General features: G+C 37.0%; 408 protein-coding genes, 2 pseudogenes and 3 riboswitches (2 of these 413 only partly in view). Of the genes and pseudogenes, 80 read left to right on the top strand and 330 right to left on the bottom strand.

Going from position 1 to position 461,373, the window contains the following annotated elements:
• Both CS937_RS16940 and CS937_RS16935 read left to right on the top strand, forming a co-directional pair.
• Positions 1-296, top strand: the 3' portion of a protein-coding gene (locus CS937_RS16940; protein WP_099159650.1) for a MurR/RpiR family transcriptional regulator. 532 nt of this gene lie to the left of the window's left edge; the window shows 296 of its 828 coding nt (coding positions 533-828); the start codon falls outside the window, past its left edge; its stop codon occupies positions 294-296.
• Positions 297-1,418 (top strand): M20 peptidase aminoacylase family protein, encoded by a 1,122-nt coding sequence (locus CS937_RS16935; RefSeq protein WP_099159649.1) that lies wholly within the window; start codon positions 297-299, stop codon positions 1,416-1,418.
• 43 nt (positions 1,419-1,461) lie between these two features.
• On the opposite strand, the gene CS937_RS16930 is transcribed toward CS937_RS16935, so the two are convergent.
• The 49 genes from CS937_RS16930 to CS937_RS16690 all read right to left on the bottom strand — a co-directional run bounded on the left by CS937_RS16930 (position 1,462) and on the right by CS937_RS16690 (position 54,965).
• Complete coding sequence (locus CS937_RS16930) at positions 1,462-3,249, bottom strand: cation:proton antiporter (protein WP_099159648.1); 1,788 nt, start codon at positions 3,247-3,249, stop codon at positions 1,462-1,464.
• Positions 3,250-3,440: 191 nt separating this feature from the next.
• Positions 3,441-4,748 carry a WD40/YVTN/BNR-like repeat-containing protein gene (locus tag CS937_RS16925; RefSeq protein WP_099159647.1) on the bottom strand — a complete coding sequence of 436 codons (1,308 nt, stop codon included), beginning with the start codon at positions 4,746-4,748 and terminating at the stop codon, positions 3,441-3,443.
• Between the two features lie 228 nt (positions 4,749-4,976).
• Positions 4,977-5,750, bottom strand: coding sequence for a M55 family metallopeptidase (locus CS937_RS16920; RefSeq protein WP_245835836.1), 774 nt, complete (start codon positions 5,748-5,750; stop codon positions 4,977-4,979).
• A gap of 76 nt (positions 5,751-5,826) precedes the next feature.
• On the bottom strand, positions 5,827-7,539 hold the full coding sequence (locus tag CS937_RS16915) for a sigma 54-interacting transcriptional regulator (protein WP_099159645.1): 1,713 nt from the start codon (positions 7,537-7,539) through the stop codon (positions 5,827-5,829).
• A 37-nt stretch (positions 7,540-7,576) separates the two neighbouring features.
• A complete protein-coding gene (locus CS937_RS16910) occupies positions 7,577-8,539 on the bottom strand; it encodes an ABC transporter ATP-binding protein (RefSeq protein WP_099159644.1) in 963 nt (320 codons plus the stop codon).
• A gap of 2 nt (positions 8,540-8,541) precedes the next feature.
• Entirely contained in the window at positions 8,542-9,534 is a 993-nt protein-coding gene (locus CS937_RS16905) for an ABC transporter ATP-binding protein (protein ID WP_099159643.1), read from the bottom strand.
• A 24-nt stretch (positions 9,535-9,558) separates the two neighbouring features.
• Complete coding sequence (locus CS937_RS16900; RefSeq protein ID WP_099159642.1) at positions 9,559-10,464, bottom strand: ABC transporter permease subunit; 906 nt, start codon at positions 10,462-10,464, stop codon at positions 9,559-9,561.
• A gap of 20 nt (positions 10,465-10,484) precedes the next feature.
• On the bottom strand, positions 10,485-11,405 hold the full coding sequence (gsiC, locus tag CS937_RS16895) for a glutathione ABC transporter permease GsiC (protein WP_099159641.1): 921 nt from the start codon (positions 11,403-11,405) through the stop codon (positions 10,485-10,487).
• A 58-nt stretch (positions 11,406-11,463) separates the two neighbouring features.
• Positions 11,464-13,056 carry a glutathione ABC transporter substrate-binding protein gene (locus CS937_RS16890; RefSeq protein WP_099159640.1) on the bottom strand — a complete coding sequence of 531 codons (1,593 nt, stop codon included), beginning with the start codon at positions 13,054-13,056 and terminating at the stop codon, positions 11,464-11,466.
• A 31-nt stretch (positions 13,057-13,087) separates the two neighbouring features.
• Positions 13,088-14,107, bottom strand: coding sequence for an asparaginase (locus tag CS937_RS16885; protein ID WP_245835777.1), 1,020 nt, complete (start codon positions 14,105-14,107; stop codon positions 13,088-13,090).
• A 193-nt stretch (positions 14,108-14,300) separates the two neighbouring features.
• Positions 14,301-15,653, bottom strand: coding sequence for a tripartite tricarboxylate transporter permease (locus CS937_RS16880; protein ID WP_099159638.1), 1,353 nt, complete (start codon positions 15,651-15,653; stop codon positions 14,301-14,303).
• 2 nt (positions 15,654-15,655) lie between these two features.
• Complete coding sequence (locus CS937_RS16875) at positions 15,656-15,892, bottom strand: hypothetical protein (RefSeq protein WP_099159637.1); 237 nt, start codon at positions 15,890-15,892, stop codon at positions 15,656-15,658.
• 19 nt (positions 15,893-15,911) lie between these two features.
• The gene (locus tag CS937_RS16870) at positions 15,912-17,168 is read right to left on the bottom strand and encodes a hydroxymethylglutaryl-CoA reductase, degradative (RefSeq protein ID WP_099159636.1); all 1,257 of its coding nucleotides are present in this window, start codon (positions 17,166-17,168) and stop codon (positions 15,912-15,914) included.
• A 341-nt stretch (positions 17,169-17,509) separates the two neighbouring features.
• Positions 17,510-18,265 carry a putative hydro-lyase gene (locus CS937_RS16865; RefSeq protein ID WP_099159635.1) on the bottom strand — a complete coding sequence of 252 codons (756 nt, stop codon included), beginning with the start codon at positions 18,263-18,265 and terminating at the stop codon, positions 17,510-17,512.
• 11 nt (positions 18,266-18,276) lie between these two features.
• Positions 18,277-19,551: a TRAP transporter large permease gene (locus CS937_RS16860; protein ID WP_099159634.1), complete on the bottom strand. Its 1,275-nt coding sequence runs from the start codon at positions 19,549-19,551 to the stop codon at positions 18,277-18,279.
• Positions 19,548-20,006, bottom strand: a complete 459-nt coding sequence (locus tag CS937_RS16855; protein WP_099159633.1) for a TRAP transporter small permease — start codon at positions 20,004-20,006, stop codon at positions 19,548-19,550. The genes CS937_RS16860 and CS937_RS16855 overlap by 4 nt, the downstream gene beginning before the upstream one ends.
• A gap of 65 nt (positions 20,007-20,071) precedes the next feature.
• Positions 20,072-21,073, bottom strand: coding sequence for a TRAP transporter substrate-binding protein (locus tag CS937_RS16850; protein ID WP_099159632.1), 1,002 nt, complete (start codon positions 21,071-21,073; stop codon positions 20,072-20,074).
• 15 nt (positions 21,074-21,088) lie between these two features.
• Positions 21,089-21,886, bottom strand: a complete 798-nt coding sequence (locus tag CS937_RS16845; protein ID WP_099159631.1) for a carbon-nitrogen family hydrolase — start codon at positions 21,884-21,886, stop codon at positions 21,089-21,091.
• Between the two features lie 11 nt (positions 21,887-21,897).
• Positions 21,898-22,587: a DUF2848 family protein gene (locus CS937_RS16840; RefSeq protein ID WP_099159630.1), complete on the bottom strand. Its 690-nt coding sequence runs from the start codon at positions 22,585-22,587 to the stop codon at positions 21,898-21,900.
• Between the two features lie 48 nt (positions 22,588-22,635).
• Positions 22,636-23,304, bottom strand: coding sequence for a GntR family transcriptional regulator (locus tag CS937_RS16835; RefSeq protein WP_099159629.1), 669 nt, complete (start codon positions 23,302-23,304; stop codon positions 22,636-22,638).
• Between the two features lie 151 nt (positions 23,305-23,455).
• Positions 23,456-24,316, bottom strand: coding sequence for an alpha/beta fold hydrolase (locus tag CS937_RS16830; RefSeq protein ID WP_099159628.1), 861 nt, complete (start codon positions 24,314-24,316; stop codon positions 23,456-23,458).
• A 6-nt stretch (positions 24,317-24,322) separates the two neighbouring features.
• Entirely contained in the window at positions 24,323-25,960 is a 1,638-nt protein-coding gene (locus CS937_RS16825) for a sodium:solute symporter family protein (RefSeq protein WP_245835775.1), read from the bottom strand.
• Positions 25,961-26,204: 244 nt separating this feature from the next.
• Entirely contained in the window at positions 26,205-27,335 is a 1,131-nt protein-coding gene (gene solA, locus CS937_RS16820) for an N-methyl-L-tryptophan oxidase (RefSeq protein WP_099159626.1), read from the bottom strand.
• Positions 27,336-27,369: 34 nt separating this feature from the next.
• On the bottom strand, positions 27,370-28,803 hold the full coding sequence (locus CS937_RS16815; RefSeq protein ID WP_099159625.1) for a sodium:solute symporter family protein: 1,434 nt from the start codon (positions 28,801-28,803) through the stop codon (positions 27,370-27,372).
• 68 nt (positions 28,804-28,871) lie between these two features.
• Positions 28,872-29,963, bottom strand: a complete 1,092-nt coding sequence (locus CS937_RS16810) for an NAD(P)/FAD-dependent oxidoreductase (protein ID WP_099159624.1) — start codon at positions 29,961-29,963, stop codon at positions 28,872-28,874.
• Complete coding sequence (locus CS937_RS16805; protein ID WP_099159623.1) at positions 29,956-30,288, bottom strand: (2Fe-2S)-binding protein; 333 nt, start codon at positions 30,286-30,288, stop codon at positions 29,956-29,958. Before CS937_RS16805 ends, CS937_RS16810 begins: the two co-directional genes overlap by 8 nt.
• Positions 30,289-31,401 (bottom strand): NAD(P)/FAD-dependent oxidoreductase, encoded by a 1,113-nt coding sequence (locus CS937_RS16800; RefSeq protein ID WP_099159622.1) that lies wholly within the window; start codon positions 31,399-31,401, stop codon positions 30,289-30,291. It abuts the gene before it with no gap.
• Positions 31,391-31,714 carry a (2Fe-2S)-binding protein gene (locus CS937_RS16795; RefSeq protein WP_099159621.1) on the bottom strand — a complete coding sequence of 108 codons (324 nt, stop codon included), beginning with the start codon at positions 31,712-31,714 and terminating at the stop codon, positions 31,391-31,393. The genes CS937_RS16800 and CS937_RS16795 overlap by 11 nt, the downstream gene beginning before the upstream one ends.
• 195 nt (positions 31,715-31,909) lie before the next feature.
• Positions 31,910-33,064 carry an NAD(P)/FAD-dependent oxidoreductase gene (locus CS937_RS16790; protein ID WP_099159620.1) on the bottom strand — a complete coding sequence of 385 codons (1,155 nt, stop codon included), beginning with the start codon at positions 33,062-33,064 and terminating at the stop codon, positions 31,910-31,912.
• 46 nt (positions 33,065-33,110) lie between these two features.
• Positions 33,111-34,115, bottom strand: coding sequence for an ABC transporter ATP-binding protein (locus CS937_RS16785; RefSeq protein ID WP_099159619.1), 1,005 nt, complete (start codon positions 34,113-34,115; stop codon positions 33,111-33,113).
• On the bottom strand, positions 34,112-35,098 hold the full coding sequence (locus CS937_RS16780) for an ABC transporter ATP-binding protein (RefSeq protein WP_099159618.1): 987 nt from the start codon (positions 35,096-35,098) through the stop codon (positions 34,112-34,114). The genes CS937_RS16785 and CS937_RS16780 overlap by 4 nt, the downstream gene beginning before the upstream one ends.
• Entirely contained in the window at positions 35,098-36,006 is a 909-nt protein-coding gene (locus tag CS937_RS16775; protein ID WP_245835834.1) for an ABC transporter permease, read from the bottom strand. Before CS937_RS16775 ends, CS937_RS16780 begins: the two co-directional genes overlap by 1 nt.
• A 48-nt stretch (positions 36,007-36,054) precedes the next feature.
• Positions 36,055-36,972 (bottom strand): ABC transporter permease, encoded by a 918-nt coding sequence (locus tag CS937_RS16770; protein WP_099159616.1) that lies wholly within the window; start codon positions 36,970-36,972, stop codon positions 36,055-36,057.
• Between the two features lie 72 nt (positions 36,973-37,044).
• Entirely contained in the window at positions 37,045-38,595 is a 1,551-nt protein-coding gene (locus CS937_RS16765) for an ABC transporter substrate-binding protein (RefSeq protein ID WP_099159615.1), read from the bottom strand.
• A 61-nt stretch (positions 38,596-38,656) separates the two neighbouring features.
• Complete coding sequence (locus tag CS937_RS16760; RefSeq protein WP_099159614.1) at positions 38,657-40,000, bottom strand: M20 family metallopeptidase; 1,344 nt, start codon at positions 39,998-40,000, stop codon at positions 38,657-38,659.
• Between the two features lie 212 nt (positions 40,001-40,212).
• Positions 40,213-40,935 (bottom strand): GntR family transcriptional regulator, encoded by a 723-nt coding sequence (locus tag CS937_RS16755; protein WP_099159613.1) that lies wholly within the window; start codon positions 40,933-40,935, stop codon positions 40,213-40,215.
• Positions 40,936-41,121: 186 nt separating this feature from the next.
• On the bottom strand, positions 41,122-42,027 hold the full coding sequence (locus CS937_RS16750) for a DMT family transporter (protein WP_099159612.1): 906 nt from the start codon (positions 42,025-42,027) through the stop codon (positions 41,122-41,124).
• A gap of 133 nt (positions 42,028-42,160) precedes the next feature.
• Complete coding sequence (locus tag CS937_RS16745) at positions 42,161-42,724, bottom strand: Maf family protein (protein ID WP_099159611.1); 564 nt, start codon at positions 42,722-42,724, stop codon at positions 42,161-42,163.
• A gap of 184 nt (positions 42,725-42,908) precedes the next feature.
• Entirely contained in the window at positions 42,909-43,364 is a 456-nt protein-coding gene (locus CS937_RS16740) for a hypothetical protein (RefSeq protein ID WP_099159610.1), read from the bottom strand.
• Positions 43,365-43,369: 5 nt separating this feature from the next.
• Positions 43,370-44,182, bottom strand: coding sequence for a DUF3100 domain-containing protein (locus tag CS937_RS16735; protein ID WP_099159609.1), 813 nt, complete (start codon positions 44,180-44,182; stop codon positions 43,370-43,372).
• Positions 44,183-44,239: 57 nt separating this feature from the next.
• Positions 44,240-45,445 (bottom strand): M20 family metallopeptidase, encoded by a 1,206-nt coding sequence (locus CS937_RS16730; protein ID WP_099159608.1) that lies wholly within the window; start codon positions 45,443-45,445, stop codon positions 44,240-44,242.
• Between the two features lie 228 nt (positions 45,446-45,673).
• Entirely contained in the window at positions 45,674-47,116 is a 1,443-nt protein-coding gene (locus CS937_RS16725; RefSeq protein WP_099159607.1) for a bifunctional 2-methylcitrate dehydratase/aconitate hydratase, read from the bottom strand.
• Positions 47,109-48,029, bottom strand: a complete 921-nt coding sequence (gene prpB / locus CS937_RS16720; RefSeq protein ID WP_099159606.1) for a methylisocitrate lyase — start codon at positions 48,027-48,029, stop codon at positions 47,109-47,111. The genes CS937_RS16725 and prpB overlap by 8 nt, the downstream gene beginning before the upstream one ends.
• Before the next feature lie 16 nt (positions 48,030-48,045).
• Positions 48,046-49,419 carry an SLC13 family permease gene (locus tag CS937_RS16715; protein WP_099159605.1) on the bottom strand — a complete coding sequence of 458 codons (1,374 nt, stop codon included), beginning with the start codon at positions 49,417-49,419 and terminating at the stop codon, positions 48,046-48,048.
• A gap of 25 nt (positions 49,420-49,444) precedes the next feature.
• The gene (locus CS937_RS16710) at positions 49,445-50,944 is read right to left on the bottom strand and encodes a tripartite tricarboxylate transporter permease (RefSeq protein WP_099159604.1); all 1,500 of its coding nucleotides are present in this window, start codon (positions 50,942-50,944) and stop codon (positions 49,445-49,447) included.
• A 15-nt stretch (positions 50,945-50,959) separates the two neighbouring features.
• Positions 50,960-51,403, bottom strand: coding sequence for a tripartite tricarboxylate transporter TctB family protein (locus CS937_RS16705; protein WP_099159603.1), 444 nt, complete (start codon positions 51,401-51,403; stop codon positions 50,960-50,962).
• A 167-nt stretch (positions 51,404-51,570) separates the two neighbouring features.
• Positions 51,571-52,554, bottom strand: a complete 984-nt coding sequence (locus CS937_RS16700) for a tripartite tricarboxylate transporter substrate binding protein (protein ID WP_099159602.1) — start codon at positions 52,552-52,554, stop codon at positions 51,571-51,573.
• 103 nt (positions 52,555-52,657) lie between these two features.
• Positions 52,658-53,362 carry a response regulator gene (locus tag CS937_RS16695; RefSeq protein WP_099159601.1) on the bottom strand — a complete coding sequence of 235 codons (705 nt, stop codon included), beginning with the start codon at positions 53,360-53,362 and terminating at the stop codon, positions 52,658-52,660.
• Positions 53,355-54,965: an ATP-binding protein gene (locus tag CS937_RS16690; protein WP_176555869.1), complete on the bottom strand. Its 1,611-nt coding sequence runs from the start codon at positions 54,963-54,965 to the stop codon at positions 53,355-53,357. Before CS937_RS16690 ends, CS937_RS16695 begins: the two co-directional genes overlap by 8 nt.
• A gap of 420 nt (positions 54,966-55,385) precedes the next feature.
• Here CS937_RS16690 and CS937_RS19240 point away from each other — a divergent pair, with 420 nt between their 5' ends.
• The 7 genes from CS937_RS19240 (at position 55,386) to CS937_RS16665 (ending at position 61,023) form a co-directional block, all read left to right on the top strand.
• A complete protein-coding gene (locus CS937_RS19240) occupies positions 55,386-55,598 on the top strand; it encodes a hypothetical protein (RefSeq protein ID WP_141554370.1) in 213 nt (70 codons plus the stop codon).
• 124 nt (positions 55,599-55,722) lie between these two features.
• Positions 55,723-56,517 carry a TrmB family transcriptional regulator gene (locus CS937_RS16685; protein ID WP_099159599.1) on the top strand — a complete coding sequence of 265 codons (795 nt, stop codon included), beginning with the start codon at positions 55,723-55,725 and terminating at the stop codon, positions 56,515-56,517.
• Between the two features lie 98 nt (positions 56,518-56,615).
• Positions 56,616-57,446: a beta-keto acid cleavage family enzyme gene (locus tag CS937_RS16680; RefSeq protein WP_099159598.1), complete on the top strand. Its 831-nt coding sequence runs from the start codon at positions 56,616-56,618 to the stop codon at positions 57,444-57,446.
• 13 nt (positions 57,447-57,459) lie between these two features.
• Positions 57,460-58,506, top strand: a complete 1,047-nt coding sequence (locus tag CS937_RS16675; RefSeq protein ID WP_099159597.1) for a ketopantoate reductase family protein — start codon at positions 57,460-57,462, stop codon at positions 58,504-58,506.
• Positions 58,507-58,545: 39 nt separating this feature from the next.
• Positions 58,546-58,695, top strand: coding sequence for a hypothetical protein (locus tag CS937_RS19565; RefSeq protein ID WP_176555868.1), 150 nt, complete (start codon positions 58,546-58,548; stop codon positions 58,693-58,695).
• Between the two features lie 6 nt (positions 58,696-58,701).
• Complete coding sequence (locus CS937_RS16670) at positions 58,702-60,267, top strand: sodium:solute symporter family protein (protein ID WP_099159596.1); 1,566 nt, start codon at positions 58,702-58,704, stop codon at positions 60,265-60,267.
• A gap of 15 nt (positions 60,268-60,282) precedes the next feature.
• On the top strand, positions 60,283-61,023 hold the full coding sequence (locus CS937_RS16665) for an SDR family NAD(P)-dependent oxidoreductase (RefSeq protein WP_099159595.1): 741 nt from the start codon (positions 60,283-60,285) through the stop codon (positions 61,021-61,023).
• 380 nt (positions 61,024-61,403) lie between these two features.
• Here the strand turns inward: CS937_RS16665 and CS937_RS16660 are convergent, their stop codons facing one another.
• The 7 genes from CS937_RS16660 to CS937_RS16630 all read right to left on the bottom strand — a co-directional run bounded on the left by CS937_RS16660 (position 61,404) and on the right by CS937_RS16630 (position 67,192).
• Positions 61,404-61,934, bottom strand: coding sequence for a sigma-70 family RNA polymerase sigma factor (locus tag CS937_RS16660; RefSeq protein WP_099159594.1), 531 nt, complete (start codon positions 61,932-61,934; stop codon positions 61,404-61,406).
• Positions 61,935-62,561: 627 nt separating this feature from the next.
• Complete coding sequence (locus CS937_RS16655) at positions 62,562-63,212, bottom strand: Type 1 glutamine amidotransferase-like domain-containing protein (RefSeq protein ID WP_099159593.1); 651 nt, start codon at positions 63,210-63,212, stop codon at positions 62,562-62,564.
• A 370-nt stretch (positions 63,213-63,582) separates the two neighbouring features.
• Positions 63,583-64,086: a hypothetical protein gene (locus CS937_RS16650; protein WP_099159592.1), complete on the bottom strand. Its 504-nt coding sequence runs from the start codon at positions 64,084-64,086 to the stop codon at positions 63,583-63,585.
• 141 nt (positions 64,087-64,227) lie between these two features.
• Positions 64,228-64,803 (bottom strand): histidine phosphatase family protein, encoded by a 576-nt coding sequence (locus CS937_RS16645; protein WP_099159591.1) that lies wholly within the window; start codon positions 64,801-64,803, stop codon positions 64,228-64,230.
• A 184-nt stretch (positions 64,804-64,987) separates the two neighbouring features.
• Complete coding sequence (locus CS937_RS16640; protein ID WP_245835773.1) at positions 64,988-65,347, bottom strand: DinB family protein; 360 nt, start codon at positions 65,345-65,347, stop codon at positions 64,988-64,990.
• A gap of 138 nt (positions 65,348-65,485) precedes the next feature.
• Positions 65,486-65,806 (bottom strand): hypothetical protein, encoded by a 321-nt coding sequence (locus CS937_RS16635; RefSeq protein WP_099159590.1) that lies wholly within the window; start codon positions 65,804-65,806, stop codon positions 65,486-65,488.
• Between the two features lie 366 nt (positions 65,807-66,172).
• Positions 66,173-67,192 carry an SH3 domain-containing protein gene (locus CS937_RS16630; RefSeq protein ID WP_176555867.1) on the bottom strand — a complete coding sequence of 340 codons (1,020 nt, stop codon included), beginning with the start codon at positions 67,190-67,192 and terminating at the stop codon, positions 66,173-66,175.
• A gap of 448 nt (positions 67,193-67,640) precedes the next feature.
• On the opposite strand from CS937_RS16630, the gene CS937_RS16625 reads away from it, so the two are divergent.
• Positions 67,641-67,868: a hypothetical protein gene (locus CS937_RS16625; RefSeq protein WP_099159588.1), complete on the top strand. Its 228-nt coding sequence runs from the start codon at positions 67,641-67,643 to the stop codon at positions 67,866-67,868.
• Between the two features lie 236 nt (positions 67,869-68,104).
• Here CS937_RS16625 and CS937_RS16620 read toward each other — a convergent pair whose 3' ends face one another.
• The 5 genes from CS937_RS16620 to CS937_RS16600 form a co-directional block, all read right to left on the bottom strand.
• Positions 68,105-68,296, bottom strand: a complete 192-nt coding sequence (locus tag CS937_RS16620) for a DUF6366 family protein (protein ID WP_099159587.1) — start codon at positions 68,294-68,296, stop codon at positions 68,105-68,107.
• A 93-nt stretch (positions 68,297-68,389) separates the two neighbouring features.
• Positions 68,390-68,785, bottom strand: a complete 396-nt coding sequence (locus CS937_RS16615) for an effector binding domain-containing protein (RefSeq protein WP_099159586.1) — start codon at positions 68,783-68,785, stop codon at positions 68,390-68,392.
• A 205-nt stretch (positions 68,786-68,990) separates the two neighbouring features.
• Positions 68,991-69,158: a hypothetical protein gene (locus CS937_RS16610; RefSeq protein ID WP_176555866.1), complete on the bottom strand. Its 168-nt coding sequence runs from the start codon at positions 69,156-69,158 to the stop codon at positions 68,991-68,993.
• 68 nt (positions 69,159-69,226) lie between these two features.
• A complete protein-coding gene (locus CS937_RS16605) occupies positions 69,227-69,724 on the bottom strand; it encodes a hypothetical protein (protein ID WP_099159584.1) in 498 nt (165 codons plus the stop codon).
• A 71-nt stretch (positions 69,725-69,795) separates the two neighbouring features.
• Positions 69,796-70,509, bottom strand: a complete 714-nt coding sequence (locus tag CS937_RS16600; protein WP_099159583.1) for a hypothetical protein — start codon at positions 70,507-70,509, stop codon at positions 69,796-69,798.
• Positions 70,510-70,956: 447 nt separating this feature from the next.
• Between CS937_RS16600 and CS937_RS16595 the strand changes: the two genes are divergently transcribed.
• Positions 70,957-71,277 (top strand): hypothetical protein, encoded by a 321-nt coding sequence (locus CS937_RS16595; RefSeq protein WP_099159582.1) that lies wholly within the window; start codon positions 70,957-70,959, stop codon positions 71,275-71,277.
• Positions 71,278-71,464: 187 nt separating this feature from the next.
• On the opposite strand, the gene CS937_RS20025 is transcribed toward CS937_RS16595, so the two are convergent.
• The 6 genes from CS937_RS20025 to motA form a co-directional block, all read right to left on the bottom strand.
• Positions 71,465-71,602, bottom strand: a complete 138-nt coding sequence (locus tag CS937_RS20025; RefSeq protein WP_425445475.1) for a hypothetical protein — start codon at positions 71,600-71,602, stop codon at positions 71,465-71,467.
• A 37-nt stretch (positions 71,603-71,639) separates the two neighbouring features.
• Positions 71,640-71,933, bottom strand: coding sequence for a DUF1643 domain-containing protein (locus tag CS937_RS16585; RefSeq protein WP_099159580.1), 294 nt, complete (start codon positions 71,931-71,933; stop codon positions 71,640-71,642).
• A 164-nt stretch (positions 71,934-72,097) separates the two neighbouring features.
• Positions 72,098-73,048: an LCP family glycopolymer transferase gene (locus tag CS937_RS16580; RefSeq protein ID WP_099159579.1), complete on the bottom strand. Its 951-nt coding sequence runs from the start codon at positions 73,046-73,048 to the stop codon at positions 72,098-72,100.
• A gap of 213 nt (positions 73,049-73,261) precedes the next feature.
• On the bottom strand, positions 73,262-73,723 hold the full coding sequence (locus CS937_RS16575) for a chemotaxis protein CheX (protein ID WP_099159578.1): 462 nt from the start codon (positions 73,721-73,723) through the stop codon (positions 73,262-73,264).
• A gap of 97 nt (positions 73,724-73,820) precedes the next feature.
• A riboswitch (cyclic di-GMP riboswitch) is annotated at positions 73,821-73,920 on the bottom strand.
• Between the two features lie 70 nt (positions 73,921-73,990).
• A complete protein-coding gene (gene motB, locus CS937_RS16570) occupies positions 73,991-74,776 on the bottom strand; it encodes a flagellar motor protein MotB (RefSeq protein WP_099159577.1) in 786 nt (261 codons plus the stop codon).
• Positions 74,754-75,554, bottom strand: a complete 801-nt coding sequence (gene motA, locus CS937_RS16565) for a flagellar motor stator protein MotA (protein ID WP_099159576.1) — start codon at positions 75,552-75,554, stop codon at positions 74,754-74,756. Before motA ends, motB begins: the two co-directional genes overlap by 23 nt.
• 259 nt (positions 75,555-75,813) lie before the next feature.
• Here motA and CS937_RS16560 point away from each other — a divergent pair, with 259 nt between their 5' ends.
• Positions 75,814-76,884, top strand: a complete 1,071-nt coding sequence (locus tag CS937_RS16560; protein ID WP_099159575.1) for a C40 family peptidase — start codon at positions 75,814-75,816, stop codon at positions 76,882-76,884.
• 421 nt (positions 76,885-77,305) lie between these two features.
• Here CS937_RS16560 and CS937_RS16555 read toward each other — a convergent pair whose 3' ends face one another.
• The 12 genes from CS937_RS16555 to CS937_RS19560 form a co-directional block, all read right to left on the bottom strand.
• Positions 77,306-78,256: an NERD domain-containing protein gene (locus CS937_RS16555; RefSeq protein ID WP_099159574.1), complete on the bottom strand. Its 951-nt coding sequence runs from the start codon at positions 78,254-78,256 to the stop codon at positions 77,306-77,308.
• A 771-nt stretch (positions 78,257-79,027) separates the two neighbouring features.
• The gene (locus tag CS937_RS16550; protein WP_099159573.1) at positions 79,028-79,996 is read right to left on the bottom strand and encodes a sugar phosphate isomerase/epimerase family protein; all 969 of its coding nucleotides are present in this window, start codon (positions 79,994-79,996) and stop codon (positions 79,028-79,030) included.
• A gap of 29 nt (positions 79,997-80,025) precedes the next feature.
• A complete protein-coding gene (locus tag CS937_RS16545; protein ID WP_099159572.1) occupies positions 80,026-81,066 on the bottom strand; it encodes a Gfo/Idh/MocA family protein in 1,041 nt (346 codons plus the stop codon).
• Complete coding sequence (locus CS937_RS16540) at positions 81,063-82,085, bottom strand: Gfo/Idh/MocA family protein (RefSeq protein ID WP_099159571.1); 1,023 nt, start codon at positions 82,083-82,085, stop codon at positions 81,063-81,065. Before CS937_RS16540 ends, CS937_RS16545 begins: the two co-directional genes overlap by 4 nt.
• Positions 82,086-82,098: 13 nt before the next feature.
• A complete protein-coding gene (locus CS937_RS16535; RefSeq protein WP_099159570.1) occupies positions 82,099-82,818 on the bottom strand; it encodes a ThuA domain-containing protein in 720 nt (239 codons plus the stop codon).
• A gap of 565 nt (positions 82,819-83,383) precedes the next feature.
• Positions 83,384-84,466: a Gfo/Idh/MocA family protein gene (locus CS937_RS16530; RefSeq protein ID WP_099159569.1), complete on the bottom strand. Its 1,083-nt coding sequence runs from the start codon at positions 84,464-84,466 to the stop codon at positions 83,384-83,386.
• Positions 84,467-84,530: 64 nt separating this feature from the next.
• Positions 84,531-85,352 (bottom strand): carbohydrate ABC transporter permease, encoded by an 822-nt coding sequence (locus tag CS937_RS16525; RefSeq protein WP_099159568.1) that lies wholly within the window; start codon positions 85,350-85,352, stop codon positions 84,531-84,533.
• Between the two features lie 12 nt (positions 85,353-85,364).
• The gene (locus CS937_RS16520; protein ID WP_425445474.1) at positions 85,365-86,696 is read right to left on the bottom strand and encodes a carbohydrate ABC transporter permease; all 1,332 of its coding nucleotides are present in this window, start codon (positions 86,694-86,696) and stop codon (positions 85,365-85,367) included.
• A 96-nt stretch (positions 86,697-86,792) separates the two neighbouring features.
• Complete coding sequence (locus CS937_RS16515; protein ID WP_099159566.1) at positions 86,793-88,115, bottom strand: ABC transporter substrate-binding protein; 1,323 nt, start codon at positions 88,113-88,115, stop codon at positions 86,793-86,795.
• 175 nt (positions 88,116-88,290) lie between these two features.
• Complete coding sequence (locus tag CS937_RS16510) at positions 88,291-89,046, bottom strand: SDR family oxidoreductase (protein WP_099160097.1); 756 nt, start codon at positions 89,044-89,046, stop codon at positions 88,291-88,293.
• A gap of 22 nt (positions 89,047-89,068) precedes the next feature.
• A complete protein-coding gene (locus tag CS937_RS16505) occupies positions 89,069-90,052 on the bottom strand; it encodes a LacI family DNA-binding transcriptional regulator (protein WP_099159565.1) in 984 nt (327 codons plus the stop codon).
• Positions 90,053-90,386: 334 nt separating this feature from the next.
• A complete protein-coding gene (locus CS937_RS19560) occupies positions 90,387-90,548 on the bottom strand; it encodes a hypothetical protein (RefSeq protein ID WP_176555865.1) in 162 nt (53 codons plus the stop codon).
• A 401-nt stretch (positions 90,549-90,949) separates the two neighbouring features.
• Between CS937_RS19560 and CS937_RS16500 the strand changes: the two genes are divergently transcribed.
• Together CS937_RS16500 and CS937_RS19850 are read left to right on the top strand one after the other, a co-directional pair.
• Entirely contained in the window at positions 90,950-91,735 is a 786-nt protein-coding gene (locus CS937_RS16500) for an HAD family hydrolase (RefSeq protein WP_099159564.1), read from the top strand.
• Between the two features lie 112 nt (positions 91,736-91,847).
• A complete protein-coding gene (locus tag CS937_RS19850; RefSeq protein WP_141554368.1) occupies positions 91,848-91,976 on the top strand; it encodes an NAD-glutamate dehydrogenase in 129 nt (42 codons plus the stop codon).
• 540 nt (positions 91,977-92,516) lie between these two features.
• Here CS937_RS19850 and CS937_RS16495 read toward each other — a convergent pair.
• Entirely contained in the window at positions 92,517-93,317 is an 801-nt protein-coding gene (locus CS937_RS16495; RefSeq protein ID WP_099159563.1) for an alpha/beta fold hydrolase, read from the bottom strand.
• A gap of 296 nt (positions 93,318-93,613) precedes the next feature.
• Between CS937_RS16495 and xylE the strand changes: the two genes are divergently transcribed.
• Complete coding sequence (gene xylE / locus CS937_RS16490; RefSeq protein ID WP_099159562.1) at positions 93,614-95,017, top strand: D-xylose transporter XylE; 1,404 nt, start codon at positions 93,614-93,616, stop codon at positions 95,015-95,017.
• 490 nt (positions 95,018-95,507) lie between these two features.
• On the opposite strand, the gene xylB is transcribed toward xylE, so the two are convergent.
• Both xylB and xylA read right to left on the bottom strand, forming a co-directional pair.
• Positions 95,508-97,007, bottom strand: a complete 1,500-nt coding sequence (gene xylB / locus CS937_RS16485) for a xylulokinase (RefSeq protein ID WP_099159561.1) — start codon at positions 97,005-97,007, stop codon at positions 95,508-95,510.
• Between the two features lie 110 nt (positions 97,008-97,117).
• The gene (gene xylA / locus CS937_RS16480; RefSeq protein WP_099159560.1) at positions 97,118-98,473 is read right to left on the bottom strand and encodes a xylose isomerase; all 1,356 of its coding nucleotides are present in this window, start codon (positions 98,471-98,473) and stop codon (positions 97,118-97,120) included.
• Between the two features lie 195 nt (positions 98,474-98,668).
• Here xylA and CS937_RS16475 point away from each other — a divergent pair, with 195 nt between their 5' ends.
• Complete coding sequence (locus CS937_RS16475; protein WP_099159559.1) at positions 98,669-99,286, top strand: YesL family protein; 618 nt, start codon at positions 98,669-98,671, stop codon at positions 99,284-99,286.
• Between the two features lie 39 nt (positions 99,287-99,325).
• Here CS937_RS16475 and CS937_RS16470 read toward each other — a convergent pair whose 3' ends face one another.
• The 4 genes from CS937_RS16470 to CS937_RS16455 form a co-directional block, all read right to left on the bottom strand.
• Complete coding sequence (locus tag CS937_RS16470; protein ID WP_099159558.1) at positions 99,326-100,933, bottom strand: glycoside hydrolase family 43 protein; 1,608 nt, start codon at positions 100,931-100,933, stop codon at positions 99,326-99,328.
• A gap of 15 nt (positions 100,934-100,948) precedes the next feature.
• The gene (locus CS937_RS16465) at positions 100,949-101,770 is read right to left on the bottom strand and encodes a carbohydrate ABC transporter permease (RefSeq protein ID WP_099159557.1); all 822 of its coding nucleotides are present in this window, start codon (positions 101,768-101,770) and stop codon (positions 100,949-100,951) included.
• Between the two features lie 15 nt (positions 101,771-101,785).
• A complete protein-coding gene (locus CS937_RS16460; protein ID WP_099159556.1) occupies positions 101,786-102,664 on the bottom strand; it encodes a carbohydrate ABC transporter permease in 879 nt (292 codons plus the stop codon).
• 425 nt (positions 102,665-103,089) lie between these two features.
• Complete coding sequence (locus CS937_RS16455) at positions 103,090-104,397, bottom strand: extracellular solute-binding protein (protein WP_099159555.1); 1,308 nt, start codon at positions 104,395-104,397, stop codon at positions 103,090-103,092.
• 138 nt (positions 104,398-104,535) lie between these two features.
• Between CS937_RS16455 and CS937_RS16450 the strand changes: the two genes are divergently transcribed.
• Positions 104,536-105,708, top strand: coding sequence for an ROK family protein (locus CS937_RS16450; protein WP_099160096.1), 1,173 nt, complete (start codon positions 104,536-104,538; stop codon positions 105,706-105,708).
• A 123-nt stretch (positions 105,709-105,831) separates the two neighbouring features.
• On the opposite strand, the gene CS937_RS16445 is transcribed toward CS937_RS16450, so the two are convergent.
• Together CS937_RS16445 and CS937_RS16440 are read right to left on the bottom strand one after the other, a co-directional pair.
• Positions 105,832-106,047 (bottom strand): DUF2922 domain-containing protein, encoded by a 216-nt coding sequence (locus CS937_RS16445; RefSeq protein WP_099159554.1) that lies wholly within the window; start codon positions 106,045-106,047, stop codon positions 105,832-105,834.
• Positions 106,048-106,078: 31 nt separating this feature from the next.
• Positions 106,079-106,300 (bottom strand): DUF1659 domain-containing protein, encoded by a 222-nt coding sequence (locus CS937_RS16440; RefSeq protein WP_099159553.1) that lies wholly within the window; start codon positions 106,298-106,300, stop codon positions 106,079-106,081.
• 254 nt (positions 106,301-106,554) lie between these two features.
• Here CS937_RS16440 and CS937_RS16435 point away from each other — a divergent pair, with 254 nt between their 5' ends.
• The 4 genes from CS937_RS16435 (at position 106,555) to CS937_RS16420 (ending at position 109,631) form a co-directional block, all read left to right on the top strand.
• Positions 106,555-107,046, top strand: a complete 492-nt coding sequence (locus CS937_RS16435; RefSeq protein WP_099159552.1) for an RNA polymerase sigma factor SigV — start codon at positions 106,555-106,557, stop codon at positions 107,044-107,046.
• Positions 107,047-107,080: 34 nt separating this feature from the next.
• A complete protein-coding gene (rsiV, locus tag CS937_RS16430) occupies positions 107,081-107,968 on the top strand; it encodes an anti-sigma-V factor RsiV (RefSeq protein WP_099159551.1) in 888 nt (295 codons plus the stop codon).
• Between the two features lie 70 nt (positions 107,969-108,038).
• The gene (locus tag CS937_RS16425) at positions 108,039-108,950 is read left to right on the top strand and encodes a polysaccharide deacetylase family protein (protein ID WP_099159550.1); all 912 of its coding nucleotides are present in this window, start codon (positions 108,039-108,041) and stop codon (positions 108,948-108,950) included.
• Between the two features lie 24 nt (positions 108,951-108,974).
• Positions 108,975-109,631 carry a YkyA family protein gene (locus tag CS937_RS16420; RefSeq protein ID WP_099159549.1) on the top strand — a complete coding sequence of 219 codons (657 nt, stop codon included), beginning with the start codon at positions 108,975-108,977 and terminating at the stop codon, positions 109,629-109,631.
• A gap of 21 nt (positions 109,632-109,652) precedes the next feature.
• Here CS937_RS16420 and CS937_RS16415 read toward each other — a convergent pair whose 3' ends face one another.
• The 19 genes from CS937_RS16415 to CS937_RS16325 form a co-directional block, all read right to left on the bottom strand.
• Complete coding sequence (locus tag CS937_RS16415; protein ID WP_099159548.1) at positions 109,653-110,705, bottom strand: galactitol-1-phosphate 5-dehydrogenase; 1,053 nt, start codon at positions 110,703-110,705, stop codon at positions 109,653-109,655.
• Between the two features lie 406 nt (positions 110,706-111,111).
• Positions 111,112-112,143, bottom strand: a complete 1,032-nt coding sequence (locus tag CS937_RS16410) for a zinc-binding dehydrogenase (protein ID WP_099159547.1) — start codon at positions 112,141-112,143, stop codon at positions 111,112-111,114.
• Positions 112,144-112,195: 52 nt separating this feature from the next.
• Positions 112,196-113,455 (bottom strand): galactitol-specific PTS transporter subunit IIC, encoded by a 1,260-nt coding sequence (locus CS937_RS16405; RefSeq protein ID WP_099159546.1) that lies wholly within the window; start codon positions 113,453-113,455, stop codon positions 112,196-112,198.
• A gap of 91 nt (positions 113,456-113,546) precedes the next feature.
• On the bottom strand, positions 113,547-113,834 hold the full coding sequence (locus tag CS937_RS16400) for a PTS sugar transporter subunit IIB (RefSeq protein WP_099160095.1): 288 nt from the start codon (positions 113,832-113,834) through the stop codon (positions 113,547-113,549).
• A 2-nt stretch (positions 113,835-113,836) separates the two neighbouring features.
• Entirely contained in the window at positions 113,837-114,319 is a 483-nt protein-coding gene (locus CS937_RS16395; protein WP_099159545.1) for a PTS sugar transporter subunit IIA, read from the bottom strand.
• Positions 114,320-114,344: 25 nt separating this feature from the next.
• The gene (locus CS937_RS16390) at positions 114,345-116,399 is read right to left on the bottom strand and encodes a BglG family transcription antiterminator (protein ID WP_099159544.1); all 2,055 of its coding nucleotides are present in this window, start codon (positions 116,397-116,399) and stop codon (positions 114,345-114,347) included.
• A 277-nt stretch (positions 116,400-116,676) separates the two neighbouring features.
• Positions 116,677-117,846 (bottom strand): metal-dependent hydrolase family protein, encoded by a 1,170-nt coding sequence (locus CS937_RS16385; RefSeq protein ID WP_099159543.1) that lies wholly within the window; start codon positions 117,844-117,846, stop codon positions 116,677-116,679.
• Between the two features lie 85 nt (positions 117,847-117,931).
• Positions 117,932-119,059 (bottom strand): M24 family metallopeptidase, encoded by a 1,128-nt coding sequence (locus CS937_RS16380; protein ID WP_099159542.1) that lies wholly within the window; start codon positions 119,057-119,059, stop codon positions 117,932-117,934.
• A gap of 22 nt (positions 119,060-119,081) precedes the next feature.
• Positions 119,082-120,494 (bottom strand): sodium:solute symporter family protein, encoded by a 1,413-nt coding sequence (locus tag CS937_RS16375; RefSeq protein ID WP_245835770.1) that lies wholly within the window; start codon positions 120,492-120,494, stop codon positions 119,082-119,084.
• Between the two features lie 125 nt (positions 120,495-120,619).
• Positions 120,620-122,179 (bottom strand): helix-turn-helix domain-containing protein, encoded by a 1,560-nt coding sequence (locus CS937_RS16370; RefSeq protein ID WP_099159541.1) that lies wholly within the window; start codon positions 122,177-122,179, stop codon positions 120,620-120,622.
• Between the two features lie 172 nt (positions 122,180-122,351).
• Positions 122,352-123,698, bottom strand: coding sequence for a glucose-6-phosphate isomerase (locus tag CS937_RS16365; protein ID WP_099159540.1), 1,347 nt, complete (start codon positions 123,696-123,698; stop codon positions 122,352-122,354).
• Positions 123,699-123,935: 237 nt separating this feature from the next.
• On the bottom strand, positions 123,936-124,664 hold the full coding sequence (locus tag CS937_RS16360; RefSeq protein ID WP_099159539.1) for an SIS domain-containing protein: 729 nt from the start codon (positions 124,662-124,664) through the stop codon (positions 123,936-123,938).
• Between the two features lie 2 nt (positions 124,665-124,666).
• Positions 124,667-125,377 carry a KDGP aldolase gene (locus tag CS937_RS16355; protein WP_099159538.1) on the bottom strand — a complete coding sequence of 237 codons (711 nt, stop codon included), beginning with the start codon at positions 125,375-125,377 and terminating at the stop codon, positions 124,667-124,669.
• A 21-nt stretch (positions 125,378-125,398) separates the two neighbouring features.
• Complete coding sequence (locus CS937_RS16350; RefSeq protein WP_099159537.1) at positions 125,399-126,124, bottom strand: creatininase family protein; 726 nt, start codon at positions 126,122-126,124, stop codon at positions 125,399-125,401.
• 17 nt (positions 126,125-126,141) lie between these two features.
• The gene (locus CS937_RS16345; RefSeq protein WP_099159536.1) at positions 126,142-127,134 is read right to left on the bottom strand and encodes a phosphotriesterase family protein; all 993 of its coding nucleotides are present in this window, start codon (positions 127,132-127,134) and stop codon (positions 126,142-126,144) included.
• 63 nt (positions 127,135-127,197) lie between these two features.
• Positions 127,198-128,493, bottom strand: coding sequence for a PTS ascorbate transporter subunit IIC (locus CS937_RS16340; RefSeq protein ID WP_099159535.1), 1,296 nt, complete (start codon positions 128,491-128,493; stop codon positions 127,198-127,200).
• A gap of 27 nt (positions 128,494-128,520) precedes the next feature.
• Positions 128,521-128,796: a PTS sugar transporter subunit IIB gene (locus CS937_RS16335; RefSeq protein ID WP_099160093.1), complete on the bottom strand. Its 276-nt coding sequence runs from the start codon at positions 128,794-128,796 to the stop codon at positions 128,521-128,523.
• 6 nt (positions 128,797-128,802) lie between these two features.
• Positions 128,803-129,243, bottom strand: a complete 441-nt coding sequence (locus tag CS937_RS16330; RefSeq protein WP_099159534.1) for a PTS sugar transporter subunit IIA — start codon at positions 129,241-129,243, stop codon at positions 128,803-128,805.
• A 32-nt stretch (positions 129,244-129,275) separates the two neighbouring features.
• On the bottom strand, positions 129,276-131,372 hold the full coding sequence (locus CS937_RS16325) for a BglG family transcription antiterminator (RefSeq protein WP_099159533.1): 2,097 nt from the start codon (positions 131,370-131,372) through the stop codon (positions 129,276-129,278).
• 250 nt (positions 131,373-131,622) lie between these two features.
• Here CS937_RS16325 and CS937_RS16320 point away from each other — a divergent pair, with 250 nt between their 5' ends.
• The 4 genes from CS937_RS16320 to CS937_RS16305 are packed head-to-tail and all read left to right on the top strand — an operon-like array spanning position 131,623 to position 136,359.
• Positions 131,623-132,804 (top strand): galactokinase, encoded by a 1,182-nt coding sequence (locus CS937_RS16320; RefSeq protein ID WP_099159532.1) that lies wholly within the window; start codon positions 131,623-131,625, stop codon positions 132,802-132,804.
• Positions 132,805-133,803 carry a UDP-glucose 4-epimerase GalE gene (galE, locus tag CS937_RS16315; RefSeq protein WP_099159531.1) on the top strand — a complete coding sequence of 333 codons (999 nt, stop codon included), beginning with the start codon at positions 132,805-132,807 and terminating at the stop codon, positions 133,801-133,803.
• Entirely contained in the window at positions 133,803-135,311 is a 1,509-nt protein-coding gene (gene galT / locus CS937_RS16310; protein WP_099159530.1) for a UDP-glucose--hexose-1-phosphate uridylyltransferase, read from the top strand. The genes galE and galT overlap by 1 nt, the downstream gene beginning before the upstream one ends.
• Complete coding sequence (locus tag CS937_RS16305; RefSeq protein WP_342748222.1) at positions 135,244-136,359, top strand: aldose epimerase family protein; 1,116 nt, start codon at positions 135,244-135,246, stop codon at positions 136,357-136,359. Before galT ends, CS937_RS16305 begins: the two co-directional genes overlap by 68 nt.
• Positions 136,360-136,512: 153 nt before the next feature.
• Here the strand turns inward: CS937_RS16305 and CS937_RS16300 are convergent, their stop codons facing one another.
• From CS937_RS16300 to CS937_RS16290, 3 genes are all read right to left on the bottom strand, one after another.
• A complete protein-coding gene (locus CS937_RS16300; protein ID WP_099159529.1) occupies positions 136,513-137,307 on the bottom strand; it encodes an SDR family NAD(P)-dependent oxidoreductase in 795 nt (264 codons plus the stop codon).
• On the bottom strand, positions 137,307-137,918 hold the full coding sequence (locus tag CS937_RS16295) for a TetR/AcrR family transcriptional regulator (protein ID WP_176555864.1): 612 nt from the start codon (positions 137,916-137,918) through the stop codon (positions 137,307-137,309). Before CS937_RS16295 ends, CS937_RS16300 begins: the two co-directional genes overlap by 1 nt.
• A 395-nt stretch (positions 137,919-138,313) precedes the next feature.
• Positions 138,314-139,474: an ROK family transcriptional regulator gene (locus CS937_RS16290; RefSeq protein WP_099159527.1), complete on the bottom strand. Its 1,161-nt coding sequence runs from the start codon at positions 139,472-139,474 to the stop codon at positions 138,314-138,316.
• Between the two features lie 188 nt (positions 139,475-139,662).
• On the opposite strand from CS937_RS16290, the gene CS937_RS16285 reads away from it, so the two are divergent.
• The 5 genes from CS937_RS16285 (at position 139,663) to fucP (ending at position 144,241) form a co-directional block, all read left to right on the top strand.
• Entirely contained in the window at positions 139,663-140,073 is a 411-nt protein-coding gene (locus CS937_RS16285; protein ID WP_099159526.1) for an RbsD/FucU family protein, read from the top strand.
• 42 nt (positions 140,074-140,115) lie between these two features.
• Complete coding sequence (locus CS937_RS16280) at positions 140,116-141,129, top strand: LacI family DNA-binding transcriptional regulator (RefSeq protein WP_099159525.1); 1,014 nt, start codon at positions 140,116-140,118, stop codon at positions 141,127-141,129.
• A 118-nt stretch (positions 141,130-141,247) separates the two neighbouring features.
• Positions 141,248-141,874 carry a KpsF/GutQ family sugar-phosphate isomerase gene (locus CS937_RS16275; RefSeq protein ID WP_099159524.1) on the top strand — a complete coding sequence of 209 codons (627 nt, stop codon included), beginning with the start codon at positions 141,248-141,250 and terminating at the stop codon, positions 141,872-141,874.
• Positions 141,871-142,797: a ribokinase gene (rbsK, locus tag CS937_RS16270; protein ID WP_099159523.1), complete on the top strand. Its 927-nt coding sequence runs from the start codon at positions 141,871-141,873 to the stop codon at positions 142,795-142,797. Before CS937_RS16275 ends, rbsK (CS937_RS16270) begins: the two co-directional genes overlap by 4 nt.
• Before the next feature lie 124 nt (positions 142,798-142,921).
• Positions 142,922-144,241 (top strand): L-fucose:H+ symporter permease, encoded by a 1,320-nt coding sequence (gene fucP / locus CS937_RS16265; RefSeq protein ID WP_099159522.1) that lies wholly within the window; start codon positions 142,922-142,924, stop codon positions 144,239-144,241.
• Between the two features lie 79 nt (positions 144,242-144,320).
• Here the strand turns inward: fucP and CS937_RS16260 are convergent, their stop codons facing one another.
• The 8 genes from CS937_RS16260 to CS937_RS16225 all read right to left on the bottom strand — a co-directional run bounded on the left by CS937_RS16260 (position 144,321) and on the right by CS937_RS16225 (position 153,163).
• A complete protein-coding gene (locus CS937_RS16260) occupies positions 144,321-146,120 on the bottom strand; it encodes a glycoside hydrolase family 2 protein (protein WP_099159521.1) in 1,800 nt (599 codons plus the stop codon).
• A gap of 170 nt (positions 146,121-146,290) precedes the next feature.
• Complete coding sequence (locus CS937_RS16255) at positions 146,291-146,812, bottom strand: hypothetical protein (RefSeq protein WP_099159520.1); 522 nt, start codon at positions 146,810-146,812, stop codon at positions 146,291-146,293.
• Positions 146,813-146,831: 19 nt separating this feature from the next.
• Positions 146,832-147,668, bottom strand: a complete 837-nt coding sequence (locus CS937_RS16250) for a carbohydrate ABC transporter permease (protein WP_099159519.1) — start codon at positions 147,666-147,668, stop codon at positions 146,832-146,834.
• Positions 147,669-147,679: 11 nt separating this feature from the next.
• Positions 147,680-148,570, bottom strand: a complete 891-nt coding sequence (locus CS937_RS16245; RefSeq protein WP_176555863.1) for a carbohydrate ABC transporter permease — start codon at positions 148,568-148,570, stop codon at positions 147,680-147,682.
• Positions 148,571-148,635: 65 nt separating this feature from the next.
• Complete coding sequence (locus CS937_RS16240; protein ID WP_099159518.1) at positions 148,636-149,877, bottom strand: extracellular solute-binding protein; 1,242 nt, start codon at positions 149,875-149,877, stop codon at positions 148,636-148,638.
• A gap of 18 nt (positions 149,878-149,895) precedes the next feature.
• A complete protein-coding gene (locus CS937_RS16235; protein WP_099159517.1) occupies positions 149,896-150,837 on the bottom strand; it encodes a family 43 glycosylhydrolase in 942 nt (313 codons plus the stop codon).
• A 422-nt stretch (positions 150,838-151,259) separates the two neighbouring features.
• Complete coding sequence (locus tag CS937_RS16230) at positions 151,260-152,189, bottom strand: ArsR/SmtB family transcription factor (RefSeq protein WP_099159516.1); 930 nt, start codon at positions 152,187-152,189, stop codon at positions 151,260-151,262.
• A gap of 101 nt (positions 152,190-152,290) precedes the next feature.
• On the bottom strand, positions 152,291-153,163 hold the full coding sequence (locus tag CS937_RS16225; protein ID WP_099159515.1) for a helix-turn-helix transcriptional regulator: 873 nt from the start codon (positions 153,161-153,163) through the stop codon (positions 152,291-152,293).
• A 176-nt stretch (positions 153,164-153,339) separates the two neighbouring features.
• On the opposite strand from CS937_RS16225, the gene CS937_RS16220 reads away from it, so the two are divergent.
• Together CS937_RS16220 and CS937_RS16215 are read left to right on the top strand one after the other, a co-directional pair.
• Entirely contained in the window at positions 153,340-155,220 is a 1,881-nt protein-coding gene (locus CS937_RS16220; RefSeq protein WP_099159514.1) for a beta-L-arabinofuranosidase domain-containing protein, read from the top strand.
• A gap of 257 nt (positions 155,221-155,477) precedes the next feature.
• On the top strand, positions 155,478-156,476 hold the full coding sequence (locus CS937_RS16215) for a nuclease-related domain-containing protein (RefSeq protein ID WP_099159513.1): 999 nt from the start codon (positions 155,478-155,480) through the stop codon (positions 156,474-156,476).
• A 257-nt stretch (positions 156,477-156,733) separates the two neighbouring features.
• On the opposite strand, the gene CS937_RS16210 is transcribed toward CS937_RS16215, so the two are convergent.
• From CS937_RS16210 to CS937_RS16200, 3 genes are all read right to left on the bottom strand, one after another.
• Positions 156,734-158,659, bottom strand: coding sequence for a glycoside hydrolase family protein (locus CS937_RS16210; protein WP_099159512.1), 1,926 nt, complete (start codon positions 158,657-158,659; stop codon positions 156,734-156,736).
• Between the two features lie 23 nt (positions 158,660-158,682).
• Positions 158,683-160,830, bottom strand: coding sequence for a DUF4185 domain-containing protein (locus tag CS937_RS16205; RefSeq protein ID WP_099159511.1), 2,148 nt, complete (start codon positions 160,828-160,830; stop codon positions 158,683-158,685).
• A 306-nt stretch (positions 160,831-161,136) separates the two neighbouring features.
• Positions 161,137-162,213, bottom strand: coding sequence for a glycoside hydrolase family 172 protein (locus tag CS937_RS16200; protein ID WP_099159510.1), 1,077 nt, complete (start codon positions 162,211-162,213; stop codon positions 161,137-161,139).
• A gap of 181 nt (positions 162,214-162,394) precedes the next feature.
• Here CS937_RS16200 and CS937_RS16195 point away from each other — a divergent pair, with 181 nt between their 5' ends.
• On the top strand, positions 162,395-163,018 hold the full coding sequence (locus tag CS937_RS16195) for a YesL family protein (RefSeq protein WP_099159509.1): 624 nt from the start codon (positions 162,395-162,397) through the stop codon (positions 163,016-163,018).
• Positions 163,019-163,063: 45 nt separating this feature from the next.
• Here the strand turns inward: CS937_RS16195 and CS937_RS16190 are convergent, their stop codons facing one another.
• The 35 genes and pseudogenes from CS937_RS16190 to CS937_RS16020 form a co-directional block, all read right to left on the bottom strand.
• Positions 163,064-164,065 (bottom strand): zinc-dependent alcohol dehydrogenase family protein, encoded by a 1,002-nt coding sequence (locus CS937_RS16190; protein WP_099159508.1) that lies wholly within the window; start codon positions 164,063-164,065, stop codon positions 163,064-163,066.
• A complete protein-coding gene (locus CS937_RS16185; RefSeq protein ID WP_099159507.1) occupies positions 164,062-166,038 on the bottom strand; it encodes a beta-galactosidase in 1,977 nt (658 codons plus the stop codon). The genes CS937_RS16190 and CS937_RS16185 overlap by 4 nt, the downstream gene beginning before the upstream one ends.
• A 92-nt stretch (positions 166,039-166,130) precedes the next feature.
• Positions 166,131-166,897, bottom strand: a pseudogene (locus CS937_RS16180) (alpha/beta hydrolase).
• Between the two features lie 642 nt (positions 166,898-167,539).
• A complete protein-coding gene (locus CS937_RS16175) occupies positions 167,540-168,637 on the bottom strand; it encodes a glycoside hydrolase family 172 protein (RefSeq protein WP_099159506.1) in 1,098 nt (365 codons plus the stop codon).
• 33 nt (positions 168,638-168,670) lie between these two features.
• A complete protein-coding gene (locus tag CS937_RS16170; RefSeq protein ID WP_099159505.1) occupies positions 168,671-169,258 on the bottom strand; it encodes a KpsF/GutQ family sugar-phosphate isomerase in 588 nt (195 codons plus the stop codon).
• A gap of 18 nt (positions 169,259-169,276) precedes the next feature.
• Positions 169,277-170,278, bottom strand: coding sequence for a LacI family DNA-binding transcriptional regulator (locus CS937_RS16165; RefSeq protein ID WP_099159504.1), 1,002 nt, complete (start codon positions 170,276-170,278; stop codon positions 169,277-169,279).
• Positions 170,279-170,383: 105 nt separating this feature from the next.
• Positions 170,384-171,724 carry a sulfatase-like hydrolase/transferase gene (locus tag CS937_RS16160; RefSeq protein ID WP_099159503.1) on the bottom strand — a complete coding sequence of 447 codons (1,341 nt, stop codon included), beginning with the start codon at positions 171,722-171,724 and terminating at the stop codon, positions 170,384-170,386.
• An 80-nt stretch (positions 171,725-171,804) separates the two neighbouring features.
• Entirely contained in the window at positions 171,805-174,033 is a 2,229-nt protein-coding gene (locus CS937_RS16155; RefSeq protein ID WP_099159502.1) for a DUF6259 domain-containing protein, read from the bottom strand.
• Positions 174,034-174,060: 27 nt separating this feature from the next.
• Complete coding sequence (locus CS937_RS16150) at positions 174,061-175,065, bottom strand: iron-containing alcohol dehydrogenase (protein WP_099159501.1); 1,005 nt, start codon at positions 175,063-175,065, stop codon at positions 174,061-174,063.
• 24 nt (positions 175,066-175,089) lie between these two features.
• Complete coding sequence (locus tag CS937_RS16145; protein WP_099159500.1) at positions 175,090-175,908, bottom strand: carbohydrate ABC transporter permease; 819 nt, start codon at positions 175,906-175,908, stop codon at positions 175,090-175,092.
• A 21-nt stretch (positions 175,909-175,929) separates the two neighbouring features.
• A complete protein-coding gene (locus CS937_RS16140; protein ID WP_099159499.1) occupies positions 175,930-176,820 on the bottom strand; it encodes a carbohydrate ABC transporter permease in 891 nt (296 codons plus the stop codon).
• Between the two features lie 81 nt (positions 176,821-176,901).
• Positions 176,902-178,257, bottom strand: a complete 1,356-nt coding sequence (locus CS937_RS16135) for an ABC transporter substrate-binding protein (protein ID WP_099159498.1) — start codon at positions 178,255-178,257, stop codon at positions 176,902-176,904.
• A gap of 570 nt (positions 178,258-178,827) precedes the next feature.
• On the bottom strand, positions 178,828-179,772 hold the full coding sequence (locus CS937_RS16130) for a formylglycine-generating enzyme family protein (RefSeq protein WP_099159497.1): 945 nt from the start codon (positions 179,770-179,772) through the stop codon (positions 178,828-178,830).
• 20 nt (positions 179,773-179,792) lie between these two features.
• Positions 179,793-180,740: an acetylxylan esterase gene (locus CS937_RS16125; protein ID WP_099159496.1), complete on the bottom strand. Its 948-nt coding sequence runs from the start codon at positions 180,738-180,740 to the stop codon at positions 179,793-179,795.
• An 86-nt stretch (positions 180,741-180,826) separates the two neighbouring features.
• Entirely contained in the window at positions 180,827-182,098 is a 1,272-nt protein-coding gene (locus tag CS937_RS16120; protein ID WP_099159495.1) for an ABC transporter substrate-binding protein, read from the bottom strand.
• Between the two features lie 171 nt (positions 182,099-182,269).
• Positions 182,270-183,544: an ABC transporter substrate-binding protein gene (locus tag CS937_RS16115; protein WP_099159494.1), complete on the bottom strand. Its 1,275-nt coding sequence runs from the start codon at positions 183,542-183,544 to the stop codon at positions 182,270-182,272.
• A gap of 278 nt (positions 183,545-183,822) precedes the next feature.
• Positions 183,823-184,632 (bottom strand): carbohydrate ABC transporter permease, encoded by an 810-nt coding sequence (locus tag CS937_RS16110; protein WP_099159493.1) that lies wholly within the window; start codon positions 184,630-184,632, stop codon positions 183,823-183,825.
• Between the two features lie 15 nt (positions 184,633-184,647).
• Complete coding sequence (locus CS937_RS16105) at positions 184,648-185,535, bottom strand: carbohydrate ABC transporter permease (protein WP_218012844.1); 888 nt, start codon at positions 185,533-185,535, stop codon at positions 184,648-184,650.
• Between the two features lie 101 nt (positions 185,536-185,636).
• A complete protein-coding gene (locus CS937_RS16100; protein ID WP_099159492.1) occupies positions 185,637-186,908 on the bottom strand; it encodes an ABC transporter substrate-binding protein in 1,272 nt (423 codons plus the stop codon).
• Positions 186,909-187,000: 92 nt separating this feature from the next.
• Positions 187,001-187,921 (bottom strand): ribokinase, encoded by a 921-nt coding sequence (rbsK, locus tag CS937_RS16095; RefSeq protein ID WP_099159491.1) that lies wholly within the window; start codon positions 187,919-187,921, stop codon positions 187,001-187,003.
• Between the two features lie 321 nt (positions 187,922-188,242).
• Complete coding sequence (locus CS937_RS16090; RefSeq protein ID WP_099159490.1) at positions 188,243-188,464, bottom strand: hypothetical protein; 222 nt, start codon at positions 188,462-188,464, stop codon at positions 188,243-188,245.
• A complete protein-coding gene (mmsB, locus tag CS937_RS16085) occupies positions 188,461-189,618 on the bottom strand; it encodes a multiple monosaccharide ABC transporter permease (protein WP_099159489.1) in 1,158 nt (385 codons plus the stop codon). The genes CS937_RS16090 and mmsB overlap by 4 nt, the downstream gene beginning before the upstream one ends.
• Before the next feature lie 3 nt (positions 189,619-189,621).
• On the bottom strand, positions 189,622-191,154 hold the full coding sequence (gene mmsA / locus CS937_RS16080) for a multiple monosaccharide ABC transporter ATP-binding protein (RefSeq protein ID WP_099159488.1): 1,533 nt from the start codon (positions 191,152-191,154) through the stop codon (positions 189,622-189,624).
• An 87-nt stretch (positions 191,155-191,241) separates the two neighbouring features.
• A complete protein-coding gene (gene chvE, locus CS937_RS16075) occupies positions 191,242-192,318 on the bottom strand; it encodes a multiple monosaccharide ABC transporter substrate-binding protein (protein WP_099159487.1) in 1,077 nt (358 codons plus the stop codon).
• Between the two features lie 298 nt (positions 192,319-192,616).
• On the bottom strand, positions 192,617-193,747 hold the full coding sequence (locus CS937_RS16070) for a GntR family transcriptional regulator (protein ID WP_099159486.1): 1,131 nt from the start codon (positions 193,745-193,747) through the stop codon (positions 192,617-192,619).
• Between the two features lie 140 nt (positions 193,748-193,887).
• Positions 193,888-195,372, bottom strand: coding sequence for an L-arabinose isomerase (araA, locus tag CS937_RS16065; RefSeq protein WP_099159485.1), 1,485 nt, complete (start codon positions 195,370-195,372; stop codon positions 193,888-193,890).
• A 25-nt stretch (positions 195,373-195,397) separates the two neighbouring features.
• Positions 195,398-197,056, bottom strand: coding sequence for a ribulokinase (locus tag CS937_RS16060; protein ID WP_099160089.1), 1,659 nt, complete (start codon positions 197,054-197,056; stop codon positions 195,398-195,400).
• A complete protein-coding gene (araD, locus tag CS937_RS16055) occupies positions 197,056-197,760 on the bottom strand; it encodes an L-ribulose-5-phosphate 4-epimerase (RefSeq protein ID WP_099159484.1) in 705 nt (234 codons plus the stop codon). Before araD ends, CS937_RS16060 begins: the two co-directional genes overlap by 1 nt.
• Before the next feature lie 186 nt (positions 197,761-197,946).
• Positions 197,947-198,930: an aldo/keto reductase gene (locus CS937_RS16050; RefSeq protein ID WP_099159483.1), complete on the bottom strand. Its 984-nt coding sequence runs from the start codon at positions 198,928-198,930 to the stop codon at positions 197,947-197,949.
• Between the two features lie 108 nt (positions 198,931-199,038).
• A complete protein-coding gene (locus tag CS937_RS16045; protein WP_099159482.1) occupies positions 199,039-199,746 on the bottom strand; it encodes a copper homeostasis protein CutC in 708 nt (235 codons plus the stop codon).
• A 17-nt stretch (positions 199,747-199,763) separates the two neighbouring features.
• The gene (locus tag CS937_RS16040; protein WP_099159481.1) at positions 199,764-200,756 is read right to left on the bottom strand and encodes an asparaginase; all 993 of its coding nucleotides are present in this window, start codon (positions 200,754-200,756) and stop codon (positions 199,764-199,766) included.
• 252 nt (positions 200,757-201,008) lie between these two features.
• Entirely contained in the window at positions 201,009-201,806 is a 798-nt protein-coding gene (locus tag CS937_RS16035; RefSeq protein ID WP_176555862.1) for an MBL fold metallo-hydrolase, read from the bottom strand.
• Positions 201,807-202,027: 221 nt separating this feature from the next.
• Positions 202,028-203,728, bottom strand: a complete 1,701-nt coding sequence (locus CS937_RS16030; RefSeq protein ID WP_099159479.1) for an ABC transporter permease — start codon at positions 203,726-203,728, stop codon at positions 202,028-202,030.
• Positions 203,725-204,846 (bottom strand): ABC transporter ATP-binding protein, encoded by a 1,122-nt coding sequence (locus CS937_RS16025; RefSeq protein WP_099159478.1) that lies wholly within the window; start codon positions 204,844-204,846, stop codon positions 203,725-203,727. The genes CS937_RS16030 and CS937_RS16025 overlap by 4 nt, the downstream gene beginning before the upstream one ends.
• Positions 204,847-204,861: 15 nt before the next feature.
• Positions 204,862-205,905, bottom strand: a complete 1,044-nt coding sequence (locus CS937_RS16020) for an ABC transporter substrate-binding protein (protein WP_245835769.1) — start codon at positions 205,903-205,905, stop codon at positions 204,862-204,864.
• Between the two features lie 286 nt (positions 205,906-206,191).
• On the opposite strand from CS937_RS16020, the gene CS937_RS16015 reads away from it, so the two are divergent.
• The gene (locus tag CS937_RS16015) at positions 206,192-207,082 is read left to right on the top strand and encodes a glycerophosphodiester phosphodiesterase (RefSeq protein ID WP_099159477.1); all 891 of its coding nucleotides are present in this window, start codon (positions 206,192-206,194) and stop codon (positions 207,080-207,082) included.
• 89 nt (positions 207,083-207,171) lie between these two features.
• On the opposite strand, the gene panD is transcribed toward CS937_RS16015, so the two are convergent.
• The 6 genes from panD to CS937_RS15985 all read right to left on the bottom strand — a co-directional run bounded on the left by panD (position 207,172) and on the right by CS937_RS15985 (position 214,482).
• Positions 207,172-207,564 (bottom strand): aspartate 1-decarboxylase, encoded by a 393-nt coding sequence (panD, locus tag CS937_RS16010; protein WP_099159476.1) that lies wholly within the window; start codon positions 207,562-207,564, stop codon positions 207,172-207,174.
• Positions 207,565-207,646: 82 nt separating this feature from the next.
• Positions 207,647-209,611, bottom strand: a complete 1,965-nt coding sequence (locus CS937_RS16005) for a glycosyltransferase (RefSeq protein WP_176555861.1) — start codon at positions 209,609-209,611, stop codon at positions 207,647-207,649.
• Between the two features lie 58 nt (positions 209,612-209,669).
• Positions 209,670-211,574, bottom strand: a complete 1,905-nt coding sequence (locus CS937_RS16000) for a CDP-glycerol glycerophosphotransferase family protein (RefSeq protein WP_099159474.1) — start codon at positions 211,572-211,574, stop codon at positions 209,670-209,672.
• A 19-nt stretch (positions 211,575-211,593) separates the two neighbouring features.
• Positions 211,594-212,745: a CDP-glycerol glycerophosphotransferase family protein gene (locus tag CS937_RS15995; RefSeq protein WP_099159473.1), complete on the bottom strand. Its 1,152-nt coding sequence runs from the start codon at positions 212,743-212,745 to the stop codon at positions 211,594-211,596.
• Position 212,746: 1 nt separating this feature from the next.
• Entirely contained in the window at positions 212,747-213,772 is a 1,026-nt protein-coding gene (locus tag CS937_RS15990) for a ribitol-5-phosphate dehydrogenase (protein WP_099159472.1), read from the bottom strand.
• On the bottom strand, positions 213,769-214,482 hold the full coding sequence (locus CS937_RS15985; protein ID WP_099159471.1) for an IspD/TarI family cytidylyltransferase: 714 nt from the start codon (positions 214,480-214,482) through the stop codon (positions 213,769-213,771). Before CS937_RS15985 ends, CS937_RS15990 begins: the two co-directional genes overlap by 4 nt.
• A gap of 199 nt (positions 214,483-214,681) precedes the next feature.
• Here CS937_RS15985 and CS937_RS15980 point away from each other — a divergent pair, with 199 nt between their 5' ends.
• The gene (locus CS937_RS15980; protein WP_099159470.1) at positions 214,682-215,752 is read left to right on the top strand and encodes an LCP family protein; all 1,071 of its coding nucleotides are present in this window, start codon (positions 214,682-214,684) and stop codon (positions 215,750-215,752) included.
• 42 nt (positions 215,753-215,794) lie between these two features.
• On the opposite strand, the gene CS937_RS15975 is transcribed toward CS937_RS15980, so the two are convergent.
• Genes CS937_RS15975 through CS937_RS15965 form a run of 3 tightly spaced genes read right to left on the bottom strand, consistent with a single transcriptional unit; the run spans position 215,795 to position 218,249 of the window.
• Entirely contained in the window at positions 215,795-216,529 is a 735-nt protein-coding gene (locus CS937_RS15975) for a WecB/TagA/CpsF family glycosyltransferase (protein ID WP_099159469.1), read from the bottom strand.
• 52 nt (positions 216,530-216,581) lie between these two features.
• Positions 216,582-217,394, bottom strand: a complete 813-nt coding sequence (gene tagH / locus CS937_RS15970; protein WP_099159468.1) for a teichoic acids export ABC transporter ATP-binding subunit TagH — start codon at positions 217,392-217,394, stop codon at positions 216,582-216,584.
• Between the two features lie 48 nt (positions 217,395-217,442).
• Positions 217,443-218,249 (bottom strand): ABC transporter permease, encoded by an 807-nt coding sequence (locus CS937_RS15965; protein ID WP_099159467.1) that lies wholly within the window; start codon positions 218,247-218,249, stop codon positions 217,443-217,445.
• A gap of 259 nt (positions 218,250-218,508) precedes the next feature.
• Between CS937_RS15965 and tagD the strand changes: the two genes are divergently transcribed.
• The 3 genes from tagD (at position 218,509) to CS937_RS15950 (ending at position 221,274) form a co-directional block, all read left to right on the top strand.
• Entirely contained in the window at positions 218,509-218,907 is a 399-nt protein-coding gene (gene tagD, locus CS937_RS15960) for a glycerol-3-phosphate cytidylyltransferase (protein ID WP_099159466.1), read from the top strand.
• Complete coding sequence (locus CS937_RS15955; protein ID WP_099159465.1) at positions 218,900-220,063, top strand: CDP-glycerol glycerophosphotransferase family protein; 1,164 nt, start codon at positions 218,900-218,902, stop codon at positions 220,061-220,063. The genes tagD and CS937_RS15955 overlap by 8 nt, the downstream gene beginning before the upstream one ends.
• 203 nt (positions 220,064-220,266) lie before the next feature.
• Positions 220,267-221,274, top strand: a complete 1,008-nt coding sequence (locus tag CS937_RS15950; protein WP_099159464.1) for an LCP family protein — start codon at positions 220,267-220,269, stop codon at positions 221,272-221,274.
• A gap of 51 nt (positions 221,275-221,325) precedes the next feature.
• Here the strand turns inward: CS937_RS15950 and CS937_RS15945 are convergent, their stop codons facing one another.
• From CS937_RS15945 to CS937_RS15890, 12 genes are all read right to left on the bottom strand, one after another.
• A complete protein-coding gene (locus tag CS937_RS15945; RefSeq protein WP_099159463.1) occupies positions 221,326-222,408 on the bottom strand; it encodes a glycosyltransferase family 4 protein in 1,083 nt (360 codons plus the stop codon).
• A gap of 131 nt (positions 222,409-222,539) precedes the next feature.
• On the bottom strand, positions 222,540-222,716 hold the full coding sequence (locus CS937_RS15940) for a hypothetical protein (protein ID WP_245835767.1): 177 nt from the start codon (positions 222,714-222,716) through the stop codon (positions 222,540-222,542).
• A 732-nt stretch (positions 222,717-223,448) separates the two neighbouring features.
• Positions 223,449-226,523 (bottom strand): SH3 domain-containing protein, encoded by a 3,075-nt coding sequence (locus CS937_RS15935; protein ID WP_099159462.1) that lies wholly within the window; start codon positions 226,521-226,523, stop codon positions 223,449-223,451.
• Positions 226,524-226,688: 165 nt separating this feature from the next.
• A complete protein-coding gene (locus tag CS937_RS15930) occupies positions 226,689-231,014 on the bottom strand; it encodes an alginate lyase family protein (protein WP_099159461.1) in 4,326 nt (1,441 codons plus the stop codon).
• 36 nt (positions 231,015-231,050) lie between these two features.
• Positions 231,051-231,968, bottom strand: coding sequence for an NAD-dependent epimerase/dehydratase family protein (locus CS937_RS15925; RefSeq protein WP_099159460.1), 918 nt, complete (start codon positions 231,966-231,968; stop codon positions 231,051-231,053).
• Positions 231,969-232,017: 49 nt separating this feature from the next.
• Positions 232,018-234,150 (bottom strand): glycosyltransferase, encoded by a 2,133-nt coding sequence (locus tag CS937_RS15920; RefSeq protein ID WP_099159459.1) that lies wholly within the window; start codon positions 234,148-234,150, stop codon positions 232,018-232,020.
• A gap of 37 nt (positions 234,151-234,187) precedes the next feature.
• Complete coding sequence (locus CS937_RS15915) at positions 234,188-236,275, bottom strand: CgeB family protein (RefSeq protein ID WP_176555860.1); 2,088 nt, start codon at positions 236,273-236,275, stop codon at positions 234,188-234,190.
• A gap of 48 nt (positions 236,276-236,323) precedes the next feature.
• Positions 236,324-237,235 (bottom strand): ABC transporter ATP-binding protein, encoded by a 912-nt coding sequence (locus CS937_RS15910; protein ID WP_245835766.1) that lies wholly within the window; start codon positions 237,233-237,235, stop codon positions 236,324-236,326.
• Positions 237,236-237,255: 20 nt separating this feature from the next.
• Positions 237,256-238,077 (bottom strand): ABC transporter permease, encoded by an 822-nt coding sequence (locus CS937_RS15905; protein ID WP_099160087.1) that lies wholly within the window; start codon positions 238,075-238,077, stop codon positions 237,256-237,258.
• Positions 238,078-238,106: 29 nt separating this feature from the next.
• A complete protein-coding gene (locus tag CS937_RS15900; protein WP_099159456.1) occupies positions 238,107-239,363 on the bottom strand; it encodes a nucleotide sugar dehydrogenase in 1,257 nt (418 codons plus the stop codon).
• Between the two features lie 31 nt (positions 239,364-239,394).
• Positions 239,395-240,675 carry a glycosyltransferase gene (locus CS937_RS15895; RefSeq protein WP_099159455.1) on the bottom strand — a complete coding sequence of 427 codons (1,281 nt, stop codon included), beginning with the start codon at positions 240,673-240,675 and terminating at the stop codon, positions 239,395-239,397.
• A gap of 19 nt (positions 240,676-240,694) precedes the next feature.
• On the bottom strand, positions 240,695-241,894 hold the full coding sequence (locus CS937_RS15890; RefSeq protein WP_099159454.1) for a glycosyltransferase family 4 protein: 1,200 nt from the start codon (positions 241,892-241,894) through the stop codon (positions 240,695-240,697).
• A gap of 524 nt (positions 241,895-242,418) precedes the next feature.
• On the opposite strand from CS937_RS15890, the gene CS937_RS15885 reads away from it, so the two are divergent.
• Both CS937_RS15885 and CS937_RS15875 read left to right on the top strand, forming a co-directional pair.
• Entirely contained in the window at positions 242,419-243,138 is a 720-nt protein-coding gene (locus tag CS937_RS15885) for a hypothetical protein (RefSeq protein ID WP_099159453.1), read from the top strand.
• A 104-nt stretch (positions 243,139-243,242) separates the two neighbouring features.
• Positions 243,243-244,481 (top strand): annotated as a pseudogene (locus CS937_RS15875) (IS256 family transposase).
• 145 nt (positions 244,482-244,626) lie between these two features.
• On the opposite strand, the gene CS937_RS15870 reads toward CS937_RS15875, so the two are convergent.
• The 10 genes from CS937_RS15870 to CS937_RS15825 form a co-directional block, all read right to left on the bottom strand.
• On the bottom strand, positions 244,627-246,000 hold the full coding sequence (locus tag CS937_RS15870; protein ID WP_099159452.1) for a polysaccharide pyruvyl transferase family protein: 1,374 nt from the start codon (positions 245,998-246,000) through the stop codon (positions 244,627-244,629).
• Between the two features lie 366 nt (positions 246,001-246,366).
• A complete protein-coding gene (locus CS937_RS15865; RefSeq protein ID WP_099159451.1) occupies positions 246,367-247,113 on the bottom strand; it encodes a glycerophosphodiester phosphodiesterase in 747 nt (248 codons plus the stop codon).
• A 178-nt stretch (positions 247,114-247,291) separates the two neighbouring features.
• Positions 247,292-248,749, bottom strand: a complete 1,458-nt coding sequence (locus CS937_RS15860; RefSeq protein ID WP_099159450.1) for an APC family permease — start codon at positions 248,747-248,749, stop codon at positions 247,292-247,294.
• Positions 248,750-248,972: 223 nt separating this feature from the next.
• Positions 248,973-250,097: an acyltransferase gene (locus CS937_RS15855; RefSeq protein WP_099159449.1), complete on the bottom strand. Its 1,125-nt coding sequence runs from the start codon at positions 250,095-250,097 to the stop codon at positions 248,973-248,975.
• An 826-nt stretch (positions 250,098-250,923) separates the two neighbouring features.
• Positions 250,924-251,793, bottom strand: coding sequence for a permease (locus tag CS937_RS15850; protein ID WP_099159448.1), 870 nt, complete (start codon positions 251,791-251,793; stop codon positions 250,924-250,926).
• Positions 251,794-251,854: 61 nt separating this feature from the next.
• A complete protein-coding gene (locus tag CS937_RS15845) occupies positions 251,855-252,175 on the bottom strand; it encodes an ArsR/SmtB family transcription factor (RefSeq protein ID WP_099159447.1) in 321 nt (106 codons plus the stop codon).
• Positions 252,176-252,298: 123 nt separating this feature from the next.
• Positions 252,299-253,372, bottom strand: a complete 1,074-nt coding sequence (locus CS937_RS15840; protein WP_099159446.1) for a glycosyltransferase family 4 protein — start codon at positions 253,370-253,372, stop codon at positions 252,299-252,301.
• A gap of 250 nt (positions 253,373-253,622) precedes the next feature.
• Positions 253,623-254,282, bottom strand: a complete 660-nt coding sequence (locus CS937_RS15835; RefSeq protein ID WP_099159445.1) for a TetR/AcrR family transcriptional regulator — start codon at positions 254,280-254,282, stop codon at positions 253,623-253,625.
• 42 nt (positions 254,283-254,324) lie between these two features.
• Positions 254,325-255,341 carry an ABC transporter permease gene (locus CS937_RS15830; RefSeq protein ID WP_099159444.1) on the bottom strand — a complete coding sequence of 339 codons (1,017 nt, stop codon included), beginning with the start codon at positions 255,339-255,341 and terminating at the stop codon, positions 254,325-254,327.
• A 17-nt stretch (positions 255,342-255,358) separates the two neighbouring features.
• Complete coding sequence (locus CS937_RS15825; RefSeq protein ID WP_099159443.1) at positions 255,359-256,084, bottom strand: ABC transporter ATP-binding protein; 726 nt, start codon at positions 256,082-256,084, stop codon at positions 255,359-255,361.
• 923 nt (positions 256,085-257,007) lie between these two features.
• Here CS937_RS15825 and CS937_RS15820 point away from each other — a divergent pair.
• Entirely contained in the window at positions 257,008-257,436 is a 429-nt protein-coding gene (locus CS937_RS15820; protein WP_099159442.1) for a DUF2935 domain-containing protein, read from the top strand.
• 42 nt (positions 257,437-257,478) lie between these two features.
• Here the strand turns inward: CS937_RS15820 and CS937_RS15815 are convergent, their stop codons facing one another.
• The 4 genes from CS937_RS15815 to CS937_RS15800 are packed head-to-tail and all read right to left on the bottom strand — an operon-like array spanning position 257,479 to position 260,726.
• Complete coding sequence (locus CS937_RS15815) at positions 257,479-257,781, bottom strand: PTS sugar transporter subunit IIB (protein ID WP_099159441.1); 303 nt, start codon at positions 257,779-257,781, stop codon at positions 257,479-257,481.
• Complete coding sequence (locus CS937_RS15810; RefSeq protein ID WP_099159440.1) at positions 257,778-258,113, bottom strand: PTS lactose/cellobiose transporter subunit IIA; 336 nt, start codon at positions 258,111-258,113, stop codon at positions 257,778-257,780. Before CS937_RS15810 ends, CS937_RS15815 begins: the two co-directional genes overlap by 4 nt.
• Positions 258,114-258,115: 2 nt before the next feature.
• Positions 258,116-259,405, bottom strand: coding sequence for a PTS sugar transporter subunit IIC (locus tag CS937_RS15805; RefSeq protein ID WP_099159439.1), 1,290 nt, complete (start codon positions 259,403-259,405; stop codon positions 258,116-258,118).
• 1 nt (position 259,406) lies between these two features.
• Positions 259,407-260,726: a 6-phospho-beta-glucosidase gene (locus CS937_RS15800; protein WP_099159438.1), complete on the bottom strand. Its 1,320-nt coding sequence runs from the start codon at positions 260,724-260,726 to the stop codon at positions 259,407-259,409.
• 412 nt (positions 260,727-261,138) lie between these two features.
• Between CS937_RS15800 and CS937_RS15795 the strand changes: the two genes are divergently transcribed.
• From CS937_RS15795 to CS937_RS15780, 4 genes are all read left to right on the top strand, one after another.
• Positions 261,139-261,870: a GntR family transcriptional regulator gene (locus CS937_RS15795; RefSeq protein WP_099159437.1), complete on the top strand. Its 732-nt coding sequence runs from the start codon at positions 261,139-261,141 to the stop codon at positions 261,868-261,870.
• Entirely contained in the window at positions 261,871-262,572 is a 702-nt protein-coding gene (gene chbG, locus CS937_RS15790) for a chitin disaccharide deacetylase (protein ID WP_099159436.1), read from the top strand.
• Between the two features lie 410 nt (positions 262,573-262,982).
• Positions 262,983-263,726, top strand: coding sequence for a threonine/serine exporter family protein (locus CS937_RS15785; protein ID WP_245835765.1), 744 nt, complete (start codon positions 262,983-262,985; stop codon positions 263,724-263,726).
• 41 nt (positions 263,727-263,767) lie between these two features.
• Complete coding sequence (locus CS937_RS15780; protein ID WP_099159435.1) at positions 263,768-264,214, top strand: threonine/serine exporter family protein; 447 nt, start codon at positions 263,768-263,770, stop codon at positions 264,212-264,214.
• A 314-nt stretch (positions 264,215-264,528) separates the two neighbouring features.
• On the opposite strand, the gene CS937_RS15775 is transcribed toward CS937_RS15780, so the two are convergent.
• Complete coding sequence (locus CS937_RS15775) at positions 264,529-267,597, bottom strand: efflux RND transporter permease subunit (protein ID WP_099159434.1); 3,069 nt, start codon at positions 267,595-267,597, stop codon at positions 264,529-264,531.
• A complete protein-coding gene (locus CS937_RS15770) occupies positions 267,594-268,448 on the bottom strand; it encodes an efflux RND transporter periplasmic adaptor subunit (protein WP_099159433.1) in 855 nt (284 codons plus the stop codon). The genes CS937_RS15775 and CS937_RS15770 overlap by 4 nt, the downstream gene beginning before the upstream one ends.
• Before the next feature lie 342 nt (positions 268,449-268,790).
• Here CS937_RS15770 and CS937_RS15765 point away from each other — a divergent pair, with 342 nt between their 5' ends.
• Entirely contained in the window at positions 268,791-268,979 is a 189-nt protein-coding gene (locus CS937_RS15765; RefSeq protein ID WP_099159432.1) for a YjfB family protein, read from the top strand.
• A gap of 75 nt (positions 268,980-269,054) precedes the next feature.
• Here the strand turns inward: CS937_RS15765 and CS937_RS15760 are convergent, their stop codons facing one another.
• On the bottom strand, positions 269,055-269,378 hold the full coding sequence (locus CS937_RS15760; protein WP_099159431.1) for a hypothetical protein: 324 nt from the start codon (positions 269,376-269,378) through the stop codon (positions 269,055-269,057).
• Positions 269,379-269,551: 173 nt separating this feature from the next.
• Positions 269,552-269,971, bottom strand: coding sequence for a 3-hydroxyacyl-ACP dehydratase FabZ (gene fabZ, locus CS937_RS15755; protein WP_099159430.1), 420 nt, complete (start codon positions 269,969-269,971; stop codon positions 269,552-269,554).
• Between the two features lie 148 nt (positions 269,972-270,119).
• Here fabZ and CS937_RS19230 point away from each other — a divergent pair, with 148 nt between their 5' ends.
• Positions 270,120-270,266: a lmo0937 family membrane protein gene (locus CS937_RS19230; RefSeq protein WP_141554367.1), complete on the top strand. Its 147-nt coding sequence runs from the start codon at positions 270,120-270,122 to the stop codon at positions 270,264-270,266.
• A 36-nt stretch (positions 270,267-270,302) separates the two neighbouring features.
• Here CS937_RS19230 and CS937_RS15750 read toward each other — a convergent pair whose 3' ends face one another.
• The 5 genes from CS937_RS15750 to CS937_RS15730 form a co-directional block, all read right to left on the bottom strand.
• Positions 270,303-270,764, bottom strand: coding sequence for a DNA-directed RNA polymerase subunit beta (locus CS937_RS15750; protein ID WP_099159429.1), 462 nt, complete (start codon positions 270,762-270,764; stop codon positions 270,303-270,305).
• Between the two features lie 102 nt (positions 270,765-270,866).
• On the bottom strand, positions 270,867-271,697 hold the full coding sequence (locus CS937_RS15745; RefSeq protein ID WP_099159428.1) for a flagellar hook-basal body protein: 831 nt from the start codon (positions 271,695-271,697) through the stop codon (positions 270,867-270,869).
• A 9-nt stretch (positions 271,698-271,706) separates the two neighbouring features.
• Positions 271,707-272,513 carry a flagellar hook-basal body protein gene (locus CS937_RS15740; RefSeq protein ID WP_099159427.1) on the bottom strand — a complete coding sequence of 269 codons (807 nt, stop codon included), beginning with the start codon at positions 272,511-272,513 and terminating at the stop codon, positions 271,707-271,709.
• Positions 272,514-272,612: 99 nt separating this feature from the next.
• Positions 272,613-273,614 carry a rod shape-determining protein gene (gene mreB, locus CS937_RS15735; RefSeq protein ID WP_099159426.1) on the bottom strand — a complete coding sequence of 334 codons (1,002 nt, stop codon included), beginning with the start codon at positions 273,612-273,614 and terminating at the stop codon, positions 272,613-272,615.
• An 83-nt stretch (positions 273,615-273,697) separates the two neighbouring features.
• Positions 273,698-274,510 (bottom strand): hypothetical protein, encoded by an 813-nt coding sequence (locus CS937_RS15730; protein ID WP_099159425.1) that lies wholly within the window; start codon positions 274,508-274,510, stop codon positions 273,698-273,700.
• 91 nt (positions 274,511-274,601) lie between these two features.
• Here CS937_RS15730 and CS937_RS15725 point away from each other — a divergent pair, with 91 nt between their 5' ends.
• Positions 274,602-275,660, top strand: coding sequence for a nuclease-related domain-containing protein (locus CS937_RS15725; protein ID WP_176555859.1), 1,059 nt, complete (start codon positions 274,602-274,604; stop codon positions 275,658-275,660).
• On the opposite strand, the gene CS937_RS15720 is transcribed toward CS937_RS15725, so the two are convergent.
• The 64 genes from CS937_RS15720 to speE all read right to left on the bottom strand — a co-directional run bounded on the left by CS937_RS15720 (position 275,655) and on the right by speE (position 344,772).
• Entirely contained in the window at positions 275,655-275,852 is a 198-nt protein-coding gene (locus CS937_RS15720) for a hypothetical protein (RefSeq protein WP_099159423.1), read from the bottom strand. The two genes, CS937_RS15725 and CS937_RS15720, sit on opposite strands and share 6 nt — an antisense overlap.
• Positions 275,853-276,015: 163 nt before the next feature.
• The gene (spoIIID, locus tag CS937_RS15715) at positions 276,016-276,300 is read right to left on the bottom strand and encodes a sporulation transcriptional regulator SpoIIID (RefSeq protein WP_141554366.1); all 285 of its coding nucleotides are present in this window, start codon (positions 276,298-276,300) and stop codon (positions 276,016-276,018) included.
• 458 nt (positions 276,301-276,758) lie between these two features.
• The gene (locus CS937_RS19845; RefSeq protein WP_281251916.1) at positions 276,759-276,890 is read right to left on the bottom strand and encodes a hypothetical protein; all 132 of its coding nucleotides are present in this window, start codon (positions 276,888-276,890) and stop codon (positions 276,759-276,761) included.
• A gap of 129 nt (positions 276,891-277,019) precedes the next feature.
• On the bottom strand, positions 277,020-278,054 hold the full coding sequence (locus tag CS937_RS15710) for an AimR family lysis-lysogeny pheromone receptor (protein ID WP_099159421.1): 1,035 nt from the start codon (positions 278,052-278,054) through the stop codon (positions 277,020-277,022).
• Positions 278,055-278,372: 318 nt separating this feature from the next.
• Entirely contained in the window at positions 278,373-279,389 is a 1,017-nt protein-coding gene (spoIIQ, locus tag CS937_RS15705; RefSeq protein ID WP_099159420.1) for a stage II sporulation protein SpoIIQ, read from the bottom strand.
• A gap of 264 nt (positions 279,390-279,653) precedes the next feature.
• Positions 279,654-280,823, bottom strand: a complete 1,170-nt coding sequence (spoIID, locus tag CS937_RS15700; RefSeq protein WP_099159419.1) for a stage II sporulation protein D — start codon at positions 280,821-280,823, stop codon at positions 279,654-279,656.
• A 275-nt stretch (positions 280,824-281,098) separates the two neighbouring features.
• The gene (locus CS937_RS15695) at positions 281,099-282,106 is read right to left on the bottom strand and encodes an ABC transporter ATP-binding protein (RefSeq protein WP_099159418.1); all 1,008 of its coding nucleotides are present in this window, start codon (positions 282,104-282,106) and stop codon (positions 281,099-281,101) included.
• A 2-nt stretch (positions 282,107-282,108) separates the two neighbouring features.
• On the bottom strand, positions 282,109-283,059 hold the full coding sequence (locus tag CS937_RS15690; RefSeq protein ID WP_099159417.1) for a C40 family peptidase: 951 nt from the start codon (positions 283,057-283,059) through the stop codon (positions 282,109-282,111).
• Between the two features lie 34 nt (positions 283,060-283,093).
• Positions 283,094-284,191, bottom strand: a complete 1,098-nt coding sequence (locus CS937_RS15685) for a dipeptide epimerase (RefSeq protein WP_099159416.1) — start codon at positions 284,189-284,191, stop codon at positions 283,094-283,096.
• Positions 284,192-284,219: 28 nt separating this feature from the next.
• On the bottom strand, positions 284,220-285,140 hold the full coding sequence (locus CS937_RS15680) for a S66 peptidase family protein (protein WP_176555858.1): 921 nt from the start codon (positions 285,138-285,140) through the stop codon (positions 284,220-284,222).
• 388 nt (positions 285,141-285,528) lie between these two features.
• Positions 285,529-287,166: a peptide ABC transporter substrate-binding protein gene (locus tag CS937_RS15675; RefSeq protein ID WP_099159414.1), complete on the bottom strand. Its 1,638-nt coding sequence runs from the start codon at positions 287,164-287,166 to the stop codon at positions 285,529-285,531.
• Between the two features lie 21 nt (positions 287,167-287,187).
• Positions 287,188-288,192 carry an ABC transporter ATP-binding protein gene (locus CS937_RS15670; protein WP_099159413.1) on the bottom strand — a complete coding sequence of 335 codons (1,005 nt, stop codon included), beginning with the start codon at positions 288,190-288,192 and terminating at the stop codon, positions 287,188-287,190.
• Positions 288,193-288,201: 9 nt separating this feature from the next.
• Entirely contained in the window at positions 288,202-289,164 is a 963-nt protein-coding gene (locus tag CS937_RS15665) for an ABC transporter permease (protein WP_099159412.1), read from the bottom strand.
• The gene (locus CS937_RS15660) at positions 289,165-290,100 is read right to left on the bottom strand and encodes an ABC transporter permease (protein WP_099159411.1); all 936 of its coding nucleotides are present in this window, start codon (positions 290,098-290,100) and stop codon (positions 289,165-289,167) included.
• Between the two features lie 12 nt (positions 290,101-290,112).
• A complete protein-coding gene (locus tag CS937_RS15655) occupies positions 290,113-290,937 on the bottom strand; it encodes a M55 family metallopeptidase (protein ID WP_099159410.1) in 825 nt (274 codons plus the stop codon).
• A gap of 251 nt (positions 290,938-291,188) precedes the next feature.
• Positions 291,189-292,514 (bottom strand): UDP-N-acetylglucosamine 1-carboxyvinyltransferase, encoded by a 1,326-nt coding sequence (murA, locus tag CS937_RS15650; RefSeq protein WP_099159409.1) that lies wholly within the window; start codon positions 292,512-292,514, stop codon positions 291,189-291,191.
• A gap of 33 nt (positions 292,515-292,547) precedes the next feature.
• Positions 292,548-293,258 (bottom strand): YwmB family TATA-box binding protein, encoded by a 711-nt coding sequence (locus tag CS937_RS15645; protein WP_099159408.1) that lies wholly within the window; start codon positions 293,256-293,258, stop codon positions 292,548-292,550.
• A 138-nt stretch (positions 293,259-293,396) separates the two neighbouring features.
• Entirely contained in the window at positions 293,397-293,627 is a 231-nt protein-coding gene (locus CS937_RS15640) for a DUF1146 family protein (protein WP_176555857.1), read from the bottom strand.
• Between the two features lie 474 nt (positions 293,628-294,101).
• The gene (locus CS937_RS15635) at positions 294,102-294,497 is read right to left on the bottom strand and encodes a F0F1 ATP synthase subunit epsilon (protein WP_099159406.1); all 396 of its coding nucleotides are present in this window, start codon (positions 294,495-294,497) and stop codon (positions 294,102-294,104) included.
• A 91-nt stretch (positions 294,498-294,588) separates the two neighbouring features.
• On the bottom strand, positions 294,589-296,001 hold the full coding sequence (gene atpD, locus CS937_RS15630) for a F0F1 ATP synthase subunit beta (RefSeq protein ID WP_099159405.1): 1,413 nt from the start codon (positions 295,999-296,001) through the stop codon (positions 294,589-294,591).
• Between the two features lie 39 nt (positions 296,002-296,040).
• A complete protein-coding gene (gene atpG, locus CS937_RS15625; protein ID WP_099159404.1) occupies positions 296,041-296,901 on the bottom strand; it encodes an ATP synthase F1 subunit gamma in 861 nt (286 codons plus the stop codon).
• Between the two features lie 102 nt (positions 296,902-297,003).
• Complete coding sequence (atpA, locus tag CS937_RS15620) at positions 297,004-298,515, bottom strand: F0F1 ATP synthase subunit alpha (protein ID WP_099159403.1); 1,512 nt, start codon at positions 298,513-298,515, stop codon at positions 297,004-297,006.
• 18 nt (positions 298,516-298,533) lie between these two features.
• The gene (locus CS937_RS15615; protein ID WP_099159402.1) at positions 298,534-299,067 is read right to left on the bottom strand and encodes a F0F1 ATP synthase subunit delta; all 534 of its coding nucleotides are present in this window, start codon (positions 299,065-299,067) and stop codon (positions 298,534-298,536) included.
• On the bottom strand, positions 299,064-299,591 hold the full coding sequence (gene atpF, locus CS937_RS15610; protein ID WP_099159401.1) for a F0F1 ATP synthase subunit B: 528 nt from the start codon (positions 299,589-299,591) through the stop codon (positions 299,064-299,066). Before atpF ends, CS937_RS15615 begins: the two co-directional genes overlap by 4 nt.
• 158 nt (positions 299,592-299,749) lie before the next feature.
• Positions 299,750-299,962 carry a F0F1 ATP synthase subunit C gene (atpE, locus tag CS937_RS15605; protein WP_099159400.1) on the bottom strand — a complete coding sequence of 71 codons (213 nt, stop codon included), beginning with the start codon at positions 299,960-299,962 and terminating at the stop codon, positions 299,750-299,752.
• A 99-nt stretch (positions 299,963-300,061) separates the two neighbouring features.
• A complete protein-coding gene (gene atpB, locus CS937_RS15600) occupies positions 300,062-300,784 on the bottom strand; it encodes a F0F1 ATP synthase subunit A (protein WP_099159399.1) in 723 nt (240 codons plus the stop codon).
• A 22-nt stretch (positions 300,785-300,806) separates the two neighbouring features.
• Complete coding sequence (locus CS937_RS15595; RefSeq protein WP_099159398.1) at positions 300,807-301,175, bottom strand: ATP synthase subunit I; 369 nt, start codon at positions 301,173-301,175, stop codon at positions 300,807-300,809.
• A gap of 561 nt (positions 301,176-301,736) precedes the next feature.
• The gene (locus CS937_RS15590) at positions 301,737-303,929 is read right to left on the bottom strand and encodes a S8 family serine peptidase (RefSeq protein ID WP_099159397.1); all 2,193 of its coding nucleotides are present in this window, start codon (positions 303,927-303,929) and stop codon (positions 301,737-301,739) included.
• Between the two features lie 232 nt (positions 303,930-304,161).
• On the bottom strand, positions 304,162-305,274 hold the full coding sequence (wecB, locus tag CS937_RS15585; protein ID WP_099159396.1) for a non-hydrolyzing UDP-N-acetylglucosamine 2-epimerase: 1,113 nt from the start codon (positions 305,272-305,274) through the stop codon (positions 304,162-304,164).
• Between the two features lie 109 nt (positions 305,275-305,383).
• Positions 305,384-306,013: a uracil phosphoribosyltransferase gene (gene upp, locus CS937_RS15580; RefSeq protein WP_099159395.1), complete on the bottom strand. Its 630-nt coding sequence runs from the start codon at positions 306,011-306,013 to the stop codon at positions 305,384-305,386.
• Between the two features lie 324 nt (positions 306,014-306,337).
• A complete protein-coding gene (locus tag CS937_RS15575; RefSeq protein WP_099159394.1) occupies positions 306,338-307,594 on the bottom strand; it encodes a serine hydroxymethyltransferase in 1,257 nt (418 codons plus the stop codon).
• A gap of 26 nt (positions 307,595-307,620) precedes the next feature.
• Entirely contained in the window at positions 307,621-308,196 is a 576-nt protein-coding gene (locus tag CS937_RS15570; protein WP_099159393.1) for a TIGR01440 family protein, read from the bottom strand.
• 35 nt (positions 308,197-308,231) lie between these two features.
• The gene (rpiB, locus tag CS937_RS15565; RefSeq protein WP_099159392.1) at positions 308,232-308,672 is read right to left on the bottom strand and encodes a ribose 5-phosphate isomerase B; all 441 of its coding nucleotides are present in this window, start codon (positions 308,670-308,672) and stop codon (positions 308,232-308,234) included.
• A 29-nt stretch (positions 308,673-308,701) separates the two neighbouring features.
• Positions 308,702-309,994: a methyl-accepting chemotaxis protein gene (locus CS937_RS15560; RefSeq protein WP_099159391.1), complete on the bottom strand. Its 1,293-nt coding sequence runs from the start codon at positions 309,992-309,994 to the stop codon at positions 308,702-308,704.
• A gap of 27 nt (positions 309,995-310,021) precedes the next feature.
• Positions 310,022-310,624: a low molecular weight protein arginine phosphatase gene (locus CS937_RS15555; protein ID WP_099159390.1), complete on the bottom strand. Its 603-nt coding sequence runs from the start codon at positions 310,622-310,624 to the stop codon at positions 310,022-310,024.
• A gap of 202 nt (positions 310,625-310,826) precedes the next feature.
• A complete protein-coding gene (locus CS937_RS15550; protein WP_099159389.1) occupies positions 310,827-311,381 on the bottom strand; it encodes a manganese efflux pump MntP in 555 nt (184 codons plus the stop codon).
• Between the two features lie 172 nt (positions 311,382-311,553).
• On the bottom strand, positions 311,554-312,582 hold the full coding sequence (locus CS937_RS15545; RefSeq protein WP_099159388.1) for an L-threonylcarbamoyladenylate synthase: 1,029 nt from the start codon (positions 312,580-312,582) through the stop codon (positions 311,554-311,556).
• A gap of 298 nt (positions 312,583-312,880) precedes the next feature.
• Entirely contained in the window at positions 312,881-313,282 is a 402-nt protein-coding gene (locus tag CS937_RS15540) for a GNAT family N-acetyltransferase (protein WP_099159387.1), read from the bottom strand.
• A gap of 62 nt (positions 313,283-313,344) precedes the next feature.
• Positions 313,345-313,974, bottom strand: coding sequence for a stage II sporulation protein R (gene spoIIR / locus CS937_RS15535; protein WP_099159386.1), 630 nt, complete (start codon positions 313,972-313,974; stop codon positions 313,345-313,347).
• 69 nt (positions 313,975-314,043) lie between these two features.
• On the bottom strand, positions 314,044-314,910 hold the full coding sequence (gene prmC, locus CS937_RS15530; protein ID WP_099159385.1) for a peptide chain release factor N(5)-glutamine methyltransferase: 867 nt from the start codon (positions 314,908-314,910) through the stop codon (positions 314,044-314,046).
• Between the two features lies 1 nt (position 314,911).
• A complete protein-coding gene (gene prfA, locus CS937_RS15525) occupies positions 314,912-315,982 on the bottom strand; it encodes a peptide chain release factor 1 (protein WP_099159384.1) in 1,071 nt (356 codons plus the stop codon).
• Positions 315,983-316,236: 254 nt separating this feature from the next.
• Complete coding sequence (locus CS937_RS15520) at positions 316,237-317,193, bottom strand: nuclease-related domain-containing protein (protein ID WP_099159383.1); 957 nt, start codon at positions 317,191-317,193, stop codon at positions 316,237-316,239.
• A gap of 260 nt (positions 317,194-317,453) precedes the next feature.
• Positions 317,454-318,074: a thymidine kinase gene (locus CS937_RS15515; protein WP_099159382.1), complete on the bottom strand. Its 621-nt coding sequence runs from the start codon at positions 318,072-318,074 to the stop codon at positions 317,454-317,456.
• A 282-nt stretch (positions 318,075-318,356) separates the two neighbouring features.
• Entirely contained in the window at positions 318,357-318,602 is a 246-nt protein-coding gene (locus CS937_RS15510; RefSeq protein WP_099159381.1) for a type B 50S ribosomal protein L31, read from the bottom strand.
• A 166-nt stretch (positions 318,603-318,768) separates the two neighbouring features.
• Entirely contained in the window at positions 318,769-320,052 is a 1,284-nt protein-coding gene (gene rho, locus CS937_RS15505) for a transcription termination factor Rho (RefSeq protein WP_099159380.1), read from the bottom strand.
• Positions 320,053-320,580: 528 nt separating this feature from the next.
• Positions 320,581-321,549, bottom strand: coding sequence for a class II fructose-bisphosphatase (glpX, locus tag CS937_RS15500; RefSeq protein WP_099159379.1), 969 nt, complete (start codon positions 321,547-321,549; stop codon positions 320,581-320,583).
• Between the two features lie 206 nt (positions 321,550-321,755).
• On the bottom strand, positions 321,756-323,042 hold the full coding sequence (locus CS937_RS15495) for a UDP-N-acetylglucosamine 1-carboxyvinyltransferase (RefSeq protein WP_099159378.1): 1,287 nt from the start codon (positions 323,040-323,042) through the stop codon (positions 321,756-321,758).
• A gap of 319 nt (positions 323,043-323,361) precedes the next feature.
• Positions 323,362-324,003 (bottom strand): fructose-6-phosphate aldolase, encoded by a 642-nt coding sequence (gene fsa / locus CS937_RS15490; RefSeq protein ID WP_099159377.1) that lies wholly within the window; start codon positions 324,001-324,003, stop codon positions 323,362-323,364.
• A 121-nt stretch (positions 324,004-324,124) separates the two neighbouring features.
• The gene (locus tag CS937_RS15485) at positions 324,125-324,985 is read right to left on the bottom strand and encodes a class II fructose-bisphosphate aldolase (protein ID WP_099159376.1); all 861 of its coding nucleotides are present in this window, start codon (positions 324,983-324,985) and stop codon (positions 324,125-324,127) included.
• Between the two features lie 198 nt (positions 324,986-325,183).
• Positions 325,184-325,543: a response regulator gene (locus tag CS937_RS15480; protein ID WP_099159375.1), complete on the bottom strand. Its 360-nt coding sequence runs from the start codon at positions 325,541-325,543 to the stop codon at positions 325,184-325,186.
• Positions 325,544-325,870: 327 nt separating this feature from the next.
• Positions 325,871-327,469 carry a CTP synthase gene (locus CS937_RS15475; protein WP_099159374.1) on the bottom strand — a complete coding sequence of 533 codons (1,599 nt, stop codon included), beginning with the start codon at positions 327,467-327,469 and terminating at the stop codon, positions 325,871-325,873.
• Positions 327,470-327,700: 231 nt separating this feature from the next.
• Positions 327,701-328,234, bottom strand: a complete 534-nt coding sequence (rpoE, locus tag CS937_RS15470) for a DNA-directed RNA polymerase subunit delta (protein WP_099159373.1) — start codon at positions 328,232-328,234, stop codon at positions 327,701-327,703.
• Positions 328,235-328,457: 223 nt separating this feature from the next.
• Positions 328,458-331,700 (bottom strand): fused isobutyryl-CoA mutase/GTPase IcmF, encoded by a 3,243-nt coding sequence (gene icmF / locus CS937_RS15465; protein ID WP_099160085.1) that lies wholly within the window; start codon positions 331,698-331,700, stop codon positions 328,458-328,460.
• A 32-nt stretch (positions 331,701-331,732) separates the two neighbouring features.
• Complete coding sequence (locus tag CS937_RS15460) at positions 331,733-332,347, bottom strand: TetR/AcrR family transcriptional regulator (RefSeq protein ID WP_099159372.1); 615 nt, start codon at positions 332,345-332,347, stop codon at positions 331,733-331,735.
• Entirely contained in the window at positions 332,348-333,283 is a 936-nt protein-coding gene (gene meaB, locus CS937_RS15455; RefSeq protein WP_099159371.1) for a methylmalonyl Co-A mutase-associated GTPase MeaB, read from the bottom strand. It lies immediately after the preceding gene.
• A 106-nt stretch (positions 333,284-333,389) separates the two neighbouring features.
• Positions 333,390-334,529: an acyl-CoA dehydrogenase gene (locus CS937_RS15450; protein ID WP_099159370.1), complete on the bottom strand. Its 1,140-nt coding sequence runs from the start codon at positions 334,527-334,529 to the stop codon at positions 333,390-333,392.
• 14 nt (positions 334,530-334,543) lie between these two features.
• Positions 334,544-335,686, bottom strand: coding sequence for an acyl-CoA dehydrogenase (locus CS937_RS15445; protein ID WP_099159369.1), 1,143 nt, complete (start codon positions 335,684-335,686; stop codon positions 334,544-334,546).
• 33 nt (positions 335,687-335,719) lie between these two features.
• A complete protein-coding gene (locus CS937_RS15440) occupies positions 335,720-336,574 on the bottom strand; it encodes a 3-hydroxybutyryl-CoA dehydrogenase (RefSeq protein ID WP_099159368.1) in 855 nt (284 codons plus the stop codon).
• Between the two features lie 611 nt (positions 336,575-337,185).
• Positions 337,186-338,373 carry an acetyl-CoA C-acetyltransferase gene (locus tag CS937_RS15435; RefSeq protein ID WP_099159367.1) on the bottom strand — a complete coding sequence of 396 codons (1,188 nt, stop codon included), beginning with the start codon at positions 338,371-338,373 and terminating at the stop codon, positions 337,186-337,188.
• A 138-nt stretch (positions 338,374-338,511) separates the two neighbouring features.
• Positions 338,512-340,614: a heterodisulfide reductase-related iron-sulfur binding cluster gene (locus tag CS937_RS15430; protein WP_099159366.1), complete on the bottom strand. Its 2,103-nt coding sequence runs from the start codon at positions 340,612-340,614 to the stop codon at positions 338,512-338,514.
• Positions 340,615-340,806: 192 nt separating this feature from the next.
• Complete coding sequence (argS, locus tag CS937_RS15425) at positions 340,807-342,477, bottom strand: arginine--tRNA ligase (protein WP_099159365.1); 1,671 nt, start codon at positions 342,475-342,477, stop codon at positions 340,807-340,809.
• Positions 342,474-342,914: a YwiB family protein gene (locus CS937_RS15420; protein WP_099159364.1), complete on the bottom strand. Its 441-nt coding sequence runs from the start codon at positions 342,912-342,914 to the stop codon at positions 342,474-342,476. The genes argS and CS937_RS15420 overlap by 4 nt, the downstream gene beginning before the upstream one ends.
• Positions 342,915-343,051: 137 nt before the next feature.
• Positions 343,052-343,924 carry an agmatinase gene (speB, locus tag CS937_RS15415; protein ID WP_099159363.1) on the bottom strand — a complete coding sequence of 291 codons (873 nt, stop codon included), beginning with the start codon at positions 343,922-343,924 and terminating at the stop codon, positions 343,052-343,054.
• A gap of 20 nt (positions 343,925-343,944) precedes the next feature.
• Positions 343,945-344,772, bottom strand: a complete 828-nt coding sequence (speE, locus tag CS937_RS15410) for a polyamine aminopropyltransferase (RefSeq protein ID WP_099159362.1) — start codon at positions 344,770-344,772, stop codon at positions 343,945-343,947.
• A gap of 426 nt (positions 344,773-345,198) precedes the next feature.
• Between speE and CS937_RS15405 the strand changes: the two genes are divergently transcribed.
• Positions 345,199-347,244, top strand: coding sequence for a transglycosylase domain-containing protein (locus tag CS937_RS15405; protein ID WP_099159361.1), 2,046 nt, complete (start codon positions 345,199-345,201; stop codon positions 347,242-347,244).
• A gap of 166 nt (positions 347,245-347,410) precedes the next feature.
• On the opposite strand, the gene CS937_RS15400 is transcribed toward CS937_RS15405, so the two are convergent.
• The 3 genes from CS937_RS15400 to CS937_RS15390 all read right to left on the bottom strand — a co-directional run bounded on the left by CS937_RS15400 (position 347,411) and on the right by CS937_RS15390 (position 349,826).
• The gene (locus CS937_RS15400; protein ID WP_099159360.1) at positions 347,411-347,935 is read right to left on the bottom strand and encodes a YwhD family protein; all 525 of its coding nucleotides are present in this window, start codon (positions 347,933-347,935) and stop codon (positions 347,411-347,413) included.
• A gap of 72 nt (positions 347,936-348,007) precedes the next feature.
• A complete protein-coding gene (locus tag CS937_RS15395; RefSeq protein WP_099159359.1) occupies positions 348,008-348,514 on the bottom strand; it encodes a YwgA family protein in 507 nt (168 codons plus the stop codon).
• A gap of 1 nt (position 348,515) precedes the next feature.
• Complete coding sequence (locus CS937_RS15390; protein ID WP_099159358.1) at positions 348,516-349,826, bottom strand: HD domain-containing protein; 1,311 nt, start codon at positions 349,824-349,826, stop codon at positions 348,516-348,518.
• A gap of 99 nt (positions 349,827-349,925) precedes the next feature.
• On the opposite strand from CS937_RS15390, the gene CS937_RS15385 reads away from it, so the two are divergent.
• Positions 349,926-350,768 (top strand): lipoate--protein ligase family protein, encoded by an 843-nt coding sequence (locus tag CS937_RS15385; RefSeq protein WP_099159357.1) that lies wholly within the window; start codon positions 349,926-349,928, stop codon positions 350,766-350,768.
• Positions 350,769-351,012: 244 nt separating this feature from the next.
• On the opposite strand, the gene pta is transcribed toward CS937_RS15385, so the two are convergent.
• The gene (pta, locus tag CS937_RS15380) at positions 351,013-351,987 is read right to left on the bottom strand and encodes a phosphate acetyltransferase (protein WP_099159356.1); all 975 of its coding nucleotides are present in this window, start codon (positions 351,985-351,987) and stop codon (positions 351,013-351,015) included.
• Between the two features lie 215 nt (positions 351,988-352,202).
• Between pta and hemQ the strand changes: the two genes are divergently transcribed.
• From hemQ to CS937_RS15360, 4 genes are all read left to right on the top strand, one after another.
• Positions 352,203-352,952 (top strand): hydrogen peroxide-dependent heme synthase, encoded by a 750-nt coding sequence (gene hemQ / locus CS937_RS15375; protein WP_099159355.1) that lies wholly within the window; start codon positions 352,203-352,205, stop codon positions 352,950-352,952.
• Positions 352,953-353,097: 145 nt separating this feature from the next.
• Positions 353,098-353,520: a cell wall hydrolase gene (locus CS937_RS15370; protein WP_099159354.1), complete on the top strand. Its 423-nt coding sequence runs from the start codon at positions 353,098-353,100 to the stop codon at positions 353,518-353,520.
• A gap of 24 nt (positions 353,521-353,544) precedes the next feature.
• Positions 353,545-354,039: a spore coat protein GerQ gene (gene gerQ, locus CS937_RS15365; protein ID WP_099159353.1), complete on the top strand. Its 495-nt coding sequence runs from the start codon at positions 353,545-353,547 to the stop codon at positions 354,037-354,039.
• 149 nt (positions 354,040-354,188) lie between these two features.
• Positions 354,189-354,440, top strand: a complete 252-nt coding sequence (locus tag CS937_RS15360) for a hypothetical protein (protein WP_099159352.1) — start codon at positions 354,189-354,191, stop codon at positions 354,438-354,440.
• Here CS937_RS15360 and CS937_RS15355 read toward each other — a convergent pair.
• The 9 genes from CS937_RS15355 to CS937_RS15320 form a co-directional block, all read right to left on the bottom strand.
• On the bottom strand, positions 354,435-354,803 hold the full coding sequence (locus CS937_RS15355; protein WP_099159351.1) for a DUF423 domain-containing protein: 369 nt from the start codon (positions 354,801-354,803) through the stop codon (positions 354,435-354,437). The genes CS937_RS15360 and CS937_RS15355 overlap by 6 nt on opposite strands.
• Positions 354,804-354,822: 19 nt before the next feature.
• On the bottom strand, positions 354,823-355,116 hold the full coding sequence (locus CS937_RS15350; protein WP_099159350.1) for a DUF5327 family protein: 294 nt from the start codon (positions 355,114-355,116) through the stop codon (positions 354,823-354,825).
• A 291-nt stretch (positions 355,117-355,407) separates the two neighbouring features.
• On the bottom strand, positions 355,408-355,572 hold the full coding sequence (locus tag CS937_RS19555; RefSeq protein WP_176555855.1) for a hypothetical protein: 165 nt from the start codon (positions 355,570-355,572) through the stop codon (positions 355,408-355,410).
• A 131-nt stretch (positions 355,573-355,703) separates the two neighbouring features.
• Positions 355,704-357,284, bottom strand: coding sequence for an FMN-binding glutamate synthase family protein (locus tag CS937_RS15345; protein ID WP_099159349.1), 1,581 nt, complete (start codon positions 357,282-357,284; stop codon positions 355,704-355,706).
• A 15-nt stretch (positions 357,285-357,299) separates the two neighbouring features.
• On the bottom strand, positions 357,300-357,872 hold the full coding sequence (locus CS937_RS15340; RefSeq protein WP_099159348.1) for a cytochrome c oxidase subunit 3: 573 nt from the start codon (positions 357,870-357,872) through the stop codon (positions 357,300-357,302).
• Complete coding sequence (locus CS937_RS15335) at positions 357,865-359,787, bottom strand: cytochrome c oxidase subunit I (RefSeq protein ID WP_099159347.1); 1,923 nt, start codon at positions 359,785-359,787, stop codon at positions 357,865-357,867. Before CS937_RS15335 ends, CS937_RS15340 begins: the two co-directional genes overlap by 8 nt.
• Positions 359,788-359,827: 40 nt before the next feature.
• Complete coding sequence (gene coxB / locus CS937_RS15330) at positions 359,828-360,526, bottom strand: cytochrome c oxidase subunit II (protein ID WP_099159346.1); 699 nt, start codon at positions 360,524-360,526, stop codon at positions 359,828-359,830.
• Between the two features lie 211 nt (positions 360,527-360,737).
• Positions 360,738-361,043 (bottom strand): phasin family protein, encoded by a 306-nt coding sequence (locus tag CS937_RS15325; protein ID WP_099159345.1) that lies wholly within the window; start codon positions 361,041-361,043, stop codon positions 360,738-360,740.
• A 12-nt stretch (positions 361,044-361,055) separates the two neighbouring features.
• Complete coding sequence (locus CS937_RS15320) at positions 361,056-362,699, bottom strand: ABC1 kinase family protein (RefSeq protein ID WP_425445485.1); 1,644 nt, start codon at positions 362,697-362,699, stop codon at positions 361,056-361,058.
• Positions 362,700-362,897: 198 nt separating this feature from the next.
• On the opposite strand from CS937_RS15320, the gene CS937_RS15315 reads away from it, so the two are divergent.
• Complete coding sequence (locus tag CS937_RS15315) at positions 362,898-364,244, top strand: YjiH family protein (RefSeq protein ID WP_099159343.1); 1,347 nt, start codon at positions 362,898-362,900, stop codon at positions 364,242-364,244.
• 253 nt (positions 364,245-364,497) lie between these two features.
• Here CS937_RS15315 and CS937_RS15310 read toward each other — a convergent pair whose 3' ends face one another.
• The 3 genes from CS937_RS15310 to ku all read right to left on the bottom strand — a co-directional run bounded on the left by CS937_RS15310 (position 364,498) and on the right by ku (position 367,538).
• Complete coding sequence (locus CS937_RS15310; protein WP_099159342.1) at positions 364,498-365,325, bottom strand: sugar nucleotide-binding protein; 828 nt, start codon at positions 365,323-365,325, stop codon at positions 364,498-364,500.
• A gap of 114 nt (positions 365,326-365,439) precedes the next feature.
• The gene (locus CS937_RS15305) at positions 365,440-366,468 is read right to left on the bottom strand and encodes an acyltransferase family protein (RefSeq protein ID WP_099159341.1); all 1,029 of its coding nucleotides are present in this window, start codon (positions 366,466-366,468) and stop codon (positions 365,440-365,442) included.
• A 221-nt stretch (positions 366,469-366,689) separates the two neighbouring features.
• On the bottom strand, positions 366,690-367,538 hold the full coding sequence (gene ku, locus CS937_RS15300) for a non-homologous end joining protein Ku (RefSeq protein WP_099159340.1): 849 nt from the start codon (positions 367,536-367,538) through the stop codon (positions 366,690-366,692).
• A 132-nt stretch (positions 367,539-367,670) separates the two neighbouring features.
• On the opposite strand from ku, the gene CS937_RS15295 reads away from it, so the two are divergent.
• On the top strand, positions 367,671-369,479 hold the full coding sequence (locus CS937_RS15295; protein WP_245835821.1) for a DNA ligase D: 1,809 nt from the start codon (positions 367,671-367,673) through the stop codon (positions 369,477-369,479).
• 362 nt (positions 369,480-369,841) lie between these two features.
• On the opposite strand, the gene CS937_RS15290 is transcribed toward CS937_RS15295, so the two are convergent.
• The 4 genes from CS937_RS15290 to CS937_RS15275 form a co-directional block, all read right to left on the bottom strand.
• Positions 369,842-371,236, bottom strand: a complete 1,395-nt coding sequence (locus tag CS937_RS15290; protein WP_099159338.1) for an L-cystine transporter — start codon at positions 371,234-371,236, stop codon at positions 369,842-369,844.
• Between the two features lie 266 nt (positions 371,237-371,502).
• Positions 371,503-371,943, bottom strand: a complete 441-nt coding sequence (locus CS937_RS15285) for an OsmC family protein (RefSeq protein WP_099159337.1) — start codon at positions 371,941-371,943, stop codon at positions 371,503-371,505.
• 596 nt (positions 371,944-372,539) lie between these two features.
• Positions 372,540-373,742, bottom strand: coding sequence for a chromate efflux transporter (chrA, locus tag CS937_RS15280; protein ID WP_099160084.1), 1,203 nt, complete (start codon positions 373,740-373,742; stop codon positions 372,540-372,542).
• 16 nt (positions 373,743-373,758) lie between these two features.
• On the bottom strand, positions 373,759-374,064 hold the full coding sequence (locus tag CS937_RS15275; RefSeq protein ID WP_099159336.1) for a PadR family transcriptional regulator: 306 nt from the start codon (positions 374,062-374,064) through the stop codon (positions 373,759-373,761).
• Positions 374,065-374,222: 158 nt separating this feature from the next.
• Between CS937_RS15275 and CS937_RS15270 the strand changes: the two genes are divergently transcribed.
• The gene (locus CS937_RS15270; protein ID WP_099159335.1) at positions 374,223-375,215 is read left to right on the top strand and encodes a DUF4003 family protein; all 993 of its coding nucleotides are present in this window, start codon (positions 374,223-374,225) and stop codon (positions 375,213-375,215) included.
• A 248-nt stretch (positions 375,216-375,463) separates the two neighbouring features.
• Here the strand turns inward: CS937_RS15270 and CS937_RS15265 are convergent, their stop codons facing one another.
• The 3 genes from CS937_RS15265 to CS937_RS15255 all read right to left on the bottom strand — a co-directional run bounded on the left by CS937_RS15265 (position 375,464) and on the right by CS937_RS15255 (position 378,172).
• Complete coding sequence (locus CS937_RS15265) at positions 375,464-375,796, bottom strand: hypothetical protein (RefSeq protein ID WP_099159334.1); 333 nt, start codon at positions 375,794-375,796, stop codon at positions 375,464-375,466.
• A gap of 155 nt (positions 375,797-375,951) precedes the next feature.
• A complete protein-coding gene (locus CS937_RS15260; protein ID WP_099159333.1) occupies positions 375,952-376,311 on the bottom strand; it encodes a DUF488 domain-containing protein in 360 nt (119 codons plus the stop codon).
• A gap of 118 nt (positions 376,312-376,429) precedes the next feature.
• A complete protein-coding gene (locus tag CS937_RS15255) occupies positions 376,430-378,172 on the bottom strand; it encodes a phospho-sugar mutase (RefSeq protein WP_099159332.1) in 1,743 nt (580 codons plus the stop codon).
• A gap of 249 nt (positions 378,173-378,421) precedes the next feature.
• Between CS937_RS15255 and CS937_RS15250 the strand changes: the two genes are divergently transcribed.
• Positions 378,422-379,504 (top strand): AI-2E family transporter, encoded by a 1,083-nt coding sequence (locus CS937_RS15250; RefSeq protein ID WP_099159331.1) that lies wholly within the window; start codon positions 378,422-378,424, stop codon positions 379,502-379,504.
• Positions 379,505-379,545: 41 nt separating this feature from the next.
• Here CS937_RS15250 and CS937_RS15245 read toward each other — a convergent pair whose 3' ends face one another.
• A complete protein-coding gene (locus CS937_RS15245; RefSeq protein WP_099159330.1) occupies positions 379,546-380,391 on the bottom strand; it encodes a GNAT family N-acetyltransferase in 846 nt (281 codons plus the stop codon).
• Positions 380,392-380,481: 90 nt separating this feature from the next.
• Here CS937_RS15245 and CS937_RS15240 point away from each other — a divergent pair, with 90 nt between their 5' ends.
• The gene (locus CS937_RS15240; protein ID WP_099159329.1) at positions 380,482-380,664 is read left to right on the top strand and encodes an SE1832 family protein; all 183 of its coding nucleotides are present in this window, start codon (positions 380,482-380,484) and stop codon (positions 380,662-380,664) included.
• 87 nt (positions 380,665-380,751) lie between these two features.
• Here CS937_RS15240 and CS937_RS15235 read toward each other — a convergent pair whose 3' ends face one another.
• A complete protein-coding gene (locus tag CS937_RS15235; protein WP_099159328.1) occupies positions 380,752-382,596 on the bottom strand; it encodes a cation:proton antiporter in 1,845 nt (614 codons plus the stop codon).
• 289 nt (positions 382,597-382,885) lie between these two features.
• On the opposite strand from CS937_RS15235, the gene brnQ reads away from it, so the two are divergent.
• Positions 382,886-384,181: a branched-chain amino acid transport system II carrier protein gene (brnQ, locus tag CS937_RS15230; RefSeq protein ID WP_176555854.1), complete on the top strand. Its 1,296-nt coding sequence runs from the start codon at positions 382,886-382,888 to the stop codon at positions 384,179-384,181.
• 141 nt (positions 384,182-384,322) lie between these two features.
• Positions 384,323-386,470: a DNA helicase RecQ gene (gene recQ, locus CS937_RS15225; RefSeq protein WP_099159326.1), complete on the top strand. Its 2,148-nt coding sequence runs from the start codon at positions 384,323-384,325 to the stop codon at positions 386,468-386,470.
• A gap of 194 nt (positions 386,471-386,664) precedes the next feature.
• Here the strand turns inward: recQ and CS937_RS15220 are convergent, their stop codons facing one another.
• Complete coding sequence (locus tag CS937_RS15220) at positions 386,665-387,903, bottom strand: aminopeptidase (RefSeq protein ID WP_099159325.1); 1,239 nt, start codon at positions 387,901-387,903, stop codon at positions 386,665-386,667.
• Positions 387,904-388,122: 219 nt separating this feature from the next.
• Between CS937_RS15220 and CS937_RS15215 the strand changes: the two genes are divergently transcribed.
• A complete protein-coding gene (locus CS937_RS15215; RefSeq protein WP_099159324.1) occupies positions 388,123-388,452 on the top strand; it encodes a winged helix-turn-helix transcriptional regulator in 330 nt (109 codons plus the stop codon).
• A gap of 32 nt (positions 388,453-388,484) precedes the next feature.
• On the opposite strand, the gene hutG is transcribed toward CS937_RS15215, so the two are convergent.
• From hutG to hutH, 4 genes are read right to left on the bottom strand one after another with little or no spacing between them, the layout of a single operon-like run.
• Positions 388,485-389,429 carry a formimidoylglutamase gene (gene hutG / locus CS937_RS15210; RefSeq protein ID WP_099159323.1) on the bottom strand — a complete coding sequence of 315 codons (945 nt, stop codon included), beginning with the start codon at positions 389,427-389,429 and terminating at the stop codon, positions 388,485-388,487.
• Positions 389,407-390,636: an imidazolonepropionase gene (gene hutI / locus CS937_RS15205; RefSeq protein WP_218012849.1), complete on the bottom strand. Its 1,230-nt coding sequence runs from the start codon at positions 390,634-390,636 to the stop codon at positions 389,407-389,409. Before hutI ends, hutG begins: the two co-directional genes overlap by 23 nt.
• Before the next feature lie 57 nt (positions 390,637-390,693).
• Entirely contained in the window at positions 390,694-392,346 is a 1,653-nt protein-coding gene (gene hutU, locus CS937_RS15200; protein WP_099159321.1) for a urocanate hydratase, read from the bottom strand.
• On the bottom strand, positions 392,339-393,868 hold the full coding sequence (hutH, locus tag CS937_RS15195; RefSeq protein ID WP_099159320.1) for a histidine ammonia-lyase: 1,530 nt from the start codon (positions 393,866-393,868) through the stop codon (positions 392,339-392,341). Before hutH ends, hutU begins: the two co-directional genes overlap by 8 nt.
• Positions 393,869-394,157: 289 nt before the next feature.
• Between hutH and CS937_RS15190 the strand changes: the two genes are divergently transcribed.
• Positions 394,158-394,991, top strand: coding sequence for a pentapeptide repeat-containing protein (locus CS937_RS15190; protein WP_245835763.1), 834 nt, complete (start codon positions 394,158-394,160; stop codon positions 394,989-394,991).
• 116 nt (positions 394,992-395,107) lie between these two features.
• Here CS937_RS15190 and CS937_RS15185 read toward each other — a convergent pair whose 3' ends face one another.
• The 6 genes from CS937_RS15185 to cls form a co-directional block, all read right to left on the bottom strand.
• Entirely contained in the window at positions 395,108-395,563 is a 456-nt protein-coding gene (locus CS937_RS15185; RefSeq protein ID WP_099159319.1) for a flavodoxin domain-containing protein, read from the bottom strand.
• 8 nt (positions 395,564-395,571) lie between these two features.
• Positions 395,572-396,615, bottom strand: coding sequence for a ribonucleotide-diphosphate reductase subunit beta (locus tag CS937_RS15180; RefSeq protein ID WP_425445484.1), 1,044 nt, complete (start codon positions 396,613-396,615; stop codon positions 395,572-395,574).
• 24 nt (positions 396,616-396,639) lie between these two features.
• Entirely contained in the window at positions 396,640-398,904 is a 2,265-nt protein-coding gene (locus CS937_RS15175) for a ribonucleoside-diphosphate reductase subunit alpha (protein WP_099160082.1), read from the bottom strand.
• A gap of 160 nt (positions 398,905-399,064) precedes the next feature.
• Positions 399,065-399,241, bottom strand: a riboswitch (cobalamin riboswitch).
• 780 nt (positions 399,242-400,021) lie between these two features.
• On the bottom strand, positions 400,022-401,446 hold the full coding sequence (locus tag CS937_RS15170; RefSeq protein ID WP_099159317.1) for an alanine/glycine:cation symporter family protein: 1,425 nt from the start codon (positions 401,444-401,446) through the stop codon (positions 400,022-400,024).
• Between the two features lie 172 nt (positions 401,447-401,618).
• The gene (locus CS937_RS15165; protein ID WP_099159316.1) at positions 401,619-402,146 is read right to left on the bottom strand and encodes an acyl-CoA thioesterase; all 528 of its coding nucleotides are present in this window, start codon (positions 402,144-402,146) and stop codon (positions 401,619-401,621) included.
• Positions 402,147-402,173: 27 nt separating this feature from the next.
• Complete coding sequence (gene cls, locus CS937_RS15160) at positions 402,174-403,616, bottom strand: cardiolipin synthase (RefSeq protein WP_099159315.1); 1,443 nt, start codon at positions 403,614-403,616, stop codon at positions 402,174-402,176.
• A gap of 133 nt (positions 403,617-403,749) precedes the next feature.
• On the opposite strand from cls, the gene CS937_RS15155 reads away from it, so the two are divergent.
• Positions 403,750-404,310 (top strand): Rossmann-fold NAD(P)-binding domain-containing protein, encoded by a 561-nt coding sequence (locus CS937_RS15155; RefSeq protein ID WP_099159314.1) that lies wholly within the window; start codon positions 403,750-403,752, stop codon positions 404,308-404,310.
• An 18-nt stretch (positions 404,311-404,328) separates the two neighbouring features.
• On the opposite strand, the gene megL is transcribed toward CS937_RS15155, so the two are convergent.
• Positions 404,329-405,534 carry a methionine gamma-lyase gene (megL, locus tag CS937_RS15150; RefSeq protein WP_099159313.1) on the bottom strand — a complete coding sequence of 402 codons (1,206 nt, stop codon included), beginning with the start codon at positions 405,532-405,534 and terminating at the stop codon, positions 404,329-404,331.
• A gap of 187 nt (positions 405,535-405,721) precedes the next feature.
• Between megL and rarD the strand changes: the two genes are divergently transcribed.
• The 6 genes from rarD to CS937_RS15120 all read left to right on the top strand — a co-directional run bounded on the left by rarD (position 405,722) and on the right by CS937_RS15120 (position 412,995).
• Positions 405,722-406,624 (top strand): EamA family transporter RarD, encoded by a 903-nt coding sequence (gene rarD, locus CS937_RS15145; protein ID WP_099159312.1) that lies wholly within the window; start codon positions 405,722-405,724, stop codon positions 406,622-406,624.
• 249 nt (positions 406,625-406,873) lie between these two features.
• Positions 406,874-406,990: riboswitch (SAM riboswitch) on the top strand.
• 101 nt (positions 406,991-407,091) lie between these two features.
• On the top strand, positions 407,092-408,840 hold the full coding sequence (locus tag CS937_RS15140) for a PLP-dependent aspartate aminotransferase family protein (RefSeq protein ID WP_099159311.1): 1,749 nt from the start codon (positions 407,092-407,094) through the stop codon (positions 408,838-408,840).
• A 298-nt stretch (positions 408,841-409,138) separates the two neighbouring features.
• Entirely contained in the window at positions 409,139-410,209 is a 1,071-nt protein-coding gene (metX, locus tag CS937_RS15135) for a homoserine O-acetyltransferase MetX (RefSeq protein ID WP_099159310.1), read from the top strand.
• Positions 410,206-411,207 carry a homoserine dehydrogenase gene (locus CS937_RS15130; protein WP_099159309.1) on the top strand — a complete coding sequence of 334 codons (1,002 nt, stop codon included), beginning with the start codon at positions 410,206-410,208 and terminating at the stop codon, positions 411,205-411,207. The genes metX and CS937_RS15130 overlap by 4 nt, the downstream gene beginning before the upstream one ends.
• Positions 411,208-411,447: 240 nt before the next feature.
• A complete protein-coding gene (locus CS937_RS15125; protein ID WP_099159308.1) occupies positions 411,448-412,341 on the top strand; it encodes an SGNH/GDSL hydrolase family protein in 894 nt (297 codons plus the stop codon).
• A gap of 15 nt (positions 412,342-412,356) precedes the next feature.
• The gene (locus tag CS937_RS15120) at positions 412,357-412,995 is read left to right on the top strand and encodes a YpmS family protein (protein ID WP_099159307.1); all 639 of its coding nucleotides are present in this window, start codon (positions 412,357-412,359) and stop codon (positions 412,993-412,995) included.
• A 23-nt stretch (positions 412,996-413,018) separates the two neighbouring features.
• Here CS937_RS15120 and CS937_RS15115 read toward each other — a convergent pair whose 3' ends face one another.
• Both CS937_RS15115 and CS937_RS15110 read right to left on the bottom strand, forming a co-directional pair.
• A complete protein-coding gene (locus tag CS937_RS15115; RefSeq protein WP_099159306.1) occupies positions 413,019-414,029 on the bottom strand; it encodes a helix-turn-helix transcriptional regulator in 1,011 nt (336 codons plus the stop codon).
• A gap of 220 nt (positions 414,030-414,249) precedes the next feature.
• Positions 414,250-414,882, bottom strand: a complete 633-nt coding sequence (locus CS937_RS15110; RefSeq protein WP_099159305.1) for a C40 family peptidase — start codon at positions 414,880-414,882, stop codon at positions 414,250-414,252.
• 287 nt (positions 414,883-415,169) lie between these two features.
• On the opposite strand from CS937_RS15110, the gene CS937_RS15105 reads away from it, so the two are divergent.
• Positions 415,170-416,798 carry an ABC-F family ATP-binding cassette domain-containing protein gene (locus CS937_RS15105; RefSeq protein ID WP_099159304.1) on the top strand — a complete coding sequence of 543 codons (1,629 nt, stop codon included), beginning with the start codon at positions 415,170-415,172 and terminating at the stop codon, positions 416,796-416,798.
• 38 nt (positions 416,799-416,836) lie between these two features.
• On the opposite strand, the gene CS937_RS15100 is transcribed toward CS937_RS15105, so the two are convergent.
• The 3 genes from CS937_RS15100 to CS937_RS15090 all read right to left on the bottom strand — a co-directional run bounded on the left by CS937_RS15100 (position 416,837) and on the right by CS937_RS15090 (position 419,681).
• Positions 416,837-417,778, bottom strand: a complete 942-nt coding sequence (locus tag CS937_RS15100) for an L-threonine 3-dehydrogenase (RefSeq protein ID WP_099159303.1) — start codon at positions 417,776-417,778, stop codon at positions 416,837-416,839.
• Positions 417,779-417,869: 91 nt separating this feature from the next.
• Positions 417,870-419,060 carry a glycine C-acetyltransferase gene (locus CS937_RS15095; protein ID WP_099159302.1) on the bottom strand — a complete coding sequence of 397 codons (1,191 nt, stop codon included), beginning with the start codon at positions 419,058-419,060 and terminating at the stop codon, positions 417,870-417,872.
• Between the two features lie 237 nt (positions 419,061-419,297).
• Positions 419,298-419,681 (bottom strand): hypothetical protein, encoded by a 384-nt coding sequence (locus tag CS937_RS15090; RefSeq protein ID WP_099159301.1) that lies wholly within the window; start codon positions 419,679-419,681, stop codon positions 419,298-419,300.
• Between the two features lie 186 nt (positions 419,682-419,867).
• Between CS937_RS15090 and CS937_RS19550 the strand changes: the two genes are divergently transcribed.
• Complete coding sequence (locus tag CS937_RS19550; RefSeq protein WP_176555853.1) at positions 419,868-420,005, top strand: hypothetical protein; 138 nt, start codon at positions 419,868-419,870, stop codon at positions 420,003-420,005.
• Positions 420,006-420,104: 99 nt separating this feature from the next.
• Here CS937_RS19550 and CS937_RS15085 read toward each other — a convergent pair whose 3' ends face one another.
• The 15 genes from CS937_RS15085 to CS937_RS15015 all read right to left on the bottom strand — a co-directional run bounded on the left by CS937_RS15085 (position 420,105) and on the right by CS937_RS15015 (position 439,114).
• A complete protein-coding gene (locus CS937_RS15085) occupies positions 420,105-420,866 on the bottom strand; it encodes a 3D domain-containing protein (RefSeq protein WP_099159300.1) in 762 nt (253 codons plus the stop codon).
• A gap of 405 nt (positions 420,867-421,271) precedes the next feature.
• The gene (locus tag CS937_RS15080; RefSeq protein ID WP_099159299.1) at positions 421,272-421,883 is read right to left on the bottom strand and encodes a hypothetical protein; all 612 of its coding nucleotides are present in this window, start codon (positions 421,881-421,883) and stop codon (positions 421,272-421,274) included.
• Positions 421,884-421,999: 116 nt separating this feature from the next.
• Positions 422,000-422,836 (bottom strand): oligopeptide ABC transporter permease, encoded by an 837-nt coding sequence (opp4C, locus tag CS937_RS15075; RefSeq protein WP_425445483.1) that lies wholly within the window; start codon positions 422,834-422,836, stop codon positions 422,000-422,002.
• A gap of 108 nt (positions 422,837-422,944) precedes the next feature.
• Positions 422,945-423,910 (bottom strand): oligopeptide ABC transporter permease, encoded by a 966-nt coding sequence (gene opp4B, locus CS937_RS15070; RefSeq protein ID WP_099159297.1) that lies wholly within the window; start codon positions 423,908-423,910, stop codon positions 422,945-422,947.
• A gap of 33 nt (positions 423,911-423,943) precedes the next feature.
• Complete coding sequence (gene opp4A / locus CS937_RS15065; RefSeq protein ID WP_099159296.1) at positions 423,944-425,686, bottom strand: oligopeptide ABC transporter substrate-binding protein; 1,743 nt, start codon at positions 425,684-425,686, stop codon at positions 423,944-423,946.
• Positions 425,687-425,713: 27 nt separating this feature from the next.
• Positions 425,714-426,733, bottom strand: coding sequence for an ABC transporter ATP-binding protein (locus CS937_RS15060; RefSeq protein ID WP_099159295.1), 1,020 nt, complete (start codon positions 426,731-426,733; stop codon positions 425,714-425,716).
• On the bottom strand, positions 426,730-427,704 hold the full coding sequence (locus CS937_RS15055) for an ABC transporter ATP-binding protein (RefSeq protein ID WP_099160081.1): 975 nt from the start codon (positions 427,702-427,704) through the stop codon (positions 426,730-426,732). The genes CS937_RS15060 and CS937_RS15055 overlap by 4 nt, the downstream gene beginning before the upstream one ends.
• A 360-nt stretch (positions 427,705-428,064) precedes the next feature.
• Positions 428,065-429,084, bottom strand: a complete 1,020-nt coding sequence (locus CS937_RS15050) for an ABC transporter ATP-binding protein (protein WP_099159294.1) — start codon at positions 429,082-429,084, stop codon at positions 428,065-428,067.
• Positions 429,077-430,108 carry an ABC transporter ATP-binding protein gene (locus CS937_RS15045; protein WP_099159293.1) on the bottom strand — a complete coding sequence of 344 codons (1,032 nt, stop codon included), beginning with the start codon at positions 430,106-430,108 and terminating at the stop codon, positions 429,077-429,079. The genes CS937_RS15050 and CS937_RS15045 overlap by 8 nt, the downstream gene beginning before the upstream one ends.
• Positions 430,109-430,123: 15 nt before the next feature.
• A complete protein-coding gene (locus CS937_RS15040; protein ID WP_099159292.1) occupies positions 430,124-431,047 on the bottom strand; it encodes an ABC transporter permease in 924 nt (307 codons plus the stop codon).
• Between the two features lie 3 nt (positions 431,048-431,050).
• Positions 431,051-431,983, bottom strand: coding sequence for an ABC transporter permease (locus CS937_RS15035; RefSeq protein ID WP_099159291.1), 933 nt, complete (start codon positions 431,981-431,983; stop codon positions 431,051-431,053).
• 297 nt (positions 431,984-432,280) lie between these two features.
• Positions 432,281-433,972, bottom strand: coding sequence for a peptide ABC transporter substrate-binding protein (locus CS937_RS15030; protein WP_099159290.1), 1,692 nt, complete (start codon positions 433,970-433,972; stop codon positions 432,281-432,283).
• A gap of 434 nt (positions 433,973-434,406) precedes the next feature.
• Positions 434,407-436,059, bottom strand: a complete 1,653-nt coding sequence (locus CS937_RS15025) for a peptide ABC transporter substrate-binding protein (RefSeq protein ID WP_099159289.1) — start codon at positions 436,057-436,059, stop codon at positions 434,407-434,409.
• Between the two features lie 284 nt (positions 436,060-436,343).
• Positions 436,344-437,894: an MFS transporter gene (locus CS937_RS15020; protein ID WP_099159288.1), complete on the bottom strand. Its 1,551-nt coding sequence runs from the start codon at positions 437,892-437,894 to the stop codon at positions 436,344-436,346.
• Positions 437,895-438,190: 296 nt separating this feature from the next.
• Positions 438,191-439,114 (bottom strand): DUF1002 domain-containing protein, encoded by a 924-nt coding sequence (locus tag CS937_RS15015; RefSeq protein ID WP_099159287.1) that lies wholly within the window; start codon positions 439,112-439,114, stop codon positions 438,191-438,193.
• Positions 439,115-439,437: 323 nt separating this feature from the next.
• Between CS937_RS15015 and CS937_RS15010 the strand changes: the two genes are divergently transcribed.
• The 3 genes from CS937_RS15010 to CS937_RS14995 all read left to right on the top strand — a co-directional run bounded on the left by CS937_RS15010 (position 439,438) and on the right by CS937_RS14995 (position 442,874).
• Positions 439,438-440,643, top strand: coding sequence for an MFS transporter (locus tag CS937_RS15010; protein WP_099159286.1), 1,206 nt, complete (start codon positions 439,438-439,440; stop codon positions 440,641-440,643).
• Between the two features lie 551 nt (positions 440,644-441,194).
• Entirely contained in the window at positions 441,195-442,547 is a 1,353-nt protein-coding gene (locus tag CS937_RS15000) for an MATE family efflux transporter (protein ID WP_099159284.1), read from the top strand.
• Between the two features lie 81 nt (positions 442,548-442,628).
• Complete coding sequence (locus CS937_RS14995) at positions 442,629-442,874, top strand: YuzB family protein (protein ID WP_099159283.1); 246 nt, start codon at positions 442,629-442,631, stop codon at positions 442,872-442,874.
• A 167-nt stretch (positions 442,875-443,041) separates the two neighbouring features.
• Here CS937_RS14995 and CS937_RS14990 read toward each other — a convergent pair whose 3' ends face one another.
• The 4 genes from CS937_RS14990 to CS937_RS14975 all read right to left on the bottom strand — a co-directional run bounded on the left by CS937_RS14990 (position 443,042) and on the right by CS937_RS14975 (position 446,699).
• Positions 443,042-444,208: an iron-containing alcohol dehydrogenase gene (locus CS937_RS14990; protein ID WP_099159282.1), complete on the bottom strand. Its 1,167-nt coding sequence runs from the start codon at positions 444,206-444,208 to the stop codon at positions 443,042-443,044.
• Positions 444,209-444,241: 33 nt separating this feature from the next.
• Complete coding sequence (locus CS937_RS14985; RefSeq protein WP_099159281.1) at positions 444,242-444,619, bottom strand: RidA family protein; 378 nt, start codon at positions 444,617-444,619, stop codon at positions 444,242-444,244.
• A gap of 67 nt (positions 444,620-444,686) precedes the next feature.
• Positions 444,687-445,310 carry a lysozyme family protein gene (locus tag CS937_RS14980; protein ID WP_099159280.1) on the bottom strand — a complete coding sequence of 208 codons (624 nt, stop codon included), beginning with the start codon at positions 445,308-445,310 and terminating at the stop codon, positions 444,687-444,689.
• 33 nt (positions 445,311-445,343) lie between these two features.
• Positions 445,344-446,699, bottom strand: coding sequence for an MATE family efflux transporter (locus CS937_RS14975; RefSeq protein ID WP_099159279.1), 1,356 nt, complete (start codon positions 446,697-446,699; stop codon positions 445,344-445,346).
• 200 nt (positions 446,700-446,899) lie between these two features.
• On the opposite strand from CS937_RS14975, the gene CS937_RS14970 reads away from it, so the two are divergent.
• A complete protein-coding gene (locus tag CS937_RS14970) occupies positions 446,900-448,519 on the top strand; it encodes a long-chain fatty acid--CoA ligase (RefSeq protein ID WP_099159278.1) in 1,620 nt (539 codons plus the stop codon).
• Between the two features lie 122 nt (positions 448,520-448,641).
• Here CS937_RS14970 and CS937_RS14965 read toward each other — a convergent pair whose 3' ends face one another.
• Positions 448,642-449,697, bottom strand: coding sequence for an NAD(P)H-dependent flavin oxidoreductase (locus CS937_RS14965; protein ID WP_099159277.1), 1,056 nt, complete (start codon positions 449,695-449,697; stop codon positions 448,642-448,644).
• A 797-nt stretch (positions 449,698-450,494) separates the two neighbouring features.
• Here CS937_RS14965 and CS937_RS14960 point away from each other — a divergent pair.
• Positions 450,495-451,283 carry a serine hydrolase gene (locus CS937_RS14960; RefSeq protein WP_099159276.1) on the top strand — a complete coding sequence of 263 codons (789 nt, stop codon included), beginning with the start codon at positions 450,495-450,497 and terminating at the stop codon, positions 451,281-451,283.
• A 26-nt stretch (positions 451,284-451,309) separates the two neighbouring features.
• Complete coding sequence (locus tag CS937_RS14955; protein ID WP_099159275.1) at positions 451,310-452,602, top strand: hypothetical protein; 1,293 nt, start codon at positions 451,310-451,312, stop codon at positions 452,600-452,602.
• 131 nt (positions 452,603-452,733) lie between these two features.
• On the opposite strand, the gene CS937_RS19545 is transcribed toward CS937_RS14955, so the two are convergent.
• Positions 452,734-452,883: a hypothetical protein gene (locus tag CS937_RS19545; RefSeq protein ID WP_176555852.1), complete on the bottom strand. Its 150-nt coding sequence runs from the start codon at positions 452,881-452,883 to the stop codon at positions 452,734-452,736.
• 96 nt (positions 452,884-452,979) lie between these two features.
• A complete protein-coding gene (locus CS937_RS14950; RefSeq protein WP_099159274.1) occupies positions 452,980-456,147 on the bottom strand; it encodes a DEAD/DEAH box helicase in 3,168 nt (1,055 codons plus the stop codon).
• Between the two features lie 387 nt (positions 456,148-456,534).
• Here CS937_RS14950 and CS937_RS14945 point away from each other — a divergent pair, with 387 nt between their 5' ends.
• Together CS937_RS14945 and CS937_RS14940 are read left to right on the top strand one after the other, a co-directional pair.
• Entirely contained in the window at positions 456,535-457,287 is a 753-nt protein-coding gene (locus CS937_RS14945; protein ID WP_099159273.1) for an ABC transporter ATP-binding protein, read from the top strand.
• Positions 457,288-457,302: 15 nt separating this feature from the next.
• On the top strand, positions 457,303-459,159 hold the full coding sequence (locus CS937_RS14940) for an ABC transporter permease (protein ID WP_099159272.1): 1,857 nt from the start codon (positions 457,303-457,305) through the stop codon (positions 459,157-459,159).
• A gap of 263 nt (positions 459,160-459,422) precedes the next feature.
• On the opposite strand, the gene CS937_RS14935 is transcribed toward CS937_RS14940, so the two are convergent.
• Together CS937_RS14935 and CS937_RS14930 are read right to left on the bottom strand one after the other, a co-directional pair.
• The gene (locus CS937_RS14935) at positions 459,423-460,616 is read right to left on the bottom strand and encodes an MFS transporter (protein WP_099159271.1); all 1,194 of its coding nucleotides are present in this window, start codon (positions 460,614-460,616) and stop codon (positions 459,423-459,425) included.
• Positions 460,617-460,984: 368 nt separating this feature from the next.
• Positions 460,985-461,373, bottom strand: partial view of a MurR/RpiR family transcriptional regulator gene (locus CS937_RS14930; RefSeq protein WP_099159270.1) — the 3' portion only. It continues 466 nt past the right edge of the window; 389 of the gene's 855 nt are visible here — the last part of the coding sequence; the start codon falls outside the window, past its right edge — the gene reads right to left on this strand; the stop codon is at positions 460,985-460,987.

Below are 461,373 nucleotides of genomic sequence, written 5' to 3'. Positions count from 1 at the left end.
CTAGTATAGTTGTTTTCTCCTTTTATCGTTATGCTCTCGATACGTTACGACTTGCCGAGGAAGCAAGAAATAAAGGGATAAAAGTAGTTACCATAACAGATTCGAGAGTAGCACCTGTAACCGAATTTGCAGATATCGTTGTCCCTATAAACATGGTGAATAAAGGTTTATTTGACAAAGGTCCCGTCACATTATCAGTTATTAACGCTATGTTACATGAAATAATACAGCGAGTTGAAGAAAGAGAAAAAATACAGGAGACTTACAAATATTTTATAAAGGATGGCGAGGATTAAATGAGCACTCCAATTGAGCAAAAAGTAAAAGACACATTTCAGTACTTGCATAACCACGCGGAAATAAGCTGGGAGGAAATTGAAACAACTAACTATATTAAAAGAATATTAGATAATATCGGTTGCAATGTTATCACTTTTGATGATTGTACAGGAGTTATAGGAGAATATGGAAATTTTAATCGTAACTTACCAGTTGTAGGAATACGAGCAGATATAGACGCACTATGGCAAGAAGTTAATGGAGAATTTCAGGCAAACCATTCTTGTGGACATGATGCGCATATGTCGATGGTATTAGGTGTTCTATGGACTTTAGAACAGTACCCTGAACTAAAAAACAACGTTGCTATCAAATTCATTTTTCAACCTGCCGAAGAGAAAGGGGCGGGTGCATTAAAAATGGTTGAAAAGCAAGTTGTGGATAATGTCGACTATTTGTTTGGTGTACATTTAAGACCTCATCAAGAAACGAAAATGGGACGCGCAACACCAGTGATCGTACATGGAGCCACAAAAACAGTCAATGTTGACATCAAAGGGCACGACGCACATGGCGCACGACCACATTTAAACCATAATGCGATTGAAATAGGCGCAGAGATTGTAAACATGCTTAGTAAAATCCATTTAGATCCACGAGTTCCCTACTCGGTTAAAATGACAAACTTTCATGCTGGAGGAAAGAGCGCCAACATTATCCCAGGAAACGCTTCTTTTTCATTAGATCTCAGAGCACAGAATAACACACTAATGGACGAACTTGAAAAAGCGGTTTATAGTATCTTTGACTCTATTAAGGATCTATATCAAATAGATTATCAAGTAAGTTCGTACGGTATTGCAGCCGCCAAAACAAATGAAGAAGCTATCCGTATTATGGAAAAGGCCATAGGAGCTACTTTAGGAGAGGACAAAATAGATAAACCATTGGTTACTCCAGGAGGCGACGACTTTCACTTTTATACAATTAAAAGACCCGCACTAAAAGCTACCATGCTAGGATTAGGATGTGATTTAAAACCAGGGTTACACCACCCGGAAATGACATTTAATGACGAAGCTTTGATTGATGGAGTAAACATATTATTCAGAGCCATATTAAACACATACGGCATTTAGCGAAACAGGGGACTGGGACAGGGGGGCAGACCCTCTGTCCCAGTTACTTTTTCAATACTATGAGCTGATCACCCACGTCGAGAGCAAGTTTATTTCGAAGGGACACAAAAGTAATAGTGTCATTCTTTTTCTTGATAAATAATGGTGTAACATCTTCAGGTAGCTTGTCCTTTGAAATCGTATCCTTTTCAGTGATTTCAATTGATTCCAATGTATATTCTGTATTAATTTTCCGATTTAATTCAGTAAACACAGCATCCTCATTAAAAAGCATGTGTGCCTTTAATGATTTCGGCAGTCCTCCTTCTTTTATCCGATGATTGGAGGAAACTGGAAGTGAGAAGGTGTTGTTATACCCAAACTCTGGTGCAAATGATTGAGCAACAAGCCCATTATAAGAAGCATCTCCAGTCATTGCCAAAATGGTCTCATATGGTGTCAGATCCACTTCAAACTGTGCATGTTCTGACAAAATTTCTCCCTTGTACGTAGGAATTCCTTTTTCAATCGCCGGAAATAAACGACCACTAGAAGAATCAGCAATAAGTACTGGTGTACCCATTTTTTTCAAATGAATAGCTAGTGCAATTGAGAAGCTACTTGCACCAACAATTAGTACTCCAGGCGGTTCATCGTTCGCAAGTTTAAGTTTTTTTGCTAATGGACCAAGTGAAAAACCATGCACACATACCGTAATAAATACGAGTGCAAACGTTAATGCTGTCAGCAAAGTTGCATCCTCATAGCCATCATCAATCAGGATTGTTGCAAAATAACCAGAAACAGTCAAAGCAACAATTCCCCTAGGTGCAATCCACCCAAGCAATGTTTTCTCGGCATTTGTAAGCTCGGTTCCAATTGTTGTCAACCATATGGATAATGGTCGAACAACAAAGAGCATTACCAACACAAAGCCGATTATTGGTAAGGTAAAAATTTGCGCAATAGTCTCTCTCGTCAATGAAGCTGTAAGTAATATGAATACTGTTGACGTTAAAAGGACAGAAATATTTTCTACAAAATGACTGATATTGCCGATTGATGATACATATTTTTTCGACCAACCTAACGTTAATCCCATCACAGTCACAGTTAGCATGCCTGTTTCATGCATGATCACCTCGGCAATCGTAAAACTAATCAAAACTAACGCTAAGATTATTGGTGACTTTAAATATTCCGGGAAAAGACCCTTGCTCGCCATAATACTTATTACCATTCCGACTACGTAACCAAGAATGACTGCAAGTAACGCACCACCGAAAAAATGAAGCAGATAATTTAATTCCAGTTGTTCGTTCGTCAATACTTTTATAACTTCATACGCGAACAGTGCCAATAGCGGTCCAGCTGGATCAACAATAATCCCTTCCCACTTCAACACAGCTGCAATTCTTGGCTTCAGCTTTGCATTCCTTAATAATGGAATAATAACGGTTGGACCAGTTACAACAAACAACCCTCCGATAATAAAGGAAATCTCCAGGTTTAACCCTGCGACAAAGTGGGCTGCAAGAGATCCAAGAATCCAAGCAAGAAAAGCCCCACCGGTTACAATCCGAAATACAGATTTAGAAATGCCTTTTATCTCACGAATATCAAGGCTTGAGCTCCCCTCGAACAGGATAATAGCTACCGCAAGTGATATAAGTGGACTATAAAGCTCCCCAAGTGCCTCTTGCGGATTAACCAAGCCTAACAACGGTCCGATTAACAATCCCGCAACCGACATAATAACAATAGACGGCCATTGAATCCGCCACGCAAGCCACTGCGAGAAAATCCCAAGACCAAGTATCACAACTATACTAACAAGCGCTAACTCTTCCATTATCTCACCTACTACCGGGACAGAGGGTCAGGTCCCTCGTCCCCAATATAAAGCTAGACCCCACTCAAATGGCCTAGCTTCGTTTTTCTCATATCTTACCATATAAAGGACCGTATTGAAATGCTGGGACATGGGGTCAGTCCCTCCGTCCCGGTCTCGAGGTGGGACAAGGGGTCTGACCCCATGTCCCGCTAAAAATCCTTCAACAATACTCTATCCGGGTCGACTAGGCTCGCAAAGCTCCATGTTTTTCCTTCGTCCTCAGAAGTGAACTTCGCCAGTACTTTACCTCCTAAATAATCCCCATTCGGACCTTGATTAACCAAAAGCGTTCCATGGGTTCCGTTAAAAACAGGTATCTCTGCCACAGTAAATATCCCCTTATACTCCTCAGGTATAGGAATTTTAATCTCTTCCCAGCTATCACCACCATCATCAGTTCGATAAATCTGCGGTCTCGATTGTTGATCTTCTACATTTATTGCTCCAAATGAAATAAAACCTAATTGGTCATTTACAAATCCACCACCCGTGACTAACGAATATTCATCTTTAACCGAGCCTGCCAAGTTCCATGATTTCCCACCATCATTCGTTTTGTAAACCGAATTGCCTTCACTGGACATCGTACGACCACTAGATATAATAAGGTAACCATCTTTTGCCGAGGTAAAACCTAGCTGCCTCATTCGTACACCTATTATTTGATTCGTTACCGTTACCTCATCCCAAGTCTCACCTTGATCTGTAGACAGTAGTAACCGCAATTCCTGATCACCACCGATAACAAAAGCAGTCCTCTCCGGGCTAATGACATAGCTTCCTTCAATCAACTGTCTTTCAGATCCATTATATTCTCCCCCAAATAATTCATCGGTCGTAACCGGTACATTCGTCCAATCAGCTCCATTATTATACATCACCTTTAACGTGTTATTAACAATTTCATAGCGAATCTTATCACTTGGTACCTCAATACTCACTTCCTTTTGATACTCCTCCATACTTTGAACAGGTGGTAGACCGATTTTAATATCTGCCGATGGTTCAATACGTTCAAGTGTGTAGGTACGCTCGCCTTCTTTCTTGACATGCAGCTTCCACACAATACGGTCAACTGACACTTCTTCCAACTGAACCTGGAAAACTACAGCAGCGACAAACTCCTTTTCATCTCCCTCTAGTACATGAAATCTGGTATAAAAAGCATCGGATATTTGACCATTTGCTTCAAGCTCTTCCATCAAATCAAACCATAACCGATAAGCAATTGATTGTAATTTCATATCATACTCCGTTATTTCCGTTGTTATCGGTAAACTATTACTTACGTCTTCCACATCCAGCTCCACTGTCTGCTTCTCATCTGAACTTTCCTTTTCAGTAGTAGGTTGCTCCTGACTACTGTCCAAATCAGCAGGATCCTTATTTGTTTGACCACCACATGCTGTTAACACTAGACAAAATAATATTATTAAAAACCACGATATGTTTTTCATACAAAACACCTTTCTTGGGACAGGGGGACAGGTCCCTTGTCCCAATGATGCGGCAATGAACCAGTTCCATTTCATTTTTCCTAGCATAAACAATTATACTATAAAACCCGTAACAATTTTGTTACGGGTCTCTTCTTTTCATCTCAGGAAGTATAGTCACCTTCCCATTAACATTAGTAGCAGTAACGCTTATTCTCTTAAAATATGGAAGTATCCACTTAAAACTAGTTAAACAACACTACCAACCATCATAATCAGACTCCGAATGTAACGGTAAACGTCAGGAATAGTTTCTATATTAAATGTGACCGATGTTGGATCATTTCGTTTAACAATTGGAAGAATTTCTGCTATATCCGCTTGCCCCGAATGTAAAAATGAAATTTCAACCTCAAACGGACCCTCTATAATCAAAGGATTTATCCTATTCGTATTTTTTATCCCTTCCATAGTTTTTAATTTAATTATTTCGTGCGATCGTTGAATACTTTTATTCTGAGCTGCTGTCCTATTAATAGTATGCTTTACAATTGCCGTTTCTATAGCAGGGATTAATTCAGTTGCCTCCTTACTTAACAAGTCACACCCACTTACCATTACAACAGGGACACCGAAGTAACCTGCTAATCCAGCATTTAATCCAAACTCTCCATATTCATTACCGTTAATCCTTATATTCTGTATAATACGCCCATGAAAAGTATGATTTAAAATACCATTAGTAGCCATTCTAGTATGATACCCAATGAATATAGCGGCATCGAACGTTTCATTCAAGCCCTCAACCATCGCAAACTTTTTTGGCGAACCCGAAATAAGATCTGCATAGGGATTAAGGTGCTCAAGCAAAACATTTCTCATTGTCCCATGTGAGTCATTCACTATAATTTCTGAAGCACCAACTTCTAAAGCCCCTTCTATACAAGCATTAATTTCTTGCGTCATATACATTCTAGCTTTTTCGTGTTCTTTCCCATCTCGAGCGGTATGTTCTGAATGAATTACTCCCGAAACCCCTTCTATATCAGCAGAAATATATAGTCTCAGCTTAAATCACTCCAACTAAATAATATTATGTTTAAACATTAATCCCAGTTTTGTAGAATTCTCTTAGAAATTCTTCTCCCTGCCGCGAAATTGTTGAGCCAGCTCTACCTTGTCTCACTATTATGAGACCCAAATCTTGAAGTACTTCTAGCCTCATTCTTAATTGCTGCTCTGAAAGAATTAATCCTTTTTTCTCCAAATGAACTTTTAATGCCTTCCTGCCATAAGATACACGTTCTTTTTTACCCTCATAAAAAGCATTTAATATTTTTATGTTTTCATCTAAAAATCCATGTTTTTCAATCTCAACAATAATTTTATTCACTTTATTATTAACTTCAAAAACATTAAATTTTTGTTGATTATAGTTAGAACGGAGGTGAAAAGGTAACGATTCAATACCAATATGATCCCCATTCAAAAACGCCAGATAGGTTATCACATTATAAAGATGCTTTACATTATTATCCCAATTGTATTCTTCAAAGAATGTAATAACCTCATTTGTAAATTCAATATTATTTCGTTTAATTCTCTTTTTAACATTATGAATCAAAGGTAAAAGATCTTCCTTCCGTTCAGATAAAGCCGGTATTTTAAGTGAATATTTAGTTAATAAGTTATAAAGATCATGACGAAATAATTCTTTTTCAACAAGCTCTTTACAACTTTTTGAGTTTGTGGTAATTACTCTACACTGCAATGGAAGTAGCTCATTTCCTGACAAACGTAAAAACTTTCCTTTTTCAAGAACGTGATAAAGTTGTTTCTGTATGGATAAAGGTAGTTCTCCAATCTCTTCTATACAAACAGTTCCATTTTCAGCAAGTTCAAATAGTCCATAGGAAATTTCCCCACCTTCCTCTGAACCAAACAATAACTTCTCGATTGTAAAATCACTTGAAGAACAATTTATAGAAATAAATGACCGTTCAGCATTAGTGGAATAGTTATGGATCGCTTGCGCAAACATACTTTTCCCTGTTCCCGGCTCTCCTTCTATATGGATATGTATAGCATGACTATCCTTTGCATAGCGCTTAGCACGCTCAACTGCTTTCTTCATTAATTCACTTACGGAAATAATATCGTCAAAATAATATTGCGCTACATTTCTTATATCTTTATTGCTTTGTATCTCCTCTTTGTTACGACCTGATAGTGAGACGCATGCTTTAAAGTAACGTTTAACAATTTGCGACATTGGATAATTTATATCTAGTAAATGAACGATCTTCTCAAATGTACTAATATCTAATAATCTAGGACCAATATCAATAACATTCGTTAACCCCCTTGGTAGAAGATGACGCTCACCAGGTGTAACGATATAATTAATTGACTGCGGTATATGATCTTCAGGTGTATACGCTATATAGTTATGCTCAAAAATGGTTTCACGAAGAGATTGAACCGTTTCCTTCGCGTTAATTTTATTATCATTAACTACCAAGATTTCTTGGTTAGGTGGGAGATTTAATAATTCTTTCGTATTCATAAAATTTATATCACGTTTTGCAACAATACACGGACAATCTTTTGGAATAAGTTGCGTTATTAATCCCTTAATTTGACTACTTGAAATAACAACTATATCCCCATATTCAACCGTATCACTTTGCAGATCCTTTACTGTTATCGGATGAACATTTATTGTATCGCCAAGAACCTCTTTTATTTGCTTTGTGATAATATCTAAATACCTTTCTTGAATTGCAATTATATTTACCTTTCTATCTTTCATTTCCTACAGCTCCTGAAATCTTTCGTGTATTTCTAACTCATATAAGATGACAAGACACAGAATGTCCTTCACCGATTTCACGTAATTTTGGCACTTTTTCTTTACAAATATCTGTTGCGAGAGGACAACGCGTATGGAAGGTACAGCCGCTTGGTGGATTAGCTGGACTTGGAATATCACCACTTAAAATAATCCGTTCACGTTTTAATTTAGGATCAGGAATCGGCACCGCTGACAACAATGCTTTTGTATATGGATGTTGCCCATTCTTGTACAACGTTTTTTTATCCGCAATTTCTACGATTTTCCCTAGGTACATAACACCAACCCGGTCACTAATATGTTCCACTACACTCAAGTCGTGCGCAATAAAGAGATAAGTTAAATTAAATGACTTCTGAAGATCCTTAAGTAGATTCAAAATTTGTGATTGAATGGAAACATCTAGAGCTGAAACAGGCTCATCAGCTATAATCAATTTCGGATTAATCGCTAATGCCCGTGCAATTCCAATCCGTTGCCGTTGTCCCCCGCTGAATTGATGCGGATATCGATCTGCATGATAGGCGTTTAAGCCTACGATTTCCAATAATTCTGTAACGCGATTCATTCGTTCTTCTTTGTTAAAGCCATGTATAATTAACGGTTCATTAATTATATCTCGTATCTTCATTCGAGGATTCAAGGAAGCATAAGGATCTTGAAATATCATCTGAAAATTTTTACGGGTATTACGAATTTGGTTATCATTTAAACCACTTATTTGATTGCCCTCGAAATAAATCTGTCCCTCAGTTAGCTCTAGTAAACTCATAATTAAACGACCAGTAGTAGACTTTCCACATCCACTTTCTCCAACCAACCCTAGTGTCTCACCTTTATTTATTGCAAATGATACATCATCAACAGCCTTAACAAAAGAATTCTTCCTTCCAAGTACTCCTTTTTTAACTGGGAAATACTTTTTTATATTTTTTAATTCAACTAAAGGGGTTGCCATCCTTACACCTCCAATGCTTTCTCTTGATCTTGATACAACCAGCATCTGCAAGCATGTTTGTCATTAGTTTCCAACAAGACTGGATCTTTTTTCCAACAAATATCCATCGCAAACTCACATCGTGGAGCAAACTTACATCCTGATGGCATATTAGTAGGTATCGGTACATTACCAGGAATAGAGTCTAACTTCTCAACATCTTGGCCTAACTTTGGTACAGAGCCGATTAATCCTTTTGTATATGGATGTTTAGGATTTTCAAATAATGTATATACATCTGATTCCTCTACAACCTCTCCCGCATACATCACAACTACTCGATCACACATCTCGGCCACAACCCCTAAATCATGTGTGATAAGCATAATCGATGTATTGCTTTCATTACGTAATTGTTGCATTAATTCTAGAATTTGTGCCTGTATGGTCACATCTAATGCTGTAGTCGGTTCGTCAGCAATTAAAAGTTTAGGATTACAAGCCATCGCCATTGCAATCATCACACGTTGGCGCATCCCTCCCGACAATTGATGAGGATACTCATTCATAACCTCATTCGCCCGTGGAAGTCCTACTAAATTCAACATGTTAACCGCATGTATTCGTGCTTTTTTCTTATCATAACGTAAATGTAGTTTAATTGCTTCTTCAAGTTGTTTTCCAATCTTGTATACCGGATTTAATGACGTCATTGGTTCTTGAAAAATCATTGCAATATCATTACCACGAATCATACGCATTTCTTTTTCACTGAGATTTAGTAGACTTTTACCTTCAAACTTGATTGAACCATCGACAATTTCACCTGGAGTATCTTGTAACAGTCGCATCACGGACAAAGATGTAACACTCTTCCCGCAACCTGACTCTCCAACAACTCCTACTGTTTCTCCTTTATTAACCGTTATCGTTACACCATCAACAGCTTTTACAACACCTTCGTCTCCATAGAAATATGTCTTCAAGTCTTCAATTTCTAACATTTTTTCAGTCACATTGAAATCTCCCTTCTTAACAATCTAATCCTTTATTTTTGGATCAAGCGTATCTCGTAATCCATCACCCAGAAGGTTGAACGCTAACACTGTCAAAAAAATGGCAAGACCTGGATAAAATGTTACGTGAGGACTTGTACTTAAATAGTCCCTTCCATTACTCAGCATTGCCCCCCACTCTGGAGTTGGCGGTTGGGCACCTAGGCCAAGAAAGCTTAAACTTGCCGCAGTTAAAATTGCCGTTCCGATTCGCATTGTAAAATTAACAATAATACTTGATGCTGTTCCTGGAAAAATATGCTTCCATATAAGCCTTCTATTTTTCGCACCAATTGACTTTGTTGCCTCAACATAAACGGTTGCTTTAACAGAAAGGGCACTACCACGGACAATTCGAGCAAAATTCGGTATATTAAAGATCGAAATTGCAATGATTACATTCCCAAGACCAGGACCCAATATCGCAATGATGCCAATGGCTAACAATATTCCAGGAAAAGCAAATAACACATCACAAATTCGCATGATGAAGCTATCCACCCATTTTCCGTAAAATGCACTAACCAACCCCAGAATAGTACCTACAACAGCACCCAATAGTACCGATATGGTGCCTACGAATAATGAGATTCTCGTTCCAATAATAATTCGACTAAAAATATCCCTTCCAAAGGCATCTGTTCCTGCTAAATGATCCCACGAGGAACCTTGCAGTACATTAACGTAATCGGGTTCTTCAGCTGAATATGGTGCGATTGCAGGACCAAAAATCGTAATAATTACCAACAGTAGTACGAAAATACCAGACACCATTGCGAGTCGTTGTTTTTTAAATTTCTTCCAAAACTCTGTGATTGGTGAACTTTTCTTTACATTCTCTGAACCTTTCGATAGTTCAGTTGCTATTTCCGCCGTTTGAGGATTAGCCATGATATAAAAACCTCCTTTTCTTAGTCATATCTAATTTGCGGATTAAGAAAACCATAGATTAGGTCTACAATTAGATTTATTAGGATAAACTCTAACGCAAATAACAGCATTTCAGCTTGAATTACGGGATAATCACGAAAGGCAACAGAATCAATCAATAATCTTCCAAGACCTGGCCAGCTAAATACAGTCTCAATAACAATTGAACCACCTAATAAAAATCCAAATTGCAATCCGGTCATCGTTACAACTGGTATCATTGCATTCTTTAGCCCGTGTCCCCAAACAACCTTATGTTCATTTAATCCCTTTGCCCTACCGGTTCTAATATAGTCGTCTTTGAGAATGTCCATAAGTGATGACCTTGAAAATCTAGCAACTACAGCAGCAACTCCTGACCCTAATGTAATTGATGGAAGAACATAACTTTTCCAGGATTCCAACCCACCTACAGGAAGCCAACCTAGTTGAACGGCGAACACTTGAATAAGTAATAGCCCCAACCAAAAAGAAGGCATAGATATACCTGAAACAGCTCCAAACATTCCCAAATAATCCTGCCACTTGTTACGTTTCGTTGCAGATATAACCCCTATCAACAACCCAACTATTACCGCCCATATCATACTCCAAAAGGTTAGCCAAAATGTTGGCATGAACCTGCTTGCAATCTCGTTAAATACCGGTCTGCCTGTCTTAATTGATGATCCAATATCCCCTTGAAAAATGCCAGATATAAAGTTGAAATATTGAATATGTATGGGTTGATCAAGTCCAAGCTCTTGACGGACTACCTCAACATCCTGCAACGTTGCATCTTGACCAGCTACTAATCTTGCTGGATCACCTGGAATAAGATGTACAAATAAAAATATAAAAATAGATACAAGAAATAAAATTGGAATAATACCAATTAATCTTTTAACAACGTATTGAAGCATCTAACCCCTCCCTTATTTGAAAAAGGGCTAAGCGTAATCGCTCAGCGCCTTTTTTTATTTATTGAACAATTTCTATATTTTCAGCACTTAGTGACCCATCAGGTAATAAATATATTCCTTCTAAATAGTTCTTTTTTCCAAAAATCGTATCGTCAACAGATAAGAAAGCCCATGGAGTTTCTTCCCAAATAATTTTTTGAGCTTCCGCGTAGGCTTGCTTTCTTGCCTCCAAATCAGCAGTTGCTAAACCATCGGCAATCAAACTATTTACTTCCTCATTATTATAATAAGCTGTGTTATACGAACTTGGAGGAAATGCATCTTTACCTCCTACAAGAGGGCGTATTCCCCAGTCAGCATCTCCAGTAGATGGAGACCAGCCACCATAATACATCTCAATCTCAGCATCCTCTGGGTTCTGTACAGACCATATACTATCTGAAAGTGTACCGGATTCCATTGGAACAACTTCTGCTTCAACGTTTATTTGTGCAAGCTGCTGCTGGATAAATTCCATTCCCTTCAAAGTAGAAGAGTTGTTTGATCCCCATATAGTTGTTTTAAAACCATCTTCGAAACCCGCTTCTGTTAGCAATTCTTTTGCCTTTTCTATGTTATACTTGTATTGCTCTTGCTTCGAATAGAATTGTGTATTAGGTGCAATGATTGAATCCATCGGTGTCGCATATCCTTTCATAACGACTCCAATAAAAGCTTCCTTATTAATCGCATAATTTATTGCCTTACGAACACGGACGTCATTAAAAGGTTCTTTCATATTATTCATTGCTAGATATCTAACAATAATTGATGGGGCATTTTCTACCATAATACCGTCTTTACCGTTAACACTTTCTGCCTGTTCTGTTGGAACTGGATAGATAAAGTCCGCTTCACCTGTTTGAAGCATTGCGATACGCGTTCCGTTCTCTGGTGTTGGCTTAAATGTCATAGAATCTACTTCATTCCCAGTCGCATTCCAGTAATCTTCATTTTTTGTTACCGTTAAATGATCACCCGGTTTCCAATCTTTAAATACATATGGGCCTGTACCAACCGGATGTTGTGAAACTTCATCTCCATACTCTTCTAGAGCTTTAGGACTTATCATCATTCCTGCTGGATGTGCAAACGTATTAATCATGGCACCAAATGGTTCGGATAGTATAACTTTCACTGTATACTCATCAACGACCACTGTTTCCTCTATAACCTCAAACAAGCTAGCACGTATAAGGGTACTATCAGGATCAGTTAGACGATCAAGATTAGCTTTTACTGCTTCCGCGTTAAATGGTGTACCATCGTGAAAAGTTACCCCTTCTTGTAATTTAAATGTGAATTCTGTAGCATCCTCATTGGCTGAATATTCTTTTGCGAGAACTGGAACTACATTCATATCCTTATCAAACCCAACAAGACCTTGCATCATCGTTTTTTGCGCAGAGTACGAAAGTGTATCATTCGTATCATGAGGGTCCATACTGATAAAATTATCCGCAACCGCAATAGTTATATCTTTTCCTTCTTTTTTGACAACCTCTTGTTTCGTATCTTCATCGCTTTTGGATTCCGTATCTGTAGTGCTAGAGCATCCTATCAACACAACTATCAAAATAATAAATAGTGGAACCAACTGACTTTTTTTCACTACATATTCCTCCTTTAGGTGAATAAAGATTTTAAAATGCTAAGGCATTTTTCAAATTAAATGATGGAATTAATTCACCAATCACCTCGTTTCTTGCGTTAAATAATTTCGGGTGATGATATTCCTTTAAATTCTCAATCTGATCATCACTTAACAAGCCCAGTTGTATTAATACTTCCATTGCTGCAGGATATACCGCTCTCCCATTACCATCTACAACTTTGACAGCAATCCCTAATCCTGTTTCTTTGTCGCCAATACAATAGACACCTTCTGCTCCAGCCTTGCCAATAAATCTACCTTTCCCTGCTAACATAAAGTCGGTACAGAAACGATTCGTTCCCCCAACCATTTCAGGAGCAGTTGTCATTGCTGTCGTTATTCGTTCTACGGAAGTCCTCCTTTCCTCACGAAGAGATTTTGGATTGACCATTTTTGCATATCCATGAGCTAGGCGATCTAATGGTAAAGCATGAACTGGTACCCCACAACCATCTATACCAATAACTATTTCATCACTAGGATAGCTACACATCTCACTAATAACCTTACGAATTCTTTGTTGAATGGGATGATCTATTTCATAGTAATTCTCTGTTGATTCCCCCATATATTTGACAGTTGCTAACATCCCCGTGTGCTTACCAGAACAGTTATTATATAATGGCGTAACTTCTTCTCCGTTAAGAATTAGATTTTTATACGTATCCCGCCATCGAGGTATATGGGTTCCACAACCTAAATAGGTATCATCAAGCCCTACCTTGTCCAAAATTGATAAAACCCTGTCGGTATGCATGGTCTCCCCATTATGGGATGCAGTACAAAGCGATAAATCCGCATCACTAAAGTGATAATAATCAGCCGCCCCGGTTTCCACTATAGGTATAGCTTGAAATGGTTTCATAGATGATCTAGCGTAAATCTTTTCTTGCGTATTTCCAACTTGATGCAACAGCTCTCCATCAGCATTTACAACTGCCACGTTAATTTGATGACAGCTTTCCATATGGTTACCTCTTTGTACCTTTACTAAATTGTTATCTTCCACTAATTCTCCCCCCTTCAAAATATTTTGATAATTTAGATATATATTAAACCACATTCAAACCATTTGCAACCCATTTATTAATATTTTTTTAGAAAAGAGCTAATAAAAATACTGTTTCAACCTATTAATTTAACCCTAAAAAAACAGCCCTAAGGCTGTTTTTAAACTCTGTATAAATCAACCACTAACCTTCCTAACTCAATACCCCCAACAACCACGGTGCAGCATACAAAATCATAAAAAGTACACCGTAGTTAACCCCATTTTTATGAAGTAAACCAGAAACAAGCGCTACTAAAATAGTACCAAATATATTAATCCATCCAGCATCCATATACGCTAACATGACAACAAGACCGGCGAAAAGTCCGATTAGCGCTTCATGCGGAATGTATTTAAAAACAAAAGCACAAATTTGACTCGAGTACTTAATGGTGATATTGAATGTAATCACCAACGCAATAACCGCACCAATAATGGTTGCTGTCATGATTTCACCCATGGAAAGCAAATGATGAATGTTATGTTCCGGTGTATAGACTGGAGGTGCATTAAACAATCCAGCTGCTGGCCCGATAGCCATCGGTGACAATGGTAAACCGATCGCAATTAAAGGAATTAAGGTTCCAGAAATATACGAAGCATTTGTTAAACCATCCATCGTAGAAATTGCCCTAGATGCTCGCTGAACTGGATCCTTAACATGTCTTGTTAAAAATTCACCTAAAAATACGGTCATTCCAACCGGTGAGAGAAAGAAAGTTATCGATCCAATAAAACTACCAAAAGCCGAAGAGGCTGATTCCTTTTTCGTGAGGATTTGGAATGGATTAGGAATTCCTTTCGCTTTTTCAGAACTCTTTAACTTAATTTCCTTGTTCCCAAGTCCAGGCATATTTTTACGATATTCTTTATTTAACAGTTCAAATAACGTAAAGGCGATTGGACCAATGGTAATTCCTAAAAAGAAAGATACAAATACCGTTACATCTGGAGGTACTATTTCTAGTCCCCAATATAAGTGACGCAACCCTTGTATAAGTAAAGCAAAAGGAACAATAATAGCTAACGATAAAATTTTATTCGTTGTCATTAATGCTAGAAACACGGCACCAAAAAAGAAAATTAAACCGGCATATTCACTTATCGTATCAGCATATGGGAGAATTAAATTTGCAATAAGAAAGCTGACTGGTATGGAAACAATCGTCCCTATTACAGAACCTGAGGACATTTTCTTAATACTTACATCAGGCAAACCGTGTGATTTCAATACCATAGCATGCTCAACCATTGGTGCGGCCATCACGCCACCTGGTATCCCCGCGATGGCAACAGGAATAGAATCTGTTAATTTTTTTGCAACTATCGCACTAATGAAAAATGCCAAAATTACATATGGCGAAACACCCACAAGTACAAGGGCAATAGTAACTGGAGCTAACACAGCAGTCTCATCTGTCCCAGGCGCAATTCCGATTAATGTATATAGAACTGCCCCGCCAATGCTAGCCAATATCATTTGTAAAATTATTACCATATCCATGCCTATTCATCTCCCTCCATTTTGGTGATGTTCCGTTTTGGTTTAATAATAATACTACTGATAATAAACCCAATAACTCCACCTACAAGCCCCGTTATTAACGGTTGTGGCGCTTCACCTGGTGCTAAAATAAATCCACCAAGAGCGAAGGCAATACAAAGTAACATGGATATACCAAGGTCCTTAATTTTTACATTATCTCCCCAAATATCAACGTAGTTTTTGTTTTCGTCGTTCAAAACTCTCCCTCCCCTTTTTTCAGTTTAACGATTGAACAATTGCCTTAATATCATCAAATCGAAACGTTCCTTTTTTCGTCGCAAGCTCTACTATCTTATCAATTTGGCCACTACTTGCACCAGCCATAGCCGCCATATTTCTAGCATGTAATTTCATATGCCCCCTTTGAATACCCTCGCTTGCTAACGCCTTAATCCCTGCAAAATTTTGCGCCAATCCCACTGAAGCTATAATCCGTGCTAAACGCTCAGCCGTCTTCACCTGTAAAATTTTTGTACTCCATTTCGCAACTGGATGGGCCTGTGTTGCACCGCCTATTAACCCTACTGCTAATGGAACTTCAATCATACCAATAATAGAATTGTTCTCCCCCAGTTCCCACTGTGTAAGTGATTTATATCTACCTGAAATGGAAGCATATGCATGGGCTCCAGCTTCAACAGCTCTTGTGTCATTACCTGTCGCGAGTACAACTGCTGAAATACCATTCATAATCCCTTTATTATGGGTTGCAGCACGATATGGATCGAGATTAGCTAGCTCTGTTGCACGCATAAAATTTGCTATTGCCGCTTCATCTCCTTGAAATGGGTCCTCGAAGGTTGCTCTGGCACGAACGATTCGCCTATCAGCAAGGTTCGATAAAATTCGTAAAACAACTTTTCCTCCAGTAATCGTTTCAATCAATGGCGAAACAGCTTCAGCCATTGTATTAACTGCATTAGCCCCCATAGCATCTTTGGTGTCAATCAACAAATGCATCACAACCATTTTCTCATCATCACCCTGAATCATCTGTACATCCAGATCTTTAGCGCCTCCTCCAAATGATACCAAAGTTGGATCCTGTTCGTTACACAATTGTATAATTTCTTCCTTATGCTCATAAATACGAGCCAATGCTTCGTATGGCGCTTTCAAATTGGTTATCTGAACTTGCCCTCGCATAATCGATCCTGTATAGGAGGTGGTGAACCCCCCTGTATGATACGTCATTTTTGCCGCATTACTAGCAGCCGCTACTACAGAAGGCTCCTCGGTCGCCATTGGAACAAATACATCTTCACCATCAACTTTAAAATTAACAGCTATCCCTATTGGTACTGGTAAATAACCTACCACATTTTCAATCATTCGGTCAGCATCTTGAATGGTAAAACCATTTTGCCCCCTAACCATTGTTTTATCTTCCTCTGAAAGTTCAAGATTAGCCAAAATCTTATCTAATCGTTGTTCAGGGGACAATTTATAGAATCCAGGTATACGCGATGTCATTTTTATCTCCTCCTATCCTCGTTAATGAATGCGCTTACAATATTGTATGAAAATTTGTTATCCCGCATTACACATTGTTTCCTTTTATTCAACATTGTTGAATAAATTATATACTGAATTTTCTAAAATGTAAACCGGTTAGTAGCATTACCTACACTGATCTTGCTTCCCATTTTATGCAGAGCTGCCAGAATAAAATTACCACACACTTAATTCTAGCTCGAACGATCAGGTAAAAATCATGAAACAAAATAGCAAGTCTTCACAAAGTCGAGAAAAGTAAAAAGGCTGAGCAAGTATCTGCCCAGTCTTTTATTTTTTTAACTTTTATTACTTTCAACCTAACTCTCAACCCTATCCGTAATCAACATGTGTCCAGGAGCATGAGTAATCATAATCTCGGGCTTCGCGTGTATACAAACATTCTGAGGTGTTACGCCACACGCCCAAAATACAGGAATTCTATCATTTTCATCAAATTTAACACACTCACCATAATCCGGCTTATAAATATCCTGAACTCCAATATCCCCTGGATTGCCGACATGAACAGGTCCACCATGCGAGGTTTCAAATTTTGAAGTAATCTCTACAGCTTTCTCGATTTCATCTTCCTTTAAAGCTCGCATGCTTACAACCATATTTCCCTCAAATCTGCCTGATTTTTCACAAGGAATATTCGTTTTGAACATAGGTACCACTTTTGTTTGTTCTTGGTGTAGTAAGCGAATACCCGCTTGATTTAACGCTTTTTCAAAAGTGAAGCTGCACCCAATTAAAAAGGTGACAAATTCCTCTTTCCACTCCCTAGTGACATCCAATACTTCATTTTCAAATATGCCATTTTTGTAGATTCGGTATTTAGGTAAGTCGGTTCTGATATCGGCATCTGCAACCAAAGGCTGGGTTGACCCACCTTCCAGAATATCTACCAGTGGACAAGCTTTTGGATTTCGCCGACAAAACAGTAAAAATTCAAAGGCATATTCCCTTGGTAATGTAATTAAATTGACCTGTAAATAATCATCACATAAACCAGATGTTGTAGTAGCATCTAAGTTCATTCGGTATCTTAAGCGTTGTTCTTTAGGAGTCATTCATTCACCCCCTATTCTAAAAATCCAACAGGAAATAGTACAAGCTTAGGTATATACGTAATTAGTAATAAAATAATGATCAAAATGATAATTTGCGGGAATAGATAGTTGAACATTTTTGGTACTTTAATTTTTGCTATAGATGAAGTCACAAACAAGCACACTCCAAGTGGTGGTGTAACCATACCAATTGTTAAGTTTACTGCCATCACAACCCCAAAATGAACCGGGTCAATACCAGCAGCCAAAATTAAAGGTAGGAACAATGGTGTAAAAATAGAAACCGCACTTATGGTATCAATAAATGTTCCCGCAATTAACAAGATAATATTTATAATAAGCAATAATAGAATCGGATCGTCTGAAATGCTTCCCATCATGTCGATAAGCTGGTTTGGAATCTGATTATATGACAAGAACCATATAAATAATGATGCAGTTCCGATTAAGAATACAATCGCAGCAGTTGTTTTCGCTGTGCTTAACATAATCGGCCACAAATCTTTTATAGAGATTTCTCGATAAACAAACATACCTATGATTAATGCATATACAACAGCGATTACACCAGATTCTGTTGCAGTAAAAATGCCTGATACGATACCCCCAATAATGATAACAGGCATTATTAACGCCAAGATTGCATCTTTCGCACCTATGACGATTTCTTTAAAAGTAGCCCGTCTATCACTTGAACGATAGTTATTCTTTTTACCGACATAGTAGCTGTAACCCATCAGTCCAATCCCCATAAGCAATCCAGGAATTACGCCTGCAATAAATAGATCACCAATGGATACACTTGCAATTACTCCAAATAAAATCAGGACAATACTCGGTGGAATAATTGGACCTATCGTAGCCGCGGTCGCAACAAGACTAGCTGAAAATCGTACATCATAGCCTTCTCGGTTCATCGCTGGAATCATCATACCACCAATTGCAGCAGCAGCGGCGATTGCTGTGCCAGTTAATGCAGAGAAAAACACACTGGCAAGGACAACAACCATAGCCAATCCACCCGGAAGAGGACCCACAATGGTCTTTGAAAAATCAATAAGCCTTTTTGAAATACCACCTTTTGTCATTATTTCACCAGCTAATATAAACAGTGGAACAGCAACCAAGGTGAAATTATCAAGTCCACTAAAAACCTTTCTAGGAACATTTATTAGTAAACCTGGGTCTGTTAACATAATTCCAATAATAGAAACAAAACCTAATCCAAAGGCAATAGGTACTCGTAATATAATTAATACAAATAACAAAACAACTAACCAAATCATGAGAACACCTTCTTAATATGGAAATACAACATAAAGAGTCCACTAACAGGCAAGGCAAGATAAACATAGGCTTTTTTAACTGGTAAAATACCTAAAACTTGCCCGGACTCGAAGTTATCCATTACAAGAATAAATCCATAATAAACCAGCGTAACTATCATTACTCCAACCACGATGAATTCTAGTGTTTTGAGTATTATGGAAAACGTATTTGAAAGATTATCATACAAATCTACCGTTAAGTGCTCGCTATTTTTTATAGCAAGTGCAGAACCAAATAGAATACTATAAACAAAGCTAACCATTAATACTTCTTGCGACCAGCTAAGCGGTTGTTGTATGACATAGCGAAAAACTACCTGGAGTAATGTGACGACAACTGCAGCAGACAAGCAGATTGTCGTTATGATTTCTAAAAGTTTTCCAAGAAAAGAATCTATTTTACTTAAAGCCATATATGATCATCCTTTCCTAGTAAAAATTGTCCCATTGGGCAGAACCCCTATGGGACAACCTCCTATTATTCTGCTTCTTTAATTCTGTTAACAAGATCCTCAGGAACTTCTTCACTTACCGCATCCTTAACATCCTTCGTTTTTTCACGGAAAGCTTCTCGATCTGGTTCAGTAATCGTTACCCCATTATCTTTCAACGTTTTAATAATTTCTTGTTCCTTATCAGCAAGGTAGTCACGTTGATATGTTTCTGTTTCTTCAACTGCACTTTGAATTGCTTCTTGATTCTCTTTACTTAAACCTTCCCAAACCCCATCATTCATCAATACAACTGCAGGTGTATACGTATGTGCTGTTAACGCAACATATTTTTGTACTTCATAGAATTTCATTGAATTTATAGTTGGAAGAGGATTTTCCTGTCCATCTACCACACCTTGATCAAGAGCTGAATATAATTCGTTAAAAGCAACAGGAGTAGGACTTGCACCAAGAGCTTTCATATGCGCTTCCCAAACGGGTGCTGGCTGTACACGGATTTTTAACCCTTCAACATCTTCAGGAGTCATAATTTCTTTTTTGTTATTCGTTAAGTGTCTAAAACCAACTTCCCAGTATCCTAACCCTTTCATGCTCTGATCTTTCGCAAGAGCTAACAGGTCATCTCCAATTTCTCCATCAAGGACACCATATACATGTTCTCTATCTTTAAATAAATATGGAATTCCAAATACATTCATTTCAGGAATTGTATTTGCAAGTGCACTATCAGCAGCAACAGTAGTCATATCAACTGAACCACCCATAACCTGCTCAATAACGTCACCCTCACTTCCAAGTGTTGCGTTCGGATGGATTTCAATCTTTACTTCACCGTCTGTCTTCTTTTCTACTAGTTCCTTAAACTTTTTAGCAGCAATATGATACTGATGCGTTTCGGAACCAGAATGTGCTAATTTAAGTGTAGTTGCACCACTATCACCATCACTTGAATCAGATCCACAGGCAGCTAATACTAATAGTAAAACTGTAAATATGCTAAACAATATTGTCTTTTTCATCCTCATAAAAATTACCCCTCTCTATAATCCTTTTTTATATAAATGTGGCACCCTACTTGTAAAAATAGGTACATCTTTTCTAACTTGTTTAACTTTTTCTAGATCAAGCTGAATAGCGAGCGTTTCTTCCTTGTCCTCTGATCCCTGCTTTAAAACATCTCCCCACGGGTCAACCACCATCGAGTTTCCACAGAAACGAACACCATCGTAATCTCCAATTCTGTTAGATGAAATTACATACATTTGATTTTCAATTGCTCTTGCTAACTGCAGGTTTATCCAGTGATTTTTCCTAGCATTAGGCCATTCTGCAACAATGTGTAATACTTGCGCACCTTCAAGAGCCAATGTTCTGATAATTTCAGGGAAACGGAGATCATAGCAAATGATTAATCCCATCTTTACACCCTCAAGCTCAAAAACTTCTGGTACTCGTTGTCCGCCTGAGAGATAGTTATGTTCATTTAACATTGGTACAAGATGAACTTTGTCATATTCATAAACTAAATTGCCTGAACGATTAAACACAAACGAGGAATTATAAAACTTACCATTTACCCGATTAGCAACAGAACCGCCAATGATGTTTACATTTAATTTCTTAGCTAATTCTTTTAAAAAGCTTTTGGTAGGCTCACCATCTGTATCTGCATATTTATCTAATTCATCAAGCGTATAAGCGGTTGTCCACATTTCAGGCAAAACTACTGTGTCAGGATTATTTTGTTTAACTTCTCTTTCTATCCACTCTTGAACTTTTTGTCTATTTTTTTCCGGATCACCAGGAAAAATATCCATTTGATAAATTGAATATTTCATTCAAAATCCTCCTATTCAGCTATATTTACAATCTTATATTCTGTTGTAATAGAATCGTCTAAAACAGGATCAGATAAGGTCATTCGAAACTTTTCACCATATTTAAAACCATCGAGTAATGGGACAGTTCCTGAAAAAACAATACTGTTTGTTAAAGGAACATTTTTCTTTTCAAGGTATCCTTTTATTTCCTCTAGCGTAATAATCGCTGAAATAGGATTTTCTTGATAAGCCTCCCATTTTCCATTTATCAGGATTTCTGAAGACAATGCCAATTGATCCCAATGTTCTGTAACCTTATCAATCTTCCATGCTTTTGTAGCAAAAGGCTTGTCACACACTTGCTTTGATTTATTAATATCGACTGTTTCCAATGATCGATCCGTATGGTCACTTCCAACACTTAAGTAACATTCCTCTGATGAATCTCCAAAAATTAATACAATCTCTGCCTCCCCACTAGTTTGATCACCAACAACCTCAATGACATCACCTTGATTTAACGTCGTTGCACCTACTGGAAAAAGTGCCGGAACTTCTTCTGGCTCTGGTACACCAATTTCTGCAAGTTCCTTAATATGCCTCCATGTTTGCTCCTTATCCCTGCCTGTGTACCCTATACAAAATGCTTTATTAATTTTTAGATCCTTTGTCTCACCCTCTACATTAATTTGATAGATTAAATTCTTTTGCTTTGTCATGATAGAACCTCCCTATGATAGCGCTTACTAAAGTTGAATGAAAAATTTTTATTCGTCTTTTATTGCGTTTACATTTGCTTTTGTTATCTCTAAATGCTTCCTCATTAAATCTACTGCTTCAGTACCATTATTATTTTCTAGTGCGTTCAATATTTCTTTGTGCTCCCGTATTACTTCAATCATTCTTCCCTCTTTCATAAGAGCGTTATGACCTACTAATCGAGTAAGGTTGTACATTTCTTGTAAAATTTGTTCCAAGAGATTCTGGTTAGAAAATTTCAGAATTTGACGATGGAATATCTGATCTAACTCAATATATCTTACTCTGTCATCCTTCTTCATTTCTTGTTCCTGTTCGGAAACAATCTCTTTAAGTTCTTGAAGTTGTTCCGTAGTTATTGTAGGTGCAAGTTTTCTAAGACCCTCTGTTTCAATAGATAATCGTAAAAAGATAATTTGTTCCTTTTCATTTTCCGTGATCTCACGAACATGAAAACCTTTTCTAGGGATTTGCACTAATAAACCCTCTTTGATTAGATCAGCAACCGCTTCTCTAATCGGTGTACGGGAAGTTTCTAAAGTCTCAGATAACATTGTTTCGGTAAGTAGTTCTTTGTTACTTATCGATCCTGTCAAAATAGCTTTTTTTAATTCATCGTACACAATTTCTTTTGTTGTTTTCTTTCTAGCAATCGGTTTCATATTTATTTTTTCCATCTCAAACCTCACTACATTGTATGATGTATACATCATACATCATAATTGTTAGAATTGTCAATAATAGTGGGACATGGGGTCAGTCCCTTTGTCCCAAAAGAGCGGGACACGAGGTCAGTCCCCGCGTCCCGCTTTAAAACTAGTATTTAATTTAAGTATGCTCTTTCCCCAAAAACTCCCCAATCAAAGAAAGACTCTCTTCATTCTGATCTACAAACAAACTATGGCTACTGTTCTCTAAAACATGAAACGAACTGTTTGAAATCTCTTGATGTATCACTTCATTTTCACTAACAGGTGTAATCCAATCATATCTTCCGGCAAGAATTAGTGTCGGAACTTTAATATTCTTCAATTGATCAGTAATATCAAATGATCGTAAAAAACCACCAAATCCCTGGTTTAACGCTTGATAGGATCGTTTAACTTTCGCCTTTTTCTTTGAAGAAGGTTTAGCAGAAGTTATGGCATAGAGTGAATCCATAACATGGTAGTATTCCTGCAGTTCTTCCTCCGATTGAAAATCGCCATCCCATAGTTTATAGGCATACTTCTTTTGTTCTTCATTACCATTTTCTTCTACAAACGCTTTTGCTTTTTCAATAAAACGATAGGAAGAGGATGTAGTACATAATACAAGACCAGAAAGTTTCTCTTGATATTGCAAGGCATATTGCATCGCAACCATACCACCATAGGAATGGCCCAGAATCCAAATCTTCTCCAGCCCAAGATATTCTCGCAGTGCATCAATATCCGCAACATTTTGTTCTAATGTATATGTTTCCGGATCACCCTCTTCAGAATACCCGCAGCCTCTTTGATCTACATAAACAAGCTGCACCTGTTCTGTTAATGTATCCAGATGCGGTTTAAAGTTTAAATGAGATCCACCTGGACCACCATGCAAAACAAACATTACTGGCTTTTGAATAATATCTCCGTCCCTAATTGTTACACCATCTCCATTAACATCAAAAAATAACTTTGTTTGATTTACTGCTGCATACATACGTGATCATCCTTTACTTTGTGATTTTTGACCTGGCAACAAATATACAATCAGTAGAACGATACCAATAAGTAAACCAATTATCGTTGCAACGATTAATACCGGCCATATATTAAGAAAATTAGCACCGACCAAAAATGAAATATATCCTACCAATATAACCGATAAAAAGCCCATATCCTTTTGTGTAATTGTATTAAATCTAAATAATTGACCTTTTTCATTGTCTTCTTTTAATGCCAGGCTGCCGATTACAGTTCCTGCTAATGAAAATAGAATTCCAATAATAACAGGATCAACCGTGGTACCCATCACCTGACACCAAATTGTCGCTCCTCCTCCAAGCACCATACCAGCAATAGCTCCATTTGAATTTGCTTTGCTCCATAACAATCCTAGTATAATCGGAATAAAAGTAGCTCCAGCAAATATTTTCTGGGTGAACAGCAAGAGATCCATAATAGATGGTGTTAGGATTGCTGCAATCGTTGAAAATACACCTATGACAACAAGCGTCCACCTTGTTATGAAGATGGTATGCTTTTCATTAATAGCTTTTCCCCTGCGCTTATTATTTTGTTCATATAAATCTCTTGTAACATGGATTCCAGCACCGAGTAAATTAGAGTCAACCGTCGACATACATGCACCTAGAATCCCAGTAACAATAAAAATACCTATCCAAGGATTGATTAGTTCCATTGCCAGCATTGGGAAAACCGTTTCTGCATTTTCCATCCCCGGAATAAGTGCCTTACCAATACCACCGACCAAAGCCAATCCAAAAGCCATAAATAATGCAACAAACCAGACCATCAATAGACTTGTACGTTGAATCGTGCTGACACTTTTAGCAGAATACACACGCTGAATTTGCGTTTGACTGATTGTATTCAACGGTAAAAAGGTAATAACCCAAGCCAGGACCATGATAAACGTAACGCTTTCTGTCACGCTCATAAATCCATCTCCAAGAACAGCTTGTAGTGATTCATGACCATTAAGTGTTGCGTTAATCAAGGAACTATCTGGAGATAATGCTTGTAATCCAAATACAATTACTAAAACAAGACCTAATACCATGATGATTGATTGTATCCAATCTGTAATCGCAACACCCATCAATCCTCCAAAGGTTGTATAAACAATTGTCACTACCGACGTTATGATGATTGCTAAATTAGTATCGATTCCCAATATCGAATTTAAGATAACACCAATTCCAAGAATACTCCCTCCTGCACCGCCAATTAGTGCCACAAGCGAGAATAACGTCGTCAATATCGCCACTACGTTTGAATATCGTAATGCCATCAAATCTGGTAATGTAAAAACTTCATAATCCTGGGAAATTCTGCGGATCTTGCCCGAAATAAAGAATAGTACAAAATAAGCCGAACCCGCTGCAACGAGTAACCATACCATGGAAAACCCATCTGCATAAACCATTCCACTAAACCCCATATATGTGTTAGCACCGACTACTGTAGAAAAGATTGTACTAAAAAGCAGTCCAGAATTCATTTTCCCTCCAGCAACATAAAAATCCGCTCTTGTTTGCTGCTTTTTAGACACCATAACCCCTACCACAACCATTAAAATTAAATAAACAATTGGTATAATGTAGTAATTATTCCATTCCAATTTCATCCCTCCACTTTTTTAAAATTTCGTTTTGTTAAAATATAATAACAATGATTATATTACTGAAGGTCGAATTTATCAAGATATTGTTGGAATTTATCGGTTTTTATTAAGATTCTGTTAATTGTTTTTGATAAAATGCTCATTTTCACGAATAAAAAACCAAACTGTGAAGCAAGAGCATTCCCTCTTACGTACACAGTTCGGTTTACACTATCTAATTATAAGCACGAATATCCCGTGATTAATACACCAAATTCCTCCCCACATCCAAATGCCCAATCCCATGAGCTGTTTTTCCATTAACAATAAGATCCGCAGCAATTGATCCAATAATAGGAGCCATTTTAAATCCATGCCCTGAAAATCCGCTCACTAGATAAGTATTTTTCATCTCAGGAATTTCTCCAATAATGGAATGATCATCAGCTGTATACCCATCCATATAAACGCTTGCCCGAATTGGGTCAGGAATAAGTCCGGGCATTAATTCCTTCACCGCATCACTTACTTCCTTTATTTCATCTATTGAAACATCCCTATTCAGATTACTTGGTTCCGGCACTTCGGCTGGATTCTTGGTATTAGAAGCCTTTACCATTGTCCCATCCAATGTCGGTGCTCCCGTTAATCTGAAATCCTTCCTCATTCTAGCAAATATCGGAAAGTTCGCTGGCTTGAATTGATTGATATTTTTCGCTGGAAACCATGTCAGCACCAGTCTCCTTGCTTCTATCTTGGATTCTAGTTTTGGCAGCAATTTTTTCGTCCATGCCCCGGTAGTTACCAGCACTTTTCCTACCCGATATGTTTTTCCATTGGTAACAATTGTTACTCCATTGTTATCTGGTATGATTTTATCAATCCTTGAGAACCTGTGTATAACTGCTCCGTTCTCCTCTGCTTGATAAGCTGCTGAAATAACTGCAAGTTCCGGTCTAATAAATCCTGCATTTTTATCTAGGATCATCACTTCATCAGAAAATAATTTAAATTGCGGGTAGCGTATCGTTGCTTCATTCACTTGAATAACCTCATGGTCCAAGTCAAATTCCTTTATGGACTCCATTACATTTTTGAGAGCTATTGAATTTGGGTCACCAACCATTAAACCACCATTTATCGTTAATAAGGTGTTACCCGTTTCCTCTTCTAATTGTTTCCATAGTCGACGTGCATCTTGCAATAATGGAACATATTGCTTTCCCTCCATATATGCTGTTCGAAAAAGGCGTGATTCTCCTCCGGCAGCTGAACGATCATTCCCTATGCCAAATTGTTCGAACCCTAATACAGATACACCTCTTTTTGCAAGCTGCCAAAGCGCCATGCTCCCCATTGCGCCTACACCAATTACCGCTATATCAGCATCCATACTCTACACCCCATTTTTTTGTATATTCAGTAAATTAAACTTGCACTTCTTCCTTATCTACTTCCAATTCCTCTGATTTATTTTTATCATTAAACATGTAAGTAAATACAATAAAGCCAACTAAAGATCCCAATATACCAAACGCTACATACGGTATATCCGTACCAACGATTTGAGCAACTGCTGCACTTAATACACCTAAGGACATACTTCCTACTGCACTTTTGGCACTCAAGAGATTTGTTTTTCTTAAAATAAATCCTCCAAAGATCGGTACCAATAGACCTGACGCAGAGTAAGCATATGTTGCAACAAGCCATCCAAGAGCTTTTGGATAATATAATGCCAATCCAACAGCGAGCGCGATCACCACAACCGACATTAGCCGTGATAACCTCAATATTTTTTGATCACTTGCATTTGGATTAATATAGGATTGATAGATATCGGTTGTTATATTTACTACAACTGATTGTACGGCACTACTAACTGTAGACATAATTGTCGCTATAATAAATGAGCCATAAAGTGCCATAAACCAAAGTGGAATCTGAGTCAGGAACCAGCCGGAAGCCAATTCCGGATCATTTAAATCTGGATTCATTGAAAAAATAGCAATACCCATAAATGATGCCCAAATACCACTAATCACCCCTACAATCGCAGCAATAATGAATCCTTTCTTTGCAACACTTGGACTACTGGCAGCATAAATACGCTGGTAAGACATTTGATTCGTCAATGCACCTGGGAAAATAGCCAGTATCCAGAAAATGATTGTCGTTGTTCCTACTGCACCAAGTCCTTCTGGAATGTTAATCATATTTCCAGGTACGTTCGATGTTATTTCAGACCATCCACCAGCAAGGTTAAACGCATAAATCCCACTAATTACTGTCATAATGATCATGAAACAACCAAACAAAAAGTCCGTCCATGCTACAGATTTTAATCCACCCGGCAGGACAAACAGTAAACTGATTGCAGCAAAAATTACAATTAATAGCGTAAAATCGATCCCCGTAATTTCCGTAAATAAACTTCCGAATGCTACTAATTGCGTACATAACCAGCCGAATGGCACAACAATTGCCATGAAGGTAACGATAGTCATCATGAGTTTATGTTCACCGTACAACTTCTTGAAAATCTCTGGCATTGTCGTAAACTTATGTTCTTTTAACCAATTGGCAAGGAGTACTAGAACGATTATCCCTATGGAATACAAGAGATTATACGTGATTGCTGACCATCCAGCACTATAACCGATTCCTATATGGGCAACTAACACCCCGCCTCCAACCCCTGTAGCAAATTGGGTTCCAGCTACTACATAAATTGGTAACGATCTTCCTCCCACCGTCCAGCTTTCACTGCTTTTATTTCTCCTGCCAATCCAAAACGAGAAAATCGCTGCACCTGACAAAACCACGATAGAACACAACAAAATAACTAAAGTAGCATTCATTATTTACCTCCTTAAAAAAAATAAATTTTTCGATTATTTTGTGTGTAAAAACTATGTTGTTTGTACGTTCATACATATGACTTAAATTCGCTAAAACGATCCAGTCTTAACTTGTCACAATCAATTGAGGTTTCTCCTTGTATTAACAGCTCTGTCATAACTGTTCCAACTAGTGGGGAAAGCGTAATTCCACTATGCATTACTGCAACATATGCGTTATCAATTGTCGGAATTTCCCCCAATATAGGCTGCCCATCATTTGGAATCACACGGACACCTGCAAAACATCGAACAATATTTGCTTTTGCTAGATCTGGCAAATATTCAACAGCCATTTTTGCTGTATCTTGAATGACATCCAATGTCGTTCTTCTGTCATATCCAACCTCTTCCTTTGAGTAACCTATCAAAACTTCTCCATTATCGGCTTGACGCATCCCTCCTATTGTATGTTTAATTAGTGGAGCCAATGGTTCTGTAACTAAAATTTGACCCCGAACTTGTTTCACAGGTATATCCACTCCCAAAAGCTTGCCAACTCCCTTTGTCCATGGACCAGCAGCTAGGACCAACTGTTTTGCACGAAAAACTTCTTTTTTAGTCGTAATTTCAAAGATACCTTTGTCTCGTTTAATATCAATAACAGGATTATAAAAAGAGAACTGAACACGATTCTTTTTAGCAGCTCTGATATAGAGCTCTACCAGGCGAAACGGATTAACGTTTCCATCAATTTTACTGAAGGTTGCTCCGGCAATATTCGGAGAAAGGGCAGGTTCCTTTTCTAATACTTGGTCACGGGTTAATACATCAATTTCAATTCCTACCTCAGCTTGTTTCTCAGCAAGTCGCAACGCACTTTCCCTATCTGATTCATTAAAAAACGGAGCAATCCCGCCAGTTCGTTTATATTCCACATCTCCAATTTTCCGTTCAAGAAAAGGATATAACTCAGCACTTAACATACTAAGTTCTCCGTACCAGGACGGCGTTTTATTATGTACCCAAACCCAAGCCTGAGTAGATCCTGATGTACCAGATAACGGATAGTCCTTATCAATAACTAAGATTTCTTTTTGTCCGCCTTCCGACAAATGAAATGCAATACTACTACCCACTACACCGCTTCCGATAACTACAACGTCATATTGCTTAGCCATGGTTTTCATCATCCTCTTGTGGAGCTGATTCACTAAAAACAGAAATCACGCTTGACGACACTTCATTACCAACCAGAGCGGAAATCCGCGTTGGTTTTAACGGCATTCTTAATCTGGGTGGTCTAATTTCACTAAGTGGCACCTCTAACGACTCACTAATGATTTGCCGTACTAAATTGGTACAAATTTTTGCTTGGCATGGCCCCATGCCACATCTTGTCAATCGTTTAATGTCATCAAACGTATTGGCACCAGATTTTATTGCCAACTCAATTTCAGCAATATTGATTTCCTCACATTTACAAACAATTGTTGAAGCATCCATTTAAACACCTCCTACAGACATGTTGAAAAGCTTGGATAATTGTATATCCACATTATCCTGAAATTCTCTCATCAATTTGATCCGTCCATGAAACTTAGCTTTTGAATCAGCAGATTCTAGATGATAAAGTTCCTGCCACAACAGTTCTCTTTTTTCAGTAGCTTCTTCCTTACATTGACGACCTAAGGATTCTGCGACACTAATTGCCGCAATCTCTGCCGTTAGTAGAATAGCACCCAAATTAGTTATTCCAGCTGCATTTCCAGCTACATAAATAGAGGCTGTGCTTGTTTCCATCAAGGTTGAATATTGTGGTAGCCAACCTCCCAGATCCTTTTCATAAGCAAAGTCACAGCTTAGTATTTCAAAAGGCTCCAATATTGGGGTTAAGCCCTTACCAATACAAACCAAATCAATTTCCATTTCTTTTTCCGAGCCATTGTGGTTGATAATTACCTTTTCGACTTCTCCTGCACCAGATGCTTGTGTGACATAACTATTTTGGTAAATAGGTACACCAGCTTCTTTTAAAAATTGAATCGTTTCCTCTTTACATCCAATCAATTGATCCTCATTTTCGATAACCCCTTGTAACGAAACACCATTTTCAATTAATTGCTTTCCTACTTCTAATGCAAAATCATTGGAGCCGATTATGATGGCATTTTTTCCTGGTATAACATGTTCACGGTTCATTACTATTTGAGCAGCACCTATAGTCATTACACCAGGCAATGTCCAACCAGGAAAAACGAACGCTTCTTCAGCAGCACCTGTAGTCACAATTACTTTTTCAGCGGAAATGGGGATCGTACGCTGTCCATTTGACACACCAATTCTTCCATCTTTATACGTTCCAATCATCGTGTGTTTTGATAAAATAGTTACGTCTAAATCCGTGAGTCTTTCTACTAACGTCTGCATAAGGGTTATACCTATCTGGCTATCAAACTGTTTCGGTAAATTAGTTAGTCGTTGCGTTTGCTGTCTTAATTGCCCTCCTAAAGAAAAGGATTCATCAACGACAATTGTCTTTATGCCATTTGAAGCTGCCACATATGCTGCATGTAATCCTGCTGGTCCACCACCTATGATTAACAAATCAGTCTCCATTTGCCTTCCTCCTTACATCAGGGTCGGCGTCGTTAGAGGAGACCTTCATTCCTTCCTCAACAAGTGTGATGCAGCCCAACACATGATTCAATCCGTTTACAGTTAGAAAACAGCTACAACATCTGCCGTTTGCACAAAATAACCCTCTTGGTTGCTGTAGCTTTCTGCTAATGCCAAATTTTTTTATACCATTTGCCATTAACGCTGCGGCTACTGTTTGTCCTTCTCTAGCTTTTAAAAACTTATCATTAAAGGAAAACGTAATTTCTTTTTCAGATTTCTTTCCAGGTATTGAATGATTTACTATTTGCAATACAAATACCTCCTAACATTAAATTATAATGTTATAACTTTTAAGAGAATATATTTCACTATATGCATACAACTGCACTCAATATTCACCATTTTCTTCAGTTTCTTGTCTTACAATAGTTAATTCAATATTTAAGGATTTTTCGTTTTATCGATAGTACTACATCTTGAAATCTATAATTTGAAAACGATCAGATCATCTCTTTTTTATAGGATTAGTTACTATTCTATTTTTTACTGCAATAGCTCTCATTGGATTATATGGAGTTAAATCAAGGTCTGTTTCTTCATTAATAGCGATGGAAGCAGCAAGTTTACCAACATAAGGTCCCATAGTTAAACCTGACGCTCCAAGGCCATTTGCCATAATAACATTTTCAAACGGATTAATTGGACCTAGTAATGGTAAAATATCAGGTCCCATCGGTCTGAAACCAACCCGAACTTCCTGTAATTCCCCATTACTTATACCAGGTGCAACGTTCATCGCTTCTGACATTACCTCGGAAATCCCACCAATAGTGGTACGATATTCAAAACCAGATCCTGTTTCTCTTGTAGCACCAGCAACTACTTTAGAATCATTAAATGCTAACATATAATGACTAGATTGCGGTAATATAACTGGCCAATTAGATGTATCGACATCTGGTAGTCTAATATGAGCAATTTGTCCACGTTGGGGTTCTACTTTTAACTCAATGCCTATTGGTTCTAATAAAGATGGGGCCCAAGCACCTGTAGATACAATGATAGAATCGGCACGAATTGTTTCTCCATTTACCATAACCCCTATTACCTGACCGTTGTCATGAATCAATTCTGCCAAACCATTAACAAGTTTAGCCCCATGTTTAAGCGCCGCTCGTTTTAAAGCGGTTCTTAACAACCTGCCATCAACACGAGCTGCTCCAGATAGGTAAATTGCCTCTAGGTTTTTATTGAGAGGAGGAAATAATTTACGAGCTTCTTCAGCATTTATTCTTATAATATCACCCATCTCAGGCGCTTCCTTTTGTTTATCCTTGGTTCTTTGTTCGATTGCCTCTAATTCCTTTGAATCTGAACTAACACTTAATGCTCCAACTTTCTTATATCCAACATCATATTCCTCATCATTTTCTAGCTGTGAAATTAACTTTGGATAGTAGCGGGCTCCACCTTTTGCAATTTCATACCATTCATTATCCTCTACTCTAGATATCCATGGACATACAATACCTGCACCAGCAGAGGTTGCATTTCCTTCATGCTCTTTATCAACCATAATTACTTCTATATTATTCTTTTTGGCCAAATGATAGGCAGCATTTGCTCCTACAATTCCACTTCCAATCACAACAACCTTCATATTCCCACTCCTTTTCGTTTCATATAAAATATTTACTATAAGACTATCAATTTAACGGATAATGGCATGCTACATAATGTTCATTAGATATTTCATTTAATTTTGGCTTTTCCACTTTGCATCTCTCTGTACCGAACGGGCACCTTGAATAGAATCGACATCCCTCAGGAAGATTTAGTTGGTCCGGAATATCATTTTCGATGATAACCCGCTCTGTTTTATCTCTTAATTTTGGGTCAGGTATTGGTACTGCAGAAATCAGTCCTTTTGTATATGGATGTTTCGTTTCGCTGAATAACTTTTCCTTTGTAGTCATCTCAACTACTTCCCCCATATACATAACTGCAATTCTATCGCTAATATACTTTACAGCTGGTATTCCGTGACCGATAAAGATAAAAGTTAAATCAAATTTCCTCTGTAAATCTAGTAATAAATTTAATATTTGTGCCTGAATGGAAACATCTAACGCAGAGACTGGTTCGTCACAAATAATCAGCTTTGGTTTAAGTGCAATTGCACGTGCAATTCCTATTCGCTGTCTTTGGCCACCACTAAATTCATGTGGGAATCTTTTGGCTAGGGAACGATCAAGGCCAACTGTTTCTATCAATTCATAAACCATGTCTTCAAGCCCTTTTCCCTTTGCAACTCCATGTGTTCTAAGCGGTTCCGCAATTATGTCAAATACTTTCATCCGAGGATTAAGCGACGAAAATGGATCCTGAAAAATCATCTGTATATCTTTTCTTATCTCTTGCATTTTTTTCTTTGACAGCTTTACGAGATCTTCTCCCTCAAAGATTATCTTTCCTTCGGTTGGTTCGATTAACCGAAGAATAGTATTTCCAGTAGTTGATTTTCCACATCCCGATTCACCAACTATTCCGAGCGTTTCCCCTTTTTTTAAATATAAATCAATACCATCCACCGCTTTTAAGGTTTGTTTGGTCTTACCAAATATAGTTGTTGATACTGGGAAATGTTTCTTTAAGCCTTCAATTTGTAACAAATAATTATTTGTTTTTTCTTTTACTTCAACAACACTCATACTTGAACCACCTTTCTGTCTTGATAAAGCCAACACTTAATGGCTGAATCATTACCAACACTCAGTAACGATGGATCTTCTTCTTTGCATTTATCCATTGCAAATGGGCATCTCGGATGAAACTTACAACCAGTTGGCATATTATCTGGAGACGGAACATTTCCATCTATTGATTCCAGCTCATATTCCAGCTCATGAACTTTTGGCGTACTTTTTAGTAGCCCCTGCGTATAAGGATGTCTCGGATTCTCAAACAAATCGTATACACTTGCTTGCTCTACAATTTCCCCACCATACATAACGACAACGCGGTCAACCATTTCTGCAACTACACCTAAATCATGTGTGATAATGATAATGGATGTTTGTAACTCTTCAATCAAATTCTTCATTAAACTTAATATTTGCGCCTGAATGGTGACATCTAATGCGGTGGTAGGTTCATCCGCAATTAATAGTTCTGGATTGCATGATAATGCCATAGCTATCATAACCCTTTGCCGCATACCTCCACTAAGCAGATGCGGGAAAGAATAATATTGCTTTTCCGGATTAGGTATCCCAACCTTACGAAGCATTTCAATAGCTTTATCCTTTGCCTGTTGTTTGTTTACTTTCTGATGGATACGGATTGCCTCAGATATTTGATTTCCTACAGTGAATACCGGATTCAAAGAAGTTAGTGGTTCTTGGAAAATCATTGATATTCTGTTACCTCTGATTTTTTTAATTTGCTTCTCATTCAATTTTATTAAATCTTCACCATTAAATAGAACCTCTCCATTCACTATCTTTCCGGGTTTATCGATTAATTGTAGAATCGATAAAGACGTGACACTTTTTCCGCATCCTGATTCACCGACAATTCCAACTATTTCACCCTTATTAACCGAAAAGGATACACCATTTACAGAAGGTATAACCCCTTGTTCAGTAAAGAAATGTGTATAAAGATTTTTAACCTCCAGTAACTTTTCTACCATTATTTTGCGCCTCCTTTTTGATTTACTTGTGTTTTCGGATCAAGTACATCCCGCAACCAATCACCTAGGAAAATAATACCTAAAACAGTAATTGTAATAGCTAACCCTGGAAATGTTGCAAGCCACCAGTTTGTCGCTAAATAATTTCTACCATCTGTTAACATTGCCCCCCATGAAACATCGGGAGGTTGGATTCCTAAGCCAAGAAAGCTTAATGATGCCTCCAAGATGATTGTTGTTGCAACACTTAGCGCTGAAATCACAATAAATGATGAGACAATATTTGGCAGAACATGAACCAACATAATTTCGCTGCTTTTTGTACCAATCGACTTTGAAGCTTTTACATACTCTCTCTCTTTGATGCTTAAAACCTCTCCTCTAACTATCCTTGCATATGTAACCCAGTTAGTAAGACCGATAACGATAATTAAAACTAGTAAACTAGGTTCGAAAACGGCCAATACAACTAAAATAAACAAAATACTAGGTATCGCTAGAAACGAGTCGACTAGTCGCATCAAAATATTATCTACTATACCTCCATAATAACCAGCTACTATCCCAATGATTAGACCAATAAGACCCGCTAAAACAACAGAAAATACACCAACCAAAAGAGATACGCGAGTTCCAACAATAATTCTACTTAGCACATCCCTTCCCAAGTTATCGGTACCGAGGACATAGTTCCAAGACCCTCCGTCTAACCATGCAGGCGGCTTAAGTGTTGCAGTCAAATTATTTAGCGCTGGATCATGAGGTGCCAACACACCCGCGAATATTGCCACTAAAACAACGCATATAACAATGATAAAACCAATTGTTCCAGTTTTGCTTTGAAGTAACAGCTTCAATCCGCGAATTGTAGTACTCTGATTTTTTGATTTTGCAATTTTATCATTTATGTTTAATTCCGATTTAGACTCAGCATTAGCTTGCACGTTTACACCACCTTATGAATAATTAATTCTAGGATCCAACAATCGATAAACAATATCTGTTAACAAGTTTATAACGATTACCAATATAGCTATGACAAATACCGATGCTTGCACAACTGCCATATCTCTACCATTAACAGCCTGTACAAGTAATTGTCCTAACCCAGGCCAAGCAAAAACACTTTCCGTTATTAAAGCTCCACTTACAAGTTGAGATACTTGCAAACCCATAATAGTGACAACGGGGATAAGAGAATTACGAAATGCATGTTTGTATATCAATCGTCCATTATTTACACCCTTACTTTTAGCCGTCCGCATATAATCTTGACCTAAAATTTCAAGCATACTGGACCTAATTAACCTAGTCATTTCTGCAGCCACACCTGTTCCAAGCGTAATTGCTGGCAATACCAAATGTAATAGTGACCCACGTCCAGAAACTGGGAAAAACTGAATGTTTACAGCAAATAATAGAATGAGAATAATCCCTAACCAAAAATTTGGCATAGCTTTTCCTAGAACAGATCCTCCTGTTATGAATAAATCTACAAAACTATTTCTTTTTCTTGCCGAGTAAATACCCAATGGGATTGACATCATAATTGCTACGACCATAGAAGCAACTGCAAGTTCAAACGTAGCTGGCAGCCGTTCTAGGACAAGCGGTAAAGCATCTTGATTGTAACGAAAAGATGTACCAAAATTACCTTGACCCAAATCTAATAAAAAACGAAAATATTGAACGATGAACGGATCATTCAGACCTAATGCCGCTCTTAATGCTTCACGATCAGCCTCTGATGCATCTTCCGGTAACATTAGCGCTACTGGATCACCTGCCATATATACTAAAACAAACACAACAAACGTAATAATGAATATGACAGGGATGATTTGCAGTAATCTCCTTATTAAATATTTTCTCAAAACCAAACCTCCCTTATAGCAGGCAGGTCCAGATACTTAATATCCAGACCTGCCACTATTAGCTAAACTATTTTATTTCGTCGTTATGTCATCAAAAAGGAATACTGCATCTAACCGCGGTTTGAAGTTAATATCCTCGCTAACACCATAATTCATTCCTTGTTGATATAAAAAGATATGTGGTCTTTCTTCCGCGACAATTTCCTGAATCCGCTTATACTGTTCCAAACGTTCTTCTTCATCTAGGTTACGTCCAGCATCATTGTAAAGTTGTTCAACTTCTTTGTTATAATAATCCGTTTGTCCCTTTGCACGATCCTTTGTATAGTGAACAAGTGAATAGGAAGCATCAAACAAACCATCGGCTAAACCTATCATGATCATTTCTTTATTTGAATTCGAGTTATAAACATCCAGAAATGCACTCGATTCCAATAATTCGAGATTGACAGTAATCCCAACTTTGCCTAGCATGGATGCAATTAGTTGTGCAACCTCACCATCAAGTGGATACCTGCCTTTTGGTGCTGTCAGCTTTATCTCAACTCCATCCTCATAACCAGCCTCAGCAAGCAAATCTTTTGCCTTCTCAACGTCATAAACATACGAGTCATATAAATCAGGATTTGAGCCAAAGACTCCTTCCGGAACACGTGATCGAACTGGTACACCTGTCCCTTTTAAAAGAGAATCTACAATAGCTTGTTGATCAATTGCTAAATCAATTGCTTTTCTTACTTTAGGATCGGAAGTAACTGCTCCCTCAGTTGTCCGCATTACTAGCAGCATTACTCTTGTTGTATCGCCTGTAACGAGTTCAACACTTTCATCACCATCTACACGTTCCCATTCATTAGGTGGTATATCAGTAGCGATATCAACACCGCCGGTAAGTAATTCCCCAACACGTGTAGAGCTTTCTGTAATTGATCTAACCTCAACATTTTCCCATTTTGGTGCGTCTCCAAAATAATCTTTATAAGGTTCTAGAACCACCCTATCGTCATGCACCCATTCAACATACTTGTATGGGCCGGATCCAATTGGATTCTTTTGAAACTCTTCCAATCCTACTTCTTCAAAATAATCTTTCGGTAGAATATCTGATCCACTTTTGGCTAATACCTTTAATAAAGTTGGCATTGGTCCATCAGTGATGATTTCAACATTTAGATCATCTAAAACATTAACTTCCTTTAGCTGTTTGAAATATGGAAATTCCTTCAGCGTCTGATCATTCATAACACGTTCCAGGCTAAATTTGACATCCTCTGCAGTTAAAGGATCTCCATTATGAAAGGTTATTCCTTCTTTCAAGGTGAACTTCCATGTCACGTCATCTATTTGTTCATATTCAGCAACAGCATCCGGTTGTATTTCCATATTTTGATCCCAATAAAATAAACGACTAAACATATTCCTAAAAACTCTTTCTCCATTGGTACTTAATGAATTTTGCGGATCCATTGTCGTTAAATCTGCACTTTGAGCGATTACCAAAGTAGAACTATCTTCCCCACCTTGGTTCTGATTTCCCTCCCCAGATGATTGATTACTGCATCCCGTCACAAATAAAAACGTCACTATTGAAACAACTAACAGCAACTTATAACATATTTTCATTCTCTTCCTCCTTTTTTACGGTTTAACTATTAAAAATAATCAGATTATTGTAAATAAAAATTTATCCAAGGTTGTTAATTACGTTTGCTGTTACTTTAATACCTTGGATGTAATCATCAATAAAAATATTTTCATTTGGAGCATGGTAATTTGAATGTGTATTAGCCACACCTATTTGTACTGCAGGAATTGATGTTTCGTTTAATAACTTACTCATAGGACTAGATCCAGCCAAATTACGTAATATAACAGGTGGCTCTTTATATACATTGTCTACACTTTTCAATACAACGTTAATAAACGGATGCTCCGTATCGGTGTTAAAGGGTGTAAGACCATGTGATTGTTTAATTTCAATGTCCTCAAATCCATTTGAATCCAAATGTTGTCTTAATAGCTGAACGGTTCTCTCTGGTGTTTGGTTAGGAACAAGTCTAAAATCCAACTTTACCATAGCAATTGAAGGTAAAACTGTTTTAGAACCTTCAGCCGTATAACCTGAATCAATGCCACAGATTGTACAGGTTGGAGCTGCAGTTAACCGCTCCTTTAATTCATAACCAGAGACGTTTTTAACAAAAGAATTGATACCGTACATATCCTTTGTTTCCTGTTCATTAAAGTCCATCGTTTGAATAAACTGTTTATCTTTTTGAGTTAAAGGAGTCACATCATCATAAAAACCTTTAATCAATATTTCCTCTTGCTCATTTTTGATTGTATTTAATGCCCAAATCAATCTCCAAGCAGGGTTTTCAATTACTGCTGCTTCAGATGAATGCAAATCATAATTAGCACCCTTACAAATTAGTTCAACATAACAAATCCCCTTAACGCCTAAACTTACATGTGGACGTTTATCAATTGCCCCACGAGCCCCACCTTCCCAAATTATTCCGTCTGTTTGAAGCTTTTCAGGAAAATTGGTAGCAAAATATTTTAAATGAGGACTTCCTACTTCCTCCTCCCCCTCAAAAATAAATTTCAAATTAACCGGTAATTCTTTATATACCTGCTGATAGGCATGTACCGCACAAATACGAGAAATCAAATTACCTTTATTATCAGCGACTCCCCTGGCAAAAATCTGACCTTCTCTAATGTCCGTCTTAAACGGATCGCTTGTCCATTCATGTAACGGGTCCTCTGGTTGAACATCATAATGATTATAGAAAGTTAACGTTTTTGGTTTACCACTATTAATTTCTCCATAGATAATTGGATAACCATCTGTTTCAATTTCCTCAATTTCGGCATTTATTTTTCTAAGAAAAAACTTAACTAAATCTTTCATCTCACTCATTCCACGGTTTTGAGCTGAAACACTTGGCTGATTACATGTTTCTATTAACCACTCAATGTACTCATCCGCTTTACTATTTACATATTGATGTAATCTTTCCATTCTGTAACCTCCCTTAAAATCTACTTAATTGAATAAACAATTTGCTTGGTGAATCACCCTCCTATCAAATGAACTATTACTTACTATGCTATTTCTAAGCCCTGTCGTTTAACAGGAACCTCGTTGTATTAAAACATAACATTATAATATTATAATGTTATAATTTTACTTAATATAAATAATTTTATTTGGTTAGAAATCTTTTTAAATACTCACAGTTGAACTTCAAGGAAATATCTTGGTTGATCTTGTTTTAATATAAATTTGGAATACTCAATAATTTGGTTTTTAACCGTTACGGTATAACGTTCTAGTACAAATAACTGTTCCCCTTTAGGGACGTTTAATAAATCTGCCTCATAATCATCGGCAATGATAGTTGAGAAGAATATCTTTGCCTTTCCTAATTCGATCCCATATTTTTTTAGAAAAATATTATAAAGCAACTCATCTTCAATATCTGTTTGAGACAAATCTGGAAAAACTCCGCTTGGTATAAATGAATATTCGATTACTTCAGGATCGCCTTCTTTAATTTTTAATCGATTAATTTTATAAACCATTTCTTCAGAATTAATTTCTAATTGATTCCCGATGTTTGTACCTGCCATTACCTTGGAAAAGCTCAATGTTTTGTGAGGATGTTGCTGATCATCGTCTGCCTCATTTCGAAGTGAAACCAGCTTAGAAATATCCTGCTCTTCTTTTTTAATAACGAATGTCCCTTTACCACTTTTCCTATAAAGAATACCTTCATTAACAAGTTCAAGAATTGCTCTCTTTACTGTAATATTACTTACATTAAATTGGTTAGCTAATTCTTTTTCTGTAGGTAATCTATAACCAGGCTCCCATTCACCTTTCGTAATTTTATCTTCTAAATAGTCCTTTATTTGATGATATAAAGGGGTAGATACACTTTTATTTAATTCCATTTTTTTCTCCTTAGTACTATTTGGTTTATATTTTTAAGAAACATTATAATATTATAAAATTATAATGTCAACACTGTTTTTTGAAAATTTAATATTTAAACATGCGTGCCAAACTAGCTAAAATACTCAATAGCTATGGCGATGGAATTTGCCACTTTTCATCTCGTTTTCCTAATGGGTAAGTGTTTACGCCTCTCTTCTCTTCCGCTTCAACACCAAATGTTCTACGGTGCCGGCACCCAAAAACACGCCACATAAAATAAAAATAAATCCAATAACATGATTTAGCGTAATCACTTCATTTAAAAAAAGAGACGCTCCTATAATCGCAAAAAGTGTATTCAGATTGATGAAAATTGCTGATTCAGCTGCCCCTACTTTTTTGATGGCATAATTATAAGTCATATGACCAAATGCCGATGCTAAAACTGCACTGAATAAAAAGATTGATCCTAGCTTCCAATCAAATAAATACGTTATTTCCTGCAGTGGCGATCCCGTAGCCTGACTAAACAAAAAGATAAATATCGACCCAAGCACGAGCATGTAGCCTGTTGCCAACCGCGGGTCAAATGTTGGTTTCAATTTACTGATTAATACAAAACTAAACCCTTGCACGACAACACCTAGGAATACAATTAAGTCACCTAATGAAATTGCCGCCAATCCATCAGCACCAGTCAACGTCGTTATAATCACGCCGACAAATCCTAAAACAAAACCGGCAATCCTCAGCCACATAACACGCTGTCGCAAAAAGACCACAGCCATCATCACAGTAACCAGTGGCATTGTCCCAAGAATTAACCCCGCGTTTATCCCCGTTGTCATATTTATACCTAACGCGACAAGCGAATGATGTAAAATAACATTGAAAACAGCTATGTACAAAATGACGAACCATTCGTGTTTTAGTGGTAACCTAAATATCCCCATCACCGAGCAAATTACCAAAACAACAATACCTGCAGTCATAATTCGAACGGACGTCAACAACATCGGGTCAACAGCATCCACTAGCACCTTTAACGCAGATACATTTAACCCCCACATCATCATTACCATGAACAAAAGAATGTAAATTTTAAGCATAAATTTACTCCCCTATTTTTCAAAGTCGCTTCAATCTGCTAGTAAAAATAAAAAAAGTTAGTTCTAGTAGCGTAAATCCACAAATTAACTAACCGTAACTATTTACAAGGAACATTAAAAGATGCCCTAAAACCTACACCAAAAAATTCCTAAGTTCCCTTACAACACGAGATATCGGCAAGCCAACAACATTATAATAATCACCGGTAATCTTCTTAACTAATATTGCCCCTTTCGTTTGAATACCATATGCACCAGCTTTATCAAAAGGATCTTGCGTTGAAATATACGACTCGATTTCATCATGTGATAAAGCCCAAAATTCTACTAACGTTTTTTCAATAAACACACGTTCGTCGTTATTTGTTCGAATCATTACACCAGTATATACCTCATGGACATTGCCGTTTAGCGTTGACAACATGTTAAAAGCATCTTGTTTATTTTTTGGCTTCTCAAAAATTTGGTTTTCGTAGGATACAACCGTGTCCGCTGCTATTATTACTTCATCATCATTCATAATCTCAGCATTTCTCCCCTTTAACAAAGCCAATTCTTTAACCTTTTCCAGCGGAGAATCTGTTTGAATTAATGATTCATCTACATCCTGCTTGCGAACAATAAATGGGATATTAATCTGCTTCAAAAGTTCTTGTCTTCTCGGTGATGACGATGCTAAAACAAGTTGTCGTGACATGAAAGTAACCTCCAGTACAAAAAAATAAATGCTGTATATGTTATAAACTATTTTCATACTACCACAATAAGAACGGTAGGGCTTCAAAATTGCCCAAATAGAACGAGAAACGAATCCAGTATAAATCTGGATCCATTTCTCGTTTTATTTATTCTAAAGGGCATTGTTGACCACAAGTATTCTCCTAAATAATCCCCTGTATTCTTAATATAATTTCGGCAACTACAGCAGATCCTAAGTAGGTTCCAAGTAATACACACATCCCAATAACAACTGTTTTCCACCCCAGTTTAGCAAAATCTGTCCAAGATCGACCTATAGATATTCCAGCATAAGCTAAAATTGGTGTCGCAATGGCCAAAAGATTAACCTCAGATGTCCACGAAACAAGTTGCTGCGATCCAGGAACCCCTGGAATCGTTAAAACAAAAGCCAGTATACCTATATATGCGATACTAGGAACTTTTTTATAAGGAATAAGCCGATGGATAATTAATCCTGCTAAACTAATCGCAATCAAAACAATAATACCTGGAAGTGCATCTAAGGGCATGACATTGTATCCAATCCAATTCCCGATGACTATAATGAAACCAATAATGATAAATAACAATACCCATTCCTGAACGCTTTTCAACATTGTCACTACACCACCTTCGTACTATTTGTTGGATTTTCTTTTTTCCGCTTCGTCATTACTTTATAAAGTTTTTCCGTCAAGGGTAACCCAATAAAAATACTAGCATATAGTCCTGTTACAGATGTAAGAAGGTTACTTGCACCAGAAAATGCAGTAATCATTTCTGCCTTATCAGGAAATGCAGCAACAAGTGGTCCCAATGAAGCCGCAGTCATACTTCCGCTTCCAATTCCGGTTGCCATTGCAAAGGAATACGGATGAAGTGGCGTAATGGTTGCTAACAATCCCGAAGCCAGTCCCATAAAAATTGATCCGAAAACTGTACCAAATATATAGATAGCCATAACACCACGTCCCTCTGGAGAAGACAAACCATATTTATCTGTAATTAGTGCCAAATTTGGCTCTCTACCAATCGAGTGGGTCATTCCAATACTTTCACGTTTTAACCCGAGATAAATTGCTACTGGCAGCGCTAAAAATATAGTTCCTAAATTACCTAGTTCTTGTAAAACCAATGCCCAGCCTGCTTCTATTAATTGTGGCAATGCTGGACCTGCCTGTACACCAAATTTCGCAACAAGTAACGTAACCGAAATAAAAACAAGCGGTTCAGCATTAATAGATTGCTTTTCCTTCACAAGTGGTGTGAAGTATAACCCAATTCCAATAATAACTGCATAAAGCATCGGTAATAGTAAAATCACACCAGGACCTATTTTTAATTCATGTATACCAATAAATTCCGTTACAATGACTATCGCAAATACAAGTATATGCAACCGCCAGTCTTTCCACATATTCAGAACTTGATCCATATTCCTATGCCCCCTTATTTAGGGAGCCTTAAAAATAAGGCTCCTTTTATTACCAGATTATTGACTAACATTCTTAATACGTTGATGTGCATGTTCTTTCATGTATTGTAATGCTGCTTTCCCCAAAACCTTCGCAGCATATAATAATGCACGCTCATTGATATTAAATTTTGGATGATGATGAGGGTAAGTTATTTCCTGTTCCGAAATTTTGGCACCTGTGAAGAAAAAGGTTCCTTTTACATGTTGTAAATAATAAGAAAAATCTTCTCCACCCATAATCTGTGGAGTTTCATTAACCGATTCAATACCTGGAACGTTCCTTGCAATTTCTGCAACAAATTCTGTTTCTGCTTTGTGATTAACCAGGGTTGGATAGCCACGAGTGTACGTATACTCGTAATCAGCACCAGAGACCTGGCACGTCCCCTGTACAACTCTTTCTATCTCGTTTTCTATAAAATTACGAGTCTCTTCTTTAAATGTCCGGACAGTTCCTGTTAATTCAGCAGTGTCGGCAATCACATTGTAAGGATTTTTCGCTTCAAAATTACAGACCGATACAACAGCTAAATCTAATGGATCAATCCTTCTACTGACAATTTGTTGTAAATTGTTGATTAACTGTCCACCAATTACAATGCTGTCTTTCGTATCGTGTGGGTATGCCCCATGTCCACCTTGACCTTGAATCTTTATATCAAAACGATCTGGAGCGGCTTGAAGAGCGCCGGTTCGATATCCAATTTCACCAAGTGGCATTTGCGCTTGTAAATGCGTACCAAATATGACATCTACACCATCAAGACACCCATCCTCAATCATTGAAATCGCACCACCTGGGGGAAGTTCCTCAGCATGTTGATGTAAAAATACAACTGTACCTTCTATTTCAGATTTCAATCCATTCAAAACTTTTGCAAGGCCTAACAATGTCGCTGTATGTCCATCATGACCACAGGCATGCATAACACCCTCATTAACTGATATAAAAGGAACATCGGTTTGTTCCTGAATTGGGAGTGCATCGAAATCCGCTCGTAATGCTACTGTTGGTCCAGGCTTATCTCCCTTTAAATAGGCTAAAACCCCATTACCCCCAACATTGGTACGAACTTTATGACCTAAATTTGTATGATAGTCTGCAATATACGCTGCGGTGTTCTCTTCCTCAAAAGATAGTTCAGGATGTTGATGAAGATATCTTCGTATTTCAACAATCTCATCATATACATCATCTAAATTACTGTATAGCTGTTCCACACCTATCACTCCTTTTCATTAAAATGAATCTTAATACTTATATTAATATAAAAATTCAGACTAATCTACAAGGAATTTTGGATTAGTAAAAAGGACACTTATGCAAAAGGTGAGAACCTTAAACGAAAGCGTCCTTTTTAATGTAACTTTATATATTGCTCTGGCTGAATGATTAACAGATTAACGCAGTGAAACTAAAGCTGGAAAATAACAGCCACCTAAGATCCGCTATACCCTCCAGAGATTCATAAACCTATCAACTTCCATATCTAACAACCTTTGATGTTCAGTAAATAATTCATTTAATTCTACCTGTTTCTCTTTTGTAAATTGGGTTGAGATATTATATGAAAATTTCTCATATAATAAAGGTATTCCTTCATCACGACGGAAGCGGTGACCGATCGGATATTTTATTTCCAACTTTCGTGTTGATGTTCTATCTTTAAAATAGATTTGAACCGCATTCGCTATTGATCGTTTTTTAGGGTCAAGATATTCCTTTGAATAATTTTCATCCTCTAAAACGGTCATTTTTTCTCGTAATTCATCAATTAGTGGATTACCAGCAATTTCATCTTCATAATGATCCGCGGTTAATTCCCCATAAATCAGTCCTATTGCAGTTATATACTGTAAACAATGATCACGATCTGCAGGATTATTCAATGGCCCTTTTTTATCAATGATACGTATGGCCGATTCATGTGTATGAATCACTATTTTTTCAATGTCCTGTAATCTGCCACTGACTTCCTTATGTAATTTAATACCGCATTCAGCAGCTGTTTGTGCATGGAACTCCGCTGGAAAAGATATTTTAAATAAAATATTCCTCATGACATAATCACGTAATGGTTGTGCAAGAGTCAGTTCTTTCCCCCCCATTAACACATCTTCAAAACCCCAGTCAGGTGCTGATAAAGCGGTAGGATAACCCATTTCCCCTCGTAGAGCCATAAGTGCCAGCCATACTCCTCTACTCGTTGCATCTCCTGCTGCCCATGATTTTCTCGAACCTGCATTTGGAAAATGTCGATAAGTTCTGAGGCTGGAATTATCTATCCATGCATTGGATACTGCGTTAATTATTTCTTCTTTTGTTCCGCCTAGCATTGCAGTCGTTACAGCTGTAGTTGCAACTTTCACAAACAATACATGATCCAAACCTTCCCTATTCAAGCTATTATCTAAGGCTAAAATACCTTGAATTTCATGTGCTTTGATAGCTGCAACAAGAACATCTTTAACCGTAAGTGGAGCCTTACCTTCCTGCTTATTCTTTCTACTTATAAAATCTGCAACTGCGAGGATTCCTCCTAAATTATCTGACGGGTGCCCCCATTCTTTTGCAAGCCAACAGTCATTATAGTCCAACCAGCGAATTAATGTTCCGATATTAAATGCCCCTTGTACAGGGTCCAAGGAATAGGAAGTACCTGGGACGATACTGCCGTTTTCCAAGTAAGCATTTGGTACAATTGGTCCTAAAAGCTTGGTACATGCTGGAAATTCAAGTGAAAGCATAGCACAACCTAAACTATCCATTAGTACATGCTGGGCAATTTCAATTGATTCACGGTCACCTACATTTTCATCCAACACATAGGTTGCTATTTCTTCAAAAAGTTTATCGGCTTTAGATTCTTTCCTAGTTATCAGATTAACCACGTCCCTTTCCCAGTACAGGTAGTATTGTTTTAGCAATTTTATTGTCTAATTCCTCATAACTTTTTAAGTCAATAGTATTGTAAAGCTCCTGACGGGTTTGCATATCTTCCAAAATATTTTTTTGTGTTCCTTTTGTAAATATTTCCTCATAAGCTTTCCTATAAGCTTTAGCTGCTACTCTAAGTGATGTCACCGGATAAATAACCATCGAATAGCCCATTTTTTCAAACGCCTCTGCCCCGTAATATGGAGTTTTTCCAAATTCAGTCATATTTGCAAGTAATGGTACGTTAATACTCTTTGCGAAAAATTCAAACTCCGATTCTTTCGTAATAGCTTCTGGAAAAATCGCATCCGCACCAGCCTCTTCATATGCTTTTGCTCTGTTTAATGCTTCGTCAATCCCTTCCACACTATGTGCATCAGTCCGGGCAACTACCACCAGTGATGGAGCAATCTTTTTCACCATTTTTATTTTTTCTGCCATATCACTAATGGAGATTAACTGCTTACCATTAAGATGACCACACTTTTTGGGAATACTTTGATCTTCCATTTGAATTGCAGCTACATTTGCTTCCACCATTTCTTTAACAGTTCTTGCCACATTTAATGGACCGCCAAACCCATTGTCAATATCAACGAGCAATGGCATATTAGTAGCTCGAGTAATTTCTCTTGCTCTTTCAGCAACTTCTGTTGAATTTAATAAGCCAATATCAGGCAACCCCATACTTGCTGTGTATGCTGCACCGGATAGATAGAGAGATTTAAATCCGACATTCTTCGCAACCAATCCAGCCATTCCATCATGCGCACCAATTATTTTCAAAATGGTTTTCCCACTCATGTGCGCTTTGAATTCATCAGCTAATTCAGCCTGTGCTTTCTGTTCTGTAGTCAACCAAGTCATAATAGAAATTCCTCCTTTAAATTACCAAATCCCAATATAAAAATATACTTGCTAACACAATACATATCCATATCAGCATGGATACTGAACCAACACGTAATAGATTCTGATGTGTAAAATATCCATACGAATAACTAATTAAATGAACAGGAGATTGCGTTATAAGTAAAAATCCAGGAACACCAACCAAATAGACCGCCATCGCCAATGTTAACGGAGAAATTCCATCTATCTGTTCTCCTAGTGTTATCGCTAAAGGTAGCATAATGGTCAAAAATCCTAGTACATTTACAAAAACAATTCGAATAAGTGCTGTAAAAACAACCAATCCTATCACAAGAAAAAAAGAAGGATAATGCTGTGAATGACCAATTACATATTGAGCAAGTTTGTCTATAGTTCCAGTATTTATAAGCATATTCGACAACATTAATGTAGCAGCAAAGAAAATCATCAAATCCCAATTCACACTTTTTTTTGCTTCATCCCAGTCCATTACTCCAATATAAGGAAGCACAACAACACTAGATCCCAATAGTCCGACCAAAGGGATAGAATAACCATGTAAAGGTTGGGTAAGCCATAATAAAAGCGTAACGACTATAATAAATGCTATCTTTATTTCAGGGATACTCCAGCTTCCTAACTCATCCATTTTCGAACGGATAAGATCCTTTACCATTTTTTGATCAACTCTTTCAATAGGCAAAAAGTGATTAAATATCCCCCATAATAAGAGAACAAATACAAATATAGGTAAACCAAAATATATTAACCAATGAAAATAAGTAATTTTATCAGAAATGGATGAAAACATTCCAAATGCATAAACAGTTGAACTCGCCCCAGTTGGTACAAATGCAGCAGAAATGGCACTTACATAAGCTATTCCAATAAAAAATGTTTTTGCCAAATTGCTTGTTGGCTGAACCTTTTTTAAACTTTTTATAATGTCATGCAAGATGGAACTGATTAAACTTCCCTTCCCAATATTAGAGGGAATGAAGAACGTTAAAATAAAGGACAATATAAAAGAAACAAATAGTAATATTCGTCCAGATCCCTTAGCCAAACTGAGAATATACAATGATATTCTGCTGGCCAGCCCTGTACTGATAAAAGCATGGGATAAAATGAAAATGGCAAATATCAACCATACCAAACTAGACCCAAAATAACTCAGTGTCTCATCATAACTAAAAAAATGAAAAGACAATAATAAAATAAGTAATATAGAACTAAAAGATAAGGGGAACACCCTCCCAATCCAGAGAGTTTGGATGATGACAAGTGTTCCCAATGCTTTCATTTGAATACTCCATTCTATTACGGGGGAAAAGAACAACACATACAACGTCAGTACTATAATCAATAGAATATTTTTTTTCATTAAATTACCGCCTTACAGCAGTGATCTATGCTCTGCTCTGTTTACGTCTTCTCAACCACCCAATAAAAAACGGATAGCAAATCGATAAAATTGTCAATATCACTAATGCAATAGTTACGGGAGACGCAACGAGTACATTAACAAAACTATCATGTGCTACAAGACTTTTTCGGAAACTTTGCTCCATATCAGATCCTACAATGATAGCAAGTATCAGTGGTGCGACCGGGAAATTAAGTAGCTTCATCATTAATCCGATCACCCCAAAAATAACCAATATATAAAAATCTATAACACTATAGCTTAATGTATACGTTCCAATAAACGCTAACACCAATATTAACGGATACAATATTTTAGGTGGAGTATCTAAAATTCTTACTAATAGTCCAACTAATAGAATGTTTAAGATTACTAGAAATATATTACCTATAAACATACTATCCACTAGCGTCCAAACCATTTCTGGATTATTTTCGAAAAGAAGTGGACCAGGTTTTAATCCCAACATAACTACTGCCCCTAGAATAACAGCTGTTGTACCAGATCCCGGTACCCCCATTGTCAAAAGTGGGATAAACGCACCTACTGAAGCAGCGTTATTAGAAGATTCAGGTGCCGCTAATCCCTCAATTGCACCTTTCCCAAATTTTTCTGGATGCTTGGACAGTTGTTTTTCGGTTGTATAGCTTAGCATCGAAGCAATTGAGCCACCTGCACCAGGTAAAACTCCAATAAGGAAACCTATTGGTCCGTTACGAATTATTGGCCATTTTGATTGCTTCCATTGTTCTTTCGTGATCCATTTCGTTCCAACTTTTTTCTTTTCCTTTTTAATCCTGTCCAAACTCATATAGTTGTAAAATACTTCTCCAACTGCATAAATACCAATAATGACAATTAAAAAATCGATACCTTCACTTAACTGTGGAATATTAAACGTAAAACGATGTACCCCTGATTGCAGATCGACACCAACTGTACTTAAGATCAATCCAATTGACATAGAGATAAAGCCTTTTACCATATTCCCTATAGAGAGTGAAACGATTGCAGATAAAGTAAACAAAAATAACAGAAAATATTCCGCTGGTCCAAATTTCAAAGCAAATGCTGCTAAAGGCTTTGCTAATATAATAAAGCCTATAATTGCAAACAACCCTCCAATTAAGGAAGCAATTGCCGAAATCGTTAACGCTTGACCAGCCTGTCCTTTTTTTGTCATCGGGTACCCGTCAAACGCTGCTGCTATTGCGGATCCATCACCTGGAGTATTAAGTAAAATGGAGCTTCTAGAGCCTCCATACATTGCTCCGTAATAGATTGCAGCCATTAATATTAAGGCACTTGTAGGTTCCATCCCAAATGTAACCGGAATAAGAACAGCAACAGCTGTAGCTGGTCCGAGCCCTGGTAGCATCCCTACTACTGTTCCAAGAAAACCACCAATAATTACCCAAAGTATATTAGCTGGTTGAATAGCTGTTATAAATCCCTCAATTACATATTGATAGTCAACTCCCATTCTTCTCTCTCCTTTCTATGGCAAGCTTACATCTAGTAATTCAGCAAATGAATACCATGCTACGAAAGAAAATATAACTGCAATTAAGATGTTCTTAATCCACTGTTTTCTTCCATTTACTACAAAAAGTAAACCAGTCAAAAATAATATGGTTGAATATAAAAAGCCGATGCGTTCAAATAAAAATGAATAAATAAAAATCAAAACCAATGACGCAATAATAAGAAATGGTGTCCTACCTTTAAACAATTGTTTTACTTCTTCTACCGTTTCTTTTCGTTGTTTCCATTCTTGAACGAAGTAAACAATACTAATGATTACTAGAAAAATCCCTATTAATGCTGGAAAATACAATGGGGCATTCGGATCCCCTATTTTTGCTCTCGTCATATTAAAAGTAAGAATAAGGTATATACCACCAAAAATGATGAAAATTATAGGTGTGATTAACCGGAGCATACAATTCCCTCCTTTTTATATGTTCTAAAAAAAACTAAGGCATTCGCCACGTCCATCATAATAGCGAGTGCCGAAGTTTTTCTTATACTTAATCCGATAAAAACTTATATTTTCTTCATGTGTAAAATTAGAATGAATCCATTAGTAGATTCATTCTAATGCGATTTTTATTCTGTTAACCCTGATACATTCAATAACTCTTCGTATTTTTTAGTTTGTTCTTCTAGGAATTTTTTCGTTTCTGTGCTGTCCATATAGTATGATTCCCACTCGTTGTTTTTCAAAATCTCTTTCCATGCATCTGTTTCGACTAATTTACCGATTTTATCATCCCAATAAGCGATCTCCTCTTCAGTCATGTCTGGTGGTCCCATTACACCTCTCCAATGTGGGAATACCATATCCACACCTTGTTCTTTCCAGGTAGGAATATCTTCTAGGCCTTTAATTGGTTTTTCTGAAGTAACCGCAACCATTTTCACTTTTCCTGCAAGGTGCTGTTCTTTAAATTCGGAAACGGAAGATGTTGCTACATCAACATGACCACCTAACATTGCAGTTAGTACATCGCCACCACTCTCATAAATCATAAATTGAAGCTTAGTTACATCCACTCCAAATTCTTGTGCTGCCTGGACAAAGGATAAATGATCATCATTCCCTAAACTTGGCGCAACTGCAATTTTTAATGACGTAGGATCTTTCTTCAATTGTTCCATAATTTCAGCACCTGTTTCGAATTTTGAGTCAGGCGCAACTGTAACCGCATTCCACTCTGTAGTAAGTATTGCCAATGGTGTAAAATCTTTATGTGTAAGCTCACTCTGTCCCAATATATTATTCGTAATAACCAAACTCGAGTTAATTGCAATGTGATGAGCATCTTGTTTCTTTAAATATTGCCAACCAACTTCTCCGCCTCCACCAGGCTTGTTAACAACATTCATGTTTTCCTCAATAATTCCATTATCGGAAAATACTTTTTGCATCGATCTTGCTGTTGCATCCCATCCACCACCAGGTGTCGCAGGAGCAATAATTTCGATGTTATCACTTGGAAAAGAAGCTTCCCCTCCAGCCTTTTCATCAGATGAACAACCCGCAATAACCATAACGAGTAATAAAAGCATGATTCCAAAAAATTTACGCATATAAAGTATCCTTTCTATTTTTAGATTTGAATATATTCTAATAATAAACTGAATCTTTTATCTTGTATGCGTTTTCATAATTAACTCAATTTAAAACTTAAAGTTAATTTTGTTCATTTTGTTCATAGGCTTCATTCAAATAATACTTCCTTTCAGGTCTACCAATAATTCCATATTCCTGTTTTACTTTTGCATAATCAGCTGATACCAGGTATTCCAAATACCGGCGCGCAGTCGTTCTAGATGAACCGATTTCCTTTCCCATCTCTTCAGCAGTCCATAATAGTACGTTGTTAGTTTCCATGGATTGCTTAACGTTCTGTAATGTTATACGGTCAATTCCTTTTGGAAGAGCATCGTCAGGCACCCGTTTTGGTCGTGTAGTTGTAAAAAGCTTGTCTAACGTATCCTGGTCAACATACTCCTTTGTTTCTAGCAGATCTTTCCTCTGTTTATAGTCATTTAGTACTTCTGTAAAGCGTTCGATTGTTACCGGTTTAATTAGATAACTAAATACACCCCTCCGCAAGCTTGTCTCTAACAGATCTTTTTCTTTAGCGGCAGTAACAATAATAATATCGATATCAGGGTTCACCTGACGCACATTATGAATTAAATCTGTTCCGAGAAAATCAGGCAAATAGATATCAAGAAGTAAAAGATCCGCTTCTTTTTTCTTTACTAGATTAACAGTTTCTTCTCCAGTTATTGCTTTCCCAATAACCTTGACACCGTCAACCTTCTTTAGAAAACTTTCATGAATATCAGCAATTCGGAAATCATCTTCGGCTATAATTACGTTAATCATTTTCATCCCCCTTTAATGATTTTGGAATATAAACAGTAAATGTCGTACCGTCACTTCCCGAATCTATCTCAATACTTCCATGGAGTGAATTTACTATTTCCTTGACATTGAACAAACCAAACCCACGTTCTGAATTCCCGTTGCTTTTAGTCGTATATCCAGCCTGGAATATCTTCTCTATTTGCTCTGACTTGAGCCCACTACCATTATCCGATATCTCAAAAATAATATCATTTCCAATATCAAGTGTAGAAAAAACGACGGACCGTTTTGATTGATTTATTAACTCATCAAATGCATTATCAAGTAAATTTCCGATGATTGTAATCAAATGAGAGAGTTCAATATGTGCTGGCAATTCCTGTAGTGAACTACTCTCATCAACAGAGAAATTCACTTTTTTCTCGAAAGCTTTACTCATCTTACCAAGTAATACAGCTTGTACTTTGAAGTCTTTTATCTGTTCAAAAATCATCCGATTATTAGTTTCAATAGTTTCTACTTCTTGCTGAACCATTTTCAATACTTCATCATATCGCTTTAATTGGAGTAGACCTGAAATAAGATGCATTTTGTTAGAAAATTCATGTGTCTGCGAGCGTAAATCGTCTGAGTACTTCTTAACCTCAGAAAGTGTATTAAGCATTTCAGTAATCTCGGTTTTATCTCTAAAAGTAGTAACCGTACCAACCTTTTTACCTTCATTAATAATTGGAACCAGATTTATAATAATATTTTTATCGTTAATATGAACCTCTTTATTCAATTGTGCTTTCAGTTGTTCTAAGTTAAAGTCAAGATTTAGATTAGGAAGTAAATTAAAAATCGACTTATTGCCATGATCATCTGTTAGATTTAGTAATTTTTTGGCAGACGTATTGATTAACGTAATTTTTCCATATTCATCAGTCGCAATAACCCCTTCATTTATCGATGATAAAACGGAATCTCTATCTCGATAAAGAGTCGCTATTTCCCGCGGCTCCAAACCTAATGTGTCTTTTCTAATGTGTCTTGCTAATAAGTAACTTGCTATAATACCAATAACGATTACCCAAATGGAGAAAAGAAAAATATTCTTAAGACGTTGAGCAATCGTTGCATAAATACCCTTTTTCAAAAAACCTACCGTTACTACTCCCAATACATTTCCCTTATCTGATAGTATCGGGGCTTTACCAACAATCGAGGGCCCTATAAATTCATCTGACTCCATATTGTAATAGCCCCCGAAGACCAAGGCAAGATAACCATCATCGAATTTCTGATATTGTCCAATAGATTCCTTGTTTGGATGGGTAACAATATAACCTTGATGATTCTGGATAACGATAAAGTCAATATCATTATGTACACGATGTTGTTCATTAAAAAATTGCAATGATTTGGAAGGATTATCTTGCTGTAGTGCCTGTTTAACAGAAGGCATTAAAGAAATAGTTTTTGCTGTTTGTAAACTTAATCTATTTTTATTGGCAAAAATTTGATTTGCATCAAAATAAGCAAAAACACTAAAAAGAAGAATAATCAAAGAGATAAGTATGCCAACTACCAAGCCAATTATTTTTTTTTGGAGAGATACGTTTAAAAGTTTTTGAATCATTTGGTCACCTGCCAATTCAACGATGTTTAATAGAAATCTTAACATTAAAACCATATTAAAAAAATGAGAATGATAGAGTACCTTTTGATCAAGACATTCTATCATTCTCATTTTTTAGGGTTGAAGAGTGAGCCACTAAACCTTATAAAATTAATCTATACTAAGCACAAAGGTGATTGGCCACCTAAAACTCTCACTCCCCAGATTTAAAAAAACAAAAAATTTTCCAAAACTATGACACCTAACCCTATTCCCATTTCGCTTATTGTTATGGGAAGTATTCATTTTGTCTTCCACTTATCTAAATCATTTTTGAAAGGATCGATTCTCCATGAACTATATTAAAGAACTAAATGCATTTAAGGACTGGCTGCTAACGACGAAATCCCTACCAGTGCCATTGTCTTATGGCACACATTGATGGCGATAAACAATTCAGTCGGATGGAAAAGGAGATTTAATGCGCCGAACGCATTAGTGGAGCAGTTAACAGGCTTGTCCAAACAAGGATTGCTTGATGCCCGGAAGACGCTTGTTAAACATAACTTAATCACGAGTGAAAAAGGGAAAAAAGGAAAAGCCTTCACTTTTGCATCACGGTCCGAATCGATCAATTCACACGAAAAATCCTAGTTAACAGAAAATATTATTAGTTTGGAAATTCACAAAAAATAAATTGACTATTAACTACCCTTGTAGTAACATACTTTATAAAATAAATACTACCTAGGTAGTAAAATTTCAAAGGAGGGTCGACATGGGAGATATAGTTAACACTTTAAAGAAAATTGGCATGACTGAGTATGAAGCTAAGATTTATGTTTCGCTCTTAAGTAATCAACCATCAAATGGAAATAATATTGCGAAATCATCAGGGGTTCCTGCCCCAAAGGTATACGAAGCATTAAAAAAGATGAATGATCAGGGTTTGGTGTTTACCGTATCTGGAGGAAATAATGGAAAGCAAGTACGATATAGCGCTCTCCCTTATAAAGAGTTGCTAAAATCCAAAAAAGACACATTTATGAACCACTACGAATTTCTAAGCCATTCCCTAGCAGACGTTTCTTCACGCAGTGATGTAGATTGGTCGGAACTTTTTGTAATAAAAGGTTATTTATCCTCAATAGAGGTTGTCCAAACAGCAGTTATCGAGTGTAATTCTCAAATTATATTAAGCTGTTGGAAAAGAGAATTTGATTTATTAAGGGACCTACTTCAAAAAGCATATGAACGTGGAGTTAAGATTGTAACCATCATTTTCGATAAGGAAGATATAGACGTTCCATGGGATTGTTTTAACCACTATAACGAAGGGCTATCTCGCCATAATGGAGAGCTCTCTGTTGTTATTGATAATAAAAAAGCAATATTACTTCATTCATTAGAAGACTCACCCCACTCGGTGGTATCTAGCCATCCGGTGATGGTATCAATCACTCGAAACTACATCAGACACGACATCTATATTAATAGAGTTATTCATGATTTTGAAAAGATGATAACAGATTATTACGGTCAAAATTTAGAAAATCTTATTGATGATTTTTAAGTTTATAGTAAATGAAAATCGTACATTTATAATTTTGACGATATTATTTATCGACTAATTGAAAGCGCTTTATTAACACTTTTTTTGGAGGAGATTAAATGGAAAAATTAATAATTACAGTTGCACCCACTGGAGCACAAACTACGAGAAAACATACTCCTTATCTTCCACTAACACCAGAAGAAATTGCAGATTCAATTTATGAATCGTGGAAAGCTGGAGCCGCTATCGGCCACGTACACGTGAAGGATATGATGGGCGAAAATACAATGGATTTGAATGTGTACCAAGAAGTGATTGATCGAGTTCAGGAAAAATGCGACATTATTTTAAACCTAACCACTGCCGGTGGGTTAGAAACCACGGAAGAAGAAAGACTTCGTGTTTGTGAATTAAACCCAGAAATGGCCACATTTGATGCAGGTTCAATGAATTTTGGAAAAGGTGTATTTCACAATTCACCTAGCTTTTTAGAAAAACTTGCTGCCAAAACAAAAAAGAGAAATATAAAACCTGAAATTGAAGCCTTTGATGTAGGGATGATTCACAATGCTTTACGTATAGCAAAAAAAGAACTATTAGACGATCCGTTTCATTTTCAATTTGTACTAGGGGTCGCTGGTGGAATGCCTGCAACGCCAAAAAACTTGATGTATATGATAGATAGTATTCCAGAGGGTTCAACTTGGTCAGCAATTGGAGCGAGTAAAGACCAATTAACCATTAATACAATGAGTATCTTGTTAGGTGGGCACGTACGTGTAGGTATGGAAGACAGTGTATATTTCCGGAAAGGTGAATTAGCCACTACAAATGCCCAATTTGTAAAAAGAATTATAGAATTAGCAAAAACGTTAGGTAGAGAAGTTGCTACACCGCAGGAAGCCAGAGAGATATTACAGTTGCGAACAAAAACTAAAATAGGTTAAGAGGTGTTAAAGCATGAGAATAGCAATTCTAGGTGCTGGGTCATTAGGGACAATTATCGGTGCATTAATTACCAAACATGGCTACAATGTCGACTTAATTGATGTTAATCAGGAAAACATTGATGCGTTGAACCAAAATGGAGCCAAGCTGGTTGGTTTTCTGGATACTACTATTCATGTGTCCGCCAAACATCCCAAAGATTTAAATGATGTATATGATATTGTTTTTGTACTTACAAAACAAGTTTTCACACATGATGCATTAACTCCCATGCTTCCTTTTCTTCATAATGACAGTATTGTTTGTACACTTCAAAATGGTGTTCCAGAAGAAAATGTAGCGGCTATTGTAGGAAGTGATAGAACCATTGGTGGTGCAGTAGGTTTTGGTGCAACTTGGTTAGGTCCTGGTATTTCTGAGCTAACAACTGAACTCAATACCATGAAAAAATATGCATTTGATATTGGTGAATTAAATGGACGAATAACTGATCGTATTAGACGGGGCAAAGAAATATTGGATGCTGTGGGGTACAGTGAAATTACTCCTAATATTCAAGGAGTAAAATGGTCTAAATTGTTAATGAATACAACATTTAGTGGTATGTCTGCAGCACTGGGCTGTACTTTTGGAGAAGTATTAAATAATCCAGTTGCCATTAAAAGTGTTGCCAACATTGCTGACGAAACAATTAAAGTCGCACGAGAGCATGATATTCGACTAGAAGAAATGCAAGGGAGAGATTTTCAATATTTAGAGTTGAAAGATCAAAACAGTATATCTGACAAACTTGAATTTTATCATGATGTATGGAGGCCACACGCAAAACTTAAGGCAAGCATGTTACAGGATCTGGAAAAAGGAAAACCAACTGAAATTAACTTTATTAATGGGCATGTCGTTAACAAAGGAAAACAATCCAATGTTCCAACGCCTTTTAATCAATTAGTTTGTCAACTTGTCCAAGAAGCACAAAGAGAAAAGAAGATACCCGAATTCCAAGAAAATATTATTAATTTCAAGGAGCTTATAGATAAAAATATAAGTTTATCCCGTTGAGCGGATTTTTTAAAATAACATTATAGGTGGTGTAGATCAATGCTTATTGCCTTAATGATTTGGGTAGCGATTATAGTTTTTTCACTTACGTTAGGAACATTTTTGTGTTTTCGAATTGAAAAGCATGGGGTTAAACGCTGGGGAGCTACAGGAAGTTTATTTAGGTACGAACCAAAACGAGAGGAGTAAATGTGAATGCTTTATTTAATTGTTCTTGGATTTTACATGTGCTTCATTGTATGGACCTCAATCAAAAGTCTGAAGCAGGCTGAATCAATGACGGACTTTACGACTGGCGGTCACAGAATGGGGTTATTATTAGGAATTGGAACAACAACAGCTACATGGGTAAGTGTTGCTTCTGTTATGGGAGTACCAGGGTATCTTTATAGTAATGGAGTTTCTGCCATTATTGGATGGGTAGCTGGATGGTTTTTGGCAACTGCACTAATTCCATTAGTTGCTTATAAAATCAGAAGACCGGAAACTCCAGCACGAACCTTTCCGGAATATATTCATCACAGATTTGAACCTTTTAGAAAAGTTAGTCATCTAAGAACAATTGTTGGAACGTTAATGTTCATCGGTTATTTTTTATTTGTACATCTTCAGGTAGTTGGTTTCGGTATAGTATTTGCCACTATAACCGGTATAGATTATCAGTTTGCGATATTTGCGTTTTTAATCTTTTTACTTTTCACAAGCATTGGAGGGTTTTGGTCAGTAGCGGCAACAGATACATTAAATACTATTTTGATTGTTGTAGGGGTTATTTTAGGAGGAGGAGCTGTTCTTGCTGCAACAGGAGGATGGCAGAATATAATAGATACTATTTCCACCACAACCAGTCCAACAATTGTTGGTGGCGAAGCAATCCCAGAAGGTTCAATGATAACACCTGTTGGCACGTTTGGTTTAGGAGCTTTATTTGCAATCTTTATTTCCAACTCTTTAGGTGCAACCGTTTCTCCGCACTGGGTAACCAGAATGCTTGCTCCTAAAAATATTAAAGTAGCTGTTCTACAAATCATGGGATCAATCCTTATTTTAACAGCAATATTTATACCGCTAATTATTATGGGATTGGGTGCGAAAACCCTAATACCTAGTTTGCCAGCAGGTAAAACCACAGATTACATTATTCCAGTAATCGTACAGGAATATGCACCTCCTTTAGTGGGCGCGATGACACTTGTAGCTTTATGTGCAGCTGCTGTTTCATCGGCTAATTCAATGCTCTTACACTGTGCAACATCTTTATATTATGATGTTTATCTTAATATATTTCCAAAAAAGAAAATCAATGAAAAGAAATTTAATATGAATCTTAGAATTGGAATGTTTGTAATTGCAATATTTGCTGTGGTAAGTGCTATTACACCACCATGGTTCTTGGCAATGGGATTTACGTATGTTTATGGAGGCTTCGGAGCAGTATTTTTCTTAGTTGTCGTATTGGGGCTGTATTGGAAGCGAATGAATAGAGCTGGCGCATACGTATCGATGCTTACTGGTTTTTTCACTTATATACTTGCTCAAGTTATCGGTTTAACCAATCCATTCTTAATAGCAGTCTCAGCTTCTTTAGTAGGAGTTCTACTGGTTGTGTTCTTCACTAAAAAGCCACCTGTAGAAGCTTACGAACCGTATTTTAAAGCAGATGTCAGTGAATCCACCAAACAAACTATCAAAGATATACAAAATAAAACAGATAATAATATTACTAGTGTTAATTCTAAAGATACAAGAAAAAACGCTTAAGGAATGAGGATTTACATGAAATTATATAATAAAACAGCTATTATTACTGGTGGTTGTCGTGGTATAGGATATGCCACTGTCAAAAAGTTTTTAAATGAGGGAGCCAACATTGTAATAATAGACTTAAATAAAGAAGAGATTAATGATACAGTTTCCTATTTAAAGGATTACGGAAAAAAGGTAGAGGGAATCGTGGCAGATGTTTCCAACAAATCTTCGGTGGATTATGCCATTAATTTCACATTAGAGCGTTTTGATTCCATTGATATATTAATAAATAATGCTGGGGTAGTAGAGGATGCACAACTTCTGAAAATGAACGAAAGTCAGTGGGATAAGGTAATAGACGTTAATCTTAAAGGTGTCTTTTTAATGACACAAGCCGTAGCACAAAGGATGAAGGAGCAAAAAAGCGGAGTGATACTTAATGCTTCTTCAGTTGTAAGTTTATATGGGAATTTTGGTCAGTCAAATTATGTTGCCGCGAAGTCTGGAATAAATGGCATGACTAAGACATGGGCTCGAGAACTTGGCCGATATAACATTCGTGTCAATTCTGTTGCTCCAGGATTTATTTTAACAGATATGCTTAAAAAGATTCCAGATAAGGTGTTAGGCATGATGAAGGAAAAATCTTTGTTAAATGAAATAGGTAAACCTGAGGATATTGCAAATGCTTATGCATTTCTTGCGTCCGAGGAAGCGCGCTTCGTTACTGGAACTATTTTGAGTGTGGATGGAGGATTAGTTCCCTAAAAACATGATTATGAAATCGAAAGGTTAGGTGGGGCAATTAAATAAGGAATCATAGACGGGTTTCTGGGGCAGTTAGGTAAAGACAACTCACCAAAGTAATTGTGCTGGTTGAAATAAAAACTTGGTAAGGTACAAGTATTTGATTAAGATGGGCACGTTAAAAATGATACATCCCGAGAAAAATTATCCTTTCATATTCTTTACATTTAAAAATATAGGTATGGTAACTTTTGTTGACCATTGTTTAATTGACACCATGCGCTCTAAATTCGGTATAAGCTAAAGGGAGAAGTGCTACGAACACTTCCCCCTTTAACAGTACTGAGATTAAGATTGGTAGTTTTAATATGTACCTAATAAGCCATTCCAATCCACCAAATCTATTCCTTCAGCTTCTTCCTAACCTCTCTACCCCAGCCTTTCACGGCGTCGACAGTAACACCCTCCTGTAAAGCAATATCTTTCACAGACATATCCTTAATAATAAAGTACTTCAGCCATTTCAATTGATTCTCCGACAGATTGTCCTTAACTTCATCCCAAAATGGTTCATACTTTTGGAAATCCTCGGCAACCTTCAACAAGGGATAAACTCTCTCCCCATTGCGATAATAGTTTCCATCTTCATGTTCAGCATTATGCTGCTGTACAAAAAATTTCTGATTTTCCTGTTCCCTTTTCTGTTTTCGCATTAAGTCAATCATGCGATTACGGATAACATAATTGAAGTACGTTGCAAGCGGACCTTTATTTGGTTGGTACTTCTCGTATGCGTTCCACATTGCAACCAATCCTTCTTGATAAAATTCCTGATGTGAATCGTTTAATTTTAACTTACGAATGTGATAATATACTCTGCGCTTATTTTGTTCGAGGATCTCTTCAAAAGTTGTCTTCGTTTTCTCTTCCATTTCCTAATCTCCTTCATCTAAGAAGCAATGCTATTTAGATAGATTCTTTGTAGTTAACATCGTATTAGCTATAATTTATAAAAAGCATGAAAAGAAATATTTTTCCGGATTTACTAGTATTATTTGCTTAATATGCCAATGACTAACAATAGCTAATGCAATATTACAAACTCATAATTTTTAGAACAATCATAATAACGCAAACGTTTACAATTTGGATTATACAAAATAATCCTTCGCTTGGCTGTGATCTACATCACTATTAAGATAAAAAATTAGGTATTTTGGGTTATATTGTATGAATTAATGCAATTTATTGTGGATTTGGAGTGGGGTTGCTTAGTGTATATGTCATGCACTCTTATGTCCGAAGTATCTAAGTTTTTCCCTAGAAAGTTATTTTAGCGGAAAACATCTTGATAAAATCACACTCATTATTCTCCACCTTCTAAAAAGAGCGTAAAAAACACCCTTGAAAGAGTGTTAGATTAGTTGCTTAGATTTGATTTCCCTATATATTTTCTTTGCCATCTGTACAGCTTTAGGTTCTTCTTTATTTACACGATTAATTTAAAATAGAAGCTTTGTATAAAGAAATTAATTTTAAGCCATAGTCATTCACCACAACTAGAGCGTCTCATCCAATTTCTGAATCTTTGAGTGGGAAATTAAATATACATTGCCAAAAATGTCGATTTTGTCTCCCTTTGTACGTACAGCGCAATCTTTGTTCGACGCATAAATATTCATTTCTTCCGATAAGGGAGACAGTTCACTTTGAACCAGCGCAATGTTATTTTCAAGATCAAAGTGAGACAGGACGGAAAAATCGTCAAGGCCGATTCCGTCGCAAACAGAGCTTATTTCATCTCCAAAGTTTTTCGAACATAACCATTTAGCGGACATATTGATCGCACCAGCGCTTGCTCCCATAACAACGGCTCTGCTTTTTTTAATCAAATCCGACAATTCATATTCCATCAAAAAATCTTTTTGTTTAAGAATGCTTCCACCCAACAAGAAAATGACTGAAGCATTTTGAATTAACGTTTGTGCATCTTCCTTCTGTACGCGATAATTAATTAAATGATATTCATCAAACATAATGCCTGCCTGGTCAAGCCACAAACGTTCAGTAGCACCATCATCTTCATAAAAAGATGGATTCGAGCTAATCATAACAAGCGATTTTCTATCAGTTATATCCTCCTGTAAAACCCTGCCCAGTTTTTCTGGAAAAAAGTTGCTAAACCAACCTAAATAATAGTGAGTTTTCATAAGTACCCCCGTAGCAAAGTGTATATAACATTAATTTCCTGCATTACTCATTCTGTTTTCTTGTCACCAACACAATATTCTCGATATGGCCCGATGGACGCAAGCGTTTATTAAGCAATTGCGCCCCTTTGTGGAATAGTTATCCAGTATTACTGAAGATCAATAGTCTACTCTTTTCATCAATTCTTCACGTATTTTTTTAGTTCTTCAGTCTGTTCAAGTATGTTATTGCTAACTTTCCGTACTGCATCAAATACAAGAAAGATACCAATAAAAATTAAAATTAAAAACAAGAAATCCATTGTTTACCAGTACTTTTTACATTAATGCTTCTTATTCAAGGAATGCGCCCGATTGCGGTACAAGATGCTTACTTATTTACCAACGTCTTTTCTGCACCATCATAATAACGGTCGATTTTCAACCCATTTTTCGTATCTACAATGGTCATTTGTCCCTTCATTTCTTCTTCATCCACCTTGTTTCCATCTTGATCCGTAAATATCAATGTGAAGGTATGTTCAAAATTTTGATCGCCATCACTCTTTTTGATGGAAATGTTTTGCACGGAAATTTTATTGTTTAGTTTGTTTGCTACTTCTTGTGGTATTGTAAAGAACCTAATCTTTTCTAAATCTTCAAATTCCTTCTTCGTGAAATAAGACGAAAAATTGTCTTGTAAATCCATAAGCTTTTCAAAGTTCTTTACATCAACACTTGGGTCGTCAACATTGTATAGCTCTTTAATAAATTCCTCTCCAAGTTCCACTGCAGAGTCCGTAAAATCTGAGGAATCATCTTCTGAATTTTCACAGGCACTAACTAATAATAAAAGAGCAACCGAATAACAAAATAAAACAAATAGCCTTCGCATACTAACACTCCTTTTCAATAAACAAATTACTGTGATACTTATTACGGATCAATTGTAGGAAAGGTTTCTCTTGTTCAAAAATTTTGGCCAATTACATGAAAAATGAGCGCTAATCTTTATTCCAGAAAAGCGCCCGTTTGCTTAACAGCGTAAATTTACCCAACCTGCTTCTTTTGGAAAGTCTTTTCTAGTGAATGTTTGATTAGATAACAATTGTCGATAAGAAGTAATGGTACCATCGTGAGATACAACGTAGATTTTTTCCTTAGATTGGAGCTTACACCATTGAATAAACCTCTTTCCAATGGTTTTAAACTCATCTTCGGAAGTGCTATTTATTCCCTGGATCCACAGATCATTTGTTGAATTTTTTTCTATTATAAAATCAGGAAATTCATTTTTTATTTCTTTGCGGTCCATAATCACGTCACAAGGTAGGGTCTTCCATTCTTTCTTTTGCGGAAACATTCTTGGTGATACCATTGGACTCACGATTTTTTTACACCGGATACCTTCACTCCAAATAAATGCAGTTTGCAGCGTTCTCCTAATAGGGCTAATTACAACAAGATCTGTATCAGATAAAGGAATGTTCTTTCTTAACAATTTAGCTTGATCTATTCCTTCATTAGTTAATGAAGGATCTTTAATGTGTAAGCTGTTAGGTGGTTCTAGTGTATGCTGACCTTGGCCATGTCTAATAAAAATTAGATCCATTTCAACCTCCCACCAATTATTGCTTTAGATTATTTACTGGAACCTTTTCTTTCTTCAAGAAAGGCGCCCGATGATTTAATAGACCTTTCTGCTGATATTAGGGAAACAGCAGTGATTACATATTCCAATCCTGAATCCATTGCTTTGGTAACTTAATTCCAGCTTGTTTAAGAGCAACAAAATACTATCCTTGATGAATGCCTTCATGCTGTACTGAGGTATTTAACAGTTCCATGATGGATAAGTTTTCCGCACCCATTTTAATGCTTTCGTGGGTTACCTGCGTAAATTCAAACGCCAATTCATTCGAGGCTCTTTCTAACTGGTCAATTAGATTGTGTTCAGATGGAAGATCACCCGGAAATTCTACAAAACCGGTTCTTAATCCATCCCTGTATATATTCCTAACACGGATTATGTGGATGAATAGCTTCCTCAGTGATCCCAATTCTGTAATCAACTGAATATCCCATTTGGTTTCCGAAATTTCCTTTGCTAAGGCATCAGTCATTTTTGCAGCATAAAGAAATCCATTCGAATCCATGTTGCCTTCACCTCTCACCATTTTAATCCTAATTACTATTACGATTTAACAAATAAAAACAGTTTCTGTTATTTCGTAAACTAGACCCTTGATGCAATATTGGCGCAAATTCTTATTAGTGAATAGCGCCCGATTGTTTTACAATGCGCCCCTATCCCGATATAAAAACAACGTAAGTGCATTTAATAAAATGGTAACAATGACAAGTACTGTTGAAGCAACAGCTACACCACGCATTGTATCCCCCAGAGCAGCCCAGTCTTCAATTTTTACCAAGTGAAGGTTATAAAAAATTTGTAAACATATTGCGATAGCGCAAGCGCTGAAACTGATAATGGAAAGAGCAATCCATTTCATATTCTTCTGTTTTTTATCTCCCGCAAGATTAATAATAGGAATTATCCAAGCTACTAATCCAAGTATCAAACTGCCGATGTTAAGCCAACCAGCATCAATCATATTTCATCCCACCTTCATTTTTTCTTTCTAAATTTCTCCTCAACAAAATGGCCCTTTTCCGCGGGATTGGGCGCCCAGTCTTATTCCGGAATGGCGCCCGATTGCGGCATAGTCTTTTCCTAAATTAACTGGTTATTGCCTTACTTCTTTTTCTTTTTAGAACTTACACCAATAGTAGCAATAAAGATTACAAGTAATGCAGCCACAATAGAAGAATTCATCATATCAGCTCCCTTTTCCTTCTAACTATGTCGGAAAAAAATATTCTTCAATTGGCCCCTTATATGCAGATCTAGCGCTATATCCTATTCCATTCTCGCGCCCGATAGTTGAACTATCATTCATAGCTTAATATGTATACAGCCGTTATTTAATTTGCTTAAGGTATCTTGTAAAAGCCCAACCTTCTATAACTTCATCATTTTGATAATTAGAATAAAGCACATAAGACCAATTCTTTTTCTTTTCAAGAATTTGAACCACGTATCCAGTATTTAATTTCCCGGCTATTCTCGAATCCTTTCTTTTTGCTTCACGTACTATAAGGTTTTTTTTAGTGACTATTCTGAAATTGTTTGTGATTTGACTTGAGACATCCTTTTTCAATTCATCATTAACCCACTTTATACCGGCTCTTTCGGACTGAAACGTGCCTTCTTGTTCATGATGTATATATGATTGTATTACAGGAATTACTTTATTTTCCGTAAATTCTTCTACCGTTACCAACGATGCAAGAAACATTATTAGGCGATAAATACAAATTAAAAAGCTCTTAATAGGTTTACTTAATTTATTAGGATCTTTATTTACACTAAGCTCTTTATTTACTATTTCCTCTGCATTTTCATTTTCCAATAAATCATGGGCTTGCTCTATATCTTTATTAGTTAACTCATAATTTCTCCAATCTATTTCTCCTATTTTATCGGAAAATATAGCTAATGTTTCTCCCAACGACGCAATTTTGTCCATACCAAGCAAATTTCTTTGGTTTATTGTTTCCATGGCACTCGTCATTTTACTTATATCAGGGAAAGTTCTTTTGTTTATCATTTCCATGGCACTCGTCATTTTGCTTATATCAGGGAAAGTTCTTTTGTTTATCATTTCCATGGCGCTCGTCACTTTGCTTATATCAGGGAAGGGTCTTTTGTTTATCGTTTCCATGGCGCTCGTCACTCTGCTTATATCAGGGAAGGGTCTTTTGTTTATCATTTCCATGGCGCTCGTCACTTTGCTTATATCAGGGAAGGGTCTTTTGTTTATCATTTCCATGGCGCTCGTCACTTTGCTTATATCAGGGAAGGGTCTTTTGTTTACCGTTTCCATGGCACTCGTCACTTTGCTTATATCAGGGAAGGGTCTTTTGTTTACCGTTTCCATGGCACTCGTAAATTTATCTCTGCTATTATTATTTGACATTCTTATACCTACCTTCGTTTAAACCTTAGAATCATTCAAATGTCTTTCAAATTTATGATTTTTACAGCATAAATCGGGCCGATTCCGGCATAACTTTGCTCCATTATTGCGCCCGTTAACGGAACAATTTCACTTTTTCATTAGTTAGCCTCAATATGATTTTCTTTGTAGATAACCATTGCACTAAAAAAGAATAACGGTCTTGAAAATTTTATATCTACGACTTCAATAGAGGGTACATTCAAAATTAGATTATCAAAATAAATATATCGAGGTATCAGAATATGTTTCTGCATCGGAGTGTATGAAGATAAGTTATAGAGACATATTGGATTTGTTTATAGTAAAATATTCTTAAAAGGGGGAAGGTACTATCAAATTTGAGGTAACGAAAAACAATATTGTTTATATGGATATGCTTGCTGGTATTATGGCTGGGATGGTGCTTATTGAAGGATATGAGGATCATTGGAAGTTTTATGCGATATCTTTATTTATTTGGCTTTATGTGAATTGGATGTGGAACATTCAGGAAAAAGCAGATATAGACGAGAAAATCATTGGTAAAGCGAAAACATTATTTTACATAGGAGTGCCTCTTGGTCTGTTAATTTCGATAGTAATAGGGATAATTTAAAAATCTCTGTATTATTGGCAAGGGTTTCTTTATGTGAGAGAAAACCGTCTTTACACTCCCGAAGAATAAGCAACCATCCTCCATCCTTGCTAAGGGGTGGTTTTTTTATGCGTATATAATTAATATCGCAAAAAACATTGAAAATGATATCAATATTTTTCATAATATTAAATGGCCCTATTCATTAAGAAGAACGCATTTCTTCCTCCAGAAATGCGCCCTATTACGGAAGATTGTTAGCGAAAGAAAACGGCATATATTATAAAACCTATTATAAGGACAAGAATTAGTATTCCAGTACCTTTCCAACCCAGACCACCTACTAAATCGGAAAGACCACTTCCGTGAATGCTACTAGATGGATTTTTTAATTCCTCTTGTCTCATTCTTTCTCTTCTTTCCTCGGGAGTTTCATTTTCTCTTCCCAAATTATCCCCCCTAAAAGTTATATGTTTTACCCTATTCATAAATAGAGCGCAGATTTTTACTCCAGAATTGCGCCCTTTTCTGGAATAACCTTATCACTTAACAGCAATATAAATATCTATATTTCCATTTGGATAATACTTTTCAAAATCATAAGTATAAGCGCGATCCAATTGTCCTTCTTTTTCCTTATTCCAAATTTCATTCCAGGTATTCAAAATTCCTTGCTCTGAATCAGTGTCGACTTTAAAAACCTCATATTCTATATCCTCTGGGATTGTTATTGACGATTCATTTTTCCCTTCGATAGCAACACTCAATGAATAATCGCCTTTATAATCAGACTCATATTCATGATACAAACCGTATGTATTGCCTTCCTGTTGCGATAAGTCAGCCGATGCACCTTTCCACATATCCATAATCTTTTGCATCACCTGTTCATCATTGAAATTATTTGTTCTAATAGTGTTTATAAGCGTTAAATCCATAATTTCCACCCTTTCAATTTGTTTTTAATTTAATAAGCATTTTTCAACAAAATGGCCAGATTGTTGAAGTGTCATAATCCAGACTATCAACACAATTGTATCAAACTTTTTTATAAATTATCGATCTTTATTCAATATTATCAATCTTTATTTTAAAGCCACAACTGACCTCAAAAATTCCTGACAAGTACCCATAACTATCAAATTAGGCACTTCCTTGAAAAATAAATCCCTCTAAATTACGACGATATCGTTCATCGGATTTTTCCAGTTCGATTGTCGTTTCTAATTTTACTTGAACCCACCATTGTGAGGCAAATTGTGACCGCAATTGTTTAACTGTAAGGTTTATAGGAATTTTTTGTTTCAACAATGAATGTACTGCTTGGGCATATATACCAAATGTATAACCAATGTGAATTCCCGACTCTGTCATTACCTTTACAGCGTATGGATCATGTTCATTACCTCTTCTAATTCTGGTATTAAGGGTTCCCCTTCGTGAATTAACTCAGAACAATTTTTGGGTAATTCAGTGCGATGCCTCATTCCATTTACATAAAAATTAGACCATAACTGATTGCCATTCAAACGTAATGGCTCTTCAAAAGAATATTGATCCTGTGAGAGCATTCCCCGTGTCATACGAAGCATATCCATCCTGTCAGCATAGGCAGGCAAATTGAACTCTTCCAAAATTTTTTCGTATCCAACTCGAGATTTACCCGGTATTCGGCGATCAAAAGCAGGGAATAATTTTTCGGATTTGTACGTTTTCTCAAGCACTGGAAATACTGGATGCAAATGATAACCCTTGTGAATAGCTTCCTTTACTGTTCGGGGCGATTCACTTCGAAATGTATATTCGAACGTGTAAAAGTGTCCATCATAATTTAACGTACCAATGTGATAGTAAAGTCCATCTTTTATATTTTCCAAACTACCAACAACGATTTTATCACATGCATATCATTCCTCCTTCCTGGAAAAAGGTTTCAATCTTACCAATCCTAAATCGAATTAGTTTCTTTTTCAGTCTGATTCTCTATATTTTCCTCTCCTGAATTTTCCTCCTCTGGGGGGTCTACTACCTCTTCCGTTGAATCATCTTCTGTAGTCTCAACATTTACGTCATTACCAGTACCAGCTTCTGAATCTTCCTTTGGAGGATCAGTAGTATCATCTTTTCCTTGCATATTTTTTGACGGGCTTTCCGATTTACCATTATCCTCAGAAGGCACCTCATCTTCATCGTTCACTTTTTCTGTTTCTTTTGGATTATTAGTATCATCTTTATTTTCCACAACATTTTCTTTTGACTCATTTGATTTGTTTATTGTATTATCACTTTTACTAGAAACATTATTGCCATCACTTACACTCCACGATTCACCACTATCATAACTTTCATCATTACCCGCTTCAGTATCTCCCTCATCTTCCACCGTGACAACTTCATCGACTTCTTCCTCTACCAAAACCATCTCTTCCTTTTCTTCTATGAAGAAGTCACTTAGATCTGGCAAAATTTTTTCGTGCCCATCTACTAGCCTAGTAGAGTGATCATTAGCAGTATACTTAGCCTCTTCCGTTTCAGTTGCTACTGCTACCGATTTAGTTGGACCATAAATGAGGCTTTTCGCCACCCAGAATCCACCTGCAGCTAATGGAAGTAGTAGTAGAACTATGGCCGCTATACCGACTGCTTCCTTTCTGACATCCATTTTAAACCTTCTTTCTTTAACACAAAAAGAACTCCAAACATTTTCCTACTTAATTTGTCATAAATATTACCGAGTCCTTCACATTTCTTACATCATAGTAGTACTCAACTTTAATTACTATATATTTCTTCCCTTTCATAACCTCTTCATCGATAATTTTTGTTTAGGAAATTCTTTATACACATTATTAAGATCATAAGTTAAAAGGTGTATCTTCAACAGAAATAAACTGTCCCCTTTATACTTCCATTCATCGTTTTCTTTTACATATTTCATGACTTTTGTTCCTTGTACTGTCATTCCAGTTTCACATTTCAGCATAATAGAAGAATTATCATAATTAGTATAAAAATGTAAAAATATGTAGACGTAAGTAAAAAGTAATGGTACTATTTATTCATGTTTCATTATACTGAAATATAAATATACTTTAAAGGAGGGAAACGAATGTCACCATCAAGAGTTTTGAAATGGGTAACAGGAGCATTTGAGGCATTTCTAGGTATTCCAGCAGTTGGAGGAGTATTCATTGTTAGTCTTTTCTGGACGCCACTCGCAATTATGTTAGTTTTACATATTATCACACTAGTGTTGACCAAGAAAGATGGCGGAGCAAGTACTGGTAGTATCTTAGGTATTATAACTTCATGTATAGGCTGGATACCATTTGTAGGTATGATTATGCATATACTTTCAGCAATATTCCTAATGATAAATGCAGCCACAAAAGATAAAAACGTTGCTTATGACAATACTGCAACTAATTAGGCAATTATCGTAAATCTTATTAAAAGACTTGTACATATGACAAGTCTTTTTTAGTGGCTAAACAGCAGGTATAATTGATAAAATCGATCTCCTAAAACATTTTGCAAGCAAGTCCAATTAATGTTTGATTAACATCCCAAGTAAATAACCCCCAATTTCTACCACGCTATAGCTTTTAAATCCTTCCTCAAATATAAAGAATGACAAGGAAACCTTTCTTTGTCTTCTTAATACAATATCTTTTATCAACTGGAACCAAACTAATTATTTCTTTCGCTCTTCCTATGTGTGGTTTTGCTTTCAATTCTCCCCATGCTAATATCACTTTTTCCGATACAACAATTACTTCTTTAATATGTTTATCATTTTCTGAAACCCCTTTTTTTAGGATTTTGCAATTCTGTTGGATTAGGGGTTATTTGGGAAAAAATATTCACAACCTTTATAGATCCATATCCCCAGTTTAATGCAAAATTTATACATCTTCTTAATGTTGGATCTGCATTTTCCTGTTTCCCAACAGAAGGATTAAGCATTATAAAGGTAATACTTGGTTTCTTTTTCTCCCATGTACAGGTCAACACATACCTATTTTTCTTTTTGCTATCCAAGACACAATCAACAACCTCATTTTTATTCCCATTAAAAACTCCCACTAATTAAACCCCCCAGTAAAAAGTGTTTATTAATTTTTTCAAGCATTAGTTATGATATATGTAACCAAAAGCCAATTAAATACTCTTTACTTTTGCTATCTAAGAGTATTTTTAATGCAAAAAAGACTTATGCTTCCCTTAACAGTCCGCATAAGTCTGGTTATTTACGACTTAATATCAGCAATCATCCCGTGTACCTTAGCAATTTCTTCATCCGGCACTAAATAGTAATACACGCCATCAATAGTCGTTCCGCTACCCTTCACCATATAATTAACCATATTCTTTCTCACGTCTTTATAATTAAACAGCAAATCCTTCATATCCTCAAAATCCATATTAGTCGCCATGTTATTACCAAGAACATCAATCATGTCATTAATCTTATTAACCGATGCAATACTAGCCCCTTTATCAACAATAGCCTCAATAACTTGACGTTGGCGTTTCGTCCGCCCAAAATCACCGTTTGGATCTAAATGACGCATGCGAACATACCCCATTGTTTTAGCTCCATTTAATGAAATCTCACCCTTAGCATAATGATATCCTTTTTTATAAAAGCCCTCATCATACCAGTCAAGTTCATTTTGGACATTTATACCACCAACCGCATCTACCATTTCAGATAAACCTTTCATATTCATTTGAACATAGTAATCTAGCTCAATGTCTAATAGATTCTCTACTGTTGCAATCGACATATCTTTTCCACCAAAAGCGTATGCATGATTAATCTTGTCTTTAGTCCCTTTACCTACGATAGTTGTTCTAGTATCTCGTGGAATACTGATTAACTGCATCTTATTATTCTTTGGATCTAATGAAAGTACCATCAATGCATCTGATCGTCCACTATCTCCTGGGCGCTTATCAACACCAAGCAACAAAATATTAAGTGGCATTTGCTCACTAATTTTTTTCTTTCCAACTTTTTGGTCGATCGATGATACATTTTCATGCATTTTCTCGTTTACAGTGTCCTTTGCATTGTTATAAATAGAAAATGCATATGCACTTACACCAAGCACTAGTACTAGAATCACAGCTAAACTTATCTTTAGCCAAAGACGTTTTGGCTTTTTTCTTTTATCTGAACGTTTCATATCTGACATTGTTACATACCTCAATCCGTGGATAAATTCTAATATTTCATTAAAAACAGTTCTATTATACCATTTATTAAGAATAGATTACTAGTTACTTTTAGGATCCATTTTGATGATTACAATGCCATTCACGTGCATGAGAAACAATCGCTTCTAATTCCCAAAAAAAATGTAAAAATAAACAGGTTTATTTTTACATTATCCCTTTTCAAGTTTCTATCAATCCAACAACAAGTAAATATCCATATCCCCGGCTCCAGCAAATGCAACCGTCACATGAAGCGCCTGCATGTACCCAGATAATGAGGTGTTGCCTTGTATAATCGTTGGCGAGGTAATATCTGTATTAATTCCCTCTCCCTCGATCGTTGTCGACAGACTTCCAGCTAGCATATTGCCTAGTTCCCCACTAAACGATGCAAGCATTTCTCCTTCCAGTGCCATTCCAAACATCGTCTCACCTATCGCGCCGAACACAGTCTCCTCGCCGGACAAAACCAATTTCCCTCCTACATCTCCGGTGATACCAATTAGTACGCCAAACTGTGTATGCAAAGCTTTTCCCAACAATTGCGGCTTTGATATCTCATGTTTAATTGGTACGACTGTCTTCAAGGATGTATATGTACCATTTAACAATTCCTTTATGATTTTATTCCTTTTTTCCATCGTGATCTCCAATATGCCTCTCTCCTTCTTTTAAACATTTATAAAAATAGCCATTCTATGAATAGAATAGCCAATAGACTTTAATATATTACTATTAAGAATCAATACAATTGGTAGCCAGGCAATCATGATATAAGGATAAAAACCCTTCATATGGTAGACCCTAAGCTTTGCGTCCTACCCTTTCGAGTAGTTTGCCTTTTTTCAAATTATAGTTCATTTTGACCAGTACTTAAGTGCAAACGATTGAAATCATCCATTCCACTTTTTCCTTTTTCATTACTTGTTATTATTGCTCCCTTTTGTTTGAATTTCATAATTAGGTAAAATAAGTACCTCTACACGGCGATTTTTCGCCCTGTTTTCTTCACTTGTGTTAGGTGCGATTGGATGATGTTCACCAAATCCTTTGGCACTAAACCGTTCGGGATCTAGGTCTTCATTTTGCAGCAATAGCCGCATAAAGTTAACTGCACGTATAACACTTAATTCCCAATTGGATGCATATTTTTCGTTATGTATAGGGCGATCATCTGTGTGTCCGCTTACCACTATTTGATGAGGGGGATCGGAATATAAAAACTCCGATACTTCTCTTGCTATTTTTTCCCCTTTTTTATTTATCTCGGCACTTGCAGAATCAAACGACACATCATTTAAAATGGTGACTAATAATCCTTCATCCGTTAATTTTGTTGCAAGCTTTTCAGAAAGTTTATTTTTCGTAATATAATTATTAATTTTCTGTTGCATCGCCTGTAGTTTGGCAAGCTCCTGGTTTTCTTTATCGTTTTCTTTCTCTTTATCCTTGTCTTTGTCTTTTTCGATGTCTATTGGCATTTCATTTGGCTTATTCACTGGACTTTCCTTATTTTCGAATATGGACTGCCCACCGGAGAATTCATTCTTAAAAACCTGCGAAAGCTCCTTATATTTTTGTACATCTATTTCACTCATCGCAAATAATACAATAAACAACGCAACAAGAAGTGTAAGCATATCCGAGTATGGGAGTAACCACGATTCATTTATATGGCTATTTCTACGCTGTTTTTTCCGTTTCATCGATTTCCTCCATATACATTTTTTCTAATTCTTTTGATGGGAGATAAGAACCCAATTTATCCTTAACGACTTGAGGTGATTCTCCGTTGGTTATCGACAATATCCCTTCAATCATAATTAGTCTAATGCGAATTTCATTTTCAGATTTTTCCTTCAGCTTATTCGCGAATGGATGCCATAACACATACCCTGTGAAAATCCCCAACAATGTTGCAATAAATGCAGCTGAAATTGCATGGCCTAGCGCTTCAATATCATTCATATTACTAAGTGCGGCAATTAATCCAATAACCGCTCCAAGTACCCCTAAAGTTGGCGCATAAGTACCCGCTTGCGTAAATATAGAAGCACCCTTTTGATGCCTTTCTTCCATTGCATCAATCTTTTCCAGCATTACTTCCCGAATAAATTCAGGCGTTTGGCCGTCAATAACTAATTGCAATCCGGATGACAAGAAAGAGTCCTTTAACTCCGTTGTCTCACTTTCTAAAGATAGAATCCCTTCTCTGCGACTCCGTTCAGCCCATCGTGTAAATAATGTAATGATATCTTTAATGCTGTTATTTTTATCTTGTGTAAATACAATTTTTACGAGTGTCGGTACTTTTTTTAATGTATTCATAGGAAAAGCAATGCAGACAGAAGCAATGGTTCCTAATAAAATAATCAATAATGCAGCAGGGTTTATGATTGCTACAGGACTAACACCTTTTAATACCATCCCTACCCCAATACCAATAATCCCTATAATGATTCCAAATACTGATGCTTTATCCATCTTTTAACCTCCACGTTATATACATCTTTAGAACTAATAAAGTTATATCTTTTCTATGTAGTTATATCGACATAATTTTTTCAGATGTAAATAGATGACGCATTATTTTCTACTAAAATCGACAAATTAATTTACTGACAAGAATAGATAGGCAAAACTACCAAATTTTTGATAAATATTTATTACTTTTTCATTTTTCCATGCTATAATGATAGAAATATGGTTCACTATATAGAATCTCGAAGGAGGATTATGAGAATTGGCAAATAAAAAATTGTTCATGTCAGTAACCGCCAGTGCAGTGATCGCATCAGCGTTTGTTGCTACAGATGAAGCAGAGGCAGCGTCATATAAGGTTAAAAGCGGGGATTCATTATGGTCAATCGCGCAACAATTCGACACAAATGTTACATCATTAAAAACCATTAATAATCTATCAAGCAACATTATTTTTCCGAATCAGGTACTAGAAACAAACAAAAAGCAATCATCAACTAAACCTACCACAAATACATCTACCAATAAAACTACTACATATACAGTTAAGCCAGGCGATACATTAAGTGGAATCGCATTTAAACATAATATATCATTAGCAGATTTGATGAAGTGGAATGACTTAGATTCAACGCTAATTTATCCAGGGAATGTGTTTAAGGTAAGTGCTGGTTCAAGCTCTGATTCTTCTGGTGCGAATAATAGCGGAAATAAAGATTCTGGCAAAACTAGCACGCCACCTAAGGAACAAGTTGGATCATCAAAAGTTTATACCGTTAAATCAGGTGACACATTATCCGGCATCGCTTCACGTAACGGCGTATCCGTTTCTGAATTGAAAAAGTGGAATGGATTAAGCTCCGATCTAATTTTGATTGGACAGAAGCTGAATATCGGCGGGGAAGTTGCTGCAGACTCTGGGTCAGGGTCTGGGAATAGTGCGAGTGAAACGCCGGTAGCTGATGTTGACTATAATGTTAGCAAATTAATTAGCGTTGCGAAAAGCATGACTGGCGTTGACTATGCATGGGGCGGCTCCACACCTAGTGGATTTGATTGCAGCGGATTTATCTACTATACGTATAAAAAAGCAGGCATGAACATTAGCCGATTGTCTAGTGGCGGATACTATAACCGCTCATTTTACGTAAACAAGCCTGTTCCTGGGGATCTCGTATTCTTTGAAAACACGTATAAATCAGGTATCTCCCATCTAGGAATCTATTTAGGCGGCAACCAATTTATCCACGCAGGATCTAGCGGTGTACAGATCAGCAACTTGAGCAGTTCTTACTGGAGCAAGCATTTTGAAGGATATAAGCGATTTTATTAAGGTTTGTTTATAGTTTATGAAAAGCCGGTTTTTGTTAAATTTAATGAAGTGCCGGTTGTAAAGGGGAGATTCTCTGCTTAGGTAAAGAATCTTCCTTTTTTTGTTGTTATGGAGGGGTGTGGGGGTTGCGCGCTCGGGCTGTTGGATTGCGCGGTTGGATCGCTTTATTGCGCGCTTCGGCTCTGGGATTGCACGGTTGGATTGCTTTATTGCGCGCTTCGGCTCTGGGATCGCGCGGTTAACTCGCATTATCGCGCGCTCGGGCTCTGGGTTTGCACGGTTATTCTGCCTTATTGCACGTTCTTATCATAATATTGCACGGTTTAATCACATTACTGCACGATTATCCAGGATTGTTGCGCGCTCTCCCTTAACATTGCGTGTTAAATTTAGCTTTTCCCGTTTAAACTTGTCGTAATTACTACGCTTTTTCCCATGACTTATGTTTTTTCTGATATACTAATTCACTTTTTTGTAATATACGTGTGACTATACTTCTGGATGGCAGGCGTAAGAAACGTCTACACTCTTTATTACTTATGCTTGAGTTAATCAATAATAAATAATCTTTAATCGCTCTAATATGTGCATACTTAGTAGCTTTACCACATTTCGTACAATGCCAGGTTTTCCGTCTCCTTTCCATCCCAAGCCGCCCACATTCCGGACAGTGCACTCCTGTCAAAATATCCTTATTCGTAATCCCATACCTCCCCACTATTTCAAAATCAAATTCCTGACACTCCCACAACATTGCCTCCCCAATTCTCCGACTCTCTAACCGAGGTTGGCCGCTACGAGCAAATTTTTCATCTATCTCCATTACCTTCATCGGAATATATTCCCCATGCATCACCACTTCGGCGATAGCCTGCTTATCGCCATTGACTTTTATAATGGTGGAAGGGTCACTTACCGCAATAAGATAGTGCACGGGAATATCATGATAGTTTTGTTCATGTAGCCAGTTCGTAAGTTTGAGTTTGCTGCTTTCAGCTTGTGTAATAGGGTAGCGATAACCTGTATCTTTGTCGCCGTTGTTGCGGGTAAATTGTTTGAAGGTTGTATCAAAGGTGACAGTGCCATCATAATTCTTAACTTCAATTATAAAAATAGCATGAGGTGAAATGACTATGGAATCAATTTGAAAGGATTTATTGTTTGCTGCCAAACAAACATCGTGGAGGATTGTGAAATTGCCCGGGAGTAACTCTAGATGATAGTCAACCTTTTGCTCACCAATATAACCTTTATATCGATTGGCAGCATCTAATTGCATTTCAGGTAGTCGTTTAAATTGTGGTGATAAACGTGGAATAACAGCATCTAATTTTTGCAGAGGAAGTGGTTTAGTACGTCTTCTAATAATCATTGCATACTCCTTTTATTTAATTTTATTTTTGAACGTATAAAAAGTGAGGATAAACGAGGATAATTCAATTGCACAACAATTATAGCATTAGATAAATTAAATTAATATACTTTTTTCTTGAATCTTTGTTAATTAAAAACCGGCTATTAATAAAATGATAGGTTTTCCGCTGACGCAGAAAACCTTATGTTATTGAAGCTATTGCATAGTTAATAACTAGGATTGCGCGATCTACACATTTCATCGCGCGATTACTGGCAGGGATTGCACGTTTCTCTCGTATTATTGCGCGATACCCCCTGTACTGCGCGCTTTACGCATTTCATCGCACGATTACTGCACGGTATTGCGCGTTTCTCTCGTATTATTGCGCGATACCCCCTGTACTGCGCGCTTTACACATTTCATCGCACGATTATGCACGGGGTTGCGCGTTTCTCTCGTATTATTGCGCGATACCCCCTGTACTGCGCGCTTTACGCATTTCATCGCACGTTTACTGCACGGTATTGCGCGTTTCTCTCGTATTATTGCGCGATACCCACTGTACTGCGCGCTTTACGCATTTCATCGCACGTTTACTGCACGGTATTGCGCGTTTCTCTCGTATTATTGCGCGATACCCACTGTACTGCGCGCTTTACGCATTTCATCGCACGTTTACTGCACGGTATTGCGCGTTTCTCACGCCTTATTGCACGCTCCGCCCCCGAATCACACACACCCCACATTTTACCTCGCAATTACCAACGGAGATCACGCTCCCTACGCTTAAGCCCACCACATATCAGTCGGAGCTTCTTCTATATTAATTCCCTTCAAATTTCTAACTGCTGCCTTAAATCCTTCGTCAATCGACATAATCGGATCCTCATGCTCAATGCTGATCACATAGTCATAGCCATACGTTCTGAGCGCACTAACAATGTTAGACCATTCCTGGCTGCTGTGACCGTAGCCTACTGATCGGAAAGTCCACGCCCGAGTTTGCACATTGGAATAAGGCTGCATGTCGGTTAATCCGTACATGTTAACATTGTCCTGATCGATGTACGTATCCTTAGCATGAAAGTGATGAATGGCATTTTCCTTGCCGAGAATTTTTATAGCTGCAACGGGGTCGATTCCTTGCCACCACAGATGGCTTGGGTCAAGATTAGCTCCTATTGCATCGTTGGTTGCTTCTCTTAATTTAAGCATGGTGTATGGGGTGTGGACGAGAAACCCTGCATGCAGTTCCAAGCCTATTTTTACACCGTGATTCTTGGCAAATTGACCTTGCTCTTTCCAGTATGGGATCAGCTTGTTCTCCCATTGCCATTTTAAAATATCAGAGTACTCCGTTGGCCATGGAGTGACTGGCCAATTTGCATACATGGATGCTTCATTGGATCCTGGCACGCCTGAAAATGTATTGACAACAGGAACATTCATTAATTCTGCCAATTTGACGGTTTTCACAAATGTGTCATGCGCATTTTTGGCCACTTCTTTATTCGGTGAAACCGGATTGTCATGGCAGCTGAACGCGCTGATCGTCAGCCCCCTGGAATGGATTTTATCGAGATATTCTTTACGCTTATCTTCACTTTCCAGTAATGCATCCAATTCACAGTGCGCGTTCCCGGGATTCCCCCCAGTGCCTATTTCAACCGCTTGCAATCCAGCATCTTTTACATAATCAAGCATGTCATCCAACGACTTCTCTGAAAATAACACCGTAAATACGCCTAGTTTCATGTTAACTCACTCCCGCTTGAAATTTTCTCTTACACAATTCTTACGCTTGTTCCCGTTTCATTGCTTTTATAAATAGCTTCTATAATTTTTGTAACGCTTAACGCCTGCTCTGGTTTAACGATTAGTTCCGCTTCCCCTAAGCAACTATCCACAAAATTTTCCGCTTGAACAAATCCTGCCTTATGTTCATCGTACTCCGCCTTTGCAAAGCTTTCCATAAATGTTCCATGTTTAGGCTGATAAAGCTCATATGGATAAACGTTTAAACCACCGTCTACGCCAGAAATACTTATATGCTTCGTATCCTCCTTTATGTTCGCTGCCCATGAACATTCGAGCAAAAGAGACATTCCATTCTGAAACGTGATGTATCCAGAAACATGATCGTCAACGTCGAACGTTTCATGGTCAAAGGTTCCCCAATCATTGATTTGGTTCGGAATTTTGCTCAATCGATTATAGGTTGTCCCCATCACTTCTACAGGCTCCGGATTTCCTAATAACCAGAGTGCCAAATCAAGCAGGTGACAACCGTAATCAATCAAACTACCGCCGCCCTGCAGCTCTTTATTTGTAAAAACTCCCCAGCCTGGAACCTTTCGCCGGCGTAATGCCTGAACCCTCGTCACCAACGGTTCACCGATTTCATTGTTCAAAACTGCTTGCTTCGCTACCTGAGCAACTTCAGTGTACCGATAATGATAAGCAATGGACAAAAGTCTGTTCGATTTCTCGGAAGCCTCTATCATTTGTTCACATTCTTCAGTTGTGATTGCCATCGGTTTTTCACACAAAACATGCACACCTGCTTCTAATGCTGCAACAGAAATTTCCGTATGAAATTTATTTGGGGTACAAATCGTCACCGCATCGACTACTTCAAACATGTCATGGTAGTTAGTAAAAACATGATGAATGGTAAACTTCTCCGCTACTTCTCGTGCACGTGATTCGTTAACATCATGCACAGCAGTTAGTTCAACCTTTTCCGATAAATTTAAGTAGGCTGGAATATGTCTGTCCTGCGCAATTCCACCTACACCGATTAATCCCATTCGTAACTTGGTCATTTTCCTACCTTCTCCACCTTACTAGATTCCAAAACTGCTAGAATAACCTCCAGCGATTTTTTGCCCTCTTCCCCATTAATTAATGGTTCCGTGTCATGTAAAATGCAATCGACGAAATGATCAATCACATGTGACGTTGTTTGGCCACCCTCTTCATTCGATTGAATGCCACCCAACTCATAATTTACAACTTCTCCATTTTTATAAGTAACAATTAACGAATAATCCGGATGGTCTTCCAGTCGCAATGTAGCATTTTCACCATATATAATAGTCGAATTATCCTCCTTAGACGTGTATGCCCAGCTCGCTGCAAGTGTTCCAATCACGCCACTTTCCGTTTTTAAAATACAGACAGCATTATCATCAACATCCGTATCTGCTTTTGCATTCGTTTCCACAAAGCCAGCCATATCAACAAATTCCTCATCTAATAAATACCGAAGTAAGTCTGCCTTGTGTACGCCGAGATCACCCATCGCACCGATAAAGGCTTGGTCTTTTTTGAAGAACCAGCTATTTTTACCATCAGCACTCCAGCCCTCAGGTCCACCATGGCCAAAAGTCGTTCGGAAGCTATAAATTTTTCCTACATCCCCTTGCTCAATTAACTGCTTCGCTTTTCTATGGGATGAAACAAAACGTTGATTATGCCCAATCATTAGCTTTTTATTATTTTTGTGTGCTGCATCAATCATTTGTTCCGCTTCGTCCCGTGAGGTTGCCATTGGCTTTTCACACAAAACATGGCAGCCTTGATTGAAAGCAGCAATCGAAACTGGTGCATGGAGATAATTCGGCAGGCAAACACTTACGGCATCTGGTTTTTCTTTCTCAAGAAGCTCCTCATAGCTTGTGTAAGCATTTGCCTGATATAAAGCAGCGAACTCCTGCACCCTATTTTCCACAATGTCACACACAGCAACAATATCAACATGAGGATTGTTATGATATTCGATTAAATGTCTATTTTTTGCGATACTACCGCAACCAATAACAGCAACACGTAATGTTGACATATTTAACTCCCCCTTACTTATCGGATATTTTCTCTAATTGCTTTCGATTACCATACGTTGGGGAAGGCGTGTTCTTATTGGCAGCCCAATTCACTCCGTTCGTAATCACCTGTTGAATTTCTTTGTTATGGTATGTCGGATACGTTTCATGACCAGGTCGGAAATAAAAAATCTTCCCCTTTCCACGTTTAAACGTAGCCCCACTCCGGAAAACCTCGCCTCCCTCAAACCAGCTTACAAATAGCAACTGGTCAGGCGTTGGAATATCGAAATGTTCCCCATACATTTCTTCTTTTTCAAGCTCGATATATTCACCAAGCCCCTCCGTAATCGAATGACTCGGATCAACTACCCAGAGACGCTCCCGGTCGTCAGCTTCCCGCCATTTAAGATCACACGTCGTACCCATTAACTTTTTAAACACCTTGGAAAAATGTGCCGAATGCAACACAACCAATCCCATTCCATCCAAAACACGCTGCTTGACCTTTTCCGCAATTTCATCCTTCACTTCATTATGTGCCTTATGTCCCCACCAAACCAACACATCTGTATCTGCAAGCACCTCATCCGTCAATCCATGCTCAGGCTCATCAAGCGTTGCCGTTTTCGTATCAAGCCCAGCCTCACGTAAAAACGCCGCAATCGCCCCATGAATCCCATCCGGATAAATACCCGCAACCTTATCATTCTGTTTTTCATGCCGATTTTCATTCCATACAGTAACATTCATATAAAACACTCTCCTTATAAAAATTCACTAAAACATGCAAGCGATTGTTGGAGGGCGAGTGTGCTGTAGTTTGGGCTGAACGCGCAATATTTCAGCATAAACGCGCAACTCTTCACGCCTTGCGCGCAATATCCCGACTTGAGCGTGCAACTCTTCTCATTTAACGCGCAACTACACGCCATAATCGTGCAATCTCATTTAACGTGCAATATTACTGCCTGAGCACGCGATATCTCACCATAAACACGCATTACTTCACGCCCAGCGTGCAATATTACTGCCTGAGCACGCGATATCTCACCATAAACGCGCATTACTTCACGCCTTGCGCGCAATATCCCGACTTGAGCGTGCAACTCTTCTCATTTAACGCGCAACTACACGCCCTAATCGTGCAATCTCATTTAACGTGCAATATTACCGCCTGAACGCGCGATATCTCACCATAAACGCGCATTACTTCACTCCCAGCGCGCAATATCCCAACATATGCGCGCAACTTCATTACATTAACGTGCAACTACACGCCCCAATCGCGCAACCCAATATCCTCACCAACACCCCATCAATCAAAATAAACCGCCTGCCCTGTTCGAGCGGATTCATAAATTGCCTCTAAAATTTGTGTCACAACAAGTGCTTCTTGCGGTTTTACAACTGGCTCTGTATCATTTACTATACTTTCAATCCATAAACGGGCTTCAAGCTCAGCATCGCTTTCTTCATCACCATCGTAGAAAGCAACACCGCCAGCAGTTAAATCGACATGTGTTGTGTAAAGTTTCCCGAAGTTTTCGCCGTTAATCCGTAATCCGTCCTTCATGTCTGCTCCACCCTCGGTTCCGCTTAACGAGCATTTTGCTTCATCGACATCGAGTGAATTTAATGCCCAGCTGGATTCAAGTGTGATGGTTGCTCCATCCTGCATGGTGATGAACCCGAATGCGGAGTCTTCCACTGTAAATTTCTCTGGATTCCAAGGGCCCCACGCGTTCGCAGCATTCTCCCGCTTTCCTAGCTTATGAAACGTTGATCCCATTACAGATTTCGGTTTATAGTTATCCATCATCCACAGCGTTAAATCCAATGCATGTGTCCCAATATCAATTAATGGCCCGCCGCCTTGTTTTTCTTCATCCAGGAAAACTCCCCAGGTTGGGACAGCACGCCTGCGAATGGCATGTGCCTTTGCATAATAAATTTCTCCTAAACCGCCACGCTGACAAGTCTTATGTAAATACTGACTGTCAGGTCTGAAACGATTGTTATACCCAATTGTCAGTTTTTTTCCAGTCTTCTCAGCTGTTTCTACCATCAATCGCGCTTCCTTCGACGTTTTTGCCATCGGTTTTTCACACATGACATGTTTTCCAGCTTTCAATGCAGCAATCGAAATTTCTGCATGTGAAATATTCGGGGTACAGACATGTACTACATCAATAGACTGATCTTGCAGAAGCTGATCATAATCCTCATAAACTTGCGCCCTTGAAACTCCATATTCTTCCGCAGCTTTACGTGCCTTATCAACCTTGATGTCACAAAAAGCAATGAGTTCCACCTGCTTAAGCTTCGATAAACTTGGGAGATGCTTTCCGTTGGCAATTCCCCCACAACCAATAATCGCAACCTTTAATTTTTCCACCATATCCAGTCATCCCACTTTCATCATTAAAAATTTTTCCCGCCTTACAAATCCACAAAATTCCACGTTATTCCTTAACAGACCCTGACGTTAAACCTGAAACAATTCTTCGTTGGAATAGTAAAACTAAAATTACGATTGGGATCGTCACGATAACAGTTGCTGCTGAAATATCTCCCCATGGAATAGAATATTGACTTTGGTACATCGATATTCCAACAGGGACGGTACGCCATAAATCATCACTATTAATCGTTAACGCAAACAAGTATTCATTCCATGCCGCAATAAATACTAGAATCCCAGTCGTAAACACTCCCGGCGCAGCCAGTGGAAAAATAATTTTCCGAAATGTTTGGAATGGACTTGCCCCATCAAGTTTTGCCGATTCCTCTAGCTCGAACGGAATTTTTTGAAAGAAGGTTGCTAGAATCCAAATAGCTAAAGGCAAACTAATCGTTATATACGGAATCACCAAGCCAAGATAGCTATTGCGTAAGCCCAGATCCGTTATCAAATTAAACATTGGTGATATAATCGCGATTTGCGGAAACATCGATGCCGCTAAAACGAGACCTAAGATCAGTCCTTTTCCTTTAATAGGCAGTCTCGTCAAAGCGTAGGATGTCAACGACGCAAATACTAAAGCCAAAATCGTTGTTAATGCTGAAACTACAAAACTATTTAACATATAACGGAGTAACGGCCGATTCGTTAATGCAGCTTCGTACGATTCGAGTGATGGATTATTGGTAAACCATCTAAAAGAAGAGAATATTTCACCAGGAGTTTTAATCGATGTCAAAAACACCCAGATAAACGGGAACATAACAAGAAATACAAACACAACTAGAAACACGTAAAAACCAATTCCTGCTCGTCTATTCATTTACTACCCTCCTCATTTAGTACGACCTGCAAATAGTTCAGAACCGATTAATTTCACGTAAACAAAACTAATGATCGCCACACATAAGAATACAATCACCGAAAGCACCGAGCCTTCACCAAAATTTTGTTGGGCAAACAATGTCTTATATGCGTAAATCGAAATGGACTCTGTTGCATTTGCCGGTCCTCCACCAGTCAACACGTAAATTAAGTCGAATACTCGGAAGGCATCCAACGTTCTAAACAGCAATGCAACTAATATAGACGATTTAAGTAATGGCATCGTAATTCTCCAAAACTGCTGAATTTTATTGGCACCATCAACATCCGATGCTTCATACAATGAATTCGGTATGGTCTGTAAACCTGCCAATAGCAGGAGTGCCATGTATGGCGTTGTCTTCCAAACATCGGCTAAAATAATCGAAAACATGCCACCCTCGGACGTGGATAAAAGCCACGATGCATCTGGAATAATATGAAGTACCTCCAAGTAATGCCCCACGATCCCGGATTGTCCATCAAATAAGAATCCCCACATCATAGCCGCTACAGCTGTAGGTATAGCCCACGGAATAAGTACCGAAGCCCGGACCAAGCCTCTGCCTTTAAACGCGCGATTAATAAGTAAAGCAATTCCCAAACCAAGTACTAACTCTAACGCTACAGATATAACAGTAAAAAAGGTTGTGTTCCAAATTGAACGCCACATCCGCGCATCCTGCAAGTACTTCCCATAGTTAGCCAGCCCAATGAAGTTCGATTCCAAAATTGTTTCAGAAGTAGACCCGAGTAAATCTGCTGTTTGTTCGAATTTCTGAGCAACCGCTTCATCACCGCTTGATTCAGCAATCGCTACCAGATCAGCTTCATACGATTTAAGCGCTTTTCGGTAATCAGCCGCAAGATCGTTATCAACTTTGGTATACTTTAAGTCCGGATTGGTCACCGGTTGGAAATTCATCAATAGCTTATCAACTTTTTCCACTTTTGCTTTAATTTCCTCATTGCTAAGCAGCTTCGAATGGTACTTGTTTACACCTTCCTCTATCGCTGCAACTGTGCTTTTCGCTTCATCGCTATCGGCAGCACTCTCCAGCCCTTCCAACTGTTTCGTAATATAAAAATGATTATCAACATAATTCTCCAAATCGATATTAGAATCCAGCATCAACTGAGAGCGCGCAGGATCGTTCAGCCTGTAATCAAATAAACTGTTCCAGAACGACTGGGCAACTGGCCACAAGACAACAACAATAACTAGAATAAGAGATGGGATAACCATTGCATAGCCAAGCTGTTTTTCATTTAATTGAAATCGCGGTGTTTTCCTATTTCCCATCATGAACCTCCTCACATTTAAGGCTTTCAATTACGATTAATAGAAAAGCAAGATGAGAGTTTCCGCCCATCTTGCTCCACTTAAACGATCATCTCATTATTCATTCATCGCTGCTTCAATTTTTGTTTGCATATTTTTAGCTGCATCCTCAGCAGATTGGTCACCAGTTAACGCTTTTGACAACTCAATTTGCATGATGTCTGAGATTTCAGGATAGATTGGTGATACTGGACGTGATACTGCATTTTCTAACACCTCGACAAAATCCGGGTTTGCAAATAAAGGACTAGATTCTTTTACATCAGGGTCATTATAAAGATCTCTTAAAGTCGGTGCACGTCCACCTTCTACTGCAGCAATCTTCTGTGCCTCTGGACCTGAAAGAAACTTAGCGAATTCCCATGCCGCTTCTGGATGCTCTGTATAACGGTTGATCATTGTCATCCATCCACCCAACGTAGAAGCACTGCCCGCATCCCCGCTTGGAAGTGTAGTCATCGCAACATTATCAACTACTTTCGACCTTTCTTCGTCTGCAGAGGATGCTTGCATGTACGGCCAGTTACGTCCAAATACGGACTTCCCTTCAATCCAAGCATTTTCTGTTTCCGTTTCCTGGAAATTTAAAATATTATCAGGAACAAAATCGGAATTTACAATTTCCTGCATTTTCTTGATCGCTTTAACGGTTTCAGGGCTATCTACCACTACATTATTATCTTCGTCAACAACCTGACCACCATATGAAGCGATAAACTCAATAGCATTACATATTAATCCTTCATATTGAGCGGATTGGAAAATGTATCCGAATTCTGTACCCGCTTCACCTTTCAGCTTACTCGCTTGCTCAATCAATTCATCCCATGTTTTAGGTGGTTCTTTTACAATATCGGTCCTGTAATAAAACACACCAGCATCGGTGAATTGCGGTAATGCCCACTGTTTTCCGTCAAAGTTAGCAGATGCAACGGTTCCAGGGAAATATGCATCCATGTCAATACCATCTCGTTCAATGAAACGATCAAGCTCCAACGCATAATTTGCTTGTGCGAACTCTGCTGGCCAGATAACATCGCCATTGAAAACATCAATTTCTGAACTCTGTGAACTGAAAGCGGTTACAAGTTGGTCGTGATATTGCCCCGTATCTGCTGGCATCTCACGAAACTCGACATTTATGTTTGGATGTTCCTTTTCAAAAGCCTCAATGATTAACTCATTAGAGCCTGTTGTATCAACACCACGTGCGTAAACAATTGTGACTTCCTCTTCTTCCTTCGATTCTTCATTTGCATCTGTGTCCGTATTCTCATCAGGGTTGTCTTGCTCAGTTGTACCAGAACTGCTACATGCAGCTAAAAAAACTGCTAACGCGACAATCAAAAAGATACCTAGTGTACTTTTCCACAACTTCAATTTAGTTCCCCCTTATTTATCGATTCCATTCGCCAGATAAATGATTTAAATTTTCTAATAAATGAAATCGATTTCATTATGGGTATTATTATACAATAATTATTAATGTTGTCAATAAGTTTTAAATTTAAAAAATTACGTTAATAAATAAACTCATAAAAAATAACTCTAAAATTTATTGCCTTAAAAATCCACCTTCTGAATCGATTACTTGTCCAGTGATCCATGCAGCCTCATCACTTACTAGAAAAGCAATCAATCGTGCAGCATCATCCGGCATTCCAATACGCCCCATTACAAACTTTGGTAACAGCATGCGCTTTGTTTCTTCGGACATCCACCCAGAATCTGTTGGTCCAGGATTTACTGCATTAACCGTGATCCCTAATGAAGCTACCTCCGCCGACAACGAAAGTGTAAATGCAGATATAGCCCCCTTCGTTGCACCATAGGCCAATTCATCAACCATCGGACCCTTGCTTTGTCCAGAAGTCATATTAACAATCCTGCCTGAAGTAAGCTTTGATTGTTGGAATCGGCGAGCAAATTCAACACTAAATAAAAGAGTTGCTCGCATGTTCACAGCATAATGATCGTCCAACGTTTTAGCATCAAGTTTCTGATATCCATCCCGTAACGAATGAGCAGCATTGTTAATTACTATAGTCGGAAAATCAAGCGTTTCCGAGACTTCATCGAGAATTTGGTTTGGAGCATCCGATTGGGATAAATCAATATCCATACTCGCACACCTTACACCCAACTCAATTATTTCTTTTTCAAACATGCTCGGCCATCCTGAATTCGAATGATAATGCGTAAAAAATATATCTGACCCTTCTGCAGCTAATTTGCGACATACAGCAGCACCAATTCCGTTACCATGGCTGACCCCAGTTACGATTGCAACTTGATTTTTTAATTTTTTCATAACCAACACCTCAATTTTTAATTTATGTAGATTGACGAATAACAAGCTCATGATCCATAACAATGCTATCTACTTTCTTCCCTCTAATCTTATTGATGAGCATATTTACAGACAAACATCCCATCTTATACATCGGCTGCGCTACAGTAGTTAACGTTGGATGCGTCATATTCGAAAAACTAATTTTATCAAACCCAACTATCGCTATATCCTGTGGAACCCGCAAATCATTTATATTTATCTCTTTCAATGCTCCAATTGCAAGAATATCGGAGACAGCAAACACAGCTGTCGGACGATCAGCAAGATTTAACAGCACTCTCATTGCTTGTTGTCCGCTTTGAAACCCCAATTGGTCGGTAATGTAAATCCACTCACTTTTGATTGGCAAACCGAACTCCCGCATTGCTTTTTCATAGCCCTGCCTGCGTTCCCTAGCATATAAAAACTTTTCATCCGAATTGATGAGCGCAATTTTTTTCTGCCCCAATTTAATTAAATGTTTCACCGCTTGATACGCCGCTAATTCATTATCAATTGTCACATATGAAATACTTCCATCTTTCTCATACTCACTACATTGTACGATTGGATACGTATTAGCTAGTTCAATTAATTTCTCTTTATTAACAGTCGGGTCCATCGATATAATCCCATCTGCCAGTCGGTTCCTGATCATATTAAAATAGATCGCCTCTCTATTAGGATTGGAATCCGTTTCACATAGAAGAATATTGTAACCTTGAGCTATAGCAGTGTCCTCAATACCATTAATAATCTCAGAATAAAAAGGGTTTGAAATGCTGGGAATCAGAACAAGAAGCAATCTACTTTCCGAATTTCGTAAATTACGACCGAGCACACTCGGTTCATACTCCAGTTCATGAATAGCTTGCTCCACCCTCATTCTCGTTTTTTCTGACACGGTATTACGATTGTTTATCACCCGCGAAACGGTTGCCGCGGAAACCCCAGCCTTCTGAGCGACTTCATGGATAGTTGCCATGGAAAAACCTTCTTTCATTCATGTAAACGATTACAATAATCCTAATATTATGCGAATTATTTGTCAATAATCTATTAGTATTGATTTTGTAAACTACATTGTATTTTTATTTAAATTCCAACAAAAAAAGAACCTGATAAAGGTCCTTGGAGCATGTGTCTAACTACCTAGCCAACCGTTGGATATCCGTTTCTGCAGCATAAACACGTTTATTAAACGCTTCTGTATTATCATCAAAATGTTCAACAATCTTTTCCGTGTAATCCCCTAGGCTAGCGATAATATTTTTATAAAGCCTATCTTGACCAGCTTTAACTTCTTTTACATCATTCTCTCAAGTATCGAAGCGGCTATCCATTCGATCGAGACGCTTATTCATTCCCATAAGATTTTTGTAGACTCCATCAAATCGACTATTCATTTTTCCAATACTCTTGTCGACTCCATCTAAACGGTCAAAAATTTCACGAAATGATTCTTTCATCTCGTTATCCAATAGTCTCCACCCCCCAATATCATCCTATAACTATTTTAACATTATTTAGTTAAACTACCACTTTAATATTTACCATCAGAATAGTTTTTTGATAAGATAATGCAACTATGTAAAAATAAATTTTGTATAAGTAACTGTCTTTGATATTCATTTTTTCCTTTAGTCGAAATTTGAAATATACACCAATAAGAGTTGTGAAAAATATATTTTATTAATTAAGGAAAATAATTGGTGTCACCAGATTTTTTGCAATATCCTACATCATCCCCTACATTACACCAACTATTTCCCGGGAAATAGTTTCTTCCGACAATGTTTTTCACTTTTAAGCATTTTTTTCAGCACATGATGTCCCAATATGATAAACTTTCATATATATTATTAGACATAAGGAGACGAATATGAATTACAACATACTCTTTCTAGACATCGATGGAACAATCCTAAAGCCAGATCATACTTATACTATTTCAACAAAGGAAGCAATTGCTCAGGTACAAGACAAAGGAATAGAAGTATTCCTTGCAACTGGACGACCAATTCATGAAATTAGAAAGCTTGCAGATGAGCTTGGGGTTGACTCGTTTATTGGCTATAATGGTGCACTTGCCATTTACCAGAACGAGACCATTCTAAATGAACCGATGGATAAAAATACTATCGAGGAATTTTTAAAAATTGCACAAACTAATAATCATGATGTTGTATGTTATACAGACGAAAAAAATTATTTCACTACTTTAGATACTCCTGAAGTTAAAAAATTTATTGAAACATTTCAAATGACTTACAATAATTTACTTACACAGGAAATAACTGATCGTGTCTTAGGAACCACCATAATGAAGCTAAATCCGTCACAAGCTGCATTATATGAATTAGAAACAAACATCCATCTTTCTCGAGTAAATGTTAAAGGACTTCAGCATTGCTATGATGTAATCCGAAAAACAGTCAACAAAGGTGAGGCAATCAAACGTGTACTTGAACGCTTAGATATTCCTAAAGAAAATGCAATTGCCTTTGGCGACGGGATGAATGACAAAGAAATGCTTCAAACCGTTGGAGAAAGTTTTGCCATGGGTAACGCCGCCCCAGAACTTTTTGAATACGCAAAACATAAAACTACAACTGTTGAGGAATCAGGGATTTTTAATGGTTTACAGAGCTTAGGATTAGTTAAATAAGTCGGACAAAAAAGAGCTCACATCTCATTTTAATAATACAAGTTTTTGGAATTTATTACGTAAATAATATAACTCCTTTTGCAAATAATGAAATGTGAGGGGAGGACTAAACATGAAAATGGAAGGTGCCGGTGAAAAAATCGAAAAAACCGCAGAACGTTTAATTGAAAAAGGTGTCCCAGCCAGAACAGCCGCCTACGCTGCATCAATGGGATATTTAAGGCATCTGAAAAAGAAATAGTTTTGTAGAGGAGTGCTTGCTCCTCTATAATTGTTGACTATGGTATTGAAGGGTTTTTTCTCTTTTATGCGCGAGCGGTACTTGTTATGGCGCGGTTACTCCTCTTTTTCGCGCGCTTGGCACTCGTTATTGCGCGATTACTATGCTTTTTCGCACGGGCACTGCCTCTTATTGCGCGATTATCCTCTTTTTCGCACGGGCACCACTCATTATTGCGCGATTATACTCTGTTTCGCACGGGCACCACTCATTATTGCGCGATTATACTCTGTTTCGCGCGCTCTCCCTCTTATTGCGCGATTACTATGCTTTTTCGCACGGACACTGCCTCTTATTGCGCGATTATCCTCTTTTTCGCACGGGCACCACTCATTATTGAGCGAATATACTCTGTTTCGCGCGCTTTCCCTCTTATTGCACGATTACTATGCTTTTTCGCGCGATCACTGCCTCTTATTGCAAGGTTATTCATCATCTTCGTGCGTCAGCACTTCTAACTGCGCAATCCACGTCATTTCCGCACGATTTGCGCCGCCTACACTACACCCCACTAAAAAAGGCATCCAACTCCCAATTGAACTTCTCCGTTTCCTCTAAAAACAGCAAATGACTACTATTTTCAAATGCCACTAATTTCGAACCAGGAATTCGTTCTTGAATATATTCACCTGCTGCAACAGGGAAAAATCCTACGCTGCCGAAACAAATCAATGTTGGTACATCGACATTAGACAGAGTATCCCGATAATCAACGGCTGTCTGGTTAAATACGATCGTACTTTCGATTGATGCTGGTAGCTTATTCATTTCAGCTAATATCCATTCATGGTCTTTCGGATCGGGTTGTTCCTTAAACATACCGTATATGAAGTCACTGTTGAAAGCATTTTGGTCTTCCTGAATTGCCTGCATCACACCTTTAATTGTCTCAAAATCAAATGCACCAAACTCCCACTCAGGCCATATGTAATCGGATGGAGATTGGTCGACAACAGTCAGTGCCTTCACATTTTCCGTTCCAAATTGGTTCACATAGTCCCATAACACAAACGCACCCATTGACCAGCCAACTAAAATCACATTCTTTAAATCTAGTAACCCTATAAACTTTTGCAAATCCCTGGCATATTGGGCTACGGTATGACCATGTTCCACTTTAGATGATTGTCCGTGTCCTCGGAGGTCTAGCGTGATGGTACGGTATTTTTTGCTGAAGTATGGAATCTGTTTATGAAAAAATTTACTGCTCATCATGACGCCGTGGACAAAAATGACAGGTTGACCTTTTCCTTGTTCTTCATAGTAAAGCTTTGTTTGTGAATCGACTTCTGCATATGGCATTGGGAACACTTCCTTCCTTTTTTTTCACACTATCATTCTATGTCTAATCGCAGCAATCAATACTGAATATTTCAATAAAAGATAGTGTATTATACTTAGTTTGAACGATAGACAAACTAAGTATATAATGATACAATAAAGCATATAAAATAAAGCGCTTTATAATAATGGAAAGGAGACAGGACAGATATTCTAAATATGCAAATGAAAGCGTTTGTATTTATAAAATGAAAGCGCTATTAAGCAATTGCGTTAATCTTCTTGCATAATACGTATGATCTGTCCTAACTTAACTTATGAAACAACAAAACTCACTTTATATTTTTTCAATTACGTTAGTCGCTACACTTGGCGGATTACTCTTCGGTTATGATACTGCCGTTATATCTGGTGCTGAAAAATCAATAGAAACATATTTTAGCGAACTGGGTTTAGGTTCTTTAGCACATGGTGCGACCATTTCAAGCGCACTGATCGGCTGTATCATCGGAGGGATTGTATCTGGTTATTTTTCATCTAAATTCGGACGCCGGAATTCACTGATTTTTGCTGCTGTTCTTTTCTTATTATCGGCGCTCGGTTCTGCTTATCCGGAATTTCTATTTTTTGAAAAAGGAAACCCGACAATTGCGTTATTGCTTACATTCAATTTATACCGAATAATTGGTGGAATTGGGGTTGGTTTGGCATCTGCTATTGTTCCGATGTATATCGGGGAAATTGCTCCTGCTAAAATTCGTGGACGCTTAGTTTCTTTTAACCAGTTTGCAATCATTTTCGGTATGCTTGTTGTTTATTTTGTCAACTGGGGCATTGCAAACGGACAATCGTTAGCATGGATCAATGATATCGGTTGGAGATATATGTTTGCTTCAGAAGCAATTCCAGCTTTATTGTTCTTTATCTTTTTATTTTTTGTACCGGAAACACCTCGTTATCTATCCTTAAATGGGGAAGATGATCGAGCATTAGCTATTTTAACTAAAATTAACGGATCTAGAGAAGCGAAATCTATTTTAAGTGAAATCAAACATACGGTAACGGTTTCTTCCGAGAAGTTATTTGCCTATGGTAAAACAGTTATTGTAATCGGTATCATGCTTTCTGTCTTCCAGCAGTTTGTCGGTATTAACGTCGCGCTTTATTATGCACCGCGTATTTTTGAAAGTATGGGCGCTGCAAAAGACGCTTCGATGCTACAGACGATTGTTATGGGATTAGTAAATGTAATCTTTACGATTATAGCTATTATGACAGTTGATAAATGGGGACGTAAACCATTATTGATTATGGGATCTGTCGGTATGGCTGTTGGTATGTTTGGTGTAGCCGGCCTGGCATTTGCAAATATCATTAGTATTGGTACGTTAATTTTCATTATTATCTACACAGCTTCTTTTATGATGTCTTGGGGACCAATTTGCTGGGTGCTAATCTCAGAAATCTTCCCTAATAAGATTCGTGGACAAGCTGTTGCAATCGCAGTTGCTGCACAATGGGCAGCCAACTACCTAGTATCATCTACTTATCCGATGATGATGGAGTATAGTGGTGGCCTAACGTATGGTATATACGGTATTATGAGCATTCTTTCAGCCATATTTGTTTGGAAGTTCATTCCTGAAACAAACGGAAAATCACTGGAACAAATGGAAAGTATTTGGACAAAAACCCCATCAGAAAAATCGAATGCACTTTAATAGAGTTTCCAAACAAGCATCTACTTTCGGGTAGATGCTTGTTTTTAATCAAGGCTCATATCGCATAGTTTGTTATGTTCATAGAAACTACGACATAAGTGTTATGTTAATTTCGTATTTCTTATTGCTGTCTGCCTCGCAGATCGTATAACTCCGCTTTCAAGGGGGGATAGACCCTTCGTTCTAACCCCAGGGAGTCTCCGTGTTTGCGGGCATCTTGTAAGAAAAGTATATGCTTTTCTATTTCCCATAAAAGAAATGGAATTATAAAGTAAGCACAGTACTAGCGAAGGAAATGCACGGAAACTCCTGCAGAAAAGCGATGAAGATGAGTCCCTACAGGAAGCGGTCTTTGCGAGCGAAGAACTCAGCGCAAGCCCTAAGACGTGCGTAGTGTATTTCCGTATCGGTGAGTTACGTCATATTTTCTATCACCTATTAAAAGCAACAATCATCTAAAAAACACCGGCCACAAAGCCGGTGCTCTACATTACTTACGATATTCCACTAATCTCTCATTCATCTCTTTTGTTTGACCGTACACTTCTTGATAAATCGCAAATAACTTCTTATATTTTTCCACATTGTCACGTTTCGGTAAAAATTCCTTCTCAACTTTCAAAAACGCGTCAGCACAATCCCTTAAAGAATCGAACCATCCACATCCATAGGCAGCAAGCATTGCCGCTCCCATGCCTGGACCTTGTTCACTAGCAAGTTTCACAATTTTTGCATCGAAAATGTCAGCCTGCATTTGTAGCCAGTCTTCATTTTTCGTACCACCACCTGTGGAAACAATCGTATCGATGGTCTTCCCGTGTTTACGAAAAATAGCAATTGCTTCATTCAATGAAAATGTGATTCCTTCCATAACTGCACGGACAAAATCCTTTCTTTCATGTGAACTGTCCATACCGATAAAACTTGCTCGGATAGATGCATCGGCATGTGGTGTCCTTTCCCCAACTACATATGGTGTGAACAGCAAGCCATTCGAACCTACAGGGACAAATCCTACATCAGTCATTAAATCTTCAAACGATTCACCTTTCGCAAACACATCTTTAAACCAACTTAGGCTGTAGCCTGCCGCAAGGGTGACACCCATCGTATAATAGGCATTTGGCGCACCATGATTGAAATAATGAACTTTTCCTTGGAAGTCTTTATCGTTGCTTGACTCATAGGAAAGCACGACACCAGATGTTCCGATACTGCAAAGTGTTTTGCCATCTTCTAAGATCCCGGACCCGATTGCTCCACACGCATTGTCTGCTCCACCGGCGAATACACGCGTTGAAGTTGCTAGACCAGTAGCTTGAGCAATTTCAGAAGTAACTTTTCCGACCACTTCATGTGAATCTACTAATGGCGGACAAAGAGCTCTATCAATTCCCACTAGATCACAAATTTCCTGACTCCACTGTTTTTCACTAACATTTAACACTAACGTTCCAGCAGCATCGGAGTATTCCATATGCAATTCACCTGTTAGCTTGTAGCGTAAGTAATCCTTAGGCAAAACAAACGTTTTTGCCTGCGCATATAGATCTGGCTCATGCGCCTTCACCCAAAGTATTTTGGGCAACGTGAATCCTTCCAACGCAGGATTTTTCGTGATTTTTAGTAAGCGCTCTTCACCAACTGCGTGGTAAATTTGCTTGCATTGCTCGGTTGTCCGCGTATCATTCCAAAGAATCGCATTACGCAACACGTCTTTATTTTCATCAAGCAAAACAAGGCCGTGCATCTGTCCAGAAAAACTTATTCCTTCAATATCTTCCTTGTTGCCGTCAAAATCCTTCAGCAGATCAGACAGTCCTGCAACTGTCTGATCCACCCAACGATGCGGGTCCTGTTCACTATATCCAGTTCTTTCCTGGATTAAATCAAATTCTTTAGAGACCTCTTGTACAACATCGCCATTTTTATTTACCAGCAAAATTTTAACTGCACTCGTACCCAAATCGATACCAATAACGTATTTCAAAGCAACACCTCATCCCTCGCCTGCATAGTTCAAATTCCGGTTAATTTCTCGCGCACATCGACCGATTTATCCTAATATGGAGCGATCTCCTCGCACATAAGTTATATATCCTAATACCGGTCGATTTCTCGCGCACAATCCTCATTCCCAGCAAAAGCTCTTAACAAATACTGATTAATCGTTGCTTTAATTTTTTCCAAACGTCCTGATTGGTGTTTGATTTCTGTTAACCCTAATGCATGTTCTTCTAGTTTATGGAAATCTGTTTTTCCTTCGACAATATCTAAGCCGATACCATCTGTGTAGCTGCTATAACGATCTTCTAGAATACTATCCAATACATTATCATCAACTAGTTTTTGAGCAACTTTCAATCCTACTGCAAAGCTATCCATTCCAGCGATATGTGCATGGAACAAATCTTCTGGCTCAAATGAACCTCTTCTTACTTTTGCATCAAAGTTCAATCCGCCGCGGCCAAGTCCTCCGTTTTTAATAATTTCATACATTGCAAGTGTTGTAGAATACAAGTCTGTTGGAAACTCATCTGTATCCCATCCAATTAATGGATCGCCTTGGTTAGCATCAACAGATCCTAGCATATTGTTTACACGTGCGTAGCGAAGCTCATGTTCAAATGTATGCCCTGCAAGTGTTGCGTGGTTTGCTTCAATATTAAACTTGAAGTGATCCTGAAGTCCATAATTTTGTAAAAATGCAAATCCAGTGGCTACATCAAAATCGTATTGATGTGTTGTAGGCTCTTTTGGCTTAGGCTCAATTAAGAATTGAGCGTCAAATCCAATTTCTTTTGCATAATCAACAGCCATATGGAAGAAACGGCCTAAGTTATCCATTTCAAGCTTCAAATCTGTGTTTAGAAGTGTTTCATATCCTTCACGGCCACCCCAGAATACATAATTTTCTGCGCCTAGCTCTTTTCCAATTTCCAATCCCTTCTTCACTTTCGCAGCAGAATAAGCAAAAATATCAGCATTGTTAGAAGATGCTGCGCCATGGATAAAACGTGGGTGTGTAAAATTGTTGGCAGTATTCCAAAGTAATTTTGTTTTGCTATCTTTCATGTAATCCTTCATCATACTTACAATGGTATCTAAGTTTTGATTCGTCTCTCGTAAATTGCTTCCTTCTGGTGCAATATCGACATCATGGAAGCAGAAAAATGGCACATCCAGTTTTTCGAAAAGTTCAAAAGCCGCTTCCAAACGTGCTTTAGCAAGGTCCATCCCAGTAAATTTATCCCAAGGGCGAACCATTGTACCAGCACCAAATGGATCAGATCCATCCATTGTGAATGTATGCCAGTAAGCTACACCAAAACGCAGGTATTCCTCCATTGTTTTGCCGCCAATCTTTTCTTGTGGATTGTAAAATTTAAATGCATACGGGTTTGTTGATGCTGCACCCTCGTATTTAATTTTGTTGATATTTTCGAAATAAGCCATTCATATACCTCCTAAAAGATTTATAATTTAACAAGTAATTCAATAATGTAATTGCTTTCATAAATTAATTATAGCAATTACGAGTTAGTTTGTCTATTAAATAAACTAAGTTGATTTACCTATCTTACATATTCCAGTATAATAGAAAATACCACCTTTAAAAGTTACATCCATCAAAGTCTAGGAGGTTCATTCATGAATAAGACAAGCGGAGCAATCTATAGTGGATTAGAATGGATAACACGATTTGCGTACGTGAATCTATTATGGATATTGTTTTCACTTATGGGTGGAATTGTACTCGGCTTTTTTCCCGCCACAACTGCGATGTTTACTATTGTTCGTCAATGGATAAAAGGTAATTCAGATATCCCAGTCATGAAGTCATTTTGGGAATTTTATAAAGCCGATTTCTGGAAAAGCAACCGATTAGGATTATTTGTTGCAGGTATTGTTGCAATTATTGGTATTGATATTTTTTATATTCAACTAAACAACGTATTAGACTGGAGAAATATCCCTCTATACGCGTTTATGCTTATCTTTATTCTATTCGCTTTTTATGTTTTTCCGGCTTTTGTTCATTATGATTTAAAGGTGCTTAGTGTTATAAAGAATGCTTTCTTGATCATGTTAATTAGCCCGCTTCATAGCCTCCTTATGATCATCAGTCTAGTATCTATTTATTTTATCGTACAAGCACTTCCAGCATTGGCATTTATTTTCGGAGGAAGCATCTATGCATTCCTAACGATGGGCTTATCGTATAATGCTTTCCTAAAAATTGAAAAAAGGGATAGCAACAATAACTAACTCACCCCATTCTTTTTGGTAAGAATGAGGTGTTTATTTTTAGTCTTCTTGATATAAGAAGTAATCAAAATCAGCATGTTTACCTTGACCCGAAGTATCCTGACACTGCATACCGACAAAAGCTCCTGTAAAAAAGCCACCACCTTGAATGTAATCATCAGACAGCTTATAGGAATCAAATTTCACAGGTATTACCGTCCAATTGTCACCATTAAACGAATACGAATACTCGTAAATGGTTGTTTTCACATTGACACGGAGATAAACATATTCCACATGATCCGGTATAACAATTTCCTCACCCACTAGTGGTTGGTCAAACGAAAAGTTATCACACGTTAGGAGTTCCAGGATCCTCCCCTTTTCTTCATGCCAGGAGATCTGTAATGATGTCCAGTTCTGTGTATTATAATAGTTCACTAGTCCTGCAGATTGCTGGAAAGTTTCAGGGTTGAACGCTACCTTTGTCTCGGCAGTAAAATTAAAATGCTGCCAGCGTCTCGCTACAAAGCTTTGCGTAAATTTTGATGTTAGTGATTCTTTTCCATATAATCGTAAATGGCCAGGGTAATCTGTTAGTGAAACAATATCCTCACCCAATGGAATTCGTAATGTTTGAAAATGTGGATTCAATGTATTCGTATTAAAGTCGTCCTTCTCATCATAACCCTTTTCCCAATTAACTTCTTCAATAGCTGGCCCTTCAACTTCAACTGATGGCTGGTTACCGCCAACAACATATGGCCAGTCATTTTTCCATTCCAATCGTTGAATTGCCGTTTCTCTTCCAAGTGGACAATACCCCCGCGGATCCAACAACGGTTGCCCGTCCCTAGGCAATGGCCGACCTGTTAAATGAACTAAAAACCACTCATCCGTATGTGTCTGAACGATTGATGCGTGTCCAGCCTTTTGTAATGGATTTCTTGGATAAGGCATGGACGTGATCAACGGATTTTCAGGGTATACTTCGTATGGTCCCCTTAAGTCTTTTGAGCGGGCAATTGTAGCCTGGTGATCATATTTGGTACCACCTTCTGCTGTTAAAAGATAGTAGTAGCCATTCATCTTATATACATGTGGTGCTTCTGTTAGTTTTACATCCGTACCTTTAAAAATCACTTCCGACTTTCCAACAAGTTTCTGCTCACTTGCGCTATATTCCTGAAGAACAATGCCATAAAAATTATGGTTGCCTACACGATGATCCCATAGCATATTCACCAAATATTTTTTCCCATCATTATCATGGAATAATGACGGATCAAAGCCTGAACTATTTAAATATACGGGCTCAGACCATTCGCCATCAATCGTGTCACACGTAACAAGGTAATTATGGCTATCCTTCCACTGACCTTCTGTAACTTTTACATCGGTATAAATGAGCCAGAACTTTCCGTCACTATAGGATAATGCCGGTGCCCAAATCCCACCAGAATCTGGATTCCCAATCATATTTAATTGACTTAGTCGATTGAGTGGACGTGAAACTAATCGCCAGTTTTTTAAATCCTTTGAATGATAAATGCCTACTCCCGGAAACCATTCAAACGTAGAAACAGCAATATAATAATCTTCTCCCGCCCGGCAAATACTTGGATCTGGATTAAAACCTGTTAAAATCGGATTTTGAATCATTGTCATTTTTTATCCACCTTTCTATCCTTTCACAGCACTTGATGAAATACCTTCAACAACCTTGTTACTGAAGAAGATAAACGCAAGCAGTATCGGCACTATACTAATAATAAGTGTTGCACCAATCGCTCCCCAATCGGTCATGTACTGTCCAATGAAATTTTGAATTCCTACTGTCAATGTTTTATACTCATCTGAACTAATAAATGTATTAACAAATACGAATTCATTCCAGTTATATATCATGTTAATAATGACTGTAGTAGACATTACCGGTGCAGTCATCGGTAGAATAATTCGGAAAAATAAACGGTTGATCGAGCATCCATCAATGATGGCTGCTTCCTCAATTTCACGTGGTAATGTGTAATAAAAACCAAGTAAAATCATCATCGTAATCGGCAAGTTATAAGCCGTATACGTTATAACAATGGACAATGGATTATCGATTAAGTTTACATTTAAGAACATGTTGAATAGCGGTATTAAAGCTGAGTGAATTGGAATCATCAGACCGACCATGAATAAACCTAAAACGAATTTATTAAACTTCCAATTCATTCGCGTAATCGCAAATGTAGCCATACTTGCTAATAAGACTGTTAATATAATCGCAAGTCCTGTAATCCAAACACTATTGAAAAAATAAACCCCTATTCCGCCTTCCCAGACCTTTTGATAATTTTCCCACCTGAATTCTGTTGGTAAAGCAAACGGCGATCCGGAAAAGATTTCACTGTTATCTTTTAACGAAAATAGGAAGAGCCAAACGATTGGGAAAATCTGAAATATGGCAATGACTCCAAGACATAAGTAAAGAAACACATATCCTATTCGCCCCATTCTATCTACTCCTTTCTAATACTGTAATTCCTCTTTAGTTGCCGTCAATTTTCGGATGATAACGGTAACAATTAACGTAATAATTAATAACAAGAAACCTATCGCGCTTCCATAGCCAAAATCATTACTTGCAAATGCTAGCTTATACATATACGATGCCATTACTTCACTAGCTCCGTTTGGTCCGCCGCCAGTCATTACATAAATCAAATCGAAATATTTCAAAGAACCAACAATAGCAAGTACAATGGTTACTTTAATGACGCCCATTATTAACGGTATTTTAATTTTATACGCGATTTGTAAGGCAGATGCCCCATCAATCTTCGCAGCCTCCACTAACGACTCCGGAATATTTTTCAACGCTGCATAATAAATCAAAATATAAAAACCTGCATACTGCCACAATATCGGAACGAAGATGGCAAATAGTACAAACTTCGGCTCAGCCAGCCATGCAGGAGGACTGTCGACTCCAATTGCCATTAGAATATTGTTTAACATTCCGTTCGTTGGATTGAATACTTTTATCCAAAGTTGTGCAATCGCAACTGACGATAAAAGCATTGGAATTAAATAAATTTTCCGTAACAGATCCGCCCCTTTTATTTTGGAAGCAAGGATAAGTGATACAGCTAAATAGATTACTAAACTAAGTGTTGAAAATATTGCTAGTAACAAGGAATGCCATGCACTATCCCAGAATTTAAGGTCCTTTATTGCATTACTATAATTCTCTAAGCCAATGAATTTCATGGTCCCAATACCATCCCACTCCATTAAGCCATAATATCCACTTAGGATTAATGGAATGAATATGAGCACGCCCACTAATAGAAGTGCAGGTAAGACATATAAAGCGATAACTAACTTATTAGACATAACTTTATTCATAGCTTCAACCCCCTATCATTCTATGAAATCGAAAAACGTGATCTTTACGCTTAAAGATACGTTTATATTAAAACAATTAAATTCCCATTGTAATCGCTTACTATTTTTTCAAACAAAAACTCCTTTCAGTTAAAAATTTTCAAATATCTTTTCTATTTGTTTTAGAATACCAAACTAACCCTTGTTTGTCTACTGGATAAACTAAGTTTTAGTGTCGAAAAAAGAACACCTCATCTGACTGAAGTGTTCTTTTAATTTTTACGATTTTTAAAGAAGGTTGTTTTCTAGAAATGGTGCATCTTATTTATTAATTGACGTAAACAGCGACGTAAGTGCTGTGGCAATTTTTTATTCCAAGCATAAATTTACGTCCCAGTTTCTGTAAAAAGCAACAAACTATGCGAAAAGAACCTTAAAGAAAAATCCTATTCCTCACTTGCAAGAGCTTCTTCATGTTTCTTCGTGAATTCCTCCGGTGTAACTTCTCCTCCAAACAATGCTTGGATTTGATCTAAATGCACCTGTGCAACATCAGGGCTCATTTGAACATCAGCAAATAATGTAATATTACTTGCAGAATTTAAATCGTTTAACACATCTAGATACAAATCAGGAAGATCGACTTCTTCACTATTTACTTTCGTTGCAGGAATAACTCCTGCTTGTGTAACAGACTTTTCTCCCCATTGTTCAGCAAAATACTTAACAAATGCTTTTGCTTCTTCTTTTACTTCAGAATCCTCAGAAACGAATAGTCCAACACCAGGACCACCTACAAAACTAGTCATATCCCCTTTACCTTCAACTGTTGGGAAATTAAAGTACCCTACAGAATCTCTAAATTCTTGAGGTACATCTTCGTTTGTTGTGTAGTTTGGTAAATCCCAAGTAGCAATTAGATACATAGCAGCTTGCCCATTCATAAACATACTTTTAGCTTCTTGATCAGCAAGACCATTGAACCCTTTAATAAATGCTTCCATATCTACTAGTTCTTGCACTTTTCCAGCAGCTTCTGTAAGTGCCGGATCTTCAAAAGAACCTGATCGATCAATTGCACTTGTTAATACATCTGAACCACCAATTCGGTCAGCAAGATACATATACCATAAAGAACCTGTCCAGCGATCTTTATTTCCTAAAGCAATTGGAGCAACTCCATTATCTTTTAATGTAGAAATTGCATTCTTAAGTTCTTCGTATGTTTTCGGTGCCTCTAAGTTATTTTCTTCAAAGATTTTTTTATTATAGAAAACGGTTGCAATATTAAGCTCAAGCGGCAAACCATATGTTTTACCATCCACTTGGTAAGCCTCTGTTGTACCAGAAACAAATTGATCTTTTAACCCACCGTCTAAAACATCATCTAACGGTGCGAACATATTTCCATCAACATATGGCTCTAAAAATCCTGCTGGCCATGTCATACCTACATCGGGAAGTTTACCAGAAGATGACAATACTTTTAATTTATCCTTGTATTGTTCATTACTTAATACTTCAAGATCAACTTTCACATCTGGATTGTCTTCTTCAAAACCAGCAATGATTTCGTTTACAATTTCGTAATGGTCCTTTGAACTACCTTCCGGCCACAGGTGCATAAACTTGATTGTTTTAGTGTCACCAGAACTTGATTCCGAACCATCCCCATCTGAGCCTGAACAACCGGCTACAAATAGAAGTAAAGCAATCGCAGCAACCAATAATGTAATCGCTTTCTTATTTCTCATTAACTAAAAACCCCCTTAGTTTTAAATTACATATCAATAATAGCAAACATAACTTTGTTTGTCTACTGGGTAAACTAAGTTTATTCAACTTTAATTCTTTGCTATAATAAAGAAAAAGGGAAAGAAATGGAGATAGCTATGAACCAAACGTGGAACCAATTCGTCGTCAAAAAAGGAAACAAGTCACTTGTTCTTGAAACAATCAAAGAACAATCCCCTATATCACGTGCAGATATCGCTAACCATACTGGATTAAACAAAGGAACTGTCTCTTCTTTAGTTAGTGAATTACTTGAGGAAGAACTAATCTATGAATCTGGACCAGGAGAATCTAGCGGTGGAAGAAGACCTGTTATGCTGCTATTTAATCAACAAGCAGGCTATTCAATTGGCATCGATTTAGGTGTTAACTACTTACTAGGCGTGTTAACCGATCTTCAAGGGAATATATGCAATGAAAAAAAGGTGACATTCAGTCAATTATCATATGAGGAAATTAAAAATAAATTATTTGATAATATCGACTATCTAGTCACATCCGCACCCAAAAGCGCCTATGGTATAGTAGGCATAGGCATAGGTGTGCCAGGAACCGTTAGCATTGACGGAGAAATACTGGTAGCACCTAATCTAGGCTGGAGAAATATTAACCTACAGAATATATTAGAAGAAAAATATGAACTCCCCATCATCATTGAAAATGAGGCAAATGCTGGGGCCTACGGTGAAAAAAAATTCGGTGTAGGTAAAGACTTAGATAATATCATTTATGTCAGTGCGGGAATTGGAATAGGTGTCGGCTTAATTCTTAACGGAAAACTTTATAAAGGTAACAACGGTTTTTCAGGGGAATTAGGTCACATGACAATTGAGGTAAACGGGCCAAAATGCCGGTGTGGGAATGAAGGGTGCTGGGAATTATATGCATCAGAAAAAGCTTTACTTCATAATGCCCAACAATTAGGGGTCAAAATACCATCCAGTGAAGAAAACGCATTAGAATTCCTAAATCAGCTTGCAGTTAGTGGCGATCCAGAAACATTAGCTTTATTCAACAAAATCGGTGATTACTTAGGAGTAGGAATCAATAACATAATCAATATTTTTAATCCACAGCAAGTAATCATTGGCAATCGATTAGCAACTTCCGAAAAATGGCTCAGAGAATCATTAAACAATCGAATGTACAATCAAGTACTCAAGTTTCATCATAAAGATTTAGAAATAAATTTCTCCGAGTTATCCACACATTCAACCGCGTTAGGAGTAGCAGCCTTTTCAGTAGAAAATTTTTTGAAGGTTGAGATGTGAGTGGGACAGGGGGACAGGTTCATTGTCCCAGCAATGTATAAATTAAAAACAGACCAGGGCATCATTTTTGCCACTGGTCTGTCTTAAATATAGAACAAACTCCCCAAATTACCTGTTGAAGATTTACACCAATTCAACATCCGTCACATTACGTTCCACAATACGAGCACTCTTGACTGATACAAGATCGCCACCTGAAGATGTGAATGCATTTTGTGTGATGATCTCTTCCATAGCACTTTTCACAGCTGCTGGATCCACTGGTTCAACAGGTTTTTCTAATGAAAAGGTGATGGTTTTCCCATCTTGATTCAAAAACTTAAGCTCCAACTTTTTCATTGTCCGTCCTCCCTTCTAATTTTCATAAAAGCTAACCTTGAATTTCGGAGCTATCTTCACGTTCAATATTGTAAAGTGAACGCTCCTGCAATGGTGCCATAGCTTGTGCAATTGCATATAGCTGATCAGCTGTTGCTTCTGTTTTAACGTTGTTGAAGCTTTTTGTTTTAAAAATTTGTTTACCTGAAGTTGGATCAATCCCATCGTCAAAAACAAGCTGTAACGTTGATTTAAAAATTTCTGCTACTGCCATGTTTGTCCCCTCCTTTCACAAGTAACATCGATTGGTACGGGGGGATAGGTGGCATGTAACAGTAACTTTTTTTATGACAAATTGGGACATGGGGTCAGTCCCTCCGTCCCGGCGTTGGGGTAATGGGACACGGGGACTGACCCCATGTCCCACCAAAAAAACTTTTAATCTTAAACAACTTTTCTTCTATGTAACGCGTCTATTAGTTGTAACACCTGGGAGGTACGTATCGAACTTAAAGGAGCTCTTTCTTCATGAGGAAAAACAAATCAGAGGATAAAGTTATCGCATTTATCATAGAAAACCAAGAAAATTTTTATCGACTGGCATTTAGTTATGTAAAAAATGCTGCAGACGCCCTGGACATTGTCCAAGAATCCATTGAAAAGGCAATTTTGAAAAAGGATCTCCTAAGAGATAATCAATCCGTGAAAAGCTGGTTCTATCGAATTGTTGTGAATTCATCCTTAGACTTTTTGCGCAAGAACAAGAGAATGTCATTGGTTGATGAGGACACATTGGAATATTATCGTTCCGGGCAAAACGACAGCTATCAAGATATTGATTTACGCAGGTCCCTAGAGCAACTGCCAATAAAATTTAAAAGTGTTATTATACTAAGGTTTTTTGAGGATTTAAAGATAGATGAAATAGCAGAAGTTTTGAATGAAAATAAAAATACGATAAAAACACGACTATACAAAGCACTTGAATTGCTACGTGTGGAAATGAATGAGGAGCATTAAATCATTATTATTATGATTTTGGAGGCTGGATGTAGTGGATAAAAAATTAGAAGAGTTGAAAAGGGAGTATAAAAATACCCCTATTCCAAAAGATTTAAATAAGGTGGTACAGAAAGCAATAAAACAAAAAGAAAAAAAGCCGCTTCGGCCAAACTCTAAATGGATAATCGGTTTAGCTGCGGCAGTGGTAATTTTTATGGTGAGTATAAATACGAGCCCTGCATTCGCTAAAAGTTTATCTAAAATACCAGTTGTTGGTTCCTTCATAGAAGTATTAACGGTATTGGAGATCCATGTGAATGAGAACAATTATGACGCCGATATAAAGATTCCACAAGTAAATAACTTCGAAAATAAAGAATTTGAAAATAGTCTTAATCAGAAATATTTGGATGAAAATCAAAAGTTGTATGAATCGTTCACTAAAGAAATAGAAGAAATGAAAAAAGATGGAGATGGTCATTTACGTATAGATACTAATTATGAAGTGATGACAAATGATGACCTTATCTTTTCAATCAAAAGAACAGTTGTGGAAACACAGGCATCTGCCTACACGACTAATAAATTCGATACAATTGATAAACAAAAGCAAATTATGCTGACATTACCAATTCTTTTTAAAAGTGATCAATATATTGAAACGATTAGTGAAATTATCAAAAAGCAAATGAGAGAACAAATGGAAAATAACCCAGGTAATGTATATTGGGTTAGCGATGCGGGTATAGAAAAATTACCAGAGGATGATTTCTTTGATCAGATTGACGCTGACCAAAATTTTTATATTAATGAAAACCATAAATTAGTAATCGCTTTTAATGAGTATGAAGTTGCCCCTGGTTATATGGGTGCAGTTGAATTTGTTATACCAACGAAGAAAATTGAAAACATTTTAGTTGGAAATAAATATATTCATTAATCGTATCCACCGCTGATTAAGACGGAGGATTTACGTACAACAACGATAAAAGTGGCTGGGGGAATACTTGATGAAGAAACGAAGACAACTAAATCGTCAGGGCAAATTTCTGGTGTTTGTACTTATGACCTTATCATTATTTTTTATTGTTGGATTGATGGATAGTCATTCTGAAAAAGAAGCCCATAAAAAAGAGAAAGCCGTTCCATCCAATGCAGCAGAACCTTTAATTCCTACTTTTGAATCGAAAGAAATGTTTTCGAAATCTAAACTGAACCAATCGATTCAAGCAAAAAAATTAAAGGAAAAGGAAGAATCAGTGGCGCAAAACAGAGAAGAACAACGTAAAAAGGATCAAAAGGACAAAGCTATATATTTAACATTTGACGATGGCCCAACAACGCATACAACCGAATTACTGCAAGTACTTGATCATTATGATGCTAAAGCAACCTTTTTTATGATCGGACCTAATATAAAACAACATTCAGAAGTTGTGAAACGAATCGCAAATCAAGGATTAGGATTAGGACTGCACGGAATATCGCACAGCGTTCATGACATATACGCTGACAAGACAGCACCAACAAAAGAAATGACAGAAGCACAGCAAATTTTACAAGAAATTACTGGTATACGTTCTAAGTTAGTTCGACTTCCTTATGGCAGTGTTCCGTATTTAACAGATGATATGCGTTATTTACTTTATCAAAATGGGTTTAAAATCTGGGATTGGAATGTGGACAGTAAAGATTGGGAATTGGGGGATAAACGCTATGTAAAGCAAACAATTCAGGAAATCGAAAAGCTTGAGCAAGCAGATCAAACACCAGTTGTACTTATGCACGATCGAAAGAAAACAATTCGCTATTTACCACAACTGTTAGGATACCTGAAGAAAAATGGCTATCAAACGAAAAAAATAACAAATGAGGTTCCTGCATTAACGTTCACATGTAATGGGCGTTGTTATGCTATTTAGTGATGATGTTAGGAGCGTTTTAAATTGTTTAAAGAGTTAATTGCAATGCTGTACTCTATGATAATTGTGGGGTTACTACTTACAGGATGTAATCATGATGAAAAAATAGCTGAACAAATTTATTCGAACTTGGAAAAATCTGCACAAATGGAAGAAAAGTTTGCTGCGAAGCAACAGAATTTATCTGAGCTTGGTCACGAGGAACAGGCTGCCTATCAAGAAATCACATCACTTACAATGGATCAAGAAAACCAAGTTAGAAAAAAATTGAAAGAAGCACAAGAATATAACGCAAATTTAAAACGGACGTTAAATGGAACAAAGGAAAGCTTTGATAAAGCATATAGGAACATTTTATCCGTCGAGACTAATATGGAGAAAATAAAAGCAAAAGAGCAAAAGGTAAAAGTAAGCAAGATAGTACAAGTAATGGAAAAACGTCACGATTTGATAGAGAATTATTACAAAAAATACGAAAACATATTAAAACTTAACCAAAACCTTTATACATGTATGCAGGAAAAGGACATAAACGCTACAGAGATTGATAAACAGATCAAAACGATTAATCAAGCACATACCGAAATGCTAAAAATAGAGGAACAATTTAATCAATTCACAGCAAAATATAATGCAGCAAAAAAACAATATTATCAAGATAGAGCGGGACAAGGGGTCTGACCCCTTGTCCCGCTCCAGTTCTTATCCTAATTCTGGATAAAACAATACTTTTCCAAATATACCGTCTCTGTTTATAATTTTATTAAACGTTTCAGGTCCTTCACGTAATTGTAATCGATGAGAAATAATTGGCTGAACATTTATTTGTCCTGTGCTCATGTAATGGACAGTTGTGCTCCACTCCTTGCCAGGGAATGGCCCGGTGATTGCATTCCATGAACCTAAAACAGTTAATTCATTACGTACAATTTTTTCAAAATAAAAGCGTTCAATAGTAATATCCGCATAAGGAATACCCATAAACACTACTTGACCGCCTTTTTTTGGCAAAGCAAAGACCTGTGCAGAGGTAATTGGTGATCCAGCAGATTCAATCGCAACATCAACGCCAGATCCGTTTGTATACTCCATAATTTGTTCATGGGCAGGTTGTTCCTTCGAATTGATGAGGACATCTGCACCAGCTTCTTTGGCAATAACAAGCTTATCATCGTCAATATCGATTGCGTAGACAGTTTTCGCACCAAAGATTTTTGCCCATTGAACTGCTAACAGCCCAATATTTCCACAGCCCATTACGGCAACTTCTGCACCTGGCTGCATATTCGTACGATCAAATCCATGTACAACAACGGCTGAAGGCTCTATCATTGCAGCTGTGTCAAAGTCAACGGTATCTGGAATAGATATGATATTTTCTACAGGTAATTTTGCAAATTCCGCATAGGCTCCAGGATAAAACGCACCCATAACATGAAGCTTTTCGCATCGTGCTAACTCACCTTTTTTACAGCTTTCACACTTACCACAATAAAAAGTAGGGCATCCCGCTACACGATCACCTACTTTTATACCCGTCACTTCGGGTCCCACCTCAACTACTTCACCTGCAAACTCATGACCGAAAATGGTTCCTTCTACATATGGCCCCAGCTTTCTATATCTTGAAATATCAGAACCACAAATACCAACTGCCTTCACCTTTATAATGACGTCATCTGGTTTTTCAATAAATGGCCTATCTGCTTCTTCAAAGCGTAAATCCTGTTTACCATAAAGCTTAAGGGATCTCATCTCTTTCACCCTTTCCACATTTGCAATGTCTCATTAGTTTGTTGATTGCTTTTTCTTACTAAAAATATTTATCAAAACTACTCCTAATACGATAGAGTTAAATATTAATTGATGTTCAAAGTAAAATTGACTTATAGATCTGAAGGGCCCTATCATAAAATCTATTAATGTATCGACCATTTTATATCCCTCATTTCTATTAATTGATAAAGGCCGGGACAAAAGTGTTTTAACCAAAGAAAAATCCGAATGATATACTGGTTGGTGCTATAATCCACTCCGGAAATATACTTAAGAAGTTTAGTAATGTCCCTGCTTCCCTTTTTTAAAACTTATTAGCTAGCAGTGGATGTTTGGCCAGTAATGATTACTATTGCTCTACTTGTTCCAATTAATATCAAAAATTTTATTCAGCAGGAGTTAATAATACCTTAATTGCTTCACCGCTTTTAATTACCTGGTATGCTTCATCCCATTGGGTAATATCAAATTCATGTGTTACCATAGCTTTTGCATTAACACGCCCATCGTTCATAAGTGCGAGTGAAGGTTCCCAATCAGTAGATTTTTGACTTCTGCTACCGACCACCCGGATTTCTTTTTGAATAATTTTTTCAAGGTCAAATTGGACTTGTGGATCAGCGAAAAGTCCAACCTGACCGTATTGCCCTTTTTTTCGAAGAAGATCAAGTCCCTGTCTAGCTGCTGGAACCGCACCGGAGCATTCAAATACGACATCGGCTCCATAGCCATCCGTCAACTCGTTAACAATTTCCTTAATATCCTCCTCCTGAGCATTAACGGCATAGTCAATACCTAATTCTTTTGCTTTTTCTAAACGGACCTTATCATTTGTTAATCCCGTGATTAGAACCTTAGCGCCACGGCTTTTCGCAACCTGTGCTGTAAACAAACCAATTGGTCCAGGGCCAATTACAACAACAATATCGCCTTCATCAATTTCTGTTTTGGCAACAGCATGATGTGTACACGCTAATGGTTCCGTCATCGCAGCAGATTGATAATCGACATTTTCCGGAAGCTTATGAACACTCTCTTTACGTGCAATTAAATATTTGGCAAAGCCACCATCCTGTTGTGTCCCAAGACCTTTTCGATAATTGCATAGGTTATAATCGCCTGACTGACAGTAGTTACATTCACCGCAAATATAGAAAGTCGTTTCTGACGTGACACGATCCCCTGGTTTAAATTCTGTAACATTCTCGCCTACCTCGACTACTTCACCCGAAAATTCATGCCCCAATGTCACCGGTACGCCTACTTTGTAATTCCCTTCATAAGTATGAATATCAGAACCACAAATTCCCGCGTATTTTACTTCAATTTTTACTTGGCCAATTCCGACCTGTGGCTCTTCTTTATCCTGAATTTTCAGATTTCCGAAACCGTGTGCTGTTTTTACTAGTGCTTTCATATAAACTCCTCCTGATAATTAGTTTATATTCGTGTGTTATAGAGGAAATAAATTAGTTAAACAATGAAAAGATTTTGTAGATTACCCAGTTAACGATATTACCGCCTTGGTCAATACTGGAGATTTGAGCTGATCCTTCAGGCATATCGAAATTAGTACTTTCAGCCATTTGTGTAAACAATGGCGCAACATCTGTTGCGATATACAATGAGATAGCAATCATAATCGTACCGACAATTACAGAATGAACAATGTTACCTCTAGCAGCACCTACGATGAACGCTACAACAAACGGAATCGTTGCTAAGTCACCAAATGGAAGTACGGCGTTACCTGGTAAAATGACAGCCATTACAACAGTGATAGGAACAAGGATTAATGCAGTAGAAATGACAGCAGGATGTCCCAAAGCTACAGCAGCGTCAAGTCCGATATAAATTTCTTTGTCACCAAATCGTTTATTCAACCATTCTCGTGCAGATTCTGAAACAGGCATTAAACCTTCCATCAGAATCTTAACCATACGTGGCATCAATACCATAACTGCTGCCATCGCCATACCAATTTCAATTATGTCACCGACTCCGTAACCTGCCAATGCACCAATTACGGCACCAAGGAAAAGCCCAATAAAGATAGATTCTCCAAAAATACCAAAACGTTTTTGAATGGTGTCTGGATCTGCATTCCAGTTTTTCAATCCTGGAACTTTCTGAATTCCTTTTACTAAAAATATCCCTGGTGCATAGGAAATTGTACTTCCTGTAGCAATGGACACACCTGGTAATTCATAGAATTCACTCATCATTGGTGCTGTCCAGTCAGCGACCTTAAGACATACGATTTGGAATAATACCCCTGCGATCAAACCTTGAATAATGCTATCTGAAATTGCATATACCATTGCAGCCATGAATGTATAATGCCAAAAGTTCCAAATATCTACGTTCATTGTTTTCGTAGTTTTGGTCAAAAGCATGACAACGTTTACAACTAAACCAAGAGGAATGATAAATGCTGCCACACTAGAGGCCCATGCAATAGATGATGTTGCTGGCCATCCCACATCAATAACATTTAATTCCACTCCGAGCCTGTCAACCATGCCTTGTGCTGCAGGTCCAAGGTTCTGAACAAGTAAATCGATAACTAAGAAAATACCAACAAAAGCAACCCCAATTGTTAAACCAGAACGAAATGCCTTTCCTGGTTTTTGACCAAAAAATAAACCTAATAAAAATATTGCAACTGGCAAGATTACTGTTGCCCCCAGATCTAAAAATGCTTGAATAAAATCAACAAATCCTTGCATGCCATTCTCCCCCTTACATGTTTTGTAAATGCGGCTGTCTTATTTGGGGACTAATCCCCTTCAAGACAGCCTCATCATATGTTTTAATTACCTATTTCTTTAGTTCTTCTAAAATTTGTTTCTTTGTATCTTCAACTCCAATTCCAGTTAAGAATGAGCGTGCATTGATCACTGGGAATGGATACTCCTTTTTCGTCATGGCAGTAGTTACTAATAAATCAGCAGTATCTAGATAACCACCAACTTCAGCAATCTTAATTTGAACTAAATCAAGGCTAAGGTTGTTTTCTTTAGCCATTTCTTCAATTGCACCATTAACTACTGTAGATGTTGCAATACCAGCACCACATGCTACCAATACCTGTTTCTTTTTAGACATCATCACTCACCTCCTTCAAGTACAAAACCTAGTTTTTCTGTTAATAGATTTTTAATGTTTGTTTTGCTTGTTTCATTTGCTAAATAATTTAATGTAGCTTCATTTTGAAAAACCTTCATTAAACGTTGCAGCAGTGATAGCTGATCATGAGCCTGATCCATTGCAAGTATAAAAACGATTTTGACCGGGGTCGTTTCTTCAGGATCCCCCATTACTCCAAAGTCTACTGGATCGTTTAAAACAGCTACACTAATCGTCTTTTTATTTACATGTTCGACATCTGTATGTGGTATTGCTACAGAAACCCCATTAGTTGGTAAACCCGTTGCAAATTCTGTTTCTCTTGCAATAATGGCATCAAGGAAACTCTCTTTTACAAGCCCCTTTTCCACCAAATTACCACCCATTGCATTCAAAACATCTTCCTTCGTTTTTACTTCTAAATCTAGTAGTATAATAGATTCATCAAAATATATATGACTCATACCCTGCACCCCTTGTCTATGTTGTTCAATCAAGTGAATATTTTTTTATAATCGAATATATTTCTTCAACTGAAGAAGCATGAATGACAGCATTTCGATCTTCTTCTGTTCCAGCAAGTTTCATCAATTGCATTAAGGCTTTTAAATGTTGCTGCTTATCGACTGCCGCAATGATCACGACTAAATTGATGGAATAATCCTCGGTAAAATTGACGCCTTCTTCTAATTGAAGAAGACTCATGGAAACTTCATTTACACCCTCGTCTGGTGCCGCATGCGGAATGGCTATATTTGGTCCAATAACGATGTATGGATCCTTGTCGTAATTATTTATCATTGCATTCACATAATCTTGCTTAATGCATCCGCTTTTAATTAAAGGCTTTGAAGCCGTTTGAATAGCAGCTTCCCATGTTGTCTCAGATCGTTTCATCGTAATCGTGTTCGGCGTTATTAATTCACTCAAATTGATTGTCGGACTATCTACTTGCTGTTTTTTTACAGCTGCAGTGTCATCACGATTAATGTAGCGGAATAACTCTTTTGAAAGCTCCTGTTCATCTTCAACCGTTGCATGATTTTTAACAATCGCCATTAAATCATTAACATTTATATCAAACGGAATATAGCCATGAAGTTCCATCATTACTTGTTTTCGTAATCGATGCTTTTCTTCACGTTCCAAAAATGAGGTAGCAATAAATAATTTCTTATCTGTATCCAAGACTATTGGCGAGAAAACAATATCATAATCAAACGTATACGCTTGAAATTCTCTTACGGATAATGAATCAAGAAAAACAAATTCCGGAAATAATTCCCTAAGTTCACTGACCATTAATCGTGAAACAGATACACCTTTCGGACAAACAACAATTGCTTTTACTTTCTCTTGCAAGCTATCCCCCTGCCTAGTCAACCATCCTCCAATTAACATTGTGAGATACGTGGTTTCGCTTTCAGGAATTTTCATACCAATTAGCTCTGCCAATGGCTTCGTTGATTTTTGAACCAAATGATGTAATGCTAGAAATTCCTTGCTTACAGAATCCTGAACATGATTAATCTCTGTTAGCTGATACTTAATTCGGTAATAAGCAGGCTTCACATGAAGAAGCAATTTATTAAGTAACTGCTCCCTGTCCTGTAAGAAAATACACGCCCTTTTTTCAAATAAGCGCAACATATCATCTAGGGCCTGCACCAAGTTCGGTATCGCTTCCTCGGTAAGATATTCTGACCAGTAGACATTTGTCGTTAGTAGGTGCAATGTAATAAATAACCGTTCTTCCATTGGTATATCTTTTATGTCATACAAAATTTCTTCTGTTGCCAAATATTCTTTTGTATCAGATAGTTCCTCATATTTAATGTAAAAGGAACTAACTTTTTGACCTTTCTTGATTCGTAATAAAACCAGCGTCAACGTATATGGCATTGTATCGATTTTCTCGTCGGTAAATTTCAAATTCAATTTGTTTTCAACTTTAGTAATTCGCTTCGTCAATTCATTAATTTCGTCTTCATTAATAGTTGTTAATTTACGTAGCCTACTTGCCCCGTTTTTCATTTCCAGAATTTTATACGTAACATGAATAAGCAATTTTCGTATCAAAAATTCCTTGCCTTCGATCAAGTATCCCAATCGTCTCGAATAACGGATCGTCAAATCATACGCTGCTACGTAATCCTGTGCTCGCTTTAAATCACTAAGCACTGTGTTTTTACTGACATCCAACTCACTAGTAAAATGAAACAAAGAAAGTTCATCATTACTTAAAAGCATCATAATAATTGTATAGACTCGTTGCTTTTCCGAAAAAATATCCAGATCAGCTGGTTCAACATTATGGTCGTTATTCAATTTCGTAAAAATAGTCTGATCAATAATAAAATGACCTTGACGAGTTCTTTCGATTACCGGAAGATTTTTACTAATAAGCCAGTCATTTATTTTATCGAAGCTATAGCCAAGCTTTCTTCGAGTCAAGTCATATTTCTTCTCAATATCCTTACTCGTAATACTCGGATTAACCATTAGTTCTTCTAAAATTTTAGTGCTCCTGGCATCAAGATTCATGATAACCCCTCTTTCACTATTTATTGTATCACCGCAATTCAGATAAATGGATGCGTTTTCATCGCAATTGATTGAGTTTATTTTGTACACCATTGTGATTTACATTTGAAAATTCCGATAAATCATATATGCACAAGCATATAGTAAACAAAAATAAACATATAACATAATTGGTAAACATCGACTAACTATTTACTCCATAAAAAAACAGAACCAGTCATAAACACTAGTTCCGTTTATTAAATCCCGCATATAACTCCCATTTATTCCTAGTAAACTAATAAACTAATCTTCCATCAATAAAAACTTGTTCAACCTCCCCTAAATACTTCAAATCATCCAATGGATTTTTCCCTAACAACACGAAATCCGCTTTATATCCTTCTTGAATTTTCCCAACTCTTCTCCCCAATATTTCACCAGCATTAATTGTTGCTGTTTTTATGATTTCCTTTATGTTCGGTACAAACTTATACATCATGAACAGTTCATCAAGCAGAGCAGTGTGGGGGGTACACGGTGAACCAGCGTCTGACCCCGCTCCAATCAATATGTTTCGGTCAAAAAATGATTTAAATGCCTTTTCGTGTCTTTCTACTATTTCAACCGCCTTTTCTTTTGCATATGCTGGTATTTCTTCAAGAGAAGCAATTTGCTGATAAACAAAAAGTGTTGGTATCCAGGCTGTCCCTTTCTCCTCCATCATTGTTGCAAGTTCTTCGTCCAGATAATGGCCGTGCTCAATTGTATCTACACCGGCTTGTATAGAATTAAAAATTCCCTGCCTTCCGATCGCATGGGAAGCGACCTTTAATCCAAATTTATGTGCTTCATTACATATTACCTGCTGTTCCTCCATACTTAATTCCGCGTTACCAACCGATTCTCCTTCATGTCTGCCATATACGCCTCCAGTAGAACTGACTTTAATCACCTCAGCGCCTTTAAAAATCTGCTCTCTAACACCTTTTAAAGCTTCATCTCGACCATCTACAAACCTAGCCCAAAAAGGATCATGACCACCAGTCATCGTTAATGTCTTTCCACTGGCAATTATGTTTGGTCCGATAACAAGCCCCCTTTTTACACCTTTGGCTACATGAAGAGCAATATCATCCACAGAACCAATATCCCGTACGGTAGTGATTCCACTTTCAACATAGTTTTTGCAGTTCGATACCGCTCGAATAAGCATTTGCTCATATCCCTCTTCTTCTAACGTTGCAACAGGATCCTTTAAACCATCCCACATTATATGGACGTGTAAGTCTATTAACCCTGGTAACAGATACTTTCCTTCACCATCTACGTATTCAACATGATCTGGGTAATCTTTTTTGGGCAGAATATTATAAATTTCTCCATCTTTCATCCAAACCCCATGATCCGTCTTCATTTCTAAATCACTGCCATAAAGTATTTGGATATTATCCATAATATATTCCATATCCGCACTCTCCTTTACAATTTTCCAAAAGAAAAGTGAGCATCTAGATGAATACTCACTTCTAATGACGAACCTCTCTCTATAACTAAAATATAAGAGATTCTAAATCTCTTGGATATTCCGTAATTAACCTGCTGCCATCTGATGTGAGAATAACTGTATCTGAGTGTCTGAATCCACCTAGACCAGGGATGTAAATACCCGGTTCTACGGAATAAACCATCCCCTCTTCCAATACAAGATCATTATCATATCGTAAGTAAGGTTTTTCATGGGCAGAAATACCAATTCCATGACCAGTTCGATGAATAGCATATTCTCCGTATCCATCTTTTTCAAAAACATCTCTGGCAACTTTATCAACTTCAGAGGCTCTAACACCCGGTTTAATAAAATCTAAAGCTTTCTGCTGAGCAATTCTAGCAGACTCAAATGCTTTTTTTTGGTCTTCAGTCGGATTTCCAATGATAACTGTCCGTTCCAGCTCTGCTCGATAGCCATTTAAACCTACCTGCCGGCTGTGAATCATTACATCGCCTACCCGCAGTTTTCTAGTATTAGAGAATACATGCGGCATATTACTTCTTTTTACACCAGATGGCGACATCACAAACATATCCAATGTTGCTTGTGGATATTGGCTTGCGGTAGCAGCAAATAGCGCTGAATTACCAACAGCATCCATTTCCATTTCTGTAATTCCCGCCTTACAGTTTTTTAACGATTCACCAACTGCCAGGTTTACAAGCTCTCCGGATTTTTCTAACAAATCAATTTCATAGGAATCCTTAATGTAGCGCATCTGGACGATTTCTTGACCAATATCTACTATTTTATTACCAAGGTTCTGTACAAACTGCACAATTTCTCCTGGAGTTGATGATAAATCTACTCCAACCGTTGAGTTATTTTCACCTACAAGACTCTTAATATATTCAAAATGGTTTAATTTTGAATTGCTAGCATTTGGATGTTCGTAATATACGTTTATTTCATCAACTGTGGCTTCATGTCTCGCATGTGCTTCCTCTAAACCAGGGACCACAATACTAGTTTTATTAAAATCAATATAGAGTACAATTGGTCTTGAGTACAGCAATGCTTTGAAACCACTTAAATAATATTGATGATCTGGATTCATTACAATAACACTCGAGATACCTTCTTGTTCCATATGAGATCTTAGCACTTTTAAACGATGACTTACTTGCACGTTAACTCCTCCATTCATACATTTATGATGACATTGTTTTCGAATTATCTAGCGTTAGAATCTTATTTGATGTGAATAAACTTACCACTACTAAAGCAATGATAGAAAGTGGCAGCGAAAATAATACGCTATTCCAATCAAGTGGCTTGTCCAGCCCAATTTCCCACAGCAATGTACCTAAACCACCGGCCGCAATAGACGCCAAGGCTCCTGCCGGTGTTGCCCGTTTCCAGAGAAAACTGGCCAAAACAGCGGGTGTTATCGCTGCACCGTACATCGTGTAGGAATACATTTGTATTGCTAGTACAGATGGGAAAAACGTTCCTAATGAATAAGCTAGAACACCTAAAACTACTACGGTTATCCGGTTAAATTTTAGCAGATCCTTATCAGCTATTTTTTTCTTGCTATAACGATTAAAGAGATCATATACTAGGTTTCCAGAAGCAGAAAGTAAATAGGAATTACCTGTTGTGATAATAAACGCCACAGCGGCAGACAATATAATTGCACCAATTGGAATAGGTACTCCGTCCGCAGCAATTGTTAAAATTGCAGTGTCGGCTGCTATGTTAGGGAACAATACGATTGCAGAACTTGCCAAAATAATCGTTAATCCTACAACAAGTAAATTTCCAAAAAAGAACCCTACTGTTGACTTTTTTGCAGTTTTGGCATCTTTTGCCGCTGCAAATCGTTGATACATGTTTTGATCCCCCAATATTAATAAAAATAATGGAAGGAAATAACCAAGAATCTGAGGAAAGGTTAGGCCACCTGACCATGACAATGTTTGTTCCGGTAAATTTTCTGCCATACCTGAAAAACCACCAACAGCCATTAATACAAACGGTAAACCAATTAGGAAACCTAATACAATTAGCAAAGAACTAACAAAATCTGTGTACGCGACGGAGAATAAACCACCTGTAAAAGCAAGGAAAATTACTAATACCGCAGAGATTATAGTACCTAGTTCCACTGACATACCTGTAGTTACGCTTAGAACATAGCCTCCACCAATAAATTGATATGCTACTATACCGACATACGCTAATAAAATAAAAATTGCAGCAACTAATCGTACAACACTTCCATAACGTATCTCGAGCATTTCTGGTATTGTATGCTTTTTTAATGTCCTTGCCTTATCCGCTAAAAAGTAGAGAACAATTACACCTATAGGACCTCCTATCAAATTAAAAATCCCCGCTATCGGACCATATTGGTAAATGAAACTTGCACCACCAACCACTGTCCCAGATCCGACCCATGTCGCCAGCAATGTACCAATCAGAACGATCTGCGGCAATCGACTTCCAGCAAGCATGAAATCCTCACTTGTTTTCACTTCACGCTTGGATAAGTAGAGCCCTAGAATTACCATAAAAACGAGGTAACTAATGATTACTACTACGTGTACCGTATTTCCCATTATTTCCCCTCTTTTCCCTTTAGATTTAAAACGCTTTCACAAAAAACCTATTGGAATAATTATATAATTTAAAATAAACTAAAATCATTAGCCGTATTCGACAAATAAGTCAATCAAATTTGTGTTTAATCGACAAACGGGTTCATTTTAATTTCGTGCATTTTAAAAGCAATTAGTAACGCTGCATAATTATCAGGATTATGAACATCCATATTCAGGATTTCCGTGACTTTATTCAAGCGATATTTAATTGTATTTGGATGGAGAAATAACTCTTGACCAGTTTCTTTTAAATTAAAAAAATTCCTTAAATAGGAATGTAGCGTACTATAAAGGTCTGTACCTTTCTGTTTATCATGATCTAAAATAGGTTGAAGGACCTCATAATCAAAACGTTCAATTGATGAATTATCAAGTGCAAAGTAAACGATTTTATCAATTCCGACTTCATCCCAAATGATATAGTTTTTTCCCTTCTTTATAGAATGCTTTAATGCAGTCAAACTCTGCAAATACGAATCATAAATAGTCTCTATATTTCCGCTTATCAATTTAGAGCTTAGACCGATTTTAATCGTTTTTTCGTTGGTCAGTTTTTCTAAGATATCAATGTCCACTTCATTTTGAGCAATTCCAATAATTTTTTTATCTAGTATCCAGACTAAACCGTTTCGATCATCACAATTTAATACATAATCTATTCTTTGAAAAGCTTTATCAATATTTTCAATTTCCATTGGTTCAGCAAGTAAAAGATATTTGATTTTGTTGATATTAATATATAAATCTGATGCGTCTGCTGGCTTACTTTTTTCCTTGAATATATTTTCAAATACGCGTATGTCTTCACTTTTTTGGTAGTCCATTGCTGCAGTTTTTTTATCTGCTAATAGTTTAAGTGCGGTTATTCCATGTTTAATTACCTCTTGAGATAGCTTTCCGCTTTTATTTTCATTGCCAACTAAAAGCAATCCATAAAACTTCGATTTTGAGAATATAGGAATTAGTGTTATCTTTTGATCACCAATATCTACATTAATTATTTTGTTATAAAGTCTAGCTTCTATTAGTACATTTTGCTGGTTTTCCAGGATATTTTTTAATAAGGTATCTACGTCCTCACTTAATGTAGTTCTATTTTTCCATAAAGCAATACTTCTAAAATCTGTATCAAGGAAAACAACTGTATTGCCAATATAGTTTCCTATTAAATTCACAATATAATCCATATCCTTATCTAAAAACACAGATTCCATCATTTTTTCATTCAATTTATTGACTTCTTCTATCTTTTTATTATCCTTCTTGTTCAACAACTGATTAAATCGGTCAAAAAGTACGGAGTAAGCTATTTCACTTGGAATAAAAAATAGGGGTAATACGTGTGAAATACAATACTCTATAACTTCTTTTGGAACAGTTCTATAAACAGCTGTATGAAATCCAACAGCACTTACACCCTTGTTTTTGAACCATTCTAGATGATTAACAATATGGTCAATGTCAGCAAAAGCATTAAAGGTTGTCATAATAAAACCATTTTCTTTAATACGTGACGTTTTGTTCGAAAGCTCCTGTACACTTAAATATTCAATAATACCTTTTAGCGCATTATCACTATCCCCTGCAATTAATTCTATATCTTCATGAAGTAATTCTTTGGCAAATTCTTTTACTGTAACCAAGGGGTTTCACCACTTTCTAGAGGTTTAGTTGGATAAACATGTAACGTAATCAAAATTCGAATATATATAATATTTTATACTGAATTTAGAGTCTATTCAAACTACTGCGATATAAAATATGACCTGTGCATCCATAAACCATGCACAGGTCATATTTTTACTGCTTCTTCGCTTACAGCCGCTTCTCCAACTCTTCCTTCTCCGCCTCAAACCCGGGCTTCCCTAACAACGCAAACATATTCTTCTTATATGCCTCCACCCCCGGCTGATCAAACGGATTTACGCCTAATAAATACCCACTCATTGCACAAGCTTTTTCAAAGAAATAAACCAAGTAGCCGAAAGTATAGGTATCAAGCGCTGGTACTTCAACAACTAAATTAGGTATCCCGCCATCTGTATGTGCAAGAAGTGTTCCTTGATATGCTTTATCATTTATTTCATGAATCGTTTTCCCTGCCAAATAGTTAAGCCCGTCTGAATTCTTCTCGTCTTCTTCCAGTGTCATTTCTTTTTTCGATGAAGTAACGCGCAATACAGTTTCAAACAAGTCTCTCTTGCCATCCTGAATGTACTGTCCTAATGAATGAAGGTCGGTGGAAAAGTTTGCTGACGCTGGGAAAATTCCTTTTTGATCTTTACCCTCGCTCTCACCAAACAATTGCTTCCACCACTCAGCAAAATATTGAAGCTGTGGTTCATAATTAATGAGCATTTCAATCGTTTTCCCTTTGTTATACAAAACATTTCGAACCACTGCATATTGATACGCTGGATTCTTTTCCAAAGCAGGTTCTGCAAAATCATTCATTGCTGCTGCAGCACCTTGCATCATGTCGTCAACAGCAACACCACTTACAGCAATCGGTAGTAGGCCAACTGCGGTTAGTACGGAATAACGCCCACCGACATCATCTGGAATAATGAAAGATTCGTAACCCTCTTCATCTGCAACCGACTTTAAAGCGCCTTTTTCTTTATCGGTAGTTGCGTAAATTCGCTTCCGAGCTTCTTCTTTCCCATATTTCTCTTCAAGGAAATTGCGGAAAACACGAAATGCAATCGCTGGCTCGGTAGTAGTACCACTTTTCGAGATGATATTGATGGATACATCTTTATCTTCAAGAACATCAAATAATTCGCTCATATACGTTGAACTCATATGGTGGCCAACGAAAATAACTTGTGGCACTTTTCGTTGTTCTTTAGATAGTAGGTTTTGAAAAGAATGGTTCAGCATTTCGATTGCAGCACGTGCTCCGAGATATGATCCGCCTATTCCGATTACAAGCAAAACATCCGAATCCTGTTTGATCTTTTCTGCACTTGCTTTAATCCTAGAAAATTCCTCTTTATCATAGCCTTCAGGTAAATCAACCCAGCCTAAAAAGTCGCTCCCAGCGCCTGTTTTATTATGTATTGCATCGTGTGCAGATTTTACAAAACTATTTAGGTTATCGATTTCTTGTTGGTTGAAAAAATTTAGAGCTTTATCGTATTTGAAATTGATGTGTGACATTTTATTCCTCCCAATTGGCTAACATTTTATATGTTGTGATATTGGTTATTTTATCATTTATTAAATCCAATTGGTAATGACGAGTATAAGAACCGTAGCAAAACTATTTGGTTTAGGATTACTACTGTTTCGTTATACAGCCTTAATTTTACAACTTTTCATTCAAGAAAAAAGGAACCAGACAATAATCATCTGCTTCCTAATCACCATTATTAATTTGTAAGGTACGACAATTATTCAGAGACTAACCCGTTTCCTGTACTTCTCAATCAACTGTTCATTATGCTCATCTGCGCCTTCTATATTCCCGCTTAAAAATACTGGAGGATCAAAATCGTTCTCTGCCATTTCCCCAATAGCCTCTGCAAAAATTGCATTCATGATTGCAGATCCAATGACGGTGGAGCTTGGTGAAAATCTGACCTTCACTTTCTCATGAGATAGTAATGCATCACCAACAGGAGCATGATTATTTATCACCAGATCCACTGCATCATATAAATGCTCGCCACTTACATGACGTGAAGGCTGACTGGAGGAGTATGCAATCGATGTAATCCCGATTACGAATGCACCGTTCTCTTTAGCAATATGGGCAACATCCACTGGAACAGGATTACGGCCGGATGTTGAAATAACAATCATAACATCCCCTTCACGTATGTCCTGCTCTTGCATAAACGTTCCAGCATAATTATTTTTCCTTTCCAGTTCTGAAGATCTCACAGCACCTTCATGCAGCATAAGGGGTTCATGCAAAATCGGATGAATCGGAACCAAACCACCGGCACGATAATAAACCTCCTCTGTTAGAATATGTGAATGACCACATCCAAATAAATGAACTACACCACCAGTTTGAATAGCTTTTGCAATTCTTTGTGCTCCTTCAGTCATTGCAGTCTTTTCTTCTTTTTCAATCCGTTCCAAAAGATTGTTAATTTTGCTCATATAGTGACTAATCATGATTAATCCTCCAATTCGTCCAGAATCGCTTTCACTTTATTGGGTATCGTTTTTCCAGTTTGTTTATCGATTGTAGCTCCAAAAATATGCGGCATAAAGAATTCTATATCAATATCTTTTACACCATTCACAATACTTCTAATGTTACTAGTATCAATGCCTCCAGCTGGTTCAATACCACGGATTCCTTTTGCACCGGCTAATTTTGTTAAATGAATGAGCTCTTCTATATGTTCATTGCCTTTAACAGGCATCATTTTTATACTCTCAATTCCAAGTGCAACAGCTAGATCGAGAAATTCATCTACTCTCATTACTTGTCCTGAGGCAAGCTGTATCTTTCCGATTTTTCCTGTCGGCTTTACAAGTGCGTTTACCAGTTGATTTGGCACATTACTCCCATCCAAAAAACCTTTCGTATAGGATGCGGATTCAAATGGCTGATTTAAGTGCCCAGGGTTACTGGCTAAACTAATATCTAACACTCTTTTCCAGTTCGCAGCATTTCCACCGCCACCTAGACCTACACTTACTATTTCAGTGACTGACTTTAGCTCTCGAACAGTCTCTGCAGCCTTATCTGTGGTGGGGAATTTATCAGATACAATTCCCGGTATGACATACCCGCTACCGGCTTCCATAATATCGGCAGCATTCGTGGCATCTTTTGCTAAGAAGTTAAATACAAATTTTTCATAAAGTTTTCGTTGCATCCTATTACTCACGCCTTTATCCTATTTTCTTGTCGCATTTGTCACAAGCGATACCATGTTTTCCAATGCGATATCTATAATATATTTTCCCTTTTCCTTCGTTGCTAATTTTGCATCACCCAGCACTGCTGTTTCAGTAAATTCTTCCCACGGTGTTGGTGTTACATCAGCATGCATTGGTATTTCCGGGATATCGGTTATCGCCTTATCCATATCCACATGTTCAGGTGCTAAATAAAGCATATAGGACGTTTCAATTTCACAGGCATGAAAATAGGTCGCATGTGCGGAGACTGTTTCACGAACCTCCATAACCGCCTTATTCATACCTGGGTAAAAGAAATAAAATACTTGCATCTCAGGACATGTTTCATAAAGTACTCGTGCTGCTTCTTTTAAGGCTGTTCCATTACCTAAATGACCATTTACCATAGTAAAAGTTGTGAATCCTTGTTTAAAGAGGCTTTCGCCAATATCAACAATAAAACGTATTAAAGAATCATTGCTTACCGTGATACTCCCAGGGAAATTACGTAAACTCCAAACCTGTCCATATGGCAATGTTGGAAGTACAAGACCATTAACACGTTCGGCTAATTTTTCAGATACACGCTCCGCTAACACATTATCCGTGCCCAATGGTAAATGTGGACCATGTGCTTCAACAGCTCCGATTGGTAATATAGCTATTTTTGAATGATTAATTTGGTCTTTTATATCAAAAGAATTCTGGTATTGCATATGCATGTCCGTTCACCATCCATCTATTTTTTAAATGTAAAACATCGAGCTGGATTTCCAATAAAAAACTTGTCAATCAGTTTCTCTCCATCAAAACCTCTAGCATTTGCCTCTTCAATAAAACGCGGTACCCATTTCAATAGGATGTTTTCTAGACCCAGCCCATAATCATAATGTTTGTAATACGTCTTTCTCGCTGTGTCACCGCTAATTAAAATTTGGTCTTCATAACCGTTTTTAACAAGTTCCAAAATACAGTTAATACGTGTACTCTCGGGAGCATATTTTATTTTTGAAATCCCGTCAAAACTAAGTAGCGCACCAGTCTCAGCCATTTTTTTATGATAAAAAGGATCAGGGTTACGATCCATGTGTCCAAAACTGATATTCTCCAGATTTACCCCTTCACTCTTCAAAAGTTCAACTTGTTCAAGCCCCATCGTACCTGCTTCCGTATGAGAATGCATGGGAGCCTTTGTTTCATGATGTGCTCTTGCAACCGCACGCAGGGTTTTCTCTTCTAATGGCGTAATGCGGTTGTAGCCTGTCCCAAATTTCACCTGACCCCCGCGTATTCCAGTTCCTTCTAGTCCCTCTTCAATTTCCCGAATGACAAAATCAGCCAGTTCATTAATGGACGTTGAATCAATCCATTCATAATACGTACTGTAATCACCAACAACTTCCTTAATGTTATGTGGAATAGACGCATCCCATAAAAAACTTTTATTAAATCCAGCTGTTCCAATAATGGTAACACCTGTTTCTTCCGCTATTTCTTTGACAGCTATTACATCTCGACCATAATCGACAGCAGTAGCATCAACAATCGCTTGGCCGCCTAGATTTTTAAAATCAAGAACATCCCGCTTGGACTTCTCTTTATCATCCAGTAATAAATCATCTGCACCTTGCTCTACCCAATACGGAGGTCTACAAACAATGTGTTCATGTGAATACGTAATTCCCAATTTAGATGGATGAATATCACCATGTAATGTACGAATAAAACTCATGCAATCACTCCTAGATTAAAAATTAAAAGGGGAGAATCATTTATCTTCTCCCCCATCATTTACTTAGAACAACAACTGGGCCAGAAAGCGGATAATTGGTCCCAAAATAAACATATCGGAATCAGCCGCCCACATTGCCGTATCTGGAACCGTACCCGGCAGCAATAGTTTAACGGTAATATATTGTCCCCATGCCACAACTGTAGACGTAATAAATCCTCCCATTAAAGCTCCTCGTACACCACCAGTTACGTTTCCGAATACACCTGCAGTTGCTGAGTGGAAGAACAATACAATCATGGTAGGAACAAAAACATATCCTACTGTATTCCCTAACACTACTAGCCATAGCAACGCCCCAACAAAGGATCCTAAAAACCCAAGAATTACTGCATTAGGTGCAAATGGAAATACAACCGGGCTATCCAGTGCTGGTTTTGCTCCAGGTACAATCTTTGTTGCGATTCCTTTAAACGCAGGTACGATTTCACCAATGAACATCCGTACCCCAACTAATACTACTGCAATACCTGCAGTAAAGGTGAATGACTGGATAAGTGCATAAACAACAAAGTTTTGATCGCCTGCTTGAGCAACTAAATCTTCTGCTCCTGGAGTATCTTTAAAGGAGATAATGATGGCCCCAATTAAAAATAGTAAGCCCATTGTTAATGCTGTAATGACATTAGAGTCTCGTAAGAACTCCAATCCTTTTGGTAGCTTGATTTTTTCAGAGTCATTTTCTTTATTCCCAAGCAATTTACCAGCTAAAGCGCCAAGCAAGGCCACAGATGCTGATGTATGACCAAGGGCAATATTATCGTTACCCGTAATTTTCCGCATGAACGGCTGCGTTATAGCCGGCTGGATCGTCCAATACAGACCCATGATAATGGCAAGGAAAATAACAAGTTTACCAAAAGAGACATCTCCTGCTGCTTGAATAACAATCCCAGCGAAAATGGTTGTCGTCCAGAACATCATATGGCCAGTCAAATAGATAAATTTTAATTTTGTAAAACGCGCCAGTAATACGTTAATAACAAATCCCAATGTCATTGCCAGTGTTACAGCACTGCCATATTTTGCATTAAACCCTTCCTGCCCCATAAAATCACCGAGTGGTTCAGCAGAAAGATTAAATACTTCCTTCCATAACGGTTCAAAAACAGTCAGTGCGTTCGTAATTACACCGGAACCTACACCAATAATTAAAAATCCAATAATTGCTTTAAATGTTCCGCTGATGGTTTGGCTTGCTGTCTTTTTCTGTAATAACAAACCTAACAGAACAATAAAACCTAGTAAGATAGCCGGTTGACCAAACACGTTTGTTGCTACCCAAAAAATAATATCCATTGTACTTCCCCCTTGTTTTTAAATCGTTTATTGGTCTTTCACAATATTTTCGTCAATTGCTTGATTAATTTCGTCCATATCAAAATAGTTATTGACAATAAATACCTTAGCATTGTGACCAACCAAGCTTTCAGAAAGTTCATTACTTGTTACAATATAATCTGCTTGCATACTGGATGCAGCTGAAACATCGGTATGTTCAACATCAGCTTGAATACCTCTTTCTCCCAGCACTTGTTCTACGTTCATTTTTAAAATCAAACTTGTCCCTTGACCTAATCCGCAAACCGTTAAAATTTTCATCATCATTTATCTCTCCATTTCTAGAATTAATTTTATTGCTGCATAGTTTCTTGCATCCGTAAGCTTCTTCACATTTTGAGGATTATTTAATAAAGAGGTTAATTTCTTCAATAATGTCAAATGTTCATCGCTTGATGATGCTCCTAATCCAAATACAAGCTGTACCGGATCGTTGGAAGTGTGCCCGAAAACAACTGGTTTTTTAAGTTGAACAAACGAAACAGAAGCCTCCTTTACACCATCCTCTGGCCTTGCATGCGGAATTGCAATCTGTGGTGCAAGAACAAAATATGGACCATTTTCTTTATACGCGTTTACCATTGCCCTAATGTATGAATCTTCCACAAGCCCTTCCTGAAAAAGGAGTTTTCCCGCTTCTTCTATTGCTTCCTGAGCACTTTCTACTTCAACACCTACTTCAACTAAATTTTCATCTAAAAATTTCATGAATTACACACACCTGCCCTTTCGTACTTGTGCTATTCTGTTGAATGTGAACGAATCAAGCTGACAACCTGCTCTTTCGTTTCCGCTTGAATTATTGCCTCTTTTGATGTCTTGTCCGAGAACAATCTTGTCAATTGGGCTAAAGCCTTCAAATGTTGTTCATTATCTCTTGGGGCGAGAACAATAAATACACTTGCCTCTTTCCCCATTACATCTATTGGTTCGTTAAGATGTAACATACTCATCCCGGTTTTGATAACGCCATCAGCTGCAGTCGCATGCGGAAGTGCGACAGATTCAGAAATAACAACATATGGACCATGTTCCTTAATCGCTTGAATCATTTTATGAATGTATCTTTTGTCGATATAACCTTGTCTCCATAATGGTTCCGAAGCTTTTTTAACAGCTTCTTCCCAGTTGATCACTTGCCTTTCAAAACTGATTCTATTATGAGGTAAAAGTTCATTTAAACCTGGTTTTATAACTTCATTTTCAACCGAAATCGGTGTGTGAAAATAGTGGCGTAGCTCTTGTCGTAATGCTTCACTTTCATTAACAGTTGCATAACGGTTCACCATATCCATCACCGTATCTACCGAATACACTTGCTGGCGGGATGTATGCTGGAATAAGCTATTTACTTTTTTCAAAAGATTTTCTTTGGCTTCATTATCTAACACCGGATTTACGACAAATACTGGAACCCCTCTATCGTGAAGCGGAATGGTTGAAACGATGAAATCAGCTGATAAATCCATTCTTTCATACTCTCTTAGTGACGTTACACCAACAATCTCTACATCTGAAAACAACCCTTCCAGCTGGCTTTCCAGAAGTCGTGAAGTTCCCAGGCCATTCGTACAAACAATCAAAAGTTTCTTCCGGTTTTGATCAAGTATTACACCTTCTTTACGCAGCCATCCTCCAAAATGCATCGCAATAAATGCTATCTCATTTTCATTTACAGGTTTTCTAATCAAATCTTCAAAGTGATGAATCACCTTACTAGTTAAGTGAAAAATTTCCGGATAATTACGTTTGACTGAATCATGCAGCACATTTTCTATATAGATGCCATATTTACTGCGATAATAGGCAGGTTTCAGGTGCAATAGTAAATTTTGAATCATATTCTTCTGATCAGGAAAATCTACTGCAGCAAATAATTGGAAATCCTGAACCATCTTTTCTACTACATCTCGTAGATGCTTCATCTCCTGACTTTCAAGCTGCTGACTCAAATTATAATTCACCTTGGAGCTAAGCAAATATTTAGCAAAGAAATACATTTCGTCTTTAGTAAAATTCCTGTGAAATTGGTCTGAAATCTGTTTACATAATGTTTCTGCTCCCTGAAACTCATCAGTGGCGTGAATTACTTCTTTTTCAATCGGATCAACATCAACGAAATTACCTTGTTTTATCCGTTGAATAAATAGGAAGAACCAAACAACCAGGTCATTCAGTACCTCATCCACAAATTCAATTCCAATTTCTTTTTCATAGTCATTAATGAATCTACGCAGGACTTTTAATGAAGGCGCATGAAAGATGGTATATGGCCCTCCTGCAATCGGTTCATTTGGGTCTATTGCTACACTGTGCCAACCATCTTTTGGGGTTACTAATGACAAATAGTATACAAGAGCCTTTCTGATATCGTTTTCATTTCCCTGAATTACATATCCTTGCTTACGCTCTGAGAAAAGTGTAAGTTGAAATTCACTTAGATCATTCTTCAATTTCTTTATATCTTCGAGGGCAGTATTTCTACTAACTCGACACAAATTTTGAATAGTATCCAAAAGAAAAGGCTCTTCTTGAGCTACGATATATATATAAATCCAGGACCTTCTTTCCTCAGGGGAATATTCATAATAAGAAGCATCAGACACATGCAGTTTCCCTGCAATCTGTTGTTTTTCACCTTTTTCCAAATAATAACCCTTAGAGCGAACTTGCTTAACTTCAGATAAATCCTGCTCCTTCAGCCAATAGTTGATTTTGTCAAGATCGTTGTATATCGTACGTCTTGAAACATTAAACATCGATGCCAGCTGCTGCACACTACAGTACGAATCTGATTGTATTAGTTGATTTAACACTGCGATACTACGTTGATCCATACTTATCACCCCTACCAAACAACCGTTTTTAAAGATAATTTATAATAGTTTCCCCTTAAGTACACTATAATAAAGATAAATAGAATATATAAGACCAAATATGTCACATACGTTTTTGCAAAATTGGACTTAATATATTAAAAATTATTTCTATTGTATATTCACTTAATTAATGTAGGTCCTTGAAACACAGTATAATAAATAGTAATATTAACTTAATTAAATTAATTAATAATTATAGGAGGTTTCTATGCCTACCCAGGATTTAATAAAACATTTTAAAAATACTTTTATAACCGATCTGTCTCCACGCATCTTCTTCGCCCCTGGCAGAATCAACTTAATTGGTGAACACACGGATTACAACGGTGGGCACGTCTTCCCTGCAACAATTTCATTTGGGACATACGCTCTTGCCCAAAAACGTACCGATCAAAAGTTGTGCTTTTACTCGATGAACTTTCCTCAGGCAGGAATAATCGAATGCAATCTATCTGATTTAACCTATAACGAAGCTCACGATTGGGCTAACTATCCTAAAGGCATGATTGAGTTTTTAAAGAGTGCAGGTCATACAATTGATTCTGGAGCAAATATTTTATTTTATGGAAACATTCCAAACGGTGCTGGTCTCTCCTCCTCTGCTTCAATCGAGATGGCCACTGGGGTACTTTTAGAAGGATTATTTGACCTAACCATCGATCGATTGGATATGATTCAATTAGGACAAAAGGTAGAAAATGAGTATATTGGTGTCAACAGCGGAATTATGGACCAGTTTGCAATTGGGAAAGGGAAAAAAGATCATGCAATTCTATTAAACTGCCAAACATTGAAACACGAATACGCACCAATTAAGTTAGACGATCATGTCATTATGATCATCAACACAAATAAGCAGCGGACGCTAGCCGGGTCGAAATATAATGAACGCAGGGCTCAGTGTGATCAGGCACTTGCGGATTTACAGGAGAAACTTTCAATCAATAGCCTGGGCGATCTTACAAAGGAAGATTTCGAGAAACATAAACATCTCATTAAGGATGAAATCAATCAAAAACGCGCAAAACACGCAGTATATGAGAATGCTCGTACATTGGAAGCACTGGAAAAGTTACGACAAAATGACCTCCATGGCTTTGGAAAACTGATGAACGAATCACACGTATCTCTCCAACAAGAATACGAGGTTACTGGAGTTGAGCTAGATACACTCGTTAAAGCAGCATGGGAGCATGACGGTGTTCTTGGCGCTCGCATGACAGGAGCAGGATTTGGCGGTTGTGCAATTGCAATTGTGGCAAAATACAAGATAGATAACTTTATAGAAAACGTCCATGAGAAATACCGAAACGCAATTGGCTATAATCCAACATTTTACACAGCGACGATTGGTGATGGGGCAAAAGAAATTACTGGGGGAGTGTTATAAATGAGTGTATTAGTTTTAGGAGGAGCGGGATATATTGGTTCCCATGCAGTGTATCAGTTAATAGATAATAAAACAGAAGTTGTCGTCGTCGATAACCTTGAGACGGGACATCGAGATGCCGTACACCCTGATGCCACATTTTATCAAGGCGATATTCGAAACATTGGTTTTTTACGTGAAGTTTTTGAAAGAGAATCAATAGAAGCTGTTGTCCATTTTGCCGCAAATTCCCTAGTCGGTGAGTCGATGGAAAAACCATTAAAATACTTTGATAATAACGTCCATGGAACCCAAGTATTGCTTGAAGTAATGAAAGAACATAATGTGAAAAAGATTGTATTCTCCTCTACTGCTGCAACTTACGGCGAACCAGAGTCTGTTCCGATTACTGAGGCAATGAAAACAAATCCTACTAGTACATACGGGGAAACAAAGCTAACCATGGAGAAGCTGATGAAATGGTGTGAACAAGCACATGGGATCAACTATGTTTCTTTACGTTATTTCAACGTTGCAGGTGCACGTGAATCAGCTGAAATTGGTGAGGATCACGATCCAGAAACACATCTTATCCCAATCATTTTACAAACAGCACTCGGTCAGCGTCCACATATCACCATTTTTGGTGATGATTACGACACACCTGATGGAACATGCATCAGAGACTACGTGCATGTCGATGACCTAATCAACGCACATCTTTTGGCACTTGATTATTTAAACAATGGGGCTAAGAGTGACATTTTCAATCTAGGAAGCAACCAAGGGTTTTCTGTTAAAGAAATGATTGATACCGCCAGAACTGTAACAGATAAAGAAATCCCTGCTAAAATCGGTCAACGACGAGCAGGCGACCCAGGCATTCTTATTGCTTCATCAGATAAGGCAAAAAATGTACTTGGCTGGAAACCGACCCGTACATCAATAACTAAAATCATGGAAGATGCTTGGAATTGGCATTCAAATAACCCACACGGCTACACAAAGGACGTGAACTAATGCGGATTTATCAGCATATTACAGATCTTATCCAAAAAGCCATCGATGTTGAACTAATCGAAACCAGTGATCAAATTTATGCACGAAACCAAATCCTCCATCTTTTACAGCTTGACTCTTTTTTAGAAACGACTTATGACACAGAAGATGATTCCATTCCTACTATTTTGGAAAAAATAATTGACTATGCCGTCAAACAAGGTGTCATCGATGATGTTTTGGACGAAAAAGAAATCCTTTCAGCAAAGATCATGAATTGCTTTGTTGCAAGGCCATCTGTGGTTAATCACACATTTAATGAAAAATATGCTCAGTCTCCCGTAGACGCAACAGACTATTTTTATGGATTAAGCAAAAACAGCAACTATATTCAAACGAATCGAATCAAGAAAAATATCCATTTTAAAGCCGATACCCAGTACGGTGCCATGGATATCACGATCAATCTATCGAAACCGGAAAAGGACCCAGAACAAATTAAGCGAGAACGCTCCTTGAAAAAGAATATCGATTATCCTAAGTGTTTATTATGTGTTGAAAATGAAGGATATGTTGGTCGAACAGGACATCCGGCACGCTCAAATCACCGAGTTATTCGCGTCCCACTTATGGGAGAAAACTGGTACCTTCAATATTCCCCATATGTCTATTATAATGAACACAGTATTCTTTTAGCGGAAGAGCATCAGGATATGAAAATAGATAAGGAAGCTTTCGCACGTTTACTCGCATTTGTCGAGAAGTTTCCGCATTACTTTATCGGATCGAATGCAGATCTCCCAATAGTAGGCGGATCCATCCTTAGCCACAATCATTACCAGGCTGGGCGATATGAATTTGCCATGACTAACACAAATGACAGCTTTTCTTTTCAGTTAAATAATTTTGAACATGTATCTGCCGCCGTATTAAAGTGGCCGTTGTCTGTGATTCGATTAAAAAGTACGCATAAAGATCAACTGCTTGATGCAGCAGCACATGTATTAAACAGTTGGAAAAATTACTCAGACGAAGAATCTAATATAAAAGCTTTTACAGGCGATACACCCCATAACACAATTACCCCCATCGCTCGAATCCGGGAAGGAAAATACGAGCTGGATCTTGTGTTACGAAACAATCGCACAACGAATGAACACCCATTAGGCATTTTCCACCCACATGCAGATGTTCATCATATTAAAAAAGAAAACATCGGTTTGATCGAAGTAATGGGGCTCGCAGTTTTGCCCGCAAGATTAAAGGATGAGTTAGAACAAATTAAACGTTTTCTTCTCGGTGATATGGATAATGTAAATCCTTATCACCAAGAGTGGGCTAATCAAATTAAAGTGATGTACGGTGAACAAATGGACGCAAAAGAAAGCGACCTTATTCTCGAGAAGGAATTAGGAAAAAAATTCTCGCGAGTACTGGAAGACGCAGGGGTTTTCAAGCAACATGAAGCAGGAAAAAAAGCATTCAAACGTTTTATTGAAACCGTTAATCAACATAGTAATCGGAGCTGATAGCATGAAAATAGATACAAAAGAACTTCAAAATAATTGGAAGCACTATACGTTAACAAACGACTCTGGCATGGAGGTAAGTTTTCTAAACTATGGTGGGATTATTACGAATATCATGGTACCTGACAAAAATGGTTTAGTAGAGAATGTTGTTCTTGGCTATAAAGACTACAATGATTACCGTACAAATCCTAACTTTTTCGGTGCAATCATCGGGAGGGTTGCTGGAAGAATCCAAGACTCCAGCTTTGAATTGAACGGAGAAACATATTCATTAACTCCTAATGAAGGAAAAAATCACTTGCATGGAGGACAAAATGGTTTTCATCAAGTTATATGGAATGCAACACCCTTTCAGACTGCTTCATCAATCGGTGTAAAACTTAAGCATGAAAGTCCAGATGGTGAAGGCGGGTATCCGGGGGAATTAGTGGTTACTGTTACCTATGAGCTTACCAACGACAATCAGTTAATTATTTCTTATGAAGGAACGACTACAAAAACGACTGCACTAACGTTGACGAACCATTCGTATTTTAATTTAAGTGGTAATTTACAAAACACAATTCACAACCATCACGTTACAATGGATAGCCACCGTTTTATTGAACTAGACCAATCCCTAATACCAACTGGTCAACTGTTAGATGTTACAGACACCCCGTTTGACTTTGTATCTGGCAGGAATCTTACGGATGGAATCGAATCAACTTTTAAGCAAAATAAAATCGCTGGTAACGGGTATGATCATTATTTTTTGTTTGATCAACAAAAGAAAGAAAACGTTGTTGTAAAAGAAGCAAATAGTGGTCGTGTACTTACTGTGGAAACGGATCAACCTGGGATGGTGATGTATACGTCAAATGGTCTTGATGACAATCTAGCATTGGCAGAAGGACCGTCAAAGCCATATTTGGGGATATGCTTTGAAACACAAAGCTCACCCGCTTCGTTACATCATGAAGGTTTTCCGTCAGTAGTGCTTTTGCCTAATGAAAAATATGAATCTCGGACTGTGTTTTCGTTTGGTGTAGATTCTTATATATAATCGCTGTTTTGTAGCGATGGGAAAATACGGAGACTCCTCTTTTATTATTATTATTGGGATAACGTTTAGAAAATGCGGATTTACAACTGGCAAAATGAGTAGCAAAAAGTTTTGCTACTCACTTTATTATAATCAGCTTCATTTACTATTGTTTTAATAAATAGTAGGGATTAACCCACCATCCATTCGAACTGCTGTACCTTTCATAGCACCCGAATGTGGGCTGCTTACAAATGCAACCATTCTACCTATCTCAAAAGGACGAATAAATCTTTCAATATGTGAATCAGGTAAATTAGACAAAACAAAATCCTTTTCCATTTGTTCGAAAGACTTACTATCATTACGATACATGTCTTTGAGTATATTTTCGACATTTTCCGATAATGTAGGTCCAGGCATAATGGTATTAATTGTCACTTCTTTGCCTTTTGTTAAAAATGATAATGATTTGGATAAAGATAAAATCATTGATTTAGTCACAGCATACTGTGGCATATTTCCTGAAGGCATGACAGCTTCTTCACTAGCAATAAAAATAATTCTGCCAAAATTTTTACTCAGCATTTTATCTATGTAAAATCTAGACATGTTATCCGCAACAAGAAAATTTGTGTCAAAATATTTCTTCCAAACTTCATCATTGACTTTTTCATAAGTCATCATTTCGTATACTCCTAAATTATTCACAAGAATATCTACATTAGGATGATTATTGTATATATTTTCTCTTTCATCTCTGTTCAATAGATTACCAAAAGCATTCTGAGGATTAGTTTCTGGATATTTTTTCTTTATGTCATTAACAATAATTTCTACTTCTTCATTGTTTCTACCGTTGACTAAAACATCCACGCCCTCTTTTGCAAGTTCAAACGCTATTGCCTTTCCTATCCCTTTAGTTGATCCAGTAATTAGCGCTTTTTTATTTTTTAATTGTAGATCCATTATATTACCCCTTTATTAGCTATACTTAATACATTTAAATAAAAAGTAATCGTATTGCGAACAAAACCTTCTTTTGTGTTTTTTTCGATTTCAACTAAACTAAAATAGATTTGGGGGTCAAAAATGTGCATCAATTGATGTGATAAATAATTATTAGGTAAAGAAGATTTTATATCGTTTTTTTCTTTACCTTCTTGTATTATTAGCGAAAAATTAGTTATGATCTTATCGATAATTGGATTTAATTCATTGTGATATTGCACATTAAATAACTTATGCATATAAAGAAAATGATCCTTAGTAAAGTCAAAAAAGTCACTGTCAAATCCATAAGTTATTATTTTTTTTATTTTATCTCTTGTAAGATTTTCGTTTTTGTCTATTAATTCTACCTTATGATTAAATTCTTCCAATTTAGGTTTCAAAATGTTAAAAAGTAGTTCCTCTTTAGATTTAAAATGCAAATATAAAGTGCCTTTTGCGACATCTGATTCTTTCGCTATGTCATTCATAGTTACTTTATCGAAACCTTTTAATCTAAATAATGTTTCTGCATTATTTAAGATTGTTTTATTTCTATTATGAAATATGTTATCCATTCTTTGCGACATTAACAAAAACCACCTTTTATGACTGTTAGTCATTTTTGACCCACAGTCATATTAGCATAACTTTGTTGATTACACAAGAAATATCAGTTTTAACATAAACTCATAGAATTGTTTATCGATATTTAGAAAAGAAATAAATCTTACTTACGAAAGGATGGGGAATGGGAGAAATCACTCCAAAGAGCAGAATTTGTATGCATTCCAATTGATATGACCGAACATAAATTAGAAATCTACTATACTTTTTCGGACAGATTCACTCCGTCCTCTTGTTCAATAAAATAAAGCCGATGATTCCTTAGCGTAGGAAAAACCGGCTTTTTCATGTCAGAATTTGCTTAGCGTATGTTTGTGCTTTTTGTTGTGGGTCCATTAAAAGTTATCACCTGCCATAATTACTCCAAATCAAAAAGTTCCACTAACAACAATGCAACCGCACCCAAAATAGTTGCATCCTCCCCAAGCTCGGTTATCACAACATCCGTTCGCTTCGCCTGAGGAGTTAGTGCACGATCTTTGATTGCCTCTTGAGTTGGTTCCAAAATAAATTGCTTAGCTTTTGTAACGCCTCCACTTAAAACAATTTTTCTTGGATTAAAAATATGAATTAGATTGGTTAAACCAATTCCAATGTATGTACCAGTTTCGTGTAATAGTTTTGCAGATGCTTCATCACCTTCCGTTGCAAGATGGAAAACGCCTTCTCCTGTAATCGATTCTAGCCCTATTTCCTTTTCCGCCCGATGCGCAATAGCTGGTCCTGATACAAGCGTTTGCAGACAACCACGATTACCACATTCACAAATTTCTCCATTCATATCCATCATCATATGACCGATTTCACCAGCAATATCATAGGCACCGTGGTACAACTTACCTTTAATCACAACTCCCGCTCCAACTCCACGACCGAGATTTACCGCCAACATACTATCGACTTGACCATGATTTCCGAACCACTCTTCACCTAATGCCATTGCCCTTGCGTCATTTTCCACTTTCACAGTTAATCCAAATTCCTTTTCCAGTTCCGCTTTAATCGGGATGTCGGACAGACTTAAGTTAGGTGCGAAAATAGATGTCCCGGTTTCTACATTTACCACACCATGCATCGCTATTCCAATTCCAACTACTTTTTCCATATTCGATGTAGTCGATTGTATAACACGTTGAATCGTCTCTTTTAAAACAGACAAAAATTGTTTGTTCGTAATAGGCAGCTTCAATTGCTGGGAAGTCCGTTCCGTAATGGTACCTGACAGATCGGCTAACACACAATCAACTGTATCTGGTCCAGCATCAACTCCTACAATATAAAAATTCGTACTATTGATCATAAGCATCGTCGGCTTTCTACCACCTTGGGATTCACCAACTTCACTTTCTATAACGATTTCCTGCTCAATTAATTCTTTTACAATACTGCTAACAGTTGGAGGTGTGATCTTGGTATCCTTAGCAATTTGCGCTCTTGAGATTGGTCCATTCGTTCGTATTTTATTTAGTATGATCGATTTATTTACTGATTTCATCCATTGAAAAGTACCCCGTCGCATGTTTAGCCTCCATTGTATTTTAACTCTTTTTAGTATATCACAGTTAATTAAGTTAACTTATCAACATTTTGAACGGACTTAAAAAAATTTACGAAAAAATTCAAACACCCCCTCTTGACGCCAACTAATAAATAAATTACGATAAATGTAAGCGTTTATGTAATCGATTACTACTAAGGAGGGCAACGATGTTAATTACAGACTGTATCCACCCTAAACTACTGGAAGTGATTGCTTCTTGTGGACATGGAGATAAAATCTTAATCGCTGATGGAAATTATCCATTAAATTCGTGTACAAATGAAAATACAACGAAAATTTTTCTTGGTTTGTCACCTGATTTACCAACTGTAACCGATGTACTAAAAGCCTTAAATAATACAACTAATTTCGAAAAGGCTGAGGTAATGGAACCAAATGGTGGAGATGAGCCTGCAATTTATAAAGAATTTAGAGCGATTTTAGCAATGGACCAACTAGAAAAATTAGGACGTTATGAGTTTTATGACGCAGTTCAAAACAAAAATGTGATACTAGGTGTAAACACCGGGGAGACCCGTACGTTTGCTAACATCTTGCTTACTGTTGGCGTAAGATAATCGCTGTAACAAATGGAATTTTGATAAAAAGGATGAATAGCAGTGAAGTTAAATAATGTCACAATGAAAGATATTGCTGAATATACAGGTGTTTCTACTGCGACTGTTTCTAGAGTACTGAATAATAATTACCCTGTTAATATCGATACAAAAAAGAAGGTACTAGATGCTATTAAAGAATTAGACTATGAGCCTAATTTAGTTGCGCGAAATTTAAGATCACGAAAATCAAATTTGGTAGCAATTATGGTAGCTGATATTAAGAATCCTTATTATATCAGTATAGCGAATGAAATCGATTACTATCTTTTTAAAGAAGGCTACAATTTAATCATTTGCAGTACCAATGAATCTATTGAAAAAGAGCAGGAAACAATTCGTATGTTATTAGGCAAGAATATCGATGCCATTGCAATATCTCCGTGTGATAGTAAAAATACTGATTTAACAACACTTATCAATCAAAATGTTCCAATCGTTTTGATCGATAGAAAAATCCATGGAAAAGATATTCCGTTTGTTGGGAGCAACAACTTTGAGGAAACCTATTTATTAACTGAATTTCTTATTAAAAAAGGACATGAAAGAATAGGAATCCTTAATGGTACGCTAAATAATAGTACTGGGCAAGATCGTTTCAATGGTTTTAAACAAGCTATGAAAGACTATAAATTGATGTTTAATGAAAAGTGGGTTTTTTCTGGTGGTTTTGAAGAAAAAAAAGCCTATGATGAACTGAATCATTATTTAAAAACTAAAAATGAATTACCAACTGCCTTATTAAGCTGTAATAACATGATGACAATAGGAGCTATGACCGCACTAACAGAGAATGGTAAAAACATACCAGACGATATTTCCCTCGTTTCTTTTGGTGCATTAGCGAATCAGCATTTACTTAGCCCGCAAGTTGCTTGTTTAGATCAAGATACAACCTACATTGGCAAGAAAGTAGCTGAATTAATCCTGAATCAATTAAACAATACAAATGACCAGGAACGTGTTCTCATTGATAGTATTTTTATGGATGGTAATTCAGTTAAAGAAATGAAATAAGGATAGTTTTGGTATGATAGTAATCGTTTACTATCCACGTAAGACCGAATATATTTATAGCGTTTACGTAGGTTCTTATCAAAATAGTAATCGATTACTAAGAAAAGGAGAATTAAGAATGAATGTTATTAATGTATTACATGATGTAATAGATTCTGAAATAAATTCTATTAAAAATGTTAAAGAAAACGTTGACCATTCCTATGTACAAATGGTTGAAAAAATAGCGAATTGTCAAGGTAAAGTAATCTTTTTAGGTGTAGGAAAATCCGGACATATTGGCAAAAAGTTAGCAGCTACATTTGCTAGTACTGGAACACCATCATTCTTTGTTCATGCTACAGAAGCTGTTCACGGAGACTTAGGCATGATAACAAAAGAAGATATTGTGATTGCTATTTCAAATAGTGGTGAAACAAAAGAAGTTTTAAGTACGCTACCATCGATAAAAATAATTGGCGCAAGTTTACTTTCTATCACAGGAAATAAAAAATCGACACTTGCTACATCAAGCGATATCACAATTGAAGCAAGTATAACAAATGAAGCAGACCAGTATAATTTAGCACCGACAAACAGTTCAACGGTAACATTAGTAGTCGGTGATGCTTTAGCCGTTGCCTCCTCCCAAATGAGAGGGTTTAAGAAAGAAGATTTTGGATTATATCATCCTGGTGGAAGCTTAGGTAAACAATTACTAGAAACCGGTATTATTAAATCTACAAAGAAAGATGAAGCCCTATGAAAAATATTTTAGTAATTGGCAGTTTCATGACAGATCTCGTTTTTAAAACCGAAAGAATACCAGTAGAGGGCGAAACGTCAATTGGTTCTTCGTATAATAAATTTACAGGCGGAAAAGGCGCAAACCAAGCCGTAGCTGCTGCAAGACTTAACGGCAATGTGAAAATGATGGGCAAACTTGGAAATGATGATTTTGGGAAAGAGCACATCGCTTCACTTCAAGCTGAAGGAATAGGTCATCAAGCTGTCTTATTTGACCCTGAAGCAAGTACGGGGGTAGGCAATGTTACGATTGATCAAAACGGTAATAATCGAATCATTGTTGTTCCTGGTGCAAATATGAAGTTGTCTATAAAGGATATCGATCGATTTGAAGACGTTATCATGCAATCAAATATTGTTGTCTTGCAACTGGAGATTCCTATTGAAACAGTTTACCGGGCAATTGAACTTGCACATAAGCATAATAAAACAATCATACTCAATCCTGCACCTGCACAGGAAATTGACAGTGACATGGCAAACAAAGTTGATTATTTTATCCCGAACGAAACGGAAGCTAGTATTTTAACCAATACAGAAGTTAATAACCTGGACGATGCTAAAGAAGCTTCCAAGATTTTATTAAATCAAGGATATAAAAATGTCATCCTAACACTAGGTGATAAAGGAGTCCTGTTTAGAAACACTTCAGAGCTCAACTATCTTGAAGCATTTAAAATGAAAGCGATTGATACGACTGCTGCAGGTGATTCCTTTATTGGTAGTTTTGCATATGGTCTAGCAAATAATTGGAATGTTACGAAAGCAATTAAACTAGCAATTGCAGCATCAGCAATAACTGTAACACGATTAGGAGCTCAACCATCACTACCAACCCTACAAGAAATAAATGAATTGATGAAACAACCTATCCATGCATAATCGTATGTTTAATCCTATTTACTTCTCTTTTTTCAAGAAAAGAGAAGTAATCTTAACCATTAGTAAAAGCGTTTACTAATATAATCTTTGTAAACGGTATCAAAAAAAAAACAGAGGTGCTCACATGAATAATAAAAACAACTTCGTACAATCATCTGACGGCTATTTAAATCGCGTGCCAATATTTCAGTATATCTTAGTTACCATTTTATTCCCGTTATGGGGTGCGGCAGCAAGTTTAAATGACATTTTAATTACACAATTTAAAACAATCTTTGAACTAAGTGATTTTGCTACTGCATTTGTCCAAAGTGCTTTTTATGGTGGATATTTTCTACTTGCTATTCCAGCTTCATTAGCAATTAAAAAGACCAGTTACCGTGTAGCAATTATCGTTGGTTTATTATTTTATATAGTGGGATGCTTGTTATTTTTCCCTGCTTCTCATGTAGCAACTTATAGCGTATTTTTGGTTGCAATTTTCGCTATAGCAATTGGGCTAAGCTTTTTGGAAACATCTGCAAACACCTATTCGACAATGCTTGGGCCAAGAGAAAGTGCAACAAGAAGGATCAATATTAGTCAAACCTTTTATCCTATTGGAGCGATGGCAGGTATCCTTCTAGGTAAATACTTTGTTTTTACTGACGGAGAAAGTCTTGAATCGCAAATTGCGGGTATGGGTAAAACAGAAGCACAGCAATTTAGTCTGGAAATGCTTGAGAGAACCTTAGTACCATACAAATTTATAATAGTCGTTTTAATTATTGTACTAATTATTTTTCTCATAACTAAGTTCCCTAAATGTAAGGCCGTTGACGAAGGAGATAAACAACGTGCTGGTTTAGGTCAAACACTAAAATATTTAGCAAAAAATAAAGCCTATAAAAAAGGTATTCTTGCACAGTTTATCTATATGGGCTTACAGACAACTGTCTGGTCATTTACTATGCGTTTAGCCTTAGAACTAGATCCAACTATCAATGAACGGTTTGCTACTAACTTTATGATATTCAGTTTTATAGCGTTTTTCTGTGGGAGATTTATAGCAACTTTCTTAATGTCTAGATTTAAACCAACATTCGTATTGTGTGTATATTCTATAATTGGTTCTGCCGTTTTAGCTTATGTGGCATTTGCTCCAAACTTTTCTGCAGTATATGGCGCAATCTTTGTAAGTGTATTATTCGGACCATGTTGGCCAACTATTTATGGTAGAACGTTAGAAACGGTGGAGCATAAGAAATATGTAGAAACTGCCGGGGCAATCATTGTCATGGCGATTATTGGTGGAGCTGTTATGCCAGTTATCCAGGGTCTAGCATCTGATTTAATTGGTTCCATGCAGCTATCATTCCTTGTACCAATGTTCTGCTTCATCTTCATTGCTTACTATTTTTATAAAGAGAATAAAGATTTAAGTAAGCAAGAAAGTCAAAATTAATAGCTGTCTACTAAGTTAAAATCCACTGTCAGACGATTGACAGTGGATTTTGTCCATTTCTTTCTGAATACACGGCATCCTAGCTAATCGTATCTCGATGCCACATCTCATTAATCTCTTTTATTTTCTCCAGATCACATTTTGGTTGTCGATTGTAAGTTAATAAACCATTGATTTCCTGCTCCACATCCGTTAACTGTGTATAGCAAAATCCATGTAAAATCGTTGAACTATAAACCGCCTTCATTATTCGCTCATAATCCTCTACAAATTCTTCCTCATTTTTAACCGAGGTATACCCCCATCCCAATACTTCACCTACTTTAAATCCAATTCCACCGAATTCCGTTAGCAAAATAGGTTCTCCCTGGTGCTTAAAACCATCAGCGTAAATACCACGTTTTGCGGGTTTGGCGTTAAGGATGGCATCTTTTGTTGACAGAGACTCTAGAAACCATTGATACTTTTGTTTTTGGTCTTTACTACCATGATTGTAGTTGTGAATAGCACATATATCCGTTTCTGTTAACTCCCAACCATCATTGGAAATAACGATGCGTGTCGTATCAAGGGAGTGAATGAGGTGGTACAAAGCTAAAGAATGATGCTGCTGTTGTTTGTTAGCTTTAATAAATGGAACTCCCCAGCTTTCATTCAAAGGAACCCATGCCACTAAGGATGGATGATTGTAATCACGTTCGATAATTTCAATCCACTCTTTCATCAGTCTTGCTGCCGCATCTTCACTGTAAGACGGTGAGGAAGCACATTCCCCCCATACGAGAAAACCTAGTTTGTCCGCCCAATAAAGAAATCGCGGATCTTCTACCTTTTGATGTTTTCTACAGCCGTTAAAGCCCATTTCTTGTGCTAATACAATATCTTTCTTTAGATCGTCATCATCGGGGGCAGTTAGTAATCCCTCCGGCCAATAACCTTGATCTAAAACTAGCTTTTGATAATAAGGTTTATTATTTAAATATACCATTCCATTTTCTGTATGAACTTTCCTCATTCCAAAGTAGGATTCAACTTCATCCAAGACATCATCGTTTTCATTCATAAGAACTAACTTGATATCGAAAAGGTTTGGGCTTTCAGGCGACCAGTTCCAACCAGCGTTATGAAATGATGTTCTAAAAATTTTTTTATTGTAAAGATTTATTGAACGGTTGTTATAAGATTCAGTAAGCACGATCGTATCATTTACTACACGCTTATTCTTATAAACGATTTCAATAGCTACTTGTTTGTCTGTAAAATCACCTTGAACGTCGAACTCAACTTTTATGTCGCCACGATCGATATCCGGTGTTAATCGTAACTTGGATATACTGGTTGAATTAACTGGCTCGAGCCAAACCGTTTGCCAAATTCCAGTTGTCCTCGTGTACCAAATAGCATCTGATTTTTCATTCCAAAATTGCTTTCCCCTTGGAATGGTCTCATCTGTTGATGGATCCTCTACTCTTACAACTAATGTATCTTCATTCCACGTTAAATAATCGGTAATATCAATAAAAAAAGACACATGGCCACCCTCGTGAAACCCAACAAATTGTTCATTAACATAGATCCACGCTCGATAGTCTACCGCACCAAAATGTAGGTGTATACGTTGATTGCTCCACTCTTTAGGGACTGAAATTGATTTTCGGTACCACACATGATCACAAAAAGAGCGGTCATTAATTCCGCTAAGCTTTGATTGATATGCAAAAGGTACATTGATTGTATGGTCGAATGTCTTATCCGTTTTAAACCATTGTTCTTTCACTCCATTATTTTGATTGTCAAAAGCAAAATCCCATACCCCGTTCAAATTCAACCACTTCTCTCTTACAAATTGTGGCCTAGGGTATTCAGTTCTGTACGTCATTCGATTCTCTCCTTTAATCTTAAGCAGTTTTAGCCATAGTTCATAAAAAGTAAAAAATTATAAAATTTGGGGCTGAAATATGCTAGCACATAACGAGCGATGTCCAGCTCCAGCGCCCAGCGACTGATGGACTTCCCTCACCTCCGTACGATAAGGTCAACATCGATTCGCTACTCACCCGAGTTTCCTTTATCTCCAGCTGAGGAATGTTCGATTAAAACCGCCGCTTTACGCGGCAACACCGAACCACCCTGCTTGGCAGGGCGCAGTCCACACGTCGCTACACGTGCGCTTGCGCTTTTCTTGATTGGTTTGTTCTTCGCTAAGGCAATAACTGCCGCTACTAAACAAAGTGCTACACTAATAAAATCCGATAAAAAGAAAAACACCACTGCGAGTATGACCCAATAAACAGGCAATTTGTAGTGAACGGTGTTATCCTTCACCATTCGTTTTACAAAAATAATGTTCAGAATTGCAATGACAACAAACAACAGACCATACGTAATGGAAAACATATATAGCGTATCAAAAATTTCTTGAACACCTTTCATCTGAAAAAAGGATAACTGCTCCATATCACTGCCCTGACTTTTTATATAAAACGAATAAAAGAATATCGTTATAAGTCCTGTAAATAACTGCCATCCACTAGCCACATACATTACTTTCCGTTCAAAGGATCTGTTCATTTCTCCCACCTCGTATTCGTTATTCTTTTATCCCAGCTTGAAGTGTCATCGATTGCATGAAATATTTTTGCGCAAACAAATAAAGTAAAAATGTTGGGACTAAAGCAATCAATGCACCTGCTGTCCCGAGACCAGGGTATGTAATATATTGTCCTTGAAGCAATTGCAATCCTGGTGTAATCGGCAATTTTTCAACATCATTTATAATGATAGATGGCCATAAGAAATCATTCCAGGATCCAGTAAAACTAAATAGTGCAACTACTGCCAATACCGGCCGTATCAGAGGTAGAATAACCTTTATAAAAATCTGAAATTCATTCGCACCATCCATTTTTGCTGATTCATCCAATGCTCGTGGAATTCCCATGGCAAACTGTCGAATTAGAAAAACATTAAAAACACTTGCAGCACCGGGAACAATTATTGCCAGCAGATTGTTCACCCATCCAAGTGTATCCATAACGGAATATAGTGGAATAAGATTTACAACACCTGGAAACATCATGGAGGCTAATAAACACATGAAAATGGTGTCACGCCACTTAAATTTCATTCTCGAATAGCCATATGCTGCTAGTGAAGCTACTACCAAAACCAATGCGACATGACAAACAGAGATGATTAAGGAATTCAAAAACCATTTGACAATTGGAGTAGAAGCATTATCAAATAGCAACTCCTGATAATTCCCTATCGTCCAATGGATTGGCAGAAAGTTAAACCCAACTGACTGGATTTCTTCTCGTGATTTAAACGATGTAAAAAGTGCCCAAAGAAGTGGTCCAACCCATAAAATAGCCATAATAACCAAGAAGGAAAAGGCTGTTATTTTTGTCGTCTTTTTTTGTTTCATCCCATTCACCTCTAATCCCTATCTCGTAGTAAAATAAATTGAAATGCTGATACAATCATAATGCAAATTCCGAGCATAACTGCCATAGCTGATGATACTCCAGCAATAGATATCCCTTTTCCAAATGCATTTTGTTGAATATCCATTAGTAACACGCGCGTAGAATCTGTTGGTCCACCGCCTGTCAGCATTAAAGGTTGACCATATACATTAAATTGCGCGATCGTTGTCATGACAGTTGTGAACAGGATTTGATATTTAATACTGGGGAGTGAAATCTTAAAGAATCTGCTAACAGCTCCTGCACCATCCAATTCAGCTGCTTCCATTAAATCTTTCGAGACACCGTTTAATGCAGCCAGGTAAATAATCATATTAGCACCAATGGACCACCAGACAGTAACCACAACTAAAGCTATCCACGCATATGGTTGTGTATTTAACATATTTGTCGATATATCAAAATAATTGTTAAGTGGACCATACGAAAGACTTAATAAAAATTGCCAAATAATCATAACGGCTGAAATCGCAAACAACGATGGCAAATAAAATATCGATTGAAACAAACGATGTAATTTTGGTTTAGCCAACAATGCCGATGCCAGTACTAAAGGAACAATAATACAAAACGGTACCGTAATAACGACAAATAAAAACGTATTTTTTAACCCATTGTAAAATTGATCATGGAAACTCGATTCCTGATCAAACAGGATAGTTTTAAAATTGTCCAATCCTACAAACTCAGGTGAAGTAAATAGATTCCATTCCGTGAAAGCAATATATATACCGTATACAGATGGAAACAGAAAAAATACGATAAAAAGGAGTATATGTGGTCCTACAAAAAACGCTGGCCATAAATTTAACTTTCTTTGTCTAGCTATATTTTTTGACATGTAATGTTCACCCCTGTTATAGATGAAGAGAAAGGGAGGTATCGATTCCTCCCCAATTTCTATTGCTATTGTTTGGTTTTATCGTCCACAACTTGTTGGATTTTTCCCAACTGTTCTTTAATGTCAACTTTTCCCTGAATCATATCCCATAATGAACTATCAATTTCACTGAATATATGAGATGCACCAGGATCTGTGACGATTGTTATTGCATCACGTGCTTTTTCTGATTTTAATAGAAATGATTGTGGCATTTGTGTATATTCCTCATTATCAAGCATGGAAAGTGCCGTCGGATTAGCACCTGATTTCACCCATTCCAGCTGATTACTTTGTAGCCATTCAATAAATTTCACTGTGGCTTTAACCTTATCTTCAGAACGTTCTTCACTTGTAAACATCGCAAATTGGTCTGCTCCGCTTCCTTGGACAATATTGGCAGCATCCCATTGAGGCGTAAATGTTTCTACCCATTCAAAATCCTCAATTTTTTGCATTTCACTTAACATCCACGTTCCTTCTGGAAGAAAAATTATTTTTCCATTTTTGAAAAGCTTTACAGCGTCTTCTCCATTTTCACTCATGTAGCCTTGATCATATAAGTCTTTGAACTCCTCCGCTGCAGCAACTGCTGTTTCATTATTAATGGTTGGTTTACCATCTTCTGAAAACTTACCACCCATTTGTAAATACAAATTATTAAAATTTTGCATCGGCCAAGAGAAACCGTATGCATAAATGCCATCACCTTTAGCAGCTTCACCTGCTTTTTCTATTTCTTCATACGTAATAATGTTGTCATCTGCTGCGCCTGGTGCATATTTATCAACTAAATCCTTGTTGTAATACATAACCCAAGTCCCCATCGTTGCGGGAAGTCCATATTGCTCGCCATCAACTGTCCCTACATTCCATGCTGCTTCTAAATAATTATCAGCTTTGATATCAGTTCCTTCAATGTACTTACCCCAAGACTCTAACATTCCTTGACTTTGGTAATTGGACACACTTTCAGAAGCGATCAAAGCGATATCCGGGACACCTTCCCCAGAACGTGTAACCGATGCCAATTTACTATTTAGCGTTTCACCCTGCATTTTGACTAGTTTCACTTTATATTCTGGATCCGTTTCATTGTATTGATCAATATTCTTTTGGATTAGTTCCCCATCCGGTCCAGTCGTTCCACTCCACATCAGAATTTCCTTTTCGCCACTTCCAGAAGCTTCCTCATCGCTACATGCCATTAAACCCAGTGATAACAACGCAATTGTCATAAATGCTGCTACTAACTTCCATTTCTTCATTTCGATTTCTTCCTCCTTTTAGTGAACGATTGGTGCTGATTGTTTTCCTTCACTTGGGTAGCCATCCCTTATGACAGGCCAATCATTAACCCAATCAATTTGATCAAGCATCAAAGGTCTCCTTGTAGCACCGGAATTAAGCAGTGGATCATTTTTATCAATTGCATGATACACAATCCAATCCTGTTGATCGTCGTCAGTGACAATCGTATTATGACCTGGTCCTGCAAACTTCCCATTCGGATCCCCTTGTAAGACAACTGTACCGCCATTATTAATTAAGAAATTCCCATCTTTATCTACATATGGACCTTCAACGTTCTTGGACCGTCCGACTGCAACATGATACGTACTCGCTGCACCCTCACAGCACGATCCCCTTGATCCGAAAAAGTAGAAGTAATCATTTCTTTCAATAATATTTGGAGCTTCATAGTCAGATCCGGCTATTTGAAACTTTTCACCTGCAGTTGTTAAACCATCGGGAGACAACTCAATGCCGTAAATCCCATGAAAACTTCCCCATATCATATAAGGTGTTTCTTCAAACAGGATAAAATATGGATCGATGGAATTTTCCACTTCAATCTCTTTGCTAGTAAATACCTTACCCTTATCCTTAAAGGGTCCCTTTGGAGTCTCAGATACAGCAACACCAATCCCCGGGTTAGCATCACCCCAAGTTGAAATAGAGTAATAGAGAAAATACTTATCCCGGTAATAATGAATTGCCGGAGCCCATAGGTTACCATCCTCTTTCCATGTAGGCTTCTCTTCAAAAGCCTCACCTACAAACTCCCAATCTACTAAATTAGTAGATCGTACAATTGGAACCAGCTTCGTTTCCAAATCCTCACCCCAAGCATCTTCTGTCCCATACGCATAATAATAGCCATCATTGCCTTTGATAATGGTTGGATCTGCTAACACTGGTTCATAAACTGGATTCACATAATTCATTTCACTACCCTCATTTCCACATCCATAAAGCAGAAAAGTAACTACACTGATGATAAAAAAATATTTCGATAACTTTATTACCCCACCCCCATAAAATTGTAAAGCGCTTTCATTGAAATCATTATAATATAAATATATGTTTTATTTCAATATTTATTGTTATAAAAAATAAAAAAAGTAACTGCTGGGATTCAGCAGTCTAGATAAAGTGCGGAACAACCGGTAGACAGGTGGCACGAAAATTAGCGTTTGGCGCGTATTTTGGGATTTTGGATCGTATTTGGGTGGTTTCCGCTCGTATTTTGGCTAATCGGCACGTATTTTTAATTTTTGGATCGTATTTGCTATAAAACGGATCGTATTTCCACTAAATTGGATAATTCCCACAAAAAAATAGAAAACTTTCTACATACAGGTTTTGACTATAGTTTATTCTCATTCTTATATTGAAGCTTCATAATGATCCCCTGTTCATGGTTGCCAAACTTATGACCAAATAAATTCAAACCACCTTTGTTCACCGCATCTTCCTTTATTCCAATTTTGAATGATATATAAGGCTTCTTCTCTATCGTTAAATCCTTAATTGTTTTCGTCCCCTCTTGTTTCACACCTTCAATAAAAAAACCTTCTTTATTAATCTTCCAATTTTTCAATAGTCCGTACTGTGTATGATTGGTTAACCACCAATCCGGAGTGAGAAAACCTCGCTCTCCACCAAAATCACTCGGTGATGTCCATGTTCCTATCTCTACTTCATTTACCCAAACTGTTATATCTGACGGCCAGTTTAACTTATGTAATGGAGCTTCTGAACAAATTTCAGCGCTAAATTCCAGCTGCTCGATATTTTTTCCGTTGGCGTTACTATTAGGAAAACGATATTCTAACGACCCCATCCGGAAAAATGCTAATTGTGCCTTATTCCTGTCTAATTCAAAAAAGGAACTTGGATCATCTTGAACACCAATATAGTCGTGCTCACTTACAATCCCACAGCTAGGCTCGATTGTACAATCACTATACCCGCCAATAGGCATATCATATGTAACGATCTGATCATTCCTACTGTTCTCATGTGGCCCAATATCAACAATGATTTGATCAAAGCTACTTTTATTTATCTTTTGTGTTCCACGTCCAGGTATTAATTCTGTTGTAATTAAATTAGCATCCTCGAGCTTTTGCACATTTACAGCAGTAGTCGAGAACGGCAACCCTAACTTTTTCGATAGTTCATTTACATTATGTGGACGTTCACTTAATAAACGCAAAATGGACATTCTATGTTTATTCCCCATCGCTTTGCAGACTTCTAGTGCCTCATCAAATGATAATTCTAACTTTCTCAATACTTCTCACGCCTTTTATTTTTACTTTTGTTGTAATAAAAATTATAGCTTAATCGGAGAGATGTTAAAAGTAATTACTAAACTTGCCGTATTCTCATATTCTATTTATTCATCGTTTTCCGATAATAATTCGGACTAGCTCCCTCCATCTTCTTAAAAAGTCTGCTAAAATAGGCAAGCTGTGAGAATCCACTTTTTTCTGCTATTCGTTCAATTGACCAATCTGTATAGATCAACAGCGATTTTGCCTGCTCCATACGGTAATGATTTACATATTCATTCGGTCCATATCCAAGCACATCTATCATACACCTAGCAATATGATTCGGATGAAACTGAAGCGCTCTCCCTAACGCTTTGTAGCTAATTTTAGTTGTATAATTTCTACGCAAGTATGCTGCTGCTTTTTCAGCTATAGCAACAGAAGGTAACGACCTATCCAAATAATTATTTGCTGCTAATTCTTGCAGTAATTGTTGAAATAACAATTGCTGCTGGAATTCCCAAGATATCTCTAGTTCCGTTTTAGGTGTAGGTGGATTAATAATCTGTTCACATAATTGCTCGATCTTTTCCCAATTAATAATACTGCAATGTTTTGGTAACCTTATCAAAAAACGCTTCTCCTTAAATGGATCATCATGAATCGCTTTTTTGTACTGGTAGTTGGTTAATTCAGGTGAAAGATTCGTCCATTTTTTGGTCGTTGTAAAATGAAACCAGTAAAAATGTGTTTCCTTATTACATGGATTAGTAGAGTAATGATGACCGTCTGGATATAGAATTAAAGTCTCCTTTGCATTTACCTGATAACAATCACCATCTTCACTTACCTGTAAGGACCCTTTTGTAACCACTAATAAATCAAATACACCAATAGCTTGTCTATTTGGATGACTTGATCCAATTTTATATGTATCCTCACCCCCAGCCATAAATGAGGGCAAAGGTGGTGCAAACAGTTGTAGTATCATATCTCATCACCTTTATATGTTTTCATTATATAAATTAATTGTACCAATATTATATGATACATAATCTATTCATTCATCATAAATGTTACAAAAGTGCAAAAAGTTGTTAGAATAAGCTATTCATTTCTATTAACTATCCAACTACAATTAACCTATCAAATTTTTGAGGTGATCAAATGGGAGATTTTAAGTTGTTAGATTCCAAGTTCAGTATGTTGCCACTTGGTAGTGTGAAGCCTAAAGGATGGCTTCGAAATCAATTAGAAATACAACGTAACGGATTGACTGGCCATTTAGAAGAACATTGGGCTGATGTCGGACCCGACAATGGATGGCTTGGTGGTAATGGTGACAGTTGGGAAAGAGGACCATACTATTTAGATGGTTTAGTCCCTCTAGCATATTTATTAGAGGATGAACAGCTACTGCAAAAGGCTAAGACATGGATTGAGTGGACATTATCCAGTCAAAAAGAGGATGGATCGTTTGGGCCGAATCACTTTACAACGATCAATACCGAATCCGATTTTAATGTAACGATGCATAATCAGGACTGGTGGCAAGATGTTATCATGCTAAAGGTTTTAACACAATATCAGGAAGCAAGTAATGATGAACGGGTCATCCCCTTTATGAATAAGTATTTTCAGTATTTAAACGAGACAATCAAACGTGTCCCATTAAAAGAATGGGCTCAGGCACGAGGGGCTGATCTCCTATTATCGATTCATTGGTTATATGAAAAAACCAAGGATGACACGCTCCTCCATTTAGCGGAAGTCGTTCGCCAGCAGACAATTAACTGGACAAACATATTTTCAAATTTTCCATACAAGCGTAAACAAACAGAATGGGATCACCGCGTCCATGTCGTAAATGTTGCGATGGCAACGAAGACTCCTGCTGTCTTTTTTCGTCAAACTGGAGATACCAAGGATCGGGATGCTATTTATAAAGGGATCGAGCGTTTAATGACGTATCATGGGCAAGCAAATGGGATGTTTTCTGGTGATGAATGGTTATCTGGTACACATCCTAGCCAGGGTACCGAGCTATGTGCAGTTGTGGAATATATGTTCAGCATAGAAAACCTTGTTCGAATTCTTGGCGATGGTAGTTTTGCTGATATCTTGGAAACAGTCGCATTTAACGCTTTGCCAGCAACGATATCTCCTAATTGGGATGCACACCAATATGATCAGCAGGTTAACCAAATCATGTGTAATGCAGCAAACCGGCCATGGGTGAATGGACCTGATGCGAACACATTCGGATTGGAACCGCACTTTGGCTGCTGTACGTCGAATATGCATCAAGGCTGGCCAAAATTTGCAGCAAGTCTTTGGATGGCAACAGATGATCATGGGTTAGCTGCGATTTCCTATGCACCTTGCCATGTTAAAACGACTTTGGCAGATGATAATGAAGTAGAATTTCAGGTAAAAAGTGATTATCCATTCCGCGAACAGGTATCCATTGAAATACATGTTTCGATTGAAGCAGCTTTCCCGATTTATTTACGAGTGCCGAACTGGTGCAGTAATCAGCAGATCAGCATAAATGGAGAACTTTTACAAGTAGAAGTCGAAAATGGATTTGCACGTGTTTTTCGAGTATGGAAACATAATGATCGAATCGAACTAATTTTTCCAATGGATGTACAGGTAGAAGAACGGAATAATTATGCAATAAGTGTTAGACGAGGTCCACTAATGTTTGCATTACCAATTGAGGAGCAGTGGGTTTGCACACAAGAACGGGAAAAGTTTCATGACTGGGAGATCTACCCTAGTAGTTCATGGCAATATGCGTTAGAGAAAGAATTTGATGTGCAAATATACGATGTAGCCTACCAGCCGTTTCGTACAGAAAATGCTCCAGTTAAATTAGCAGTAAAAGGAAAACTACTATCCAACTGGATTATGGAGAAAAATTCAGCAGGATCGCCACCACTGAATCCAAAAGTATATAAGAATGCGCAACTGAAAGAGTTAGCACTTGTCCCATATGGATGCGCACGATTACGTATTGCTGAATTTCCAGTATTAGAAAAATAGATCTGTTTAAATGTATAGGGGAAATCGGCGTTTGGATCGTATTTTGCGAATTCGGCTCGTAATTGCGTGGTTTCCGCTTGTATTTCCCCTAATTTGGATCGTATTTTAAAATTTTGGCTCGTATTTTTCTAAATCGGCTCGTATTGACATAATTTAGGCGGCATAATACTAAATGGTCACATATTATTCACACATTTCGGCAGGATTATTGTAATTTAATGACGAATTTATAAAATAAAAATAATAGAGGTGATAATTTGTTACTAAAAGACAGGGAAATACCCATTGAGATTCTCATATTGGAGGCAATATTGCGGCGACTCCCCTCCAATCATTTGAAGCGATCTAAAATCGAAGAAGATTTACGAAAAAGATACGCAGGCTACTTCGGTGAGGAATCCATTGACTACCATTTATCGTTTCTAGAAGATAATAAATACATGTTTCTCCATAATCTGCGACTTCCCTGGAAAGAAGGTACCTACTTCCAAATTGATACCCTTATCCTCTCTCCATTCTATTTTATCCTATTAGAAGTTAAAAACATGATTGGTACACTATTTTTTGATGAACCAGCAAAACAGTTAATCCGTACAAAAACGGATGGAACACAAGAATGCTTTCCATATCCAACGACCCAAGTAAACCGACACGTATTACAACTAAATTCTTGGTTACGACTTCACAAATTCCCCAACATCCCAATCATTTCTTATGTAGTGCTCAGCAGTACATCCACAATGATTAAAACAAATTCCAACGATCCTAATTTTCATGAGAAAGTGACACACGCTATGAATCTGCCTAGCAAAATTCACCTGCTTGTTAAACAATATCCTAATAAAATATTGACATTAAAAAAGCAGAAAAAAATAGCTGATCAGCTTATTTTGGAGCATTCTCCTTCCAAGCCAGCTATTCTAAATTGGTATGATATTAAGAGGGAGGAATTGCTAAAAGGGCTGTATTGTGAAGATTGCACAAAACTATCAGTAAAAAGAAAGAGTGGATCGTGGAAATGTACCAACTGTAATTCAGTAAGTAAGGTTGCACATATTAGAGGTTTACTGGATTACTTTTTATTGATAGATCATACGATTACAAATCGGCAATTTAATTCTTTTTTTACTATCGGTTCACGTTCAGTGACAACAAAATTACTGCAAAAACTAAATTTACCCTCTAGTGGATCGTATAAAGACAAAAAATATCATTTATCCTTGGCCGGTCTAGAAAGCTGGATCTCTGCAGATTAGACCTCGGATCATTTAGCGCGTATTCCGGGCCACGGATCGTATTTTCCCGATTTTGGCGCGTATTCCGGGATTTCCGATCATATTTCCATAATTTAGGACAAAACTAAACCGAACATATACAACCTTATCAAACAAAGACTTAACCAGATCACTGGTTAAGTCTTACATACACATGCAATTATGTCTCACCAACTCTACAGACCTCGATGAATTCAATGCCACTTTGTAAAATAATATCCAAGTAATACTGCTTCAATCTACTTTCCCTTTACCAAAATCTCCCCTAGCGAACTAGCCGCCGAACCATTTCCCCAATCAAATATGGTAAATTCTCCAGTATGGAACTCGTCGTTTTCACCATGATGGGAATTTTCCATTTCAAACCCATAATCTTGTTCACCGAAATGGGGAAAGGTCTTTTCATACCTTTCTTTTATAAGTGGATTTTCTGGGCAGTACATTAGATAAAACGAAGCACGCATTGCCCATTTTCCCCGGTAGTTATATTCCTCTTTGTTCGTCAGATTATAATAATCAAGATAGGTTAATGCGAACAGGCTTTGACGGGCGTCATTCCATTCATCATCTGACGTCATAACACCGAATCCTCCTAATGTAGGAACACCTAAATAGCGTGGATGCCAAATCGCCTGGTAGAGGGAAAGCTCTGCTAGAATCTTCTCCCCTTCGCGTAAGTAACCTTCCTCTTTCGTTACGATATATAGTTCTTTCAATGCCTCAGCTGTCCAATAGATGGAAAAATTACATTGATTATATAGACCACTTCGCTTATCCCTTTCGCCATACCTTTTGCCCTCCCACTCTCGTGAACAAGACCAATACAGTTCGAAATCCTCCCATCGACCTTGTGGGATAATATGTTTTCTCACAAATTCCATCCCACGTACAGCGGCATCCAGATATCGGTTCTCATCGGTAATGCTATACAACTTGGTTAACAGCCATACATGCATCGAAGTTTCCGGGCTATCGGAGAGATAAGGTGATGATTCGCCCGTCACTTCATGTACCCAAGCAGGAAAACTTCCATCTAGATTTTGCAGTTCAAGCAAGCGCTCCACATATTTTTTCGTGTAAGCTAATAAATCACCATCCTGTTCCATATCGCGATACCATTTCAGCATCCATAAACAGGTCCATGACATATCTAAAAGATGGCCATATTCTTCATGATGTTCTGGTCTTCTATCCGAATGCCCCCAGTGTCCATTTTCAAAGTCAAGTTCGGAATCTGCCCAATAAACAGAAGGAAACAAACCATTCGTTTGTGGTGCCGCCAATGCAAAGTTCTTAGCCAGTTCCGATCTTCTGATCATATCGGGATTTTCCCACTTTTCTCCCCAAAGCCTATAACCATATGCACTTCTTAAACTAGAGAACCAAGCCTGATTCCACAGGCTTTTCCTTTCTCTCCAATTATTCTCTTCACCATTCCCGGGAGATTGCACAGCCCGAACGATGAATACACATCCACCGACTTCCTTTTGATTTAGTTCAAATTGCTGCCATACAATATTTTCCCAACGGTTAAATGCCCAGTCATACGTATACTTCGCATAAACTTCCAAATTATTTAAACTGCTACTATTCCCAGCCATATATCTTTCTCCAAATCGTTCGAATAAAAAAGTCACAACAGGTGAGAAATCTCGTTTCTCCTTAGTGCCCTTCCATTCAACAAGATAGAAACGAAACAATGTTTGACCGCTTTCCAGAAAAATAGATTTATTAAATCTTCTATGATAAACATGATTTGTTTTTTCATAGTGTTGTAGGCCGTAAAACAGCTTTCGTTCAGACTCAACATAATCCATAACATGTGGTGCAATTCGCTGTTCATTTAAAAAATCAATATCTGGAATAAGCGCAAACATTTCATGACCTTTTTCAAAAATTATCGCTGGGGAGCGAAAAACAAAATCTCCTACTACCATGTCATCTTGTGGTGATAGATGCGGCTTCCACACGCATGTTATATCTGGATCGCTTAATTCCATATCCAAATGCATTTGCTTAACCTCTGTAGATAGATGGTTCCATTTAATATCTATCCGAGCAATAGGATTATCTTCAGTCCCCCGCTCTTCTGTTATCTCAATATCACATGGTGTATCTTGCACCTGAATCCAATTTGCAAGCCAATTTGGTAAATCCACCTTCATACTTGTTCCTCCCGAAATACGGACTATTTTTGCTCCATTCTTTCAACGTTGGAAATCGGTTCTAAATCTGTTAGTGACTTAGCTAAAAATACTTCCGCATAGTAACCCGAATTGTTTCCTGGCATCATAAATCCGCCAGTAAATGTTTCCGTAACCCCCGCCTTAATCGCTTTAGTTACACCAGATACATTTACAACATTATCCTTTTTGTCATAAAGAGCTACTGCCAGGGTTACCGTTTTATCTTCACTTGTATTGTTCTGAATAGCTGCACTTCCCATGACTAGTCCTTTTTGCGGAAGTGTTGTTATTGGATTTCCATCTTTATCGGTAAAAGCAGCATTACTAAGTGTATAATCTTCACCTGTTACCTTGACCGTTCGCGTTACGGGGGAAGCTTTGTTTCCATCAGCGTCAGTAACGTTATAAGTCAACGTATAGGTATCTTTTATACGTGTGTTCACTTCACCAGATACTTCAATTTTATCTGTGAGATCACCGTCTAAATTATCATCCGCTGTCGCACCTGGATCGTTAAACGATGCCCCTAACGGAATCTCAATCGTAGCATCTCCATTTAGCTTAATGACAGGTGGAGTGGAATCAACCTCCACAAGTAAATAATCATCGACTTGGACCCATGTATCCCCGTTCGCCCACATTCCGGTAAAGACTGTGATCGATTCATTATCACCAGAATTGAACCGAACCGTTTGCTTCGTATAGTTATCACTTCTTTCAAATTTCGTTTCCTTTATAATCTCGCCATTTTCACCTCGAACCCCAAAGTATCCAGCATTGTTGTTTTGTGATGTTTTTACAAAACCGGATAGCTCATAAACGGTATCTTTTTCGACTTGAACGGACTGCGTGATTCCATTCCATCCAGAAGCGTTTCGTAAAAAGGCATTATTGCTTCCACCTCTTGAATTACTCCAATCTACATCAACGCCACCTTCACCATCTTCCAGTATCCACGGTTCTTCTATCGTATTTGAATCCTGGTCCTCAAAAGAAGGGTCTACAACAAGATTCGGACTTGGTGTACCAATATCCAGCTCAGCCTTCATCAGTGCAACATTGTATGGCCCCCATTCAGACATGAGAAAATATAAATCTTTTCCATCATTTGTCCATGGATGAATAAATCCTCCATATAAACCTGGGTATTCCTCACCTGTTGCAACAACTGTTTCTGCTGACCAGCCCTCTGTGAGACTTGACGAACTTCTCATTACCATTGCATAGCGATTCTCATTCAAATACATCATGATCCATTTGTCATAATAGGAATTGTATTGAACAGATAATTCACTTACAGGCACATCAATGACCGGAACAGCAGCTGCTTCATCGTTTCGGATCCAATCCGAACCATCCCAATATTCATAGCGTTCCTTTTCTAACATATCTTCTTCCGCAACCCTTGCTAAATAGGCGTTATCAAAACGGCCTGCAGGGGTCCCAAACATATAAACATAGCCATCCCTTTTTACATAAGCTGCTTGGGCAAATTTACTATCTGCATCCCACTTCACATCAGACTTGGTCCAGTTTTTACCTTCGTCATCAGAATAAGCGATCTCAGAGAAATTTGTATTCCATCGCCCGTTCGCGCCCCAATTTTTGATTTGCATGTAGTGAATGAAATGCCTGTCCCCTACCGTAATACCAGCTGTTGGAATTGCTGTGAAATCGCCATCTCCTGAAGTATCATGCTCAGAATGAATGATTTCCTTTGCATAATCTGGATCGTCTTCTTTCGTGATCATCGAAGAAAAGCTCAAGCCATCCGAAAGATCAGTATCTTTTGAAATAGCAAGCAGGTTCCCTCGCCAGCCTTCTGGATCTCCACCACCGCCAAAACCACCCCATCCATCATCATAGGAATCACCAAATGCTATCATTACTTTCTTATCATTCGGATCTGTTGTTGCATCCCAAACAATCCCCAAATCTGTTGCTGTCAGACCGTAGTTGATAGGGGTTTGATTTGGGTTTGGTATGCCTTCTCCCTCAAGCGTTGCTCCCGTCACCCTTGCAACCTTTTTTGCCTTCGTAGCAATTAGCTCTACTGTTTCTTGTTTCGTTTCAGCCATTGATGGGGATGCTATTGATCCAGCAAGTACGAGTGTAGAAGCAGCAACAATAAGTGATTTCTTCTTTTTCATTTCCTCTTCCTCCTTAGAATTTTTTACATGATAAAATATAGTTACCAATATTCGGTCAATTCTAGGTGTAAAAGAGCAGTATTATTTATCAACCTGTGCTAAGAAAAACGAGGGGCTATTCCTCGTTTTTCTACAGGTCAGAAGCCGAAAGCCAGATTGAGAGAAATCGGCCAGTTAGCCGATTTAATTAGCTAAACTTCCCGCCTATGTTTCGCCTAACACGCTGATGTTCCTAACCACCTGCCGATATTTCACCTCGCGCGCGAATGTTTATACCAAGTGTAAACGATTACACATCATCCATTATTAAATCACTTCTAAATCATCCTTACCTGGAAGTTTTTTAAACGAATTGTGTGGTTCTGCTTGATACCAAAATGCCGTTGATGCTATATCATCCTGTAATGGTAAATATCTGAACTTAGACCTCCAGCCAAGAGCTTGAATGGTTATCTTTAAATCATTTTCAAAACGAATCGGGTCCATTACATGCCAACGGTACATACCAAAACGCTGCTGTGCTCTGTATAGACCATCTGGTTTGATAACCTGATGCATTCCCAAGTATGGAGTGGAATAAGTTCTGTATTCACCCTTAGGCTGTTCCCAGTTCCAAGCTCCACCAAAATAATCTTCCGTACCAGTGCCACAAATTGTCGGGTATTCGTCGTCTCCATCCATATAGAATTTGAGTTCCCCTTCTCCCCACCAATTGTTGCTATTTACCTGCCAAGCAATGTATGTTCCAACATAGTGTCCATGTCCTTTAATTCCATCAACAATTGTATGAACATCCTTATACTTTACTGGATTGCTTCGGTTCCACTGTGCATGAAAATATGCTGCATCCTCAGGAACTTCTGTTAATGCATAATCGACCTGATAATAAAGAATCATACTTTCATCATCGATATTTTCTACTGTAATTTTGGCATGCTTTCGAAACGGCATTTCCCAATAGCAGTTAAATCCACCAGCAGGATTTACCGCAACAGGGATTGAATTAACATCACTTCTCTCGCCCCAGCCGTTACAGAAAAAGTCGCCTAATGGAACTTCAACAGACGGTTCTTTTTCATGATCCCAGTACATCCGAATAACTGAAGTACGCCAATGATTTGGATGCGTTGTTAACCAAATATGCTGGATAGCCCCAGGACCATCAATTTCAGCTACGGTATATGTCGAGTTACCCTTAATTTCTACCGAGGGAGATATCTTCCAACCTTTTCCTAAGTCTCTTCCTGGTTCTGCCCCTGTACCCTCGGTCGCCATTGCACCTTTACCTTTTTCACCAGTAAAATTCTCTGGACTTATAGAGCGTGTTTTTGCATTTGATAGTCGGGAAAGATTTCCTAATCCCATTCCTAAACCATTAAACATTATTTCTTCCTCCTTCTTTTTAAAAAGATCGTATTGTTTTTTACCTTTAAAAAAGATAAAATAGGTGTGTAAACGATTACACAAACGCTTACATAAAACTATATTATGAATCTATCAATAAATCAATACTTTGCAAAAAATAGAACATTGTACTCATCCATTCAATCAGGAGGCACCAAATATGGAAACAGGATTTATGGGAAGTATTTATAAATTTTCAGATTGGGTCACGAAATTTCTATATGTGAACGTATTATGGATTACATTTTCTTTACTAGGTTTATTACTAGTGGGCTTCTTCCCGGCAACTGTTGCCATGTTTTCTGTTGTCCGAAAATGGGTCCTATTAGAAACAGATATTCCTGTCTTTAAAACTTTTTGGACAGCCTACAAAAAAGAATTTGTTAACAGTAATGTTCTGGGCTATATACTTAGTATTATTGGATACATACTCTATCTTGATTTAATTATTAGTAAAGATGCTACCAATCCATTCCTGCAAATTACCTACTATCTATTATTAATTGTTATCGTAATTTATCTATTAACCGTTTTATACATTTTTCCTATCTTTGTCCATTTTGAAACTAAATTGCTTCAAGTATTTAAAAATGCCTTCTTAATCATGATTACGCATCCAGCAATTTCTGTTTTGATGGGCATTGCAGCTAGTGTAATTTATCTTATCAATTATTTAGTGCCAATAGTAATCATCGTGTTTGGTGGAAGTATCCTTGCGTATGTCGTTATGTGGCATAGTAATTTTGCATTTGTTAAGCTGCAGAAGCAATTGGAAAATGAATAATAAGTACCTAGGCATACCGCAAAATATGGTATGCCTGCTTGTAAATTATATTTTAATCTGCACTTTCAACAAATTCGGGTCACGCGGTCCTTCCAAAAATGAAATTGTATCTTCCAAAGAAATCGTCTTTGATACTAATGGTTTTACATCAATTCTTTTTTCCTTTATCCAGTTAAATGCAGGAATAAATGTATGATTTATTGCCATCGTTCCAAGTAATGTCCAATCCTTATGATAGAGATCAAACGGATTTAACTTAATGAAAGCATCTGATGGGGTCACACCGAATTGCAGATACTTGCCAACGGGACCAGTAAAAGTGATCGCTTGTTCAATAACTTCAGGAATTCCTGTCGCATCAACGACAATGTCAAATCCTCTTGGCTGCAATTCGCGCACCTCATCTAGCTTATCACTTGTAAATGTATGTGACGCTCCCCATTCGTTCGCCATTGCTAATTTTTCCACTGAAAGATCAACAACGACTAGTTGAGACGCTCCTGCTGTTTTTAATGCTTGAATGAGCTGTTGTCCCATGGCTCCAGCACCAAATAATAGCACTTGATCTCCAACCTTAAGCTTCAAGCGATGCATCGCATACACTACACATGCGAGTGGTTCAATAAATGCCCCTTCTGCATCAGACATATCATCAGGAATCCTTACCAAATTTTCATAAGGAACCTTTACATATTCCGCCATACTTCCATCAACTGTATTTCCTAACGCACCCCAATTTTCACAATGATTCCCTCTGTTGGTTAAACAGTATGAACATTTTCCACAAAATAAAGATGGATCAACTGCAACACGTTCTCCGGTCACGTATTCTGGTACATCTTCACCAATTTCATGAATGACACCGGAAAATTCATGACCAGGAATTATTGGATAAGGGGATAAAAACTCTCCTTTATAAATATGAACATCCGTCCCACAAATACCTACCTGATTAACTTTAACCGTTACTTCTCCCCTACCAGGTTTTGGATATGCCACATCTTTAATTACTGCTTGTCCCGGTTTTTCAATAACTAATGCTTTCATTTCTTCACCTCATTTTTAACAATTAAGACATCTAATCCGTCAATACGTACTTCTCCAGAAACACGCTCTCCTTGAATAACATCAAACCCTTCATCTGGTAAAACAACATTGGCTTCATCTCTGTTAACATTTATATAAAATGTATAACTGCTAGCCTCATTTGATCTAGTAGAAACGTACACCCCTTCTGGTACTGGTGAAAATGATAGATTCCTTTCCTTTGCAATATCTGCTATTAAATCATAGGCAAGCTCGTTACTTCCCATCACGCCAGCATAGTAAACAACCCCGTCCCCATAGCTATTCCTAGAAATAGCTGTTCTACCTGCATAAAACTTTTCATTATAGGTTGCTAGTGAATCCGCTGTTTTCGTCTCTAGCATGTCCAACCAAACTTTCACAGGATAATTCTTTCCATTATAGGAAATAGAGTTGGCGTATTTGTCAGGAAGAACTTCAAATTCGTCAACCACAACACCTGCCATTTTCGCTAGTAATCCGGGCCATGGCATCTCATGTGTTGTATTTGACCATGTCTTCATACCACTTCTTGCACCGATAATCAAGCATCCACCTTTTTCTACATAGGATATGAAATTCGCATGTATTTCATCACTAATCATTGCCATCGAAGGCGCAATAACTATTTTATATTTAGACAAATCTGCTGTTGGGTCGATTAAATCTGCTGTTATCCCTAATCGAATCAATTGTCTGTAATAGGTTAATAGATGTTCCCGATGGTCAAAATTATTGTATTGTACATGTGCTTCAAAAGCCCACATCTGATCATAGCTATATAGAAGCGCAACCGGCGCCTCTACTGTGGTTTTAATAAGGTCCTTTCCAAACTCCGCTAATTCATTTGTTACTTGCTGAACCTCATAATACGGTCTTCTAGGTGTCCCGTCATGTCTGAGAAGTCCATTTGGATTTTGTTCCCCGCTGTATTTATTGGATCTCCAACGGTAATACATGACACCATCAGTGCCTCTAGCAATATCCTGATATGTCCATAAGCGAATCAGACCAGGTTCAATGGCCAAATTGTAATCACTATAATTAAAATAGCCATTCTTCTGTTCCATTACCCATTGGCCCTTGCCTTTTACTGCTCGATAATGGTCATGTAAAAAACATTCGATATTATTGTCACCATCAACATGTGGATAACAGTCCCAACTTATAAAATCAAGCTTCTCGGCAAGCTTATACGCATTCAGTTTCGGATACCAACCCAGCATATTATGTGTGATAAACTGATGGGGTGCATAGCTCCTTATTATATCCACTTGACGATTTAAGTGATTGACAGTTGAATCAGATCCAAACCGAGTAAAATCCAGCTTCTGACTTACGGAAATAGTTAACTGGTCGGCAGAAGGTAACGTCACTTCATCCCATTTACGATATACCTGACTCCAAAAGCAAGTACCCCAGACTTCGTTTAATTTCTCCAATGAACCATATCGATCCTGCAACCAATTCCTGAAAGCGACCAAACATTCTTCACAGTAACAGTCAACATTTCGCAGTTCATTATCAATCTGCCAACCTATTACTGCCGGGTTATTCGCATAATGCTCGGCCATTTTGGTTGCAATGCGGTTGACGTAAAAAATAAAATCAGAGTTATTATGGCAATGCATCCCTCGATCTCCATGAATCCTACCAAAACGATCCGTCCGAACAACTTTTGGATGTTTATGCCGCAACCAGACAGGTGACGCTTCAATTGGTGTGGAAAGAATTATCTGTAACCCTTCATCCGATGCCATCTCAATAAAGTCATCCAGCCAAGTGAAATCAAATTCTCCTTCCGTGGGCTCTAAAACAGACCAAGATAGCTCTGCCAGTCTTAACACTTTGATTCCAGCTTCTTTCATTAACCGTATATCTTCGGGCCACCTCTCCCTTGGCCAATGGTCTGGATAATAGCCAGTACCAATGGAAATCGTTTCTGCTTGTTTCATAATAATTTCCTCCCTTGTTTTTACTCAGAACTATCATGATGAACAGCTTAAATTCGTGTTCATAAAAACCCGGTCGACCACCTCCCATGATTTCAAGATTTTTTTAAGGGTAGCCAGTTTAATACATCTTTAATTTTCCTGTCCCAATACATCCAATTATGGTCACCGGAATCAAACTCTGTTTCTAGAGGGTAACCTAAATTCTGGCATACATTTTTGAAACGGATATTATCCTCATAAAGAAAATCATCTGTTCCACAACTTTGGTATAATAACGGAATTTTATTACCAGATTCTTGGTGCTTCTTTAGTAGCCACAGTAAGTCATCTTCTGTTCCTTGAATATCTTGGTTTCCAAATATCCATTTAAATTCTTCTTTTCTGTCCCCTGAAACACGTTTGGTAAGTTCAACAACATCGAGAGCTCCTGACATACTAGCAGCCGCAGCAAATTTATTCGGAAATCGAAGTGCCCATTTCAATGCACCATAGCCCCCCATGGATAGTCCTGCAACAAAGTTATGCTCTTGCTTATCCGAAAGGTAAAACATGGAGTGGACTACCTCTGGCAATTCCCCTGTTAAGAACTCCAAAAATTTCCTCCTTGTTCCATGTCTGTATAATAGCTATGACCTACCTGTGGCATTATAACGGCCAGCCCCAACTTTTCCACGTATCTTTCTAAAGAGGTAAAACGTGTCCACGTTGTATGATCATCCATGTACCCATGAAGAAGATAGAGAACCGGATGTTCCCGTCTTCCACCAGGGAAAGCTTGTCGTTCCTGTGGCAGGATCACTGTCATGGATGTACTTGTCGATAATATCTCGGAAGTAAACGAACATTTTAGTAACGCCACATAAACATCTCCTTAAAATAGGCATTTTCTTTTATTTAAGCTGTTTTCTATAAGATTATTGTTTTTTACACAAAAATACATAAACTACGACGTAACTGGTGTGAGGTTACACATTTTTGAACGTTCTTTTGTCCCGCAGCCCGTATACACTACGCGATCCTTAGGTCGGCTGATGAGCCTCATCTCCCTGGTTTGTGCTTTATATCCTCATTTGATTTAATGAGGAATTGAAAGATTATAATATCTTATTAGCAGCTCGTATACACGGAGACTCTTGGGTGGAGGAAATACACGGAGACTCCTGCGGGAAAGCGAAGACGCTGAGACCCCACAGGAAGTGGTTTTCTTCCGAGGAGGCTCAGCGCGAGCCCGCGGAAAGCGATGTGTATTTCCGGAACGACGGCCCTAGCATTGATTTACGTCACATTTCACTGAAACTACGACGTAAAAGGCAATAAAATTTATGAAAAGAGCCTTTATTTAAATGACTATATGATCCATTAAAATTTTTGCTGAGAATAAAAAGGCGCACAACAGTTTATACATCCTCAGCGATCCTTCAAAAGAAAAGCCCCTGCAAACCTTCGTAATATATGATTACAGTGGAGTTTTGCAAGGGCTGTATATATGAATCGGTACTAATTAATAATCAAAACACTTTTTCAAGTCCTCTTCATTTTGCGGTAAAATATCTGGTAATGGCAAGCGATCTTTTACCGGTAATATTGGATGTATCGTATTATGTGGTTCTGTTTGATACCAATAAGCCGTACTAGAATAATCGTCACTTCGATGGTTATTGTGTCCATGCTCTATTGTGACTTTAATCGATTTGTCGAACATAACCGGATCTTGAATGTGAAAACGATATGCAGAAATCTTTCCAGCCCAATTCGGATCTCCACCAAGGATTAACCCGTGATAAGGGGTGGATTGCTCCTGCTGCGGACACCAAGCAGTATTGAAGTAATCCTCCATTCCCGTACCATGAAGAGATGGTGGCCATGCTTCTCCATCAATAAAGATCATGTCATCCCCTTCACCATACCAATTCCATTCCTGTGTAAACCTCAAGTTATGAATGTTTAAATTACAACCAACATAATGTCCTTTACCAACAGCATCTAAAATTACGTAATTGTCATCACCAGTTGTATTTTTACCACCGAAACAATATAATGCATTCGAAATATTGTCCTCAATGCCTTTTGTTAATTCACGTTTCCACAATGCGTGAAAACGAAGCGGGCTATCAATTTCCTCTTGATAAACCTCATAATCTACGTAAAAGTAAAATTTAATTGGATCGTCTGCATTGCTTTCAATTTCGATTCTAGCATTTTTACCAAAAGGCATAGGGAAAAAACAATTTAATGCTCTTCCATCTTCAGGACTCATTTGTAATGGAGCAGAAGAATAGTTTTTCGTAATTCCATGACCCATTCCAAAGAAATCTCCAATCGGTGCTTGTACACTTGGATTCTCTTCTCCATCCCAATACATTCTTAGAACAACTTTACGGTGTAAATACTCCTCCACATCATCATCTAACGGAGCCATAGTCATCCAAATATGTGTAATACAGCCTGAACCTTCCAACTCACAAATGTCCACTACATCACCTGGATATATTTTCAAAAAGTCTCTGTTTCCACCGGTAGTATCGTAACTTGATGCACGTTTTCTTTTGCTGTCTCTTTCTCGATATAAATCTCTTAATGATGTTCCTACAAATGACATAATAATTAAATCTCCTTTATCTTTGATAGTCTATTAGTTTGATAATTTTTTACCCAAGCTTCCGCCGGGATGATACAAATGAAAATCCTCATTTTTAAAATCTTTAGCTTTAGATAATGCAACTGCTAAGGCATCACCAATTACAAGTGTGAGGGTGGAGCTTGTAGTAGGTGCTAATCCTAAATGATCTGCCTCTGTCTCATATTGGTAAGTAAGTGCCACATCGCTATTCACAGCAAGTGTTGATTCCTGTTTCGATGTAATTGCAATTTTCTTGGAGCCGATTTTTTCAAGTGATGGTAACAGACTTAATACTTCTGCTGTCTCACCACTGTTTGAAATCATGATAACGACATCTTCTTGCTCAATCATCCCCAAGTCCCCGTGGACACCTTCCGTACTATGTACAAAAAAGGCAGGCGTGCCGGTACTTGAAAAAGAAGCAGCGATTTTCTTTCCCATATGCCCTGATTTTCCTACTCCTGTAATAACAACTTTTCCTTTACTGTTTTGAATTAGCTTAACAGCCTTTTCATATTCCGTTCCCGCTTGATCTGCAAGCGCTTTAACAGCTGCCGCTTCTACTTCTATTGCTTGTTTAATATCGTTTACGATCGTCATCTTTACACCTCTTTGAAGTTAATCCTCCTGAATATCCAATACAGGAGTAAATATTTCATGTGTTGCCTCTATATCTTTATTCGCCAATCGTTCCAGTAAAATTTCACCGACCCGTACACCCATTTCGTATGGCGATTGTTTTACACTAATAATGCCGGGTGGCTTTAATAATTGAGCAATTTCTGTTTCTCCATAAGAAGCAACCACAACATCATCGGGTACTGTTAACCCCATCCGTGTAAGTTGAAGAACAGCCCCATATGCCATCGTATTATTAAAGGAAAGAATAGCTGTCGGTTTCGTTTCAAGTTCAAAGAATTTGGTAACAGCTTCTTCTCCATCCTCCTGAATGAAATTACCGTTGAATACAAAGTCAGTATTTTCTTCAATTCCAAATTCCTTAATTGCTTTTCTATAACCTGTATAGCGTTCCATACCAGTACTTACTTTTAATGAACCATTAATCACGCCAATATTACGGTGTCCTTTTTCAATCAAGTATTTGGTTAACTGGTACGCTGCTTCCACATTATCTTCTACTACAAAATCCAAATCGTCTAACTGATTCTCTAATTTTCTATCGATTAGCACAACCGGTACACCTGCTTGTTGTATCTTTGTAATATTTTCATCATCTTCACTTGATGTAGCAAGCACTATTCCCTCCACCCTATTTTCTAGAAGAACTTTCAGTGTCTTTTCTTCTTTGACAGGGTTTTCATCTCCACTTACGAAAATTAAAATGTAATCCTCTTTTTGAATGATGTCTTCAATACCTTTTGAAATTTTCATAAAATAAGGGTTGGAAATATCCGGTATAATAATTCCAATTGTGTTTGTCTTATGCATTTTAAGACTTCTGGCAATACCATTTGGTCGGTAGTTCAATTCTTTTGCAACCGAAAAAACTTTATTCTTAATTTCCGTGCTTGCATAGCCATTTTTGTTTAATACCCTTGATACTGTTGCAGTTGAAACTCCTGATTTTTCCGCAATATCTTTAATAGTTACATTCGGCAATGGATCACTTCCTGTTAAATGTGTAATCGTTTACATATACTATATAATAGATCCATTTAGCTTTCAACTGTTTTACAAGAAATTTTCAAAAATTTATATATCACTTCAAACCACCTCAGGCTCATAGGAGGATTTTACTTCATCATGCAATCGTTTTTCTCGCTTTGTAGGAATATTATCACGATCATCATCTACCATCCTGGCATGAAGCGTTAATTCAAACAATTCACTACGCAGTTCCTTAGAGTCCTCGTCGTGATATAAGTTATGGAGTTCGTCTGGATCATTTATCAGATCATACATTTCTCCATCTTTAAAATTAGAGTTATACCATAATTTATATTCCTTTGTCCGAATGCCCATTGTGCCATCACCGTCTGCGAGTGTCACATAATCTCGTACAGCCGTTCCCTCTTCAATAGATGGAACTAGTGAGAAACCAGGTAACGTAACATCCGGAGATAATCCCATTATGTTAAAAAGTGTTGGTACAAAATCAATGCTTGACGCTAGACTTTCAACGCGTTCTCCTGCTTTAAATCCATCTGGAAATCGAACCATGAACGGAACCCGAATTTCAGATTCATATGCAGTTGCAGCTTTATTAAATAAACCATGTTCACCGAGCAATTCCCCATGGTCTGATGCGAATACAACCAAGGTATTTTCCAAGAGATCTTTTTCCTTCAATTTCTCATTAATCATTCCTAGGCAATCGTCTACCATTTTAAGTAAACAGAAATGACCAGCTATTCCTTTCCGAATCTTCTCTTCCGTCATTTCTCCAAACATATTTTTAAACAGATCGTGACGTCTCCGATAAGCTTCTGATTTAGTTTCGTATTCATTATCAGATCGATTTGCTGGTAACGGAACATCCTCAGGCTTACAAAAGTCCAAGTATTTCTCAGGCATTACATATGGTTCATGTGGTGCGTGAAACCCGACAAACATAGCAAATGGTTCTGTATCATTTAAACGATCTAATGCATCACAGGCCCGCCTAGCAATATGAATATCATAATAGTTTTCATCCGATTCCGGAGAAGCTTCTGGATTAAAGTGATTCCATCCATCCTGGTCTCCAAAGGATTTCCCAACAGGAACCTGGATATGAAAGCTTCCCGCATGAATCATGTGTGTCTTCCCTACAGAAACACAGCGATACCCATATCTTCTCAATAATTGCATCCACGTTGTTTCACCTTCCGTACTAAATTTTCTATTACCACTAACACCATTCTTCCATGGCTGCCTTCCTGTCAAAAAAGAATACCGTGAAGGAACACATGGTGAAGCAGCTGTGAAAAAGTTGTCAAAGAATACCGATTCATTCTTGAGCTGTTCCATGTTTGGAAAATCTGCGCAAGGATGACGGTCCTCGCCAATCACATCTGCCCTTTGCTGGTCTGTCATGATAAATACAACATTCATGTTATTGTCCATCCATTACACCTCCATATTATTTTTTCCATTCGGGAAATCCTGGCTCAAGAATTTTCTGTTTACTAATCGTTGATCGCCTCCTAAGAGATTTCCAGTAAGATAACACTTTTTTCAGGAATTTCTATTTCCAAGTTTTTTACTTCATTCTTTTTTAAAACAAACATTTCATCTCTTTCCATCTCTGTAACCATACAAACAGCAAATTCAGTTTTAGCTAAGGAATAGTTATCCAAATTTAAATCCAGTTTGATCCTTTGTGCTTTTTCAGTGACGTTTGCAAAAAACAAACCGATACGTTCATCACGATACTGCCAAGCAGAATGAACAATGGAGTTTACCTCTAACTCCCCTGAATCATTAAATTCACTAAAATTTTTGTCACAGTTATAATGAAACCAATTCAGATTTGCATTCTGACACTCAAATTCAAGCGGTCTCAGCATTTTCCCATACGCTAAATATTTATTCCCGAAGCCCGTTCTTGCATTTGCAAACTTGGAAATATAAGTTGCTCTCTCAGGTGAAAATTCAAATCCAATTGGATCAAATGGATAATAATGCTCTTCAGAAATATTTTCTTTTCCTTCGATTGCTTCCATTGGACTGTATTCATGATTCAGTTCGTACAACCCTCCCCAAAGATACGTACGTGCTACCGTAAAATAGAATAAATCGCCTATTTCTTCTACAACTTTTCCCCATCCATCTAACCTTACTGGACCATATTCATGATACACATAAGCAAACATCGGGATTAGCTCCGCATCACCAGTCTTCAGCAATTCTCTCGTATTCCAACCTTCTAGTGGTGCAGCGGGTTGTCCTCCTGCACGCGCCTGATAATAGTCAAGCACATCTAGAAAAACTTCATTCATCATTTCTGTTCCCATCGGAATATAACGGTCTTCCGCTTTTTTCTTCATTGCTTGTTTCGTGTTGATATAATTTTTTCTGTATGCCTTCGTGATTTGCCTTCCCGCTCCCACTGGATGCCCATGCGATTCATCCATGCAAACCTTTAAAATATTATTTGCAGAAATGTCGTAATAGATAGCATCCACATCTGCTTCTTCTTGAAGGGTTTCATCACGCTGAACATGGAGTTCTTGTACATAAGGGTCTACTGGACATACAAATGGAAATGGATAGTTATCTATACTTTTTGATGGTGAAGGGATCTGTTGCATTGCCCCTTTGCCCCGCTCACCATCTGTACCATTAACATTGAATAAATAATCAAATTCGAACGGTGCATATTTATCGCCAAGGCTCTCCATAAGCTTTATATTGTCTTTGTTAAAATTTGTCGGAAACCAGTCATTAAGTCCTCCTGGTAGGTTGTTTCTGAAATCCTGTGTTTTGTTTGGCCAATCCGGACCAAGAATGTGAAATATCTTGGTATCCATATAGTTGTGATAGTTACGGATCCATTCTGAACGGTCACGACCTGCATTTATTCCAAATGTTGAAACTCCAACATCTTCCATCAACCATTTGGCTTTATTCGTTTCATCAGCATCGGCCAGAACACCTTTTTGACACCAATATTGGTTAATAGCCCATTCCTTATAAATATCCGCACCTTCATACCAATCCTTACCCTCCAACACCTTTACTACAACAGGATATGGGACATTGATTCCTTTCTTAGCACCTATGTCCTCACATCCATGAATAAAGGACGCTTCCAATAGTTCGTTGTCTCGTTTATAAAAATTCAGCCATTTGGAGTAACTCTCACTATCGTAAGCAGCAAAATAAAGCCCACCTTTTCCTTGACCATAAAAGCTGAAGAACTGCATCGTCGAACCTGAAAAGCTTTCCGGATAAGGCATGTATCTAAAGCCATTCCAATCCTTTGTAAAATGAACGAGAGGATTATGAATTCGAATACCCGTCGCAAAACTATGAGCAAGATAATCGTCTTGTCCATTTTCGGTAATTGCATCGATATTGGTAATAATCGGATACTCCAAACTTACGATTGGTTCGTCCGATTGATTATGTACATCACTATAAAAATGAATTTCATCAGCATCATGATTCAACTGAATCGTAGCAGTTATGGTAATCTGCTGTTTTAAATTCCAGGTAAACTTATATCCAGATCTATCTCCTGTATCGATACTCGAATAAGTAAATCGTTGAAAATCACTAGTTAATTTATTCTCCAGTTCTAGACGAAAAGCCGTAGCCTCTCGCTTTTGGGGAATATATTCTATTTGTCTTCGTTTATCAAAAATACTGCTAATCCAACCTGCCTCTTCGTTAAATGATATAGAAACATTATCATTTTCTAGTACAAGCATATTAATCCTCCTGGAAAGTAATAGATATCATCGAGCATATATAACATCCTGGATTTCTTTTAATTGTACCTTTGTCCATTCCACTTGATCAAAAATAGTGTAGAAATTACGAAACTTCCGATTATACGCTCCAACTGTTAGCAATGTTTCTTTTATTTCTTCCCAGCTAACTTGAAGTTGGTCAGGATGATAGATTACGTTAGCTTTATCTAAAGCATCTTTCAATTCGTGGTAATTACGTTTCTGCAGATAGGAGGTTATGATTATTCCTAATGAAACCAATTCTCCATGAATTAAATGTCTACCTGTTACCTGTTCAAAATTCCATGCAAAGAGATGTTCTGCCCCTGCACTTAATGGAACCGTAAGATTATCCATTATAAGGCGACTCGATTTTTCAATTAATTTTATTAATCTATCCAATCCCCTTTTGGACATAGACCCAATTTCCTCAGCATGTTCAATTGCATCCTGCATAATAGACTTAACCGCTTCCTCCAAACGAGGATCAACAGGCATTGCCTTTCCTTCTTGGGCAGCAAGCACCCAATCATTCAATGCCGTTTGTAAAAATAATAAATCCCCATAGCCTGCCCTATTCCATCTAGGATCAGCCATTTCTATTAATGCATAATCAACAATCACCTGCTTTGGCCACCCAATCTTTTTAAACCCAAACGCGGCGCCATTACGCTGAACCGAAATAAAATCGGAAAAATGGGCATTGCTCGAAGTAATTGTCGGAATTAAAGTAGGGGTCCTATCACGTAAATAAGCAAAATATTTAGCAGCATCAATAACCGCTCCCCCACCCAAACCAACAAACTCAACATCTTGCGGAATGGTTTCAATCATCTCATCCAAAAGATCCTTATCTAAAGTTCCTGGCATTATCACTTTTTTAGGCTTTTGTTGAAATAAATGTTGATAAAGATTCCAGGGGATTGGATCTGTTATTACTACATAATTATTTAGTTTCCGCATATGTGTATCTAGTATTTCATCACCATAAGTAACCTCTATATTCAACATTTTCCACTCCCCAGGATATGTAGATTATTTAATACCCGAAATTTTAATCCCTTCAATAAGATGCCTTTGGAAAATAAGGAATAGAACAATTACTGGTATAGCAGCAATGGTCGAACCAGCCATAATCATTGCCCAATCATTCCCTTGATCGGAACGGAAATATGCTAACAGCTGCATAATTTGGTATAATCTTTCATCAGAAATGGTCATAATTGGCCAAATCAGTGAATTCCAGTAGCCTAAAAACGCAGTGATACCAACTAGTACAAAAACTGGTACAGATAAAGGTAAAAAGATATACCAATAAATCTTGAATCTGTTCGCCCCATCAATAAAAGCCGCATCCTCCAGTTCTGTTGGTATATTTAAATAAAATTGCCGTATCAAAAACACATTCATCGCAGATGCAATACCCGGAATAATCAAAACATAAATAGTGTTAAGCATATGCAACTTAGCAACTACTATATAAGATGGAATCAAAATGGCCATCGACGGAATAAACAACGTCATGATTACATAAAGCCACCAGAAATTTTTCGTTGGAAATTCTAATCTCGCAAATACATAGGCAGCCATTGAATTGATAAAGATAATTAAAGTTGTCGCTACCACAGCAACAAACAATGTCAATCCAATTGACCGCATGAATGCTGGATTTTGTAACAGTTCTATATAGTTAGTCAAAATCCATTCTGATGGAAAAAACTTAAAAGGATATGAAAGTACTTCCGACTCTTTTTTAAAACCAGCCATCGCCATCCAAATTAAAGGAAAAATAGACAGTATTGCTACAAGAAAACCAATTAATTTTAAACCATATATATTTAATTTTTCTTTCATACGGTATACCTCCAGTTTCGTTTAACTGTCCATCTTTTTCGAGTTAAACAGTTTAAAAATAACAGCTGAGATAACTGCCAAAATTACAAATAGAAGCAGTGCTGATGACACTGTATACCCCATGTAAGGGTCCTTGGTGAAATGAGTAAATATAAATAGGTTTGGTGTCATGGTCTCATTCAGAGGACCTCCACCGGTCATTAAATAAGGTAAATCAAACTGTTGAATCGCCCCAGTTACACCAACCACTAGTAGATACAAGAATATATTTTTCAATAATGGAATAGTAATATAAATCATTTTATGCCATGCATTGGCACCATCAATTACTGCAGCTTCATAATATGTTTTAGGGATATCGTTTAATCCTGCAAGCATAACAAGTGTTGTAAGACCAAATCCAAGCCAAATTGCCGGAACGGAAATACTAGCTAGTGCAAATTTCACATCAGCAAGCCAAGCGACTTTTTCCAAACCTAAGGACTGGATAATAAAGTTAGCTAGTCCTCCATCAAAGTCATAAATGAATAGAAAAATAATAGATGCAACTACCCCGGATATAACATGAGGAATATAAATAGAAGTTTTTACAAAACCACCAAATTTCCCTCCTAATGTTCGTATCAAATTTGCAAACAAAAATGCCAATACAAATTGTATAGGGATAACGATTGCAGCGAATTTTAATCCAGTCCACATAGCTTTGTAAAATAAAGGATCCGATAAAACTCGCTTGTAGTTCTCAAACCCGATAAAAATATTTTCTTGATAAAAATTCCACTTATAAAAACTAACAAATACAGCATAAAACAATGGAATGATAACAAAAGCAGTTAATAAACCGATAAGTGGCAATAACATTAAAAATGCTGTTTTCTTATCGGATCGATTAATTGCAGATAATTTTTTCATATACCCACCCATTTCTCTAATAATTTAGAGGTTTAGATATAAATCCATATCTAAACCCCCAAATTAAATTTCTACTAGTAATTACTGAAGTCTAGGATTAGTTCCTGCATAATCGTTCGCTTCAATATAATCGTTAATTTCTTTTTCAGCCTGTTTCAATGATTCATCAATATCCTGCCCTTGTAAATATACACGCTCCAATGCATTCGCATAAGCTAAACTAATTTCCCATGCATGAATTGGTTCTGGTACAGCATATGGAATAACCTTTTCTAACAGTATTTTTCTCCATTCATCATTTGAAGCTTGAGGGTGATCTTTTAATGCCTCATCGACAGATTTACGTCCTGTGAAACTTGAGAAGTTAGATAGTTCAAAGAAATCAACCATGATTTCTGGATCCCCTCCAAGGAACCACTCAATAAACTTAGCAGCTTCTTCTGGATGCTTAGAATTCCCATCGACTACAAATGTCCATCCACCCATTGCAGAAGTCGGTTGTTTATAATTACCATCTGGAGTTGGTAGTGGAGCTACCCCGATCTTATCGACTACATCTGCATATTCATTTCTCAATGCATCAAATGTAAATGAACCATTAAACATCATTGCTGTACGACCATCGACCAAAGGCTGGATTTCTGTATACATACCTGGTTGTTGTTTTGGAAAAATCCCTTCTTCGTATAAGGTATTCCAAAACTTAAATAGCTTTTTATAACCTTCATTGTTAATGGTTGCTTCTGACCAATCTTCATTTATTGGTAATTGACCGGTCATAGCTTGAAGTCCCCAGTGAGACCACGCAAGATCATTAGTATTACCTGCAGCAGTCAAACCATATCTTCCATCTTTGGACAGCTTTTTACCATATTCAATTAACTCATCCCAGGTTTCAGGTGGCTGTTCTGGATCCAGTCCAGCCTCTTCAAAGAAATCTTTTCTATATAAGAGAATGGAACCAGGTTCAGCATTAAATGGATATGCATAGTGCTTACCGTCAAACGATACGAATTCATTAGCAAAATCATGAAGATCTTCAAAAATTGCCGGATCTACATATTCATCTAAAGGTTGGATTTTCCCTTGTTGAGCAGAAAAAACAATACTACCATAGTTCATCGTCATAACATCTGGGCCCGTACCTGCCGCTTGAGCCGCTTTAACTTTTTGATCCCAAGCATCACCAGCGATAAAGGTAGCTTTAACTTCTACTTCATCTTGTGATTCATTGTATTTATCAATCCACTTATTAAACCAATCTGCCTTACCATCCCCCCATGAAACCCAAAAATCAATAACTGTTTTTCCAGATTCCGTCTTATCAGATTCTGCTCCAGCGCTTTCTCCTTCTGGGCCCGTCCCCTTACATCCTGCCATTAAAATAACAAGCGTAAATAGTGAAATCAAAACAACTAACAACTTGTTTTTCCTCATAATTTCTCCCCTTTTTTATATGACTTGTTAAAAAATTGAAGTAAATAGTTCCTTTAGACGAATTTTCTTTGAAGATCACCCCTTTCAAAGCTTTTGATTGACGGAAGTTTAATCTGATTATCATTATGTTGGGTTAATAATTTATGCAATATTTAGACATCTAGAGAAAAACGTATGTATGTAAACGTATACAGAAAGTGTGTAAATAAAATGTGTAAACGTTTACACATGGACTTAAAAAAATATGAAACTAATGAAAGGGTTTTCATAATTCTTATAAATCTAATATATTATAATATTCGTTTTTTATCAATACTTTTTTCATTTTTCGAAAAAATATTTTACAAGTACCCATAATTGTATTTGCGAAATTCCCTGCGTTGAGGAGCGGATCGTATTTGGAAGATTTTCTCTCGTATTTCCATTAATTTGGCGCGTATTTTTAATTTTTGGCGCGTATTTGAGTTAATCTGGATCGTATTAACATAAATCGGATCGTATTGCCAAAAATTAGGTGACCCCACCCCCGAAACTCACAAATTTATAAGCATTTACACAAAATCTGAACTACTAGACGTCGATCACACAACGAAATCCCGTATTCCCTGTAGAACTATCAGGTGTATTTGCACTTCTTGCAGCCACTCTGTAACGATTGCAATAGGATTTATGACAGAGGTACGACCCACCTCGAATGGATTTACTTTGTCCAGTTGCTGGCCCAGTTGGATTATCACTTACACTATTAGAATGATAATTACGGTCAAACCAATCCTCACACCATTCCCATACATTCCCCGCCGTATTATATAACCCATAACCATTTGGCTCATAATTATCTACAGGACACGTACCGAAGTATCCATTACGCTTTGTATTTTTAGTTGGAAATTCACCTTGCCAGATATTACATTGATGCTTTCCATCTACAATCAGTTCATCGCCCCAAGGATAAATCTTCCCATCCAATCCTCCACGTGCGGCATATTCCCATTCAGCCTCTGTCGGCAAACGCTTCCCACTCCACTCACAAAAAGCTTTCGCATCATTCCAGGAAACGTGCACAACAGGATGGTCCATTCTATCTTCAATCCCTGACCCAGGACCCTCAGGATATTTCCAAATTGCCCCCTTCACCGCCACCCACCACGGTGTTTGCTGAGCAGTTCGCGGATTTGACTTTAGGAATTCATCCGTTAAAAAGCTATAAAAAACAAATGACCAGCCGAACTGTTCCGCTTCTGTTACATACCCCGTATCGTTTATAAACTTAGCGAATGCTTCATTTGTAACGACATATTTATCGATTAAAAATGGAGAAACAGCAACTTTTCTTGCCGGTCCTTCCCCATCAGAGGGAAAACCATTTGCATCATCCGTACCCATGACGAATTCTCCACCATCAAGATAAACCATATTCTCTTCAGATGTTATATGTGTCTTGAATACATGTTGATCTGTATGTATTTTCGTATCATCAAAATTCTCTCTTGATGCAGAACAGCAGCTTTTCATAAGAGAACATCCTTTCCATACTATAGATTCTCATTAACAAATTTAATCGTTTTATCAATATGTTCAATTATTTCCATATCATGTCCGGCGAATGGATATATTTCCATTGATTTAGGTGCTTTCAATTGATTATAAACACCAAATATCGGTTTAGGCGGACAGATAAGATCCTTCAATCCAACAGAAAATCTTGTCTTACATGTAATATTCTTGGAAAGATTTAAATTGTCAAAGTATGTCAGGTTATCATAAACCAATTCAATATGTTCCGGATATCTGTGCAGAAAGTTTTCTACAATCGTTAAGGACCCCTCAAACTTTTGTTCCATTGTCAATGGGATATCACACATATTCGGCATATCGGCAATTGCCAGCTTTGGTCGATCATCTAAAGCTGCAACAGCCAATGTTATCCCTCCACCCATACTCGCTCCCATGATACCAATGCGTTCTGCATCAATTTCAGGACGTGAGCAAGCGAAATCTACTGCACGAACACCATCTGTATAAACTTTACGGTAATAATACTCGTCTTTATTTAAAATTCCTTTTACTACCCAAGACCCCATTCCGTCTGATGAATAGTGGGAATAGTCCCCACTCCGCCCTTGTCCTCTACAGTCGACAGCAATTACGGCATACCCTTGGATAAGCCATTTCATATACTTGGAGATAGAGTTTTTATTCCCCATATAACCATGGAAAAAAATAAGACACGGTAGCTTTTGATCATGCTTTTTTGGAAGAATATAAAACGCCTTTATTGGAGTATCATCAAAACCGCTATAGCTTAATTCATAGACTTGAATCTGTTTAATTGGATAATCTATTTCTTCTAGTTTTTCATGAAGCGGATTTTTTCTTGCCTCTTGAAATGTACGCTTCCAGAAAGAATCATGATCCGGCTTTTTTGTTGGCTTCGAGATATAGGATTCGAATTCTTTAATCGATTCCTTTATATATTGCATGTTACTCACCTGCTTCTTGCATAATTTTTATAAGGATGTCCCACCATTATCTATTTTGGGACATCCTCCAAGGCTTTCCTCTTTAGTTACTTACTATCAAGTATAGATTGAATCTTTTCATGAGCAATTTCAGCTGCTTCTTTACCACTCATGCCACCAAACATTACATTTTGCAACGCTTCTCCTACTGCATCAACTATTTCCGCACTAAATTTAGGCTCTGGAATGGCAGAATCATAGATTTCCTCTGTGAAAACGTTACGAAGACCTTGACTATAAAATTCTTTGCCTTCTTCTATAACAGATTGACGGGGAGCATAGGCAAATTTAGTTTCAGTTGCCCATTCCAATGGTCGGGATTGATCATCACCAAATGCCCACATAACGAAGTCAGCTGCTTGTTCTACATGTTCACTATTAGCATTTACCGCAATTTTCCACCCCCCTGCAGCTGTGGCATGCTCTCCGCCTTCTGGTATTGGAATTGGTGCTAGACCAAATTCATCACCATCTTCAAACTCTTGTTCTAATTTTGGAATTGCCCACGTTCCAAGAATTTGCATTGCCGCAGTTCCACCACCTACATTTGCAATGTCGTCATGTGGAATTTGCAATTTCGATGGAGATACTCCTTCTTGGAAAAATGATCCCCAAATGTCCAATGCTTCTGCTACTTCCGGTGTATTAAATGTGGATTTTGTACCATCCTCGCTTAAAACACTTCCTCCATTTTGCCACAAGAAAGGATACCAAATAAAGTTAAGGTAAGGACCTTTATCAGTTGGAAGTGCAAGACCAGCAACTTCATCTGTCGTAAGCTCTTTAGCTGTTGCTAATAATTCATCCCATGTTTTGGGAACTTCGAGATTCGCTTCTTCTAACATTGTCTTATTGTAATACAAACCAAGCAGTTCCAATTCAAAAGGAAGTGCAAGGATTTTGTCATCAACCGTTACTGCTTCTAATGCAGAAGGTAGAAAATCTTCTTTTACACCCTCTTTAAAATATGGTGAAAGATCAGCCAATGCCCCTGCGTCTGCATACTTTTGAAAATCCCCTGGACTAGTCATGAAAATATCCGGACCTTCATTATTCGCAAACGCAACAGGTATCTTCGTATTAGAGTAATCCGTTGCATTACCAATAGTTGAATATTCGATTTCCACTTTATCTTGCATAGCGTTATACTCATCAACTAAACCCGAGAAAAACGCTTCTTCAGCATCTGTATGAAAATCCCAAAAGGTTAATTTGACAACATCTCCAGATTCACCACCAGATGATTCAGAAGAACATCCAACCATAAAAATAAGGACAAATACAAAACCAACGACTATTAATGGTTTCGACAATTTCATTTATTTTCCCCCTCGATTAAGAAAATAGTAAACTTTCAACTACAAGCAAACATGACGAAGGTTATCACCCCTCCCTGCATATATACACAATTTTGCAAATATTAATTTTAAAAGGCTGTCCATAAAACACTAACCTTTTTATAGAACAGCCTGAAACTTTTACCTTTTTAATTACTTACTATCAAGTACAGATTGAATCTTCTCATGTACCGTTTCAGCAGCCTCTTCACCACTCATATCACCAAACATCACACTTTGTAATCCCTCACCAATAGCATTTACAACTTCTGCACTATATTGAGGCTCAGGTGTTGCAGAATCATAAATCTCTTCTGTGAAAATTTTACGCAGCCCTGTTTTATAGTATTCTTGCCCTTCTTCAATTACAGATTTTCTTGCAGGATAGGCAGATTTTGCTTTTGCCCATTTCAATGGTCGTGATGTATCCTCTGCAAATGCCCACATGATGAAATCTGCAGCCTCTTCCACATGTTCACTGTTGGAATTCACAGCAAGTTTCCAACCTCCAGCAACTGAGGCATGTTTCCCATTGTCTGGGATTGGTATAGGTACTAAACCTGCTTCGAAATCTTTAAATTTATCATCTAATGTTGCAATTGCCCAAGTACCACTAATTTGCATTGCAGCTGACCCAGTAGCTATATTATCAATATCTCCAGCACCATATTGTAATTTTGAAGGTGCTAAACCTTCTTGAAAAAATGTTCCCCAGTAATCCAATGCCTTTACATTTTCCGGTGAATTAAATGCAGATTTTGTTCCATCCTCATTTAATATACTTCCACCTTGCTGCAATTGGAACGGATACCAAATAAAATTTAAGTAAGGTCCTATATCAGTTGGTAAAACAAGACCAGCAACTTTATCCGTTGACAGTTTACGAGCAGCGTCCAATAACTCATCCCACGTTTCAGGTACTTTTACATTTTTGTCCTCTAACATTTGTTTGTTATAATACAAACCTAACAATTCCATCTCGAATGGTAATGCAAGGATTTTTTCCTTATAGGTTACTGCATCGATTGTTGAAGGAAGAAAATCCTTAAGTACACCTTCTGGAAAATAAGGCGAAAGATCTGCCATAACACCAGCATCAGCATACTTTTTAAAATCGCCAGCGCTCGTCATAAAAATATCTGGTCCTTCTTTATTCGCAAAGGCAACCGGAAGCTTCGTATTAGAATAATCAGTTGAATTTCCAAATGATGCGTACTCTATTTTCACGTCATCTTGAATGGAATTATATTCATCAACAAGTTCTTGAAAAAGCTCTTGATGGATATCATATTGAAAATCCCAAAAGTTTAGAGTCACAACCTCTGGATCACCAGAAGAGTCTGATTCCCCGGAAGACCCCGAACACCCCCCAATAAAAGCAAGCACAAAAACAAAAAAGACAGTCATTACCGATTTCCAAGATTTCAAATAAATTACCCCCTTGATTTTGAAAATTACTCCCTATAAAGAAAGGCTAGTACATTATAAGTAACATTACCCGCCTTCAAAAATTTGCTTATCAACATATGCAAACGTTTACATACCGTGGCAAGTAAAATTGCCTGTAATCGTTTACACATATACTATTATAAATTCATTATTTTTGCAATACTTTTATTATTTCACTATCACTCTGTTCTCGAACTACATACGAAAGTTAATTAACGCCATGATAAACTATCATGGCGCTTAACTTTGCTTGTAAGTTATTTAATACCTGTTGTTTTAACACCTTCAACTAAATGTCTCTGTACGATGAAAAAGAGTATGAATGTTGGAATTGCAGATATTAGTGCTGCTGCCAGCATAACGCTCCACTCTGTTTCATACCCTCCACCAACAATATTTGCCAATGCCACCTGAACGACATTTAATTCTTCTTTTTGGTTAATGATCATCGGCCATAAGTAATTGTTCCAATTGGCAGTAAAGAAACCAATCGTTAGAGGAACAATGATAGGTTTTGATAGTGGAAGGACAAGTCTGAAAAATGTACCAGCAATAGATAGTCCTTCTACATATGCTGCTTCTTCAAGCTCCTTTGGAAATTCAAGATAAAATTGGCGAAATAAAAATATTCCATAAGCGTTAAATATCATAGGAACAATTAGCCCTAGATATGAGTTTGCCATTCCGAGATTTTGAACAACCATATAAAGTGGGATCATAATAACAGAAAATGGTACCATCAACGTACTGATTATCCAACCAAATGTAAATGTTTTACCTGGGAAATTCAGTCGTGCCAATGCGTATCCTGCCATTGCATGAATAAGCATCGCAACCACGGTTACCGTTACTGATACAATTAAAGAGTTGAAAATTGCTCGAACTATATTCGTTTCCGCAAACACTTGTTTAATATTATCAAAGGTAAAATCACTTATACGTAAACTCAGGTCAAAAACAGAATCAGGTGTTTTGAATGCACCTACAACTAAAAAGTAAATTGGAGCGAGCATAAGAAGCCCACAAACAATCGCAAATATAGTAATGGTGCTTTTCCTTAATTTCATTGTCTCTTAGACCTCCTATCCCTTTTTGGTATACAATCTCAACTGAGCAAGAGATAGTATAAAAATTATAAGGAATAATATAACTGCTAATGCAGAAGCATATCCCATATTTAAAAATTCAAATGCTTGTTTATAAATATAAAGTACACTTACTTCGGTAGAACTTGCAGGACCACCACTTGTCATTACCATTATTTGGTCAAATACTGTGAAAGAAGCAATCATTGTTACAATCAAAATAAATGTGCTTGTCCCTCTCAGTAAAGGAAAAGTGATCGATCTAAACGCCCTCCATGCTGATGCCCCATCAATCTTTGCAGCTTCATAATAGTCTTTTGGAATTTCCTTAATAGAAGCCATAAATATAATCATGTTGTACCCTATATTAATCCAAAGAATTACCACAACAATAGATACCAATGCTTGATTAGTAGAACCTAGAAATTCTAATTTATCAAATCCTAATGAACTTAGAAGCTGATTAAGAACACCATTTCTAGGATCATACAAAAACATCCAAATAACAGCCGAAATTACCGATGTTATCGCAAAAGGGAGCAAAAACATTGTACGTGCAATGCTTTGGTATTTTTGTTTTAAATTGTTTAAAATAACCGCAAAAAATAATGATAAGCAATATAGTGCAGGAACATAAATTAATGTAAAAAGAAACGTTCTGCCTACTGATGCCCACCATCTCTTATCGGAAGCCATCTCTACATAGTTGTCAAAACCAATGAACACCTTAGGGCTTAACGCATTCCAATCATGCAAACTTACATAGAACGCATAAATCATCGGAAAAAACACAAATACTGTTAATCCTACTAAGTTTGGTAGTAAAAATCCGTATGCAGTTAATACCTCGTTCCGTTTTCTTCTATTTTTTTTCATGCGTTTCATTAACCATTCCTCCTCGTCGCTTTCGAGGTATTTAATAGTTTAGGAAGGATGTCCCATAGGTGTATAACCTATACTAGGACATCCTCTAAGCTTTTACCTGTTTATTTCTTACTATCAAGTATAGATTGAATCTTTTCGTCTGCTATTTTAGCCGCTTCTTTACCACTCATGCCTCCAAACATTACATTTTGCAATGCTTCTCCTACTGCATCTACTACTTCCGCACCAAACTTAGGCTCTGGAATGGCAGAATCATAGATTTCTTCTGTAAAGACTTTACGAAGTCCTTTATCGTAGAATTCCTTGCCTTCTTCTACAACAGATTGACGTGGAGCATAGGCAAACTTAGTTTCCGTTACATATTCTAATGGTCGTTCTTTATCGTCACCTACTGCCCACATAATAAAGTCAGCTGCTTCTTTTACATGCTCACTTTTAGCGTTTACTGCAAATTTCCAACCACCTGCAGCCGTAGCATGCTTTCCGCCTTCAGGTATTGGAATTGGTGCTAGACCAAATTCATCACCATCAGCATATTCACTTTCAAGCATAGGAATTGCCCAAGTACCTACAATTTGCATGGCTGCAGTGCCACCACCCAAATTACCAATATCAGTAGGGTCTATTTGTAATTTTGAAGGAGCTGCTCCCTCTTGGAAAAATGACCCCCAAATATCCAACGCTTCTGCTACTTCCGGTGTGTTAAATGTAGACTTTGTACCATCCTCGTTCAATACACTTCCGCCATTTTGCCATAGGAACGGATACCAAACGAAGTTAAGATAAGCTCCTTTATCAGTTGGAAGCGCAATCCCCGCAACGTCATCTGTCGTAAGCTTTTTAGCCGCCGCTAATAACTCATCCCAAGTCTTAGGAACTTCAAGATTTGCTTCCTCTAACATTGTTTTGTTGTAATACAAACCAAGCAGCTCCAATTCAAATGGAAGAGCAAGAATCTTATCATCAACCGTTACTGCTTCTAATGCTGATGGTAGAAAATCTTCTTTTACACCTTCTTTAAAATAAGGTGAAAGATCAGCCAATACCCCTGCATCTGCATACTTTTGAAAGTCTCCTGGACTAGTCATAAAAATATCTGGACCTTCATTATTCGCAAAAGCAACAGGTAATTTCGTATTAGAGTAATCTGTTAAGTTACCTGTAGTTGTATATTCAATTTTTACCTCGTCTTGCATCTTGTTGTACTCATCGACTAAACCTTCGAAAAACTCTTGGTCACCCTCTGAATGAAAATCCGAAAAAGTAAGTGTAACAACATCACCAGATTCACCTTCAGAATCTGAAGAACATCCAGCCATAACAATAAGTGTTAAAACAAAACCAATCGTCATTAATTTCTTCCACAATTTCATTTTTTTACCCCCATGTAAGTTATAAAAATAATTCAACTCTACTAGTAAGCGCTATCATTTAAAGTGCATCCTCTCCTTTCATGCCACGTCGATCATGCTTCACTCTTTTGCAGAAAATCATTAACTTCCTGTAAATGAGGAAGGGATGGAATAGCCCCTTCTTTCGTCACTGTTAAAGCACCAACAGCATTGGCAAATCGAACAACTTCTTGTAATGGTTTCCCCTGGGTAATTCCTACAGCTAATGCACCATTAAAAGCATCTCCAGCAGCCACCGAATCAACGGAAGTCACTTGGAAACCTGCAATATGATTTGTTCCTGCGTTATTAACAATTAAAGCTCCTTCTTCAGCAAGCGTTAAGATGACATTTTCAATTCCTTTACTTAGAAGGATTTTCGCAGCACTTTCTGCATCTTCTGTACTATTAATTTTTATACCAGTTAGTATTTCAGCCTCTGTTGAATTCGGTGTAAGGTACGTAACTTTACTTAACAAACTATCATTAAGTTCCTGAGCTGGCGCTGGATTCAATATTACCGGCACATGATTAGCAGACGCGATTGTTACTGCCTGCTCAATCATATGTACATCCATTTCTAATTGAACGACCACAATATCCGCCTCTTTTATATGTGATTCAATTGTCTTCAAATCGTCATTCTCATATGCCATATTTGCTCCCGGAACAACAATAATACGATTATTACCACCTTCTTCAACCGTGACCATCCCAATACCTGTTGGTTTTTTTTCATCTTTTAAAATAGATTTTGTGTCGATCTGTTCCTCATTTAGCGTCTCAATCATTTCATTACCGAAATCATCACTCCCTACTTTCCCAGCCATCATCACTTCTCCACCAAGCCTAGAAGCCGATACAGCCTGATTTGCCCCTTTTCCACCTGGGAATCTTGAAAAATGTGTTCCAATAATAGTTTCACCATTTTCAGGAGCTCGTGGAGTTTGTACAACTAAATCCATCATAAAACTTCCAATAACTAATATTCCCACTTCATCTACACCCTTTGCTGTAATTTACTTATTAAAACAAACTAAACTCCTACAAGAAAATATAATATGTCTCTTTTTAATAAAGAGGAGTTTTGTAATTTTCTCTACTATGGAACGTGCGTCTATATTTCATCACCGACTCTGTAATCGTTTACACATGCACGCATAAAAATTCCTGTAATCGTTTACACATATATTTTATTAAAACTTGTGGGAAATTTCAATACTTTTTTTAAATATTTTATTTAAGCGGCTTGCGGATTCTGAAAAGATGTATGATCTACTTGCATGTCGATCACGAAAATTTGCCTTTCACATCTACTATTTCGTGGGGATCGTATTTGATTGGTTTCCGCTCGTATTTTGCCAAATTTGGATCGTATTTTTAATAATTGGCTCGTAATCAATAGTATTTGGATCGTATTGCCATAATTTAGGGGATATAATGTGGGAAACAACTGCATTGTGTAAAAACGAATGCATAAAAAAGAAAGCTGAACCAACATCATGTGGTTCAGCTCTCCCTTCAAACTCATTTCTCATTTATTCTTATTCAACACATCAAACGCAACAGCACTTAACAACACAAGACCTTTAATTGCTTGTTGCCAATCAATACCGATCCCCATTAATGACATACCATTGTTAAGAACACCCATTACTAACGCACCAATGACTGCACCGAAGACTGTTCCGACACCACCGGTAAAAGAAGCACCACCAATAACTGCTGCAGCAATTGCATCTAATTCAAATAAATTACCTGCCTGAGGGGTAGCTGCATTAAGTCGTCCAGCAAAGATAAGTCCACAGAGGGCTGATAGAATACCCATATTTACAAAAACTAAAAACTTTACCTTTTTAGTTTTTATACCAGATAACTGTGCTGCATTAACATTGCCACCAACGGCATAAATATGTCTACCTTGCACTGTATTGTTCATCACATACGTATAACCAATAATTAATAAAGCCAAAATAATTAACACATATGGAATTCCTTCGTAAAGAGCTAAAACATATGTAAAAATATTTATCACTGCTACTAATACGATAAGTTTAGTAATAAATAATGGCACCTTAGCAACTTTAAAATTGTACTTTAATTCATTTCTACGATACCTTATTTCATGAATAATATACAAAACTGATACGATTACACCAACTAATAAAGTAAATAGCTGTAACTGACCTCCCCCTAGTATATCTGGTAAGAAATCAGAACTCATTTTACGAAATCCATCTGGAAATGGTGCAATAGTTTGCCCATCTAAAACAACCAATGTTAATCCCCTAAATAATAACATACCGGCAAGGGTAACAATGAATGAAGGTATATTAACATAAGCAACCCAGAATCCTTGCCACGCCCCAATTACCGCGCCGATCAATAAACATATAAGGATACTTGCAAACACGGATAATTCAGATTGTACCATCAGGACCCCTGCAATAGCACCAACAAATGCTGCTACGGACCCGACTGACAAATCGATTTCCCCCGTTATAATGATTAACATCATCCCAATCGCTAAAACGATTATGTAGCTATTTTGCATAATAATATTCGTAATGTTTAAAGGCTGTAATAAAATTCCCCCAGTCAATAGTTGGAATAGAATTACAATCCCTACTAAAGCAATAATCATACCGAACCTTCTGATATTTTCACTTAGTAGATGTTTTATTGCATCCATTTGTTAGGACCCCCAACCTTTTGTCATATATTTCATCAGAATTTCTTGATTTGCTTCTTCTCTATTTATCTCTCCAGTAATTTCACCTTCTGATAATGCATAGATTCGATCACACATTCCTAAGAGCTCTGGTAGTTCAGAAGAAATCATTATGATAGACTTTCCATTGTCAACTAACTCATTAATAATTTTGTAAATCTCAAATTTTGCTCCAACGTCAATACCACGTGTAGGCTCATCTAGTATTAATATCTCGGGATCGGTATAAATCCATTTGCCTAAAACAACTTTTTGCTGATTCCCACCACTAAGATTAACCGTTTCTTGATTGATACTTGGAGCCTTAATATTTATTCGTGATTTTAACGACTCTGCTGCTTTAGTTTCTTCATAAGGATTGATAATATTGTTTTTTGAAACCTTATTTAAGTCTGCTAGAGTGATATTGTTTTTAACACTATCGATTAAAATTAACCCAAATTCTTTTCGATTTTCAGATAGATACGCTATCCCGTTAGCAATTGCTTTATTTACATTTCTAACATCTATTTCTTTTCCATTCTTATATACTTTTCCAGTAATTTTCTTACCATATGATTTACCAAATATACTCATTGCTAGTTCCGTTCTGCCTGCTCCCATTAATCCAGCAATACCAACTATTTCACCTTTTCTAGCATTAATAGTAACGTTATTTAGTATTTTCCTTTCTACTGTTACTGGATGATATGCAGACCAATCCTTCACTTCAAAAACAACTTCTCCTATATTGTGTTGTCTTTCAGGAAATAGGTTAGTTAAATCCCTTCCGACCATTCCCTTTATAATTCGATCTTCACTTATATCCTTGTTCGTATTTACTAACGTTTCAATTGTTTTTCCATCACGTAAAATCGTAATACTGTCCGATACTTTTATTAATTCTTTTAGCTTGTGAGAAATTAATATAGAAGTAATTCCCTGCTTTTTAAGATCAAGTAATAAATTCAGTAGGTTCTCACTATCCTCTTCATTAAGAGCAGAAGTAGGCTCATCCAAAATAAGAAGCTTCACATTCTTTGATAATGCCTTAGCAATTTCCACCAGCTGTTGTTGACCTACTCCAATGTCTATAATTTTTTCTTGCGGGGATAAATTCAAACCAACCTTTTTTAGAAGTTTATCTGTTTTCGTAATCGTTTCATTCCAATTCACAATCCCTTTTTTAGCCCGCTCATTACCCAAAAAGATATTTTCCGCAATCGATAGTTCTGGGATCAGCGCAAGTTCTTGATGAATAATAACAATTCCTAATGCTTCGCTTTGATTAATAGTTTTAAATTTACTGATCTCCCCGTTCAAAACAATATCCCCGGAATAGCTTCCAAATGGATGTACACCACTTAATACTTTCATTAATGTTGACTTACCAGCACCGTTTTCACCTATTAAAGCGTGAATCTCTCCTTGTTGTACATGTAAGTTAACATCATCTAACGCTTTTACACCAGGAAATGTCTTTGTAATACTATTCATTTCCAATATAGTTTGAGACACGATTATCACACCCTTGAAGTGAAAATAAGTAAGATGATTTAGCGAAAAAGCACATTCACTAAATCATCTTTTATTTATTGTGAATTTTTACTTTAAGTCGTCTTCTGAATAGTATCCGGTGTCAATTAACGCTTCTTTATAATTGTCGATATCAACGGATACTGGTTCCAATAAGTATGAAGGAACAACTTTTACACCATTATCATATGTTTTCGTATCATTAACTTCAGGTTCTTTATCATTAAGAACCGCATCGCCCATCTCCACAGCTTTTTTAGCTAATTCTCTTGTATCTTTGAAGACAGTTTGCGTTTGTTCACCAGCAATAATAGATTTGATAGATGCTAGCTCTGCATCTTGACCAGTAATAATTGGCATTGGATTACCATCATTTCCGTATCCAACAGCTTTCAATGAAGAAATAACTCCGATACTAATACCATCATAAGGAGAAAGTACTGCATCTATTTTATCTCCGGTGTAATGAGCACTTAAGAGATTATCCATACGCTTTTGTGCCTCTGCGCCACTCCACCTCAAAGTTGCACCTTGTTCAAAAGTTGTTTGTTCACTTTTAACTACTAATTTTCCTTCATCAATGTATGGCTGTAATATTGACATCGCCCCATCCCAGAAGAAGTAAGCATTGTTATCATCAGGTGAACCAGCAAACAACTCAATATTAAATGGACCATTTCCTTCAGCTAATCCAAGACTCTCTTCTATGTATTTACCCTGTTGTACGCCCACTTGGAAATTATCAAACGTTGCATAGTAACTTACATGGTCACTATTCATAATTAGACGGTCATAAGCAATTACTGGTATTTCCTGACTCTTTGCTTGTTGTAATACATCAGATAACGCCTCACCATCAATTGAAGCGATTACAAGTAAGTCAACACCTTTTGTAATCATGTTCTCTATCTGTGAAATTTGATTTTCAACTACATCCTGTGCATATTGTAAATCCGTTTTATAACCTAGCTTTTCAAATTCCTCTGCCATATTCTCTCCATCTTTAACCCAACGTTCTGATGATTTAGTCGGCATTGCAATTCCAACAAACTTTTCATCATCCCCGCTACCACTTGCCTTATCACCACATGCAGCTAACACAACAACAAGAACAATTAATGATACAAGCATACTAAATTTCTTCATGTATTTTCCCCCTTCTTTTCTCCCTATTTAATAATAGGATAGTTCATTTAATTAGATTAAGCGTGATACTAATTAGATAGCGCTTACATATTACTTAAAATAATAAGGTACCTTTTATTAGAATCTGCTATCTCCAACAAACAAATAAACGTTCGTACATCACCACTCAAAAAAAGATGTATCTTGTACGTACATTTATTATAATTTATTAAAACTTATTTTGCAATACGAATTTTAAGAATTTTTATTCAAAAAAATAAAAGCTATCTCATCTTAAAATGAAATAGCTTAATTGTTACTAAGAAGTAATTGTCTCTGGATTTACATCTTTGGTAGAACTTCTATTTATTATTTCTGGTGGATATACGATCGATTGTATGTTAGATTTATCATTATTTTTAGTACTGGTTTTCATGTTAACTAAATCTATAATTGTATTTGCTGCATCTCTTCCCATTTGACTTTTAGGGTGAACGATAGATGTTAACTTGACTTCCGATACCTCTGATAATGTTGAATCATCATACCCAATGAGCGATAAATCCTCGGGAACTCTAATTTTATTTAAACGTAGTACGTCAAGTAGCTTTATAGCGAGCTCGTCGTTATAGCATACTAAACCGGTTGGCTTATCTGAGTTGGAAGTAAGTAGTTTCTCAAGTTCTTGAATAGGCTTTGACCATTTTTCTAATGTGTTATACGTAATAATATTTTTTGGATTTAACGGTATTTTATAATGTCGATGGGCCTTTAGGAATCCCTTCATTCTCTTGGTTCCTTGCATATCATCCGTTTTAAAACATCCAATTATTTCTTTGTGACCAAGTTTTATCAAATGCTCTGCCTGCATGAATCCTCCTTTTTCCTCATCTATTACAACACTAATTGGTTCCAGTTCATCGTAATACGCGTTAATCATAATATAAGGGATTGATTGGCGTTCAAGATTTAAGTAATAACCGATATTAGGATTGGAGTATGCACTTTTTGTTGGTTCAATAATGATCCCATCAAATTGTTGACTTAGGATTTTCTCTAAAATCCGTTTTTCATTTTCATGATCATTGTTCGTACTAAATATACTTACTTGATATCCTTCCTCACTAAGACGCGATTCAGCTCCTCTAATAATTGAAGGAAATATATAATCCGAAATATAGGTCGTAATAATCGCAATATTTTTCTGGTTACGCACATTTTGCTTTGAATCCAGTGCACTTCTATCAGCACAGAAAGTACCAGATCCTTGTTCACGATATAACCACCCTGTAGTCACTAAATCACCAATAGCTAATCGTACCGTATGGCGGCTAACATCAAATTGTTTCATTAACTCGCTTTCTGAACTTATTTTCTGATGTGGAGTAAATGTACCATCAATAATTTTAGATTTTATTGCTTTTTTGACCATATTATATTTTGTTTCCATTAAAACACCTCAACCAGCATGAATTTGCACATCCTATTATTAACTCATTCGTATAAGTTAATAGTATCATACTCCATACGATTTTATCGAACAAAATAACAGAGCTATAAATTCTAGCCCTGCCATAATTCATACATTATTTATCTCCAATATCCATCACTATATTTCATTTCATTCCTCAATTGACGAGGATTTGTATCTTTGTCAATGACAATACATTCAACCCCAACCATATCAGCAAAATCATAAAGCTGATCAGTGGTAACCGTGAACGAAAATACTGTATGATGCGCTCCTCCTGCATAAATCCATGATTCTGTTGCTTCACTTAGAGAAGGTTCAGGCTTCCACAATACTTTTGCAACTGGCAAGTTTGGTGTCTCTATCGTTGGTTGTTCTGCTTTCACTTCATTAATTACAAAGCGGAATCTGCCACCTAATTCAATTAGTGAAACATTGATCGCATCGCCACCTCGACCATCAAACACCAGTCGGGCCGGATCTCCCTTTCCTCCAATAGAAAGTGGATTTACAACAATCTTAGGTTTTGTGGCAGCTACAGTTGGACATATTTCTAACATGTGTGATCCGAGAATCATTTCGTTTCCAGGCTCTAAGTGATACGTATAATCTTCCATAAACGATGTTCCAACGTTATTTGAAATAACTTTCATTAGTCTAAGAAGTGCAGCCGTTCGCCAATCCCCTTCACCTGCAAACCCATACCCTTGTGCCATCAAGCGTTGCGCTGCTAGTCCTGGAAGCTGCTTCATTCCATGTAGATCTTCAAAATTAGTTGTAAATGCTGTGTAATTTCCTTCATCTAAAAACGCTTTTAACCCTAATTCGATTCTGGCCTGTTCAAGGATGGTGTTCTTTATTGGCCCATTTTCTTTACCAGCAGGATCAATTGCATACAGTCTTTCGTATTCGTTAAACAGCTCTTCTACTTGACTATCAGATATCTGGTTCATCCGTTCAACTAAATCACCGATACCATAATAATCGACAGTCCAGCCAAATTTAATTTGAGCTTCAACTTTATCCCCGTCTGTTACAGCTACATTTCTCATGTTATCGCCAAAACGAGCAACGCGAATATTATCACCTTCCGTAAAACCAACCGCTGTTTTCATCCAATCCTTAATCTTATTTGACACGTTCACATCCTGCCAATGTCCAACAACTACTTTTCTAGCTATATTTAAACGGGTTCCAATAAACCCATATTCCCGGTCTCCGTGTGCTGACTGATTTAGATTCATAAAATCCATATCAATCTTATCCCAAGGAATATCTCGGTTAAATTGTGTATGTAAATGTAGCAATGGTTTCTGAAGCTTTGTAAGACCTGATATCCACATTTTCGCTGGGGAAAATGTATGCATCCACGTAATTAGCCCTGCACAGTTTTCATTTGAATTAGCATTTAAACTTGTACGTCTAATCTCTTCAGAAGTAGTTAAAACAGATTTATATACTATTTTAAAAGGTAGATTCCCCTCTTTGTTCAAACCTTCAACTATTTCCATTGAATGATTTTCTACTTCAGATAATGCTTCATTTCCATAAAGATGTTGACTACCTGTAACAAACCAAAATTCATACGTATTCTTTTTTAACATGATGCTCATCCCCTATACTTTTCTATTATCTTAATGATTTCAATCGCTTCATTACATCGTTTTCACCCCTACCAAAATAATCATGAAGCTCGGAATATTCCTGATAGAGTTTTTCATATATTGATACGTTTTCTGGAATTGGCGTAATGATTTCATCTTTAATACGCGCCATATTTTCTGCCGCATCCAAAATCGTATCGTATCCTCCGTTTTGTGATCCCGCCGCAACCGCACCAAACATCGCAGCACCTAAAGCCGGTGTCTGTTTGGAATCAGCAATCTTAATTGTGCGATTAGTCACATCAGCATAGATTTGCATTAACAGCTTATTCTTTTGAGGAAGACCACCACATGCATAAAGTTCATCAACTGGAACACCGTTTTCATGAAATGCATCAACAATCTTTCTTGTACCAAATGCTGTTGATTCAAGTAAAGTACGATAAATTTCTTCTGGTTTGGTTTGTAATGTTGCCCCGAGTAAGACTCCACTTAGCTCTGTATCAACAAGTACGGACCGATTTCCATTCCACCAATCTAGCGCCAATAATCCAGTTTCCCCTGGTTTGTATTTTGATGCTTCACGCTCTAGCCATTGATGAACATTCAATCCCTCTTTTTCAGCTGTATCGTGTACATAAGCCGGTACCCCTTGATTTACATACCATGCAAAAATATCCCCCACAGCCGATTGACCGGCTTCATATCCAAAATAGCCAGGAATAATTCCATCTTCTACAACTCCACACATACCCTCAACTTGTTTCTCTTCAGACCCTAAAAGCATGTGACAGATAGACGTTCCCATCGCCATAACAAGTTTCCCAGGTGTAACTACGCCTACCGCAGGAACCGCTGCATGTGCATCAACATTTCCAACGGCTACGGCAGTTCCTTCTCGTAAGCCTGTTAACTCCGCCATTTCCTTTGTAAGTTCTCCAGCCTTTGTACCCAACGGAACGACTTCTCCACGTAGCTTTGTTTCTGCCAGGTCTTCCATTCTTGGATCAAGTGCCTTAAAAAACTCCCTATTTGGGTACCCATCTTGCTTGTGCCAAATGGCTTTATACCCTGCCGTACAACTATTTCGCTGTAAATTTTTCGTAATTGCTGAGATAACCCAGTCAGTAGCTTCAACAAACTGGTCTGTTTGATTATATATTTCTGGTGCTTCGTTTAAAATTTGCCATATTTTTGCGATCATCCACTCGGAAGAAATTTTCCCTCCGTAACGTGGTAAAAAATCTTCACCTCTTCGCTCTGCAATTTCATTTAATTGATTAGCTTCGTCTTGTGCCGCATGATGTTTCCATAGCTTAACCCAGCTATGTGGGTTATTTTGTAAGGCATTATCAAAACATAGTGGATCTCCTTTTTTATTTAGGGGAAGCATTGTACATGCTGTAAAATCAATTCCAAGTCCAATAACTTCTTTAGGATTAACCCCAGACTCCTTCATAACAGCTGGAATTGACTGTTTTAAGACTTCAAGATAATCTGCTGGATGTTGCAAAGCCCATTCATGGCCAAGCTTAATGGAGGAATTAGGTAATACATTATCGATAACCCCATGTGGATAGGGAGTTACATGGTCAGCAATCTCTTTTCCATCCTTAAGTGACACAAGTACCGCCCGACCAGATTCCGTACCATAATCTATTCCAATTGTGTAGTTTTCTTTCATCATTCATCTCCCCCATTATTTTGTCCGTAATACGCTTTAGCACCATGTTTTCTGAGGTAATGTTTATCTAAAATTGCCTGATTAATCGATGTTACAGTTGGATTTAATTGATAAGACTGTAATGCCATTTTTGCAACTTCTTCTAAAACGACTGCATTATGAACCGCTTCTCCAGGGTCTTTCCCCCATGTAAAAGGAGCATGACTATGTACAAGTACGCCAGGTATTTCTTGTGGATCATTATTTATGAATGTCTCAACAATTACATTACCAGTTTCAAGCTCATAGTTTCCCATAATTTCGTTGTTACTCATTGGTCGAGTACAAGGAACTGAACCAAAGAAATAATCAGCGTGAGTTGTACCTAATGCAGGTAAATCTTTCCCGGCCTGTGCCCAGCTTGTTGACCACGGGGCATGTGTATGAACAACACCGCCGATTTCCGGGAAATTTTTATAAAGTACGATATGTGTTGGAGTGTCTGATGAAGGATTTAAGTCACCTTCAATAATATTTCCGTCAAAATCAACTACCACCATATCATCCCTTTTTAATTGGTTATAAGGGACTCCACTAGGTTTAATAACGATTAATCCATCTCCCCTACTGACACCGCTTACATTTCCCCAAGTAAATGTCACTAGGTTATGCTCGGGTAACGACAGGTTAGCTTCTAGAACTGCTTGTTTTAACTCTTCTAACATAAATAATTCCACACCTTTCTAAGGGAAATCACCTTGTACGTATAAGATAACATCATTAACATTATAATAATATAATTCGTACGTACAATCAATATATGATTTTTTAAAATGTGTATTTACTATTAATTCTTGCACACAAAAAGACAGGCTCTTGATAGCCTGCCTTTTGTTTTATAAGTTGTTTGTTTAATAAGCTCCCCTAATATATGGTTGAACCTCATTCCGATAAAATACGGATAGCTTTTCCATTTCTTTAGGTGAATAACCCTCCACATTCAATGCCTGTAGGTTATCTTCTACTTGCTTCACATTTCTAAATCCTGGAATAACACTGGTAATTTCGTTATGCTCTAAAATCCATCTTAAAGCAGCCCTAGTCATATTACCTCTACCACTTGCAATCCAATCAAGCTGCTCGCTTAGCTCCACACCTTTATTAAATTCAAGACCGGCAAACGTTTCCCCAACGTTGAACTCTTGTCCATCTCGATTGAAATGACGATGATCATCTGCTTCAAATGTAGCGTCTTTTTTAAATTTCCCTGTTAACAGACCGCTTGCCAATGGTACACGAGCGAGAATACCAACACCCTGTTCATGTGCTTTCGAAAATAATTCTTTTAATGGCTTCTGTCTAAAAATATTAAAAATCACTTGTAACGAACTCACATCATAATTCTCAAGACAATACATACCTTCCTCCACCGTTTCAACACTTACACCGTAATATCTAATTTTTCCTTGAGATTTTAAATTATCTAGCACATTGAACACACTACCATCTTTAAGAACTTCAAATGGCGGACAGTGAATTTGATATAAATCAATCTGCTCCCGGTTTAACCGTCTTAAACTATTTTCACAATACTCCTGAACTCTTTTCAATGAATAATTCTCTGGATCATGTATGTCCCCTGCACGGCAGAACTTAGTTGCAATATGTATAGTAGATTCCTTTCCTTTTGTCGCTTTAGCTAACAGCTCTTCACTATGACCATCACCGTAAACATCTGCCGTATCAAAAAAATTTACCCCTTCATCCATTGCACGGTCTAGTGCATTTAATGCCTCTGTATCGTTCAGTTTCCCCCACGCACCACCTATTGCCCACGTACCAAAGCTTAACTCACTAATAGCTAAATCTGTATTTCCTAGTTTGCGATAATTCATTTTCAGACACTCCCTAACTGTCTATTCTAGTTTAAGAATAACTGTTTAATTATATCATTCTTTATAAATCAATAAATTCCTCCTTTTCTTACACATCAATAGACGAACTCAAATAGTACCTTCATTACCTTTTAATCTATTAATAATGGACCTAACTTCCATTTTATTAAACCCATTCACAAAAGTTTGATCCGTTCTTACCGCTTTACCAAAATGATATTCTTCGGCCATTACCTCATCATGAATCTCCTTGATATTAGAAGGGGTTAATCCAGCACCAGGCATTATGAGAGGACCGTTTAACTTTTTTGACATTTGAACAAGTTCTTGAAGCTTCTCTTTTCCCTTAAAACAGGTATTTTCTCCACCTGAAGTCAGAATGCGTTTCACATGCTGTTTATATTGATCCAGTATTTGGTAAGCTTCTATTTGTAATGGAACTTCATCAAATGCCCTATGAAAAGTAATATCTAACGTTGAAGATATTCTAATTATATCCTCAAGGATCGTTTCATTTATAGTGTTGTCATCATTCAATGCTCCAAATACAATTCTCGTCCCACCAAGCTCTAATATCCTTTTGATATCTTCACGAATAATTTGCATTTCACTATCTGTATAACAAAAATGATAGCTATGCGGACGAATCATAACTTGAACTGGAATAGACACACTTTCAAGCACCTGCTTAATCGTCCCAAAGCTCGGGGTTAATCCGCCTTCCTGAATAGCCGATACTAATTCGATTCGATCTGCTCCAAGTTCTTCAGCTTGTTTTGCTTCCTGTCCATTTTGAACAATAACTTCTAGTATCATATAACCTCCTCCTGTTGTTATAATAAAATTTTCGTCTCACCTATAATTTTCCCATTATCATTTTTTATTTCTTTTGAACGAATTTGTAATAAGCGATCAATCGTTTCCGTGTTACTGTAATTTAGCTCTTTCAAAATTTCAGCAACTAATACTGGCCACACTAATTCAGAACCACTTAAAACTTTTAAAGCAATACTAATTTTTTCTTCCTTTAAGGCTAAGCAATAAACCCCTTGCGCCCCTCCTTTTGCGATGATATTCGCATCTTCCAGCAGTGCTGTACAGATAAAGTTATGCGATGCGACTATTTCTGGTTGTTCATTCATTACCCTGCCTATTTCGTTAACCGCACTAGCTATTTTCACATCTTTAATTTGTTCTGGCGCAACAAATTTTAAAAATGAGATTGCCATATTTTTTAAAGGAACGGCGTGAACTGGGACGCCACATCCATCGACTGAAGTATGTATTTGCTCTGTAGGTGTTTCAGATAGTTCGGCTACATAACGTAAAATTTCCTGTTGTAAAAGATGTCCAATCTCCTCGTATCCATTAAGCTCATAACCTTTTTCTTTGGCATACGCTAAAAATCCGAGGTGCTTTCCTGAACAATTATGCAAGAGCCTACGCCGTGGTTTGTGATCCCAAATGTATTGTTGTTTAGGTTCTTCATTAAGTGGATAGCTATGATTACAGATAAGCAGGTCTTCGGTTAATTGTAACTTTTTCATTAGACTTTCCAGCGCTTCCTGATGATAGTTTTCCCCGCGCTGTGATGCAGTGAATAAAGCTGCTTCCTGGCTATTAAGATTATATTTTTCTATTACTTTAGTTGTAAATATAGGAATCGCTTGAAGCGGTTTCATAGCAGAACGATAAAAAACATGTTGATTAGGATTACCTTTTTGATACATTATTTCTTTTTTATCATTGATTACACAAATAATTCCTTGGTGTGTATTTTCTAATACTCCACCCCTATATTCTTCTGCAATTATCGGATATGTCATTGTTTATACCTCTCTATTAAAAAATTGATTGTTTTATTTATTCTATCATTTTTTAAAGTTAACTATCTAAAATAATGCAAATAAAAATTCCTTTACAATAGACAAGTTTCGCCTACTATAAAGGAATCAAGGTATAAAAGTATCTATATAATGTAAATTCTTAACATATGTTTCAAATAACCTTTGGACTAATTTTTTATCTATTAGCATCAATTTTTTCACTGACAATTAAATATTCAAAACAAGTCCATCTTAAGCACAATTGACACCAATCTTTTTTAGAATTTCAGACAATTCCTCATGTGGAGGACAGTTCTGATGCGAAAAATGAGTTGCGTATATTATTGTATTTTCCGTTATAGCATGAATTGTCAGCATTTTTTCAATCATAAATTGCAAATCTATTATATTTAAATGTACATTGCTGCTATCCTGCTTCAAGCCCTTGGTACATTCAATAATTAACAAATCTATTTTGTGATTCGCTAAATACGGCCACACTCTATCTTCATAAATCGCAGTATCGGAGGCAAATAATACCTTTCTATTTCCATCATCAATAAAATAATTTACAGCATCCCCAACGTTCGGAATATGTTTTGCCTTAATTGACTTTATAAGGTAATCAGGAAAATTTAAGCAATCAAAAGGAAGAACCGGATATCTTTGCAATTTCATATCTTTATCTGAAGATCCATAGGCGTTTAATAAAGTCATTACAGAGGGAGGTGCTACTAGTTTTAGTTGTGGCAGGTTGGTCTGTTGATGCATTCCTTTTGCACGCATCCCCAAGTTTTGTACAAATATGTGGTCAAGGTGACTATGCGTGATTAATGTATAATTCATGTTTATTAAATCGACATCATGAATAGCACAAGCAGCAAAAAGATCAGGCCCCATATCTACTAAAAGATTATCATTAACAAAGTATGAACATCTCTTTCGAATATTCTGACCATGAAACTTACGTGCGTTAGTGCATGTTGTACAATCACAATACGGCATCGGTATACCTTGTGCAGCTGCTGTTCCTAAAAATGTAATCTTCATTACATACATACTCCCTTGTAATTCGAGTTTATATTCTTTTAAAGCTTCACCGCTTTACCACTCTCACTTGCCTTATAAGCTGCTAAAGCAACTTCTATTGTATTTAATTCATCAATTCTGTTAATTCCCGCTGCCCCTAACAAAAGTGGTGGGACAAGGGGTCAGACCCCACGTCCCGGGACGCGGGGTCTGACCCCTTGTCCCGATTGGCCCCTTGTCCCCTATAGTTCCTTCCTCGAAAACCGATTGGCAATTGCCTGCAGCACCAATACTAAAACCACTAAAACAATCGACATAGCTGCTGCTGAGTAATATTCTGCTCTTAATATGTTTTGAAAGATAGCTAGGCTCATAGGTGCCCATTCCGCTGGAGCCATTAAAATAGTAATACTCGTTTCTTTAATTACCGTGATAAAAACTAAAATCGATCCTGCTGCAATTCCAGGTAGCATTAGTGGTCCAATTACCGTAACGGCTGCAGTCAACGTTGAAGCTCCAAGGTTCACAGCCGCTTCTTCTATATCTCCTTTAATTGACTTCATTGTTCCAACTGTCGACCTAACCATATATGGTAGTCTTCTAATGGAATAAGCTATAATTAAAATCGTTGCCGTACCTGTCAGTTGTAATGGAACCGTATTAAATGTTTGTATCAATGCTATCCCGAATGCAATACCCGGAACAATGAGTGGCACTGTTGTCATAAAATCCAATCCAGTTGAATTTCGCCTTACAACAAAATAAGATACAAACGTGGCAACGATAATGCTTAGTACCAATGCCCCAAGTGCCAGGATAATACTATTCTGGATATTACCAAGCGAGTTCGTAAAAATATCTTTATAATGGTTTAATGTATATCCAGCAGGTAACGGATCTACACCCCATGTCGTTGCAATCGACTGCATAAATACCGTCAGCATTGCAAGCAATGGCACCAATACAACAAAACCAGCAAAAACGGACAATGATCCAGACAGTAATTTATTGTCACTAAGCTTCACCTGTTTAGGTTTTCCAGATAATGCACCGTAGTCTTTCCCTTTAAAGAAGTAGTTTTGCAGCCAGAATACAAAGCCTGCTACCGCAATCATGATAACTGTTAAAATAGCCGCCCCACCCCAATTAAAGAATCCGGCAATTTCGCGGTAAGCTTCCACAACCAATAGGTTTAGATCGGTTGGAGCAAGAATAATCGGTGTTCCAAAATCGGAAAAGCTTACAGCAAAAATAACCAATGCGGTAGACAGCATCCCTGGAATGGCTAATGGGAATGTCACCGTAACAAAAGTGAGCCAGCTTTTAGAACCCATATTTCTCGATGCCTCCTCTAAGGAAACATCACTTACTTTAAACGCTGCGACCATTGGCCAAAGTGCGTATGGGAAAAAGAAAAATACTTGTACTAAAACTATTCCTGTAAATGAATATGGATCAATCAGAAACCCTTCTCCACCTATAGCATTGTAAAGGTAGGTTACCCATCCAGCTCTACCGAACATAATAATAAAGGCATAAGCTGATATAAAAGTAGGCACAATCAAAGGAATGGTACATAAAGCACTAATTGTTTTCTTAAATGGCATATTCGTTCGAGCAATCCCGTAAGCTATCGGAACACAAACAATCAATACGATAATAGATACGAAGAATGATAGCCGCAGACTATTCAACAATGCGTTTAAATAAGTACCGTTAGAAAAAATTGACTTAAAATTATCAAAAGTAGAATTCATAAATTGACTAACCGTATGCTGCAATGTTTCAAGACTAATCAGTGATCCGAATAAATTGATAGGTTCATTCGTAAAACTGACCAAGAACACGGATAATAATGGAATAATCAAGAAGAGAAGAAAGAATGCATAGATTAGAAATTTAACAATGCCAATACTAGTCAAATTCCTCTTCAACCGATTCATATTAGCAGCACCCTCTCAGGTGATACGCCCAACTTCACCGATGTCCCAGACTTTAAAATATTATTTCCTGACTCATAGATTGTATCTGCGGTTAGCGTATATTCCCCAACCCTAATATCGTAACGTACGATTGAACCTAAATACGTAGCATATAATATTTCTCCATCGAATGAATTATCATATTCCTTTAAGTCTTCCTTTAAAACATTTATATTTTCAGGTCTAATAATAACCTGGACATCTTGTTTTTCAGCGGTCGCAACTGACTTTACTTTTTGGTTACCAATTTGAATCACCGATAGGCCATCTTCCAGATCAAGCATCTTCCCAGGAATGATATTGGAAGTTCCTACAAAATCAGCAATAAACGGTGTCTTGGGATTGCTATACAAATCTGTTGGTGTGCCTATTTGCAGAATTTCTCCCTCATTCATTACCGCTACACGGTCCGCCATACTCATTGCTTCTTCTTGATCATGCGTAACAAAGATGGTTGTAATTTTTAAATCCTGTTGTATCTTTCGGATTGTATTTCGCATGGTATGTCTAAGTTTTTGATCTAAATTAGATAACGGCTCGTCCATCAGTAATACTTCTGGCTCCATGACTAATGCTCTTGCTAGTGCCACCCTTTGTTGCTGTCCACCAGAAAGTGCACTTGTCAACTTTTTGGCGTGCTCGGTTAATTCAACATATGCTAAAATATCCATAACCTTCGCCTCAATGTCCTTAGGGTATTTGACGAGTCTGCTATTAAGCATTCTCGTATACGTACCAATCTTCTTCAAAACATTACTTTCCTTCAGTCTTTTTACATTCAGACTATAGGCAACGTTATCGAAAACATTCATGTGTGGAAATAATGCATAACTTTGAAAAACCATCCCGCAATTTCGTTGGTTTGGGGTCAACTCATTTATAACCCTATCACCTATTTTAATAACGCCATTTGTCGGCTTTTCAAACCCAGCAATACACCGCATTGTGGTCGTCTTCCCGCAACCAGATGGACCCAAAAGGGCGAAAAATTCGCCCTCTTTAATGTCCAAATTTATATTTTGCAGAACCGTTACATCTGAAAAGTCCTTTGTAAGTTTTTCGACTACAACTGATCCCATGTTCATCAACGTCCTTTACTTTATTTTCGTTTTCCATTCATCCCTGATGCGGTCATAGTTCTCGTTCACCCAATCAATATCTAAATCAACAGCATGCTCTTTTATTTTGTCTAAAGATAATGGCGTTTTAGATTCTACATCAGGATTGATCGGAATATGATACCAATCAGCCAAAATTTGTTGAGCATCTTTTCCTAACATAAAGTCCATAAACTTCTTTCCGCCTTCTGGATTAGGACCATCCTTTACGAGCGTAACTGGATTAACGAGAATTGGTGTTTTCTCTGGAACAACAAAATCTACTGTTTCCCCATTTGCTTGATGTTCGTAAGCCATAAAATCAAAACCCACCGCTATATGTGCTTCACCCATCGCAGCACCCTTAGTCGGACCTGATCCTGAATCCGGAATTGAATTTGCTTGATCCTTTAATTTTTGGAAGTACTCCCAACCTGCTTCTTCCCCATGCTGCATCATATAGCTTAGTACCATTAAAGTAGCCGTACCAGATGCTGCAGGGTTAGGAAATTGAATTTTACCTTTCCATTTCGGATCCAGTAAATCTTCCCATGTCTTTGGTGCCTCTTCTTCTGAGACTAATTCCGTATTGTAGGCGAAACCGAGTACGAACATTTCAGCACCAACATAGTACCCATCCTGGTGCTTTACCTTAATACCATTCTCTACCACTTCCCATTCCTTGGCACTCTCAGGTATGTAGGATGTAATAATATCTTTATCAACAGCTGCTTCAAATGGTAGAATACCACCGCCGCCATACCAAACATCTGCCTGCGGATTACCTTTCTCAGCCATCATTTTATTCACTAATACGTTTGTCCCAGCATAATTCACATTAACCTTCGTCCCATAAAGTTCCTCATATTTTGCAGCTAGTTCTTTAGATAGCTCTGGTGTCTCTGGGGAGTATAATGTTATAGGCTTACCACCATCTCCTCCATCCCCTCCGCCTGAAGATTCTTCTCCAGCACAAGCGCTAAGTAATAATAAAATTAATACAAAACAAATAGATAAAACTAGTGACACTGACTTTTTCAAGTTAACTCCCCCTCGTTTCTAGTTCTCTAACGAATATATGAAACTAATTTGTTTTTATGTAATAAATAAAACAAGTTTATTTTTCATGAAAAATGACCCAAATCCCTTGTAGGGCTTAAGTCCTTTGGGTCAAACTAACTAAAGTTTAAATCATTTAATCTGTCTTTTGACATTATTCTGATAGTTGGATACTATTGGAACTATTAAAGAGGAAGGAGGCTAATAACTCTACTAAACTCTATTTTTCATCTAAGATAATTCATACAATCAAATGAATTTAAGGGAGATGGAAAAAATGAAGAAGTTGTCGTTTAGCTTAGTGATTCTATTAATCTTCACGATCTTTTTATTACCCAGCAAAAATGCAGTTTTTGCATCGGAAGGACCCAATCTGAATCCAAACCGTATTTTAAATGTAGCCCATCGCGGTGCATCTGGATATGCCCCAGAGCATACGATACCATCCTACGATTTAGGGGAAAAAATGAAGGGTGATTATATCGAGGTCGACTTGCAAATGACGAAAGACGGAACATTGATTGCCATGCATGATGAAAAGGTGGATCGAACGACTGATGGGACAGGCTATGTGAAAGACATGACTTTAGCAGAAATTAAGCAGCTTGATGCAGGATCATGGTTCAATGAACAATATCCTGAAAAAGCTAAGCCCGAATATGATGGTCTAAAGGTTCCTACATTAGAAGAAGTCATCCAGGAATTTGGCAGAGGATCAAGATACTATATCGAAACAAAGTCTCCTGAGGTTTATCCTGGTATGGAAGAAGAATTACTAAGAGTTTTAAATAAATATAAGTTAATCGGACCAATTGCCCCATCAAGTAAAGTCCTTATTCAATCATTTAGTCCGGAAAGTCTATTAATCGTACACTCTATGAATCCTAATATTCCACTAGTTCAATTGATTTCTTATTCAGAACCAGCTTCAATTACAGATAAAGAATTAAACGAAATTGCAGAATATGCAATTGGAATAGGTGCAAGTCATACAAAAATTGATGAAGCATATGTCCAAAAGGTACGTCAGCATGATCTATTAATGCATCCTTATACAGTCAATACGAGAGAGGATATGGAAAAGGTCTTAGATTGGGGCGTTACTGGGATGTTTACGAATTATCCAGATGTGTTGGATGAGGTTTTGAAGGGTAGATAGATAAAAAGCAGACCAGGGCTGATAATACCACTGGTCTGCTTTTTTTATATATTTTATTTAGATTAAAGTCCAAACTTCTTACATCACAATTATATCTTTACACCTTCTGGCCAATGTAAATCATGCTCTTCTATACTAGTAATCTCGTTATTTTCATCAACGAATACCACTCTAGGTTTTAGGTCTTCTATTTCCTCATCAGTCATGAGTCCAAGACTTAAGATAATAACAATATCACCTGGTGAGAATAAATGTGCTGGAGGACCATTTAAGCAAATGCGTTTTGAACCTTCAGGCGCAGGAATTGCGTACGTCTTCCATCTCGTCGCATTCTTTAAGCTTGTTATTTGTACCATTTCATATGGTTTAATATTCGCTTCTTTCATTAATTTATAATCTATCGTTATACTGCCCACATAATCAAGTTCAGCTTCCGTTACTGTTGCCCTGTGTATTTTCCCTTTACACATTAAGCGTTGCATTAACATTGCCTCCTTTTAATTGTTACCTAACTTTTCAGTAGATTATAAAATAAACTTCAGTCAATTGCAAATTAACTATATATTATAAATTATATTTTAAATACCTAAAAAAACCACGGGCGCCACTAACCTTCTCTTTTCTGATTTCCAACAACCCTTGATCATTATTGGAAATCTGATATACATGGAATTTATATGATTGTGGTCGCTTTCTATCGTTTAGATGGTATTTTAATTTACCTCTATATTTAACATCGTCTAGATTTAGGTAATACGTGATTGAAAAGAATCTCCCGATATCAATGACTTCTTGCAAGTCATCCAATGGGATAGAGATCGTATAGAATAACTTACTTTTGTTCAATTTTTTATTTACTCTTTGCATTTCCCACTGTTTATTATTAATTTCAATTGTTATTCCTTTTAAATCCTGCTTGATTGATTTATAGCTTGGTTCTATTACATTACTTGAGATCGAAACAGTTAAATATTGCTTATTAAAATAAATTTCTTCAACCGTGTTTTGAATGTATTCTTTATCTGCCAATTTATAACGATAGTTGGAATAATAAGTGGCATTCTCTAAAGTTTGTTCCCATTTATTTATAAATTGATCTTCACTAAAGTCAACTATACTATTTCCCGCATTTGAAAACATTTTTCTTTTTTCGGCAGAAGAATAATGTATGAACTTTTTTATCGTTGCTGCTAATGCTTCAATATTATTTGATTCTATCAAAAATCCATTATAACCGCTTCTTATCATATCACTTGGCCCATACTTGATATCATATGCGAATACAGGACAATTATTCTTAAGGCTTTCTAAGATCGTTAAACCAAATCCCTCATATTTACTTGTTAAAAAGGAGCCCATACTTCTGCTGAATTCTATTTCTGGATTATCAATAAAATCGTGTAACTTGATCTTCTCTTCCAAAGAAAATTCCCTTATAAGAGAATTCAATGATTCTTTCTCTTTTCCTTTTCCGTAAAAATCAAGCTGAAAGTCTAGACCTTCTTTGTGAAGAATATTAAACGCCTTGATTATATGTCCAAGCTGCTTTTCTTCATGATAACGCGATACAACAATAAAGCGGTTTGCTAACTTTCTCTCTGCAAAAGTACTTTTATTATCTTCAATATAATGTGGTATTACACTGAACGTAGAACGATTTCCGTAACGGGATGCTACGTCATTCAATTGACCATTGGTAAGAAATACGATACCATCAGCTTGGCCAATGTTTTTAAAAAGATATCGATTACCAGTCCTAACTGTCGAGAATGTATTATATGGTTTTCGAAGATGAATACTATGAATAACAAAGATCTTTTTTACAGGTTTTCCAATAAAATCAATAACCATTTCATCCATTGCCCTACTGTCATTAATCATATAATTTGTTTTCTCATCAGTAATCAGCAGTTCCAACCAATACATTTGTAATTCTTTGTGGCTATTAAATTTCTTTAGGACATTTCCAGCATGGTCCAATAAAATAATTACATTGGGTTCTTTATTTTCAAAGGATTTTACCATATATTTAGATCTATCTTCTCTAAAATATATCTCCTCTTTCAAATCCCCCTCTTGAAAATTCCTCACACGCCTAATACGTCCCGAATTATCGAATTCCTTTATTTGTTCAACAGAACCATCTTGCAGGTATTCAATTTTTTTCACATTTTCACTGTTTTCATTTTTAATTACTTTAATTTCCTTAAACTCCTGTAAAACATCATGACCACTGTGGTTTTGTTCATTTTCATTTATTTGAATTGGTTTTCCATTATCATTCTTTGATAGGTAATCATACATATTTGTAACAATTACTTTATCATTCGTGAAACCCTCTTGTTTTAAGAACTCTTTTATATCTTCTAAATTAGGCTCGTACTTAAAAGTTAAAATATTTATCACCCTATCAAAGTGTTCCGAAAACACATGAGCTCTTCGAAACATGGCAGTTGTTAAACCACCAAATCTTAATGGGATAGATTCAGCAATAAAATAAAAATCGCAATTATTCTTTAAGAAGTTCAAACTAATACACTCTCCCAATATTGATCTTAATTTTATAGTACTTCGTAATCGGGATATATTATTTGTCCTCTTCCTCCATTGTACGTTCAAATAATTCAACTCTAGATGCTGGAGGTATTAATACATTCTTTTTCTCCTTTTCAACAACAGGAAGGTCTTCTAAGCTCGGAATAATTATTTGATCTACAACATTTTTGGAAGCCTTCCCTAATGTATCGTCAAAAAAGTATTTCACAAACGGACCAATTTTTTCTAATTCAAAGCGTTCCTCTTTAATGGTTTGAATTATTTCTGAAGTCGATTTTAGTAAAGGTCCTGGTATAAACTCAAAGAAATTATAGTAAAAATCTCTTGATTCAATATATTCTTCAACATCGAAAGCAAAGAATAGCATAGGCTTATTCAACAAAGCATATTCAAAACATACTGATGAATAATCGGTTATTAGAATATCGGTAATTAATAATAAATCATTTATTTCCCGATAATCACTAAAATCATAGAAGAAATCCGCATATTCATATGGTATCGTAAACTTATTATTAATAAATGGATGGATTTTAAATAAAAAAACGTACTCTTCATGCAATTCCTCATATAGTTTTTTTAGGTTCAATACTTCAAAAGGGTAATGTGCCGAGGCTTGTCCATTCCCCCTAAATGTAGGTGCAAATAATATGACCTTTTTATTTTTTATGAATGGATACTTTTGTTGTAACGTTTTTCTAACATGTGCTTTATAGTTCTCATCGAAGAAAATATCAGCTCTTGGAACACCAGTTGGATAAACTTTATCCATTGTAATACCGAATCCTTCCGCATAGTTTTTTCGAACACCTTCACTACTAACTACAGCTTTCGTATAATTCCTATGATTTCTCGACTGTGGTGACGGCCCTCCTGGACGTCCGATTCGACTATATCCAAATGTTTTAAATGCTCCCGCAGCATGCCAAATTTGTATTAAATCGGCATTATTGCGTATCTTCAGTGGATATACCAATGGATAAAAGTCATCTAACAATATAATCTTGGATGTTGCAAAATGGAAAGCAGTTTTTATTAAGTCAACAAATGACTTACTATTGTTAATTCGTTCATTAAATACAAATTTAATTTTCAAATTTAAATTACGTTTATATAACTCCTCATATACAAAAAAGAAATTACCATTTAGTTCAGAACGGCTATCCGAAGCAAAGACAACTTTATTCTTATTAATTGGCAGTAGCATACAGAAAAAAATGTAACATAATTTTAAAAAACGTCTTTTAATTGCTTTTATATACCTATTTTCCTTTACCTCAGTGCTATTTGGCATATCACGAGGATCAAATGACTGCAAAAGTGTATTTTTAAAAAGTAATGTCTTGCTATATTTGTTAAATGATATTAAAAGGTTATACTTTAAAACTTTATTAGCTGAAAAATAATGTAATTTTGTTGATAGCATGTCATTCTTCATGAATTTTTTAACATTGGCTAATGAAATCGTTTTTTCATATTTGATATTATCGTTATTGGATGGCATTTGTTCTAAATTAATCAGTACATCATAGTCCCCACTTGGTAATGGCTTCCCTTCATGAATAACTGATAAATCAATATTACCCTTAAATCCACTTAATGAATCTACATCATCTTTGGAAGAGTCATAAAACTCAAGGTTTGAAAGTTTACAATTATCTAGGGGGCATTTAATTATGTTTAGCTCTATTATTTCCTCATCCGTTAGCTCTTGGTAATCCTCATTTTCTTCTTTAAAAGCTTCTACATTAATTTTAGGTACTAACATAAGCGTTTTCCTTATTCTATCTTCTGCATAGGAAGTCAATCCTTCAAACGAGGCATAGCCCTCGATTTCCAAATATGGTCCATTTATTAATAGGTTAGTAATATCACTGTTAATCATCGCTTCATTTCTTATTTGAATATTATCATTGTCAATGGATGATACAAACATATGTAACGCCCCTTTCTAGTTAAGAAGTGAAATGCTCTACTATTTTTTTAGAGACATTCTCCGTATTATCAAAATTATATTTAATCATTCTCGTCGTATTAAAAAACTCATTATGAATACGTTCATTTATCCAATCTAACAATTGACTATCTTTGTGTAATATTTCACCATCCGAAATGGTTTCTATATCCTGATAGAACCCACGGTTAAAATTATATTCCTCTATATCTGGAATAAAGTGTGCTAGCGGTTTTTTTAATAATGCGAATTCAAAAACTGCAGATGAATAATCAGTTATAAATGCGTCACTGACTAACATTATTTCATTTATCGAATGTCCCTGTACAACAAGAACGTTGGGACATGCCTTCAGACGGTTAATATCAACTTCATTCATATAGGGATGTGCTTTAAAAATAATACGTTTATCTTTATTCATCAACTGCGTAATTTTTAAAACTGAATCTATAACGTCTAATGACGATTCTGCATAAATCCCCTCCGCCTTGTATGTAGGTGCTACAAGTATGTTCACAAAACCTTCTTTTAATAACATAGGGTAATCTACATACAGCTGATTTTTTACTAGCTCACATATTTCTTTATTCGTAAAAAGATCTATTCTAGGTACTCCTAATGAAAAAATAGAATTGAATGACATATTAAAAGCTTCAGCATAAAATGGCATAAACTTTTCTGATGAAATATATACATGCGTATAGTTTGAGTGAATAGGAACAAGTTTCAAATAATCAAGACTCGGTCCAAACTTGGTACCAATTGTACTGTATCCAAATTTCTTGAATGCACCCGCTGCATGCCAAAGCTGTATAACCTTCAAATTAGAACTCGGTTTTATAAGATAAATAGGCAAATAATAGTCATCTAGAATTAAATACCTCGCATTTGCGATCAGAAATACCTCTTTGAATAGTTTAAGATTCATCTTGTTTTGTCCATAAACAAGATGAATCTTAGCATCAGGTAATTGTTTAATTAATTGATCATGGATGAATTTTAAATTTCCTTCTAACTTGTCAGTTCTATATAATGCAATTACAACTTTTTTATTATCTTGTTTCAATAAAATAGAAAAGGTAGTGTAAACAAAATTCAATACTACTTTATAAAAAACAATATATACCTTCTTCAAGGTTTGAAGATGATTCATATTAGATCATCCACCTCATAACTGTTTTCCCCCAAGAATCAGATAAATCACTTTCAAATGCTGTTGTAGCATCATTTATTTTCGTCACATCAAATACATGACCTATTAAAGTTCCCAAATACTCAACAATTTCAGGATGCTCTTTATAAATATTAATCGTACGTTGAAAATCAGTTGCACCGCTCCGACTGCTCCCCAGTAGTGTCAACCCTTTTTCCAGTACCATTCTCGTGTTAACTTCTACCGGGTATTCACTTACTCCCAATAGACAAATGATTCCCTCTGGATTAATATGATCTATAATTTGTTCAATAGCGTATTGACTACCTTTTCCACCTGCACATTCAACAGCATGATCGACGGTTAGTTGTTCCGGGATTTCATCAATTTTCAATGCCTCATCAACAAAGGAAAAATGATTTAATTTATAGTCGGTTTTCCCAAATATGATAACCTTGCTGTTAGGGTATAGTTTTTTCAACAACAAACATGTTATAAATCCCAGATTACCATCGCCCCATACTCCAAACGTTTCCCTTTGCGGATGTGCTTTCTTTTCAAATCTACTTATTGCATGTACAGCAATCGTTACTAATTCAGTGAAAGCAGCCACATTCATATCAATACCATCTGGCAGTTCAACAATTCTGTCATGATCTAGAAAAACATAATCCTGCATAAAACCATCATAGCCACTAGACCTAAACTTACTTGTCCTTAAATAATTCTCTGCAATATAAGGATTTGTTTCAGATGGAGTATTTGGTACCATAACAACTTTCGTACCTATTTTAACCTTGCCTGTTGGATCAAAAACCACTTCACCAACACCTTCATGGATTAGGGCCATAGGTAGTTTCTTCTTCATTGCCTCTTTACCACGCGTTCCAGTATAGTAACGCTGATCTGCGGCACAAATTGACAGGTTGGTCGGTCGAATGACAACTTTATTAGAAATAATCGATTTATCCTTATAGGTAATTTCAAATTGTCTAGGTGAAACAAGGCGATATACTTGATTTATCATTTGTCTAGACTCCCTTTAATAATTGCATTTGCAACATTTAGATCATAAGGGGTTGTGATTTTTATATTAAAAATTTCACCTTGAACAAGTTTCACCTTTTCACCTTTTATTGAAAATATTTTACATGCATCCGTTAAAATTGTTTTTTCATGGTCTGTCAGTTCACCATATAGTTGCTTCAATTTGTTTATATTGAAGGACTGTGGGGTTTGTCCCTGATACATATGGTCACGACGTGGAATTGAACTAATAAATTCATTATCTTCTGATTCTACAATCGTATCTATCGCTTCAATAACAGTATCTACAGAGCCATATTCGATAGCTTCATCAATATTTTGTTGAATAATACGATGAGTCAAAAACGGTCTTACCGCATCATGTGTTACTAGCACATCATTTGTATTTGATTCATTATTAGACTCTATAAAATCGACAATTTTCATAATCGTACCATTCCGGTCACTTCCACCAACAATTACTTCTACATTTGGAAGATCTATTTTGTATTTCTTTAATATATCTAACGTATGATTTATCCATTCTTTTGGTGTAGCAATAATAATTTTTTCAAATCTATCATTTAATATAAATTTTTCAATTGTATGAACAATGATGGGTTTATCATTTAGTAAAAGAAATTGTTTTGGCATAGGAACATTACCCATACGCGTTCCTTTACCACCTGCTAAAATACCTGCATAAATCAATTGATTCACCTCATATCTAAGATATACTTCATTATAACATAATCACTAATGCCACTATTATTCAATTCTATTACAATTTACAAACACTCACACAATTCGACAACAAATTTATTTTTCGGGGCGGCAATAAAATTATCATTTACGAAAAATACAGTTAATAGTAATATAATAATTAGTATGTTTTTTAAGGAGATTTCATATGTCAGATACCAATCTAGAAAATTCAAGAATAAATAAACGAAATGAAAATAAGAAAAAAAAGCGTAAGAAACGTTATTTATATATATTATTGCCCACTTTGATCATTATTTTAACCATTGCTTCTTATGGAATTCATTTATATACAAAAGCACAAAGCACCGTTGAGGATTCCTATACTGATGTTGGACGTGAAAATGAAACTTCGGAGCTGAGAGAAGAAGCTGTTGATCCAGTGGAAGACAATGTCTCTGTACTGATAATCGGTGTTGATGATAGTGAAAAACGTGATTATAATGGTCATGGTCGATCAGACACGTTAATCTTAGCCACATTTAATAAGAAAAAGGGTAATGTGAAATTGCTAAGTATACCAAGAGACTCTTATGTTTATGTACCAGAAGTCGATTATTTTACAAAAATTAACCACGCTCATGCGTATGGAGGGCCAAAGGCTTCAATTGAAACTGTAGAAAACTTTTTAAATGTACCCGTTGACTATTTTGTACGTGTTAATTTTGAAGCATTTATTGAAGTTGTTGATTCATTAGGCGGTATTGAGTACGATGTTCCTTTTGAAATGTCGGAAATGGACTCAAAGGATAATAAAAATGCAATACATCTAATGCCTGGAAATCAAGAATTGAACGGAGAAGAAGCATTGGCATTAGCAAGGACCAGGAAATATGATAATGACATTGAACGGGGTAAACGGCAACAGGAAATTATAAAGACTGTCGTTAAAGAAGCAGCCTCTGCATCATCCATCTTAAAATTAGGTGATTTAATCGAAGCTGTTGGAGATAATATGACGACCAATCTATCATTTGATGAAATGAAAAGCTTTATGTCTTATGGAATTAATAACAACTTTTCAATTACCTCTATCAATTTAGAAGGCAGTGGAGGGAAAATGAACGACGGATTATGGTACTATCAAGTAGATGAGCAAAGTAGAGCCGAAATTGAAAATGAGCTAAGAGAACAATTAGATTTACCAATTACAAATGAATTAGATTCTAAATATACTAGTGAAGATATTAGTGAAGAAAAAAATACAACTATTAACTGAAATACGAAATGCAAAAGGAGTGATCATCAACAGATCACTCCTTTACTCTTTCTTAAGTATTACGCGAGCCATAAATTCAAATGCCTTCAAAATTCTTCTCCAACGAAATGGCTGTTTTAACAGTCTGTACAACCATTCTAGATTAAGTTTAATCCATCCATTAGGTGCTCGCCTAACTTCACCTGCTAACACATCAAAACTACCACCCACACCCATGAATAACCCCTTTGAGAATTGATCCATATGCTTAGTAATCCACGCTTCTTGTCTCGGCGAACCTAGAGCTACAAAAACCAGATCTGGATTTACTACTTTAACTTGTTCTACAACCTTAGGATCGTCAATTGAAAAATAACCATGATGGTAACCAGCAATAGTTAAATTAGGATATTTTTTTTCAACTTCCAATACAGCTTTCTCAATTACATATTCTTTTGCCCCAAGAAAATAACAAGACATGCCTTGCACATTTGCAAATTCAAGCAAATCCAGCATTATCTCAAAGCCAGGGATTCTTTCCTCAATCGGCTGCTTCATGTACTTCGATGCCATAACAATTCCAGCTCCATCTGGCACTACATAGTCAGCCGCTTGAACCATTCCTTTGTATTCGGCATCTTCCTTTGTCTTCATTACAATCTCAGGATTAGCTGTAACTACATAACATTTTTGTCCCCTATTTAATCGAGGAAACAAATGATAATATAGTAAATTCTTCTTTGTTGTATTGATAAATTCAATATCCATTATTGATACAAGATTTCCCGTATTCGACATATCTAACAACCTTTCAGCTATACTTAAGTAAAGCATAGCTATTCAGATTAAGCTATTTGGTTTCTGCAAACATGTCGCTTCCATATTGTTGTCTCATAGCTTCCTCTTTATATTTTTCTTTTTCTGCTTTGGACATCTTTTTATATGCTTTAATAAATTTCTCATATTCAGGTAAAACTTCTTCTTTAGTCCCGTAATCCTTGACCCTTCCAAATTCTAACCAAAGGATTTTATCGGCAAAATCTTTCATTTGTGCAAGGGAGTGGCTAACAAAGATAATCGTCTTACCTTGTTTTTTAAATTCATTCATTTTTTTAAAGCATTTTTCGGCAAAAGCCTTGTCCCCTACCGACAATGCTTCATCAATAACAATAATATCTGGATCAATTGAAACCGAGATTGCAAATCCTAATCTTGATTTCATTCCACTTGAGTATGATTTAACTGGTTGATCAATAAATTTACCAATTTCAGCAAATTCTATAATCTGCGGCTCTAATTCCTCAATTTCTTTTTTATTAAAACCAAGCATTAAACACTTTAATTCTATATTCTCTCTTCCAGTCAAATTCCCCTTCAAACCTGAGGCAATTGCTATTAAAGAAACATCGCCATTGACTTCTACAGTCCCAGTCGTTTCCGGTAGAATACCAGCAATGATATTAGATAAAGTCGATTTCCCTGCTCCATTCACACCAACAAAACCGATGACATCACCTTTAAAAGCTTCGAAATTAACATTTTTTAAAGCATAGAAATCTTCTCCATAACCTTTACGAGTAAAAATATCTTTTAATTTTTCGGATGTGCTTGTATACAATTTATGCTTCTTTGTAACATTTGAGACTACTATCGTTTTTTCCATAATAAATCCCTTCTATATAAGGAATGATTTAATATAGCGTTCTAATCCCTATATAAAATCAATAAATCTCCTTCTAAATTTCACATGTAACATGGATCCTACCACCAATAAAGATAATGTTACTCCCCAGAAATATAGAGAGTATTGCCAATTAGTAATAAAATACCACTCTTTGCCTAATAACGAATAACGATATCCTTCAACTAAATAATACAGTGGATTTAACTTCATTATGATTTGGATCCATCCATCAAGCTTTGAGGTTGCCCACAAAATTGGTGTCATATATAATAGCATGCGCAATAATGCTTGAAGTAACATTTGTAAATCACGTATGATAGTGTTTAATGTCGATGTGATTAAAGATAGCGCAAAAATAAACAAATATGACGCGAAGATATATATTGGTAACTGCAAATAATATATGCTTACAGGATATCCCGATAAATTTAAAATTAAAATTGTAATAAGAAGAAGTCCTATATGCGAATAGAACTTTGAGAAAATAATGATATTCGGTATCAAGCTCATTGGAAAATTCATTTTTGATAGCATTTGTACACGCTGATAAATGGATTTAGAACCCTCAATAATAGAAGGGTTGAAAAAAAACCAGATAACTATTCCCGATAACATCCATTGAAAAAAGGGATCGCCGTCAATTGCTTCTCTTTCCCTGATACCAAATCCAAAAATAAACCAATAAATTGCTATTTGTATTGCTGGATTAATTAGTTCCCAAGCAATACCAAGGTAATTATTTTTATTTGCACTTTTTATTTCATATAATGAAAGCCTTCTTAATAAATAAAAGTGCTGTATTTGTTCCTTTAATACTGTTATAACAGACTTCATACTAAATTCCTCTCATGTCTAACTAATAAACTAGCTTATAAAATTATACTACACCCATAGGAAAAGGCAAACCAATTTCAAACATGGTGAATAACCGACCTTTGTATTATAAACCATAATAAATAAAAGTCGATGTCTTAGAATACATCTTAATTTAAATGTAAATCCAATGTTAATTCATTGTAAAGTTGTGTTATTATAATAGTAGGTGAAATTAACATCTTAGTGTGTCTATTTCATTTATATGGAGGAATTTACCATGAAGAAAGTAATAACATATGGAACATTTGATTTAATTCATTGGGGCCATATTAATTTATTACGTCGCGCAAAAGATATGGGCGACTATTTAATTGTAGGAATATCTACAGATGAATTTAATGCAATTAAAGATAAAAAAGCTTATTATAATTTCGAAAATCGAAAAATAATTTTAGAGGCTATTCGTTACGTTGATGAAGTTATTCCTGAAATAGGATGGAATCAAAAAATTGATGATATTATTAAAAATGAAATAGATATCTTTGTTATGGGTGATGATTGGAAGGGTAAATTTGACTTCTTAAAGGATTATTGTGATGTTGTGTATTTACCAAGAACAAACGACATTTCAACTTCCAAAATCAAAGATGATTTATATAGGGTGCAAAATGATTAGAGAACTTGCAATTTCCATTTACCTTTTCCTATTCCAATTGTTATTCAATTTGTTTAAATTATTTCCTCAAAGGAAGAAGACTGTATGTGTTACTTCCTTTGGAGATAATATTTTTTATACAACTAAATCATTAAGAAGTGTATCAGATGAGGACATTATTGTTCTAAAGACTAGAAAATGTGACTACTCTTTTGATAAAACATTGGATTTCGATATCTATCACCCAATTGCATATTTACAATCTATCTATCATCTTGCAACAGCAACTACAATTTTAGTAGATAACTATTTTGGATTTTTAGCCGTAACTGAATTTAAAGAAGGTACAACTTGCATCCAGTTATGGCATGCTGCAGGTGCTCTAAAACAGTTTGGCCTAATGGATCCTTCAAACAGATTGAGAAGTAAAAAAGCAAATGACCGTTTTCAACGTGTATATAACCGGTTTGATTATACGGTCGTCGGTTCAGAAAAAATGGCAACTATTTTTAGAAAAAGCTTTGGCGTAACGAATGATTCTATCTTACGTACCGGAATACCAAGAACTGACTTTTTCTTTAATTATATGGAGAAACGAAGCATCATTCAATCAATGAAAAAGAAGTACCCTATTATAAATGAAAAAAAAGTTATTCTATATGCACCAACATTTCGGGATAATCAGCTTAATGATTATCAACTTGCTTTAGATATTAAAGAACTGTATCAAGCGTTATCTGACGAATATGTTTTATTTGTTAAATTACACCCAGCAGTGCAGTATAAGCTTAGCGAACAGTATGATGATTTTGTTTACGATGTTTCTGATTATCAAGATACAAACCAATTACTTTTGATTGCAGATTTATTAATCTCAGATTATTCATCTATTCCGTTTGAATATGCATTACTTCAAAAACCAATGATATTCTATGCATACGATTTACAAGAATATCAGAATACTAGAGGACTATTGGTAGATTATCTAAATCAAATGCCTGGGCCAGTTGTATCAACTACAGAAGCTATCATTCAAGCAATTGAACAAAATTCATTTGACAAAAATAAAATAAAAGCTTTTGCGCAACAGTGGAATGAATATTCCGTTGGCGGATCAAGTGTGAATATTACAAGAGTACTGACAAGAAATGAAGAAAATGAAGAGATACTTGTATAAGATCCTTATTAAGAATTGAATCTTATTAAGGATCTTTTCATGTATATTAATATCTTTATATAGTTGTAACCTATTCTTAACTTTATTCGACAATATTATATATGGTATCATCAAAATCAGATTGCAAATTAATTTAGATAAATTTATAATTAAAAAGGTTTATATTTTTGTAGATTTACAGAATTAAAGGAGATTAAATATATATGGATCGTAAACAGATACGTAAACAAAAAAAGAAAAAGCGAATTCGCAGGTTTCTTTTGATTGTTGTAATATTATTTCTAGCATTAGTTGGATTTGGGGCTTACCTTGTATTTCAAACATATCAGGCTGCAAGTGATTCATATGATGATCTTGGTAGAGAGAAATCAGATTTACGGGATAAAGCTGTATCAATTGGGGATGACCCTGTATCCATTTTGTTAATGGGAGTAGAGGATTACTCAACTGGTGGAGAGCACGGTAGATCAGACACACTAATGGTAGCAACATTTAATCCAAAAGATAAAAAGTTAAATTTATTGAGTATTCCTCGTGATACAATGGTTGAGCTTGTCGGTAAAGGTACTCAAGATAAAATTACACACGCATTTGCATATGGTGGAAAAAAGATGACGATTGAAACCGTAGAACAGTTTCTAGATATTCCAATTGATTACTATGCTGCTGTTAACTTCGATGCTTTCAAAAACGTTATAGATATTCTTGGCGGTATAACAGTTGATGTTCCATTCGATTTCACACAAAATAGTGATGATCGTGTAGCCGAGAAACTACAATTTCATGAAGGAAAAATGGAGTTAAACGGTAGATATGCATTAGCGTATGCACGAATGCGCAAACAAGATCCTAGAGGCGACATTGGAAGAAATGAACGTCAACAAGAAGTAGTTAAAGCGATCATTAAGAAAGCAACTTCCCTTGGTACTATTACCAAGGTGGACGATCTAGCTAAGGAAATGGGAAACAACGTTGAAACAAACATGAAAATTAGTGAAGGTCTTGCATTTTACAAAGAGTATTCCGATTTTGGTGTAAGTAATATAGAAAAACTAACCCTTGAAACTTATCCTGAAACAATTGATGGATTGAGTTATCAAATTGCGGAAGAGGAATCATTAGAGGAAGTAAAAGCAACGCTGAAAGAACATTTGGAGTTAGACACTCTTAAAGCTTCTAATGAGGATAACAAAGAGACAGCATCAGAGTAAATAGAAACACTTTCAATCCTATTAAGTATTGAAAGTGTTTTTTAATATTCATTAACTTTTGTCTACTTTTTTAATACCGATTATTTTTTTCATTCCATCTAACAGTGGTTGCTGCCCTTGCATAACGATACCAGCAAGTTCAGCTATTATTTGAATTCCGATGATGATAACTCCAAAAATGATAATCGAAGCTTGCAATGTTCCGCTATTGAATATAATTGCCATGCAACCAAAGAAAGCACTAAACCCGTATATAATTAATACAGCCGATTTATGACTATAACCCATTTTTATAAGTTGATAATGAATATGTTTTTTATCAGCTGTGGCAATCCCTTGTTTATTTATTGTCCTCCTTATAATTGCTAAAATGGTATCAAATATCGGAATAGCAATCACAATTATTGGTATTATAAAGCTAAACAAAGCAACGTTTTTAAAGAGACCTAACATGGAAACAACTGCGATAGAATACCCTAGAAACAGTGCCCCCGTATCGCCCATAAATATCTTTGCTGGATAAAAATTGTGATATAGAAACCCAATACAGCTTCCTATTAGGATGATACAAAGATAAGCCACTACAATACGATAATCCATTATAGCCATTACAAGGATGCTAGATAAGCCAATTGCAGATACCCCCGCAGCAAGCCCATCTAACCCATCAATTAAATTAATTGCATTTGAAGCTGCAACTATCCAAATGATAGTGATTATATAGCCAATTCCATCTAAGTAAACTGTTCCAAAAAAAGGGACTGTTAATTTCTCTATAACCAATCCAGCAGATACTACAGTGATAGCAGCAGCTAGCTGCCCAGCAAGTTTGTAGTATGGTTTCAAGTCAAAAATATCATCTAAAATACCGGTTAATAACATAATACATGCGCCCAAAATAATAGCCATCATCTGAGGGTGTTCTGGTTGTAAGTATAAAAAACCAGCTATTGTCCCCGCAAATATAGATAGACCACCTAAGCTTGCCTTAATTCCATCATGATTTTTTCTTTTATTATCTGGTTTATCAGTAGCATTCACATTAAATGCCAATTTTTTAATTAATGGCGTTACAATAAACGCAGTTAAAGCTGAAATTATAAAAGCTACTACTAGATCAGCTATGTTAAACATGAAGACACCTACTCAAACTATATTTTTTACATACATGTACTAATTTTATCATATCTTGTGCTTGTTGACACTCTAATATTTAATACCCAAACTAAATAAAATAAAAAGTGCCTACCCCTTTGAGTAGACACTTAAAATTTATCTGTAGATGCTTCTTGAACAATCATTAAACCTATTGTATTATTTTCTCTCCAAATGGATTTAAAACTAGATATTGGTACTGGCCTGTTTCCTACATAAGGAGAAACCTCTAGTGTTAATGCAGAACGTTTAATTTTTCGGGAACCAATCAGTAAATGTTCCTCCACTAACCTGTCTCGAGTAAACATTACCTGTTATATATGCACTTTATCTCCTATCTAAGTATGTAAAGACCCATTAGTCGTATCTCCCTATTACAAAATTTCTCCAGTTTAGGTTCTAATAGTTGCACTTTGCCTTGGTTTTCAGGGTCAGGGTACATTGCATTATTTTATACTAGATTCCAGTTATAAGAGTATTGACGGTTCCAGTCTAAACCTCTTATATTTGCTTTCCAAACCTTAAAGTTAGTATTTCCATTATTTAATTTTAATATTCTTATTGGACTATCGGTACTGAATGCACCTACTTAAACCAAGGATACACTGTCTGGATCGCACAAATTATTATTTATTGAATTCGAAAAATTTCCTGATTTAGTGACACATACCTATTCCAAATTCTTTGGTGGTTGGAATGATAATTATTTGTATTTGTCTTATGAGATTGTTTTCGTTTTTTCTCTCACTAGTATACCTTTTAACTCAGAAACCAATGGGTTGTTGATATTTCAAGTAATGTTATATCCATTTCTCCACAATGAATGACATTAATTCATCCACAGAAATCAATATGGAACATTGCTGTGATTTTATGTATTCTTTTTCTATTCTCCTCACCTACATTGTAATCTTTATACAAAATTATCGATAAATATTTACATTTTTATTTAAAAGCCACATTAATACCTTTCCACGGTAATTAATGTGGCCATTTTCTTTATTTTATTAAAGTCGATTTTAAAATCCTAAATAATTTATTAAATTCCTTGTTATATCTACTATTTTTGCATCCCATGCCTCATCTGTAGCATATTGATGTGTATTATTATTATATCTCATATTATAAAGTGTAAATTGCTGGTAGGCATCACGATGAATATAGTAATCGCTTATCCATTGCGCTCCACCAATTATACCAGCCCTTTTTCCCTCAAATGAATCTGCACATTCATTAGGGCAAGCATCAAAAGCACTGATACCAAAATAATTATATTTTGCTTTTACAATGTCTGAAGTACCATAGTTAGTTTCATGGGCTGCATGTGATACTAAATACATTGCATTTACACCTGTTACGTTTTGTGCTTCTAAAAACGCATCCCCCATTCCATACATATAACTACTAGCACCAACTTTACTAGCTATAAATCTATTAATTTGGTCTTCAGTTAAAGTGGATTTACTATTTAAGGGTGTAAATAAATTTATATGATTAACTGTGCCATTATAATACTCTTTTTCATATTGCATAACATTATAACCATTAACGCTACCGCCCCAAATCCAACCAGTTACTCCACTTGAAGTTTGAACCCTAAACCAGTCTGAATACTTTTGATTAGGTAAATATACATAATCCAAAACTTTAACTGAAGTTCCGCCTTCAATACCACCAATATCACTGGAGTTACTTGTAGCGTCTTCCCTTAAATTTCTGGCATCCTTAACATACCACCAGTTATCTAATAAATTTTCATCCAACTTATCTTTATGAACCCAGCCAACTATTCCATTTTTATTAATTTTAATTTTAGCAGCATAGTTATATTCTTCTAATATTTGAACTTTATCACCATAATATAATGTGTATATTTCATCTTGCCGAGTATAATATGCCAAATCATTGTAGGATTCATATACCTGTAACTTGGGAACATTAACACTTAAACCACTTTCAACGTGACTTTTCAGTACATACCCAACACGATTCAAGTAAACTATACGCCACCAATTCTCTCCATATTCCGTTGCAATTGGATAAATGGTTCCTTTTTCAAGTTCTCCAAACGGCACTAATTTACCGGTGCTATTGTCATAGACTGTTACATTTTCTGTAATTACAATTTTACTTCCTGAATGACTATAATCCTTGTTTAAATTACTTACATTATTTTTATTTCCAACTTCTGTACCCTCTGCGTATACATAACCATAATCATTGCCAAATTTAACTTTATGCCAATTCCCATATTCACTTACTCTGGGATATACTTGGCCCTTTTTTAACTCACCAACCTTAACTAGACCTGATCCTTTATTTGTATATACGGCTAAATTATCTATTAATACCTTAAAATAATTATCGGAATCAACAAAATTATATTTAACGTCATTTTTATGAACATACCCAACCCTATTCGCGAAAACTATTCTCCACCAATTTCCATAATTGCTCGCAATATAATATGATTGTCCTTCTTCGATGGTTCCAAATGCTTTTAATTTACCAGAACTATTGTCGTAAACAATTACATCTTTTAGTGTGGTAAAACTACGATTGGTATGATTATATGATGTATTATTATTTTTTATACGATTCCCACTGGATGGTTCTGTATTTCCTTTATAAACATAACCATAATGATTGTTAAATTTGATTCGATGCCAATTTCCATAATCAGATACTCTTTCATATGTTTGACCTTTTGTTAATGTACCTACTTCTTTTAAACTACCAGACCTATTATCATAGACTGGCAGATTACTAGTAAGTACCCTAAAATATCTTTCTCCACCATCAAACGTCTGTCTAACTTGTGATTTTAAAACATATCCTACCCTATCCGTAAAAACTACTCTTAACCAATTATTTCCATAGTCTGATACTATTGGATATTCTTCATTCTCTTGAATAATACCAAACTCTACTAATTTACCAGTGCTATTATCATAGACTGGAGTTTCTTGTGATGTTACAAACGTTCGCTTTGAGTGAGTATAGCTTGCATTTTCATTTTGTAGATTTGTGCCATCATCAGGTATCGTACGTTGTTTTAAAACATAACCCACGCTCATGCCGAACTGAATTTGATGCCAGTTTCCATAATCAGAATCAATTGGGTATACTTGACCTTTTTTCAATTCACCTAATTTTTTAGTCTTCCCTTTGGAATATACAGTTACTTTTTCCTCAACAACCTTGAAATAGCTTGCGGAAACCCCTTCCCAAGAGTCAGTATTAGCTAGCGTTTTTTCAGATGTTTTTTCACTTTTTGCAGAAAATGCAGTGAATTGTTTCTCTTGGATATTATCTTCTTTATTATCTTTTGATGGTATTTTTTCATCTTCTATTAATGAAGTATGTTTATCTTCTTCTGCTTTTTCAATATCTTTGTTTGTCACTTCATCGTTATTATTACTTAAAGGTTCTTGTGGTTGTTGATCATTATTTTCTATCGGTGTTTCTTCGGTTTCTTTCTTATCGTTGTTTACTTCTTCTTTATTCTTTTCCTCATCGCTTGTTGAATCTTTTGGTGGTTCCTTCGAAACCTCCGTATTAGGTTCAGTATTTTCATTGGCAGAACCTTTGGCAACGACTTGTCTATCTTCCTTGCTTAGGTAAAATTCGACATTCCCTAAATATACAACCCCAATCCCCTCCGCCTTCTGGCTAGTGGGATATTCTATTTCCTCAGTTATCAAAATCCGTTTCATCTCATCGGGATTGATAGAGTACAGTGCAGTATCCTTGGATAGCTTTAGACTGTCAACTTGACCTTCAATCTGTTCACTATCAATAAATTCAGGTGCGCTCTCGGTTAGTTGGACCTCCTGTAGATTATTTAATGGTATCGTAATATGTGTGTCTGCATATTGAATTTCTACAGCATCCCCAACTTTTTCTCCGTATATAAATGTGTTCTCCTGTATAGTAATACTTTCATTTAATATCATCGTTTGAGTGAATTGATATAATTGATTGCTCCCGATATTAATAGATTCCCCTAATGCCTTCATTGGAACTATTGTTTGTAATAATAGCAATAAAACAATAAAAAATGCACTTATCTTTACATGATGTATTCTTTTCATTTCTGACTCCTTTCCTATTTTTATAATTCTATAAGAATTATAAAATTAGTATATTACTCTTTTCGACATTATACAATGCAATTTAAAGTGTTTGTAATATATAAATTTCAATTTCAACAAAAATGACAAAGATCATTACAAATGATTTTGTCATTTTTTAAAAAATTACTCATTTATTAACTTGAAAGATGTTTGTACAAAACCTTTATCTTCCTCAAACTCAACAATTAATGAATGAACATCCTTTCGCATTACTTTTTTATGTTCATAATCATAATCAAAAGACCAACTCTTATAAATCTCGTCTTCATTACCATATACACTGGAGATTTTTACAGGTATATCACTATTAATATTGATTCTCATTAATGTTTTTCCAAATTTGTTTAATTCAATTTCATTTTTATCATAATTAATCTCAGGTATAATATCTGGCGCCAAATGCCAAAGCAATTTGTAGTTATGTTTATCATTAGATGTTATTTCATCATCTACCTGAATAATACCATTCAATTTATTAAAGGTTATCTTTCTTTGGTGAGTAACTCCTTCATATCTTTTATTTACCCCTGTTGCACTAGGTTTTGAATCATCATCGGTATTAAATTCTTTTAAGTATGTACTATCATATTTGCCATCCACCCTTGGTAGTCCCTTATCATCTACAATAAGTGTATTGTGAGCATATGATGAATAAGCATACTTAGTAATCGGATCAGACATTGTATAACTATATGGGCCAGCCTCTGTAATAATATCTTCGTTATTATAAATCCATAAGCTTAAATCATCCGAATGTTTATGATAACTTGTGTGATACGCTGCTGTAAAAAATACATATGTCCCTTCGTTCGTATTTGTCCATTTATCCCTAAAAATAGCATACCCCGCATCAGGAAATACTACATTAGTTTCAACTGGCTTTTGACCTGATTGGCCATTAGTTACAGCGTATTGATAATAAGAGTTATTTTCCCATATTGAATGTAAAGGGTAATCTTTTTTATAAGTATCGGCTATTAAGGGCCATGTGCCATCTGGTTTGATAACATGAGTTGCATACTTAACCATTTTATCGTATTTACTATAAAGTCTATTCGCCGTTAAACTATCTCCAAATTGCTCTAATACATTTCCATATGACCTTAGTGAACCAGCAATTATCTGATGATAGCTTGGTGAATGTTCTAAATGAACACCATCATCTGAAATTAGACTTTCAAAATAATTATCTAACCTATTTACAGCAATATTGTAATAATCATTAAATATTTCCTCGTTATAGAAATATTTACTGAAAACTATTAATGCTTCATCTTGAAACATACCATGATTCGTATTTTCGGAATAGAAATTTTCATCTGCTAACAAATCAGCATGAAAAACCATCATGTCAAATAATTCTAGTTTTTGGTTTTCAGTTAGTATTGATTTTCCTGCTTCAAAAAAGTTAACCAATGTTGATAGTCGTCTTGCAGTTCCTTCATCATGCCATGCCATTTTATGTTTAGGTTTATAATATGGGTTATTTTTCCTCCAATTTTGTATATACTCATATCCTTTATCAATATATTGTTTATTATTCGTGATATTATAAGCCTCAGATAGATCATTTATAAAAAATAAGCCATGTAATTGTCTAAGAAAAGACCTTTGATGCTCATCATCAACACCCTCACCTTTTGTCCAATCAATTCCATTAGTATAATCCATAGGACAGTCATTATGAATTGGGTCTTTACAATAGTCTGAAAATAAAATTTTGTCATTTAGCATTAAATTGGCTGCTTCAATCGTTTCATTTTCTGGTGTACCTTTATTATCATTGTTAAATGGTGAATCTATCAAATATGTTTTTAATGTACTTAGATATGGATGGTCATCCAAGTTTAAAGAAAAGTTATCTGTGTTAATTACATTTTCATTCTTCACAAATACGTTTCGCCCAGCAAGCTCTATTTCAGACCAATTTTCATCGACTATATTTATCAGAGAAATTCTTTCACCAGCCTGAATTGTTGCAACTGGGTTATTATAATTTGTTTCAGAATATACCGTTGAATCAATTATAGTTAACAATGAACCCGTAATCTTGTTGGTTTTAAAGTTATATGTGTCAGGTTTAGTAGCATCTTTCCATATATAACCAATTTGATCGCCATATTTTACCTTATGCCAATTTCCATAATCAGCAATTCTCTCGAATATATTACCTTTTAATAATGTTGCAACCCTAACCCGTACACCATCTTTAATTAAATTTAATGAAGCATTTTCTGTTACCATAAATGCGTCTGAATTTTCATCAAATGCTTTTTTCACACCATTTTTATGGATATATCCTATCCTATCAGCGAAAATAATTCTCCACCAATTCCCATAATTACTTACTATTGAATATTTTTGATTTGAATCAATAGTTCCAAACGGCACAAGTGTACCTGATGAGTTATCATATACAACCACATTTTTTTCAGTTTTAAACATTTCTGAAGTATTTTTATATCCAGTGTTTAAATTTTTAATTTTATTTGATACTCCAGGCTCAGTTTTGGCTTTATACACATAACCAAAGTAATTGTCAAATTGAATTTTGTGCCAATTTCCATAATCAGCTACTATTGGATATGTTTGTCCTTTTGTAAGGGTTCCAACCTTTTCTAAGCTACCGGATCTATTATCATACACTGGCAAATTACTAGTTAACACTCTAAAGTATTTCTCTTCGCCATTAAAATTAAGTTTAATTTGTGATTTCAATACATACCCAACCCTATTCGCGAAAACTATTCTCCACCAATTTCCATAATTGCTCGCAATATAATATGATTGTCCTTCTTCGATGGTTCCAAATGCTTTTAATTTACCAGAACTATTGTCGTAAACAATTACATCTTTTAGTGTGGTAAAACTACGATTGGTATGATTATATGATGTATTATTATTTTTTATACGATTCCCACTGGATGGTTCTGTATTTCCTTTATAAACATAACCATAATGATTGTTAAATTTGATTCGATGCCAATTTCCATAATCAGATACTCTTTCATATGTTTGACCTTTTGTTAATGTACCTACTTCTTTTAAACTACCAGACCTATTATCATAGACTGGCAGATTACTAGTAAGTACCCTAAAATATCTTTCTCCACCATCAAACGTCTGTCTAACTTGTGATTTTAAAACATATCCTACCCTATCCGTAAAAACTACTCTTAACCAATTATTTCCATAGTCTGATACTATTGGATATTCTTCATTCTCTTGAATAATACCAAACTCTACTAATTTACCAGTGCTATTATCATAGACTGGAGTTTCTTGTGATGTTACAAACGTTCGCTTTGAGTGAGTATAGCTTGCATTTTCATTTTGTAGATTTGTGCCATCATCAGGTATCGTACGTTGTTTTAAAACATAACCCACGCTCATGCCGAACTGAATTTGATGCCAGTTTCCATAATCAGAATCAATTGGGTATACTTGACCTTTTTTCAATTCACCTAATTTTTTAGTCTTCCCTTTGGAATATACAGTTACTTTTTCCTCAACAACCTTGAAATAGCTTGCGGAAACCCCTTCCCAAGAGTCAGTATTAGCTAGCGTTTTTTCAGATGTTTTTTCACTTTTTGCAGAAAATGCAGTGAATTGTTTCTCTTGGATATTATCTTCTTTATTATCTTTTGATGGTATTTTTTCATCTTCTATTAATGAAGTATGTTTATCTTCTTCTGCTTTTTCAATATCTTTGTTTGTCACTTCATCGTTATTATTACTTAAAGGTTCTTGTGGTTGTTGATCATTATTTTCTATCGGTGTTTCTTCGGTTTCTTTCTTATCGTTGTTTACTTCTTCTTTATTCTTTTCCTCATCACTTGTTGAATCTTTTGGTGGTTCCTTCGAAACCTCCGTATTAGGTTCAGTATTTTCATTGGCAGAACCTTTGGCAACGACTTGTCTATCTTCCTTGCTTAGGTAAAATTCGACATTCCCTAAATATACAACCCCAATCCCCTCCGCCTTCTGGCTAGTGGGATATTCTATTTCCTCAGTTATCAAAATCCGTTTCATCTCATCGGGATTGATAGAGTACAGTGCAGTATCCTTGGATAGCTTTAGACTGTCAACTTGACCTTCAATCTGTTCACTATCAATAAATTCAGGTGCGCTCTCGGTTAGTTGGACCTCCTGTAGATTATTTAATGGTATCGTAATATGTGTGTCTGCATATTGAATTTCTACAGCATCCCCAACTTTTTCTCCGTATATAAATGTGTTCTCCTGTATAGTAATACTTTCATTTAATATCATCGTTTGAGTGAATTGATATAATTGATTGCTTTCTACAACTTGCTCAATAACTTTCCCTAATTTCAAATACGTCTGTTTTTCCAAATCTATATCTTGCGCTGAAATTACACCACTAGTTTGAAGAATTGTATTAAAAGCTAAAACTAAAATTAACAGAACGTTACATACTCTTTTCATTTCTTCCTCCCTATATACACTAATAGTGTACTGTAATTACATCGATTCAGTTAAAACTGTCTCTTTTAATCCCTCTTCCAATGATGTTCTAGTCATCCAGTTTAACTCCTTGAGAGCTAATTCGTTTGAAAGTATGCTGTCTCTGATGTCACCCTCCCTGTTTTCAACATGGTTCGGCTGTAGTTCAACCCCGTATAGTTTGTTAAAATTATATAATAATTCATTTATAGTAGTTTGTTTATTGCTAGAGATGTTATAAACTCCATTATTTACTACATCTAACGAGGCTACATTTGCCTCTGCAACATCATCAACAAATATAAAATCACGTGTTTGGTAACCATCCCCAAATATAACTGGCCTCTCATTACGGCGAAAGCACTGGTCAAATATAGATACTACCCCACCCTCACCTAGTGATGTTTGTTTTGGACCGAAAACATTAGAATAACGAAGTATAGTATATTTTAACCCATAGATCTCATACGCTAATTTTAAATATTTTTCAACAGTAAACTTCGCTAAACCATATGGCGATGTTGGATTCCCTGGATAAGTTTCTTCTATAGGAAGTGCTTTAGGGTTCCCGTAAATTGCCGCAGAAGAAGCAAAAATGAACCTTCCTACCTTGTATCTTTTAGCAAGATCTATTAAATAAACTGACCCCATTATATTTATATCTGTATCTACAGTAATATTTTCAATAGAATAAGGGACACTGGTTTGAGCAGCTTGATGTATTATAAATTTAAATTTATGATTTTTAAATACTTCCTCTACACCATTGTCTTGTATACTTAATTTATGCAAACTAACATTGTTAATGTCAATATTACTTACACTTCCAGTACTTAAATTATCAACGATATGCACATCATAACCCATTTTCAATAACTTTCTAACTATCCTTGAACCAATAAAACCACAGCCACCTGTGACTAGTACCTTACTCATCAATACCCCTCCAATTTTAAAAAGTATTGCAATTATCTTTTATAATTAACTAAATTAGATTCTTACTGGTAAAAAATAAATTATCAAATAATGTAACTCTCGAATTATAATCAAACCTTTTGGGGTATTTCTTAATAAAATTATCATCTATTTTATCTTTATGGCTTTCTATAAGGTCAACAGCATCATCTACAGATTCTACTACAAAGTCTGATGGGTAAGCAGTTTCAGCACCCGGCCAATGATAGATAACTGGAATAGAGCCACTTGCCATTCCTTCCATTGGTGAAACATGAGATCCCTCTATATCACTTGTTGACAATACAAATTTAATTTTTCTTAACCACTCATCTACATCGTTACCGTGTTTATCGAAAATAACATTTTCCTTCCATTCAGATTCTTCAATTCTTCTGAACACACCTTCAAAATAAACTCTTTCTTCTTCACGTCCCATTAACCATGGTAATTCTTGAGGTAATTTGCTTTTTATATAAAGTTTATATTTATCATTTTTATACCAAAGCTTCTCAAAAACATCTAGTGCCCTATCTAATCTTTTTAGTTTGGGTAATATACCAATAATACCGAGATTATAATTAAAGTTTTCTAACTTTGGTTTATTAAACCTTTCATAATCAATCATGTTTTCTATAATTATCATTTTATCTCTTGGGACATTTTTTAATCGATTAAATTCCTCAAATAAGTGTGGAACTATTACAATAATTCGACTAACATTATCATAATTAATTAAAGATGGATATGGTGTATTAATTTCTTGTCGATGTAATCTGATAAATAGCTTCTGACCTTTATATTTATTATTTGAGTACCATACCGCATTACCCAACCCCCATTCACAGAAGATAATATCTGCCTTTTGTAAGAGCTCTTCACTTTTTTCAATGTTATGATTTTCATGACTATCCCATTTATCGACTAGTACATTTATATTTGGATCGCTTTCGCATTTTTTTATATACCAATTTAAAAATTTAAAATCATGACCAGCAAATAGTATGGTTTGCTTTTGGTCATTGTATTTCCATAAGTGTTCTAATACTTTACTACTTACTTGAGATATTTGGTATTTTTTACTGGCATTGTAACACTTTAATGCGGCATCTTTATAAATTTCTTTATCCCTAAAAGCTAATAGTAACTTATTAAAAAGTTCCTCTTCATTATTTGCGAATAATGGGTAATCCTTCCCTAAAAGTTTTTCATATTGTTTTGTCCTTCGGGAAATTATAGGTTTCCCATTAATTCCGTATTCCAAGAACTTAGTTGAGAGTTCTAAACTATTATTATTATCTATCTCCTCAGATCTATAAGCAAAACCTAAGTCAGACATTCGAATAAGGTTAACAGATTCTTTACGACTAACTGCCCCAATCCAGTTAATACCTTTAGTATGTTTGAATTCTTCTAATACCTCGTCTTTTCTATCTATCAATTTCCCTTGGAACTTATCACCTGCTATATTTAATGTTATAACCTTATCTTTAGCATTTACTTTTTTAAATACATTAACCATTTCTAAAGTTTTCCATTGTTCGGCAAATTTACCTGTATAAACAATAGAATAATTTTTAATACCTATTTCAGGATCCTTTTTGGAGTCCACAACAGACGGAGAGAGTTCTATAAACTTATCCCCACTTACTTTTAACAATTTTTTTAGGTATTCTTTCATTTCTTCGGTTTGCACAAATATATTGGGAAATATATGGTAAACTTTCTCGAAAAAACTTTTTTCTTCATCACCCATTTTTGATTCTACGTGTGTAAAATCGGTTATATAAGGAATTTGTTTCTTACTAAAGGATTTATACATTGATTGCTCCGTTAATAATTTACCTCTAGTTATTATAATGTCGTAATTATCCTTTTCATCCAATAATTGAATAATATCTGTAGCATCTTTAACGCTTAATCTATTATTGTATTCAAAACTCTTTTCTTGAAACAATCTAAAAGGTTGAATGATTTTTATATTATTAATGTCCTCGATATTAGATAAAACATGTTTCCTTTTTATTGGAGCTTTAAGCAATAAAGTAACGTCAACCCGTTTATCATTTGTTAATAAATTCACTAGTGAAGTTAACCATATAGCAGAGCCATCCATTATATTAAGATCCTGATCACCGTATAACAATATTTTTAGTCTTTTCACCTTTTGCTGTCCCCCCAGTATTAGCCCTTTATTTTACTTATATTGAATTTAACTTAATATTAAACTGATCATTACTATATATTTTTACACCGTATTGTTTAAAAAGGGTTTCAATCAACTCTTCTTCCCTAACTAATATATCTTCTAATGAATTCTTTTTTAAAATACCTGATTTGTACAAGGCAGTACCCTTTGCAACACTATCAACATATTCATATTCATTTTCATTGTATTTATAATCTAAATTGTTAAATAGTGATTTCTTTCCTACGATATCCGCTTCTGAGTACGTGCTTGCATGAATTAAATCTTCCAAATAATATTCCCCATATTGATTTTTTATATCCATAACAGTTACATATTCTGTTTTAATTAATTCTAATAATGAATTATATTTGAATGCATAATCCCGAATGTATGTGGAGATCTCATCATTATTATAATTATTTAATAGTTTTTCATATCCCTCGAACAAAGAAATTAAAAAAACAACCTTAACTTTTTTATATGATTGTGAATTAATTACACGCAATGCCTCTTGAAATTCATCTTTAGTATTAATAGAAAAAATTACTGAGACATTTTTTTCAACATCTTGATAGTTAATCTGTAATTTATCCAAAATAAATTTAAGACGATGAGAATATGTGTGATAACGGTATACTTCCCTAATCCCAGCCATTGCTAATTCGCGATAGCTTTTCTCATTTGTCATAAGTGTATTAATTCTATCCTTTAAATCTTGTGGGTTTTCAGATAACACTACAATATCCTTAAAAGTCTTTTTTATTCCAATAGAAAAGCTACTTATTATAGGTGTTCCACATGCTAATCCTTCAAATACCCTTCTAGAAAACATTGTGGGTGATTCTTTAACGCTATTAACATTTAATATTAATTTATAATCCTTATACGCTCTATTTATTTCACTATATTTTAAGGTACCAACTATATTATCTTTATAAATTTCTGGGAACATAAAATGGGAAGTACCAATTTTATTCCGTTCAAAATTTCTATCATAAATATCCAACCCAAACTCTTTGGCAATTTCTAACATTTGGTCCATATCTAGTCTTCTATCTGGATGGCGATTGGCATAATAAGAACCGGCAAAAGAAATCTTATTCTTTTTATTCTTAACAATTGATGTCGGATTATGCTCTTTTGGATTTGCCGCAAATTGCATAGAGTAAACTCTATTATGCTTTACAATTTCCTTATATTTGTATATCATATTTGCGTCAGTGGTTAAGATATAATCAAATAATGAACCAGCGTCTATAAACTTTTCAAAATGTATCGGATCCTCTTTATTCCAGAATACTGTTGGAATTTTATACCTGTTACACCAAGAAATTAGTTCTTTAAGTTTTCTATTTCTTTCATTATTGTTGTACTTACCTATTTGATACTCCCAGCTTCCAAAGTTCCCCCTCCAAGCTGACTCCACCATTAATAAATCAGGTTTATTAACGGATAACACTTTCTTCCAGTTATCGGGTGTAAACGTAATCAATGATATATCATTAGAAAAACTTTCCATTGAAAATTCATCAAATATACATGCCATTTTGATATCTTTAATTTTTTTAGAAACAAAAACATTTTTTTGGGAATGCTTTTTAGAGGAGATAAAGTTTTGAATTGCTTTAAAATTAGTTATACTTACTTCACCTTTACCTTGTATGCGAATAGCTATCCTTATACTTTTAGTTTTCGGGTGAATATTTACCTCGGACTCTTTATTTATAAAAAGTCTATTAGATTTAACTTTTTTTTCGTTAATTCCATATTCTATAATATAAATTGTTGCCTTCACATTATTGGGAACTTTCCCAGAAATCTTGAATAACGCATCCTTATTAAGTAATATTCTTTTCTCTTCTTTCGGACTATATACAAAATTTGTATTTTGTTCAAAAAGCGTTAAATAACTGACTTTATTATTCTTTGATTCGATTACCATATTATTATTTTCAATATGAATATTAATTTTACGTTTGTTATAGTACCAATTTTCAATTTTAAAGAACTCTTTTGATATATTAGGTAGTATATTTTTCACATCATTATCGTTAACTTTTTTAATCCTTTTAACCTTACTAAAAGCTTTTTGTAACATAAATATCAGGCCCTTATATTTTAATTTTAACATTTCTAATTTTGCTAGTTATATCCCTATTAGTACAAGTATACCCATTACCACGACTGGCACTATTACTAATATATTTTTTATTATTTCCTTTACATCTGTTCTTTTATTGTATTTTTTTAGACTCTTAAATTGGTCATTAATCCTCACTTGTTTTCCAAGCATTTCTTTCTTATGTTTCTTTTTATCTGTTTCATTAAGATTATTGAACCATTTTGTAAACTTTTGATAATTATCTACAGTTTTCGAAGCTTCACCGATATCCTTAACCATCCCGTAATGAAGCCAAATTACACGATCACAAAAACTTCTCATTTGACTAGCAGAATGGCTTATGAAGAAAATTGTTTTTCCTTCTTTTTTAAATTCCTCCATTTTCTGCAAGCACTTTTGGGTAAAGGTAGAATCTCCTACAGATAATGCTTCATCTATAACCAAGATATCGGGATTAGTATGAACGGAAATGGCAAAACCAAGTCTAGATTTCATTCCACTGGAATAATCCTTTACTGGTTGAAAAATATAATCACCTATATCAGCAAAATCTATTATGGAAGGTGTTGCCTTTTTAATTTGTTTCTTCGTTAAACCATGCATCATACACTTTAGTTCAATATTTTCAAAACCAGTCAGAGCACCATTTAATCCAGCAGATATTGCAATTAGCGAAGTTTCCCCATTTACATAAAGACTACCTTCTGTGGGTTGTATAACTCCTCCTAAAATATTTGACATTGTCGATTTACCAGAACCATTTAATCCGACAATACCTATTGTTTCCCCCTCGTAAACCTCAAATGAAATATCTTTTAAAGCCATAAATTCTTTGACTGGTTTTTTAGAAAGAGAAAACAAATTCAATATTTTTTCGGACTTTTTAGCATGAAGTTCAAACGTTTTAAAGACATTCTTAAAAATTACTTTAGTCATCATTTTAAAGCTCCTTGTTGTTACAAATAATCCATAAAATCTTTTCTGAATTTAATATGAATCTTTGCACCGAAATACAAAAGACACAATGTTAAAACCCAAAAATACCCAGTATAGACTAAATCTTGATAAAACCAAGCTCTTCCCAAAATTGAATCCCTGAATCCTTCAATTATATAAAATAGGGGATTAAGCCTCAGAAAGTTTTCAATCACTGCACCTACTTCGCTAAACTTTGCTGTAATTAGACTAGTATCCCATAATATTGGGGAAACATATAATAACATTCGCATAAAGGATTGAAGTGCCATCTGATAATCCCTAATTAGTGTTGAGATAGTAGAGCTTAATAAAGAAAAGGCGAATAAAAAAGCATATAAACATAATAAATAATACAATACTTGAATCACATATAATGAAGGTTCAACACCATATACCAAAGCAATTACAATCAATATAATTAACATAATAAAAAATTGAAAACTATTACTTACTATTCGTATACTAGGCAATAGGCTTACTGGAAAATTCATTTTGGATACAAGTCCTATTTTTTGATGAACACTATTAGAACCTTGTATTATTGATGGACTTATAAAAAACCATGGTATCAGACCGATTATTAACCATAAGAAGAAAGGAGTTCCGTTAACAGGCGCTCCTCCCCTAATTGTACCAAAAACAAACCAATAAATTGCCACCTGTATAGCAGGATTTAGAAACTGCCAAAAAGAACCTAAGTAATGTATTTGATACATACCTTTTAACTCAAAAGAAGCCATTCTAAAAATTAAATTTCGATGCTCTAATTGTTCCTTTAAAACCTGTTTTACTGAATTCAACATATTAAATTGCTTCCTTTATCTTAAAATTATATATACTCGTACAAATTTCCGAAATTAATATACTGAACCTCATCAGAATGTTCTTTCACAACGTTTTTCGTATCAAACACCTGTGCAACGTTCATCTTTCCAAAATAAGCACTAGTCATGTCTTTAAACTCACTATGATCACTTAAAACCAAAACTAAGTCAGAACTTGTTAATGCCTTTTCTAAATCCTTTTCAACAAAACCTAAATTTACGTGTGGATCATATGCCACAACCTCAAATTCTGGACGTGCGTTTAATTCTTCATAAATATCCATTGCAGGACTTTCTCTAATATCATCAACGTTACCTTTATAAGTTAAACCGAATACTGTAATCTTTTTACCATTATTTTTAGATAGAAGTTTCTCAGCAGCATCAATTACATAATCAGGCATTGACTTGTTGATTTGACGAGATAAATTAATCATTTTTGCTTGTTCTGGTGCTTTTGCAATGATGAAATACGGATCAACTGCCAAGCAGTGCCCTCCTACACCCGGTCCAGGTGTGTGTAAGTTAACACGTGGATGTTTGTTAGCCATATTAATTACTTCTAAAGCGTTAATATTTAACTCATTACATACTTTTGTTAATTCATTAGCTAAAGCAATGTTCACATCACGGAATGTATTTTCCATTAACTTGGACATCTCTGCTGTACGTGCATCCGTTTTAATGATTTCACCTTGTACAAACGTTTCGTATACTTCTGCACCTTTTTCCGTACAAATAGGTGTAACCCCACCAACTATACGGTTGTTATGAATTAATTCATGCAAAATTTGCCCAGGCAATACACGTTCTGGACAGTGAACTAAATAAATATCTTCTCCAATTACAAGCCCCGCTTCTTCTAGCCTTGGCTTCAAATGATCATCCATAGTTCGAGGTGCAATAGTGGATTCAACGATAACAATATTTCCTTTTTCTAAAAATGGAATAATATTTTCTGTAGCTTGTAATACATAATTCAAATCACAAGACTTATATTCATCATCATTATTTGGTGTCGGTACTGATATAATAAATGTATCCGCCTTTTCAGGTGTTAGGGATGCTCTAAATTTCCCATTTTCTATCACTTTTTCTAAGGCTTCCTGAAGACCTGGTTCCTCTATATGAATATGTCCGCTATTTAACATATCAACTGCTTCTTTTTTCACGTCTACTCCAACTACATCCACACCATAACTTGCGAACATAATTGATGTCGGCAATCCAATATAACCTAACCCTACTGTACAAAGTTTCAAAACTAATACCCTCTTTCTTAATATTTATAATCTAATATATCCGATAAACTTCGAGTAAATTTTTCTGCTCTATCTCCCAATTATACTTTTTTCGAGCAATTTTGCAATTAGCACTAAAGATTTCACGCTTCTCTGGATTTTCTAAAAGATAATTAACACCTTTGGCAATTTCATTTGGATCATGTGGGTCAATCGTAACGCCGACTCCACTTTCTTCGACTGCACGTTTGATTTCGGGAAAATCACATGCTACAACTGGAACTTCATTCATCATGTATTCAAATAGCTTATTCGAAGAAGCAGACCAGTGATTAAAGTTAATGTTATTTAAAACTTGAAATCCAAGGTAAGCGTTTTTCGTATATTTAGGCAATTCTCGGACGGGAACCTTTGGTAAAAAGCGGATTTTTTCTTCCAGCTTCCTATCTTTAACCATTTTTTGTAGCTTTTCTTTAATTTTTCCATCACCAATATATACTAATGTACCTTCATTGAATTTTGGAAAGGCATTAATCAGATTCTCTAATCCTCTACCTGCCTGAATCCCGCCTTGATAAAGTAAAATCTTTTCATTTTGCGGCAGGTTCAATATCTCATGTAGATTTACCTTTTCATCAGTCTGCTGGATTTCAAGGGATGGATAATTATGCAATACATGAGGGTAAAACCCATATAAATCCTCATTATATTTTGCACGTGTATCATTTTCGACAATCATGCTATCCATTCTTTTAATAAAAAAACCTTCAAACCTTTTGTACCAAGGACTATCATATCCTGTTCTACTAGTTTGTACTTCATGTGAATCATATATTAGTGGCTTTTTCCTAAATCTCCATTTTGAACTTACGTAGCCTTGTGGTAATGTATTCAAATCATTTGAATGATAAATATCATAATTTCCTTTATATCCCTTGACTATCATTCGTAAAATTAGTGCACCACGAATCCAAATAACCCTAACCTTTGTCTTTAGTAACAGACCTACTAAAATAGTTAATGGAATTATAACCCAGGGTAAAAGATACACAAGAAACCCCCATATAACTATCAATGGTAATAAAGGCCATCTTTTACCAACAGCAAAGCGATAAAAGCCTTGCAAAAATAACAATGTTGATGGATATCGTTTCATCCGATGCACACGAAAATGTTCATTTACTTCTTCATATTTTGAAATACTCGAATCATTCGGATCGTCTATACAAATCAACTCTACATCATAACCATTTTGTGATAATGATGTACACTCTCTTAAAACCCTTGCATCATTTGTAAAATGATTCCACACAAACATACCTACACGCTTCATTTGTCATTTCCCTCTTCATTCATGTAATGATTTCTGTTAATGTTGTTATATTTTTCTCCCATAAGAAGTCATCCTCGATTATTCTTGAACAATTAGTACTTAATCTGTTTAGTTCATCTGGATCTTCTCTCAAATCAATTATTTTATTTACCATGCCATTTACATCATGTTCACCAAAAACATAACCAGTTTGGTTTTTCTTGATAATTTCCGCTGCCGTCCCTTTAATTCCTGCAATAATTGGGGTTTTACATGTCATATAATCAATAATTTTACCTGGTAAAACCGTCGAAAACACTTTATCATCGTTTAAAAATGCGATTGCTACATCACTATTTTTTATTAAATTTAAGCTTTTCTTCCTAGTGGTTGGTTCGTGTATATATACATTGTATAATTTCTTTTCGTCTAGATAAGATATAAATTCATTGGTTTTTATTCCGTATCCTAATACATCAAACCGAATTTCTTTTTCGTTTAATAGACTAGCTATCTGCTTAAGACGATTAATATCTTGGGCTAATCCGATATTTCCTGCATATACTACCCGGAATTCTTGTTCTGTTTTGTTTTTTTGATCCACTAGTTCGTTTATTCTTGGGCCATTTGGTAGATAGACTATAGGTGTAGTCTTATGTTTTAATCTACTCTTAATATGTGTTTCAAATCCTTTACTATTAATTATAATAAAATCCGCGAGTCGGTACATTCTTTTTTCTAAGTAACGAAAAAGGTTTAAAATTAATTTAAAATCGAACGTTCTAACTCCCGATAAACTATCTGGCCAAAGATCCCTCACCTCTAATATGAGCTTCGATTTAAAAAGCCTTTTGCCGACCAAAGCTGAAAATACAATAAAAATAGGTGGTGTTGAAACTAGGATATAATCATATTTATTTTTTCTCATTTTAAAAACCATCGTTAAAAAACGACACATAATTTCAATATAAAAAAATAACCTACTAAGAATTTGGTTCGAGAATCTTTTCTTTTTAATTGGAACACGGATAATTTTTGTAGTATCTTCATTTAACGTTTCATCGTCCCAAAATTCATTATTGTTATACATATTTTTATTAGGGTACGCTGGTTCAGTAGTTAAAACATCTGTGTCTATTTTGTTTTCATTTAATAGTTGAAAGATATTTTTCATCCGATTTCCCGCGCTACCAATAACGGGGTAAAAATTTTGAGTCATTATTAATACTTTCTTAGTCATTTGTAACGCTCCTAATATGTGCAAATGAATACCTAGTACATTTTATCACAAATATTTATTTTACGATAAAAAATGATTACTAGCAATGAAGATTTTACATAAAGTTTGAGAATTGTTTACGTTTAATTAATTTACGTGAGTGTTTTATTACTGAAATCACTTCCCTGAAAATAATACGATATTGTAGCTATTCAATGGAAATATGACCATAATATGATTGTCCTAACAACTTGATATCCAACATTAATTTAAATGGATATCAAGTTTCATAACTGTTTGAAAAGTAAAAAATAGTTTTCTGAATACCCCTTACACTACGGCGATTTATATAACCGTACCTTCTCCATCATATAGAATGCCTATCCTTATTAACTTACTTTTAATTAATAATTGGTTTATTTTTTCAAAAGAAAACAGGCATGTTGTTACAAAAATAAAATATAATTGTAACAAATTTGAAACTTTTCAATAAACTAATACGTCTAAATGTTAACGATAAAAATAAAAAAGAAAGGTGGATCAATATGAAATATATATTAACTGTATCTATAGTGTTTTTATTATTGATATCAGGCTGTGGTACTACTAAAGAAACTAGCACTCAAAAGGCACAAAGTAATCAACAACATGGAAAAAAACTAGTAAACCTTGACAATAAAAAAATAGCAGAAATGTTTTTAGATTTAGATACCCCTACTAAAGAAGAAGCTAATAATATTGATGTTAATACTAACAAAGGAGGAAATACTTCTAATTCTGAATATGATTTGGAAAGTGAAACTAAAAATAAAACTGAAGAAAAAGAAAATATAAACGAAGAGCAAAATGTAGTTAATGATGATGTTTTTTTAAAACTAGTCCATGAATACAATCATATCTTTGATCGAATTGTATCCGATGTCGACTACAACAAGTTTTACGAACAATATATTGGCTATAGGTTTAAAACAATTAAGACAAAAAAAGAGTTATACAATAAGTTTTCCGATATTATGACTAAACAAGTAGCCCATAATTATTGGGATGATTTCATTAATGAAGGCAAAGGTAGTTTATATTTAATTCCAAAGGATGGTCATCCAAAATTGAATATGGATGATTCCTATTCTATCGAAAAGATCAATAATTCAAAGTATAAACTAACCAATAAGCATAATAGTGATTTACATGGAAAATTTGATATTATACTTACTTTTACAAAACATAAAGATATATGGAAGATTAGTGATATTTCTTATTATTAGGGAGTGTAATATTAACTGTGTAAGTAAGAAATGCGTACGGTTTCTTACTCACACAGTTTTTTATTTGGTAGAATAATAACTATAAAGCTAAAGGAGTGTTTTAAATGGGCAAACCTAAAAGAGATCCCAACTCCATAGAATTAGCTAACAAAATTATTGAACAGTATCAACCAAAGTCTGTAGAGGATATGCAAGATGCATTATAGGTCATATTTGGACCTATGTTTGAATCGATGTTAAAAGGTGAAATGAATCATCATTTGGGCTATAAATCCAACGATAAGGGGGAAAAAGAAACAAACAATAGACGGAACGGGTACGGAAACAAGAAAGTCAAAACAACAGCTGGCGAAGTGGATATTGCTGTACCTCGTGATCGTGACGGTTCATTTGAACCAGAGCTTATTCCAAAGCGTAAAAGAGATGTTTCTGCCATCGAGGATAAAGTCATCTCCATGTATGCAAGAGGAATGTCTCAGCGAGATATTTCATCCACAATAGAAGATATCTATGGATTCTCCGTGTCTCACGAAATGATATCCGATATTACGGATACTGTGCTTCCTGATTTAGAAGAGTGGCAAAGTCGCCCTTTAAGCAACTGTTATCCTTTTGTGTTCGTAGATTGCCTTTATACGACCGTACGTAACGACTACGAAACAAAGAAATACGCTGTTTATACCATGTTAGGCTATACCATGGAAGGAAAGAAAGACATTCTTGGTTTATGGTTAAATGAAACGGAAAGTAAGCATAAATGGATGCAAATCTTTGATGAAATCAAAGCTCGTGGTGTAGAAGATATTTTCTTTATTTCAATGGATGGAGTAAGTGGATTGGAAGATGGAGCTCGTGCTATTTTCCCCCAAGTAATCGTGCAACGCTGTATCGTTCATCTCATTCGAAATTCAATTAAGTACGTACCGAGTAAAGACTATAAACCTTTCACGGCTGCCTTAAAAAGGGTGTATCGTGCACCAAGTCTTAAGGCTTGTCATAGTGCATTTGAAAGCTTTCAACAACAATGGTCTGCCTATCCAGGAGCTATTGATGTTTGGAAACGGAACTTCTCCCATGTGGAACAACTATTTGATTATGGAAGTGCCATACGCAAAATCATGTACACTACAAATGCGGTAGAAAGCATACATTCCAGCTTTAGAAAAGTGACTAAAAAAGGAGCATTCCCAAATGAGAACGCTCTTCTAAAAGTATTATATTTACGAACGAAAGAACTTGAAAACAAATGGGAAGGCGGCCATATTCACCAATGGGCAATGGTGATGAACCAGCTATTAATCCATGATCATCTTAATGAACGTGTGTTGAAGTATTTAGAATAACTTACACACTTTTCTTGACAAGCCCTATTATTATCCAAAATAAGTATAAAGGGAGTCTGGAACTCCCCCAGGCGGAGGGAAAGTGGGTTTTCGCCTCCTCCTTTATTTTTAATGTAGCAGAAATTTCATCCCTTAATTTTACTTTTTACTTTACTCTAAACATATTTGCTGTTTTCAAAGCCATCCTTACAGACTTCCTATTCAAAGTACCTTGAAGTTTTTTTATTGTTTTATCTTTTTCAGCTAATTTATTCTTCTGATTCTTTTTAGCCTTAGCTTCTTTTTCTTCAATTAATGGATAATATTTTTCCCATCGTTCCACCATTTCTTCTAAACTACATCCACTGACTGGATATATAGGCGAAAGAAGTTCAATTTCTGATAACTTATCTTCTAATGGTATTCTTTCAGGCGTATGATTATTTTTATAGATGTGATCTAAGTTATTCTTATTTAAGAAGTTTATAAAGTGATCAAAATTCTTAGCTTGATTTTTTTCTGGCAGTTTAAAATCACTTTTTTCTATTAAATCAGTAAGTGTAGTTTCATCCGTAATTTCATTCGCTGGAACATGTGTTAAGTTATGATATTCTGCTAATTCTCTCATTCGAGCATCCTTAGGAATTAAAATACTAGGTGTTCCAGCAATTGTTGCGGTAATATTACCATGCAGCCTAGCCCCAAAGCTCAAATCCGCTTGTCTTAAAAAGTCCAACCAAGTAGGTACATTTAAAAAGAAACGTACCCTATTATTCATATATATCGGATCTGACATTTTTACTGGATAATTATCACTGGACTTTGCTACAGAAGGTGATCCAGCATAAATAAGTATCATCTCTTTCATCCACTGTGGAATAAAATAATGATTCGGAAATTCTTCTGTGCTTCTTGTAATAAAATCTAAGACATTTTTAGGTGAAAGCTTGGATGAGTTTACACAAACCACTGAATCTTTTGTTATATTGGTTTCTCGAATATTTAATTCCCTGCCAAACGTATACATGGAAGGACATCCAATTACAGTATGATCTATACCTTCACGAAAACCTAAGCCAGATAAATATTTAGATGTAATCTCACCTCTGAGTCCAATCATGTTAGATTTTTCTAATACTGCACTAACAAACGCTTTTACATCTTCGTCAAAGGGAAATCCTTCGTTTAATTTTGGTTCAAATGGAGCACGCAAACCAACACCAATTACCACTACCGGAATTTTAAGTTTTTTTATTAACTTAGTGTATTTACGTAAAGACGGAGCAAATTGTTTACGAAAAGCATCAGCTAATGGAATTATGTAACAATCATATTTTTCATTGATTTCATCTGCCATTTTAGGATCATAATTATAATAGTCTGGAGTAATAGTAGTTTCTTCCGTCATTAATGTACGGAAGACACTGTATGCATATACCAAATTGCCAACATTTCCTCCAATAGAATTATTAACAATCATATGCGGTGCGTCAAAAGTATCTAGTGGTGAAATGCCTGATCTTATTAGGATATTTTTCATAAATAAAATTTCCCCTTTCATATTCTTTATATAGACATTATTAAACTAAATTTTTTCTCCAATTTTTAATTGTAGATTCTTAATTAAAGTCTTAATATTTAAAAAACATGATAACCATAATACAAAAGGTTACGCAAGTCAAATGTTACAGTAAATAGCATCTTTTCGGAACGTGTATTTTTTACCATTTACTAAAATAAGCTGTGGCAAAAGTTTAACTACTTTTACCACAGCTTATTTTCCACTGTTCACTTATAAACCCTAATATATTTTTCTTCAGGACGTACTTTAATGGCAATCAAGATTAATACAGGAATAATAAAAAAGCCTTTCTTCAGTCCTCTTTTAGACTTGGTAAAATTACTGCTATGACAACTGTTCATAATCATATAAATATTCCCCCGCCGCCCTTATAGACGGCGAAGAAAACAATTTATATTTTTCTAATTCATCCGTCGTAATTAATAAAGAAGGATATTGCTGTAAATATTTCATTTGTTTTAATGAATTTACTGTCCAGACAACAAGCTGAACGTCAGCTTCTTCATATCTTTTTATATACTCCTCATTTAACCCATTATAGTTAACTGCAATATGCGTGGCGTCTAGTTTATCAATTAGCCGGAAATCCGAGCGTTTTAACTTATTTACGAGTGGACCAATTTCTATTTCCTTTGAAATGTTGCGTAGTCTAGCTAGTGAACGATGATCAAACGAAATGACGTATACCTGGTTTAACATGCCCACTTTACGTATAACGTCATATAGTTTTTCTTCAATTCCCTTGTACAGCTTCGGATGCTTTAACTCAATCGAAACAATAATACAATCCTTGGCTAGGATAAGCACTTCTTCTAAGGTTGGTATTCTTTCTTCATCATTAATGACAAACTGTTGCAATTCTTTTAACGTATAATCCCGTATTTCGCCGCTTCCATTTGTCATTCGATCAATCGTATGGTCGTGCATAACAACTGGAACGCCATCTTTACTGAGATGAACATCAAGTTCCATATGTGAATATCCTAAATCAATTGCTGCTTGAAAAGAAGACAATGTATTTTCTGGATACATTGCTGAATATCCTCTGTGAGCTACACCTCGTATATTCATTTCCATTCCCCTTTCAATCTAGACATATTGGAGACTATGCAACACTTGAAAATTACCCTGCAACTATAGTATAAAATTGTTTTATTAACTACGTATAAATTTATTGTAAATATCAATTAAATTTTATAAGCCATTAAAAACCCTGTCCTAGCTTTGTAGGACAGGGCATTGCTTTTCGTTATTCATTCTCTACTTCAATCTTCTTATTACCTAAAATCAAATAATTTAATTCCTCTTTTGGTATCTTATTAAACTCAGTTCGTTTAGCTAAGTAAAATACAAAGCCTAAAGCAACCCAAGCAATTAACGCGATTCTAGATTCAATTCCAAGAAACGCTGGTGATCCTGGAATTAATAAGAGACCGATAAATGTTAGACTTGCAAGCATACCAATAACTGAGATGAATTTCTTACCTGGTGCAACGACATGTTTTGCCGGATTAAATCCGCTGTCCATTGACCATTTAAAAATACTGAATGCAGTATAGCATGTATAGAAATACGCGATAGACACGCCAATTGAAGACATGTCTACTACCCATAGTAATGCCTCACGACCGAACCATGGAGCAAACATCGCAACTACCGCTGTGAAAATAATTCCAACATACGGTGTTTTATATTTAGGATGAACCTTTGAAAATACTTCTGGAATAATCTTTGCACGTGACATGGCGAATAATAAACGGCTTGATGAAATAATAAATCCATTTAATCCTGTGAAAATTCCCATGCTTAGTGCTACTACTAATAGTACTAATCCAAGTGTTCCCAATACATCTTGAATGGCAACAGCAGTACCCCAGATATGGTTTTCTGCGACCAATGCTTCCCATGGACTTGCCATGGCAGTTGCAGCAATCATGAAACTATATAATAATGCAGCAAACAAAATTGCTAAAATAATTAAACTAAATGCTTTCTTTGATGAAAAGTTAAATTCTTCTGCGGCCTGTGGAACGTTATCGAATCCAACATATGCCCAAGGCGCAATGGCTACGATTGATATAATAGCCGCAAACATCGATGTATCTGAAGGGAAGTATGGCTTAACATTATCAAACGTTGTGGCAGAGTCTACACCTACTAACAATGTGATAGCGACAACTCCAACAAGCATAATGACGCAAAAAACAAATTGCATGCTACCAGACAAACCAGTGCCACGAATATTTAGATAACCAAATATAATAAGTGCAGCAGAAGCTATAATAACCTCCATTCCATATACGTCCCAACCGGCTATTTGATACATATGGAGATTTTCGATTAGTTTAGGAAAAACAAATTTGAACATTAATGCAAACGCAGAAGCGTTCAGTGCAACAATACATATGTAGCCTAACGTTAAAAACCATCCGCATATAAATGCGTGTATACGGCCAAGACTGACAAAGGCGTATGCGAATTCTCCGCCTGATACGGGGAAGCTTTTAATTAAAAATCCATAACTAACAGCGATCAACATCATTAATGCCGCACCAATTAAAAATCCAATGATAACACCAAGTGGACCTCCACCGCCCATCCAGACAGTTGGTTGTACAAATGCACCCCAACCAATCGATGAACCTAAAGCGATTGCCCAGACCCAGTGTGGCTTTAATGACTTTTTCAGTTTCGTTCGCTCTTCCATGATTAAACCCCTTTTTATTTCTTGAAATTTTTCTACTTTACATTTATACCAAATCATGAATATTATAGCAATTTGCAAATAAGCAGTATTTGATTGTTATGATGGAGAATCTGGCGTATTTAGTTATATGGTCTTGCTAACCGCATTATTTTGTTGCTATTTGAATGTGTATACGGACATTTGGGATTTGTAGGTGGGACAAGGGGTCAGGTTCATTGTCCCACTATTGGTTATATTCTAATGTCCTGCTTTTCTCTTTAGTATAAGTCTTCCCTTCTTTTGGTGTAAGCATTACTTTTTTAGCTCGCTGAAGACCTGCATAAAATAGGTATGCAATGATAAATACGAATGGTGTAAATGCAATTTTCCAAAAGACTGTTTCTTGTATTTCTGTAAGGTTATATCTATTTATTAAAATCCGTATTGCTTCCATAATGAACACATGCGAGACATAGATTCCCACAGCGTTTGCGCCAATTTTGGAGATAAGGGTATTTTTGCCGACTTGGTTGTGTTTTATTATCGTTAAAAATAATAAAATTGTTAATGGAATTGTTGCAATAAAATAATTCTGTGCACTGCCCTCGAATATCTTTAATGTGATATATCCTTCGACAATTTGAACGATTGACAGTATGATCAACAAGCTAATATAAACGATAGTTGGAATTCTATTTGCTACGGTTCTTAGTTGTTTGGCATAAGCACCGAATCCGCCACCTAGGGCCACATAAAATAATCCGAAAAACAAGGCGTCTCTCGTATCTAACGTAACCTCATAAAACGCTGAGTAGGATTGACCGAATAAACCGTATATATTTAAACAAAGGCTTACAACGATCAAAAGCGGTAATAGCCTTATTTTCACAAAGATAAAAAGTAGAATTACAGACCATATTAATGCAAGTAAAAACCACAAATGATACTGTGTGTGACCAGCACCATAATAAAGAATTTCCCAGTTATAATAGCTCGCTAAATAATCCATGAACATCGATTTTAGTGCCTGTGTTGTCTTTTCAGTCTCGATGAATTGGATGATAAGATCGAAAAGGAAAAAGAACACAAACCATGCAAGCCAGAGTTTGGTTAGTTTTATGGTATATTTTTTAAAATATGCGAACTGTTTTCTAGTATTCGTTATACTGTTTATTTTTTGCACAAACAAATACCCTGATGCAACAAAAAAGAATGGTACAGCAAATCGGGCAAACGTATCAATAACAAAATCTATATCATCACCATGAATGGATCCAATTTCGACCCCTATAAACGTTCCCGTATGAATACACACAACAAAAAAAATTGCAAAGAACTTTACAAAATCAATACTATAATTACGTTCCATATGAGCACACTTCCCTTGTCTTGACCCCGATGTAATAGACAAAACGTGTGTTAAAAACAACTAATTTTTTTATATATTTCAAACATATTTATAATAAAACTTTTTCTACACCGTTCGCCTAAGGCAGCGAGGCGCTGGGGGTGTACGTGTTCAATGTAATATAGATATAACACTGTAAAATGATTGAAAAATATTGCAATAAAAAAGCATCTATCTACTTGCATATCGATGCTAAAATTCGCCTTTTACATCTACTAATTCGATAGGATCGTATTTTAGAATTTCGGATCGTATTTGATTCGTTTCCGCTCATATTTTCCAAATTTGGATCGTATTTTTATTAATTGGCTCGTATTCGATAGTATTTGGATCGTATTGCCATAATTTAGGGTATTTAATGTGGGAAAACAACTTCATTGTGTTGGATAGCAACGTATGGACTGCGCCCTACCAAGCAAGGTGGTTCGGTGTTGCCGCGCAAAGTGGCGATTTTAACCGAACATTCCTACCGTAGGAAATAAAGGAAACACGATGAGCGTAAGCGAGTCGATGTTGACTTATCGTACGAAGGCATCGGTCAGTCAATTAGGCGTTGGGTGCTGGAGCTGGAAGTGGCTGATACGGTTGTTTATCCACAGCTATCAAATTTTATAGTACGCTAATCAATAAAAAAACTAGAGGCATCAAACAGCCCCTAGTTTTTATTAACTAACAACATCTTTCCCTATCATCCTTCACCTCGACAATCTTTACATCACAACAGTCTTTGTCTTTATTCTGCAGTACTTTTCCAACTAACTTTTTCATATAAACTCACCTCCCTTCGTTAGACCAAATAAAAGATAAATCCTGATATGGTCGCCATTGAAATTACAGAAACCACAAATGCGATAACAAGTTGTTTATGAAAAATTGATTTCAACAAAATGACTTCTGGTAAGCTTGCACCTGCAGAACTGATCATCATTGCCATTACCGGTCCTAGGGCCATACCCTTCATGATGAACACTTGTGAGATTGGGATCATGCTGGATAGTCGAATGTATAAAGGGATACCGATTATCGCAGCGATTGGAACAATCCACCACGTTTCGCGGCCAAACCAGCTTGCAATCCATTCCCCTGGCACCAGTCCATGAATAAATGCTCCAATGGCTGCACCAATTAATAAGTATGGATAAACACTTTTCATAAGCGATAGCGTCTCTTGCCATGCACCTTTCCAATTAAATTGTTTTTCCTCTTCCTGTAAGCCTGTTACTATCACGTTTTTCACATAGCGTTTAAATCCGAATTTTTCTAAAGATAATCCGATGATTATAGAGAAAACAGCAGTAATTATTGTATATATAATGGTCACTTTCCAGCCAAGAATCACACCCATCAACGTAAGAATGGTTGGGTCCAGTACAGGCGATGCAAATAGAAATACCATTACAACGCCAAACGGCATTTTTTTACTGAGCATGTTTACAACAACCGGGATGGTTGAACAGGAACAAAATGGTGTGATGAATGCAAATACTAGTGCTGCTAGAACCCCGATCGATTTATTACTTTTTCCAAGGTACTGTTCAATCTTTTGGTATGGTATGTAGGATTGTAGAGCGCTTAATAAAAAGGAAATTAAAAAGAACAATACGGTTAACTCAGCTGCAATCCATAGAAAGCTTTTCACCATTTCCACGTTTAACATCTCCTTAAATCAAATTTATTTGATTTATACATCAAAAAAAATTGATGTATACCTAAAAAAATTACCTAGCTGGTACAAACAGACAACATAATTCATCGGATAGCAAATGTTTCACTTCCGCTTCGTTCAGTTCATAATAACCCCATGTACCACGTGTTGTTTTCGAAATTAAATTTGCATCTAATAATATTTTTAAGTGATACGAAAGCTTTGATTGTGGCATCCCAATCATTTCAACTAAATCACAGACACATGTGGAACCATTTTGCGTAAGGATATTCATGATATGCAATCGTTTTTTATCGGAAAGCGCTTTGAACTTTGCTGCGTACGTATCAAATGTTTCTTCTAAAGATATATCAGTGTATTGTAATTCTTTCATGTTGATCACTCCATTATATCAAATTATTTTGATTTAATTATAGTATACACGTTGGTTTTTGGAATGCAAGGGATTTAATCAAAAAAAGTTGATTTAATTGTTATAAAGAGAAGCAGTTTTCTTCTACTCCCTCTCTCTCCTCTTAAACAACTTCCCCAACGCATCCAAAACAGGCTTTTTCCCATTCATCACTAATCCACCAAGTTCAGCAAAAATATGAATCAGGATGATAATTAAACATGTCACGATCATTGTCATGGATAGTGGTGCGTTGGAAAATAATATCGCCATAGTTCCGAATAGTGCGCTAAAGCCATAAATAATCAGTACTGTTTTTCGGTGACTATACCCTGCTCTGAGCAGTTGATAATGTATATGTTTGTTATCTGCCATCATAATATTTTCTTTATTGTATGCACGGCGAATGATTGCAAAAAGAGTGTCAAATATCGGTACAGCAAGGATAATGATCGGAATGATAAAGCTAAATAAGGCAATATTTTTGAACAGTCCAAGCATTGAAACCACCGCAATTGAATAGCCAAGGAAATTCGATCCAGTATCACCCATATAAATTTTTGCCGGATAAAAATTATGATACAAAAAGCCAAGATTTGCGCCTATAAGTACAATACATAAATATGCTGCTATCAGTTGTACATCGATAATCGCCATAACAAACATGCTTATTAAAGCTATGGTTGTTACACCGGTTGCGAGTCCATCAAGCCCGTCGATTAAGTTGATCGCATTTGTTATGCCAACAACCCATAAAACGGTTATGAGAACACTAAAAAATCCAAGGTCAACTAAGCCAAAAACGGGTACGGTAATTCGCTCAATAATTAGTCCAGATGAAATGAGAAAAGACGCTGCAATCAACTGCCCAGATAATTTAATAACTGGGCGTATTTGATATTTATCATCTAGCATCCCTGTAATTAATATAACGATGGCACCAAGTAATATTTCAAGTAGATGCTCGTGCTTTGGCTGTAAATAAAGTGCACCTAAAAAAGCACCTAGAAAGATGGCTACCCCCCCTAATCTGGGAGTGACATATTTATGGATTTTCCTTGCATTAGGTAGATCTACAACGCCAAGTTTAATGGCAAGTTTTTTTATTGGATATGTAAGTAAAAACGTTGAAATAAGTGCGATAAAAAATGCTATAACTAAATCGACATAATTGAACATAATTAGCTCCTAGTTTGGTGTGGTCGTTCTGTGATGTCTTGTGAATTTATACGCCAAATTTTGACATGGCTTGAATTTGATTATATCGAAATATAGGGAGGGTTAGCAAATTAATTTTTTGTGGGACATGGGGTCGGTTCTCTTGTCCCACTTTCTAATGGGAATAGGGGCAGATATGGTTGTTGCTCGAGTTTGAGGCTTGATCACTAGTGTGAAGCATCGGGACAGTGGACCTGTCCCCATGTCCCGCTCATTTCCCTATTCCGTTCATAATATAGGTTATGGTCTGTTTTATTTCTGCTTCGTCATCCCATTCTTTGTTTGGCTGTACGATAAAACGGGTGATCAAGAAACCGATAATAGTTGGGGCCATCATACGAATGATCGTGTCGTTTGGGAGATCTTTTATTTGGCCCTGTTCTTTGTAATAATTTAATGTTCGGTTGACGGCTGGGTATATTTTTTCCATGAATACTTTTTTATAAGTGGCTTGGATTTCCGAATGAAACGCTAGTTCCTGCAACAATATTTTAACCAACGGAATATTCGATTTTGCAAACTCAAAGCGATTTTTGATAAATGCATATAAAAAGTCTTCAAAATTTGTGTGCGATTCTTGGAAAACCTCTTCGACAAATTTCTTGGCAAAAAACGGTGCCGAGAAATGTGTAATGACTGGTTTTACAATTGAAATAAGCAGATCTTTTTTTGTCCGATAATGACGAAAAATAGTGCCCTCTGCCACGCCAGCGCGTTTGGCGATTTCGCTTGTTGACGTAGCAGAGTACCCTTTTTCCGAGATAATTTCGATTGCCGCTTCCAGTATTTTTATTTGTTTCGGTGTCATATTTTCTGCTTCACTTAGCTCTTCAGTCATGGAGTGGAGTGTTGATTTATCTATTTCTGACATTGCATAATCCTCCTAGCATTTCTAACCAACTACTTTATTCTATTATAACTTTCGATGTTGTTTTAATGCCAATATATTAAGAAGGATAAATACTAACGAAAAGCCAACCAATATTCCAATGTCACCTAAAACAGCTGACAGTTCTTGACCACGAATCATTATTTCTTTCAGTGCATCTGCTCCATACGTAAGCGGCATGATTTTGCCAATTGCATCTAACCAGCCAACCGATTCAATGTGAAAGATTCCAGAAAAGAAAACCTGTGGAACAATTACAACCGGGATGAACTGGAACATTTGAAATTCATTTTTAGCATATGCGGATAAAAGTGTAGCTAAACTTAGTGCTGTAATTGCAAGTAAAAAAGTTATTAATAGCACTGCCCAGAATGAACCTTCCATATAAATATCTAGAACATATATCGAATAAACCGCGATAACAATTGACTGTAATAGAATAAAAATTCCAAAACCGCTTAGATAACCAACTACAATTTCCCATCGTCTTAATGGAGTTGCTAGTAAGCGTTCTAGCGTTCCTTGTGTACGTTCACGTAAGAATGATACCCCACCGATAATGAACACGAAGAAAAATACGAAGAATCCGATTAATACCGGGCCAACATTATCGAATAAGTTTAAGTCTGTTGAGCCATGCAGGAAATTGACTTCCATATTTAATGAGTTGGGATTTAACTGTTTGGATGTTTGATTTAACACTTGTTGTACAGCTGACGTAGCGGTTGAGTCACTGCCTTCCATTGTTAGCTCCACTTGATCCTTTTTCCAGGTTAAATGGGCATCAACTTCTTTATCACCTAACGCCTCTTCCGCTTCATTAGGGCTCATTTCTATAATCGTTGCATCTTGTTCTTCCAGTAAATCTTGCATTTGTTCCGGTACATCCGTTACTGCAATAGTAGGTTCGTATTGATCCAAATCCAACACTAGCCATAACAATGTCATTACAAGTAAGGGAGCGACCATCATTAATGCTATGCTTCGTTTATCCCGTAAAAATTGCTGAACGATCCGTTTAATAATTGCGCGAATTCGCATGCTGAACACCTCCAATATTAGTGATGATTACTTTTTCCGTATTGTAAAAATGCTTCTTCCAATGTTCCGGTCCTACTTTTTTCAATTAATTGATCTGGACTTCCCTGTGCAATTACATATCCATCACGTAGCATTGCCAGATTATCGCACTTTTCAGCTTCATCCATTACATGAGTCGTGACAATTATTGTTGTTCCCTGCTTCTGGAGCTTTTTTAAATCCTGCCAAATAGATGCACGAAGAACCGGGTCAATCCCTACTGTGGGTTCATCCAGGATCAGCAGTTTTGGTTGATGTAAAAGAGCAACAGCCAACGACATACGCCGCTTCATACCACCTGAATAATGCTCCAATGTTTTGTCTAAGTGTGCAGTAAGATCAACAATTTCAGCAACTTCTTGAACACGTTGTTTTTGCTGCTTTTTTGGAATGCCGTAAATGCTCGCAAAAAAATAAAGATTTTCCTTTGCAGTTAATTCACTATACAGGGCATCCGACTGTGCCATGTAGCCGATTTCTTGCATTAGTTTTAACGAAGGCATTTTTTGATTGTCAATGTGAACTGTACCCTTTGTTGGGTTTAACAGACCAATGATAATTTTCACAAGCGTGGTTTTACCCGACCCAGATGGACCAAGTAAACCAAAAAGTTGCCCCTGTGGTATGGCGAGATCTACGTTTTTTATAACCGTTTCATCTTTAAAGCTCTGCTGAATAGAATTTAAGGTAATAAATGATGACATGGTGTGACCTCCTTTTGATTTGAAATTTGTTTTATAGTGAGTGATTACTCACTTTTTATGATAGTATATTTATATATATTTGTAAATTAGTATTTTTAATTTTAATAATTATTATGTCTGATCGACAGTCGCGCGGTTACGGTATTTTATCGCGGGTTCCGGGTCGGGATTGATCGGTTTCATCTCTTTATTGCACGCTCGCGGACGGGTATTGTACGATTTCCTCTCATTATTGCGCGCTTAGACCGGGGATTGCACGGGTTCACATCATCATAGCACGCTCGGACCGGGGATTGCGCGGTTTCCTCTCATTATCGCACGCTCAGTCCAAGTTGCGCGGTTTCCTCTCATTACCGCGCGTTCGCGACCGGGGATTGCGCGGTTTCATCTCTTATTGCGCGCTCTAGCCCAGAAATTGCACCGGTTCTCCTCATTACCGCGCGTTCGCGGACCGGGATTGCGCGATTTCCTCTCTTATTGCACGCTCAGACCCAAGTTGCGCGATTTCCTCTCATTACCGCGCGTTCGCGAACCGGGATTGCGCGGTTTCATCTCTTATTGCGCGCTCTAGCCCAGAAATTGCACCGGTTTTCCTCATTACCGCGCGTTCGCGGACCGGGATTGCGCGATTTCCTCTCATTATCGCACGCTCAGTCCAAGTTGCGCGGTTTCCTCTCATTATCGCACGCTCACGGACGGGATTGCGCGATTTCCTCTCATCATTGCGCGCTCTAGCCCAGAAATTGCACCGGTTTTCCTCATCATGGCGCGCTCGGACACAGATTCTGCGCGATCACTGCTCATCATAGTTCACCACAAAAACGTAATTTCCCTCAACTAAGACAATCTTTTTTACATGTTTTCCATTTCACAAGCATACATATTATTGGACAGATATATTTTTCATCAGGGGGGTTGTGCGGGTGCAATTTTATTATGGGAGTCAAATGCCACTTCGGGTGTTGGATGAGGCGGAGTTTTGGAAGGAGCAGGAAGCAGAGCATACTGTTGTCATGCGAGAGCTTGTACGGGATTTAGAGCAGGAGTATGTTGATGCGTTGAAGCGTTGGGAGGATGTGCTGAATACGACACACCAGCATGTTGAGCGTTTTGTTGAGTCTGTGATCCGGAGTGGTAATCAACTATCTCCACAGTTGTATCAGCAGGTGCTCGAGCTTGTTACGTTTTGCTTGCAGGAGAGCGTTGCGTTTACACAGTTTTGTAAGCAGGTAAAAACGGAGAGTAAGGCTGTTTCCAAGAATCCAACGGCAAAAGTAGTTATTGATCATATTATTGATGAATCTGATTATTTCATTGGCATTGCTCAGACAATTTTATATGAGCAAAATTAATAAAAAATGGCTTGCATCCCTATCCCTGCAAGCCATTTTTGTTTATTTCATTAAATTTATTGCTTGATCCAGTACCTTATCCCCTTGGATCATTCCATACGCCATTTGATCAATTATAGCTGCTTTAATCCCTTTTGGTTCCACTTGTTCTTTTATTTTTTTCTCGAGATAACGAACTTGTGGACCGATTAATACAACGTCCAGATTTTCCATGTTATTTTTCAACTCAGACTCTGCCACTGCTTTAATTTCTGCTTCAATATTTCTCTCTTCTGCAGATTTGCGCATTTTGTTAACGAGCATGGATGTGGACATTCCTGCTGAACATACTAATATAATTTTCATTGTTTATCCTCCAAGCGTTTCATTTTCTCGTACATATCAATCATTTCATTGGCTAAATCCTTCACGGTCATTGCGGTCATTAAATGATCCTGTGCATGAACTAAAATAACTGTGACATCATTTTTGTGCCCATTCGCTTCATCTTGTAAAAGCTTTGTTTGACCATGGTGCGCTTTAGCAAATTCCTGATCTGCTTCTTGGATCTTTTCACGTGCGTCGTCAAATTTGTATTCTTTTGCTAGAGCAATTGCTTCCATCGCGCTTGATCGTGCATTGCCTGCATGCAGAATGATGTTAAACGAAAGCATTTGCATATCTTCGGCTGTTTCCATGATTATTTACCCTCCATACGTTGTTTCAAGGTTCTTGCACCCGCCAAAACAAACGGTATATAAAGAAGTACCGCAACAGTAAGATTCACTATTTGAAGTGCAATTCCACGCCAGCTTCCACCTGTTACGAGATACCCACTTAAAATTGGTGGTGTTGTCCATGGTAGAATGGCGACTGTCTTTGGTACAATTCCTGTTGCAAGTGCTACATACGAAATAATGGTTAACGTAACTGGTACTAATATAAATGGTATTAACATTACTGGATTTAACACGATTGGTAATCCAAAAATTACTGGTTCGTTAATATTAAATAATCCAGCTGGAGCTGACAGTTTAGCTACTTCACGGTATGGATGTTTTTGTTCATTACGAATAACAATAAAGATTGCGATTAATAAAGCGATTGTTGTACCTGACCCACCCATGAATACAAATGAATCTAAGAATGGTTTCGTAACTACGTATGGTACGTCAAAAGCAGACATTCCACCTTGGAAAAGGTCTAAGTTTTTCTCAATTAAAGGTAAATAAATTGGTTCAATAACAGAGCCAATTATATTTGTTCCATGTAAACCGAAGAACCATAATATATGATTGACAAATGCGATAATGATAGCTGCTGGCAACGTGTTACCAAGTCCTTGTAATGGCTTTTGGATTGCCGTAAAGATTACTTCAAACACACTGACTTCAGCGAACACTGCCATAAGTGCTTGGAATAAACCTACAAGAATTAAGATAAGTGTTGCTGGGATTAATGCTGTAAATGATCTTGCTACACCTTCAGGAACACCCTCGGGCATTTTTATCGTAAATTTAGAGTTAACTAGTATTCTAAAAAGCTCTGTTAGGATTAATGCTAGAATGATAGCAACAAATAACCCTTGCGTTCCCATCCATGCAGCATTTAATCCACCGTCTCCTGTCCATGGAACTAGCATAATGTATGCGGCTGCAGAAATCAAACCCGCTGATAATCCATCAACACTATATGATTTTGCTAAGTTGTATGCGATGGAAAAAGCAATTAACAATCCAAGTATCGCAAACGTTCCATTCCATATACTGCCTCCAACTTGTTGCCAGTTTCCATCTCCAAATATACCATTCATCCACTCGACAAATTTAAAATCTCCGAATGCTGGAAAGTTATTGACCAAAATTGCAAGTGAACCAACAATTACTAATGGCATAATTGCGACAAATCCATCACGAATAGCAACTAGATGACGCTGAGATCCGATACGCCCGGCAATTTCAATAAACTTTTGCATAAACCTATTATTCATTCTAATTCCCCCTCGAATTAAAAAATTGTGGTAAATACGTTTTATGTGCTTCCAAAAGCTCGTCAAGCATTACTTTACTGCGCTTTTCATCGGTAATTAATGGATTCATCACCAAGGCTGTATAGGCATCGTTATAATTTCCAGTAATGCTTGCGCGAATGACAAGTTCTTCAAACGCTTTCATTTGATAGATGATTCCTTTTACAGTGTGTGGTAATGGGCCAACAGTTAACGGTTTAGGACCGTGTTTTGTAATAACACAATTCACCTCGATAACACAATCGTCAGGTAAATCCGAAATTGCTCCATTGTTTAACGTGTTAACTGTTTGGATGTCTTCTTTATTATTGTAAATGGAATCCATCAAACTACATGCAACCTCACTATAAAATGCACCTCCTCGTTTCTCTAATTCTTTCGGTTTTTCTCGTAGTTCAGGATTCTTGTATATATCAAAAAGTGATTCTTCTAGCTGTTGGACAACCTCTGCTCGTATCCCGTGTTCCTCGTAAGCTTTGAGGTCTTTTTCCAATACATCTTTTGTTTGAAAATAGTATTGATGATATGGATTTGGTAAAAGTTGAATCGAGTCGATAAATTCCTTTGACCAGCCAAGATTTACGATGTTTGCTGGTGAATAATCAAGTCCATCAACCAATATCCGCAAAACTTCAGAGGTGCGATCCATCCCTTTCACGTAAACCTTTTTGCCAAAAACAAAATGGTTCATCCCAACAAACTCAATTTTCACATCCTCTGGTGATGCATCTAACATCTCAGCGGTAGAATGACGCATGTTGTATGGAATGTTACAAACACCAATGACCTTTTTATGAGCGGAATGTTTTAAAAGTGCCTCTGTCACAATACCAGCTGGATTTGTAAAGTTGATGATCCATGCATCTGGACAGATACGATGAACATCTTCAGCAAGCTTCATTAAAACGGGTATGGTACGAAATGCTTTAAAAATACCGCCAGCTCCATTTGTTTCTTGACCAATAAAGCCATGGCTTAATGGAATCCGTTCATCTTTTGCCCGAGCATCTAACCCGCCAACACGGATTTGTGTGGAAACAAAATCAGCATTTTCCAGTGCCTTTTCCCGGTCGAATGTCCAGGTGAGTTTAATAGATTTATTTGCTTGCTCGATCATCCGTAATAATAGATTTCCGATGATTTCAAGTTTTTTCTTTCCCATTTCGATATCTACAAGGACAATTTCTGTCACTGGAAAAGAATCATGTCGACGAATAATTCCTTCAATAATTTCCGGGGTGTAGCTTGATCCCCCACCGACTATTACCAATTTTAGTGTCATGGTGATTAAACTCCTTCTTATGTTATTTTTGAAAACGCTTTAATTAAAGCCTATACGAATCCGGGACAAGGGGTCAGTCCCTCTGTCCCACCGTGTTCGATTTGCATAATATCCTCTGTTTACATATATATGATTAACTTATCATAAAATGTATCATACAAATTTTTAATTGTCCATACATCTTGTAAATTATTGTAGTAACATTTATAAATATTGTCATTATAAGTAGTATCTTGTACACTTTAAAGAGAAAGTGAAACTTCATTCAATTAGGGGTACCTTTCCCAAATGAATGTTAGCTAAATGAATCAGTCCTTTATGGGTAGTTGATTCCCACTAATCTTTCTTTAGTTTCTTGATGTCGGAGTCAAACTGCCCGTTAAGGCGGGAGAAAGTATTGAAGGAGTCTGTCATGGAAAAAAATCAGTCATTACACGCCTATATTAAAGATGAGCTACTCACCCGTATTAAATCAAACAAATACAAAAAGGGAGAAAAAATCCCAACGGAGCTTGAGCTTTGTAAAGATTTTAATGTTAGCCGGACCACTGTTAGAACAGCTTTAAACCAACTCACATTGGAAGGTTACCTGGTTCGCCATCAAGGAAAAGGGACTTTTGTTGCTGAACAAAAAGTAAGTCAAACGCTCTCTCAAACTGTAAAAAGATATAGTGATCAAGTGGCTGTTCAAGGTAAAAAAGCTGAGATTACATTAATACGTATTAACGTTGTACCTGCTAATGAAATTTTGCAACAATCACTAGATGTTTCCATAAATGATCCTGTTCAGCGAATTGAACGGATTCGAAAAGCAAATGACGAACCAACGCAATATGAAATAGCATTCATTCCATGGAACATCGCACCGGGAATCACACAACACCATGCAGAAACTTCCTTGTATGCTGCATTGAAAAACGAGTTTGACGTTCATATTGCAAAAACAACTGAGCATGTGGAAATCACACTTGCCGACGAACGAACCTGTACGCACCTTGAATGTGAGCAAGGATTGCCATGCTTTTATATTGAAACAATCGCAGAAGATGAGAATGGCAAGAGAATAGAATACTCTCGATCTTATTTCCGTGGAGACAAAACAAATTTTGTAATCGAAAGAAACTATCCAATGGAGGAAAAATAAATGCGCATACTATTTAATGCAGATGACTTTGGTCTAACGAAAGGGATAACCGATGGCATTATGGAGGCACACGTAAAGGGAGTTGTCGGTTCAGCTACTTTAATGATGAATGGCCTTGCAGTGGATCATGCTGTGACGCAGGCAAAGAAACATCCTTCATTAAACGTTGGCATTCACTTATGTTTAACCTGGGGAAAGGCTGTTAGCGATCGTGTTCCTGATTTGGTTAATGATAATGGTGTGTTTAAATATAAAAATACATTCTTGGAAATGGACCCTCCCAACGTGGAACAGGTAGAAATAGAATGGAGAGCACAATTGGATGCATTTTTAGAAACGGGATTAACACTCCACCATATTGACAGTCACCACCACATCCATGGTTGGAATCCGCTTAAAGAGGTGGTTATTAAACTTGCCAAGGCATATGATGTACCTGTAAGGTATGTAGAATCTTTAAAAGAAAATCGCGAAATTTTGCTTACAGATACACTTTGGCTGGACTTTTATGGCGACGGAGTGAATGCAGGGATATTTTCTGAATTACAACAGCTTCCAGTTAACTCTGTCGAGGTCATGACCCACCCTGCTTTTATTGATGATGAACTACGTCAGGTCAGTTCTTACGTTGATAAGCGTGAAGAAGAACGGGAGATATTGTGCAGGTTATCTGTGCCCGATTGGGCGGATTTAAGTAGATAGGGATTCGGTGCTAGAGGCTCGAGGTGACGTTTCCGGGTATAGGTTTGATGTTTCGCTATCGGGTTGATGCTCTGCCCTGGGGTTGATGGTTCACCTCTTATGTTGATGTTTCTGCTCTTTGGTTGATGCTCCCGCTCCCGGGCTGATACCCCAGCTCTCAGTTGATGTCATAACTCCGAGGGGAATATCCTAACCCTCGGACCGATATTCCACCTCTGTAGATATTGCTCCTGCACCCCAATCTCTCATATTCTTCACTACTATTAATAATTATCATTTTATGCTGCTACTACGAGTAGGAGCATTTTTTACAACTTTTAACTTTCCAACCTTTAAATCCTTATTCATTCCCCTTATAATTATCTAGACAGATTAGCGCGGATGTTTTCTTATGAAGGATGTGAAAAAACTTGAATGAACAACATACTATTGTAAAGGTGTGTATGCTAGCGGGTAAAATTATGCTGCAAAGTGGTGCGGAAACGTATCGGGTTGAGGATACAATGAATCGGATTGCCTCTACGTATGGTCTCCCAAACGCACAGAGCTATGCAACACCAACAGGCATCAATTTTTCCATTGATATGTCAGAAGTCACCAATTTTATGCGGATTTCCAATCGCTCCACTGATTTACATAAAATTGCAGAAGTTAATAATATTTCACGAATGTTTGCAGCAGGTGAGATTGAACTTAAAAACGCACTTTCAATGCTAGAAAGTGTTGATGGAGATACATCGACATTTTCAGTCTGGCTTCAAGTCATGGCTGCAGCATTTGTCAGTGGTTGTTTTACTATTATGTTTGGGGGCATTTGGGCAGATTTCATTCCCTCATTTATTGTTGGTGGGATTGCTTTTGCTGGAATGCTGTGGTTTGAACGATTAGTGGAAATTCGTTTTATTGCTGAATTTTTTGCCTCGTTTATTATCGGTGTACTGACTCTGGCCATTATGGATAGTGGAATTGGCGTTGATATGGATAAAATCATTATCGGTGCAGTAATGCCACTTGTACCGGGGTTACATATAACCAATGCAGTTCGAGATTTGATGGCAGGGCATTTGGTAGCTGGTTTATCAAAGGGCGTTGAGGCGGTGTTGACCGCTTTTGCTATTGGTGCTGGGATTGCTGTCGTTTTTGGGTTATTTTAAAACTATTCATCAAAAACTACCTAAGAAAGGAGAAGATTCAAATGACCATACTCGCACAACTTGTAACTAGCTTTATCGCAGCTGCTGGCTTTGGTATTTTATTTAACGCACCTAGGAAAGCACTACTTCAATGTGGACTTGTCGGTATGTTAGGTTGGATTTTATACTATGTGCTCGTTCTACAGGAAATGGATGTTGTTCCCGCTACTGTGCTTGCATCCATGTTAGTTGGGGCATTGTGCCAAATTTGCGCCAAAGTTTATAAAACACCGGTTATTATCTTTATCGTATCCGGAATTATTCCGCTCGTCCCCGGTGGGAGTGCATATGACGCCATGCGCAATTTTGTGGAAAATGATTATTTTACAGCAGTGCAGTTGTCAGCGAAGGTCATGCTACTAGCAGGTGGAATTGCGATCGGTCTGATGTTTTCCGAGGTGGTGAAGCAGATGATACAGAAGTGGTCGTGGAAGCAGACAGGTGATTAGCGTTTTTAATCGATTGGGTTTGGATCTTCCTCCATTACTGGGAATAATCCTACCACTAACCCTATAAGAAAAGCGCAAGCGCCCGTTTAGAGACGTATGGAATGAACCTGAGCCGCAGGAGATAAAGGAAACACGATGAGCGTAGCGAATCGATGTTGACCTTATCGTACGGAGGTGAGGGGAAGTCCATCAGTCTCTGGGCACTGGAGCTGGACATGGACAACTCTGTAGAAAACTGAACAAAGCCTAAATTTTACTTTCTTACCCAACAAAGAAAAGGAGCTCCCTTCTAGGTAGCCCCCTCACACAAAATACTATGCACTTTCCTTCTTCTTCCGTCTCATAATCTTACCAGTCAAATCATCGAACAATGTATACACAACAGGAATCAGTAACAGTGTGAATATACTTGAGATCGTTAATCCAAATATAATCGTAACCGCTAATGGTTGCTGTGTTTCTGCACCTTCACCTAAGGCTAATGCTAGTGGTACCATTCCCAAAATTGTAGTCAATGTCGTCATCAAAATAGGTCGTAAACGGCTTGGTCCTGCTTGTAATATAGCTTCATACCTATCAACTCCTTTTCGCCGCAAAATATTAATATAATCGACGAGTACGATGGAGTTATTTACGACAATTCCAGCGAGCATAATCACCCCAATAAATGCTGGTATGCTTAGTGGCAATCCTGTTACAAATAATCCGAGCATGACACCAATTACGGTTGCAGGCATAGCAAACATGATAATTAATGGGAATAAAAAGTTCTCAAATTGCACTGCCATTACCGCGTACACTAGGAATATTGAAAATACCAATGCTAGTGCTAAGTCAGAGAAAGACTCAGCCATATCCTCCGCTTGACCACCGATGTTATAGCTATAGCCTTCTGGCAGATTCATGTCAGCTAATATTGCTTCAATATCTTCCACGACGCCTGCAAGGTCACGGTCCACCGCCTCACTTGTAACATTCATTTGTGGCTGTTGATTTTCTCGCTGTAATGTTACCGGTCCTTGTACTTCCTTCAATGTTGCAACAGTTTCCAATGGGATTGCTGTGCCTGTTTGTGATTGAATGGTCATATTTTCTAAATCACTAATTGTACTGCGTTCATCCTCTGGATACATGAGCGTAACATTCATTTCATGGCCCTCTTCACGATATTTCGTTGCCACTTGGCCAGTAAATTGCAATTGGATTTGGTTTGTGATTTGTTGTTGCGTTAAGCCGTACATGGCAGCTTTTTCTTCATCAATCGAAATCGTTTGTTGTGGTACACCCTTTGCAGCTGATGACTCTGGGTTATACACGCCATCAACTTCAGAAATTTGTGCCACCACACGATCAGCTAATTCGCGTAACACCTGATGCTCTGGTCCATTTAGTTGAATTTGTACAGGATCTCCCATACTCATTCCACCGTCCATTGCACTAACGGTAAACTCTGCCCCGGCAATCATTTGGATGTCATCATTCATTTCTTGCACAATGTCTGTTGTTGTTTTTTCCCGCTCTGATGATGGGATAAGCTGCATCGTATATGTTGCTTGATTAGCATTTCCCCCCATTGAACCAAAGCCACCGCCTCCAACACTGACATAATTAGTTTCAATATTTTCTTCATACGTTTGTAGTTTATCGTTAACTTGTTCTACAATGCTATTGGTATATTCAAGTGAACTTCCAGCAGGGGCCTCGACTCGAATTTCGATTTGTCCTTGGTCTGATGATGGAATGAATTCCGCTCCAATAAATGGAATTAGTCCAAGACTCGCGACAATTGCCACTATTGTACCAATAACCGTTGTTTTTCGATGCTTCAGCACCCATTTCAATACATTCCGATAGCCGCTATTAACGCGATTCAAGAAACTGTCAAACCAATATCTGCGTCCATTATCCTCCATAGCCTTCGAGAGCAATTTTGACGAAAGCATTGGGACTAATGTTACCGCAACGATCAATGATGCGATTAACGAGAAGGATACCGCTAATGCAAGTGGTGTAAATAAATCAGATGCGATTCCTTCTACATAGACAATTGGTAAAAATACAACTAATGTTGTGGTGGTTGATGCGATAACAGCTGGCGCTAGTTCGGATGCCCCTTTTATTGCTGATTCAACTAAATTATAACCACGTTGTCGATAGGAATATATATTTTCTAAAATAACGATTGAACTATCGACCATCATTCCGAGCCCGAGTGCTAAACCACCGAGTGTAAGCACATTCAACGTTTCACCAGTAAAATACATTAATGTAAACGTCGAAATAATTGCAATTGGGATGGAGATCCCGATAACAATTGTTGCACGAACGCTTTTTAAAAATAATAGTAAAACCAGGATGGAGATAACCCCACCGAGTAATATATTTTGTACAACGGAACTGATTGACAGCTTAATAAATTCCGATGTATCAATAATCACATCTAGGTTAACGCCAGCTGGTAATTTTTCTTGTATTTTATCCATACCTGCCCGGACGTTATCAGCAACTTCCACTGTATTGCCATCAGTCTTTTTCATAACAGACAGCACGACAGATGGCTTACCGTTCACAAGTGTCGTTGTTGATGCTTCCTTAAATGTATCCTTCACCTCAGCGACGTCTTCTACATGAATCTTTGCACCTTTTTCCGTTTGAACAAACGTTTGTTTAATAGCTTCAATTGACTCAAATTCCCCAGTTACACGAATCTGTAAGTCCTGATTTCCTTTATCAACAGAGCCTGCAGATGCAGATTGATTTGTGCTGTTCAGTGCTTGAACAAGCATTTGCGGTGAAATACCGTATTGCTTTAATTTTGCCTGGTCTAGAATTAGCTGGATTTCGCGTTCTTTTCCGCCTTCAACAGTTACAGATGCAACACCACCTTGGCGTTCAAAGAAAGGTACGAGCTGTTCATCAGCAATTTGTGTTAGTGTCGCAGGATCCTTTCCAGTCAGTCCAACCCACATAACCGGCAATTGATCGGGACTAAATCGAAGAACGCTTGGGTCCCCTGCCCCTTCTGGTAAAAGTCCTTTTGTTTGATCAATTTTTTCCCGTACATCAAGTAATGCCTGGTCAAGATCTGTACCATTTTTAAACATCATCATAACCATTGATGAACCAGCCTGAGACTGGGATTGCACCGTTTCAATTCCCTCAACGGAGCTGACAGATGATTCAATTGGTCTGCTGATTAAATTTTCTACTTCCTGTGGTGCTGCGTCTTCATATGTAGTTGCGACAACTGCAATGGGCAGGTCAATTTTTGGAAAAAGATCGATGACCAGGCTTCTAACAGATACGAAGCCTAACGCCAATATCGCAAGCACAATCATGATGACGCCAACTGGACGTTTGACGGAGGTGTTAACTAACTTCACGATTTATTCCCCTCTTTCACAACGTTCACTTTGCTGCCATCTGTTAGTGTAAGCTGACCGCTTGTCACTACCTGGTCTCCTTTTTTCACTTCCCCTTCAATAGCTGTCTTATTTGATTGTGTTTCTTTTAAGGTTACATTTATTTTGGCAACTTGATCATCTTTGACGACATAAACAAATGATTCGCCACTTTCTTCTACAATTGTCTCCGTTGGTACAATTATTGTGTCCTTAACCTTTTGCTCTGGAACGTGAAGCACAGCAACGAGTCCAGGTAAAATTTCAGCATCTTCATTATTAATTGTTGCTTCAACTGAATATAAGCCAGTATCGTTTGGCATTGACCCGATTGAATTTACTTCCGCTTCAAGCTCTTCACCGTCTATTACAGCATTATGTTTCGCCTCTTTTTCAAACAAACCTAGGTCATCAGCTGTAACATTAAATTGCAACTTTAATGAATCTAAATTGGCGATAACGGCTAACGGTTCAGAATTTGAAACGATGGATCCCTCTTCAGCAGTTAAATTAGCAACTTGACCAGATTTTGGCGCGTATATATTCCTTCCCGAAATTGTTGCGATTAGGTCATTCTCATCCACCTTGTCTCCATTTTCCACTTCAAGATCGGTAATTTCACCAGGTGCTTGCAGCATTATAGGTGTTTGTGAGGCTGGAGATGTACGACCGTAAATCTCTTTTTCAATAACTAAATCCCCTTGTTCCGCTTTTGCAGTTTCAACAGGTGTGATTACTTCTTGTTCATTTGCACTTGAATCATCCTTTTCATTACATGCAGCAAGTAGTCCTATGAAAACTACTGCTATTGCGGTTAAAAAAATTTTTTTCATTTGTACTCCTCTATTCCTTATTTAAATACTCTACATCTAGAAGAAGCGCAATCGTTTTGAAGCTTAGAAAAAATTACGTTTCCATTAATTTATACCTATTTCGTCATACGGTTAACCAGATTAAATGGTTTCACTTAACTAACTAATCAGTTTTCTACTTTTTTCATCATAAGTGTTTTGCCTTGTATTAAGCAAGGCTGTATAGTGAATTTTTTATTTATTCTTAAAAGGAAGGTTACAAGAGCTTTTGCGGAGGTTTATTTCCTAGTAAGGCAATTCCTAAAGATTAAAGGAGATATTACCGAAATAATACGTAAGGTCATAAAATTAGGAGTGATTTTCATGGATGTAGCAGCAGTGTCTGTCGCAATGGCGAATACTCAGGTACGAGCTGATGCAAGCTTAGCCATTATGGGTAAGGTGAAAGGACTTATGGAGCAACAAGGTCAACAAATGATGGAAATGCTTCAACAATCAGGACCACAAGCACCACATCCGTCACTTGGCAATGTGATTGATTTACAAGCCTAATATATTGTAGTCTTGATCACTTAAAATCCCCTGTCTGATAGAAGTACAGGGGATTTTATCCAGTCTTAATGATGATTATTCGTTATTTTTATCGTTATCGTCTAACAAATCGTCACCATTATTGTTATTGCCGGTATCGCCATTTCCGTTATCGGTGCCATTATCATTACCATTGTCACCATTCATGTCTCCATTTTGGTCACCATTCATGTCTCCATTATCCTCTTGCAGGTCATTGCCCTGATCTTCATTTAGATTTTGATCACCGTTATCATCCTCTTGGTTAAGCGGTGCCTCATCATCTTCCACAGGGTCTCCATTGTCATCATTACCGCAAGCAGCAATAAGGGATAACGCTAAAATTGGAGCACCAAACTTTATTAGCAATTTCCTTTTCATAGTAATTTCCTCCTTTAGTAGTTCACTTTCGCCATTAGCTTAACCATTTTTTAAATTGTGATACTTACTTTAAGAAGAAAATTTTATAATTGTTTTTTATCAGTTGCTGCTGTTCTCCAATTCCTATTTACAAAAATCCCCCGTACAAGCATGTACAGAGGATTCATCCAACATTATTTAATTGCAAAAGTAATTTCCGCTTCGCAGGCAACTTCTCCATCAACAGTTGCTACACCTTTCCCTTTTCCAATTGGTCCTTTTAAACGAAGGATTTCCACTTCAAGCTTGAGCTGATCCCCGGGCATAACTTGACGCTTAAAACGGCATTTATCTAGCCCAGCTAAAAAACCTATTTTACCTTTATTTTCTTCCTTGCCAAGTACTGCGATTGCACCAACTTGTGCAAGTGCCTCTATAATTAAAACTCCCGGCATAACTGGATAGTCTGGAAAATGCCCTTGGAAAAATGGTTCGTTAATTGAAACATTTTTTATTCCTGCAACACGTTTTCCCTCTTCTATTTCAGTTACTTTATCAACCAATAAAAACGGATAGCGATGTGGAATCGTATTTTTAATTTCTTGCGTGTCCATTTAAGAATGCTCCTTTTAGAAATTTTTATGTATAGGCTTTTCCACCATTATAACAAAGATATGTTTTACATGGATGAAAAAGAGGTATCTCTAATGAGAGTATACGAAATTGAAAAAATGTACAAGTTAACAAAAAGGAGGGCATGTTATGCTTTGGACAATTATCGTTATTTTACTTGTTTTATGGGCACTTGGCATTCTATTCAAAATCGCTGGCGGACTTGTGCACCTGTTACTTGTTATTGCATTGATCGTTTTAGTTATACGATTAATTTTTGGAAAACGTGAACGGTAAAAAGCATGGTTGTATAAACGCTGCAACCATGCTTCATCACTTATTTTTCTTTACAATATCGATAATATGCTGCCATGTGTCCATTTCCAATGCATCTGATGGTTTCCCATCACCGATAACTCCATAACCAACCATTAATCCAACTAGTAGGGCAACCGCACAAAGAATAAGAACAACAATAATCCGCAGCCAAATAGGAAAAACACGGCGTCTCGGTTTCTTGTTTAATTTTTTTTCCTCTTTTTGCTTTTTCTTCTGCTGCTCACGGGTTACAACATCAGATTCTGCACCTGCATCAAGTTGTTTCTCTTCCTTTTGCTTCTGCTTTCTACGAGTTACTTTTCCGGATTCAGTTTCTGTTTTAGGCTTTCTTTTGAGTTTGTTTTCAAGTATACGTTTCAGCTTGTTTTTGAGCTTTTTCAACTTATCTTTCAGTTGTTTTAAACCCCTTTTTTGCTGCTCTTCAACAGCAACTTTTTCGGATTGGTTAGTCGACATGGCTTGTTTCTCCTTATTCCCTTACATCTATAAAATTCAAAGTCATATTAGACATTTTTTATATGACAACTATAGTGTATTGCATGCTTTTCGTCAACACTATTATCGAAGCTGATTAACAAGCCCCATCATTTGATCACTCATTGAAATCGTACGAGCATTGAATTGATAAGAACGTTGTGTCGTAATCAAGTCTGTCATTTGTTTGGAAATATCAACATTTGAACTTTCCAGTGCACCACTTTTCAATTTATCCGAATTTGGATTGGTTGCTTGGATAATTTCATTGAAATTAAAATTCAATTCATCTAGGTTAGGAAGACGAAAAGCATTTTGTCCAGTTGCTTCCAATAACCTTGGTCGTACTGCTTCGACAATATCCAACTGACCAACTGCTTCTGATTGCCCTCCACGTCTAACGACAATTTGTCCATTTGGTTGAATGTTAATCTCATCAAATCCTTCCGCAAACGTTATAGGTCCATTTTCACCTAAAATCGGATTACCGTCTTTGGTTGTCAGCATAACTGATTGATTATTATTAATAGGACTTAAATAAAATGATCCGTCACGTGTATAGCGGGTTTCCGTAACTCCATTTTCTGTAACCTGGATTTGAAAAAGATGATTCTTTTCAAGTAAGGCTGCATCAAGTGCACGATTTGTTTCTTTAATAGCACCGGGAGTTAAATCAATATTCACCGAGCCCAGTTTAGCGCCCGAGCCAATTCTTACACCATCAGGGGTTAGTCGCCCTTCAGCATTTGCAGGATCTGTCATGTTGTCAATTTGCTGAAACAATAAAGAAGCAAAATCAGCCTGACGATTTTTATAGCCGGTTGTTTGACTGTTTGCCATATTGTTGCCAATTAAATCAAGCTTGTTTTGCAGCTGATTCATCGTAACGGCTGCTTGTATCATCGTTCTTGACATAATATCCCCCTAGCCTAGTCGAGCAATTTCGTTCACTGCTTTTCCCATACTTTCATCGTAAGCTTTCAATACCCGTTGATTCGTTTCAAACATGCGGTATGATTCCATCATTTGTGTCATCGACTGTAACGAATCAACGTTTGAGCGTTCTAAAAAACCTTGTTGTACTGTAAATGTTGCACCAGCAGGTACTGCGCCTGCCTCACCTGAAAATAACCCATTTCCCTCTTTCGCTAATTCATTAGCATCTTCTGTATAAGCGATGCCAAGTGGGGTAGTTTGCCCACCAGCTTGAAGGAAGCCGTCCTGTGTAACAGCAAAATCCATTCCATTCGTTTGAATCGGATTACCTGCCTGATCTAATACATAATACCCCTGATTTGTTACTAAAAAACCTTGTCCATCAACCGTAAAATTACCATTCCTTGTATAGCGAGCTTCGCCGTCTTCATTTTGCACAGTAAAAAATAAGCTACCCGTTTCGTCTGGTAATGTACCATTTACGAGTGCCATATCGGTTGAAATACCAGTCTCTCTTACATCACCCTGCGTATAATTAGGTACTAATTCCTGGACGTAAACACCAGTATTCAACGTTCCAATTGGATTTTGTACTGGTAGGTTCAGCCCTCCATTCGATGTAGGAATGCTCTTTGACCCCATTTGCTGCATTAACAGTTCAGGAAATGCTCGTAATGTTGGACTGTCTGCCTTATATCCAGGTGTATTTGCGTTGGCAATATTGTTGGAAAGCGCTTCTTGGCGCCGTTGTTGAGCCAGCATACCGCTAGCCGCTGTATAAAATCCTCTAAGCAAGACGTTCAACTCCTTTATTGGTAAGTTTAGGAAATTGGGTTATGCATCAACTAAAGGTTTATTTATTTTAAAATAGGGTATTGAATTTCTATAAGTAATTTAAACGATTTTTCGGCGTTCAATTTTATCGATATTTTCAAGCATAATACCAGTACCTTTCGCAACGCAGTTCATTGGTTCCTCTGCCATAAATACAGGAACTTTTAATTCTTCTGCTAACAATTGATCGATTCCATGAATCAATGCGCCACCACCAGTTAAAATTACGCCACGATCAATAATATCTGCCGATAATTCTGGAGGAGTGTGCTCAAGTACTGCTTTTGCTCCTTGCGTAATAAGTGAAACGGATTCACGCAATGCTTCTTCGATCTCATCGGAATATACGGTGATTGTACGTGGCAAACCAGACACCATATCACGCCCGCGAATGTCCATTTCTTCTTTTCGTGAGTTTTTAAAAACTGTTGCAACGTTAATCTTAATCTCTTCCGCTGTACGTTCACCGATAAGCAATTTATATTTTTTCTTTATATACTGAAGAATTTCCACATCAAACTTATCTCCAGCCATTTTAATTGAACGAGCAGTAACGATATCACCCATTGATAGCACTGCAACATCTGTCGTACCGCCGCCAATATCAACGACCATATTTCCGCTTGGTTGATAAATTTCCATACCAGCACCAATTGCCGCAACTTTTGGTTCTTCCTCAAGGTAAACCTTCTTGCCACCAGATTTCTCAGCAGCTTCTTTAATGGCCTTTTGCTCAACCTTCGTAATATTTGTTGGGCAGCAAATCAGCATTCTCGGTTTAGATAGAAATCCACGTACATTAATTTTATTTATAAAATGTTTTAACATCGCTTCTGTAACATCAAAGTCAGCAATAACGCCATCTTTCAATGGACGAATGGCTTCAATATTTCCTGGTGTGCGGCCTACCATACGACGAGCAGCCTCGCCAACTTCAAGTACCTTCCCTGTCGTGCGATCCATCGCAACAACTGACGGCTCATTCAAAACAATTCCTTTACCTTTAACGTGAATTAACACATTGGCGGTTCCAAGGTCAATTCCGATATCCCTAGAAAACATGAATCAAGATCCTCCCTGCTACATTCTCTTCTCGCATATGTAAACGAACACAATGCTACTAGTATACTATTTTACCACAAAATTCAACAATTAACTGCAAATAGAGGAAAAAAGTTGGATAAATTTTGGAATATCGTGTTGGAAATTGGGGATGATATTCTGGCTCTTGGGGTGATGTCCTTGTTCTCCTGTCGATGTCTCTGCTCTCCTGCTGATGTTCCTGCTCTTCTGCCGATGTTCTGGCTCTCCTGCCGATGTTCCGGGTCTCCTGCCGATGTTCCTGCTCTCCTGCCGATGTTCCTGCTCTCCTGCCGATGTTCTGGCTCTCCTGCCGATGTCTCTGCTCTCCTGCCGATGTTCTGGCTCTCCTGCCGATGCTCCGGTTCTCCTGCCGATGTTCTGGCTCTCCTGCCGATGTTCCTGCTCTCCTGCTGATGTTCCTGCTCTTCTGCCGATGCTCCGGTTCTCCTGCCGATGTCTCTGCTCTCCTGCTGATGTTCCTGTTCTCCTGCCGATGTCTCTGCTCTCCTGCCGATGTTCCGATTCTCCTGCCGATGTCTCTGCTCTCCTGCTGATGTTCCGGTTCTCCTGCTGATGTTCCGGTTCTCCTGCCGATGTCTCTGCTCTCCTGCTGATGTCTCTGCTCTCCTGCTGATGTTCCTGCTCTTCTGCCGATGTTCTGGCTCTCCTGCCGATGTTCTGGTTCTCCTGCCGATGTCTTTGTTCTCCTGCTGATGTTCCTGCTCTCCTGCCGATGTTCTGGCTCTCCTGCCGATGTTCCTGCTCTCCTGCCGATGTTCCTGCTCTCCTGCCGATGTTCCTGCTCTCCTGCCGATGTCTCTGCTCTCCTGCTGATGTTCCTGTTCTCCCGCCGATGTCTCAATATTATCGTACAAAAATTGTTCACATTTTTTTCATAAAATATAAAAGGGTTTTGTTGAATTTTGTAGAACTATATACCTATTACAAAAAAGGAGTGGATATTTTTTGTTTGGAAATTACCGTACAAAACCATACGTTATTTTATGCTATGAGGCATTGTTTCGAAGTTTAAAGGAAAAATATCGAACAAATGAAACACTGTATGCTGATTTCAACCGATACTACGCCGGTTTCCGCGGTGAGAAAGAAGTTGATTATAAATTAGCACTTTACCCGCACAAAGACTTCATAATTCTCCACGATATTCGATTAAAAATCTTCAATAATTACTTTCAAATTGATACGCTAATACTTACCAAAAAGTTTATCTGCATATTAGAAATTAAGAACATTTCTGGGGAACTCGAATACGACCCAGTACTCCACCAATTAATTCAAAAAAAGGGTGAAAATGAAAAAGGTTATAAAGATCCAATTCTTCAAGCCAAAGCACAAAAGGAAAATCTGAAAACTTGGTTTCAAAAGTTAAACATAAATGTGCCTATCGAAACCCTAGCGATTATAAGTAATCCTGCCACAATAGTCAGAATTAAAGATGGCGACACAATGATATATAACAAATTAATTCATACGGAAAGCCTACATGAACAATTAGATAGATTGAATGAAAAATATAAAGAAGATGTTTTAAATAAATCAACACTGAAGAAAATTAGTAATGCGATTTTAATGGAAAACGATCCATATAAACCTAATTTACTTAAAACCTATAATGTCTATAAACGTCACCTCATCATTGGTATTCCATGTTACAATTGCCAGCACAGCCCTATGAATCGTTCCCTAAAAAAATGGTTTTGTCCAAAATGCTCAACAGTAGATTACAAGGCACATGAGCGTAAAATTTTAGACTATTTTCTTCTCTATAAAGACACAATAACCAATAATGAGTGTCGAAACTTACTGCAAACTACTTCCCCAAAAACTGCCTACACAATATTAAGCTCAATGAATTTAAAATACTCCGGGAAAAATAGTGGAAGAAAATACCATGCGCCATTCCTTAGAGATTTCCCCCAGGACGCAAACTTTCTTAACAAAAATAGATCCATACTTGATTTTAATGATGCAATCGGCCAATTGGGAAGTAAAGGTCTGCTATGAGCGGGCGATGTTTTTGGTTCTCCCGCTGATATCTCCGTTCTCCTGCCGATATTCCTCCTCTCCCGCTGATATCTCCGTTCTCCTGCCGATATTCCTCCTCCCCTGCTGATGTCTCCGCTCTCCTACAGATATTCCTGCTCTCCTGCTGATATCCCCGCTCTCCTGCCGATATACACGTTCTTGTGCAACCACACACCCAAAAACCCAGCCACAATAGCTGGGTTTTCAGTAATGCCTTTCATCAAGTGGATTTTCTACTTCTGGAGATAAGCTAAGTACACCATTCGTTCATTAAAATATTGTCGCTTTGCCATCACCTCCTTAATAGAGGGAAGAATACCCCTTTACGCTTCATTCACCCAACTGGTTCTATTGTTGATTCTTTACTTGTTGGGTCAATTTTGTATTTTTTTCGAGTTGCTTCGCCTCCGCGGAGATGGCGGATTGATTTGTGGTATTCCAGAATATCTTTAACTTGATTGGCTAATTCTGGGTTTATCTCTGGTAATCGTTCTGTTAAATCTTTGTGGACAGTGCTTTTTGAAACACCAAATTCTTTTGCTATCATTCGGACGGTCATCTTCGTCTCGACGACATGTCTCCCTATCCTGATAGTCCTCTCCTTGATGTAATCGTGCACACCGTTCGCCTCCCTAAGTTGTCTATTTCCGAGGTGTATCCTTGAGACAGGGTGATCGAGATTTGTTACGGCTCTTTAATCAGCTGGAAATGTTTTAATGTGGTAGCTGTCATATAGAATCATTATTGTGAAGGATCGCAGGCAATACCGCTCTAGCAATTGTTCAACAAATACGGTAACGCGTTTTGCCATAAAAATTTGTATGTAATAAATGTGTGTTTGACAAGCCACACATGCTCTCACCTCAGACGTTAATTGAATGCTTGGTTTGTAACATTTTATTACTTAACTTTGGTGATTATGATTAAATTTACATCATTAGGAAGGAGGACAAGGAGTTTTTTGAAAAAATGAGGATTGCAGATCGGATTTCTTGAAATTCGACATTCTCAAATCGGCATTTTCAAGAAATGCTAAATTCCTAAATCCGCAATCCATTTTTAGGATAATGTTATCAATTAATCAATATTGCCTAGGCCGGGGTCTTGATTGTAGTGAAGAATATATGCATCATCAGCAACTGTACTCATGTAAGGAAAGAATAGTAAGGTCATAGTAGATAGGATAACTACAATTCGTAACTTACGCATGTTCACCCTCCTCTCTCATATACTGCTAAAAGATGATGTACTATTTCTTTATGACTGTTTTTTATGTAAGAAGTGAGGTACCGTTATTGAACGTCCCCACTTATAAACTTGTGGAAAGTATTTACCTTGTTAGCCCATCTGCTTTATTGCATTCAGTGGTAGTCTGCCGAAGAAATAATCGCTTCTTTTCTCAATAAAGTGATTATATGACTTAAGAAGTTTGTTCTTATCTTTTTTTGCTAATCCCAAATAGTATAATTTAAATGGGCTATTAATTGGAACGTCATCTAAAATAGCAACAGCTTTTTCATGGTTTCCCTTTGCGATTTCAAGATGAGCCTGTTCACTTTTGTCATCAGTTGTAATCCCATCAGTGCGTTTAAAGTGTGCTGATAAAAATGGGATATTTCTGTTTTGGATTACTTCAACATTTTTTTGTAAATCATTTTTTTTCGCTAATTTTAACGCTTCAGACATATGATACATTCCCTGAAAATAGGTATCAAATGTATACGTTAATCCTAAGTTAATGTGTAAGTTCACCTTTGTTTTTATATTAGTAGTGTGATTCAGGACACGAAAAGCATATTTCCTCGCCATAATTAACTCATTTCGAACCCAATAATAAACAAATAAATTTTGATAAAGTCTGATATTAAAATAGGATACTAATAACGGATCTTCCACATCTTCAAATAAATGCTGCAGTTTATCAAGGAAATTCCCAATTTCACCAAATTCACTCAACTCGTAGTAAACTGTTATCTTCACAAACTCAATTACACATTTAAGTTCAGGCTCGTCCGTTTTAATACGTTTTATCGTTTTCAAAATTTCTAAAGGTTTGTATCTAGCTAGTCTTCTATCGATTACAAGTTGGTAGACGACTGCCCAGTTTCTATTCGATTTATTGGCTGACTTCATATTTTTATTAATTAGTAATTGTAAATCATTGTAAAATCCATTCATATATAAAAACTCCATACCTTTTTTACTAATATCAGCTGAAGTAGTTTGTAAACAAAATTTGCGCATTAACTCTAGTACTGTTTGATCATCATGCTCGTGTGCTAGTAGAAGACGAACCTGCTCTAATGAGAGTTCACCATTGTTTGGAATAGTCATTAAAGAGTTGGCTACAAAGTCAGTGTTAGGTTGTATCATGGTATTCTTTCCTTTCTAAAACTGTACAAAGAATGATAATTGCCAATAGCAGTAAATTGTTACAACCCTTGTGTAACGCGTTACATTCACATAATAAAAAACACTTTTCAGCATATGTCAACATCTAAAGTTGTATTTCTCTTATAATAACACAATTTCACCAAAAAAATGGCCGTAATCGTTCGACAATTTCTGCAATCCTATATTATGAAATTATTCCATTCATACATAATTTACGTTCACTAGAATTGCAAAAAAATAACCCTAGCAGAAATATACTAGGGAAAGGAAAATTACATATTGTTGTCTGTTTTACTATTAGGCACTTGCAGATGAAGCTGATGATTCAGATGATTCATTAACCGAATTTTCATTGCTTGCATCAGTTTCTTCATCTTGCGTTTGACCTGAATCTTCTTCAGAACCACTTGGCTCCTCAGCGTTTTCATCTGAAGTTGCATCTGATTCATCTGTTGCTTCTGAATCATCAGTAGTATTGGAATCATCTGTTGCATCTGATGATTCGTCTGTAGCATCTGATTCGTCAGTTACACCTGATTCGTCAGTAGTACTATCAGATTCACTTGTTGCACCCGACTCTTCAGTTGCTTTAGAGTCATCCTCCGCATTTTCAGATAAAGCTTTGTCTAAACTACTTACTGGTTGATTAAAAAAGGCTTCCGGGTTCACTTCTTTTCCATCTTTTCGTAATTCAAAATGGACGTGTGTACCGCTATCTTTACCAAATAAGTTTTTACCAGCTGTACCGAGAACGTCACCTTGTTTTACTTCATCACCAGCTTTAACACTGATTTCTCCAAGACTTGCATAGTAAGTTGTTACTTCATTTTCATGAGTTAATTCTACAACATTACCTAATAGTGGATCTTCTTTCACATTGGTTACAGATCCACTTAACGAAGCCATTACGTCAAAAGTTTCCCCGTCAGCCTGCGCAATGTCAATACCTGTACTTTGATAGTATCTGTTGTTATAAAGGACAAGTGCACTTTCTTGGTCCTTCTCATCTGCGTTGTAATCATAAAATTTAGTTACGATTTCTGCTTTATCTGGATTTTCTACAGGCATTTCAACAATTTCCTGTTGGCCAACTACTGTCTCTGCATCTTGATCTGCCGGATTAGGTGTATAATCTTCTGACTGCTCCTGATTATCCTGTGCCCCGTCCTGAACTTGGTTGTCCACATTTTGATACCACACAACAACTGTCAAGAGAAGAGCAGCAATTGTCAAATACACCGCCGGGAAAAACCACTTCTTACGGAAAATGCGACTCCACTTGTTTTTTGAAGCGCCGTTGTTTTCCTCTTTCATAATCTCATCACCTCAACAACCATTCTGATCAGAAAAATGAAAATCTATACATCGTTAGAAAAAAATTTCATGTTTTTATGCATTTTTTGTGAAAAGATGGGTAAATTAAACATTTGAGTTAAGGTAAATGTAGGAGTTAAGAGGAATTTTATAGTTTGAGAGAAAGTAGTGTATGACTTTTTCCACCAGGTGCATATATAAAAAAAGAGCAACTTGATCAGACACCACATCGATGCCCATCAAATTACTCTCCCTCTTTTATTATCATTTTGAAACAAGCGTTGGTGCCGTTTCTGTTATGTTACTAATTGAAACACCTTGGTAATAGTATTTAACAATATCCTTGTAACTTTTTCCTTCTTTCGCCATTCCATTGGCACCATATTGGCTCATTCCAATTCCATGCCCATATCCTTTCGTTTTAAAAATTAAATGATCACTTTTCTGTTCCATCGTAAAATCAGTCGATCGTAAATCTAATTTTTCTCTAACTTCTCTTCCAGTAAAGGATTTCCCTGCAACTTCCATTTTACTAACCCGATTACTATCGGATCTAGTTAAGTTCACTGTGATATGCTTAGGCAAATCAACGCCCAATGCTTTTTCAACTTGTTCTATAGAAAGTATTTCCTGTTCTAAAAACTCTGGTGACTTTTTATCCCAAGGGCTTTGTACACTTCGCAAATATGGCAATTTATTTTCCCAGTAATCTTCTGAATTTACCGTATATCCATTACTTGTTGAAAAATACGCTGGCGAAATTGGTGAATTATTATATGTTAAAATTTGTCCTTTTGTTGCTGCGACTGCCTTCTTTATTTTGTTCATATTCTTATTAAAGTCACTGCCCCACTTATTACGTAGATCTACTTCATTGTTATAGACCTGATCGTTAACCGTATCTGTTACATCAGACTTATCAGATGCACCTTGATGAAGCATTTGATTCACAATAAATGTTCTTGCTGCAAGTGCTTGTGCTTTCAAAGCTTCAAGTTCAAATTCAACTGGCATTTCCCCAGACACAACACGGGATACATATGTTTCTAAAGGTACATTTTCAACTTGTTCTGAGTTAGCGCGCATAACAGATACTGAAAACGGTGAATCTCCTAAACTAATTTCTACATCTTCTTTAGGCGCTTCCTCGTTTTTTACCGTTAAGTCTTCATCATTATGCATATACGGTAATACAATAAGTGTTGGAATGACTAGAATAACCGTGATTAAAATAGATACAAGCAGGATACTTGGTATTTTCCAGGTTGTTTTCTTGTTAATATTTTTGAGTTTACTAAGTGGTGTGGGTCTATTCTGCTGCTTGGTAGTAATTAATTTGTTTTGATCATATATCAAAGGTTTCTTTCTTTTTAGTACTGATTTCTTCTTTTTCCAAGATTTCGGAACTGATTTGTTGTACTTGTTCTTTTTCATTGGCAGCCTCCTTGCATGGTGAATAGTTCTGGAATTTAGTAGGTACAGTATCTCTATCTATCATTCCTACTATTAAACTTATACAGAATACGAAAACAATAGAACTAGAAATGTATTTTTACTTATAGAAAAAATGAGAGGAATTGATAGGTTGTCTATATTCTCAAATTATAGGGATAGTGAGGGGTGATCTTCTCGCTCTCGGGATGATAACCAAAGCTCTCCTACTCATAAAAAAACTCCCTCGCACTATTCACGCGAGAGAGTCTCAACATTTATACCTTACTTAACTGTTTAACCGGCTTTTTATTCTCCAAAGTTTCATCATACAAATGACAAGCAACATAGTGATTCTGACCAATTTCCTGCCATACAGGTTTTTTCATTGAACAAACTTCCATTGCCATTGGACAGCGAGTGCGAAAGACGCAGCCACTTGGTGGATTGATTGGGCTTGGGAGTTCGCCTTCTAAAATAATTCGCTCTCTACTTTCCTCAATATCTGGATCCGGGATTGGAATGGCTGATAATAGTGCCTGTGTATAGGGATGTAACGGGTTATCATATAGTTCTTCACTTGCAGTCAGCTCGACCATGTTTCCTAAATACATCACACCAATGCGGTCGGAAATTTGTTTTACCATTGATAGGTCGTGAGCGATAAATAAAAATGTTAAGCCTTTTTCGACCTGTAGTTCTTTTAGCAAATTGACAACTTGCGCTTGAACCGATACATCAAGAGCCGAAATTGGTTCATCTGCAATAATAAAATTCGGATTTAGTGCTAGTGCACGTGCAATTCCAATACGTTGACGCTGGCCACCGCTAAATTCATGGGGATACCGATTGGCATGGTCACGGTTTAATCCGACTTCTTCTAAAAGTTGATACACACGATCAAGCTGCTCATGTTTATTTTTGTATAATCCATGGACTTCCATTGGTTCTGAGATCACTTCCCGCACGGTTGATCGTGGATTTAATGATGCGTAGGGATCTTGAAAAATCATTTGCATACTGCGGTAAAAGTTAAATCTCTCTTTTTCACTGAGTTCATGTACATTTTTACTATCGAACAATACATCGCCATCTGTTTTTTCATAAAGCCCCATAATTGTACGTCCAATTGTTGACTTTCCACAGCCTGATTCACCCACAAGCCCAAAAGTTTCTCCTTTATTAACATGAAAGCTGACACCGTCGACCGCTTGTAAAACACTACCTTTTCCCATGTTAAAATATTTTTTTAGTTCATTTACTTGTAAAATTTTCTCTTCGTTCATGATTATTCCCCCGCTCCTTGCCAATACCTTCTAGCGGCACAAAGTTCTTTCTCATAAATAGTGCCTTTCAGTTCGATAATTTCAATACCTTTACCAGTACTTGGCGAGTGAAGCATTTTTCCATCTCCGTAATAAATGCCAACATGATGAAGACTACCTTTTCCCTCTTCATAGGCGAAGAAAATTAAGTCCCCTGGTAACAGCTGGTCATACGGAACTACAATGCCATCCTCTGCCTGTTCACCAGCATCTCTTGGAATTTGATACCCACATGCTTTTGACATATTATAGCTGAAACCTGAACAATCATACCCAAACGAACTCATTCCGCCCCAAAAATAATCGAGTCCTAAATAGTTTTCGCCCGCTTTGGCAATAGCTTTTCCACTTTGTTTCTCAAGACCTTCAATTGAATTAAAAATGTGAACCGTAGATTTCGGTAAAAAGCGGAGTCCGTGCGGTGTCACCACTTTAACTCGATTTTCGTACTCTGATTCAGCCGGTAAAATCGTCATATAACTCAATTTTAAAACTTGCTCGCCATCTTCCGTTTCAAGCCATGCTTTGTCATCTACAATGGCTGCTGATTTTGTACGACGCCAATCTGTCTGGGGAACTTCCTTTAATTGATTAAGCGGTACCCAGCCGGGATAGCCACGTTTATCTTTTTTCGAAGCTTGAGTTGGGATGACAACATGCGCCCACTCGCCTTTTGTTTCTGTAATGATCACTGCTTCTCCATAAAGTAATTGCGTTTGTACACGATTTTCATCACACAATGCTAATCTAGTTTCATGTGTTAGATTAGCAATCCATTTATCTATATTGGTTGGATTTGTTGTTCCAGGTGTATCCATTTCCCTTGCAGATTCTGGATTTGTCCATACAGTTGCCACTTGAACTGTGGTCACCCATAGCTGTTCAGGAAAATGATCAAACGTTTGTTTAACCATTATGTCGCCTCCTTTTATCTCATGTTGTGTTTATTTAATTAATTTGTACAAAATTTTGATGGACTGTTTTTATGCCTAATCCTGTATCTTTTCCCAAATCTATCGAACTACCTATATAAGCAATCCCACCGTCTATTAAATCATCTGAGAGCATAAGTGGTGCATCGAAATCATAGCGTGTCACATTTGGCTGACTAGCAGCAAAATGGGCTGCAGCTGTTATACCAATTTTCGTTTCAATCATGCTACCTACCATGCACTCCATTCCATAGACATGTGCAAGTGTTACAATTTTAAGTGCCTGATGGATACCGCCTGCTTTCATTAATTTTATATTTATCAGATCGGCCGCCCTCAATTCTAGTATTCTCTTTGCATCAATTGGTGAAAATACACTTTCATCAGCCATTATTGGTGTTTCTGTGTGATCCGTAACATATTTAAGTCCTTCTATATCTTGTGCCTTCACAGGTTGTTCGATCAATTCAATATCCAGCCCAAGGTCCTCCATTTGACGGATTGCTTTAACCGCTTCTTTTGCACCCCAACCCTGGTTAGCATCGAGGCGAATTAAAGCATTGCTTCCAATTTGCTCACGAATTGCTTGGATTCGTTCTATATCTGTTTTTATTAAGTCTTTTCCTACTTTTACCTTCAAGATAGTGAAGCCATCTTCAATATATTGTTGGGCGTCCTCAGCCATTTCTTCTGGACTGTTCACACTGACGGTATAATCGGTTTCAATTTGATCATGATAACCGCCAATGAACTGTGCCAGTGGCATTTTTGCATATTGTGCGATGCAATCATAAAGCGCTATGTCAAGGGCAGCTTTAGCACTCGTATTTCCAACAATTGCAGCATGCATCTTTTCAAAAAGGAGCTCCCGATTTAATAATGATTCTCCTATTAATAAAGGTTTAAATATCTTCGTAATCACATACTCAACACTTGCCAGACTATCCCCGGTAATAACGTGAGTTGGCGGTGCTTCTCCCCAGCCGATCACCCCATTATCACACGTAACCTTTACAACAACCGAATCGGCTACTGTAACGGTGCGTAGTGCAGTTTTAAAAGGCTTTTTTAATGGAATTGCTACACGAAATGTTTCGATATTCTCGATAATCATACACTTAATTCCCCCAGCATACAGGTCATTACTTTACACCTGCATCAATTGATAATATTTTTTTATAAGTGGATAATGTTGCGGGTACACCAAGTGGTACAGCAAAATGTGGTACACAATGCCCTATTTTGAACCCAGACATTACTGGACATGTTAAATTAGCTAGATATTCTTGAAAAACTTGCTCCAAAGTCAAGGACGGCTTTTCTTTTTTCGGTTCAGACTTGGTAAAATCACCGATAATAATACCTGCTGCATCTTGAAGCTTTCCTGCAAGTTTCAGCTGATTGAGCATAGCATCAACACGATACGGTTCTTCCCCGATGTCTTCTATCAATACTAATTTCCCTTTTGTGTTAATTTCATGTGGTGTTCCAAGTGTGCTTACTAGCAATGATAAATTCCCACCAACAAGTTCACCACTCGCTTCCCCTGACTTAATGACTTGTAATGGTGAAATTTCTTCCGAGTAGTTTAGCTTCATAGGACTGAATAATTGTTGGAAAAGTTTTGCAGATAACTCGTCAAAATCGCCCTTCCCAATATCAGAATCAACCATTGGTCCGTGAAATGTTACAAGACCGGTTGCTTGGCGAATTGTTGTATGTATATATGTAATATCACTATATCCCCAGATGATTTTCGGATTTTGTTTGATTAAATTATAATCAATGTCAGAAGCAATTCTTCCTGTTCCATACCCACCACGAGCAAAAATAATTCCCTTAACACTTGGATCGGCAATCATTTCATGAACATCAGCAAGCCGCTGTGCATCGGTTCCAGCTAAATAGCCATAAATCTCATCAATATGTTTGCCAAGTTTAACTTGAAGACCCATCTGTTCAAAAAAAGGAATACCTCGCTTTAAATTGTCTATATTTGATGGACTTGCCGGTGCAATAACCCCAATTGTATCTCCTTTTTGCAAGCGATCAGGAAGAATCATAATTTTACCTTCTTTCTTATGTATTACTATTAAAAATTATATGTATTAGAAAAGGACAGCTCACATACACGTGTAAATGAGCCATTCCTTTTCCTCTGTTATTGCGCGATCGTGCATCGATGTTGCACGGTTTGTGTCTGGTGTTGCGCGTTTATTTCTTGGAGTTGCACGACTACTGCTTGGTGTTGCGCGGTTACTCTTGTTTTCGCACGATTACTGCACAGTGTTGTGCGATTATTCTTTGGTGTTGCGCGATCACTGCTCGGTGTCGCGCGATTACTTCACGTTTTTGCACGGTTACTGCCATGTATTGCCCGTTTATTCCTTATTTTCGTTTGTTCTCTGCCCGAGTTTTTGGCGCTTACTCATATTTTCGCTCTCTCAAAACTTACTTTTTATCCGCCCATTTAAGTTCTAGATATCCTACTGGGTGGCGAACAATACCGGTAATATTATCTTTATAGATATACACTTGGTTATAATAGTGGATTGGGAAGATTGGCATTTCTTCAGCTAACAATTTTTCAGCTTTGTACATGCTTTCCCAACGTTTTTCTTCATTTGTTTCTGTTTTAGCGCTTTGAATCAATTTATCATATTCTTCATTTGACCAACCTGTTCGGTTCATCGATGAATCAGTGATGAAACTTTCAAGGAAGTTTACTGGATCACCATAGTCAAATAAGAATGAGCTACGTGATAACTGATGTTTTAACCCTTTTTGGTCTTCCAGGAATACGTTCCACTCTGTGTTCTCCAGTGTTACGTCAACACCAAGGTTTTCAGAAAACATACCTTGTAACGTTTCAGCAATTGCTTTATGCGCTTCATCTGTATTGTATGTTAATGTTACTGGAGGTAATTTGTCGTAGCCTTCTTCTTTCATGCCTTCTTCTAACAATTTCTTAGCTTCTTCAGGATTAAATTCAACTAGATCCCCGTTTACTTCACGGAAGTCTTTACCATTTGGTCCGACAAATCCTGGAGAAACAAATCCTTTTGCCGCTTCTTCTTTATTTTTCGTAACAAAATCAACGATATCTTGTTGATTAACTGCCATTGCGAATGCTTTTCTAATTTTTGCATTTTGGAACGGTTCTTGCGTTACATTAAAGCGATAGAAATAAAGTCCTGCTTGATCTTCAATAGTAACGTTATCTCCATCGATTAACTGTTCAGCCATGTCAGAAGGAATTTCTGTCATATCAAGTTCATCACTTTCGAACATTTGATACTCTGTGTTTGTTTCTGTAACCATTGCCCAATGTATTTTATCAAGTTTTACAGTGTCTTTATCCCAATATTGGTCATTCTTCACAAAAACCATTTCACTATTATGTTTCCATGATTCAAGCTTGAATGGACCATTGGATACGAATGAATCTGCTTCTGCATACCATTCTGGGTTCTCTTTGGCAACCTTCTCATTTACTGGGAAGAATGCTGGATTCGTAATAACGTGTAAGAAAAATCCAGTTGGTGCTGTTAGTGTTACTTCAAATGTTTTATCGTCTACAGCTTTTACTGCCACATCATCTGCTGAACCTTCTCCAGAGTTGTACGCCTCTCCTCCTTCAATAAAGTAGCCTAAGAACGCTGTTGAGAATGCATTGTCAGGATTTAATAATTCTTTCCAAGCATACACAAAATCGCCTGCAGTTACAGGATCACCATTTGACCAATTGGCATTTTCGCGGATATGGAATGTGTATGTTTTTCCATCCTCTGAGATATCCCACTTTTCGGCCATTGCTGGTTGTGGTTTGTCATCTTTACCTAAACGCGTTAAGCCTTCCATTAAGTTATTTAATGAAGTCCATGATACTGAGTCAAAACCTTCAGGTGGGTTAAACGATGTCGGTTCATCTCCATTATTCATGTAAAGCACTTTTTCATCTGTTGTCTCTGTGCCTTCATCTGCCCCTCCACCATCATCCTTTTTCTTACCCGCACTTTCATTAGCTGTACATGCCGCTAAGATGATGACAGTTAGTGCCGTCAATAGCAATAAAAGCCCTTTCTTCATAAAACTTTTCCCCCTTGTTTTTTATTTTGTGGCTGAGGTAGCCAAAAGCTGTTTTGCCCTTTCGTCCTGAAGCCAGCATTCCACATGATGTGTGTCTGAAAGCTCGGAATGAAAAGGATAAACTTTATCACACACCTCCATCGCAAATGGACATCTTGCTGTAAACGGACATCCTGTTGGAGGTGAGAATAAATCTGGTGGTGTACCATCAATTGGAGTAAGTTTCTCCCCTTTTAAGTCAAGCCTTGGAACTGATTTGAGCAATCCTTGTGTGTACGGATGCTCTGGCTCATAAAAAATTTCCCGTTTTGTTCCAACTTCGATTATTTTTCCTGCATACATCACGGCAATTCGATCAGCGATTTTTGCAACAACACCTAAATCGTGTGTGATCAAAATAATTGAAACACCAGTTCTTTCTTGAATTTTTTCAAAGAGTTCCAGAATTTGAGCCTGAATGGTTACGTCAAGCGCTGTTGTTGGTTCATCTGCGATTAACAGCTCTGGTTCACAAATTAACGCTATCGCAATCACAATACGTTGGCGCATCCCTCCACTAAATTGGTGCGGATATTGTTTCAATCGCACTTCTGGATTTGGAATCCCAACTAAATCCATCATTTCAAGTGCCTTCTTTTTGGCGTTTTCACTTGATATTTTATGATGTTGGCGTAAACCTTCGATAAGTTGACTGCCAATTGTTAATGTTGGGTTTAATGCTGTCATCGGATCCTGAAAAATCATGGAGATATCTACACCACGAATTTGACGCATTTCTTTTTCTGTAAGTTTAGTTAAATCTTTTCCATTGAATATGATTGATCCATTGGAAATTTTACCTGGCGGATCTGGAATAAGACGCATAATCGCGTTTGATGTGACGCTTTTCCCACAACCAGATTCACCAACAATTGCTAATGTTTCCCCTTTATTTAAATGAAAATTGACTCCACGAACTGCTTTTACTGTTCCTCCATATGTCGTAAACGTGACATGGAGATCGTTTACTTCAAGAATTTTTTCCAATTGTCTCACCTACTTTCTCAGCTTCGGATCAAGTGCATCCTGAAGACCGTCTCCTAATACGTTGAAAGCGAACATCGTAAAGGAAATAAAAAATGCTGGGAAGAATAACGTCCACCAATATCCCGAAAGTATCGCTCCTAATGCGTCATTTGCCATAACGCCCCAGCTAGCAAAAGGCGATTGAATACCTAGCCCTAAAAAGCTTAAAAATGCCTCCGCAAAAATAGCACTTGGAACGGTTAATGTCATTTGTACGATGATTGGCCCCATTGTATTTGGGAGTAAATTTTTCCTAATAATCCGTTTGGTCTTAGTCCCAAATGATTTCGAGGCGAGTACAAATTCATAGTTTTTGATTTGAAGTACTTGCCCACGGACAATCCTGGCCATTCCTACCCAACCAGTTACTGTTAATGCCACAATAATAGTTGTAAGACTTGGACCTAATACTACCAATAACAAAATAACTACTAGTAGATATGGAAGTCCGTATAAAACTTCAACAATACGCATCATAATATTGTCAGTACGGCCACCCTTATAGCCAGAAATACCGCCGTAAACGACGCCAACGAAGAAATCTATTAATGCAGCCATCAGCCCGACAAATAGGGAAATTCTAGCTCCATACCATGTTCTTGTAAACACATCACGACCTAATGAGTCAGTTCCAAACCAATGATCCCCTGATGGAGGGAGAAATTGATTCGGTAAATCATTACCATCGACCTTGTAAGGTGATAGCATTGGTCCGATAATAGCCATGACAGTTAATAGAAACAGGAAAATAAGTCCTGCCATTGCTAATTTATTTTTCATTAGACGCTTCCATGCATCCTGCCAATACGATAACGATGGTCTTGCAACTGATTCTGCTGCTCCTAGGTCTTTCTCTTTCCATTTAAACCAATCATCTTGTACTTCGGTTGATGATGGAGAATGATTTGCCTTACCTTCACTTGCTAGTTTCATTTATTCTCCCCCACCTTTTTTATGTATTTTGATACGTGGATCTAATATGCCATATGCGATATCTACTAAAAACAGCATAAAGATTAAAAAGGCGCTATAGAATACAGTCGTACCCATGATAACTGGGTAGTCACGCTGGTTGATACTTTCAACGAAATAGCGTCCCATACCAGGAATTGCAAAGATTTTTTCAATAACGAATGTTCCTGTCAAAATACCTGCAAGCAGCGTCCCCATAATGGTTACTACTGGCATTAATGCATTTTTTAGTGCATGTTTAAAAACAATTTTCCACGGTGATAGTCCTTTTGCACGAGCCATTTTTATGTAATCCTGTGTAAGTACTTCTAGCATCGTAGATCTAGTTAACCTTGCAATAATTGCCATCGGCCCTGTTGCCAAAGCAATTACGGGTAGAACCATATGTGCCGGACTTGACCATGTTGCTGGTGGGAATAAGCCCCAATCAACAGCCAGCTTTTGGATAAGCAACGTGGCTAAGACAAAGTTCGGAATTGAAATACCTAATACCGCAAAACTCATTGCCACATAGTCAATGATACCGTTATGCCTGAGCGCGGCCAGGATCCCTAAAATTATTCCTGAGATTACTGCGACAATTATTGTCACAATTCCTAACTCAAATGAAATAGGAAACCCTCGTCCAAGTAAGTCATTAACTGTCTCAGTTGGTTGTTTAATAGATGGACCAAAATCAAATGTAACGATAGATTTTAAGTAAAGTAAATATTGAACGATATATGGTTCATCAAGGTTATAATGTGCTTCTAAATTTGCCTGAACAGTCTCATTTGTCGTACGTTCTTCGTTAAAAGGCGAACCAGGTACCGCTTTCATTAAAACAAATGTCAGCGTTACAATTATCCATATCGTAATGATCATCATTAGTAATCGTTTTAATATGTATCGTGCCATTTTTCCTCACTCCTACGAAAAGGTTGTACGCATAGCGAGCTCGGTCATCACAAGCATTGCTTGATACGCCTCTACAATGTCGTTCGCCTGGTATTTTACAATTGTCGTTCCAGGTTCAATCTCCGTGCCTGGCATCAGGTTTCCCCATTCAGCCTGGCCATGGTTGTTAAATTCAATTTTCAATTCAGGATTTACAGGTGGTATCAACGGTTTAACATTATGTCGATTTTCCAAAGCTTGTGTAACTTTTTCGGTTAAAAGTTCACCAGCCTTTTTTGGTGTAAGGCTTTTAACCGATGAGCGTGAAATCGTTTCTTTGACAGCAGCAGTTGTGATATTTGGAATTAACTCTTCTGCCTCTTTAGCTGCTTGATCGTCACCCGCAACCATCAATACTGGTACACCAAAGTGGCCAGCAACGTAAGCGTTAAATCCAAGTTCACCTATCGGTTTATCATTAATATAAAAATTTCGTACAGCATGAATCATCGCATGCGACATAACTCCAAATTGGCTTGCACGCGCATGATAACCAACAAACATCGCACCTTCATAAGTGTTATCAAGCCCTTGCACCATCGATAATGGTTTCACTTCACCGGTAATTAATTGTGCATCAGGGTGTAACTGATCAATTAGAATGTTGTTCATTTTCGAGTGACTGTCGTTGACTAAAATATCCTCACAGCCAAACCTGTAAGCTGCATCAATAACATAATTTGTTTCATCTGTCATAATTTTGCGTGCTCTCTCATAGTTATGCATGGAAGAGTCCACATATGTATAGTCGGGTAGTCCAGTAATACCCTCCATGTCCACTGACACGTATAGCTTCATGTTGTACGCTCCTTTGTTAAGTATTAGTAATTTTCTTTCAATTCTATCATACTATTATTGAAATTTAAAGACAGTTTCGACTATACTGATAAGATAATTATGGAGGGGGGATGATAATTTGGTTCTCGAGATGATGTTTGTGCTCTCGGGATGATGTTCCACCTATCGAGCTGATGTTCCAAAAAAACTTTTCAAACAAAAACAGGTGATGCGTATAAATGCACCACCTGTTGGTAATAATAAATAATATATTAAGATAACTCTGCTACTCTACCATTCTGGTAATCTAGTTCAATGGCGGGTTTAACGACATCACCGTTTTTGTCAACACGTTCGATGTCCGCTCCTAAAGATGCTAGTTTTCCAGCAAAATCTACATAGCCACGATCGAGGTGTTTAAGCTCAGTCACACGTGTATATCCATCTGCTCTCAATCCAGCCAAAATTAATGCTGCCGCAGCACGTAAATCAGTTGCCGCAACCTCAGCACCTTGTAGGTCAGATTCGCCTTCTATAATTACACTACGACCTTCAATCTTCATCTTAGCGTTCATACGTCTAAACTCTTCAACATGCATAAAACGATTCTCAAAGACTGTTTCAGTTATAACACTTGTACCCTGTGCATATGTCATTAATGCCATCATTTGTGATTGCATATCTGTTGGAAAACCAGGGTGTGGCAATGTCTTGATATCCGTTGGCTTTAATGTTTCCGAACCAATGACACGTAATCCACCATTTTCTTCATGGATCTCAACATTCATTTCCTCTAATTTTGAAATTACAGAACGCAAATGTTCACTAACTGCATTTTCAATTAAAACATTTCCACCAGTAACGGCAGCAGCCACCATAAAAGTTCCAGCTTCAATACGGTCTGGAATAATTGTATGCTCTGTTCCGTGTAACTTATCAACTCCATGAATACGGATTGTTTCTGTACCGGCACCAACAATCTTAGCACCCATTTTATTCAAGAAATTAGCTAAGTCAACAATTTCTGGTTCCTTTGCACAGTTTTCAAGGATGGTTTTGCCCTCTGCTAGAGCAGCAGCCATCATGATATTTTCAGTCGCTCCAACACTTGGTACATCTAAGTATATCTTCGCACCTTGAAGTCGACCTTCTACTTGTACTTCAACAAACCCGTTACCAACATGGACATTTGCACCCATTGCCTCAAAGCCTTTTAAATGCAAATCTATTGGACGTGATCCAATTGCACAGCCACCAGGCATAGCAACCTTTGCATGACCGTAACGAGCTAAAAGAGGTCCCAAAACTAATACCGATGCACGCATTTTTCGTACATATTCAAATGGTGCCTCTGTCATTAACGTTTGTGACGCATCTACTGTGATTGTATTATTCTTAAATTGAACATCAGCATTCATATTTCGTATAACTTCATTGATTGTATAAACATCAGCCAGAACAGGAACGTCATGTAAAACACTTTTTCCTTCACTTGCAATAATACTTGCAGCGATAACAGGCAGCACTGCATTCTTAGCACCTTCAACCTTAACGGCGCCAGTTAGTTGTCTCCCGCCGCGAACGATGATCTTTTCCATGTTTCAATCTCCTTCAGTTCCAATTTCACTATATTAATATTCAGTAATCAGGATAGGTGTTCCTATCGTAAATTTCGTACTCTCGTTTTTGCCGGCTCTAACCGCCAGTTGAACGTTCATGGGTTTATCCATTACTGTGATTTGTTGCTTCCATAATGGCGTATACCCGTATATTATTTTTTCATGCATAGAATTCTGTATTGAATCGTATTGTGTCGATATATGTTGTAAGTTTAATTTCTGTTTTAATTCATTTAAAAAATAATCACTACTAATTGTATCATTACTTATAGTTGTCAGACAAGCAAATTTTTTGGCGGACTGTGTAAAAAATTGTTCTAACATCAAACTTAACTTTTTCTGATAGTTTTTCTTAATAGAATTACTCCAAACCTCACCACTTAACACCCCAATAATTTCTGCCTTATACGATTTATTTTTTGGGATGATAACTTTATAAGTTTCGTTTACCTCACTTGTTTTATGAACGTCACTAAATGAATATTTTATAACGTTTTCGTCTTCACTGGTAGAGACTAAATAACTATTTCTTAATTGCTTTATTTTATATTGTATTCCATTACGATCAATTTGTTCTTTAATTGTTACTTGCCACTCATCAATGGTCAAGTTACTTTCTTCCACAAGAGTTGCTAAATCAATCATTTCATCGTGGTTAGTATGTGCTAATGCCCTAGTAGTAAATAATAATAATAAGATAAAAATAAGACCTGTTTTTTTCATGTAAAAATCCTCCTAATTCAAAACTATAAATATAGTATGAACAGGAGGATAAAGAAACATACCCTATAAATTTCGACAGACAAATAGAGTACTAGATTAATAAAATGTAAATTAGATCAGTATTGCTGGAAAAAGTTTTTAGAAAAGTAATCGCAAATCCTGAGACCACTGCAAGAACTCTAAGAAAAACCTACTGACTCCGGTACCAATTACAATTGTAATAAATAACAGTAGTAATCTTGCTTCTGTAGCGCGACCTTTTCTTATTAATGGGTCAAAGTTAATTGTCTGAATAAGTCTCCATGTAATAAAAATAAAAAATAAATGGGAGATCATACTAGTTAGTGCTAATTGTCCGATTGAAAACATTATTTTTCACACCTTGCCTTAAGAATCATTTTTCTAATGTTACTTTGCCAGTAATGCAGGGAAATGTCAATGGACTCGAGTTATGTGTACTCGATAGAATGTCAGATTATGTTGTAGCGAGAAATGAAATTGATCATGATTTAGCATTTCCCGGGAAATATCGACTTTATTTTGGGCAATTGGGAAAATTATTGAGGTAAGAGTTCAAAGCTTGAATGAGTATAGTTGAATGTTGTTATGATTTTCTTTTGTTTAGGAAGATAATTCGATTGATTTTTCTCTATAGTGAAGGAAATTCCGGAAATATGTTTTTCACCATCAGCGATTGAGCTTTCCTTATTTCGATCGATTTCCACTTATAGCAGTTGAAATATTCTCATTCTAGTTGATTTCATCAGTGAACATGACTCAACCACTTCAAATATTCACCAACACAAAAAGCCCCCCACATGTCAGTGAGAAGCTTTCTATTTATTATCCTATAATATCCAATCTGTTCATTGCTCGTTTGAGTGCTAATTCTGCCCTTTGGAAGTCGATGTCGTCTTGTTTAGACTGGAGGCGTTGTTCCGCGCGTGATTTTGCTTCTTTTGCGCGTTCAACATTGATGTCTGAAGGTGCTTCTGCAGATTGGGCAAGAATTGTTACCTTATCTGGTCGTACCTCCAAAAATCCGCCACTAACAGCTAATCGTTCCGAATCATTGCCACGTTTTAAACGTACAGCACTGATTGTTAATGGAGCGACCAATGGAATATGTCCCGGTAAAATACCAAGTTCACCATTTTCTGCTCTACAGCTAACCATTTCAAAGCTATCTTCCAAAACCGGACCATCAGGAGTAACAACACTCACAGTTAGTGTTTTCAATGTAACCCCTCCTTGAGACGTAAAAGCAGGTTGGGAAATCCATCTGGAATTCCCAACTGTTTATATACTGCTGTTACCTAAGTCTTCGTTATTATTCCATTTCTTTTGCTTTTTCAACAACCTCTTCAATGCGTCCAACTAAGCGGAATGCATCTTCTGGTAAGTCGTCATATTTACCTTCTAAAACTTCTTTAAAGCCTTTTACCGTTTCCTGTACTGGTACATAAGAACCTTTTTGTCCAGTAAACTGTTCAGCAACATGGAAGTTTTGTGATAGGAAGTTTTGAATGCGACGAGCACGTTGTACCGTTTGTTTGTCTTCATCAGAAAGCTCATCCATACCAAGAATAGCAATAATATCTTGTAATTCTTTATATTTTTGAAGTGTACGTTGAACCTCAGTAGCCACTTCATAATGTTCTGCACCAACAATTTCTGGGTCCAAGGCACGTGATGTAGATGCCAATGGATCCACAGCAGGATAAATACCTTGCTCAGAAAGTTTACGCTCTAAGTTTGTAGTTGCATCCAAGTGAGCGAAAGTTGTAGCTGGTGCTGGGTCTGTATAGTCATCGGCAGGTACATAAATAGCCTGGATTGATGTAACAGAACCTTTATTTGTTGATGTGATACGTTCTTGTAATTTACCCATTTCAGTTGCAAGCGTTGGTTGGTAACCAACTGCAGATGGCATACGTCCGAGTAGTGCGGATACCTCTGAACCTGCTTGAGTGAAACGGAAAATATTATCGACAAATAACAACACGTCTTGGCCTTGTTCATCACGGAAATATTCAGCCATTGTTAGTCCTGTTAATGCTACACGCATACGCGCACCAGGTGGTTCGTTCATTTGACCGAATACCATTGCAGTTTTCTCTATAACGCCTGAATCTTTCATTTCGTAGTAAAGGTCGTTACCTTCACGGGTACGTTCACCAACACCTGCAAATACGGAAATACCACCATGTTCTTGTGCGATGTTGTTAATTAACTCTTGAATTAAAACTGTTTTACCTACACCGGCACCACCAAATAGACCGATTTTACCACCCTTAATATATGGTGCTAATAGGTCAACAACCTTGATTCCAGTTTCAAGAATTTCTGTTTCTGTTGCAAGGTTTTCAAATTCAGGCGATTCGCGGTGAATTGGATCCCTACGCACACCTGCATCTAAAGGTTCATCAAGATCAATATTCTCACCTAATACATTAAATACACGGCCAAGTGTTTCATCACCAACCGGTACTGAAATTGCTTTACCTAAATCTTCAACTTCCATTCCACGTTGAACACCATCTGTTGACGACATCGCAATTGTACGAACAGAGTTGTCACCTAGATGAAGCGCTACTTCTAATGTAAGTTCAATGCTTACTTTAGAATCGCCCTGTGCTTCATGACGGACGACTAATGCGTTATATATATCTGGGAGCTGTCCCTCTTCGAATTTTACATCGATTACAGGTCCCATGACTTGTGAAACATAACCTTTCGTCATCGAATTTCCCTCCTAACTTACTGTTTAATGGTCAAGGAGCTATTCCAATGCAGCTACTCCACCAATTATTTCTGTAATTTCTTGTGTGATAGCTGCTTGGCGTGCACGGTTATAAGACAATGATAAATCACCAATAATGTCTTCTGCATTATCTGATGCACTACGCATTGCAGTCATACGTGCTGCGTGTTCACTCGCTTTACCGTCAAGCAATGCACCATATATTAAACTTTCGGCATATTGCGGTAAAAGTACTTCTAAAATTTCCTCTTGATCTGGTTCATATTCATACTGACTACCAGAAACAGTGCCCTCTTGTAAATTTGTTAATGGCAACAATTGTTTTGATGTTACTTGTTGAGAAATAACACTTATATAATGATTATAATAAATGTTCAGCTCGTCAATTTCTTCATTAATATACATTTGTACAGTTTCCGATGCCAATTCTTTGATATCAGCAAAATTCGGCTGATCGGCAAGACCAAGAATACTTTTAACGATTGGCATATTACGTTTATTGAAATACTCGTAGCCAACGCGTCCAGCAACAATAATTACATATTCATCCGTTGAGTTGTGTTTTTCTTTGATTGTTTGATGCAATTTACGTAAAACACCACTATTGTATGCTCCAGCAAGTCCTCGGTCTGATGTAATAACAAGGTAACCAGTCTTTTTCACGTCACGACTTTTGAGCATTGGATTGTCTACATTTTTACTGCTTTGTGCAATACTTGCAACAACTTCTTGGATTTTCTCACTATATGGTATATATTTACGAACATTTTCTTCAGCACGATTCATTTTAGAAGCTGAAACCATTTCCATCGCTTTGGTAATTTGTTTCATTTTCTTCGTTGAATCGATTTTAGTTTTAATATCTCTTAGTGATGCCAAGCTTTTTCACCACCCTTTCACTCCAAAGGTTGCGTGCATTGATTAACATATTAACTTCTTGCTCCACGGACACGTAATATTGGAAGCCTGTGAAGCTTATCATTACTTATCTGAAGGTAAGAAAGTTTTCTTAAATGATTCAATTGCATCGTTCATATCGCCTGCTTCTGGTAGTTGTCCAGTTTCACGAATTGATGCAAGTAATTCTGTACGGTTATCGTCTAACCAGAGATGGAATTGTTCTTCAAAACGTGTAATATCCTCAACAGGAATATCATCTAAGAAGCCTTTTGTAAGTGCATAAATGATCATTACTTGTTTCTCAACAACTAGTGGTTTATGCAAACCTTGTTTTAGAACTTCAACAGTACGTGCACCACGATTAAGTTTTGCGGCTGTCGCTTTATCAAGGTCAGAGCCAAACTGTGCGAATGCTTCTAACTCACGGTATGATGCAAGGTCAAGACGCAAAGTACCGGCAACTTTTCTCATTGCTTTAACTTGTGCAGATCCACCAACACGCGATACTGAAAGTCCCGCATTAATCGCTGGACGAACACCTGAGAAGAATAAATCTGATTGTAAGAAGATTTGTCCATCAGTGATCGAAATTACGTTTGTTGGAATATATGCTGAAATATCTCCCGCTTGTGTTTCAACAAATGGTAGTGCAGTTAATGAACCGCCACCTTTAGCATCACTTAACTTAGCCGCACGCTCTAATAAACGTGAGTGTAGGTAGAACACATCTCCTGGGAATGCTTCACGACCTGGAGGACGGCGTAAAAGTAATGAAAGTTCACGGTATGCTACCGCTTGTTTTGATAAATCATCATACACAACTAGTACATGTTTTCCGTTATACATAAACTCTTCACCCATTGAAACGCCTGCATATGGAGCAAGGTATAATAATGGAGCAGGGTCTGATGCACCAGCAGATACTACAATTGTATAATCAAGTGCACCGTAACGGCGAAGTGTTTCAACTGTTCCACGAACGGTTGAGTCTTTTTGACCAATAGCAACATAAATACAAATCATATCTTGGTCTTTTTGATTAATAATGGTATCAACAGCTACTGTTGTTTTACCAGTTTGACGGTCACCAATGATAAGCTCACGTTGTCCGCGACCAATCGGCACAAGCGCATCGATCGCCTTAATACCCGTTTGCAATGGTTCGTCAACTGATTTACGATCCATAACACCAGGTGCTTCAGATTCAATTGGGCGAGATTTCGTTGTTTCAATTGGACCTCTACCATCAATTGGTTGACCAAGCGGGTTCACTACGCGTCCAAGTAATTCCTCCCCAACTGGTACTTGCATGATTCTGCCTGTACGACGAACTTCATCGCCCTCTTTAATTTCTGTATATGGTCCTAGGATGACGATACCAACGTTTGATTCCTCGAGGTTTTGCGCCATACCCATTACACCATTTGAAAATTCAACAAGCTCTCCGGCCATGACATTATCAAGACCATGAGCACGTGCGATACCGTCACCAATTTCAATAACTGTTCCGACATCACTTACTTCAATTTCCGAGTCAAAACTCTCAATTTGCTGTTTAATCAGTGTACTGATTTCTTCAGCTTTGATGCTCATACCATTTCACCCCTATCATCATTTGTTTACAATATTCCGTTCGATACGTTTAAGTTTTCCACTAATGGAACCATCATAAATTGTGTTCCCCATGCGGATCTTAACGCCACCAATAATTGAAGGATCAACTACATTTTCAAGCTTGATCGCTGTTTTATTAAAACGTTTAGCAAACGTGCTTTCAAGCTCTGCCTTTTCAGCATCAGATAATTCACGAACAGAATAAACGAGTGCATCTGCAGTTCCGTTAGCATCGTTGACCATTTGTATTAAATGATCAATAATGGATGGAAGGCTTTCTATACGATGACGTTCAACAAGTATCTTTAGCGTGTTGATTATATCGTTTGATAGACCTTGAAACACTTCTTGTAGAAATTGTTTCTTTTTCTCATTATTTACCCGTGGATGCTCTAGAACTGTATAAAGTTTTTGATTGTCTTGAAAAACGTCTTTAACAACACGTAATTCTTCAACTATCGTTTCTAATGTTGCTTTTTCGTTTCCGAGTTGAAAAAGAGCTTCTGCATATCGTTTGGCAACTACACTCATCGCTCTTCTCCTACCTCTTTAATGTATTCGTTAATCAGTTTTTCCTGATCTTGTGCACTTATTTCTTTTTCAATTACTTTACTTGCGATAAGAACTGATAATGAAGCCACTTTATCTTGTAGTGCTTGAATTGCTTTTTCTTTTTCATTTTGGATTTCTTCTTGTGCAGCAAGCTTAATACGTTCTGCTTCGTTACGTGCAGACTGAATAATTTCTTGTTCTTGCTTTACACCCGCACTTTTTGCATCCTCAATGATTTTTTGTGCTTCTTGCTTTGTTTGTTTCAATTGTGCTGTAGCTTCTTTTGATGCTTTTTCAGCCTCAGCTCGGGCTTTTTCAGCAGCTTCGATTTCTGAAGCGATATATTCTTCACGCTTTTGCATCATTCCCATAATAGGGCCCCACGCATATTTACGTAGTAACACAAGCAATATAATAAAGAATATTAATTGGACTAGCATATCTCCAACATGAAGTCCACCAATTGCAGCATTAATCGTAGAAAATCCAGTGAATGCTTGCACAGAATTCACTCCTTTCACATTACATTTAGGCATTACTTTTATTGATCAAACGTTTAATCAATTTATTATCATTACGGAATTACCGCTTTTGTTAATTCATAAACAACGGCGAAGATTCTATGGAAAGTCGAACTTCGCCATTTACTTATTTATTATTACTATTGACCCATTACCATAAATGCGATAACTACTGCGATGATCGGCATAACCTCAACCAAACCTACACCAATGAACATTACTGTTTGAAGTTGACCTTTTAATTCTGGTTGACGAGCAATACCCTCTACTGTACGACTTACAATAATACCGTTACCAATACCGCCACCTACTGCGGCTAATCCTACTGCTATTGCAGCTGCTAAAATTCCCATTATGAAATCCTCCTCATAAATATGTTTGTTTTTTAATAATATCCTGTTTAAACAGATTGTTTCTGTTCAAACTGGTTCATTACCAATTCTCAAAAAAACTTAGTGATCACTGCTTACTTTGTGTGACATGTAAACCAATGTCAACAATGTGAAGATAAATGCTTGAATGGCACCAACGAATATACTAAATCCTTGCCATGCTAACATAGGGATAGCACCACCTATGAAGCCGACAGCCCCTGATGTCATCAATCCTGCTAATAATCCTAACAGGACTTCCCCTGCATAAATGTTACCAAATAACCGAAGACCGAGTGTTAGAGAGTTTGCCAATTCTTCTATTATTTTAATTGGTAAAAATATAGGGTAAGGTTTGATAAAGTCTTTCATATATTCCTTCCCACCTCGAATTTTCACTCCGTAAAAATTCGTTAGTAGAATAACCATTACTGATAGAGTTAATGTAATACCAGCATCAGACGTTGGGGATTTCCACCATAAATCGTGGCCAAATGTAGCCATCGTTATAACACCTAACATGTTACTTACAAAAATATAGGTGATCAGTGTCAGTGCTAATGGCAAGAAGCTCTTTCCAGTCTTCCAATCCATTGCATCGTTAACCATTCCTTTAACAAAATCAATGATCCATTCCATTACGTTTTGTGCACCAGTCGGTTTCAACTGTAAACTTTTAGCTCCCAATACACAAAGTACGAAAACAATTAATGATGCGATAGCAATCATCAAGACATTGGATAAATTAAAATCAAGCCAAGGAATTCCAAGTACATCTTCTACTATTGGTGCTTCATGATCCAACTTTTTCACCCCTCTTTCAACATTACTTTTTAGATTCGTGCACAAAAAAATCTATCATAATGACAAGGTATGATGTCATTAATCCAATAACAACAGCGATAATGTGAAAATAGTCTTCATAGCGAAGTGCAATAACTACTGCTAAGGCAACTGCGGCCAAACGTGAAAGCGTACCAATACCCCGTACAGACTTCCCTTGTCCAGCAGCCTCTGTAACGTCTTTTGTCTTCTTTTGTAAAAGGTATAAATTATAAAAACTGACCACACTTCCTAAAAGAAGTCCGAGGAAGATACGTAGATACGGTGTAAAGCCGGCTCCAAGTACCAAGATTGCGAGTAGGTAGAACATCCACTTGCGCTCGCGGGCTATCATAGTTTGATATTGCGACATGATTTATAATTCCCCCGTGATTTTTTGAACAAAATGTAAGTATTCTGTAAATAATGGATAGATTTTTAGATGGAAACAGTAAAAATACTTCAACACGTTGTCCAGAAAGCAAGTTGCGGACAATTGTCTATAAAAAACAATTGCATACAGTAGTTTTTAATCGCTGAAATCACATAAGAAAAAATCGGAAAAAAAGTATGACTATCATTGAACTAGGAGACAATTTCCGACATGCTCTAAGTAACATAAAATTCGACTAAAAGACGCAATTACTGCAGAATAATGAAAACCTTACCATTCCACACTAAGCAAGTGTACAATAGCCCCATCTTGTTGTCAATTAGTTTGTGAGAGAAACTACAAATTGGTAATTACTCTAATTTAGCCCTTTTTGTGGAATGGCTTTTAATCGGTTTTCTTCCATTTAATGCACTAATAGTGATTGCAAAGGGGTTCTTAAAAACTCACAGAATTTTTAAATACAGCAATTATTCCTACCCTAACTATTATTATAAATGATAATAACAAGCGAATTATTGACATTTTTGTGAACAGATACACTTACTCTATATGGATTTCGGATTCGTAACTTTCATACGTTCCGTTTTCCAATTCTAATGTGATCAATGCTTTATAGTTACCCGGTTTTCCAATATCTTTCTTTTTCATATTACCTTCATTCATACCTACTTTAGGATCTTCTATTTCTAAAAATTTTCTTTCATATAATAATGTATCAGGATTGTATAAGTTTACTTCGACACGCTTCACCTTTTCAGTAAGATACAATTGATATAAATACGTATCTTTTGAGAAAGGTTTTAATGAAAATTGGAAGCCCATTGCTTTTGGATTATCTGCTTGCTTACTAACAAATAGGTATGGTAAATGAAACACTTCCTTATCCTGTTTTAAAGTTAGCCAGCCCTCATGAATTCCTTTTTTTATTTGTTGGGTGACCACACTTAATTCAACAGGAATTGTTTTTTTCTCGTTTTTTTCCAATGTAAAAGTCTGTGGCAAATTCCAACTAAGACCTTTTTCCTTTTTAGGAATTTCAAATGAATAGCTTTGCTCATGATTTGTTGTATTTTCAATTGTTAATGCAATTTTGTTTGTTTCTTTGTAATCATCTATTTTCCCAAAGGATAGTAACGGTTCGTAAATTATCGTGTCAGTATTTACTGCTTGTTTTGGCTGGATTTGACCCATTCCTTGGACAATGGGCTCATAATAGTTCCCCTGTTCTTTTTCAATAGGTTGTGCTGCTGTTTTTAAAGCTCCGATAATTTTTTCAACTGACCAATCTGGATGTGCTTCTTTTAGTAATGCAATCGCACCGGTTACGTGTGGAGCTGCCATGCTAGTACCTTGTAATTCTTTGTATCCGCCTGGAACTGTACTTAAAATATTCGCTCCTGGAGCGATAACATCGGGTTTAATGTCCCAATTAACCGTTACTGGTCCACGAGAACTAAATCCTGCTATACCTTCTGTTGTTTTTTTAAAGATTGTTTCTAGATAAAGCTTTTCTTCTTTAGATTGCTCAATAATCCATTCACCAGCTTCTTTCGGAATTGCCGCAACAGGAATCGTTAGTGGTCCTTGACCATTTTCAACCGATCCCTGAAAATACCCATCTTTATTATTATAAATTAATACCGCGACAGCTCCAGCGTCTTCTGCTTTTTTTGCTTTTTCATAAAAAGGTATTTTACCACGCTGGACAAGAACAATTTTTCCACGTGCATCATCAAGCCTATCCGTTCCTACTACAATTGGATAGTCTTTTTCTAGATTCCACGCTGGTGAACCTAACATTGTTGTCAATCCAATTGCTACGTCTTCCAGCTGATCATATAGGTATGGGATTTTTTGCGGCATAGTTGATGCACCCACTGACAATGCCCCCTTCGCTGTTGCCGGAGACCCAACTGTCCAATTGTTTGGACCACTATTTCCATTTGCTATTACTACCGCAACACCAAGTTCGACAGCTCGATTGACAGCTATACTCGTAGGATAGTCAGGACCATTTACTGAATTACCTAACGATAAATTAATAACATCCATATCATCTTCCACAGCTTGTTCAAGCGCCGCAATCACTTGGACCGACGTCCCCATTCCACCAGGTCCAAGAGCACGATACGCATAAATATCTGCGTCGGGCGCAACACCTTTTATTTTTCCATCGGCAGCGATAATTCCAGCTACATGTGTACCATGTAATGTCGGCATACCTTGGGAACGGGTGGTTTCCATCGGATCATCATCAAGATCCACTAAATCATACCCATCTACGTAATTCGTTGCTAGATCTGGATGGTTGTAATCTACTCCCGTGTCAATTATGCCAACCTTCACCCCTTCACCTCTATATTTAGTATTATTAATGGAAGCGGGGATAACTGAATTTGTTGTCTCTGTTGCATCAGGGGTTTGGTATATTGCTTCATACTTTGTAATTGGATGGATTGCCTTAATAAAATCCAGTGAATCCATTCTCGCTAGATCTCCTGGATCTCCTTGTAATGCAATACCGTTGAACAACTTATCATACGTAGCAACAACATCAACGTACGGATAGTATGCTTCTAGATACTCTTTATGTTTCGTCGGATCTCCTTCCACCTCTATTATTATGGAAACTTTTTCGTCAGGTTTTTCGGTTTCCTCGGTTACTGATGTTGCTGTCGTTGTTATTGGTAGAAATAGTGCTGCTAAAATGATGAGAAATAGAATTCGTTGCATGGATGGAGGTCCTCCTTTTTTATTATCATTTGAAAAAGTTGGATAATCATGCATGGTTTGGAGGATTTCTTGATTTTATGGTTGTATGATTTGTCGTGAGAAATTAGGCTAAACAAGTTCCAGTTGATAAAATGCGATTGCTTTGGTTGATCTAACCTGTTACAGGTTTAGGCAACTCACAGGATAAGTTATACCAACAAAAAAGGCCCAGCATCTACTGAGCCCTTCCATTTTACTTAAAATAATCAACAATAGCATCGGCAATACGTTCGGATGCTTGTCCATCACCGTATGGATTTGATGCTTTTGCCATTTTATCATATGAAGTTTTATCTGATAACAGTTCGTGTGCCAAGTTAAAAATAGTATCTTCGTCTGTTCCGGCTAATTTTAACGTTCCTGCTTCAATACCTTCTGGTCGTTCAGTAGTGTCGCGTAATACTAGAACTGGAACACCTAATGATGGCGCTTCTTCTTGGACACCACCTGAATCCGTTAAAATTAAATGGCTACGCGCAGCAAAATTATGAAAATCTACTACACCTAATGGTTCAATTAATTTAATGCGATCATCATTTCCTAAAATATCATTTGCAGTTTGTTGAACGACTGGATTTAAGTGTACCGGATAAATAACTTGCACATCATCATGTTCTTCAACTAAACGTTTAATTGCACGGAACATCTGTTGCATGTTGTTACCGAGATTTTCTCTACGATGTGCTGTCATCAGTACTAGTCGTTTATCACCAATCTCATCAAGAACTGTACTAGAGTAACGATCATCTACAGTCGTTTTTAATGCATCAATTGCCGTATTTCCTGTGACAACAATACGATCAGCTGGTTTATTTTCGTCTATTAGATTTTGTTTTGACTTTTCAGTAGGGGCAAAATGTAAATCTGCCATAACACCTGTTAGCTGACGGTTCATTTCTTCTGGATATGGCGAATATTTGTCCCATGTCCTAAGACCTGCTTCCACATGTCCTACTGCAATTTGGTTATAGTAAGCTGCAAGTGAAGCTGCAAAAGTAGTACTCGTATCACCATGCACTAAGACGATATCTGGCTTAGTTTCTTTCATTACTTTGTCTAGACCTTCTAATGCTCGTGTCGTAATCTGTGCTAGTGTTTGTTTTTGTTTCATAATGTTTAAATCAAAATCCGGTGTTATCTTAAAAATTTCCAGCACTTGATCAAGCATTTCTCTATGCTGTGCGGTAACAGTTACGATCGATTCAAACTCTTGTTCTCGTTTTTGTAACTCTAAAACAAGAGGTGCCATTTTGATTGCTTCTGGTCTTGTTCCAAAAATCGTCATTACTTTAATGCGTTTACTCATTTCTCGTCACTCCACATCTATTTTTCAGAATAGGTCATTTTGCCTTATAAAGTTATCAACAGATTGGCCGCGTCCAGCTCCAGCACCTATGCTTTTGTTTTTTCTGTTCTTATTTCGTGCCGTAAAGTCGGTCACCTGCATCTCCTAATCCTGGAATAATATAGCCATGGTCATCCAGTTTTTCATCCAGGGCTGCTAGATAAATATCTACATCCGGATGCTCTTCCTGAATTTTTTTAACGCCTTCAGGTGCTGCGATTAGGCACATCAAGCGGATTTGTTTAGCACCGCGTTTTTTCAATGAATGAATTGCGTCATTTGCTGAACCACCTGTTGCCAGCATGGGGTCAATAACTATTAATTCGCGTTCGGAAATATCTGACGGTAATTTGATATAGTATTCTACCGGTTGTAACGATTCAGGATCACGATATAACCCAACATGGCCAACACGAGCAGCTGGGATTAAACTTAACATCCCGTCTACCATACCAAGCCCAGCACGGAGAATTGGGATTAAGCCAATTTTTTTCCCTGCCAATACCTTCGTTTTCGCTTCCATTACGGGTGTTGGAGTCGTAATTTCCTGAAGCGGCAGGTCTCGCGTTATTTCAAAAGCCATTAACATTGCCACTTCATCAACAAGCTCGCGGAATTCTTTGGTACCTGTATTTTTATCCCTTATGTACGTTAATTTATGTTGAATTAACGGATGATCTAGTACGTGTACTTTTCCCATTTCGGTGATCACTCCTTAAGATTAGTTACATCTTTCAAATTGTACTGAAAAATTGGCAACGTTTCAAGCAAAGTAAAAATTTTATCACCTAAAGCAAAAGCAGAGGCGTCCGTGTAGTTACGTTTGGAGTGGACTGAGCCGTAGGAGATAACGGACAGAATGAGCATAGCCAATCGATGTTAACTTATCATACGGAGGTGTGGGACGTCCCACAGTCGCTGGGCGTGGCTTACCATGATGTAAACTAATTAGAGCCAAAAATTTATATTTTCTTATCGTAAAAAAGGATGCCCGCTATTTCGGAACATCCTCGGAATTATGCTATTATGCGTAAAGCGGAAAACGATCCGTTAAAACTTTAACACGATCAGCCGCTTCCTGTAATTTTGTTTCATCTTCATGATTTTTAAGCGTAAGTGAAATAATTGCAGCAATTTCATCCATTTCAGCTTCCTTAAATCCACGTGTTGTCACAGCTGCTGTACCGATACGCACACCGCTTGTTACAAATGGGCTTTCTGTATCAAATGGGATCGTATTTTTATTTGTTGTGATACCAATGTCATCTAGTACTTTTTCTGCAACTTTACCTGTTAGGTCAAGTGGTGTTACGTCTAAAAGCAGGAGATGGTTGTCAGTTCCCCCTGAAACAATACGAATTCCTTCATCCTTCAATGCTTCACCTAAAACGTTGGCATTTTTAACGATTTGTCTTGAGTATGCTTTAAAATCATCGGATAATGCCTCTTTAAATGACGTTGCTTTTGCAGCAATTATGTGCATCAAAGGACCACCTTGCATACCAGGAAAGACGGACTTATCAATTTTCTTCGCGTATTCCTCTTTACACAAAATCATACCGCCACGTGGGCCTCTTAAAGTCTTGTGTGTAGTAGTGGTAACAAAGTCAGCATGCGGCACAGGATTTGGATGAAGACCCGTAGCGACAAGACCAGCTATATGTGCCATATCAACCATTAAATAAGCTCCGACTGCATCAGCAATTTCACGAAACTTGGCAAAGTCAATCGTACGTGAATACGCACTAGCACCAGCAACAATTAGTTTTGGTTTAACTTCTTTCGCCTTTTCTAATACAGCATCATAATCAAGCTGTTCTGACTCTTTATCTACACCGTACTCAACAAAATTATAAAGCTTCCCACTGAAATTCACAGGGCTGCCATGTGTTAAGTGACCACCATGGTTCAAGTTCATCCCAAGTACTGTGTCACCTGGTTCTAAAGCAGTGAAATAAACCGCCATGTTTGCTTGCGCACCTGAATGGGGTTGTACATTAGCATGTTCGGCATCAAACAGTTCTTTCGCACGGTCACGAGCTAAATTTTCCACAACATCAACAAATTCACAACCACCATAATAACGTTTTCCAGGATAGCCTTCTGCATATTTATTTGTTAACACAGAACCCATTGCTTCCATTACTGCTTCAGATACAAAGTTCTCTGATGCAATAAGTTCAATTTTTTCCTGCTGTCGTTTTTTTTCATTCTGCATTGCTGTATATAGTTCTTGATCTGCTTTAGATAGGTCTTTGACTGCTAGTTTCACTTGGTCCATTTTTGTAAAGCCTCCTACGTATTTGATTATTTACAACTGTTATTAGCTGCAGTGTCCTTATAAATCGCACGTTCCCCACCAATTAATTTTGGTCTAGTTCGTGCTGCTGTAACACGGGCATTTCCAATCTTACGTTGATTGAAGCGTAATGGTATTGCTACCCGTTTCATGTGCATGCCAATCATTGTCTCACCAATATCAATTCCTGCATGAGCTTGAATTGTTTCAACAACTACGGGGTTCTTCATATGTTTATATGCATAAGATGCCATTGAACCACCAGCAGTTGGCGCTGGAATAACTGATACTTGTTCAAGCTTATGTGTATCCATTGTTTTCTGTTCAACGACTAGAGCACGGTTTAAATGCTCGCAACATTGAAATGCAAGCTTAATATTCATTTTGCTTTTCAAATATTCTAATGCTGCAAAAACTATGGCCGCCAATTCTTCACTACCAGCGGTTCCAATATGTTTTCCAGCAATTTCACTAGTGGAACAGCCTATGACGAAGAGATTCCCTTCGCGCAAATGCTGACTAGCTAGCCATTCATCGATGACTGCACGAGTATCATTTTGCACCTGTTGGTTGAAGTCTACCATTTGTATCACCTGCCATGAGAAGTGCAACACATAACTTATTTATCTTCATACGTAGAAATTTTACCAATTCGATTAGCATGACGTCCGCCATCAAATTCAGATTCGAGCCAGGATTTTGCAATTTCACGAGCAAGCCCAGGCCCAATTACCCGCTCACCCATTGCTAGCACGTTAGAGTCATTATGCTGACGTGTTAATTTTGCTGTATAAACATCGTGAACTAATGCACAACGAATACCTTTTACCTTGTTTGCTGAAATGGACATGCCGATTCCAGTTCCACAAATAAAAATTCCGCGATCAAATTCACCACTAGCAACACGCTCTGCAGCTGGTAGTGCATAATCCGGATAGTCTACTGAGCTTTGGCAATCACAACCAGTGTCCACATAATCAATACCCATTTCGTCTAATAGATTTTTTACTTCGTTACGGATTGTCATTCCTGCATGATCTGCTGTAATTATAACTTTCATCTATCTTCACTCCTTCTCTAAAGGTGCTTTTACGATACGTTAAATTTCTGAATTTGTTTATTTAATGTCTTTGCTTGATCCTCTAATTCATATGCCATATGATCGACTTGTTCAATAATACTTGCCTGTTCCTGGATTGATGCATTAACTTCTTCTGCCCCAGCAGATGTTTCTTCAGCGATAGCAGCAACTTCCTGTGATTGCCTAACGGTTGCTTGAATTGACTCTAGTTGACGATTTACCAATGTAGAAATCGCATCAATTTCGTTTGCTACATCATTGATAGATCCAGACATTTGCTCAATAGCGTCATTTGTTTGTTTACCTTTTTTCGCTTCTTTATTAGCATATTGTACATTATCGTTGATCTTATTTACAACGAGTGCTACATCATCTTGAATTGTTTTAATTAAATCAGAAATACGTTGAACAGCTTTTGCACTTTGATCAGCCAATTTACGAATTTCATCAGCTACTACCGCAAACCCTTTGCCATGTTCACCTGCTTGGGCTGCTTCGATGGAGGCATTTAAAGCCAACAGATTAGTTCGGGCGGCAATCTCACCCACCATCGTAATAACCGATTCAATTTGCAGGGCATTTTCCTTTAGATTGTCAACATCTCGCAATGAGTTTTCCTGCTCACTAGCCAGTTGTTGTATCCCTACTACTAATTGATTTACCACCATTTTACTATTGTTTAACGTATCAATCATATTGTTTGACTTATCCTTCGATTGGCTAGCCATATTTTGTACTTCACCGGCAAGTTCTGTTGCCATTTCAACAGACTCTACCGTTTGCTGAATAGCCTCAGAAGAACTTTCTGCCCCTTTCGATATATCATCAACGGATGCACCAATTGATTTCGAGTATTGTGTAGCTTGATCCGAAGATTGTTTCATATTTAATACAGATTGATTTGTATAATCAAAATGCTTATCTATATTATGTACCATATCGGTCAAATTTTTAAGCATTTTGTCAAAAGCAATACTAAGTGCTCGAATTTCATCGTCAGAATTAGAAATTTCAATTGATTGATTTAAATTACCATTTGCTGCATTTGTTGCAACAATTTCAAGACTTTCCAAAGGCTTGGTAATAAAACGAGCAGCAAAATAAGCTAATACACCCGACCAAAAAATCCCCATTACCAACGTAATAACAGTGAACCAATTTTCCGAAACATTCCAGAATGATTGAACATAATTGAAAACAAAATAAATAAAAATGGCACTAAAAGTATATGTAATAATTGCCAAAAGTGTTGTCAACAAAACTAACTTTAATCGTAAACTAAATCGATATTTTCTTCTCATAGATGTATCCCCTTACACCTTCATGTTTTATTTTATTTTTTTTATTAGTGAATCAATATATTTATCCAATTCGTTTAACGTTTCCTTATATATTCTAAGGTCCCCACCAAACGGGTCGGAAATATCGTAATTAATTAAACTAGACTCCAATAGTTGGATGTGTTCAAAATCCTCCTGCAAATGCTTCTCAAGCTCCTGTTCAAGTTTAGGATTATCAAGCTTTTGTTGATTTTCCTGAATGAAAATAGATCGTTTTGCTTCATAATTTGCATAAGCTTGTTTAAGTTCATTCCACACTTTTTTATCGGCTTCTGAAACGTATTCCTTCAATGTGAAATATTTTTCTTGAAATTTAGGATGCTGTAAAATAAGTGACTGTTTATGCTGTGTCGTCATGGTTAATACGAGATCTGCCCAGTGTAGCAGTTTATCAGTAACAGGTTGCGAACAATGGTCTAATGCTATTCCTTTTAATTCAAGTGCCTCAATCGCAGTCTGATTTGCACGCTGATTTTTTCCAGCAAATATTCCTGCTGACTGCACCTCTGCTTCAGGAAATTTATGTTTTATTAGCGCTTCCGCCATCGGACTTCGACATGTATTTCCCGTACAAATGAACAAGATTTTCATAATGCAACCTCCGTAAAAAAAACTCTTAATTAAAATATAACATAGAAAGAAGTGGAATGTTAGAAAAAATAGATGATGCATTTAGCGGGACAGGGGGTCAGACCCCATGTCCCAGCAGGAAGGTTTTTACCAATAAAAAAAACGGAGAATTTTTCTCCGCTTCGTTCTATTTTATATTCAACTAGTTTGATATTTTTTTCGTTCACCCAAATATTAGCTTTAATCCGAAGCCACATAAAATACTTCCTCCCAGTATTTCACTATATACTCCAAGTAATCCGTGTACCTTTTTCCCTAGGATCATGCCAATCCATGTAAGAATCATACTAGCTGCTCCAAATAGAAATAAGGCAATGGCTGTTTTTACCCCTGACATTCCGAGACTTAATCCAACAGAGAAACTATCCATACTGACACTTAACGCAAAAAATAGGAGGCCAATTCCCATTGGTTGAACTATTTTTGTTGCTTCATGATTAAAAGCTGAAAAAAGCATTTGTGCTCCGATAACGAGTAATAAAAATCCCCCAATAAGAATCGTAATCTCACCGATTTGATTGGAAATAGCTTTTCCCAATATAATACCGATAAATGGCATAATCATATGAAAAAGTCCAATGATAACACCAATCAATGCAATTCGCTTAAGCCGTATTCGTTGCATTCCCATTCCAAGGCTCACTGAAAATGCGTCCATGCCCAGTGCTATCGACATAAAAACTAATGAGACTATTTCTCCTATTTGATACTCTGACATTTAACATCCTCCTCGGACATGCTTATAAATACTATGCATGTCCAAGGCGGAATATGAGTGCTTTTACTATTAATGGAATTTTTATATGTATGTATTCGGTGTGTTATAGCTCGTATTACCTAATTCCCCTAAAACATAAATGGGCACCAGTCGCGGTACCCATCTAAAAACATTATTTTTCCATGATATATTCACTTGCTGCTTTTTTTAACCGATTCATTATCGCTTGTCCAATCCCTAGTTCAGGAAATGTCTCACATAATATAAGGTCAATGTCACCTTCTTTAAACGTCCGTAATGCATCATATAAATTTGCCGCAATATCGTTTAGAGATTTTTTAGACCCTAGAGATATTATCGTGTCAGCTTGTAATTCTGAAGCAGTTTCCGTGCTGGCCATTACACCAATACGTTTTATCTTTTCCCCTTGCGCATCGATAACATCCTGGAGCGAACCTTCAACTAGCCATAACGGTACTTCTGGCGCATAGTGTTTATATTTCATTCCTGGTGCTCTCGGTTTGTCTTCTGCATTGGCTAGGGCAGGATCAACCATAACAGACCCAATTACTTCTTCTAACTGTTCCCTTGTTACGCCACCAGGACGCAAGATAATCGGGATTTCTTGAGTGCAGTCAATTACAGTTGATTCAACCCCCACTCCTGTTGGACCACCATCCAACAAGCCAGCAATTTTCCCTTGAAGGTCTGCCCATACATGTTCTGCTGTCGTTGGGCTTGGTTTTCCAGAAATATTAGCGCTAGGTGCAGCAATTGGTATATCACATTGTTTAAGTAATTCTTGAGCTACTGGGTGGCCGGGCAAGCGAATGCCAATTGTGGATAACCCGGCGGTAACATTGGTTGCACACATACCATTACTCGGTAAAACATATGTTAACGGGCCAGGTGAAAAATGATCAATTAATTTTTCAGCTACCGGTGACAATACACGAACTAGCTTCTTTAATTGGTCCTTTGTTGCTACATGAGCAATTAACGGATTGTCTGTTGGGCGTCCTTTTGCTTCGAAAATACGCGCTACCGCTACTTCATTCCTCGCATCGGCACCCAATCCATACACTGTCTCTGTAGGGAACGCTACTGTTGAACCACTTTTTAATAATTCTGCTGCATCGTTTATTACCCGTTGATTATAGGTTGTATCATTCATTAAATTCCATCGTTTTGTTTGAAACATTTTCTTCTTACCTCTTTTCTACCATTCAATTTTAGTCTATGGTAGACATTCATGCAATGCAATACACTTATCCACAACTCAAATTCCAACAACATCCTTAAAAACAAAAAAGCCCGCTGGATTTTATCCACAGACAGTTGATAACTATAGCTATACTTTTATCTTTTCAACACAAAACAAAGCTTGTTATATCAATGATTAAAGAGGTTTTCCACACATCTATTCACAAGGTATTCTTTTTACTAACAAGTTCCCAACAGGTTACCCACAAAAACTGTGGATAACCTGTGAATATATACTACGATACGTTATATGTCCACCAATTTCCATGTTCTCTTGGATGTTTATCCACGAAGGCACTCTGGTTTTGTGGATGAAATTGCAGCGCTTCTAATAAAACGTCCACCATTGGTTGATGACTATGCACATAAACACTTCTCGCATTGTGTTCTTTTGCTAAGGCTAAGATAGCTTCTAGCAGGATAGGAAGTGCCGGTGCAGCTTGCTTTGTAACATGCAGTTGTTTTAACCAATATACACCTTCCGCTTCTTGTTCTAAAATGAAACAGCCTTCTATTTTTTCTTTAACTTCCACTACATACCCATTTTGCATGAGTGCTTTTTTATTAACATCCTGATTATTTGTTAAAAATTGCTCTACCTGTTTTTTAGGTGCGTTACTTGTTGAAATAAGTTTCATAATATCACCTCTACTAAATTTGATAGATACCTAGTTTTACCCTAGTCTCTACCATCCTATGCTTAAAATAGGAAATCTATAACCGAATCAATCCATTCAAATAGAAAAAATTTTACTTCAACCTCGTCAGCCTTTTGCTCCTTATCAACATCTTCCATTTCCATATCTTTGTCAGCTGCTGATGCTACACTAGTACCATTAGAAAAATCCAAGAAACATAGAGGTGGGAAAAGGACACACCACCAATTGGCACCTTTACCTTCACCAAGCGTAATTAATACTGCTTCGTATTCACCTGCTGGATATAAATAAGATCCATATAGTTTAGTAGGAAATGATACATTGGTTCCATATTCTACTTGAAAGTCACGATCTTCGTTCTCTCGCTTCAACGTATTAGCTACTATTCGCTTAATTTCAGGTAATTGCTCTTGAATCACTTTTCGAGCTTCGTTAATATCCGCAATATCCTTTACCCATTTTGTTATGGACTCATTCACTTCATCACGAACCAGTCGTTTAATCTGCTGGTCCTCATCTCTATCACTATTTGCTAAAATCCTAAGACGAATTGCTTCGTCCGGGATAACTTGATAATCTGCTTCAGAATTAGTTTGTTGACTAACACCTTGATGTGGTATGGATAAAAATAATATAAAAAATATGAAAACAAAAAATACTAGTTTCTTCATCGTCCAAACCCTCTTTTCCTCTGATTTACAAACAGTATGGTCAGTGGACGATTTTTTTAAACTAGTATTCTAGTAATTTTTTATTTTTGCTATAACGATACGATCTTTTTTGTTAATATCTTGATGAATTTGAACTTCACTTTTAGGAAATTTAGTTTTTAGTAGCGCTTTGACTGCCTCTCCTTGTTGATAACCTATTTCAAAGGCGACAATCGCGTTTTCTGCTAAAACGAAGGACAGCTTTTCGATTATTTGTCTATAAGCGGCCAGACCATTTTCATCGGCAAACAACGCAATTTCTGGATCAAACACCTTTACTGTATCAGCCATTACTACCTCATCTTCTCTTGCAATATACGGTGGATTGGAAATAATAAAGTCAACTTTTCTATCTGTGTGGATAAGCGGCTGTAAAAAATCACCTTGTAAGAAAGTCACATTTGCATTGAACTGTTTTGCGTTATTCCTTGCCGTTGTTAAAGCATCTTCCGAAATGTCTGTCGCATAAACAATAGCATTATCAAGCTCAAGGGCTAGTGTAGTCGCAATAATTCCGCTTCCTGTGCCAATGTCTGCGATGGTAACTGGCATTTTGCTTTGTTGAACAAGTTTTATGACATGTTGAACAAGCTCCTCTGTTTCTGGCCTTGGAATCAGTACATGATTATTAACTAGAAATTTTCTACCGTAAAAAATTTCATAGCCAGTCAGGTGCTGCACCGGGATTCCTGTCTCCCCATGCTCCTTGATTGCTTTTTGAAATTCGTGTACCACTTTATCCGGAACTGGTTCACGCATCATTGCAAAAAATTCAGATCTGGACACATCTAAATAATGCTGTAATAGTAATTCAGCAACCCTTGTTTCCCGATTATGTTTTTCTAAAAAAAGAGAAGCCCAGCCTAGGACTTCGTATAGTTTCATTGGTTTATCCATATTATTCACCAATTTGCTCTAGTTTTTTCGCTTGTTCTTCCATAAGTAAAGCGTCAATAATTTCATCCAATTTACCAGTTAAGATTTGATCAAGCTTTTGAATGGTTAAATTGATTCGATGGTCTGTTACACGATTTTGCGGGAAATTATACGTACGAATGCGTTCAGAACGGTCCCCGGTTCCAACTGCAGATTTTCTTGTTTCATCGTATTCAGCACGAGCCTCTTGCTGGAATTTGTCATAAATACGCGCACGCAATACCTTCATCGCTTTTTCCTTATTTTTAATTTGTGATTTTTCGTCCTGAATAGATACAACAATTCCAGTCGGTTCATGTGTTAAACGTACAGCAGACATAGTTGTATTTACACTTTGACCACCAGGGCCACTTGATGCAAAGGTATCTACCCGAATGTCCTTGTCATGTACTTCAACTTCTACATCTTCTGTTTCCGGCAAAACAGCTACTGTTGCTGTCGATGTATGAATTCTGCCACCTGATTCCGTTTCAGGGACACGTTGAACACGATGAGCACCATTTTCATATTTTAATTTTGAATATGCGCCAGTACCGTTGATCATGAAAATAATCTCTTTATAACCACCGACTCCAGTTGAGCTTGCCTCAAGAACCTCTGTCTTCCAGTTATATGTCTCCGCATAACGCGAATACATACGGTACAAGTCACCAGCAAACAATGCTGCCTCATCACCACCAGCTGCCCCGCGGATTTCCACAATAACGTTCTTGTCATCATTCGGATCCTTTGGTAAAAGCAGAACCCTCATCTTTTCTTCCAGTTCTTCCTTACTTCCACTAAGTTCAGAGATTTCACCTTTTACCATTTCATACATATCATCATCTAGATTATCTTCAAGCATAGCTTTCGCATCTTTTAATTGTGTTGTAACATCTTTATATTCACGATAAGCCTGAACAACATCCTCAAGCCCAGCTTGCTCCTTGGAGTATTCACGCAATTTATTCGTATCACTTATAACTTCAGGATCACTTAATAATTCATTCAATTTATCATAACGATCTTCCAACGATTGTAAACGATCTAACACAACGGTCACCTCTTTTTCGATTAACAGTACAATTATAGTATACTAAGGTTTGTTGGTCAAAGTTAAGGTTATTGGGTGTGGGGGGTTATGTGTTTACTGGAATGTTCGCTGGGATTCAGCATTTGATGTGAATAATTCGGTATTCCGTTTAATTATTCAGCAGTAACTTGAATATTTCAGCATTCAGCATCATTATTCAGCGTTTAACATTGTTAATTCAGCATTATCTTAAACTAGCTAGATACTTCAGCATCTTATATTTCATAAACTCTAGCTTTTGTATTTCCAACAAATTTAAAGTTTTTTTGCAGTAACCATTTCGCAACATTTGGTGATGTTAGCTGTAAAAATTCCCTTGTCTCTTGATTCGATATGTTATTCCCAATCAACATTTTATAATCATTAAGTGCAGCTAAATGTGCATCTACTGACTTATGACTACAATTCGTACAAAACCATTGCCTTTTTTTCCTAATCATTGGTAATGCAAAACACTTTGGACAAAATACGCCTTTTATTAATTCGTCCTTGGAAACATTATATTTAACCAATATATCCTTTGATGGGGGTGTATGCACTTTCATTAATCGTTCTGCCAGATTCCTAAGCTGCCCTATTTTCAATAGTGAAGTTGAATATTTTCTGCCTAATTCTTCAAACGTAAAAAATAGTTGATTATTATGAATAACCTCTTTGGGGATGAAATTAGTTGTTGGGGATGTAGACTTTATAATGGTGCTTAGGAAGCTAATTACTACCAATAATTCAAGTGGAATTGTAAATATATCGTGATTTTGAAGCCATTTATGAAGACGATGCAATTGCATTTTTGCCTGAGGAACTGGGTTCGGAAAACCTTCTTCTACATAATCATCACCAATACGGATTACTTGTCCATTCTCATCAAAAAGTAAAGTTCCATACCAATTCTTTACTTCCAATAAAAGAAAAAAACTTTCACTCAAAATTAAGGTATCTATTTGGAAAAACCCTTGTTTATCACGTAGTCGTAAATTGTGCAATATAAGGTATTTCTCTACATCCAAAAAACTTAATGGGTAGTCCACCTCCCTTTCACCCCGTACTCCACTTTTCATGTTTTTATAATCTCTCTGTACAACATTCTTCATTGGATGTAACGGTGACAACCTCCTATCAAGGGCTTCTAATCGAAATTGTGTCATAGTATTTCCGTGTTGTTTTAAAATCATAACTTTATCACACTCCTATAAACAATAGTACCTCCTATACATTCTACGGTCTTGCTCCTTTATCCTTTGAAAAGGATTAGCTCGTTTATTTATGTATATTTCAATTTTGAAAAATTAAAATTGGGGTGGGTCAGTCTCTATTCGATTTGTTCAGTGTTTAATGTCTAGTATTCGTTCTTAATGCTGTTTGTTTAGTTTTAATCATCCATACCCCAAAAACAAAAAGAGCGCCACACTCCAATTGAAGTAAGGCGCTCTCTCTATTTTGATATCTTAGCCAAGCTTTGCAATATTTTGTTGCTTGGTTTATTTGGAACTTCATGGTGATGACGGCACCTCGGTTCATATGACTCAGATGCACCAACCAAAATAATTGGATCATCATATGATGCAGGCTTCCCGTCAATTAAACGTTGTGTCCGACTTGCTGGCGATCCACAAACTGGACAAATTGCGTTTAATTTTGTAACAGATTCACTTAGCGCCATTAGTTTTGGCATTGGTCCAAACGGCTCTCCACGGAAATCTGTATCAAGACCTGCGATGATTACGCGAATTCCTTGGTTAGCAAGTTCATCTGCAACTTCAACGATATTCTTATCAAAAAATTGTACCTCGTCAATTCCAATTATATCTACATTGGCATCAATGTGTTCTAAAATTTCGTCTGAACTGCTTACAGGGCGGGCTACTGTTGATGAGCCGTTGTGAGAAACAACAGATTCATCATCATATCTATTATCAATTGCTGGTTTAAATACACGCACTGTTAAATTTCCGTATGTTGCCCGGCGGACTCGACGGATAAGCTCCTCTGATTTCCCAGAAAACATGCTACCGCAAATAACTTCCACCCAGCCACTTTGTTTCATAACATACATTAACGGGCCACTCCCTTCACAGTTTGTACTGTATGTATACTAGTTTAACATTTATTTCGGCATAATATAGCTAAATTTAAAAGTAAAAAAACAGGCAACGTATAGACAATTTGCCTGTTTTTTCTAATTTAGGAGCAATTAGGTCGACTCCACTTTTTATTCAGTCTAGCTCCATGTGCTAGCGGCTCGTGACGTAAGCAGTAGACACTCCGAGCACCAAAACCATGTGCTCTACGGTCTCCTACTTACGCATTTCGCCGCTAAACAAGCACACGCCGCTTCCTATTTCATATTATATTTCTTCTTGAATCGATCTACACGGCCGCCAACTTTGTCAGCTTTTTGTTTACCTGTGTAGAATGGGTGTGAATCAGATGAGATTTCAACACGGATTAACGGATATGTGTTGCCATCTTCCCACTCGATAGTTTCTTCAGAGTTTTTTGTTGATCCACTCAAGAATTTGAAGTCTGAGCTTGTATCAAGAAATACAACTTTTCTGTATTCTGGATGAATTTCCTTTTTCATGTCTTTCCACTCCTTTTTGCCCTGAATCCTTTAGAAACAGAGTTATTGTAAGAGCCGTCATAGGGTAATATACCTTATCTAAACTCACATAAAGAGATTATACCAGTGCATACAGATGAATGCAATAGCATAAGGTTATTTTCCACTACCATAACTATACGCCCAATTATCTTTTCGTTCCTCGGCGTTTCATGTCCTCATCCATCTGCTGAAAAAATTCCTCGTTATTTTTCGATGCTTTTAATCGTTTCAAAAAGCGATCAAGAAAATCGTGCGAATCCTGCATTGTTTTACGAATTGCCCAGATTTTATCAAGATGTGTTTTTGGAACAAGTAATTCTTCTTTTCGGGTACCAGAACGTAGAATATCGATTGCTGGGAAAATTCTTCGTTCTGCAAGACTACGGTCTAAGTGTAATTCCATGTTACCTGTACCTTTAAATTCCTCATAAATCACATCGTCCATACGTGATCCCGTATCAACCAATGCAGTCGCCAGAATGGTAAAACTACCTCCTTCTTCAATGTTACGCGCAGCTCCGAAAAAGCGCTTTGGTCGATGGAATGCAGCTGGATCAATACCACCTGATAATGTTCTTCCACTTGGAGGAATTACTAGGTTATATGCACGTGCAAGACGTGTAATACTATCCATTAATACGATAACATCGCGTTTATGTTCAACCAGGCGCATTGCACGTTCAAGTACGAGCTCTGAAACCTTAATATGACTTTCAGGAACTTCATCAAATGTTGAACTTACAACATCAACATCCGGATGTACAGATCTTTCAATATCGGTAACTTCCTCAGGTCGCTCATCCACTAACAATATAATTAGTTTTGCATCAGGATGATTGGCAGAAATGCTGTTTGCGATTTCCGTTAAAAGCATTGTCTTACCGGCTTTTGGTGGTGCAACAATTAAACCACGTTGTCCAAAACCCACCGGAGTCATTAAATCGATGATTCGTGTAGAAAGATTTTTAGAACCTTCTTTTTCTAAATTCATTAAACGATCTGGATATAGTGCCGTTAATGCTGGAAAGTGGACACGTTCTTTCGCTGTCTCAGGATCATCTCCGTTGACTGCATCTACATGTAATAAGCCATAATAGCGTTCATTTTCTTTTGGAGGACGTACCTTTCCGGAAACCTTGTCACCATTCCGCAAATCAAAACGACGAATTTGTGATGCAGAAATGTAAATATCTTCTGCACTTGGTGAGTAATTAATCGGTCTTAGAAATCCGAATCCTTCAGATGGAATAATTTCCAGAATTCCATCCATAAATAGATACCCATCTTTTTCTGCCTGAGCTTTTAGAATAGCAAAAATAAGTTCACGTTTTGTAAGCTTCGCATAGTAGGATACTTTATATTCTTTTGCCAATGCATAAATTTCTTTTAATGTAAGTGTCTCTAAGTGAGAAATTGTTAATGCAGCCATTTCATTCACCACGCCTATTCTTTTTTTACATCTTTAATTCAAAGATATGATTAAATTTATTTTATTAAAAGTTTCATTGATTAGTTTATTTTCTGATTTGGAGTATATTGCTCACTTTTCTGTATGAACAATATCGTTATTTTGCCTGCGTTTTCACTTCTTATATTGGAGGTAGATCCTTTGAAGAAATGAAGAAAATTTAGGAAGCTAGAATAGAAGTTTGTTTATGTAATTATATTAACCATTCTTTACTTTTATTAAACATCTACAATATTACCTGTTTCAGTGACATTATTCAACTCTATTTTTTCTAGGATTCTATTATTTTAATAGAGAAGGAAGCCATAGTTGCATGGCTTCCTTCTATTTTGTCTAGGTCAACTACAGCGCCTAGTATGCTTCCCCAACCTAAGTTTTCGATAAGTCAAGCTTAAAAGAAAAGCATCTTTGGCTTGCCTTTATCTCACACAAGTCAGTCAGCACATACGCCATTGAATAAGGCGCTTTAGCACTTCCCATTGATTATTATTAAGGTTTTATTACGAGGTTAGGCTTTTTCTTTAAGCTGTGATCACCGTCAATAAAACGGACTGTTCCACTTTTCGCACGCATTACAACTGTTTGTGTTGTTGCTTTTGAACCTTTAAATTGGACACCTTTTAATAATTCACCATCTGTTACACCTGTTGCAGCGAAAATAGCATCATCACCACCGCAGAAGTCATCCATGTACAATACCTTGTCAAAATCGTCTATACCCATTTTTTTACAACGTTCTCTTTCCTCATCATTGGATGGGATAAGTTTGCCTTGTAGTTCGCCACCGAGGCACTTTAATGCTACTGCCGATAATACGCCTTCTGGTGCGCCACCAATCCCAAAGAGAATGTCAACACCTGTATCGTCAAACGCAGTGTTCATCGCTGCAGCAACGTCACCATCACGAATTAATTTAATTCTCGCTCCAGCCTCACGAATTTCTTCAATGATTTTTGCGTGACGTGGGCGATCTAACAAGACTGCAACAACGTCCTCAATATCTTTGTTTTTAGCTTTTGCTACTGCTTGTAGGTTTTCAAGTGTTGATGCATTAATATCTACTTTACCAACAGCCTCTGGTCCTACAGCAAGCTTTTGCATATACATGTCTGGTGCATGTAATAGTGTCTTATGGTCAGCGATAGCAATAACCGCCAAAGCGTTCCATGTACCTTGAGCCACAATATTTGTTCCTTCTAGTGGGTCAACAGCTACATCTACTTCTGGCCCAGTGCCTGTACCAAGCTCTTCACCAATATATAGCATTGGCGCCTCATCCATTTCGCCTTCTCCAATAACTACAGTACCTTGCATGGGGATTGTATCAAAAACATCACGCATAGCAGATGTTGCTGCATCATCAGCTTCGTCCTTCTTACCTCTTCCCATCCAACGGGCTGACTTAAGTGCTGCCGCCTCTGTTACACGAACTAATTCCATTGTTAAACTTCTCTCCATGGTATCTCTCTCCTTTTAAGTTGGAAATTACCTCACCCCATGGATAGCTAAAACATTGCGGGCTTGCCTACCAAAAACATAAGTAATAGACCTGTGAGCATTTTTAATGATCCTCGAAATGTCTATTACTTGTCTTACATGTATTTTGCCCGCACATACTAATGTATGAAAAGCGTAGCGGTTTTTCCGCCTCTATTTATATCAGGTTATGAATTTTGAAATTGCTCGATTTCTTTCTCTGTCATTTCTTCGCGCCAAATATTTGCTCCAAGGCCAATTAGTTTATCGGTGATTTTTTCATAACCCCGATCAATATGTTCTAAGCCAGTAATCTCCGTGATTCCATTTGCCATTAATCCAGCTATAATAAGAGCCGCACCGGCACGTAAATCAGATGCCTTTACTTTTGCTCCCTCTAATTGAACAGGTCCTGAAACAATAGCTGATCCACCCTCAACTTTTATTATAGCATTCATTCGTCTTAATTCGTCAATATGCTTTAATCGGGCAGAATAAATTGTATCTGTTACGACACCTGTATTAACAGCTTTGGTTAGCAATGTTGTAAAAGGTTGTTGTAGGTCTGTTGGAAATCCTGGATATACTAATGTCTTAATATCGACACTTTTCAACGGTTTTTTTGGTACAATCAATAACTGTTCATCACTTTCCTGTACAGTTACACCCATTTCTCGTAATTTTGCAAGAAGGGACTCTAAATGTTGTGGAATAACGTTATCAATTACGACTTCATTTCCAGCAGCCGCTGCAGCAATTGCATAAGTTCCTGCCTCAATGCGGTCAGGAATAATCGTATGCCGACAACCATGTAGAGATGGAACACCTTCAATTCGAATAACGTCGGTTCCCACACCTTTAATTTTAGCACCCATATTTGTTAATAATGTTGCAACATCAATAATTTCAGGTTCTTTTGCAGCGTTTTCGATAACTGTTTTACCTTTTGCTTTCACTGCCGCAAGCATAATATTAATTGTTGCACCCACACTAACAACATCCAAATAAATCCTTGCACCAGTAAGCTCTTTTGCTCGGATATAGATTGCACCTTGCTCATTCGTTACTTGGGCACCTAGTGCTTCAAACCCTTTAATATGCTGATCAATTGGACGTGGACCTAAATGGCAACCACCTGGAAGACCAATAACGGCCTGATTAAACTTGCCTAGCATTGCTCCCATAAAATAATAGGATGCTCGCAGTTTTTTAACTTTTCCATTTGGTAAAGGCATGGAAATCATATGTTCAGGATCGATATGTACCGTTTGTCCATCCCATGATACTGTTCCACCTATTTCTTCGAGTAAACCACCAAGTGTATAAACATCAGAGATTTCTGGTAATCCTTCAATGGTTACATCTGAATCAGCTAATATTGCGGCGGGTAATAATGCAACGGCGCTATTCTTTGCCCCGCTGATTCGTACTTTACCATTTAAAAGCCGACCGCCTTCTACTAACATTTTCTGCATTTGGAAAACCTCGCTTTTTGAGGTTGCTCAAAAACAAATTTTGAACACACATCTATGATTGTCTAGAAAATATAAAAGCAGCGCGCAGTTGATAACTACACTGTTCAGCCCCAGCATTTAATGCTTCCACTGCTGAACAGGCGCCTTCACTTTTGTTCGGCAAGCTCCGGTTCCTAGAGAAGCTGCCGTCATAAGCAAAGAACATTTCAAGTGTAAAAAACAAGCAGTGTTCGGTTCCTTGCTTATAAGTCTGTTTCTAACCAGTCGCTTCCGCTTTTGTTTTTATCTTGCACAATTTTTCCAATTTCATGCAAGGAATTTATTTATTATTGTTCCAGTCAGTAAGGAATTTTTCAATTCCTTGATCTGTTAATGGATGTTTTACTAATTGTTCTAGTACTTTATACGGAATTGTTGCAATATGTGCACCGTTTAGTGCCGCATCGATTACATGTAGTGGATGTCTAATAGATGCAGCAATGATTTCTGATTGAATACCATGTCGGTCAAATATTTTAGCAATGGTTGAAACTAATGTCATCCCATCTTGCCCAATGTCATCCAAACGACCTATAAACGGAGATACATATGTTGCACCCGCACGAGCCGCCAACAATGCTTGGTTCGCATTAAAAATTAACGTTACATTTGTTTTAATATTTAGTTCACTGAATGCTTTTACAGCTTTTAAACCTTCAAGAGTCATTGGAACTTTAACCGTAATATTCGGTGCAATTGCCGCAAGTTCTTTACCTTCTTTAATCATTCCTTCAGAATCTTCTGCAATAACCTCCGCACTAACAGAACTTGAAACTTCCTCCGTGATTTCGGCTAAACGATCATGAAAGGAAACACCTTCCTTAGCAATTAGGCTTGGGTTCGTCGTTACACCAGCCAAGACACCAAGTGCGTTTGCTGAACGGATTTCATCAATATTGGCGGTATCAATAAAAAATTTCATAGAAAAAAACTCTCCTCTCTACATATATTTTCAAAAGTTAATAATAGAAGTCGGAATAACAAAAATCAGTTATACAGCCGATTTCTTATGCCAACTTCTTATATCTTCATAGTTATTTTTTTTATGCTTCTTGTTTAGATGAACCAAACTCGCGCATTTTACCAATTACTGTTTCTTTAATCGCATCACGGCTTGGTCCTAAATATTTTCTTGGATCATATACATCTGGTTTTTCATTCAATACTTCGCGAACTTTTTCCGCTTGTGCAATTTGATTTTCCGTATTTACATTGATTTTTGCTGTACCTAAAGAAATCGAACGTTGAATATCCTTCGTAGGAATTCCCGTTCCTCCATGAAGTACTAAAGGAAGTTCAATTGTTTTTGAAATTTCTTCCATTTCGGAGAAACCTAGGTTTGGTTCTCCTTTGTATGGTCCATGAACGGAACCAAGTGCTGGAGCTAAACAATCAATCCCTGTTTGATTTACAAGTTCTAAACATTCTTTTGGATCTGCGTAAATTACGCCATCTGCAATAACGTCATCCTCTTGTCCACCAACAGTACCAAGTTCTGCCTCGACAGATACACCATGAATGTGAGCTAACTCAACAACTTTTTTAGTTAATGCAATATTTTCTTCCAATGGATCATGAGATGCATCTATCATAACAGAAGTAAATCCTGCTTGAATTGCTTGTGCACATTTTTCAAAGCTTGAGCCATGGTCCAAATGGATTGCAACCGGCACAGTTATACCGTATTCTTCCATTAAAGCTTTCACCATTGCTACAACAACTTTAAATCCACCCATATATCTTCCAGCGCCTTCTGAAACACCAAGAATTACTGGTGACTTTTCCTCTTCAGCTGCTTGGAGTATCGCTTGAGCATATTCCATATTATTTAAATTGAATTGTCCAACTGCATAGCCATTTTCTTTCCCTTTTTCAAGCATTTCTTTCATTGATACTAATGGCATTACAAATCCTCCTCTTAGATGAACCCGTTCATCTGTCTAAATTAATTTAGCTACAGTATAAGAATACCAACTAGTTGACCAAGTCGCAAGAACTAAAGCGTAACGAGTCGGTGTTAACTTATTGTAGGGAGGTATGAGAAGCCTCTGGGTATTGGAGCAGGACGTAGCTTGCTTTGTTGATAAATAACTATCTTTCATTTACTTTAAAAGCTTCTTTACTAATGCACATACGTCCAGGATATTAAAGGGTTTAGCAAGAATCTCCTTTACTAGGCTAAAATTAACCTTCTCTCGTATAATCTCCTCTGCTAAGCCACTCATTAATATAGCTGGAATGATAATTTTTTCTTGTTCCATTTGATCTAATACTTGAGAACCGTCAATAACTGGTAATTTGTAATCAAGCATAATTAAATCGAATGGATTGTTATGTATTTTTTCCAATGCTTCTTTACCTGTTTTTGCTGTTGTCACCTGGTAGCCTTCACTAGTGAAAATTTCATGTAATAGTAATCGTATTCCAGGTTGATCATCAACAACTAATATCTCTTTTTTCATAGAATACAACCTTCTCCTTATCCGTTTCTTGAACTACCTTATCAACCATTTGCAGTCTATTTAAATAGGGAACTCCTAAGAACACCTTCTGTAATGTAACAAATTCTACAGATAACTTTAAAATTCCTTCTTTTTAGAGAACAATTCTCAAAAATAAACCGAATTTGAGACTTTATACTGAATTAAATGGCTAATTTATACTTTTAACCGATAAATTTCGTGTTTATCTGCTACCAAAGTGAATTTAGCACTTAATGGCGTTTTTTCAGTAATAGTAATAAAATAGGGACCGTTCCTAGATTAGAAACAAGTCCCAAATAGTTGCTATTATTTATTTTTTACCGCGGCGCCGACAAACCCAGCAAATAGCTTCTGAGGATTAGTTGGACGTGATTTGAATTCTGGATGGAATTGACAAGCCACAAACCAAGGATGTGCATTGATTTCAATTGTTTCCACCAACCGTCCATCAGGGCTTGTACCTGAAAATGTTAGACCGCTCTCCGCCATTTGCTCACGGAAATCATTGTTAAATTCATAACGATGGCGATGACGTTCGTAAACTAGTTCTTCACCATACGCAGCCTGTGTTTTTGTGCCATCTTTTAATTTACATGGATAAATACCAAGCCTTAATGTACCACCTAGATCCGAGATATTTTTTTGTTCTGGTAATAAATCAATAATTGGATATGGCGTTTTTGGATCTATTTCAGCTGAATGAGCGCCTTTTAACCCCATTACATTTCGAGCAAATTCAACCGTAGCAAGCTGCATACCTAGGCAGATTCCGAAAAATGGTATATTGTGTTCACGTGCAAAGCGAATTGCTTCAATTTTCCCTTCAATACCGCGGTCCCCAAATCCACCGGGTACTAAAATTCCATCGACTTGTTCAAGCTCCTGTTTTATTGTTTCCTTGTCTAATTTTTCCGCATTGATCCAATGGATGTCGATATCTGTATCATAATCAAATCCAGCATGCTTCAACGATTCGACAACGGAAATATATGCGTCAGGTAATTCGACGTATTTTCCAACAAGACCGATTTTAACAGTATTGGATAAATTTCTTACTTTCGAAACCAATGTTCTCCATTCATCCATATCTGCGGGCTTGCAGTCTAAGCCAAAATGATTGCATGTTAACTGATCCAAATTTTGTTCCTGAAGAGAAATTGGAACTTGATAAAGCGTATCAGCATCACGCATTTCGATAACTGCTTGCTCATTTATATCACAGAATAATGCTATTTTTTCTTTCATGTCCTTACTAATTGGTAACTCTGTTCGTAAAACGATAGCATCTGGTTGAATACCTAGCGAACGTAATTCTTTTACACTATGTTGTGTCGGTTTGGTTTTCATTTCACCAGCAGCCTTAATGTATGGTACAAGTGTGCAATGAATATACATTACATGGTCGCGGCCGATATCGCTTTTAATTTGGCGAATTGCCTCGAGGAATGGTAATGATTCGATATCACCTACTGTCCCACCAATTTCAGTGATGACAACATCTGCTTTTGTTGCTTGTCCAGCACGAAATACTTGTTCCTTAATCTCGTTCGTAATGTGTGGAATAACTTGGACTGTACCACCTAAATAATCACCACGACGTTCTTTTTTAATAACACTTGAATATACTTTACCTGTTGTTATGTTGCTATATTTATTTAGGTTAATATCGGTAAAACGCTCATAGTGCCCTAAATCCAAGTCTGTTTCCGCGCCATCTTCCGTTACAAAAACTTCTCCATGCTGGTAAGGACTCATTGTTCCCGGGTCAACATTTATATATGGATCAAATTTTTGAATAGTTACTTTAAGACCACGATTTTTTAATAATCTTCCAAGCGATGCTGCTGTAATCCCTTTTCCCAATGACGAAACTACCCCGCCTGTTACAAAAATATACTTTGTCACTACCCATCCCTCTTTCTTCTCTATAAAATAAAATGTATTTTTTAAAAGCGATAATTACCCTTTAATCTGTGTAAATCTGCTTTTATTTAAACGTGAGATCATGCTCTGTATACATATAAAAAAAGAAAAGCGCTCCCCCACTAATAGGGGGAACGCTTTGTTAATTATAAATTTAAAGAGCCCAATAAAAATTGTACTCATTTACGATTGAAAAGTCAAGACCACCACAGACTACTTATTGTCGTCATCCTCTTCTTCATCGTCATCATAGTCTTCATCTTCGACATCATATGACTCATCATCGTCTAGATCGTCTAAGTCATCGTCAAAATCATCATCGAAATCGTCATCATCGTCATCGTCTTTAAAATTATCTGTTAACACTTCAATATCATCGACAACATCAAGTTCTTCTTCCTCAGGCTCAAATTTTTCTTCTTTTTTCGGTGCCTTTTTCTTTTTCGCAGCCTTTTTCTTCTTAGGTGCAGCGGTCAATTCTTCATCAATTTGCTCTACAGGATACCAACGTTTTAAGCCCCACATGTTTGAACCAGTTGTCATAAAATGACCATTAATATTTAAATCAGTGTAAAACTGTCCAATATTATCATGCTTTTCTTCCTCTGTGAATCCTTTTAGCTCGGCAATTTTTTCATAAATATCTTTAAAATTAAGAGCCTTTTTTTCTTCCAATAAAATTAAATTTGCCAAATCAATCATTGACATTTTTGAGATTTCCTCGTGGCTATAGTTATTCAAGCTCACGGTAACGCACTCCCTTTACTTGTAAATTTAAGGCTTTTTTCGCCTACTATTATATTTTTTTATAACTATTTCTATAAGTACTATTATTAACAGACTTCATTGTAAACCATACCATACATTATAAACAAATCTAGGATGAATATGCTAGCAAAAAATATAAAAAAGTTGAGAAAAGACTACTGTTTTCTCAACTTTTAATTGTACGTATTTTTTCAGCTCCTATTTACATGTTTCTACGATATTGGCCACCGACTTCATACAATGCATTCGTAATTTGTCCTAGACTTGCTACTTTAACCGTTTCCATTAGTTCAACAAAAATATTTCCACCGCCAGCAGCAACCTCTTTTAATCTCGCTAGCGCTTCATCAACATGTTCTTCATTTACTTTTTGGAATTTGTGTAATTCGCTAATTTGATGCTCTTTTTCTTCCTTAGATGCTCGTGCAAGTTCCATTGAATCAATTTGTTCCTCAGAAGGTGGATTCGGACTTAGATACGTGTTTACACCAACAATCGGTAGTTCACCGGAATGCTTTTTACCTTCATAATATAGAGATTCTTCTTGGATTTTTCCACGCTGGTATTGACGTTCCATCGCACCAAGTACACCACCACGATCGTTCATTTTTTCAAACTCTTGTAACACCGCTTCTTCCACAAGGTCAGTCAATTCTTCTACAATGAATGAGCCTTGCATGGAGTTTTCATTTTTCGTTAATCCAAATTCTTTATTAATGATCATTTGAATCGCCATTGCACGTCTTACTGATTCTTCAGTTGGTGTTGTGATTGCTTCATCGTACGAGTTTGTATGCAATGAATTACAGTTATCTTGAATCGCAATAAGCGCCTGTAATGTTGTACGAATGTCATTAAAATCAATTTCTTGCGCATGCAATGAGCGCCCAGACGTTTGAATATGATACTTCAATTTCTGACTTCGCTCGTTTGCACCGTATTTATCTCGCATTGTAACCGCCCAAATCCGACGTGCAACACGACCAATAACGGTATACTCTGGGTCCAGTCCATTTGAGAAAAAGAAAGATAAATTTGGTGCAAATTTATTAATATCCATCCCTCGGCTTAAATAGTACTCGACATACGTGAATCCGTTTGCCAACGTAAAGGCAAGCTGTGTTATTGGGTTGGCTCCTGCTTCTGCTATATGATAGCCAGAAATCGAAACAGAATAATAATTTCGCACACGTTTGTCAATAAAGTATTGTTGAATATCCCCCATCATTCTTAACGCAAATTCAGTTGAAAAAATACACGTATTTTGCCCCTGGTCTTCTTTTAAAATATCCGCTTGTACGGTACCACGGACAACTGCTAATGTATCATCTTTTAATTTTTCATATTCAACATCATTTGGCTCACGATTGTTTTCTTCCTTAAATTTTGTGATTTGCTGATCGATTGCTGTATTGAAAAACATCGCAAGAATAATTGGCGCCGGTCCATTTATTGTCATTGATACAGATGTTTTCGGATCGGTTAAATCAAAGCCATCATATAGCTTTTTCATGTCTTCAAGTGTACAAATACTTACGCCGCTTTCGCCGACTTTCCCATAAATATCTGGTCGTTGAGCTGGGTCTTCTCCGTATAATGTAACAGAGTCAAATGCCGTAGATAGACGCTTAGCATCATCATCTTTTGACAGATAATGAAAACGGCGGTTTGTACGTTCTGGCGTACCTTCTCCAGCAAATTGACGTGTAGGGTCTTCCCCTTTACGTTTGAACGGGAAAACACCCGCAGTAAATGGAAATGCGCCTGGAACATTTTCTTTCAGTAACCAGCTTAATCGCTCTCCCCAATCAGCATATTTAGGAAAAGCAACTTTCGGTATTTTTAACCCTGCAAGCGATTCCGTAACAATGTCCATTTCAATTTCTTTATCACGAACAGAAAATGTCATTGTTTCCTGACTATATTTTTCTTTTGTTTCATCCCAGGAAATAAGAAGTTTTTTTGACGCTGGGTGTAGCTGTTCTTGATACGATTCAATCTTCTCATCAATTGTGCGAATCACGGTATCGTCTTCAAACGTTTGTTTTGCTCCTTCAAGTTGATAAAGCTTTCGAGCGATTTGACTTTGCTTTTCGGCGTTTTGATGATAATTACGTACATGTGTCGCGATTTCACGTAAATAATGACGACGCTCATTCGTAATGATCATGTTTTGCTTTTCTGCAATAATGTTACGTTCAAAGCCGATTTCATCACTCCAATTATATTTTTCATTTAACGTATCGATGATAGAAGCGAACAATGCGTTTGTACCTTCATCATTAAACTGGCTTGCAATTGTCCCAAACACAGGGAATTTTGTTTTATCCTGATGGAAAAGCATATGACTGCGCTCGTATTGCTTTCTAACCTGATTTAATGCGTCCTCAGATCCTTTTTGTTCAAACTTATTAATTACGATAAAATCGGCAAAATCGATCATATCAATTTTTTCAAGTTGTGACGGCGCACCGAACTCCGCTGTCATAACATACATCGACAAATCAGTAATATCGGTAATCGCAGCATCTCCTTGGCCGATACCGCTTGTTTCGACAATAACGAAATCGTAACCAGAAGCTCTTACTACATCAATTACGTCTTGAATTGCCTTTGACAGCTCACTTCTTGAATCGCGTGTTGCGAGTGAACGCATATAAACACGATCGGTAAATATGGCATTCATGCGAATACGGTCGCCAAGTAGGGCGCCACCTGTTTTCTTTTTCGTTGGGTCAATTGAAATTATTGCAATTTTTTTATCGGCAATCTCATTGATGAAGCGGCGGATTAATTCATCGGTTAATGAACTTTTCCCAGCACCACCAGTTCCAGTAATCCCTAAAACAGGCGTATTTTGATTCCCTTGAGCTTTTAACGATTCCAACATGTTTTGTTTCTCATCGTTATCAACTTCATTATTCTCCATGTACGTAATAAATCGGGCGATTGCTTGACGATCACCATGAACCAATTTTTCCCAATCTTTGTTCACATCAAGCTGTGGAACGTAATCACATTCCTCAAGCATTAGATTGATCATCCCTTGAAGACCCATTCCTCGTCCATCTTCCGGTGAAAAAATATGTGATACTCCATATGCATGAAGCTCTTTAATTTCGCGTGGGATAATAACACCCCCGCCGCCGCCATATACTTTTATGTGTCCTGCGCCTAGTTCTTTTAATAAATCAACCATATACTTAAAATATTCTACATGCCCTCCTTGGTAGGAAGATATTGCAATCCCCTGGGCATCTTCTTGAATTGCCGCATGTACGACTTCTTCCACTGAACGGTTGTGACCTAAATGAATAACTTCAGCTCCACTTGATTGTAAAATACGACGCATGATATTGATTGATGCATCATGACCATCAAATAAACTTGATGCTGTTACAAAACGAACTGGATGTGTTGGTTTATAAACATGTACTTGTTCCATCATCAAGCTCCTCCTATCTATTTAAAATTTACTTACTTCACGCTTAACCCCTCTAACAAATAATGAATTTGCCGATCCATATATTCCTCTAATGTAAATTGCCTCTGCAGTATCCAACGTCTGAATCCCCACATGTGTCCTTGTATAAATATGTTATTAGCTAAAAGCTCCGCATCTTTTTCAGTAATTTTATGGGGGAGACATGTTACGATTACCCGTTCAAGCATAGCTACCATGTCACGTTCCTTTTGCAGAACATATTCTCTAGTGTCTGATCCCAACGATTTTACTTCCTGGTACATGATAACAATCTCTTCCTGCATTTCATCCATAAGTTGAAAGTACGATTTAACGACATTAACTACGTTATCAATTGACGGATCCTTTAAATCAATTACCGCTTCAAGGCGCTCTCTTACTTGATAATAGATGGCATCACACACAAGAAAAAGCACGTCTTCTTTTTTCCGAATATATTCGTAAAGTGTACCAATACTAAAACCCGCTTCCTTGGCAATCTCACGTGTCGTTGTCCGATGAAAACCCTTCTCTTTAAATAATGTGATGGCACCCTTAATCATTTGCTGCCGTCGTTTTTCAATGAGTTCTTGATCTTTCACAGAAGAAAGGACTTGTTTTTGGGTCATTTAACTTCTCCCTTCCTTTTTCCATTTTTCATACCAGTCAATTGCTAGACTATATGGATCACTGTTTTCATTAATTGTCGGTAAATCATCATTGCCGTTGATAAATTTCGTTACATCTCGCCATATTTCCTCACGAATCAATTCATAGACTTCAAGCTCCTGTTGCATGACCCTGCGCTTTGTTCCTTCTTTTGTTTTGTATAAATAATCATGATGATCTTTAATTTGTTTCCATAGTTTATCGATACCTTTGTTTTCTGTAGAAATCGTTTTAACAATTGCCTTTTCGTGTTCATCTGTTGCCGTCATCATGATTAATTCCTTAAGTAATGCTTTTAATTTGCCGAACCCCGGGAGATCTGCTTTATTAATAACGAATAAATCAGCAATTTCCATAATTCCCGCTTTAAAAATTTGCAATACATCTCCACTGTTTGGTGTTAAAACAAGTGCTGTTGTATCAACAATTTTCATAATATCTAATTCCGATTGTCCGACACCAACCGTTTCCACCATAACGACATCAAATCCATAAGCATCACATATACGAACAGCGTCTTTTGTAGCACGAGCAAGCCCCCCAAGGCTCCCACGAGTCGCCATGCTCCTGATGTAGACACCATCATCGGTGAAATGCTGATTCATTCGCACCCTGTCCCCAAGTAGCGCACCACCACTGAACGGACTAGTTGGGTCAACCGCAATCACCGCAACCGTTTTTCCTTCATTACGAATATGCGTGATTAGTCGATTAACTAACGAACTTTTCCCAGCACCTGGTGAGCCAGTAATCCCAACATACCGAGCATGCTTTTTTTGTGAAAAAGCATCACGCAGAAACGCAAGCTTTTCCGGATGTTCGTTTTCTACCATCGTGATTGCTTTTGCTAATGCGCGTATATCGTTTTGTTGCATCCGTTCGAGTAGTTCGTGCATTGGGTACATCCTTTCTACTACGTATTGCAGTACTGTCGCATGGGTTGGGTGTTGGGTGCGCACTCGATCATAATTGACTTAAGCACTGCTTTCTTCACTAACCCTCTTACTTCGTTAACATCCGCCCTATAACTAAACGCTGTATCTCGTTTGTTCCTTCATATATTTGCGTAATTTTTGCATCACGCATATAACGTTCAACTGGATAATCTTTTGTATAACCATATCCACCAAACACCTGAACCGCTTCAACTGTAATGCGCATTGCTGCATCACCGGCAAACAGTTTTGACATTGCAGAAGCTTTTCCATATGGTAACCCTTGCGATTCTAACCAGGCAGCTTGATAGGTTAATAGACGTGCCGCTTCAACTTCTGTAGCCATATCAGCTAGTTTGAAAGAAATACCTTGATTATGGGCAATTGGTTTACCGAATTGCTCTCGTTCTTTTGCATACTCAACTGATGCATCAAGGGCTCCTTGTGCGATACCTAATGCTTGGGCTGCAATCCCATTACGACCACCATCAAGTGTTGTCATCGCAATTTTAAATCCGTCCCCTTCAGCACCTAGTACATTTTCTTTTGGTACACGGCAGTTTTCAAAAATCAACTCGGTAGTAGGTGATGAGCGAATACCTAATTTCTTTTCTTTTTTACCGAATGTGAATCCTTCTGTGCCTTTCTCAACAATAAACGCAGTGATTCCATTATGTTTTGCATCTGCATCTGTTTTAGCAAATACTAGGTAAATATCTGCAACTCCACCATTGGTAATCCATACTTTGCTACCATTTAAAATGTAATCGTCACCATCTTTTTTCGCAGTAGTTCTCATTGAAGCAACGTCACTTCCTGCACCAGGTTCTGATAATGCATATGCCCCTAAAGCTTCACCTGTTGCTAAACGAGAAAGAAATGATTTCTTTTGCCATTCATTTCCGTATTTGAAAATTGGCCAGCTACAAAGCGAAATGTGTGCTGAAAGTGTAACGCCGGTTGATGCACATAGGCGGGAGAGTTCTTCAACCGCGATTACGTAACTCACATAATCTGCACCAATACCACCGTACTCTTCTGGCCAAGGAATCCCAGTTAAACCAAGCTCAGCCATTTTATTAAAAATTTCACGGTCAAAGCGTTCCTCTTCGTCTCGTTCTGCTGCTGTAGGTTCAACATCTTTTTTCGCAAAGTCGCGAACCATTTTACGCAGCATTTCTTGTTCATCTGTTAGTTGAAAGTTCATTTATATTTCCCCCTCTAATCTTTTAATAAATGTTTGGCAATTACGATATGTTGAATTTCGTTCGTTCCTTCATAGATTTCAGTTACCTTTGCGTCACGGAAATATCGTTCTACTGGATAATCTTCCGTATACCCATAACCACCATATACTTGAACGGCGTCAATCGCTGCCTTTCGAGCTGCCTTGGAAGCATACATTTTTGCCATTGAGGCTTCTTTGTTACATGGAATATCTTGCTCTACCAATGATGCTGCATTGTAGGTTAATAGCTTCGCCGCTTCAACCTCTGTTGCAATATCTGCTAATTTAAAAGAAATTCCTTGATTTTGTGCGATTGAGTTTCCAAATTGTTCACGTTCTTTTGCATAGGCTACCGCATGTTCAAGCGCTGCTTCGCCAATACCTAACGCTTGAGCAGCGATACCGATTCGTCCAAAGTTTAAGTTAGACATGGCAATTTTGAACCCTTCTCCTTCTTCACCGAGAAGCTGTTCTTTTGATACAACACATTGATCAAAATTTATTTGAACAGTACTTGATCCATGTAGACCCATCTTCTTCTCTTTCTTTCCAACAACAAATCCCGGTGTATCTTTTTCAATAATAAATGCACTGACTCCTGATGATCCTTTTTCATTACTTGTGCGTGCAAACGTAATAAACGTATCCGCTGCACCACCATTTGTAATAAACACTTTTGAACCATTAAGGATATAGTTATCGCCATCTTTTTTTGCTCGCGTTTTTAGGTTTGCGACGTCAGATCCAGCACCGGGCTCTGTTACTGCAAATGCACCTATATATTCTCCCGAAGCAAGCTTGGGTAGATAGCGCTTCTTTTGCTTTTCGTTTCCAAAATATAATATCGGATTTGTACCTACAGATGTATGAACCGATAAAATGACACCGATTGTCGCACTTACTTTAGCCAGTTCATGGATAGCAATAATATACGATGTATAATCCATGCCACTGCCACCATATTCTTCTGGAATCGGTATCCCCATTAATCCGAGTTCGCCCATTTTTTTAATGACGTCTATTGGAAAGCGATCCTCTCGCTCCATTCGTTCGATTTCTGGTACGACTTCCTTTTGGGCAAAGTCACGAACCATTTTGCGCATCATTTCCTGTTCTTCGGAAAAATGTATATTCATTGAATGCGCCCCCTTCCGTTACTCATGATGTAATTATTTTTCATACTGATAGAAGCCGCGTCCTGATTTTTTACCAAGCCATCCAGCTTTTACATATTTTCTAAGTAATGGACATGGACGGTATTTGCTGTCGCCAAATCCCTCATAAAGGACTTCCATAATGTAAAGACACGTATCCAACCCTATAAAATCTGCTAATGTTAATGGACCCATTGGATGGTTCATGCCGAGTTTCATAACTGTATCAACATCTTCAGGACTTGCCACACCTTCGTATACCGTATAAATCGCTTCGTTGATCATCGGCATTAGTACGCGGTTAGCAACAAATCCAGGAAAATCATTTACTTCGACAGGTGCTTTCGACAAGTTATTTGTCATTTCCTCGATAGCCTGATAAGTTTCATCACTCGTTTGTAGACCACGGATAATTTCGACAAGTTTCATAACTGGAACCGGATTCATAAAATGCATACCGATAACCTGTTCAGGGCGATTTGTTACTGCGGCAATTTCCGTAATTGGTAAGGATGATGTATTAGATGCTAGAATTGCATGTTTAGGTGCAATTTTGTCGAGATCGCTAAATACTTTTGTTTTTACTTCCATATTTTCGACAACTGCTTCAATTACTAAATCACACGACTCCGCGTCTGTAAGCTCTGTCGAAGGTTGTAACCTGTTCAAAGCCTCTGATTTATCTGATTCGGTAATCTTTTCTTTATCGACAGAACGTGTTAAAAGCTTTTCGATGTTTTTCATACCTTTTTCCAGCGCTTGCTCATTCATATCATTTAAAAATACATCAAAACCGGATTGTGCACAGACTTGAGCAATACCCGCCCCCATCTGACCCGCTCCGATTACCATTACTTTTTTGATAGCCATGTTGTAGTTCCTCCTTTAATTTATCTCATAGTTATTGCGCGCTTAGGAGCTGTGGTTGCGCGTTCTGGCAGTGTTATTGCGCGATCATTGGCTAGATTGCGCGCTTTGGCCATATTATCACGTGGTTACTGCTCGGGGTTGCGTGATCCCACCGTATTTTCGCGCGGTAATTGACCAGAATTGCGCTCTTTGGCTGCATTGCGCCGTTGCTGCTCGGGTTTGCGCGCTTTGGACGTGTTACTGCGCGATCATTGGCTAGATTGCGCGCTCAAACCTTATTATCGCGCGGTAATGCCCGGTTTGCTCGCTCTTGCCGTACTATCGCGCGTGCACTGACCAGGATTGCGCGCCTTGGCCATATTATCGCGTGGTTGCTGCTCGGGGTTGCGCGCTTTGGACGTGTTACTGCGCGATCATTGGCTCGATTGCGCGCTCAAACCTTATTATCGCGCGGTAATGCCCGGTTTGCTCGCTCTTGCCGTACTATCGCGCGTGCACTGACCAGGATTGCGCTATCCGGCCACGTTATTGCGCGGTTACTGACGGGATTGCGCGATCCAACCACATTTTCGCGCGGTAAATGACCAGGATTCCGCGCTCAATCTATTTAACTAGTTTTTCGGTACTTCAATCAATACTGCGTCACCTTGACCGCCTCCGCTGCAGATTGCTGCAATACCTAATCCGCCTCCGCGGCGTTTTAGCTCATGAATTAATGTCAAAATGATGCGTGCTCCACTTGCGCCGATTGGGTGGCCAAGTGCAACTGCTCCACCGTTGACGTTTACTTTTTCAGGGTCGATGTCAGCGATTTTTCCACTTGCCAATGATACTGCGGCAAATGCTTCGTTAATTTCAAATAAATCTATATCATCTTTAGCGTAACCGGTTTTTTCTAGTAATTTATTAATCACAAGTCCTGGAGTTTGCGGAAAGCGCTCCGCTTCAACTGCAACCTCAGCATGACCAAGTACAGTTGCCATCGCTTTTTTACCTAATTGTTCTGCCTTTTCGTCAGACATTACAACAAATGCACATGCCCCATCATTAACTCCAGGTGCATTTCCAGCAGTAATTGTGCCATTTGGATCGAATGCTGGACGTAATTTTGCTAGTTTCTCCGTACTAGTATCCTTTCTAGGTGCTTCATCCGTATCGACAACAATTGGTTCACCTTTACGTTGTGGTACTTCCACTGATACAATTTCATCAGCAAATTTTCCGTCTTCAATTGCTTTTACGGCACGTTGATGACTACGATAAGACCATTCATCTTGTGCTTCTCTAGTTAGCCCATATTCCTCCGCGGTGCTATTACCGTAGTTACCCATATGAACCCCTTGAAATGAGCATGTTAGTCCATCATGTACCATCATATCCTTAACACTTTTATCTCCCATTCTATTTCCCCAGCGTGCATCGGGTAAGAAGTATGGTGCATTACTCATGCTTTCCATTCCACCAGCTACAATGACTTCTTCTTCTCCAAGACGTATCAATTGATCTGCCAATGTCACACTACGAAGACCAGAAGCACATACCTTGTTAATTGTTTCCGTTTTAACTTCCCACGGAATTCCAGCCTCACGTGCTGCCTGTCTGGATGGGATTTGCCCCTGCCCTCCTTGTAAAACAGTTCCCATGATTACTTCATCAATCTCGGATTCTGATAATCCCGCACGATCTAATGCTGCACGGATTGCTCTTCCCCCTAATTGAGACGCTGTAAAAGGTTTTAAAGCTCCACCAAATTTTCCAAAAGGTGTTCTTGCTCCAGATACGATAACTGTTTTTCTCATGCTTAAACCATTCCTTTCTATATTTTATGTACTACTAATCTATCAACCATTGATAACGCTTACTTTTTTGATTGAACGCTCGCTCAGATATTATTTTTAAAAGGAGAGGGGTATCGGTTAACCCCTCTTTTAATAATCTTACGCTGTTTTTGCTTCTTCATCAACAAACACAGACAGCGCTAAGATTTCTGCAACGTCCATGGTACTAATATCTTCCTCTACTTCTTTCGCTTTTGTTCCATCACTTAACATGGTTAGACAGAATGGGCATGCACTTGAAATCATGGTAGGCTCGACAGCAATTGCTTGTTCTGTACGAGCAACATTGATTCGGTTACCTGTTTTTTCTTCTACCCACATTAAACCGCCACCTGCACCACAACACATGGCATTTTCTTTACTGCGTTGCATTTCAACTAGCTCAAGACCAGGAATTGCATTAAGAATTTCTCTCGGCGGATCATAAACACCATTGTATCGTCCTAGGTAACAGGAATCATGATACGTGAGTCGTTCGTTTAATTCCCGCTTCGGTGCTAGTCTTCCATCCATAACGAGATCAAATAACATTTGTGTATGGTGATAAATCTCTGCCTCAAAGCCAAAGTCAGGATATTCATTTTTGAAAATGTTGTATGCGTGTGGATCAATTGTTACAATTTTTGTCACACCATTTTTTTCAAATTCTTTAATGTTCTTCTCAGCTATTTCCTGAAATAAAAATTCATTACCGATACGACGAGCAGTATCACCTGAATTCGCTTCTTTATTTCCTAAGATTGCAAAGCTAACTCCTGCTTTGTTCATTAGTTTTGCAAACGCTATAGCGATCTTCTGACTACGGCTATCGTATGAGCCCATTGAACTTACCCAGAATAAATAGTCAAATTCTTTATCTTCTTTTTTCAATTCTTTAACAGTTGGAATGTAGACAGATTCATCCATTTCACGCCATTTGATACGATCTTTTTTCGATAAGCCCCATGGATTCCCTTGACGCTCAATGTTCATTACTGCCCGTTGTGCATCCGGATCCATTTTTCCTTCTGTCATAACAAGGTAACGACGAAGGTCAATAATTTTATCAACATGCTCATTCATTACAGGGCATGCATCTTCACAGTTACGACAAGTTGTACACGCAGAAAGTTCTTCTTCTGTAATAACGTCACCAATTAAGCTGACATTTTCCATGCCTGCTGCTACTTCTTGATTAACCATTTGATTTCCTTTTGTGTTAGTAAAAGCATATGTTGGAACCCATGGTGATTTACCAGTAACAGCAGCACCTTTTTCTGTTAAATGGTCACGAATTTTCACCATCAAATCCATTGGTGAGAGCATCTTACCAGTGCCTGAAGCCGGACATACATCTGTACAGCGACCACATTCCACACAGGCATAGAAATCAATCATTTGATACTGTTCAAAATCTTCCACTTTACCAACACCAAAAGAAATCTCTTCTTCATTTTCAGCCTCTTCATCAATATCAAAATCTATTTTCTTTAATTTTCCAGGTACACTTTTACTCAAAAATACATTGATTGGCGCTGCAATTAAGTGTGCGTGCTTGGATTGTGGGACATAAACCAGGAATGTAAGAATGGTAATTGTGTGAATCCACCAAGCGATGAAAAACACGACTGCGGCTGCTGTTGGTGACATCCAGCCAAAAACGCTTGCTATTAAACTAGCAACTGGTTCCGTCCATGTCGCATCATGACCTTGCCAGATTTGCGTCATACCGTTGCCTACTAACACAGAAAGCATTAGGGTTCCGATAAATATCAGTACCAATCCTGCTTTAAATCCACGCTTTAGGCGAACAAGCTTTTCAACATAGCGACGATGAAATCCGATAGCTACTGCCACTAGAATCATTAATGTAACGAGTTCCTGGAAGAATGTAAAGCCGGGATACAGCGGTCCAAGCGGCAAATGCTTGCCGGGTGCTAAGCCCTTAATAAACATATCAATTGCACCAAATTGAACAAGTATAAAGCCATAAAACATCATGACGTGCATAATTCCGGACTTTTTATCCTTCAATAGTTTTGATTGTCCAAAAACTATCGTGCCAATTTTCTTTAAACGTGCTTTGATTTCCCCATCAAACTCAGACTTTTTTCCAAGGTTGATGTATGCTACTCTCGTTGCTATAACTCTAGCGAATAAATATAATCCATAGATGACGATAGCGATAAACAGCAACGTATTAATGAGTATAAACGTCTTCATTATTCGCTCCCCCTTTTGTCTATTATACTGAAAAATGGCAGCGATTTCATTTTCCAGAAAATTAAATCGCAAAACACTATACTATTACTTTAAATGTGAATGATCATTCAGTCAACACATTTTTTTCTATTTAGTAATTATCATTTTAAAACCAAAAAATCTCCTCACCTAGGAGCAGATGAGGAGATATTATTACATTTTTTCAGGTGCGGTTACCCCAATTAGTAGCAGACCGTTAGCAATCGTGATGCGAACTGCTTTCATTAATGCAATGCGCGCTTTCGTAAGGTCTGGGTTTTCCTGATCTAATACTTTTTCGGCGTTATAAAAGCTGTGTAACAACGATGCTAAATCAAATACATATTGCGTCACTTTATGTGGCGTATGTTTTTCAGCTGCATCAGCAATCGTTTGTGGGAATTCGCCCATTTTCTTAAGCAAATCTACTTCTTTTTCAGCAGTCAAAAGACTCGCATCATAATTTTCTTCCTTTGAAAACCCTTTTTCCTCGGCTTGCTTCAACATTGTACAAATCCTTGCATGAGCATATTGCACGTAATAAACAGGGTTATCGTTCGATTGTGAGCGGGCAAGGTTCAAATCAAAGTCGAGCTGGGAATCGTTCGAACGTGTAACAAAGAAGTATCGAACTGCATCAATACCAACTTCATCCATTAACTCGCGCAAGGCAACAGCTTTACCTGTTCGTTTACTCATTCTTAGCTTCTCACCATTTTCAAACAAATTAACCATTTGAATGATTTTTACGTCAAACTTGTCTTTAGAATACCCTAGCGCTTGAATCGCAGCATGCATTCTGGGAATGTAGCCATGATGATCTGCTCCCCAAACGTTGATTATTTTGTCAAATCCACGTTCAAGCTTATTTTGGTGATAAGCAATATCCGGTGTTAAATAGGTGTAGCTTCCATCTTGCTTGATTAATACGCGGTCTTTATCATCGCCAAAATCGGTCGAACGAAACCATGTAGCTCCGTCTTTTTCATAGATATAACCGCCTTTTTCTAGTGATTTTAAAGCATTGCTAACTTTATCATCAGCATATAACGAACGTTCAGAAAACCAGTTATCAAAATCAACACCGAAATCAGCTAAATCTGTTTTAATTTTACCAAGTTCATATTCTAAACCATATTCTTTAAAAAACAACAAACGTTCTTTTTCATCAGCATTTGCCCATTTATCCCCGTATTCTTCAGCAAGTGTCTTACCAATCTCAATAATGTCGGGACCGTGATAGCCATCTTCAGGCATTTCAGCTTCCTTATCTAAAGCTTGTAGGTAACGTGCCTCGACAGACAATGCCAGGTTGTCAATTTGGTTCCCTGCATCATTAATATAATATTCCCGTTCCACATTGTATCCTGCTCTATCTAAAACATTACAAAGAACATCACCAAACGCCGCTCCACGTGCATGGCCTAAGTGTAAATCACCTGTTGGGTTAACGGATACAAATTCAACTTGAATTTTCTCCCCTTGACCAGCATTCGTTTTACCATATGCCTCACCAGCATCGATAATAGTTGGAATCAGTTGACCAAGAAAATCATTTTTCGTGAAAAAGTTAATGAAACCTGGTCCAGCAATTTCCACTTTTTCAATCGATGCTTTTGATTGGTCTAGCGCATTTACAATCTCTTCGGCAATTTTTCGTGGTGCCTTTTTAGCAATTCGCGCAAGCTGCATCGCAATATTTGAAGCAAAATCACCATGTGCCTTATCCTTTGGCTTTTCCAATATAATGTCTGGTAATTCTTCTTCGTTTGCTAAATTCGATTTCATTACAGCTGCTGCAATTTCCTGTTTCAGCGCTTCTTCAGTTTGTGCCAATATATTCATTGTGGATTCTCCTCTTTAATTGACAAGATAAGTTCATGTTCACGCTCTGCTTGCCCATTTAATTTCACTGTATATGTTATAGATAATTTTCCTGAGTTTGTTTGGTCAAACGCCTCATAATTTATTTGGTCCGTAAATGTTTCCATGTGAAAATTACCATGTGGATGCTTATAAACATTTTCCGTTATCTGGTTTTGATGAAATTGCTGGTGCATAGATATAGCACCTGATCGTTTTACACTTACTTTTTCAGCTTGGATTGTATATAAGTTCTTAATTATTACATTATCTTCAAGCTGTTCATTGAAGGTTAAAACATCAAAGTTGTTCTTTTTATAAATAGTTCCAGTTGCGTTCGTTGTTGTTCGTTCTATTTGCCCATCGTCTCTTATTGACATATGCAGTTCAATTGCAACTGGGGTCTGTTGTAAATCCATTTAATCGCTCCTGCTTCATGATAAATCGTATATTTTCTTATTATAGCGATAAACAGGGGTGAATTTCAATATAAAGGTTAGGGGATGATGTTTTGGCTGTGGGGATGAAAACGCCCCCTACAAGGGGCGTTTTCACGCTATTTCACCCAGCCTAACAATATTTCTCTCACAAATTTGCTTGCTGCAATTGCTGTTTGTTCGGAATGATCGTATGCTGGTGCAACTTCTACTAGATCAGCGCCAACAACTTCAATCTCGGAATCGGCAATTAATTGAATTGCTTCCAGCAGTTCACTTGATGTAATTCCACCTGCTTCTGCAGTTCCAGTACCTGGTGCAAATGCTGGATCTAGCACATCGATATCGATAGTGACATATACTTTTCTCCCACTTAATGAGGGTAAAATTTTACGCAATGGTTCAGCAACGTGAAACTTGCTCATGTGCATACCACTTTCTTTTGCATAATGAAATTCCTCACGCATGCCTGACCGAATTCCAAAAGAGTATACATTATCAGGACCAATTAACTCACAAATCTTCCTTACTGGTGTGGAATGAGATAGTACCTCACCCTCATATTCCTCTCGCAAATCAGCATGTGCATCAATATGAATTAGTGCCATATCAGAATATTTTTCATGCATTGCACGAATGACCGGCCATGTAACAAGATGCTCCCCGCCAAGTCCAAGCGGAAATTTTCCAGCTGTAACAAGTTTCTTAATATATTCCTCTATCATTGCAATACTTCGCTCGGCATTCCCAAATGGTAAAGGAATATCACCTGCATCAAAATATGCAATTTCCTCCAAATGCTTATCCATATATGGGCTGTATTCTTCCAAGCCAATTGATGCTTCACGAATACGTCCTGGGCCAAACCGTGATCCCGGACGGAAGCTAACCGTCCAGTCCATCGGCATACCATAAATGACTGCTTTTGCTTTTTCAAAATCGTTCTGTGACATGATAAAGACTTTGCCTGAATAAGCTTCGTCAAATCGCATGAAAATCCTCCTTTAAAACTTCATTCTGTTAAATCTTTTACAAACCGCGGCAACGCAAACGAGGCAAAATGAAGCTCTGGTGTATAATACTTCGTCACGATTTCTGTAAAGCGTTCTTCTTTAACCTTTAACGGATTGTGTATTTTACTTCCCATTGTAAACGTCCATAAGCCGCTGGGGTATGTTGGAATGTTCGCTGTGTACAACTTCGTAACAGAGAAAATTTCTTTAACATCTTTATACACCTGATGGATTAAATCAGCTTTAAACCATGGATTATCTGTTTGTGCAACAAAAATCCCATCATCCTTCAGTGCCTTAGCTATTCCAGCGTAAAAACCTTGTGTAAAAAGATTGACTGCTGGACCAACTGGTTCTGTGGAATCAACTAGTATTACGTCAAATTCACGATCACTTTCAGCGATGTACATAAAGCCATCTCCTACTTTCACCTCAACTCGCTCGTCATCAAGAGTCCCTGCAATTGTTGGCAGATATTTTTTCGAATATGCAATGACATCTCCATCAATATCAACTAATGTAGCCTTTTGTACGGATTTATGCTTCAATACTTCACGAATAACACCACCGTCTCCACCACCTACAACTAAAACATTTTTAGGATTCGGATGGGTAAACAAAGGAACGTGTGCGACCATCTCATGATAGACAAATTCGTCTTTCTCAGTTGTCATGACCATATCATCCAAAACGAGCATGTTGCCCCATTCTTCAGTCTCAATCATTTGTAATTCCTGATAATCCGTCTTAACAGCTGCTAGAGTTTGTTTGATTTTTGCTGTAATTCCAAAGCTTGCTGTTTGTTTTTCGGTAAACCAAATACCCAAGAAAAACATCTCCTTCTATGTGTAAATATAATAATTAGGCTATTTTCTAAAAGATTGTTGATTTTGTTTTACACAAAAGATTCAAACTGCGACGTAAGTGCTCTGTAAACTTCGCATTCTGTAACACTCTTTTGCCCGCAGGAAGTGGGTTTCTTCCAAGAAGGCTCAACACGAGTCCGTGGAAAGCGTAGTGAATTTCCGGAACGGCAGCCAAGCCGTCATTTCAATTTACATCGCATTTTACCTAAAACTACGATTAAAAAAGCAACAAAATTTACGAAAAGAGTCTGTATTTAAAAACATATTAAACAAGAAAATTATAGAGAAAAATGTCAAAAAAGCAAGCACTTTTCTGTAATTTAAGTTTAATTCTTTATATCTTTTCCCATAATGTGAGTAATGCACACGAAAATTGGAGATACAATTATGAAATGGAATTTTTTCAAACGAAAAAAGAGTCGATTTGTGATGATAGCTGCTATTGGAACACTAGTGCTTGCTATAAGTTTTATAGCTTGTGTTTATTTAGTTAGCTTTCTCCTCGGACCACCTAAGCTGACTACTGAACAAAATACCATCTATTATAGTAACAGTGGTGCTGTAATTGGCGAAGAAAGCGGAAATCAAAGTCGCTATTGGGTTGACTTAGAAGATATATCACCAGACCTTATTCAAGCCACTTTACTAATAGAAGATCAGCATTTCCGTGATCATAACGGATTTGATATACCTCGAATCGCTAGTGCCGTTTTAACAGATATTAAAACCATGTCATTAAAAGAAGGTGCAAGTACACTCACACAGCAGTACGCACGGAATTTATATTTATCCTTTGAGAAAACTTGGGCAAGGAAACTGCAAGAGGCATTTTATACTGTCCGATTAGAAATGTTCTATTCAAAGGATAAAATTTTAGAGGGCTATTTGAATACGATTTATTATGGGCATGGAGCCTATGGAATCGAAGCGGCTAGCAGGTATTTTTTTAATAAATCCGCAAGTGAACTGACAATTGCTGAATCAGCTATGTTAGCAGCAATCCCTAAAGGTCCGACATATTATTCTCCATACAATAATATGGAAAATGCAAAGAACCGACAAAAACGGATACTTGGGATAATGTTAGAGAAGGATGTAATCGATAAGGAAGAATATTTTTTAGCTACAAGAGAAAAACTGGCTTTTGCTGAATCAGAGGAACAGCGGGCTGAAATGGTTGCGCCGTACTTTCAAGATGCTGTTTTGAAGGAAGCGGCAGGTATATTGGACATTGATAAAGAATTGGTTCGATCAGGCGGCTATCAAATTTATACAACACTTAACCTTGGACTCCAACAGAAATTGGAAGCAAAAATTAATGATGTCTTTCAAGACGAAAGTAAAATCGAAGTAGGTGCAATGGCTGTTGAACCCACTTCTGGCGACATTCAAGCATTAGTCGGCGGACGTGATTATGAATCAAGTCAATTTAACCGTGCGATGCAGGCCAAACGAATGCCTGGGTCTGCGTTCAAACCGTTCCTTTACTATGCTGCATTAAAAAATGGCTATACACCTACAACAATGCTAATGAGTAAACCGACTGCTTTTGAATTAGAAGAAGGGAAGGTTTATCAGCCTAGCAATTATAACGGTTATTACGCTTATGAACCAATTACGCTCGCGCAAGCATTGGCATTATCTGACAACGTTTATGCAGTAAAAACGAACCTCTTTTTGGGAACTGAGAAATTAGTTGAAACTGCTAAAGACTTTGGAATTGACAGTAACCTACCCGCAGTACCGTCCCTTGCGTTAGGAACTGCTACAGTATCGATTGAAGATATGGTAACTGGATATGGCATGATTGCGAACGGCGGTCATAAAATTGAAGGACATACGGTAGACAAGATTGTTGATCGTAATGGGAAAGTTGTATTTGAAAGAGACGACAAAGAAGGAAAACAATTGCTGGATCCAAAAGCTCTATATATTCTGTCGCAATTAATGACCGGGATGTTCGATCATGCGTTAGATGGTTATATGTCTGTTACCGGTGCACCGATAGCTGATGAGCTTACACGTACGTATGCAGGAAAATCTGGAACAACCAACTCAGACAGCTGGATGATTGGCTTTAGTCCTAAACTTGTAACAGGTGTTTGGGCTGGTTATGATGACAACCGATCGATAGTTAAGGTTGCAGAAGAATCGTATGCAAAAAAAACATGGGCAGCGTTTATGGAAGCAGCCCACGAGGGGTTACCTAAGACAAAATTTGAAGCGCCATCTGATATAGTAAGTGTGAAAATAGACCCTAAATCAGGTAAACGCGCAACACCTTATTGTGAAACTAGCCGTGTCATGTATTTTAAAAAAGGTACGGAACCTAAAGAATACTGTGACGTACACTTCCCTGGTAAAGAAGAAGAAAAGCATAATTCTGAAGAAAAAGATGGAGTGATTAAGAAGTTTTTTGATGTGTTTTTCTAGCTAAGTAATGGAATAAAAAGAAGCTGACCCGGGTCCTCCCCTTAAGTCAGCTTCTTTTTTGTCCTAGTAATACATGAGAAAAGCCCATGTATACATATTTTACAAATTTCTATGACAAAGTACAAGAATTTACGTGGTTATTCATGATTCGTTCACAAATTGTTCACTATTTTGGTAGTGCATCCTTTAATTCATCTGTCGAATTATTCCACATGTCTCCACCTTCAAAATCGGCAAGAAAATCTTTCAGTAATTTTTTGGAATGTTCATCCATGTGTTCAACGATAATTTTACCCTTTAGTGATTTATCCATATGTGTCACATGCTCCGGCATTGACTTGTATGCACGTTTTATTTCACGGTCAACTCGAATTTCACTGCCACAAACCCCAGCGAAATAAGGACCATTTTCTCCTTTTTCAACAGTAACCCAAACGATCCAATACAATTTACCATTTGGAACTGCATCTTTATCAGGTAAAAATTTCACACGACGTTCTACATCACTTCGCGCATGCATGGCACCCATATCAACATATGCTTTATTTTCATTTGGATCCACAATAACAGGCGACATATTTTCAAGACTGATAGCACCCATTCCATAACCGCCGTGTCCATCAGTGGAATCATCTTTAATAATCGTAAATGGATTACTTTTCTTTTGATTAGAAGATTCATCTGAACTCATTCTATTGACCCTCCTACGTCACGTTTGCTTTTTATTGTAGCACATTAGTAAGGTAAACTTAAAAAATCAACCTTACTGTAGTGGATTTTTCTGAAGGGAAGCAATAAACGTCCATGCTTCATTTATCTCATCTGAGGTATAATTTTGTTTCGGTTTAACAATATGAATTTTTTCAACCACTGCATCCTTTGATAAATCATCAAAATACAACATTGTTGAAACAAGCTCTAGAAAACGGGAGCTTCTTCGTTGCAGGAGCTCCACCTGTGTCTTGATGTCAGGCATATCAATCGAAAATTGATTTAAGAAGTCAAGTCCGTCGCCGGTTATCCGATAATTGTATTGATAATAATTGCTTTTATCCTCCTTCATTTCCGCAACAAATCCCAGATTACACAGCTCTTCCATTCGGAGTGTTAGTTCTTCTGAATATGGACCATAAAAATGAAATTGATATTTCTCTTCAAACGGCACATGGCACTTTTGTAAAATATATATCATTTTTTGCAGCTTTTTCCGTCCAGTTACCTCTTCTGCTACAGCAAAAAATTGCATTAGTTTTGCATGATTAGTCAACATTTTATTTACTCTCCCCTTGCCCGTACAAAAGTTCAAAAATTCGTTTTTTCAAGTGACTCTTATCATTCATCCGATGTAGAACATCTGCTGGAAAATACAGCTTATGATCCGTTCGTTTTTTCCCCGAAATGGACTCCACAATATCCGAGTGGCGTGACAATTCTTTCAGTTCATTGTTTGGCATTAACAAATGAATTGGCAATCGCTCCTCTTCCTCACCAGGGCGGTAAAAGTCATAAGGTAAATCTGACGATGAATCAACCACAAGATAATATTCTGGGTCAATCCCGGCGTCTTGGAATAATTTGTACAATTCCATCCACTCGTTCATCTGTTGGTTTGGGTTAAATTCAATATATTTAAACAGCCGTCGATTCATAAATCGCTCACATAAATCATGAAGTACTGGATCGTCTTCTTCTTGCCAGGCCTGAAAATAATAGAAAACAATTGATTCATCAAGTTTTAAATAATCGGCCAAATCAACATCTTCTTTAAAGAATGAAATGAAATGCGTTGGCTCTAACTTGAACGTATAATTTTTTTCAAATAAATGTTTAGCACGGTGAAGAATTTTCGATAGAATAACTTCAGCACTTCGTGTTACAGGGTGAAAATAAACCTGCCAATACATTTGATATCGACTCATAATATAGTCTTCCACGGCATGCATACCACTTGATTTAATCACTACCTGGTCGTCAATCGGGCGCATTACGCGCAAAATACGTTCCATATCAAAGTGACCGTAACTTACACCGGTGAAATAAGCATCACGCTGCAAATAGTCCATTCGATCAGCATCTATTTGACTCGATATTAAACTAACAACAAGTTTATCTTCATACGTTTTCGCGATAACATCAGAAACTTTTTGGGCGAAACCGGGTGAAACTCGTTTCAAAATCTTGTTTACAAACGTGTCACCAAGTATGATTTGTTGTGTAAAGTGTTCGTGATCTAGTTTAAACACTTTTTCAAACGAATGGGAGAACGGCCCGTGTCCTAGATCGTGTAACAGTGCAGCACATAAACATAATAGACGTTCGTCTTTATTCCAATGCGGACGATCTTGGAAATTATAAATAATTCTTCGAACAATTTCATAAACACCTAGTGAATGATTAAACCTGCTATGCTCCGCACCGTGAAAGGTTAAATTGGTTGTCCCAAGCTGCTTGATACGACGTAAGCGTTGGAATTCAGGTGTTGCGATTAGGTCCCAAATTACTTGATCTTTAACGTGAACATATCTATGTACAGGGTCTTTAAAAACTTTTTCTTCGTTTAATTGTTCATCTTTATATGCCATTAATTTCCAACCCGTTCCTTTTCGACAATTTTGTTTTATTATATAATAGTTAGTCAAAGTTAAAAAGAGTTTAATTCACTTTTTCTTAGGGAGATCATTATGCAAAATTGGAAAAAAATTATTCATCATGCGACATTTCGTTATATTGATCAATCAAATATAAAATTTTTTTACAACGAACCGTTAACTGCATTATCATCATTCGCTATTGATGACGCTTTAGCGTTATCTGTTAGTGACGGTGGCTCTCCGCCCTCTATTCGGCTATGGGTCCATCCAGATACGATTGTACTTGGTATTCCAGATGCCCGGTTACCGTATATCAATGACGGTATTCAGTATCTTCAAAAACGCGGATATCGTGCGGTTGTTCGTAATTCTGGTGGGCTTGCCGTCGCGTTAGACAATGGCGTTTTAAATATTTCACTCGTTTTACCTGGTGTCAAGCATTTATCGATTCATACATGCTACGAAGCGATGGTCAGCTTTGTCCAATACATGCTACGAGATTTAACCGATAAAATCGAGGCGTATGAAATTGTCGGATCGTACTGCCCTGGTGACTATGATTTAAGCATTGGTGGTCGCAAGTTTGCCGGGATTTCCCAGCGACGTGTTAAAGATGGTGCGGCGATTCAAATTTATTTGGATGTGGAAGGTAATGGCCGGGAACGAGCAGAAATGATCCGTCAATTCTATGAGGTTAGTCACCGTGGAGAAAAAACAAAATTTTCCTATCCAATGGTTGTTCCTGAAACAATGGCTTCCTTATCGGAATTGTTAGACGAAAACATTTCGATGGAAGACATGAAATCCCGCGTTCGTTTATCTTTGGAAGAACTTAGTAATGAAGTAGTAGTGATCGATTTTTCGGACAGTGAGTTAGGTGCATTTGAAAAACGATTGGAACAGATGAAAAAGCGAAATGAAAAGATCGGCTGACATGGACTAAGCCGAATGGAATTTGATATGGGATTGAAGTAAGTAGTGGATATCAACTACGGTTATTAGTTTATCGATTGTTTTCCCCAACTATCGACAGCTCTATTCATATATCAACCAATCTCTAACATTATCAACCGCTCCACTTAGATATCGACAGTTTCGCTCATATGTCCGATTTGTTGACGAAACGTAAAAAAGCTTACAATGGCGAGCATTTGCCATTGTAAGCTTTTTTATTGCTCTATTTATCCGCTTGCGCTGCTGTAATCAACGCTAGTTTATAAACATCCTCTGCACTACACCCGCGGGATAAATCATTAACTGGTTGGTTTAACCCTTGTAAAATGGGACCAACTGCTTCAAATCCTCCGAGGCGCTGGGCGATCTTATAACCGATATTGCCAGCTTCCAAACTAGGGAAAATAAACACATTTGCATCCCCCGTCAAAATTGAATTTGGCGCCTTTTTCTCCGCAACAGCTGGGACAAAGGCTGCATCAAATTGAAACTCTCCGTCAATAACTAATTCAGTATTCTTTTCTTTAGCTATCGTTATTGCATCGACAACTTTTTCTGTTTCTGCTGATTTTGCCGAGCCCATTGTAGAAAAGCTCAACATAGCAATACGAGGATCAACATCAAATAATTTAGCCGTTTCCGCACTTTCCACAGCAATTTCTGCTAAATCCTGACTGTCCGGGGCAATATTTATGGCACAATCGGCAAAAACATATTTTTCATCCCCACGAACCATGATAAATACGCCAGATGTCTTTTTGACACCTTCTTTCGTTTTAATAATTTGTAATGCTGGACGAACAGTATCTGCAGTCGAATGTGCCGCACCGCTTACTAACCCGTCTGCTTGATTCATATATACAAGCATTGTTCCAAAGTAGTTTTCATCGAGTAAAATCTTTCTAGCATCCTCATTAGTTACTTTTCCTTTTCTGCGTTCTACAAATGTTTCTACCATCAAATCGAATTCCGGAAAGTCAGTTGGGTTGATTATTTTACACGAAGAAACGTCAACACCAACTTCTTCTGCACAACGCTTAATAGCAGACTTTTCTCCAATTAATACAGGCATTAAAATTCCTGATGCACCTAATTTACTAGCAGCTGTTACAATTCGTTCATCCAGACTTTCTGGAAAAACAATATGTTTATTTGATTGTTCTAATTTATTTTCAAGTGTTTCGAACAAATTACTCATTGGCACACCCTCCATTTACATGTGTATCTAATTAAATGATAGTTGAATCAATGCTGAAATTAAAGAAATTGCTTTCTACTTTGCACTGAAATATGACAAAATGTTGACAATGTACTTCGAAACGATTCCAAGTTGAAACCTCTATCCATGATTATCTTTCCCCAATTGTGATATAGTAAAAACATATCAAGCAAATGATAAAGGAGAGAAAAGAAATGGCAGAAGCAGTTGAAACAATGGATGGCTGGTATTGCCTACATGATTTAAGAAGCATTGATTGGACTTCTTGGAAAATGGCTTCAAATGAAGAACGCCAAGCAGCTGTTCATGAATTCGAACAATTATTGTCGAAATGGGAAGCAGTTGAAGAAGCAAAAAATGGTAGTCATGTTATATACACAGTTGTTGGACAAAAAGCTGACATTATGATGATGTTTTTACGCCCAACAATGGTTGAATTAAATGAATTAGAAACAGAATTTAATAAATCAAAGTTTGCTGAGTACTTAAAACCTGCTCATTCATACGTATCCGTGGTCGAGCTTTCTAAGTACGCACCACAAAAAGAAGGTGTTGATCCAGAGACACTTCCAGAAACCCAAGCGCGATTAAAACCAATTTTACCAAAATGGGAACATATGTGTTTCTATCCAATGGATAAGCGTCGTCAAGGTGACGAAAACTGGTACACACTTGAATTCGGCGAGCGCGGCAAAATGCTTTATGAACATAGTAAAACTGGTCGAAAATATGCAGGACGTGTGAAACAAATTATCACCGGATCGTTTGGTTTTGATGACTGGGAATGGGGCGTGACACTGTTCGCTCATGACGTACTCCAATTAAAACGTATCGTTTACGAAATGCGTTTTGATGAAGTGAGTGCAAAGTATGGCGAATTTGGTGAATTCTTTGTCGGAAATCATCTTCCTAAAGAAAATGTTGCTGCTTTTCTTCACGTTTAAACGTACACATTATTAAGCTACCTTATCATTTGATGAGGTAGCTTTTTCTATGTTCTTATTCATATTTTCATCATAATCTATTTCCAAGCTTCATATATATCATTCATAAGCCTTGCATCATGATGTGCAGAAATGAGGTGTTTTTGTGGCGGTAATTAAATCAACAACCAAAGGGCTAAACTTATTAGCGCGGTTAATGCGTGCAGAAGCTGAAGGGGATGGCAAACTCGGCATGCTGATGGTTGGGAATACCGGTGTAAACAGGGTAAGGGTTGAATGTTTGGATTTTACTGATATAAATACAATCCAAAGGATGGTGTTTCAAAGTCCGGGTGGCTTTGAATCTACACAAAAGGGTTATTTTTATCAACGTGCTAGAGAGAAAGATAAAAACTTAGCCAGAAAAGTAATAAATGGGAAACGATATCATCCCGCTACAAATTCGTTGTGGTTCTTCAGACCAGAAGGGGCTTGTCCGGCACAATGGTTCAATCAAGCTAATGTTGGTAGATTCAAGTCGCATTGTTTCTTTGCCCCAACAGCTACTGATTGCCCTAAAGCTTATTAACACCATATTAGAGGAGGTTTTTGTATGAGTGAGAAAAATGAAAGTACAAATCAATCGTTCGAAAATCCTTACCAAGCCTATCCATATTATTACTATCCACCAGTGTCACCTGCATACTATCCAGCATATGACTACAGACAAGATCCACAAATGCAAATGCAGCAACCACAAGGTGGATTTCAGCAGCAACAAGGCGTACAGCAAGGTGGTGTTGCTGGTCCCCAAGGAATGTTACCTGAGGAAGAATCATACATCGAAAATATTTTGCGGTTAAATAAAGGAAAAAAAGCTACTGTTTATATGACATTTGAAAACAATACACAATGGAACGCAAAGGTTTTTAAAGGAATTATTGAAGCGGCAGGACGTGACCATTTAATTTTAAGTGACCCGCAAACAGGAAAACGTTATTTATTATTAATGATTTATCTTGACTACGTTACATTTGATGAAGAATTAAACTATGCCTATCCATATGGTGGGGCGAATCAAGATATGGCAAATTACCCACCAAGGTAGTAAATGGAATCCTCCATAAATACAGTAAATAAGGATGGCCCATTTGGAGATGATCCGCTTCTGTTTAGGTGGGATCCAAGTCCTTTGGGGCATCCTATTATTTTGTTATCATCCATTAATTTGGTTTGCTACTAGAAAGGGTGATTTTGATGAGACATCCATATGAGAAATTTATTCGTTTGGAATTACTCGCCATTTTAGTAGCTGTTATTATTGGTCTTTTTGCCCTTATCAAGGGATTCCTCTTAATTATAATCCTTGCTTTATACATGATTGCATTCAGTTTGATTAGTGGGGCAATCGTTGAATGGAACATGAACCAGACCAATCAGGCTGGAAAACACTTTTTACAGGCAATTCTTCTATTTATTTTCACTACCTATATGATTTTTCAATTATAAGTATTTAACAACAGCATAGCCAAGTAAAATCCAGCCTACTAAAAATGCAACCCCGCCGAGTGGCGTAATCATAGCAAATGTTTTTATTCCAGTGGTTGAATAAACGTACAGGCTGCCTGAAAACAATAGGATCCCAATAAAGAACATCCAGCCTGCCCACATCATGCTACCGGATTGAATTTTGGCAAGGATCAGTCCAGTCACAAGTAACGCCATTGTGTGGAACATTTGATAATTTACAGCTTTATCCCACGTATTTAGCATTTTTTCCGAGAGTTTCCCTTCCAAACCGTGTGCTCCGAAGGCTCCTAATGCTACTGCTAAAAATCCATTTATTGTGCCTAAAATTAAAAACAACTTCATTTCCGTTCACCTTTCTTGTTTAAAAGTCAAAAATTGATTTTCCATTTGCATCGTCATGAATAATGGTTGATGTACTGGATTGTTTTTTAATCATCGATGAAGCATTCTCTGCTCCAATCATTGCATTAATTTCATCTTCTGTAATTTCATTATTGCCAACAACAGGTGAGGATTCTTCCTCTAACAACAACTCACAAAGAAGTTTAACATTAGCTATATGCTTAACCATATCTTTTTGATTCATTTGTTTTCTACTTGCCTCATCTACCTCTTTCTTCATCTTTTGAAGAACTGTTTGATTCGTTACTGCCACAATTATCGCTCCTTTACTTTTAAAGCTAAGGTCTCATTTAGTATAACATGTCCTATTCATATAGGGTAAAAGATAGTTTTATGACAAATTTAAAAAGCCTTGAAGACATTTCCCCAAGACTTTGCATATTAAAAAGCGCTCTTTGCTCTTTCACAAAGACTGTTTTCTAGAAGATCGTTGCTTTTTCAAATGATGAATCTTATTTAATAGTCTAAAACGTAACACAAATAGGGCAATTACCGTTCCTAAAATGGCTGGGAATATCTATATTGCTCCCTACCCCCCATTTTTTCAACTGCAGGACATATATTTATCTTTCTGTTCGTATTCACCCTTTTGCTTTTGTTCTTCTTTATGGCGGTCATAAACCCATTGCAAAAACTCAATTTCACTCTTCTGCAACTTTCTTCCAAGCTTCTCTTTCGTATCCTCTAATACATCTAAAAAGCTCTCCACGTTATGAAACCCCCCCAATTTAACTCAGCCGATTTTTCTCTACTTTTTATTGTACCTTTATTTACCAAGGTAATCAACATAAAATTGATAATTAATCAAATTTACTGATAATAGTTTCGCCATTGAACCTATCAACCATTTGTTATTCGGGAATAATTGCTTATTTTCTGCACCGAATTGAATTTATCCTTATAAATAATGTGTTCTCTGTCAAATTTTGTTGGACTGTCAATTCCAGCCACTGCTGCAAGTTCAAATATACCTTCACGTAATGCGACTAAATAGTTACAGACCCTATACTTTTTTTCTTCTATACTCAATGCCTTTTGTAAGTTTGGATCAGTTGTTGCGACTCCAACTGGGCAGTTATTTGTATGACATACTTGTGCCATTATACAGCCTACACTTAGCATAAATCCTCTAGCGATATTAATCATATTTGCACCTAAAGCCAGTGCCATCACAATTTTATCTGGTGTGATTAACTTTCCAGAAGCAATAATATGTGTACGGCCACGAAGATCATATTTTTTAAGTAAATCGTCAACTAATGGCAAGGCTGTAAACGTTGGAAGACCTACAGATTCTGCTAATTCATAATAAGAAGCGCCTGTTCCGCCATTTCCTCCGTCGATCGTAATGAAATCTGGAACGATATTTGTTTCCTTCATGACTTTCACGTATTCCTCTATTTGTTGTTCATCACCAGCCACTATCTTTGTTCCGACTGGTTTACCCCCAATATCACGCATTTTTTCAACAAATTGCAGTAACCCTTTCGCATCATCGAACTCTCTAAATCTATTTGGGCTATTTATCGTAACACTAGGGTTTACTTTGCGTATTTCAGCAATTTCATCTGTCACTTTACTACCATCCACATGACCACCACGTGTTTTGGCACCTTGGGCCAATTTTAATTCAAACGCCTTAACTTGGTCCGTTTCAGCACGTTTTTTAAATTCCTCCCAGGAAAATTCACCATCCTTTGTTCGTACACCAAAAAGTCCAGGACTAATCTGCATGATGATATCTACATCGCCTTTCAAATGATACGGAGATACACTACCCTCTCCAGTATTCATCCATGTACCACCTGCCATTCCTAAACCTTTTGACAAAGTAGTTATTGCATGATCACCTAATGATCCAAAGCTCATTGCTGATTGACCTATCAATCCTTTAATTCTAAACGGTTGTTTAACAGTGTTTTTCCCTAATACGATTTCTTCATCATCAGTCAAATAAAATGGATTAATTACGTCCTCCACATGATGCTCTTTGCGGCTAAGCAGTTTCTCATTGTCGATTTGATATAGTCGTGTTTTAATTTTGGGATTCTGTTCGATTTTCAATTCTTCCCTTTGTTTGGGAAACATGTTGTTAACAAGATATAGACCCTGTTCATCAAATGCACGTTCTGAGCCATATCCGATCATTCGTGTATTATATTTTGCCGCCTTATAAACAAATTCAAATTGCCTGCGGTTAAATGGTTTGCCTTCATTATCATTGTTAAATAAATATTGGCGAAACTCTGGGCCAGCTTTCTCAATAATGTAGCGTGCTTTTCCTAAGAGTGGGTAGTTTCGTAAAATCGAATGCTCCTTTTGCTTTTGGTCATGTACATAAACTCGTAGAAACATAGACAATGGTATAACAATTAAAAATACTATAATTACAATTAACGTAATTAATAAAGCTGATGTCATTCCTAATCGTCTCCTTTATAATAAATACGGTAAATAAACTAGTATAATAATAAACACCCAAATCACATCAACAAAATGCCAATAGTATTGAAAGATTCGCTGTTTTTCTGTGTATAATTGATAGGATTGCTTCATCGTTTTATATTGGATAAGCAGAAGAATCATCCAACCGGAACCAAACGTAACATGTGCTGCATGCAGTCCCACTAATACATAAAATGCTGACATAAAAACATTGACAGTCAATCCATTACCTTCCTGCACATATTTATAAAACTCATGAATCTCCAGCCCTAAGAAAATAAGCCCGAGAAGCAATGTTATTCCTAAGCCTGTGAGGTTTTGTTTACTTTCACGTACGTTTAATCCTTTTTCCGCAAAAATTAATGTCCCACTGCTCGATAATAAGAAAACCGATGATAGAATAACACTCTTCGCTTCAAATACGTCAATTGGTCTAGGGCTTGACGGAGCAGGTGTAAAAATAATGTACGTGGCAAATAATGTCGCAAACATTACACTTTCTACAAATAAATAAATTAAAAAGCCTAATTGTTTGTCCTTAAATAAAGCAGCTTGCTCATTCATTGGAATGCCCCTCCTTTAGGTCATACGCTTTTCGTTCATCGGTTAGCGATCGAACAATAAATAATAGGAAAGCAGAAGCACCACCAAGTACTGCTAGTAAGTACCATGTATAAATCATCCCTAGACTCATAATCGATAAAGAAAATGCAATACAGAATGGTAAAATAGTATTTACTGAAATTGGTGCTGGTCGTGTATTATTCGTTGTACGTAGCTTTTCACCGGAAACCTTTGCGTACCAAAACGGATCCATCTCTTTAACAATCGGCATTGGTTCAAACGTATTTTCTTGTGATGGCGATTGAACAGTCCATTCAAGTGTACGACCATCCCACGGATCATTTCCGACCTTCTTACCGTGTTTATGTGTCTTATAAAGATTCCATCCAACAAACAGCATACTGCTCCCCATCAAAAAAGCACCAATCGTACTTGTTAAATTAAGTGCAAAAAGGTCATCTCCCCACTGATAGGTGTATACCCGGCGAGGCATTCCTTGTAAGCCGGTAACATGCATTGGTAAAAATGTTAAATGAAATCCAATGATAAATAACCAAAAATGCCATTTGCCCAATTTTTCATCCAACACCTTTCCGGTAACTTTCGGATACCAAAAATAGATTCCCGCAAATATCCCTAAAATGGTTGAACCAATAATGGTGTAATGGAAATGGGCAACGACAAAATGTGTATCATGGTATTGGAAATTTGCCGCAGCGACAGATAGCATAACTCCAGTAACGCCGCCCATTACAAATGTTGGAATGAATCCAAGCGCGAATAACATTGGTGTCGTTATCTTCACAACACCACCACGCATTGTGAACAGCCAATTAAATACCTTAATACCTGTAGGCACTGCAATTAGCATTGTGGTAATTGCAAAGAATGTATTTGCCATTGGTCCTAGTCCAACTGTAAACATATGATGGGCCCAAACCATGAATCCAAGAAATCCGATTAAGATAATTGAAAGTACCATCGCCGGATAACCAAATATCCGTTTCTTTGAAAATGTTGAAATTATATCTGAGAATATACCAAACGCCGGCAGTGCTAAAATATATACTTCCGGATGTCCAAAAATCCAGAATAAATGCTGCCAATAAACAGGGTTGCCAGTATCACCTGAAAAGAACCCAGTACCAAACATACGGTCAAACATTAATAGATAAAGCCCCATTGATAATACAGAAAAGGCTATTAATATCAGAAATGATGTAATTAACGTTGCCCAAGAGAATAGCGGCATTCTCGTTAACCTCATCCCCGGTGCACGATGACGGACAATCGTGACAATCATATTAATTGCTGTGAAAATCGTTCCAAGCCCTGATACCTGCAAACTAAAAACAAAATAATCATTTCCGACACTTGGCGTAAACGTATCGGTTGATAATGGTGCATACCCAGTCCATCCTGCATTTGGTGCACTGTTAAAGAAAAAGGACATATTAAATAAAATTGCCCCGGCTAAAAACAACCAAAAGCTCACCGCATTTAAAAATGGAAATGCAAGATCACGGGCTCCTATTTGTAGGGGAACCGCTACATTCATCAGCCCAATTAACAATGGCATAGCAACAAAGAAAATCATCATCGTACCATGTGTTGTAAATAATTCATTATATTTTTCCTGCTGGAACACCCAAAACGCTGCATGCGGTTGTGCTAATTGTAGCCTAATTAACAATGCATCTGTACCTGCACGTAAGAAGAAAATGACACCGAACAAGATATACATCGTACCAATTTTCCGGTGATTGGTCGTACGCATATATTCCCAGATTAGTGGCCATTTTCGCTTATTCATAACATATATAAACAGAATTGCACCTAATACAATTGATAGAATCCATGCAGCTATAATATCAGACGGGACAAAAATAGATTTGCCGAAAAATGGTATGGTCATGATTTCACCCTCTATGCAATAGATTACTAGATTAAAAAAATTATTTAGTCAGCCATTTTTGATAGGTTTCTTCTGATACAACCCTTGCTGTAAAACGCATTTTTGTATGATTTACACCACAAAATTCAGCGCATTTACCATCATATGTCCCTTTTTTGGGGTTATCTATCTTATAAACGAGCTCTTTTTCTGGAAGGACATCTGTTTTACCACCAAGGGATGGAATCCAAAATGAATGAATTACATCCGTCGACTTCAAATGAAACACAATGGATTTATTTTCTGGGATAACAAGCTCGTTTGTAGACTCTTTTCCGTTCCCATAGGTGAACGTCCAGAAAAACTGTTGTGCTGTTACGTCAATATGGATTGCATCATCCTGTGTAGTCGCTTTTGGTGTTGTTGCTGATTGATTATATGTAACTGCAATGGTTGGTACTGCAAGCACAGTGAGCAACAAAATGGGTAGGATTGTCCAGGTTAATTCTAATTTCTTGTTTCCTTTTATATCTTTTGGAATTGTATTTTTGTTATGTTCTGTCTCACGATATTTCCACACAAATCGTGTCATCAACAGAAAGACAATTATGAGAACTATCATCATCAATGCAAAACTGAAGCTGATTAAAAAAGCCTGGTTGTCTGCCGTTTTACTCTGCGGATCAAGTACCGATATATCGCAACCAGTTAATAAACATGCAAATACAAGCAACCTTATTCTTATGAGAATATTTTTCATTTAACCAACAGCCCTTATCATAAAATGTTTAGTTACAAACTATTTACCTTTAAGTTGATAAACTAAACATAGCAAATGCTATAACCTAGCGTTAGAGGCAAAAAAATCCCAGCTGTACGCTGAGATTTTTTTGTAGATATTTTAGTATAAAAATGGCTAATTTGCCGGTTTCTCCCAATTTGACCTTTAGAAAAACGCACAAGCGTTTTTCCTACAAACCATTTACTTTCGTTTCTAACTCTTTCATACGGTTTTGTAATGCATCGATATCTTCTTTTGTTGCCAAACCTAAATCCTTCGCCATTTTTTGTGTTTGATCGTATTGTTTGGTACTCCATTCATCTTTTTTCATTTCACCTTTTTCAATGAATTTCCGCATTACTTCTCGTGCCTGTTCTGGTGTTAATTCATTTTTCTCAACCTGTTCGTTCAGCATTTTACTTAATTTTTCCTTACCACTAACTGCTGCACCTAACCCTAATAAAAATCCCTTCTTCAATAAAGAATCTCCACTCATAATTGACACCTCCTATTTTCTTAGTCTAATCATTCGATAATGTTTTAAAAAAATTATTATAATGGTTAAAGAAAGAATACATACTGCTGCCTCACCAATAATTTTTAAAAATACCAATCCCATGCTCGTTGCATAGACGAATAGACTGATTCCCCCAATAATAAGGGTAAAGGTTAGTATTTCAAGCAGCAGATAAAAGTGATGAAGCTGTTGCTTTTGCTGCTTTTCTTTTTCCCATTTCCTATTCTCTTCCCCACTTTCCAACCAATTTAACATTGCTTTTGGGTAAGAGAGTATCGGCTGTAGTGTTTCTTTAGTAAATTGTTTGTATATGGAGCCGACTATACTGCCTCCAAACCACTCGGTGATTTTTGGTTTTGCCCATTTTCCGAAATCGATATCGGGGTAAATTTCAATTAATACACCAAATACAATAGAAGCAGCTCTCCCTAGATAAGCATAATCAGCTGATAACTGAATTGGTTGTTCTTTAATAAATTCTCGAATGTCTTCTTTCACTTGCTCAATCGTATGAGAATCCATTTGCTTAAACGATCCATTTTCATACATTTCAACCGTTTGTTTAATCATTTTCTTCAATCTATCCCGATTGGCATTAGGCAAGACAAAATTCATTTCATCTAACGTATTTATTATTTTTTCATAATCGTCCATAATTAATCCCTGTATTAACCGTTTAAAGTATTGAGTGTCTTGTTTACGAACCTCACCCATCATCCCAAAATCAATAACAGCAATCCTGCCATCACTTTGGATTAAAATGTTACCAGCATGTGGATCAGCGTGAAAATAACCAGAATTCAGGAATTGATCTAAATAAAAATCAAACAATGTTTTAGCTGTTTGTTTTATATTTATGTTATGACGATTCATATAGTTTATGTTTGTTATTTTCGCTCCTTCTATCCATTCCATTACAAGTACCTTTTTTGTACATAATTCTTCATAATAGTTAGGGATATGAATAGTTTCATATTCCTGATATCGTTCTTTGAAATACTTCCCAAATCCAAGTTCCTTCTCAAAGTCAAGCTCTCTTTCCATAACATAAATTAATTCACGGTAGAGTTCATCTAGATTAGCTTTTTTCCCAAAGCCTGTGAAAACGGAAATTAACCAAAAAACTATTTTTAATGCTTTAAAATCCATATGAAAAATATCATCAATACGATAGCGCTGTACCTTTATCGCAACAACTGTACCATCTGTTAACTTCGCTTTATATACCTGTCCAATGGAAGCGGCTGCTATCGGGGATTCATCGATTTCCATCAAGTTTTCCTGAAGCGTGCTATTCCACTCTGATTCTATCGATGCTTTCGCATAAGAATACGGAATTGCTGGAACACGGTCAACAAGCCCCGCAAGTTCTTTAATAAATACATCTGGCATAAAATCAGTTCGTGTACTTAAGAACTGTCCAACTTTTATCAGTACACCACCTAATTTTATTGCGTTTTCCCTATATTCTCTTGCTTGTTTCTTCAAAAGAGCATTCCATTTTTGATAAGTTTGCTCATCCCAAATACGATGCCACATATGAAAAAAGTATTGTTGAAGAATAAACTTTACTACCATCCAAACGATAACCGTACAACGATAAAATACATTATATTTTAATGAACTCCGCACCATTAACACCTCAAACCTACTGTACCCAATAGTTCCACTTATTAAAACATATGCCTCGTATACCGATAGTTTGTTACATCTAGCACTTTTATACCCGGATTTTTTTATGAACATTTGATTCGTTCTTGGATTTACATTGCTAATAGTCGTTATTTTCGATTATAATAACTGGAAAGCGCTTTTACTTTTGGGGGGGAAATTATGGAGAAAAATAAATACAAATTAAATGATCATCTTAAGTTTATTATCCCATCGTTAATTGGTATTTACTTATTTATGATTCCAGTACCTACCGATAATGGCCTAACCATTCCGATTGCATTACTTGCAGATTGGATTCAGGTAAAGCTTGCGGGACATTTATCACTTATCATGATGTTGATTATTGTAATCACAGCTGCTTTATCGGTACTAGCAAAACTATTAGGGGAAAAACTGAATCGTACGCCCTTTTTCAAAAAGCTATTAAATGTTAGTCCGTTTTGGACAATTACTCGTGTTGTTGCCGCGGCTTTCGCTATTATGGTTTATTACCGTATAGGTCCCGAAGCAATACACGGACCAGATACAGGCCAACTGCTTTTAGACGATCTGTTACATGTTCTTTTTGCAGTATTTCTTTTTGCAGGACTATTTTTACCGCTATTAATGAATTACGGTTTACTCGATTTATTTGGGACATTAATGACAAAAATAATGCGACCATTGTTTAAACTTCCAGGACGATCGTCTGTCGATTCATTAGCTTCGTGGATTGGCGATGGTACAATTGGCGTTTTATTAACAAGTAAACAATATGAAGATGGGTATTATACGAAGCGAGAGGCGGCTATTATTGGTACAACATTTTCTGTTGTTTCGATTACGTTTACACTAGTCGTTATTCAACAAGTTGGACTTGGATATATGTTTGTACCATTTTATTTAACGGTCCTTGCTGCTGGATTGGTTGCAGCGTTAATTATGCCACGTATTCCGCCTCTTTCCACCAAACCGAATACGTATGTTAATGAGGCAGATGGTGACATTGAGGAAGATGTTCCTGAAGGGTACAATAGCTTAACATTCGGATATAAAAAAGCATTAGATCAGGCTAAAAAAGAATCCAGTGTGCTTAAGTTTTTTAAAGAAGGCGGACAAAACATTTTGGATATGTGGATGGGTGTTGCACCGGTAGTTATGGCTATTGGACTTATAGCTTTGATTGTTGCTACCTATACACCTGTTTTCACATGGCTTGGTGTTCCATTTATACCTTTACTGGAGTTAATGCAGGTTCCATTTGCTGAAGCAGCTTCTGAGACTGTTTTAGTAGGATTTGCCGATATGTTCTTACCATCCATTATGGCTACACCTATTGAAGCAGATATTACAAGGTTTATAATTGCTGCATTATCCGTAACCCAGCTCATCTATATGTCTGAAGTTGGTGGACTATTACTCGGATCAAAAATACCAGTATCGATGAAAGATCTTTTTATTATCTTTTTAATACGAACACTAATTACTTTACCGGTTATCGTTTTGATAGCGCATATTTTGTTTTAAATTCTGAAGCTTATCTACTAGTTGTTGCAAAATGCGACGTAGACTTCCGTTCCAGCAATACACTACGCTTTCTGTGGGATAAGAGTTTCTCCAGCCGCCAAGGATACGAGCTCCAAGAAAGAAAGCAATAAAAAATTTGAAATCACCACAGCATTTATGTCGCAGTTTGTGTCTGGAGCGACAATCTTCACCAAATGAACTTAAACAATTAATATGGCCACTGTCCTTTTTCGGGAGAGTGGCCATTTCCTTTTTATCGGAATGTTACATCCGATACCTCTTTAATTTTTTTCGTAATTAACGATGTGTCTTTAGGGATTTCTGCGTCAACCTTCTCTTCTTCGGAACCTTTTTCAACTAGTTGATCGTCATACCCCATTTGTTTAGCCATCGATTTCATAAAAGTGTAGAAGCTTTGTCTTCTTTCGGATCCAACGTGATAGACACCTGTAACATCATTATAAACCAATTCCTCAATCACCGCGGCCAAATCCTCTACATGAACAAATGAACGCGTTAAGTCATTGCGAAAATCAATTTTTCTGTCCGATCGTAAATGATACGACAAACGATCCGTTCTTTCGTCTAATTTACCAATCCTGTTTTCACCATAGATTGGACCTGCCCGTAAAATGACAAAGTTCGATAATTCATTTTCAATAAAGTGCTCTGCCTTTACTTTGGCATTGGCATAGTTACTAAATGTGTGATCCTCTGGCAATGCTGATGTCCGATCCTCTTCTCGGTACGGACCCTTGCCATCCGAAAATACAAAGTCAGATGAAATGTAAATTAATTTTGTTTCAGGGGTAAGATGTGTAATTAAATGCATCAAACCTTGATCGGTTAATTTGTGTTCATTTGGTCCACTCATTACAGCCCAAATTACTACATCAGGATTTTCCTCTTTGTAGAAATTAGAAAATGATTCAGGTTCATTTACGTCTAATTTGTAAAGACCTTCAGACATTGCTGGCTCATCTAAATACGTTCCGACTACGTCATCTGATGAAGCAGATCTGAGTCTGACATATACAGAGGAACCTACATAACCGCTAGCTCCAAATATACATACTTTCATGATTACACCTTCCCTAATTACTAGATTTAAGAGATGGTTAAAAAGTCACCAAATCATAAGCATTGAATCTCATTGGTAGCTTACTTCAAATTTGGCGCCTCTTTGGCCACGTATTTAAGTGTTGAGGTTTTCATTGTGCTGTTTCTTGTTGTTCTCTTTTTGCCTAAATACACTTCTTAGTATAGATGCTTTCCCTTCAATGAATGGTTGCCAAACCCCAAGAATTGGTTTGCTTGATAAGACAAGTACAATAATTGCTGCAATAACGGCTAACCCTAAGAAGTCAAGGACATTATTTATTTCAAATAAATTTGTTTCCCGGAAAAATTGAACAAAAAATCCGTGTAGTAAATACACATACATTGTTCTAGTACCTAACATTGTCAGTTTATTATTTTTCGTTGGGATCCAAGCTAAAATACTTGCAGCCATTAGTGCTGAGGTTAAATAGACGAGTGAACGTGCTATCCCCCCAAATTCCAACATTCCTAAATCACCATATGATTTTGACGCCAATAACCAACCAGTATTAAATTCTGGTGCCACATGAATTGCTGTTGCAACAGCTAACATAACAATTAGGGACACAACTTTTACACTTTTTCTTGTAAGGAACAAAACGTGATCCTTCTTAAGCCAATAACCGATTAGGAAGAATGGAAAAAAGACAAATGTGCGTGAAAGGCTAAATGAATGCCCTACTTCGTTAAAGTAACCAACAATTAAACCGAATAAAACTGCAATGGTCACACTCATAACTGCTGGAACTTTTTTAAACCAATATAATAACAAGTGCCAACAAAATAGGCTAAACAAGAACCATAATGACCAATGTGGATAAAAGATACCCGTTTGCCAATCGTCATTTCCAATAAAGAAATAAAATCCTGTATACAAAAGTTGAAACATTAAATATGGGAACAATAATTTCTTTGCTAATTTAGTAATATACTTTTTATCACCAAAGCCTTTGGCGAAAAATCCCGCCAAAAATATGAACGTTGGCATATGGAACGTGTAAATCCACGTATACAACGTATTAATACCATGCGAACCATCTGTAAATGGCTGAATCATATGACCAAACACGACCAAAAATATTAATGCTAGCTTCGCGTTATCAAAATATGCATTTCTCTCCATACAACTCATTCCTTTTTTTTGCTTATAATCATTCTGTCACTATCAAGTTTACCCTCTTTTAAACTGTAATAGTTGGGAGAAACAATGATTTAAGGAGCTTGTAAGCTTTTTGTAAATGGAATGCAAGAAAGATAACTTAGTGTAATCTTTGAAATAGAACTATAGGAGTTATCAAAAAAATGAAGACTCCACATAATGTGTTGTCTTCATACAATATACCGTTATTTCGCAATCTTTTTCTTTTGAGTTCCCGTTGTCTTTGTTTTTCTTTTTGGTTGTTTTGGTTTTGGTTTGTCTTTTTGTGCCCTGTCAAGTGATGCTTGCAATGCGTCCATTAAGTTCGTAACATTGTCTGGCTTAGGTTTTTCCTCACCCGTAACAACTTGTTCGTTATTTCTCTTCTCTTCAATTAGTTCTAGTAATGCTGTACGGTAATCATCCTTGTATTTTTCTGGTTCAAATTCCGTTGTTAACTGATCAATGAGCATTTTTGCAGTGTCAAGCTCCTTCTTTGGTGTTTCGACCTCCTGAGGTACATTGGGAACATCCTGAACTTGACGTACTTCATCTGGATAATGAATCGTCTCGACTACCAAGGTATTTTGATAAACCCGAATAACGGCGAGTTGTTCTTTCGATCTAATAATCATTTTTGCAATCCCAATTTTCCCAGTATCTTCAAGTGCTGCACGTAATAAACCATATGCCTTTCCGCCACCTTCATTCGGTGACAAATAATAGCTTCGTTCAAAATAGATAGGGTCGATTTCTTCTAATTTAACAAAATCAACTATTTCAACGGACTTGTCTTCTTGTTCCTTTTTCAGTGCCTCTAGTTCTTCATTATCAAGTACAACAAATTTATTTTTAGCATATTCATAAGCTTTTACTATTTCATCATTCTCAACTTCACGGTCACATACAGGACAAACACGCTGATATTTTATCGGGGATTGGCATTCTTTATGAAGCTGCCTGAGTTTCACATCCTTATTTTCAGTGGCAGCATGCATTTTTACTGGGATGTTTACTAATCCAAAGCTGATTGTCCCTTTCCACATCGTATGCAAGAAGAATTCCTCCCTTTTTTTCATAGTGTTCCTGCAATAATTATTTTTATCCTAAAAAGCTGAATGCCTTGATTATTTTTTATATAAATAGCCACCTTAATGGATAGAAGGGAGTTAAGGAAATTGAAAATAATGAAACCAATTGCAAGTACACAAATACCTACTGAGAATGAATGGGTGTACGAGGTTAAATACGATGGCTTTCGTTGTATTTTGCGTTGGGAAGAAGGCAATGTTCGTTTAACTAGTAGAAATAATAAAGACTTAACACCCAATTTCCCCGAAATAGTTGCTTTTTGCCACGAACACCAGTCGATAGTTAGTGCATTATTGCCACTTGAGCTTGATGGCGAATTAGTTGTTTTAAACAGCCCTTATCAAGCTAATTTTTCTTGGATCCAAAAGCGTGGCAGATTGAAAGATAAAACGTCAATAAAGGAAGAAGCTCAGATTAGACCCGCAACAATTATGGTGTTTGACATGCTATTACAGGCAGGTAAATCATTAATTAATATACGCTTCGATAAGCGTAAAGAAGCACTTAACGACCTTTTTCAGACGTTAAATATTGGATTTGATATATCAATATTAAAACGATTATGCTATGTTCCTCATTATGAAAATCCGAACGACTTATGGGAAACAATTTTTACCTATAAAGGAGAAGGTTTAATAGCGAAGCGAAAAAGTAGTATTTATGGAGCAGGCAAAAAACATAATGACTGGTTCAAAATAAAAAATTGGCGTTCCATATATGGGCTACTTACTTTTTATGATGCGCAAAATGATTATTTTACGGTAAATGTTTATGATGACAATGATTTAACAGAAATCGGTAAGTGCAAGCATGGACTGGATTCGGAAGCATTTGATACGTTAAAGCAAATATTTTATGCAAACGGAAAAAAAAATGATGATGGATATACTCTTCCACCTGCAATTTGTGCAAAAATCCATACACTTGATTTACACAAACATGAACTTCGCGAACCTGAATTTGCTGGATTACAACCAAATCTGGCAGCTTCAGAATGCACAAAAAGTAAATTACGACTCGACATGGCAATGCTTCCTAAAGATATGGAATTAACAAATACAAATAAAGTTTTTTGGCCGAAAAATGGATTTACAAAAAGCGATTTACTTGTCCATTTACGGGAAATAGCACCATACATGCTGCCATTTTTAAAGGACCACGCGCTTACAATAATTCGCAGCCCAGATGGTGTTAAAGGCGAATCTTTTTTTCAAAAGCACCTTCCCGACTATGCACCTGATTATATAGATAGCATACAAGCTGGAAAAGAAAGACTGATTGTATGTAACAAATTGGAGACATTATTGTGGTTTGGCAATCATGGTGCTGTGGAATACCACGTCCCATTTCAGAAGGTAGAAAGTGAAAACCCATCTGAAATTGTTTTTGATTTAGACCCTCCAGACAGAGACAGATTTTCGTTATCCATACATGCTGCCCGTCTATTAAAGCAGATACTTGATGAACTTGGAATTGTATCATTCGTTAAAACATCTGGAAATAAGGGGCTGCAAGTGTATATTCCGATTCCCGATAATAGCATGTCCTATGACGAAACGGCAATTTTCACGCAGGCGATTGCATGGACAATTGAAAAGGAATTCCCCAAGCATTTCACGACAGAACGACTAAAGAAAAATCGTCGTGAACGTCTCTATATTGATTATGTACAACACGGACGGGACAAAACGTTAATTGCCCCGTATTCACCGCGGAAAACGGCAGAAGCAACTGTAGCAACTCCACTATATTGGGAGGAAGTGAAGGAAGGATTAGCCCCCGAACAATTTACAATTAACAATGTTGCGGAACGGGTAAAGCTGCTTGGCTGTCCATTTACAGGGTATTTTGAGGAGGGCAAGAAGCAGGATCTTGAAAAGGTATTGACACTTGTGAAGAAATAAGATGTTGAGTTGCGCGATTGTGTGGTGCTGTTGCGCTGTTGCAGCGTGCTATTGCGCGGTCACATGGTGAGGTTGCGCGATTATGGTGGGTGTTGCGCGATTATAAGGTGCTATTGCGCGGTTGAGCGCTCTGTTGCGCGATTATAAGGTGCTATTGCACGGTTGCAGCGCTCTGTTGCGCGGTCACGTGGTGAGGTTGCGCGATCACAGCGTGCTATTGCGCGATTATAAGGTGCTATTGCGCGGTTGCAGCGCTCTGTTGCGAGGTCACGTGGCGGTATTGCGCGATACTCATATTCTCATAGTTTCAATGAAAAATCACATAAAAATGGCCGCTCCCGTTAATAGGAGCGACCTTCTCATTATAATGACATTTCTTTTTCAATTGCTGCTTTATCATTATACGTTTTTAAATTTAATTTACCTAAGATTCGTGATGTTAATGTTCCTGATAGCATTGCATCGTTAACATTAAGTGCTGTACGTCCCATGTCAATAAGTGCTTCGATTGAGATAAGGAGCCCTGCTAATGCTACAGGTAAGCCCATAGATGAAAGCACAATTAATGCTGCAAATGTTGCTCCACCACCGACACCTGCTACACCAAATGAACTAATACCAATAATTAACACTAATTTAACAAGAAATTCTGGAGAAAACGGATCTATTCCAACAGATGGAGCGATCATTACAGCTAACATTGCCGGATATAGGCCAGCACAACCATTTTGCCCGATTGTTGCCCCAAATGATGCAGACATATTGGCAATACCTGCGTCTACACCTAGTGAATTTCTTTGTGCTTGAATATTTAGTGGAATAGTACCAGCACTTGAGCGTGATGTGAAAGCAAAGCTTAGAACCGGTAATACTTTTTTCAAATAGGTCATTGGATTTAATCCAAATACCCCAACCAAAACCAAATGAATAATAAACATAACAATTAACGCCACATAAGATGCCACAACAAATTTACCGAGTTCAATAATACCCGCTACGTCAGTGTTTGCTACGGTGTTTGCCATTAGTGCCAGAATACCAAATGGTGTTAAACGTAGCACTAATGTAACAATTCGCATTACTACTGCATATAACGAGTTCACTATTTTCGTAAACATTTCCGCTTGTTCAGGATTCTTCCTGCGTAAACCTAGAACCGCGATACCAACAATGATTGAAAAGATTACTACTGCGATAACAGAGGTAGATCTTTGCTGTGTCATATCTAAAAAGATATTTGAAGGAATGAAACTTAGTATTTTTTCAGGTGTTGACATATCCTCAACTTCACCTAATGTAGATTCTAACATTTCACCACGGTCGTTCTCTGCTTGACCTGCTTCAATTTGGTCAGCATTTAAGTCAAATAATGCAGCACTTCCAATCCCTACAATTGCTGCTATCATTGCAGTTCCTACTAAAATACCAATAATCCATGCTGACATCTTTCCTAAATCAGAACCCTTTTCAAGATTTATAATGGATTGAATAATCGACACCATAACAAGTGGTACAACGATCATCATAAGTAAACTGACATATCCACGACCCACAATATTATACCAATCAGTTGTCTGTGTTAAAATTTCTGATCCCGTGCCATAGATTGCTTGTAAAATAGCACCGAGTACAATACCTAAACCTAAACCAGTGAACACGCGTTTACTAAATGATAAGTGTTTCTTTTGCATCCAGATAAGAAGACCAATGATTGCTACTAAAACTGCGATGTTCACTAAAATAGATACTATTTCCATTATACTTACCCCCTTTTTAATTGTCTTAGTGTTAATTATGCTTATTTCTTATCAAAGGTGATAATAATCACACAAAAAAATAAGCAATTCACCATACTTATAGCAGAAAATAAAACTTTATAATTCCGATATATTTAGTATGCTTTAATACTATACGAGGGTAGTGCATAATATGTCAAGAAATTAATTTGTAAAAAAGGTTCCTTCATTATGACAACGTTTTCTCTTTAAAAAAGGCAATGCACATAAAAATGTGCTTGCCTTTTTTAATGGATCGTCGCTTCTAATTCGATTTCAACATTTCCTTGAATAGCTCGGGAAATCATACAGCTTGTCTCAGCTTTTTTCACTAGCTTTTCTAAGCTACTATATTCCTCATTTGTTGCTTCACTTTTCAACACAACTGTTGGTTTGTGAATAATTTTTTTATAAGTAAATACCCCGTTTGTCACATCAACAATTCCTTCTGATTCATGAGACATTTCCTGTAGCGGTAGACCAGCCCGTTCAATCATCGCAGCTAATGTTATGATATAACAAGTAGCAGCCGCTCCGAGTAACATTTCATCCGGATTCGTTCCAACACCTGGTCCGTCCATTTCAGGTGGAATAGATATCTTTGTTTGTAAGTTTCCTGCTTCGATATATCCTTCACTATTTCGCCCACCTGGCCAATCCGCTTTCAAATAAAAATGATGCTCAGCCATAGGATCACCTCATTTTATATAATAAATCTATTCTTGTCCCTACTATAACACCGATATTTACAAGTAACCATCTAAGTGCTTTCCTTCTTTTCGTGATGGCTGTTTACTAATAGATTGTTGTTTTTTACACATAAAACATAAACTACGACGTAACTGGTGTGAGGTTACACATTTTTGAACGTTCTTTTGTCCCGCAGCCCGTATACACTCCGCGATCCTTAGGTCGGCTGATGAGCCTCCTCGTGCTACGCACTCCGGGGTCTCACCGATGCCTTATCTCCCCCAGGAGTCTCCGTGTATACGGGCTGCTAGTAAGATATTATAATCCTTCAATTCCTCATTAAATCAAACGAGGATATAAAGCACAAACCAGTGGAGGAAATACACGGAGACTCCTGCGGGAAAGCGAAGACGCTGAGACCCCGCAGGAAGTGGTTTTCTTCCGAGGAGGATCAGCGCGAGCCCGCGGAAAGCGATGTGTATTTCCGGAACGGCAGTCTAACTATAATTTCAATCTATGTCGCATTTTACGGATACTACGTAATAAAAGCAACAACATTTACGAAATGAACCTTCAAGGTTGAGCTTTTAAAGGATTAGATAACAATAAGGTTAAAAACATAACCACCTATAACACCTGCTATAACAATGAGCCATGCTGGTACTTTCCAAATGTTAAGCAGTGCGAATAATATAACACCTAAAGCAAAGTCAGTTGCATCAAAGATAGAACTTTTTATAACAGGATCATAAAACGCTGCTAATAATATACCGACAACGCTCGCATTAACTCCCATAAGAATTCCTTGGAAAGAAGCTCGATTACGCAATTGGTTCAAAAATGGTAAAGCTGCAATAACCAGTAAAAATGATGGTAAAAATATACCAATCGTAGCTACGACAGCCCCACCTATTCCTTCCATCATTGTCCCAAGGTAACTGGAGAACGTAAATAATGGACCAGGTACAGCTTGAGCCATTCCATATCCAGCCAAGAATTCATCCGGTGACAACCACCCCTGTGGAACAACCTCACGTTCAATCATAGGTAATACAACGTGTCCTCCACCAAAAACTAAAGAACCAACCCTAAAAAAGATATCAAATATACTAACAAAAAGGTTATTCGTAAGCTTAGTCAAGATAGGTAAGGCAATAAGAGCGACAACTAGTATACTCAATGAAATCATTCCAGTTTTCTTGGAAATGTTCACATTTAGAGGATTTACATTAGACTCGGCCTTATCTTTAAAAAGTTTTAACCCTAACAATCCTGCTCCTAAAATAACCAAAATCTGCATCCATGCCGATGGATAAAGTAACATAATAGACGCAGCCACAACAGCTATAGTAAGACGTGCCTTATCAGGAGTTAGTTTCTTCCCCAATCCTATCAAGGCATGTAGTACAACAGCTGCAGCTACAACCTTTAAGCTATGAATGAATCCTGCATCTTCTAAGGAAAAGGTCTGATAAAGCATTGCGAATACAATTAGAACAACAATTGATGGAACAGTAAATCCAATCCATGACAGTATTCCACCTAAAATCCCTCCACGCATCATACCTATTGAGATTCCTACTTGGCTACTCGCAGGCCCAGGAAGAAATTGACAGAGCGCAATAATATCTGCATAGGTTTTATCATCCAGCCACCTTCTACGATCAATATACTCATCTTTAAAGTAAGCTAAATGAGCAACAGGGCCACCAAAGGACGTGAAACCTAACTTCGTGGAGGCAAACAGAATTTCTAAAAGAATTCGAAAACTACTTTTATTATCTTGCTGTTTTTCCATATTACTCTCCCTTTCTTTACTTAATTTCTTTAAAGAGTTCATATGCTTTTGCTCGTGCTTCGTTAAGTATAGTCTCCCCCTTGCTTGTAATGCGATAATATTTTCTAATCTTTCCATCCACATTTACATCTTCTTTATCCAATAATCTATCTTTTTCCATAGTGTGTAGAATAGGGTATAGGGTCCCCGCACTTATTTCATAGCCGTGTTCACGCAATTCCTCTAGCATCCAGGAACCGTAAACAGCCTCTTCTTTAGCGTGGTGTAATATATGAATTTGAATGAAACCCAAAAATAATTTTCTTAATACTTTATTATCCACGTAATCTCCTCCTAATAACGAAAACCGATATCGGATATCAATATTGATTATATTTTATACATAACATAAACTCAAGAGAAATATTTTATTTGCTTTGAAACAAACAAGTTAGCTATTCCGTATTATTTATTAAATAGCACGAAAAAAGGGCTGGTTACATGACAATAGAAAATCCACAATATAAAGTGGCTGCATATATCAGAGTTTATGAGGAATTAAAACAAAACTTAAAGTGGAAGGTCTCGGATAAAAGTATATTAATGATGATTGCAAGTCAATATGTTATCAACAACAAGGAGCTTCAAATCGAACGACTTCTTGATCTTGCCGATAAAATAAAAAATAGAGCGGGCATGTTCTCCAGTATGCGTTCCTATCCACGGTTTACTACTGCCGCAATGTTTGATGTGAATTTTGAAAACCCGGATGACCAGATTAAAGCGTTATTCGATTTATATGATCAATTGAAAAAAGCGGGGTTTAAAAGCGGAACCTTTACTTACCTTGCCGCGACCGTTATCATAACGAATAAATCACAAGAAGCGAATAATGCTGAAATTATTAGCAGGGCTAAAGAAATTTATGATTGGATGAAGAAAGAACACATGTTTTTAACGTCCAATGATGATTATCCATTAGCAATATTGCTTGCTTATGAAGATGGTACAATTGAGGAATTAATCGAACGAATGGAACGATTTTATAATAGGCTGCATCAACATGACTTTGCTAAGGGAAATGAACTTCAGTTTTTAAGTCATATTTTATCACTAGGTCATTCACAAGAAGAAAGTTCTCTAGTAAACCAATCTGTCCATGTGTATGATGCATTTACGAAAGCTTCCATAAAGCCTAAAAAATTGTACTATCCAGTTATCGGCATGCTAGCTCTTCTTCCATATGAGGAATTTAACATGAAGATCATATCGCAGCTTTATGATGAGCTTAATAACGAGATAAAGTGGCAAAAAGATATGAACTTGATAATGGCAGTAAACTTCTTTACAAGTGAAAAGTTAAACCATTCTAGTTTGGCTGAGACAAGTATGTATACCACGATGGAAACAATTATGCAGGCACAACAAGCAGCGATGATGGCTGCTGTTGCCGCGTCTACCGCAGCTGCTGCTTCATCTAATGGTAGTAATTAATTTCAAAAACCATCTCTACTAGAGTAGGTAGGGATGGTTTTTTATTTAGGCTATTTCTCATAGTTTGTCGCTATCATATAAAATGTGACGTAAATTTATGCTTAGGCTGCCGTTCCGGAAATATAAGCTATCCGTTGACCCACTTTTCCATAGCATCTTCATGTATTTCCTCTACTGGTTTTACGTATACGAGCAATTAGCTGGAATATCTATTAGAATACAGCCAAAGGAGATTATATTAATTAATACTATTCTTCGTAATTTTTATAAGTTAAATAATTATAGTTGGAAGTTGGCACTTTCTTTATCACATTCCCCTCCTCATCCACATAGATTTCATATTCCCTGAAAGTTTTGATGATAGACCCGTCCACTTCTTCACTTTCCTCTAAAATATATACAAGAGATGAATAAGTTGGTACATTATTTTCTTGTGTTTGAGCGTTTACTTCCTCAGTGTCTTCATCCGTATTATAGAAAGTATTGGACTGGTCACTTCCCTTGATATTATTTGGTGCGTCAAAAAATGCAACTAAAACAAGGGTTAAAATTAGGCCAAGCAAAGGGAGAAATGTTTTCATTATTCTACTCCTTTCATTTCATCCTATATAGTCATATTTATGTATTACAAACAAAAGTAGTAGTTCCTTTTTAAAGTTTGTCTAAAAAGATCTGTTAGATTATCCAGAACGAATACGAAGGCTGCCCAAAATTTCGGATTGCCTTCGTATTCGTTTCACTGATGGTCCAATATCTCCTTCAGTACCTGTGCCTGATTATGTTCTTTATTTTTTGCTGCATATAACAATATGATAGATTTATTATGCTCCTTCGTGATTTTCTTTAATTTTTCAAGTTCTTCCTGTTGGTCGCCACTTTTAAGCTCTTCCTTATACTTTTTCTTAAACTCCTCATATTTACCTGGATCATGACCGAACCATTTCCTAAGATCTGATGTCGGTCCAACTTCTTTCATCCAATAATCAAGTTTAGCATTTTCTTTAGAAATACCCCTTGGCCAAATACGATCAACTAAAACACGTACACCATCATCCTCATCATAACTATCATAAATTCGCTTTAGTTGTATTGGCAATTCATTCACCCCTCTCTATCCCTATTTACCATTACCCAACTATAAAATAAAATAAAAGCAACCAATACTAAAATCTCCATTAGTACTGACTGCTTATTAATTCTTTCCATTAAGAGAGCTATCCTAGTTTTACAACTTGATTCATAACTTCACTCATTTTTTCTTTTAAATCAGCTAAACGAGCAGTACTTTCATCCTTCGTTTGCCCACATACACCATAATAGCATTTAATTTTCGGCTCTGTACCAGATGGACGAAGGCAAACCCAGCTATCTTTTTCAAGTTTTAACTTAACCACATTTTCCTTAGGCAAATCAATCGCTTCGATTTTCCGATCATTCGTTAAAAAAGTACGTTGTCCTGATAAATAATCTTCTATCGCTTCAACCTTTATGCCTGCTATATAAGACAGTGGATTTTTACGAGAATCTTCCATGATTTCAGCTATCTTTTCTGATCCTTCTTTTCCTTTTAAAGTTAACGAGGACATCCCCTCTAAATAATACCCGTGTTTTTCATATAAGTCCTCTAGCGCATCAAGTAGTGTTTTCCCTTGTTTTTTCCAGTAGTATGCCATTTCACAAGCCATCATAGCAGCCTGCACAGCATCTTTATCACGTGCAAAGCTGCTAATTAAATAACCATAGCTCTCCTCAAAACCAAAAACAAATGTTTCTCCTGAGGCATCAAACTGGTGGATCTTTTCACCGATATATTTAAAGCCTGTTAGTGTATCGATTGTTTCTACACCATAATGACCAGCAATTGCTCGACCAAGCTCAGTAGTTACAATTGTTTTCAGCATTCGTGGATTGGTTAACAATGCTTTATCACTATGTGAAAGAATATAATCAAGCAATAATGACCCTAGCTGGTTTCCTGTCAAAACAGTATATTCTCCTGATTTATCCTGGACTGCTACTCCTAAACGATCGGCATCAGGATCTGTACCGATTAAAATATCAGCATCTTTTTCTTTACCTTGCTTAATTGCCATCGTAAACGCCTGGTGCTCTTCAGGATTTGGTGATTTAACTGTTGAAAACTCTGGATCTGGTACCGCTTGTTCTTTTACAACTCCAACATTTGGAAAATTCAACTGTTCTAATCCCTTAAGCACTAAATCATATGAGGTACCGTGAAGTGGAGTGAAAACAATTTGTAAGTCTTTCTCTGCGTTTAGTTCCTCCACATCCAGCCTTGATATTTGCTTTAATTGCTCAAGATAGGCATTGTCAATTTCACTTCCTACCCAATTAAGGAGTTCTTTTTCCTCTAATGCAGCTTTTTCCATATATGGAACCGTTAGTTCATTTTTAGTTTGTTGAATTGAAGCAATAATTTCATTTGCTTCGCCTGGTGTAATTTGACCACCGTCTTCGTTATATACTTTAAATCCATTGTATTCCGGTGGATTATGGCTTGCAGTAATCATTATTCCTGCAACTGTACCTAAGTAACGTACTGCAAATGACAATAGTGGCGTTGGATGCAATGAATCAAATACATGTGTTTTAATTCCGTATGCACCAAGTACTTTCGCTGTTTCCAATGCAAATTCCTGTGACATGTATCTTGAGTCATAGGATACCACTACTCCACGATCATAAATATTTACACAATTAGCTTTTAAATAATTTGCAAGACCGTTTACTGCTTTTCTTATTGTGTAGATATTCATCCGATTGGTTCCTGGTCCTAAAACACCGCGCATACCACCAGTTCCAAAAGTTAATTCTTTATAAAAGGCATCCTCTAATGTTTCTTGATTACCCTTAATATTTTCTAAGTCCTTCTTTAATAAAGGATTAAGATTCTCATATGATGTCCATTTTTTATACGCTTTCTCCCACGTAACCATAAAACATATCCCCTTCTTACGTAACCAATATGTTCAAATTCTAGCATACTTTTATCGTTTATTCTATCTGTTATGAATACTCCCGCCACTTACACATTCCTTGAAGAGGGGGTACGCTCGACTATTAGGATAGGAAAAATGGTTTATTCTATCATGTTTCAGGAAAAACTATTAAAGTTTGCTTCCTAAATATACTTTTTATGGTTAAAATGAACATAATAGATAATTGAAAAGAAAGTGGTGATTATTGTGTACGGTAAACGCTGGTTTCAAACGTTAGTTCTATTTATTCTAGTATTTCTATTAATCTTGTTATTATCTGTAACTGATTTTGTTTTTGATCCTGTATTCAAATATTTGGCGGCCGTTGCTGTACCAGTTATTGGGGCAGGTGTACTCTATTATCTGACAAGACCAATCATGAAATATCTGGAGAAGTATAAGGTTCACCGTGTACTGGCAATTTTCATCGTGTTTTTACTATTGATTTTGATCGGTTATTTAATTATAAATTACATTGCGCCTATTGCTCAGAAACAATTTTCAAACCTAATTGACAATATACCTAAATGGGTTAAGAGTGCACAGGATTTAATTACATATTGGCAATCAAATCAAGATATGATACCAGCTAATATCGAGAAGACGATAAATGAAGTGACATCTAATTTACAGTCCTATGTTGAAGGTGCCATGACATTTATTTTCGGATTCGTAAGTCAGTTAATCGGATTTGTTTTTGCCTTAGTTCTGGTTCCATTCTTCTTATTTTTCATGCTCAAGGATGGGGATAAGTTTGTTCCGTTTATTACGCAAATTTTTAATCAGAAAAAGGCAGCTAATATCCGAAGCTTGTTGCATAAAATTGATGAAGCACTAACATCGTATATCCAAGGCCAGCTTTTGGTCAGCGTTTGTATCGGGGTATTATTATTCATCGGCTATTTAATTATTGATTTAGATTACGCATTAACGTTAGCATTGTTTGGTATGCTTATGTGTGTCATTCCATTTATTGGTCCATTTATCTCGGTTATCCCAGCAATGATTGTCGGCGTGTTCCAAGATCCAATGACAGCCGTGTGGGTAGCAGTAGTAATGATCGTGGCACAGCAAATTGAAGGTAATCTTATTTCTCCAAATATAATGGGACGTGCACTATCGTTGCATCCATTAACGATTATAACGTTGATTTTAGCTGCCGGTAGTATTGCAGGATTCCTTGGGATCATATTCGCGGTACCATTCTATGCGGTTGTAAAAACAATTATTGTCCATTTTTATACGACATATCAAGACTCAAAGAAATCAAAAGAGGATGCGTTGATTTAAAGAAAGCGAACAATACAGCCAATGTGTATTGTTCGCTTCTATTAGTTAAACATATATACAATCGAATCCCCGACAACATAATAACCAATCTTCTTATAAATGCTGTTTGATGTTGGGTTTGCTTGATCAGTGTACAAACTGCAAAATTGGAATCCACTATCGAGTAGTTTTCGTGATAATGCAGCAACAGAACTTGTTGCATAGCCTTTTCGCTTATGTTCATCTGGAGTAAATACAGCATTTAGCGTGGCCCCATGCTTTGTTTTTCTTGAGCGATTTACCATGGAAACAGGTACACCATTCACTTCCCATAAATAGACAGAACGATTGTTGATAAAATCCGTTGCGATTTGTACCGCCTTTGATTCAGAGATGGTTTCGTTTGCTTCACTGCCAAATTGAACTAACCATTGTGTTAATAACGAATGATGGAACATTGTAGCTTCAACCAGGTTTCCATCAGAAATTGGTACATTATTGACATGATCTAATTGATAGATTAATTGTTCCATATGTACACCTGCATTCCTGTTAGTTAACTGTGTCCATTCCTCTACAAATGATTTTGCAAATCTAGTAGGACCTACTATACCGGGAACTTCCAGATTTTTTTTAAAGATAAAATTTGCAACTGCTTTAACAACATTATCAACTAAATAGTCAACATCAGCTAATATCCAATTATTTGGAGAAGTTCGCATAAACGCAAATATTACCTCATTATTATTTTCAACATACCCTAAATAATATTCTGCGGTGGTTTGTTCCCTATCTAATAACCTGTTCAGAAGACCTAACATTAAATTATTGCATGCTTCTTTTTTTAAAAGTAATGCTTCTACCTTTTCTGCAAAGACTTCCGGTTGCGAAACAAGTGTTATATGCATTTAGAGATCCCCTTTTTAATTGTTAATAATAACCTAATATTCTTTCTTGTAAAGAGGAAATCAGCTAAAATATAAATAGGAGTGATATATATGACAAAAAAAGAGATTGAAGCAAAGCTAGCGGAGCTTAAGTCCGATTATGTTCGAATCCAAGCGGACATGGAAAAATTAGTGTTGGTCGGTGGGAGAACATCAACAGCTGAAAAAAAACTCATCGAACTAGAGGAAGAAATTAAAAAAATGAATCATAAGCTAGATGAGCTTGACAAATAATAACAAAAGCGTAAGTGCAGGGTAGACGCATGGACTCTGTCTGATAATAAAATAGTGGAGACTGCAAAATATGCGGTCTCCACTGTTTTATTTCCCATTAGTATTCCGTCTGTTCTCTAATTTTGCTTGGATCTTTTTATCTTGTGGGGCCAGACTCACAACCGTATCTCCAGATTCAGGTGTCGACTTCATCTCTTCCGAATAAAAAATAATCTTACCTGATGGCTTTATAAAATAAAGGAGAACTGTTGTCTCATCTCGTTCATCAACGTAACGTCTGTAATTATATTGTTCTGTTATAGTTGTTTGCCTAAACACAAAACCCGATGAAATTTTTCTTGTTAAATCCTCTGATGATATTTCCTCACCGAATAATATTCGACCACCAATCTTGTCTACAATGTCATTTGTATCATCACTATCTACTTGTTCGTATGGACTTACTTTGTATACATTTGTTCGTCCGTACTCTGGCATAAATGTTGTACAAACAAGTGAATTGTATGAATGAAACTCCGTTGCTGCGATTAAATATTCATATGGAGTAGTGTCTAAATGATATTCGGTTTGTTCAGAAAGCATTTCTCCATGGTAAAATGGAATCCCAGCTTCACGTGCTTTACGTAACCTTTCCCATGAGCCATCAACGATGATAACGGGGGTTTTTGATTTTGCCAGTGATTTTGCCAACTCAACGGTAAATCCATTACTACCAATAATAATTGTTCCTGGTCTTCCTTCCATTGATAAATGAAGTTTCCTCGCCAACCAGCGGATGGAAAACCCATGGGCAACAACAGTAAAAAATACAAGCCCAAATGTTAAGGTTGTAATAATAGAAGCATCTTTATACCCTGCATCCGCTAATATTGCTGCAAAATAGCTAGATACAGTTAAGGCTACAATACCTCGTGGTGCAATCCATCCCACTAGAATTTTCTCATTTAATGATATGTCCGTGCCAATAGTTGATAGAAAAATCGATAACGGACGTACTGCAAACGTCATTAATATTACATACCCAATAATCTCTGGTTTAAATATTTGTAGAATAGTTTCTAAATTTAATGAAGCCGTTAGCATAATGAATATGGTGGATATCAGTAATATGGAAATATTTTCTTTGAAGTGACGCATGTCAGCGACAGAACTAATCCCCATATTAGCAAGTGTCATACCCATTGCAGTAACTGCCAATAAACCAGTTTCATGCATGACTTCATCTGCAATAGTAAAGCATGTAATAACAACTATAAATACTGCGGGTGATTTTAAAAACTCAGGAATGTTTCCAGTTTCAAACATCCACCCAATCCCCCGACCGCATGCCCAACCAAGAATAGCGGCAAAAATGGATGCTGCAAAGAACATGAGAAGCGCAGAACCGTCTGGATTAGTGGCTGTTAAATAAGCAATTATCTCGAAAGCAAAAACTGCAAGCAATGCTCCAATAGGGTCAACGATAATTCCTTCCCATTTTAAAATTTTTGCTGGTCGTGGCTTTAATTTGGACTGTCGTAGTAAAGGTAAAATAACAGTCGGACCAGTCACAATAAATAAACCACCAATTACAAATGCAACTGCCCAAGACAATCCTGCTATATAATGTGCTGTAAGCGATCCTAAGATCCAGGCTATAAACGCACCGAAAGTTGAAATACGGAACACTGGTCGTCCAAGACCTCGTAGTTCTTTAAAGTTTAAATTCAATGCACCTTCAAATAAGATAATCGCTACAGCAACAGTAATTATCGGTTTATATAAGTCTCCAAAGTCTTCCTCGGGATTCATCAAACCAAATATTGGTCCCATTAGTAAACCAGCTACAGACATAACAACAATAGCTGGCATACGATAACGCCATGATAACCACTGAGAACCGATCCCTAAAAAACCTATTAACATAATTTCAAATAAAAGTGATGGAAACATCTCATACCCCCAATTCCCTTCATAATATAAAGACATTTTATATTCATCTAGAACTAATGTAAACAATTTTAATCTTTAATTTAGAACAGGAACAATCCACTCTGTCACATAAATGTCAAAACTCTATGATTCGTTGCATTGACAAGCAATTGTTATTCTTGTACTATTAGTTTTGCTTCTAACCATGGAAAAAAATTATCATTTAAATTATCTGACAATATTGAAAATACAGCACACTGGAATCGCTTTCCAAATAGTAAAGCATATCTAAGCCAGGAGGACTTTCATCATGAATAAAGACACCTTTATTATAGGATTTATGTTATTTGCATTATTTTTTGGTGCAGGTAACTTAATATACCCACCTACTTTAGGGATCGACTCAGGTACCTCCTACTGGTTGGCAATCATTGGATTTGTCGTTACAGGAGTTGGATTACCGATACTAGCAGTAACTGCAATCTCATTTGTAAAAAATGATGCTCGTGAGTTAGCTGACAAAGTTCACCCTCTTTTTGGACTGATTTTTACATCTATCGTATATCTTGCTATCGGACCCTTTTTCGGAATACCGCGCGCAGCAACCGTTGCATACCAAATGAGTGTAGAGCCATTTACAACTAATACATCATCAAGCTTATTTATTTTTACAACGGTCTTTTTCCTATTCGTGTTTATCGTAAGTTTAAATCCGTCTAAAATGGTTGACCGAATTGGGCAATACCTTACACCAATTCTTTTACTTGCGATTGTTGCGTTAAGTGTTGGTGGATTTCTATTATTAGATAGCCCACTATCCCAGCCAACTGATAAATATTCAGATTCACCTCTTTTTACAGGTTTTGTTGAAGGCTATTTAACAATGGATGCCATAGCGGCGCTAGCATTTGGCATAATAGTTGTGAATGCATTTAAAGATCGCGGGGTCACAACACAACGAGAATTAGTGAAATCAACGTTAAAAGCCGGATTAATTACAGGTGTTGGCTTAGTAGGTGTTTATGGATCAATCGGTTGGATTGGCGCAAAAATGGCTACAAACGGTTCCTACAGTAACGGTGGTGACATTTTATCCAGTGCTGCCAACTTAATGTTCGGTAATTTTGGTACATTACTACTTGGTATCATCGTTACCCTAGCATGCTTTACGACATCAGTAGGCTTAATCGTGGCATGCGGACAGTTTTTCACAAAAATAACGAATTTTAATTATAAATGGATTATTCTTGTCGTTACAATTACGAGTTACTTAATAGCAAACCAAGGTCTAAATACCATTATTAGCTATTCCATACCAGTGCTTGTATTTATTTATCCAATAGCGATTGTACTCATATTGTTAACATTTACGCAAAAGTTATTTAATGGATCTAAAGCCGTTTTTCGTGGGGCAATTTTATTAACAGCAATAACTAGTTTATACGATGGGTTAGTTGCATTTGGGTTCAAACTTTCGACTATTACTCCTTACATGGAAATGCTGCCATTATTTCAACTTGGATTAGGCTGGGTTGTGCCTGCAATTATAGGTGGTCTAATCGGTTTTATATTTCGGGAAGAGTTGAATCCTAGGCTTTCAAATTAAAGCTGACATTTGTCAGCTTTTTTTATTTTTGCAGTAAAATTCCATTATTGAGCAACAAAATAATCTAAAATTCAATTTTTCAAAATCCACTTTTGAGCAGGCAAAAATATGTTAGGATTGTTGTAATAGAGGAGGATCGTCATGATTACGAAAGAAGAAGAAATACTACAAACTTATTTTGGCTATGAAACATTTCGTCCAGGACAAAAAGAGACAATCGACAACGTATTACAAACTAAAAATTCACTGGCGGTTATGCCAACTGGTGGCGGTAAGTCATTATGTTATCAAATCCCTGGTCTGTCACTTGACGGAACAGCAATTATTATTTCTCCATTAATATCATTAATGAAAGATCAGGTTGATGCCCTTAATTCCCTTGGTATTCCTGCCACATTTATAAATAGCTCCCTTTCCACAGCTGAACAACAAGAGCGCCTTCGCAACATGGAAGTACGAAGGTACAAATTTGTTTACGTTGCACCTGAACGATTTGAATCAGCACTGTTTATAAATGCCGTTAAACAAATTCCACTTGCATTAGTTGCATTTGATGAAGCACATTGTATTTCGCAATGGGGACATGATTTCAGACCAAGCTACAGATCGATCGTTCCTAACCTGAAACAGTTATCAAACATCCCTGTATTCATGGCGTTAACAGCAACTGCTACCGAAGAGGTTATTTCGGATATTCAATCATTATTACATATTGAAAATGAATGTGTTATCAATACTGGCTTTGAACGTGAAAACCTATCCTTTCATATTGTCAAGGGAAAGGATAAAGCAACCTACATTCGCTCCTTTTTGGAAGAACATAAAGACGAATCAGGCATCATTTACACTGCCACTCGAAAACAAGCGGATACATTGTATGAGCAGTTAACACGTAGAGGCGTTGCTGTAGCAAAATACCACGCAGGTCTTTCTGAGGACGAACGAAAGCTTGCACAAGCAGCATTTATACAAGAGGAGAAAACAGTGATGATCGCAACAAACGCATTTGGAATGGGAATTGACAAATCGAATGTTCGATATGTCATCCACTATTCAATGCCGATGACAATAGAATCATACTATCAGGAAGCAGGACGTGCAGGACGGGACGGTGAACCAAGTGACTGTATTCTATTATTTTCACCACAAGATGTTCAGCTACAGAAATTTTTAATTGAACAATCGCAAATGGACGACGATGCTAAACGTGCTGAGTATCGAAAATTACAAGCGATGATCAATTATTGTCATACACATAGCTGCTTAACATCGTTTATTTTAGAATACTTTAATGATATTCCTGAGGAGAAGGCTTGTGGACGATGTAGTAATTGCTTACATCGTCAGGAACGATCAGACATTACCGAAGAAGCACAAATGATATTGTCATGTGTTAAACGGATGGGTGAACGATTTGGTGTTGGTATGACCGCAAAGGTATTAAAAGGTTCGAACGATAAAAAGATTAATGAATTTGGATTAAATCGACTAACAACATACGGTATTTTAACTGCTTACACCGAAAAAGAATTAACAGAATGGATCCATTTTTTAGTTGCGGAAAAATTACTTGCAACCGAAGAGGGGCGCTTTCCAACTTTAAAGTTAAATCAAGAATCCGTTAAAGTTCTGAAAGGCCAGAAGAAAGTATGGATCTACACCGCGCCGATTCCAACTAGTGAAGAGGCAGATTACCATACAGACTTGTTTGGTATTCTGAGAGCATTACGAAAAAAATTAGCAGACGAGAAAAACGTTCCACCTTATGTGTTGTTCTCCGATGCAACGTTAAAAGAATTAAGCCGCTATTTTCCTGATTCAAAAGAAGACATGCTTTCAATCAAGGGGGTTGGTGAGAGAAAATATGAGCAATATGGTGAGGAATTTTTGAATGCAATAGTGGAATGGCGTTCAAATAATCCTGACGTAAAACCCAAAATACGAATTTCCGGTAATTCAATGAAGCTAAAGCCTGCGAGAAAGAATGATGATGAAGGTCCTAGCCATATTGTCAGCTATCAACTATTTCAATCTGGAAAATCAATTAAAGATATCTCGGTAATCCGAGGGTTATCACACGTTACAATTGAAGGTCATATCTTTAAAGCATTCAAGGATGGCTATCCGCTTGCATGGAATATCTTTTTTAATAGTAATGAGGAAGAAGCTGTCCTCGCAGCCCGCGCTGAGGTTGAAGAACCTAAGTTGAAACCATTGAGAGAGGCTTTGCCTGAGGATTATAGTTATACGAAGATAAAGGCTGTTTTGGTCAAGAATGGTTTGATGTGATTGAGTTATTTGTTTGTGGGTCAACGCGGTGATGTTCTCGCTCTCGGGATGATGTTCCGGCTCTCGGGATGATGTTCCGGCTCTCAGGACGATGTTCTCCGCTCAGGCTTCTAATTATCCATCCATCAAATTGTAAAGAAGAAAAATGCCATGCACTTATGTAAACAACGTGCATGGCATTTTTTACATCTTATTTATTTAATATCAAAAGCCCAAGTTCCATTACGGAATACCGCTTCTGTACTTCCATCTTCCTTAACACCATCAATATCTAGCTTTTCGGAACCAATCATGAAATCGACGTGTGTTAAGCTGTCATTAACGCCGTGCTTATCAAGCTCGTTTTCATCCATAGCAGCGCCACCCTCTAAATTAGTCGGATACGCTTTCCCTAGTGCGATATGGCATGATGCGTTTTCGTCAAATAATGTGTTGTAAAAAATTAAACCAGATTGAGATACTGGTGATTCGTGTGGTACTAGTGCCACTTCACCCAATCTTCGTGCACCTTCGTCAGTATCCAACAAATGCTTTAACGTATTTTCCCCTTGTTCTGCTTTAAAATCAACAACTTTTCCTTCTTTAAAAGTTAAGCTGAAATTATCGATCAAGCTACCACCATAGTTTAATGGTTTTGTACTCGAAACTGTACCATTAACGCCATATTTGTGTGGCATAGAGAATACTTCCTCTGTAGGCATATTTGGATTAAATGTAATCCCTTTTTCAGAAACTGCGGACCCACCTTTCCAGATATGCCCCTCAGGTAAATCCATTTCTAAATTTGTTCCAGGTGCTTTGAAGATTAGTTTTTTGTAGTTTTTCTTGTTTAGTAATTCACGGGCAGTCTTTAATGTTTCATTATGTGCATCCCACGCAGCAATTGGATCATCTTTATCAACACGGACAATTTTTACAATTGCATCCCATAGACTTGCAACGGCATCTTCTTTCGATTTATCAGGGAAGATTTTTTGTGCCCAGTCTCCAGTTGGAATGGAAATAATTGACCATGTAATACGATCATTCATTGTATATTGGCGAAAATTTTTCATTGCTTCTGCTGCAGCTTTGTTCGCTTTTGCAACACGGGATGGATCTATATCCTTTAGCAAATCCGGATTTGTTGAGCGAATATTTAATACCGCTGCACCATCTTCTGCAAATGAATCATGCAATTTCACTTTCCACTCTGGGTAATCAGCAATCACTTCATCTGGTGCATTTTCATATTTCAATAAGGTTAATTCATCATCAACCCAATTAATATGTACATCTTTAGCGCCTAATTCATATGCTTTACGAACGACTATTTTAGTGAAATCAGCGCCTTCAATAGGTGCGTTAATCATTAGAGCTTGATTTTTTTGTAGGTTAACACCTGTTTTCAATGCTAATTCTGCATATTTCTCCTGTGTTCGATGGTCTACCATACTTCTACCTCCAGTTTTGTAATCAAAAAATATTTCGTATACCGTTATTATTTCATAAAATTAATAAATAGCCAAATAATTTTTACAATTGTGTAACAAAATAGTTAACACATGGATTACCTTCCAATTTATATTACTATTTTACGCCATTGACATGTTATGTTATGATTGTATTAGGTTACTTTTCGTAATTACTATATCTAGAGAGAGGTGGTCTTCATGAAAGAATTGTGTCCGCGTTTTGAAAGTGCTATGCAACTAATGAGCAAACGTTGGGTTGGGCTTATTTTATTTGAGCTTCTAAACGGTACTAAACGTTTCTCAGAAATGGAAGCAGGCCTACCAATCAGCGGAAGATTACTCTCTGATAGACTGAAAATGTTAGAAAAAGAAGGAATTGTTGAACGGAATATTTACTCTGAGTTTCCGGTTCGAATTGAATATTCGTTATCAGAAAAAGGTAAAGCTCTAGAACCAGTCATTAAAGAAATCCAAAATTGGGCAGAAGACTGGATCTCATTAGACGATATTGAAGAACAAAAAGTGTAATCTGGGAGACTGTTAATTAACAGCCTCCTTTTTTAGTACTTTTGTTTCATAAAATTCAACATACAATAAGCGGCTACGCGACTGGTCATATTTCGAAAATCAATGGTTGGATCGATTTCTACAATATCCATTGCCTGGACCTTTTCGTTCTGTGCTGCAAGATTGATTCCATCAAGCAATGTTTTACTGTCCATTCCACCTGGACCAATCGCCGGACAGCCAGGAGCAAATGCCTGATCCAAGACATCGATATCGACTGATAAATAGATAGCATCAACACCAGCTCCTAATCGTGTTATTTCCTTTTCCACTATATGCTTTATCGTAAATTGCCAGACATCGTCCATTGTATAAACTGTAACACCTTTGTTTAAGGCATAATCATGATACTCCTTCGCATTGGTAAAATCACGTATCCCTATTTGCACTAGATGGTCACCTTTAATAACACCCTCTTCTAACAACCTGCGAAACGGTGTACCATTCGTTGGTCCACCATCTTCGGTATTTCGTAAATCATGGTGGGCGTCAAATTGAATAACACCAATTTTTCCGTATTGCTCCTGGAATGCTTTAATCGAAGCATGGCTTATCGAATGATCGCCACCTAAAATCATCCACCATTTTGCAGCTTCTGTTATAAATGCATCATGTAATCCTTCATAAGCACGTTGCTGATTACCACTAACATCAGTTGGATCCATGTAAATATCACCAAAGTCCATGATGTGATCAGTAAACTCGAATCCCGCTTCAGCCGAATAAGTCGTATAGCTTTGAAGAGCGGAACGTATTGCATCCGGAGCGAACGATGCCCCTGAATGACTGATTGAAGGCTTTGATAAAGGAACACCAGCAATTGCAAATTCACCGGTCGTTCCCTCCTCCCATGGCTGTAACAGTTCCTTTACTTTTATAGTATGCCGATCCTTAAAAATCGCCTTTCCAGCAGGTTTAAAATGACGTAATGCTGTCATATTGAATCTCCTGCCTTTCATGTAAAACTCCTCCGTTTTTGATAACCGTGTTTACATGATTAACCCCGTAGTGATATGGGATGTACATATAATTTGGCGCATCCCAGATGACAACATCGGCTTTACGACCTGTGGCAATTGTCCCTGCATCGTTACCTCTTCCAATCGCATGTGCCGCGTTAACCGTTACCGCGTGCCATATTTCTGCTGGAGACAGCTTTAGTTTTAATGCGGCAATTGACATGATTAATTGCAGGTTTTCGGTTACCGAGCTTCCCGGGTTAAAGTCAGTAGAAATCGCAACAGCCGCGCCTTGATCAATTATTTCACGTGCTGGAGCATACGAATCTTTTCCTAAATAAAAGCTTGTTCCCGGCAAAATGACGCCAATCGTGTTGGATGCTGCCAATTGCTTAATTCCTTCAACTGATATAACCGCTAAGTGATCTCCACTAATTGCGCCCATTTCCACAGCAAGCTCTGTCCCACCCAAAGGATCAATTTCATCAGCATGAATTTTAACGCCAAAGCCATATTCTTTTGCCTTTTGTAGATAGCGTCTTGATTGTTCAACCGAAAATACACCAGTTTCTGTAAAAATATCAACGAAATCAGCTAAGTTATTTTCTTTAATTTCAGCAAACAGGTCACTCATTAATTCCAAAAATGCCTCTGGATCCTCTCTATATTCAGGTGGTATTGCGTGTGCTCCTAAAAAGGTCGACACAATATCTAATGGGTGCTTTACGTTCGCTTCTTTTACTACGTTTAATTGTTTTAGTTCAGTTTCTTTATCTAATCCGTAACCGCTTTTTGCCTCTACCGTAGTAATTCCATACATTGCCATTCGATCTAAATGGAACAATGCTTTTTGTAGAAGTTTCTCACATGATGCCTGTTTTGTTGCATTAACTGTCGATAAAATTCCGCCACCTTGTTTTAAAATCTCTAAATAAGGTACACCTTGTTGCTTTAATGCCATTTCCGTTTCACGTGATCCACCGAAAACTAAATGTGTATGTGGTTCGACAAGTCCTGGAGTAACAAGTTTTCCCTTAGCATCGATTGTTCTCTCGGCAAAGGCATTGGATGCTTCGTCAGTTGAACCAATCCAGTCAATTTTGCCATCCTTGATCGCAACTGCCGCACCCTCCATAACGGGTAAATCATTCATTTCTTTTCCTTTTACGGGACCACTTTTATCCATTGTTAGTAATTGACCAATATTTGTTATAAGTAGATCGACCTGCACATCTAAAACCTCCTATTTTTCCATTGGAATGTGAATATCATGTTCATCAGCAAAATCTATTGCTTTTTCATACCCTGCATCAGCGTGGCGGATAACTCCCATCCCGGGGTCTGTGGTCAGTACACGTTCCAATCGCTCTTTCGCCAAATCAGTACCATCTGCGACAGCGACCATACCTGCATGAAGCGAATACCCCATGCCGACACCGCCACCATGATGGAACGAAATCCATGATCCACCAGCAGCCGTATTAATCAATGCATTCAGAATAGCCCAGTCAGCTACCGCATCACTGCCGTCCTTCATTCCTTCTGTTTCCCTGTTTGGTGAAGCAACCGAGCCACAGTCTAAGTGATCACGGCCGATTACAATAGGTGCCTTCAATTCACCATTTTTAACTAACTCATTGATGGCAAGCCCCATTTTTACCCGTTCCCCGTAACCTAACCAGCAAATACGAGAGGGTAACCCTTGAAACGCTATCTGCTCCTGAGCCATATCAATCCAACGATTTAGTGCCTCGTTTGCTGGGAAAAGTTCTTTGATTAACTGGTCTGTTCGATAAATATCTTCTGGATCACCAGAAAGTGCTGCCCAGCGGAATGGACCTTTCCCTTCACAAAACAGCGGACGAATATAGGCTGGAACAAACCCAGGGAAATCAAATGCATTTTCTACACCTTCATTTTTGGCTACCTGTCGAATGTTGTTTCCATAATCGAACACAATGGAACCCCTGCTCTGATAGGCAAGCATTGCTTCTACATGTTTCGCCATGCTCTTTTGGGACAGTTTTGTATATGCTTCGGAATCGTTTTTACGTAAATTAGACGCCGCTTCTACACTATAACCTACTGGAACGTAACCATTTAATGGATCATGGGCAGACGTTTGATCTGTAACAATATCAATTTCGATGTTACAGCTAAGTAGTTCAAGATGGATTGCAGCGGCATTTCCTAAGAGAGCTATTGACAATGCTTTCCCATTTTTCTTTGCGTCATTTGCTAGTTCAATAGCTTCATCAATACTGTCGGTCATTACATCACAGTACTTTGTTTTTATCCTCTTTTCGATACGGTTTTTATCAACTTCTACTGCAATAACAACCCCTTCATTCATTGTTACTGCAAGCGGTTGTGCACCACCCATACCACCAAGTCCCGCTGTCAATGTGATCGTATGACGCAATGTTCCATTGAAATGCTTTTTTGCAAGCGCAGAGAAAGTTTCATAGGTTCCTTGTAAGATTCCCTGTGTACCAATATAAATCCAGCTTCCGGCTGTCATTTGGCCATACATCATTAATCCTTTTTGATCAAGTTCATGAAAGTGTTCCCAATTTGCCCATTCAGGAACGAGATTTGAGTTAGCCAATAGTACTCTTGGGGCGTGTTTATGTGTTTTAAATACACCAACAGGCTTTCCGGATTGTACGAGCATTGTTTCATCATTTTCCAAGTTTCGTAATGTATTGACAATCGCATCGAACGCTTCCCAATTACGAGCGGCCTTGCCAATGCCACCGTAAACGACAAGCTCTTCCGGATTTTCTGCAACTTCTGAATCTAGATTGTTGTATAGCATCCGTAACGCAGCTTCTTGTTCCCAACCTTTACACTCTAACTCCAACCCTTTTTTCGCCTGAACCTTAACCTTATTCATGAAAAACTCCCCCTTTGACATAATTTCGTTCCACACAGCTAACCGCTGTATCCTTTAACCAATCTGATAACCTTTCAATATCTGTCGAAAATACACGATCCTTTGTAATCGAAGGAACGATATTTCGTGCTTTTTCATAAAAATTCCTAGTCCGTGTTGCCATGCTTCCTATACCGCGAAATTCGACAGCCTCCATCGCACAAATAAGCTCAATCGCAACAACTCGACGAGTATTTGTGAGCATTTGTAGCGCGTGTCTTGCAGCAATTGTACCCATACTCACATGGTCCTCTTGATTTGCCGATGATGGGATGGAATCAACACTTGCCGGATGGGCTAATGTCTTATTTTCGGAAACCAGTGAAGCTGCACTATATTGCATAATCATTGCACCTGATTCTAACCCAGGATTTGGACTTAAAAATGCTGGCAAATCGTTAAGCTGTGGATTAACTAGTCGTTCAATACGGCGTTCTGCCATATTTGCAGTTTCAGCGATTCCTAGTTTGATAAAGTCCATTGCAAATGCAATTGGTTGGCCGTGAAAATTCCCACCTGAAATCACTTTGTTATCTTCAGAGAAAATTAATGGATTATCTGTAACGGCATTAATCTCTGTTAACAATTTTTCCTTTGCATAATGAACCGTTTGCCATGATGCCCCCAATACCTGTGGGATGCATCGTAAGGAATAGGCATCTTGAACACGTAATTCTCCCTGTTTTGTAATTAGCCTACTATCGGATAAAATAGTGCGAATCCGCTCAGCTACATCGATTTGTTCCTGATGACCACGCACCTTATGCAAATCGGCATCGAATGCATCAATGATTCCCTGTAACCCTTCCAACGTCATCGCTGCAATCAGCTCGCTTTGGTATAGTAATTTTTCTACTTCTAAATAGATAACGACACCAACAGCAGTCATCGCCTGTGTACCATTGATTAAAGCAAGTCCTTCCTTTGCCTTCAACTTTAGTGGAGCAATACCTGCTTCAGCTAGTGCAACGGAAGCATCCAATCGCGTACCATTATAAAAAACTTCCCCCTCACCTAATAAAGCCAAAGTAAGATGGGATAACGGTGCAAGGTCCCCACTTGCACCTAACGATCCTTGTTCAGGAATCACTGGATGAATGGACGCATTGACAAGGGCCACAAGTTGCTGAATCAATGCTGGCCTCACTCCTGAAAAGCCTCGTGATAAAGCATTAGCGCGTAACAACAGCATGGTACGACTAATTTCCTCTGAAAAAGGCACTCCAACACCACAGGCATGGGAGTGAATCAGATTGAGTTGTAATTCTTCTAAATCCTCTTCTGCAACCACAACATCGCTGAACTTTCCAAAACCAGTGTTTATGCCATACATTGTTTTTTTGGCATTAATCAAATCTTCTACTGTTTGCCTGTTATATTTAATCTTATGAATAGAATCATGTGCAATTGCTACTTTTTCTTTTCCAAAAACAACTCGTCTAACTTCATCTAAGGTCAATGTTTTACCGGTTAACGTTATCACCTGTTACACCTCCATAGTACCGCTTTATCATAATAAAGCGAACAAAGTAAAAGAGGCTTGGTTACAGAACCAAGCCTCTTCGTGAAAATTTATTTTTTGTTACATGTTGATGGAATTTATACAACATATGAACACCTCAGAAATTAGAATATTCTTATATATAATTGTAAGTGTTTCATTAAATAGTTTCAAGAAAAATTTAAATAGCAAAAATTCTTGACAAGTTAATCATTGTTTCTCATGATAGTAGTATTGTTAAGTAATTTTATCGCTAAAGGAAGTGTAAATATTGTCACAATCATTAACAGACATGGACAATATTCAAAATAAATTAAGTGCGGACTGTGAAAATTGTTTTGGTTTGTGCTGTGTGGCTTTGCCATATGCTAAATCTGCTGATTTTGCATTGAATAAAGATGGCGGTACTCCCTGCCCAAATTTGCAATCAGACTACCGCTGTGGCATTCATAAAGATCTTAGAGAAAAAGGATTTCGAGGTTGTGCTGTATATGAATGTTTTGGGGCAGGCCAGAAAGTATCTCAAGTCACTTATGATGGGAACGATTGGCGTAATGACAAAGCGTTAGCGAAGGAAATGTTTAATGTATTTCCTATTATGCAACAGCTTCATGAGATGCTTTATTTTTTGTACGAAGCACTGCATTTAGAACATACTGATTCGATTCATGAAGATTTACAGATTGCTATAGAAGAAACGGAAAATCTCACTAATCTAAGCCCAAAATCTATTTTAGACATTAATGTTTCTGAACATAGAGCTAGTGTTAATACTTTACTTTTACAAACAAGCGAGTTAGTTCGGGCGACCATTCCAAATAAGGAAACTAAAATTGATAGAAAAAGTAACCTGTTTGGCGCAAATTTGATAGGTGCTGATCTTAGAGGAGCTAACTTGAGAGGTGCTATTCTAATCGCGGCCGACCTCAGCAATACAGATATGAGAGAAACAGATCTTATCGGTGCTGACTTTAGGGATGCTAATATATGCGGTGCCAATCTCGAAGGAAGTATCTTTCTAACGCAAGCACAGGTTAACGCTGCGAATGGCGATGCTCACACAATATTACCCCCTGCTTTAAGGATTCCGGACCATTGGTATTAAGAACTACGTCTAAGAAAAAGGGACAATCTAAAAGCTAACAAACAACAATTTGCGTAAATGTTGGAAATAATCCCTCACTGGCTGGCTAAAGCACATGGGGGATTATTTATTTTACTTCATCCCACAATATCCAATTCCTGTCTAACATGCTCCAGCAAACAATCCACAAACCTTGAGCACTTAGCAATATCCTCTAACTGTGGTCTTAATTCCACTTTCATCGTAACTGCTAAATTTGTATGCACATATAACATATCACGGAACAAATCGACCGCACCGCAAAAGTATGGGAAAAAGCTGTCACCTGTACCAAATACAGCAGTAGTTATATGTGTTGTATCCACCACTTCAATTTGTTTAAAAAGATCCATCATTTCTTTAGGGATTATTCCATTTCCCCAAGTATAAGTTCCGATTGCAATGGCGTCATATTCTAGAATGCTATCCAACGGAAATTGGTTCACTGGGAAAAAGTCTACATCTATTGAACGAGCTATAAAGCTTTGTTGAACTAACTCAGCCAATTCCTTTGTATTACCTGTCACCGAAGTATACACAATTGCAATTCGCATCATTTCACCTACAATTCCTCAAACCCATTTGACTGGGTTACTTTTGAATAAGTCCGAGCTTTTTGTTCAAAGAAATCGGATTTGGTTTCATTGATCATTTCATCACTGAATACGTGAATCCATGGCATCGGATTATTTCTTTCTTCATACAGATTTTTCAATCCTAGCTGGCGTAAGCGCTTGTTAGCAAGATATTCCACATATTGCTCAAATTCAACTAAATCAATTCCTTCAATATCAGCTAAAATATAATGTGCCCATTCCTTCTCCAGTTCCGTTGCCTTCGCAATGGTTTGATAAATATAATTGATATTTTCGTCTGTATTGAGCTCTTTATTCTCTGACAGCAAAATCCGAATAAATTGCGTCACGAAATATGTATGCTGCATCTCATCACGCTGAATATAACTAATCATTGTACTTGTTTTGAGCATTTTTTGCTGGCGTGCTAAGTTATAAAAGAAGGCAAATCCCGCATAAAAATAGATTCCTTCAAGATTAATAGAGTTAACTCCTAGTTTAAATATATTTTCAGGTGTTGGATTATTTCTAAAATCATCATAGCTGCTTAATATTAACTTGTTTCTTTTTAAAACAATTGGATCGCTTTTTGCCTGGTTAAATCGCTCATTTTGCTCGCGTAAAGGTACTAACGAGCTTAAAATATACGAATACGATTCATTATGCACTGCCTCCTGCTGGGAAATCACTGCAAAAATTGCTTTAAAACTGGAATCAGAAACATAATCCATCACTTGATTCATTGTCGGAGTTTGCAGACTATCCAAAAGAGCCAGCTGTGTATTTATTCGTAAAAACACATCCTTTTCAGTTTCACTCAGCAAGTCCCATTGTTTGATGTCGTCTTGCATATTGATTTCTTGTGCTTTCCAAAAATTTGATAGCAATGCTTGATACAAATCATACATTTGCGGATAAGCAATATCATTCCAATTTAGTAGTCCAGAAGATTTTCCGTTAATGAGTCCCGTTGATTTATTAGGATATTCCGGGTTTAGTAAATTAATCCTTGTTATTGGTTCATTCGTTATCACTTGTATACCTCCTCAAAAAATTTAACTATGACATGCTTCACATTCTTCGATTTCTGATTGTGATGTACTTCTTACATAATAAGTCGTTTTTAACCCATGACTCCACGCCTCTAGGTGCAGGTTTAACAAATCTCTTGCTTTAATATCATGACGAACATATAAATTAAAACTGATTGCCTGATCTACATGATGCTGACGGGCAGCATTTTGCCTAATACTCCATACTTGATCTAACTCATGTCTTGAGCGACGGTAGTAATTATACGTAATATGATCTAAATCAGGTGCAGTGACTTTAAATTTAAAATTCTTCTTTTCTTCCGCGTATTCAACTGCATAGATAGGATCAATTCCGTCTGTTGAAGCCCCAATTTTTGCTGTAGATGAATTAGGTGCGACAGCCATTAACCAGCCGTTTCGAATTCCATGTTCAGCGACATCATTTCGAAGATCCTTCCAGCGCTCAGTTTCGTATCCTTTTCGTTCAAAATATGCTCCCGTCTGCCATTCAGAACCTAGAAATTCACTGTACATTCCTTTTTCCTTAGCGAGTTCCATTGAAGATTTAATCGCGTAATATGCTATGTCCTCGTATAATTTGTCAGCAAATTCTACTGCTTGATCCGATTCCCAATAGATCCCTTCTTGGGCTAAGAGATGATGCCAGCCAAATGTCCCCAAACCAACTGCTCGATACTTTTTATTCGTTATTTGGGCTTGTCCCACTTTTATCGTGTTTAAATCAATTACATTGTCAAGCATTCTCATTTGAATAGGAATTAACCGCTCCAACGCTTCAGCTTCTATCGCTTTCGGAAGATTAATCGATGATAAATTACAAACGACGAAATCACCGGGTTTTCGAATGATAACAATATTCCCCTGTTCATCCTGATATTCCTTCGCAATCGTTGTCGCAGACATGTTCTGCATAATCTCCGTACACAAATTACTACAATATATGGAGGTAAGTCCTCTACCTCGAACATGCTTGTTAGGATTTTGACGATTGGCTTCATCTCGGTAAAACATATACGGTGTTCCAGTCTCTAATTGTGCAACCATAATCCTCGCCATAATATCCATCGCACGATACGTTTTTCTTGGTAAAAGCGGATGGTTAACAGCTTCTTCGTACTTTTCAGTGAAATAGTTATCACCTATTTCATCGTAATAATCCTCGAGTCCAAGAGGGGTACCGTTTTTGTCCTTCCATCCCATCATTTGTTTAACCTGATGTGGACAAAAAGTATGCCACTCACCAATACTTCGACCATTTTCGTCGACCTCTTGCAGTTTTTTCATAAATAGATCCGGAATGGCTACACCTGTGAAAATATCATGTGCCTTACGTCGCTCATCTCCATTATTTGTTTTCAAATCAAGAAATCCGTTCATAATGTCTTTATGAAAAACATCCAAATAAATAGCTACTGCTCCTTGTCGTTGTCCCAGCTGATCAACACTAACTGCAGTGTCATTCAGAAGTCGAATCCAAGGTACAACACCCGACGAATTACCCTTGAATTTTTTTATGTCCGATCCAAGTGCACGTACCTTACCGTAATAAACACCAATTCCGCCGCCATCCTTGCTCAGTCTAGCAATGTCCCAGTTGTTCAAATAAATGCCGTCAAGTGAATCATCGACAGTATCGATAAAGCAAGACGAGAGCTGACCAAAGCTTTTCCCAGCGTTAGCGAGCGTTGGTGTTGCCACTGTCATGTATAAATTGCTCAGTGCCCAGTATGCTTCTTTTACTAATTCCAACCGCTTTTCTTTTGGCTCATTTTTCATTAATGTCATTGCTATAATCATGAATCGTTCCTGTGGAAGCTCATATATATTACGATCATGATCTTTTGTTATGTACCGATCCGCAAGCAGGAAAAGGCCAATATAATTAAACAGATGATCACGTTCAGGGTTAATTTCCTTTTCTAGTACGTTGATTTCATCTTTTGAATAAATACTTCGTAAATCAGCTGCATATATTCCTTTGTCTGAAAGCGTATTAATTAATTCATAAAAACCACCATATTTTATTTCAGGTCTATATCCACGATTATCAGCAGCCATTTGATACAACTCATTCAAATACATGCGTGCTGCTACAAAAGTCCAAGCAGGTTCATCCATTGCGATATTGTTGAGTGCATAGAATAAGGCTTGTTGGTTAGCCTCCTCCTTCGTTGAATTGGATTGTTTGATTTGTTGAATGATGCTCGTTGCATCTAGTTGATATTTTTTCGCAACAACAGCAATGTTCTCTAATACATCGTTCATTTCTGGATAAGTTTGTGTATTCAATTTATTTTCCTCCCTGTTTTCACGGAATTTAAAAAATCCACCCAATAAATTGAGTGGATGAAACGACAGCACGAATAAATGTGGGAAACCTATTCCACGGCACCATCATCTCATCTTCTCAATCCCCGAAGAAGCTGAAATTACTTAAAAGTAGATAGGTCTCCTGACTTATGCCCTACTCTGAGCCCTTCCCATATACATGTATATAGTGGTCATTTGCTCATTTCGTTAGCATTTACAGTTGCGGGGGCAGTTCTGGAATTTCACCAGATTCCCTATTAAGCCTATTGGCGTCTACATTCAAAGTTTATACTATATGTAGTTTTATCGACATTATATTACACAAGATATTGTATATTTTGTGTAATTTCAATACTAAATGAAATTCTTTGTTTTGGCAAGGGAAGAATTTTTTAGATGAAAATTTGACGGTGGAAATAAAGCTAGAATACCAATTATCACCCGTGTGTTTGAGTTTTAACAACCATTATATTAAAAAGTGGCTGGGATAAAAGTATTTTAGTCAAAGAAAAATCCGAACTAATGAATCTTCAATTAGAATTTGTATTAGTTCGGATATTTCTTTATGGGTATTCGTAATCCTTGCTAATTGTCAGTAAAATGTGACGTAAATGATTTAATAATTAAGTCTAGTTCTCATTCACCGTCCGGGGTCGCTGCGGGCTAGTGTAGCGGTGTAATAAGGTTACCTATCCTAGATAATGGTTATTATACTTGAAACCAGTACCACTAGCTTTTTTGTGCTTAATATTCCCACTTTAATAACCATGTAAATTAAGCATATATTTTCTACTAGCCAGCACGTATGCACGGAGACTCCTGGGGGAGATGAGGCATCGGTGAGACCCCGGAGTGCGTAGCACGAGGAGGCTCATCAGCCGACCTAAGGATCGCGGAGTGTATACGGGCTGCGGGATTAATGAACTACTTAAAATGCTTAATTTACATCGTAGCTTATATCAACTACGTATTAAGATCCTACCGTTGAAAAAGTAACCTTCTAAACTTCCTATCCTGTAATCGTTCGTCTTTTGAGCCAAACGTTTTAGTTATGTCCCAGCCTCTCTCTTATTTATTTCTCAACATGTTTTGCATTTTCACGGTCCCAGAACTCAACGCCAGTGTCATCTTCTAATACATCACGATAAAAGACTGGATCCTTTCCTTCTTTCCGCTGTCGTTGATAATCCTTTAAGACACGTGCTGCAATTTTATACAGCCTTGTAATAGCGTAAAGGTTGATTAAAGCCATAATTGCCATTGTTAAATCGGCTAATGCCCAGACTAAATCAAATGTTGCGATTGCACCAAAAATGACCATCGCAAGTACTGCAAGTCGATAAATAAACAGACCGAGTTTACTATTTTTAATATATTCGATGTTATTTTCGCCGTAGTAATAGTTTCCTAAAATGGAACTGTAAGCGAATAAGAATATTGCAACTGCGATAAAGATTGAAGCCCATCCACCCACATGAAATTCAAATGCGTTTTGCGTTAACTGAATCCCATCGAGCTTACTACCTTCGTACCCACCAGCAGTAACAATAATGAATGCTGTTGCACTACAGATTAGGATCGTATCAAAAAATACTCCCAATGCCTGAATTAAGCCTTGTTTAGCTGGATGTGTTACCTCAGCCGTTGCTGCTGCATTTGGTGCACTACCCATACCGGCCTCGTTAGAGAACAAACCACGCTTAATTCCCATCATGATTGCTGCACCAAATCCACCACCTGCTATTTCACGAATACCAAATGCATTTTGGAAGATAAGCGAAATCAAATCAGGAATTGCAGTGATGTTTGCGATTAAAACATAGATTGCAATTAAAATATAAAGAATTGCCATAATCGGTACAATGATTTGCGTTACATTTGCGATACTTTTTAGACCGCCAAAGATAACAATTGCAGTTAAAAGTACTAAAATAATTGCCATGTAATTTTTATTAAAATCAAATTCCCCTGCAAAAGCCAAGCTAATCGTGTTCGATTGTACGGAATTAAAAACAAGTCCATACGTAAACGTGATTGTAATTGCAAAAATAATACCTAACCAGCGTTTCCCAAGACCCTTTTCCATATAATATGCGGGTCCTCCACGATATTGGTTTTTTTCAGGAACTTTATAAACCTGCGCTAATGTACTTTCAATAAATGCTGTTGCAGAGCCTAATAGAGCAATAATCCACATCCAAAAGACCGCGCCCGGTCCACCCATTGCTACTGCTGATGCAACACCTGCAAGGTTTCCTGTCCCTACACGTGAAGCAGCGCTAATAGCAAATGCCTGAAATGAAGATGTTCCCTTTTTTCCTTCTGCACTAATTGTACGTTTGTCAAATAGAACGCGAAACATTTCTGGTAAGTATCTGAACTGCACAAACCCTGTTTTAATGGTGAACCATAATCCTAATGCAATTAAGACAATAATTAGAACATAGGTCCACAATACATCATTAACTTCACCTACCATTTTTTCAATAAACTCCATGCTATATTCTCCCTTCATTTATGAAACCTTCGCAAGAAAAAAAGTGTAATATCTTTACCTTTCCCTCATAGTAAAAAAAGAAAACTAAAATAAAAGAAGCCCAAACAATGTGGCTCCTTATACTATTTCACATTATTTCATTTTAACTTATCCCGCAATTGCGGACAAATAATTAATAATTCTTACTTTTATTCCACGGGTAATCTGTTCCAAAGCTTCTTGCAATTTCCTTTGAATGCTGACGGCGTTCTTTTCGTCTACGGGCACGATCTGGTGCTTGCTTATTCAATTGTTTTTCCTGTTCTGTTTCCGGATAAACATCTGGAACTGGGACAGGTTTACCATCATCATCAATGGCAACGAATGTGAGAAATGCCGTCGTACAAACCCTGCGTTCACCAGTTAACAGATTTTCTGTCACCGCCTTTACAAATACTTCCATTGATGTATTGTGGGTCCATGTCACAAACGCTTCCACACATATCGAATCTCCTTCCTTTACTGGTGATAGGAAATCGACAGAATCTGTGGAAGCAGTAACAACGGGCAATCTAGCATGACGTACCGCAGCAATCGCAGCTACATCATCAATATGCGCCATTAATTTCCCACCAAAAAGGGTTCCGTGATTATTTGTATCTGGTGGTAATACATGTGATGTTTTAACAGCAAGTGAATTTGAACATGTTTTCTTTTCCATACATTTTTCCTCCTATGTGAAATTCGATTATAATATTGGTGAGAGTAATCGCGATATCGATTCTTTAAAGCGTATGCCTACCGAACGTTTCTCATATAATTTTTTCGTCATTTGTGTTGACAAACTAATATCGTGCATAAAAGCATTCACTAGCTTTTCAGCAACTGAAATGTCATACAAAAATGCATTCACCTCAAAATTAAGACGGAAGCTACGTACATCAATATTTGCAGTTCCTACAGAAGCAATTTTACCATCAACAATAATTGTTTTTGAATGCAGAAACCCATTTTGATAAATATATACCTCTGCACCCGCTTGTAGCAAGTCACCTATATAGGACAATGTTGCCCAATAGACAAACGGATGATCCGGCTTGTTAGGAATCATAATCTTTATATTCACCCCAGATAACGCGGCTATTCTTAATGCATCACGAAGACTTTCATCTGGTATAAAATACGGTGTCTGAATATAGACATATTGCTTTGCTGACATAATCATTTTGATATAACCATTTTTAATTTGTTCCCAGTCTGAATCCGGACCACTTGATACGATTTGAATACCAACATCACCCGTTGGTACCGCAGCATAATATCTGTCCTCATATAAAATATCATTTCGTGATGCCTGGTTCCAATCTAAAATAAAACGTGTTTGCATATTTTTTACAGCGTCACCGTTTACACGAATATGAGTGTCACGCCAATAGCCCATTTTTTTATTTTTCCCTAAGTATTCATCACCAATGTTAAACCCGCCAATATAACCAATACGTCCATCTATAATTGCTAGCTTACGGTGATTTCGATGATTAATTTTAAAATTGATCTTTGGAATCTTCGGGGGAAAAAATGCTTCCACCTGTGCTCCAGCATGGCGTAACCGTTTAATGAACTTTCTTTTGAGTGTTCTTGATCCCATATCATCATATAGAACACGAACCTCGACACCTTCATTCGCTTTCTTAACTAATACATCACATATTTGCTGCCCCAATTGATCGTAACGAATAATGTAATACAGTAAGTGAATGTGATTAGTCGCTTTTTCTAAATCCTGAATTAATGCTGTGAATTTCTCTTTTCCGTCGGTATATAATTCTACTTTGTTATCTTGTGTAAAAATGGCATCATTATTTCGTAAATGTAAAAAATATAAATCCTTATATGCAGCAATCTCATTATGCTTAAATGCAAAACGATTTTTTTCTAACGCCCGCATCTGTGCTTGAACAGACTTTTTTACTCCAAGTCTGCTTTTAGTATCCCAAGTAAAAATTCTTCGTTTACTTAGTTTTTTTCCAAAAATTAGATAGAGAAAGAAACCGGCGATTGGTACAAACAACAATACCATTAGCCATGCCCACGTTGAGGTAGCATCCTTACGCTCAAGGAATATAATTGTAAGAGCAAGTGCAATATTAAATATTATAATAAATCCTAATAAATAGGGAACAAAAACCATAAAAAGACACTCCTTCCCAGAAGCACAAACAATTAATCCATTACTTATTAATATATCATATAATTTCCCAATTCGAGTTGCCTTAAATGTATATTGTATACTAGTACTAGTAAAAAACAAGAGGTGTGAATCGATGAAGAAAAAAGGCCATGCATTCGTGATCGGTGGAACAGGGATGCTCAAAAAGGTAAGTCAATTTCTTGCCGATAGCAATTACAATGTTTCTGTTATTGGTAGAAGTTTAAAAAAGCATCAAGAGTTGAAAAAGACATGTAAACATCCAGAAAATATTCATGCTATTGTATTGGATTACCATGAAAATGAAAAATTAAAAATGGAAGTAGAAAATGCATTGCAAACATACGGATGCCCAAGCATCGTTGTAAGCTGGATCCATTCAACAGCTTCAAATGCCTTACCTTTAATTATAAGGCAAATCAGCAAGCAATATTCTAATTTTCCATGGAGATTGTTTCATATACAAGGTAGTTCTTCCTATTACTTTCAAAAAGAAAACACGTCTGTGCCAGACAATTGCCAGTACAAACGTGTATATTTAGGATTTGTCTTAGAAAAAGAATTTTCCAGATGGCTTACCCTCGAAGAAATTGCTAACGGTGTCATTCATGCTATTAAAACAAATAACGATAAAACCATTGTCGGTACTCTTGAGCCATGGGACAGAAGACCTTAATATAACTTTATCCAGTAGTTATTTACTAACAGCTTTTACATTAATTTTATTTAACGCTTGTTCTAAGTCATTCCAAATATCTTCCCACGCTTCAAGACCTGTAGATAATCGGATGAGTTGATCGGTAACACCCATTTCTAAGCGAGATCCTTCTGGAACGACAGCGTGTGTCATGGTGGCTGGATGTTGTATCAATGTTTCAGCATCTCCAAGACTGACAGCAATTTTGACGAATGACAATGCATTCAACATCGCCTGGGCATCTTCTTTAGTCCCTTTAATTTCAAAAGAAATTAGACCACCACCTCGCTTCATTTGTTTTTCACGGATATAGTAATCTGGATGGTCAGTATCGTTTGGGTAATAAACCTTGGTTACATTAGGATGGTTCCGTAATTTTTCGTATATATTTTCTGCATTATCACAGTGGCGATCAAGTCGTATTGGTAATGTTTTCAATCCTCTAATCAATAGCCATGCATCAAACGGTGAAATGATTCCGCCAATGTCTTTTTGTGTTGTCATCTGAACAGAATCTAAGAAATCCTTTTTCCCAACAACCAGCCCTGCGACGACATCTCCGTGGCCGCCGATATATTTTGTTGCACTATGAATCACCACGTCACAACCTAATTCTAGCGGTCGTTGTAAATAAGGTGAAGAAAACGTATTATCAACAACAACTGGTATATTAAATTCACTAGCAACCTCCGAGACCATTTGCAAGTCGATTAATTTCATCGTTGGATTAATTGGCGTTTCCACATAAATACACGTTGTTTCTGGTTTGATCAATGAGCGAACCGCTTCTTTTGAATCCATCGATGAAAAGTCATGGGTAATATTATATTTCTCTTGCATCATCGTTAGCAATCCAAACGTACAACCATATAGACCTGAGGAACATAAAATGTGATCATGTGCCTTAGTTAATGCAATCAAAACAGCAGAAACCGCTGCCATTCCGGACCCAAAAGCAAGACCACGCTCTCCATTTTCAAGTGCCGCAATTCGCTCTTCCAATACGTTGACGGTCGGATTCCCTAAACGAGAATAAATATATCCTTCCTCTTCCCCCGCAAACCTCCGTTCACCTTGTTCAGCAGTGTCGAATGTGTATGTTGATGTTTGAAATAAAGGTGTTGCTAAACTCCCCAACATATCTTTGGCATCATAACCGTCATGAATAACTGATGTTTCAAAATGCTCATGTTTTTTTGACATCCCATTCTCCCCTTTTTAAACTTATATCATTTTATCTTAATCTACTTCTATCATAGTGTATAATACCTCAATTTGAAAGCGTTTTCCGCAATATGTGCATAGGCAGGTTTATTGCTTTTTTTTACAGTTACTTCTAAAATTGTTTTACTTTGAATGAAAATCGTTACTAGATTGAGAGGGAAGCCGCATGAATCAGACGGAAGAGAAAATTGGAATTATCTACACTGCTGGAGCTTACTTGCTTTGGGGATTTCTACCAATTTATTGGAAACTAGTACAACAGGTATCTGCAGGTGAAATATTAGCACATCGAATTGTATGGTCTTTCCTTTTTATGATAGGCGTTATTTTGTGTGTACGAAAGTGGTCGGAGTTTATCAAAGAATGTAAAATAATTATGCAGGATAAAAAGAAGCTAATTGGTATTACGTTAGCATCCATCGTAATTAGCATAAATTGGCTGACCTACATATGGGCAGTTAACAGTGATCACGTTATCCAGGCAAGCCTAGGGTATTATATCAATCCACTTGTCAGTATTTTACTTGGAATTATTGTGTTAAAAGAACGATTAACCAGAAGTCAGCTTCTATCTTTTTTAATTGCTGGTGTTGGCGTTATAAACCTTGCTGTTAGTTATGGCGTCTTCCCTTGGGTCTCTATACTGCTAGCACTTAGTTTTGGATTTTATGGTTTGTTGAAAAAAATGGTTGATATTGGAGCTATGTTCGGGCTGGCAATCGAGACGATGATTGTCACACCTATTGCTTTTATCTATTTATTAGCAATATCGGATAACGTGGGATTTACTTCAGGAGATCTGTTCAATAGTACCAACCTATTACTAATTGGAGCAGGTATTGCTACAGCGGTTCCATTACTAATGTTTGCAACTGGCGCCAAACAAATCCCGTTATCAATGGTCGGATTTTTACAATATATTGCGCCAACTATCATGTTAATTTTAGGTGTATTCCTATACCATGAAACATTCTCACGAGCGCATCTAATTTCATTTTCTTTAATTTGGATTGCCTTGATTATCTACATGGGATCGGCACAGCGGCGTCCGATAAGGAAATCTAGATAGCTAGCTGGCTGGAAATTGTGGTTGGATCGTATTTAAGGTGTTTTGGCTTGTATTTTATCGATTTCGGATCGTAAATTAAGAATTTGGATTGTATATTGCTGAATCGGATTGTATTTTGCTAAAATCGGATCGTATTTCCTTATTTATCCAACGGAATTCTAAATTAATTTATTTTCTTAAAAAATGTAGTTGACTCTGCTAAAAGTTAGGTATATAATTCTTTTTAAATTAAATTTTCAAAATTTATATCTCTTATCAAGAGCGGTGGAGGGAATAGGCCCTGTGAAGCCCGGCAACCATCAAGTGAGGCAGCTCGCTTGAAAGGTGCTAAATCCTACAGGTCAATCATGATCTGGAAGATAAGAGGAGGAACGTTAAACGATACGCCCTCTTCTTAGGAAGAGGGCTTTTTATTTCCCCTCTTTTCCTATCTTTTTGACCCATATAAAAAAAGGAGGAATTTATTCATGTCAAATTTTCATCTGCAAAATCCAGAAACAGTATTACTTCACGGTGGTCAGGAGCCAGATCCAGCAACAGGATCCCGAGCGGTTCCAATTTACCAAACAACATCTTACGTGTTTCGTGACACAGAGCATGCTCAAAATTTATTCGGTCTACAGGAAGCTGGAAACATTTATACTCGAATTGGCAACCCAACTGTTGATGTTTTTGAACAACGGATTGCTTCACTTGAAGACGGGGTTGCAGCAGTTGCTACATCATCCGGTATGTCTGCGATTACGTTATCAATTTTAAATTTAGCAGGTGCTGGTGATGAAATTATTGCTGATAGTAATTTATATGGCGGAACATATAACCTATTCGCCACCACATTGCCACGCTACGGTATCGATGTAAAATTCGTCGATGGTACTGACCTTGGTGCAATTCGTGACGCGATTACGGACAAAACAAAAGCTATTTATGGTGAAATTATTACAAACCCTAGTCTCAATGTTTTTGACGTTGAAGGGGTTGCAGCTATTGCTCACGAAAACAACATTCCACTAATCATCGATAACACTTTCGCAACACCTTATATTACGAAACCATTAACATGGGGAGCAGACATCGTCGTCCACTCCGCAACAAAATGGATTGGCGGTCATGGAACAGCAATTGGCGGCGTCGTTGTTGACGGTGGACGTTTCAACTGGGGTAATGGTAACTTCCCTGGATTCACAGAACCAGATGCTAGTTATAACGGACTCCGTTTTGTTGATGTAGGTCCAGCTGCATTCGTAACAAAACTACGCGTACAGCTATTACGTGATATCGGTGCATGCTTAAGCCCACAAAACGCATTTTTACTTTTACAAGGGCTCGAAACATTACATTTACGTGTAGAAAGACATAGCAAGAATGCTGAAGAAGTAGCAGCATATTTACAAGATCATCCTGCTGTGGAATGGATCAATTACCCTGGATTAAAAGACCACTCATCATATAATCTTGCAACAAAGTATCTTAAAAATGGATATGGTTCTATCATTACATTTGGTATTAAAGGTGGTCGGGATGCAGGTAGAAAATTAATTGATAATGTATCACTTTGGTCACATGTGGCGAACGTTGGAGATGCGAAGTCATTAATTATTCATCCAGCATCAACGACACATCAACAGCTAGGTGCAGAGGATTTACAAAAGAGTGGTGTAACAGAAGAATTAGTTCGTTTATCAATCGGCATCGAACGTGTTAACGATATTTTAGTAGATTTAGATCAAGCAATCGCGAAAGCTACAGGCTATGAAGAAACGTTTAAACCAACAGCAGAAGATGCTATCAACTGGTTATTAACTTCTCCATTTGAACGTGAAGGAGGCAACGTACGTCAGAAAGTCATTGCCGTATCTGGTTCAGGAGCTATTTTTGAAGATGCTAAACAACTGCAACAACTCGGGTTTAAGATTGTACCAATTAGTGAAACAGAACAATCAACATTTCAAGAAACAACTTACAATAAATTGGCTGATGTTCCATTTGATATTGATGCAGTTTGGTTAGATCAGGGCGCCCTCCCAGCCAATACAATTGAAGAGTTTATCAACAAGCAAGGAAAAATTTTATGGATAGAACAACCAGAGGATTCTGATAAAACGTTAGAAAATGCAGAAGCAGTTGGTATCACGGTAGTTACGGGAACAAAACCATATGAAGAATTTGCACGCTTACGGGGAAACGTAATAGAACGTACTACAGTGGAAGTATAAAACAAAAGCGGTGACGACTGGTCAGAAAAAAGTAAAGAATGTTTTTTGACATAATAGACATAAACTGCGACGTAGATTGATGTTGGACCAACGTTCCGGAAATACATTACGCTTTCCGCGGGCTCGCGAGGAGGCTTATCAGCCGCCCCCGGAAAGCGAAGTGTATACGGGCTGCGGTATCCAGGAGCAACATAAAATACAATATTCACGTCACAGTTTACTGAAACTACGAGGTTAAAGGCAACTTATGAAAAAAGTAAATCTAAAATAACGAATCTTTATAAAGGACGGGTACGATATGAACAAAACGCTAATCAAAAAATTTATAACTGGATGTGTATCATTCGGCCCGTTCCATTTAACTTCAGGGGAAACATTGGAAAAAGTAACCTTACATTATGAAAGCGTCGGTCCTGCCGGCGCACCTATCATTCTTGTTTGCCATGCATTAACCGGCAACCATTGTACAGTAGGAACAAAGGACGCCCCTGGCTGGTGGGACGGACTTATTGGCACAAATAAGTACATTGATACAGATAAATTTCAGGTTATTACATTTAACGTACTAGGTGGTTGTGATGGATCTACCGGACCGACCTCATTACACCCTAGAACCGGTGAAAGATATCAGGCAGATTTTCCTGCAATAACTGTCCGTGATACGGTACATGCAACATATCAAGCGTTACAGGAATTGCAAATCAGGAAGCTTGCTGCAGTTATTGGAGGTTCTCTTGGTGGGATGCAGGTACTTGAATGGGGGTTACTCTATCCAAAGGCCATGGATAAACTTATTGTTTTAGCTGCAACACCAGTCTTTTCCGATTATGGAATCGCCTTTAACCATATCGCCGCATCTGCTATTAAAGCAGATCCAACTTGGAATGATGGCTACTATAAAACCGATATGGAGATAAAAGGCATGGAAATAGCGCGTATGATTGGAATGGTCACTTATCGCAGTTCTGACTTATTTTCCAGGCGGTTTAACCGAGAAAAAACAAAAGATGATTACAGTGTCTCCACATATTTAGATTATCAAGGTGAAAAATTAATGAGACGGTTCGATCCCAATAGCTACCTTTCCTTGTTAAACGCAATGAACTACCATGATATAGGTAATGGACGTGGAGGCATTAAACAGGCCGTTAAAAAATATAAATGTCCCCTACTCGCAATTAGCTTTGAAAATGATTTAATCTATGAGCCAAAACAAATTAAGGAACTATCTGAACACGTTTCGGATAGTTTCTATTATCATGTCAAGACTGATTTTGGGCATGATGGCTTTTTAACAGAGTTTGACAAATGGGGACATGTGATAAAGGAATTTTTAAAAACAGATGTAAAGGAGGTTTTTCCAAAATGAAAAAGCTTTCTGTTGCAATCCTTGGATTTGGTACGGTTGGTCAGGGTGTTCGTGATGTGATCTATCATCACCAGGAACGTTTAAAAAATATAGTCGGTGTACCAGTGGAAATTTCCACAATATTAATAAAGAATCCAGAAATACACCAAAATAATTCGGATCATATTCGTTTTACAACAGATTTTAAAACCATCCTAAGTGATCCAACAATTGATATCGTTTTCGAAGCAATTGTGGGAAAAGAACCTGCATTCAGCTACTTAAAACAATGCATCGAAGCTAACAAGCATGTGATAACAGCAAACAAGGAAATGTTCCAGGAACATGGACAGAAGCTGAAAAAGCTTGCTGCTGAATACAATGTAGGAATAGGCTTTGATGCCACTACTGCTGGAGGCATCCCTATCATCCAAACAATTCAACAGCTCCTCCATGTAAATAAAATTACGAAAGTGCAAGCTATCCTTAATGGAACATCAAATTATGTTCTGACTAAAATGAGGGAAAAAGGGTCAACGTTTGACGATGCTTTACAAAAAGCACAGTCACTAGGGTATGCAGAAGCCGACCCAACGAATGATATTGAGGGATATGACGCATTCTATAAATTAAAAATTTTAAGTGAACTTCTATTTGATGAGCAGCCTGTATGGGAAAATGTAAAACGCATCGGTATTTCTCGAGTATCTAAACAAACAATAGAAAAAGAGGCTGCCTCCGGTAAAAGAATCAAACATATTGCTGAAATTGCGTTATTCGACGGAACAATTGCTGCTAGTATTGAGCCAAGGGCAATTCCCACAAACCACCCACTTTATGCAATTGAGGGTGTTAACAACGCAATTTACATGGAGACTGATATCCTCGGTAATCTAACACTCACAGGACCTGGAGCAGGTGCCTATCCTACTGCCAGTGCAATGGTTGAGGACCTTTGCCACATTATGAAACAACCATATGAAATCCGGAACAAGGATTCTGTCATAGCTTTTTCATAAAGCTTCCTATAAGGTGGGTAGACAGTAAAACAACTGTTTAACCACCTTTTTCTCCATTCCTGGCCACATCTGAACACAAACCCATGTACGACCCCATATTATATACTAACAATTGTAAAACAATCGAAATATTATTCCGTGATACTTACCCGTAAAAATGGGTAAATATATAATATTGAACACAAAACAAGGTAATGTGCTAATATAGACTAGAAAATTATCATCTTAGGTGTGATTTACATGAAGAAAAAAATTGCTCTCATTTTAATCGTTATCCTTTTTATAGGAATCGGTATGATTCTTGTTACCACTCAACCTTCTAAACAAGTAATTGAAACAAAAGAAAACAAGCAATCGCGAGTTCACGAGGAAGAACAACAAACCGATAGGGATGTTGAGAAAGAACAGGAAAACATCGAGGCTGAACAAGAAAATGATCCTATAAAAACCCAATTTAAAGATATGGTTTCTGAAGCTGTCCAGTCTACAATCGATTATTTCACAAATAAAGAAACACATATCACAGCAATTGGTGACTCTTTAACACAAGGCGTTGGAGACAGTACTGGTGATGGTGGATACGTCGGGATATTAGATAAGGCCCTAAATAAGGATAACCAAATAGTTAAATTTGAAAATTACGGCAAACGCGGGAATCGTTCAGATCAGCTTCTAAAGCGGTTAGAAAAGCCAGAGATTGCTACATCCATTTCAAATTCCGACATCGTGCTTATCACAATTGGGGCTAATGATATTATGAAAGTGGTAAAAGAGAATTTCACGAATTTAACATTTAAAGATTTTGCCCAGGAACGAATTGCTTACGAGGAACGTTTAAAGAAGATTTTTGACAAAATAAATAAGTTCAATCCTAATATGAAAATATACTTATTAGGCTTCTATAATCCATTCGGAAAATACTTCCCTGAGATAAAGGAACTTGGTATTATTGTTGAAAATTGGAATAGCACAGGAAAAAAGGTTGCCGGGATGTATGAAAACATAACATTTATACCGACAATAGATTTATTCGATGATACAAATGTCGACTTATTTGCTGAGGATAATTTCCATCCGAACACGCGTGGATATCAGCGAATGGCAAGACGAGTATTAGAGTATTTAACTAATTAAGAAAGGTGAGCTATTATGAAAGAGTTAAGGTCAAATAAGCCGCCAAAGAAAAGAAAATGGAAACGATTGTTTTATAGCTTGCTATTGTTAAATGCATTTGTTATTTTAGCACTTATCGTTTTTATCTTTTGGCCTGTTTCCGAAACACCCCAGCCAAATACTGAGAAGGAGCAAGCAAACGAAAGCTCTGAATTTATCGTTCGAACCACAAAAAAGAACCTAAATGATTTAGTTAATGCCTATCTTGATAAACTTCTGAACGATACAAAACATAACTATAGCATATCACTCGAGGATGACGTGCATTTGCTTGGGGAATTACCTGTATTTTCGAGCACTGTACCATTATCGGTACATCTTGAACCACTTGTTCAAGAAGATGGAAATGTCATTTTAAAACAAAAATCCATTTCAATTGGATTACTAAATCTACCCAATCAAAAGATAATGGAATACATGAAAAAGTATTTACCAATGCCTGAATGGGTTACCATTAATCCAAAGGAAGAAGAAATTTATGTATCCGTTTCTGAAATGAAAATTAAAAGTAACTTCGAGGTTAGTGTTGAACACATTGATCTAGAGGCTAACAATCTAGCATTCAAAATTAGAGTACCTTATGAAACTTTAGGTATAGAGAAAGATCAATACTAATTACTCCACAAAGGCAAGAGACTCTATCTCTTGCCTTTTTTAGTTTCATTATCATATACAGCATTCATCTGCTCAATCTTTTCTTTTACTTCATCGACTAAATAATCCGGCGATAAAACTTTTGCCTGATTACCCCATGTTAGGATCCAATTGATTAGACCATCCGATAATTTCGCTTTTGTCGTTAAAACAAAATGGTCATCATCTATTTGTTTAATATCTACTTCCTGTCCAAAACGATCTAGTACAACGTTGACTAAATCAAGGTGAAAACGAATCTTAATCCGAATTTCCTCGCCTGCAAACATATGGAAGCTTTGATTAACATATTCTTGTAAATGAAAGTTATCCATTTTAGTAAAATCATTTTCACTTACAGTTATATTACGAATCCGATCAAGCCGGTAATGTCTAATTTCATTTGTTTCCTGAAAACGACCGATGAGATAATAGTAATCGTTTTGCCAGATTAACGCATATGGCTCAACATGATACGTAGCACCATTACGATGAAATTCAAACTCCTTATGAACGTTAAACTTCCCGTATTGATAGGTAAGTACTTTCCTCTCTGAGATTGCTCTATGTACACAGTCAATATTTAATTTGACCAATTCATAATCTATATTTGCTGACTGACTGAATAAAATTGGTTCTGGAAGTGTTTTGGCAATATATTTACTTGTAAGCTGTTTTACCTTTTTAATCAATTTCTTCTTTTCATTTGTAGTAATAAAACGTGCTGATAAAATGGCATCAATAATTAACCGTAATTGATATGTTTCAAATAATCTTGATTGGTGACTGTAAAGTGTTTTCCCGAACTTACCCTTATTTTTTACGATTTCAAAGTCCATTTCATCTAATATTTTCAAGTCATGCTTTAATGTACGGTTATCAAACGCCATTTCTTCCCCAAATAGTAAACGCAGCTTTTCACTTATTTCGTCAATGCCAAGCTCATGGAAATCATCCGTTTCATTAAATAAAAGTTCCTTCATTTTCAGTAAACGATAATTGCTTCCCCGTTCCATTAAATTCCCTCCTTCTACTTTAAAAAAGACTGTTTTCTAGAAAACTATTGCTTTTTCAAATGCAGAATCTTAATAGTTGATATAAAATGCGACGCAACACCCCGCTTCCAAACGCTACAAAAATCACGTTGCTATTATGTCTCAGTTTCTATAAGTAGCAACAAACTATACAAAAAGCGCCTTAAAAAAAGAACCATCTACATTAAGTGTATGGTTCTTCTCATTTGATGACAAAACTTTTTACTTTTTTCGATAATAAAAATATAAATGATTGCTTTGTTAAAGAAGTAGTTTCCCCTTTTACTAACTTTCGCTCTGTATCCATTCTATTTTGTTGATAATCACCTAGTTTTCCTTCATAGATCAATTCTAACCCGGCGAGATTACGAATATCTGCGGGAGTTGTAAAGCAGAGCGGCTTTGAAAGCTTAAAATTATTTGATTCCTGTAGTACTGTTGCAACAAACTGAGAACAGAATAACGCATTTTCACGGTTTATTTCTATTTGAAGTAATACTCCAATTAATCCAATAAAATTATATTTATAATTATCCTGTTGTTTCTCAAATTCTTTAATTTTAAGAAGTACTCTTTCACAATCAGCCTCAGGTATGTGGTATTTATAGACCGCACAATTTGAATCCTTTAAGAAATCACTTCGAATATCTTCCTTAACGAATCCACCTATAAATGGATTTCTTGGACGTTTTCTACCAAAGCTATATACTTCCTGTAAATCATCATCAAAGGCTATCGAGACATGGTTTAATGATTGCTTTGTACAATAATTAATGGCACGTGATAAATAAGTGCCTGTATCTGTAAAGAGAAAATAAACAGTTCTTTCCCCCATAAAATTCCCCTCCGTTAATAACTGTTAACGAATAATAGCGTTGATTTATTGTTGCATATTTCCCATAAAAAATATAGTCTTTTTTTTACTATTTTAAAATCTAATCGGCACTTATATCAAAACTTTACCGAAAAATCAATAAATATACAAGCTGTTTTGCAATTTTTTATCTTTTTGTAATAAATATACTTTCCTACTTACAGTATACGATGTATTTAACATTGACGAAACCCTTTATTTACCGTAAGCTAAACTTTGATTACTATTTTTTTGGAGGATATACACAAATGATAACTGTAACTGATGTCAGTTTACGATATGGAGATAAAAAGTTATTTGAAGATGTGAATTTAAAATTCACTGCAGGAAACTGTTATGGGTTAATTGGTGCTAATGGTGCTGGTAAATCTACCTTCCTAAAGGTTTTATCAGGTGAAGTTGAACCTCAATCGGGAAATGTTTCCCTATCACCTGGTGAACGAATGACTGTGCTTAAGCAGAATCACTTTGCATATGAAGAGTTTCAGGTCTTAGATACTGTGTTAATGGGCCATGAGCGATTATATAAAGTAAAACAGGAAAAAGACGCTATTTACATGAAAGCTGATTTTTCCGAGGAAGATGGCATGCGTGCTGCGGAACTCGAGGGTGAATTCGCTGAGATGAACGGTTGGGAAGCAGAATCAGATGCTGCAGTTTTATTGAAAGGTCTAGGAATTGGTGAAGAGCTTCACTATTTGAACATGGCTGACTTAACTGGCGACCAAAAGGTGAAAGTTCTTCTTGCACAAGCACTTTTTGGCAACCCGGATATTTTATTATTAGATGAGCCAACAAACGGCTTAGACATTCAAGCAATTCAATGGCTAGAGGAATTCTTGATTAACTTTGAAAATACCGTAATTGTCGTATCCCATGATAGACACTTCTTAAACAAAGTATGTACACATATTGCGGATGTTGATTATGGAAAAATCCAGATTTATATTGGTAACTATGACTTTTGGTATGAATCTAGCCAGCTTGCAACTAAAATGGCACAAGAAGCAAACAAAAAGAAAGAAGAAAAAATAAAGGAATTACAAGCCTTTATCGCGAGATTTAGTGCCAATGCTTCAAAATCGAAACAAGCAACTTCTCGTAAAAAACTTTTAGACAATATTACATTGGATGATATTAAGCCATCTTCTCGTAAATATCCTTATATTGCTTTTACACCAGAAAGGGAAATCGGGAACGACTTACTCCGAGTAGAAGGTTTGAGCAAAACAATTGGCGATAAGAAGGTTTTAGATAATGTAAGCTTTACAATCAACAAGGATGACAAGGTTGCTTTTGTTGGTAAAGATGAAATTGCCAAAACGACGTTATTTAAAATATTAATGGGTGAAATAGAACCAGATGCCGGAACATATAAATGGGGAGTTACCACTTCTCAATCCTATTTTCCAAAAGACAATGCTGCTTATTTTGAAAATAATGATTTATCGTTAGTGGACTGGTTAAGGCAATATTCACCGGAAGATGAAACAGAAACATTTTTACGTGGATTCTTAGGTAGAATGTTGTTTTCTGGAGAAGAAGCATTGAAGAAAGCAAGCGTATTGTCCGGTGGAGAAAAGGTCCGTTGTATGTTATCAAAAATGATGCTCAGCAATGCCAATGTATTGCTATTAGATGAGCCAACAAATCACTTAGACTTAGAGTCCATTACTGCATTAAATAATGGATTAATCAAATTTAAGGGATCAATTCTTTTTACATCACATGACCATCAATTCGTCAACAGTATAGCAAATCGCTTAATCGAGATCACACCAAAAGGAATCATCGATAAAGAGATGAGCTATGATGAGTATGTACAGGATAAGAAGCTACAAAAACAGATTAATGAAATGTATGGAACAGAGGTATAAAGTTTAAGGGACAGAGGGTCAGACCCTCTGTCCCGTTCTTATTTAACAGGTGTTACAGCTATTTTTTCAAGCATGTCTTTTGTCATTGCATCGATGTCATATTCTGCTTTAAAGCCCCATTCTTCTGTTGCTGCTGATGAGTCGATGCTGTTTGGCCAGCTTTCGGCAATTTTTTGTCGTGCTGGGTCAACATCATAATCCAATTTGAAATCAGGTATATGCTTTTGAATTGCTTTTGCAAAATCTTCAGGTGCTGCAGATATAGCAGATATATTAAATGCATTACGATGTTTTAAATTACTTAGATCTGCCTCCATTAATTGTACAATAGCATTCAAAGCATCAGGCATATACATCATATCCATATATGTGCCTTCTGCAATATATGATGTATAGGCTTTGTTTTTTATTGCCTCATAATAAATCTCCACAGCATAATCAGTCGTTCCACCGCCTGGAGGCGTTACATATGAGATTAATCCAGGATAACGGACACCACGGGTATCTACTCCAAATCGATGGTAGTAATAATCGCAAAGCAGCTCGCCAGCTACTTTATTAACACCATACATCGTTGTCGGACGTTGAATTGTGTCCTGTGGTGTGTTGTCTTTTGGTGTTGTGGGCCCAAATGCACCAATTGAACTTGGTGTGAAAAATTGTAAATCAAGTTCACGTGCTACTTCTAATGCATTCACAAGACCACCCATATTTAAATCCCAAGCTTTTTTAGGAATCTGTTCGGCTTTTGCTGATAAAAGTGCTGCCAAATGCATGATTGTGTCAACATTATGCTCTTTAGCAACTTCAAATAAACGATTAGCATCAGTCACATCAACAATTTCAAATGGACCATCACTTTCTTCTTTTTGTTTTATATCTGTCCCAATTACATTTGTTGATCCATAAATCTCTCGTAGTTTTGTCACGAGCTCTGAACCAATTTGACCGAGTGCACCGGTGACTAGAATTTTCTTCATGCGTTATACCCCTTATCTTTTCCAGAAGTCAAAAGTCGGAAAATCGATTGCGAAAATCCACGATAATCCATTTCTATGTCCAATATATTTCTTAAATAAGACCCATTTCTTTACCGACTTTTTTATATATTGCAATTGCATCGTCAAGCATTTCTTTTGTATGTGCTGCAGAAGGCATATTCCTTACGCGCCCAGTACCTCTTGGCACAGTTGGGAATACAATTGATTTCGCATATACTCCTGCTTCATTTAATTTCTTGCTAAACTTTTGTGTATCTTTTTCATCACCAATAATACATGGCGTGATTGGTGTTTCACTTTCACCGATATCAAAGCCTAAATTCTTTAAGCCTTCTTTTAAATAATTGCTGTTCTCCCAAAGTCTTTCATTTAATTCAGTACTTTCCATTAATAACTCAACTGCTTTTGTAGCCGCTACTGCATCTGCTGGTGTTACAGCTGTTGAGAATAAAAACGGGCGTGAGCGAACTTTTAACCAATCGATTAAATCTGCTTTTCCGGCAACATATCCGCCAACAACACCGATTGCTTTTGAAAGTGTCCCCATTTGGAAGTCAATTTTATCTTGTAAGCCAAAATGTTTAACAGTACCAGCGCCTTTGCCTAATACACCAGAACCATGAGCATCATCGACATACGTGATTAGGTCAAACTCTTCGGCAACCTCAACGATTTCAGGAAGTTTTGCAACATCCCCATCCATGGAGAAAACACCATCGGTAATGACCATAATTTTATTATAGTTACCCGATTCAACCGCTTCTTTCGCTTTTTTACGAAGGTCATCCATATCAGAATGCCCAAATGGAATAATTTTTGCTTTAGATAAGCGACACCCATCAATGATAGATGCATGGTTTAGCTGGTCGGAAAGAATTGCATCATTTTTGTCCATTACTGCCGATATAGCTGCCATATTACAATTAAATCCAGATTGGAAAGAAATAACCGCTTCTGTCCCTTTGAATTCGGCCAATTTCTTCTCTAGTTCTAAGTGAAGATCCAACGTACCATTGATTGTCCGTACCGCTCCTGCTCCCACACCATGTGAGTCTACTGCCTCTTTTGCAACTTTTTTCAAGCGTTCGTCTGTTGCGAGTCCAAGGTAATTATTTGAAGAAAGATTAATTAATTCTTTTCCATTGATTGTAATAATTGGTCCATTTGGTCCCTGCACAGGGTCAATTTCGTTGTATAGACCGCGCTCTTTCAAATCAGCAATGTTTTCATCCAAAAACGATTGTAATGCTTTACTAGTCATTTTATTAATTCCTCCTTTTATTGTAAGCGTTTTATACACAACTGTACACACTGAGTGAACACACGCTTTAGTTAAATGTATATTTTAATCATAGTTTAACACATAATATAAAAAATGTTTACTTAGGAAGTACACTATATTATTTATTTTTATTAACCTGTATTATTTAACCGATTAACACCAATCATACATGTACGGAAAGAAAAAACCCTCTGTATCCATACAGAAGGTTTTTAACTATTTAACTTCTCTTATTTTTAAGATTGTACCAATTAAAAGTATAATTGCTGACAAAATTGCAATGTACAACCCCGAACCAGCAGTACTTATTGATGTACCTAAATAGTCTTCAGACAAATTGAACATATAATATAATAAAAAGATCACTGCTATGATGGAACATCCCAATCCAAAAAATCTAGCCATCGTCTTACCAGATAAAACAGTATAAAGTGGGTACGCAAATACAATTAAAACAATATAGCCATCATGCTGAAAACCATTCATACTCATAAAGGCAAGCACATGTGACCATGGAAATAATAAGCTAACGATATAAAGTGCAGTTGCAATGATAATTAATAGTCCTCCAACGCCCCATTTTTGTACCAATTCGTTCACCATCCTCTCCTATGTAATTACATATTATATTAATCTTAATGTTTTCAAGCATGTTCGTCTACTAAATTTCACCTTGAACCTTTCAAATTTGTAAGAATTACCTTTTATTTGTCACCAAAATCAATGGTTTAGAAGTAAATTTTTTTATATACTATGAAATAGAACGAATAAAGTGAGGGGAATGTAATGAAAAAGCTGTTAATCGTACTATTTTTAATAATGATCATTGGATTTGGAATTGTGGGTTATTCGCAAACTGTTTCCAAATCTGACGACACAATTGAACAAAACACCAACCATACAACATCCATTCATGTACAATAGAAAATGATGTTTATTTATTATATAAAAAAGGAAAGCATCTAATTATAGAGGCTTTCCTTAATCCTTAATTGCTGACGTTAAATCTAGTAAACTACTATTTTATTTTATAATGGTAACATCTACTGTGCGTACGCCCCAGTTATAGGCGTCATCTTTTGTTGGAACATGGATATCAATTTCATTGCCATTGATTCCACCACCAATATCTGCAGCAGTTGCATAGCCATATCCTTCAACATACACTTTTGAACCAAGTGGAATAACATTTGGGTCCACTGCAATTACTTTTGCATTTGGATTCTCATTTAAGTTTACACCTGTTGATGTAACACCAGAACACCCATCACAATCAGCTGTATATGCTGTTGCTTTTACACTAATTGTTTTGCCCTCGGGTGAATCGTCCTCTTGGCTCTTTGATTCTTTAGTAGAAGTCTTTTGTGTATTTGCACTTTCATTTTTATTTGATTTTTTTGCGATTTTATTACTTGGCTTATCTTTTTGTACAACATTTTTTCCTTTTATTTCAATTTCTTGACCAATTACTATTAAATTAGATTCTAGATCGTTCCATTCTTTAATATCTTCTACCGTAACATCAAACTTTTTACCAATATCTATTAATGTATCATCTTTTTCAACCATATACGTTTCATTAATAAATAGTTTTTGTTTAGGGTGAATGACAGTTGTTTTCAGTTCATTTATATCAATTAAATCTTCTACGGTAGTATCGTATTCGTCAGCAATGTCCCAAAGGTTATCTCCTTTTTGGACTTTATGTTCTTCCGCTGAAACAGTTGATGCAGCTGCGCCAGCAATAATAACACTTGTAGCAAGTGCTGCTACTAATTTCTTCATAGGATTGTCCCTCCTTAAATTCTAACATTGCCTATACTATCACAGGAAAATAGGCAATGCAGTTACAAGACTTTTAAGAGTCTATTACAAGCATTACCAAGATTACTAGAATTTATTACAAATATAATAGAAACGTGACAAAAGTCTTGTAATGTTACATAAGGTAGGGTAAAACGCCCAGATTACGGTACTAATGTGAAATTTTTTATATACTATTGTTACTATTAGTTAATCAACACTCTAAGTGAATCTTAATCCCATATGCAGTCAATTTTACAACAATAGAACATAAAAGAAGCCACAATCTGTGGCTTCTTTTATGTTTATATTTTTCTCAATTTGTATATAAGGTAAAAGTTATTAAACGCAACCTTTTATTTCTTAACACAACTAATAAAAAGCTTTTTAGTTTTCTTTTCCTTCCAAGTTCTGTTCTAACTCAACTTTGTTATCTTCTAAAACATTTCGAATGTAATATTGATTTTTGATAAGCTCTCTGTTATAGCTATAGGAAAGTGTTTCACCATCTTTAGTAGTTAATTGGAGTTCTGATAATTTTACTTCACTGTTTTTTTTATTATATTTTGACACTACTATAGCTTTCTCGATTTCCTCCCACTGATACAATTCTTCTTCAATAGTAAATAGGTCATTTTGATATATCCCTTCATTAGTAAAATAATAGTACTGATTTACAGTTAAATATATCAGAACTATTCCTGGAACAAATGCAATTATAGTTCCTAACGATTTAAAAAGCTTTTTTCCTTTAATACGACTTTGATAATAAGCAAGGATCCCTACCACAATTCCTAAATAAAGAAATGCCACACCAGCAATAACATAACTAGACACCGGTGATTGAAAAAACCATATATTTGGTACTTGTTTAAAGAAAAAATCTTGAATAATTGTAATAATAACAAATGGCGCAAAGATGCTTGAAAAACTTAAAATAAGTGCAATTGCAACAAAAATTGGTACTAGTTCATGTGAATTTCTTTTCTTTCTGAACATCAGTATCCACCTTTCCCCTTCGAAATATGACATATAGCTTAAAAAAACCTGAGTCAATTAAAATTTGACTCAGGCTAGTATTAATATTGTTTTTTAATCAGATACAGCTCATTCATTTACTTAGAAGACTTTGGATTAAAAGCATCTTTAAATCCTTCTCCTATAAAGTTGATTGAAAGAATCGTAAATGTAATTGCTAACCCCGGTGGTATCCAAATCCACCATTTTTCACTTAATGTCCCAGGATTCCGTGCCGTTTGTAGCATGTTCCCCCAGCTAGGAACATCAGGAGGTACACCAAAACCAATAAAGCTTAAACCTGTTTCAACCACAATCATTGAGGCAAGTAACAGCGTTGCCTGTACAATTATTGTTGACATTACATTTGGTAATAAGTGTTTTAACATTACTTTTGATGGTTTTGTTCCTATAGATATAGCACTTAAAATATACTCATTCTCTTTCTCTGACATTACTTTGCTTCGAACTACCCTAGCTGCACCAGTCCAGCCAAGGAAACCTATTACAAGAATTAATGCTAATACACCTGTATCAATAAATATTGTTTTAACTACGATAACAAACACTAGGAATGGAAAGTTCATCATAAAATCAGTAAAGCGCATTAAAATACTGTCAACTTTACCACCATAGAAACCTGAAACTGTTCCTATAAGTGTACCAAGAAAAATAATAATGGCTGTGCATGAAAAACCAATTAATAGTGAAGTTCGCCCACCATATAATAGCATAGTTACAATATCTCTTCCTGCATTATCTGCCCCTAACCAATGTTCTGCAGAGGGTTTTGCGTCAATAAGCATTGGGTTAATTCTAGCAGGGTCAATATCAGTTAAGATGGATGCGGAAAGGGATAATACTGTAACAATAAACAGAAACACAATACTGATCATTGCTGGTACATTGTGAAGAAGTCTCCTCCTGGCAATCATCCATTGCGATTGTCCTCTTTTTATTGGCTTCCTATTAGCGTCTAAATTTGGAGGGGTTGGTTCTTCATGTAGTTGTCGTGAAACTGGATCCATCTTAGCCCTCCTCCATCAATCTAATCTAATCCTAGGGTCAACTGCTGCATATAATATATCGGCAATTAAGTTACCAATAAGCGTCATTACTGTCAGTAACATAGTGATTGCCATAACCACTGTATAATCTCGATTACTTATTGAATCAATAAACAGCTGTCCTACACCAGGATATGTAAATATAGTTTCAATAATCACAGACCCACCAATAATACCTGCTAAATCAAAGCCTAGTAAAGTTACTATTGGAATTACCGAGTTACGTAAAATATGCTTATTGTATATCTTCTTCTCTGGAGTTCCTTTAGCACGTGCAGTTCTCACATAATCTTTCTGAGCGCTTTCTATCATGTCATTTCGTAAAAATTGTGTGTAGCTCGCAATTGGTAATAATCCTAAACATAGTGACGGCAATACAGCGTGTTTAATTTTACTTACTATATAATCCCATGTCCCAGGCTCTATACCCGAACCAATACTACCAGAAGCAGGTAGCCATCCCAATTGGAAGGATACAAAGTAAATAAGTAGTAAAGCTGCAACAAAACTAGGCATTGCTAAAGCTAAATAATTCAATATTTGAACACCATAATCCCCGGTTGTGTTGGGGCGGCGTCCCGCATATCTACCCATCAAAAATGCTACTATGTATGTAATAAACATAGCTATTACAGCTAATAAGATTGTATTAGGTAATCTAGATAAAACTAATTCAGATACGGGTAATTTATGCACGAATGATTGTCCAAAATCTCCTTGCAAAAAGCCACTAATCCAGTGTCCGTATTGTACGTATATAGGATCATTTAAGCCTAATTTTTCACGCATATCTGCAATGTACTGTGGATCTGAATTTAATGGATCAATTTTCCCCGATAGGGCATCTCCTGGCATCATATTTGCCAGGAAGAATACCACTACAGAGACAAGGAAAATAATGGGTATCATGATAGCTATTCTGCGTAATGTGTAAACGAGCATATTATTTTCCCCTTATTTTTGAAATTGTTTTTCCTACTCAGCAGCGTCAGTTACCCACCAAAGATGAGTATCTACTTGTGATGTAAACGAGTTAGTATGAACATTTTGTAAACGTTTATTTGCTGCATAAACATCAACTGGAGCATATAAGAAAATGTTAGGCAATTCTTCATTAACAAGTTTTTGCCAGTCCACATACACCTGCTTGCGATATTCCTTATCAAATGCTTTATCACTGATGCCTTCCTCGATTAATTTATCAGATTCTTCGTTTGCCCAACGAGCAAAGTTCCAGAAGTCATCTTTTTTCCATAATCCTGTAGGGTCTGGATCACTTGCAAGCCCCCACGCTCCCATGAACACTTCTACAGATGGATCGTCATTTTCAACAACATCATAGAATAAATTAAACTCTTTTAATCCACCATTTAATTTTGCATTAATACCAACATCTTGCCAATTCTGTAATATATACTGCGCACGTGGTTCAGAGATATCCGAACCTGACATTGCATCAAAGTTTACAGTGAATTCGTTGCCTTCTGGATCTTCACGCCATCCATCATCATTTGTATCAACATATCCCGCTTCATCTAATAATTCTTTAGCTTTTTCTGGATCGTAGCTGTACGTTGTAAGTTCTGATTCATCAGCTTTTGCCCAGCTTACTGGAGGCATTGGTGCTTCTATTAGTTCACCTAGACCATTAGAGAATGAATCTAGCATTCCTTGGCGATCAAGTGCATATGCCATTGCCTGACGTAATTTTTTGTCCTGAAATTTAGGATTATCCATTACATTTACTTCATTTTCTTTATCCCAATGACCTAATTTGAATCCAATATATGAATAACCAAGTGAAGCTTCTTCATATAATTTTATGTTATCAAGTTCTTTAATTTCCTTATATTGACTGCTTGGAATAGCCATTAAATCCACTTCACCATTCTCTAAAAGACCAGTAGCAAGTGAAGCATCAACGACTTTATAAACAACGCCATCTAAGTATGGTTCTCCCTGCCAATAATCAGCGTTTTTCTCTAATTCAACCATTTCACCAGGAACAATGTTAGTCACTTTAAATGGACCAGTACCTATTGGATTTTTACGAACTTGATCAGATTCTGCTAACTCTGCAACTGGAATACCTTCGTAATAATGTTTTGGCATTGGATAGCTCCATAGATTTGACATTGTATTAGGAGCAATGTCAGTTAATGTTAAAACAACTGTTTTATCATCAACGATTTCAATCCCAGAGATACTATCAGCTTTTCCATCGTGATACTCCTGAGCACCTTCAATCATGGAAACGTTCGAGAAACGTGTAGCAGGATAATCAGGATGTGCAATAACTTCATAAGCATAAGCTATATCCTCAGCGACTAATGGCTCGCCATCATGCCATTTAATTCCATCTTTTATTGTGAATGTAACTGTATTATTTTCTTCATCAATTACATAATCTGCCATACCCGGTTCCGGTTCTAGAGCATCATTAGTGTCAACTAATGAGTCCATCATAAAGTTAAGTATAAGATCATCATCTTCACCTTCATATAATCCTCGTTCAAGTATTCCTTGGAACGGCGAGGTGAACGCAAAAGTTACTTTTCCTCCTTTTTTTGGCTCGCCTGCATCTGCATCTTCAGTATCAGATCCTTTAGTGGACTCAGCATCCTTTTCTCCATCACCTGAAGAATTATCTGCACAGGCTGCCAAAACAATTGACAGGGTAAACAATAATGTTAATAAAAACCAGAATTTCTTTTTCATCTAAAATTCCCCCTTGTTAATTTATTTTTATTCCTTATCGTACAAAAGGCATGCGACCTGTTGATTAGGCCTCACCTCCTTCAATTGAGGAATAATTTCTTTACATTTTGGCATTGCCACCGGACAACGTGTATGGAAAACGCATCCAGTTGGTGGATTTTGTGGACTTGGTACATCTCCTTCTAAGATAATCCTCTCTTTTTTTATTAATGGATCTGGCTCCGGAATTGCAGAAGTTAATGCTTGAGTGTAAGGATGCAATGGCTCTTTATATATGGCGTCTTTATCACCTACCTCAACCATATGACCTAAATACATAACACCTATTCGATCACTCATATGTTTCACAACACTTAAATCATGAGCGATAAATAAATATGTTAAGTCAAATTCACCTTGTAGTTCTTTTAACAAATTTAGTACTTGCGATTGAATTGACACATCAAGAGCACTGACTGGCTCATCGGCAACAATTAGCTTTGGATTTAATGCTAGCGCTCTCGCAATCCCAATACGCTGCCTTTGCCCCCCAGAAAACTCGTGAGGATATTTAAAATAATCTTCTGCACGCAAACCCACACGTTCTAGTAACTCTTCAACCTCTGTTTTCAATTGTTTATGTGATTTATTGGTATAATTTCTAATAGGTTCATCTACTAAATGGCCAACCATCATTTTAGGGTTTAGTGAAGCATATGGGTCTTGAAATACCATTTGAAAATCTTGTCTCTTTTCCCTTAATAAAGATCCGCTTAGATTTGTTATGTCCTTTCCATCGAATATCACCTGACCATCAGTGGATTCAGTTAAGCGCAATATTGTTCTACCCGCAGTAGATTTACCACAACCTGATTCACCAACTAGTCCAAAGGTTTCTCCTTTTTTTAGTGTTAAGGAAATATCGTCAACAGCTTTTACATCTCCAACTTTACGTTTAAAGAAACCAGCATGTACAGGATAATATTTTTTTAAGTTTCTAACCTCAAGTAGCACTTCTTTATCTACATGTATATCCTTTTTCTCATCTAATTGAACCTGTTGACTCATAACTTGATTTCCTCCTTTTCATTTATGTGGTTTTCTGGATAGCATTCTTCATAAAGGAGGCATCTGGCACTTTGACCATCAGATACTTCTGCAATTTTTGGTGTCACCTTTGTACAATCACCAAACGCTTTTGGACATCTTCCAGCAAATCTACAACCAACTTGCGGCATGTTTTCAAGTGATGGTACGACACCACCAATTGTGTTTAATTTTTCTTCATCTCGATCCATTCTTGGAATACTGTTAAGCAATGCTTTTGTATATGGATGTTTAGGATTCTTGAATAATTTAATTACATCAGATGTTTCCACAACTTGCCCAGCATACATAACTATTACTTTATGTGCCATCTCTGCTACAACACCTAAATCATGTGTAATAAGCATTATTGCCATATCCTCTTTTTCCTGTATATCTTTTAAAAGTTCTAGTATTTGTGCCTGCACTGTAACATCCAAAGCAGTTGTTGGTTCGTCCGCAATTAACAACTTTGGATGTAAGGCAACTGCCATTGCTATCATTACGCGTTGACGCATACCGCCTGATAACTGATGTGGGTATTCATCAATTATTTTTTCGGGACGGGAAATTCCAACTTGACGCATTAATTCAATAGATTTTTCACGAGCATCTTTGCTAGTAATTTCTAAATGGTTAAATAAAACTTCTTGTAATTGAGAACCTACCGTAAAAACTGGGTTTAAAGCAGTCATTGGTTCCTGGAAAATCATCGCAATGTCTTTACCTCTTACTTTATTCATTTCTTTATCTGTTTTTTTCGTTAAGTCTTCTCCATTAAAAAGAATTTCCCCAGCTGATATCTTAGAATTTAACTTAGGTAATAATTGCATAATAGATAAAGACATTACACTTTTACCGCAACCAGACTCTCCAACAACACAAACAACTTCTTTAGGTTTCACATTAAAATTTACATCTACTATTGCATTATGTAATTCACCGTCAATCATAAATCCGGTATGTAAATTCTTTAGCCGGAGCAAGTCGTTATCGTGCTGATTTTGTATCAACTGCTCTTCTCCTCCTTCAAGCGCAATTCCTAATATTCAAATAAATAAACTTGTAATAATGAACTTATTAAAGGATATGTCACATCCTTGTAACATATCAACAATTTTTTAAAGTATATATTATTTTCTGATTTTTAACAAGGCTTTCTCCTACTTTTATGTTACATTTTTCTTAATTTTGCGTCTTTATACCTATAATTAATTGTTAAATAATGTAATTAAGCACTGAATTTATACAAAAAAATAGACCCATTATATTAATAATGGGTCTATTTTCATCCAACTTAAGCGATAAAACACTTACACTTTTGTTAAGTTTTGTCTTGCTTTATTTTCGTCGTTATATTTATCGTTATATAAATGACATGCTACCCAGTGATCTTTTGAATATTCTTGCCATTCTGGAGTAACTTTAGAACAAACTTCCATAGCCATTGGGCATCTTGTTCTGAAACGACATCCGCTTGGTGGATTGATAGGACTTGGAACATCACCTTCAACAATGATACGTTCTCTACTACGCTCTACTTCAGGATCTGAAATAGGAATCGCACTTAGTAACGCTTGAGTATACGGGTGAAGTGGCTCAGCATACAAATCATCACTTGTAGCTACCTCTGCCATATTCCCTAAATACATTACCCCTACACGATCACTAATGTGTTTAACCATTGATAAATCATGGGCAATAAATAGATAGGTTAGCCCGCGTTCACGTTGTAATTTTTTCAATAGGTTAACTACCTGTGCTTGAATAGACACGTCTAACGCAGAAATCGGTTCATCTGCTACGATAAAGTCGGGATTAACTGCAAGTGCACGCGCAATACCAATACGTTGGCGTTGCCCACCACTAAATTCGTGTGGATAACGATTTCCGTGCTCTGCATTTAAGCCTACTGTTTCCAGTAGCTCATTTACACGATCTGTACGTTGTTGTTTACTTTTTACAAGACCATGAATATCCATTCCTTCAGCAATAATATCCTTAACTGTCATCCTTGGATTTAATGATGCATATGGATCCTGAAAAATCATTTGCATACTACGATTAAATTTCTTTAATTCTTTCTTAGACTTTTTAGCATGGACATTTTCGCCTTGAAAGTTAACTGCACCCTCTGTAGCTTCATATAAACGAAGGATTGTGCGCCCGGCAGTGGACTTCCCACAACCAGATTCACCCACCAAACCAAATGTTTCACCTTTATAAATATCAAAGCTAATATCATCTACCGCTTTTAAATAATTGTTACGATCCATTTTAAAATGTTTTTTTAGGTTTTTTATCTCAAGCAATTTTTCTTTATTATTATCCATTAACTTTCGAACCTCCTACTACTGCAGATTCAGGGGGTTCAACTTTTGGTGCACGTTCATCAAGCAACCAGCATGCCGTTTTTTGTGTATCAGAAAGCTCCGTGTATTCCGGCATATGTTCTTCACACACTTTCATAGCATACGGGCAACGTGCTGCAAAAGGACACCCTTTTGGCGGGTCAGCTAAATCAGGAGGTGATCCAGGTATAGCCTGTAATTCTTCATCACCGCTACCTTCAAGTTTCGGCATTGAACCTAGAAGTCCCCATGTGTATGGGTGCTTAGGATTATAGAATATTTCATCAACTTTACCTGTTTCGACAACTTTCCCACCGTACATAACAGCTACACGGTGTGCAGCATTTGCAACTACACCCAAATCATGTGTAATTAGAACGATAGCTGTTCCTGTTTGTTCCTGAAGATCACGCATTAAATCAAGAATCTGTGCTTGAATGGTTACGTCTAATGCTGTTGTTGGTTCATCAGCGATTAGAATTTTAGGATTACACGCTAACGCAATGGCGATCATTGCACGTTGACGCATACCACCTGAAAATTGGTGTGGGTATTGTTTAATACGTGCTTCCGGATTTGGAATTCCCACAAGCTTCAATAACTCAATCCCGCGATGATGTGCTTCTTTTTTCGACATATTCTGATGTTTTATTAAACCTTCAGCTATTTGTTTACCAACTGTCATCGTAGGATTCAACGATGTCATCGGATCCTGGAAGATCATACTTATATCTTTACCGCGAATACCTTCCATTTGCTTTTCGGATTTATCGAGAATACTTTCTCCATTAAATTCAATTGATCCACTAGCAAATTTACCAGGAGGCGTCGGGATTAACCGCATGATTGACTGTGCAGTCACACTTTTACCTGATCCAGACTCACCGACAATTGCCAATGTCTCTTTTTCATCAAGTTCAAAAGTGACACCACGAACAGCTTTAACTTCTCCGCCATATGTGTCAAACGATACGGATAAATCATTTACTTTAAGAATTTTATCCATTTCTCTTTTCTCTCCTTACTTGCGTTCTTTTGGATCTAGTGCATCTCTCATTGCATCACCAATAATATTAAATGCTAACATGGTTAAACAGATAAAAAATGCTGGGAAGAACAACTGGTACGGATAATATTGTAGTGCCGGTAATGCATCTGATGACATCGTACCCCAACTAGCTAACGGTGCTGGAACACCAAGTCCTAGATAGCTTAAAAATGCTTCCGTAAAAATAGCATTCGGAATTGTTAGTGTTAACGTAACTAGTACTGGTCCTAACGTATTTGGTACAAGGTGTCTAAATAATATTCGTACATTACTAGCACCAAGTGATTGCGATGCCATTACATATTCTTCCGATCGCAATTGCATAACCTGTCCACGAACAATCCTTGCCATGTTAATCCACCCTGTTATGGTCATGGCGATGATCAGTGTCCAAAGTCCCTGAGGCATAATAACCATAAGCAAAATAACGACTAGCAAATATGGTACACCATATAAAATATCGGCAATACGCATCATATATTCGTCAATTTTTCCGCCGAAAAAGCCTGATACTGAACCCCAAATAACACCGATAATTAAGTCAATAAAGGCTGCCATTAAACCGATGAATAAAGAAATCTTCGCTCCATACCATGTTCTAGCAAACATGTCCCGTCCGAGTGCATCAGTTCCAAACCAATGTTCGGAAGATGGAGGTTGATTTGATCCAATAAGGTCATTTTCATAGTAATTCTCTCCAGAAATCGGTCCGCCTAGAAACGACATAATTCCTAAGATAATAATTACAACAACCCCTGCTAGAGCTAATTTATTTTTCTTAAAGCGGCGCCAAGCATCCTTCCAAAAGGAGGTACTTTCACCAGCTATTTTTTCAGCATCGTCATGTCTTGTTTCGAGTCTTTCAAAATCACTATTTTTTAAGTTTACTTGTTCCATAGCTTACTTGTCCCCCTTCCCGGCTACTTTAATCCGAGGATCGACTAATCCATAAATCAAGTCGACTATTAATATTGAAACTAATAGAAGGACACTAAAGAATACAGTAGTTCCCATTATTACGGTATAATCTCGGTTTGTTACACTAACAACAAATTCATTTCCTAAACCTGGTATTGCAAATATACTTTCAATAACAAAACTTCCAGTAAGAATCGCTACAACTAACGGTCCTAGGTAAGATACTACTGGTAAAATCGCATTACGTATTGCGTGTCGATACGTAACAACTCGTTCGTTTAAACCTTTTGCTTTTGCTGTTTTAATATAATCGGAATGAAGCACATCCAACATACTTGATCGCATCAATCGAGCAATGAACGCCAGTGGTGTTGTTGCCAATGCGATTGCAGGTAAAATGGTATGTGCAAACGACTCAAATCTGGCCACCGGTAGCATCTGCAATTTTACTGCAAAAACATATTGTAAAACAGATGCCAAGATGAAGCTTGGTACAGATATACCGAGTACGGCTATAACCATTGCAAAGTAATCACCAAACTTATTATGTTTCAGCGCTGCAATAACACCTAATAATACTCCGATAGATAATGCAAGGAATATAGCTTCTGCTCCCAAAATCAATGAGTAAGGGAAACTTCTGCTAATAATATCATTTACACTTTGTCCAACATATTTAAAAGATGGACCGAAATCCCACTGTACGATATTAACAAGATAATCAAAATATTGTTCGTATAATGGATCATCTAATCCATATTGTTCATTCATTTGCTGTTCAATTACAGGTGGCAGTTTTCTTTCAGACGCAAACGGTCCACCTGGTGCTGCCTGCATTAAGAAAAACGTGATTGTTACGATGAAAAACAATGAAACGATAATAAACCCTAAACGTTTTAGCAGGTACCTAGCCAAAAGTTACACCTCCAAAATTCCTTCCTCCGAAAAAAATAGGAGTGATAATAATCACCCCCTTAACAGTTAAATTGCATTATTTTACTGTTTATTCGTAGTAAACAATAAAATACTGGCAGCGTACTGTTCAATTTAATGAAAAGTTGACGCTGTTTCATTAATTGCATCAAAGGAGTTTAATTCATGCTGTTGTAAACTATCTGATAATATAATCCATAAGCATCAATACAAGGTATATAGATAATCAATCTATATACCTCATATTTAATTGCTCGTTCAAATAATTAAATCTATTTCTTAATGTTCTGCAATATAACCCCATTTAAGGTTGAAGCTACCCATTGGAGAAACTTCGATATTTTTCACATAATCTTTATTCAACCACAAGTTAGTGTAGAAATAGATTGGTGCTAACGGCATTTCTTCCATAAAGAGTGCTTCAGCTTCACGTAAGATTTCTCTACGAGCAGCAGGGTCTGTTTCTGTTCTAGATTTCTTCAACAATTCTGCATACTCTTCATTTTCCCAGTTAGTGTAGTTGTTTCCACCTACAGTTTGGAAGATTTCCAAGAAGTTGATAGCGTCGTTAAAGTCTGCAATCCAGCCCATACGACCAACTTGATAATTACCTTCACCCATTGTATCTAAGAATACGTTCCACTCTTCGTTATTAAGTTCTACTTCAACGCCAAGGTTTTCTCTCCACATATCTTGGATAGCCTGAGCGATTGCAGCATGACCTTCATCAGTGTTATACGTAACCTTGATTACTGGTAATTCATCAATGCCTTCTTCTTCCATACCTTTTTTCAATAGTTCTTTAGCCTTCTCAACATTATTATCTTTAAAGTAACCTTCTTTGTTTTCTTCAAAGATTGATGGTGGTACTAAAGCCATTGCTGGTTGTTGCTCACCTTTTGTAATACTGTCAACAATACCTTGACGGTTAATTGCTAAAGCAAATGCTTTGCGGATATTTACATTGTTAAATGGTTTTACTTCATTATTGAATGAGTAGTAATAAATACCTGCTTTAGGTGAGATATTTAATGATCCATCTTCTTTAAGTGATGGAATTGCAGCAAGTGGAATTGATCCAGTTGGTGAACCCGCCCAATCCAACTCACCATTTTTGTACATTTGTAATTCTGTATTTTCATCTTCAACCATAAACATGTTGATTGTTTCAAGTTTTACATTTTCTGCATCCCAGTAATCAGGGTTTTTCTTTAGAACGATTTGGTCTTTATGTGCCCATGATTCCATCGTGAATGGTCCGTTTGTTACATAACTCTCTGAAACATCTGTAGCCCATTCATCATTTCCTTCAACAGCTTTCTTATTTACTGGATAGTAAGTGTGGAATGCTGTTAATTGTAAGAAATATGGTGTTGGCTGTTCAAGTTCTACAACTAATGTTTTATCGTCTTTAGCTGTAATACCAACTTCATCTAATGGAACGTCACCAGCTTTTGCCTTTTCGGCATTTTTAATTGGATATAACTGATAAGCATAATCTGTATCAGGGCTTTCTGGGTTTAATACCCACTTCCAAGCATATTCGAAGTCCTGTGCTGTAACAGGGTCACCATTCGACCATGTAGCACCGTCGCGAATTGTGAATGTGTATGTTTTCAAGTCTTCTGAAGTTTGGATATCAGAAGCCATTGCATTCTCAGGCTCACCGTCCTGGTTAATACGAGTTAAACCTTCGAAAATTTGGTCAAGCACGGCACTTGATGTAGTGTCAGATGCTTTCCCTGGATGTAATGAAGGTGGTTCAGTTTTAATGTTAACGTTAAACGTTTGATCGGCAGCAAGTGCTGTTTCACCACTGTCCCCTTCTTCCCCACTGTTACCTTCTTCTGCAGTATTTGTATCATCCCCACCCTCGTTACTTGTTTCAGAATCATCTCCGCCACAAGCAGCAAGGAAGATACTCATAGCAAATACTAGTGCTAAAAGTAAAGACCATTTCTTCCAATTCATTAATTTGACCCTCCCTAGTAATCTCTGTTTTATTTGACAGACAATTCAAATTATCTGCAATCAACATTATACTATTATTTCAAAAATATTTCATTAGATTTTCTAAAAAAATTATTAGCAATTGTCTTTCAATTTATTTCGAAAGTAGAATCTTTCGTACTGTGAAACTTTGAAAACCCTTCCACGGTATAGATCTTAGACAAATATGGCGAAAAGTCATTTCCTCAAAAATATCTTGTAATTTTTTTTAAAAAACATTATATTTTTGCTTTATTTCTAATGAAATATTCCAAAAACAGGGAATTTTAAGGGTACATTAGTTCTGTTTTTCATTTTTCTTATATAGATTAATTCCTACAAATATTACAGTAATTGGAAAATATTCAATATAAGGTAAATAGATAACTACATACCTTATATTGAATTGTTATTAATTAGTGTTCTGCAATATAGCCCCATTTTAATTGGATAGTGCCAAGTGGAGAAACTGTAACATCCTTCACATAATCTTTATTCAACCATACATTTGTATAGAAATAGATTGGCGCGATTGGCATTTCATCCATAAAGATTTGTTCTGCCTGACGCAAGATTTCTTTACGTGCTGCAGGATCTGTTTCCGTTTTAGATTTCTCTAGCAAACTAGCATACTCTTCGTTTTCCCAATTCGTATAGTTATTACCACCTACAGTTTGGAAGAGTTCAAGGAAGTTTATTGCATCATTAAAATCTGCATTCCATCCCATGCGGCCAACTTGGAAGTTTCCTTCACTCATTGTATCAAGGAATACGTTCCACTCTTCGTTACTTAGTTCTACTTCAACACCAAGGTTTTTTCTCCACATATCCTGAATGGCTTGAGCAATCGCTGCATGAGCTTCGCTTGTGTTGTAGGTAATACTAATTTTAGGTAGTTTATCAAGGCCTAGCTCGTCCAAACCTTTTTGTAAATACTCTTTAGCTTTCTCTACATCGTTATCTTTAAAGTACCCTTCATTATTTTCTTCAAAAATAGAAGGTGGTACTAAAGCCATTGCAGGTTGTTGTTCACCTTTAGTTATACTTTTTACGATACCTTCACGATTAATTGACAAAGCAAACGCTTTACGAATATTAGCATTATTAAATGGTGGTTTTTCTGTGTTAAATGCATAGTAGTAAACACCAGCAAGTGGTGAAACGTTTAATGAGCCATCTTGTTTTAATGATGGAATTGCAGCAAGTGGAATAGAGCCTGTTGGTGAACCTGCCCAATCCAATTCATTATTTTTGTACATTTGTAGTTCTGTATTTTCATCATCAATCATGTACATATTAACTGTTTCCAGATTTACATTTTCTGCATCCCAATAATCAGGGTTTTTCTTAAGTACGATTTGGTTTTTATGCTCCCATGACTCCATTGTAAAAGGACCATTTGTTACATAATTTTCTCCAACATCCTGTGCCCAATCATCTGCACCTTCAACGACCTTATGATTTACTGGAAAATAAGTATAAAATGCAGTTAAATCTAAGAAATATGGAGTAGGTTGATTAAGTTCAACAACCAATGTCTTATCATCTTTAGCTGTTACACCGACGTCCTCTAAAGAACCTTCACCCGTTTTAGCAGCCTCTGCACCTTTAATAGCGTACAATTGATAAGCATAATCTGTGTCTGGACTTTCTGGGTTCAGCACCCATTTCCAAGCATATTCAAAATCTTGTGCCGTTACAGGATCTCCATTTGACCAAGTTGCATCTTCACGAATTTTGAATGTGTATGTTTTTTGATCTTCAGATAGTTTATATGATTCAGCCATCGCTGGTTCTGCCTCACCATCTTGGTTGATACGCATTAAACCTTCAAAAGTTTGGTTAAGTACTGCACCTGAAGTTGAATCAGTTGCTTTACCTGGATGTAATGAAGGTGGCTCTGATTTAATATTTATGTTGAATGTTTGGTCAGCTGCTTGTGCAGCATTACCATCCGTACTATCAGATGCTCCTTTTGAATCCTCATCGGAGTCCCCACCACAAGCAGCTAAAAAGATACTCATAGCGAACACTACTGTTAGAAGTAATGAACCTTTCTTCCAATTCATGTTTAAAACCCTCCTGTTGTATTGTTTATATTATTCAGACAATTTAGTTTTATTAAATTTATCTGTGCAAAAGATTATACTACTATTTCATTAATTTTGCATTATATTTATTAAAAAATTTTATATATTGGTATCATTATTCCTTTTGTAAACACTTGAAAATCCAGCTATCAGAATGCCTTTACTACCTTATAATTTTTTTGCAATTTACTAAATGGGATATTATTCCAATTAACGACGCAAAATTAAAAAAACTCAAACTTTTAATAAAGTTTGAGTTTTTTCTACCTGTTTCGTAATGAAATCTTGTTTTGACGACTATAGTGTAAGTAACTTCCAGCCAGTAATACGAGCATTCCCAGAACTCCTGTAGTGATAAACATTTGGGAAAACCCAGATTTGAGAGCATCTGTAACAATCCCTAAAATATCCATTCGTATTTCCGGATTACCGATCTTTTCAATTTGCTCCATTAAATTCCCATAATTTTCACTGGTTTTAGTAAAGTCCAATAATGAGGGTCCATATTCTTGTTTAATGGCAGCCTCAAGTTTTGAAAATCCTCCTGTCATGAACCCTGCATAAATTGTAGGGAATAATGTCAGACCGATTTGCCTTATTAAAGATAACGTTCCAAGCGCAGAACCTTGTTCTCCGCTTTCCGCACTTTCACCTACTAGTACGTTTAGTGGGGCCCCGAGCAAGATACCTAGTCCTACCCCTGCTAATACACTAGCTAAAATAAATGTCCAAACACCTTCTACTACGAATGGGAATAGTAAAAAACCGACCACACCAACAACACCAGAAATTATAATTGTTTTAGCTGGCCCTCTTTTATCTGTTAAAACACCACCTAATCCTGCTCCAATACCAGAAGCAACAGCCAGCGGAGTCAACCAATAACCAGCATTTTCCACAGGAACTTGGAGCACCTGTTGTACATAGGCTGGGACAAAGATAATCCCTGCAAGAAATCCCCCGGACAACAAGCCAAGAATCAATGTAATTTGAAACAAACGCTTCTTCAACAAAGAGAACGCAATTATAGGATCTCCTCCATTATTTTCAACCCTTCGCTCGTGGTAAATCAATACCACCAATAAGAGGAAACCTACTAGTAAAAATGGAGCAACGTTTACCTGTGACAAACTTTCTAAAAGAGCTTGACTATTTAGATTCGTAATGCCAAACATTAATGCTAAAATTGCTATTGCGAGTAAAGTAGTACCAACAATATCTAACGGCTTAGATGTACCTGGCTTCGTTTCAGCAATTTTTAAGAAACCAAACACAATAAGGAAAATTGCAATTGGAATGTTAATGAAAAATAACCAGTGCCACGATCCTGTTACATCAAGTATTACAGCACCTAAGTTCGGTCCAATAACAGCAGCTAGACCATTCATTCCACCTAACATACCTAGAGCCTTACCTTGTTTATCCTTAGGTAATGTAGCAAGAATATGAGCACTTCCAATAATAAAAATACCCCCGCCACCAATCGATTGAATTAATCGTGCGATAAGCAGAAATATAAAATTCGGGCTTAATGCAACAAGTAAAGAGCCAATACCAAATAGGACTATTTCTATAATAAATAAACGTTTACGACCGAATTTGTCTGAAAGCTTTCCAATTATCGGTACACTTACAGCAATTCCGAGCGTGTATAAGGTTATACTCCATGCTCCCCATGCCGGAGAAACATCAAACGAATCATTGATTGTGGTTAGGGCAGTACTTATGATTCCATTGTCCAATCCCGCCATAAATACACCAATTGTAAATAATGTTATTGCCCATTTTTGTGACGTTTTATTTTTTTCTTTCATTAACAGTCACTCCATATATGTAACGTACGATAAAAACAAAAGGGGCTGGGACGTAATTAAACTTTTTAAGTATAAAGACGAACAAAGTGCTGTTTTAGTGGAGGAAATATAAGTAGACTCCTGCGGGAGGAAAGGCATAGGTGAGACCCCGCTGTGCACCAGCACGAGGAGGCTCAACAGCCGCCCGCGGAAAGCGAAGTATATTTCCGGAGCGGATTATAGCACCAGCCATTATATCATTCGGATTTTTCTTTGGTTAAAACACTTTTGTCCCAGCTTCTTCCATTAATTCAATATTAATTAAATAACCCTTTTAAAAAGTCACCAATTAATTGGAAAAATTCTTTGAAAAAGTTACTAACCTTTTCCCAAAAGCCAGCATCTAAACCTAGTTCATCGGCTTTATTTTTGAGCGTTGAAGCAACGTCTTCCAATTGATTTTTCACTTTACCAAAATCAATATTTAAATCACGCATTTTTTCAAAAAGATTTGTTAACATTTGACGATCAGCTTCACTTAATGAGATATCCAGCTTACTTAACTGATCTTGAACAATTTGTTCGACTTCTTCTTTTGTTGCTGGATTTTGCTCAGCGATGGCTTTTTTAATTTCAGTTATTAATTCGCTAACCTTCTCTTGATTTAAACCATCTTTTTTAGCAAGGTCAGTAACGACACCTAGCTCTTCGTCCGCTAATTTCATACGTTCTTTGTCTAGTGGTACACCTTGTGCATCATAGGACTTATAAATTCCTGTTAATGCGGAATGCCCACTAACTTTAACGGGTGATGCTACTTCAACTGTAGCATCCTCAACTCCTGCAGTTAATAGTGCATTTGCATACATTTCGGTTGTCACTTCTGTAATATTATCAGCAGTAACAATATTAATTACTAACCCCGAGCCTTTTTCTTCCCGGGTAATTTTTGCCGATGAGAATAAACGAGCAGTAGAATCACCGTTGATATATTTAGCAACATCTTGTCCAGTGACAGTATATTCTTCAACCGCTTCTGAATCTGTTACGCCAAGTAATTCACGTACTTCTTTTTTTTGAGTATCTGTTAATGTATCACCATATACGACAATTGGAACGCCTAATTTTTCATTTATACTATCTGAATTATTTCCATCAGCAGCCAAAACCGGTGTTGAAATTCCGGCAACTAAACCAACGAATAATACAAAAACTACTAATAGCTTCACTAATCGTTTCATTCCATTATTCCCCTTTTTACACAGATTTATAATCTTATATTTTTATCCAACGTCTATTCTATTATAGACATTCTTTATTTAGTACCCGACTTTAACGGTCGAATAACATATTTAATATACATCATAGCTTAGCATAAAGTTTCGTTTTACTGAAAATAATTGAGGAAAAGCCATAGAATAAGAGACAATAATTATGTGAGCAAATAACTTTAAACCCCATTCTAAATCAGCTATTATTTAGGGTGTCGAAATAAAATGCACGAAAGAAGGGTATTCTCATCGTTGATCAACAAAATCCTATTGTAAAGCGAAATTTGGCTATCATGTGGTTTGCTAACTTTTTTGTTGCTGGAAGTATGACAATGGTACTTCCGTTCATCTCCCTGTACATTGAAACATTTGGTAATTTTTCAGATTCATATGTACAGAATTGGTCCGGTTGGATATTTGGTATTACGTTTGTTTCTGCACTGCTTTTTTCACCAATTTGGGGACGCGTTGGTGATCGGTATGGCAGAAAAAAAATTCTAATCTTATCAGCATCTGGGTTAGGATTATCTGTATTATTAATGGGTTTCGCAACATCGGTTTGGCAGCTCTTTTTATTACGGTTATTCATGGGTATATTCACTGGGTTTATTCCAATTTCCCAAGCATTTATATCCACACAAACACCGAAAAACATTGCCGGCAGAGTACTTGGAACCTTACAAACTGGAAGTATTACCGGTTCATTAATGGGCCCACTCTTAGGTGGTGCGCTAGCAGACGTATTCGGCTATGCAACAACATTCAAATGGACATCAATTACAATACTATTATCAGGAATAATTGTTATATTTGGGGTAAAAGAAATCAAGGTAAGATTTTCCGATGATAAGGAACACAAAAAATCGTATTCCAGTAAAGAAGTGTTAAAGCATATCATGCAACACCCGGTACTACTTGTTGTCATGTTAATTTCTATGCTTGTACAGGTCGCACATTTTAGTGTTCAACCAATTCTTTCATTGTATGTCAGCGACCTGCACGGAACAGCGAACATTGCGCTGTTTTCTGGAATGGCATTCTCTGCAGCTGGTCTCGGTAATTTAATGATGGCACGTAGATGGGGCCGGCTGGGGGATAAAATTGGCTATATTAAAATAGTCATCGTCCTCTTATTTATGGCAGGGATCGTTTACTTCCCGGCAGCATTTGTCACAAACATTTGGCAGTTAGTTATTTTACGTTTCTTACTCGGAATATCTATCGGTGGAATTATTCCAGTCCGAATCGCTTATATCCGTCAAGAAGCACCACTTTCTGTTCAAGGTGAGGTGCTCGGTTATAATACATCACTTCGCTTTGCAGGAAATATTATCGGACCAGCGCTCGGGGGAATGCTAGCAGGTTTCTTCGGATTCTCGGCAGTATTTTTCGTTACAAGTGGATTGCTTATTTTAAGCGGAATTATCATGTTAGTTGCGTGGTATAAATATGAATATGAAGGAAAACATACGCATAGACTTTCTTCATATCGAAGTTAAAAGTAAATGGACAGCTATCCAGGTTAGCTGTCCATTTTTGAGTTTGGTGGTGTGACTGGAGGAGATGTTTCAGCTCTCCCGCTGATGTTTTGGCTCTCCCGCCGATGTTTCAGCTCTCCTGCCGATGTTTTGGCTCTCCTGCCGATGTTTCAGCTCTCCCGCTGATGTTTTGGCTCTCCCGCCGATGTTTCGGCTCTCCGGCTGATGTTTTGGCTCTCCCGCTGATGTTTCAGCCCGCTGATGTTTTGGCTCTCCCGCCGATGTTTCGGCTCTCCGGCTGATGTTTTGGCTCTCCCGCTGATGTTTCAGCACTCCTGCCGATGTTTCGGCTCTCCGGCTGATGTTTCGGCTCTCCGGCTGATGTTTCGGCTCTCCGGCTGATGTTTTGGCTCTCCCGCTGATGTTTCAGCTCTCCTGCCGATGTTTCAGCTCTCCCGCTGATGTTTTGGCCCTCCCGCCGAAGTTTTCTGTGAATGATAAGTAACACCAAAGGCTAACCCTACAAAACACGATAGACTATAATTCTATTAGAATGAAAGAAGGATTAATTTGTGAATGATAATAAAACAAAGAATTTAACATTATTTGCTTTAACATGGCCAATATTTATTGAAATTATGTTACATATGTTAATGGGAAATGCTGATACGTTAATGCTCAGTCAATATTCGGATAAAGCCGTTGCCGCAGTCGGCGTCTCTAACCAAATTTTATCTGTAGTTATTGTAATGTTTGGTTTTGTTGCGCAAGGTGCCGCGATCCTAGTTGCACAAAATTTAGGGGCAAAGGAAAATAAAAAAGCTGGCGAGATTTCAGTACTATCGATCAGTTTAAATTTATGGTTTTCCTTATTATTAAGTGTAGTTCTATTCAGTTGTGCAAAATGGATCTTACAACTAATGGATTTGCCAAATAATATTATGAGCGAAGCAACGGTCTATATGCAAATAGTTGGTGGACTTATTTTTGTTCAAGCTTTAATCATGACTGCTGGTGCAATTTTACGCAGCTATGGTCATACAAAAGATACGATGGCAGTAACAATTGGTATGAATATTCTTAACGTCATCGGAAACTATTTTGTTATCTTTGGACCATTTGGCTTTCCTGTTTTTGGCGTTGCAGGAGTAGCATTCTCTACTGCAATTAGCCGTTTTATAGGATTTGTCGTCCTTTTATTTTTACTTGTAAAGAGAAGTAAAGGGGAATTGGATTTCAAAAATTTTTTCCGTTACCAGAAAAACCATGTTAAAGGACTGCTTCAAATTGGCATTCCTTCAGCAGGAGAACAGCTTTCGTATAATGCGAGTCAAATGGCAATCACCTATTTTGTGGCACAATTAGGAACGGTTGCAATTACAACAAAAGTTTATGTACAGAATATCATGATGTTTATATTTCTGTTCGCCGTTGCAATAGGTCAAGGTACGCAAATTTTAATCGGTCACATGATTGGTGCAGGTAAAATAGACGATGCTTATAACCGTGGAATTAAAAGTCTTCAAATTTCTATCTTCATTTCACTTTTTATGGCAAGCCTTGTTTATGTATTTGCAGAACCGTTATTAGGAATTTTCACGGATAATAGTACTATTGTTGAAACAGGTTCGTTTTTACTTTTGCTAACTGTTATTTTAGAACCCGGTCGTGCATTTAATTTAGTTGTTATTAATTCTTTACGTGCTGCTGGGGATGTAAAGTTTCCGGTATATATCGGCATTGCTTCGATGTGGGGCATTAGTGTGACATTCGCTTGGTTTTTCGGAATTCATTTGAATCTTGGACTCACTGGGATCTGGATAGCTTTTATTGCAGATGAGTGGTTACGTGGCATTCTTATGTTACGACGATGGAAAGGGAAGCAATGGGTATCCATGAGTTTTGTCGAAAAAAAATCATCTTAGTAAACAAAAATATTGATTTACAATATTGGATATGCTACAACTAACACAGTCAACTTTAAAATTAGAAAGAAAGTGATAGCAATGGGTATTGTCATTGTGGATGTTTGTGACGGTAATGCAATCACTACATTAGATATAGAAGGTATTATCGAGAAAGAATTCCCGGAAGTTGCAGTCATGATGAATGAATGCCTATCCTTTTGTGGGTTATGTGCACTTAAACCATACGCACTCGTGAACGGCAGACGCATCCATGGAAAAACTCCTGAGGAATGTTTAGATAAAATAAGAGTTGCCATAAAAGAAGAACTAGCTGTTTATCAATAACAGCTAGTTCTTCTTTGTTTGGATCGTATTTGGGTGATTTTAGCTTGTATTTTGTTTTATTTAGATCGTATTTTACGAAATCGGATTGTAATTCACTCAAAGTGGATCGTATTTCCATTTTTTAGGCTAGCCTACCTGCCCACCATCAAAATCAACATCTAATCCGTTTACAAACTTGCTTTAAAAATCTCTACTGAATCTTCTCTTGTCAGTTTTTTAAAGTTTCCATATTCTGGACGCGCTACAACGGTTTTATCAGCCATAACCTCAACGGAACTTTCATCAATAGAATAATCGGCAAGTTGTGATGGTGCTCCAATCTCTGACCAGAAATTACGTAATGCTTGAATTCCTTCGATAGCCACGTCACGGTCGTCCTTACCGGAAGCATTAATATCGAATACACGAACAGCGAATTGTTTAAAGCGTTCAACATTTGCATCTAATACGTGCATCATCCAGTACGGGAACAGTATCGCTAAACCTCCACCGTGTGGAATGTCATGCACTGCAGACACCGCATGCTCTAGATTATGTGTAGCCCAGTCACCTTGATAGCCCATGTTTAACATGCCATTTAATGCTAATGTTCCGCTCAACATAACCGTCTCACGATACTCATAATTTTCTGGATCATCCAAGAGCTTCGGTGCTGTTTCCATTACTGTACGCAATATTGATTCGCAAAAACGATCCTGGACAGGGGTGTTGGTTGTTTGGTGGAAATAATGCTCTAAAACGTGAGACATCATGTCAACCATGCCATAAATCGTTTGATCTCGTGGTACTGAGAAAGTATGTGTAGGATCTAAAATCGAGAATTTCGGAAATGTGAACGGTGATCCCCATCCATGTTTTTCATTCAATTCCCAATTAGTAATAACAGATCCTGCATTCATTTCTGATCCTGTAGCTGCAAGTGTTAGTACTGTTCCAAATGGTAGTGCATCTTTTGCATGTTCTTTTTTCGTAACAATGTCCCAAATATCTGTATCTGTTTTTGCTCCGACAGAAATGGCTTTCGTACAATCGATTGTACTACCTCCACCAATTGCTAGAATAAACTCTACACCTTCACGTTTACAAATTTCTACACCTTTTCTTACTGTAGAAACACGTGGATTTGGTTCAACACCAGATAGTTCAAATACTTCTGCATCCATTTCGTCTAACTTATTCAAAACGTTATTATAAATTCCATTGCGCTTAATGCTTCCGCCGCCATATACAAGCAATACTTTCTTGCCATACTGCGCCACCTCGTTTGGAAGCACATCCAGTTGTCCTTTTCCAAAAATCAATTTCGTTGGGTTGTAGTATGTGAAATTATCCATTAAAAGTCCCTCCTGATGATTCGTTTTGCTAAACTACTTCGTGTATACAATTACATCCATTTCCACAAGTACATTTTTAGGTAAACGACTTACTTCAACAGTTGCCCGAGCAGGATATGGCTCTTGTAAATAACTGCCATATATCTCATTAATCGTTGCAAAATCATCCATTGATTTCAAATAAATCGTGAATTTTACGACTTGGGAAAAATCAGTTCCTGCTTCTGTTAAAATTGCTGTAAGATTATTTAGTACTTGTTTAGTTTGCTTCTCAATTCCTTGCTCAACTTCACCTGTACTAGGATTAATTCCAATTTGTCCAGAAACATAAACAAAGTCTCCAGCTCGAATTGCTTGTGAATATGGACCAATTGCTGCTGGGGCATTCTCCGTATGTATTGCTTTTACCATATTGTTTCCTCCTTTTATTAACATGTTCTTTTTTCATCATACCATTCCATCTAATTTAATACAGGTTTCAGCGCTTATGTTCAGACAACTCCTCTTTATACTCCATCACGTCTCGAACATAATAAATATCGCCATAACAGGCATTATATTTCTTTGCCTCTTCACGTAAACATGAATAAATTGACTTGTCAGGGGCAGATTCATACATTTTTTGCGAAAAGTCAATTGCTGCCTCTTGTGTATAATTACCCGATTTTCCTTTAACATAATCAATAAAACCTCTGCCAAAATTATACGATTGAATGGCCAATTCAATATCACCGTCTGCCGCTTCAATCGTTTTGGAAAAATAATAGACACCTTGCTTTATGGAAAGCTCTGGATCTTCAATACATCCAACATGACCGCAATAGCTCTCTGATGATTGCATTGGATCATTCCCTCGCCCACCAGACTCCTGCATCATCATCGCAAGCATGACATCTTCATATTCTGTCACGTGATAGAGACGTGCATATTTATCAACAAGCGGTTCGTATGCAAGTACCTGATCACTTATAAGCGAACGTTCAATTTGATATGGATGTTTATTTTTTTCAAAAGATAAGATTGATAGAATAATAAGGGCACTACATAGAACTACTATAATTATCATCGTTTGTTTGATTGCCCGTTTTGTTTTACGCTTCATCTCTCTCGGCCTTTCATTAAAAGTACACTTTAACTAATTATTCCCATTTCGTTTTGCAAACAATTCCTTCTCACGCCATTTTCCATAACGATAATACATAAAAGCACACAAACTACTAATCACAAAGCTTGCTCCCATTCCAATCGCAATTCCTGTTTCACCAAACCAGTCTGAAAAAATAGCTGTTAGCGGATAGCGAAGTATCCATAAAGAAATAATATTTAATGCAAGTACTTGATACATTGCACCTGAAGCCCGGACAATTCCATTTAGGATAAAATTAATACCTAAAAACGGATAACATAACCCGATAATTTGTAAATATTTCGTACCGAACGCGACAGCTTCCTCGTCCTGAATAAATAGCCGTACACCAAATTCTGCAAAAAAGACTACCAAAATGACTACAATAAGCATGACAGAAAAATTATATATAATCCCATACTTTGCAATTTCCTTTACGCGAGACCAGTTCCTAACGCCAATATTTTGTCCAGCCATACTACTAACCGCGGTACCGAGTGCATGTGCAGGTAACATTAGTAAACTATCTAAACGCTGGGCGGCGCTAAAACCAGCAACAACATTGCCACCAAATGAGGTAACTACACTCATAATAGCCGCGACTCCAGCAGAAATAACCGCCATTTGCAACCCTGATGGAATACCAAGGTTTAAAATCAAACTTACTTCTTGTTTACTAGGAAGCTTAGGAATGCTAAACGGTGCAAGTCTCTTATACAAAATAAAGAAAACCCCATAAAGAAAAGCCGATCCTTGTGCAGTAACGGTTGCATATGCCGCACCATCAACGCCTAAATCAAATCCACTAATATACAATGGATCAAGCACGATATTTAGAATCACTGCAATCATAACAAACCTTAAAGGCGTTTTACTATCACCTAATGCACGAAGCACTGTACTGATGAAGTTATAACCAAACAAAAAGAGTATCCCTAAAAAGTTTATCTGCAAGTACGATTTTGCAACAGCCATCATACTCCCCGGTGTACCTAATAAACGCAATAATGGCTCAGCAAAAATAAACCCAATGATCCCTAATACTACTGAGATACTGGTTAAAATTACAACAAACCCATTCAAGTATCGTTTTAATCCGTCCTCATCGTCCCTACCTTTTTGCTGAGACAAAATCGTCAAAGCGGCATTGTTCAATCCAATTACAAATGACAATATCGTGAATATAATTGTACTCGATACAGCAACAGAGCCAAGTGCATTTGCTCCAAGCAAATTACCAACCCACAAACTATCTGCAAATTGATACGAAGTCTGTAATAGATTTGTTAACATAATAGGTCCCGAAAAAGCAATTAAATGCTTTAGAATATTTCCTTGGGTAAAATCCTGTTGCATTTTCTTCATTCCAAGACAATCCTTCCGTCACTTACATATTCTTTCATTTTATCATGTCTTCTTTAAGAATGCCTTTCATATAATTTAAATAGCATACCATTATCCTATTAATTTTTTGTGGCAACCCGACTATAGTTCTATTAATTTTTAAAATAATCCCAATTATATGGTATTATGAAAACTAGTCCAATTAAAAGGAGATGTTTATTATGATGCAAGTTCCGTTAACAGTAGGTTCCATGTTACAGCATGCAGAAAAATTCTTTACGAAAAAAGAAGTCATCTCACAGACGCATGACAAACTCCACAGACTTACATACGCTGATATTGGTCAGCGCACCCGAAGATTAATGAGTGTATTAGATGAACTGGGTGCGAATAGTGGAGACCGTATCGGCACACTTGCTTGGAATCATCATCGCCATCTAGAAGTCTATTTCGCCGCACCTGGAATTGGAGCAGTTCTACACACAATCAACATTCGCCTATCTCCTGAACACATCATTTACATTATTAATCACGCTGAAGACAAAATTCTTTTCATCGATGAAGATATTATACCTCTTGTGGAAGCAGTACAAGATAAGTTAACAACAGTTGAAGCATTTGTTGTAATGACTGACAAGCCTGAACTCCCAGAATCTAACCTTAAACCGCTTTATTCATACGAAGAATTAATACAAACTGGTGACCCAGCCTATTCATTCGCTACTGATATTGATGAGAACGATCCAGCTGGTATGTGTTATACATCAGCTACAACAGGGAAGCCAAAAGGTGTTGTCTATTCACATCGCGGGATCGTATTACACAGTCTTGCACTCGGCTTAGCCGATTCGGCAGCTATTTCCGAATCAGATGTATCCATGGCTGTTGTTCCTCAATTCCATGTAAATGCATGGGGAACTCCATTTGCCTGTACATGGTTCGGTTCAACACAAGTCATGCCCGGTCCACGTTTCACCCCAAAACGGCTTGCTGAATTTATTGAAAAGTTCAAGGTAACAATCACTGCTGGTGTACCAACGATCTGGTTAGGCTTACTACGAGAACTGGAACAGGGAAGTTATGATACATCAAGTTTACGAGCAGTACTTTGCGGTGGGTCAGCCGCACCAAAAGGACTGATTAAAGCTTTTGAAGAGAAATACAACATTCCATTTTATCATGCATACGGTGCTACAGAAACAACACCACTAGCAACAATTTCCCGCTTAAAAAGTTACCAACAGGATTTAAGCATTGATGAAAAATTGGAAGAACGAGCAAGACAAGGTATCCTAGTTCCAGGTCTTGAAATGAAAGTCCTCGGGAATGATGGAGAAATCGCTTGGGATGGTACGGAAATGGGAGAACTATTGCTACGTGGTCCATGGATAGCCAGTGAGTATTACAAAGATGAACGAACTGAAAATGCCTTTGTTGATGGCTGGTTCCATACAGGAGATGTAGTAACCGTTGACGCGGAAGGTACTATTAAAATCGTCGACCGAACGAAAGATTTGATTAAAAGTGGCGGTGAATGGATTTCCTCGGTTGATATCGAAAACGCCATCATGGCTCATGAATCTGTTTTTGAAGCAAGTGTTGTTGCAATTCCAGATCCAGAATGGCAAGAACGCCCTATCGCATGTGTTGTATTGCATGAAGGAATTAAAGATACCGTAAGAAAAGAAGATTTACTAGAATTTATAAGACCTCAATTCGCCAAATGGTGGCTACCTGATGATATACTGTTCTTCGATGAAATTCCGAAGACATCGGTAGGAAAGTTTTTAAAGCGGGAATTACGTGAGCAAGTTAAGGCACATTATAATATGCAAGAATAAGTGATATGAATGAAGACCAGCCAGTAATTATGGTTGGTCTTTATATATGGACTAACTCCTCGCAGCTATCTTTCTGTTTTCTCAGGAATATATTTTAGCTCTCTACTTGATATTTCAACTTCTCATTCAGATTTATGTTTACTTCCATCCATCAATCCTCGGACAATCTCTACAGCTGTTTCTTCCTTTGTAATCCCTCCTATACCTTGACCAGCCCACAATGATTGAAAGTCTGCCATTTCGAATTTTTTTCCGGCACTACGAATATCTTTTGTCAATTGATTTTGCACCGGAAATGGCAGTGGATCAACTCGACTAGTTTCAACTTCATCTATAAACCTATTAAAAATTGCCCGGGCAGGTCTTCCCGAAAACACCTTCGTAATTACCGTATCCTCTGCACCAGCTTTCATTAACGCACGACGATAAGCATCATTTGTTCCTGCTTCTTTCGCCACTAAAAATCGAGTACCTACTTGGACACCTACTCCCATAGACAGAAGTACCTCAACCTGTTCCTGCGAAGTAATACCACCAGCAGCAACCACTGGAACAGAAACATTATCTAAAAAATCTCGAACAAGTGAGAATAACCCAATGTTACATCCTTCTTTATACGTAACCACATCAAACGTTCCCCTATGTCCACCAGCTTCAGACCCTTGCGCTACAATGATATCGTATCCAGCATCAACGAGCTGACATGCTTCATCTAAATTAGTTGCCATTCCAATCAGTGTAACTCCATTCTTTTTGAGTCGCTCAATTAATACCGTTGATAACACACCAAATGCTGTGCTGACAATCGGAATCTTCTCATCCAGTATGACAGATACTTTCTCCTGCAAATAATCTATCACTTTAACAGAATCCTGAATAACATCAATGTCTAGTTCATTTCTGAATCTATTTAACAGTCGCTGCATGTCAGTAATATCCTTAGAGAACGCTTCCAGGTTTGTCGCAAATAAATTAACTGCAAATGGTTTTTCCGTTAATTTTCTAGTTTGCTGAATTTCTTCCTTTAATGCGGATGCACTCATATAACCTGCACCAATTGTACCTAATGCTCCTGAATTAGCGACGGCAGCAACCAATTCGGGTGTTGTAATTCCCCCAGCCATCCCAGCCTGAATAATAGGAATTCTTACCCGCAATTGTTCCGTTAATTTTTTCATGAATATCCCTCCATCACGGTCATTATTAACCCAAGCATATCATAAGATTTACATCAATTTACAATAGTCTAGTTTAAAATACTTAAAAACTGAAATTTTTTAAAACTTTCCTCACTTTCCTTCTTGACAATATTAAGAAAATTCCGTATTATGATAGAGATTAACGAACAGCGTCGTTATATGTATCGGTAATTAAAAAAAGTCTGAATATACTATTAAATAATTAGCTCCTTTCGCATAGTTTGTTGCTATTTATAGAAATTGCGACGTAGGTTGAACTGATGGTTAGACTGCCATTCCGGAAATACATTTCGCTTTCCGCGGGCTCACGATGAGCCGTGAGAAACCTACTCACTGCGGGGTCTCATCGTCTTCGCTTTCCCGCAGGAATCTACATGTATTTCCTCCACTGAGGGTCTGCTATGTATTTTTATTTCATCTATGAGAAATAGAAAGGAATATGTCCTCCGACAAGCAGCCCGTATACACGTAGACCCCTGGGGGATGAGAGGCATCGATGAGACCCCGGAGTGCGTAGCACGAGGAGGCTCTCCAGCCACCCTGGAAAGCGGAGTGTATAAGGGCTGCGGGGCAGAAAAATACAAAAAATATGAAATCAACACGGCACTTACGCCGCATTTTATATCAACTATTGGATAAGATTCAGTATGTGAAAAAGCAACAGTCTTCTAGTATACAGCCAATACACTAAAAATATATATAGATAGAAATATAAAGGGGGATTTTTTCCAAATATAATTGGATCACTATCACTTTCATTAAAGGGCGGAAAAATCATGAATTTCAACCAATTAGAATCTACTATCCATAGTCTTGTGAACAAAGTAATGGATCATTTTTCTATTTTCATCCGAACGGCAGACGGCAATATTACTATTAATGCACATGAACCAAGAAAAGCGGCCAGTGTTATCAAGTTTCCTATGCTTATCGAAGCTTTCCGACAAATAGAAAACAAGACCTTAAACCCCGATGCTTTGGTCTATATAGAGAATACAATGAGGGTTGGTGGCGCAGGTATCATCAGCTATTTAACCAATTTAAATATATATAGTTATAAAAATTTATTAGAATTAATGATTATCGTTTCAGACAATACTGCAGCGAATATAATACTCGATAAAATTGGCAGTCAAAACGTTAATACTCTATCGACTAGACTCAAATGTATGGAAACCTATATTGGAAGAAAATTTATGGATCAAAAGGCACAAATGAATGGGATTGAAAATTACACAAGTGCAGTTGATATGGTCCATTACCTTGAATTAATAGCCAAGCCAAACGTGATAATTAGTGAGAATAGTAGAATGCAAATATTGGATATACTCTCCCATCAACAATTCAAGGATAAGCTACCGTACTATTTGCTTGATGATGATAATATAGACATTTTTCATAAAACAGGGGAACTTCCGGGAATTGAGCATGATGTAGCACTATTAAATTATAAAGAACAAACTGTTTACGCTGTCATTTTAACTGAAGGCTTTGAAAATAATGCTCATGGCAAAAAATATATTTCTGAAATCGGTAAATATTTAATCGAATACATAAAGTACTGACATTAATTTATTTAGGAGGTTTTATGGTGAAAATCAAGATTGCTATATTCGGCAGAAAGGAATTAATTAGCCGAGTGAATCATTATGTGGAAGACCAAGATGATATAGAACTTGTTCCATTTATTTATACAAAAACAAAGGAAACAATAGAGCTTATGGAAACAGCTTTTATGTGTGACATTTATTTGTTTGCTGGTGCACTTCCATATTTATATGCTAAAGAAAAAATTGATAAGAAGCGTCTGCCAGCAGTACAAATTGCATTTGATGAGTATATGATACTGACTTCTTTTTATCGATTAAAAAACAAGCACAACCAGGCTTTGGATCGTATTTCAATTGATGTCCTAGAAAGTGCTCATGTAGACAAAGTAATAAATGAACTGGATATGCAAAACCATACAATCTATACATATAGTTATGGAGATGATGTGTTTTTAGATATTGATCGTATTGTAGAACACCATCAAAGCCTTTGGGACAAAGGTAAAATTGACTATGTACTGACTTCCATTGAAGAGGTTGAACTACGTTTAAAGGAAAATGGCATCCCAACGAGTTGTATGCAAATTCCCCAAATTAATATTGAACGGGCTATTGAACGGGCTAAGGCAATCGCTAAATTAAACCACAGTAAGAGTGCACAAATTGTTTCTGGTTTTGTAAAAATTAAGCATTTTGATTCCATCATTTCAAGTAAGGGTGAACTTGCTTCACAGGAGCTGTTACTTAAATTACACCAAATTTTACTTAAATTCGGTCATAAAACCTATTCATCCGTTCTAACTAGTGGTGATAACCAGTTCGTTTTGTTTGGTACACGTGGTATTTTAAACCATATTACAAATCATTACCGGGATTTTCCACTTTTACAGGAAATCGAGCGTTCCTTACATATCTCTGTTGATATTGGATTCGGTTTAGGCTTAACAGCAAAACAAGCAGAAGATAATGCGAAACTGGCACTTGAGGCATGTAATCGAACCGAAAGTGGTAACTGCTATATTGTGAACGAGCGCCAAGAAACAATTGGACCACTTGGGGTAGAGAAACACTTTGATACGTCACAACTGTACCACGCACTTATTCATAAAGCTAATTTAAACAATGAATTATCGTATAACTTTATCGATTTTATTAAGCTTCGTAACAATGAACCATTTTCAGCGAATGATATCGCTAATTATTATCGTGTTACCAAGCGCAGTGCAGAACGAACCGTTTATAAGCTACTATCAGGTGATGTCATTAAGGTTGTAGGTGAGGAAAAGCCTTATCAAAAAGGACGTCCGAGGAAGTTATTCCAAATATCAGTATGAACGTAATAGGCAGAAGCAAGAAGTTTAGATGAAGGCATCGAGAAGTCAATGGATTTCTTCATCTAAGCTGTTTTTAATTTTCCCCTTATAACCCCAACAAAAAATACCCCTAGATCAGGGATATTCTTATGTTAACTCCTATTATCAAATAAAAAATTCATGATACTTTCAAAAATAGAAACATCGTCTGTTACTAAAAATACTGGTAGGAGTAAAATTGCAAGTATGACTGCTACGTTCGCAACGATAAACTTGCTGAAGCCTTTAAAAACTTTCTTCACTGTGAACTACCCCTTTCTGAAAGTACAGAATATATTTTATATTACATACTAATTCTATACCTGTTACACTTAAATCGCAATCAAAATTAGGGTAGATCACAAACTTAACAATTCCCTCACGTCTTCCTCCGTTAAACTTGACAGCATCGTCTCTCCCGGCTGGATGACTTGATCAATCAATTCTCGTTTTCGTTGTTGAAGTTCATAAATTTTCTCTTCAATTGTCCCCTCTGTGACGAGCCGAATAACTTGAACTACATTCTTTTGGCCGAAACGGTGTGCCCTTCCCGTTGCTTGATCTTCAACTGCCGGATTCCACCATAAGTCATATAAAATAACCGTGTCTGCTCCTGTTAAATTAAGTCCTGTACCACCTGCTCTAAGTGAAATAAGGAATACACTTTTCTCACCATTGTTAAATCGTTCACTCATTTGCACACGTTCCTGTGAAGGTGTTGAACCATTTAAATAGAAATAATCAATACCCTCTTCCTCAAGTTTGCTAATTATAATCTCGTGCATGCTTGTAAATTGAGAAAAGATCAACATTCGTTTACCACTTTCAACAGCATTACGAACAGTTTCTAATAGCTGTTCTAATTTGCCAGACTTACCCTCATAATTCTCAATGAACAATGACGGATGACAACAAATTTGCCGCAGCCTTGTCAAGCCGGCCAAAATCTTCATCCTGTTTTTATTAAACTCACTATCCTTCATCGATTGCGCCGCTTCCTGCTGTAATTCACGTAAATATCCTACATACAATTCCTTTTGCGATTTTGTTAATTCAGATACGTGAACGGATTCAATCTTATCCGGAAGCTCTTTTAATACATCCTGTTTGATACGGCGTAAAATAAAAGGCTTTGTCAATGCCGCTATTTTTTCATGTGCTAATTGCCTAAAATTTCGTTGATCAGGCATAAGTCCAGGCAAAATCACCTGAAAAATTGCCCATAATTCATCAATCGAATTTTCAATAGGTGTCCCACTTAATGCAAACCGCTTTTCGGCTTTGATCTCACGTATCGCTCGAGAAGTTTTCGTTGCATAGTTTTTAATATACTGCGCCTCATCTAAGATCAATGTATGAAACACCAAACCATCATATAGTTCAATATCCTGTCGTAATGTCGCATATGATGTGATCCAAACATCCATATCTGTCAATTCTCGAATTTTCTCCTGCCTTTCTAATGGTGTTCCCGTTAGAATTGCCACCTGTAAATTTGGCGCAAATTTTTCACATTCATTTTTCCAATTATATAAAACTGATGATGGTGCAACGATTAAGTGCGGTTTATCATTTTGTTCAGAAAGCATGTAGGCAATGGACTGTAACGTTTTCCCTAGTCCCATGTCATCAGCCAAAATACCACCTAAATGATAAGCACTCAATGACTTAAACCATTGGTACCCGGTCTTTTGATAATTCCTTAGTGTTGCGTTTAGCCCATCTGGTAATGGATAGACCTGTTCCTCTGGCGATTTTAATTGATGTAGAAGCTTTCGAAACGAAGGATCGTATTCTTTCTTCGTATCTATTAACTCATCGATTTGCGCTCCACGATAAACTGGCATTTGTACATTTCCATCATTCATGTCAGATTTCGCAATATCTAAGTCATGGAAAAATTGCTTGATGGAAGTAAACTCTTCACCTTCTAATGAAAGAAGCGCACCACTTTGCAATCGGTAATACCGCTTCCTTTCCATAACCGCGTTAAGCACCTGATTGATTTCTGAATCAGCAATACCATCGATATTAAAGCCAATTTCTAACAAATTAGACGATGACTCTAATCGTACGCTTGTTGACGGAATCGGTTCATTTTCTACAATAAAGCTGCGAATTTCTGATGTTAGAAATAACTCAACATAGGAATCCAATAGCGGTAACGTATCATTTAAAAACTCATATAGCTCATCCTCATCCGCTTCGATATATAAATCCTTCCCATTATAATGAAAATTTGCATGCTCAATTAACCGCATTATTTGCTGCTCTTTGGCAACATCACGAATAATGATGACATCATCCTTTTCCCTTCCGTTAAATGGATCAATCTGGTAATCACCATAATGATACTCTAATCTACCAACAATCCAATCAGCTTTGACATCAAGATAAAGTTTTGCCTGCAAAGATACTTGAATAATTTCAGCTGCCACTTTCTCTGATATTTGTACATCGCCGACTTTTTTTAAGGAAGGAAGCACTTCTGAAATGAACACATCTGCTTGTTTATCTGAGATAGGCAATTGCTTACTTTCCATCCCTAGTTGACTAATTTGTTCGATAATCGGAATTTGTTCCTTTGTTGGAAAATAGAATGTGCCTAACGAAAATAACATGCGATAGGATTGGAAATAAACCATCGAAATCATTTCATTTGTTAAAACAAGTTCATTCTTCTCATTTTTCGTTAAGGCAAATTGGTATGGCAAGCTGTCATCGACAATGTCAACCTTATTAAAGCTTTTCCCTTCCGATTCTACCGTAAAATCACGTGAGACTAACTTCTCTAACAACGTTTTAACTAGTAGTGGCGGAATGACAATTGCTCGATCTTCGGAAAATTGGCCTCGAAAATGAGTTAAAATCTGATCATGGTATATCTGCTCATTTTGAAGAATGGAATATAACAGTTCAAAAACATCAATATCCTGCTTTAAAAAATAATGATTATCCGGACTATAAGTGAAGGTTTTCGTAAAGTAATGCTCTTGTCCTGTTAGTACATCCTTTAAAAAAGAATGTGCATCCTTTACAACAAAACATCTTTTTTCACCGGTTTTCAACTCAATTAATAATTTCCGATCATATGACCATTTGCAATAATATTCAACATGCATTGGTATTTTTTGCGGTAAAATTTCGGTTGTATCCTGGTGCTGCCCAATAGCTGTCATGGAATCAATTAATCGTTTCGTAGTTTGATAGTCAAAGGCGGTATCAATCGGATAATCTTCTTGTTCCTTTCTCGCAATTCCAATTAGTGTAGCAACAATATGCTTACACGAACGATACGTGTCAAAAGCAGGACAATCACAATATGCATCAATGGTCCCTTTTGATAAATCCTTCATATTAATTTCTACAAAATAACTTTCCGAACCATGAACAGTAGCCGTCCAAACATTGTAATTTATATCATATAGGAGATCGCTAACTCGACCATCCTTGTAATAGTCTAACCCACGTTTATATACGATAGATGGAAACAATTTTTTTAGATTTGCATCACGAATGCTTTTCAAAATACTTAAACCCTACCTTCTATCTTCTCTATTTCTTCTATTTTAAACGAGTCTAGCATCTTTTTAAACTATATTCCTTTAGGCTGTATGCTAAGTAATTGTTGTATTCAACTATTTTATCATGTATTGATTATGCTGTGATTAGTTGACAATATACGTAATCTCCTGCGAGAAAAGCAAAATAAATATCAACTGCGGTCTCCATAGCAGAAAACAACCTTCATTTTAATAGGATTGGAAAATACACTGTAAAATATACTAGTTATCATGAATAATAACGCTTTTTCTAACCTTACAAAACTGTAAGGATACTGAAAGGTAAACAAATACTAGATTGATGCTGAAGAGGGTACACTAGCAATAGATTAGAAATTGGAGGTATTCATGATGAATCAAACTGTCGTAAATGTTAAAGACATTCATAAAGTATTTGGAAAACGATCTGAAAACCAATACCACGCACTAAATGGCGTTACTTTTGATATTAAAGCTGGTGAATTTGTTGGGATTATGGGGCCGTCTGGAGCCGGTAAAACCACACTATTAAATGTGATATCGACATTGGACAAACCAACAGATGGAACAATCGAAATTGCGGGTACAAACATTACGTCAATGAAACAAAGACAATTAGCCGACTTTCGTTCTGAGCAACTAGGCTTTATATTTCAGGACTTTAACTTGCTGGAGAACCTAACAATCTATGAAAATATCGCCTTACCGTTATCATTACAAGGGGTTCCATCACGAAAAATTAAACCAAGTGTTGTTGAAGTAGCAAAGAAACTTGGAATCGAAACTATTTTAGAAAAATATCCTGTTACCGTTTCAGGTGGACAAAAACAACGTGCCGCTGCAGCTAGAGCATTGGTTCATGAACCAGCAATTATTTTAGCAGATGAACCGACCGGTGCGCTTGATTCCAAGAGTGCAAAAAGTTTGATGGAAGCAATGGTACATTTAAACGAAAATCATGATGTATCTATTATGATGGTGACACATGATCCACTAAGTGCAAGCTATTGTGAACGTATTTTGTTTATCCATGATGGTGCCTTATATAAAGAAATTCATCGTAATGGTTCAAGAAGCGAATTCCACCATCAAATTCTTGATGTATTGGCAGATTTTGCAGAGTAGAAAGGAGGAATTCATATGTTATTAAAATTATCTTTTTCAAGCATGCGTAAACGATTTAAAGATTATCTCGTTCTATTGTTCGGTCTAACGATTTCCATAGCAATTTTCTATATGTTTGAAACACTCGCACAAAATAAAACTTTTATTGAAGCAAATGGGATGATTAGCTCAATTGTATTCGTCTTTCATGTCGGAACGTTTATCTTAGGAGCCATTACAATATTTTATATATTTTATGCAACCTCGTTTATGCTTACATTACGGCAAAAGGAAATGGGTATGTACATGACCCTAGGTGCTAAAAAGCATAAAATCACACAGCTCATGTTCTTTGAAACCTTTTTTATTGGCCTTATTTCGTTGCTAGTTGGTCTCATTGTTGGGTTCGGATTAGCGAAAGGCATTGCCGAGCTTTTCATGTGGCAATTGGATTTTAATGGAGAAGGATTCCAGGCTTTCTACCTTTCTTCCATTATTACAACGGTGATATTTTATGTCATTTTATTTTTATTGACTTCCATTGTAAATGCTTGGAAAATCAGCCGAAAAAGCGTACTTTCCTTACTTCATGCTGAACAAAAACAGGATTTCGTAAAAACAAAAGGCAGCAAAACGTTTTTTGGTGTTCTGTTTGCCATCATATTAATTGGAATTGGATATTATGCCATGATTAACATAGCCAAATTAATGCAGGCTGGAGTAATTTTAGCTGCTGTAACAATTATTATCGGAACGTATTTAATATTTATCGCGTTCCTTCCTTATTTTGTGAAAAAGCTAAAGCAAAACCGTACCCTTAATGAAAAAGGGATTAACTCATTCACACTTGGTCAATTACGTTTTCGAATGCTGAATTTAACGAAGGTACTTGGAACAGTCGCGATGCTAGTTGCATTAGGACTAGGTGCAATGACAGCAGGAATATCTTTCTATCATAATATCGAAAAGCAAGCATCAGCGTTTCATGCTAACGATGTAATCATTCACCAGCCAAGTAAGGAAGATACCGAGGCATTAGCAGAAATGAATGTCACAGAAAAAAATGTTTATCATTACAAGATAGATGATCAAGGGATTTATTTCCTTAAAAAGGATTTAACAGACAATCCACCGTTAATTAAGTATTCTAAGGAGACATTTGAATTACCAGAAACTACTCGTGTTTCACAGGCCTTACCTAAAGATAAATATGTGTTAGGTCAAAATGATAATATAGCTAGCTTACCAGAATTTTGGACTACTGCAATTAGCATGGAAATCAATGCCAGCTATCAGCAATTCGGAGCAAAAGATGTTTATGTTTATGGGTCTGCTGGATATCAAGAAATTGATGCTACTGAACAACAAGTTATTTTAGCAACTGTTGACGATTTCACAGATTATCTCCCACAACTGAAAACAATCAATACTAATCAGCTTAAGCTTGCCGAAACGTATCGAGAAGAAACGGTTGAAAATATAGGCACTAAATACAGCAATTATGTAGCATTCAAAGCAGTAGCAAGCGGAACAATATTTATGGGATTCTTCCTGGGAGTAGCATTTTTAATGATGATGGCAAGTGTATTAATGTTCAAACTGCTATCAAGCGCTGCCGCAGACACACACCGTTACAGTATGTTGCGAAAAATAGGTGTCAGAAAATCGTTACTGGTTAAATCCATTTACCGGGAATTATTCTTACTTTTCTTATTCCCAGCATTGGTCGGACTCGTCCACGTAATTGTGGGTATGCAAATGTTTTCGTTCATTATTATTGAACCATATACGAAAATTTGGATACCAATCAGCATTTTCATCATAATCTATGGTATTTATTATTGGGTTACGGTGCAAATGTATAAACGGATTGTGTTGCCTAAAGAGGTGTAATTGAAAAAGAGGTTGGGACATAAGTGTTTTATCAAAGAAAAATCCGAACAACTATGAAATTATAGTTGGTGCAACTAACTTGCTTCGGAAATATACTTCGCTTTCCGCGGGCGGCTGGTGAGCCTCCTTGTGCTAACGCACTTCGGGGTATCACCGATGCCTTTCCTCCCGCTGGGTTCTACGTATATTTCCTCCGCTAAATTGTACATTGTTCGTATTTAGAATTGATTATTTTACTTTTGTCCCTGCCTCTTTTTCTTCTCTTATGCATGTACACTTTTTCGAGCTTTTACTAATAGGATCAAATACAATAAAATCGATACCATTACAGATCCAGCTGCTGTTGCGTAAATCACACTGTAATCAAACATAAATGCTAGCTGGCCAAACGCAATAGCTCCAACACCGACACCTAAATCAAAAAATGAAAAGAACGTTGCATTTGCCATCCCTTTTCGATTGTCTGGCGCTTTATCAACTGACCACGCTTGTAATGCTGGCTGTACACTACCAAATCCAAGTCCATACAACGCAGCAGCAACAAGCATAACAAACATATTTGGTAACCAGGATAGCAAAATCATCGCGATAAAGATTGCAACCGTACCTGGAAGAAATACGTACTGATGACCCTTCATATCATAAATCTTTCCGGCAAACGTTCTAGAAATCATCAAAAATAACGCGTATACAAGGAAATATAGTTCAATTCCATTGATACCCTTTTCAGCTGCATACAATGGAAGAAATGAAGCTATCCCACCGAACGTTACGGTAATAAAAAACAACAATACTGCTGGCTGTAAAGCAGTTTTTTCAAAAATATCGAATTTAACGGAGACCGTTTTATTCGGTGATTGTTCCACTTTTTTATAACGAATTTTTGTCGATAGCAGAAATGCCACAAATCCTAGTGCGCCACAAATTAAAAAGAGTTGTGTAAAGGAAATCACACCAACAAGTGTTAACCCCAGTGTGGGACCAAACGCTAGTGCCAGATTACCAGATAAACCGAAATAGCCCATTCCCTCTCCACGGCGTTTAGGGGGGATGATGTCCGTTGCGATTGTTCCAGTTGCCGTAGTTGAAAACCCCCAACCAACACCTTGAACCACACGCATGATAAATAAAAAGACAATACTTGTAATGAACGCAAAGGACCCAACAGACACTACAAAAATCGCAAGCCCAACCATATAAACAAATTGTCTACCTTTTGATTCTAAAGAATGACCCGCATATGGTCTAAGTAATAATGCAGAAAACGTAAAAATACCTACAATTATACCGATTAATTGATCACTTCCACCCAATTCCTCTACGAAAAGCGGAAGGGTTGGCAATGTCATTTGAAACCCAAGAAATATAAAAAAATTAGCCAGACAAACAAGGACAAAATCGCGCGTCCAAATTTTATCTGGATTAGTTGCTTGTTGCGTATTTGATTGTGTACTCATGCAAGACGCCCTTTCCTTCGATACTCGAAATATATTATACATGAGTGTAGAATAAATTGGAATGGTATATTTGATTTAAATAGACTACAGTTAGTATATTTAAGAAGTTTTTGGGTCTTTTTTTTATCCCGCCTTAACGGGCAGTACCCCCCACTGAATGAAGTTTCACTTTATTGATCATTATCATGACCAAACTAGCAATGCAATCAATAAGGTGCCAAAATTAAATAACACCATCAACATTTCATACATATTCATTGGCATCACCCCCTTATTCAAAAAAGGATTAGCCGACCGACCCTAAAAGAACATTATCTTTGCTCATTATAACATCCACCTCTAACAAAAGGAGCAAGCGTTCGCATTATTTACAAACGCTTCAACGAAATAGCCTTCCGCATATTTTGTAATGCCTCTTTCCCATTCTCTTTTCTAGCGATCATGACATTTGTATACAATGCGTCAATAATACTTAGTTGTCCGATCCTTGATGATAGTGCCTCTGAACGGAAATCTGTTTCTTCCGCGATCGTATATAATGAAATATCTGCTTCCTTTGTCAAAGGTGACTTCGCGAAATTTGTTATGGCGATTGTCTTAACACCTTTTTCTTTTAAAACCTGCAAAACGTCCAGCATGTCTTTTGTAGAGCCAGAGTGCGAAATCAATACTGCAACATCTTCATCTGTTAATTGAGATGCAGACATAAGCTGCATGTGGGAATCAAGATTAGAATTTACTTGAATACCACTGCGAA

The organism is Virgibacillus ndiopensis, from assembly GCF_900187325.1.
GTDB classification, from domain to species: Bacteria; Bacillota; Bacilli; order Bacillales; family Amphibacillaceae; genus Virgibacillus_E; species Virgibacillus_E ndiopensis.
This window is presented reverse-complemented; position numbering and strand designations above follow the sequence as displayed.

Coding starts and splice junctions, on each gene's coding strand:
- CS937_RS15165 (WP_099159316.1), bottom strand. CDS start 402,146: ATGGAAAAGAAAACATGTTCAAATTCACTTGCTGTTAAAACATCACAT.
- CS937_RS15305 (WP_099159341.1), bottom strand. CDS start 366,468: ATGGAGAGAAATGCATATTTTGATAACGCGAAGCTAGCATTAATATTT.
- CS937_RS16135 (WP_099159498.1), bottom strand. CDS start 178,257: ATGAGGAAAAACAAGTTGTTAGTTGTTTTGATTTCACTATTTACGCTT.
- CS937_RS16695 (WP_099159601.1), bottom strand. CDS start 53,362: ATGATTAACGTAATTATAGCCGAAGATGATTTCCGAATTGCTGATATT.
- hutU (WP_099159321.1), bottom strand. CDS start 392,346: ATGAATAAGGTTAAGGTTCAGGCGAAAAAAGGGTTGGAGTTAGAGTGT.
- CS937_RS14975 (WP_099159279.1), bottom strand. CDS start 446,699: ATGAAGAAAATGCAACAGGATTTTACCCAAGGAAATATTCTAAAGCAT.
- CS937_RS16000 (WP_099159474.1), bottom strand. CDS start 211,574: ATGTTTGTATCATCCATTGACAATGATAATATTCAAATAAGAAATGAA.
- CS937_RS15045 (WP_099159293.1), bottom strand. CDS start 430,108: ATGGATAAAATTCTTAAAGTAAATGATTTATCCGTATCGTTTGACACA.
- CS937_RS15965 (WP_099159467.1), bottom strand. CDS start 218,249: ATGAAGTCTGTTATAACAGTATTAAAGGAACAAATACAGCACTTTTAT.
- CS937_RS16190 (WP_099159508.1), bottom strand. CDS start 164,065: ATGAAAGCATTAGTTATTGAAAAACCGGGACAAGCAGTAATTAAAGAT.
- CS937_RS16015 (WP_099159477.1), top strand. CDS start 206,192: ATGGAAAAAATGAAGAAGTTGTCGTTTAGCTTAGTGATTCTATTAATC.
- CS937_RS15020 (WP_099159288.1), bottom strand. CDS start 437,894: ATGAAAGAAAAAAATAAAACGTCACAAAAATGGGCAATAACATTATTT.
- CS937_RS19550 (WP_176555853.1), top strand. CDS start 419,868: ATGAAAAAGCTGTTAATCGTACTATTTTTAATAATGATCATTGGATTT.
- CS937_RS16360 (WP_099159539.1), bottom strand. CDS start 124,664: ATGATTAGTCACTATATGAGCAAAATTAACAATCTTTTGGAACGGATT.
- CS937_RS15155 (WP_099159314.1), top strand. CDS start 403,750: ATGAAGAAAAAAGGCCATGCATTCGTGATCGGTGGAACAGGGATGCTC.
- xylE (WP_099159562.1), top strand. CDS start 93,614: ATGAAACAACAAAACTCACTTTATATTTTTTCAATTACGTTAGTCGCT.
- CS937_RS15355 (WP_099159351.1), bottom strand. CDS start 354,803: ATGAAGTTGTTTTTAATTTTAGGCACAATAAATGGATTTTTAGCAGTA.
- CS937_RS15255 (WP_099159332.1), bottom strand. CDS start 378,172: ATGGTTACGTGGGAGAAAGCGTATAAAAAATGGACATCATATGAGAAT.
- CS937_RS15480 (WP_099159375.1), bottom strand. CDS start 325,543: ATGAAAAAAGAGATATTAGTTGTTGATGATCAACCTGGAATACGATTA.
- CS937_RS16660 (WP_099159594.1), bottom strand. CDS start 61,934: ATGGAAGAGAAAACGAAGACAACTTTTGAAGAGATCCTCGAACAAAAT.
- CS937_RS15460 (WP_099159372.1), bottom strand. CDS start 332,347: ATGACCCAAAAACAAGTCCTTTCTTCTGTGAAAGATCAAGAACTCATT.
- xylA (WP_099159560.1), bottom strand. CDS start 98,473: ATGGCTTATTTCGAAAATATCAACAAAATTAAATACGAGGGTGCAGCA.
- CS937_RS15860 (WP_099159450.1), bottom strand. CDS start 248,749: ATGGAAGAGCGAACGAAACTGAAAAAGTCATTAAAGCCACACTGGGTC.
- CS937_RS15315 (WP_099159343.1), top strand. CDS start 362,898: ATGGAGAAAAATAAATACAAATTAAATGATCATCTTAAGTTTATTATC.
- CS937_RS16340 (WP_099159535.1), bottom strand. CDS start 128,493: ATGGATATTATTTTTTGGGTAGCAACAAACGTGTTTGGTCAACCGGCT.
- CS937_RS16865 (WP_099159635.1), bottom strand. CDS start 18,265: ATGACTCCTAAAGAACAACGCTTAAGATACCGAATGAACTTAGATGCT.
- galT (WP_099159530.1), top strand. CDS start 133,803: ATGCGGATTTATCAGCATATTACAGATCTTATCCAAAAAGCCATCGAT.
- CS937_RS15765 (WP_099159432.1), top strand. CDS start 268,791: ATGGATGTAGCAGCAGTGTCTGTCGCAATGGCGAATACTCAGGTACGA.
- CS937_RS16870 (WP_099159636.1), bottom strand. CDS start 17,168: ATGACATCGCGTATACCTGGATTCTATAAATTGTCCCCTGAACAACGA.
- CS937_RS16735 (WP_099159609.1), bottom strand. CDS start 44,182: ATGGATCAAGTTCTGAATATGTGGAAAGACTGGCGGTTGCATATACTT.
- CS937_RS15955 (WP_099159465.1), top strand. CDS start 218,900: ATGATTAGAGAACTTGCAATTTCCATTTACCTTTTCCTATTCCAATTG.
- CS937_RS16495 (WP_099159563.1), bottom strand. CDS start 93,317: ATGCCATATGCAGAAGTCGATTCACAAACAAAGCTTTACTATGAAGAA.
- CS937_RS15235 (WP_099159328.1), bottom strand. CDS start 382,596: ATGTTTCCATCACTTTTATTTGAAATTATGTTAATAGGTTTTTTAGGG.
- metX (WP_099159310.1), top strand. CDS start 409,139: ATGAACAAAACGCTAATCAAAAAATTTATAACTGGATGTGTATCATTC.
- CS937_RS15895 (WP_099159455.1), bottom strand. CDS start 240,675: ATGAAGCGTGTAGGTATGTTTGTGTGGAATCATTTTACAAATGATGCA.
- CS937_RS15265 (WP_099159334.1), bottom strand. CDS start 375,796: ATGAAAACATTTCTCCCTTTGCTTGGCCTAATTTTAACCCTTGTTTTA.
- CS937_RS19850 (WP_141554368.1), top strand. CDS start 91,848: ATGAAAATGGAAGGTGCCGGTGAAAAAATCGAAAAAACCGCAGAACGT.
- CS937_RS16475 (WP_099159559.1), top strand. CDS start 98,669: ATGAATAAGACAAGCGGAGCAATCTATAGTGGATTAGAATGGATAACA.
- CS937_RS15685 (WP_099159416.1), bottom strand. CDS start 284,191: ATGATTATCGAGAATATCGAAACATTTCGTGTAGCAATTCCATTAAAA.
- CS937_RS16450 (WP_099160096.1), top strand. CDS start 104,536: ATGAACCAAACGTGGAACCAATTCGTCGTCAAAAAAGGAAACAAGTCA.
- CS937_RS16655 (WP_099159593.1), bottom strand. CDS start 63,212: ATGAAAACTCACTATTATTTAGGTTGGTTTAGCAACTTTTTTCCAGAA.
- CS937_RS16845 (WP_099159631.1), bottom strand. CDS start 21,886: ATGAAATATTCAATTTATCAAATGGATATTTTTCCTGGTGATCCGGAA.
- CS937_RS15290 (WP_099159338.1), bottom strand. CDS start 371,236: ATGGAAATAGTATCTATTTTAGTGAACATCGCAGTTTTAGTAGCAATC.
- CS937_RS16195 (WP_099159509.1), top strand. CDS start 162,395: ATGGAAACAGGATTTATGGGAAGTATTTATAAATTTTCAGATTGGGTC.
- CS937_RS16300 (WP_099159529.1), bottom strand. CDS start 137,307: ATGGATCTACAATTAAAAAATAAAAAAGCGCTAATTACTGGATCAACT.
- CS937_RS16285 (WP_099159526.1), top strand. CDS start 139,663: ATGTTAATTACAGACTGTATCCACCCTAAACTACTGGAAGTGATTGCT.
- CS937_RS16435 (WP_099159552.1), top strand. CDS start 106,555: ATGAGGAAAAACAAATCAGAGGATAAAGTTATCGCATTTATCATAGAA.
- CS937_RS16030 (WP_099159479.1), bottom strand. CDS start 203,728: ATGAATCGGTTGAAGAGGAATTTGACTAGTATTGGCATTGTTAAATTT.
- CS937_RS16210 (WP_099159512.1), bottom strand. CDS start 158,659: ATGAAGGTGGATTTACCAAATTGGCTTGCAAATTGGATTCAGGTGCAA.
- pta (WP_099159356.1), bottom strand. CDS start 351,987: ATGAGTAATTTGTTCGAAACACTTGAAAATAAATTAGAACAATCAAAT.
- CS937_RS15285 (WP_099159337.1), bottom strand. CDS start 371,943: ATGGCTGAGCATCATTTTTATTTGAAAGCGGATTGGCCAGGTGGGCGA.
- coxB (WP_099159346.1), bottom strand. CDS start 360,526: ATGAAAAATATTCTCATAAGAATAAGGTTGCTTGTATTTGCATGTTTA.
- opp4B (WP_099159297.1), bottom strand. CDS start 423,910: ATGCTCGTTTACACATTACGCAGAATAGCTATCATGATACCCATTATT.
- CS937_RS16100 (WP_099159492.1), bottom strand. CDS start 186,908: ATGAAATTGTGGAAGAAATTAATGACGATTGGTTTTGTTTTAACACTT.
- CS937_RS15125 (WP_099159308.1), top strand. CDS start 411,448: ATGAAGAAAAAAATTGCTCTCATTTTAATCGTTATCCTTTTTATAGGA.
- prpB (WP_099159606.1), bottom strand. CDS start 48,029: ATGACTTGGTTGACTACAGAACAGAAAGCACAGGCTGAATTAGCTGAT.
- CS937_RS16600 (WP_099159583.1), bottom strand. CDS start 70,509: ATGGATGTCAGAAAGGAAGCAGTCGGTATAGCGGCCATAGTTCTACTA.
- CS937_RS15840 (WP_099159446.1), bottom strand. CDS start 253,372: ATGTTCAATTATGTCGATTTAGTTATAGCATTTTTTATCGCACTTATT.
- CS937_RS15855 (WP_099159449.1), bottom strand. CDS start 250,097: ATGGAACGTAATTATAGTATTGATTTTGTAAAGTTCTTTGCAATTTTT.
- CS937_RS16120 (WP_099159495.1), bottom strand. CDS start 182,098: ATGAAATTGTCGAAACCATTAATAGTCGTTGGTTTTGTATTTGTCCTT.
- CS937_RS16305 (WP_342748222.1), top strand. CDS start 135,244: ATGAAGCAGGAAAAAAAGCATTCAAACGTTTTATTGAAACCGTTAATC.
- CS937_RS16670 (WP_099159596.1), top strand. CDS start 58,702: ATGCTTTATTTAATTGTTCTTGGATTTTACATGTGCTTCATTGTATGG.
- panD (WP_099159476.1), bottom strand. CDS start 207,564: ATGCAACGCTTAATGTGTAAAGGGAAAATACACAGGGCAACAGTAACG.
- CS937_RS15950 (WP_099159464.1), top strand. CDS start 220,267: ATGGATCGTAAACAGATACGTAAACAAAAAAAGAAAAAGCGAATTCGC.
- rarD (WP_099159312.1), top strand. CDS start 405,722: ATGAATCAGACGGAAGAGAAAATTGGAATTATCTACACTGCTGGAGCT.
- CS937_RS16400 (WP_099160095.1), bottom strand. CDS start 113,834: ATGTCTAAAAAGAAACAGGTATTGGTAGCATGTGGTGCTGGTATTGCA.
- CS937_RS16220 (WP_099159514.1), top strand. CDS start 153,340: ATGGGAGATTTTAAGTTGTTAGATTCCAAGTTCAGTATGTTGCCACTT.
- CS937_RS15560 (WP_099159391.1), bottom strand. CDS start 309,994: ATGAGAAGAAAATATCGATTTAGTTTACGATTAAAGTTAGTTTTGTTG.
- CS937_RS16765 (WP_099159615.1), bottom strand. CDS start 38,595: ATGAAAATATGTTATAAGTTGCTGTTAGTTGTTTCAATAGTGACGTTT.
- CS937_RS16755 (WP_099159613.1), bottom strand. CDS start 40,935: ATGGAATTAAATAAAAGTGTATCTACCCCTTTATATCATCAAATAAAG.
- CS937_RS16355 (WP_099159538.1), bottom strand. CDS start 125,377: ATGCAACGAAAACTTTATGAAAAATTTGTATTTAACTTCTTAGCAAAA.
- CS937_RS15975 (WP_099159469.1), bottom strand. CDS start 216,529: ATGTCGAATACGGGAAATCTTGTATCAATAATGGATATTGAATTTATC.
- CS937_RS16445 (WP_099159554.1), bottom strand. CDS start 106,047: ATGAAAAAGTTGGAGCTTAAGTTTTTGAATCAAGATGGGAAAACCATC.
- CS937_RS16375 (WP_245835770.1), bottom strand. CDS start 120,494: ATGGGAAATACGGTACACGTAGTAGTAATCATTAGTTACCTCGTTTTT.
- CS937_RS15665 (WP_099159412.1), bottom strand. CDS start 289,164: ATGAAACTAGCAAGTGAAGGTAAGGCAAATCATTCTCCATCATCAACC.
- CS937_RS15850 (WP_099159448.1), bottom strand. CDS start 251,793: ATGTTAAACGTGGAAATGGTGAAAAGCTTTCTATGGATTGCAGCTGAG.
- CS937_RS16745 (WP_099159611.1), bottom strand. CDS start 42,724: ATGTCACGACAACTTGTTTTAGCATCGTCATCACCGAGAAGACAAGAA.
- tagD (WP_099159466.1), top strand. CDS start 218,509: ATGAAGAAAGTAATAACATATGGAACATTTGATTTAATTCATTGGGGC.
- CS937_RS16555 (WP_099159574.1), bottom strand. CDS start 78,256: ATGATTATTAGAAGACGTACTAAACCACTTCCTCTGCAAAAATTAGAT.
- recQ (WP_099159326.1), top strand. CDS start 384,323: ATGATTACGAAAGAAGAAGAAATACTACAAACTTATTTTGGCTATGAA.
- CS937_RS15170 (WP_099159317.1), bottom strand. CDS start 401,446: ATGGAGTTTATTGAAAAAATGGTAGGTGAAGTTAATGATGTATTGTGG.
- CS937_RS15025 (WP_099159289.1), bottom strand. CDS start 436,059: ATGAATTGGAAGAAAGGTTCATTACTTCTAACAGTAGTGTTCGCTATG.
- CS937_RS15320 (WP_425445485.1), bottom strand. CDS start 362,699: ATGGTGCGGAGTTCATTAAAATATAATGTATTTTATCGTTGTACGGTT.
- CS937_RS16815 (WP_099159625.1), bottom strand. CDS start 28,803: ATGAATGCTACTTTAGTTATTTTGTTGTGTTCTATCGTGGTTTTGTCA.
- CS937_RS15640 (WP_176555857.1), bottom strand. CDS start 293,627: ATGTTTTCAATCGGACAATTAGCACTAACTAGTATGATCTCCCATTTA.
- CS937_RS15110 (WP_099159305.1), bottom strand. CDS start 414,882: ATGGGGGAAAGAACTGTTTATTTTCTCTTTACAGATACAGGCACTTAT.
- rbsK (WP_099159523.1), top strand. CDS start 141,871: ATGAAAAATATTTTAGTAATTGGCAGTTTCATGACAGATCTCGTTTTT.
- CS937_RS16225 (WP_099159515.1), bottom strand. CDS start 153,163: ATGATACTACAACTGTTTGCACCACCTTTGCCCTCATTTATGGCTGGG.
- CS937_RS15825 (WP_099159443.1), bottom strand. CDS start 256,084: ATGTCATCATTTATTACCTTAAATTCTATTCAGCAGAGCTTTAAAGAT.
- CS937_RS16850 (WP_099159632.1), bottom strand. CDS start 21,073: ATGAGGATGAAAAAGACAATATTGTTTAGCATATTTACAGTTTTACTA.
- CS937_RS16125 (WP_099159496.1), bottom strand. CDS start 180,740: ATGCAATATATAAAGGAATCGATTAAAGAATTCGAATCCTATATCTCG.
- CS937_RS16840 (WP_099159630.1), bottom strand. CDS start 22,587: ATGACAAAGCAAAAGAATTTAATCTATCAAATTAATGTAGAGGGTGAG.
- CS937_RS15030 (WP_099159290.1), bottom strand. CDS start 433,972: ATGAATTGGAAGAAATGGTCTTTACTTTTAGCACTAGTATTTGCTATG.
- CS937_RS15115 (WP_099159306.1), bottom strand. CDS start 414,029: ATGGAACGGGGAAGCAATTATCGTTTACTGAAAATGAAGGAACTTTTA.
- spoIIR (WP_099159386.1), bottom strand. CDS start 313,974: ATGAAGAAACTAGTATTTTTTGTTTTCATATTTTTTATATTATTTTTA.
- CS937_RS15795 (WP_099159437.1), top strand. CDS start 261,139: ATGGAAAAAAATCAGTCATTACACGCCTATATTAAAGATGAGCTACTC.
- CS937_RS16110 (WP_099159493.1), bottom strand. CDS start 184,632: ATGAAATTAAGGAAAAGCACCATTACTATATTTGCGATTGTTTGTGGG.
- CS937_RS15270 (WP_099159335.1), top strand. CDS start 374,223: ATGACAATAGAAAATCCACAATATAAAGTGGCTGCATATATCAGAGTT.
- araD (WP_099159484.1), bottom strand. CDS start 197,760: ATGTTAGAAGAGTTAAAACAAGCAGTTCTAGAAGCTAACCTGTCGTTA.
- fabZ (WP_099159430.1), bottom strand. CDS start 269,971: ATGGACACGCAAGAAATTAAAAATACGATTCCACATCGCTATCCGTTT.
- CS937_RS15945 (WP_099159463.1), bottom strand. CDS start 222,408: ATGTTTAACATAGCTGATCTAGTAGTAGCTTTTATAATTTCAGCTTTA.
- CS937_RS15340 (WP_099159348.1), bottom strand. CDS start 357,872: ATGAATGAGCAAGCTGCTTTATTTAAGGACAAACAATTAGGCTTTTTA.
- CS937_RS16740 (WP_099159610.1), bottom strand. CDS start 43,364: ATGTTGAAAAGCGTTCAGGAATGGGTATTGTTATTTATCATTATTGGT.
- CS937_RS16320 (WP_099159532.1), top strand. CDS start 131,623: ATGCCTACCCAGGATTTAATAAAACATTTTAAAAATACTTTTATAACC.
- CS937_RS15750 (WP_099159429.1), bottom strand. CDS start 270,764: ATGTCGACTAACCAATCCGAAAAAGTTGCTGTTGAAGAGCAGCAAAAA.
- opp4C (WP_425445483.1), bottom strand. CDS start 422,836: ATGATTGCCAGGAGGAGACTTCTTCACAATGTACCAGCAATGATCAGT.
- CS937_RS16760 (WP_099159614.1), bottom strand. CDS start 40,000: ATGGAAAGATTACATCAATATGTAAATAGTAAAGCGGATGAGTACATT.
- CS937_RS14995 (WP_099159283.1), top strand. CDS start 442,629: ATGGGTATTGTCATTGTGGATGTTTGTGACGGTAATGCAATCACTACA.
- glpX (WP_099159379.1), bottom strand. CDS start 321,549: ATGGAGAGAAGTTTAACAATGGAATTAGTTCGTGTAACAGAGGCGGCA.
- CS937_RS14965 (WP_099159277.1), bottom strand. CDS start 449,697: ATGAAAAAATTAACGGAACAATTGCGGGTAAGAATTCCTATTATTCAG.
- CS937_RS19230 (WP_141554367.1), top strand. CDS start 270,120: ATGCTTTGGACAATTATCGTTATTTTACTTGTTTTATGGGCACTTGGC.
- CS937_RS16245 (WP_176555863.1), bottom strand. CDS start 148,570: ATGTCAAAAAATATAGCTAGACAAAGAAAGTTAAATTTATGGCCAGCG.
- CS937_RS16915 (WP_099159645.1), bottom strand. CDS start 7,539: ATGAAAGATAGAAAGGTAAATATAATTGCAATTCAAGAAAGGTATTTA.
- CS937_RS16090 (WP_099159490.1), bottom strand. CDS start 188,464: ATGAGAAATGAGTTTGAAGGGAGAGCTGAACCACATGATGTTGGTTCA.
- CS937_RS15925 (WP_099159460.1), bottom strand. CDS start 231,968: ATGAGTAAGGTACTAGTCACAGGTGGCTGTGGTTTTATTGGTTCAAGG.
- CS937_RS16710 (WP_099159604.1), bottom strand. CDS start 50,944: ATGGGAGTTGACTATCAATATGTAATTGAGGGATTTATAACAGCTATT.
- CS937_RS16640 (WP_245835773.1), bottom strand. CDS start 65,347: ATGGATTCGAATGGATTTCTTTATGCTGCAAAAATGACTGATGCCTTA.
- CS937_RS15915 (WP_176555860.1), bottom strand. CDS start 236,275: ATGTTACAAAAAGCTTTTAGTAAGGTTAAAAGGATTAAAAAAGTTAAC.
- CS937_RS15140 (WP_099159311.1), top strand. CDS start 407,092: ATGTCAAATTTTCATCTGCAAAATCCAGAAACAGTATTACTTCACGGT.
- CS937_RS15015 (WP_099159287.1), bottom strand. CDS start 439,114: ATGAAACGATTAGTGAAGCTATTAGTAGTTTTTGTATTATTCGTTGGT.
- CS937_RS19240 (WP_141554370.1), top strand. CDS start 55,386: ATGGCGATAAACAATTCAGTCGGATGGAAAAGGAGATTTAATGCGCCG.
- CS937_RS16615 (WP_099159586.1), bottom strand. CDS start 68,785: ATGGATTTAACGCTTATAAACACTATTAGAACAAATAATTTCAATGAT.
- hutI (WP_218012849.1), bottom strand. CDS start 390,636: ATGGATAAAAGTGGTCCCGTAAAAGGAAAAGAAATGAATGATTTACCC.
- CS937_RS15385 (WP_099159357.1), top strand. CDS start 349,926: ATGCAAAATTGGAAAAAAATTATTCATCATGCGACATTTCGTTATATT.
- CS937_RS15245 (WP_099159330.1), bottom strand. CDS start 380,391: ATGCATATAACACTTGTTTCGCAACCGGAAGTCTTTGCAGAAAAGGTA.
- CS937_RS15310 (WP_099159342.1), bottom strand. CDS start 365,325: ATGAAAGTATGTATATTTGGAGCTAGCGGTTATGTAGGTTCCTCTGTA.
- CS937_RS15060 (WP_099159295.1), bottom strand. CDS start 426,733: ATGAGTCAACAGGTTCAATTAGATGAGAAAAAGGATATACATGTAGAT.
- CS937_RS16750 (WP_099159612.1), bottom strand. CDS start 42,027: ATGCTTAAAATTTACATTCTTTTGTTCATGGTAATGATGATGTGGGGG.
- CS937_RS15770 (WP_099159433.1), bottom strand. CDS start 268,448: ATGAAAAAAATTTTTTTAACCGCAATAGCAGTAGTTTTCATAGGACTA.
- CS937_RS15050 (WP_099159294.1), bottom strand. CDS start 429,084: ATGGATAATAATAAAGAAAAATTGCTTGAGATAAAAAACCTAAAAAAA.
- speB (WP_099159363.1), bottom strand. CDS start 343,924: ATGCGATTTGACGAAGCTTATTCAGGCAAAGTCTTTATCATGTCACAG.
- CS937_RS15055 (WP_099160081.1), bottom strand. CDS start 427,704: ATGATTGACGGTGAATTACATAATGCAATAGTAGATGTAAATTTTAAT.
- CS937_RS16205 (WP_099159511.1), bottom strand. CDS start 160,830: ATGAAAAAGAAGAAATCACTTATTGTTGCTGCTTCTACACTCGTACTT.
- CS937_RS15615 (WP_099159402.1), bottom strand. CDS start 299,067: ATGAGTGTAGTTGCCAAACGATATGCAGAAGCTCTTTTTCAACTCGGA.
- fsa (WP_099159377.1), bottom strand. CDS start 324,003: ATGAAATTTTTTATTGATACCGCCAATATTGATGAAATCCGTTCAGCA.
- CS937_RS16350 (WP_099159537.1), bottom strand. CDS start 126,124: ATGCATATGCAATACCAGAATTCTTTTGATATAAAAGACCAAATTAAT.
- CS937_RS15830 (WP_099159444.1), bottom strand. CDS start 255,341: ATGCGAATTCGCGCAATTATTAAACGGATCGTTCAGCAATTTTTACGG.
- CS937_RS15095 (WP_099159302.1), bottom strand. CDS start 419,060: ATGACTAGTAAAGCATTACAATCGTTTTTGGATGAAAACATTGCTGAT.
- CS937_RS15540 (WP_099159387.1), bottom strand. CDS start 313,282: ATGAAACTTATTTCAACAAGTAACGCACCTAAAAAACAGGTAGAGCAA.
- atpD (WP_099159405.1), bottom strand. CDS start 296,001: ATGACGAAAGGTTATGTTTCACAAGTCATGGGACCTGTAATCGATGTA.
- cls (WP_099159315.1), bottom strand. CDS start 403,616: ATGGTTTTTGTTCCCTATTTATTAGGATTTATTATAATATTTAATATT.
- CS937_RS16880 (WP_099159638.1), bottom strand. CDS start 15,653: ATGGATATGGTAATAATTTTACAAATGATATTGGCTAGCATTGGCGGG.
- CS937_RS15570 (WP_099159393.1), bottom strand. CDS start 308,196: ATGGTAGACTTCAACCAACAGGTGCAAAATGATACTCGTGCAGTCATC.
- CS937_RS16705 (WP_099159603.1), bottom strand. CDS start 51,403: ATGCTCCGGTTAATCACACCTATAATTTTCATCATTTTTGGTGGTATA.
- CS937_RS15995 (WP_099159473.1), bottom strand. CDS start 212,745: ATGAATCATCTTCAAACCTTGAAGAAGGTATATATTGTTTTTTATAAA.
- CS937_RS19845 (WP_281251916.1), bottom strand. CDS start 276,890: ATGCGTAAGTTACGAATTGTAGTTATCCTATCTACTATGACCTTACTA.
- CS937_RS16860 (WP_099159634.1), bottom strand. CDS start 19,551: ATGATTTGGTTAGTTGTTTTGTTATTTGTATTAATTATATTACGAGTA.
- meaB (WP_099159371.1), bottom strand. CDS start 333,283: ATGCACGAACTACTCGAACGGATGCAACAAAACGATATACGCGCATTA.
- solA (WP_099159626.1), bottom strand. CDS start 27,335: ATGGATGCTGATATAGCGGTAATTGGTGTAGGCGCAATGGGGAGCATG.
- CS937_RS16465 (WP_099159557.1), bottom strand. CDS start 101,770: ATGGGGCGAATAGGATATGTGTTTCTTTACTTATGTCTTGGAGTCATT.
- CS937_RS15335 (WP_099159347.1), bottom strand. CDS start 359,787: ATGACCATACCATTTTTCGGCAAATCTATTTTTGTCCCGTCTGATATT.
- CS937_RS16665 (WP_099159595.1), top strand. CDS start 60,283: ATGAAATTATATAATAAAACAGCTATTATTACTGGTGGTTGTCGTGGT.
- CS937_RS15420 (WP_099159364.1), bottom strand. CDS start 342,914: ATGGATTTACAACAGACCCCAGTTGCAATTGAACTGCATATGTCAATA.
- CS937_RS15010 (WP_099159286.1), top strand. CDS start 439,438: ATGTGGTTTGCTAACTTTTTTGTTGCTGGAAGTATGACAATGGTACTT.
- CS937_RS15360 (WP_099159352.1), top strand. CDS start 354,189: ATGAGACATCCATATGAGAAATTTATTCGTTTGGAATTACTCGCCATT.
- CS937_RS16925 (WP_099159647.1), bottom strand. CDS start 4,748: ATGAAAAACATATCGTGGTTTTTAATAATATTATTTTGTCTAGTGTTA.
- mmsB (WP_099159489.1), bottom strand. CDS start 189,618: ATGGATGCAATAAAACATCTACTAAGTGAAAATATCAGAAGGTTCGGT.
- chrA (WP_099160084.1), bottom strand. CDS start 373,742: ATGGAAAAACAGCAAGATAATAAAAGTAGTTTTCGAATTCTTTTAGAA.
- CS937_RS16625 (WP_099159588.1), top strand. CDS start 67,641: ATGGATATGCTTGCTGGTATTATGGCTGGGATGGTGCTTATTGAAGGA.
- CS937_RS16025 (WP_099159478.1), bottom strand. CDS start 204,846: ATGGGATCAGTTGTAGTCGAAAAACTTACAAAGGACTTTTCAGATGTA.
- CS937_RS15745 (WP_099159428.1), bottom strand. CDS start 271,697: ATGTCAAGAACGATGATACAAGCAGCCGTTACGATGAATCAGCTGCAA.
- CS937_RS16630 (WP_176555867.1), bottom strand. CDS start 67,192: ATGGAAACGGTAAACAAAAGACCCTTCCCTGATATAAGCAAAGTGACG.
- upp (WP_099159395.1), bottom strand. CDS start 306,013: ATGGGAAAAGTACACGTACTAGATCATCCGTTAATTCAACATAAATTA.
- CS937_RS16330 (WP_099159534.1), bottom strand. CDS start 129,243: ATGAAATTTTTAGATGAAAATTTAGTTGAAGTAGGTGTTGAAGTAGAA.
- CS937_RS19565 (WP_176555868.1), top strand. CDS start 58,546: ATGCTTATTGCCTTAATGATTTGGGTAGCGATTATAGTTTTTTCACTT.
- CS937_RS15695 (WP_099159418.1), bottom strand. CDS start 282,106: ATGAACGAAGAGAAAATTTTACAAGTAAATGAACTAAAAAAATATTTT.
- CS937_RS15990 (WP_099159472.1), bottom strand. CDS start 213,772: ATGATAAATCAAGTATATCGCCTTGTTTCACCTAGACAATTTGAAATT.
- CS937_RS16855 (WP_099159633.1), bottom strand. CDS start 20,006: ATGGCTTTAAGTAAAATAGATTCTTTTCTTGGAAAACTTTTAGAAATC.
- CS937_RS15680 (WP_176555858.1), bottom strand. CDS start 285,140: ATGATTCTTCCTGATCGCTTGCAAAAAGGAGATACAATTGGGGTTATT.
- gsiC (WP_099159641.1), bottom strand. CDS start 11,405: ATGCTTCAATACGTTGTTAAAAGATTAATTGGTATTATTCCAATTTTA.
- CS937_RS16910 (WP_099159644.1), bottom strand. CDS start 8,539: ATGGCAACCCCTTTAGTTGAATTAAAAAATATAAAAAAGTATTTCCCA.
- CS937_RS16550 (WP_099159573.1), bottom strand. CDS start 79,996: ATGAAACTAGGCGTATTTACGGTGTTATTTTCAGAGAAGTCGTTGGAT.
- CS937_RS16425 (WP_099159550.1), top strand. CDS start 108,039: ATGAAGAAACGAAGACAACTAAATCGTCAGGGCAAATTTCTGGTGTTT.
- opp4A (WP_099159296.1), bottom strand. CDS start 425,686: ATGAAAAAGAAATTCTGGTTTTTATTAACATTATTGTTTACCCTGTCA.
- CS937_RS16460 (WP_099159556.1), bottom strand. CDS start 102,664: ATGAATAAAGTTATGTCTAATAAGTTAGTTATCGCTTTATATGTCTTA.
- murA (WP_099159409.1), bottom strand. CDS start 292,514: ATGGAAAAGATCATCGTTCGCGGCGGGAGACAACTAACTGGCGCCGTT.
- CS937_RS15345 (WP_099159349.1), bottom strand. CDS start 357,284: ATGACATCAGCTTTATTAATTACGTTAATTGTAATTATAGTATTTTTA.
- rho (WP_099159380.1), bottom strand. CDS start 320,052: ATGGCTGCATTAACAATTTCTCACTTAGAGACACTTACATTAAAAGAA.
- CS937_RS16260 (WP_099159521.1), bottom strand. CDS start 146,120: ATGACGTACAGAACTGAATACCCTAGGCCACAATTTGTAAGAGAGAAG.
- CS937_RS16240 (WP_099159518.1), bottom strand. CDS start 149,877: ATGAAGAAATGGAAGTTAGTAGCAGCATTTATGACAATTGCGTTGTTA.
- CS937_RS14970 (WP_099159278.1), top strand. CDS start 446,900: ATGATGCAAGTTCCGTTAACAGTAGGTTCCATGTTACAGCATGCAGAA.
- CS937_RS16675 (WP_099159597.1), top strand. CDS start 57,460: ATGAGAATAGCAATTCTAGGTGCTGGGTCATTAGGGACAATTATCGGT.
- CS937_RS16835 (WP_099159629.1), bottom strand. CDS start 23,304: ATGGAAAAAATAAATATGAAACCGATTGCTAGAAAGAAAACAACAAAA.
- CS937_RS15400 (WP_099159360.1), bottom strand. CDS start 347,935: ATGAGTTCAGATGAATCTTCTAATCAAAAGAAAAGTAATCCATTTACG.
- CS937_RS16440 (WP_099159553.1), bottom strand. CDS start 106,300: ATGGCAGTAGCAGAAATTTTTAAATCAACGTTACAGCTTGTTTTTGAC.
- CS937_RS15485 (WP_099159376.1), bottom strand. CDS start 324,985: ATGCCATTAGTATCAATGAAAGAAATGCTTGAAAAAGGGAAAGAAAAT.
- atpA (WP_099159403.1), bottom strand. CDS start 298,515: ATGAGCATCAAAGCTGAAGAAATCAGTACACTGATTAAACAGCAAATT.
- rpiB (WP_099159392.1), bottom strand. CDS start 308,672: ATGAAAGTTATAATTACAGCAGATCATGCAGGAATGACAATCCGTAAC.
- CS937_RS16345 (WP_099159536.1), bottom strand. CDS start 127,134: ATGAGTTTTATTCGTACATTACATGGTGATATTCATCCATCTAAATTG.
- gerQ (WP_099159353.1), top strand. CDS start 353,545: ATGAGTGAGAAAAATGAAAGTACAAATCAATCGTTCGAAAATCCTTAC.
- CS937_RS16250 (WP_099159519.1), bottom strand. CDS start 147,668: ATGAAACAAAAAAAGACGACAAAAATAACAGCCTTTTCCTTCTTGGTT.
- CS937_RS15835 (WP_099159445.1), bottom strand. CDS start 254,282: ATGTCAGAAATAGATAAATCAACACTCCACTCCATGACTGAAGAGCTA.
- CS937_RS15555 (WP_099159390.1), bottom strand. CDS start 310,624: ATGAAAATCTTGTTCATTTGTACGGGAAATACATGTCGAAGTCCGATG.
- galE (WP_099159531.1), top strand. CDS start 132,805: ATGAGTGTATTAGTTTTAGGAGGAGCGGGATATATTGGTTCCCATGCA.
- CS937_RS16335 (WP_099160093.1), bottom strand. CDS start 128,796: ATGAAAATTTTAACGGTTTGCGGATTAGGTCAAGGGACAAGTTTGATT.
- CS937_RS16900 (WP_099159642.1), bottom strand. CDS start 10,464: ATGGCTAATCCTCAAACGGCGGAAATAGCAACTGAACTATCGAAAGGT.
- CS937_RS15390 (WP_099159358.1), bottom strand. CDS start 349,826: ATGGCATATAAAGATGAACAATTAAACGAAGAAAAAGTTTTTAAAGAC.
- CS937_RS16635 (WP_099159590.1), bottom strand. CDS start 65,806: ATGATTGATGCTGGTTGGCTTAACATCGGCAGTTTGATACTTGGATTA.
- spoIID (WP_099159419.1), bottom strand. CDS start 280,823: ATGAAAAAGAACAAGTACAACAAATCAGTTCCGAAATCTTGGAAAAAG.
- CS937_RS16325 (WP_099159533.1), bottom strand. CDS start 131,372: ATGGATCAACGTAGTATCGCAGTGTTAAATCAACTAATACAATCAGAT.
- chvE (WP_099159487.1), bottom strand. CDS start 192,318: ATGAAGAAATTTAGTATGCTTGTATCATTAATTGTTCTTGTTGTTGTG.
- hemQ (WP_099159355.1), top strand. CDS start 352,203: ATGGCAGAAGCAGTTGAAACAATGGATGGCTGGTATTGCCTACATGAT.
- CS937_RS16790 (WP_099159620.1), bottom strand. CDS start 33,064: ATGAAGGTTGTTGTGATTGGAAGTGGAATTGTAGGAGCAAATGCTGCC.
- CS937_RS16935 (WP_099159649.1), top strand. CDS start 297: ATGAGCACTCCAATTGAGCAAAAAGTAAAAGACACATTTCAGTACTTG.
- argS (WP_099159365.1), bottom strand. CDS start 342,477: ATGAATATATTGGCACAAACTGAAGAAGCGCTGAAACAGGAAATTGCA.
- wecB (WP_099159396.1), bottom strand. CDS start 305,274: ATGAGTAAACGCATTAAAGTAATGACGATTTTTGGAACAAGACCAGAA.
- CS937_RS15710 (WP_099159421.1), bottom strand. CDS start 278,054: ATGATACAACCTAACACTGACTTTGTAGCCAACTCTTTAATGACTATT.
- CS937_RS14940 (WP_099159272.1), top strand. CDS start 457,303: ATGTTATTAAAATTATCTTTTTCAAGCATGCGTAAACGATTTAAAGAT.
- CS937_RS16715 (WP_099159605.1), bottom strand. CDS start 49,419: ATGAAAAAAAATATTCTATTGATTATAGTACTGACGTTGTATGTGTTG.
- mreB (WP_099159426.1), bottom strand. CDS start 273,614: ATGTTTTCTAGGGATATCGGAATTGACCTTGGAACCGCCAATGTGTTA.
- CS937_RS15435 (WP_099159367.1), bottom strand. CDS start 338,373: ATGAGAAAAACAGTTATCGTATCTGGAGCAAGAACACCTTTTGGAAAA.
- brnQ (WP_176555854.1), top strand. CDS start 382,886: ATGAATAAAGACACCTTTATTATAGGATTTATGTTATTTGCATTATTT.
- CS937_RS16680 (WP_099159598.1), top strand. CDS start 56,616: ATGGAAAAATTAATAATTACAGTTGCACCCACTGGAGCACAAACTACG.
- CS937_RS15980 (WP_099159470.1), top strand. CDS start 214,682: ATGTCAGATACCAATCTAGAAAATTCAAGAATAAATAAACGAAATGAA.
- CS937_RS16780 (WP_099159618.1), bottom strand. CDS start 35,098: ATGGTAGAAAAGTTACTGGAGGTTAAAAATCTTTATACACATTTCTTT.
- CS937_RS15760 (WP_099159431.1), bottom strand. CDS start 269,378: ATGAAAAGGAAATTGCTAATAAAGTTTGGTGCTCCAATTTTAGCGTTA.
- CS937_RS16520 (WP_425445474.1), bottom strand. CDS start 86,696: ATGGGAAATAGGAAAACACCGCGATTTCAATTAAATGAAAAACAGCTT.
- CS937_RS15175 (WP_099160082.1), bottom strand. CDS start 398,904: ATGAACGATGTATTAGAGAACATTGCTGTTGTTGCGAAAAAATATCAA.
- CS937_RS14945 (WP_099159273.1), top strand. CDS start 456,535: ATGAATCAAACTGTCGTAAATGTTAAAGACATTCATAAAGTATTTGGA.
- CS937_RS15815 (WP_099159441.1), bottom strand. CDS start 257,781: ATGAAAATTATATTAGTATGTTCAGCAGGAATGTCCACATCCATGCTC.
- CS937_RS15185 (WP_099159319.1), bottom strand. CDS start 395,563: ATGCGAATTGCAATTGTGTATACTTCGGTGACAGGTAATACAAAGGAA.
- CS937_RS15865 (WP_099159451.1), bottom strand. CDS start 247,113: ATGAATATACGAGGTGTAGCTCACAGAGGATATTCAGCAATGTATCCA.
- icmF (WP_099160085.1), bottom strand. CDS start 331,700: ATGGAACAAGTACATGTTTATAAACCAACACATCCAGTTCGTTTTGTA.
- CS937_RS15495 (WP_099159378.1), bottom strand. CDS start 323,042: ATGCAGAAAATGTTAGTAGAAGGCGGTCGGCTTTTAAATGGTAAAGTA.
- CS937_RS15675 (WP_099159414.1), bottom strand. CDS start 287,166: ATGAAGAAAGGGCTTTTATTGCTATTGACGGCACTAACTGTCATCATC.
- CS937_RS16785 (WP_099159619.1), bottom strand. CDS start 34,115: ATGAGTGTTGTTGAAGTAAAAGAAAAAACAAATAATTATTTGTTACAA.
- CS937_RS16140 (WP_099159499.1), bottom strand. CDS start 176,820: ATGAAAAAATTATCTGCAATTAATCGATCCGATAAGAAAACAGCATTT.
- CS937_RS15105 (WP_099159304.1), top strand. CDS start 415,170: ATGATAACTGTAACTGATGTCAGTTTACGATATGGAGATAAAAAGTTA.
- CS937_RS16385 (WP_099159543.1), bottom strand. CDS start 117,846: ATGGAATATATTATGGATAATATCCAAATACTTTATGGCAGTGATTTA.
- CS937_RS16470 (WP_099159558.1), bottom strand. CDS start 100,933: ATGACAATGATTCAAAATCCGATTTTAACAGGTTTTAATCCAGATCCA.
- CS937_RS16105 (WP_218012844.1), bottom strand. CDS start 185,535: ATGAAACGCATGAAAAAAAATAGAAGAAAACGGAACGAGGTATTAACT.
- CS937_RS16685 (WP_099159599.1), top strand. CDS start 55,723: ATGGGAGATATAGTTAACACTTTAAAGAAAATTGGCATGACTGAGTAT.
- CS937_RS16035 (WP_176555862.1), bottom strand. CDS start 201,806: ATGAAGATTACATTTTTAGGAACAGCAGCTGCACAAGGTATACCGATG.
- CS937_RS16930 (WP_099159648.1), bottom strand. CDS start 3,249: ATGGAAGAGTTAGCGCTTGTTAGTATAGTTGTGATACTTGGTCTTGGG.
- CS937_RS15575 (WP_099159394.1), bottom strand. CDS start 307,594: ATGGACCAAGTGAAACTAGCAGTCAAAGACCTATCTAAAGCAGATCAA.
- CS937_RS15885 (WP_099159453.1), top strand. CDS start 242,419: ATGAAATATATATTAACTGTATCTATAGTGTTTTTATTATTGATATCA.
- CS937_RS15660 (WP_099159411.1), bottom strand. CDS start 290,100: ATGGCACGATACATATTAAAACGATTACTAATGATGATCATTACGATA.
- CS937_RS15215 (WP_099159324.1), top strand. CDS start 388,123: ATGAAAGAATTGTGTCCGCGTTTTGAAAGTGCTATGCAACTAATGAGC.
- CS937_RS15910 (WP_245835766.1), bottom strand. CDS start 237,235: ATGACTAAAGTAATTTTTAAGAATGTCTTTAAAACGTTTGAACTTCAT.
- tagH (WP_099159468.1), bottom strand. CDS start 217,394: ATGGAAAAAACGATAGTAGTCTCAAATGTTACAAAGAAGCATAAATTG.
- CS937_RS16275 (WP_099159524.1), top strand. CDS start 141,248: ATGAATGTTATTAATGTATTACATGATGTAATAGATTCTGAAATAAAT.
- prmC (WP_099159385.1), bottom strand. CDS start 314,910: ATGGATAAACCAATGAAACTATACGAAGTCCTAGGCTGGGCTTCTCTT.
- CS937_RS16700 (WP_099159602.1), bottom strand. CDS start 52,554: ATGCGTAAATTTTTTGGAATCATGCTTTTATTACTCGTTATGGTTATT.
- araA (WP_099159485.1), bottom strand. CDS start 195,372: ATGTTAAAAAAGAATACGTATGAATTTTGGTTTGTTACAGGTAGTCAA.
- CS937_RS15590 (WP_099159397.1), bottom strand. CDS start 303,929: ATGCAACGAATTCTATTTCTCATCATTTTAGCAGCACTATTTCTACCA.
- CS937_RS16455 (WP_099159555.1), bottom strand. CDS start 104,397: ATGAGAAATAAGAAAGCGATTACATTATTGGTTGCTGCGATTGCTTTA.
- CS937_RS15080 (WP_099159299.1), bottom strand. CDS start 421,883: ATGTTCAGAAAGAAAAGAAATTCACATGAACTAGTACCAATTTTTGTT.
- CS937_RS16160 (WP_099159503.1), bottom strand. CDS start 171,724: ATGGACAATAACATGAATGTTGTATTTATCATGACAGACCAGCAAAGG.
- hutG (WP_099159323.1), bottom strand. CDS start 389,429: ATGACAGCATTACGTCATTTTAAACCTGCTGGAAAGGCGATTTTTAAG.
- CS937_RS16645 (WP_099159591.1), bottom strand. CDS start 64,803: ATGGATCTAATTTTTATTAGACATGGCCAAGGTCAGCATACACTAGAA.
- CS937_RS15800 (WP_099159438.1), bottom strand. CDS start 260,726: ATGACACTAAAATTGGTAATAGTCGGTGGGGGATCAAGCTACACCCCG.
- spoIIQ (WP_099159420.1), bottom strand. CDS start 279,389: ATGAAAGAGGAAAACAACGGCGCTTCAAAAAACAAGTGGAGTCGCATT.
- CS937_RS16525 (WP_099159568.1), bottom strand. CDS start 85,352: ATGAATAGACGAGCAGGAATTGGTTTTTACGTGTTTCTAGTTGTGTTT.
- CS937_RS15440 (WP_099159368.1), bottom strand. CDS start 336,574: ATGGCTATCAAAAAAGTAATGGTAATCGGAGCGGGTCAGATGGGGGCG.
- CS937_RS16690 (WP_176555869.1), bottom strand. CDS start 54,965: ATGATTCAAAAACTTTTAAACGTATCTCTCCAAAAAAAAATAATTGGC.
- CS937_RS16255 (WP_099159520.1), bottom strand. CDS start 146,812: ATGAACAGATCCTTTGAACGGAAAGTAATGTATGTGGCTAGTGGATGG.
- CS937_RS15040 (WP_099159292.1), bottom strand. CDS start 431,047: ATGGAACAAGTAAACTTAAAAAATAGTGATTTTGAAAGACTCGAAACA.
- CS937_RS16415 (WP_099159548.1), bottom strand. CDS start 110,705: ATGAGATCCCTTAAGCTTTATGGTAAACAGGATTTACGCTTTGAAGAA.
- CS937_RS15085 (WP_099159300.1), bottom strand. CDS start 420,866: ATGAAGAAATTAGTAGCAGCACTTGCTACAAGTGTTATTATTGCTGGC.
- CS937_RS15220 (WP_099159325.1), bottom strand. CDS start 387,903: ATGGTAGACCATCGAACACAGGAGAAATATGCAGAATTAGCATTGAAA.
- CS937_RS16510 (WP_099160097.1), bottom strand. CDS start 89,046: ATGAAAAAATTAAAAAATCAAGTTGCAATCGTAACTGGGGTCAGCCAT.
- CS937_RS16800 (WP_099159622.1), bottom strand. CDS start 31,401: ATGGAGACTGATTTGTTAATCATAGGTGGTGGACCAGCAGGATTACAT.
- CS937_RS16595 (WP_099159582.1), top strand. CDS start 70,957: ATGTCACCATCAAGAGTTTTGAAATGGGTAACAGGAGCATTTGAGGCA.
- CS937_RS15295 (WP_245835821.1), top strand. CDS start 367,671: ATGAAACCAATTGCAAGTACACAAATACCTACTGAGAATGAATGGGTG.
- CS937_RS16050 (WP_099159483.1), bottom strand. CDS start 198,930: ATGAATTATCGCAAACTAGGAAATACAGATTTAGCTATTAGTGAGTTA.
- CS937_RS15780 (WP_099159435.1), top strand. CDS start 263,768: ATGACCATACTCGCACAACTTGTAACTAGCTTTATCGCAGCTGCTGGC.
- CS937_RS16295 (WP_176555864.1), bottom strand. CDS start 137,918: ATGTCGCAAAGAATGGATAACATATTTCATAATAGAAATAAAACAATC.
- CS937_RS15510 (WP_099159381.1), bottom strand. CDS start 318,602: ATGAAAAAGGAAATTCATCCAGAATACAGAAAAGTTGTATTTCTTGAT.
- CS937_RS16040 (WP_099159481.1), bottom strand. CDS start 200,756: ATGACATATCCGATAATTGCAGAAGAATATAGGGGTGGAGTATTAGAA.
- CS937_RS15805 (WP_099159439.1), bottom strand. CDS start 259,405: ATGAATAATAGGTTTATGCAAAAGTTTATTGAAATTGCCGGGCGTATC.
- CS937_RS16580 (WP_099159579.1), bottom strand. CDS start 73,048: ATGTCAGATATGAAACGTTCAGATAAAAGAAAAAAGCCAAAACGTCTT.
- atpE (WP_099159400.1), bottom strand. CDS start 299,962: ATGGGAATTTTAGCAGCTGCAATAGCAGTAGGATTAGCCGCAGTAGGT.
- CS937_RS14990 (WP_099159282.1), bottom strand. CDS start 444,208: ATGGATAATTTCACATACTACAACCCAACGAAATTGATTTTTGGAAAA.
- CS937_RS15550 (WP_099159389.1), bottom strand. CDS start 311,381: ATGTCAGAGTATCAAATAGGAGAAATAGTCTCATTAGTTTTTATGTCG.
- CS937_RS15240 (WP_099159329.1), top strand. CDS start 380,482: ATGACAAAAAAAGAGATTGAAGCAAAGCTAGCGGAGCTTAAGTCCGAT.
- CS937_RS16150 (WP_099159501.1), bottom strand. CDS start 175,065: ATGTTGAATATAGAGGTTACTTATGGTGATGAAATACTAGATACACAT.
- CS937_RS16405 (WP_099159546.1), bottom strand. CDS start 113,455: ATGCAAGGATTTGTTGATTTTATTCAAGCATTTTTAGATCTGGGGGCA.
- megL (WP_099159313.1), bottom strand. CDS start 405,534: ATGTCAAAAAAACATGAGCATTTTGAAACATCAGTTATTCATGACGGT.
- CS937_RS16045 (WP_099159482.1), bottom strand. CDS start 199,746: ATGATACTAGAAGTTATTGTTCAAAATGGACAGGAAGCAAAACAAGCT.
- CS937_RS15395 (WP_099159359.1), bottom strand. CDS start 348,514: ATGTTGACTAATCATGCAAAACTAATGCAATTTTTTGCTGTAGCAGAA.
- chbG (WP_099159436.1), top strand. CDS start 261,871: ATGCGCATACTATTTAATGCAGATGACTTTGGTCTAACGAAAGGGATA.
- CS937_RS15520 (WP_099159383.1), bottom strand. CDS start 317,193: ATGATTTTAAAACAACACGGAAATACTATGACACAATTTCGATTAGAA.
- CS937_RS15595 (WP_099159398.1), bottom strand. CDS start 301,175: ATGTCGCAATATCAAACTATGATAGCCCGCGAGCGCAAGTGGATGTTC.
- CS937_RS16395 (WP_099159545.1), bottom strand. CDS start 114,319: ATGAGTCATATATATTTTGATGAATCTATTATACTACTAGATTTAGAA.
- CS937_RS16175 (WP_099159506.1), bottom strand. CDS start 168,637: ATGTCATTTGTAGGAACATCATTAAGAGATTTATATCGAGAAAGAGAC.
- CS937_RS15930 (WP_099159461.1), bottom strand. CDS start 231,014: ATGAAAAGAGTATGTAACGTTCTGTTAATTTTAGTTTTAGCTTTTAAT.
- CS937_RS14980 (WP_099159280.1), bottom strand. CDS start 445,310: ATGAAGCGTAAAACAAAACGGGCAATCAAACAAACGATGATAATTATA.
- CS937_RS16805 (WP_099159623.1), bottom strand. CDS start 30,288: ATGGATGCTTCAACAATTGTTTGTAAATGTGAGGAAATCAATATTGCT.
- CS937_RS16130 (WP_099159497.1), bottom strand. CDS start 179,772: ATGAAAAGCTGCTGTTCTGCATCAAGAGAGAATTTTGATGATACGAAA.
- CS937_RS15130 (WP_099159309.1), top strand. CDS start 410,206: ATGAAAAAGCTTTCTGTTGCAATCCTTGGATTTGGTACGGTTGGTCAG.
- CS937_RS15935 (WP_099159462.1), bottom strand. CDS start 226,523: ATGAAAAGAATACATCATGTAAAGATAAGTGCATTTTTTATTGTTTTA.
- CS937_RS15445 (WP_099159369.1), bottom strand. CDS start 335,686: ATGAATATACATTTTTCCGAAGAACAGGAAATGATGCGCAAAATGGTT.
- CS937_RS15100 (WP_099159303.1), bottom strand. CDS start 417,778: ATGAAGAAAATTCTAGTCACCGGTGCACTCGGTCAAATTGGTTCAGAG.
- CS937_RS16060 (WP_099160089.1), bottom strand. CDS start 197,056: ATGAAAGAAAACTACACAATTGGAATAGATTATGGTACGGAATCTGGT.
- CS937_RS16155 (WP_099159502.1), bottom strand. CDS start 174,033: ATGCTTGTACTAGAAAATGATAATGTTTCTATATCATTTAACGAAGAG.
- CS937_RS16545 (WP_099159572.1), bottom strand. CDS start 81,066: ATGACCAAGTTACGAATGGGATTAATCGGTGTAGGTGGAATTGCGCAG.
- CS937_RS16505 (WP_099159565.1), bottom strand. CDS start 90,052: ATGGCAACTATCCATGAAGTCGCTCAGAAGGCTGGGGTTTCCGCGGCA.
- CS937_RS15845 (WP_099159447.1), bottom strand. CDS start 252,175: ATGAAAGAATTACAATACACTGATATATCTTTAGAAGAAACATTTGAT.
- CS937_RS16830 (WP_099159628.1), bottom strand. CDS start 24,316: ATGTATGCAGCAGTAAATCAAACAAAGTTATTTTTTGATGTTAATGGA.
- CS937_RS15810 (WP_099159440.1), bottom strand. CDS start 258,113: ATGGAAACAGCCGAAGATATGCAAATGCTTTCGTTTAACATCATTCTG.
- CS937_RS15405 (WP_099159361.1), top strand. CDS start 345,199: ATGAAATGGAATTTTTTCAAACGAAAAAAGAGTCGATTTGTGATGATA.
- CS937_RS16170 (WP_099159505.1), bottom strand. CDS start 169,258: ATGACGATCGTAAACGATATTAAACAAGCAATAGAAGTAGAAGCGGCA.
- CS937_RS15655 (WP_099159410.1), bottom strand. CDS start 290,937: ATGAAGCTATACGTGTCAGTGGACATGGAGGGTATTACTGGACTACCC.
- fucP (WP_099159522.1), top strand. CDS start 142,922: ATGAATAATAAAAACAACTTCGTACAATCATCTGACGGCTATTTAAAT.
- CS937_RS15870 (WP_099159452.1), bottom strand. CDS start 246,000: ATGAAAAATATCCTAATAAGATCAGGCATTTCACCACTAGATACTTTT.
- motB (WP_099159577.1), bottom strand. CDS start 74,776: ATGAAACGGAAAAAACAGCGTAGAAATAGCCATATAAATGAATCGTGG.
- CS937_RS16070 (WP_099159486.1), bottom strand. CDS start 193,747: ATGGAAACAAAATATAATATGGTCAAAAAAGCAATAAAATCTAAAATT.
- CS937_RS15645 (WP_099159408.1), bottom strand. CDS start 293,258: ATGAAAAAAACAGGTCTTATTTTTATCTTATTATTATTATTTACTACT.
- CS937_RS16650 (WP_099159592.1), bottom strand. CDS start 64,086: ATGCGAAGGCTATTTGTTTTATTTTGTTATTCGGTTGCTCTTTTATTA.
- CS937_RS14960 (WP_099159276.1), top strand. CDS start 450,495: ATGAATTTCAACCAATTAGAATCTACTATCCATAGTCTTGTGAACAAA.
- CS937_RS16410 (WP_099159547.1), bottom strand. CDS start 112,143: ATGAAAGCACTAGTAAAAACAGCACACGGTTTCGGAAATCTGAAAATT.
- CS937_RS16535 (WP_099159570.1), bottom strand. CDS start 82,818: ATGAATGTTACTGTATGGAATGAAAATCGGCATGAAAAACAGAATGAT.
- CS937_RS16235 (WP_099159517.1), bottom strand. CDS start 150,837: ATGAATTATGTGAATCCAGTTTATGAACCAGTGTTAGCAGATCCAACC.
- CS937_RS15325 (WP_099159345.1), bottom strand. CDS start 361,043: ATGAGTGGAGATTCTTTATTGAAGAAGGGATTTTTATTAGGGTTAGGT.
- CS937_RS14935 (WP_099159271.1), bottom strand. CDS start 460,616: ATGAGTACACAATCAAATACGCAACAAGCAACTAATCCAGATAAAATT.
- CS937_RS15545 (WP_099159388.1), bottom strand. CDS start 312,582: ATGTTTCAAACAAAACGATGGAATTTAATGAATGATACAACCTATAAT.
- CS937_RS16365 (WP_099159540.1), bottom strand. CDS start 123,698: ATGTCACACATCAATTTCAAATACGATAAAGCTCTAAATTTTTTCAAC.
- CS937_RS15450 (WP_099159370.1), bottom strand. CDS start 334,529: ATGAACTTTCAACTAACAGATGAACAAGAAATGCTGCGTAAAATGGTT.
- CS937_RS15120 (WP_099159307.1), top strand. CDS start 412,357: ATGAAAGAGTTAAGGTCAAATAAGCCGCCAAAGAAAAGAAAATGGAAA.
- CS937_RS15690 (WP_099159417.1), bottom strand. CDS start 283,059: ATGGTTAAACAAACGTTTGATCATTTTCCTGAACAGCTATGGGTGACC.
- CS937_RS16185 (WP_099159507.1), bottom strand. CDS start 166,038: ATGAAACAAGCAGAAACGATTTCCATTGGTACTGGCTATTATCCAGAC.
- CS937_RS16145 (WP_099159500.1), bottom strand. CDS start 175,908: ATGAAAGAAAAATTAAATATATATGGTTTAAAATTAATTGGTTTTCTT.
- CS937_RS15515 (WP_099159382.1), bottom strand. CDS start 318,074: ATGTATGTTATGAAACAAAGTGGCTGGGTGGAAGTTATTTGCGGTAGC.
- CS937_RS16810 (WP_099159624.1), bottom strand. CDS start 29,963: ATGGCTAAGCAATATGACGTTGTAGTTATCGGAAGCGGTGTAGTGGGT.
- motA (WP_099159576.1), bottom strand. CDS start 75,554: ATGGATAAAGCATCAGTATTTGGAATCATTATAGGGATTATTGGTATT.
- CS937_RS15430 (WP_099159366.1), bottom strand. CDS start 340,614: ATGAAGACGTTTATACTCATTAATACGTTGCTGTTTATCGCTATCGTC.
- CS937_RS15890 (WP_099159454.1), bottom strand. CDS start 241,894: ATGACTAAGAAAGTATTAATAATGACTCAAAATTTTTACCCCGTTATT.
- CS937_RS16540 (WP_099159571.1), bottom strand. CDS start 82,085: ATGTCAACATTACGTGTTGCTGTTATTGGTTGCGGTAGTATCGCAAAA.
- CS937_RS16290 (WP_099159527.1), bottom strand. CDS start 139,474: ATGCGACGGGGTACTTTTCAATGGATGAAATCAGTAAATAAATCGATC.
- CS937_RS16390 (WP_099159544.1), bottom strand. CDS start 116,399: ATGAATCTTGATGCCAGGAGCACTAAAATTTTAGAAGAACTAATGGTT.
- CS937_RS16200 (WP_099159510.1), bottom strand. CDS start 162,213: ATGTTTAATGGTTTAGGAATGGGATTAGGAAATCTTTCCCGACTATCA.
- CS937_RS16500 (WP_099159564.1), top strand. CDS start 90,950: ATGAATTACAACATACTCTTTCTAGACATCGATGGAACAATCCTAAAG.
- CS937_RS14985 (WP_099159281.1), bottom strand. CDS start 444,619: ATGGTAAAAGCAATACATACGGAGAATGCCCCAGCAGCAATTGGTCCA.
- CS937_RS16530 (WP_099159569.1), bottom strand. CDS start 84,466: ATGGTGGAAAAATTAAAGGTTGCGATTATTGGTTGTGGGGGAATTGCC.